At 41.3% G+C, this 334,241-nt stretch carries 243 protein-coding genes, 15 tRNA genes, 1 other RNA gene, 9 pseudogenes, 1 CRISPR repeat array and 1 riboswitch (1 of these 270 running past the window's edge); of the genes and pseudogenes, 138 read left to right on the top strand and 130 right to left on the bottom strand.

Annotation, left to right across the window (positions count from 1 at the left end):
- The 3 genes and pseudogenes from HNW13_RS15255 to HNW13_RS15245 all read right to left on the bottom strand — a co-directional run.
- The coding region (locus tag HNW13_RS15255; RefSeq protein ID WP_208062901.1) for an Ig-like domain-containing protein at window positions 1-2,676 on the bottom strand (2,676 nt) is incomplete at its 3' end.
- A 140-nt stretch (window positions 2,677-2,816) separates the two neighbouring features.
- Window positions 2,817-3,080, bottom strand: a pseudogene (locus HNW13_RS15250) (integrase core domain-containing protein); the annotation flags it as partial.
- A 4-nt stretch (window positions 3,081-3,084) separates the two neighbouring features.
- Window positions 3,085-3,309: a hypothetical protein gene (locus HNW13_RS15245; RefSeq protein ID WP_192116264.1), complete on the bottom strand. Its 225-nt coding sequence runs from the start codon at window positions 3,307-3,309 to the stop codon at window positions 3,085-3,087.
- Window positions 3,310-3,507: 198 nt separating this feature from the next.
- Here HNW13_RS15245 and HNW13_RS15240 point away from each other — a divergent pair, with 198 nt between their 5' ends.
- The 4 genes and pseudogenes from HNW13_RS15240 to HNW13_RS15225 form a co-directional block, all read left to right on the top strand.
- The gene (locus tag HNW13_RS15240; protein WP_192116265.1) at window positions 3,508-3,975 is read left to right on the top strand and encodes a transposase; all 468 of its coding nucleotides are present in this window, start codon (window positions 3,508-3,510) and stop codon (window positions 3,973-3,975) included.
- Window positions 3,976-4,000: 25 nt separating this feature from the next.
- Window positions 4,001-4,884: pseudogene (locus HNW13_RS15235) on the top strand (IS1595 family transposase).
- 18 nt (window positions 4,885-4,902) lie between these two features.
- Window positions 4,903-6,062, top strand: a pseudogene (locus HNW13_RS15230) (IS3 family transposase); the annotation flags it as partial.
- A pseudogene (locus HNW13_RS15225) lies at window positions 6,061-6,343 on the top strand (GNAT family N-acetyltransferase); the annotation flags it as partial. The pseudogenes HNW13_RS15230 and HNW13_RS15225, both read left to right, overlap by 2 nt.
- Before the next feature lie 375 nt (window positions 6,344-6,718).
- Here HNW13_RS15225 and HNW13_RS23540 read toward each other — a convergent pair.
- The 3 genes from HNW13_RS23540 to HNW13_RS15215 all read right to left on the bottom strand — a co-directional run bounded on the left by HNW13_RS23540 (window position 6,719) and on the right by HNW13_RS15215 (window position 9,710).
- Window positions 6,719-7,309, bottom strand: a complete 591-nt coding sequence (locus HNW13_RS23540) for a transposase (protein ID WP_243756292.1) — start codon at window positions 7,307-7,309, stop codon at window positions 6,719-6,721.
- A gap of 15 nt (window positions 7,310-7,324) precedes the next feature.
- A complete protein-coding gene (locus HNW13_RS23535; RefSeq protein WP_243756291.1) occupies window positions 7,325-8,128 on the bottom strand; it encodes a transposase in 804 nt (267 codons plus the stop codon).
- A gap of 26 nt (window positions 8,129-8,154) precedes the next feature.
- A protein-coding gene (locus HNW13_RS15215; protein ID WP_192114312.1) for an IS3 family transposase occupies window positions 8,155-9,710 on the bottom strand; the annotation gives its coding sequence in 2 pieces (ribosomal slippage) (window positions 8,155-9,257 and window positions 9,257-9,710; 1,557 coding nt in all).
- Between the two features lie 469 nt (window positions 9,711-10,179).
- Between HNW13_RS15215 and HNW13_RS15210 the strand changes: the two genes are divergently transcribed.
- Window positions 10,180-11,343, top strand: a complete 1,164-nt coding sequence (locus HNW13_RS15210) for an EAL domain-containing protein (RefSeq protein ID WP_192116266.1) — start codon at window positions 10,180-10,182, stop codon at window positions 11,341-11,343.
- A 47-nt stretch (window positions 11,344-11,390) separates the two neighbouring features.
- Here HNW13_RS15210 and HNW13_RS15205 read toward each other — a convergent pair.
- Window positions 11,391-12,931, bottom strand: a protein-coding gene (locus HNW13_RS15205; protein ID WP_192116267.1) for an IS3 family transposase whose coding sequence is annotated in 2 segments (ribosomal slippage) — window positions 11,391-12,466 and window positions 12,466-12,931 — 1,542 coding nt in all. Because the reading frame shifts where the segments join, the coding sequence is not laid out codon by codon here.
- A gap of 74 nt (window positions 12,932-13,005) precedes the next feature.
- Window positions 13,006-14,406 (bottom strand): IS4 family transposase, encoded by a 1,401-nt coding sequence (locus HNW13_RS15200; RefSeq protein ID WP_192114626.1) that lies wholly within the window; start codon window positions 14,404-14,406, stop codon window positions 13,006-13,008.
- A 113-nt stretch (window positions 14,407-14,519) separates the two neighbouring features.
- On the opposite strand from HNW13_RS15200, the pseudogene HNW13_RS15195 reads away from it, so the two are divergent.
- Window positions 14,520-15,188: pseudogene (locus HNW13_RS15195) on the top strand (EAL domain-containing protein); the annotation flags it as partial.
- A 509-nt stretch (window positions 15,189-15,697) separates the two neighbouring features.
- On the opposite strand, the gene HNW13_RS15190 reads toward HNW13_RS15195, so the two are convergent.
- Complete coding sequence (locus tag HNW13_RS15190; RefSeq protein WP_192116268.1) at window positions 15,698-16,837, bottom strand: bifunctional diguanylate cyclase/phosphodiesterase; 1,140 nt, start codon at window positions 16,835-16,837, stop codon at window positions 15,698-15,700.
- Between HNW13_RS15190 and HNW13_RS23530 the strand changes: the two are divergent.
- The 3 genes and pseudogenes from HNW13_RS23530 to HNW13_RS15180 form a co-directional block, all read left to right on the top strand.
- Window positions 16,836-16,964: pseudogene (locus HNW13_RS23530) on the top strand (mobile mystery protein B); the annotation flags it as partial. The gene HNW13_RS15190 and the pseudogene HNW13_RS23530 sit on opposite strands and share 2 nt — an antisense overlap.
- A gap of 66 nt (window positions 16,965-17,030) precedes the next feature.
- Complete coding sequence (locus HNW13_RS23525) at window positions 17,031-17,183, top strand: hypothetical protein (RefSeq protein WP_243756307.1); 153 nt, start codon at window positions 17,031-17,033, stop codon at window positions 17,181-17,183.
- Window positions 17,184-17,509: 326 nt separating this feature from the next.
- Window positions 17,510-18,662: pseudogene (locus HNW13_RS15180) on the top strand (IS3 family transposase).
- Between the two features lie 2 nt (window positions 18,663-18,664).
- Here the strand turns inward: HNW13_RS15180 and HNW13_RS15175 are convergent.
- Window positions 18,665-19,696, bottom strand: coding sequence for an IS630 family transposase (locus HNW13_RS15175; RefSeq protein WP_124013279.1), 1,032 nt, complete (start codon window positions 19,694-19,696; stop codon window positions 18,665-18,667).
- Between the two features lie 512 nt (window positions 19,697-20,208).
- Complete coding sequence (locus HNW13_RS15170; protein WP_124731663.1) at window positions 20,209-20,598, bottom strand: Cd(II)/Pb(II)-responsive transcriptional regulator; 390 nt, start codon at window positions 20,596-20,598, stop codon at window positions 20,209-20,211.
- A 75-nt stretch (window positions 20,599-20,673) separates the two neighbouring features.
- Between HNW13_RS15170 and HNW13_RS15165 the strand changes: the two genes are divergently transcribed.
- Window positions 20,674-22,755 (top strand): TonB-dependent receptor, encoded by a 2,082-nt coding sequence (locus HNW13_RS15165; RefSeq protein WP_192116270.1) that lies wholly within the window; start codon window positions 20,674-20,676, stop codon window positions 22,753-22,755.
- Between the two features lie 48 nt (window positions 22,756-22,803).
- On the opposite strand, the pseudogene HNW13_RS15160 reads toward HNW13_RS15165, so the two are convergent.
- Window positions 22,804-24,213: pseudogene (locus HNW13_RS15160) on the bottom strand (MBL fold metallo-hydrolase).
- 237 nt (window positions 24,214-24,450) lie between these two features.
- On the opposite strand from HNW13_RS15160, the gene HNW13_RS15155 reads away from it, so the two are divergent.
- Window positions 24,451-25,137, top strand: a complete 687-nt coding sequence (locus HNW13_RS15155) for a hypothetical protein (protein WP_192116271.1) — start codon at window positions 24,451-24,453, stop codon at window positions 25,135-25,137.
- A gap of 170 nt (window positions 25,138-25,307) precedes the next feature.
- Entirely contained in the window at window positions 25,308-27,776 is a 2,469-nt protein-coding gene (locus HNW13_RS15150) for a S9 family peptidase (protein ID WP_192116272.1), read from the top strand.
- Between the two features lie 640 nt (window positions 27,777-28,416).
- On the opposite strand, the gene HNW13_RS15145 is transcribed toward HNW13_RS15150, so the two are convergent.
- The gene (locus tag HNW13_RS15145) at window positions 28,417-28,983 is read right to left on the bottom strand and encodes a TetR/AcrR family transcriptional regulator (protein ID WP_192116273.1); all 567 of its coding nucleotides are present in this window, start codon (window positions 28,981-28,983) and stop codon (window positions 28,417-28,419) included.
- Between the two features lie 127 nt (window positions 28,984-29,110).
- Between HNW13_RS15145 and HNW13_RS15140 the strand changes: the two genes are divergently transcribed.
- The 4 genes from HNW13_RS15140 to HNW13_RS15125 all read left to right on the top strand — a co-directional run bounded on the left by HNW13_RS15140 (window position 29,111) and on the right by HNW13_RS15125 (window position 37,572).
- Window positions 29,111-29,755, top strand: a complete 645-nt coding sequence (locus HNW13_RS15140; RefSeq protein WP_192116274.1) for a peroxiredoxin-like family protein — start codon at window positions 29,111-29,113, stop codon at window positions 29,753-29,755.
- Between the two features lie 11 nt (window positions 29,756-29,766).
- Window positions 29,767-30,909: an L-dopachrome tautomerase-related protein gene (locus HNW13_RS15135; protein ID WP_192116275.1), complete on the top strand. Its 1,143-nt coding sequence runs from the start codon at window positions 29,767-29,769 to the stop codon at window positions 30,907-30,909.
- A gap of 822 nt (window positions 30,910-31,731) precedes the next feature.
- Window positions 31,732-36,630, top strand: coding sequence for a PAS domain S-box protein (locus HNW13_RS15130; RefSeq protein ID WP_192116276.1), 4,899 nt, complete (start codon window positions 31,732-31,734; stop codon window positions 36,628-36,630).
- A gap of 3 nt (window positions 36,631-36,633) precedes the next feature.
- A complete protein-coding gene (locus HNW13_RS15125; protein WP_162023602.1) occupies window positions 36,634-37,572 on the top strand; it encodes a diguanylate cyclase in 939 nt (312 codons plus the stop codon).
- 251 nt (window positions 37,573-37,823) lie between these two features.
- On the opposite strand, the gene HNW13_RS15120 is transcribed toward HNW13_RS15125, so the two are convergent.
- Window positions 37,824-38,792, bottom strand: coding sequence for a DUF3187 family protein (locus HNW13_RS15120; protein ID WP_192116277.1), 969 nt, complete (start codon window positions 38,790-38,792; stop codon window positions 37,824-37,826).
- A gap of 774 nt (window positions 38,793-39,566) precedes the next feature.
- Here HNW13_RS15120 and HNW13_RS15115 point away from each other — a divergent pair.
- Window positions 39,567-39,908, top strand: a complete 342-nt coding sequence (locus HNW13_RS15115; protein WP_101086466.1) for a hypothetical protein — start codon at window positions 39,567-39,569, stop codon at window positions 39,906-39,908.
- Between the two features lie 42 nt (window positions 39,909-39,950).
- Here HNW13_RS15115 and HNW13_RS15110 read toward each other — a convergent pair whose 3' ends face one another.
- Window positions 39,951-40,262: an EscU/YscU/HrcU family type III secretion system export apparatus switch protein gene (locus HNW13_RS15110; RefSeq protein ID WP_041413136.1), complete on the bottom strand. Its 312-nt coding sequence runs from the start codon at window positions 40,260-40,262 to the stop codon at window positions 39,951-39,953.
- Window positions 40,263-40,273: 11 nt separating this feature from the next.
- On the bottom strand, window positions 40,274-42,442 hold the full coding sequence (locus tag HNW13_RS15105) for a hypothetical protein (RefSeq protein ID WP_192116278.1): 2,169 nt from the start codon (window positions 42,440-42,442) through the stop codon (window positions 40,274-40,276).
- A 343-nt stretch (window positions 42,443-42,785) separates the two neighbouring features.
- Here HNW13_RS15105 and HNW13_RS15100 point away from each other — a divergent pair, with 343 nt between their 5' ends.
- A complete protein-coding gene (locus HNW13_RS15100; protein WP_101086468.1) occupies window positions 42,786-43,565 on the top strand; it encodes a VacJ family lipoprotein in 780 nt (259 codons plus the stop codon).
- Window positions 43,566-43,611: 46 nt separating this feature from the next.
- Window positions 43,612-44,733, top strand: coding sequence for a response regulator (locus HNW13_RS15095; protein ID WP_101086469.1), 1,122 nt, complete (start codon window positions 43,612-43,614; stop codon window positions 44,731-44,733).
- Between the two features lie 673 nt (window positions 44,734-45,406).
- On the opposite strand, the gene HNW13_RS15090 is transcribed toward HNW13_RS15095, so the two are convergent.
- Complete coding sequence (locus HNW13_RS15090) at window positions 45,407-46,915, bottom strand: peptide MFS transporter (protein ID WP_101086470.1); 1,509 nt, start codon at window positions 46,913-46,915, stop codon at window positions 45,407-45,409.
- Window positions 46,916-47,448: 533 nt separating this feature from the next.
- On the opposite strand from HNW13_RS15090, the gene HNW13_RS15085 reads away from it, so the two are divergent.
- The 6 genes from HNW13_RS15085 (at window position 47,449) to HNW13_RS15060 (ending at window position 53,647) form a co-directional block, all read left to right on the top strand.
- Window positions 47,449-48,096, top strand: coding sequence for an OmpA family protein (locus HNW13_RS15085; protein WP_101086471.1), 648 nt, complete (start codon window positions 47,449-47,451; stop codon window positions 48,094-48,096).
- 34 nt (window positions 48,097-48,130) lie between these two features.
- Window positions 48,131-48,955, top strand: a complete 825-nt coding sequence (locus HNW13_RS15080; RefSeq protein ID WP_101087193.1) for a mechanosensitive ion channel domain-containing protein — start codon at window positions 48,131-48,133, stop codon at window positions 48,953-48,955.
- 355 nt (window positions 48,956-49,310) lie between these two features.
- Window positions 49,311-51,035: a ubiquinone-dependent pyruvate dehydrogenase gene (gene poxB / locus HNW13_RS15075; protein WP_192116279.1), complete on the top strand. Its 1,725-nt coding sequence runs from the start codon at window positions 49,311-49,313 to the stop codon at window positions 51,033-51,035.
- A 369-nt stretch (window positions 51,036-51,404) separates the two neighbouring features.
- The gene (gene tpx / locus HNW13_RS15070) at window positions 51,405-51,998 is read left to right on the top strand and encodes a thiol peroxidase (RefSeq protein ID WP_101086473.1); all 594 of its coding nucleotides are present in this window, start codon (window positions 51,405-51,407) and stop codon (window positions 51,996-51,998) included.
- A gap of 46 nt (window positions 51,999-52,044) precedes the next feature.
- Window positions 52,045-53,055 (top strand): low-specificity L-threonine aldolase, encoded by a 1,011-nt coding sequence (gene ltaE / locus HNW13_RS15065; RefSeq protein WP_101086474.1) that lies wholly within the window; start codon window positions 52,045-52,047, stop codon window positions 53,053-53,055.
- 223 nt (window positions 53,056-53,278) lie between these two features.
- Window positions 53,279-53,647 (top strand): hotdog domain-containing protein, encoded by a 369-nt coding sequence (locus HNW13_RS15060; protein ID WP_101086475.1) that lies wholly within the window; start codon window positions 53,279-53,281, stop codon window positions 53,645-53,647.
- A 139-nt stretch (window positions 53,648-53,786) separates the two neighbouring features.
- Here the strand turns inward: HNW13_RS15060 and HNW13_RS15055 are convergent, their stop codons facing one another.
- Together HNW13_RS15055 and yiaY are read right to left on the bottom strand one after the other, a co-directional pair.
- Window positions 53,787-54,152, bottom strand: coding sequence for a cytoplasmic protein (locus HNW13_RS15055; protein ID WP_101086476.1), 366 nt, complete (start codon window positions 54,150-54,152; stop codon window positions 53,787-53,789).
- 267 nt (window positions 54,153-54,419) lie between these two features.
- Window positions 54,420-55,568: an L-threonine dehydrogenase gene (gene yiaY, locus HNW13_RS15050; protein ID WP_101086477.1), complete on the bottom strand. Its 1,149-nt coding sequence runs from the start codon at window positions 55,566-55,568 to the stop codon at window positions 54,420-54,422.
- Window positions 55,569-55,971: 403 nt separating this feature from the next.
- Here yiaY and HNW13_RS15045 point away from each other — a divergent pair, with 403 nt between their 5' ends.
- From HNW13_RS15045 to HNW13_RS15035, 3 genes are all read left to right on the top strand, one after another.
- Window positions 55,972-59,034 (top strand): EAL domain-containing protein, encoded by a 3,063-nt coding sequence (locus HNW13_RS15045; RefSeq protein ID WP_192116280.1) that lies wholly within the window; start codon window positions 55,972-55,974, stop codon window positions 59,032-59,034.
- Window positions 59,035-59,175: 141 nt separating this feature from the next.
- Window positions 59,176-60,447: a DEAD/DEAH box helicase gene (locus HNW13_RS15040; RefSeq protein WP_162023593.1), complete on the top strand. Its 1,272-nt coding sequence runs from the start codon at window positions 59,176-59,178 to the stop codon at window positions 60,445-60,447.
- The gene (locus tag HNW13_RS15035) at window positions 60,444-61,580 is read left to right on the top strand and encodes a GTP-binding protein (RefSeq protein WP_192116281.1); all 1,137 of its coding nucleotides are present in this window, start codon (window positions 60,444-60,446) and stop codon (window positions 61,578-61,580) included. The genes HNW13_RS15040 and HNW13_RS15035 overlap by 4 nt, the downstream gene beginning before the upstream one ends.
- 200 nt (window positions 61,581-61,780) lie before the next feature.
- Here HNW13_RS15035 and HNW13_RS15030 read toward each other — a convergent pair whose 3' ends face one another.
- The 3 genes from HNW13_RS15030 to nadK all read right to left on the bottom strand — a co-directional run bounded on the left by HNW13_RS15030 (window position 61,781) and on the right by nadK (window position 67,538).
- Complete coding sequence (locus HNW13_RS15030) at window positions 61,781-64,585, bottom strand: FAD-binding and (Fe-S)-binding domain-containing protein (protein WP_162023591.1); 2,805 nt, start codon at window positions 64,583-64,585, stop codon at window positions 61,781-61,783.
- A 91-nt stretch (window positions 64,586-64,676) separates the two neighbouring features.
- Window positions 64,677-66,329 (bottom strand): L-lactate permease, encoded by a 1,653-nt coding sequence (locus HNW13_RS15025; RefSeq protein WP_101086482.1) that lies wholly within the window; start codon window positions 66,327-66,329, stop codon window positions 64,677-64,679.
- A 330-nt stretch (window positions 66,330-66,659) separates the two neighbouring features.
- Window positions 66,660-67,538, bottom strand: coding sequence for an NAD(+) kinase (nadK, locus tag HNW13_RS15020; protein WP_182744634.1), 879 nt, complete (start codon window positions 67,536-67,538; stop codon window positions 66,660-66,662).
- A gap of 164 nt (window positions 67,539-67,702) precedes the next feature.
- Between nadK and grpE the strand changes: the two genes are divergently transcribed.
- The gene (gene grpE, locus HNW13_RS15015) at window positions 67,703-68,308 is read left to right on the top strand and encodes a nucleotide exchange factor GrpE (RefSeq protein WP_192116282.1); all 606 of its coding nucleotides are present in this window, start codon (window positions 67,703-67,705) and stop codon (window positions 68,306-68,308) included.
- Between the two features lie 199 nt (window positions 68,309-68,507).
- Here the strand turns inward: grpE and dxs are convergent, their stop codons facing one another.
- The 3 genes from dxs to xseB are packed head-to-tail and all read right to left on the bottom strand — an operon-like array spanning window position 68,508 to window position 71,553.
- On the bottom strand, window positions 68,508-70,373 hold the full coding sequence (dxs, locus tag HNW13_RS15010; RefSeq protein WP_101086484.1) for a 1-deoxy-D-xylulose-5-phosphate synthase: 1,866 nt from the start codon (window positions 70,371-70,373) through the stop codon (window positions 68,508-68,510).
- Window positions 70,374-70,395: 22 nt separating this feature from the next.
- Window positions 70,396-71,277: a (2E,6E)-farnesyl diphosphate synthase gene (gene ispA / locus HNW13_RS15005; RefSeq protein ID WP_192116283.1), complete on the bottom strand. Its 882-nt coding sequence runs from the start codon at window positions 71,275-71,277 to the stop codon at window positions 70,396-70,398.
- A gap of 39 nt (window positions 71,278-71,316) precedes the next feature.
- Window positions 71,317-71,553 carry an exodeoxyribonuclease VII small subunit gene (gene xseB / locus HNW13_RS15000; RefSeq protein ID WP_011638237.1) on the bottom strand — a complete coding sequence of 79 codons (237 nt, stop codon included), beginning with the start codon at window positions 71,551-71,553 and terminating at the stop codon, window positions 71,317-71,319.
- A 338-nt stretch (window positions 71,554-71,891) separates the two neighbouring features.
- On the opposite strand from xseB, the gene pomA reads away from it, so the two are divergent.
- The 4 genes from pomA (at window position 71,892) to thiI (ending at window position 76,203) form a co-directional block, all read left to right on the top strand.
- Window positions 71,892-72,659 (top strand): flagellar motor protein PomA, encoded by a 768-nt coding sequence (gene pomA, locus HNW13_RS14995; RefSeq protein ID WP_192116284.1) that lies wholly within the window; start codon window positions 71,892-71,894, stop codon window positions 72,657-72,659.
- Between the two features lie 3 nt (window positions 72,660-72,662).
- Window positions 72,663-73,589, top strand: a complete 927-nt coding sequence (locus HNW13_RS14990) for a flagellar motor protein MotB (RefSeq protein ID WP_101086486.1) — start codon at window positions 72,663-72,665, stop codon at window positions 73,587-73,589.
- Window positions 73,590-73,764: 175 nt separating this feature from the next.
- Window positions 73,765-74,514, top strand: coding sequence for an IS5 family transposase (locus tag HNW13_RS14985; RefSeq protein ID WP_124011573.1), 750 nt, complete (start codon window positions 73,765-73,767; stop codon window positions 74,512-74,514).
- Window positions 74,515-74,748: 234 nt separating this feature from the next.
- Window positions 74,749-76,203, top strand: coding sequence for a tRNA uracil 4-sulfurtransferase ThiI (gene thiI / locus HNW13_RS14980; RefSeq protein ID WP_192116286.1), 1,455 nt, complete (start codon window positions 74,749-74,751; stop codon window positions 76,201-76,203).
- Window positions 76,204-76,395: 192 nt separating this feature from the next.
- On the opposite strand, the gene HNW13_RS14975 is transcribed toward thiI, so the two are convergent.
- Window positions 76,396-76,620, bottom strand: a complete 225-nt coding sequence (locus tag HNW13_RS14975; protein ID WP_162023587.1) for a hypothetical protein — start codon at window positions 76,618-76,620, stop codon at window positions 76,396-76,398.
- 179 nt (window positions 76,621-76,799) lie between these two features.
- Between HNW13_RS14975 and HNW13_RS14970 the strand changes: the two genes are divergently transcribed.
- The 4 genes from HNW13_RS14970 to rlmM all read left to right on the top strand — a co-directional run bounded on the left by HNW13_RS14970 (window position 76,800) and on the right by rlmM (window position 80,144).
- The gene (locus tag HNW13_RS14970; RefSeq protein ID WP_011638232.1) at window positions 76,800-77,711 is read left to right on the top strand and encodes a transcriptional regulator GcvA; all 912 of its coding nucleotides are present in this window, start codon (window positions 76,800-76,802) and stop codon (window positions 77,709-77,711) included.
- On the top strand, window positions 77,692-78,402 hold the full coding sequence (locus tag HNW13_RS14965; RefSeq protein ID WP_192116287.1) for an alpha/beta family hydrolase: 711 nt from the start codon (window positions 77,692-77,694) through the stop codon (window positions 78,400-78,402). Before HNW13_RS14970 ends, HNW13_RS14965 begins: the two co-directional genes overlap by 20 nt.
- 176 nt (window positions 78,403-78,578) lie before the next feature.
- A complete protein-coding gene (locus tag HNW13_RS14960; protein WP_011638230.1) occupies window positions 78,579-78,959 on the top strand; it encodes a DUF423 domain-containing protein in 381 nt (126 codons plus the stop codon).
- Window positions 78,960-79,055: 96 nt separating this feature from the next.
- Entirely contained in the window at window positions 79,056-80,144 is a 1,089-nt protein-coding gene (gene rlmM, locus HNW13_RS14955; protein WP_011638229.1) for a 23S rRNA (cytidine(2498)-2'-O)-methyltransferase RlmM, read from the top strand.
- Between the two features lie 102 nt (window positions 80,145-80,246).
- Here the strand turns inward: rlmM and HNW13_RS14950 are convergent, their stop codons facing one another.
- Window positions 80,247-81,257 carry an isocitrate dehydrogenase gene (locus HNW13_RS14950; RefSeq protein WP_192116288.1) on the bottom strand — a complete coding sequence of 337 codons (1,011 nt, stop codon included), beginning with the start codon at window positions 81,255-81,257 and terminating at the stop codon, window positions 80,247-80,249.
- A 439-nt stretch (window positions 81,258-81,696) separates the two neighbouring features.
- Between HNW13_RS14950 and HNW13_RS14945 the strand changes: the two genes are divergently transcribed.
- On the top strand, window positions 81,697-84,564 hold the full coding sequence (locus HNW13_RS14945) for a prolyl oligopeptidase family serine peptidase (RefSeq protein ID WP_192116289.1): 2,868 nt from the start codon (window positions 81,697-81,699) through the stop codon (window positions 84,562-84,564).
- Window positions 84,565-84,659: 95 nt separating this feature from the next.
- Here the strand turns inward: HNW13_RS14945 and HNW13_RS14940 are convergent, their stop codons facing one another.
- The 5 genes from HNW13_RS14940 to HNW13_RS14920 all read right to left on the bottom strand — a co-directional run bounded on the left by HNW13_RS14940 (window position 84,660) and on the right by HNW13_RS14920 (window position 91,279).
- Window positions 84,660-85,058, bottom strand: a complete 399-nt coding sequence (locus HNW13_RS14940) for a DUF3192 domain-containing protein (RefSeq protein WP_101086492.1) — start codon at window positions 85,056-85,058, stop codon at window positions 84,660-84,662.
- 246 nt (window positions 85,059-85,304) lie between these two features.
- Window positions 85,305-86,072 (bottom strand): flap endonuclease Xni, encoded by a 768-nt coding sequence (gene xni / locus HNW13_RS14935; RefSeq protein WP_101086493.1) that lies wholly within the window; start codon window positions 86,070-86,072, stop codon window positions 85,305-85,307.
- Window positions 86,065-87,429: a nucleotide 5'-monophosphate nucleosidase PpnN gene (gene ppnN / locus HNW13_RS14930; RefSeq protein WP_192116290.1), complete on the bottom strand. Its 1,365-nt coding sequence runs from the start codon at window positions 87,427-87,429 to the stop codon at window positions 86,065-86,067. Before ppnN ends, xni begins: the two co-directional genes overlap by 8 nt.
- Window positions 87,430-87,489: 60 nt before the next feature.
- Window positions 87,490-89,046 carry a GGDEF domain-containing protein gene (locus HNW13_RS14925; protein ID WP_101086495.1) on the bottom strand — a complete coding sequence of 519 codons (1,557 nt, stop codon included), beginning with the start codon at window positions 89,044-89,046 and terminating at the stop codon, window positions 87,490-87,492.
- Between the two features lie 202 nt (window positions 89,047-89,248).
- A complete protein-coding gene (locus HNW13_RS14920) occupies window positions 89,249-91,279 on the bottom strand; it encodes a tetratricopeptide repeat protein (protein WP_192116291.1) in 2,031 nt (676 codons plus the stop codon).
- Between the two features lie 328 nt (window positions 91,280-91,607).
- On the opposite strand from HNW13_RS14920, the gene HNW13_RS14915 reads away from it, so the two are divergent.
- On the top strand, window positions 91,608-93,434 hold the full coding sequence (locus HNW13_RS14915) for a PDZ domain-containing protein (protein WP_192116292.1): 1,827 nt from the start codon (window positions 91,608-91,610) through the stop codon (window positions 93,432-93,434).
- Between the two features lie 414 nt (window positions 93,435-93,848).
- On the opposite strand, the gene HNW13_RS14910 is transcribed toward HNW13_RS14915, so the two are convergent.
- Window positions 93,849-94,406: a glutathione S-transferase family protein gene (locus HNW13_RS14910; RefSeq protein WP_162023579.1), complete on the bottom strand. Its 558-nt coding sequence runs from the start codon at window positions 94,404-94,406 to the stop codon at window positions 93,849-93,851.
- 17 nt (window positions 94,407-94,423) lie between these two features.
- Window positions 94,424-95,335 carry a recombination-associated protein RdgC gene (rdgC, locus tag HNW13_RS14905; RefSeq protein WP_192116293.1) on the bottom strand — a complete coding sequence of 304 codons (912 nt, stop codon included), beginning with the start codon at window positions 95,333-95,335 and terminating at the stop codon, window positions 94,424-94,426.
- A gap of 325 nt (window positions 95,336-95,660) precedes the next feature.
- Here rdgC and HNW13_RS14900 point away from each other — a divergent pair, with 325 nt between their 5' ends.
- From HNW13_RS14900 to HNW13_RS14880, 5 genes are all read left to right on the top strand, one after another.
- Window positions 95,661-96,605, top strand: a complete 945-nt coding sequence (locus tag HNW13_RS14900; RefSeq protein WP_101086500.1) for a porin — start codon at window positions 95,661-95,663, stop codon at window positions 96,603-96,605.
- Between the two features lie 196 nt (window positions 96,606-96,801).
- The gene (phoB, locus tag HNW13_RS14895; RefSeq protein WP_011638217.1) at window positions 96,802-97,491 is read left to right on the top strand and encodes a phosphate regulon transcriptional regulator PhoB; all 690 of its coding nucleotides are present in this window, start codon (window positions 96,802-96,804) and stop codon (window positions 97,489-97,491) included.
- Between the two features lie 176 nt (window positions 97,492-97,667).
- On the top strand, window positions 97,668-98,963 hold the full coding sequence (phoR, locus tag HNW13_RS14890; RefSeq protein WP_162023578.1) for a phosphate regulon sensor histidine kinase PhoR: 1,296 nt from the start codon (window positions 97,668-97,670) through the stop codon (window positions 98,961-98,963).
- Window positions 98,964-99,437: 474 nt separating this feature from the next.
- Window positions 99,438-100,409, top strand: coding sequence for a phosphate ABC transporter substrate-binding protein PstS family protein (locus HNW13_RS14885; RefSeq protein ID WP_101086502.1), 972 nt, complete (start codon window positions 99,438-99,440; stop codon window positions 100,407-100,409).
- Window positions 100,410-100,968: 559 nt separating this feature from the next.
- Window positions 100,969-102,750, top strand: coding sequence for a M1 family metallopeptidase (locus tag HNW13_RS14880; RefSeq protein ID WP_192116294.1), 1,782 nt, complete (start codon window positions 100,969-100,971; stop codon window positions 102,748-102,750).
- A 2,954-nt stretch (window positions 102,751-105,704) separates the two neighbouring features.
- Here the strand turns inward: HNW13_RS14880 and HNW13_RS14875 are convergent.
- A complete protein-coding gene (locus HNW13_RS14875; protein WP_182744738.1) occupies window positions 105,705-106,190 on the bottom strand; it encodes a glutathione peroxidase in 486 nt (161 codons plus the stop codon).
- 150 nt (window positions 106,191-106,340) lie between these two features.
- Between HNW13_RS14875 and HNW13_RS14870 the strand changes: the two genes are divergently transcribed.
- Window positions 106,341-107,738 (top strand): magnesium transporter, encoded by a 1,398-nt coding sequence (locus HNW13_RS14870; protein ID WP_101086525.1) that lies wholly within the window; start codon window positions 106,341-106,343, stop codon window positions 107,736-107,738.
- 151 nt (window positions 107,739-107,889) lie between these two features.
- Here HNW13_RS14870 and HNW13_RS14865 read toward each other — a convergent pair whose 3' ends face one another.
- The 3 genes from HNW13_RS14865 to HNW13_RS14850 form a co-directional block, all read right to left on the bottom strand.
- Window positions 107,890-108,051, bottom strand: coding sequence for a hypothetical protein (locus tag HNW13_RS14865; RefSeq protein ID WP_041413129.1), 162 nt, complete (start codon window positions 108,049-108,051; stop codon window positions 107,890-107,892).
- A gap of 563 nt (window positions 108,052-108,614) precedes the next feature.
- On the bottom strand, window positions 108,615-109,037 hold the full coding sequence (locus tag HNW13_RS14855) for a copper resistance protein NlpE (RefSeq protein ID WP_162023574.1): 423 nt from the start codon (window positions 109,035-109,037) through the stop codon (window positions 108,615-108,617).
- Window positions 109,038-109,312: 275 nt separating this feature from the next.
- Entirely contained in the window at window positions 109,313-110,446 is a 1,134-nt protein-coding gene (locus HNW13_RS14850; protein WP_101086528.1) for a patatin-like phospholipase family protein, read from the bottom strand.
- 333 nt (window positions 110,447-110,779) lie between these two features.
- On the opposite strand from HNW13_RS14850, the gene HNW13_RS14845 reads away from it, so the two are divergent.
- Both HNW13_RS14845 and HNW13_RS14840 read left to right on the top strand, forming a co-directional pair.
- The gene (locus tag HNW13_RS14845; protein ID WP_192116295.1) at window positions 110,780-112,342 is read left to right on the top strand and encodes a DUF3369 domain-containing protein; all 1,563 of its coding nucleotides are present in this window, start codon (window positions 110,780-110,782) and stop codon (window positions 112,340-112,342) included.
- A gap of 10 nt (window positions 112,343-112,352) precedes the next feature.
- Window positions 112,353-113,717 (top strand): GAF domain-containing sensor histidine kinase, encoded by a 1,365-nt coding sequence (locus HNW13_RS14840; protein ID WP_192116296.1) that lies wholly within the window; start codon window positions 112,353-112,355, stop codon window positions 113,715-113,717.
- 66 nt (window positions 113,718-113,783) lie between these two features.
- Here the strand turns inward: HNW13_RS14840 and HNW13_RS14835 are convergent, their stop codons facing one another.
- From HNW13_RS14835 to HNW13_RS14815, 5 genes are all read right to left on the bottom strand, one after another.
- Window positions 113,784-115,499 (bottom strand): proline--tRNA ligase, encoded by a 1,716-nt coding sequence (locus HNW13_RS14835; protein ID WP_192116297.1) that lies wholly within the window; start codon window positions 115,497-115,499, stop codon window positions 113,784-113,786.
- Between the two features lie 317 nt (window positions 115,500-115,816).
- The gene (locus tag HNW13_RS14830; protein WP_192116298.1) at window positions 115,817-116,428 is read right to left on the bottom strand and encodes an acyltransferase; all 612 of its coding nucleotides are present in this window, start codon (window positions 116,426-116,428) and stop codon (window positions 115,817-115,819) included.
- A gap of 4 nt (window positions 116,429-116,432) precedes the next feature.
- Entirely contained in the window at window positions 116,433-117,182 is a 750-nt protein-coding gene (gene tsaA, locus HNW13_RS14825) for a tRNA (N6-threonylcarbamoyladenosine(37)-N6)-methyltransferase TrmO (protein WP_192116299.1), read from the bottom strand.
- 152 nt (window positions 117,183-117,334) lie between these two features.
- On the bottom strand, window positions 117,335-117,730 hold the full coding sequence (gene rcsF, locus HNW13_RS14820) for an Rcs stress response system protein RcsF (protein ID WP_101086533.1): 396 nt from the start codon (window positions 117,728-117,730) through the stop codon (window positions 117,335-117,337).
- 163 nt (window positions 117,731-117,893) lie between these two features.
- Complete coding sequence (locus HNW13_RS14815; RefSeq protein WP_101086534.1) at window positions 117,894-118,304, bottom strand: H-NS family nucleoid-associated regulatory protein; 411 nt, start codon at window positions 118,302-118,304, stop codon at window positions 117,894-117,896.
- Window positions 118,305-118,739: 435 nt separating this feature from the next.
- Between HNW13_RS14815 and HNW13_RS14810 the strand changes: the two genes are divergently transcribed.
- The 4 genes from HNW13_RS14810 to HNW13_RS14795 all read left to right on the top strand — a co-directional run bounded on the left by HNW13_RS14810 (window position 118,740) and on the right by HNW13_RS14795 (window position 123,411).
- Window positions 118,740-119,489 carry an electron transfer flavoprotein subunit beta/FixA family protein gene (locus HNW13_RS14810; protein ID WP_059744357.1) on the top strand — a complete coding sequence of 250 codons (750 nt, stop codon included), beginning with the start codon at window positions 118,740-118,742 and terminating at the stop codon, window positions 119,487-119,489.
- A gap of 1 nt (window position 119,490) precedes the next feature.
- Window positions 119,491-120,414, top strand: coding sequence for an FAD-binding protein (locus HNW13_RS14805; protein WP_192116300.1), 924 nt, complete (start codon window positions 119,491-119,493; stop codon window positions 120,412-120,414).
- Window positions 120,415-120,817: 403 nt separating this feature from the next.
- Window positions 120,818-121,034, top strand: a riboswitch (Lysine riboswitch).
- Between the two features lie 79 nt (window positions 121,035-121,113).
- A complete protein-coding gene (locus HNW13_RS14800; RefSeq protein WP_182744757.1) occupies window positions 121,114-122,673 on the top strand; it encodes a Na+/H+ antiporter NhaC family protein in 1,560 nt (519 codons plus the stop codon).
- 159 nt (window positions 122,674-122,832) lie between these two features.
- Window positions 122,833-123,411 (top strand): thymidine kinase, encoded by a 579-nt coding sequence (locus tag HNW13_RS14795; RefSeq protein WP_101086537.1) that lies wholly within the window; start codon window positions 122,833-122,835, stop codon window positions 123,409-123,411.
- A 74-nt stretch (window positions 123,412-123,485) separates the two neighbouring features.
- Here HNW13_RS14795 and HNW13_RS14790 read toward each other — a convergent pair whose 3' ends face one another.
- Window positions 123,486-125,276, bottom strand: a complete 1,791-nt coding sequence (locus HNW13_RS14790) for an acyl-CoA dehydrogenase C-terminal domain-containing protein (RefSeq protein WP_192116301.1) — start codon at window positions 125,274-125,276, stop codon at window positions 123,486-123,488.
- Between the two features lie 371 nt (window positions 125,277-125,647).
- On the opposite strand from HNW13_RS14790, the gene HNW13_RS14785 reads away from it, so the two are divergent.
- Complete coding sequence (locus HNW13_RS14785; RefSeq protein ID WP_243756290.1) at window positions 125,648-126,154, top strand: TlpA disulfide reductase family protein; 507 nt, start codon at window positions 125,648-125,650, stop codon at window positions 126,152-126,154.
- 48 nt (window positions 126,155-126,202) lie between these two features.
- On the opposite strand, the gene HNW13_RS23650 is transcribed toward HNW13_RS14785, so the two are convergent.
- On the bottom strand, window positions 126,203-126,727 hold the full coding sequence (locus tag HNW13_RS23650; protein WP_347813090.1) for a cation:proton antiporter: 525 nt from the start codon (window positions 126,725-126,727) through the stop codon (window positions 126,203-126,205).
- A complete protein-coding gene (locus tag HNW13_RS23645) occupies window positions 126,721-127,392 on the bottom strand; it encodes a cation:proton antiporter (RefSeq protein WP_347813089.1) in 672 nt (223 codons plus the stop codon). The genes HNW13_RS23650 and HNW13_RS23645 overlap by 7 nt, the downstream gene beginning before the upstream one ends.
- Window positions 127,393-127,767: 375 nt before the next feature.
- Between HNW13_RS23645 and HNW13_RS14775 the strand changes: the two genes are divergently transcribed.
- A complete protein-coding gene (locus tag HNW13_RS14775; RefSeq protein ID WP_101086540.1) occupies window positions 127,768-128,649 on the top strand; it encodes a universal stress protein in 882 nt (293 codons plus the stop codon).
- 139 nt (window positions 128,650-128,788) lie between these two features.
- Here HNW13_RS14775 and HNW13_RS14770 read toward each other — a convergent pair whose 3' ends face one another.
- The 8 genes from HNW13_RS14770 to HNW13_RS14735 all read right to left on the bottom strand — a co-directional run bounded on the left by HNW13_RS14770 (window position 128,789) and on the right by HNW13_RS14735 (window position 137,420).
- On the bottom strand, window positions 128,789-129,445 hold the full coding sequence (locus HNW13_RS14770) for a 3-oxoacid CoA-transferase subunit B (RefSeq protein WP_182744745.1): 657 nt from the start codon (window positions 129,443-129,445) through the stop codon (window positions 128,789-128,791).
- Between the two features lie 13 nt (window positions 129,446-129,458).
- Window positions 129,459-130,163, bottom strand: a complete 705-nt coding sequence (locus HNW13_RS14765; protein WP_192116302.1) for a CoA transferase subunit A — start codon at window positions 130,161-130,163, stop codon at window positions 129,459-129,461.
- A 73-nt stretch (window positions 130,164-130,236) separates the two neighbouring features.
- On the bottom strand, window positions 130,237-131,127 hold the full coding sequence (locus HNW13_RS14760) for a hydroxymethylglutaryl-CoA lyase (RefSeq protein WP_192116303.1): 891 nt from the start codon (window positions 131,125-131,127) through the stop codon (window positions 130,237-130,239).
- Entirely contained in the window at window positions 131,128-133,158 is a 2,031-nt protein-coding gene (locus HNW13_RS14755) for an acetyl/propionyl/methylcrotonyl-CoA carboxylase subunit alpha (RefSeq protein ID WP_192116304.1), read from the bottom strand. It lies immediately after the preceding gene.
- Window positions 133,158-133,973, bottom strand: coding sequence for an enoyl-CoA hydratase-related protein (locus HNW13_RS14750; RefSeq protein WP_192116305.1), 816 nt, complete (start codon window positions 133,971-133,973; stop codon window positions 133,158-133,160). The genes HNW13_RS14755 and HNW13_RS14750 overlap by 1 nt, the downstream gene beginning before the upstream one ends.
- A 37-nt stretch (window positions 133,974-134,010) precedes the next feature.
- Window positions 134,011-135,618: a carboxyl transferase domain-containing protein gene (locus HNW13_RS14745; RefSeq protein ID WP_059744381.1), complete on the bottom strand. Its 1,608-nt coding sequence runs from the start codon at window positions 135,616-135,618 to the stop codon at window positions 134,011-134,013.
- 91 nt (window positions 135,619-135,709) lie between these two features.
- Window positions 135,710-136,879 carry an isovaleryl-CoA dehydrogenase gene (locus HNW13_RS14740; protein ID WP_101086546.1) on the bottom strand — a complete coding sequence of 390 codons (1,170 nt, stop codon included), beginning with the start codon at window positions 136,877-136,879 and terminating at the stop codon, window positions 135,710-135,712.
- A gap of 130 nt (window positions 136,880-137,009) precedes the next feature.
- A complete protein-coding gene (locus HNW13_RS14735) occupies window positions 137,010-137,420 on the bottom strand; it encodes a MerR family DNA-binding transcriptional regulator (protein WP_101086547.1) in 411 nt (136 codons plus the stop codon).
- A 307-nt stretch (window positions 137,421-137,727) separates the two neighbouring features.
- On the opposite strand from HNW13_RS14735, the gene HNW13_RS14730 reads away from it, so the two are divergent.
- Both HNW13_RS14730 and gndA read left to right on the top strand, forming a co-directional pair.
- Complete coding sequence (locus tag HNW13_RS14730) at window positions 137,728-139,644, top strand: propionyl-CoA synthetase (protein ID WP_192116306.1); 1,917 nt, start codon at window positions 137,728-137,730, stop codon at window positions 139,642-139,644.
- A 253-nt stretch (window positions 139,645-139,897) separates the two neighbouring features.
- Window positions 139,898-141,427, top strand: coding sequence for an NADP-dependent phosphogluconate dehydrogenase (gene gndA, locus HNW13_RS14725; RefSeq protein ID WP_162023560.1), 1,530 nt, complete (start codon window positions 139,898-139,900; stop codon window positions 141,425-141,427).
- A gap of 70 nt (window positions 141,428-141,497) precedes the next feature.
- On the opposite strand, the gene HNW13_RS14720 is transcribed toward gndA, so the two are convergent.
- Window positions 141,498-142,391 carry a 1,4-dihydroxy-2-naphthoate polyprenyltransferase gene (locus tag HNW13_RS14720; RefSeq protein WP_101086550.1) on the bottom strand — a complete coding sequence of 298 codons (894 nt, stop codon included), beginning with the start codon at window positions 142,389-142,391 and terminating at the stop codon, window positions 141,498-141,500.
- Window positions 142,392-142,598: 207 nt separating this feature from the next.
- Here HNW13_RS14720 and tesB point away from each other — a divergent pair, with 207 nt between their 5' ends.
- The 3 genes from tesB (at window position 142,599) to HNW13_RS14705 (ending at window position 145,208) form a co-directional block, all read left to right on the top strand.
- Complete coding sequence (tesB, locus tag HNW13_RS14715; protein WP_011638171.1) at window positions 142,599-143,459, top strand: acyl-CoA thioesterase II; 861 nt, start codon at window positions 142,599-142,601, stop codon at window positions 143,457-143,459.
- Between the two features lie 9 nt (window positions 143,460-143,468).
- A complete protein-coding gene (locus HNW13_RS14710) occupies window positions 143,469-143,870 on the top strand; it encodes a YbaY family lipoprotein (protein ID WP_162023559.1) in 402 nt (133 codons plus the stop codon).
- A gap of 102 nt (window positions 143,871-143,972) precedes the next feature.
- Complete coding sequence (locus HNW13_RS14705) at window positions 143,973-145,208, top strand: MFS transporter (RefSeq protein WP_162023558.1); 1,236 nt, start codon at window positions 143,973-143,975, stop codon at window positions 145,206-145,208.
- Here HNW13_RS14705 and HNW13_RS14700 read toward each other — a convergent pair.
- From HNW13_RS14700 to gltX, 9 genes are all read right to left on the bottom strand, one after another.
- Complete coding sequence (locus HNW13_RS14700) at window positions 145,205-146,578, bottom strand: sigma-54 dependent transcriptional regulator (protein ID WP_101086553.1); 1,374 nt, start codon at window positions 146,576-146,578, stop codon at window positions 145,205-145,207. The two genes, HNW13_RS14705 and HNW13_RS14700, sit on opposite strands and share 4 nt — an antisense overlap.
- Before the next feature lie 2 nt (window positions 146,579-146,580).
- Window positions 146,581-148,377, bottom strand: coding sequence for an ATP-binding protein (locus HNW13_RS14695; protein WP_192116307.1), 1,797 nt, complete (start codon window positions 148,375-148,377; stop codon window positions 146,581-146,583).
- A 100-nt stretch (window positions 148,378-148,477) separates the two neighbouring features.
- Window positions 148,478-149,875: a TRAP transporter large permease subunit gene (locus HNW13_RS14690; RefSeq protein ID WP_192116308.1), complete on the bottom strand. Its 1,398-nt coding sequence runs from the start codon at window positions 149,873-149,875 to the stop codon at window positions 148,478-148,480.
- A complete protein-coding gene (locus tag HNW13_RS14685) occupies window positions 149,875-150,528 on the bottom strand; it encodes a TRAP transporter small permease (protein ID WP_192116309.1) in 654 nt (217 codons plus the stop codon). Before HNW13_RS14685 ends, HNW13_RS14690 begins: the two co-directional genes overlap by 1 nt.
- A gap of 66 nt (window positions 150,529-150,594) precedes the next feature.
- Complete coding sequence (locus tag HNW13_RS14680; protein ID WP_182744755.1) at window positions 150,595-151,614, bottom strand: TRAP transporter substrate-binding protein; 1,020 nt, start codon at window positions 151,612-151,614, stop codon at window positions 150,595-150,597.
- Window positions 151,615-152,015: 401 nt separating this feature from the next.
- Window positions 152,016-152,091, bottom strand: a tRNA-Ala gene (locus HNW13_RS14675).
- Window positions 152,092-152,127: 36 nt separating this feature from the next.
- A tRNA-Glu gene (locus tag HNW13_RS14670) sits at window positions 152,128-152,203 on the bottom strand.
- A 97-nt stretch (window positions 152,204-152,300) separates the two neighbouring features.
- Window positions 152,301-152,376, bottom strand: a tRNA-Ala gene (locus HNW13_RS14665).
- Between the two features lie 102 nt (window positions 152,377-152,478).
- Complete coding sequence (gene gltX / locus HNW13_RS14660) at window positions 152,479-153,888, bottom strand: glutamate--tRNA ligase (protein ID WP_101086558.1); 1,410 nt, start codon at window positions 153,886-153,888, stop codon at window positions 152,479-152,481.
- A gap of 256 nt (window positions 153,889-154,144) precedes the next feature.
- Between gltX and HNW13_RS14655 the strand changes: the two genes are divergently transcribed.
- The 5 genes from HNW13_RS14655 (at window position 154,145) to HNW13_RS14635 (ending at window position 154,667) form a co-directional block, all read left to right on the top strand.
- Window positions 154,145-154,220: transfer RNA gene (locus HNW13_RS14655), tRNA-Val, on the top strand.
- A gap of 38 nt (window positions 154,221-154,258) precedes the next feature.
- Window positions 154,259-154,334, top strand: a tRNA-Val gene (locus tag HNW13_RS14650).
- Window positions 154,335-154,366: 32 nt separating this feature from the next.
- Window positions 154,367-154,442: transfer RNA gene (locus tag HNW13_RS14645), tRNA-Val, on the top strand.
- Window positions 154,443-154,482: 40 nt separating this feature from the next.
- A tRNA-Val gene (locus HNW13_RS14640) sits at window positions 154,483-154,558 on the top strand.
- A 33-nt stretch (window positions 154,559-154,591) separates the two neighbouring features.
- Window positions 154,592-154,667: transfer RNA gene (locus tag HNW13_RS14635), tRNA-Val, on the top strand.
- Between the two features lie 40 nt (window positions 154,668-154,707).
- On the opposite strand, the gene HNW13_RS14630 is transcribed toward HNW13_RS14635, so the two are convergent.
- The 5 genes from HNW13_RS14630 to HNW13_RS14610 all read right to left on the bottom strand — a co-directional run bounded on the left by HNW13_RS14630 (window position 154,708) and on the right by HNW13_RS14610 (window position 159,237).
- The gene (locus HNW13_RS14630; protein WP_208062899.1) at window positions 154,708-154,854 is read right to left on the bottom strand and encodes a hypothetical protein; all 147 of its coding nucleotides are present in this window, start codon (window positions 154,852-154,854) and stop codon (window positions 154,708-154,710) included.
- 109 nt (window positions 154,855-154,963) lie between these two features.
- On the bottom strand, window positions 154,964-156,559 hold the full coding sequence (locus tag HNW13_RS14625) for an IS66 family transposase (protein ID WP_208062897.1): 1,596 nt from the start codon (window positions 156,557-156,559) through the stop codon (window positions 154,964-154,966).
- Between the two features lie 83 nt (window positions 156,560-156,642).
- On the bottom strand, window positions 156,643-156,990 hold the full coding sequence (tnpB, locus tag HNW13_RS14620) for an IS66 family insertion sequence element accessory protein TnpB (RefSeq protein WP_208062782.1): 348 nt from the start codon (window positions 156,988-156,990) through the stop codon (window positions 156,643-156,645).
- A complete protein-coding gene (locus HNW13_RS14615) occupies window positions 156,984-157,313 on the bottom strand; it encodes an IS66 family insertion sequence element accessory protein TnpB (protein WP_208062781.1) in 330 nt (109 codons plus the stop codon). The genes tnpB (HNW13_RS14620) and HNW13_RS14615 overlap by 7 nt, the downstream gene beginning before the upstream one ends.
- A gap of 94 nt (window positions 157,314-157,407) precedes the next feature.
- On the bottom strand, window positions 157,408-159,237 hold the full coding sequence (locus HNW13_RS14610; RefSeq protein WP_192116312.1) for an ABC transporter ATP-binding protein: 1,830 nt from the start codon (window positions 159,235-159,237) through the stop codon (window positions 157,408-157,410).
- 212 nt (window positions 159,238-159,449) lie between these two features.
- On the opposite strand from HNW13_RS14610, the gene HNW13_RS14605 reads away from it, so the two are divergent.
- The 6 genes from HNW13_RS14605 (at window position 159,450) to sstT (ending at window position 166,523) form a co-directional block, all read left to right on the top strand.
- Window positions 159,450-160,985 (top strand): AlkA N-terminal domain-containing protein, encoded by a 1,536-nt coding sequence (locus HNW13_RS14605; protein WP_192116313.1) that lies wholly within the window; start codon window positions 159,450-159,452, stop codon window positions 160,983-160,985.
- 4 nt (window positions 160,986-160,989) lie between these two features.
- Window positions 160,990-161,541, top strand: coding sequence for a methylated-DNA--[protein]-cysteine S-methyltransferase (locus HNW13_RS14600; protein ID WP_162023551.1), 552 nt, complete (start codon window positions 160,990-160,992; stop codon window positions 161,539-161,541).
- 72 nt (window positions 161,542-161,613) lie between these two features.
- A complete protein-coding gene (locus tag HNW13_RS14595) occupies window positions 161,614-162,900 on the top strand; it encodes a DEAD/DEAH box helicase (RefSeq protein ID WP_192116314.1) in 1,287 nt (428 codons plus the stop codon).
- 11 nt (window positions 162,901-162,911) lie between these two features.
- Entirely contained in the window at window positions 162,912-163,391 is a 480-nt protein-coding gene (locus tag HNW13_RS14590) for a dual specificity protein phosphatase family protein (protein ID WP_101086564.1), read from the top strand.
- 493 nt (window positions 163,392-163,884) lie between these two features.
- Entirely contained in the window at window positions 163,885-164,790 is a 906-nt protein-coding gene (locus tag HNW13_RS14585; RefSeq protein ID WP_174839683.1) for a chemotaxis protein CheV, read from the top strand.
- Between the two features lie 500 nt (window positions 164,791-165,290).
- On the top strand, window positions 165,291-166,523 hold the full coding sequence (sstT, locus tag HNW13_RS14580; protein WP_192116315.1) for a serine/threonine transporter SstT: 1,233 nt from the start codon (window positions 165,291-165,293) through the stop codon (window positions 166,521-166,523).
- 210 nt (window positions 166,524-166,733) lie between these two features.
- Here sstT and HNW13_RS14575 read toward each other — a convergent pair whose 3' ends face one another.
- The 4 genes from HNW13_RS14575 to HNW13_RS14560 all read right to left on the bottom strand — a co-directional run bounded on the left by HNW13_RS14575 (window position 166,734) and on the right by HNW13_RS14560 (window position 169,677).
- Window positions 166,734-167,483 carry an IS5 family transposase gene (locus HNW13_RS14575; protein WP_124011573.1) on the bottom strand — a complete coding sequence of 250 codons (750 nt, stop codon included), beginning with the start codon at window positions 167,481-167,483 and terminating at the stop codon, window positions 166,734-166,736.
- 181 nt (window positions 167,484-167,664) lie between these two features.
- Window positions 167,665-168,318 (bottom strand): pseudouridine synthase, encoded by a 654-nt coding sequence (locus HNW13_RS14570; RefSeq protein WP_192116316.1) that lies wholly within the window; start codon window positions 168,316-168,318, stop codon window positions 167,665-167,667.
- Window positions 168,319-168,469: 151 nt separating this feature from the next.
- Window positions 168,470-169,051, bottom strand: a complete 582-nt coding sequence (locus tag HNW13_RS14565; RefSeq protein ID WP_192116317.1) for a redoxin domain-containing protein — start codon at window positions 169,049-169,051, stop codon at window positions 168,470-168,472.
- A gap of 29 nt (window positions 169,052-169,080) precedes the next feature.
- The gene (locus HNW13_RS14560) at window positions 169,081-169,677 is read right to left on the bottom strand and encodes an ACP phosphodiesterase (protein ID WP_011638153.1); all 597 of its coding nucleotides are present in this window, start codon (window positions 169,675-169,677) and stop codon (window positions 169,081-169,083) included.
- Between the two features lie 194 nt (window positions 169,678-169,871).
- Between HNW13_RS14560 and HNW13_RS14555 the strand changes: the two genes are divergently transcribed.
- The 6 genes from HNW13_RS14555 to secF all read left to right on the top strand — a co-directional run bounded on the left by HNW13_RS14555 (window position 169,872) and on the right by secF (window position 175,625).
- Window positions 169,872-170,060, top strand: a complete 189-nt coding sequence (locus tag HNW13_RS14555; RefSeq protein ID WP_162023547.1) for a hypothetical protein — start codon at window positions 169,872-169,874, stop codon at window positions 170,058-170,060.
- Between the two features lie 68 nt (window positions 170,061-170,128).
- Window positions 170,129-171,169: a tRNA preQ1(34) S-adenosylmethionine ribosyltransferase-isomerase QueA gene (queA, locus tag HNW13_RS14550; RefSeq protein WP_192116318.1), complete on the top strand. Its 1,041-nt coding sequence runs from the start codon at window positions 170,129-170,131 to the stop codon at window positions 171,167-171,169.
- Between the two features lie 142 nt (window positions 171,170-171,311).
- Window positions 171,312-172,436 carry a tRNA guanosine(34) transglycosylase Tgt gene (gene tgt, locus HNW13_RS14545; protein ID WP_011638151.1) on the top strand — a complete coding sequence of 375 codons (1,125 nt, stop codon included), beginning with the start codon at window positions 171,312-171,314 and terminating at the stop codon, window positions 172,434-172,436.
- A gap of 25 nt (window positions 172,437-172,461) precedes the next feature.
- Window positions 172,462-172,794 carry a preprotein translocase subunit YajC gene (gene yajC, locus HNW13_RS14540; protein WP_011638150.1) on the top strand — a complete coding sequence of 111 codons (333 nt, stop codon included), beginning with the start codon at window positions 172,462-172,464 and terminating at the stop codon, window positions 172,792-172,794.
- A gap of 18 nt (window positions 172,795-172,812) precedes the next feature.
- A complete protein-coding gene (gene secD, locus HNW13_RS14535; RefSeq protein WP_059744418.1) occupies window positions 172,813-174,663 on the top strand; it encodes a protein translocase subunit SecD in 1,851 nt (616 codons plus the stop codon).
- A gap of 14 nt (window positions 174,664-174,677) precedes the next feature.
- On the top strand, window positions 174,678-175,625 hold the full coding sequence (gene secF, locus HNW13_RS14530) for a protein translocase subunit SecF (RefSeq protein WP_101086571.1): 948 nt from the start codon (window positions 174,678-174,680) through the stop codon (window positions 175,623-175,625).
- A gap of 67 nt (window positions 175,626-175,692) precedes the next feature.
- Here secF and HNW13_RS14525 read toward each other — a convergent pair whose 3' ends face one another.
- Together HNW13_RS14525 and HNW13_RS14520 are read right to left on the bottom strand one after the other, a co-directional pair.
- Entirely contained in the window at window positions 175,693-175,908 is a 216-nt protein-coding gene (locus HNW13_RS14525; RefSeq protein ID WP_192116319.1) for a hypothetical protein, read from the bottom strand.
- A complete protein-coding gene (locus HNW13_RS14520; RefSeq protein ID WP_101086573.1) occupies window positions 175,901-176,302 on the bottom strand; it encodes a DUF3224 domain-containing protein in 402 nt (133 codons plus the stop codon). Before HNW13_RS14520 ends, HNW13_RS14525 begins: the two co-directional genes overlap by 8 nt.
- Window positions 176,303-176,467: 165 nt before the next feature.
- Here HNW13_RS14520 and HNW13_RS14515 point away from each other — a divergent pair, with 165 nt between their 5' ends.
- The 5 genes from HNW13_RS14515 (at window position 176,468) to HNW13_RS14495 (ending at window position 179,917) form a co-directional block, all read left to right on the top strand.
- Complete coding sequence (locus tag HNW13_RS14515; protein ID WP_101086574.1) at window positions 176,468-176,788, top strand: DUF2007 domain-containing protein; 321 nt, start codon at window positions 176,468-176,470, stop codon at window positions 176,786-176,788.
- Between the two features lie 385 nt (window positions 176,789-177,173).
- On the top strand, window positions 177,174-177,533 hold the full coding sequence (locus HNW13_RS14510; RefSeq protein ID WP_192116320.1) for a rhodanese-like domain-containing protein: 360 nt from the start codon (window positions 177,174-177,176) through the stop codon (window positions 177,531-177,533).
- 8 nt (window positions 177,534-177,541) lie between these two features.
- On the top strand, window positions 177,542-178,453 hold the full coding sequence (locus HNW13_RS14505) for a bifunctional precorrin-2 dehydrogenase/sirohydrochlorin ferrochelatase (RefSeq protein ID WP_101086576.1): 912 nt from the start codon (window positions 177,542-177,544) through the stop codon (window positions 178,451-178,453).
- A 78-nt stretch (window positions 178,454-178,531) separates the two neighbouring features.
- Entirely contained in the window at window positions 178,532-179,068 is a 537-nt protein-coding gene (locus tag HNW13_RS14500) for a YaeQ family protein (protein WP_192116321.1), read from the top strand.
- 246 nt (window positions 179,069-179,314) lie between these two features.
- Window positions 179,315-179,917, top strand: coding sequence for a CBS domain-containing protein (locus HNW13_RS14495; RefSeq protein WP_242445127.1), 603 nt, complete (start codon window positions 179,315-179,317; stop codon window positions 179,915-179,917).
- A 97-nt stretch (window positions 179,918-180,014) separates the two neighbouring features.
- Here the strand turns inward: HNW13_RS14495 and HNW13_RS14490 are convergent, their stop codons facing one another.
- From HNW13_RS14490 to HNW13_RS14420, 15 genes are all read right to left on the bottom strand, one after another.
- A complete protein-coding gene (locus HNW13_RS14490) occupies window positions 180,015-182,459 on the bottom strand; it encodes a S8 family serine peptidase (RefSeq protein WP_192116322.1) in 2,445 nt (814 codons plus the stop codon).
- 474 nt (window positions 182,460-182,933) lie between these two features.
- Entirely contained in the window at window positions 182,934-183,266 is a 333-nt protein-coding gene (locus tag HNW13_RS14485) for a rhodanese-like domain-containing protein (protein WP_243756301.1), read from the bottom strand.
- Window positions 183,267-183,324: 58 nt separating this feature from the next.
- Window positions 183,325-183,537, bottom strand: a complete 213-nt coding sequence (locus HNW13_RS14480) for a DUF2892 domain-containing protein (protein ID WP_101086581.1) — start codon at window positions 183,535-183,537, stop codon at window positions 183,325-183,327.
- A gap of 45 nt (window positions 183,538-183,582) precedes the next feature.
- Window positions 183,583-186,843, bottom strand: a complete 3,261-nt coding sequence (locus HNW13_RS14475) for an efflux RND transporter permease subunit (RefSeq protein WP_192116323.1) — start codon at window positions 186,841-186,843, stop codon at window positions 183,583-183,585.
- A 5-nt stretch (window positions 186,844-186,848) separates the two neighbouring features.
- Window positions 186,849-187,910, bottom strand: coding sequence for an efflux RND transporter periplasmic adaptor subunit (locus HNW13_RS14470; protein ID WP_192116324.1), 1,062 nt, complete (start codon window positions 187,908-187,910; stop codon window positions 186,849-186,851).
- 200 nt (window positions 187,911-188,110) lie between these two features.
- The gene (locus HNW13_RS14465) at window positions 188,111-189,394 is read right to left on the bottom strand and encodes an outer membrane protein transport protein (protein ID WP_101086584.1); all 1,284 of its coding nucleotides are present in this window, start codon (window positions 189,392-189,394) and stop codon (window positions 188,111-188,113) included.
- Between the two features lie 406 nt (window positions 189,395-189,800).
- Window positions 189,801-191,261 (bottom strand): sodium/proline symporter PutP, encoded by a 1,461-nt coding sequence (gene putP / locus HNW13_RS14460; RefSeq protein WP_192116325.1) that lies wholly within the window; start codon window positions 191,259-191,261, stop codon window positions 189,801-189,803.
- 134 nt (window positions 191,262-191,395) lie between these two features.
- Window positions 191,396-192,103: a DUF3379 domain-containing protein gene (locus tag HNW13_RS14455; RefSeq protein ID WP_192116326.1), complete on the bottom strand. Its 708-nt coding sequence runs from the start codon at window positions 192,101-192,103 to the stop codon at window positions 191,396-191,398.
- The gene (locus HNW13_RS14450; RefSeq protein WP_011638133.1) at window positions 192,096-192,659 is read right to left on the bottom strand and encodes a sigma-70 family RNA polymerase sigma factor; all 564 of its coding nucleotides are present in this window, start codon (window positions 192,657-192,659) and stop codon (window positions 192,096-192,098) included. Before HNW13_RS14450 ends, HNW13_RS14455 begins: the two co-directional genes overlap by 8 nt.
- 101 nt (window positions 192,660-192,760) lie before the next feature.
- On the bottom strand, window positions 192,761-194,395 hold the full coding sequence (locus HNW13_RS14445; RefSeq protein WP_192116327.1) for a BatD family protein: 1,635 nt from the start codon (window positions 194,393-194,395) through the stop codon (window positions 192,761-192,763).
- Complete coding sequence (locus tag HNW13_RS14440) at window positions 194,389-196,494, bottom strand: VWA domain-containing protein (RefSeq protein WP_194956198.1); 2,106 nt, start codon at window positions 196,492-196,494, stop codon at window positions 194,389-194,391. Before HNW13_RS14440 ends, HNW13_RS14445 begins: the two co-directional genes overlap by 7 nt.
- On the bottom strand, window positions 196,494-197,513 hold the full coding sequence (locus HNW13_RS14435; RefSeq protein WP_101086589.1) for a VWA domain-containing protein: 1,020 nt from the start codon (window positions 197,511-197,513) through the stop codon (window positions 196,494-196,496). The genes HNW13_RS14440 and HNW13_RS14435 overlap by 1 nt, the downstream gene beginning before the upstream one ends.
- On the bottom strand, window positions 197,507-198,055 hold the full coding sequence (locus tag HNW13_RS14430) for a DUF4381 domain-containing protein (RefSeq protein ID WP_192116328.1): 549 nt from the start codon (window positions 198,053-198,055) through the stop codon (window positions 197,507-197,509). Before HNW13_RS14430 ends, HNW13_RS14435 begins: the two co-directional genes overlap by 7 nt.
- Window positions 198,056-198,991 (bottom strand): DUF58 domain-containing protein, encoded by a 936-nt coding sequence (locus HNW13_RS14425; RefSeq protein WP_192116329.1) that lies wholly within the window; start codon window positions 198,989-198,991, stop codon window positions 198,056-198,058.
- 41 nt (window positions 198,992-199,032) lie between these two features.
- Window positions 199,033-199,989 (bottom strand): MoxR family ATPase, encoded by a 957-nt coding sequence (locus HNW13_RS14420; protein WP_059744447.1) that lies wholly within the window; start codon window positions 199,987-199,989, stop codon window positions 199,033-199,035.
- 248 nt (window positions 199,990-200,237) lie between these two features.
- Here HNW13_RS14420 and fadI point away from each other — a divergent pair, with 248 nt between their 5' ends.
- The 3 genes from fadI (at window position 200,238) to HNW13_RS14405 (ending at window position 204,210) form a co-directional block, all read left to right on the top strand.
- The gene (gene fadI / locus HNW13_RS14415) at window positions 200,238-201,548 is read left to right on the top strand and encodes an acetyl-CoA C-acyltransferase FadI (RefSeq protein WP_192116330.1); all 1,311 of its coding nucleotides are present in this window, start codon (window positions 200,238-200,240) and stop codon (window positions 201,546-201,548) included.
- A 5-nt stretch (window positions 201,549-201,553) separates the two neighbouring features.
- Window positions 201,554-203,680 carry a fatty acid oxidation complex subunit alpha FadJ gene (fadJ, locus tag HNW13_RS14410; protein ID WP_192116331.1) on the top strand — a complete coding sequence of 709 codons (2,127 nt, stop codon included), beginning with the start codon at window positions 201,554-201,556 and terminating at the stop codon, window positions 203,678-203,680.
- A 317-nt stretch (window positions 203,681-203,997) separates the two neighbouring features.
- Window positions 203,998-204,210 (top strand): hypothetical protein, encoded by a 213-nt coding sequence (locus HNW13_RS14405; RefSeq protein ID WP_101086592.1) that lies wholly within the window; start codon window positions 203,998-204,000, stop codon window positions 204,208-204,210.
- A 231-nt stretch (window positions 204,211-204,441) separates the two neighbouring features.
- Here HNW13_RS14405 and HNW13_RS14400 read toward each other — a convergent pair whose 3' ends face one another.
- The 3 genes from HNW13_RS14400 to HNW13_RS14390 form a co-directional block, all read right to left on the bottom strand.
- Complete coding sequence (locus HNW13_RS14400; RefSeq protein WP_192116332.1) at window positions 204,442-205,053, bottom strand: hypothetical protein; 612 nt, start codon at window positions 205,051-205,053, stop codon at window positions 204,442-204,444.
- 109 nt (window positions 205,054-205,162) lie between these two features.
- Window positions 205,163-209,506: an EAL domain-containing protein gene (locus HNW13_RS14395; protein ID WP_192116333.1), complete on the bottom strand. Its 4,344-nt coding sequence runs from the start codon at window positions 209,504-209,506 to the stop codon at window positions 205,163-205,165.
- A 247-nt stretch (window positions 209,507-209,753) separates the two neighbouring features.
- On the bottom strand, window positions 209,754-212,543 hold the full coding sequence (locus HNW13_RS14390; RefSeq protein ID WP_192116334.1) for an insulinase family protein: 2,790 nt from the start codon (window positions 212,541-212,543) through the stop codon (window positions 209,754-209,756).
- A gap of 188 nt (window positions 212,544-212,731) precedes the next feature.
- Here HNW13_RS14390 and sixA point away from each other — a divergent pair, with 188 nt between their 5' ends.
- The gene (gene sixA, locus HNW13_RS14385) at window positions 212,732-213,205 is read left to right on the top strand and encodes a phosphohistidine phosphatase SixA (RefSeq protein ID WP_192116335.1); all 474 of its coding nucleotides are present in this window, start codon (window positions 212,732-212,734) and stop codon (window positions 213,203-213,205) included.
- Window positions 213,206-213,289: 84 nt separating this feature from the next.
- Here sixA and smrB read toward each other — a convergent pair whose 3' ends face one another.
- The gene (smrB, locus tag HNW13_RS14380; RefSeq protein ID WP_162023529.1) at window positions 213,290-213,817 is read right to left on the bottom strand and encodes an endonuclease SmrB; all 528 of its coding nucleotides are present in this window, start codon (window positions 213,815-213,817) and stop codon (window positions 213,290-213,292) included.
- Window positions 213,818-213,896: 79 nt separating this feature from the next.
- Between smrB and prmB the strand changes: the two genes are divergently transcribed.
- The 7 genes from prmB (at window position 213,897) to HNW13_RS14345 (ending at window position 220,065) form a co-directional block, all read left to right on the top strand.
- The gene (gene prmB, locus HNW13_RS14375; protein WP_101086598.1) at window positions 213,897-214,841 is read left to right on the top strand and encodes a 50S ribosomal protein L3 N(5)-glutamine methyltransferase; all 945 of its coding nucleotides are present in this window, start codon (window positions 213,897-213,899) and stop codon (window positions 214,839-214,841) included.
- 56 nt (window positions 214,842-214,897) lie between these two features.
- On the top strand, window positions 214,898-215,992 hold the full coding sequence (gene aroC / locus HNW13_RS14370; protein ID WP_059744462.1) for a chorismate synthase: 1,095 nt from the start codon (window positions 214,898-214,900) through the stop codon (window positions 215,990-215,992).
- The gene (locus HNW13_RS14365) at window positions 215,992-217,164 is read left to right on the top strand and encodes an MFS transporter (protein WP_192116336.1); all 1,173 of its coding nucleotides are present in this window, start codon (window positions 215,992-215,994) and stop codon (window positions 217,162-217,164) included. Before aroC ends, HNW13_RS14365 begins: the two co-directional genes overlap by 1 nt.
- Before the next feature lie 71 nt (window positions 217,165-217,235).
- The gene (locus tag HNW13_RS14360; protein ID WP_182744544.1) at window positions 217,236-218,390 is read left to right on the top strand and encodes an ATP-NAD kinase family protein; all 1,155 of its coding nucleotides are present in this window, start codon (window positions 217,236-217,238) and stop codon (window positions 218,388-218,390) included.
- A 3-nt stretch (window positions 218,391-218,393) separates the two neighbouring features.
- Entirely contained in the window at window positions 218,394-218,672 is a 279-nt protein-coding gene (locus HNW13_RS14355) for a YfcL family protein (RefSeq protein ID WP_101086601.1), read from the top strand.
- Window positions 218,673-218,695: 23 nt separating this feature from the next.
- Window positions 218,696-219,244, top strand: coding sequence for an RNA methyltransferase (locus tag HNW13_RS14350; protein WP_192116337.1), 549 nt, complete (start codon window positions 218,696-218,698; stop codon window positions 219,242-219,244).
- A gap of 458 nt (window positions 219,245-219,702) precedes the next feature.
- Entirely contained in the window at window positions 219,703-220,065 is a 363-nt protein-coding gene (locus tag HNW13_RS14345) for a rhodanese-like domain-containing protein (protein ID WP_192116338.1), read from the top strand.
- A 410-nt stretch (window positions 220,066-220,475) separates the two neighbouring features.
- Here HNW13_RS14345 and HNW13_RS14340 read toward each other — a convergent pair.
- The 6 genes from HNW13_RS14340 to HNW13_RS14315 form a co-directional block, all read right to left on the bottom strand.
- Window positions 220,476-220,551, bottom strand: a tRNA-Met gene (locus tag HNW13_RS14340).
- A gap of 45 nt (window positions 220,552-220,596) precedes the next feature.
- A tRNA-Met gene (locus tag HNW13_RS14335) sits at window positions 220,597-220,672 on the bottom strand.
- Window positions 220,673-220,717: 45 nt separating this feature from the next.
- Window positions 220,718-220,793, bottom strand: a tRNA-Met gene (locus HNW13_RS14330).
- Window positions 220,794-220,838: 45 nt separating this feature from the next.
- Window positions 220,839-220,914: transfer RNA gene (locus tag HNW13_RS14325), tRNA-Met, on the bottom strand.
- A 45-nt stretch (window positions 220,915-220,959) separates the two neighbouring features.
- A tRNA-OTHER gene (locus HNW13_RS14320) sits at window positions 220,960-221,054 on the bottom strand.
- 45 nt (window positions 221,055-221,099) lie between these two features.
- Window positions 221,100-221,175 (bottom strand) — tRNA-Met (locus HNW13_RS14315).
- A gap of 295 nt (window positions 221,176-221,470) precedes the next feature.
- On the opposite strand from HNW13_RS14315, the gene rlmKL reads away from it, so the two are divergent.
- From rlmKL to HNW13_RS14275, 8 genes are all read left to right on the top strand, one after another.
- Complete coding sequence (gene rlmKL / locus HNW13_RS14310; RefSeq protein ID WP_011638110.1) at window positions 221,471-223,609, top strand: bifunctional 23S rRNA (guanine(2069)-N(7))-methyltransferase RlmK/23S rRNA (guanine(2445)-N(2))-methyltransferase RlmL; 2,139 nt, start codon at window positions 221,471-221,473, stop codon at window positions 223,607-223,609.
- Window positions 223,596-223,832, top strand: a complete 237-nt coding sequence (locus tag HNW13_RS14305) for a glutaredoxin family protein (protein WP_192116339.1) — start codon at window positions 223,596-223,598, stop codon at window positions 223,830-223,832. Before rlmKL ends, HNW13_RS14305 begins: the two co-directional genes overlap by 14 nt.
- 1 nt (window position 223,833) lies before the next feature.
- Window positions 223,834-225,750, top strand: coding sequence for an ABC transporter ATP-binding protein (locus tag HNW13_RS14300; RefSeq protein ID WP_192116340.1), 1,917 nt, complete (start codon window positions 223,834-223,836; stop codon window positions 225,748-225,750).
- A 25-nt stretch (window positions 225,751-225,775) separates the two neighbouring features.
- Complete coding sequence (locus HNW13_RS14295; RefSeq protein ID WP_192116341.1) at window positions 225,776-227,665, top strand: DUF3466 family protein; 1,890 nt, start codon at window positions 225,776-225,778, stop codon at window positions 227,663-227,665.
- 251 nt (window positions 227,666-227,916) lie between these two features.
- Window positions 227,917-228,093: a ribosome modulation factor gene (gene rmf, locus HNW13_RS14290; protein WP_011638106.1), complete on the top strand. Its 177-nt coding sequence runs from the start codon at window positions 227,917-227,919 to the stop codon at window positions 228,091-228,093.
- Between the two features lie 174 nt (window positions 228,094-228,267).
- Window positions 228,268-228,597 carry an IS66 family insertion sequence element accessory protein TnpB gene (locus HNW13_RS14285; protein WP_192116342.1) on the top strand — a complete coding sequence of 110 codons (330 nt, stop codon included), beginning with the start codon at window positions 228,268-228,270 and terminating at the stop codon, window positions 228,595-228,597.
- Complete coding sequence (gene tnpB / locus HNW13_RS14280) at window positions 228,591-228,938, top strand: IS66 family insertion sequence element accessory protein TnpB (protein WP_208062894.1); 348 nt, start codon at window positions 228,591-228,593, stop codon at window positions 228,936-228,938. The genes HNW13_RS14285 and tnpB (HNW13_RS14280) overlap by 7 nt, the downstream gene beginning before the upstream one ends.
- 83 nt (window positions 228,939-229,021) lie before the next feature.
- Entirely contained in the window at window positions 229,022-230,596 is a 1,575-nt protein-coding gene (locus HNW13_RS14275) for an IS66 family transposase (RefSeq protein WP_208062892.1), read from the top strand.
- Window positions 230,597-230,623: 27 nt separating this feature from the next.
- On the opposite strand, the gene fabA is transcribed toward HNW13_RS14275, so the two are convergent.
- Window positions 230,624-231,139, bottom strand: coding sequence for a bifunctional 3-hydroxydecanoyl-ACP dehydratase/trans-2-decenoyl-ACP isomerase (gene fabA, locus HNW13_RS14270; RefSeq protein WP_011638105.1), 516 nt, complete (start codon window positions 231,137-231,139; stop codon window positions 230,624-230,626).
- Window positions 231,140-231,214: 75 nt separating this feature from the next.
- Window positions 231,215-232,954, bottom strand: coding sequence for an AAA family ATPase (locus HNW13_RS14265; RefSeq protein ID WP_192116345.1), 1,740 nt, complete (start codon window positions 232,952-232,954; stop codon window positions 231,215-231,217).
- Between the two features lie 274 nt (window positions 232,955-233,228).
- Here HNW13_RS14265 and HNW13_RS14260 point away from each other — a divergent pair.
- The 10 genes from HNW13_RS14260 to cas6f all read left to right on the top strand — a co-directional run bounded on the left by HNW13_RS14260 (window position 233,229) and on the right by cas6f (window position 246,053).
- Window positions 233,229-233,318, top strand: a tRNA-Ser gene (locus HNW13_RS14260).
- 87 nt (window positions 233,319-233,405) lie between these two features.
- Window positions 233,406-234,749 carry a tyrosine-type recombinase/integrase gene (locus HNW13_RS14255; RefSeq protein WP_192116053.1) on the top strand — a complete coding sequence of 448 codons (1,344 nt, stop codon included), beginning with the start codon at window positions 233,406-233,408 and terminating at the stop codon, window positions 234,747-234,749.
- A gap of 881 nt (window positions 234,750-235,630) precedes the next feature.
- Window positions 235,631-236,452 (top strand): WYL domain-containing protein, encoded by an 822-nt coding sequence (locus HNW13_RS14250; RefSeq protein WP_208062891.1) that lies wholly within the window; start codon window positions 235,631-235,633, stop codon window positions 236,450-236,452.
- 147 nt (window positions 236,453-236,599) lie between these two features.
- A complete protein-coding gene (gene cas1f, locus HNW13_RS14245; RefSeq protein ID WP_192116052.1) occupies window positions 236,600-237,637 on the top strand; it encodes a type I-F CRISPR-associated endonuclease Cas1f in 1,038 nt (345 codons plus the stop codon).
- Window positions 237,634-240,969, top strand: a complete 3,336-nt coding sequence (cas3f, locus tag HNW13_RS14240; protein WP_192116051.1) for a type I-F CRISPR-associated helicase Cas3f — start codon at window positions 237,634-237,636, stop codon at window positions 240,967-240,969. Before cas1f ends, cas3f begins: the two co-directional genes overlap by 4 nt.
- A gap of 40 nt (window positions 240,970-241,009) precedes the next feature.
- A complete protein-coding gene (locus tag HNW13_RS14235; RefSeq protein WP_124011554.1) occupies window positions 241,010-242,041 on the top strand; it encodes an IS630 family transposase in 1,032 nt (343 codons plus the stop codon).
- 63 nt (window positions 242,042-242,104) lie between these two features.
- Window positions 242,105-243,376, top strand: a complete 1,272-nt coding sequence (csy1, locus tag HNW13_RS14230) for a type I-F CRISPR-associated protein Csy1 (RefSeq protein WP_192116050.1) — start codon at window positions 242,105-242,107, stop codon at window positions 243,374-243,376.
- Complete coding sequence (gene csy2 / locus HNW13_RS14225) at window positions 243,373-244,314, top strand: type I-F CRISPR-associated protein Csy2 (RefSeq protein WP_192116049.1); 942 nt, start codon at window positions 243,373-243,375, stop codon at window positions 244,312-244,314. The genes csy1 and csy2 overlap by 4 nt, the downstream gene beginning before the upstream one ends.
- Window positions 244,315-244,340: 26 nt before the next feature.
- Window positions 244,341-245,375, top strand: coding sequence for a type I-F CRISPR-associated protein Csy3 (gene csy3 / locus HNW13_RS14220; RefSeq protein ID WP_192116048.1), 1,035 nt, complete (start codon window positions 244,341-244,343; stop codon window positions 245,373-245,375).
- 24 nt (window positions 245,376-245,399) lie between these two features.
- Window positions 245,400-246,053, top strand: coding sequence for a type I-F CRISPR-associated endoribonuclease Cas6/Csy4 (gene cas6f / locus HNW13_RS14215; RefSeq protein ID WP_192116047.1), 654 nt, complete (start codon window positions 245,400-245,402; stop codon window positions 246,051-246,053).
- A gap of 128 nt (window positions 246,054-246,181) precedes the next feature.
- A CRISPR array of direct repeats spans window positions 246,182-254,363; the repeat unit is 28 nt; unit sequence GTTCACCGCCACACAGGCAGCTTAGAAA.
- Between the two features lie 586 nt (window positions 254,364-254,949).
- On the opposite strand, the pseudogene HNW13_RS14210 reads toward cas6f, so the two are convergent.
- A pseudogene (locus tag HNW13_RS14210) lies at window positions 254,950-255,114 on the bottom strand (IS4 family transposase); the annotation flags it as partial.
- 35 nt (window positions 255,115-255,149) lie between these two features.
- On the opposite strand from HNW13_RS14210, the gene HNW13_RS14205 reads away from it, so the two are divergent.
- Complete coding sequence (locus tag HNW13_RS14205) at window positions 255,150-255,560, top strand: antitoxin Xre/MbcA/ParS toxin-binding domain-containing protein (RefSeq protein ID WP_192116046.1); 411 nt, start codon at window positions 255,150-255,152, stop codon at window positions 255,558-255,560.
- Window positions 255,561-255,719: 159 nt separating this feature from the next.
- Here HNW13_RS14205 and HNW13_RS14200 read toward each other — a convergent pair whose 3' ends face one another.
- A complete protein-coding gene (locus HNW13_RS14200; protein ID WP_192116045.1) occupies window positions 255,720-256,229 on the bottom strand; it encodes a hypothetical protein in 510 nt (169 codons plus the stop codon).
- Window positions 256,230-256,385: 156 nt separating this feature from the next.
- Between HNW13_RS14200 and HNW13_RS14195 the strand changes: the two genes are divergently transcribed.
- From HNW13_RS14195 to HNW13_RS14155, 9 genes are all read left to right on the top strand, one after another.
- A complete protein-coding gene (locus tag HNW13_RS14195; RefSeq protein ID WP_192116044.1) occupies window positions 256,386-256,625 on the top strand; it encodes a helix-turn-helix transcriptional regulator in 240 nt (79 codons plus the stop codon).
- Between the two features lie 595 nt (window positions 256,626-257,220).
- Window positions 257,221-258,489, top strand: coding sequence for a site-specific integrase (locus HNW13_RS14190; RefSeq protein WP_208062881.1), 1,269 nt, complete (start codon window positions 257,221-257,223; stop codon window positions 258,487-258,489).
- On the top strand, window positions 258,489-260,012 hold the full coding sequence (locus HNW13_RS14185) for a hypothetical protein (RefSeq protein WP_192116043.1): 1,524 nt from the start codon (window positions 258,489-258,491) through the stop codon (window positions 260,010-260,012). The genes HNW13_RS14190 and HNW13_RS14185 overlap by 1 nt, the downstream gene beginning before the upstream one ends.
- A gap of 1,179 nt (window positions 260,013-261,191) precedes the next feature.
- Complete coding sequence (locus HNW13_RS14180; RefSeq protein WP_192116042.1) at window positions 261,192-261,536, top strand: hypothetical protein; 345 nt, start codon at window positions 261,192-261,194, stop codon at window positions 261,534-261,536.
- Window positions 261,537-261,582: 46 nt separating this feature from the next.
- A complete protein-coding gene (locus HNW13_RS14175) occupies window positions 261,583-268,029 on the top strand; it encodes an FG-GAP-like repeat-containing protein (RefSeq protein ID WP_192116041.1) in 6,447 nt (2,148 codons plus the stop codon).
- Between the two features lie 8 nt (window positions 268,030-268,037).
- On the top strand, window positions 268,038-268,430 hold the full coding sequence (locus HNW13_RS14170; protein WP_192116040.1) for a hypothetical protein: 393 nt from the start codon (window positions 268,038-268,040) through the stop codon (window positions 268,428-268,430).
- Window positions 268,431-268,800: 370 nt separating this feature from the next.
- Window positions 268,801-270,615, top strand: a complete 1,815-nt coding sequence (locus HNW13_RS14165; protein WP_192116039.1) for an RHS repeat-associated core domain-containing protein — start codon at window positions 268,801-268,803, stop codon at window positions 270,613-270,615.
- Window position 270,616: 1 nt separating this feature from the next.
- Window positions 270,617-270,928, top strand: a complete 312-nt coding sequence (locus HNW13_RS14160) for a hypothetical protein (protein WP_192116038.1) — start codon at window positions 270,617-270,619, stop codon at window positions 270,926-270,928.
- A gap of 478 nt (window positions 270,929-271,406) precedes the next feature.
- Window positions 271,407-272,792 carry a site-specific integrase gene (locus HNW13_RS14155; protein WP_192116037.1) on the top strand — a complete coding sequence of 462 codons (1,386 nt, stop codon included), beginning with the start codon at window positions 271,407-271,409 and terminating at the stop codon, window positions 272,790-272,792.
- Window positions 272,793-273,462: 670 nt separating this feature from the next.
- Here the strand turns inward: HNW13_RS14155 and HNW13_RS14150 are convergent.
- Entirely contained in the window at window positions 273,463-273,612 is a 150-nt protein-coding gene (locus HNW13_RS14150) for a hypothetical protein (RefSeq protein WP_192116036.1), read from the bottom strand.
- Window positions 273,613-273,729: 117 nt separating this feature from the next.
- Between HNW13_RS14150 and HNW13_RS14145 the strand changes: the two genes are divergently transcribed.
- Window positions 273,730-274,179, top strand: coding sequence for a hypothetical protein (locus tag HNW13_RS14145; protein ID WP_192116035.1), 450 nt, complete (start codon window positions 273,730-273,732; stop codon window positions 274,177-274,179).
- 126 nt (window positions 274,180-274,305) lie between these two features.
- Window positions 274,306-274,911, top strand: coding sequence for a hypothetical protein (locus tag HNW13_RS14140; protein ID WP_192116034.1), 606 nt, complete (start codon window positions 274,306-274,308; stop codon window positions 274,909-274,911).
- A gap of 255 nt (window positions 274,912-275,166) precedes the next feature.
- Here the strand turns inward: HNW13_RS14140 and HNW13_RS14135 are convergent, their stop codons facing one another.
- Window positions 275,167-276,240, bottom strand: coding sequence for an IS91 family transposase (locus tag HNW13_RS14135; RefSeq protein WP_124014279.1), 1,074 nt, complete (start codon window positions 276,238-276,240; stop codon window positions 275,167-275,169).
- Window positions 276,237-277,127: a site-specific integrase gene (locus tag HNW13_RS14130; protein WP_124014280.1), complete on the bottom strand. Its 891-nt coding sequence runs from the start codon at window positions 277,125-277,127 to the stop codon at window positions 276,237-276,239. Before HNW13_RS14130 ends, HNW13_RS14135 begins: the two co-directional genes overlap by 4 nt.
- A gap of 212 nt (window positions 277,128-277,339) precedes the next feature.
- On the opposite strand from HNW13_RS14130, the gene HNW13_RS14125 reads away from it, so the two are divergent.
- On the top strand, window positions 277,340-278,107 hold the full coding sequence (locus tag HNW13_RS14125) for a hypothetical protein (protein ID WP_192116033.1): 768 nt from the start codon (window positions 277,340-277,342) through the stop codon (window positions 278,105-278,107).
- 31 nt (window positions 278,108-278,138) lie between these two features.
- Window positions 278,139-278,450, top strand: coding sequence for a hypothetical protein (locus HNW13_RS14120; protein ID WP_192116032.1), 312 nt, complete (start codon window positions 278,139-278,141; stop codon window positions 278,448-278,450).
- 452 nt (window positions 278,451-278,902) lie between these two features.
- On the opposite strand, the gene HNW13_RS14115 is transcribed toward HNW13_RS14120, so the two are convergent.
- The 3 genes from HNW13_RS14115 to HNW13_RS14105 form a co-directional block, all read right to left on the bottom strand.
- Entirely contained in the window at window positions 278,903-280,477 is a 1,575-nt protein-coding gene (locus HNW13_RS14115) for an IS66 family transposase (protein WP_208062879.1), read from the bottom strand.
- 83 nt (window positions 280,478-280,560) lie between these two features.
- A complete protein-coding gene (tnpB, locus tag HNW13_RS14110) occupies window positions 280,561-280,908 on the bottom strand; it encodes an IS66 family insertion sequence element accessory protein TnpB (protein WP_208062782.1) in 348 nt (115 codons plus the stop codon).
- Window positions 280,902-281,231: an IS66 family insertion sequence element accessory protein TnpB gene (locus tag HNW13_RS14105; RefSeq protein ID WP_192116342.1), complete on the bottom strand. Its 330-nt coding sequence runs from the start codon at window positions 281,229-281,231 to the stop codon at window positions 280,902-280,904. Before HNW13_RS14105 ends, tnpB (HNW13_RS14110) begins: the two co-directional genes overlap by 7 nt.
- A gap of 956 nt (window positions 281,232-282,187) precedes the next feature.
- Here HNW13_RS14105 and HNW13_RS14100 point away from each other — a divergent pair.
- Window positions 282,188-283,360 (top strand): sensor domain-containing diguanylate cyclase, encoded by a 1,173-nt coding sequence (locus HNW13_RS14100; protein ID WP_243756288.1) that lies wholly within the window; start codon window positions 282,188-282,190, stop codon window positions 283,358-283,360.
- On the opposite strand, the gene HNW13_RS14095 is transcribed toward HNW13_RS14100, so the two are convergent.
- A protein-coding gene (locus HNW13_RS14095; protein WP_192114312.1) for an IS3 family transposase occupies window positions 283,357-284,912 on the bottom strand; the annotation gives its coding sequence in 2 pieces (ribosomal slippage) (window positions 283,357-284,459 and window positions 284,459-284,912; 1,557 coding nt in all). The two genes, HNW13_RS14100 and HNW13_RS14095, sit on opposite strands and share 4 nt — an antisense overlap.
- A gap of 81 nt (window positions 284,913-284,993) precedes the next feature.
- Window positions 284,994-286,394 carry an IS4 family transposase gene (locus HNW13_RS14090; RefSeq protein WP_192114626.1) on the bottom strand — a complete coding sequence of 467 codons (1,401 nt, stop codon included), beginning with the start codon at window positions 286,392-286,394 and terminating at the stop codon, window positions 284,994-284,996.
- Window positions 286,395-286,457: 63 nt separating this feature from the next.
- Here HNW13_RS14090 and HNW13_RS14085 point away from each other — a divergent pair, with 63 nt between their 5' ends.
- Window positions 286,458-287,525 carry a bifunctional diguanylate cyclase/phosphodiesterase gene (locus HNW13_RS14085; RefSeq protein ID WP_243756286.1) on the top strand — a complete coding sequence of 356 codons (1,068 nt, stop codon included), beginning with the start codon at window positions 286,458-286,460 and terminating at the stop codon, window positions 287,523-287,525.
- Window positions 287,526-287,723: 198 nt separating this feature from the next.
- Here the strand turns inward: HNW13_RS14085 and yidZ are convergent, their stop codons facing one another.
- Together yidZ and HNW13_RS14075 are read right to left on the bottom strand one after the other, a co-directional pair.
- The gene (gene yidZ / locus HNW13_RS14080; RefSeq protein WP_192116022.1) at window positions 287,724-288,698 is read right to left on the bottom strand and encodes an HTH-type transcriptional regulator YidZ; all 975 of its coding nucleotides are present in this window, start codon (window positions 288,696-288,698) and stop codon (window positions 287,724-287,726) included.
- Entirely contained in the window at window positions 288,673-289,923 is a 1,251-nt protein-coding gene (locus HNW13_RS14075) for an MFS transporter (protein ID WP_192116021.1), read from the bottom strand. The genes yidZ and HNW13_RS14075 overlap by 26 nt, the downstream gene beginning before the upstream one ends.
- A gap of 534 nt (window positions 289,924-290,457) precedes the next feature.
- On the opposite strand from HNW13_RS14075, the gene HNW13_RS14070 reads away from it, so the two are divergent.
- Complete coding sequence (locus HNW13_RS14070; protein WP_101086612.1) at window positions 290,458-292,089, top strand: methyl-accepting chemotaxis protein; 1,632 nt, start codon at window positions 290,458-290,460, stop codon at window positions 292,087-292,089.
- 180 nt (window positions 292,090-292,269) lie between these two features.
- Here HNW13_RS14070 and HNW13_RS14065 read toward each other — a convergent pair whose 3' ends face one another.
- Window positions 292,270-293,736, bottom strand: coding sequence for a DASS family sodium-coupled anion symporter (locus tag HNW13_RS14065; RefSeq protein WP_192116020.1), 1,467 nt, complete (start codon window positions 293,734-293,736; stop codon window positions 292,270-292,272).
- 399 nt (window positions 293,737-294,135) lie between these two features.
- Here HNW13_RS14065 and HNW13_RS14060 point away from each other — a divergent pair, with 399 nt between their 5' ends.
- A complete protein-coding gene (locus HNW13_RS14060; RefSeq protein ID WP_192116019.1) occupies window positions 294,136-294,474 on the top strand; it encodes a hypothetical protein in 339 nt (112 codons plus the stop codon).
- A gap of 186 nt (window positions 294,475-294,660) precedes the next feature.
- On the opposite strand, the gene HNW13_RS14055 is transcribed toward HNW13_RS14060, so the two are convergent.
- Entirely contained in the window at window positions 294,661-295,572 is a 912-nt protein-coding gene (locus tag HNW13_RS14055; protein ID WP_162023517.1) for a LysR substrate-binding domain-containing protein, read from the bottom strand.
- Window positions 295,573-295,678: 106 nt separating this feature from the next.
- Between HNW13_RS14055 and HNW13_RS14050 the strand changes: the two genes are divergently transcribed.
- The 7 genes from HNW13_RS14050 (at window position 295,679) to HNW13_RS14020 (ending at window position 306,377) form a co-directional block, all read left to right on the top strand.
- The gene (locus tag HNW13_RS14050) at window positions 295,679-296,116 is read left to right on the top strand and encodes a CidA/LrgA family protein (protein WP_162023516.1); all 438 of its coding nucleotides are present in this window, start codon (window positions 295,679-295,681) and stop codon (window positions 296,114-296,116) included.
- 24 nt (window positions 296,117-296,140) lie between these two features.
- Window positions 296,141-296,830: an LrgB family protein gene (locus HNW13_RS14045; RefSeq protein WP_101086616.1), complete on the top strand. Its 690-nt coding sequence runs from the start codon at window positions 296,141-296,143 to the stop codon at window positions 296,828-296,830.
- A 733-nt stretch (window positions 296,831-297,563) separates the two neighbouring features.
- Entirely contained in the window at window positions 297,564-298,862 is a 1,299-nt protein-coding gene (locus HNW13_RS14040) for a carbohydrate porin (RefSeq protein WP_192116018.1), read from the top strand.
- A gap of 497 nt (window positions 298,863-299,359) precedes the next feature.
- Entirely contained in the window at window positions 299,360-301,951 is a 2,592-nt protein-coding gene (gene ptsP, locus HNW13_RS14035; RefSeq protein WP_194956163.1) for a phosphoenolpyruvate--protein phosphotransferase, read from the top strand.
- 37 nt (window positions 301,952-301,988) lie between these two features.
- Window positions 301,989-303,740 carry a PTS glucose transporter subunit IIBC gene (gene ptsG / locus HNW13_RS14030; protein ID WP_162023514.1) on the top strand — a complete coding sequence of 584 codons (1,752 nt, stop codon included), beginning with the start codon at window positions 301,989-301,991 and terminating at the stop codon, window positions 303,738-303,740.
- A gap of 568 nt (window positions 303,741-304,308) precedes the next feature.
- Window positions 304,309-305,355 carry an oxidoreductase gene (locus HNW13_RS14025; RefSeq protein WP_192116017.1) on the top strand — a complete coding sequence of 349 codons (1,047 nt, stop codon included), beginning with the start codon at window positions 304,309-304,311 and terminating at the stop codon, window positions 305,353-305,355.
- A gap of 821 nt (window positions 305,356-306,176) precedes the next feature.
- On the top strand, window positions 306,177-306,377 hold the full coding sequence (locus HNW13_RS14020) for a hypothetical protein (RefSeq protein ID WP_192116016.1): 201 nt from the start codon (window positions 306,177-306,179) through the stop codon (window positions 306,375-306,377).
- Between the two features lie 553 nt (window positions 306,378-306,930).
- On the opposite strand, the gene panP is transcribed toward HNW13_RS14020, so the two are convergent.
- The 8 genes from panP to HNW13_RS13980 all read right to left on the bottom strand — a co-directional run bounded on the left by panP (window position 306,931) and on the right by HNW13_RS13980 (window position 320,619).
- Window positions 306,931-308,571, bottom strand: a complete 1,641-nt coding sequence (panP, locus tag HNW13_RS14015) for a pyridoxal-dependent aspartate 1-decarboxylase PanP (RefSeq protein WP_192116015.1) — start codon at window positions 308,569-308,571, stop codon at window positions 306,931-306,933.
- 230 nt (window positions 308,572-308,801) lie between these two features.
- Window positions 308,802-309,971 (bottom strand): glycerate kinase, encoded by a 1,170-nt coding sequence (locus HNW13_RS14010; protein ID WP_192116014.1) that lies wholly within the window; start codon window positions 309,969-309,971, stop codon window positions 308,802-308,804.
- A gap of 20 nt (window positions 309,972-309,991) precedes the next feature.
- Window positions 309,992-311,350 carry a GntP family permease gene (locus HNW13_RS14005; protein WP_162022704.1) on the bottom strand — a complete coding sequence of 453 codons (1,359 nt, stop codon included), beginning with the start codon at window positions 311,348-311,350 and terminating at the stop codon, window positions 309,992-309,994.
- Between the two features lie 130 nt (window positions 311,351-311,480).
- Window positions 311,481-312,638, bottom strand: a complete 1,158-nt coding sequence (locus HNW13_RS14000; protein WP_192116013.1) for a sugar diacid recognition domain-containing protein — start codon at window positions 312,636-312,638, stop codon at window positions 311,481-311,483.
- 370 nt (window positions 312,639-313,008) lie between these two features.
- Window positions 313,009-315,096: an MtrB/PioB family decaheme-associated outer membrane protein gene (locus HNW13_RS13995; RefSeq protein WP_192116012.1), complete on the bottom strand. Its 2,088-nt coding sequence runs from the start codon at window positions 315,094-315,096 to the stop codon at window positions 313,009-313,011.
- Window positions 315,097-315,108: 12 nt separating this feature from the next.
- The gene (locus HNW13_RS13990; RefSeq protein ID WP_242445197.1) at window positions 315,109-316,029 is read right to left on the bottom strand and encodes a DmsE family decaheme c-type cytochrome; all 921 of its coding nucleotides are present in this window, start codon (window positions 316,027-316,029) and stop codon (window positions 315,109-315,111) included.
- 166 nt (window positions 316,030-316,195) lie between these two features.
- Entirely contained in the window at window positions 316,196-318,157 is a 1,962-nt protein-coding gene (locus HNW13_RS13985) for an OmcA/MtrC family decaheme c-type cytochrome (protein WP_192116011.1), read from the bottom strand.
- Window positions 318,158-318,444: 287 nt separating this feature from the next.
- The gene (locus HNW13_RS13980; RefSeq protein WP_192116010.1) at window positions 318,445-320,619 is read right to left on the bottom strand and encodes an OmcA/MtrC family decaheme c-type cytochrome; all 2,175 of its coding nucleotides are present in this window, start codon (window positions 320,617-320,619) and stop codon (window positions 318,445-318,447) included.
- A 607-nt stretch (window positions 320,620-321,226) separates the two neighbouring features.
- On the opposite strand from HNW13_RS13980, the gene ffs reads away from it, so the two are divergent.
- Window positions 321,227-321,323: signal recognition particle sRNA small type (gene ffs, locus HNW13_RS13975), an RNA gene on the top strand.
- Between the two features lie 200 nt (window positions 321,324-321,523).
- Here ffs and HNW13_RS13970 read toward each other — a convergent pair.
- The 6 genes from HNW13_RS13970 to dinG form a co-directional block, all read right to left on the bottom strand.
- Window positions 321,524-321,826 carry a late competence development ComFB family protein gene (locus HNW13_RS13970; protein WP_101087795.1) on the bottom strand — a complete coding sequence of 101 codons (303 nt, stop codon included), beginning with the start codon at window positions 321,824-321,826 and terminating at the stop codon, window positions 321,524-321,526.
- Window positions 321,827-321,906: 80 nt separating this feature from the next.
- Window positions 321,907-322,848, bottom strand: a complete 942-nt coding sequence (locus tag HNW13_RS13965) for a histone deacetylase (RefSeq protein WP_192116009.1) — start codon at window positions 322,846-322,848, stop codon at window positions 321,907-321,909.
- On the bottom strand, window positions 322,848-323,558 hold the full coding sequence (locus HNW13_RS13960; protein ID WP_101087798.1) for a DUF2057 domain-containing protein: 711 nt from the start codon (window positions 323,556-323,558) through the stop codon (window positions 322,848-322,850). The genes HNW13_RS13965 and HNW13_RS13960 overlap by 1 nt, the downstream gene beginning before the upstream one ends.
- A 9-nt stretch (window positions 323,559-323,567) precedes the next feature.
- The gene (locus HNW13_RS13955) at window positions 323,568-324,230 is read right to left on the bottom strand and encodes a primosomal replication protein (protein ID WP_101087800.1); all 663 of its coding nucleotides are present in this window, start codon (window positions 324,228-324,230) and stop codon (window positions 323,568-323,570) included.
- On the bottom strand, window positions 324,227-325,000 hold the full coding sequence (locus HNW13_RS13950; protein ID WP_162022710.1) for a TSUP family transporter: 774 nt from the start codon (window positions 324,998-325,000) through the stop codon (window positions 324,227-324,229). Before HNW13_RS13950 ends, HNW13_RS13955 begins: the two co-directional genes overlap by 4 nt.
- A gap of 8 nt (window positions 325,001-325,008) precedes the next feature.
- Window positions 325,009-327,084 carry an ATP-dependent DNA helicase DinG gene (gene dinG / locus HNW13_RS13945; RefSeq protein WP_101087805.1) on the bottom strand — a complete coding sequence of 692 codons (2,076 nt, stop codon included), beginning with the start codon at window positions 327,082-327,084 and terminating at the stop codon, window positions 325,009-325,011.
- A gap of 93 nt (window positions 327,085-327,177) precedes the next feature.
- On the opposite strand from dinG, the gene HNW13_RS13940 reads away from it, so the two are divergent.
- From HNW13_RS13940 to HNW13_RS13930, 3 genes are all read left to right on the top strand, one after another.
- Window positions 327,178-329,589, top strand: coding sequence for a DNA polymerase II (locus HNW13_RS13940; protein WP_347813088.1), 2,412 nt, complete (start codon window positions 327,178-327,180; stop codon window positions 329,587-329,589).
- Window positions 329,590-329,655: 66 nt separating this feature from the next.
- Window positions 329,656-331,083, top strand: coding sequence for an IS4 family transposase (locus HNW13_RS13935; protein ID WP_192114076.1), 1,428 nt, complete (start codon window positions 329,656-329,658; stop codon window positions 331,081-331,083).
- 633 nt (window positions 331,084-331,716) lie between these two features.
- Window positions 331,717-334,241 carry the 5' portion of a TonB-dependent receptor gene (locus HNW13_RS13930; protein ID WP_124730302.1) on the top strand. The gene runs 82 nt beyond the window's last position, so the window shows 2,525 of its 2,607 coding nt (coding positions 1-2,525); it begins with the start codon at window positions 331,717-331,719; its stop codon lies beyond the right edge, outside the window.

Below are 334,241 nucleotides of genomic sequence, written 5' to 3'. Positions count from 1 at the left end.
GAAGGTGGCTATCTTGCTTGTGAAGTTATAGGTAACCAATCCTGCAACGCTAGCGCCTGTTGCATCTTCCAAGGTGAAGTTGGCCGTGCTGATCGTCAACGGATCCATCGCCTCGCTAAACGTGGCGTTGACAGCACTGTTGACCGCCACATCGAAGGCTAAATCAGCGGGATTTACTAGCGTGACGGTGGGCAGAGTGGTATCGGGTGCTGCGCTCGTGGTCCAGCTGATCACAAAGTCACTGGCCATCAGGTTGCTCGCCAAGTCCTTGACTCCGCTGGGTGCACCTTTGACGGTGACTGTGTATTGCGTACTCGGAGTAAGATCACTTGCCGGAATGAAAACCGCGTTTACGCCGGAGTAGTTCACTAAACCTGCGACCGCATTGCCGTTAAGCGTTTCATTCAAGGTGAAGTTCGCATTGGTGATCGATAGTGGGTCCATGCCTTCGCTAAACGTGACGCCAACGCTGGTGTTAATCGGTACATCTGTCGCACCGTTAGTATTGATCGTACCAGTGACGGTGGGCGGAGTGGTATCGGGTGCCGTGCCGGTGGTCCAGCTGATCACAAAGTCACTGGCCATCAGGTTGCCGGCCAAGTCCTTGACCCCGCTGGGCGTGCCTTTGACCGTGACAGTGTATTGGGTGTTATAGGCCAGCGGATCTAATGGTGAGAATACCGCACTCACGCCGGAGTAGCTCACCACGCCTGCGACCGCATTGCCGCTGGCTGCTTCCTTCAAGGTGAAGTTCGCATTGGTGATCGTCAGCGGGTCCATACCTTCGCTAAACGTGGCGCCGACGTGGGTGTTGATGGCGACGTTCGTCTGACCATTGGTATTAATCGTGCCGGTGACGGTGGGCGGAGTGGTATCGGGTGCCGTGCCGGTGGTCCAGCTGATCACAAAGTCACTGGCCATCAGGTTGCCGGCCAAGTCCTTGACCCCACTGGGCGTGCCTTTGACGGTGACAGTGTATTGAGTGTCATAGGCCAGCGGATCTAATGGTAAGAATACCGCACTCACGCCGGAGTAGCTCACCACGCCCGGAACCGCATTGCCGCTAACCGTTTCATTTAAGGTAAAGTTCGCATTGGTGATCGTTAGCGGGTCCATACCCTCGCTAAACGTGACGCCAACGCGGGTGTTAATCGGCACATCTGTCGCACCGTTAGTATTGATCGTACCGGTGACGGTGGGCGGAGTGTTATCGGGTGCCGCACCTGTGGTCCAGCTGATCACAAAGTTACTGTTCATCAGGTTGCCGGCCAAGTCTTTGACCCCACTGGGCGTGCCTTTAACGGTGACAGAGTATTGGGTGTCATAGGCCAGCGGATCTAATGGTAAGAATACCGCACTCACGCCGGAGTAGCTCACCACACCTGCGACCGCATTGCCGCTAACCGTTTCATTTAAGGTAAAGTTCGCATTGGTGATCGTTAGCGGGTCCATACCCTCGCTAAACGTGATGCCAACGCGGGTGTTAATCGGTACATCTGTCGCACGATTATTATTGATCGTACCGGTGACGGTGGGCGGAGTGATATCGGGTGCAACGCCTGTGGTCCAGCTGATCACAAAGTCACTGGCCATCAGGTTGCTCGCCAAGTCCTTGACTCCACTGGGCGTGCCTTTGACGGTGACAGTGTATTGGGTGTCATAGGCCAGCGGATCTAATGGTAAGAATACCGCACTCACGCCGGAGTAGCTCACCACGCCTGCGACCGCATTGCCGCTAACCGTTTCATTCAAGGTGAAGTTCACATTGGTGATCGTCAGCGGGTCCATACCCTCGCTAAACGTGACGCCAACGCGGGTGTTAATCGGTACATCTGTCGCACGGTTAGTATTAATAGTACCGGTGACGGTGGGCGGAGTGGTATCGGGTGCCGCGCCTGTGGTCCAGCTTATCACAAAGTCACTGGCCATCAGGTTGCTCGCCAAATCCTCGACCCCACTGGGCGTGCCTTTGACGGTGACAGTGTATTGGGTGTCATAGGCCAGGGGATCTAATGGTGATAATACCGCACTCACGCCGGAGTAGCTCACCACGCCCGCAACCGCATTGCCGCCGATAGTTTCATTCAAGGTAAAGTTCGCATTGGTGATCGTTAGCGGGTCCATACCCTCGCTAAACGTGACGCCAACGCTGGTATTAATCGGTACATCTGTCGCACGATTATTATTGATCGTACCGGTAATGGTGGGCGGAGTTGTATCGGGGGCCGCGCCGGTGGTCCAGCTGATCACAAAGTCACTGGCCATGAGATTGCCGGCCAAGTCCTTGACCCCGCTGGGCATCCCTTTGATTGTGACAGTGTATTGGGTATCATGAGTCAGCGGATCTAATGGTGTGAAAACCGAACTCACGCCGGAGTAGCTCACCGAGCCCGCAACCGCATTGCCGGTGACTGTTTCCTTCAAGGTGAAGTTCGTATTGGTGATCGTTAGCGGGTCCATACCCTCGCTAAACGTGACGCCAACGCTGGTGTTAATCGGCACATCTTTCGCACCATTAGTATTGATCGTACCGGTGACAGTGGGCGGAGTGGTATCGGGTGCTGCGACGTCGCTACCCAAAATTGGGTCTCTGTCGCCACATCCTGATATCAAAATGGCCAACACCATCGTCATGAACCACTGTAGTGGTTTAGTAGTGCTTTTAAATTGGGTCATTATTAATCCCTCAAAATTTTGATCAGCAAATCTTAGGTCCTTAGACCATTTCCTCGCCAGCGTTTTTCTTAACATGCAATATCAGTGGAGTGGTCAACTAAATTTGGCCACGGTTTTAGAGTCATTCAAAATAATCTTTCTTACTCGTTCGGTGTCAGACCACCATTGTATTGATGTAGCCTGACTTGGCTGTAATAGCCAATGATATGATCGATAATCGAGTTATTGGTTTCTTTAAAATCCTGATACCCAGTCGACGATACCCATTCAGTCTTTAAACTGCTGAAGAAACGCTCCATCGTGCTGTTATCCCTAAAGTTGCCTCTACGACTCATACTTTGCTTCATTCGGTACAGCCATAAGTACTGGCGAAATTTCCTACTGGAATAATGGCAGACCTGGTTAGGTTCAGTTACAGTTCCCACTCCTGCACCAGATAGTGCCATCCACCAATATATCTTTTAAAACTTCATTGTTACCTTCGGTGGACTCATGGGCATGTGTAGGAGAATGATGCATGTAAATTTTAACGTGTTCGGGTGGCAGTCCATTTGCAATTAGTTTTGTAAAACCATCATCTGCTTCTTGGTTATGTTCATAAAAGCCCGATACATAATGGATGTAATTATTCATGAAACTGCCCCCAATAGAGCGACCTGTTTTAACAGATTAAGCTCTAGTTTATTATGATTTTTTTCAGTCGTCTGTGTGCTGTCGCACATAAGATTTTGTCCTATAATTCCACCCAAAATCCAATGGGTTCTAGGTTGCGAGCTACCCCCTGTGTCAGGATAGTTGTCGCCTCTACTTTTTTAGTTAGAGGAGATTAAAATGAAGAGAAAATTCACTACATCATTTAAGATACAAGCAGTCGAAAAGGCGCTTAGTCGAAATGAGAATTCAACATTAACTGAGATAGCTAATTCACTGGGTATTGGCGCTTCAACACTCAGCAAGTGGATTGTAAAAGCGAGTAACCAAGAATTTGAAACAGCTTCACATGATGATATAACAAGTATGAGTAATGATAAACGGCCACAAGATTGGACATTAGAAGAACGGTTTAACATGGTCGTTGTGTGTGCCTCTTTGAGCGACGACGCATTAAACACTCACTGTCGCTCGCAGGGGGGTTACCCTCATCATGTGAAGCAGTGGAAGCTTGATTTCCTTAATGACAAGACTCACAAGCCGAAAACGGTTGCCCCATCAGAAATAAAAATCTTGAAGCATGAAAATAAATCATTAAAAAACATGCCTATGCATCTGACTCAGTTTTGGCCTATTCTTATAGTATAAATCAAGACTAGAAGTGAGATTTGCTATGAAAATGCCTGAAACGAGTTTTTTTGAATGGCAACGTCAATTCAGCTCTGAAACTGATTGCTTAAATCACATTAAGAAAATGAGATGGCCTAATGGCTTTGTTTGCCCTAGATGCTCTTGTGAGCATGCCTATGAGCTTACAACCCGCAATTTATATGAATGCAGTCAATGTCATAAACAAACATCGGTCACAGCAGACACATTATTCCACGGTAGCCGTATTCCTATCACTAAGTGGTTTTGGGCTATCTACTTTTTAGGCTCAGATAAAGGCAGTATTTCAGCATTAAGACTGAGTAAGCACATTGAAGTTAATTGGCGAACGGCACGTTTGATATTAAGTAAGCTGAGAACAGCTATGGGCCATAGAGACAGCTTATATAGACTGTCAGGGGTCATTGAAATTGATGATGCGTTAGTGGGTGGCAAAAGGAAAGGCAAGCGTGGACGTGGAGCTGGAGGTAAAACACCTGTTTTAGTTGCCGTTGAAAGCAAAGGAAAAAGAGCTGGATTTATTGCTATGCAGGCTGTGAATAGCGTTTGCCATGATAGTGTTGAAAAGTTCGTTGCCAAACACTAACGAGACAGCAAAAAGTGCATACAGACAGCTTACCTGCGTTGAACATTATAGATAAGACACAACAACATGAAGCGAGGGTTACCCCCAGTGAGCTTGTTGATGAATGGCTCCCTTGGGTTCATATTGCCATTGGTAACTTAAAAGCATTTTTACTTGGGACATTCCATGGTGTTTCGGGAAAGTACCTGCAAGAATACCTGAGTGAGTTCTGTTATCGGTTCAATCGTAGACAAATGGAAAGAGAAATACCTAACAGATTGTTAAATTTAGCAATCATTCACACGCCAATACATTCTTACTGAGCCAACTGCGTAGGCATGTTAAAAAAAGAGCTTAATCGTAAAGACAAAGCATTAGCTGAAACAGCTGCATTATTGGTGCTCAAAAAAAAAGTCCACGAGATTTGGGGAAACGACGAGGACAATTAACCACCTGTTCAGAACGGCTGCGTATCTTGAGCCTTGTTAGAGAAGCTAGCGATGCAGGTGCTAGGCAAAAGATGGCCTGTGAAATAATTGGAATTAGCGCCAAAACACTACAACGATGGTTACAGACAAACAATGACAAAGATGGGCGAATAGAGGCAATAGATGCACCTCAAAACAAGTTGACAGCAATCGAGCAACAACGAATATTAAAAGTGGTCAATGAGCCTGAATTTGCCCATTTACCACCAAGTCAAATTGTACCGATACTTGCTGATAAAGGGATATATATAGGATCTGAATCGAGTATTTACAGAATATTAAAGAATAAAAAGCAGCTTCAGCATCGTTTAAAAAGCAAGCCTGCAAGAACGGTAATTAAGCCAAAGGCATTAACTGCAACCGGCCCCAATCAGGTGTATACATGGGATATCACCTATTTACCGACAAGTGTTAAGGGGAGCTTTTTTTACTTATATTTAGTGCTTGATATTTTTAGCCGTAAAATTGTTGGCTGGCAAGTACATTGCGATGAGCTTAGTGCTCTGGCGGCCGATTTGATGACCGATATTTGCTTGCGCGAGAAGGTAAAACCTCATCAAGTCACGCTACACTCTGATAATGGCAGCCCAATGAAAGGAGCAACTATGTTGGCAACGCTACAAGAATTAGGCGTAATGCCTTCATTTAGCCGCCCATCAGTAAGCAATGACAACCCCTATTCGGAGTCAATATTTAGGACATTAAAGTATCGACCAGAATACCCAGAAAAAGCATTTGAAGATCTTGATGCTGCACGCGAATGGGTGTTCGGGTTTACTAAATGGTATAACGATGAACATCGGCACAGTGGTATTAAATTTGTGACACCATCGAAGCGTCATCAAGGGCTTGATGACGCTATTTTATTAAATCGAGTGGCGGTTTATAAGAGAGCAAAAGCAGAAAAGCCGAGTCGTTGGTCGGGTGAAATTAAGAATTGGGATCTGATTAAAGAGGTTAATCTTAACCCAGAGAAATCTAAGGTTGAAATAAAAGAGGGCAAGGTGGCATAAAATCAAATACCAGGCGACAACTCCCTTGAAAAACACCGGCCTGATCGTGCGCTTAGTTGTCGGTGAGATCGACAAAGGACGGGGCTTTGGTGAATGGGTTCTTATTGACGCCTTGGCTAAATTATTAGCCGCAAGTGACAGCGTCGCATTTCTTGTGGTCATAGAGGACGCTAAAGATGGTGCAAAACAGTTTTAGGTGCGTCACGGATTTCAACAATTTCAAGAAGTGGAAAATTAAGCTATTTATTACGATTGCAGATGTAAGAGCAAGCTTAAGCTAGCAGGCATTAGATGCTGTCCATCACACCACGATATTTGTGGAGCCGTAACCATCATCCTTGATGGTTACACGGCATTTTAGATGTTGTATTTCGGCAACTTCGAGGGGATTGGGTTCATTCTGAGACTGCAGTGTTAGTTTGAACTTACTAACAAGGCGTCATCTCTACAGATCTATGAAGATAACTGGTTAAAACTCATTATTTCTTAATAAAATCAGTTGGTTTAGTCCCATAATTCAGCTTCCATAAATTCATGACATATTGGTTTTCAGAAAGCCGAAGACCATTAATCTCACTAGAGTGTATATCGAAAGTGCATTATGTTACTCAAGTTTCGGAGTTCACTTTTAGCCCATAAAAGTGAACAATACCTCATTATAGGGCTTCTTGCCGTAAGGTGAAATTATCCATTTGCATGACTTGCGTAAAAAAATCTACAACCGTTTGTTCAATTTTATTTAATACACCATCTTTATCTGCCTTTGTTAAAATTGCCATTTCACTTAACGCACCCGCAATTAACGCTTTGAATAATCCCCACAACTTACTGGCAAAATTTAGACAATTTAAACTTTCTTCAAAATCATTTCTGACTTCACTAAGCCTTGCCGACCTTTCTTCTTGTTTGGCAAACAATAACAAGCAAAACCTTAAACCTGTTAGGTGTATTGAGGCAATGTAAGCACTATAATGACGGCTTTGCTCTTTTAAAAAACCTAGCTTTTGTTTCGCTTCTTTGGAGTAAACTTCAATTCCCCAACGCAACGCATAGACCTCAAGTATTTTTTCGTCTTCAAGTTGACTATCCGTCGTTAAAAATAGCGCCCAATCATGTTTACTTGCTTGCTGCTTGGTTTCATTGACTGAACGAACAAAGAGCAATTTAACTTTAACCCATTGAGTTGGCTCTTTATCTGAGCTTGCGATGTTCAGCTCAACAACAATGGATTTACTTTGATAAGGCACATGATTAAGGGGTTGTCACTGGCCTTTGACATGTTGTTTGTATAGCTCTTTTGCACAAAGTAAGTGAGTAGTGCCGTTGATAGTTAGGCGATATTTCATCTTATTCTTTTTCATTCTGACTATCGCTATGAGTGAGTGCTCAATGGTCATTCTCAATATATACTTTGTCGCAAACCATGCATCTGCTAAAGAGTAATCCGCATTAATACCACCGCGAATTGCTCGCGCTATCATGTCACACACCATTTTAGGCTTAGTTTGGAACTTTGATTTCTGGTAACGTTTTGCTGCAATACTGCGACCATCATTAAACTTATAGTCTAACGCTTGTTCCTTAATTTGGCTGATGAATATTTCATTATCAACGGGAACAAATTGTTCATCATTCGCAACACCTAACGTTACGACTTGCTGACCCATCACGCAACGAGAAGTTAAGTGATCAAAGTGACTCGATACGCCTGGCATCTTTTTACCACACCTTGTTTTTACGGTGTCGTCAATAACAAAGGCGCTGAGCTTGCTTTTACCGCTAGCCTTAAGTACTTTTTTAGCGGTCAATAGCTGTAGCTTTCGCCAATCTAAATCTTCGCGGTTAAGTAGATCATATAACGCGTCTTTTTTAGCCGCTGAAAAACTTAATAATGCATCCCTTGAAAACATGGCAACAGAGTCTACTTTTAGCCAAACCCAAAGCATTAAAAGATAGGTAACATCACCAACGGGCGTACCTGAGCGCTTAGCAAAGTTAGCTTGACGTAACATGATGTTAAAACCAATGCTCTTCCAAGTAGAGCTGAAAGTATCGGTGTTTTTCAAGGTAGTTGGCACTCTTTACTTAAATTTTAAGCTGCATTTCTTGTTTCTGTTTCAGACTTCTTATCTGGGTTCAGTGTGACTTCACCTACAGCGTCACAATTCCTTATACCGTTTGGCCAGCGTTTAGGATTTCTTGACCTCGCTTCCTCTAGCACTATCTTACGCTTAGATAAAATAGTCCTGTCTTGCATCGCATGACGCTCACTCGGTGACACAAAGTTGAGCTTGCTGTGTTTATGCTTAGTATTGTACCAAGTCACAAATACTTCGACCCATTCTCGTGCTTCGGTGATGCTTTTAAAGCCAGAGCTAGGCCATTCTGGCCGATACTTTAATGTTCTAAACAGCGACTCGGAGTAAGGGTTATCGTTACTGACACTCGGGCGGCTTAATGACGCGGTAACGCCTAACTCTTCAAGCTTGGCTTTCATTGTTAACGACTTCATCGGAGCACCATTATCTGAGTGCAATACCAGTGGCTTCTTAAAGCATTGCTCACGCAGCATATTGCGTTGCATTAACTCGGCCGCTAGCTCACCACATTCACGTTCATGGACTTCATAACCCACAACCTTACGGCTATAAATATCCTCAAACATATATAGATAATAAAAGCGTCCTTTGATGACCGAAGCTAAATAAGTGATATCCCAAGACCACACTTTGTTCGGCTCATCTGCAACATAAGCATCTGGTTTACTTCTTTTTGTTATGCTTTGGCTTCGTCCACGTCGATTTAATTGAGCATTGGCTTTTAACACTCGGTAAAAACTCGACTCTGAAGCGATATAGACCCCTTCATCAAGCAGCGTCGGCACGATTTGTGAGGGAGGTAGACTCGCAAACCTTGCCTCATTCGAGGTTGCCAGTATCAGCTTTTCCTCGTCATCACTAAGCTTGTTGGCTGGCTCCTGTCTTACCGCCGAGGGCCTTAAATCAGCTTGTACTTTTCCTGCTCGATACCAGCGCCGATACGTCCGCTTACTTAGCTCTGCTTCAGCGCAAGCCTTGTAAAGACGTGCACCGTGGGCATACGCTTCTTGTATTAAATTCACCAATGTTATGCGCTTAGGCAAAGGCGTTAACTCTCCTCGTTGTCGTCCTCCCAAAGCGCATTGAGCTTTTTTCTAAGCACCAGTAAAGCCGCTGTTTCTGCTAACGCCTTCTCTTTGTAGCGTAGCTCTCGTTGCAGGGATTTGATTTCTGCTTTGTCTGATTTGGCTTGCTGCTTAATCGTTTTGGCTTGAACTTCACTTGTCGTAAAGCCCCCTAAACAATCTTGTTTCCACTGCTGAACTTGTTCTCGAAACAAACCATTTTCTCGGCAATATTGGCTTACTTCAGCTTCAGACATTGGCGCTGTTTCAATGAGAACGGCAAACTTAGCTTCGGCCGACCAATCATTACTGGTCAATTTTTTACCTGGCACTGGGCGACCCTCTTTTTTAGCTTTATCGCGCCAATGATACAGGGTTTGGTAGGCGATCCCTTCACTACGTGCCACTTCCATGACGGTCATATTGTGGGGAGGCAATAACTTCTTTAAAACTGCTTCTTTACGTTCAGATGAATATCGTGCCATTGAGCTCTCATTGACCGCCCCCTCTATTTAATTATTGGATGATTTTAAGGGGTGACAACAATCCTGACACAGGGGGGTATTGTCAATATTAAGGTTTACTTGATTCAGTAAATCAGCGGTTAATGATGGTAAGTTCAAGGTGTTTGTGGCAGAATTCATTCGATGTCTCTTGTTGTATTATTCATTGTCTAGACAACAAGTGTCTTACCACAACGAGACATTAACTTATTTTAAATCATCAGGTTATCTGTTTTTTATTGTCTGATTTGAATCCCGAAACTTGAGTATGTTATTGTTTTATAATGGCTGGCTAGGTTTTTCTCGATACAAATACCACAACTGTAAAAAGCAAATTCCTATAGCATAAACCATACCGATTTAGGTTGGGCGTAGCATCGGCCAAGTCCAGCAGGCGATCACGTATAAATACTAAGACGTTAGGCTCATGTATAAGATATAGGATTGCTAAATGACTGACTACAAATTAACCCCAGAAGATATATCAAGCGCCATAAAAAACGACGAATTTCTGTTTTTTTATCAGCCTATTCTCTCATTAGAAACCGGTAAAATTGATTCTGCCGAGGCTCTTATCCGCTGGAAGAAAGACAATGGTGAACTAGTTCAAGCCAGCGACTTCATACCTTATGCAGAGCAAACTGGCTTAATAACCGAGATAACAAAAGCCATGATCCCCCGTTTTCTGGAGGACCTGAAAAAGATAATTCAGGAGGATAATACGATAGTTACATCATTAAACGTATCCTCTAAAGACATGTTACAGAAAGAATTCGTTCCGACATTATTGAAGCTTATTAACGATTCTGGTATCGACTATTCTAAAATAAAAATCGAATTAACCGAGTCTTCTGCCTTAACTCTTAGCATTGAACGACTGCTAGATATAGCCGAGCTGAAAGCACATGGCATTGAGCTCGCTATTGATGACTTTGGTACTGGGCATGCTACATTTGAAAAATTAAAGAATTTACCATTTAATACGTTAAAAATAGACCAGACGATGACGAGTCAGGCAATGTCCACGCCTGATGGTCTCACGCTACTGGATCACAGTATAAACCTTGCACACCAGCTCAAGATGACTTCTGTTGCGGAGGGTGTAGAAACCGATTCTCTGTTTAAGTATTTGATGGGTATCGGTTGCGAACATATTCAGGGTTATTACATAAGCAAGCCATTGGATCTTTCATCTTTCATCGAGTTTATAAATAACAAACCAGACTGGAACATCATGCAGCATGGTCAAGTTTACAGGGCAATAATCGATTTTGTCGATTGGGAACGTAAAATATATTCATCCCTATATCTGGAAAGTGAAAATATGAGAATCGTGGAATTTGAAGCAGATAATAGCCCTGTGGGAATGTTTGTATTTGAGGTTTCAAAAACTGTCGATGTTGAGTTGTATCATAAACTTACTACATCATATAAGAAGAGTCATGAAGTAGCCAAGATCCTGCTAAATGCAAAAAGTTCTGGAGATCAAAATCTGATTAAAAAACTATTGCCTGCTTTTTTTGAAACATGTGGCACGGTCAGCGCGTTACTTCAGAATGCATATTCTAAAGAATGTCAGAATGGCCTCTTGAGACACACTTCCTTTCGTAAATAAAGAGTGGGAGATAGCGGCGTTTTTCAAGACAGTTGTCGCCTAAATTGTTAAGCAGCTTCTTTGTGTTGCTCTGGATTTAACTCCACAGCGCCTATTGGCTGCCAGTTTCGCTCTTCTTTTGACCATCGCTCTGGATGTTCATTTCTTTTTGTCTGATACAACGCTTTTCGCTTCGCCAGTATTCCCACATCAAGACCATCATGCCTCTGGTTTGGTGTCACAAACTTAATCCTGCTATGGCGATGCTCGTTGTTGTACCAATAAACAAATTCATTGACCCATTTACGCGCTGCTTCTAACGACTTAAAACCTTCACTAGGCCAACGTGGATGATACTTTACCGTTCTAAATAGCGATTCTGAGTACGGATTATCATTGCTCACTCTTGGGCGACTTCGTGAGGTCACAACGCCTAAATCGTACATCTTAGCTCGCATCGTCAAACTCTTCATGGGCGCGCCATTATCTGAGTGCAACACAACGTCTTTCTTTAAGCATTTCTCTGACCAGACGGTACGCTCTAGTAGTGCTGCAGCTTGCTCACCTGTTTCGTTGTAATGAACTTCCCAACCGACGATTTTTCGACTGTAAATATCTTCAATCATATACAGATAATAGTGTTTTCCTATCACCGTTGTAGGCAGGTAACTGATATCCCAACTCCACACTTCGCTCGCTTTTTTAGCCGTATAACTTGTTGGCTTTTTATGAACATTTCTCGGCTTAGCTTTGCCTCGGTGATGAAGCATGTTTTCAGTATGTAATACACGATAAAAACTCGACTCCGAAGCAATATACTCACCTCTATCAGCGAGTATCGGGACAATTTGGCTTGGCGGTAATGAGGCAAACTCTTCACTATTACACACATCAATCACGTCTTGTCTTTCAGCCTGACTCAGTTTATTTCCAGGCTCTGGCCTCATTGCGGTTGGCCTTTTATCTGCGCTAATCTCACCGCCTATTCGCCAACGCTGTAAGGTTCTACTTGATAATCCAATCACGTCACAGGCCTTATCTTGCCTCGCACCTGATGCGACAGCGGTACTGACCCACTGCGCGTGCTTCTGCCTATCGGTCAGCGGAATCAGTCTTCCTCTTTTTCCTTCCAATAGGCATCGAACTTTTTTCCGAGTACGAGTAAAGCTGCCGCTTCCGCTAACGCTTTATCCTTTCTACGTAACTCACGTTCTAGCTCGTTAATGCGTTTTTTGTCGGTCTTCTGCCCAGGTGTTGTCTTGGCTTTACTTGTGAGTGTTGTGCTTGTATTACAGGCAATACAAGCTTGCTTCCATGCGTTGACTTGCTCAGGATATAACCCCTTAGCTCGGCAATATTCACTTAACTCAACTGCCGACAGAGAGGCTGTTTCCAATACCACTGAAAACTTTTCTTCACTTGACCACTTATCCGATGAACTGACTTTTGACACGTTTAAACCTGAGGTATTAAATTGCTTTTGCCAACTATACAGGGTTGAGAGATTAATGCCTTCTTGCTCTGCAAACTTACGAACCGACAAACCACTTTGACTAAACTTGTTTAATATTGCTTCTTTAAATTGACCTGAATGCCTTTGATAATTCACTTGCTTTAACTTACCGCGCCCTGTTTATTTGTAAATTAATTGAGGCGACAACTATCCTGACACCTGTCTCTTGATCACATCTCCTGTTGTTGCGCTTGCATAAATCGAGCACCTTCTAGCAGTTGGCTCAGTGAAAACCAACCTTTCCATAGAGCTTCCCAACCAACAACACCAGTTTGCTTACTGTCGTGCCATCCGCCTAATTTGGCAAGTGCATAATAAGCCCAATGTAATGAAGGTGTTGTGTTAGGTGCTTTTTTGGTTTCAGTCTTTGACCACAACAACTTCCATTCAAGAAGATTGAAAAATTTGTCGCAACCAATTGATTTTGCATTATCTTTATCGACAACAAGCTCGCGTAACTGGAGAAGTCTCACTGCAATAAATGCTGTTATTACAATGATCTTTTCTAGGTTATTTCGCGTTTGCATGCGAAACGACTCAACTTGAGTGCCCGCTGACTTCCACGCTTTATGGAACTCTTCAACTCGCCATCTTAGTTCATAAAATCTAACTATCCTTAGTGCATCAGAAGCACTATTTATTGGTTCGCCTGTATACAATTTCCACGACAATGGACTTGCTCCACTTGGTGGTTCAATCTCGTTGCAACTTATCACTGTTAAATTCATACCACCAAGTTTCTTGTGTTTTTTAGGCGGATAAATAGTAATGTAAGCATAACGTACGGCTACTTTTGCAATGCGTGCTTTTCGGCCTCCTTTTTGCTTTATCTTAACCGAATATGAAGCTTCACTAGATTGATTTTCAATGTAGGGACTTAGTTTATCGCCGTCTGTATTCACAACCCGCTCATGCTTGGCTCTCACTACAAACCGTTGATTATTTGTTGTTTTATAATCAATATACTCAAACATATCAGATTCTCGATCACAAACGCTTATGATATTATCCATCACATCTGCAAATCGGGTACTCATTTCTTCCGACGAGCGTTGCCATTTATAACTTTCTTTCGTTTCGTACTTGCGGCGTTTTCTGTCGTTAGCAGTACCAAAGTTTTCATCTTTTCTGCACCAACGATGCTGTGCACCCAAGCCAATAGTATGCTCTGTTTCTGCATCGACCATAAGGACAGTGTGCGCTAACATCCCTTTAGAAGAGCTTTGTTTATATGCGCCAGTATGTCCGAGCTCTTTAGTCACATTGTGTCGGTAACACAATGTTGATGTATCTTCTAGCGCAAGGATTGTATTTGACAGTGTTAGTGCAGGTAACAGCGAATTCAAACCGGCGGTAGCGATGTTATCAGCGTCAACTTTATCATTACGAAGAAAGCGATATGCGCCTTCAATAGAGGCCTGTGAGCCAGACGCGTTCACAATAGAACTTCCTATGTTACTCGCCATTTGATGACTTATTTTTATCAGGCGTTTAGTGCGCCGTACATCACCTAATTCAGCATGTTTAAACAAATGACTAGCCCATTCTTCAGTGTCTTTTATCAGCATCATAATTAAATTCAATCGGTGTTTTCGTTATAACTGATCTGATCGACTGATATAAATAAAGTTCAATTGAAGCCTAATTTATTTGTGTATAAGAGTCAGATCCTGACACAGGGGGACATCCAGAGCGAGGAATATTAAATCCAATTGAGTTTTTGCCTGTCATTGAAAATAACACCATGATGATTGAAATAGGTGAATGGGTTATTGATACCGCATTGACACAAATCAGCCAATGGCAAGCAATGGGGTTTAATCTCACGGTAAGCACTAGCGTGAACATTGCGGCAGTACATTTACAGCAGCCTGACTTTACACAGAGGCTAACGACTCTGCTAGCAGCCCACCCCAATGTTGAGCCGCGCTATTTAGAGCTAGAGGTGTTAGAAACAAGTGCCTTAGAGGATGTGCATCAAGTCTCAACCATCATGAATGACTGTATGAACCTCGGCGTAAATTTTGCTTTAGATGATTTTGGCACAGGCTATTCGTCCCTGACTTACCTTAGACGATTACCTGCCAACTTGATTAAGATAGACCAGAGTTTTGTGAGAGACATGTTGAGTAACGCTGATGATTTAGCCATTGTTGAAGGCGTGATAGCCTTAGCTAAATCATTCAAACGTGACGTGATTGCTGAAGGCGTTGAAACGATTGAACACGGCACCGCACTATTACAACTAGGCTGTGAATTAGCCCAAGGTTATGGAATTGCCAGACCAATGCCTGCCAGTGATATTCCTGCGTGGATAAGTGACTGGAAGCCCGATGCTAGTTGGCTAAGCTGAATAAACAGTAGGACTACTTGAAACCCATCCATCGACTTAACAAGTGGGGTCAGTGTAACTTTTTTTTACTTTCTTCTCCGCCCTTAATCTGACATTCAAAAAGTATCTCGTTTTCCTAAATTGGCACAATAACGATATTTCTTCAGCTATTACTGAAAGTGTAAGTACATATCACATTGGCATGCGTTCTCAATGCAAACCGTCACTTTACGAGCATTAACTCAAACACGTTTATGTTAGTGCTAGTTCTCGTCGCACGCCCCTAAACGAGTAAACCCCTTTATTTATTTAACTTGTCTACTGTCTGTTTAATCGTCTTTTTTGGTCATCGGAAGTTGTGGTCAGTGCCCCAGGCAACAATATGTCAATCTACGCCGAGAAGCGAAGACAGTATAGGGGCATTTACTCGTGGTTTTACTTGATACAGTGCTGTTTATGCACGGTATCAAGTCCAAAATGTCCTGATTGTTATCTCATAATTTGCACTAATCCACACTAATTTGCGGAGACTAATTCGCGGAGCCTAATTTAGGCTGGCAAAACTGTCGCCACGCAACATCTGGCTGCCAATTTTCCGCCCATAGAGGAATATCTTTAGCCATCATCGGCCTCGCAATCCCATACCCCTGCGCCAATTCACAGCCTAATTGCAATAGCGCAACGCCATGGGCGATGGTTTCTACCCCCTCGGCAATAACGTCACGCTTAAATGTCTTGGCCAATACCACCACGCTCTCGACAATCGACAAGTCATTGGAGTCAATCAACATATCTCGCACAAAGGTCTGGTCTATCTTAATCAAACTCGCGGGCAAATGCCTGAGGTGACTCAATGAAGAGTAACCCGTACCAAAATCATCTAATGCAAAATTAACCCCCAGCTTAATACAGGCGAGCATGGTCTCAGAAACCTGCAACAAATCACCTATCGCACTCGTTTCAAGGACTTCTAATTCTAAAGCGCTAGGAGCAACCTCGGGGAATGCGGCCAACAACTCAGCCAAGCGAGTGGCAAAATCATCACTCTGTAATTGAATCGCGCTAATGTTGACACTGACGGGAATATTCACCCCCAGTGTTTGCCACGCCTTAATTTGACTCAGTGCGGTGCCAATGACCCATTCGCCTAGCGCGATACCGAGAACATGCTTCTCAATGACAGGCAAAAACTCATTAGGGCCGATTAAACCACGCTCGGGGCATTGCCAACGAATTAACGCTTCAACGCCAATCATTTCCCCTGTTTTCATATTGACCTTAGGTTGGTAATAAAGTAAAAACTCATTACTGTCCAATGCCTTACGTATGCGTTGCAACTCTTTATGCTGATTAACCATCTCCGTATTATGTGCAGAATCAAACAAGCGATAGCGGTTCTTTCCCTGTTGCTTTGCAACATACATGGCTTGATCGGCATGGCGTATGAGTTGATCTGCATCGACACCATCTTGCGGATAAATAGATACCCCAATACTGGCAGATACTTCCAACCTAACGCCCCCCACTACCACAGGATCCGATGCAGCCAGCAATAGTCGCTCTAAGATAGGCTCACAATCCGTCATTGTTTGTATATTTTCCATCACAGCGACAAACTCATCCCCGCCTATACGAGCCAGCGTATCTTCATTACGCAGGGCTTCCTTCATGCGAGATGGCTGTGATCCCTTCCAAATCAGGCCCAAGCTCCACAACTTTCTAGAAGATGCCAAGTGCTGGGTAAAGTTCAAACACTACTCACATCTAGAGCTCAGCGCTCGCATACAGCACAAGCTTGTTGAGATTCACCCTTTCCCAAATGGTAACGGCAGGCACTCGCGTATATTTACCGATGTTGTTCGCATGGTTTTACTAGAAGAGCCACCGCTTAACTGGGCAGAGGGCAACCTAGAGAAAGTGAGCGAAGAGCGCAAAGCTTATATCTCTTGCCTTAAGGAAGCTGACAAAGGTGATTTTGCTCCGTTCGTTAAATACCTAGAGAACCTTGGCAATTAACTTAAACAACAGACACAAAAATGTATGGTCCGCCTCGTTATTGCAAATGATATTGTCGATAACGAGGTTGGTTTGCGCTAATGTATTCGGAGTCTTCATTAGGTGCTTCACCACCCGCTCCACGATGAGTTCCGCGCTAGATTGTCCTCAAAAAGCCCAAAGCAGAAAATCGAAAATCGTTATCCAATGCCACCCTCTCAGATAACAAAGTAGCGTTTTCCACATAGTGGAAAATCGAAATTCGTTATCCAATGCCACCTGTAATGGTCTAATGAAACTGTAGAGATTTATAGCTTAAAATAAGCAAAATCTTAAAGGTATTTATTATGATTAGAAAAACTAAAATCACTGTCAGCCCTCTTCAAAAATTAGAATATGCCAAGCTGATGGTCGAACAGGGTTACACGAACAAGCAAATTGAAGATATGTCAGGTGCAGGTAAATCTGCGGTGTCTAGATGGAAAGTGCAGTACCAGGCTGAATTAGCCGGTAAAACACCGGAAAATGCCAAAGCATTAACTGAAGAACAACGAAGAATACAGCTTCTAGAAGCCCAACTAAAACAAGCCATGAGGGATAATGATATCTTAAAAAAGGCTGCAGCTTTCTTCATTCGAGACAATCAAAACTTAAAATGATGCGCGAAGTGAAGTAAAGAAAGCAAACCCAGGCTTTAAAATGAGTGAATTATGCCGAGTATTCGAGATCAGTTGTAGTAGTCTCTATTACAAACCGATCCCCAAAAGCGTTGAAAAACAAGCTCAGATACAATTGATAGAGCAAGCTTTCTCTGAGTCACATTCGACGTATGGCAAACGTCGAATACAGGCTGATTTATTAGATTTAGATTGTAAGGTTGGGGTTTACGCCATAGCTAGCGTAATGAAAAAATTGGGATTAATAGCGATTAAGCCAAAGAAAAAGCATTACTATCCAAATCAAGGTGAGGAGCAAGTTTACGCACCTAATTTGCTTAGACGACAGTTTAACCCTACGACTTATAATACCCATTGGGTGGGTGATATTACCTATATAAAATCACATCAGGGGTGGAGTTATTTAGCCTGTGTACTTGATTTAGGGACCAAAGAAATCGTTGGGTATGCCTTATCAAGCCAACCCAATGCAGCGTTAGCGACAGCGGCATTAAATAACGCGATACAACGTCAGAGGCCAAATACACAGGAGTTGATGTTTCACTCAGACCAGGGTTGTCAGTACTCTGCTAACGTGTTCAGAGAAAAGCTAAAGCACTTAGGCATTGAACAAAGTATGAGTCGTAGAGGGAATTGTTGGGATAATGCGGTGATGGAACGATTTTTTAGGAGTTTAAAGACTGAAAGATTAAACCATTTAGCTTTTACCCATCACAGCGCAGTAGTGAGCGTGGTTGAGCAATATATTCAGTTCTACAATTACAAACGCAGACATTCGGCAATAGATTATAAAACACCACATCAGAAATATATACTCAAGTGAATTCAAACTGCAGGTTTTAATTTCTGAAAGTTATCATTAATTGTATCACCGAGTGTATCGGCAATATCGGGGAGGGTGATGCTAAAAAAGTCAGTGATTTTTCGTCGGAATTCTTTTGTCGTTGCGAAGTATTGCCCATTCCTCGCATGTTTATTCATTACCTTCCACAATCGTTCTATTGGGTTTAAATTTGGACTATAAGGCGGCAGGTAATGCAATGTTATATTCAGATTTTTAGCCTCTTTAACTACTAAGGCATTTCGATGGTATCCAGCGCCATCAAGCACCAAATGGATAACACCACTTGTTGAGTAACGCGCTCTAATTTGGTTTAAAAAATCGATGATGGATGCACCGTTAACCGTTTTGCTATATTGCTCAATGACCGCTTCTGTTAAGTGACCAAGTCGGATTGCACCAACCACGTTAATACGGGTTCGGCTTCCCGTCGTTTCTATCGGTTTATCAACGCCTTTTTTTATCCAGCCTGCGGTGATTTTTGTGGCTTGGGTCGGATGAACCGCATCCATAAATAATAACGGTTCATCAGGGGTTAACGAGGATTTTAGTTGCTCATAATATTCAATGAAAGCCGTTTGTTTGTCTTCATCAAATTTGTGAGGAACCCCTTTAGGGTTTTTATAGCTGAACTGATGTTTATGCAGCCATTTATTGAGGCCTGACACTGTGTACTTAATCTGAAATTGTTCTGAGATATAAGCGACTATTTGATGGCTATGCAAGTAGGTCACCTCACACAGGTGTGCAATCAATAGTTCAGTTTGCTCTTGACTCAGATAACTTAAGGAGCCGCCACTATTACACGTGAGTTTTTGGTCGTGAGCATAGGCATCAATGTATCGAACTACGGTCGTTTCGTGAATACGTAACGCTTGGGCAATCATTGGCGTTGGCCAATTTTCATCGCGTAGTAAAATGGCTTTAATGCGATCACACTCACGCCTATCACTCGAGCTTTTATGTCGAGTTTCCAATGCTACTTTTTGTTCTGGCGAGAGTGTAATTTGTTTCATGGGGCTATGATGATCCCATTTGGGACAAAATCAAGCATTTTCAATGATCACGGGTATAATGAGTTAAAAAAAGCGGCTTAAAATCTCTCCAGAAATACTTGACCATTACAACCCTCTCAGATAACAAAATAGCGTTTTCCACATAGTGGAAAATCGAAATTCGTTATCTCAGCACCTCACTCAGTTAACAAAATAGCGTTTTCCACATGTTGGAAAATCGAAATTCGTTATCTCACGACCCCTCTCAGTTAACAAAATAGCGTTTTCCACATAGTGGAAAATCGAAATTCGTTATCCCACGACACCCTCTCAGTTAACAAAATAGCGTTTTCCACATAGTGGAAAATCGAAATTCGTTATCTCACGACCCCACTCAGTTAACAAAATAGTTTTCCACATGCTGGAAAATCGAAAATCGTTAGCTCCCGAAAGGCGAACACTCATTGCAAATGTTCACTGGATTACCCCATTGCCTTTGCTAGCGGTATCGATAAGGTGCTGTTTTAATTCACTTAAACCGATTTCAGCGTTTGTAAAATACTGCAATCTTTGATCTGATGGCTTTTACAGCAGCTCGCGAGTGCCGCTAATGATTGTTCTAGTAATGCCAACTCTCGCTGGGTTTGTTGAATGCGGGCAAGTTGTTCGGCAATGATATTGTCGACTAGTGCGCACGACGATTTTGGGTCTTGTTGTGTATCAACCAAGCGCTTGATGTCATCGAGTCCTATGTTTAATTCTCTGCATCGTCTTATAAACACCAATGTCTCAATGTCTTTTTGTTGGTAATGACGATAGCCATTACTGGTACGGATTGGCGGAGAGAGTAAACCAATTTGCTCATAATATCGGATGGTTTTAACCGATACCTGGGCAATTGATGCCAATTCACTTATTTTCATATTGACCTTCCAGTGGCTGTAACCTTTAAGCTTAAGCATATCATTTTCGGTAATGTGTTGTTAAAAGGAAGTTGTATGTTGAGTTATTCCGCGGCGTCATTAATTTTGTCGCTAGGTGTTATTGGGGTGAGTGAAGCCAGTGTGGTGGATGAGTCGATAAATACGTCTGGACAGAGTGCAAATCACAGTGAGAATGACAGTAAGAGCCACACTGAAAACCATGAACATTCTGAGCATGATGCCCCAAAAGCGGATGTCGATGAACACGAGCCTGAACACGAAGATGAAATGGAAACCATTGTCATACAAGCCACTCGCTCTGGGCGAATTGCCGATGAACAACCTATTCGAGTTGAGGTCATTAACCGCGAAGAGATTGAAGAAAAAGCAGCGATGAGACCGGGTAATATTTCTATGCTAGTGGCAGAAACGGGTGGGGTAAGGTTACAAACAACTTCACCTGCGTTAGGCAGTGCTAATATTCGCCTACAAGGCTTGTATGGTCGTTATACCCAATTATTGGCCGATGGTTTACCGTTGTACGGTAATCAAGCAGGATCGATTGGTTTGTTGCAAGTGCCGCCGACTGATTTAAGTCGCGTTGAAATTATTAAAGGCTCGGCGTCATCACTTTATGGTGGTTCAGCACTCGGCGGGGTCATTAACCTTGTGTCTCGAACGCCTGGTGATGAATTAAGCGGTGAAGTGTTGGTCAATGCAACCACGCGCGATGGTCAGGATGTGACCACCTATTTTGAGTCGCCATTGAGCGAGAATATAAAAGGGTCGGTGACGGCAGGTGCTCATTATCAAGACAAGCAAGATATAGATGATGACGGCTGGATCGATCTGGCAGGTTATGAGCGATACACTGTACGTCCTCGATTATTTTGGGAAGGGCAAGAAGGACAAACACTGTATGTGACTAGCGGGTTTATGACCGAGCAGCGTACTGGCGGTACTTTAGGTGATAATACGGTCGCTGATGGTACTTCGTTTGAGCAATCGCAAGATTCAGACCGGCTTGATGGCGGCCTTGTGTTTAGTATGCCGTTACTGGAGACTCTGACGTTTAATACTCGCGCATCGGCGATGGTACAAGATCATGTGCATGTTTATGGTGCCGATATAGAAGAAGACCAACACGAGAGTTATTTACTTGAAAATAGCATCGCAGGTTATACCGATAACAGTGATTGGGTTGTTGGTTTAGCCTATCAGTCTGAAATTTTTGCCTCTGAGACTTTTCCTGAGTTTGATTATTCTTATAAAGTGCCGGGTGCATTTGCTCAACTTGATTATGAGCTGACAGACCAAATCACCACTTCTTACAGTGCGCGCATTGATGATCACAGTGAATATGGTACTCAATTTAGCCCAAGAGTGTCGGTGCTTTATCGCCCAAGTGACTTAACCATAAGAGGCTCTTATGGGGAAGGGTACTTTGCTCCTACACCGTTTGTTGAAGAGATTGAGGCTGCAGGATTATCAAGGTTGGCGCCGATTGACAACTTACAAGAAGAGCGCGCGAAAACGGCTTCGCTTGATGTGAGTTATACCTTTGATGATGTGGAAACGAGTTTGACCTTGTTTGGCTCGAATGTGGATAACGTCACGGGTTTAGAGGCTTTCTCTGCCAATAACGATGGTTCCTTAGACGCTGTTAGGTTGGTTAATGCACCCGGCGAAAGTCAGATCCGTGGTTCTGAAGTGTTGCTGCGTTACTATTTAGGCGATGTTAAGTTGACCGCAAGTTACTTGTATCTAGATGCAACTGAAGTGTCACCCGACGGGGACGGCAGAAGAGCCATTGCCTTAACACCACGTCACTCTGGTGGTTTTGTCGCTATGTGGGAGCAACATAGCAATTTTAGAGCGGGCTTTGAAGCTTATTATACCGGCACTCAAAACGTTAACGATAACCCTTATATTGATGAAACCAATCCTTATTGGCATCTTGGTTTAATGGGCGAAATTACTGTTGGCAGAGTCAGTTGGTTTATTAACTTAGAAAACTTACTCGATGTAAAACAAACCGATGAACATCCTATGTTACTGCCTAATAGATCGCCTAGCGGCCAATGGACTACTGATATCTGGTCACGTAATGATGGGTTTATTGCTAACGCAGGTGTCAGAGTTAAATTTGGTCATTAACTTGTCATCTCACACCGGTGAACTGTTTTTGATTGCCGTTTGGTGTTGTTAGGCTTTACCGATCTCAATCTCTGCCATGGGTAACAATGCTTGATATGCTGAGGCCAACGCTTGTTTAGCCTCATCATCGCCATGAACAATACGAATATGTTTAGGTTTGTGGTGCATGCGTTTAACAAAATTGATGAGGTTGTGTTGGTCTGCGTGAGCGGAGTAACCACTGATGGTGTGAATAGTGGCGTTAATATCAATCTTTTGTTCGTTGATATACACGTATCCGCCTTGAGGTCCGTATTCTTGTATGTCTCGACCTGTGGTGCCTTTAGCTTGGTAGCCGACAAATAATACGTCGGTAGTGGTTTTGGGTAAAAAGCGGCTAAGGTAGTTGCTAATTCGGCCTCCCGTGCACATGCCCGATGCGGCAATGATGATTGCGGGCTTATTGACCGAATCTAAATAGTTGATCACCGCCAAGTGATCTTGATGGCTGTCGATGGTGGTGAGTTGTTCAAAATCTAACGGATGACGGCCTTGTTTAAGTTTTCGCTTAGCCTCTTTGTCCCACAGGTTCTTAAATTACCTGTATTTTTGGGTGAAGTTTGCTGCCATGGGGGAGTCGACAATAATGTCGATATTTTGCCACATGGGGTTGTGTTGATTACGATAAATGATGTGTTCAAACTCGTAGAGCAACTCTTGTGTACGTCCGATACTAAATGCAGGGATTAATACCACGCCATTGTCCTGTACCGCTTTTTCAATAATCCCCCTAAGCTGTTTGCTGCGATCTTTGCGGCCTTGATGGTTTTTATCGCCGTAGGTTGATTCAATGACTAAGGTATCTGCTCGGTAAGGGCTTTTAGGGCTGGGAATTAAAGGTGCATAGGTTGCGCCTAAGTCACCTGAAAATACCACTCGATGTTTGTTATTCGGCCCTTTTAGGTCAAGCTCGACATAGGCTGAACCAAGAATATGCCCCGCAGGTTTAAATTTGAGTTTAATTTGATTAACAGGCTGAGTCGCATTGGAACTCAGATTAACAGGCAGTGAAATCCATTGGTTGTAATCTATCGGCACAATGAGTTTGTTGAGCTGATTTAAACACGCTTGAATCAGCTTTTTATCGCGAGTCACGCCCACTTTTAATGCATCTTCAATCACTAATGGCAATAACGACGCGGTTGCCGTAGTGGCGTAAATGGGTTGATTAAAGCCTGCTGCGAGTAGATAGGAAATTCGGCCAACATGATCGATATGACAATGAGTGACGATTAACGCTTTGATATTGTCGATAGTGAAGTCTATTTGCAATTGATCCGCTGAGTTTTGACCTGCGGTTTCAGCCCCTTGAAATAAGCCACAATCGATAAGGTAACTGCTTGGGTGTTGTGGGTTAATGTCGAGCTGATGGCAAGACCCCGTTACTCCATTAACCGCGCCATGGTGAATGATCTGCATGTTAATCCTTGAATTGAATGAGTACCTCGTTAACTTAGCAGTGGATACAGTATTTTGCGAGATAACCATTATCATGCGATGGCAAACGGGGCGGGTGCTCACGAGCAATGCTACTGATAATAAGCGCTTACAAACTAAGCATGATATTTGGCGTTAATTAACCTTGTGTAGTGGTCGTTAATATCCTGTTGTTGATATAATCAGTTCAATTTCTGGCTTATGTTCGATGGATTGCTGATGTTAGTGTTTAACTGTACCAAAGCGGCTGCAGAGTTTTTTAGTGTCACTCGCAAAGGCGAAGTGTTGTCTTGTTTAGAGGCTGCACCGCATAAAACCATTGCTGAGTCAGTCGTGGCGCCTGTTTTCCCTTTAGATGTTGAACCGCATGAGCACGATGGCATTCAATGGCATTGGGTGGTGCATTGTGTCACCGTTAAGCGCAAAAAATACTTATTAGTGATGGATTATGTTAGCCGCTATTGCTTGACATTTTTGGCGACAAAAAAGGGTGATGAAATTGATTTTCTCAATATGTTTGAGAAAATGATGGTGTCTAATTTTATGTTTTTAGCCAATAAAAAAGGCGTGGATAGTGTTGAGGCTGACTTAGCCATCGCACGATATCACGATAAATTTACTACCTGTGCATTTCATCTGCGAGGTGATCGTAGCGTACAAGGGCATTTAAACGAAGTTGCCTGGCACTTAGATCAACAATGTCATAAAGATGGAATGTTGTTAATGCCCAATCAGTTTATTGAATTTAGCGCCTTTATGGGACAATTCCCTCGAAATGCAAAAGGGCGCCGTAGCCACTTTTTTGCTAACGATGTGTTTATCGATACCTGGTTACAAGATTTGGATTTTGAACAAGGCCCGGTAGACACCACAAACCTGGTTTACCTCAGCGATTACAGAAAATAGGCATAGTGACTCGAATAAGAAGAAACAACCAACTAAGAACAACTAACGAAGCACTATTTATTAAGAACAACTGACTAAGTGACCTATTACCAATAATGGGTGTATTAAAAACGGGTTTATTACACGCTGGTTTATTACGCACGGGTTTATTAAAAATATAAGGACATGTAATGAAAGCTTTTTCTCTGGTATTGACCAGTTTAGCGATGGCCATTTCGGGCATTGCTCACGGGGTGGGAATTGACGCCAAATACATTGAGCGCATTGGCCCTGTGACACAAGCCTCTGCCACGGCGTTATCTAAAAGTGCTCAGGCAGATGCCTTGCGTGCCAATGTAGTGGCAAAGCTCAGTCAAGCCAATAAGGCCAGTAAGGTGAGGGTATTTAATCAAGCGCTTTCCTGGCAAGCCGGTACATCGAAAGCCGAAGGAGAGGGGTGGTTAGCTTATCGTTTACCGGTTTCTACACAGCGATTTACCCAAGGTACATTAACCGTTAAAGGGCTCGATAATCCGCAGGTGTATCTTAATGGCCAGTTAGTGAAATCAGCAGACAAGGTCGAGCTTGAACTCGCTAACGGTGATTATCAACTCATGTTGCTTGCCGATGGCTTACAAAAAGACGTGTCTTTTAGCCTCGATTGGCAGGGCAAAAGTGAAGTTGATAATCTCGACTTTACAGCACAAAAAACACAGCGAGTATCTGCCCAGCAGTTATTTGATGCCAAAGTGATCAGTGGCTTAACCCTGTCACCTAATGGTAAATATCTACTGCAATCAACCATTGAATACCAGGCTAGCCAAGGCGATACGCCAATTCAAATGACCGAGTTACGTAAATTATCGGACAACAGCGTGATATACCGCTGGCAAGATAACCGCCCAAGCAGTGCGGTTTGGTCAAGCGACTCTTCACAACTCGTCTTTGTGGCTAACAAACAAATTCAATTATTCACTGTTACTGATTTGAGCATTAACGTTGTCGCGACTGATATGGACAATGTGTCTGGTTTACAGTGGTTAGGTAACACTGTGTTATTTAGCTGGGAAAAGCCTTTTAAAGCCGATGAGAAAGCGACATCAAAACGTTTTCAAGCATTAGAAGACCGCTGGAGTTATTGGCGTAATAACAGTCAACTCTATCAAGTAGATGTTGCTTCGGGCTTTATTCGTCAACTTACAGACAACAACGTCAGCAGTTCTTTGCTAGACAGTAATGCAGATAAAGGCAAACTATTGTTAACGCGCTCGCCTGTGGATTATGCACAGCCCGCCCATGGTGTAACACAGCTTATTGAGCTGACGTTAGCTGATTTAAGCGAAACCATTATTGGTGAGTATCGCAGTTTTAATAGTGCACTATATGCTGATGACGGCATGTACATTACCGCTGGGCCGCGTTTTATGGACGGCATAGGAATACAAGATCCTAATATTGAAGTGAACGATTATGATGGTCAGTTATATTGGCGTGATGCTAAAGGCAATGTCAGTGCACTCAGTAAAGCGTTTGATCCTTCCATAGGCAGCATCACCAAGCTTGAAAATGATGATTTAATTGTGACGGTAACCGAAGGCGACCGTGCACCTTTGTATTTATTTGATAAAAGCAAAACACGCTTTAATCGAATAGACACCGGTGTGGATATGATAGACGGCTTTAGTGTTGCCATTGAGCAATCTACACCAACATTAGTATTTGCAGGTACCTCAGCCACTGCGCCGCAAAAAGCCTATAAAATGGCGGTTAATTCAAGCCGCAAACAGTTGCTGTTTGATAGTCAACAACTTAGCTATGCCAACACGCGTTTAGGTAAAATTGAAGATTTTGATTTTACTAATACTCATGGACATAACATTGATGGCCGTGTTTATTTACCTGCCGATTTTGATGCCCGTAAAAAGTACCCCGCATTAGTGTATTACTATGGCGGCACCTCACCTGTAGGGCGTCATTTTACCGGGCGTTGGCCATTTAATTTATGGGCAGCCCAGGGATATGTTGTGTATGTTGTGCAACCAAACGGTGCAACCGGATATGGCCAAGCTTTTAGTGGCCGTCATGTGAATGCCTGGGGCAAGTACAGCGCTGACGATATTATCGAGGGCACTAAAGCTTTCTTAAATGCGTACCCGTCGGTTGATGCTAAACGCGTGGGCAATATGGGCGCATCTTATGGTGGCTTTATGACTATGTATTTGGCGACAAAAACCGATATATTTGCGGCGTCAATGTCGCATGCGGGGATCAGTAATTTGTCGTCTTACTGGGGCCATGGCTGGTGGGGTTATGGTTATTCTGGCGTGGCCAGTCGCGGCAGTTTTCCGTGGAATAATCCAGAGCTCTATGTAGAGCAAAGCCCGCTATACCATGCAGACAAAATTACCACGCCGTTATTACTTATTCACGGTAATGCTGACACCAACGTACCTGTAGGTGAAAGCCATTACATGTACACCGCGCTTAAACTATTAGGCAAAGAAGTTGAGTTGGTTGAGTTTAACGACCAAGACCATCACATCAATAGCCGCCAAGCCCGCTTTGATTGGTGGAATACCACTATGGCATGGTTTGATATGAAGTTAAAAGATGAACCACAGTGGTGGAACAGTATCTACCCTGAGACAAAAAAACAGTAGTGACTTAACCTCAACTCGGGATAATAAGCGGTTATCAAACAGCCATTTGTCTCGCTAACCGTGTTGCATTGACTTGCAATAGGCTAGTTAACCTGAGCTCGGGATAATAAACGCGTTTCAAACAGCCCTTTGTCCTGCTAACTGTGTTGAATCGACTTACTATAGGCTAGCTATTGACGCGTCAATTCGCCTTGCTAGCATAACAAATGACAAGCTTGAAAGTGAGCTTGGTTAACATGCTGATTTTAAATAGCTAAGTTCATTCCTTATCCCGAGTTCAGGTTAGTTATTGATGCGTCTATGCGCCTTGCTAGCAAAACAAATGACAAGTTTGATATTAAATAGGCCGAATATTGTCATTTTGCCTTACATACCCCACCTCTTAACCCGAGTTGAGGTTACTTAAGGTTAAACAGCCTCGCATTGCGAGGCTGTTTTTTTACGAGTGGGCAACGTGCGCAAAATGGCCTAATCAAAATAATGTGGTCATTGGAAAGTTTGACGTTGAGCGACCACTTACATAGGTAAACTGTTGCACTAAGATACCGTTGTTATCATTAATAACAATGTGGTTAAACTGTCCACATTCAGTCCCGTGATAGCAGGGGGGAGCTCTCAATATACTGGGTAATGCACAGGCTTAACACTCTTCCTTTAACCATGGCAGTAGCGCGTTGATTGTGTTGGTTTGGGTAGCTGCTGATTCTGATTGATAGCCGTAGATGCGGATCCCAAATGTGACGGTCATCAGTTGAGCTGCATAGGCTTTAGCGGTTTCAGGCTCAAATAATTGGCTTAGGTAATGTTGATATACATGCTCAATCTCAGTTAATTGTGATGAGGCAAATTTGTATAGCTCGTTGCCTTGAGAGGCGAGTTCAAGTTGGGTTTTGATTAAGAAGCAGCCACAGTAATCACAAGACTTTGACTGCTCGACAATGTTGTCGAGGATCTGTCTAATACCTGCTTTGACATCGTCAGCTTGTTGCATCAGTTGGTGAATCGCCTCAATCGAAAAGGTGGCGTAGCGTGCTAAGGCTGCTTGGAATAAGCCTTCTTTGCTATCGAATTCATAATATAAGCTACCCGGTTTTAATCCGGTGGCTTTAGTGATTTGCTGAATGCTCGATGCGGCATAACCATTTTGCCAAAATAGGGTGATGACCTTATCTAATACGTCCGCTCGTTCAAAATTTTTCTTTGCCATGACATCGATCCTCAATCGTTACTGACGCTATAATACCACTACTTGAATGATTGTTCAAAAACTGCTTGCGTTGTTGACATGATTTGATTATCTTGAATGAAAATTCAAGATAATCTGAGAAGCCATTATGTCATTATCCACTCAACTGACTGAAAAACGAGATGCCTCTGCAGCCAACTTACCTGCAGAGGTATTGGCGATCATGTCGGATGCGACCTTAAATCTGAAGTTATCCGGCATTATTGATAATGCGCCTAAGGCTGGCGATAAACTGGCTGCATTTTCGTTAACCAATGCATTGGGCGTTACCCGTCATTTAACCGATTTGTTAGCCAATGGACCGGTTGTGGTGACATTTTATCGTGGCAATTGGTGCCCTTATTGTAATTTAGCCTTGCGTGCCTATCAGCAGCATCTTGCTGAATTTAAACAGTTAGGGGCAACACTGGTGGCTATTACGCCTGAGTTACCTGATATGTCACTTTCAACGGCAGAGAAAAATGAGCTTGAGTTTGATGTATTGTTAGATGTGAATGTCGAGTATGCCAAAGCGCTTGGACTGGTGTTTACGTTACCTGATTCAATTCGTGATCTTTATAAGAAATTTGGTGTCGAAGTTGAGAAACATAATGGTGCTGAACAGTTTGATTTTCCGCTTGCTGCGACATTCGTAGTAGCCAAAGATGGCACCATTGTGAAAGCATTTGTTGATGCTGATTATACTTACCGTCTTGATCCTGAAGATATCATTAGCTCATTAAAAGCACTGTAGGGATCTGATTTATGATGTTTAAAAGCTTATTTGAATCTAAAACCGTGATGGCATCTAGAATGAACGTATTACCTAAAATAGTGTTGTTATCTAAAGCGCGAGTGATTGCGTCTTTGGTTTTACTGAGTAGCCTATTAACCAGCCCAGTGTTTGCCGCTGATTATTCGGTGTTTCGCGAGCTAGATAGCCAGCATCCTCCTGGTAATGTGGCCGTGTCGTCTACAGGGCGAGTGTTCATGAGTAATCATCACTTTTACGGTGTTGATTCGAGAATTGTGGAGCTTAAAAAAGATGGCTCTATCGTTGATTATCCCAATACGGAATTTAATCAAAATCTTAATCCTGTTTTGGGCGTGGTAATTGATGAACAGGGTATTTTATGGATGCTTGAAACCGCTTCCGCTGATGGTGTCGGGCGACTTATCGGTTGGGATACTCAACAAAACAGCCTATACAAAACAATATCTTTAACTGCGTCAGTATTGCCCAGTAATTCATTTTTAAATGATCTTGCGGTCGATAGAAAGCACGAAACGGTTTATATCACCGATCCTGCTGGTGGCAGTAATGCGGCATTAATTGTGGTTGATTTAACGAGTGGCACAGCAAGACGAGTATTAGATGGCAGCGTTTATACCCGTCCCGAAGATGTTGATACGGTGATTAATGGCAATACTTTATCTATCGGTGGCCAGCCTATTCGTATAGGGGTTGATTCTCTGACCGTAGATCTGAACAACGAGTGGGTTTATTTTGGTGCATTGAGTGGTGAGAAGTTATATCGGGTGCACACTCAATATCTACTGGATGCTAAATTATCGGCCAATATGTTACGCAGCAAAGTGGAGTTTTATGCCAATAAACCGATTAGCGATGGCATCACCATTGATAATGGCGGCAACATTTATGTTACTGACATAAGCCATAATGCTGTCGGTTATATCGACACAGATCGTCAATATCATATTTTGTATCAAGATGATGACAAGTTCAGTTGGTCTGACGGCTTTTCTACTACGGCTGATGGTAAGTTGTTAGTTACGGTGAATAAGTTACATCAGTCTCCAGCGGTCAATAACCAGCAAGACAAAAGTGATGGTCGCTATTATATCATTCAGTTTGACGCATTAACCGAAACGACAGTTGGGCGTTAGAGTTTGATAATTTGAAGCAAGAACCTAGATGACTAGAGCGCTTCGCTGCTAGATACTATAAAAGCAAAAAACCTAGACGACTAGAGCGCTTCGCTGCTAGATGCTATAAAATCAAAAGCTTAGACTAGAGCGCTACGCTGCTAGATGCTATAAAAGCAAAAACCTAGATGACTAGAGCGCTTCGCTGCTAGATGCTATAAAAGCAAAAACCTAGACGACTAGAATGCTTCGCTGCTAGATGCTATAAAAGCAAAAACCTAGATGACTAGAGCGCTACGCTGCTAGATGCTATAAAAGCAAAAGCCTAGATGACTAGAGCGCTACGCTGCTAGATGCTATAAAAGCAAAAACCTAGACGACTAGAATGTTTCGCTGCTAGATGCTATAAAAGCAAAAACCTAGATGACGAGATCGCTACGCTGCTAGATGCTATAAAAGCAAAGCCTAGACGACTAGATTCTAGCTGACTCGGTTCTATAACATCTTAACAGCGCAGCGGTCCCTAGCAGGACGCAGTCCGCCCTAGAAGCGCAGCGCTCTAGAATCTAGGATCTAGGATCTAGGATCTAATCTTAACAGCTCACCTGTCCCTAGCAGGACGCAGTCCGCCCTAGAAGCGCAGCGCTCTAGAATCTAGAATCTAGCATCTAAGCTTAACAGCGCAGCTGTCCCTAGTAGGACGTAGTCCGTCCTAGAAGCGCAGCGCACTATCCGCGTAGCGGTCTAGATTAGTAATAAATTTTAGAAACACTATATTTTTCAGTGTCTAGCTTGTAAAAAACTATTTTGTCGTCCAAAGTTAATGCCTATGACACTTAACTAATGATAAAAATGACCAGACTATCTAGTTATAAAAATGCGCTTAAATTGGGTATTGGAGTATTTGCTTTTGGCTTAGTCATTAGTTTTGTTACTGCTTTAAGTGTTAAGAATCAAAATAACACCATCATTACTCAATCTCTCGAAACGGTATCTGAACAAGTTGCTAACAATATTATTGATCGTATCGTTTTATATCAATATGGTTTACGAGGTGCTCGAGGTGCCGTTTCCACTATCGGTGAAGACAAAATAACCCGCGAAATTTTTAGAAAATATAGCTTAACGCGTGATATTGAGAGTGAATTTCCTGGCGCTCGTGGGTTTGGTTATATCCGACGTGTTCCTGTAGCCGATGAAGCAGATTTTGTTGCCAAAGCTAAACTTGATGATTGGCCAGATTACAGTGTGCGTCAGCTTAATCCTCATGATGATGAACGGTATTTGATTGACTATATTGAACCCATTGAGCGTAATCTTGCTGCTGTCGGTTTGGATATATCCTCTGAGCAAAACCGCAAAAACGCCGCACAACAAGCGTATTTAACTGGTGAAGTGCGCTTAACGGGGCCGATCACGTTAGTGCAAGCAACAGGTAATCCGTTACAAGCCTTTCTCATTTTAATGCCCATTTACCGTACTGGTTTTACCCCATCAACCGAAGCATTAAGGGAGCAACAAGCTTTTGGCTGGAGTTATGCGCCATTAGTTGCCAATGAAGTGTTTGATAAGATCAGTTTATCCCGTCAGACTACAAAATTATTGATCAATGATGTGACTGATATTGAAAATAATGTCGTGTTTTATGAAACCCATGTAGATGATGTAAATCCGTTATCGGATTATTCAGTTACATTATATCGCGAAATATTTGGGCGTAAATGGCATGTATCGTTAGTAGCTTATCCCGAGTTTGTCAGTGGTTTACACTTAAGTTCACCTAATATTATGTTTAGTTATGGTGCGATTGTTAGTTTGTTATTGGGCGGGCTTATTGGTTTTTACGGCTACGCATTAGGTCGTAAGCGCCTAATTTTGGAAGATAATGAAAGACGTGCCAATATTTTAGAACATTCGCTTGATGCGATTATTAGTTTTGACTGTGATGGTGTTATTACCAGTTGGAATGATGGCGCAGTAACGATTTTTGGTTATGAAAAACATGAGGTTATTGGGCTCAAGAAAACAACGTTCATTGTTCCTAACGATGGATATGATGCAGAAGCTGAAAAGTTTAATCAGGTCCTTAGCGGTAAATCGTTATTAAACTTTGTTAGCCAACATAAACGAAAAGACAATGCACTACTGTCGACGTCGATGACCTCATTGGCTATTTATAATGAATTTGGCAAAATAATCGGCGTTAGCCAGACTATTCGAGATATTACGGTACAGCTGAATGCTGAAAAGCAAATTTTAAATATTAACGCCAACCTTGAACGTAAAGTTACCGAGCGGACTCAGGCGTTACAGCAAGCACTGTCAGAAAATAAAACCTTACTTGATAATATTAACCAGCAGCTGCTTTATTCTGAAACGGATAAAGACGGCGTTATCTTGGGGGTAAATGATTATTTCTGTTTAGCATCTGGATTTACTCGTGAACAAATGATCGGTCAGAAGCATTCAATTTTGAAATCTAACCAGCATGATGATGCCTTTTGGGCCAATATGTGGCAAACCATTAATGCTGGTAAAACATGGCATGATGAAGTGTGTAACCATGATAGTCAGGGTAATGTTAAGTGGTTTGATACGGTCATTGCGCCTGTGATGGATGCGGACGATAACCTTGAACGCTGCTTTGCACTGCGAATTGATATTACTGAACGTAAGAATACCCAGCTTGAAAAGAATGAACTGGCTTCCTTACTTACCAATGTGCTTGCAGCTGCATCAGAAATAGCCATTATTTCCACCGATAATAACGGTATTATTAATATTTTTAATCGCGGTGCCGAGTTATTACTTGGCTATCAAGCTGAAGAGATAGTGGGTAAGCAAAGCCCTGCAATATGGCATTTACCTTCAGAGATCCGTGAACGCAGTAAACAGTTAACCAAAGAATTTGGCGAAGATATTATTGCTTTTGACGTGTTTGTGTATAAACCAAGAGTACAAGGGCCTGAAACGCGTACTTGGACGTATGTCCGCAAAGATTTCTCTCAATGCCAAGTGTCGTTGTCGGTATCCGCTATGCGCGATCAAAATGGAGAGATAATTGGGTATTTAGGGGTAGCGGTTAATATTGATGTGATGCTTCAACAACAAGAAGAACTAGTATCAGCCAGTAACCAACTGTCTAAAGCGGCTGAGGTGGCTGAGTTAGGCATTTGGAATTTAGATTTTCACACTAATCGTTTGCAATGGAACGATCGTATGTTTGCCATGTACGATTATCCATTAGCGCTTACGGAAGAGGAATTAAGTTACCAACATTGGCAAAAACGGGTCCATCCAGATGATCTTGCTATGGCTGAACTTGCTTTAAAACAAGCCATTGACTTAAACCTTCCTTACGATCCTACTTTTAGGATCATTACCAGTACGAATCAGATCCGCTATATTCATGCTGGTGCCCATATTAGTTACGATAAATCAGGTAAACCGGTGCGTGTGGTCGGGATTAACCGCGACATTACTGAGCAACGCGAGTTAGAGCAAACCTTGCGGTTAGCGAAACAAGCTTCAGATGCAGCCAGTGCAGCTAAATCTCAATTTTTAGCGAATATGAGTCATGAAATCCGTACTCCAATGAATGCTGTATTAGGCATGCTACAACTTATTCAACATTCTGATATGAGTCGTCAGCAAGCTGATTATGTTTCTAAGGCTGAAATAGCTGCGAAGTCATTATTAGGGCTGTTAAATGATATTTTAGACTTTTCTAAAATTGATGCTGGTAAGTTAGAACTTGATTTGCATCCGTTTCAACTGGAAACGTTAATGCGTGAGCTAGCGGTGATGCTAGCAACCAATGTACACAGTAAAAATTTAGAAGTTATTTTTGATTTAGATCCTGCCATTCCATACCTTATTGAAGGTGATGAACTTCGTTTGCGCCAAGTGTTGTTAAACCTTGCGGGTAATGCGATTAAATTTACCTCAGAAGGTCATGTTATTGTCAGTGTACACTGCAATGAATGTATTGCTAACCAAGCGAATTTAACCATTTCGATTACCGATACGGGTATCGGAATCAGTCCTGAACAAGGAAGTAAAATTTTCCAAGGTTTTGTCCAAGCAGAGTCTTCTACGTCAAGACGATTCGGCGGTACAGGATTGGGATTAGCAATCACTAAACGTTTAGTTGAGTTAATGGGCGGTGAATTAACGTTATCGAGTCATGTTGGCAAGGGCAGTCGCTTTTGGTTTGATTTGACGTTTAATATTGTTGAAATAAAGAATAACGATTTAGATATCGACTTACAGGGTAAGAATATTCTGATTGTTGATGACAGTAAGATGAGCCGTAAAATTTTATCCAAAACCTTAATGGTCCATGGTGCTTATGTTAATGAGGCTCATAACGGCAAGCAGGCTATCAATCTTATTGATCAAAGCTTAAATGCTAGCAATCATTATGATGTGATTATTATGGATTGGCGCATGCCTGATAAGAATGGCTTAGAAACCGCCAATCATATTCAAGCGATGTTTCCGGCAGGTAAAGCTCCGGCCATTATTATGCTGACCGCGTATGGTGCAGAGGTGATGGAACAAACTAAACAATATCGCCAACAGCCTTTTGTGAGTATGTTGACCAAACCTGTGACGGCGAACTTGATGCTCGAGTCGGTTTACCGAGCTATTCATGGCTTAGAACAGCCAATACAATCTAGAAAAATAACTAATTTAGCATTAAAAGGTGCCAGGGTTCTGGTGGTTGAGGATAATCAGCTTAATCGCCAAGTTATTGATGAATTATTACGTCTACAAGGTGCGATTGTTACATTGGCTAAAGACGGTATTGAGGGTGTTGATTGGGTCACTAAGTCAAATAATCAATTTGATATTGTTATTATGGACATGCAAATGCCGGTAATGGATGGACTTGAAGCAACACGTATTATTCGTGCCGATGGCCGATTTAATGATGTACCTATTTTAGCGATGACGGCTAACGCATCGCTTGCCGATAAAACATTATGCCTAGAAGCGGGGATGAATGATCATATCGGTAAACCGATAGACATGACACTTTTGTTACCTTGTATACTTAACCTGCTAGGCCAAGATAATAGTGCTTATTATCATTCAACTGTTAATAATCCGCCTGTTGCGTTACCTGAGGTGCGTAATGATGGCGACGATGATGCGATTATCGAAAATCCTGATTCTATTTTACGTCGTTTTGGTGGTGAACTTGCCTTTTTCATTGATGTGAAACATCATTTTGCATCAGAAATGTCAGAGCAATTATCATTACTTACGCAAGCGTTTGCACTCGAAGATGACAATGCTATCAGTAGTATTGCCCATACAATTAAAGGCACTTCGAGCAATATTGGTGCTAAGCGGCTGGCAGCTTTTGCTGCCACACTAGAGCACAATATAAAAAATGCTGTTAATGTTGATTCAGATGCTTGTTTAAGCCAAATGCAAGGCCAGATAAATGATAGCCTGCATATGTTAGATACTCTATTTCCAGATGAAAGTGCTGTATTAACCAATCGCACACTTGATAATAGCGCTGTATTGCCGATACAAAGCATAGACGCGGATAAAACCGATCGATTAATGGAATTATTGGTTGATCAAAATTTAGATGCCATTGAGTACCTTGAGCGCCTGTTAAGCAACGTGGTGCCAGATAAACAGTGGTTAAGATTAAAAAACCAAGTGAGCCAACTTGAGTTCTTGGATGCTGTCGATACATTAAAATCGATAATTAAGGAGTGATGCGTGTTCATAGATGAGTATATTTCAGGTGCTGCGCCTGTTAGAGGTAAAATACTGTTAGTTGATGATCAAGTTGTGAACATCAAAATATTACATCAACTCTTGCAAGCGGATTACGACATTTATATGGCTCGCGATGGTCATCAAGCCATTGATATGTGTAAAAAAGTCAAACCAGATATCGTATTGTTAGATATTGAAATGCCGATGCTCAATGGATTTGATGTGTGTGCACATTTGAAACAAGATCCCGATACCGAAGATGTGGCGGTTATTTTTGTCACCGGTCATTTTGATGAAGTTAAAGAGGTTAAAGGATTTCAGTTAGGGGCAGTCGATTTTATTCATAAACCCATTAACCCGGTTATCACTAAAGCACGTATTAAAAATCAGATGATGTCTAAATCTCAAACTGATTTATTACGCTCTATTGCACTGTTAGATGGATTAACCGGTGTCGCTAACCGGCGTAAGTTTGATCAAGTGCTGCCTGTAAGTTGGTTACAATGTGCGCGTGAAAAACAGCCATTGACCATTATTTTATTGGATATCGATTTCTTTAAGCACTTTAATGATACTTATGGCCACACTGAAGGCGATACGTGCTTACGCATCGTTGCACAGAAGATACAAGACACCGTTAATCGTCCTTATGACTTAGTCGCGCGTTATGGTGGTGAAGAATTTATCTGCGTGCTACCAAACACCGATTTAATTGGCGGAACTTATGTGGCTCAGCAAATTGTTGACAGTATAGTGTCATTGAAAATAGCTCATTTAAATTCACCAATATCTGAATTTGTTACTGTAAGCGCTGGGGTTTCAACGGTAGTGCCAATGTATGATATGCCGAATAAAAATTTAGTTGAAGCGGCAGATAAACAATTGTACTTAGCCAAAGACCGTGGCAGAAATAGAGTGTTAGGTTGTTTAGCAGAATGAAACACCTAGATAACTAGTACGCTGCGCTGCTAGTACGCTTCGCGGCTAGATGCTATAAATGCAAAGGCTTAGAGCTTAGAGTCTAGACGACTAGAGCGCTGCGCTGCTATAAAACCAAAGGCCTAGATGACTAGAATCTAGTTCGCTTGATATCGCTTTTCATCGCTTGCTATCGATTTACATTTAACAGCTCAGCAGTCCTTAGCAGGACGCAGTCCGCCCTAGAAGCGTAGCGCTCTAGAACCTAGGATCTAAAATTTATGCCGATAACCTAATACATAAGCTATATCAGCACTGTTATCCATGTTTAAAAAGTTCTCAACCATAGTGAATTCGATGGCGCTGCTATTGAAGTAATAGCGATAACCTAACACCGCTTCATTAGAGGCTTCTGAGAAGTTTTTATCCCAACTCACCATGCCATCATAACGATGATATTCAGCTAACCAACCGTGCCTACCTCTACGATATTCGTAACCCAGCCCCAACATTAAGTAATGTGATTCGAAGGCATTTTGCGATAACGGTTCTGTATTGTGTAAGAAACTCATTCCTAAAGTCGAGTTCACATGGTGATTGCCATTGTGATAACCGTAATTGATTTGTACGCTTTGCTGGAAACTTTCATCAACAAATGGGCCTGAATCTACATACTTGTAGTACAAGGTTCCCCCGATGGAAATACCATGGTGTTCATTTTGCAGTAATTGATAGCCTAGGTATGCAGTAAGAGCATTATTGAGGGTTTCACCATTAAAGTTTTCAACATTGATATGGTATTTTTCTGAATGGATCTGACTTTGGTGTTTCGCTTGTTTATTACGACCATTTTGCTCAAATCCAAAAGCATCGTGAAACCACATTGTTAAGGAGTCTAAATGGTTATCACCGCTAAATTGCCAAGTGTATTTAGCATCAAACAATAAATCCTCAGTGATTTGCCATTTTAAGCCGCTGCTAATCGCATTTTGGTAGTAATCAGCTAATAACTCATCTGACTCTGACCAGACGCTGGCTGCATTGGCTGTGATGTACCATTCTTTTTGACCTTGGGGCAACGAAAAGCCAGATCGTAAAAGTGGGCTAAGATTAATAGATTGCATCGGTGATTGCGCATATACCTGTAACGGTCCGTAATCATTAAAACTGACTACTTGCGCTTTTGCAGGCAAGATCGTAAAAATACTCACAATGGATATCAGTTTAAGGTTGGTCTTCATCGCTATTCCCTGAGTTAACTGTCCAGTTAATCTATCTGTATCGGCTAATTACATAAATAAAATAAATACTCGTATCTGCCAATATTTAGTGGTGTTTGTTGATGAGGTTGTGCGCATTATGATGGTATGAGAACATAATTTAAATATCCAAAAGGAACACATTATGACGTTCAGTTATATCATCACTCCTATGCTAACAATAGTATTCACTGTTTAAGATAATGTTGGCTAATATTACTGAATATTTAAACGATTATTTTATTTGTAAAGTATTGATTATTATCTGATAGCAAGGTATAAAATTATTTATAGGCTCCTTGTGGATAATGAAATTAATATGATAGTGTTAATTTTGAATTGTTAATTCGAGTTTTATTTTGAGTTGTTGTTTGAATTGTTGTTTGAATTGTTGTTTGGATGCTGTTGCTGTACAGAAATATAGTTTCTTTAATGTGTTATTTGTGATAATGAGCTGCCAGTTTACTCAGTTTTTTAGTTGTATTTTTTAAGCGTTATTTCCCCAAAATGTGTAATGGATACGCATTAATAAAATGGATTTGTAATGAAAAAACTTTCTTTTCAATTTACGCAATCAATGTCCTTCGAACTATTTCTTAACCTTTATATTTCTGCAATACATCATCGATTAGTTTACTCAACAGTACCTTTTATCTCTGTTATTTATGACATTGTTATTGGCGAGAACGTTTTTTTCAGGATCACTTGCTGCAATATTAGCGATACAGTCCCTCACTGTTCGATGCTGGAGCTGTGATGGATTTCATTTGGTTGTTAGGTTTACTGGCCATCTATATTCCAATCCAAATGTGTATTGATACGTACATTGTGTATCGAACTGACGTACAACAAAAAGGTTGTGATTACCTGTTGGCATTTATTCCGTTGCTGACGTTTGCCTATCCAGAGCACTATTTGTATAGTTTTATCTCTTTAGCGCTCATTGTACTGTATGGCATATCACTGCGTTATTATGCTGCATTTAATGATTGGCTTGATTTTGATCAAGATCGTTTAGCTGGATTGTGTCTCGGTGGATTGGGGGTTGGTGGCATAATTATCACCGCGAGTTTGATTTACCAATTTGTACAGCATTAACCTAAGATAATGTAGGTTTGACAATTTTATCGCTGAATGGCGTTATGCTTGAGCGACAATTTTTTGATGAAGATTATCCCATTGTTCTGGGAATTTTCCATCTAACATATACACAAATGCAATCAATTCTGCGATTAAAAGATACAGCTCTTTAGGTACTTCATCACCTAATTCTAATAGCTGCAAAAACTCACTTAAGTGTGGATCTTGATGTATATGGATCCCCGCTTCTTTAGCGATTAATATCATCTCCTCGGCAACTAAGTCCTTACCCGTAGCAGTAATTTTAGGAGCACTTTTACCATCAAAACTGAGTGCAACTGCTTGCTGTATTTTTTTCGAGTCATCTTTCATTATGTTCTCTATTAAGCTCTGGTTTTGACTAAATAGTGATCGCCGGGTAATAACGTCGCTGGTATTTGGGCTAACTGTGTTGTGAGCTTACCTGGTGTAAAACCAATTTGTGTAATTTTATCTGACAGTGTTTGGTTAAAACGTTCTACTCTCGTAAGTAGCATTTGGTTGTTGCCTTTAAATTTGATATCAAGCACATCTGCCTGCTTATGAGCACAAATCAATAATGATCCTTGGGCTAAATTAAATTTGAGTTGTAGCTTCCATCCTGCTTTTTTATCTTTGTCTGAATCATTTTCTTGTTCAAATTTACCTTCAAACTGTTCATCACGTTGGTTGATTGAATAGGGGAGAGCAAAGTACCAAGTCATGGCTTGATTGGGATCGGTGCTTGCATGTTGGTACAGCGCAATACTGTTAGCCAATTGTGCCAAAGAGTCTGCCCCTCCTAACTTATCTAATGCGGCTAACAGACCTGAATTAGCACTGAGTTTACTCAAGGTCCGTTGTTGCAACTGCGCAAGGTGGGCCTGAAGTTTATCGCTGATCCCTGAGCCTGTTGATTTTGTTTTCACCCCTAATAACAACTGGAATAGAGTTGTGATAGCGCTACCAGAAAACAGAGGCGAGGGTTGTGAGTTAGTTGAGTGACCTAGCTGAGTGTGGGCAAGATTAAGCGCCGCTAAACTGTATAGCTCACTGCTGAGTAATGCTGGATCACTTAATGCACTTAATGGATGCGGGCTAATTTGTGGCAAATGCTTAAACAGTTCACTGGCCAGATTATGTGGGACTTGTTGGCTTAACTGCTGTTTTATTGGCATCGCGCCTGCTTTTGATAACGCTTTATTCAGCACTTCTATTGGTGCAGGGTCACCGTTCAATTTGTTTAATGCGTTGTTGTTGGATGCATTGTTGTTTAATGCGCTGTTGTTTAATGCATTATTGCTTGGTGGATTGCTCTTTGCACTATTGTCTATCGCAGAAGCGGTGTTTGCTTTGGGTGTGTTTTGTTCCGCTAATGATTTTGTCGATAACGATGTTTGCTCTACCGTGTTGGTAGCATTTTTGGCTAGATTGGCTTGCTGAGCCATATTGCTGGTGGTTTTAGTGAGATTCGATTCAGATGATAGTCCTGATGGATTAGGTTGTTGTGTTACCGGCCCCCCGGTTTTTACTGTAGCACTATCTTGGCCGATTTTGGCTGAAAAAGGCGTTAATTCAATAGGCGTTTTTTGTTGGGTATCGCTTCCTTTTACCGCATTATCAAGTGTAGGCAGTGGTGTTGACTCTAGCTTTTTTAGAAATTGGCTGAGGATTTGTGCTGGTTCATTTTTAGTGATGATGATGTTTGCTGCTTGAACAGACTGATCTGCTTGAGGCGTTGTGGTGAGTTTCGTTAAATTAACGGTTATTTCAGCAATGACTGGCGTGAGCGCAAGTTGCAATTGCTGATGCTGCACCACCACCTTAGCTAAATATTGGCCTGAGTTTAACGCGGTGTTTGGCGATAATTGGATGCTTGTGCCACCAGAAAAAGTTAATTTCCCTTGGTCTATTATCGCTGTAGGCAGAGGATAACCTTGAGTTCTGGTTGCCAGCGTTGCGAGTTGTTGTGTTGATACACCATTTTGCTTTGCCAGTTCCTCAAGACCTTGTGGTAAGGAAAGCTGAATGGGTTGTGCCAAAAGCACTAATTGAGTGGTAACTGTTTGGGCGGGTGATGTGGCCGTTGAGCCAGCAGAAGCCGTTGACATTACAGGGGTGGTAGCTTGGTTGTTGATGACTTCTGTTTGGACTACGGGGACATTTGCACTGGAAACGGCACGAGCCACAAGTTTAGCGTGATCGCTTGCTATAACGACTTGCGCTGTCTGTTGTAATAATTTTTGCAGTTCAGCGGTCTTGTTTAGTTGATATTGCTGATTTTCAATGGTGACGTCGAGTTGGGCGTTTGCTGGTGGTTGTAACACTTTGACGGGCAATAATACGGCTGCTAAATCTGATTTAGTGGTCGACGAGCTAGATACCGCGGATTTGTCATTTGAAGTTTTTGTTGGCAAAGAAGGACTATCGGTTTGAGTTTGTTTGCGCTCAGCCAACTTCTGCGGACTTGCATCTGCAGGTTTTATTGTGCCGGTATTGACCGTTTTTTGAGGGAGCGTTGTTGGTACAGCCATAGAAATCCTTTCAAACGAACATGTTTGTCTATTGAAATCAATCTACATGTCAGTGAACAATATTAACTACATTTACAATTTTTTGATTGATATTGTCAAATGGCACAGTATCCTTAGCTCCCTGTTACCTTATTAGGGTAACATATAGGGTTTTATTGCCATTACAGTGAATGATTGCTGATAACACAGACGTATGAGTAAGGCCTGACTGATAAATAGTGAATAATAACAGCCTTACACTTGCTTGCTAAATTATATCGACTTGAACAAAAATTGCTTTAATAAAAAAGACAAAAATAGCAGTTTGTTGAGTAGTACCTTTTGTCATTTTAAAGAGAATTATATGAAGTATAAATGGATATTACTTCAGGTGTTTGTTGCCGTTAGCATGCCCGTGTATGCCGAAGCAGAAGCACCTCAAGTTGCCACATCATCACGTCCTGCGGTCGAAATCAAATACAATGATCCTCGCGATCCATTTGAAGAAGTTAACCGCACAATGTGGGACTTTAACTATCTGTTTTTAGATCGGTATATTATTCGCCCAGTTGCCCATGGTTATAAAGACTATGTTCCTAATCCAGTCAGAACGGGTGTTAATAATTTTGTTTATAACCTAGAGGAACCTAGCTCTCTGGTGAATAATACCTTACAAGGAAAGTGGGGATGGGCTGCTAATGCCGGCGGTCGTTTTACGGTTAATACCACCATAGGTTTACTGGGTTTAGTCGATGTAGCTGACATGATGGGGATGCACCGTAAACAAGATGATTTCAACGAAGTGTTGGGTTATTACGGTACACCAAATGGCCCTTATTTTATGGCGCCGTTTTATGGCCCAATTGTGACAAGAGAAATCGCCTCTGACTGGGTGGATGGTCTATACTTTCCTTTATCTGAGCTAACGATGTGGCAGTCAGTATTAAAATGGGGTTTAAAAGGCTTGGATGCTCGTTCTAAAGCCATTGATCAAGAAAGATTATTAGACAATGCTCTTGATCCTTATGCTTTTGTAAAAGATGCCTATTTGCAGCATATGGATTACAAAGTTTTTGATGGTGATGTGCCATCTAGTCAAGCGGACGATGAGTTACTTGACGAATATTTAGATGAACTAGAATAGTCGAGGCATACAGGCACCTCGGCAGTGTAGTTTGCGAGGTTGTTGTATGGCGCTTACTGATGTCGAGATCCTCTTTGTTGAAGATGACCCGATATTTCGCCATGTCGTTGCTGATTTTTTGCAGAGGCAAGGTGCCCGGGTTCAACAAGCATGTAATGGCGATGAAGGCATAGCCCTTTTTTCCGATGCTATTTTTGATATTGTTATTGCAGACTTAAGCATGCCAGGCCTTCATGGTTTGTCGATGCTTAAACAAATGCAAGATATTAATCCTGCTATACCCGCTATTGTTATTTCTGGTAATGATGTGATGTCTGATGTTGTCGAAGCATTGCGCATTGGTGCCAGTGATTATCTGACTAAACCTATTGCTGATTTATTCATTATTGAGCAGGCAATCATACAAGCGATGATGTCAGCCGCTACGCCGATGAATGTTTCTGGTCAATCGCATTTACAAGAAATGAATGAGTTATCTTACCAAGAGCTTACCGATAACTTATCTTTACTTGAGCAAAATGCTCAAGCGGCCAAAAGTGTTCAGCAGCAGTTATTTCCTGCGTCGCATATCTATTATCCCAAAGCCGAAATCAATTACAGTCTATTTAAAAATAATGATGTTAGTGCTTACTTCATCGATTCTACAATGGTGGGGGAGCATCATTTAGTGATGTATATGGCACACTTTTCACCTGAGGATAATAGCGCCGCTTTTGGCTGTGTCTTATTGCGTAGTTTTATTAATCAAAAACTTAAGTTATTTAGAAATGGTTTAAGCAATACCTTAATCGAACCTAATAATATGTTGTCTTATCTTCATGAGCGTATGGTGAAGTCTGGGTTACATATTAATACCGATATTATTTATGTGTGCCTCGATTTGACCCGCTACCAGTTATCAATAGGGCAGTCTGGTAAAGGATTAAGGTGCTATTTACGTAACGGTAATGAGCTTACTCCTCTAGCATTGCCAGAATCAGCACCTCTTGGCAGTACCGTATGGGATAAGCCGAGTATGCAAACTAGAACCTTGTTACTGGATGAACAAATTTGTATCGGCACACATTTTTATGAGCATAAACAACAACTGCTTGATAACCGTTTTACAGGATTGGTTTATCAATCCGATATCAAAGCAGGTGGCTTTATGCAGTTAGCGTGTCGCTGATCATTGTTTAAGTCTATCTAGACACTAGAAACCTAGAGCGCTGCGCTGCTAGGACGCTTCGCGGCTAGAGGCTATAAAAGCAAACTGCATAGCGAAGCGACTTTAGCAGGACGAAGTCAGCTCTAGCAGCGAAGTGAACCTAGCAGGATGAAGTCAGCTCTAGCCGCGAAGCGATCCTAGCAGGACGAAGTCCGCTCTAGCAGCGAAGCGATTCTAGCAGAACACAGTCCGTTCTAGCAGCGAAGCGACTTTAGAAGGACACAGTCCGTTCTAGCAGCGAAGCGATCCTAGCAGGATGAAGTCAGCTCTAGCAGCGAAGCGATTCTAGCAGGACGAAGTCCGTTCTAGTAGCGAAGCGAACCTAGCAGGACACAGTCCGTTCTAGCAGCGAAGTGAACCTAGCAGGATGAAGTCAGCTCTAGCAGCGAAGCGATTCTAGCAGGACGAAGTCCGCTCTAGCAGCGAAACGACTCTAGCAGGACGAAGTCCGCTCTAGCAGCGAAGCGACTCTAGCAGGACGAAGTCCGTTCTAGCAGCGAAGCGACTTTAGCAGGACGAAGTCAGCTCTAGCAGCGAAGTGAACCTAGCAGGATGATGTGGGTATATAAAAAATCCCCTCACAAGTGAAACTTGGAGGGGATTTTATTAAGAATAACAATTACATCAAAACCAATTAACGTTGAATTCCTTCGTGTTCGGCCGTGACTGCAATTTCTTCTTCTAATACTTCTTCTTCAGTCTCATTTTTGTTTTCTGCACCGTGCATCCAGTCAACTAATTTATCTGACATTAGGTATAAAATAATACCTGAGACGACCGCAGTAATACCAATGCCGGCAAAAATTGCCATTGCGTTAGCGAGTTGTTCTTCGACTTCGCCGCCATGGCCAATCAATGAACCGACTAGGCCACCAATTTTGTTTGCAGCAGCAATAAATAGGAACCATGCACCCATCATTAATGATGCAATACGCAGTGGAGCCAGTTTAGTGACCATCGATAAACCAATTGGTGATAAACATAATTCACCCATGGTGTGGAAGAAGTAAGCTCCTACTAACCACCACATGCTTGATTTAACTGAAGCGTCGCCACCCATTTCGAACACTGCGCCCATCATGAATAAGAAACCAATGGCCAGTAAGAATAAACCTAACGCAAATTTAACGGGTGAGTTAGGTTCATTTTTACCTAAGCGGATCCAAATAGAGGCAATCACTGGGGCAAAAACAACAATAAAGATAGCATTGAGTGATTGGAAGTAAGTGGTCGGTACTTCCCACGAGCCAATCATACGATCGGTGAAATTGTTGGTGAACAAGTTCATTAATCCGCCTGCTTGTTCGAAGCCAGCCCAGAAAATAATGGTGAATAACCCCATTACCATAATGACTTTAATACGGTCACGTTCAATCTTAGTTAGTGGTTCACTTCTGGTTTCACCTCTCGCTGCATTTTTTCTTTGTTCTACTTTAGCTGCCGGTTCGGTACCGATGTCGCCAAGTAATTTTTGAGCAAAGAAAAATTGAATAATCAACGATAAAATCATACCAACACCGGCGCAGAAGAAACCTGCTTGCCAGTTATTGATAAACACGTCTTCACCACCAATAACCACTTCATGACCAAATGAAGTGTAAGCCCAAGCAACGATAAAGCCTGACAAGGCTGCACCTAAGTTGATGCCCATGTAAAATATGGTAAATGCGCCATCACGACGGTGATCACCAGCAGGGTATAAATCACCTACCATTGTGGAGATATTTGGTTTAAATAGGCCGTTACCTATAATTAGCGTCCCTAAACCAATATAAAACATAGTGGTTTCTAAACCCGGCATCCAGCTATGTGGTGCTGCAAGCGTAAATTGACCCGCTGCCATTAAGAAGCCACCAATATAAATGGCTTTACGTTGACCCAATACGTTATCTGCTAGCCAGCCACCAATTAATGGTGTTAAGTAAACTAAACCGGTAAAAGTACCATATAGAGATAATGCGTCTGCTTGGCTCCAGCCTAAACCACCACCTGCTTCATTGCTTTGCACTTTATCTACCAAATAAAGTACTAAAATTGCACGCATTGCGTAATAGCTAAAGCGTTCCCATAGTTCTGTTGTAAAAAGCAAGAACAGCCCCTTAGGGTGTCCAAACAATGTACCTTGTGGTTTTGCGTCACTCATTAAGTCTTCCACCTTAAGCTTGTGATTGCCTGTGAGAAAATATCGTCACAGAAATAATTGTTTGCAAGAGTTGTCTATGATTGCCTTATCAACTAACACTTGAAATAACGGGTGTTTGACCGTGATGAAGCAATACTGAGCAACTTTATTGTTTATTTTTTATATTAAATAATGTCAGTTTGACGCTGAATGCTAACCAAACATCAAAAAGCTAACCTTATATACCCTTTTCATGCCGGCAAAGTCAATGTTAATGCGGGGAACAGAGAGGTTAAGCTTGTTATAAAATGTGTCAATACAAACAATCAACTATCAGTAATGTTAGTTGTTTGTATTGCTTTTGTTGCAAAGTTAGCTGGAAATTAATAAGGTTTTCTGGCATCGAGCCGATACCTATATCACGCTTAAGTGACATTTTAGTTAAGCATGATGGTGCAAGGTGTTGATTATAAAGTGTTGTCTTTTAATTTAAGCGATAAACAGTTAAAATACGATTCTTTAACAAATTTCGATGTCATGTCGAAGAGGTATTTATGACTATCATTCGAGCTGTGACATTGATTTTAATTGGCTGTTTTATCTGCACTGCCCATGCCTGGGTTGATACAGATTTTGACGGCGTTCCTGATAAAAAAGATGCCTGTAATGATACCCCTGTTAACAGTGTTGTTATGGCAAATGGTTGTATTGATACTGAATTGTTGATTGTTGATGAGGATGCCGAAGATGATGCTGAGTTTGATGAAGCTGAATTAGGCGCGACAGTCACAAATAATTCGGCCCTTATTGCTGAACAATGTCGTCAACAACGAGATGTTTCTGTGGCAGTAGATTGTTTTGGGTCTATTCTTCAACCTGTGTATTTTGATTTTGATAAATCAGTAGTGTTGTTAACTCAGCGGCCAACCTTGGTTAGGGTACAGCAATACATTGAGCAACATCCTCAAGTGGCTATTCGTTTAGAGGGACACACTGATAATATTGGTAGTGATGCTGTTAACCGCTCACTATCACTTAAACGTGCAGCCACCATTAAAGATTTACTCGTAAATGAGTACCAATTTCAACCGACGTCGATTGAGATCGTTGGCATGAGTAACAAAAATCCGATCGCGGATAATGCCACTATAGAAGGGCGTCAGCGTAATCGACGAGTAGAATTTATTATATCGGCAGAATAAGACTGCTATTAAAATGGAGAAAGAAATGGAACATATAGAAGGTTTAGATGCTTTAGTGGAGCAGGCACCTGAGTTTTTGATGACTTATGGTCTTAAAGCGCTAGCTGCTATTGTTATTTTTCTCATCGGTAAGTATTTTTCCGGTGTAGCAAAACGCATAACAACCAAATTATTGACCAACCGCAAAGTGGATACAACAGTTGTTTCGTTTGTGGCAAACTTAGCGTGGATGTTGGTGTTTGTATTTACTATTGTCGCCACGCTGGGTCAAGTTGGTGTGCAAACTGCGTCATTGGTTGCGGTTATCGGTGCCGCGGGTTTAGCAGTAGGTTTAGCATTACAAGGTTCACTTTCGAACTTTGCATCAGGTGTATTGATGGTGCTTTTCCGTCCATGTCGCGTAGGTGACTTTATCGAAGCGGCTGGTGTTGCCGGTGTAGTTGATGAAATTACCATTTTCTCAACCCGTTTACGTACTGGTGACAACAAAATGATTATCGCGCCTAACTCAGCGATTATGAACGGCACTATCACCAACTATTCAGCACTAGAAAAGCGTCGTATCGATTTAACGATTGGTGTTTCGTATACTGCTGATATCGCTAAAACTAAGAAGGTATTAGCGGATATTTTAGATAATAATCAGTTTGTGTTAAAAGACCCTAGTTATACTATCGGTCTAGCTGAGCTTGCTGACTCTTCAATCAACTTTGTTGTACGTCCGTGGGTTAAAACACCAGACTATTGGACTGCGCGTTTTGAATTACTTGAGCAAATCAAGAATGCATTAGATGCAGCTGAGATTGAAATTCCATTCCCACAAATGGATTTGCATGTGAAAGAAGTTCCAGCAAAATAATATTGCAGACAAGTTAATCTTCTAAAAACCAGCATTTGCTGGTTTTTTTATACCTAATATCCGCTCTACTCCCCAAAAACATCCTTAATTGAGTTGTTTTTTGTGCGTCAATAATCATCTAGTTAGTCTTACTTTTATTATTTACTGTTTTTAGCAGCCATAACGCCTTATTTCATAAATATATATTTTTTTGAACATATAAAAAATAAATGTTTATGAAAAAATAACCATTTAACATTGTTAAGCAGCGTTTCCAAGAGGATGATAATTAAAGTTAAGATTTTTGGCTGTCATTGATTAAAAATCTACTGCTGCACCTTTTTTCATCAAATTTCATACTTAGGAGTATCTTAATATGAGTCAAAGTATCGCAAGTTTTATTACTCAAACCCTTGAACAAGCAGGCGTGAAACGGATTTGGGGGGTAACTGGCGATTCACTTAACGGAATTAGTGATAGCTTGCGAAAAATGGGTACGATTGAATGGCTAGGAACACGCCATGAAGAAAGCGCTGCTTTTGCCGCAGGTGCAGAAGCACATATTTCAGGAGAGTTGGCCGTCTGTGCTGGTTCTTGTGGTCCAGGTAATCTTCATTTGATTAATGGGTTGTTCGATTGTCATCGTAATAAAGTTCCAGTATTAGCCATTGCTGCTCATATACCTTCATCAGAAATTGGCAGCAATTATTTCCAAGAAACTCACCCACAAGAATTATTTAAAGAGTGCAGTGTTTTTTGTGAATTAGTTTCCAGCCCTGAACAAATGCCATATTTACTCGAAACAGCCATGCGCCAGGCTATCTTACATAATGATGTTAGTGTGCTGGTTCTTCCGGGAGATATCGCGCTTAAGGCGATGCCTGAAACGACCAAACCAAAATGGAACGTCCCAAAACCTGCTTCTTATATCGCTGATTTAGCTGACACAAAAACACTTGCTACTCACCTTAATAAAAGCGGCAAAGTCACTTTATTGTGTGGTGCTGGCTGTAAAGATGCTCATGATGAAATTGTTGCCTTAGCCGCAAAATTACAAGCACCCATTGTACATGCCATGCGCGGTAAAGAGTTCCTTGAATATGATAACCCTTACGATGTTGGGATGACTGGGTTTATCGGCTTTTCATCTGGTTACCACGCAATGCAACAAGCAGATACGTTGTTGATGATAGGCACCAGCTTCCCTTATCGAGCTTTCTATCCAGAAAACATCACTATCTTACAAATTGATAATCAGCCCGCGTCACTCGGGAGACATGTGCAGATTGATTTTGGTGTTCTAGGGGATACCAAAAATACCGTCACTTCACTGCTTGAACTTATTAAGGAAGGCCGTTCTAGCGCTCACCTAGAGCAGTGTGTTAAAAACTATCAAGAATCCCGAAAAGATTTGGATGTTCTCGCCAATGGTAAAACATCACATAATTTAATTCATCCACAATACTTAACCCGTCTGCTTGATGAGCAAGCAGGTCAAGATACTATCTTTATCTGTGACGTTGGCACGCCAACAGTTTGGGCTGCTCGTTATTTATCGATGAATGGTCAACGTCGTTTAATTGGATCATTTAACCATGGATCAATGGCTAATGCATTGTCACAGGCAATGGGAGCTCAATCACTGGATCGTAATCGTCAGGTAATTGCAATGTGTGGTGATGGTGGATTTTCGATGTTGATGGGAGAGCTACTCTCTCTGAAACAACTTAACCTACCGATTAAAATTATTGTTTATAACAACCGCTCACTGGGTTTTGTCGCCATGGAGATGAAAGCCAGTGGCTACTTATCAAATGATACTGATCTAGAGAATCCAAGCTTTGCAAAAATTGCTGAAGCTTGTGGTCTGAAAGGGATCCATGTCAACGATCCAGGCAAACTACCCGAAGCAATGGCGGAAATGATGGAGCACTCTGGGCCAGTTGTTCTTGAAGTCGATACGGCGAAACAAGAGCTTGCGATGCCACCAAAAATTAAGTTCGAACAGGCGAAAGGCTTTAGCGTTTACATGATGAAAGCGCTAATTAATGGTAAAGGTAATGAAATTGTTGAGCTGAGTAAAACCAACTGGTCACGTTAATCAAATCCCGTTCTTATTGGGCTCGGTCATTTAGCCCTTTAGGAAAGTATATGATCGTTAAGCGTTACATCGTAAAATGCCTTGTCGATACTACAATAACTAATAATGTCTAAACTGTAGATTGAGGCTTATTAAGTCACTAAACTGGCTTTTAAAGAGTATCGAGAAATTTTATCTAGTAATATCGATTCAAAGTTAAATATATAATATTAAAACTGATTAACTATCTTTATCATAAGAGCACTGAGCCATTAGCTATCATTTGCGTAACTATTGGCTCTAACTATTTCTACTGGTGTCATGTTTACTAAGATCTCTCGTTAGCACCCAGTTCAAACCGCTCATCAGTACCTTTAACAGGAGTTTTCCATGAAGCTATTTTCTACCATTGCAGTGATCACATTATTATCTTCATCGGTTATGAGTGCCCCCAGTTTTGCTGGCGAGAAAACCATGATTACTATGGGGGGAACCCCTGTTGCTTTAGAAGGTAAAATACCGAGTATAAATACGGTTGCACCCTTGTTTACTGTTGTGGATGAAAAGTTTAATCCAGTCAGTTTGAGTGACTTTAAAGGTAAGACGATACTCATTAGCGCGGTACCCAGTTTAGACACTGGCGTGTGTGCATTACAGACCAAACGATTTAATAAAGAGTTTACTCAATATGATGCCAATGTGGTCATGTTAACCATTAGCGAAGACTTACCGTTTGCTCAGAAGCGTTTTTGCCAAACCGAAAATGTGGATAAAATTAAAGTGTTGTCTGACTCCGTATGGCGTGATTTTGGCGAAAAGTATGGTTTGTTGATCAAAGACCGTGGTTTATTAGCCCGTTCAATTTTTATTATTGATTCTCAAGGCATATTGAAATATCAAGAATTAGTGACTGAAGTAAGTGAACACCCAAACTACGATGCTGCTTTAGCGGCATTAACAGAAATTTCATCAGCGGCGAAGTAGTTGCGTAGCTTCCATAATGTTGAGTAAAAGAGGATAGAGATGCAGCATGATTGATTTTCGAAGTGATACGGTGACTCAACCGACTGAAGCAATGCGTTTAGCCATGTCGAGGGCGGAGGTCGGTGATGATGTTTATGGTGATGATCCGACCGTCAATAATTTACAAGATATGGCTGCAGAGATGTTTGGCTTTGATGGTGCTCTGTTTGTCAGTTCTGGTACGCAAGCTAATTTATTGGCATTGATGTCTCATTGTGAACGCGGAGATGAGTATCTTTGTGGTCAACAAGCTCATAACTATAAGTTTGAAGGCGGCGGGGCAGCGGTATTAGGCAGCATTCAACCTCAGCCTCTGAATAATCAAGCTGATGGCAGTATTTTATTGAATGATATTGAAGCTGCGATTAAGCCTGATGACGTGCATTTTGCAAGAACACGGTTATTGAGCTTAGAAAATACCATTGGCGGCAAGGTATTAAACCAAGATTATTTATCCCAGGCACAAAGTCTTGCGTTTAATCGTGGGCTTAAAATCCATTTAGATGGTGCCCGGGTTGCCAATGCTGCGGTAGCGCAGGGCATTGCTATTGCCGATATTACTCAATACTTTGACTCTGTATCGATTTGTTTATCAAAAGGCTTATGTGCACCGATTGGGTCGATTCTGTTAGGCGATGAGCGATTAATTGGTAAAGCGACACGTTGGCGTAAAATGCTCGGTGGTGGAATGCGTCAAGCAGGTATTATCGCTGCAGCGGCTAAGTTGGCGTTAACTGAGCAGGTCGATCGTTTAGCGGATGATCATTACAATGCAAAAACGTTGGCTTTGTTGTTGGCTGAAATGAGTGAGTTTGCTGTCGATGTTAGTTTGGTGCAGACCAATATGGTTTTCGCCACACTCGCAGAACATATCGACCCTAAAATGCTTACTGCCAAACTGGCCGATAAAGGCATTATCATTAGTCCGAGCCGACAGTTGCGCTTGGTGACTCATAAAGATATTAGTGCTAATGACATCAGTGTTTTTGTGAATACGTTGAAGCAAATTATTCGCTAATCAATATCAGTTAATATTCATTTTAAAGGCCATACTCAGTGTGGCCTTTTTCTTTTTTGGTGCGAAGATGCATTTATTTTGGGCATTTTGAGAATTTTTTAATTTAAAAATATATTTATCACATTGATTATTAAAGCTTAATATACTTGGCTTGATCGTTGCTACTTATTTAGAGGTATGCGCCTAACGACGCAAAATTAATAAGTCAGATAATGAGGTCACTATGAAATATTTCTCACGTCATATCATCATGCCTATTCATCTTAATAGCACTCAAAGTTTATGTTGTGGCCAGTTATTAAGTTGGGTTAATGAGGAAGCAACAATTTTTGCCAGTTGCCAAATGCGCAGCCAATTCCATATTGCCAAAGTGATATCGGAAATTAATTTTATGGCACCGGCACAAACAGGCGACATTATCGAGTTTGGGTTTGAGCTCGTAAGCTTAGGTCAAAGTTCAGTCACTGTTCGCTGTAAAATACGTAATAAAGTCAATCATGCGCCGATTGCTTTCATCGATAAGATGGTATTTGTCAACGTGAATGAGAATGGCTTACCCATTCCGCACGGTATGCGAGCCAATGCCGCTTAATTGTATTTCTATTATCGTGGGTTCGTGTTCGTAAGTATGTGTTACGACAGGGCAAGAACTTATAGCCATTGACAATAAAACCGCAAAAATAAGGAGCTATGATAGCTCCTTAATGTTGATGGTAAATCGACTTGATGTATTATTCGACTTTAGCGATACGCTGTTGATAATCATCGATTAAATGCTCCATTATTTGATTCGGAGAAGCATCTTGGCAGCAGTTGTCTAAATAGATTTTAAAAGTGACAAGGGCATGGCCATCATGCTTAAGGCGGCTACTTTGCATGGCAAAATAAGCTTCTTCATTATCGGCCTTTCGAACCACAAAATCGTCTAGTTCAAATGATTTGGTGCCAGAGAGGTTGTGCCATTTAGTGATACGGTCTAGAGCAATTTCACAAGATTGGTTTACTTCGATATGGTTGAGCCATGTTGCAGCTTGTTCGTTTTCTTTATAGTGCGGGCATCGAACGGTGTAATTATATATATGAGTGATTGCTGTCATTGTTTACCTACCTATTCGCTATCTAAGTGTTTTCACTATAGACCTTATTTTTTATATTGGTCAATCCTTATTTCAAGAACTTAGATCTAAGCATCACTTTTTACTAAATTAAAAATAAGCTGTTGTCATTGTTGATTTTTTACATTAAACGGCAGATAAAAAAGCCCGTAATAAAATACGGGCTTTATGCTGTGCTATAAAACGAGTTTAGCTTAATTCTGGTTAATAACTATTTGATAATTGCTTATTATCCCTTGTTGAGGTTAGTTATAAAGCGTTTGTGAAAATTTGACAGATCTCTTGATGTGTCGCTTGTTTCGGGTTAGTAAAGCCACAAGCATCCTTGAGAGCATTGTCTGCTAAAGTTGGGATGTCTTGTGCTTTTACGCCTAGCTCGGTTAAATTAGCAGGAATGTTAACGGCTTTTGATAATTGCTTAATGGCGTCAATGGCAGCTTTAGCGCCTTGCTCGTCTGTCATTGCTGCTATGTCGACACCCATAGCTTTTGCGACATCAGCTAAGCGTGCAGGCACAACTTGGGCGTTATAGGTTTGTACATGAGGTAGCAATAATGCGTTACAAACCCCGTGTGGTAAGTCATAAAAACCGCCAAGTTGATGTGCCATAGCATGCACATAACCAAGGCTGGCATTATTAAAGGCCATGCCCGCTAGAAATTGTGCATAAGCCATGTTTTCTCTGGCTTGAATGTCATCGCCTTTTTTAACTGCATTAATTAAATTGGCTTGGATCAGTTCAATAGCTTTGATTGCACACGCGTCGGTGATGGGATTGGCTGCAATAGAGACATAAGCTTCAATTGCGTGTGTTAATGCGTCCATCCCGGTTGCAGCAGTCAGTGATGCTGGCTTTTCTAGCATCAGTTCAGGATCGTTTACAGATAGAATAGGTGTGGTATTTTTATCGACAATGGCCATTTTAATGTGCCTTGCCTCATCGGTAATAATACAAAAGCGGGTCATTTCACTTGCTGTGCCTGCGGTAGTGTTAATCGCGACTAAAGGCATTTGTGCTTTAGTTGATACATCCACACCTTCATAATCTTTAATGCTACCGCCGTTGGTGGCCACGAGTGCGATTCCTTTAGCGCAATCGTGCGGTGAACCGCCGCCTAAAGAAATAATCACATCACACTGATTGGCTTTTAGTAGTTCAAGGCCTGCAGCAACATTACCTGTTGTTGGGTTAGGTTGAACGCCATCAAAAATAACCACTTCAATACCATTGGCATTGAGTTTATCTGCAACCTTCGCCACTAAACCAATACTCACTAGTGGTTTGTCGGTGACAATAAGTGCTTTGGTAAATCCAAACGCGTTGATGTCTTTAATCGCTTCATCTACGCTGCCTTGACCCAGAATGTTGACGCTTGGAATGAAAAATTTAGTCGCCATATTGATTGTCCTTTATATAGAATTAAGTTTTCTCTGAATTAAACATACCAATAACATTGCAGCTATTATGTGACGTGAAGCTCGTTAACGTCGATTAAGTCACAATCAATAGGCCGTTTTATTACCAACACGACATTTTCCAAGTAACTGTGATCTAGGGTGATATTTTTTGACACCGACACTATGGTTGGTCGGTTATTGCGCATTTTGTTGTGTTGGATAGGATGACAATTTCTCTTAAATAATATTATCGAAATTTAAGATGAATATTATGCCCTTTATATATAGAATGGTTCACGGTATAAAGACGATAAATCATAGTGTTAGTTTACTTCTACTATACTAAATAGAGACAGCTTGGATGCTACTGTGCTTGTTAAGGATGGATAAGGGAAATGTATAGATGTTTGGTCTAAATGTTTTTTTCTCAATTTTAGAAAATGCAGCGCTATTACTTGCGCTAGTTTATGTTTACTCACTCTCTCCTACGCATCAACGTAAGGTGACGCCTTTTTTATGGCAATTTTTAATGGGCGCAGTTATTGGCACTATTGGCGTTGTTATTATGATGGATCCCTTGGTTCATCAACAGGAAATATTGTTTGATGCCCGCTCGGTAGTACTCTGTTTAAGTGGACTGTTTTTTGGAGGTATTCCAACACTTGTCGCAACCATTATCATGGCGCTTTATCGCTATCATTTGGGTGGCGTTGCTGTATGGGTTGGTATATTTGCGTTAAGCAGTAGTGCGGTCATTGGATTAGTGTGGCGTCGGTACCGTCGGCATGAATTAGATCAAATTCGTTATCGTGAATTCTACCTTTTTGGCGTTATTGTTCATTCCCTATTGTTGTTATGGCTATTTTTATTGCCATTTGATCAAGCGTTACACGCTATCAGTGTTGTGTCTTTGCCTATCATGCTGGTATTACCTTTATTGACTATGGTCATCGGTCATTTACTTGCAAAAATAGTGTTTCGTGGGCGCGATATTCAAGTCAAATTACAAGAAGATTTTCTTTTCAACCATCAATTTGATATTGGCAATATTGGTATTTCTATTACCACTAAAACTAAGCATTGGTTGAGAGTTAACCCCTATTTATGTCGAATGTTCGGTTACAGCGAAAATGAATTAAAGGCGTTAACGTGGGCTGAATTAACACACCCAGATGATTTGAATAAAGATTTATTATTATTTGAGAAAATGAGTAAAGGCGAACTCAATGAATATGAAATTGATAAGCGTTTTATTGCCAAAGATGGTTCGGTCATTTATACCCATGTGACTATTGCCTGCCGCCGTCATGTTCAAGACAATACTTTTTTAGTTATTGCCGGTTTTCTCGATATCACTCATCAGAAACAGGCCGAACAAGATTTATTGCAAAGTAACGAGCAACTTGCGCTGGTACTCGATAGCAGTGAGTTAGGCGTGTGGGACTGGGATGTCAAACAGAATCGAATTCGTACGAATCGATACAGTGCTGACATTTTAGGTTGCTCAATGGAAGAGCTTAATCAGCATCCTAAATTGTGGATAAATGCGATACAGCTAAAAGATAAATTTAAGTTTCTTCGCAGCATTAATGAAATTGTAAAAGGTCGCTGTATAAGCCAACGAGTGGAATATCAATTAACTAACATGGACGGCGACAGTCGGTGGATTTTGCAAACAGGAAGAGTGGTTGACGTTGATGATAAAGGTAAACCGCTTAGAATGTGTGGTACTCATAGTGATATCACTGATATCAAGCAGGTTGAAGACTCGCTAAGTATTGCAGCATCTGTATACCAAAACTCCAGTGAAGCCATGAGTGTGTTTACTGCAAAGGGCATTATCATTGATTCAAATCCTGCCTTTTCTTTTATCACTGGATTCAGTCAACAAGACATACAAGATCAGCATTTACGTATGTTTGAAACAGATCTTCAACCCCAACATTTTTATCAACAATTAAGCCAACAGCTTAGCCAGCAGGGACATTGGCATGGTGAAGTGTGGATGCGTCGTAAAAATGGTGAAAATTACCTTATTTTATTAACCATTAATTCAATCATCCGAACAAAGTCGCAGGCTGCGCGATTTGTTGCGTTATTTTCTGATATTACCGAGAAAAAGCAAACTGAAGAGTTGATATGGCGCCAGGCTAATTATGATGCACTTACCGGTTTGCCAAATCGTAGGATGTTGCTAACATTTTTGAATCAAGAGGTATTTCATTCTGACCGACAGCATAATCATTTTGCATTAATGTTTTTAGACTTGGATTTTTTTAAAGAGGTTAACGACACGTTGGGCCATGATATGGGCGATGTATTGTTAATTGAGACGGCGGAACGCCTAAAAAACAGCGTACGCGAAACCGATGTTGTCGCCCGTCTTGGTGGTGATGAATTTACCATAGTGTTAACTAATCTTGAAGATACTCATGGGGTAGAACGTGTTGCACAACAAATACTTAAACGACTTGCAGAGCCTTATTTATTAGGTGATCAAACGGCCTATATTAGTGGCAGTATTGGTATTACGTTATTTCCAGACGATGCAAAAACAACCGAAGCATTATTGAAGAATGCCGACCAAGCCATGTATTCGGCAAAATCCCATGGTCGTAATCGGTTTAATTATTTTACCTCCGCAATGCAAGACGATGCACAAAAGCGGATGGCGTTGATTCAAGACCTTAAAGTGGCGATTATCCAGCAGCAATTTGAGTTGTATTATCAGCCTATTGTGGATTTAAGCTGTCAGCAGATCATCAAGGTGGAAGCGTTAATTCGTTGGAACCATCCAACAATTGGGTTAATTCCACCGGCAGATTTTATCTCTATTGCTGAAGATACTGGGATGATAATCGATATTGGCAATTGGGCTTTTTATCAAGCCTGCGAGCAAGTCGCAAAATGGAAGACACAATTTAATCACCATATTCAGATTAGTATTAATATGTCACCAGTACAGTTTAAAGACGAGTCGACCGATGTTAAAAATTGGCTTAAACACATGTCTTTACTCGCGCTGCCTACCAATAGCATTTGTATTGAAATCACTGAAAACTTACTACATGACATTGAACCTAATGTTGAGGCTAAATTGCAGGCTTATAGTGATGCAGGTATGCAATTGTCGCTTGATGACTTTGGTACTGGCTATTCATCATTACCCTATTTAACCAAATATAATGTTGATTATCTTAAGATTGATAAATCTTTTGTGGGTCGATTGGCTGCCAAAAACAATGATATGTGTTTGTGTGAAGCGATTATTGCAATGGCTCATAAACTCGGTATCAAAGTCATTGCCGAAGGTGTTGAAACCGAAAGTCAACGGCGTTTATTGGCGTCTGCTGGTTGTGATTATGGCCAAGGATATGTATTTTCGCATGCCTTGTGCCGCGATGATTTTGAGCAAAAGTATTTAGTGGAAAAAGTAATACCATTGCAGGTTAGTCAGCAGATATAACGTTAATACTGTGACTCTTCATTCAAAACCGGCGTGACCCATCGTGATGATATGGCTAATGCCATCACTAATGTAATAGTTAATGATGTTTAGATTAGTATACAATAGCGACCTATTTTTATTTGTGTTATTGGGTCTGTTATGTCATTTACGTCGCTAGGGTTACCGCCATTATTATTAGATGCGGTTAATCAATCTGGGTATCAAACTGCTACTCCTGTCCAACAAGCTGTGATCCCACTAGCGCTAGATGGCCGAGATGTATTGGCCAGTGCCGAAACCGGTACCGGAAAAACAGCTGCTTTTGCGTTACCGTTACTAAGTCATTTAATGGCGCAAGATCATTCAGACTTATTGCCACCAAATCGTTTACGCGCATTAATCATGACACCGACTCGCGAGCTAGCGATTCAGATTGAGCAAAATTTAGTTAAATACAGCCAGTTTATCAATCTGACCAGCTTAGCCGTTTATGGTGGCGCGAGCATCAATCCTCAGCGTAAGGCATTAGAACAAGGCGTAGATATTTTAGTGGCAACGCCAGGACGATTGTTTGACATTATTGGCCAGCATGAATTGGATCTATCTTTTGTTACTCACTTAGTGATTGATGAAGCTGATCGCATGCTTGATCTTGGTTTTGTTAAAGATATTGAAAAAGTGAAGCGTTTAATCGCCAGACAACATCAAACTATGATGTTTTCTGCTACTTTTTCTGAAGAAGTTAAAACGCTAGCGGCTAAAATGCTAAACAATCCTGAATACGTTCATGTTGAAACCCAAACTACTGCCGCTAATGTTGTCCAGCAAGTCTATCAAGTGGATACCCGCCGAAAAGCTGAGTTGTTATCTGAATTAATTGGCAAGCATAACTGGCAACAAGTTATGGTGTTCACCAGCCGTAAAGAAACAGCAGATCATTTATACCGCGAGTTAAGCTTAGACGGTATTAAGTCATCGGTATTTCACGGTGATAAAAGCCAAGGGGCTCGAAATCGTGCGTTGGAAGAGTTTAAAGCTGGTCAATTACGCGTGTTAATCGCTACCGACTTGGCCGCTCGAGGGCTTGATATTCAAGCTCTACCAAGAGTCATTAACTTTGAATTACCTGAAGAATGCGAAGATTACATCCATAGAGTAGGGCGTACAGGCCGTGCGGGATTAGGCGGTGAAGCCATTTCGCTGGTGAGTCCTCAAGAGCTAGAGTTACTTGGCGCGATTGAACAACTTATTGAACAATCATTGCCGATATTGGTACCAACAGGATACGAGGAAGGGGCGCCATTACCGGCTCGATATCGCGATGTTGCGGCAGAGAAACCGAAAAAAGTCCTTAAGTACAAACGTGGCAAGCCATCGCAAACAGATGTGAAACCTACTCGAAAGGGTAAATACGCTAAAGCGAAAAAATGATCACTAAACCGATTAACACCAATATTATTACTGGCTTTCTGGGGGTGGGTAAAACCACGCTCATTAGCCAATTATTAGCTCATAAGCCCAAAGATGAAGTGTGGGCGGTGCTGGTAAATGAGTTTGGCGAAATAGGCATTGATGGTGGTTTGTTAAATGCGACTGCTGCAGGTAATAGTAATAATAGTAATAATAGTAATAATAGTAATAATAGTAATAATAGTAATAGTCCTGATGTTACACCAGCAAAGCCTGCCAGTATTGTCATAAAAGAAGTGCCAGGTGGTTGCCTGTGTTGCGTCTCCGGCTTACCAACACAAGTCGCGATAAATCAACTTATTCAGCAAACTAAGCCGGACCGGTTATTGATAGAACCTACTGGGCTTGGGCATCCTGCTGAAATAGTGAAGTTATTAACATCTGAATATTATCAACATGTTATTACTTTGCAAAGTAGTGTATGTCTGGTTGATGCGCGTAAAGTCAGCGATCCGCGCTATCGAAATCATGATACGTTTACGCAGCAATTACAGATGGCAGATGTGCTGTTGGCCAATAAAGCCCAGCATTACACTGAAACAGATCATTTACAGTTACAGCAATTCCTCAGCAAGTTACATTTACAACAGACGCCACTAATTAGTGTCGATAATCACTTTACTGATGTTGACCTAATCCAACAGTTATTATTGCGCTTAAATACCCCGACAAAGTATCAAACGGTGCCAGCGGGACAACGGCTATTGGGGCGGAAAACGCTTATGGATAACTGGCTGTCTAACGAACCACCACTGAGCGATATCGATACCCCTGAGTTTTCCCCTACTGGGTTTATTCACAAAACTAACCAAGGTGAGGGCTGTTACAGTAGTGGTTGGATATTTTCAGCAGTACATTGTTTTCAGTTTGAGCAATTTATGGCGTGGGTAGACACGGTTAAAATGGACAAGGTGCTGAGATTAAAAGCTATTGTTATTACCCAGGATGGGGTGCTCAGTGTCAATATGGTGGATGATAAGTTGATGCTTAATGAACTTGATGATGCACTAGATACACGGGTCGAAATTATTAGCGATATGCCGCTTGAACATGAAAGATTGCAGCAACAGTTACTGGCGTGTTTATTGATTTAGTCTGAGTTGAGATGAGCAATTCGTTTTATAGGACATGTCGTTTTGATAGTACCTCTCGATTGAGTAGGATGACTCGTTTGAGTACGCTAATTAACGCTGAGTTCGGATATTAGTGTTAAGTATGGTAACAAAAATTAAGGGCATTGATATGATATCAATGCCCTTATTGTTTACGCTATTTACTGTGATGGTCCATTAGTTTAACGAGTACATTCTTCTAATAAATAGGCTAAATGGCGGTATGAAATACCACTGTGTTGTGTTAAGCCGACTTCACACATTCTGTTAGCGTAGTAACCTTCTTTCGTTTCTGCCGGAATGAGCTTTTTAATGTTACGCAGTGCGCTGGCATTAATTTCAGGCTTATAAAGCCCTTTTTCACCGGCATAACCACAACAGCTAATGCCCGCGGGCAACACTACATGGTTAGCACACGCATCAGCAATAGCTTGTTGCTTAGGCTCTAATTTCATCTTACGGGCACTACAGCCTTGGTGTAAAGTGACGTTAGATTTCTTCGTAATTGTCATGTTTGGTAACATCTCGTCGTGCATAAACTCGACTAAATCGGTTATTTTCACCTTAGGGTTACCGGTTAATGTGCGATAAGTACAAGACAATGCATCAACGATAATAGGCACTTTGCCATTTTCAGACTGTGTACTGAGTGCGTCAATAAGTTCATCACGCTTAGCATCGGCGTTTTTAAAATCACCTTTTGATTCCCACATCTGACCGCAACATAAATGGCGGGTATTTTCTGGGATGATCACATTGTAGCCAGCGCGTTCAAGTAAAGTCATAACCACTTCTGGCAAGGTGCGGTTGTCAGGATCTTTTGGTGTTGGACCAAAGGTTCTGCCACCACATGCAGGGAAGTATAAAACTGTTTGTTGACCCGGTTTATGGGCTGATGGCTTTGCCACTTTGCCACCTTTAGGGAAGTCTGGATTCCAATAAGGTACTTCTTTGGAAATCAAACGACCCGCTTTCATCAACGAGTTGGTGATACCATCGCCAGTTATTTTATGCACAATACCTAAAATATCAAAGCCGGTGCTGATCACTTGGTTTACTGCGCCAAAATGCTTGGCTTGGAAGTCGAGCACTTTTTGTTCTGTGGTGGTGATGTACGGTGTGCGCAGTTTACGCACCAAATTACCCATGCTGTTGTCAACTGGGCAGGCAATAGTACATAGCTGACAGGCTGCACAGGTATCAACCACATCATATTTGGCACTGGCACGCATTTCTGCGGCGGCTTTTTTATCACCCGATTGCTCTAAACGTTCAATTTCACGCAATACCGCAATACGTTGGCGCGGAGAGAAGTTAAGCGCCGATGTTGGACAGGTTTTCTCACAAAAACCACATTCAATACATTTATCAATAAAGTCATCTACCACTGGGCAAGGTTTGATGTTTTTAACATGTACCAGCGTGTCATCATTGAGAATAACCCCAGGATTTAACAATTTACTTGGGTCGAAAATTTGTTTGATTTGCTTCATTAATGTATATGCGTCAGTGCCCCATTCCATTTCAACAAAGGGGGCTACAGCTCGACCAGTACCATGCTCTGCTTTCATCGAACCATCGTACTTATTGATCACCATTTCAGCGACATCTTGCATGAAATTTTGGAAACGATTGATATCATCTTGAGAGGCAAACGTTGGCGTGATAATAAAATGGAAGTTACCGGCTAAAGCATGGCCATAAATCACTCCTTCTGGGTAACCGTGTTGATGGAATAAAGCGGTTAAGTCTGCTGCTGCACTGGCTAAATGTTGTAATTCGAATGCAACATCTTCAATAATAACCGATGTGCCTTTAGGTCTTGCACCGCCAATAATAGGGAATAAACCAGAGCGCATTGCCCAATACTGGCCAAATACTGCTGGATCATTACTGAATTCAGTTGGACGTTCAGTGTCAATGTGAGCGATTTTTGTGATCACATCTTGAGTGTATTGCACTAACGTTTCGGGGTCATTAGCACGACACTCAATTAATAGAATGGCTGAACCTTCTGGTAAATCACTTAGCCACTCCGGCATGCCAGTTTTACCGGTAACCGATTTAATCGATGCCCAATCAAGTAATTCTGCAGCGGCCACACTATCACCTTTAATCGGTGGTATTGCGCTGGCAGCATCTTCCATATTGAAGAACACCGCCATGGCAGAAGCTTTAAATTGAGCTTCTTCAACGGTGTGATAAGTGACTTCATTTACAAACGCAAGTGTGCCTTCTGAGCCCACAATTAAGTGATTAATGATGTCAAATGGATCGCTAAAATCTACCAGTGCATTAATGCTGTAACCAGTGGTGTTCTTAATCGAGAACTTTTTACGGATCCGCGCCGATAGGGTTGGATTATTTTGAGTTAATTGCGCAAGATCGGTTAACGCCGTAAGTAACGCAGGATTAGATTGGCTAAATGCTGCTTTTGAATGCGGACAACCTGTATCAAGTTCAGTACCATCGGCAAGCATTAATTTAACTGATTTAATGGTTTGATAACTGTTCTGCGCGGTGCCACAACACATTCCAGATGCATTATTTGCTACCATTCCGGCAATTTGTGCAGAGGCTAGTGTGGCTGGATCGGGACCAATTTTTTTATTGAAGGGTTTTAATGCCATGTTGGCATCTGAACCAATGACCGCAGCACCTAGAGTGATTGAATTTCTATCTTCACTGATTTCAATGTTTCTAAAACCATCATGGCCCAAAATAAGTAAAATACCATCACCAATTGCTTGGCCAGATAAACTGGTACCGGCAGCACGAAAGGTTACTGGCACATTATGTGCTCTGGCGATATTAAGGGTTATTTTAACTTGTTCTGGAGTATCTGCGTGTACCACAATTTCAGGTACGATACGAAAGTAACTGGCATCAGTTGACCAAGCAAAACGACGCACTGGATCATTGGATACGGCGTGACTGCCGAGCTGTGACGTTAACGTATCCATCACTACTTGATAATTAATAGTCATAACATGCTCTCTTTACACTCGAATGAACGGCAGGCATTTTGTGCCTGCTGTTGTATTGTTATCGTTAGAATATAAGTAACTTTATCGTTAATTAGAATCCACCCCAGATAACAGCAATAGTGCCTGCAACTAAGGCATAACCCAGTGCGATAGGCATTGTTTTACGAATAATTTCAGACTCACGACCAGCCATACCTACCACGGTAGCAGCAGCAACGACGTTCATTACACACATCATGTTGCCTGCATTGGCTCCAATGCCTTGCAACGCTAACGCGATGGCGTGATTCATGCCGATATTATCTGCAACTGAATACTGTAAGCCTGAGAACATCATGTTTGAGAAAGTCGCAGAACCTGACAGGAAGGCACCAAAAATACCGACAATAGGTGAAACCCAAGCCCAAACTGAGCCCATGCTATTGGCCAGTAGGTCTGCTAATGCAACTGGCATTGAAGCGAGACCGGCGCCATTTTCACCTGAGTTTAGGAATATTTTTACCATAGGTACTGATGCACCTAGTGAAATGATCGTTGGTAACATTGAACGACAAGATACGGTGATTGATTGCTTCATTGCAGTAGGTTTCATTTTAAATAAGATAAAACCGAATAAACATACAACAACAAAGAAGATTCCCGGTGCATACAATGTAGCAAATCCGGCTTTAAGCTCTGTGCCTAATAAACCCGTCCAGCTAATGTTAAAGCCAAGCAACCAGCTTTTAAATGGTGTAACGACACGAGATAAGACTAATAACGACGCCATAATGATGTATGGAGACCAAGCGGCAATTTGTGAGAATTTAACCGGTGTTTGATTAATCGCGAGCTCTTCATCTGATTTATTGTCGTTTTCGCTGAAGTCACACCAAGGTGTTGATGGCAGTAACCAGCCTTTTCTCGCGACAGGGATAACTAACGCCATACCCACAAGAGCACCAATAACAGAAGGGAATTCAGGACCAGCAAAATAGTTAATTAACCATGCTGGTATGGTAAAGGCAAAACCGGCAAATATTGCAAATTTCCAAACTTGTAAACCTTCTTTAATCGACTTGTTGCGACCAAAAAATCCTGTTAATACACAAACCATCACTAACGGAATTAATGTACCTGTTATTAAGTCGATGGTGATCATGTGTTTAGCAATATACTGTGCATAACCTGCGAAGGTGCCACCATGTTCAGCAATTTGAGCTGCCGCCATGTTAACGCCGCCTTCTGTTAGGCCTTGTTCCATCCCAAATAGAACAGGTAAACCAATTGCGCCAAATGACACTGATGTTGAATCAGCAATCAAGGCCACTACGGCTGCAGCAATGGGTGGGATACCTAATAATACTAGTAGCGGTGCACCGATTGCAGCTGGAGTACCGAAGCCTGCAGAGCCTTCAATAAACGATCCAAACAACCAGCAAATAATAATCACCTGAACTCGCGCATCGGCACTGATGTTAGTAAAGCCTGAACGAATAGTGTCCATGGCGCCAGAATATTTAAGGGTATTTAACAAAAATACCGCACCAAAAATAATGGTCAGTGGTGTTAACGCCGCGAGAAGACCTTCGACAACAGATGCCGCAAGGAGTTGCGTATCCATTTGCCAAATAAACATTGCTACAAGGCCTGTAGCGACCATTGATATGGGCATTGCTTTAGACGCTGGTAGGCGCATAAGCACTAAAAATACCATTACGCTAATAATGGGGGTCAAGCTTGCTAGTATCTGTAATATTGTCATGCATACCTCGTATCACTATAAGTGGGTACTAAATTGTTATTATTTGTCAGCATTTGTCTAACTAGGGCGTAATAGACGTTATTTAAGTGTTAAAAGTGTTGATCGAGATCATCTAACAAACGAGAAAGTGCATTAGCCAACAGAACTGTGAAGCGCATCCGGTGCAAGGTTTTTAGTGCGTGGTTGAGATCACGCTTTATAGGGATATAACAGGTCATATAAAGTAAAACCAAGCGAGTTATCGATTGGCTTACAATATATTTAATTAGCATTTGGTAATGTGAAGGGGCTCACTAGAAAGGCGACGGTGTTGTGATCGAGTTCAAACAGTTAGAAAAGTTTACTTCCCCAGCCTAATTTGTTACGTAATACGTGAAAATAATTATGACCTTTGGGGTGGATGAGTCTTAGGCGTTCATTTGAGCGGCGAATAAAAATTTCATCGCCTGGTAATACAGCTAAATGGACATGACCATCACAACTGACTTCGAGGTTTTCACCATTCTCAGGTGAGACCACTAATTTAATGATGCTACATGCATCGACCACAATGGGTCTACATGACAAGGTGTGAGGAAACATCGGCACTAAAATAAGCGCTTGCAGATTAGGTGTTAATATTGAACCGCCAGCAGACAAAGAATAGGCAGTAGAACCTGTTGGCGTGGACACAATCATGCCATCAGCGCGCTGGCTATACATAAATTGTTCATCAATATAAACCTCAAATTGGATCATATGAGCAATTTTGCCAGGGTGAAGTACAGCTTCATTGACGGCGGTATTACTGGCGGTTATTTTTCCGTGACGGTGAACTTCAGCCTCCAGTAAAAAACGGTGTTCAGTTTCAAATTCACCGCCGAGCACTTTAGACAAGGCTTCTTCGAAGTTATCAGGAGGTAAATCAGTTAAAAAACCTAAGTTACCCCGGTTTACACCAATCACGGCAACATTAAAACGCGCCAATACTCGGGCTGCACCTAACATATTACCATCACCACCAACCACGATGGCTAAATCACAATGTTCACCCATTTCAAGTAGGTCCATTGAACAAACATCTACCCCCAGCTCTGCAGAGACTCGTCCTTCAACGATAACCCTAAAGCCCTGCATGCTTAACCAATGATGCAATCGGGTTAACGTGAGGTTAGTCCCTTGATGATGTGGTTTACCGATGAGACCGATTGTCTGGAACATTTTAGTCATATTCGAGTTTGTTATGCCTTTAGGCCTTGAAACATAAGAATTGATCCCCATAATATACTCAAACTTATTAGAAGTGTGAGATTTGCTGTTAATTTATCAGTAAATGGCCACTTTATTTTATTGTCGTAGAATACGAAATAACGCATTTTTTAGCTGGAGTGAAAATGAGCAACGAATCGAACAACACATCGCAAGATCAAGTGGAAGAAGCTGTAACTCCTGAAGTTGTGACTGATGAGGCAAGTTTGATGGATGAAGTAACCCAAGCAAATTTTCGAATTGAAGAACTAGAGCAACTATTGGCTGAGTCTGAAACTGCGTTAGCTGAGCGTAAAGATGTTGAAATGCGCGCAGCGGCAGAAACACAGAACATTCGTACTCGCGCGGCAAAAGATGTCGAGCAAGCACGTAAGTTTGCCTTGGAAAAGTTTGCTAACGAACTCTTGCCTGTAATCGATAATATGGAACGCGCCTTACAGGGGACTAACCCTGAAGATGAAGCGACTAAAGCGATTTATGAGGGTGTCGAACTGACCATGAAAGGCTTTTTAACCTCGGTGGCAAAGTTTGGTGTAACTCAAGTTGATCCACAAGGCCAAGCATTTAACCCTGAACATCATCAAGCTATTGGGATGCAGCCAAGTGCTGAGTTTCCTGCCAACACTGTCATGATGGTCATGCAGAAAGGTTATTTATTGAATGACCGTTTACTGCGTCCTGCGATGGTGATGGTATCTCAAGGCGGTGGCAGTGTGGATGTTGAAGCTTAACGATAACGTTAATCTCAATACTCGCTTGTTGACACTAGAGCTGTAGCCAATAGCATTATAGTGTTCTTCAACATAGTGCTATTTATTATAATGCTATTTATTATAGTTACTTGCACTATGATCACTAGAACGCGAGCCATAAAAAAGGACTGAATTTTCAGTCCTTTTTTGATCCTCTGCCAGTAATAACAGTAGAATATTAAGCCATAAATGCTTGGATTTGCGCTAAAATACCTTCAGCATCAAGTTGAAGATCCGTGATGATTTCATCAGGTGCGCCGTGTTGAATAAATTCATCAGGCAAACCAATCTGTAACACAGGTTTCACGATCCGCATTTTGTGTAATGCTTCAATCACTCCAGAACCCGCACCACCCATAATCGCATTTTCTTCAACGGTAACGATAACATCATGGCTATTGGCAAGTTGTTCAAGCAAGGCTAAATCTAGTGGCTTAACAAAGCGCATATCGGCAATGGTAGCATCCAGTTTTTCAGCAGCATAGGTAGCAGCTTCAAGTGTGGTACCAAAGTTAACAATGGCAATTTTTTGACCTTGACGGGTTAATACCCCTTTACCTATCGGTATTAATGTCATGGCCTCAACTTGTTCAGCCCCAGTCGCAAACCCTCGAGGGTAACGTACCGCAGTCGGCCCATCTTGATAGCAATAACCTGTATAGAGCATTTGACGGCATTCGTTTTCATCTGATGGCGCCATAATGATCATATTAGGAATACAACGCATAAAGCTTAAATCGAATGCCCCTTGATGAGTTGGGCCATCTGCACCAACAATACCACCACGGTCAATAGCGAATAATACTGGTAAACGTTGCAAAGCCACATCGTGGATAAGTTGATCGTATCCGCGCTGTAAAAAAGTCGAGTAAATAGCAACCACAGGCTTTAGACCTGCACAGGCAAACCCTGCGGATAAGGTGACTGCATGTTGTTCAGCAATGGCAGCATCAAAATATTGGCTTGGGAATCGTTGCGAAAACTCAACCATGCCAGAGCCCTCGCGCATAGCGGGCGTAATAGCGACTAACTTGTCGTCTGTGGCAGCCATGTCGCATAACCATTTACCAAATACTTGTGAAAACGTAGGCAAACCTGGTTTAGTTGTCGGTTTCTTAAACTGGCTGGGATCAAATTTAGGCACCGCGTGCCAGCCGATAGGATCTTTTTCAGCAGGCTCATAACCACGACCTTTTTTGGTCATGATATGCAGTATCTGTGGACCTTTGAGGTTACGCATATTACGCATTGTTTCAACGAGCGAATCAACATCGTGACCATCTATTGGGCCAATATAATTAAACCCTAGTTCTTCAAATAACGTTGCAGGCACCACCATGCCTTTAAGGTGCTCTTCAGTTCGCTTAGCCATTTCTTTAATGACCGGCATCCCTTTAAGGACCTTTTTACTGTTTTCTCGAATGGTGGTATAAAAACGACCTGACATCAGCTGCGCCAAATGATTATTCAGTGCGCCAACATTTTCAGAAATCGACATTTCATTGTCATTCAGTACCACGAGCATGTCATTGTGCAAGTCGCCAGCATGATTTAAGGCTTCAAACACCATTCCCCCGGTCATGGCGCCATCACCAATTACAGCAACCACTTTTCGACCCGCACCTTCTTTACCTGCAGCAATCGCCATACCTAAGGCGGCGCTAACAGAGGTGCCAGAGTGACCCACGCTAAACGTATCGTATGGGCTTTCTTCACGCCATGGGAAAGGATGTAAGCCATTCTTTTGTCGAATGGTATGCATCTGTTCACGACGATCGGTAAGGATTTTATGTGGATAAGCTTGATGCCCTACATCCCAAACTAACTGATCAAATGGGGTATTGTAGACATAATGAAGTGCCACAGTTAATTCAACTGTGCCTAAGCCAGAAGCAAAATGTCCGCTAGAAATAGCAACAGACTGAAGTAAGAACTGTCTGAGTTCATCAGACACTTGAGGAAGTAAACCTTGAGGTAACTTCCTTAATTCTTCTGGTGTATTAGCTTTCGCTAGTACTGGAAATTTAGAAATATCGAAGCTCATAGCGAGATTGTCTGACTCTTTATTATAATCTTCGCTCAATAATGTAGTGGGCGAAGTCTGCAATTAACTGGCTATTGTATGGTAATTTAGTCAGCGCTGATAGTGCATCTTGTATTAGTTGTTCTGCACAGGCTTTGGCACCATCGAGACCCAATAGTTTCGGGAACGTGCTTTTATTCGATTGCTGATCGCTGCCTTGTGGTTTGCCTAGCTCTTCGGTGCTAGCAGTAATATCTAAAATATCATCTTGCACTTGAAAAGCTAGCCCAAGCGTATGGGCATATTTCATCATTAATTTATAATGCTCATCGGGTACGTCAGCAGCGATTAAGGCAAGCTCAACCGCACAACTGATTAACGCTCCGGTTTTTTTATTATGTAATTCGGTTAATCGGTCCAAATTTATACTGTGATCTGTTGCACTCAGATCAATCGCCTGCCCACCGCACATACCTTGATACCCTGAAGCTTTTGCGAGTACTCTGACCATCGCCAGTTGTTGCTTCGGATGTAAGTCATTACAAGGGGCTGTGATAATTTCAAAAGCCAATGTTTGCAACGCATCACCGGCTAAAATCGCGGTGGCTTCGTCAAATGCAATATGAACAGTTGGTTGGCCACGACGAAGTGCATCGTTATCCATTGCCGGTAAGTCATCGTGTATTAATGAATAGGCATGAATACACTCAATAGCAGCCGCGGCTTTATCAAGTGCATTGATATTGACACCGAGCATGTCACCTACACTGTAGACCAAAAATGGTCTTATGCGTTTCCCACCCAATAGCGCACCATGGAGCATCGCTGCTTTTAAATCTGGTGCAGCGTCATCGAGCAGCGTTAAATGTTGGTTAAGAATACCATTAACGCGATTTTGGTATGTTGTTATTGCTTTAGCTAACACGTATCAAGACCTATTATTTAATACACACTATGTTGACGATTATTCACTTTCTACAGTGAACGACGCTAATTCGGCATCATCTTCATTTAATAAGATAGAGACTTTTTGCTGTGCTTGCTCAAGTTTGGCTTGGCTTTGACGTACTAACTTAATGCCACGCTCAAACTGCTTAAGTGCATCATCCAGCGACACTTCACCTTGCTCCAAATGAGCAACAATGGTTTCAAGTTCAGTTAATGATTGTTCAAAACTGAGATTTTCAGGTTTTTTAGCCACGAGTAATATTCCTTTTATTCAGCGTGTGACAAGGTATATCAGCCCAGCGTATCGGTCAAATACAGTCGCTGGTTATTTGCTCAACAGCACGCTTTGTTATTGAATTTTGTTTAGAATGTACAAAAACAAGCTAAACTTGAGCCAAGTTTGTCCGATAACAAGTCATGATTTAAATTTGCTAGCAAAAATAGTATTGAAACTTTTGCTGTAATACATAACGATGGGCGTTGTTATCAACACAAAATACTGTCGGATTATTCGGGTCATATAACGTGCGCTAACAGCACGATGGAAGTAGCACAAATAAGCAGCATAATGACTGCGATTGAGGAGAGGTTGTGGATTTAGCTACCCTAATAGGTATTATCGGTGCTTTTGCATTTATTATTGGTGCGATGATCACCAGTGGTGGTATCGGATTATTTATCGATGTACCGTCAATTTTTATTGTTGTGGCAGGCTCTTTATTTGTGGTGATGATGAAATTTAACCTAAAGCAATTTTTAGGTTCAATAAAGATTGGTATGAAAGCCTTCATGTTTAAATTAGATAAACCTGAAGACTTGATAGAACAAGCTGTCACCATGGCTGATGCTGCCCGTAAAGGCGGTTTTTTAGCATTAGAAGAAGCGGTTATTACCAACACCTTTATGCAAAAAGCCGTTGATATGTTAGTTGATGGCCATGACGGTGATGTGGTGCGCAACGCATTAGAAAAAGACATCGCATTAACTGAAGAACGCCACAAAACAGGGGTGGGTATTTTTAAAGCCATGGGTGATGTGGCACCTGCAATGGGCATGATTGGTACTTTAGTTGGTTTAGTGGCGATGCTATCTAACATGGACGATCCAAAGTCTATTGGACCTTCAATGGCAGTGGCATTGTTAACGACTCTTTACGGCGCGGTAATTGCCAACATGATCGCCATCCCGATGGCGGATAAATTATCATTACGAATGAACGAAGAATTGCTTAATCGTAATTTAATTATGGATGCAGTATTAGCGATTCAAGATGGACAGAATCCACGGGTTATTGAAGGCTTTTTGAAGAACTATTTGGCTGAAAGTGTGCGAAAAATCGATACAACGGACGGAGAGTAACTCATGGCTAAGGCCAAGTGTGATTGTCCACCCGCTGGCGCCCCTATGTGGCTTGCCACATTTGCAGACTTAATGTCGTTGCTGATGTGTTTCTTCGTGTTGTTGTTAGCGTTCTCTGAAATGGACGTAATGAAGTTTAAACAAATCGCTGGTTCAATGAAGTATGCATTCGGGGTACAAAACAAAGTTGAAGTAAAAGACATTCCTAAGGGGACGTCTGTTATTGCGCTTGAATTCCGCCCAGGTCGCCCCGATCCCACTCCAATAGAGATCATTAATCAACAAACCAATGAAATGACCCAACCGACGATAGAGTATCAGGCGGGTGAAGAAGACAGCGCGGGTGGGACTCAAAAACAGAATGGCGAGCAACGCGGTGGCAATGCAGCTGCAACAGCGCAACAAGAAGCTGAAGCCGTTAAAAAAGACGCTGCCTCTTCGCAAGAAAACATTAATGATCAAGTTAAAAAAATGGCTGAAAAACTCAATGAAGAAATTGTCGATGGCGCCATTGAAATTGAATCTTTAGGCCAACAAATTATTATTCGTATCCGTGAGAAAGGCTCTTTTGCTTCGGGCTCAGGCTTTTTACAACCTAAGTTCAAACCTATTGTGCGCTCAATTGGTGAATTATTAAAAGATGTCCCTGGGATTATTACGGTGTCGGGTCACACTGATGGTGCTGATATCAATAATGAGCTTTACAGCTCAAACTGGGAACTATCAAGCCAACGAGCTGTGGCTGTGGCTCATGAATTAAGAAGAGTTTCTGGTTTTGATGAATCAAGGATGAAAGTGGTTGGCGAGGCGTCTAATAGACCATTAATCGCCAATGATTCTATTGAAAATCAGGCTCGAAACCGCCGGGTAGAAATATCTATCGAACAAGGCAAAGCGAAAGAGTCGAATGAAATAATTGTAACTCAATAGTTTGCCATCAAAAGATAAGCGCAATCTCTACAAGTTAAAGAGATTGCGCTTTTTTGTTTTATAAATGTGCCTTACAGCGCTTTTACTAGGGGCTGTTGATCTTTGTTTGAATTTTGTGCGAAGAAGGTAATCTCGTATAATTCACTTCGCCAAAAACAAATACAACGAGATTACCATGCCCCGATTAATGCTCACTGATGAGATGTGGTCGAAGCTAAAAGCTATTCTGCTTGATGATAGAGTTTATAACAAGCAAGAGCATCGATTTACGATGGAAGGGATCCTTTACCGATTGCGTGTCGGCTGCCCTTGGCGAGATTTACCTGAATATTTTGGCTTATGGAATACCATTTACCGTCGTTTTTTACTGTGGTCAAGAAAAGGTATTTTACTCAGGCTGTTCAAAACATTATCGACTAATAGTGATACTGAATGGGAATTTATTGATGGAAGTTATGTAAAAGCACATCAACACAGTTCAGGTGCATCATCTGATGAAAATCAAGCAATTGGGCTAAGTCGTGGTGGTAATACAAGCAAAATCCATCTCGCGGTAGATAGCTATGGTTTACCGATAGAATTCATTGTTACAGGTGGAGAAGTTCATGATAGTAAAGCAGCTAATGCCCTTATTGAACTGTTGCCACAAAGTCATTTTATTATTGCAGACAAAGGCTACGACAGTGAAGCGATTAGAGATAAAGTGCGTGAATGTGGTTCCAAGCCAGTGATCCCTAGAAGACAAAATTCGAAGCAAGGAAATGGAGATATCGATTGGTGTTTATACAAATATCGGCATTTAGTTGAAAATGCTTTTGCTCGGCTTAAGCATTTTAGAGCGATAGCGACCCGCTATGATAAATTGAAAATTAATTTTGAAAGCCTGCTGGCTCTAGCTTGCTCTATAATTTGGCTGCCAATGTGAAAGATCAACAGCCCCTAACAAATAACAGATAAAAAAGTGAATATGTTTGGTTAATAGGCATCATTTGGTATAATCGACGAATTATTGCATACGTTATGCTATCGACTGGATTATATACACATCTAGAAAATAGAGCTGTGCTGTTTTTTTAATTTATTATCAAGGTATTACTGTCTTTTTTATTTAGCAAAACCGAGTGTAGTGCTATTTGATGGTGACACCTGTGGACGCCCCATGAAGTTTATTGTAAAGCTGTACCCTGAAATTATGATGAAGAGCAAGTCGGTAAGAATGCGCTTTACCAAAATGCTTGAAACTAATATACGTAATGTGCTTAAAAATGTGGATGAAGGTGCAAAAGTACAACGCTTATACGATCGTATAATCGTGCAAGTACCGAGCGATAAACCGCAGTTATGTGATGTTTTTGCAGAGCGACTAGCGTGTATTCCAGGTATTGCTCACGTGGTGCAAGTGAGTGAGTATACTTTTGATTCAATCGATCATATTTATCAGCAAGCTTTACCAAAGTACCGCGATGAAATTGCCGGTAAAACTTTTTGTGTCCGCGTAAAACGTTCTGGTAATCACGACTTTAATTCAATTGATGTTGAGCGTTATGTCGGTGGCGGATTAAATCAACACACTGAGGCGCTAGGGGTAAAACTTAAAGACCCTGACGTGACCGTTAATCTTGAAATCAATCAAGATAAGCTTTACATGGTTGAGCGTCGTATTCAAGGTTTGGGTGGTTTTCCGATGGCGACCCAAGAAGATGTGTTATCGCTTATTTCGGGCGGTTTCGATTCTGGTGTGTCGAGTTTTCAGTTTATTAAAAAAGGCGCTCGTACTCATTACTGTTTCTTTAATTTAGGTGGCGCTCAGCACGAAATTGGCGTTAAGCAAGTCGCTTACCATCTATGGAAGAAGTACGGTGAGTCTCACAAAGTACGTTTTGTGTCGGTGCCATTTGAGCCTGTAGTTGAAGAGATTTTAGAGCGTATTGATAACGGTCAGATGGGTGTGGTACTTAAGCGTGTAATGATGCGAGCAGCAACGCGTATTGCTGACAAATACGGTATTCAAGCACTAGTGACAGGTGAGAGCTTAGGTCAAGTATCTAGCCAAACACTGACGAATCTAAATGTTATCGATCGCAGCACCGATTTATTGATTTTACGCCCGCTTATCGCAATGGACAAACAAGATATTATTAATCAGAGCCGTATTATTGGCACTGAAGATTTTGCTAAATCTATTCCCGAGTATTGTGGTGTTATTTCACAAAAACCTACGGTGAAAGCGGTATTATCTAAGGTTGAAGCCGAAGAGCTTAAATTCTCTGAAGATTTAATCGACCGTGTGGTTGCATCTGCAGTGGTAATGGATATTCGCGATATTGAAGCTGAAATGAGCCAACAAGTGACCGAGACCGAAACGGTTAACGATGTCGCTTCTGGCGAAATAATTATTGATGTTCGTGCACCTGAAGAAGAAGAACGTAGCCCATTATTAATTGATAATGTAATGGTTAAAGCGATTCCATTCTTTAAGTTAGCCACCCAATTTGCCGATTTAGATAAGTCTAAAACGTATTTATTATATTGCGATCGTGGCGTAATGAGTAAGCTGCAAGCCTTATATCTTGTAGAAAAGGGCTATACTAACGTTAAAGTGTATCGCCCTTAAGCCGTCGAAACGACACCGTCTTTGCGGTGTCGTGACTTTGGTCTATTTTTAGGGATTTATCCACGTTAGTGTTAGTTGTGGCAGTGAGCTTAAACAGTAATACGCTTTGAGTGAGATGAATCACAGACAATAAAAAACCGCATTTAATGCGGTTTTTTATTGTCTCAGTAACGTGCTTAAGATGAGCTAGCTCTAGTTAGCTTGAACCACTTCTGAAGTTTTTTGTTGTTCATCATTGTCAGCAATTAAAATGCTGTTAACATCATTATTGATATCAATTTGCATCGCTTCAATGCTTTGTGATAATTCAGCATGTAAATCGATCATATCGATAGGTTCTAGTTCCGTCGCTTGAGCAGAAGATAAACCCAATATAGATAATAGTGCGACTGCAAAAATAGTGTTTAGGTTGAACATAGGGGATGAGCCTCCAGGCTAATAAGTCACATTTGCCGGACTATCCCAGTAACATCGTAGAGATTGTCCAACTGTATTTTCAATGATGCTAATTTAACCAAACACAGTGTTCTTTACAAACGACAAAAAATAACGATAATCATTAGAAAAACTAATTAAAAAACGAGAGATTGATCACTATGTCTAGACGATTACCTCCTTTGAATGCAGTTAAAGCATTTGAAGCTGCAGCACGACATTTGAGCTTTACCCGCGCCGCAGAAGAGTTGTTTGTCACTCAGGCTGCGGTGAGTCATCAAATTAAAGCATTAGAAGATTTTTTAGGGCTAAAACTGTTTAGACGTAAAAATAGATCATTATTGTTAACAGAAGAAGGCCAAAGCTATTTTCTGGACATTAAAGACATTTTTATTGAACTCGGCGAGGCAACTAATCGCCTGCTTGCCCGAAGCGCGGTAGGATCGTTAACGGTGAGTATGTCTCCGAGTTTTGCTATTCAATGGTTAGTGCCTCGTTTAGCTAAGTTTAGCGAAAAAAATCCTGATATTGATGTGCGTATTAAAGCGGTAGACAGCGATGCCAGTTCGTTAACGGATGATGTCGATGTGGCGATTTATTACGGTCAAGGTAACTGGCCTGGATTACGTGCTGATAAACTGCGTAATGAAGTGCTGATTCCAGTATGCTCACCATTATTACTTAACGGGCCTAAGCCATTAATTCAACCGAGTGATTTAAAGCTCCATACTCTATTACATGATTCCAGTCGCCAAGATTGGCAGGCATGGTTTAGGCAATGTGGCGTCACTGACATCAATGTCAATCAAGGGCCGATATTTAGCCATTCTTCATTAGTGCTGCAAGCTGCTGCACATGGTCAAGGTGTGGCATTAGGATATAGCGTACTAGCAAGACCTGATATCAAAGCAGGGCGTTTAGTGTGCCCGTTTTCTGAAGTGTTAGTCAGTAAAGATGCGTATTACCTTGTGTGCCAACAAAATCACTCCGAAATAGGTAAAATATCAGCGTTCAGAGAATGGATGGTCGATATGTTTGCCGAGGAGTCGCGTAGTGAGTTACTTACCGGATAATACGCCAGTATTAGCTGAAGACTTTCTTTTACAAGGTTCTAAAAGTGACACCTTGATTGTTTTTGCTCATGGTGCTGGTGCGAATATGCATCATCAATATATGACTTCGATGACCGATAAGTTAATCGCTCAAGGCTATCAGGTGTACCGATTTAATTTCTTGTATATGCAAGCCAATATGCAAGATGGTAAACGTCGTCCGCCTGACCGTGCGCCTAAATTACTTGCGCACTATGAACAGGTGCTGCTTGATATTCAACAAAAAATGGCTCTTGGTCTTATCAATTGTCAGCGGATAATCTTAATGGGTAAGTCAATGGGCGGTCGCATGTCGGCGATATTGACCAGTTCAGACCATCAACTACAACGGCCCCTTATTACCGATGTTGCCAATAAAATTAGTGCAATTGTGTGTTTGGGCTACCCATTTATTCCCCTCAAAGGTGGAGAGCCACGACTTGCGCCTATTCAGCACAATTCCATTCCGATGCTGATTGTTCAAGGTGAACGAGATAAATTTGGCGACCTTCAACAAGTACCTAATTGGGCCTTGGGTGAACATGCAGAAGTCTGTTGGATTGGTGATGGCGACCATAGTTTACAACCGCGAAAATCGTCTGGTTATACCCTTGAGGGCAATCTTAATCATGCCATTGAGAATATTCGTCAGTTTATTACCCGAGTAGGTTAATCCTGTAACGCGATGTTTTACGCATATGCGGTGTCTATTATGCTGATATTTTTATTAACATCACCATAGTTATTAATACCTGGATTAATAACTATGGTGATGGTTTGAGTCACGAAAACCAGCTTGCTTCAATAGTATGATGCATTGTCGGTTTATGTTGTATGAGGTTAAGTAAAATGAATAAAGGTCTATTATTATTTGCCACATTAAGTGGTTTTATGGCTGTAGCACTGGGTGCTTTTGCTGCTCATGGACTTAAAACTATCGCACCACCGGAATTAGTGAGTATTTTTAAACTCGGGGTCGATTATCAGTTTTATCATACCTTCGGATTGATTGCGTTGGCTTTTTCTGCTCATTGGATCCCCTCTAAGTTGATCAACTGGGCTGCTTATAGCTTTATTGCCGGGATAATATTGTTTTCTGGTTCGCTATACCTTTATGCCTTTACGGGGGCTAAATGGATTGGCCCAATTACGCCTATGGGCGGATTATGCTTCTTAGTGGGGTGGTTGTTATTTGCTGCGGCGATTTGGCATGCAAAATCAGCAGAATAATGCATTAGCTAAATTCTCCCACCTTGAGCATTTTTGAGTATAATAGCGAGATTATTGTCTCGCTATTATGCGAATATCCTTACGCTAAGGCTCCAAATGAAAAACCTATTCCTATTTTGTCGCTCAGGCTATGAAAAAGACTGTGCGGCAGAAATTCAACAACGGGCAACAGAATTAAATGTGGGTGGTTTTGTTAAAACCAACATCAACGATGCCTATGTGATTTATCAATGTTTTGACGATAATGGTGCCGATACGTTAGTTAAGGAATTGGCGCTTAGTTCATTAGTTTTTGCGCGTCAGATGTTTGCCGCGGGTGAGTTGTTGAGTGATTTGCCTGAACAAGATCGAGTCGGGCCTATTGTGGCTTCATTGGCCGCGCTGTCAAAATGTGGTGAGCTACGCGTTGAAACGCCTGACACCAATGAAGCAAAAGAATTATCTGCATTTTGTCGTAAATTGACAGTGCCGTTACGTCAAGGTTTAAAAAAGAGCGGCGCATTGCTTAACGCTGAAAGTGACCGCCGTCCTATTATTCATGTGTGTTTTATCGGACCAGGCAAGGCGTATGCGGGTTATTCGTTAAGCCACAATAGTTCGCCACACTTTATGGGTATTCCTCGGTTAAGAATGGCTGCAGATGCACCAAGTCGTTCAAGCCTTAAGCTAGATGAAGCTTTTGGAGCCTTTTTAACTAAAGAAGAGCAAGAAACACGTTGTCGTAGTGGGTTAAATGCCGTTGATTTAGGCGCTTGTCCTGGCGGTTGGACTTACCAATTAGTTCGCCGTGGGATGATGGTGGCTGCGGTAGATAACGGTCCAATGGATCCAAAATTGATGGAAACAGGCCAGGTGAAGCATTACCGTGCAGATGGTTTTCGTTTTGAGCCACCGCGTAAAAATGTGTATTGGTTAGTGTGTGATATGGTTGAAAAGCCAGCCCGAGTTGCTGAATTAATGGAAGCTTGGGCGATTAATGGTTGGTTTAAAGAAGCTATTTTTAATCTTAAGTTACCCATGAAAAGCCGCTATAAAGAAGTTAGCGTGATTTTAGAAACCATTGGTGCCATTTTAACTGAAAATGAAATTGATTTTAAAATGCAGTGTAAGCACCTTTATCATGACCGCGATGAAGTGACCGTGCATTTATGGATATTCCCTGAAAAGGGTGTGAGCTACGCATAAAAATACTATTGCGCCGCTAACAAAAAGCCCCTTATGCAACGCTGCATAAGGGGCTTTTTAGTTAATGACAGATAACTCAGTCATTAACGTAACCATATAGAATTATCCTAGACGCTCGAGTAATGCTTGAGTGAAGTCGGTAGTGCCGTGAGTGCCGCCTAAATCGCGGGTAGTACGGTCACCTTCTTCAATAACAGCCGATACAGCGCTACGGATCATCTCAGCTTTATCAGACATGCCTAAGTACTCTAGCATTTGAATCGACGCTAAAATTACTGAGGTTGGATTGGCTAAGTTTTTGCCTGCGATATCTGGTGCACTGCCGTGTACAGCTTCAAAAATAGCGGCATCGCGACCAATGTTTGCACCTGGAGCCATGCCTAAACCGCCCACAAGACCGGCACATAAATCAGACAAGATGTCGCCAAATAGGTTAGTCGTCACAATAACATCAAAGTTTTCAGGATTCATAACCAGTTTCATACAAGTGGCATCAACAATCATTTCTTCGGTGGTGATGTCTGGGTAACGCAAGCTCACTTCACGTGCCACTTTCAAGAATAAACCTGAAGTTGATTTCATGATGTTAGCTTTATGAACGATAGTCACTTTTTTACGATTTTCTTTACGAGCAAGTTCGTAAGCAAATGTGGTGATTTGCTCTGCACCTTGACGAGTAATAATACTGGTCGCTTCGGCTGTTTGACCATCGTCAGAGATTTTTTGACCTAAGCCTGAGTACATACCTTCAGTGTTTTCACGCACGGTAATGATATCAATGTTCTCATAACGCGCTTGGGTTCCTTTAAATGAAATCACCGGGCGTACGTTAGCATAAAGACTGAACTTTTTACGTAAGCTCACATTAATAGAGGTAAAACCTTCACCGACAGGTGTGGTTAATGGTCCTTTAAGCGTAATGCGATTTTTCTCGATAAGGTCTAATGTACGTTGTGGTACTAATTCACCGTGTTTTTCTAACGCCGTTAACCCTGCATCAGCAAATTCATATTCAAAGTTACATCCTGCTTTATCGAGGATTTTTAATGCTGAATCGATAATGCTTGGGCCAATCCCATCACCTGGGATCACGGTTATTGTACGTTTTGACATGAATAGTCCTTCCACAGTTGTGGTTACTGCAATTGATAGACCGCATATATGGCACGGCTAGGTGACGATAAAAAGCGTCGTTTTTCTGCGGCGTATTTTAACGACTTTTAATGTTTATTTACAGAAAATAGTGAGTATTATCACATTATTTCCGTTATTTTTAAGTCAATTCTAATTTGATTGTTTTACTATGAACCTTTATTACAAATCGTTTACTTGTAAAGTATCTTAATGCTGAAGATTTATCTGCGGTTCAATGTTTTATTGGCAGCATTAGCTTATTCTGTAAGCATTTTTTATAAAGACGACTTTGGTCGCATGTCATGTCTTTTGCTGGTTGGCTTAACGTTAGCTAGTCAATATTGAGATAATCCAACACGATGATCTATTACGGTGATCTATAAAAATAATCAATCAACGTTACCATTAGAGGAAAACTGTGAAATTATTCAATTTAATTCCATTGGCAGTCTGTCTGTCATTTAATGCCCATGCGGCTCCACAACGTGCACTGTCCCTTGATGACATTATGCATTTTGAAACCTTACAACAGCCGGTTATTTCTGATAATGGCAACGTGATTACGGTACAGGCTACTCCTGATAGAGGCGATAGTCGTGCATTAATCCGTTTTAGTGATAACAGTAAACAGTATGAAATTGCCAATGGCACCGATGTGAATGTCAGTGCTGATGGCAAATTTGTGTTGGCGACCATTGAAGCGAACTTATTTGAGCGAGAAACCAAGAAGAAAGCCGATTTACCCCATGAAGTGGTCTTACTGAATACTCAAAGTGGTAAGCAACAGACGTTTGAGAATGTTGAATCTGCACTATTTAGCGACAATGGTCATTTTTTAGTTTTAAAATTTAAAATTAACAAGCCTGAGTCTACGAATGAGAAATCTGAATTATCGGAATCTAAGGCTGTTGAATCCATTGCTTCTGAGTCTAAAGCTTCTAAATCTATTATCTCTGAATCAACGGTTGCCGAAAATACTGCTAAGGTTGAAGATGATACTCATGTTGAAATTGAGGAAGCAGATAAAGGCTCTGATGTTCGGTTAATTAATCTGGCTACCAACCAACACACCAAGCTATCTGATGTGACCCAATTTGCTTTTGATAAAGCTGGGAAGCATTTTGTTGCAGTCGTTAATCAAGGTAAAAATCAACTGCACCAGGTAGTGCTGGTAGCATTGGATGACCAAAAACAGCGTCAGCTTTATGGTAGTCGCGATGAACATATTGAAGCATTAGCGATCAGCGATGATGGTCAATATGTTGCCGTGACGAAAGGCGCTGCGAGTTCGACACGCTATGGCCGTGAGCACAACATGTTGCTTATTGATGTAGAGCAGAATAAACAACAGCAATTTGCCCAGTCTGAAGCTTGGACATATAACCAATATTCAAGCTTACAGTTTTCAAAAGACGGTCAACGTTTGTATGTTGGTCGAGTTCCCCAAGTTGCTCAGCAAGCTGAATTAGCTGATTATCAAAATGCCAATGATGTGTTTAATCCAGAGATTATCACGGCGAAAAAGCAGCTACGCATTTGGCATGGTGATGATGCCAAAATTAAGCCTCAAGAAGTCAAAGAATATGAGCAAGAATTAAAACGCACTTATTTAGCGGTTTTACACTTAGATTCAAATAAGTTAGTCCAATTAGCTGATCAAGTGGTGCCAGATGTTACTTATGGTGAGCAAGCGCGTTTTTTATTGGCCAGTTCAGATGTGCCATATCAAAAAATGATCACCTGGGCAGGTTTTTATCGTGATGTGTATTTGGTTGATGTAAACAACGGTAATAAAATTCCAGTGTTAACTCAGCAACCCAGTGATGCAATGCCTACACTGTCACCGAATGCTAAGTTTCTGGCTTATTATCAGCAAGGTAACGTGTTTCTGTTAGACATTGCATCTCAACGTCGGGTTAATTTGACTGCTAATATTACGACACCGTTTGCTGATGAAGACCATGACTATCCCAGTGCTGCACCCGGTTACGGTTTTGGCCCTTGGTTAACTGATGATAGTGCGATAACCGTTTATGATAAATATGATGTATGGCAGTTTAATACCGCATCGAACCAAGGGTTTATGTTAACCAATGGCGAAGGGCGAAAGCAGAAAACTCAATTTAGACTGGTTGGCTTAGTGAAGGATGAGTTGTTACCCGCAGTAGTAAGTGATGCTGAAACTGTGCTATTGCAAGGTTATAGTCATCTATCAAAAGCAGACGGTTTTTTCAGCGCCAAAATGGGTGTTGCTGGTGTGAAGCGCTTAACCGAAAGCAACAGTAAATTAACGTTGCTTGTCAGAGCTAATAAAGCCTCGACAGTGGTGTTTTCGAAACAGCGCTATGATTTGTATCCTGATTTATATATTGCAGCTAATACCTCACCACAGAACGCTCAACAAGTGACCCAACTTGATAAGCAGCGTAAACCCTTTAAATGGGGCAATGCGGAGCTAGTACATTGGCGAGATGGTGACGGTGTTAACATGGATGGGGTACTCATTAAGCCAACAAATTACCAAGTCGGTAAACAGTATCCAACCTTAGTGTATTTCTATCGGTTTATGAGCGATAGGCTACATGCGTTTCCTGATATGAAGCTCAATCATCGACCTAACTTTGCTTGGTATGCAGACAATGGTTATGCGATTTTCTTGCCTGATATTCGTTTCGAGATAGGTTATCCGGGAATATCTTCAGTAAAAGCACTGACCGCAGGCGTACAAAAATTGATAGCGATGGGGATTGCCGATCCTGATGCTGTTGGTATTCAAGGGCATTCTTGGGGCGGCTATCAGAGTGCATATGCGGTAACCCAAACCAATATCTTTAAAGCTGTTGTGACTGGTGCTCCGGTATCGAATATGACCAGTGCTTATAGTGGTATTCGCCATGGTTCAGGACTAGCAAGACAATTTCAATATGAAACGGGCCAGAGTCGAATGGGCGAGAGTCTGTTCAAGGCACCACAAAAGTATATTGAAAACTCGCCGATTTTTTATGTCGATCGCATTCAAACACCCATGATGATTATGTTTGGTGATAAAGATGATGCTGTACCATGGGAGCAGGGTATTGAGCTATATCTGGCAATGCGTCGTGCAGGCAAGGATGTGGTGTTTTTACAATATGAAGATGAGCCACATCATTTGAAAAAATATCCCAATAAACTTGATTATACCATTAAGATGAAGCAGTACTTCGATCATTACTTAAAGGGTGAGCAAGCCCCAGATTGGCTCCGCCAAGGTGAAGCTTATCAGGAGTATAAAAAAGTAGATTAAAACGGCTATCAATGTTTATCTGAATTAACTTTTTACGCCCTATGCTAATACCGATAGGGCGTTTTTTGTTATTGATACCACAGACAAATAAGCAACTATTGTGGTTCTTGATGGGTTATTGGCACCGCAAAATATTGATCTTCAGTGTCTTGTCCCCATGCAATCAGCAGATTATCTCTAAATAACAATGGGGTGCACTCTTCTTTAGTGGTTTCACCGTCTGATTTTATGTGGTGGGTACGGTAATACATCACTTGATATTGTCCATCAATGCCGGTTTTGGCTTCGACAAAATCTGCACTGCCTAATAATGTTCTGATCTCATCAAGGCTTTGACCAAAGCTGACTTCACTCATTTTTTGTAAGTTGAATGCTTGGCGATCATCCCATGCTCGGTCTTCTGGCTGTGGTTCATAAACAAAAATCACCACGGCAACAAACAGTAAATAGGCAGTGAAAATTCCACCGATGATATACGTCACTTTTGTATTCATAATCTGTGTAATCCGTTATGGTATTAATACCGTTGAGGTTATGTGTTTTTACTCAACTCTGGATAATAAACGGTTATCAAATAACACTTTTTTGTTATCTGTATTGTATCGACTTACCATAAGCCTACTATCATGTTAAAACCCTTGGCAACATCAATAGCAAGAGTGATAGCAGACGTTAAATACACTTATTTTTAACGCTTTAGCCCATCCCTTATCCAGAGTAGAGGTTAGCTTATTATGGCATTAGTTTGTTATTGGATTGATCCTAAATTGTTTCAAATTAATATTCAGTGGAATATCGCATTGTAACTGCGCTAATTTATAACTAATTCTGGCAATCTCTTTTCCTTCGGCTAATTTAAGTGCTTGCTTGGCGCCAAGGTTATCTAAAGAACGATATAAATTAGCTAGCGTTCTAAATTTATTGAGTAAATCCGCTGCAGATTTTGGGCCTATGCCCATAATTCCGGGAATTTTATTGCCGCTGTCACCCGCTAATGCAATAAAGTCGAGCATTTGGTATTGCTCTATTCCCAGTTTCTTTTCATATTGCGCAACATCAAAAACGTGCTGATTAAAGTGATCCCACAAGGTGAGATTTTTGGTCGGTAACTGGCTAAAGCCTTTGTCGGTTGACACAATAATCACTTCACCCTTGTTGCTGATCATTTTCATCGCGATGGTGGCGATAACATCATCGGCTTCAGATTGAGCGTCGAAAGAATTGATATCGTGTTCAGCCAGTGTGGCTTTGATATTTACCAGGCCATCACTTAATGCCGTCGGCATGGGTTTACGACCTTTTTTGTAATCACTGTACAGCGTTTTGCGCCAAGATGGCTCATTGCCATCCCAAACGACAATGCAATGAGTCGGTTGATGTTGTAACAGCATTTTTTTGGATGCTGCTAAAACACGTTCTTGAACGCTGGTAATATCGTTTTCATCAGGTAGCACCGCATGAATGCGGCGTACGAGATTGAGTCCATCAATAATGAGTAATTTATTCATTTGTTTTTATTATTTCGTAGCAGGGCACGTAAGCGCTGCCTGGCAGTTTCATTCGTTGTTGTTTAACAAAAGCGTTTAATAGCTTATCCATCATTAGCATGAGCTTAGCATCACCTTCAATCTTAAAGGGACCAAACTCTTGAATTAACTTGATGGTATCGCCTTTTACGTTACCGGCGACAATACCTGAAAACGCTTTACGTAAGTTAGCGGCAAGTTCTGCCTTATTTTCTTGAAAATAGAGATTCAAATTTGCCATAACTTCATGGGTCGGCGCAAAGGGTAATTGAAATTCGGGTTCAATTTTGAGTGACCATTGATACTGGTAAGCATCACATTTTTCTTTGCGATAGATTTTTACTTGCTCCATGCCTTGCTTCATTATTTGCGCCACTTTGGCAGGGTCGCCGATAATGATTTGATACTTACTCTGTGCTTCTTCGCCTAATGTTGCCCCGATAAATTCATCGATAACGGCAAAGTATTCAGCACTTTCAGCAGGTCCGGTTAATACCAGTGGAAAGGATGCATGGCAATTTTCTTTATTTAATAGGATACCAAGAAAGTAGAGTAGTTCTTCAGCCGTACCCGCGCCGCCAGGGAAAATGACAATACCATGGCCTAAACGGACAAAGGCTTCTAGACGCTTTTCTATGTCGGGTAAAATGACTAATTCATTAACAATTTGGTTTGGGGGCTCAGCAGCAATAATACTGGGTTCGGTTAAGCCGATATAACGGGCGTTGTGAACTCGTTGTTTTGCGTGGGCAATCGCCGCGCCTTTCATTGGGCCTTCCATAGCACCAGGGCCGCAACCGGTGCAAATATCCAGTCTACGTAACCCAAGTTGGTAACCTACATCGCGGGTATATTGGTATTCAATAGCATTGATGCTGTGTCCTCCCCAACAAACCACCACATTAGGGTCTTTCATTGGCGAGATTGCTTGAGCATTGCGTAAAATATCAAACACAACATTGGTAATGTGGCTGGCATTACTTAAGTCAATATGCTTTAAATTTTCGTACTTATTGCTGATGTATATAATATCGCGGAGTACTGCAAACAAATGTTCTTGAATACCGACAATGATTTCCCCGTCGACGAAGGCTTGCAGAGGAGGGTTGATGAGTTCAATTTGGATGCCTCTTTCACGCTGTAAAATATTAAGGCTAAAAGATTCATAGCGACTAAACAGGTCTTCGGAACTGTCGCTGATAAGGCCTGAAGCTAACACCGCGAGTGAGCAATTTCGATATAATTGGTAAAGGTCGCTTTTTGCACCTTGTTTCAGACGTTCGACTTCTAATTGTGAAAGCTGATCTAGACTACCACGTGGACTAATTTTTACTATCATAAGCAACTCCTTTGGACTCGAGTGTTTGATGCCGAGTCCAAAGAAAACTGTCTTGGGAGGCTAGATATCAATAACGACTCGGTCTCTGCCGTTGTTTTTTGCTTGGTATAATGCAGCATCTGCTCTTTCGAAAGCTTCTTCAAGCGTTTCGTTTTCCATCACTTGTGCAGCACCTATAGATAATGTAACTGTAATTCTCTGATTTTTAAACTTAAATGGAATATTTTTGATTTTCTCTCTCACTCGATTCAATAGTTGAGAGATATGTTCATCAGTAATATCAGGTAATAGTAATACAAATTCTTCACCACCATAACGAGCAACAAACTCGCTATCGCGTAATGAGTTTTTTAACGCCATAGCAATGACTTGCAGGGTTTTATCGCCGGTACTGTGGCCAAAGCTATCATTAATGCCTTTAAAGTGGTCTATGTCTGTAACGGCTATCCACAGTGGCGTTTTAAAGCGGACATGGTTGCGATACTCTTGCTCCATGCGATCTTCTAACGCAGTACGGTTTGCTAATTGGGTAAGCGGATCGAGTAGGTTGAGCTTTTGATGTTCAAATAGTTTTTCTTTGTAGCTATTCGCTTCCTGGCTCATTGAATTGAGCTCTTTACGCATTGTCTCTATTGATTTACGTAAAATGGTTTGTTCACGTTGTTCCAGTGCCTCTTTACGAGACAGTGAATCGCGAAGTGAAGATAACTGCACCGTCAGTTGAATCTTTAATTGGTTAAGATCATCTGCATCTACCACTAACTCGTCGGCGTTATTGACGCGTAAATTGATTTCTTTATTTAATTGACCTTTAAGTTGCTCACAACGTTGGTTGTTGTTATGGGTGTTGTTGACCACATCGCGAACGATAGTCAGAGCATCGTTGAGGGCAAATAAAAAGTCTTGTGATGCGGTTTTTTCGCGAGCAATATTTTCTAATAGTAAGCTTAATATCGATTGGTAAGAATCCAGTAAGTTATTTAAGCTGATATCACCAAGTAACACTTCTTTTATGACTAGAATTTGGTCCCGTTGATCTTTTCTAAATTCAATTTCAGCAATTTTAGCGGCAAGCTCTTTAGCTAGCTGAATATGGTGAGGCAAAATTTCGTAATTGTCGGCATCAGCAAATTCGTGTTTTAAAATTTCTTCATAGAAAAAAATCAGTTTTTCAACTTTGGGAATGTATTCCCATACAGTATGGAATGGTTTGCCTAATTCTTGTTTAAAGTAGGTGATTTCTTTTTTGAGTTTGTCTGGCGCAGAGTTAATTCGTTGGATCTGACGGATCACTCGATTGAGGCCATTACGACTGTCTTCTAAACGAGTCATGGTATGGCTATATTGAGATTTTAATAGTCTTTCGATATCGACGAGTTCAGGTAGTGCCTCGTCAATTTGCTCAAAATTGTGCATATGATGGCGCAATTTAGCCAGTTTATTATCGAGTTCTAAGTTTTGCCCTTTACAAGCAAGACTCAGATGAGTGATAAATTGAATTAATGTTTTCAATTTATCATTACGATCGATATTTATTTCTTCGAGAGCAAGTTTAGCTGCATGGAGCTTTTGCTTCATCAACGAAATTTGAGTTATCGCTGTATTTGACTCTTTCATTTTGCAGTGCCTACTTTCATTCTTCAGCTAAAGGCATCTATTGCCGTGATTAGGATATTAATTTAGACGGCAAATCGAATTTATAGTAATTAACATATCATCGATTAACATTATAGTAATATTATCTCAATAATGTTGTGCAGCAAATCCAATTACCGTACAAAATCTCATAACTGGTCACAATAGCATGTTTATTAATCAATTAGTTTTTCGGCCAGTTGATCTCTTGGGTGTTACGATTACTTTCTGCACGAATGATGCCGCGATTAAGTGCTTGAGTCAGATTTAAATAAAGTGGGCGCATAAAAACAGCCGCTGGAGCGAAATTAAGTGGTCGCAATGACACATAAGCGGGTTGCTCAGTTATTTCCATGGCTGCAGCAAGTGCGTATTGCAATGTTTCAAATTGTAATTCAGCACTGATGCTGGCATCTGGGTTACCCAGTAGTGGCAAATTAATGTGACCAATACTGGCATGTTGGACCGCGGATATGTTAGCAAAATTTGGTATAGTAAATTGGGTCTCATGTAATTGTTTAAGGCAATCAATTACAGCATGTAAGATATTTTCTGCGTCGTATTGCTTATCGAAATAACATGCAATCAATCCTGAACGTATTATATACACTTCAGTGTCTAGGTGTTTACTGAACAGGCTATTAAAATTTTGCATCAATGCGATAGATTCAGTGAGCCCAAGTTGAATATCAATATTGTTTAATTTATTGATATTCACTAACGCGATCGTTTTAGACTCAGTGTGTTTAAGAGTGCTGATGCGTTGAATAAACGCCCTGTAACCTTGGGCTTGCGTTATAGGGTCTATGGTATTTAAATGTTGGGCGTTAAGGTATAAGGTATTTCGCTGTTGAAATTTTCTGTAGATAAAAAACAACACGATAATCGCAATACTGAAACCGAGAATTAATACTAAAATGATAAATTGACTATATTTATTCTTTGCCGTTTGTTGATGTAGTTTATTACGTAATAAACCCAGTTCGAATTTTAATTTTTGTTCAGTGAGTTCAGAGAAATCATTTGTTTGTTCGGTTTTTTGTTGCGATGTGTTGATCAGCTCAACAATGGCATCGACTGTTGCAAGTGCTGCATTGAGGTTGTTTGTTTTGCGATATGCGGTAGATAAATAGCCTAATGCTTCTGTTTGCACATCATTTAAATGTTTCTTTTTAGCCAGTTCAATAGCCTTGTTCGCATGATCAATAGCCTCATTCCACATGCCTTCACTGGTATTTATTTGGGCAAATAGTAGTTCATTATGGACTAAGTAATGTTCTACTTTCCGAGCTCTAAATATATCATTTGCACGTTGCATTACGTTCAATGCTGCTTGGATATTATTTAATTTGAAGTAAGCCTCGCCTAAGTTGTGGTATGTGAGCCCTATGGCGATTTCATTTCCCATACGCTCATTAACTTGCTGGACATTTAAATAATAGTCGATGGTTTTATTCCATTGATCTTGGCCAGCGTAAATCATTGCGATGACCGTCAAGGTCTCTGCTAGGTAGACATCTTGACCTATCGCTTGAAGTATTTCGGCAGCATTATGGGCATATTTTAGGGCATCATCCCATTGTTCTAAATCTCGGTATGTACGCGCAAGATTAAGTTGTGTATGGGCTTTAATTCCGGGGTAATCCAGACTATTGGCTAAACGAAATGCTTCACTGTAGTGCTGGAGTGACTTGGCTTGATCGCCATTAAGATTGTAATAACGACCTAACTGGGTTTCGGCATCGGAGATAAAATAATTATTGTGTAATTGGTAAGCGATATCGCGGTAACGATTTAAGTGAGAAAATGCCGGCGTAGGTTGAAGTAGCAATGAATGTAACATGCTGAGTTGTTCATGAAGTGTTGATTTAAATAGCGTACTTTCTAAACTGACATCTGTATTAACCATATTCAACGCATTATTTGATTCAACAATCACCTGATTATATTCTTGGTTTTGACGGCCTTTAATTCGCGCTTTAAGCATGATGACGACGGCTTGCTCAAGTGTGGTTGATGCAATGGCGTCTAATTGTGTTATGAGCAATTTAGCGTCTTTATACTTAGTAGGTGATGTAAGCTTTGCTTCTAAATTCAGTCGAGCCAGCAGCTCTAAATCGCGATGAAGTTCATTGGGTGGGTAACTTAATTCATTTGCGGCTTGCTCAAATTCCTCCTTATTTGAAAATTGTAAAGGAAACTCTGTGGCCTTCATTAGTTTTGTATACAGCTTTTGAGGATTTTCTTTGAAAAATATTTCTTGCTGCTCAATATCCCTTGCTGAAACCACTGAACTTAATAGTATCGAACATAATATGACCAGAGGAAAACATCGCAGCATAGTAAGAGATACCTTTTATAGTGTTAGTTAACGTGGACTTCATTTTTACGTGGAATGAATAAATAAATTTACCTGGGTCAGATGTTCTCACCGGGTGTTTTCCACTAAATTGCAAATTGCCACTGTGTTAATGAGTCTAGATCGTTATAATTGTTCGGAATTTAAAATAAAAACAATAGAATCATACCAGAAGGAACCTAGAGTGAAACCTACTTCTCTTGCAATTTTAACCAGCAGTGCTATTTTTTCGATGAGTTGGGCAATGCCTGCACTTGCAGATGTCGATTACCATATCGATATTAACCAACCCACACACCATTTAGCCCAAGTGAGTGTGTCATTCCCTCAAACCAATTCGGATGTATTAACGGTCAATTTACCGGTATGGCGAACAGGTCGTTATCAAGTATTACCCGTTGCAGATGGCGTAAGGTTGTTTAATGCGACCGACAGTAAAGGACAATCATTACCTTGGAAACGCACTGCCAGTGGCGAATGGCAAATCGCCTTAACCAAACCTACATCGGTGAAGGTGACATATCAATTACATGCCAATGAGCTTGGTGATCGTTTACGTCACATTGATAGTAGCCATGCTTTTTTAGATGCCAGTGGTGTATTTATGTATAGCCCTGCATTTCGTCAGCAACCCGTTACGGTCAACATGGAAGTTCCTGAAGGTTGGAAAAGTTACTCTGGCATGGATAAAGGCAGCACATCACATTCATTTAAAGCGGCCAATTATGATGTGTTAGTTGATTCACCGATAGAAACAGGCATAAACCAACATGTCAGCTTTGAGGCTGACGGTCGTGATTACGACGTGGTATTTTGGGGCGAAGGTAATTACGATACTCAAAAAATTGTAGCAGATCTCACCAAAATCAGTGGTCAGGCATCGGCTATTTGGCCTGATTATCCATTTAAACGATATGTGTACATGGTGCATGCAACCAGTGGTGCTCGTGGTGCAACAGAGCATCTCAATTCTACTATTATCCAATTACCACGATTTAATTTTCGTGAACGCGAAGATTATTTACGCTTTATCAGTACCGCCTCGCACGAGTTTATTCATACGTGGAATGTTAAAGCTTACCGACCTCAAGGGCTGGTTCCGTATGATTATCAGTCGGAAAATATGACCGATTTACTGTGGATGGCTGAAGGCTCCACCAGTTATTTCCAAAATCAGTTATTGTTACGCGCTGGAGTGATAACCGCCAAAGAGTTCTTTGACGATTTAAGTCAACGTATTGTGCTTAATCAACATAACCCAGGTCGTGAAGTCCAATCTGTCGCAGAAGCCAGTTTAGGCCAGTGGAGTAGCACTTGGGGCGATTATGCGGTTAATCACAGTGTGAATATTTACTCTGAAGGTTACTTGGCTTCAATGGCACTTGATTTTAGTTTGTTAAGCGATACGCAACTTGCTCATTCATATAGAGATGTCCATAAAGCGCTTTATCAACAATATAAAATTCCATTAAGTTATAACGTCGCGGACGTGCAATCTATTTTAAAAAATCTTTCTGGTAAAGATTACCAGTCGTGGTGGGCTGAATATGTAAACCAACCGTTTAGTTTATCTTTTGATGACTTGTTGGCACATGCTGGTTTGATCACGACTTATGGTCAATCTCCAAAAACAGAAGTAGATGCCGGAATGATGTTGTCTGGCTTATATAACGATTTAATTATTGCGAGTGTGCTAAAAAATGGCCCCGCTTGGAATGCTGGTGTTGCTGCCGGAGATGAAATTGTTGCTGTTAATGGTTTAAAGGTTACCGCGGATGGTTTAACTAAACGTCTTAATGATTTTAATGTCGGCGATACGATTAAACTGAGTATATTCAGGGATGAGCGGTTAAAGGAAGTGAGTTTACTCCTGACTGAACAACCTAAAGGTGACTTATCAATTGCATCCGTAGATAAGGTAACTGATGCGCAGAAAGCGTTTTATAAAGCATGGTTGGGGGTTGAATGGCCGTTTGATGACAAGGGTGAGTGGATTCATACTACTGACTAAAATGTTGATTTGCATATCCCAAGACGACCTTGAAATGCAGGATCCAGCATGTGGAGAAGTGACGCTTCAGAAACGATAACAAGCGAACGCTGCGCTCACGGATAAAGCGGTCTCGCGCCTAAGCTCTTGGCTTGTTATCGCCCTTTCGCTCGTCACCGCTTGCTACCTTAAGCGGTTGTGACAGCTTCGCTGTGCTGTCTGCTTTTATAGAATCTAGCCGCGTAGCGTCCTAGCAGCCCAGCGCTCTAAGAATAGTGATATTAATTCTCTTCAATCACTGCCTTGTTCAGTTATCCTACGGGGCTTTGAAACGAGCATGTTGAAGTGGCTTGGTTGAATATGTCATTCAGTATTGAGATGCGAGCCGTTATGATAAATAAAATGCCCTGAGAACAGGGCATTTTTGTATGATGGTTACGCCGGAGGAGCTGTTTCGATAAAAAATGGCTCTTTTTCTATTGTGGCTAAAAATATTTTCAGTTTTGGATAATCTTCGATATCAATCCGTTGGCGGAAAACCGCCCAACTTAAATAACAACCTAAACGCAATTGCACATCATTAAACGGTCCGTATAGCGGTAGTTCGAATTTTTCAAATTCAGCTAGTGTTGCGTTAATGCGTTGTGCTTGTCTGATTGTGTAATCAAAACGTTCAATATCAACGCCATCACGAGACAAGAAAAACAAGTTAATTGAACTGTCTAGAGCAGTGTTGATCATGCAAAACTGATCAAGTTCTACCACGGTATCAAGGTACGTTTTTGATGACTTATGACGGATGTAGCGCAATATAGCGCTTGAATCCGTTAACGATAACTCTCCATCGTGTAAAAAAGGAACCCGTTTTGTAGGGGATAGCGTTGCGCTGCTAGCCTGATCTGTTTCAATAAATTGATAATCTAATGTTGATTCCAATAAGGCTATTCGGCAATGCCGAACAAAGGGAGACGTAAAGCTACCGTAAAGTTTCATGGGATACCCTTATGGTATTAAACGCTTTGCTCTAAAGGACCAAATGCTTGATTTACCGCGTTGACGAAAGCCACTAATTCACTGCCCATCAAGGCAAAGTCAGCGTCTAAACGTGCTAATGGATCTTCGGTACCAACGTCATCACTACCTGCTCTAAACTCTTCAGAAAACTTAAGTCGTTTAATACTGGCATCAGACTGCATTAAAAAAGCAATCGACTGACCAAAATGCAATGCCAATTTGTGCACTTGCTTACCTGTCGCAATATGGGCAAGCACTTCATCTTCTTGAAGCACTTGTTGTTTAAAGCGAACGATACCGCCTTCATCAGAGTCTGACTTAAGCTCGGCTTCATCTTGCATTTCAAATGGCGCCGGTGCTTCACCCGCTTGCAACCATTGCGTTAATGTTGATTCGATTGGTGTGGCATAACTTAGCGGGATAACCGGTAAGCTACCTATCGCTTTACGAAGCAGTGCCAACAACTCTTCCGCTTTAGTCGCACTAGAACTATCAACTAAAATCATTTCTAGCTCAGGCATGATGAGTGCATGAGTTTGGCTACGTCGAGAAAATGCACGAGGCAATAATGTTGTGGTGATTTCGTCTTTAATGGTGTCTTTTTCTTTTTTAGTGACTTTCCGATTCTCTAACTCTTCAATCTCTGCCACTTTTTCATCTAAGGCTTCTTTGATTACTTGGCCTGGGAGAATTTTTTCTTCTTTCGTGACGCAAATTAGATAGCGATTTTCGGCACTATGGACTAATGCCTGGCCTTTTTTGCCTAGGGCATTAGAAAAACCAAACTTGCTTATGTCTTGGCTTGAACAAGGAGAGAAAGTGAAATCAGCTAAGGCATTTTCTAATGTTTCGGTATCTGTCGTAAAAGGTTTTTTGAAACGGTACAGGGTGAGATTTTTAAACCACATAGAAGGCTCTCATTAATTAACAGGAAAAATAAGTTACTGCAGTTTACGGGATAGATGCAAAGCGGTAAACCTACAAAAAAACACTAATAATACGACCGCTGTCGTCACTAGGGTTAGAATTCATCAAATTGTCACATTCCCCCAAACTTCCTTGAAACCACTGCTGTAGCTAGATCTACTGCGCAATAATGTGGTTCGGTATGGCAAATATTCATTTTTAATCAAGCATTGCAATATTTCTGAAACATTCGCAAGGCAAAATTCTGCTCGTTCCGATACAACTAACCCAGAATAACCATGACGAAATATGCGTCGAAAGGATGAAATGATGAATGTTTTTTGTAAAACTCTATTAGCCTCTGCAATGGCAGCCTCTTTAGTATCAAGTGCTTATGCGGCAGATCCTTTACAAGTTTATGGAAAATTAAATGTTACAGCACAGTCTAATGATGTTAATGATGAAACTGAAACAACTATTCAAAGTAATGCATCACGTTTTGGTGTAACCGGTGAGTTTGAGTTAAGCAAATCATTAGAAGCTTTCTATACCATCGAATACGAAGTTAATACCGGTGATGATGACAAAGAAAACTTTTTAGCTCGTAACCAATTTGTTGGTTTAAAAGGTAACTTTGGTGCCGTTTCTGTAGGTCGTAACGACACTATCCTTAAAGTATCTCAAGGTAAAGTTGACCAGTTTAACGATTTATCTGGTGACGTAAAAAACATGTTCAAAGGTGAAAACCGTATGGCGCAAACTGCGACATACTACACACCTATGTTTGGTGATTTTCAAGCGGGTGTTACGTATGTTGCATCTGGCGATTCAGACCAAGTTGTTGGTGACAATACAACTGGTGAAGATGGTGTGAGCATGGCTGTAATGTACGGTGATGCAGGTCTTAAAAGTACACCAATATATGCAGCGATTGCTTATGATTCAAAAGTAAAAGGTTATGACACTGCACGTGCAACGGTTCAAGGTAAAGTTGCTGGCTTAGTTATTGGTGGTATGTACCAGCAACAAGAAGCAATAGATAGCGGTGTAACAGATAACGGTTTCTTATTAAGTACAGCTTATGACATCAATGATGTGACACTAAAAGCTCAGTATGTCGACATGGAAAACAAAGGCGATTCATGGTCTGTAGGTGCTGACTACAAACTAGGTAAACCAACTAAACTATTTGCTTTCTACACAGCCAACTCGTTTGATTCAAATGACCAAGATGATAGCTATGTTGGTATTGGTATCGAACATAAGTTCTAAACCAGTCATCATGTGATGGTTAAATCTTCAATCAATTAAAAAGGGCTTAGGCCCTTTTTTTGTTACATTGCATTAACAGCAATGAATTTTTTATGACAGAAAGGCGTATTTAATGCCAGAATCAGCTGTTAGATCATAAATCTGTAACAAAAGTGTCCAATAATAGTCTCGTGGCAAATTAACGTAGAAACCCAATATGACAGCTAGGATATTAATAGTAGAAGATGAATCAGCAATCCGTGAGATGCTGACATTTGTGATGGATCAACATGGTTTTACGACAGCTGCAGCTGAAGATTTTGATTCAGCAATTGAGTTGCTTAAAGAGCCATACCCTGACTTAATTTTATTGGATTGGATGTTCCCTGGTGGTAGTGGCATCCAATTAGCTAAACGTTTAAAGCAAGATGAATTTACGCGTCAGATCCCGATTATTATGCTGACAGCTCGTGGAGAAGAGGAAGATAAAGTGAAGGGCCTTGAAGTGGGCGCTGATGACTATATAACTAAACCTTTTTCACCTAAAGAGCTCGTCGCACGAATTAAAGCTGTTTTGCGCAGAAGCGCACCAACGCGCTTAGAAGAAACTATTGATGTGCAAGGATTACAACTCGACCCTGTGAGTCATAGAGTGACCGTTGGTGACGCCGTGCTCGATATGGGACCGACAGAGTTTCGCTTATTGCATTTCTTTATGACCCATCCTGAGCGAGTCTACAGTCGAGAGCAGTTACTTGATAACGTTTGGGGCACCAATGTGTATGTTGAAGATCGAACTGTCGATGTGCACATCAGACGTTTACGAAAAGCCGTAGAAGAGGGTGGACATGATAAATTGATCCAAACTGTTCGTGGTGCTGGTTATCGATTTTCAACCAGAATGTAATTCGTATTGGCTGCTCGAAAAGTTCTGCCATGCTAGGCAGAGCTTTTTAAAAACTGTTTTTTTCGCTGTCTAGCCATAATAGTCGATTTAGGCTATCTTGTGGTTCCTCGTTAGCCCTAATAATCAGTAACGGCACTGAATGTGTTGGCGGCGTTATTTTCGTATTTAGGTAGCCTATGTTTATCTCGTACTCTGGATATCGTTTATTTTTCCGGTTAGCTATATTGCTTGTTTTATTCATGCTTATCGGCGCTTTATTCAATCAAGTTGTTATCGTTATGCTATTAGGCTCGATTGCATTACTTGTGTGGCATTATCGTCAAATTACTCGTTTAAACTTCTGGTTATGGAAAGATAAAAAGCTTACGCCTCCACAAGGGCGGGGAAGTTGGGAGGGCGTGTTCAATGGAATATATCGTCTGCAGGGCAAGAATCGACGAAGAGTGGGTCAGTTAGCTACGTTGTTAGCCCGTTTTCGTCAAGGCGCTGAGGCCTTGCCTGATGCGGCTGTAGTGCTTGATGCCGAACATAATATTTTATGGTGTAACAAGCTCGCTCAGTTAATCTTAGGGTTTGTTTGGCCTCAGGATAATGGTCAGAGAATTGATAACCTTATTCGCCATCCTGATTTTTCGACTTATATAAAGAAAGCACAATACAAAGAACCATTAGAAATCCCTTCTCCCGTGTCCGATAAGCGTTTACTTGAAATTCGAGTAATGAGCTATGGTGATCGACAATTGCTGTTAATCGCTCGAGATGTCACCCGAATTCATCAGTTAGAAGGTATGCGCAAAGATTTTGTGGCAAACGTTTCCCATGAACTTAAGACCCCATTGACAGTATTACAGGGGTATTTAGAAATTATGCAAACCATGGAAGATGCAGACTCTCCTAATCACAAACCACTATCATTGATGCAGCAACAGACGACTCGGATGCAGTCGATGGTTGAACAGTTATTGGCACTGTCGCGCATTGAAGACGCGGTTGATATTGATTTATCGCAAACGGTCAATATGTCATTGATGATGGAAATTCTTAAAGAAGAAGCCAAAGCTCTTGCTGGCACCGACTATACATTAGTGTTTAATTGCGAACCCGGTTTGAATACCCATGGTAATGAATTGCAATTACGCAGTGCTTGTTCCAACTTGATTTCAAATGCAATACGTTACACCACTCCTGGTGGAACGATTTCGGTTAATTGGAAAAGTGTTGCAACCGGAGCGTTGTTTTCGGTGACCGATACCGGAGTGGGTATCGCTCCACAACATATTAACCGCTTAACTGAACGCTTTTATCGAGTAGATAATGCCCGTTCAAGTAAAACTGGCGGCAGTGGTTTGGGGCTAGCGATTGTAAAACATGCTTTAAACCATCATCACAGTGAGCTTAAGGTGATAAGTGAGTATGGTAAAGGCAGTATCTTCAGCTTTGTTATTCCAGCGCACTTGTTAGTTCGACAATAGCTAGCCTCTAGATTTTCAATCCTTAAAAAACAGCATACGTGCTGTTTTTTTATTGCTGCTCCTCAGTTCAAATGGCTAATAATAATGAGCTAATCAGTTCAAAACCGCTGAGGAGTGCTAATCTAATTAGTCTTAGAGAGATGGTGTTGAATCAATCGCTGGCATTGCATAAATTGCTTCAATTAAACCGGTATGATGAATGTCATAATGTAGCGTTATTGCTATAATTTTAAGCCGTAATTATCTTGTTTGTAATGTGTTTAGTGGGTATTTATCTATTGTACTAAATAATTTATTATCACCTACATTTGTTAAGTTATTGATATTAATTGTCTTTTATTTTGTTTTGTCAAATGAGACAGATTTACTGCTGGTGTCACATAACTGTCATGTCAATGTCATAGACTTGTCATCAATGAGGTCGATACTGACTACGTTTTAAAAACTTAGTACGCTTAATTCTGGAGCATTAAAATGAAACTGAACAAACTTGTCGGCGCGATTACTCTTACAGCCGCTGGCGTATTCTCAGCAGCATCAATGGCTGCTATTGACCCTACTTTACCAATATACGAAAAAACAAGTGGTGTTTCTGGTAACTTGTCTTCTGTTGGTTCTGATACATTAGCAAATATGATGACGTTATGGGCTGAAGAGTTCAAACATATTTACCCTAACGTTAATATCCAAATTCAAGCGGCAGGTTCTTCTACTGCGCCACCAGCGTTAACTGAAGGAACTTCTCAGTTCGGCCCAATGAGCCGCAAGATGAAGCCTAATGAAGTTGAAGCGTTTGAAAAGCATTATGGCTACCAGCCAACGGCAGTTCGTGTTGCAATCGATGCGTTAGCTGTATTCGTACACAAAGATAACCCTATAACAGGCTTAAGCATTGAACAAATTGATGCGATTTTTTCTTCTACACATAAGTGTGGCGGTAAAGAAATTAACCGTTGGGGTGATGCCGGTTTAGATGGTAACTGGGCTGCAAAAGATGTTCAGCTTTACGGTCGTAACTCAGTGTCTGGTACATATGGTTACTTTAAAGAAAAAGCGTTATGTAAAGGCGATTTCCGTCCAAACGTAAATGAGCAACCAGGTTCTGCTTCAGTTGTTCAGTCTGTATCACAGTCATTGAATGCCATTGGTTATTCAGGTATTGGTTATAAAACTGCTGGTGTAAAAGCGGTCGCTATCTCTAAGAAGGGTGATAAGTTTATCGAAGCCACAGCTGCGAATGCTGCCGACGGTACTTACCCACTTTCACGTTACTTATATGTTTATGTGAACAAGCATCCTAACAAAGACCTAACGCCAATGGATCGTGAATTCTTACGCTTCGTATTGTCTAAGCAAGGTCAACAAATTGTTGAGAAAGATGGTTATGTTCCATTACCAACATCTGTAATTACTAAAGATTTAGAGAAAGTAGGTATCAAGCTTTAATTAGCGAACTTTCCGTAAACTTAAAAAGGCCTCTTTGAGGCCTTTTTTGTTTTTTTTCGTTGAAAAAAAGATAAAAAAAAGCAACCTAACTAAGAGGTTGCTGCTATTGCTAAGGGCAATACTGTCGATAGATTGTTACTACTATCAAATAGGAGAATGATGATGAACAAAAAAACGCTACTAGCTGTTAATAAAGTAATGCAAATTCGGTTCATATATTCAGACTAGTCATTTTTCAGTTAGTTCCCTTGAATGCAAAAAAGTACTTATTTTTATTTAAAATAAATTTGAGTAGAAAATCCAGATATCAATGTAGCGGTAGACATTAAATGTGAAGGTATTGATCGATAGTCTCCATTAAGTTCAAAGCAGCATAAAACGAAAGTTGGAAGTGTAGAGCTAACTTTGCTGCTTAATAAATCTATATGCCTTGAATTGACAAGCGTGGTTACTCTGAGTGACTCGGTATTAATGCGGCTTTTTACAGCATATTTTTGGTGATGCTAATGCTATTATCTTTGCTAGATTTCATGTTTTATTGCCTTTGTAAGGATATTTTGTGACTGCAAAATGGAACGAACAACACGATTACCATTCAAGTGCCAATACTGATGCTTTATGCGTGCATCATCTTGAACTTAATATTGTGGTTAATTTTGACTTGCAGCAACTCAATGGCGTTGCCCGGTTGCAGTTTACCCGAAAAATGGCTGCACTTTCATTAGTGCTAGATTGCCGAGACTTGATCATAGAAGGTATCACCGACAGCGACGCTAATGTGTTGTCATATTATGTGAGTGATGTGAATGCCATATTGGGTCAAAAGCTGGTTATTGATGTGGGTGAACGATTAACTGAGGTGGTCATCCATTATCGTACATCAACAACTGCCCAGGGGCTTCAATGGCTTACTCCGGAACAAACCTTAGGCAAACAATTGCCTTACCTGTTCAGCCAATCGCAACCCATTAATGCTCGTAGCTGGATACCTTTACAAGATACCCCAAAAGCACGCATAACCTTTAATGCGACAGTTACCGCTCCGCAAGGTTTACGCGTGGTAATGAGTGCTGAAAATAACCCTGAATTGCCAGATAATGGTGTGTTTGAGTTTTGCATGAGCAAACCCATTCCAACACATTTATTAGCCATTGCTGTTGGAGAGTTAAGCTTCCAAGCCACTGGGCCTCGAAGTGGTATTTATACTGAACCCGGTATGCTTGCTGCTGCAGTTAAAGAATTTGAAGATACTGAATCAATGATCTTAATGGCAGAGTCCATACTAGGGCCTTATGCTTGGGGGCGTTATGACATGATTGTTTTGCCACCGAGTTTCCCTTTTGGTGGTATGGAAAATCCTATGCTGGCATTTATGACTCCCACGCTAATTGCTGGGGATAAAAGTCTTGTGTCCACGGTTGCTCATGAATTAGCCCATTCATGGACAGGTAATTTAGTCAGTAATGCGACTTGGCGAGATTTATGGCTTAACGAAGGATTTACCACTTACTTTACCAATCGTATTGTTGAAGCTATTTATGGTAAAGAGCAGGCAGAACTCGAATGGGTTATCGAGTACGGACGTTTGCAAGAGGAAATGGAATCTACTCCCTTAGTCAACCAAACTCTACCCGCCAATGTCCAAGACCAAGATCCTAATCTGGCATTTAATCGGTTTACCTACGATAAAGCATCGATGTTTGTTCATGAACTTGAAAGCCGATTAGGCCGGCCTGCATTCGATAGCTTTCTATCCCAGTATGTTGAGCATTTTTCGTTTCGCGCGATTACTACCGAAACATTCATTGATTATGTAAAACAGACATTGCTGGTGGAACATCACGATAAATTAACCCTGCCAGAACTCAATGAATGGGTATACGGGCAAGGATTACCACTATGGTTTAAAGGCCCTACATCAAGCAGCTTGGATAAAGTTGACTTTGCTGTGGAAGCTATTGTCAAAGGCGCTTTGGCAAGTGAGTTGTTGGTGAGTGAGTGGCGAGTTCATCACTGGCAGTATTTTCTGACTCAATTACCGTTAATGGTAAGCCAAGCCACGTTATTAGATTTAGATGATACTTTTACATTAACAAACAGTCCCAATGCCGAAATAGCGTGTGATTGGTATCGCGTTGCCATCCGTAATCACTATGATCCTGTATTACCAGCATTAAGTGATTATTTATGCCGTATCGGCAGAGGTAAATTTGTTAGACCTTTGTTTGTTGAATTACAAATAGCAGGCTATCAACAAGAATTAGCTGAAATTTATAAAAAAGCTCGTGCTGGTTATCATCCTTCATTGCAAATTCAGTTAGATAATTTACTCAATTTTTAACAAGAAAATGTTATGACCTTTTACATCAAAAAAAGACAAAAAAAAATGGCAGCCATATTGGCTGCCAAAATAACTCTTTCCGGGTTGTCATTAACGGTGCGCTAGCGTGTTAATACTTCCCAATGGGGATGATGATGAACATTAAAACGGTGTAGCAGTAACTCAATCTTAACTGAAGTTTGAGGTAAGTAGGATAAATCACTAAGCAGTGTCATCAATTAACTCCGGGGGAGAAGGCTAACTCATCATACTGCACTTACTTCAAACTACATTTTAACCATTACATACTTGTTCGTACAATAAATAAGACCGGGTGATATCAGGAAAGTTCACAAAGAAAATGAATTTTTTTAATTTATTTTGTGAGAGTAATTTTTTTGAACCCTTTGGTCGATATTTTTGGGGAAAGGATACGTTTTTTTAATTAAAAATAGCGTTAGAGTTAACCTGAATTCGATAATATAGATTATTAAAGCTATCGTAATTAGGCACTTAAGTTTTTTATTCTGAGGTGAACTCAAGTAAGTAATGGGTTACGCATATGACCGCGGCAAATATCGATGGTGAGGCATTTGGGTTTTATTTATGTAAAGCACAAAATAAACCTAAAAAAAGGGCAACCAATTTGGTTGCCTAAGTCGTTCTTTGTGGGTCGTGATTAACGGTGCGCTAGCGTGTTAATACTCCCCAAATAGGGATGATGATGAACAATAAACATTAAACGGTGTAGCAGTAACTCAATCTTAACTGAAGTTTGAGGTAAGCAGGATAAATCACTAAGCAGTGTCATCAATTAACTCCGGGGGAGAAGGCTAACTCATCATACTGCACTTACTTCAAACTACATTTTAATCATTACATACTTGTTCGTACAATAAATAAGACCGGGTGATATCAGGAAAGTTCACAAAGAAAATGAATTTTTTTAATTTATTTTGTGAGAGTAATTTTTTTTGATCTATATGGTCGATTTTCCCTGGAAAAGGTTTCGTTTTTTTAATTAAAAATAGTATTAGAATTAACCTAAACTTGATTTTTTTTATAAATTCTTTTTAATCAGTTGTTTATTCTGATTCTGAGGTGAATTCAGGTAAGTGATGGGTTACGCATATGACCGTGGCAAATATCGATGGTGAGGCATTTGGGTTTTATTTATGTAAAGCACAAAATAAACCTAAAAAAAGGGCAACCAATTTGGTTGCCTAAGTCGTTCTTTGTGGGTCGTGATTAACGGTGCGCTAGCGTGTTAATACTCCCCAAATAGGGATGATGAACAATAAACATTAAAACGGTGTAGCAGTAACTCAATCCTAACTGAAGCTTAAGGTAAGTAGGATAAATCACTAAGCAGTGTCATCAATTAACTCCGGGAGAGGAGGTTAACTCATTATGCTGCACTTACTTCAAACTACATCTTCTTCGTACAATAAATAAGACCGAGCGTAATTAGGAAAGTTCACAATAAAAATAATTTTTTTACATTTATTTTATGAGAGCAAGGTTTTTTGTTTTCTTAGCTGGTTTTTCGAAGGATTTATTAGGTTTTTAAGAGCTAAAAATGGCATTTAAATGAACCGAAACTCGATATTATAGTTTATCAAAGTCTTTATAATTAAGTGCTTATTTATCACTATGCTAGTTCTAGCTCTGAGGTGTACTCAAGTAAGCTATTGGTTCTGTATATGGTTGAGGTAAATATCGATGATGATGCTATTTTTGGTTTTATTTGTGTAAAACACAAAATGAACCTAAAAAAAGGGCAACCAATTTGGTTGCCTAAGTCGTTCTTTGTGGGTCGTGATTAACAGTGCGCTAGCGTGTTAATACTCCCCAAATAGGGATGATGATGAACATAAAACTGTCGCGACAAGCAAATACAAAAGTCAGTAATCAAACCTTTGGATACACGCTAAAACGTTGGAGGAAGACGCTTAGCGAATACATGTTCTTACTTGTTACATATACTCTGACTAGTGCTCGTTAGAATAGTTCATTAAATAATGAAAAAATTTAAAAATAGATAATCAATGGGCTTTACTCATCATTGGTAGTTGCACGTGGTTCTATGTAAATGACGTTTATCGTGGCATAACATCTGCTGTCTCGAGAGCCTAAAAATGGGTTTTACAAATTTTTTTTCAAGCTCCCAGACCAGGTTGCCCAATATCGAAATCGACTTAGCGAAACTCATTAGCTTAATTACTGTGAGTTAAACGACATCACCTATTTAGGTGTAGTGATAAACATGCGCAGTGCTAGTTAGCCCCCATCTCTTAATAATAGCTGGGATAAATCGATGAGAATGGTTTTATTTCATGTTGGTAATATCAAACTTGGCTAATATTGCTTTGCCTATTTATGCTACTTGCCTATTTACGATAATAGGGCGCATTGACACATTGCTGTGTGTTGAGAGCAAGCCAATGCGGTGAAGTTAGCTGGTTATGATCTTATGTTGATGAGCTCCCTATATAGAAAACACATCACTAGGGTAGACCTAAGCTAGACCATGCAACGCATTCTAGTTGCGTTGTACAATCAACAGACATAAAAAAAGGCAATCAAATGACTGCCTATCGATCGACTTAGCGATCAAGGGGACCGCGCTAGAAGTCCCAGGGAGATGATGAACAAAAGTGAATATCACTGTTACTAAGTTGGAGTACCTAATGGTTTAAAAGTTCAATATAAATGAATTCTTTTATCAAAATAGTGAGATTAATTTTATACTGATTATTTTTCAGTGGCTTAAGAGTTTACTTTTTCTAACGGTTTTCCATTGTTTGAGTACTTCTATTCGAAAATATCGTTAAATGAAAATGTGGCAGACTTTAGATGTTCACTTACAGGAACTGACTAAGCCGTGAGCAAAAGCAGGGTGATTATCATGACATCAATCACCCAAAGCCATTCTCATTGATTATCAGCCTTCGATTACACGATAGAGGCTATGGCTATCTAAGCAGTTTTTCAATGACAGCGTTAAGGTCTTCTGGTTTTGTTGTTGGTGCATATCGTTCAATCACGTTTCCTTGTTTATCGACTAAAAACTTAGTGAAGTTCCATTTTATTGACTCACTACCTAAAAGGCCTTTGGCAGACTTTTTAAGATGTTGATATAACGGATGGCTGTTACTGCCATTGACTTCAATTTTACTGAATAATGGGAATGTCACGCCAAAGTTTAGTTCGCAAAATTGGCTGATCTCATCTTCATTGCCTTGTTCTTGCTTGCCGAATTGATTGCAAGGAAAGCCTAAAATAACTAAACCGCGATCTTTATACTGTTGATATAGTGCTTCAAGTGCTTTGTATTGTGGGGTGAAGCCACATTTACTTGCTGTATTAACAATAAGCAAAACGTGATCTTTAAAATTCTCCATAACAACATCATTGCCTTGAATGTCTTTTACGGAAATAGGGTAAATAGCTGCGGTCATGTGATGCTCCTTTATATGAAAGATAAACTATAATGTGAAAATGCTTAGCTGGCAATTAAGTTGTTGGCAACCTAATTTATCTGTTTGCTTATCAATACCAATTTCAATATAGTTGCGCATATTTTACTATCAAGAATTAAGGGCGGGCTGATGAGTGAATTAAAGAACGAACTTAGTTCTGAAGATGAAATCGACACCAGTTCACAACCACAGGCTGATGTCAGTCAAGTGGTTCATTTGTTAACTGAAGCAGAAGGCGATGAACAGGCCGAAATGTTCAGTGAAATCTTGACTGAAGCAGAACCAGGCACAATTGCTTTATTATTAGAATCGTTACCACTTGATGAACGTTATGAACGTTGGCAGCAAGTCGATGTTGAAGAGCGTGTAGACGTTCTAAACTTAATGCGCGCCGATCCTCGTTTAGGCATTGTTAAGAAAATGCCAGATGAGGAACTAGACTTACTCTTTTCTCAATTAAGTCCTGAAGACCTTATTGAATGGAGTGATTCATTACCTGACAACATTACCGATCGTGCATTAGCACAGATGGGTGAACGTCAACGTAAGCACTTCGAACTGTATGATCAATATTCTGAAAATGAAATCGGTCGTTATGCTGATCACCAGATGTTGGCATTAAGTCTTACCTCTACCGTCGCGCAAGGACAACGCTTTTTTCGCCGAATTGACTTAGATTGTAATGACCATCTATTTTTAGTAGATAAAAACGATAAATATTTAGGTACAGTGCGTCGTTATGACGTTTTCAGAACTGCGGATCTTGATACTCAATTGCAGGCGTTAAAATGGGATGACAGCCGAGTTATCTCTGCGGATTCATCTTTAATCGAAGCAGCCGAAGCCATTGAGCATAGTCGCGAACTTGAATTACCGGTTGTCGATGAAGATGGTATATTAATTGGGCGAATGACACTGCGAACTGCTACAGCATTAGTGCGTGAACATTACGAAGCACAATTAATGGCAACTGCTGGTATGGATGAACACGACGATTTATTCGCCCCGATAGTGGTGGGTGCAAAGCGTCGTGCCGTGTGGCTAGGGATAAACTTACTCACGGCATTTTTAGCATCTGCTACTATTGGATTATTCGAAAATGTATTGTCGCAAGTGGTCGCGTTAGCGGTATTGATGCCAATTGTGGCTTCAATGGGTGGCATTGCAGGTAGCCAGTCGTTAACGTTAATGATCCGCGGTATGGCAATGGGTCAGATTTCTGCTGGTAACGTGATGTCGTTGATGAAAAACGAACTCGGTATCGGTGCGCTAAATGGCATGTTATGGTCGATTGTCATCGGTATTATTGCCGGATGGTGGTTTAACGATACGATAATGGGCGTCGTTATTGCCTGTGCTATTTTAGTTAATATGGCTGTTGCTGCGATTGCTGGTGTGATGGTGCCGATGATTTTACAGCGCTTTAATCAAGACGCAGCTTTATCTGGTTCAGTTATTCTGACCACAGTGACTGACGTTGTAGGCTTTTTTACTTTTTTGGGGTTAGCCACCATATTTTATCTGTAAAAGGTCAATTTCAGAGACATCGAAATACACTGATTCAATACTGCTAACGCTTTACTTAAATGGTCTTGAGTTTCTCAAGGCCATTTTTTTCAACAAAAAAGCAAGTTGCAGGCAACTTGCTTTTTAAACTTGATGAGAAAATTCTGTTAAATTATTTCCACTTAGCAGGCGCGAACTCCATTTCTGCATTATCGTCAAAGTAACGGCGCTTAGTATCACGGCGACGCTGTTTTACTTTTTTCGATTTTGGTTTTCCCTTGATGTTATCGCCCCATGGCGCATCATCTTCATCAAATTCAAATGAGTGTGACATTTTCAACATTCCAGATAACTGTACCTCTGTTGGTACAGCCTCTTTTTACCTAAAGTTAATGACAAGCTAAAGCGAAATATTTCATCCTTGATGGTAAAAATTATTGCACGTAAAAATGACACTGATATGACAATTCATTTTTTACTTTAAATAATTAAACTTTACTAAGCACCAATTCATTAAGGCATTGAGCTAATTGTTGTTGCCAAGGTTTGGGCATGGCGATTGAGTGCGATAAGCGGGTGTCTAACACACTGAAAGTGGGTCTATTAACGATAGATGCATATTGTTCTGATGTCATAGGCTGCAAATAAATTGATTGAGGTAATAAGCCTAACGCTATTCCTTGTGTTTTGATCTCTTGAGCAAACTCATACCAAGTACACTTACCTGCATTACTCCAATGGTAAATAACTGACCATTGTTTTTGTGAACACAGTTTCCACAGAAAAGTGCAAAGTCGTCAACGGCAGTCTAATGAGCAATGAATATCTATTTAATTGTGCTCCGAAGAGTTATTAAAAAGCTTTCAGTACTTTGATTATAAGAGTCATACTTCATTGTTAGTTTATTCTGATTTGCTGACCTAGTCCTTCGATTTTATCGACTCTATATCGCTCTGCGTCTGGGCCTGTAATTCGCCTAAATTTTACATCTAACAAATATAAGTGATCGGAATAGACTTGATAAATATGTCCACGATCTAAAATGATAATGTTACCACTTTTATCCCACTTAAATGTTCCGCTGCCACGATAAGGATTGGGATCAGTGCCTAGACGAATAGTGTGGATGGTATATTGGTTCGGTTGGGTTAGTTCAAGAGTGGTATCCATTCCATCGCAACTCGGGCATGGGAATACACCATGATATACACCTTGCCATTGCAAAGTGTTTTGACTACTTGAAGTTGTATCTATAGTCGAGGTGTCTTGTTGGCCGCAGCCGACGATTGTTAATATAATCACTAACCATAAATTTTTCATCTAAAATCCTTTTAGATACAAAATTGTTACGAATGTGACGCTCGGCAGTTCTGGTTTTATGTGTCTCAAGTGAATGATCAACAATTTAAAATAATATTCACTTTTATAAATGTGACTATGTAAAACATGTCTATTTGACTCAAGCTAAACCAGTATGACGAGGATGACTTTAATATAGATAACCAAAGCGCACTCGCGCTTTTATCATCAATTAATCCCGATGTTAATTCTTGATGTTAATATATAGGTATATCATAGATTTTGAGTATTAACGGTTAAACTTTAGTCTGTATATCGAAAAATTGTTTTATTTCATCAATTCTATCCATTGCATCTTGATAACCTAAATCAATCAAGGTGGTGGTATAGCTTTTTTCGAATAATAAATACGACACAATACTCGAGTCAGACTGTCTGTTAATACCAAATAATTTCAATAAAGTTCTGATTGCAAAAGGCATATCATCATAGAACCGTTCTGCAATTCGGCTTAAATCTTGACTAGGTTTTATCACTAAAGTATCAATATGACGCAAGTTCAAGGTTTCACGGTCTTGTGGGGATATCATTGATAAGGTGCTGTTGACCCGTTGCAGACGCTCTAAGTCGCTGTTCAATGTGTCCGAGAAAATGGTATCTAATAAATGTCCGGCGATTGTTGCTGTTTTAGGGTGATATTCAAACTCGATGGGAAAGTGTTTGTGTGGACTGTCTAAATTAATCACAAATATTTTACTAGCACCTAGGTGGATAGGGCTTGATAGTGGCGATAATTGATGGACGGATCCATCACCATAATAGGCTTGATTAAGTTTAATTGATGGGAATACCATCGGAATTGCTGAGCTTGCAAGTAAGTGCTCAGTATTTAATAAACTGCGAATACCAACTCGTCTAGCACGTTGCCAATCATCAATGTGTTCGTTACCTTGATAGAAAGTATATGAACGTGAATTGTTGTAGCATGATGAGTCGATACTGATAGCTTTGAGTGCATCATTACCAATATTACGATCAATTCTTTTAAAATCGATAAGGTTATTCAGCAACTCTCGTAATGGTTGATTATCCAGTAGGCTGCCAGCATCAGTATTGACTTTGTCATCTTGTAGACCTTTAATTGCCATTCGTCCCAAATGTCTCAACACTTGAGGGATCGAAGTGCGATAGACTTTATGGGTTTCAAAATGACGCCACACCCAGTCCAGTTTTTTTATGGCCAAATGGAAACAAGATGCGTGGGTCGCTATCGATATTGCATTAATAGCACCTGCAGATGTACCACAAATAATATCAAATGGAACATTATGGTTGCGTGGGTAAAACTGCACTAACGCTTTTAATACGCCAATTTGATAAGCGGCCCTGGCTCCACCACCTCCAAGTACTAATGCTGTTGATACTGGCAATATCGGTCCTTTAATCGGTTAAGTTTGTTTGATTCTAGTATGAATTCTTTTTGTGTTCTACACCAGTTACCAATAAGTCGACTATGCTATTTATTGTCTATCCTTTATCTTCACTATATCTATTATCGAGGTTAATACTTTGAGATGAAAAGTTGAACATGATTACGAGCACTCATTTGCAACACCATATCGAGATTGATAATAAGATCTAAAGTAATCTTTTACTCGTATGGTTATTTAGTCTTCATGATAAAACTAATGTAAATAGTTCATCATAGATTGTTGATTTCGTTAACGAATACTCAATTGATTATACCAATTTAAGGATGGCATGTGGCTCTGTTTAAGACAACATCAGAAGTATCGGTTGATAACGATGCAGCACATAAAGCAAAGCAACTTTCTCCCTGGAAAATTGCCATCATTGATGATGAACCAGGCATACATGATGTGACTAAATTTGCATTAAGCCATTTTGAGTTGGAAGGTAGGAAACTCGCTTTTTATTCAAGTTTTAGCGCTGAAGATGGATTCATTTTACTACGCGATGAGCCTGATATCGCGCTCGCATTTATCGATGTTGTGATGGAAAACGATCACGCGGGGCTGGATTTAGTTGAACGTATTCGAGGTGAGTTAAATAATCACAGTACAAGGATTATTCTTCGCACTGGTCAGCCGGGCAGCGCTCCTGAGGAAAGGGTGATCAGAGAGTTTGATATTAATGACTACAAAGCAAAAACAGAATTAACCGCTACCAAACTTAAATCGTGTGTTTATGCTTCCTTGCGCTCGTATCGAGATATTAAAACAATTGAACTAAGTCAACGTGGGATGGAGAAAGTCATCCAAGCTTCTTCTTCAGTGCTACTAAGCAATACACTGCATCATTTTGGTAGTGCTGTTCTTGAACAAACATTGCAATTACTTAATTTGAATAGCTCAGCGCTTTATTTAACCAGTTTTCGTGAAGATCTCTACCAAGATACTCATATGAACCTATTAGCCGCGACTGGCGATATGGTGAGTTACCGTGAAATAGAAAATGTCGAATCACTACCGGGTGAAGTGAAAGAGTATATTATTGAAGCCATTAGTTTAGAGAAGTCGATAGTTCACGATAATATTTATGTAGGCTTTTATAAGTTTGGCCAAGATGTTACCAGTATTTTATACCTCCAACACGACACCGCATTAACGCCTTTGCAGGTCAGGATCCTTGAATTATTTGCTGCCAATGTTAGTTTGACCTTTGAAAACCTTTCAAGCAAAGAAAATGTCCAACAAACGCAACGTGAACTGATCCTAATTATTGGTGATGCGATTGAACAGCGCAGTAAAGAAACCGGTGCTCATGTTAGGCGTGTGGCAGTGATGAGTGAAATGCTGGCTAACCATATTGGTATGAGCGATGATTTTGTTGAAACCATGCGCTATGCAGCCCCTTTACATGATGTGGGTAAAATTGGTATCCCTGAAAGTATTTTACATAAACCCGGTAAGTTGACCGATAGTGAGTGGGAAATCATGAAAACCCATGCAGAAAAGGGCTACACCTTACTTGCGGCATCAAATCGTATCATAGCCAAAATGGGCGCTCGTATTGCCTATACACATCATGAACGATGGGACGGTAATGGTTATCCTCGTGGGTTAGTTGCTGATGCGATACCGATTGAAGGTCGCATTATGGCTATCGTGGATGTAATTGATGCACTGTTGTCAAAACGCAGTTATAAAGACGCCTGGTCCGCTGAAAAAGTAAGAGATTATTTAATTGAGCAGTCAGGTAAGCAATTTGATCCTTTGATGTGTGATGCCAGTTTAACCTTGCTTGATAAGTTTGTAGAGATCCAGCAACAAATGCCAGATGAACCTGCGCAAAGCACACATTAAGTTATCTATTATGAATCAGAATTTAGATCAAGTATTACTGGCTGTCAGCCGGTCTGAATTAATTGATACTGGAAACTTAGATTCGGCTTCAAAATTGATTGTCGATTCAGTTTGTCGCGGACTCGATATCGACAGGGCAGGTATATGGTTGTTAACAGAAGATAATCAATCAATCGGTTGTTTTTTATTAGTTGATAATCAAACTAAACAAAATAATATCACGCTAACTCGCTTAGCGTTTCCGGGATATTTTCGCGCTCTCGATACAGAAAGAACGATTGCTGCCAGTGATGCTATGACAGATCCAGCAACCTGTGAATTTAAAGACATTTATTTGCGCCCCAATGCAATCACAGCCATGTTAGACAGCCCAATAAGGCATGCTGGTAAAATGATCGGCATTATCTGTTGTGAGCATAAGGGAGGCGTTAGGCATTGGAGCCGTGATGAGCAATCATTTGTGAGCTCTTTGGCTGATTTGTATGGTAGAGCTGTTAACGCTAAAAAGGTCAAGGCTTACCAAAATGAACTTGAATTGAATAATTTAGCCTTAGAAGCAGAAGTTGAAAAGCGAACCGCAGAGTTAAAAAATGCGATTAATAACCTACAAGTAACGCAAACCAGTTTAATAGAGAGCGAAAAGCTTGCCGCCTTAGGTAATCTTGTTGCTGGTGTTGCACATGAAGTTAATACTCCATTAGGTATTTCGGTGACATCAACAAGCCACTGCATCGATGAGTTAACTAAACTCAAAACTTTGTTCGCTGCGGGTGAATTAGAACAACAAGACTTTGAAGAGTTTATCCATACACTTACTGACGGATTACATTTAATTGAACGCAATTTATCGCGTGCCGCTGAGTTAGTTCATAACTTTAAACGCACCGCCGCTGACCAGCTTATTTTAGAAAAAGAGCAGGTTAATTTAACTGAATATTTGGAGCAAATATCTTCCCCTCTTAGGCCATTAACCCGTAAGCAAGGTATCGAGCTTGATATTCAAATAGAACCAGACTTGGTTGTTGAATCTTATCCTGGTGCTATAGCACAAATCTTTACTAATCTAGTGTCCAATTGCTTTCGGCATGCATTTCCTGTCGATTATGTAGGTCAAAAGCGAATTATATTAGGCGCTAATTACTGTGGTGATGAAATAAAGATGTTTTACAAAGATAATGGCAAAGGTTTGAGCCCTGAAGTAAAGCGGAGAATATTTGAACCTTTTTTTACTACCGCACGCAATATTGGTGGCACAGGGTTAGGCATGTCTATTGTGTATAATCTAGTAACGCAAAAATTAGGCGGTAGGCTTGAGATTATTTCAGAGTTGAATCAAGGCCTTGAAATCGATATTTATATCAAAAATATTACATAAAAGTGTTTTGCAGCGATAAAAAAACGCACCCTAAAGTGCGTTTTTAACAGGTTATATTGTTAATAACTAGCCTTTAGCTGCATTTGTTAAAAACGCCACAATCTCATCGAATGGAATATCTTGTTTCTCACCCGTACGACGGTTTTTATATTCAAATACACCCGCATCAATATTGCGATCGCCAATCACCACAACATGCGGTAAGCCAATGAGTTCCATGTCGGCAAACATAACCCCAGGACGCTCTTTACGATCATCCATCAATACTTCAACACCAGCATCAGCCAGGTCTTGGTAAAGTTTTTCGGCAATGTCAGCTACACGATGTGACTTATGCATATTCATTGGCAAAATGCCTACAGTAAACGGTGCAATCGCTTCAGGCCAGGTAATGCCACGGTCATCGTTGTTTTGCTCAATAGCAGCAGCCACAATACGACTCACACCTACGCCGTAACAACCCATCAATAACACTTGGGCTTTACCGTTTTCGTCTAACACGGTGGCATTCATTGATTTAGAATAACTTGTTCCCAACTGGAAGATATGGCCGACTTCAATACCACGAGCCATGGCATACGTACCTAAGCCATCAGGCGTTGGTTCACCTTCGACCACATTACGGATATCCGCTGCAGTCGCTAGAGGCAAATCGCGCTCCCAGTTAATACCAAAATAATGCTTAGCTTCAGTGTTGGCACCCGCGGCAAAATCGCTCATCACAGTCACACTATGATCAACAATAATTGGCATCGTTAAGCCAACAGGTCCTATAGAACCAGGACCTGCACCCACTGCTGCACGAATTTCTGCTTCTGAAGCAAATTCAAATGGAGACGCGACTAATTCAAGTTTGTCGGCTTTAATTTCGTTAAGTTCGTGATCGCCACGGATAACTAAGGCAACTAATGGCGCTTCGTCAGTAGCACCTTTTACGATTAAGGTTTTAACCGTTTTAGTGATGACTAAATTAAATTGCTCAACTAACTCAGCAATCGTTTTGGCGTTAGGCGTATCCACTAACGTCATCGCTTCAGTCGGCGTGGCAAGAGTGTCGGTTGGCATTGGTGATTCGGCTTTTTCAATGTTAGCGGCATAATCGCTACCCGTTGAATAAGCGATTAAGTCTTCACCACTGTTAGCCAGCACATGGAATTCATGCGACATGCTACCACCGATAGAACCAGTATCAGCCAGTACTGGACGGAATGATAAGCCCATACGAGTCAGAATATTGCTGTATGCGGTATGCATAGCGTGGTAAGTGTTATCCATGGTTTCTTGATCTAAATGGAAAGAATAGGCATCTTTCATCAAGAATTCACGCGCGCGCATCACACCAAAGCGGGGACGAACTTCATCACGGAACTTAGTTTGTACTTGGTAAAGTGTTAACGGCAGTTGCTTGTAAGAACTTAATTCTTTACGGACTAAATCAGTGATCACTTCTTCATGGGTTGGCCCCAATACGAAGTCACGATTATTACGGTCTTGGAAACGTAATAATTCAGGACCAAACTTGTCCCAACGGCCCGTTTCAACCCATAAATCAGCAGGCTGAACTAACGGCATTAATATTTCGATAGCGCCTGTTTTATTCATTTCTTCACGAACAATGGCTTCAACTTTACGTAAAACACGTAAACCTGATGGAAGCCAAGTGTAGAGACCTGAAGCATTACGACGGATCATACCGGCACGTAACATTAACTGATGACTAATCACCTCTGCATTAGCAGGGGTTTCTTTTTGTGTTGAAAGCAGGTACTTGCTAACTCGCATTCCCAATGTCCAAAATAGTTGCTATGAATTAGCATCATTTTAGCACCTGCAACAATGATGTCACCTGCTAATTCGACTCAAAAGTAGCCTTTGTTATACTTTAACCGCAAGTGACCGTTATTAAACTTCACATCGGGATAATAAATGCATATTAAATAGCTTTCTATCCCTCTATCCAGTGTTGTATTGACTTGTTATAAGAACACAATAGTCGCGTCAATGTGCTTAGATAGCAACAACAATGGCAAGTTTGATATCGATGAGTCGCCACTAATTTGTCTTTATTGAATAACCCTATCTATTCAACGTATCTGAGGTTATTTATCGCGTCGGTCGCCAATAACTCGGGCAGGATTTCCAGCAACAATGGCAAAATCGGGTACATCTTTTGTAACAATGCAGCCCATGCCAATCACCGCACAATCCCCAATGGTGACACCGTCAACAATGCCTGCCTGAGCGCCAATCCATACATCTTGGCCTATCACTACACCTTTTGATGTCGCGGGTTGTTTATAAATGGGTGCGCTGGGTGACATACCATGGTTAAAAGCATAAATCGTGACGTTGTTAGCAATACGTGTTTGGCTGCCAATTTTTATACCGTTACGGCCCCCATCTAAGCTGCAGCCATGGTTAATGGCCACTTCATTGCCTAGGGTAATTGGGCCATGCATAAACACATCAGCGGCAATCATACATTGATTACCTATAGAGATATCACGACCCGGTTCGGCAAAAAGCTGAGCTTGTGGGGCAATAAAACATTGTTCACCTACATGAATGGTTTCAAGCTGACATAGCCGTTGTTGAATGTCATCTTGCCAAGGTTTTGCCCATGTTAAATGTTTTGGTTTAAGTGAAAAATACAGCCATGGCATCCATGATAAGCGTTTTTTATGTTGAGCTTGGTAATCTATGTCTGCCATTGATTTAATCCTTCAGCAGTTCAACTTTTGTCGGTTTGAGTTCTAACACTTCAATACCTTGAGCTGTGATATGCCAAAAGATATCTAAGTCGTATAAAGCCACTTGATAAAGTTTGGGATCATTTTTGGCTTTTTTGTATGCAGGACGAGGATCTTGTGACAATACCCCTTCAATAAGCGCGGCTAAATCTTGGTACTGCTCTTGTTTGCTGTAGTGATCTATTTGCTCTGTCGCTAACGATGTATAAGTCAGTGGGATGAGGATTGGTGCTTCTTGGGCTATGCCGCCTTTAGCGTCTAAAATAGCATCAGAAAAAGGAATATAAGGTTTAATATCGACAATTGGCGTGCCGTCTAATAAATCCATTCCAGATATTACTAAGCACACTTTTCCTTTACGTTGGATAACTCCATGGAGTTTTACCACTGATTGGCCAATACCATTTGGACGAAATGTGGAGCGTGTAGCAAAAACGCCCAGTTTTTCATTGCCGCCTAAACGAGGAGGGCGAACGGTGGTTTTCCAACCTTGAGCCAGATTTTCATGGAAACAGAATAATAACCATAAGTGTGAATATTGCTCTATTCCTCTTACTGCATCAATATGATTAAACGCGGGTTCAAACTCTATATAACCTACCGCATTGACTAAACCTGGCTGACGAGGAATACCAAACTTTTGTTTGTAAGGTGTTCTGCATATTGCAACAGCATTTAATTGGCTGCTAAACGGAACGCTAGATTTATGATTCATTAGATCTGTTTGACTGTGTCGATCGTTGCTTTGTGTCATGCGATACCTGAATTAAGCAAACAAAGGGAGTTATAAATCAAATATAAAAAATGTTGATGAGTGTTATATGAGCACTCATCATTTATGGGCAGCCAATATAATATATTGAGTTGTTATTTTTCTGTAGGAGTTTTAATGGCTTGACCGACACAAAGTGCACGGCTAAAACAACTATTATCCGCTTCAGTAATCATAAAACAGCTTTTAACTACAAAACCATTTGCGCCCATATCTGCAGCAGATCTTCTGGCATTGCTTCGTGCTACGGCCATTTGCGGTGGTGCATCTTGTTTGCTTTCTTGGCAGGCTTCGCCTTCCACTAAACCTAAAGTTTCAAATGTTCCTTTAGGTTGATCGTTTCCTTCATATAACTGAACATCACCGACTTTAAAATAATCATTGATCGCTTTACTGTCTAAATTACTTTTGAACGTATAATCACTCGCACAAGCGCTCAATAATAGTGCTATACCTGAGGCAATAAATGCATATTTAAGAGGAAAAGTCATAGCCGTAGCCTTCTATTAATGGGGAATGGATCAACGATGGTTAGTTTACCTTTTCTCATGGCGATGATAAAGCGCTCAAATGCTATAAAAAAAAGAGCTTACCGAAGTAAGCTCTTTTTTTATTTTAAAGGATAACGGTGTGGTTAACCCTTAATCAGAATAATTATTCCATACCAGGAATTAAGAATTCGCTCATATTTTTGCCGCTATCAACTTGTTGTTTGAATACGGTAGGCATACGACCTTGGCCAGTCCATTGAATTAATTCACCATCAACAGTGATTTGATATTTTGGTGGGCGCGGTGCACGTTTAGGTTTAGCTGTTTTAACAGAAGAGGTCACATCACCTAAATCTTCAATTGATAAACCACTGTTTTCAATTTGAGCAAGAATTTCAGCAATACGAGCGTTACGCTCTGCATTAGCTTCAAGTTCTAATTTCTCTTCTTCTTGACGTTCGGTAATGATTTTTTCTAATTTCGCCGCTGTTTCACGTAAATCATCAAGAGACAATTCTTTTACTGCAGCTTTAAAACGACGGCCGTGGGTTAATATGTCTAAAAAGTCACTCATGTTGTATAGTTTCCTAATGATTTATTTATAAAATAAAAGTTATAATAGATAAAAAGTATCAACGTTCCGTGTAAGTTTCAGTACTTCATATTGTTTATTTGGGTCGTTATTATTAATATAAGTCAGATTAATTCTCTGATTATTACTAATACAGCTTAATCAATACTGAATATAGCTGTAATAATAGAAACTATTTGGCATTGAATCAAATAAAATCATCTAATTATGCAATTAATTTTAATTAAGCATTCCCATTAAGTAATTAATGATCCACTACTTGTTTAGTTTGATTGCCACCACAATAACAAAAAATATGTAAACAGTCGTTTGACTTTGATTGACGTTAACGTTAACAGGACGTAAAGTTAACCCATCTTGCATTGGCGAACGCCAGTGTGTTGTCCATATACATTGAAGGTGTAGGAAGGAAAACCTATGAAAGTATTGGTGCCTGTTAAACGCGTAGTTGATGCCAATGTGAAAGTCAGGGTAAAAGCTGATAACACAAATGTTGATACGACCAACCTTAAAATGGCGTTAAACCCATTTTGCGAAATAGCGGTAGAAGAAGCTGTTCGCCTCAAAGAAGCTGGCATTGCCACTGAAGTTGTAGTGGTAAGTGTTGGCCCTAAAGCGGTGCAAGAACAATTAAGAACCGCAATGGCACTGGGTGCCGACCGGGCGATTCATATTGAGACCGATGAAGAGTTAGTGCCTCTTTCGATTGCTAAGCTGTTAAAGGCCGTGCAAGAAAAAGAGCAAGCACAACTCGTTATTTTTGGTAAGCAGTCAATTGACGGCGACAATAACCAAACGGGTCAAATGCTCGCAGCATTAACTGATATGCCACAAGCGACATTTGCATCAGAAGTCAAAATTGATGGTGACATGATTACGGTTACTCGTGAAATCGATGGCGGACTACAAACGCTGAAAATGCCTTTGCCTGCGATTGTGACGGTAGACTTACGTTTGAACGAACCTCGTTATGCTTCATTACCTAATATTATGAAAGCTAAACGCAAACCATTAGAGATTATGGCTGTGGCTGATCTTGGTGTGAGCTTAAGAGCACATCAAACAGTACTTAGCGTCACACCTCCTGTTGAGCGTAAAGCGGGCATCATGGTGTCTTCTGTTGAAGAGTTAGTTGATAAGTTAAAAAATGAAGCGAAGGTGATCTAATATGACCATTTTAGTATTAGCAGAACACGATAATGTCAGCCTGAAAACTGACACGGCGAAAGTAGTTAGCGCTGCAGCAGCCATTGGTGGTGATATTCATGTACTGGTTGCTGGCGCTGATTGTTCTGCCGCGGTAAGTGCAGCACAAAGTCTAGCGGGTGTGAGTAAAGTTTTAGTGGCAGATGCCGCTCAATATGGTGCTCAACTAGCTGAAAATGTATCAAAATTGGTTGTTGATATTGCCGGAGACTATGAACATATTCTGGCTGCAGCAACCAGTATAGGTAAAGATACATTGCCTCGCGTAGCAGCATTATTAGACGTTGCCCAGATTTCTGAAGTGATTGAAGTTGTAAGCAGTGACACTTTTGTACGCCCTATTTATGCGGGTAATGCACTTGCGACGGTGCAAAGCTTAGATGCTAAAAAAGTCATGACAGTACGCTCTAGTGCATTTGATGTTGTAGCATCAACAGGCAGTGCTGAAGTCGTCAACTTAAGCCAAGCAATAGATTCAAAAACTGAGTTTGTTTCTCAGTCACTCACTGAATCTGCCCGTCCTGAACTCGGTAATGCTGGCATTATTGTGTCTGGCGGCCGTGGTATGGGCAGCGGTGAAAACTTTGCTATTTTAGAACAACTCGCCGATAAGTTAGGCGCAGCAGTAGGTGCATCACGTGCAGCTGTTGACGCAGGCTTTGTACCTAACGACTTGCAAGTTGGCCAAACGGGTAAGATTGTCGCCCCTAACTTGTACATTGCAGTGGGTATTTCTGGCGCGATTCAACATCTTGCTGGCATGAAAGACTCAAAAGTAATTGTGGCCATTAACAAAGACCCTGAAGCCCCTATTTTTCAAGTGGCGGATTATGGTTTGGTTGCCGACTTATTTGAAGCGGTACCGGCATTGAACAACCTCGTTTAATCAGATGTTAAGTCGCTAAACGGAGGAGTTGATTAAGCTCGTGTTGTTCAGCCGACTTTGACGCGCTATTAAACGTTCTGTTGTACGATTAAAAAGGTTTCTACTCATAAGGTAGAAACCTTTTTTATTGGGCTACTCTTGGATTTCTCTTAGATTTAGTACTGGTTTAGGTGTTGATTTTTAAAAATTCAGTTCAAATATCCAGGGTTTGATGCGGTTGCTGTTTTTGTGCCCATTACACTAGTGTGCATTTGATTTAAAAACGTTAAACTAATGCTATGCAATTGTGGTTTAAATTGATGTTGTTGTTATTTGTCGTGCTGTTTAGTGCTTTTTACTGGCGCAGAATATGTAATTTATGATTGTATGTTCGCGTTGTGTGTAATGAGCTTTAACTACAAACAACAAAAGTAGAGGTGCGTTGCATAAAAGTCATGTTGAATTGGGTGATGCCAATAATTCGACATAAAAGGGTGCAATGCCGAAATAAATGGGGTTATCAGCCGCATTTGTTGGGGCAGTTCTCGAAAGGGACTGCACTGTCATAGTCTTTTTATCGACTTGATAAAAAGAATGATATTCATATTAAATGGATATTACTGTGGAGTGCTACTAGTTAAGTTAACGCATACACTTCCTGTGTATGTTTAGCCTTATTTCTAGTTTTTCTCCATTCGTATCCAACGAAGAAATAATTAAATTATGATAATAAGTTATGCCGATTCGGCACTTTCTGTTTTGCCACCACTTGTGGCTATTACTCTGGCTATTTTAACTCGTAAAGTATTGCTATCTTTAGGGGTTGGCATTGTTTTCGGCGCCTTATTACTAACCGATTTCTCATTGGTTGGCAGTGGCGAATATATCTTAAATACAGCCAGCCAGTTAGTTTGGAAAGACGCCGGACTGAACAGTTGGAATGTGTACATTTTAGGCTTTTTGATTGTGCTGGGTATGATCACAGCATTGATCACTGTCAGTGGCTCTGCACGTGCTTTTGCTGATTGGGCTAAATTGCGTATTCGCAATAAACGTGATGCCAAGTTAATGACCATGTTTTTAGGCTGTGTAGTGTTTATTGATGATTACTTTAATAGTTTAGTCGTCGGCTCGATTTCACGTCCAATCACAGATCGCTACCATATTTCGCGTGCCAAATTAGCTTATATTCTTGATTCCACCGCTGCGCCGGTGTGTGTTATTTCTCCCGTATCTAGCTGGGGTGCATACATTATCGCCTTAATTGGCGGTATTTTAACGGCTCATGGATTTACAGATTCTGGTCATTTGAGCGTCTTTATTCAAATGATCCCAATGAACTTTTATGCCATTTTTTCGTTATTATTATTACTGTGTGTTGCAACGTTTAGCTTAGATGTTGGCCCAATGCGCCAGCATGAATTAAACGCACTGCGGGGTAACTTGTTTGATGAGTCAAAAGGCCAACCCCCTGGCGCTGTTACAGATTTACCTGAAGCCGATACCGGTAAAGTGATGGGCTTATTTTTACCTATCGCGGTATTGGTGTTTGCGACAGTGTATTTTATGGTTTCAAGTGGCGCCGATGTGTTAGCAGCAAAAGGCTTACCGTTTAATGTACTTGGGGCATTTGAGAATACCGATGTTAGCTCGTCACTATTTTTTGGCTCTGTAGTTGGTCTTATTGCGACGCTCATTCTTGCTATTCAGCAAAAAGTTGACTTGTCTATGTTACTCAAAGGCATGTCGGTTGGCGCGCGCTCGATGTTGCCAGCCATTTACATATTACTTTTTGCATGGACAATTTCGAGTGTGATTGGACAGCTTGAAACCGGTAAGTACATGGCAAGTTTAGCCACTGACAATATTCCGTTTGCGATGTTACCTGCAGTGTTATTCCTATTAGCGGGTATTACCGCATTTGCGACAGGAACAAGTTGGGGCACGTTTGGGATTATGTTGCCTATTGCAGCAGATATGGCTATGGGAAGTGATAGTACTATGATGTTGCCAATGTTGGCCGCAGTATTGTCTGGTGCGGTATTTGGCGATCATTGTTCGCCCATTTCTGACACCACTATATTGTCGTCAACCGGTGCCAGTTGTCATCATATTGATCACGTGGTTACTCAACTGCCGTATGCCTTAATTGCCGCTTTCATCAGTTTAGTCGGTTACACCGTATTAGGTTTTACTGGCTCATTAATCGCAGGGTTAGTTTGCTGTAGCGTGTTGTTTGTCATCAGCATTGTGATATTACACTTTTGGGCTAAGAAGTAATTTTTTGAACTAAGCCCTACTGTATGTAGGTAGATGTCCAATTTAAGCTGTAATAAAAATGCCGTATTCGTTATGAATACGGCATTTTTATTTGTTATTACGATGTTGGAAAAGGTAATATGAACGACATTCACTAGCTAAACATTAGGACGCTTCATTTTGGCGCAACTGTACTTTTATTATTCGGCGATGAATGCCGGTAAATCAACATCATTACTGCAGTCTTCTTATAATTATCGTGAGCGCGGTATGCACACTTTAGTGATGACGGCATCGATAGACAATCGTTATGGTGTCGGCAAAGTGTCATCACGTATCGGCATCGAAACCGAAGCGCAGGTGTTCGGTAGCACTGATAATTTAATTGAGTTAATTTCGACGTCGAATGATGAGCAAAAAATTCATTGCGTATTGATTGATGAAAGTCAGTTTTTAAGTAAAGAACAAGTTAGACAGATTACTCATGTTGTTGATAATCTTGATATTCCAGTATTGTGCTATGGTCTTCGCAATGATTTTCAAGGCGAACTATTTCCAGGCAGCCAATATTTATTAGCCTGGGCTGACAAGTTGGTTGAGCTTAAAACTATCTGTCATTGTGGCCGTAAAGCTAACATGGTCGTGCGTCTTGATCATGACGGTAAACCGATGCGCGAAGGCGAGCAGGTTGCCATTGGCGGTAATGAAAGTTACGAGTCGGTTTGTCGAAAGCATTTTCGTGAGTTTTTGTGGGATTAAGTCAAACCCAACTTAACTGAATAAAAAAGCCGCTTCAAGTTAATTGATGCGGCTTTTTTGCGTGTCACTATTTATTAAAAATCGGCTTCTGCGAAATCGACAATATCTGCACTACTCGATTCAATTTGTTTGCGTAAGCTGCGGGTTTGGCTGCCCCAATAGCTCATAAAGAATTGTGCGGTTTTAAGTTTAGCTTGGTAAAAACCCGTCTCTTCAGTACCCGCTTCTAATGCGGCTAATGACGTTACAGCAACGCGAGTCCACATCCATGCTAGTGCGGTAATTCCAAACAACTGCATATAGGCCATTGACGCTGCACCAATAAGATCAGGATTCTTACTGGCTGACTGCACAATAAAACCGGTCGCTTTTTCAAGATCGCCTGCGGCATCCATTAAGCCTGCAAGATAAGGTTTCATTGCGTCATTAGCCGCGTTTTGCTGAATTAATTCCTTCACCATACCTGACCACAAAGTTAATGCTGCACCTTTGTCGGCAAGTAATTTACGGCCGACTAAATCGAGTGCTTGTACCCCATTTGTGCCCTCGTAAATCATTGCAATACGGATATCACGCACAAACTGCTCCATACCCCATTCATTAATATAACCATGGCCGCCATAGACTTGCTGGGCATCGACACAAGCTTTAAAGCCTTGGTCGGTGACAAAGCCTTTAACAATCGGTGTAAATAACGCAGCAAGTGCATTAGCTTGTTTGGCTTTTTCTGGATCGGTATGACGTTCTACTTGGTCAAGCCACAGCGCTTGTTGACCCATTAGCGCACGTGTACCTTCGTTGAACGACTTTTGTGATAACAACATACGACGCACGTCGCCATGGACTAATAATGAGTCTGCAGCTTGCTCTGGCTGCTTAACACCACTTAATGCACGGCCTTGAATACGCTCTTTGGCATAAACGAGAGCATTTTGATAAGCAATATCTGATACGCCTAAACCTTGAATACCGACACCTAAACGTGCTTGGTTCATCATGGTAAACATGGCTTTTAAACCTTGATGTGCTGCACCAACAAGTTCACCTATTGCGCCGTCAAAATGCATCACACATGTTGAGTTACCATGAATGCCCATTTTATGCTCAAGACCTGTTGCGCTAAGCTTGTTAGCTTCGCCTAAGCTACCATCGGCATTCACTAAAAACTTAGGTACAGCAAATAATGAAATACCTTTAACACCGTCCGGTGCATCTGGTAAACGCGCTAATACTAAATGAATGATGTTGTCGGCTAAGTCGTGATCGCCAGACGAAATGAAAATTTTCTCACCGCTAATAGCAAACAGTTCATCACCAGCAGGAACCGCTTTAGTGCGCAGTAAGGCTAAATCTGTACCCGCATGAGACTCTGTTAAGTTCATGGTGCCGGTCCATTCACCACTGACCAGTTTGGCTAAATATTTTTGCTTTAGCGCATCGCTGCCGTGAACGTGAATCGCTGAATAAGCGCCATGGGTTAAGCCTGGATACATGGCAAACGCCATATTAGTGGCTGTTTTCATTTCGGTTGCAAATGTACCGATAACTTCGGGTAAACCTTGGCCACCAAATTCAGGATCGCAAGTTAATGTTGCCCAACCATCTTGTACGTATTGTTTATAAGCTTGCTTGAACCCTGTAGGGGTAATGACCTTACCATCAACCAGTTTACAACCTTCTAAGTCTCCACTGGCATTGAGTGGCAACATGATGTCAGTGCTGAAATCGGCAACACCTTGTAAAATCGCATCAGTTAGCTCAGCATCTAACTCATCAAAACCACGTAAATCAGTTTGTTGATAGACATTAAGCAGTTCAGATAGAATGAATTGATAATCGCGAAGAGGAGCTTGGTAAATTGGCATAAGATCATTCCTTGGTTATGTTGTATTTTAGTTGGGTCTCGGCAACAAAATGTAGTTAGTTACTGGTCCAATCAGATAGTTGATTTATCTAACCATACCCAATTTCGAGTAAAAACTCAGTATTATTTTTACGTAAACGTAAACTTAATTTTATACGTTTAATGTACCGATTTATTTACTCTGAAATATGCGTATTGTTAGCCTCTTTATTAATACCGTAATCACCTATAGAAAGTTCAGTACTGATGAACCATTTTTTTTGCTCTGCAAACGAATACAGAATCGTTTTTGTCCGGTCTATGAGTTATCTACAAAAATTATCTATCCAAAATTATCTATCAAAAGAATACGCCATCAAAAAGGGGCTAGTGATGAAATTAGTTTGGTTTGGAATAAGTATATTGGCATTGTTCTTTTTGTCTTTCATGCCGTTACACATAGCTGATGCGGCGTCGAAGATGGAAGAATCCGTTGCTCCTAACTTTGAGTTAACTCATGCTGATGGTCAGCCATTTAATCTACATGACTACGCGGGAAAACCAGTCATTTTGCATTTTTGGGCTACATGGTGTCCATATTGTAAAAAACTTCAACCCGGCTTAGAAAAGCTGCGGCTTAAATATCAACATACAGACTTACAAATGATTGGTATTAGTTTTAAAGAAGATGTCGGCGCAACTCCCGGACAAAGCTTGCTAGAACGAGGGGTAAAGATGAAAACGTTGGTTTTAGGAGATGAGGTTGCTAAGTTGTATGGCGTAAGAGGCACACCGACAACAGTATTTATTGACCGCACTGGCCATATTGCGTGGGTGACAAATACATCTAATCCTGACGATCCTAATTTAGAAAAAGCGCTGCAGTTTTTAGTAGACTGATCATTATGTTACTCAGTACTGATATTTCAGTCGAAATGACTTAAGCGGTTAATGCTGCTTACTTAACGTATATTTCAAAATAAGCGGCCCTATTAGGGTCGTTAGGGCGATAATCATAACTAATATTGCAAACTCTTTAGCTGGTATCACCCCAAGTTGACGGCCCATTTCCGCGAAAACTAGCCCAACCTCTCCACGAGGTACCATCGCGGCACCAATGATACATTTTTCTTGCCAGTTCTGACCTGCTATTAAACCTGCCACGAACTTACTTAATACAGCAATAAACGCTAACCATCCTAGAATGACTAAACCTGTAAAACTTGAATCTAGCTGGCTGAGATCGAGGCTAATTCCGACATAAACAAAAAATATCGGGCTGAATATTTGCACCAGCGGGCGAGAGGACAGTTCTAGTTTATAAGTGTAAGGAAAGGGATTTTTCAAAAATTTATTTAATGGCGAAGTAAACTGCCGCGATATACCCATGCCAACTGCAAACCCACCTAATATTGCTGGTGTGCCAAACCAGTGTGCCAGCCACGCAAACATGCTAATCAGTGACATTACCACAAACACTTCATAACCCGGGATATTCGTTTTGGGACGTAACCAGCGGGTAAAATAAATGATAGCTCTAACAAGTGGGGGGCTGAAAACGATAAATTGGTTATCGTGATAAACAACATCAGTGTTGAGCTTAATGCCAATTCACCTGAGGAAGCAAAATGAAACAACAAACTAAGCAGTATCACTCCGACAATATCATCAATTACCGCGGCTCCAAGAATAATATGTCCAGCTGAACTTTGGGTCTGTTTGTATAGTGTTAACACGCGCATTGATATACCAATGCTGGTGGCGGTGAGGGCACAACCAAAAAATAAGGCTGTAAAAGGTGCTAGGGACAACCAATAAAGACTGGCAAGTCCTGTTGTTAATATGGGTAAAGCAATCCCTAATAATGCGACCCGAACAGCTTGACCTCCTGCATTGACGAGCCGTTTAATTGAGGTTTCGCACCCAATATCAAAAAGTAATAGGATAACCCCAAGTTCTGCGATAATAGCTAATGTGCTATTCGGTTCTACCCAATTGAGAATTGATGGCCCCAGTAATATCCCTGCAATAACTTCACCCACCACGCTTGGACACCCAAGTTGGTCGCTCAGTTCACCGAGTATTCTACCTACCACTAGAATAAAGAATAATGACATTACAAAACTATCTATTGTCATTTTGTCTGCCTTAGTTTGCGCTATATCCCTTGATTCGATTTGATCTCAGAAAGTTGATTACGATCAACTTACTGATTAATTATTAAACACAAACGTACTCTATTGACTAAACTAATGATAGCTAATAAGACATGATTTACTGTGTTTTAACGGAAAAAATATTTAGTTGGAACTTTCAATTATTTACTATTTGAGCTAGGTGAGTTGGTTATTTGGACGACTGTTTTTAACGGTGACATTTGCCTATAAAGCTCAGCTGATGGGGTTTTTAGTTCAAGTCCCCAGCAATGAAGATTGTTATATAGCACAACTAATCAGGACATCACTATTTCAGTAGCTGTACATCAAAAAATTGGCAGACTTAAGGAGAAGGAAATGGATAAGGTGTTTATTATCGCGCAAATGGAACAAGCACACACCGATGCGATAGCGAGCGGTTTGCTGTTAGCTAAGCAATTGAACAAAAATGCGGAAGTTTTTGCTTATTCTTATGCTTATTTTAGTGGTCCTGAAAGTTATAACCCTCGTTTAGTCAGCGTTGCTCAAAAGCAGTTAATGGATCAACGAGAAGCTGAATTAAAGCAGCATCTCGTGGATCTTAAAGGTGAAGATATTCCGGTACACATGGTGTGGAGCAAATATTTATTTGAACATGCCTGTCATCATTCTATTCGTCATGGATTTGACCTTATGGTGAAGGCTGTACATCATGCAGACCATTATTTATCCACTGACTGGCAGTTGATACGCCATACTCGGATCCCGTTATTATTATTAACCAGTAATCCACTCACTAAAGGCAACGCAACGTTGATGGCTGTCGATCTTGCTACTCATGATCCTATTAAACAACAGCTCAATAGCGTTGTAGTGGCATATGGTAAGCAACTTGCAGAAGCTACAGGGACCAAATTACATTTAGCGTTTGTGCTTAGGGTACCCAAAATATTACGAGATATGGATTTGATTGATACCCATGCTCTTGTTAAAAAGGCATATAAAGATCATCAAAAACAGATTGCTCAATTTAATATGGATCCCGAATGTATCCACATTATTGCTGGTGAGCCTGAGCTGTGCTTGTTTGAGCTAGCCTGCAGATTGAAGAGTGAATATTTTGTGATTGGTGCTCGGCAACGAGAAGGATTATTAGGACGGATTATAGGTAATACTGCTGAGTTAGTTTTAGAGCGGATGCGCAGTAACGTATTGATTATTCCAGCAGATGATCAATTGCTTGCGCCTTTAACCTGGTAGTTTTTCTGCAAATTAACGGTCACATCAAGGAACCGTTAGGTATTTTTAGTTAGTTGTCATTTTAAAAAATACAAAAAAGCCCGCATTACTGAGTATATCCAGAGTGGCGGGCTTTGTTATATTAACCATTTAAGATTAATTAAAAAGTCATTTCTGGCACATGGTCTGGTACCACTAACTTACCAGCTGTTTTTGTGACGATTTCTTCAACAGACACGCCAGGGGCACGTTCAAGTAAATGGAAAGCGCCATCTTTAATTTCCATAAAGGCCAAATCTGTCATTACGCGTTTAATGCAACCATAGCCCGTCAATGGCAGTTCGCATTTTGACAATAACTTTGAGTTGCCGTATTTGTCTGCATGCATCATGGTGACAATAATGTTGTCAGCACCAGCCACTAAGTCCATTGCGCCGCCCATGCCTTTAATCAGCTTGCCTGGGATCATCCATGAGGCGATAGAGCCGTTAACATCAACTTCGAAAGCGCCTAATACGGTTAGGTCTACGTGGCCGCCACGTATCATCGCAAAGCTCTCTGCCGATGAAAAGAATGACGCCCCAGCAACTGCGGTAACTGTTTGTTTGCCGGCGTTGATGAGATCAGCGTCTATGGTTTCTTCGGTTGGAAACTCGCCCATGCCGAGTAGACCGTTTTCAGATTGCAGCATCACTTGCATGCCTTGTGGAATATAGTTAGCCACAAGAGTAGGGATACCAATACCTAAATTAACGTAAAAACCGTCTTGTAATTCTTTTGCTACGCGCTGGGCGAGTTGTTCTCTGGTCAGTGCCATGGTGTTGTCTCCCTTATTTCGCAGCTTTGACGGTACGTTGTTCGATACGTTTCTCAAAGCTGGCTTTGATAATGCGATCAACATAAATACCTGGTGTATGAATGTGGTCTGGATCTAACTCACCCGGTTCAACAATTTCTTCAGCCTCAACCACGGTAATTTTACCTGCGGTGGCCATCATTGGATTGAAGTTAGCGGCGGTTTTTCGAAATACCAAATTACCCATGGTGTCGGCTTTCCATGCACGAACTAAAGCAAAGTCTGCCGTCAATGATTCTTCTAATACGTAGTGACGACCTTTAATTTCGCGCGTTTCTTTACCGTCAGCAATCGGCGTGCCGTAACCTGTTGCGGTGAAAAATGCCGGAATACCCGCACCACCAGCACGAATTTTTTCAGCCAATGTGCCTTGTGGCGTGAGTATCACATTAAGCTCACCAGACAACATTTGTTGTTCAAAGGTGGCATTTTCGCCAACATAAGAGGCTATCATGGTTGAAATTTGATGTTGTTTAAGTAACAAGCCTAAACCAAAATCATCAACACCAGCGTTGTTTGAAATAGCAGTTAAGCCTTTAACACCCAATTTAACCATGTGGTTTATTAAGCCTTCAGGAATACCACACAAACCAAACCCGCCGACCATAATGGTCATGTCGTCATTCAGTCCTGCCAGTGCTTCTTCATAGCTGTGGACGACTTTATTGAATCCTGCCATCTTGTTGTCCTTATCGTTATATTGATATCAACGGTTAGCGGTATGCTACGTTAACCATTTTTAGTATATGTGATTACGTTCTGATTGCATTTGCCACTTTAGACCCATTGCTTCGGCCTAATGCGCGACTTATGTTGTCGCCAGCAAATGCAAGCTTAGCTAAGTCAATGCCGGTATCTATTCCCATGCCATGGATCATGTAGACCAGATCTTCAGTGGCGATATTACCGGAAGCGCCTTTTGCATATGGGCAACCACCAAGACCGGCGACTGATGCATCAAACACGCTGACACCAGTGTCGAGACAGGCCAGAATATTGGCTAATGCTTGACCGTATGTGTCATGAAAATGCAAGGCTAACTTATCAACCGGAACCACTTTGGCGACAGCTTCAACCATTTGCCGCGCTTTATTGGGAGTGCCAACACCGATGGTGTCGCCTAATGAGATTTCGTAACACCCCATTTTATAAAGGATCTCAGATACTCTCGCGACTTCACTCACTGCAATGTCGCCTTCGTACGGACAACCCAGCACACAAGACACGTAGCCACGCACTGCAATCCCATGTTTTTTGGCGGCTTCCATTAACGGAATAAAGCGCTCGATTGACTCATTGATTGAGCAATTAATGTTTTTTTGACTGAAACTTTCTGATGCCGCGCCAAAAATAGCCACTTCATCCGCACCTGCAGCAAGGGCTAATTCAAAGCCTTTTAGGTTAGGCGTTAATGCACTGTAAACTACACCAGCTTGTCGTTTGAGTTGCTGCAATACAGCATCAGAATCGGCCATTTGTGGCACCCACTTAGGTGACACAAAGCTGCCTGCTTCAATACGCTTAATACCTGCATCACCAAGTTGAGTGATTAGCGTGAGTTTGTCTGCAGTGGTCACCGGCACTTCGTTTTGTAAACCGTCACGCGCGCCGACCTCAAAAATGCTCACTTTAGTCGGTAACATTTACGCTTCCTCGATGTTAGCTTCAGAGGCTAATGGTTCAACGTTTAATAGTTGTGCACCGTCACTGACAAGCTCACCGCTTTGGAAATAAAACTCACTCACCACGCCATCAAACGGCGCTTCGATGGTGTATTCCATTTTCATGGCTTCCATCACTAATAAGCCTTGGCCCGCTTTGACTTGTTCGCCCACTTCCACTAAATGAGTCACAACAGTGCCATTCATTGGTGCTTTAAGCTTATCAGCATGGTTAATCACTTCTTCAATCACTTGAGCCAATATGGCTTTAAAGTGATAACTGCCAGATGGTAAAAATAGCGTAAAGTCATCGCCTTGATGGCTAACAGGAATTTTGCTCTTATGGCCATTAATTTCGGCTAAGAGTAAGTCAGCTTTCAGCTCACCCGCTAACGTCAATACTTGGTCGTGTAAACACAATTGATATTGCTCGCCAACGGCGGTAAGCAACAAGTCATGCTGTTGCACTTCGGCGGATACGTCAGTTAATAACGACACACGATGCACGCTTGAACTGTTTAGTCTAAAGCCGCTCACTAGGCCCCAAGGTGAATACGGATCAGCACTGTTAATGGCCAGCGCTTTTGCCGCTTGCTTACGTGACAATACCTGAAAAAGTCCTGCTAGTGCTAACGCAGTATCTGCTTCAATAGCTGCGTCACCAATTAAGGTGTCGCCATAACGCTCAATAAAGTCAGTACAGAAGTCTGCCGCAGCAAAGGCTGGGTGTTCAGCAATGTTGGCTAAAAACTCGATGTTATGTTTAAGGCCACTGATTTGGTATGACTCAAGTGCGTGTACTAAACGTTGTAGTGCGCGAGGGCGCGACTCATCCCATACAATCAGCTTGGCGATCATCGGGTCATAAAAGTTACTGATGACATCGTTTTCACGAATACCAGAATCGATACGCACGTGACGATTTTGTTCTGGTTCACGTAAAAAATTGAGCTTGCCACTGGCCGGTAGAAATTCGTTTTGCGGATCTTCAGCGTAAATTCGCACTTCAAATGAGTGACCATGAATACGCACTTCATCTTGGCGCAGCGGTAATTCAGCACCACTGGCGACCAGTAATTGCCATTTGACTAAGTCTTGGCCTGTGACCATTTCAGTAACAGGATGCTCCACTTGCAAACGGGTATTCATTTCCATGAAGTAGAAGCTGTTATCAGTATCCAGTAAAAATTCAACGGTACCCGCACCAACATAATCAATGGCTTTGGCGGCTGCAACGGCTGCGTTCCCCATCTGAGCTCGTAGTTCGTCTGACAAACCTGGAGCAGGTGCTTCTTCAACCACTTTTTGATGGCGACGTTGAATAGAGCAGTCACGATCCGATAAATAAATCGCATTGCCATGAGTGTCGGCAAATACTTGTACTTCAACATGACGTGGTTGACGTAAGTAGCGTTCCATTAACAGTTTGTCATTGCCAAATGACGAGCTGGCTTCACGGCGTGCTGATTTAACCGCTTCAAGGGTTTCGCCTTCGTTTTCTACGATACGCATCCCTTTACCGCCACCACCATAGGCCGCTTTAATCAGTAACGGGAAGCCAACAGCTTTGGCTTCTGTTATTAACGTGGCATCCGTTTGATCGTCGCCATGATAACCCGGCACTAAGGGCACATTGGCTTTTGACATGATTTTTTTGGCGGCACTTTTGCTGCCCATCGAATCGATAGCATCACTGCCAGGGCCGATAAAGGCGATACCATTTTGCTCACATTTACGAGCAAACTCAGCATTTTCAGACAAAAAACCATAACCAGGGTGAATGGCTTCCGCGCCCGATTTTTTAGCTATCTCGATAATTAAATCAGCTTTTAAATATGAGTCCGCTGGGGCGCTGCCACCTAGATAAAACGATTCATCTGCCATGGCTACATGGCGGGCATCTTTGTCTGCATCGGAATAAAGGGCTATGGTGCGAACACCCATGGTTTGAGCCGTTTTAATAATACGGCAAGCAATTTCACCACGGTTAGCAATCAGTAATTTGGTAAACATTATTGGGCTCCTTGTGGATCAGATTTAGCGGTTTGCCATGTTGGCGTACGTTTTTCAAAGAAAGCATTAAGGCCTTCTTGACCTTCATCTGATACACGAATCCGAGCAATTTGCTCGCTGGTAAAATTGAGCGTAGCGTCGTCAATCACGCCGTTTTCTAAATGCGATACGAGATTTTTTGCCCATGCCATGCCCTGAGGACTGTTGGCATTAAATGCGGTGATAAAAGGGACCGCCGCTGCATCTAAGTCGTCGTTAACTTCATGAATGACTTGATGGGTTAAGGCAACATCAGCACTAAAGCGTTCAGCGGTCAGCATAAAGCGACGCGATTGGCGATTACCCATAGCACGAACCACATACGGACTTATCACAGCAGGGATAAGCCCCAGCTTGACTTCGCTTAAGCAAAAGCTTGAACGGGTGTTGGCAATGGCAATATCGCAACAACAAATTAGTCCTAAAGCGCCACCAAAGGCCGCGCCTTGTACTAAGGCAATAGTGGGTTTTGGAAACTTGTCTAACACGTGCATCAGCTTGGCAAGCTCATGGGCATCAGTCAGATTTTGTTCAAAGTCCATTTTTGCTTGTTTGCGCATCCAATTGAGGTCGGCGCCAGCACTGAAGTTTTTACCATTAGCACGCAAAATCAACATATTGCATTGATTGTTACTGGCAAAGCTTTCGATAGCCTGGATCATCTCGCTAATCATCACTTCATCAAAGGCATTATGCACTTCAACGCGGTTTAAAATGAGCTCTGCCACCCCTTTGTCTAGACGGCATTCAATGAACTTATATTGGTTTGATAACATTATTTATTACTCCTTATTAGCTGAATTAACCGCACAATTACATGCGGAACACCCCAAAGCGGGTGTCTTCAATAGGAGCATTTAATGCTGCCGATAAGGCTAAGCCGACCACATCACGCGTTTGTGCAGGGTCGATAATGCCATCATCCCAAAGTCGGGCACTGGCATGATACGGATGACCTTCTTTTTCGTATTGTTCAACAATTGGTTTACGGAAGGCTTGCTCGTCTTCTGCCGACCATTCAACGCCTTTACGCGCTAAACCATCGCGGCGCACTGTGGCTAATACACCAGCAGCTTGTTCGCCACCCATTACCGAAATACGGGCGTTTGGCCACATCCACATCATGGTCGGTTCAAATGCGCGACCACACATGCCGTAGTTACCCGCGCCATAACTGCCACCGATAATCACGGTAAATTTAGGCACGTTAGCGCAAGACACTGCGGTCACCATTTTGGCACCATGTTTAGCAATGCCTTCGTGTTCGTACTTTTTACCCACCATAAAGCCGGTAATATTTTGCAGGAATAACAGCGGAATTTTACGTTGGCAACACAGTTCAATGAAGTGAGCGCCTTTTTGCGCCGATTCAGAAAATAAAATGCCATTATTGGCTACAATACCGACAGGATAACCATGAATACGGGCAAAACCACACACTAGGGTTGCACCATAGTTAGCTTTAAATTCGTCAAAGTCAGAGTCATCAACCACACGGGCAATGACTTCTTTTACATCAAACGGCTTTTTAAGATCAGTACCAACAATGCCGTACAATTCATGGATATCGAATTGTGGTGGTTTGACTGGACTTAATAAGCTTTTGATTTCTTTTTGATGATTAAGTCGCAGTACTGCACGGCGAGCGAGTTCAAGCGCGTGGTCGTCATTTTGCGCTAAATGATCGGCAACACCCGATATTTTAGTATGAACTTCTGCGCCGCCAAGCTCTTCTGCGCTGACTTCTTCACCGGTAGCCGCTTTCACTAATGGAGGCCCGGCTAAAAAGATGGTGCCTTGATCTTTAACAATAATAGACTCATCGGCCATTGCAGGAACATAAGCACCGCCTGCGGTACACAAGCCCATGACGACAGCAATTTGCGGAATACCTTTGGCTGACATTTGTGCTTGGTTATAAAAAATTCTGCCGAAATGATCGCGATCTGGAAATACTTCATCTTGGCGAGGTAAATTCGCGCCACCAGAATCGACTAAGTAGATGCACGGTAAGTGACAACGGCTGGCGATGTCTTGCGCGCGTAAATGCTTTTTAACGGTAATCGGGTAGTAAGTGCCGCCTTTGACCGTGGCATCGTTGGCGATAATCATGCACTCAATACCACTGACACGACCGATACCAGCAATAACGCCTGCCGCTGGGACTTCTTCGTCATAGACTTCGTAAGCGGCAAATTGCGATATTTCTAAGAAAGGTGAACCTGGATCGAGCAGCTTTTCAACGCGCTGGCGCGGCAATAACTTACCACGAGATAAATGGCGTTCTAAGGCAACAGGGCCGCCGCCTTGTTCGATTTTTTTTAGTTTTTGTTGAAGATCATCGACCAATAACGCCATGCTGTCTGACTTGGCTTTAAATTCGTCACTGCGAGGATTGATACGGCTGCTCAGTTGCGTCATTTCTATATCCTTAATGAAGCAAAAAATAAGGGGGGCTTGATTAAGGCGACATAGCACGCTTGATATGTCGCCTTCGTACTGCAAAAACTGGTTATTTTGACTCGTTAAACAATTCGCGACCAATTAACATGCGGCGAATTTCAGAGGTGCCTGCACCAATTTCGTAAAGCTTAGCATCACGTAATAAACGACCTGTTGCGTACTCGTTGACATAGCCATTGCCGCCCAGTAATTGAATGGCATCTAAGGCCATTTTAGTGGCAAGCTCAGCGCTGTATAAAATCGCACCAGCGGCGTCTTTACGGGTAGTTTCACCGCGGTCACATGATTTAGCCACACTGTAAACATAAGCGCGTGCAGCATTCATACCCGTGTACATATCGGCTAATTTACCTTGTACCAATTGGAATTGACCAATCGATTTGCCAAATTGTTCACGCTCATGAATGTATGGCACTACGATGTCCATGCAAGCAGACATAATGCCTAATGGGCCACCAGACAACACTACTCGTTCGTAATCAAGGCCGCTCATAAGCACTTTTACGCCATTATTGAGGCCGCCTAAGATGTTTTCTTCTGGCACTTCACAGTCTTCAAATACAAGTTCACAGGTGTTTGAACCGCGCATACCTAACTTGTCGAGTTTTTGGGCTTGGCTAAACCCTTTAGATCCTCGTTCAACGATAAATGCGGTAATACCATGTGCACCTTTTTCTAGGTCAGTCTTGGCGTAAATAACATAGGTATGGGCATCTGGACCGTTAGTGATCCACATTTTATTGCCGTTAAGGATGTAGCGGTCACCTTCTTTGCGAGCATGCAGTTTCATTGACACTACATCTGAACCGGCATTGGGTTCGCTCATGGCAAGTGCACCAATGTGCTCGCCACTGACGAGTTTAGGTAAGTATTTGGCTTTTTGAGCGTCATTACCATTACGATTAATTTGGTTCACACATAAGTTTGAGTGGGCGCCATAACTTAACCCTATAGATGCTGAAGCACGGGAAATTTCTTCCATTGCCACCACGTGCGCAAGGTAGCCCATGTTAGCGCCGCCATATTGCTCATCAACGGTTACGCCTAATAGCCCCATATCACCAAGTACTGGCCATAATTGATTAGGGAACTCATTGTCGATATCGACTTGGGCGGCCATAGGTGCAATTTCGTTGGCGGCAAAACCGCGAACGGCGTCGCGTAACATGTCAACATCTTCACCTAAACCGAAGTTTAAGCTGGTATATAAATCGCTCATTTGCATGTGTCCTGTTGAATTTTTATTATCGTCTGGCAAAACATTTGCTGCCAACGCTTTTTTTGCACGTTTTTGGCAGTTGGATAAAACTTGTTTGGCTTAATTGAGTTAGCTATTTTTTTATTGAGTTTTATTTGGCTTTTTTAGCCGAGTTGTCGGCTAGTGCTGCTTTGCACTGTTGTTCGGCTGAATTAAGTTCCATTAACACCACTTTAATGTCGTCCATTTGCTGCTGTAGAGCTGATTTTTTTTCATTGACCAAATCCAGCATGGTATTGAGCTGTGTTGAGCTACTTTTATCAGCATCGTAAAGCTCAAATAATCGACGAGTTTCAGCTAACGAAAATCCAAGACGTTTACCGCGTAAAATAAGTTTTAAGCGCACTCTGTCTTTCAGGCTGTATATACGGGTTTGTCCGCGACGCTTAGGTTTAATCAAGCCTTGGTCTTCGTAAAAACGAATACTGCGGGTGGTGATATCAAATTCTTTTGATAAGTCACTGATTGAATATGTTGATTGAGGAATGTGGGTTGTGCTCATCATGTCACCAAAAGTGTTTCTTTTGATGCAAGATATATGAAGTTTACGTAAAGGTAAAGTTTGCTAGATGGTTTTCAGTTTAATGCGTGTTAATTTTGCTTGCCACTCAAACACTAATTATACATTAACATATTGTTATTTAGTGTATTTTATTATTGATAGTATTTGACCTGCACAAGTTAAACACTCGATTGAAACTAAAGGTTTTTTTGTTGGTTTTAGTGGTTGTTATCCCTTTGTCTAATAGGGGTATTTAATGAATTCTGCTCATAATCACTGTAATAAAAGTTGATTAACGGAGAACAATATGGCTGATGTAGGACTATCAATGCACGCACAATCGATAGCCGATCCCGAAGTGTTTTGGCAGCAAGCCGCTGAAGCTATTAGCTGGGATCTTGCGCCCCAAACTGTACTTGATGATAGCAATAAGCCTTTTTACCGTTGGTTTGCTGATGGCAAGATGAATACTTGTTTTAATGCCGTAGACCGCCACGTATTGGCGGGAAGAGGTGAGCAAACCGCTATTCATTATATTAGCCCTGTGACGCACAACGAATACTCAATTAGTTATCAATCTGTGTTGGCTCAGGTAAAACGCTTGGCTGGATTGATGGTGTCACTTGGTGTTGAAAAAGGCGACCGAGTGGTTATTTACATGCCAATGGTGCCAGAAACAGCTTATGCCATGCTGGCATGTGCACGGATTGGTGCGATTCATTCTGTGGTGTTTGGTGGTTTTGCTGCCAATGAGCTTTCTACGCGTATCAATGATGCGAAACCTAAGTTAATTCTGTCTGCTTCATGCGGCATTGAACCTTCTGGTGTCGTACCGTACAAACCTTTACTCGATGACGCATTATCTCAAGCGCAACATCAAGTAGATCATTGCATTATTTTAAATCGTACAGAATATCAAGCACAACTACAGTCACCAAGAGATCTGGATTGGTACAATTCACTGGTGGGTGCGCCTGACGCTGATTGCGTGTCGCTCGATGCGACCGATCCTTTATATGTTTTATATACCTCTGGTACCACTGGCCAACCTAAAGGTGTAGTACGTGATAATGGTGGCCATGCAGTCGCATTAGCATGGTCGATGAAACACATTTATGACATTGGGGTCGGTGATGTTTTTTGGGCTGCATCTGATGTGGGCTGGGTGGTAGGGCATTCATATATTGTTTATGGGCCATTGCTGGTGGGTGCGACGACCATAATGTACGAAGGTAAACCTATTGGTACCCCTGATGCGGGTGCATTTTGGCGTATTATCGAACAAAAAAATGTTCGTAGTTTTTTTACCGCACCTACAGCTATTCGGGCTATAAAACGAGAAGATCCAGAAGGCGAGTTTATTAAACAATTTGATTTAACTTGCCTTAAGCAAATGTATTTAGCGGGGGAGCGTTGCGATCCTGACACCTTAAACTGGAGTCAGCAGCAGTTAGGTAAACCAGTGATTGATCATTGGTGGCAAACTGAAACTGGTTGGCCTGTCGCGGCAAACTTGATGGGCACCGATCCGATAGAGATTAAAGCCGGATCGCCTGCGCGAGCAGTACCTGGATACCAAGTGGAGATTCTTGATGCGATGGGGCAACAAGTGGCTCCTAATGAAAGTGGTAATGTGGTGATAAAGCAACCTTTACCTCCAGGCACATTAACGACCTTGTGGCAAAATGATAAACGCTATATCGACAGTTACTTGTCTATGTATCCTGGTTATTACTTAACTGGAGATGCAGGTTATGTCGATGAAGATGGTTATTTATACATTATGAGCCGAATTGACGACATCATAAATGTTGCCGGACACCGTTTATCTACGGGTCGATTTGAAGAAGTTTTATGTCAGCATGAAGCGGTGGCCGAGGCTGCGGTAATTGGTGTGCAAGATAAACTAAAAGGCCAGGTGCCTCTTGGATTAGTAGTCCTTAAAAATGGCGTTACCTTGTCAGATGAAGCTCTTTATAAAGAGTTACTTGCCTTGGTACGTCATGAAATTGGCCCAGTGGCTTCATTTCGGCTGGTAAGTGCTGTGCAAAAGTTGCCTAAAACCCGCTCTGGAAAAATATTACGCGCCACAATGCGTAAAATTGCAGACAATCAAGAGTACACCATGCCAGCAACGATTGAAGACCCACAAACCTTAGATATTGTCCGGAATGCGTTGACTAAAATGGGTTATGCTAATGCACTAACTACTGAGATAACATGATGTTACTCTTCAATATTTAGCCATGCCAAATGATAAGGTGATTTTAAATCGAAACCATAAAAAACCAGTGTTTTTATGGTTTTTTCTATTGTGACACGATGTTATCTCCTAATAAACAGATTGGGCATACATTGTAAAAAACAGCGTTTCCGCGTTTTGTTACTGGTAATTTAGTTACAAGAATCGCTATAATTGCCACCCAAATGGATTCGCACTACGCGATTAATCTCTGTGACCTGTGGAAACATACACTATGAATAACCACACCCAACAATCTCACGTCGGCGTTATCGGCCTTGGTGTTATGGGCAAGAACCTCGCATTAAACATTGCTGACAACGGCTACCATGTTGCAGTTTTCGATTTAGATACTCCAAAAGTCAACGCTGCTGTGGCTCAAGAAGAAAGTGAGCGTAAAGCCGGTACGGCACCGCGCATGCAGTCATGTAATAATCTTACAGAAATGCTGGCTAAATTAGTTGAGCCTCGAGTTATTGTATTATCTGTGCCTGCTGGTGCGCCTGTTGACGGTGTATGTAAATCGTTAATTGAAGCTGGTATTGAAGCCAACGATATCGTTATTGATACGGGTAACAGCCTTTGGACCGACACGGTAGAACGCGAAGCACGTTATAAAGATCAGTTTGTTTTCTTTAGCTCTGCAGTGTCTGGTGGCGAAGTAGGTGCACGTTTTGGCCCATCTCTCATGCCTAGTGGTGATGAAAAGGCATGGCGTTATGTTGAGCCAATTTGGAAAGCTATTGCTGCTAAAGTGGATTCAGCAACGGGTTTACCGATAGAGCGTTTTGAGCCAGGCAATCCGGTAACCGAAGGTGAGCCGTGTACGACTTATATTGGTCCTGCTGGTTCTGGTCATTACGTTAAAATGGTTCATAACGGTATTGAATATGCTGATATGCAACTTATTTGCGAAGCGTATCAATTGCTCAGTGACGGCTTAGGCATGTCTGCTCATGACATTGGTGACGTGTTCAATGGTTGGAATAAAGGCATTCTTAACAGTTACCTTATGGGGATTAGTGCTGAAGTCTTACAACAAGACGATCCATTAACCGGTAAGCCATTAGTTGAAATGATTTTAGATAAAGCAGGCCAAAAAGGCACTGGTTTATGGACTGCAGTGAGCAGCTTGCAAATTGGTTGCCCTGCGCCAACGATTGCTGAAGCCGTTTATGCACGCGCTGTGAGCACTCAGAAAAACTTGCGTATGCAGTTAAGCTCGAAGTTAGCAGGACCTGCACCAGTCAGTTTTAGTGATGCTGAAAAAGTGGCATTTATTGCTAATCTTGAAGATGCATTATACTGCGCTAAAGTGTGCTGTTATGCGCAAGGTTTTCAGTTAATGGCGATGAATGCTAAAGAGCAGAATTGGTCTTTAGATTTTGCTGAAATTGCTAAAATTTGGCGAGCGGGTTGTATTATCCGTGCTACGTTCCTACAGTCAATTACTAAGGCTTATCAAGAAGATGCAAACCTTACGAACTTATTAATGGCTGACACTTTTAGTCAAACATTATCGCAAAAACACCTTAACTGGCGTAAAACGGTCGCAGCTTCTGTTATGCAGGGCATTCCTGCTCCATGTATTAGTTCGGCTATTGCCTATTACGACAGCTACCGCTGTGAGACATTACCCGCTAACTTGTTACAAGGTCAGCGCGACTTTTTCGGTTCACATACTTTTGAACGCACCGATAAACCCGCTGGTGAGAAATACCACTTAGACTGGAGTGCGAAGCAGCGTACTTTAGCTAAGGTGTAATTAGTCTTACATTATAAAAAGGCGCTTCATTGTAAAATGAAGCGTCTTTTTATTTAGCTAAGGAAAATTGTTAGGTTAACGAAAAGTACAATCCAATGCTAAATAAGACGCTAAAAATCATCGTCAATTTAGCTGTTTGCCCAAGGATAGGATTTAATGCTTCACCAGTATTATTATGAAATTCGCGACTCAGGTTACGTGCGATTACTAATGATACACCTGCTAATAATACGGGTAACCCATCGAGCGACCCGAGCAAGAATCCCGCGATAATGATACCAAATGGTAAGTAGACAAAACTTTGATATAGCACTTTTGCTTGTGCTTCACCAATTCTTACCGCAAGAGTATTTTTACCTGCTTTTGTGTCGGTAGAGATATCTCTAGTGTTATTGACCAGCATAATGGCAGCATTAAAAAAACCAATAGCACAGCCAAGTAACCATGCTGTCATGGTGGTGGTGCCTGCTTGTAAATAGTAACTGCCAACAACGGCCACTAAGCCGAAAAATACAAATGCAGCAATTTCGCCTAATCCATGTGATGCCAGTGGGTAGGGACCTCCGCTATAACATAACGCGCCTAATATAGAGGCTGTAGCAAGAATGGCTATTGGCCAGCCACCGTGAACGATTAGCAATGAACCTACTAACAATGATATGACTAGGCAACCAATCATGGCATTTCGTACAGATGACGGAGCAAGAATACCGCTTTGAGTGACTCTTATTGGACCGATCCGCTCTTCGGTGTCGATACCATTCTTAAAGTCAAAGTAGTCATTAGCGAGATTAACTGAAATTTGCAATAATACTGCACATAGCATTGAGGTAAAGGCGATGAGTAAGCTAAATTGTTCGAGCCCAATCGCTAGCATATTTCCGATTAATAATGGACCGATAGCCGCCGGTAACGTGCGAGGACGGATAGCCATAAACCATGATTGCATTGAGCTAGGTTGCATAATATTGTGAGACGCACTGTTGATTAGTCATGTCTAATAGCATACCAAATATTCAATTAAGCTGCAGATATGAATATTTGCGTTGCATCACTATTTCGTGATTTGTCACGAGATGACTTAAATTCAACAATTACCATAGAATAAGCTAGAAAACATCAGCTTAACTAAGGTAACCTTAACGTTAATCCAAGTTGTAGAGAAGGTGTTATGAGTCAGGTATTAAACGATTTATTGTCATTGTTGTCACTTGAGAAAATTGAGTTAGGTCTGTTTCGCGGCCAGAGTCAAGATTTAGGCTTCGGACACGTGTTTGGTGGCCAGGTGATGGGACAAGCGTTAAGTGCTGCAAAACAAACGGTTAGTGAAGACCGTCATGTACATTCTTTACATTCATACTTTTTACGTGCGGGTGATGAAAAATTACCGATTATTTACGATGTTGAAAATATGCGTGATGGAGGAAGTTTTAGTGCGCGTAGAGTGAAAGCGATTCAGAAAGGTCGACCTATTTTTTATATGACTTGTTCGTTCCAAACGGTTGAAGAAGGCTTTAATCATCAAGATGTCATGCCCGATGTGCCAGGACCTGAAGGTTTATTGAATCAGCAAGAACTTGCAGTGACTATGCGTGATAAAGTACCAGCGAAAATGCTCGAAAAATTTATGGCAGACTCTCCGATTGAAATGCGTTTAGTTAACCCGGTTCATCCTATCGCCCCTAACACAACAGAGGCAAAAGGGTATGTATGGCTACGTGCCAATGGGCAAGTACCATCGGACCACAGTATTCAAGAGTATTTACTCGCTTACGCATCGGATTTTAATTTTTTAGCCACAGCAACTCAGCCCCATGGTGTGTCTTTTTTAACTCCAGGTATGCGCATGGCCACTATTGATCATGCCATGTGGTTTCATCGCCCATTTAATATGGGAGAATGGCTCTTGTACTGTATTGATAGTCCCAATGCAGGCGGTGGACGTGGATTTGTGAAAGGGCAGTTTTTTGATCAGCAAGGACGTCTTGTGGCTTCTGCCACACAGGAAGGTTTAATCAGAATGACCAAGTAGGATGCTAACATGTTAATAATTAAGAAAGGGATACAATTCGCGGTTGTCACTTTGATTGCCATAATGCTCAATGGTTGTGTGACGATTGAGCCTGAAAAGCCAGTCATTGTAAATGGCTATGCAGGTTATGCAGAGAAAATTGCCTTGCCACAAGGGTGTAAAATTAACATTGCATTAATTGATTTTAATACTCCGGGTGCGATTATCTCTCAAAAAAACTTTGATATAGCCAGAGCACCCGTTCCATTTAAATTCACCTTACCTGCTGAGTTAGTCAAAAGCGGTGTTGATTACGGTGTTGTGGCAATGATCACTTATCAAGGTAATGCTATTTTTCAAACGTATGATAAGTTCCGTGTGATCAGTAACGGTCAATTTACCACTCAAGTGTTAATGAAACGCGTTAAATAGCCACTTCGTAATCTAGTTCACAAACTCTTATGCCCGTCATTGATCTATTTATTTGGCGGGTAATAATCTGTTTTCTACCCTAATGTGCTGTTTAGGTTGTTTATGACAGAGTTATCTCAGACTTATCGCTCGCATGCGCAAACTCGTTTAATTTGGGCTTTGTGCATCGCTTCTATGGTGATTTACATTAATTTGTACACAGTACAAGGCATGCTGCCGTCTATTGCGGAACATTTTGATGTGTCTGGCGCACAAGCTACTTTGGTGTTATCTGTTACCAGTTTTACCTTAGCTTTTTCATTGCTTTTTTATGCAGTTTTATCTGACAGGATAGGACGGTTGGCTCCTATTGTGGTGAGTTTATGGCTGCTCGCAGGGTCGAATATTTTATTAGTGTTTGCCCAAACATTCGATGACTTATTATGGGTGCGCTTACTGCAGGGCATTTTGTTGGCCGCTGTGCCCGCGATTTCGATGGCCTATTTTAAAGAACAATTAGCTCCCTCTTTTATGCTCAAAGCTGCTGCCGTATACATTATGGCCAACAGTATGGGCGGTATCGCAGGACGAATTTTTGGCGGATTAATGGCACAAAATTTGTCGTGGCAGTCGTCAATGGGGTTGGTGTTTTTGGTCACGTTAATGGGGGTGGCATTGGTAACGTATTTATTGCCGCGTAAAGAAATTAAATCCCCAGTAGTTAAGCAAAAAGTCTCTTTGCGACACAAGGTAAAGCAAGATATAGATGGCTTTATGTTCCATTTGTCTGACTCGCAGATGCGCCTAGCTTATGCCATTGGTGGCTTAGCATTTATGATGATGGTCAATCAGTTTAGCTTTATTCAATTGCATATTATGGCTGAACCATATGGTTTGAGTCGCTTTAATGCGACCTTGATTTTTCTCTGTTATTCAAGTGGCACATTTGCTTCTTATTTGTCGGCAAAATGGATTATGCGCTATGGCTCGATGCCATTATTTAGAGTGGCTTTATGCTTAATGGTTGCTGGCACGTTGTTGACTTTGGTGGATACATTGACTGCCATTGTGGTGGGTTTTCTGATCAGTGCTTGCGGATTTTTCTTAACTCACAGCTGTTGTAATTCGTTTGTTGCTATCCGTGCCACCAGTCATCGCGCTAAGGCAACGTCGCTCTATTTATGTTGCTATTATCTTGGCGCATCCCTGGGCGGACCTTATTTAATGATGTTTTGGCACGAAGCTGAATGGAATGGTGTGGTTGCGGGGTCTATGAGCCTTTTGGCGCTGCTTTTCGTGGCGGTCTGGCGTTTAGGGATACATCAACAACAGGTTATTGATGTTCCCGTACCCGATTAACTCTCGATAAATTGTTTACGGTCTAGTTCAAACTTACGCATTTTGTCGTACAAGGTTTTACGGGGTAATTCGAGTTGTTCCATGGTTAATTTGATGCTGCCTTTGTTGTGGCTTAATGCTTCTTCAATTAACATTCTCTCAAAGAACTCCACTCTTTGCTGAAGCGACATGCTGGTGTGCATAGTGGTGTGGTTATCTAAATTACCAGCAAAAGCGGCTTCTGCACCAAGTAACACATAACGCTCTGCTAAGTTGCGCAACTCGCGTACATTGCCTGGCCAGTCGTGAGAGGTTAGCACCATCGTTTGCTGGGGATTTAATGCTATGAGTGCTTTATGGTAACGAGCCGAAGCAATTCTGGCAAAATGTAAAAACAGCAATGGAATGTCCTCTCGGCGATCTCGTAGTGGAGGAATTACAATGGTCACTAGGTTAAGACGATACAATAAATCTTGTCTGAATTTCCCTTCTTCGCACAGTTGCTGCAAGTTTAATTTTGTTGCCGCAATAACCCTGATGTCCAAATTAATCGGCGTATTTGATCCTAATCGTTCGACTTTACGATCTTCCAATACACGCAATAATTTAACCTGTAAGGCCATAGGAGTGCTTTCTATTTCATCTAGCAGTAGCGTGCCACCATTAGCATATTCAAACTTACCGATGCGGCGTTTGTCTATGCCAGTGAAAGCGCCAGATTCTGCACCAAAGAGTTCACTTTCAATGAGATTTTCAGGGATTGCACCACAATTAATGGCGACAAAATTAGCTTTGTTACGATAACTATGGTCATGCAGATATCGGGCGACAAGCTCTTTACCTGCACCGGTTTCACCTTCAATCATGATATCTGCAGGTGTGTCGAGCACTTGGTCAATAAGATGGCGCATTTTCATCACACCAGGACTACTGCCTAAAATACGTGGACCAGGTGCTATATGCGATTCAAGTTCGCGTTTAAGTTTACGGTTTTCTAGTGTTAGCGCACGCTTATCTAACGCGCGTTTAGTCACATCGAGTATATGTTCGTTGTTAAATGGTTTTTCGATAAAGTCGTAAGCACCTTTCTTGAGAGCGTCTACCGCCATGGCGATGTCACCAAAACCCGTTAATAGTACTACAGGTAAGTCACTGTCTTGTTGTTTCAGTTGTTGCAATAAACTTAAGCCATCGAGTTGCGGCATATTGACATCAGAAATCACTATGCCTGGCCAGTTAGCGGTAATATGGCTGGAGATAGCTTGCGGATTCGTAATCGCCAACGCGTTGATATTCTCTAGTTTAAATAACTGCTGTAACACGATACCGATATGAGGTTCATCATCAACAATAATAACTTGATAATTATTGATGTCTTGAATTTGAGTCACGTTTACACTTCCTCACGTAAATAAAGTGGCAAAATAATATGGAAAATAGCCCCACCGTGTATGGCATTCTCGACAGTAATAGAACCTTGCATAGATTCGATAATTCGCTGCGAGATGGACAATCCTAAGCCTAGTCCTTGGCGCTCACTGGTGGTGTAGTAAGGTTCAAAAATTTTATTCATTTGGCTTTCTCTCACGCCTGGGCCACTGTCTTGAATGCTTATATTGACCTTGCTGTCGCAATAAACTTCGATTTGTAATTGTCGCTCTGTAGATTGCTGCATTGCGACGATAGCATTACTAATAAGGTTAACCAGTACTTGTTGTAATCTGACGCTGTCGCCCCATATTTGGCATTTGCCCGTTAATAATTTCAGCGACAATTTAACACCTTGTTTGTCCATTTCAGGTTGAACAATGGTAAGTGCTTGCTCAATTGATTGATTAATTTCGGTGGCGTTGTCTTTACCCTGAGATTTACGTGTAAAGCTTTTAAACTGACCAATAATATCTGCAAGCCTATCGGTTAGCTCTATCATGATTTTGATATTGCTGCTGGCATCTTCAATCATATTACGGCCAATGAAGGTTTGAGTGTTTTGTGCGTAACTGCGCAGTGCTGCCAGCGGTTGATTGAGCTCGTGGTTAATGCTGGCTGACAGGCTACCTATGACCGTAAGCTTTGCCGCTTGGATTAGTTCGTCTTGAGTGTCTTTTAATTGGGTGTTGGCTTGTTCAAGATCCAATGTACGCTCTTTTACTCGTTGTTCGAGTAGATTTTGAGCTTGGTGCATTCTGCGTAAATTTTTACGGCGCTCAATGCTGTAAAGTATAAAAAGTGTTAATAATAAATAGAGTGTGGCCGCCAATAGCATTATTGGCGGTAACGATTCATATAAGGGCTTCATTGGAGTAAGAATATGAACGTTCCAATTAGCATTGGGCATCAATTGGTGACGTTCAAGGTATTTTGCGTGGCCTTCAGCTGATGATATTTTATATACCTGTTTAGTATCGGAATTGCCGAGCATAAAAAGAGGGCTTACACTAAGCTCACCAATGGGCCGGTTGGCATAGCGTTTTGATGAATTTAGAGCAAAACGTTTAGCCTGTGTCAGTGGTGTTAATGAATTAAATCGCCAACTATTAATGCTTGAAAGAAACACTATATTGTCTGGATCGCTGATCATAAACTCATATTGGCTTGCGATGGCAATACCACTACTTTGTTGTTCAATCAAACTTATATCAACTTTTACAACCACTACACCCAATACCACGCCTCTATGATATACCGGATTAGCAAAGTAGAATCCGCGCTTATTTGATGAGGTACCAACTGCATAATATCGTCCAGACTTCCCTGATATCGCATCGATAAAGTAAGGCCTAAATGAATAATCATGATTAATAAAAGAGTTTGGTACATCCCAATTACTGGCGGCAATAGCCACGCCAAGCGCATCGGTGAGGTAAATGTCTGACGACTCAGTGACTTGCTGTAATTCAGATAAATAAGCGTTGAGCTTTTCGATTGTTTGAGGATTGCGTTGATCAAGTAACCCTTGTTCTAAGATGGGGTTTTGTGCAAGTACTGCAGGAATATTTTCGTAGTGTGAAAGGGCGTTATCAATAAAAATTACCAGTTCATTAATTTGCTTTTCAGATTGCTCAGCAATGGACGTTGTGCCTTGTTCAAGTAAATACCAATATGTAACTCTAAGGGTCAGTAATAACCCGATAATGAGCATCATGCTCATTACAACATTTCGTTTTTTGGTAGTCGAGAATGAAAGCATGCATATTCCCAATCGATAATGATTATGATGATTATTGAGCATAAGTAAAAAAACGAGCCTTAATAAATTAAGGCTCGTCTATAATACGCGAATTATCAAGTTAATAGCCGTTTAATTTGTCTATGTATTCGGGTAAAAATAGAGAAATTTGTGGAATATAGGTAATCAACATCAAGAAACCGAGTAACAACACTAACCAAGGAAGGCACGATTGAATTACCCACCCCATACTTTTTCCTGTTATCCCTGCGGTGACAAACAGATTGAGCCCTACAGGCGGTGTGAGCATGCCTATCTCCATATTGACCACCATAATGATGCCTAAGTGAATAGGATCGATACCTAACTGGGTTGCGATAGGGAACAAGATTGGCGCCATAATCAACAGAATAGCTGAAGGCTCCATAAAGTTACCCGCAGCTAATAACAGTAAGTTGACGATAATCAAAAAGCCCCATGCGGGTAATCCAAATCCGACAATCGTTTCGGCGATAATGTGCGGAATACGTTCGGTGGTTAATACATGGGCAAACAGCATGGCATTAGCAATAATGAACAGCAGCATAATACTGACTTTAGCGCCATCACGTACTACATGACGGATTTCTTTGTCGGTAGGTGTTTTAATAACGCCAAGTAACATGTGCCCTATGTTACGTAATGAGGCTCCCACTAAAGACTCATGTTTATTTCGCCAAGCGACATTTTTAAGAGGGCCAATATCACGATAACCAAATACAGCAATAAAGTAAGCATATACACAAGCTACTGCCGCAGCTTCAGTTGGGCTTGCTACACCACCGTAAATAGAACCTAGCACAATCAGAATGAGTGCTAAACCACCCATCGCTTTAGCACTTGATATCGCTAATGCTTTAACGCCAGGAAAAGGACGTGAAGGCAGCTTTTTAATCCGAGCAACGATATAGATGGCCAGCATTAAAATACAACCCATCATTAAGCCTGGTATTAAACCGGCCATAAACATTCTAGCTGCAGACACTTCTGTCGCGGCTGCATAAACCAGCATTACAATCGATGGTGGAATTAAAATGCCTAATGTACCCGACGTAGTGATAACGCCTGCTGCAAATTTTTCTGGATAACCTGCACGCACCATACCAACAATAACAATAGAGCCAATAGCCGCTACAGTAGCTGGTGATGAACCCGATACCGCTGCAAATAGCATACAAGCCATCACTGATGCCATGGCAAGACCACCGCGGATATGACCTACGCTGTCCATCGCAAAGTCAATAATACGTCTTGCTACGCCACCAGTAGACAAAAATGCCGATGATAGAATAAAGAATGGGATTGCCAATAAAGTGTAGTGTTCTGAAGTCGACTCATACAGTTTTAAAACAATCGAAGCGAGCGAATCATTTGAAAATAACAAAATAGTCAGCATGCTTGAAAAGCCTAAAGCAATGGCAATAGGCATACCAATCATCATGCAAATAAACAAAGCAATAAATAGTGTTGCTATAGTCATTATTTCGCGTCCTTATCATTTTGTTGTTCTGATGATGTGGATAGCGCAGATTCATCGATTAAATGCATGCTGTCTTTAGCTTCATCGGCCAGTTGGAAACCAACAGCTTTATTGCGCAAAATAGCGATAAATAATTCTATAAAACGCCATGTGAGCATTGAAAATCCGATAATTAAAATACTTTGAGATAACCAAATAGGAACAGCGCCATCTTCTATATCGATGCGCAATGTTTCCCAAGCAAAATCTGGATCTAATTGATGAATAAACCACGCAGGAAAGTCGATGTCTTCCATTGGAATACCAATTTGGTACATTTGGCTTAGGTAGTCCCAAGCTCCTTTTAAAAACATTCCGCAGTAAATAATGCAACACAGGCACGCAAAGATAGCGACCGCTTTCTGTGGCTTACCAGATAGCTTAGACACAAACGCATCAACACCAATATGTGCTCCTACTTTCACGCCATAGGACATGCCAAATAGTACAAACCAACCACAAAGAGTAAGGGTCAGTTCTTGGATCCATAAAAAACCGGTATTAAAAAAGAAACGGGCAATAACTTCGCCAAAAACCAGCAACGTCATTAATGTAATTAATAAATTAAGGAACCCTTCTTCAAAATAACCAAATAGTCTTGAAATCACGGTCATACTCCTTGAATAAAAAAAGGTGGTACTGATGCAAGAATGCGTTCAGTACCACGTCAAGTACGGAGACTATTTAGTATTTGCAGCTTGAGCGGCATCAATCATGTCTTTACCAATTTGATCTTCAAACTTAGCCCAAACTGGTTTCATAGCGTTAACCCATTGCTGGCGTGCAGCAGGCGCTAACGTGACTAATTCAGAGCGCTTAGAATCAATAATGGCTTGTCTATCTTGATTATCTTTTTCAGCCGCAATTTTGTTACCAAGTGCGATAGCTTCGTCTAGTGATGACTTAAAAATAGCTCGTTTATCGGCGGGTAGACCTTTCCAGAAGGTATTTGAGGTCACTACCATGTAATCTAAAACGCCATGATTACTTTCTGTTATGTGACTTTGTACTTCATAGAATTTCATTGAGTAGGTATTTGACCAAGTGTTTTCTTGACCATCAATGGCGCGTGTTTGTAGCAGAGTAAACACTTCTGAAAATGGCTTTTTAACAGGAATCGCGCCAACTGCATCAAATTGAGCTGCAATCACATCAGATGCCATAATACGGAACTTTTTGCCGTTAGCATCTTTTGGTAATGCCAATGGATCGTTCGCTGAGAATTGCTTCATGCCGTTGTGAAGATAACCTAGACCAACAAGGCCTTTACGGTTCATTGCGTTTAATAATTTTTGGCCTGAATCTGACTGCTGAAAACGATCAACTGCTGCCATATCTTCAAATAAGAAAGGTAAATCGAAAATCTGTAGTTTTTTGGTAAAACGCTCAAACTTAGATAATGATGGTGCTACAAATTGCACATCGTTTAGGAGTAGTGCTGCTAGCTCATTGTTATCCCCAAATAACTGTGAGTTAGGAAATACGTTAACAACGTATTCACCAGGTAAACGCTGCTCTATTAATTCTTTAAACTTAAGTGCCATTTGTCCTTTTGGTGTGTTTTCTGCAACAACATGCGAAAATTTAATTTCTACAGGTTCAGCAAAGACATTAAAACTCGCTGCCAGAATAGTAGCAATTGTTGCTAGTTTAGCAATTGATTTGAGTGGGCGTGTAAAGGTACTGGTGGATTTTTTCATAATAATTAACTTCCTTTTTTTAGTGTTATATTTTCCTCAAGGTGGTGACTTGTCCCAGAACAAGTACGCCATAAACGCTTTATGAGGATAGATCAAACATAGCAAGCATTAGGCCAGAATGTTATTTATTTGTAACTCAATGAAATATATTAACTTTAATTTAATAAGGAAACCGGAGAGCGATTTTATGTGTGGATTGTCACACAGTAGAAAAGGGGTAATGGGTGGAATGTCGCACATTGTCATTGATCGTGATGTGAAGAGAGTATTTATGACTAGCAGAGTAATAATAGTTTACATGGACTTAATTAAAACAAGAAAGAAATAAAAATTAGACATAAAAAAACCACCTTTCGGTGGTTAATTTGTGAATGCAATATATGCATTAAATACCAAATAATTGGTGGAGCTACACGGGATCGAACCGTGGACCTCTTCACTGCCAGCGAAGCGCTCTCCCAGCTGAGCTATAGCCCCAAATTCTAGCTGACTAAAACTAAAATTTGAAAAATATGGTATCCCATAGGGGATTCGAACCCCTGTTACCGCCGTGAAAGGGCGGTGTCCTAGGCCTCTAGACGAATGGGACACATTTGATACGTTATACTCTGCATCGAGTGAATACTCATTGGTGTCTGTAGGCTAAACATCAATGCTAATTATCTACTTAAAGACTGTTAAGTAAGTGGTGGAGCTACACGGGATCGAACCGTGGACCTCTTCACTGCCAGCGAAGCGCTCTCCCAGCTGAGCTATAACCCCTCTTACTTAATGCTTTTGGATATGCTACTAGAAAAAACTAACATCATGTCTCAACTGCGAGGCGCATTCTATGCAGCATACCCAAAAGTGTCAACTCGTTTTTTAGGAATTTATTCTATCTGCTACAAATTCAATCGCTTTGGATATTCTTTGTGCAGATCTTTCTTTTCCGATTAAGAACAAGGTTAAATCTAATGCAGGAGACTGTCCTGCGCCAGTAACCGCAACGCGTAAAGGCATACCTACTTTACCCATGCCGACATCAAGTTCTGTCGCTGTCGCTTCAATAACGTTGTGAATATTCTCTACGCTCCAATCATTTAGTTCAGATAACTTTTGATTGAACAATGTTAAAGGCTCTAGTGCCACGCCACGTAAATGCTTCTTAGCTTGGGCTTCATCAAAATCAGCAAAGTCTTCATAGAAGTAACGACTTGAAGCAGCTAATTCTTTTAATGTTTTCGCACGTTCAGATAATGCTGTAACAATTTCAGTTAACGCTGGACCATTACTAGTATCAATTTTCTGATCATCCATATGCCATTGTAAATGTGATGCGACATAAACAGGATCGAGAGACTTGATATAATGTTGGTTTAACCAAATGAGCTTATCAGTATTAAAAGCTGAAGCAGCCTTATTGATATCATCTAACTTAAACAGCGTTTTCAACTCGTCCATTGAAAATATTTCTTGATCGCCATGAGACCAACCTAAGCGAACAAGATAGTTTAATAGTGCTTCTGGTAGATACCCGTCATCACGGTATTGCATAACGCCCACAGCACCATGACGTTTAGATAGCTTAGCGCCATCGTCACCTAGAATCATCGACACATGTGCATATTCAGGGATCGGTGCGCCTAATGCTTTAAGGATGTTGATTTGGCGTGGCGTGTTATTGATATGATCTTCACCTCGTACAACGCAGGTAATACCCATGTCCCAGTCATCGACTACAACACAGAAATTATAGGTTGGTACGCCATCAGTACGCTTAATGATTAAATCATCAAGCATGTCGTTAGAAATTTCGATTCGACCACGAACGTGATCATCAAATATCACACTGCCTTCAATTGGGTTTTTAAAGCGAACAACAAAAGGCTCATCAGTATCACGAGGTGAGAGGTTACGACAACAACCGTCGTATTTCTGTTGCAAACCTTGCGCCGCTTGGTCTTCACGCATGCTCTCAATGCGTTCACGCGAGCAATAGCATTTGTATGCAGTGCCTTTGTCTAGCATTTGCGCAATAATTTCATTGTAACGATCAAAACGTTTAGTTTGGTAATAAGGACCTTCATCCCAAGTCAAACCTAACCAGTTCATACCGTCAAGAATGGCATCACATGCTTCTTGAGTTGAACGTTCAATATCAGTGTCTTCAATACGAAGTACAAATTCACCGTTGTTAGCACGTGCGTGCAACCATGAATAAAGTGCTGTACGAGCACCACCTACATGAAGAAAACCAGTTGGACTTGGAGCAAAACGCGTCTTAGTAGTCATAATCGGACACTAACCTATTTATAAACGTCTAAAGAAGACAAACAAAAAAATGTGCCGCTATTCTAACAGTCAAACCCAGCAGTTGAAATGGCGGACTTTCAAACCTCGGGAGGTTTTTGGATTTTCTTTATTTTTGATCACAATCCCTTGTTCAACAAAGCATCAAAGCGAACAATTTTAGTCCGACTGACATTATTTTAAATAAAAAGCGTTGACAGGTTTTGCTTGCCCCCTATAATACGGCCCCACACAGCGAGGTCGATTAGCTCAGCTGGGAGAGCACCTCCCTTACAAGGAGGGGGTCACTGGTTCGAGCCCAGTATCGACCACCATATTTTATTTATGGATTATAACTGTTAATTATATCCCAGGTCGCTTAGCTCAGCTGGGAGAGCACCTCCCTTACAAGGAGGGGGTCACTGGTTCGAGCCCAGTAGCGACCACCATATAATTAACTAAACTATTGTGTAGAGTCCCAGGTCGCTTAGCTCAGCTGGGAGAGCACCTCCCTTACAAGGAGGGGGTCACTGGTTCGAGCCCAGTAGCGACCACCATTTCTCTAATAGATTGGTGGACTCAAAGTAAAATATCCCAGGTCGCTTAGCTCAGCTGGGAGAGCACCTCCCTTACAAGGAGGGGGTCACTGGTTCGAGCCCAGTAGCGACCACCATATTTTACAATGTTAAAAGAATTGATATTCCCAGGTCGCTTAGCTCAGCTGGGAGAGCACCTCCCTTACAAGGAGGGGGTCACTGGTTCGAGCCCAGTAGCGACCACCATATTTTATTTCTGTATTATCCCTTGATATGCCTCAAAGTTTTACCAAGCAATCCAAGCAATCCAAGCAATCCAAGCAATCCAAGCAATCCAAGCAATCCAAGCAATCCAAGCAATCCAAGCAATCCAAGCAATCCAAGCAATCCAAGCAATCCAAGCAATCCAAACAATCCAAACATTCCAAACCATTTAATGTGCTACTCTCAGTTTTTTGTGCCTGTTTTTATTCCTATGCATAAAAAAGCCACTCAAATTTGAGTGGCTAATGCTCATTACTCAACTGTAAGCGTCCGGCGAACTACGTCTTGTCTAGCCTAACCTGCCAGGGTAAGAGACTGTTGAGGTCACAATCAGGGTAGGATAATTGTTCTAAGCAGTGTTCGATGTAATCGAACGGGATGAGTCCATTCGCTTTAGCCGTTTCTATGATGCTGTACAAAATTGCACTCGCCTCAGCGCCGCGATGGTTGTGATTGAATAGCCAGTTTTTACGCCCTATCACAAACGGTTTTACTGCCCGCTCTGCACGGTTGTTGTCGATATTGAGGCGACTGTCTTGCGTGTAACAACTCAGCTTTGACCATTGATTGAGGCTGTAATGGATGGCTTTGCCTAGCGGACTTTCCTTTGATACTTGCAGCACTGATTTATCCAACCATTGCCTAAATAACCCCAGCTGAGCACGTGAGTGGGTGCGCCTAAAATACAATCGCTCTTCCAGGCTCAGTGCTTGTATTTGGGTTTCAATACGGTACAGCTTGGCTATCATGCTCAGCGCCATATCCGCTTTACTGATTTTGCCTACTTTGGGCTTGCCTTGTGCTATTAGCGCTTCTTTGAATTTACGCCGCGCATGAGCCCAACAACCGACCAGTTTATTGTTTGCCTGCTGATAAGCCGCGTAACCATCGACTTGTAAATAACCATTAAATACCGTTTGCTCAGTGGCAAGAAAACGGCTCACGCAGGTGCCCGCGCGGCTACCGTCTTGATAGTCGTACAGTACTATATTGCGCAAACCTTGATATCGAGGCTCAGTGCTTGGTTTATCCGCGCCAGCGCAATACACCCACATGTAGGATTTCACCCGCTCATCGTTAATCACTTTGAGCGTGGTCTCATCGGCGTGGATGACATCTTGTGTTAATAAATGGTGGTGGAGTAAATCATATAAGGGCTTGAACAGCGCTGCAGATTTCATCATCCAATCCGCCATGGTTTGCCGGCTTAAGGCGATACCATGTTGCTTGAACAGTGTTTCTTGCCGGTAAAGGGGTAATGCGTACTGATATTTACTGGTAATGAGCTGGCTTAACAAGCTTGGCGTCGCCACGCTTTTAGGGATAGGACTGACTGGCACGGGCGCTTGTTTGATATTGGCCTGGGTTCCTTTAGTCTCACAATGCTTGCAGCTGTATTTTAATCTAACGTGCTCAATCACACTGATTTGCGCCGGAATAAACTTCAGCTTCTCACTACTGTCTTGGCCCATTAACGCCAGCTCATGACCACAGCACTCACACTGCTTATCTTCATCACTAATATCATGGATAATCACTTCACGTGGCAGGTCTTTAGGCAGTAATTTACGCTTGGCGCGCTGTTTAGGTGACACTGGCGCGTCAGCATCTGCTGTTAATTCAACAGGCTCATCAACCGTCACTTCTGCTTCGTTAAACAACTCACCTTGATAGTCATGGCTTTCACTGCTGGCGCCAAAACGTTGTTGCTGTGCGAGGCGGAATTGTTCAAGCAAACGCTGCACAGAGTGTTTAAGTTCGGCGATTTCAGCGTCTTTCAACTCGATAACATTATCTTTAGCCGCCAGCGTCTCAAGCAATAATTGCTTAAGTAAATCAACGTCGTTGGGTAAGTTATCAGGGCTTAATTTCATGGTGTTATTATATCAAATATCCCATTAAATAAGGCTAAAGCAGTGATCTAATTATCGAAAACAGCCTTCGCAATGGCGATCAATTAACTGTAATTCAAGCCGTTCACATGCTGATGACCCAATACATCAAAGCCAGATAACAGCCAATGAAACTGTTGCTCAGATAAACTCAGGCACTCATCAATACTTTTCGTCGGCCACTTAAACTTATCCTGCTCGAGGCGTTTGTACCAAAGTGCAAAGCCGGTGTTATCCCAGTAGAGGATTTTTAATTTATCACGGCCTTTATTACAAAAGACAAACACACTGCCGTCGCTGGCCTGTAAGGATAATTGCTGCTCAACGATAACAGCTAAGCCATTTATCGATTTACGAAAATCCACCGGTGCACGGTGCAGATAAACACACGGAAGCTCACGAAACATCAACATGCTTGTAGGCCTTTTATAATCTCCAGCAGGTATCGTGCAGGCAAGGTGCTGGGGAAAGTCCATAAACCGGTTTGATGCTGAAAATGGATAGCCTGCCCTGAAGCGGAAGGTTGAGCTTGGGTTGTCATCGCTGTCGGCGATGTCACGGTAGCCTTAACAAACGGCGCTATCTGTTGGGTGCCCGTTTTAGCCATGTCCGCTTTGCGGGCGTAAAACCCACTAAGACTAAGCTTGTGCACACGACAAAAATTTGAAATCGTTAAGCCGCTAGCGGATTGCTGTTGTATCAAAGCAGCCCAATCTTGATGTGAACGTGTAGCCATGTTAACTCCTGATGTCATTATCAGTCGTTAAGATAAAGGCTAGATGAGTGCAGTTGAAGACGTACTTGCCCGGACGCATACACTCAACTTTCGATTAATCTAACCCTAAAAATCCGCCAGTTTGATGGGCCCACAGTTGTGCGTATATCCCTTTGGCATTAATCAGTTCTTGATGAGTACCTTGTTCAACAACACAGCCTTTATCTAATACAATGAGTCTATCCATAGCTGCAATCGTTGAAAGTCGATGTGCTATCGCAATCACTGTTTTACCTTCCATCAATTCATACAACGACTCTTGAATCGCTGCTTCGACTTCAGAATCTAATGCTGAAGTGGCTTCATCAAGCAATAGAATTGGCGCATTCTTAAGTAATACTCTTGCAATGGCGATCCGTTGACGTTGTCCACCAGACAGCTTAACGCCGCGCTCACCCACTTGGGCATCAAGCCCTTTGTTACCAAAGGGATCCGTTAAATTGTCAATAAACTCTGCAGCTTGTGCTTGAGTTATCGCCGCTATTAATTTTTCATCACTGGCATGTGGATCACCGTACAGAATGTTTTCACGGATCGAACGATGTAATAACGACGTATCCTGAGTCACCATACCAATATTTGCCCGTAATGAGTCTTGGGTTATATCCGTTATAGGTTGATCATCAATCAATATTTGGCCTTTTTCAACATCATGAAAACGCATCAATAAGTTGACTAAGGTCGATTTTCCTGCACCAGAACGTCCTACAAGACCGACTTTCTCGCCCGCTTTAATATTCAGATTTAGTTGCTCAATGACGCCGGTTTTTTCACCATAATGAAAGCAAACCTGATTGAAGTCGATTTTACCGTGGTCAACAACAATGTCTTTTGCATCGATTTTATCTTGGATAGCAATGGGTTTTGATAAGGTATTCATACCATCGGTAACGGTACCAATATTTTCAAATAGCGAACTGATTTCCCACATAATCCATTGTGACATTCCATTCAAGCGTAACGCTAAACTCACCGCAATCGCAATGGCACCAACCGTAATCGCATTGTCTGCCCATAACCAAATAGATACAGCCGCAATGGTGAACGCTAATATGTAATTAATGATTTGTACTAAAACATTAATGATCGTTACCAGACGCATTTGGCCATAAACGGTTTTTAAGAAACGCGTCATACTATCTTGGGCGTAGTCAGCTTCTTGAGTCGTATGCGAGAACAGCTTTACGGTTGATATGTTGGTATAACTATCGACAATACGGCCGGTCATTGTTGAACGAGCATCGGCTTGTTCTGTCGATATTGCTTTCAGCTTTGGAACGAGTTTCCATTGAATCAACACGTAAGCCGCTAACCAAACGAGCATGGGTAACATTAAACGAACGTCAGCAGTGGCAATCATGACCAACATCGAGGTGAAATACACCAAAATGTACATCAGTACATCCAGTAGTTTCATGACCGTTTCACGTACAGCAAGCGAAGTTTGCATTACCTTTGTGGCGATTCGTCCTGCAAAATCATCTTGATAAAATGAAATACTCTGCTTGAGTAAATAGCGATGTGCTTGCCAACGAATAGCCATGGGGTAGTTACCCAAAAGCGTTTGGTGCACGATAGAAGCATGCAACCAGACAACCAGAGGGATGACGACTAAGACAATTACTGACATGGTAATTAACGTTGTACTTTCATCTTGCCACAATGTTTGCGGATTTTTGGTGACTAACCAATCTACCAGTTGCCCCATAAAACCAAACAGTGACACTTCCAACATTGCCATTATGGCTGTCAGTACTGACATGATAATTAAAGGTAAACCAAACCCGCGGGTATAATGACGACAAAATGCGTACAGGGTATTGGGTGGCTGAGTTGGTTCTTCTTGTGGCAATGCTTGGGTCAATGATTCAAAAAATTTAAACATCTAATGCTCTAACTTAATGGTGAAAATTCTGCTGACTAGGATAACGCAAAAAGACCAAATGTAATGGGTTAAATTGTTACCATATACGAAACGATTGAGTTCCGTTTTCCGCTAGTCGTGGTTGTTGTATTTCGGTAAAGTATTTTCTTAGATACGCTATGAGTAGAAAATGGTTCAGTTTTCCATTGAGTGATATAAGGCTAAATAGACAAATGGTCCAGATTAACAGTGATTGTTATATTGCAGCACAGATCTGCCAGCAAGCAAGGCTTAGTCGTGATACTCGCTTTGATGGTCAATTTTTTACCGGAGTTATCACTACTGGCATTTATTGCCGATCAATTTGTCCCGCTCCTGCACCCTATGAAAAAAATGTCCGTTACTTTGATTCTGCGATAAAAGCGGCTAATGCTGGACTTAGGCCTTGTCTGCGATGCCGGCCCGATAGTGCGCCAAGTTCATTTGCGTGGTTAGGTACTCAAACAACGTTAATGCGTGCTATCACGTTAATCGAACAAGGCTTTTTAAATGGTGAAGATGCAGGAACGATCGTCAAGTTGGCTAATAAATTAGGTATTACCAGTCGATATTTAAATAAACTCTTTAACCAAGGTTTGGGGACTTCACCTAAACGTTTTGCGTTATATCAGCAGTTGATGTTTGCTAAGCAGCTATTACACCAAACTCAATTATCAATGACAGACATCGCCATGGCCGCTGGTTTTAATAGCATCAGGCGCTTTAATGAAATTTTTAAACAAGAACTACTATTAACACCGAGTGATTTACGCCGAAAGAGCCGACGTTCAACTGATGAAACTCATCCTTATAAAAAAAACCAAGTGAGTATTAACATTAAACCAATAACATTAGCACTATCTTATCGGCCACCCCTAAATTGGGCGAAGATGTTGGCTTTTTATGCCTTTCGTCAAGTTGATAATATGGAGGTCATTGATGATATTTCGGGACGTTATGGCCGAACCTTCTCATTTAATGGTGTAGAAGGCTTTTTTTACATTTTACTGAATGCCGATAAACCTCAACTTGATGTGAGTATTTACTTAGCCGATGCCAATGATATTAAATCCTTGCATTATATTACTCTGCAATTACGGCGTATGTTTGATTTAGATGCTGACATGGCGGTAATCCAGCAGGCATTATCTCCTATTATAGAATTAGGCGCCAAAATTGATAGTGGTTTGCGTATTCCCGCGGCAGGTAGTGTATTTGAGGCCGCTTGCCGTGCCGTATTAGGGCAACAAGTGAGTGTGGTGCAAGCCACTAAACTATTAAATTTATTGGTTGAATCTTATGGTGAAACACTGTTCATCGATGGTAAGGCTTGGCGGTTATTTCCGACGGCACAAGCTATTGCTAGCGCTTCATTAGATGAACTTAACATGCCAGGTGCTCGAAAATTAGCATTAAATGCCTTGGGGCAATTTGTACATCAGCATGCTGACTCAACACCTGACGATTGGTTGTCCGTAAAAGGTATCGGCCCATGGACTGTTGCTTATGCAAATATGCGAGGTTTGAGTGATCCTGATGTGTTTTTGAGTTCTGATTTAGTCATCAAAAATCGTCTTCATGCGTTATATGAGCAATCGGGTAAGCCCATTGAAAACCCTAAATCGTACTTAAGCATTGCTGCCGACATTGCAAAACAAGCATCACCTTGGGGCAGTTACTTAACCTTCCAGCTTTGGGATAATGATCCTGTCGCTGCAAAAAACGGATAATATTATGACCCATTTTACTTCGCCGAAGTGTCATGCTTTAGTCACAAGTCCTGTTGGTTTACTCTCGCTTAAAGCATCTGAGTATGGATTAACCCATCTACAGGTTGAAGATCTTGCCCAAACGAGCTTGCTCGTAGAGATTCAAACTCAGTTTATACTCCAACAAAGCAATACTGAGACTACTCAAGATTTATTGATACAAGCCCAACAACACATTGATACAACCGTCATTCAATTAACAGAGTACTTCGCTAATCAAAGGCAGCATTTCAGTGTTCCACTAGCGCCTAAAGGTACCGTGTTTCAACATGAGGTTTGGCATGCTCTGAGTCAATTAACATTCGGCCACCGCTGCAGTTACAGTGATATCGCTAATACTATTGGGCGACCTAAAGCTGTCAGAGCGGTCGGGGCTGCAAATGGTGCAAACCCAATAGCCATTATCGTTCCTTGTCATCGGGTGATAGGCAAAGGCGGTAAGTTAACCGGTTATGCTTATGGGCTCGATATGAAGCAGTGGCTACTAGACTTAGAAGGGATTGAAGAAATTAACTAATTTATCTGACTGCTGTGCCAAAGTACGTTAAAATGTGCGATTGATATCCATTATTTTGAGCGCATTTGATACATGACCCAAGCTTCTTTAGCTACGACTTTCGCTGAATTTGGCCTGCATACTCCATTGTTGGCCAGATTAGCTGAGCTTAAATACCTGCAGCCTACACCAATCCAAGCAGAAACCATTCCTAGCACACTAACCGGTAAAGACTTACTGGCAGGTGCCAATACCGGCTCAGGTAAAACAGCGGCTTTTGCATTGCCGATTTTACATCAATTGGTGAGTCGTCGGGCAACAACATCTGCCAAAGGTAATTTTGTCAGTGCGTTAGTCTTGGTTCCAACGCGAGAACTCGCTAAGCAAGTTGCCGACAGCTTTAAATCCTATGCGGTTCATTTAAATGGCGACATTAAAGTGGTTGCTGCATTTGGCGGTGTATCTGTTAATACTCAGATGTTAGCATTGCGTGGTGGTGCCGATGTGGTGGTCGCGACGCCAGGTCGTTTACTCGATTTAGTATCGTCAAATGCACTAAAGTTGTCCCAAGTGACAACGTTAGTACTTGATGAAGCTGACCGAATGTTAAGCCTTGGTTTTACTGAAGAATTGACTCAAGTACTCAATTTACTTCCTAAGCAAAAACAAACGTTATTGTTTTCAGCTACTTTTCCAGATGAAGTACGCCAACTAACGCAAGCGCTGCTCGTTAATCCGCTTGAGATACAATTACAAAGCGCTGAAGCGAGTACATTAGTACAACGGGTAATGACGGTTAATCGTGAAAAAAAGACCGCATTACTTGCGCACTTGCTACAACAACATCAATGGCGCCAAGTATTGATTTTTGTTAATGCCAAAAATAGTTGCAATCATTTAGCTCAAAAACTGGCTAAACGTGGTATCACTGCAGAGGTGTTTCACGGTGATAAAGCCCAAGGCGCGAGAAGTCGTGTATTGGAAGGTTTTAAGGCTGGAGATATTCAAGTGCTCATAGCGACTGACATTGCTGCTCGTGGCCTTGATATTGAAAAATTACCAGTGGTAATAAATTTTGACTTACCGCGCAGTCCAGCAGATTATATGCATCGAATTGGTCGCAGCGGACGTGCGGGAGAGGTCGGTTTAGCGTTGACCTTGATGTCGCATGATGAGTATCATCACTTCTCTGTTATCGAGAAAAAGAATCAAATTCGCCTTGAACGTGAACAAGTTAACGGATTTGAGGCTGATGATGTAGTGCCTGAAAGCGTACTGGAACAACCTAAGCCAATGGCGAAGCCAGAAGGTAGCGGTAAGAAAAAACGTAAAAAGTTGTCCTCAGTTAATGTTGATATTTGGGCTAAAAAACCAGATTAGTAGTAGGTAATATGAAACATATTTTTTGGTTAGTTGATGGACAAGTTGCAGGCCGTAGCGGTCCAAACAAAGATGCGTGGGACTTAGCTGAGTTAAAGCAAGCCGGTTTCGGTGCAATTGCATCCTTAAATAATGGTGAAGGTTGCGATATCGACGCTATGGCTGAATTAGGTCTTCGTCATAAAGTATTTAATTTACCTGATAATATTCCACCTAAGCCGCATGATTTAGCTATTTGTGCTGAAATACTCCCCCAGGTATTAACATTTATTCGTGAATGTGAAACTGATCAGTTACCAGTGTTACTCCATTGTCGCTCTGGGATCAATCGTACAGAAATGGTGATGGCTTATTATATGATGGAGAACGGTGCAGCGCCTTTGCATGCGGTTAGTCAAGTTCGTAATGCCAGTGGCTTAGCGTTCGATGCTGAGGGGTGGGATCAATTTGTTTATGATGTGCTTTACGAGCTGCAATCTGCTTCGAACTGATTAATGTCAATTTAAAGCATCATAATAATGAGGGAAACAACGATAATTAAATCAGTGGCTGATTTAATTATCGTTGTTTCCCTTTGTTGTTTTTATTAGGCAATATTCGGTGCTAACTTGCACTTTGTTCTAGCTTATATGTGTATATAGCCGATTAAGTTTTTTCCCGGCTTTGATAAATTACATAAGAAGGTTCACAACAATTCAATCGTTGAACTTTTTTGCACGACATATCGACAACTTGTTGCGGAAATAGTACTAATGTAGTTTGCTATTTCTGGTTATCAACCAAAGTCTCCGCCTCAAATACTCATTATTTATAGAACCGTAATTGTATCGTAATGATTTATCGAGTTGGCTATTATCGGATGAATAGCTAATTTTGTGATTTGTAATGATCTTTGCAGATAAAATAGGCCACTTAAGCTAGTCTAAAGACTGACGATAAATGCTATAGTGAAGTAGATTTCAGTCTTCAGATGAAGGGGTAATGATGAGTCCGAAAATGAGCAAAGCGAATCAATCGCAGGGTTTATTGCTTTTTAAATTAAATCAAACACAAGTGTTTGCTTTAGGTACTTTAAAAATTCGTGAACTCGTGCCGTTTACTCCTTTAACTAAAATCCCACACTCTCACTCGGCTATTCTTGGTGCAGCAACCATTCGGGGTATGACTATTCCGATTATCGATATGGCTGCAGGTATTGGCTATAGACCCGTTACCGAAGCAGAGCTTAAAGATAGCTATATCATCATTACTGATTGTCAGCGAATGGTGATAGGTTTTCTTGTGCGCTCAATCGATAAAATCATTGAATGTAATTGGCGTAATATCGAAGCACCTTCAGGTAACTTAGGCAAAAATGCCTTTTTAACAGGTGTAACCCGTTTTAATGATCAGCTCGTTCAGTTATTAGATGTCGAGTTATTACTGTCGAAAATATTTCCGGATGATCCGATTAATAATCGAGCGATATTAACCGATGTACAACGTGAGAAATTAACACCGTTACGTATTTTACTGGTGGATGACTCAAAAGTTGCCCGTAAACAATTATCTGATGCATTAGACTCTATTAACATTGCTTATCAGGTGACGGCAGATGGTCGCGACGCTCTGCAGATGATGCAACAAGCCGCGGAAGAACGAAAGCCTATTGATTTACTGGTGAGTGATATTGAAATGCCAGGACTTGATGGATACGAATTAGCCTTTGAGGTTAAAAATAATCCAGCAATTGAACATGCGTACATTATTTTACATACGTCATTATCCAGCGAAATCAGTGTCAGCCAAGCCAAACAAGTCGGAGCCAATGAGGCGTTAACTAAGTTTGATGCTAAAGAGTTGATTGAAGCGATGCTTAGAGGTGCTCAAGCATTGCAGCCTGCTGGATGATTGTCATTGTTTTATTTTTGGTATTTTCAGCCTGTAACATGGTTAACAATTTAACAGCAAGTAACCTGTAACCGTCAAATTAGTGCTTTCTTTATGACCGATGATTGAATTTTTTTACTCATTTGGTATCAACACTAGACTTATTACATGGCATCCTGATATATAGCTACAAGGCTTTTATAGTGTTCAGTATATTCGCTGGGCACAAGGTAATGCTTAACTTTAATGAGGGAGTGCTATCCCTGAAAACGGATTGATTGAAGTGTGCTAATTGAGTGTGGTGAGTTAATCTCCCTCAATGAGTAAGAGAGTAGGGTGTTTTCAGTAATAGCATTGATATTATCGAGATGTCATGAGTATCGTAACCTAAGTATTATATCGCTGTAAGTTGCAAGGTGATGAATACGTGGATACGACGAGTATTATGATGTTTCCTTTTCTAAAGATAAGCAAAACCTTGATCATAAAAAGTCATAAATATAATAATCATAGGTTAAGCAATGAATCAAAAAACATCACTGTTAGCTCGTATCGCTAACGGTAGCCTCGTGCTACAAATCATCAGCGGAATCATTTTGGGCGTGATTCTGGCAAGTATTTCAACCACAGGTGCCAATAATGTGGCTTTTTTGGGCTCACTTTTTGTGGGTGCTTTAAAAGCCATTGCGCCAATACTGGTTTTTGTTTTGGTTGCATCATCGATTGCCAATCAAAAGAAAAATAGTCAAACCAATATGCGTCCTATCATTGGGCTATATCTTTTCGGAACGTTTGCAGCGGCATTAACAGCAGTATTATTCAGTTTTGCTTTTCCAACGACTTTACTACTTACTGCCGGGATAGAGGGCTCAAATCCTCCTCAGGGGATTAGCGAAGTAATCAATACCTTATTGTTCAAAATTGTTGATAATCCGGTGAACGCATTATTAACGGGCAATTACATCGGTATTTTGGTGTGGGGGGCAGGTCTTGGGATAACCATGCATCATGCCAGTGACAGTACTAAGCAAATGCTCTCTGATGTCAGTGATGCGGTGTCAAATATAGTCCGCTTTGTAATTCGTTTAGCACCAATTGGTATTTTTGGTTTAGTTGCGGCTACATTTGCTGAAACAGGTTTCGACGCTCTTGCGGGTTACGGCCAATTATTGATGGTACTTGTGGGATCCATGTTATTCATTGCTTTGGTGATTAACCCTATTATCGTTTATGTCAAAATTAAACGTAACCCATATCCATTAGTATTTAAATGTTTACGTGAAAGTGGTGTAACAGCCTTTTTCACCCGTTCAAGTGCGGCCAATATTCCGGTCAACATGGCATTGTGTGAAGAGCTAAAATTGCATAAAGACACCTATTCTGTGTCTATTCCATTAGGTGCCACCATTAATATGGGCGGTGCTGCGATTACCATTACGGTATTAACATTAGCAGCAGCTCATACTTTGGGTATTCAAGTGGACTTTATGACAGCTCTGTTATTGAGCGTGATAGCGTCCGTTTCTGCTTGTGGTGCTTCAGGTGTTGCCGGTGGTTCACTATTATTAATCCCATTAGCGTGTAGTTTGTTTGGCATTTCTAATGATGTTGCTATGCAAGTTGTGGCTGTTGGTTTTATTATTGGTGTGATTCAAGACTCAGCTGAAACTGCATTAAATAGCTCTACAGATGTGATCTTTACTGCTGCAGCATGTGAAGCTGCTGAAGCGAAAGAGACAGCTCAAGCGCGTTAATATCGTGAAAAAGTCCTTATTGATAAATGCCGACGCGATAGCGTCGGCATTTTTTTGTTTGAATGGCCAAGGTAACCTGATGTGAAGATAATTAACGCCTCTCAAACAGTTCCTTGTCTTGATACCTGCGTTATTCTTTACACAAGAAGACTTGCAATAGGCTAGATATTGACGCGTCGATTCGTCTTGTTACTAGGGGCTGTTGATCTTTCACATTGGCAGCCAAATTATAGAGCAAGCTAGAGCCAGCAGGCTTTCAAAATTAATTTTCAATTTATCATAGCGGGTAGCTATCGCTCTAAAATGCTTGAGCCGAGCAAAAGCATTTTCAACTAAATGCCGATATTTGTATAAACACCAATCGATATCGCCATTTCCTTGCTTCGAATTTTGTCTTCTAGGGATCACTGGCTTTGAACCACATTCACGCACTTTATCTCTAATCGCTTCACTGTCGTAGCCTTTGTCTGCAATAATAAAATGACTTTGTGGCAATAATTCAATAAGGGCATTAGCTGCTTTGCTATCATGAACTTCTCCACCTGTAACAATGAATTCTATCGGTAAACCATAGCTATCTACCGCGAGATGGATTTTGCTTGTATTACCACCACGACTTAACCCAATTGCTTGATTTTCATCAGATGATGCACCTGAACTGTGTTGATGGGCTTTTACATAACTTCCATCAATAAATTCCCATTCAGTATCACTATTAGTCGATAATGTTTTGAACAGCCTAAGTAAAATACCTTTTCTTGACCACAGTAAAAATCGACGGTAAATGGTATTCCATAAGCCAAAATATTCAGGTAAATCTCGCCAAGGGCAGCCAACACGCAATCGGTAAAGGATACCTTCCATCGTAAATCGATGCTCTTGCTTGTTATAAACTCTATCATCAAGCAGAATAGCTTTTAGCTTCGACCACATCTCATCAGTGAGCATTAATCGGGGCATGGTAATCTCGTTGTATTTGTTTTTGGCGAAGTGAATTATACGAGATTACCTTCTTCGCACAAAATTCAAACAAAGATCAACAGCCCCTAAGACAAATAATAATATTGATAGTGATTAATCGCTAAGCTTTTAATCCTTCTGACTACATTCTCATCTCTTATCCCAAGCTTTGGTTAAGATATTAAAATGGATGCTGACTAAAAAACGTCATCTCGATTTGGCTATAAGGATGGGTAATTGTGAGCGATTGCGCATGCAGGTTTAACCGTTTACTGGCACTAATTGTTTCGGTATCGCCATAAAACTCATCGCCTAAAATGGCATGGCCAAGCGCCAACATATGAACCCTAAGCTGATGAGTGCGACCCGTGTGGGGTTTAAGTTCCATCAGGGTTGACTGCGTCCTATGTTCAAGTACCTGGAAGTAGGTTAACGCAGCTTTGCCTGAATCTGTAAGCATTTGGAATGGTGGTGAATCTGGATTAGGTCCTAGCGCAAAGTTCACTTTACCTTGTTGTTCACCCACGTGGCCAATCACTTCAGCAATGTACACTTTTTTGGCCTGGCGATTTTGAAACTGAATTTTTAAATGTGATTCCGCTTTTTTAGTACGAGCAAAAATCATGATCCCAGAAGTATCACAATCTAAACGATGGATCAAAATCGCTTCAGGATAGCATCGTTGCAAACGGGTTATGGCCGTATCGTGTGTGTCAGGTGAACGCCCTGGATTTGATAATAGGCCTGAAGGCTTATTGATGACGATAATGTCACGGTCTTTATAGCGTATGTCCAACCACGGAATTGAGGGTGGTTGATAAGTAAAGATGTGCATTATAAATTGTCTCTCTAATTGTGTCTGATTCAGGTATTGATGTGGCGAAATGTTAATCTCGCGAGTACTCATGTTGCGGATACTAACAAAGTTTTACTGATAACCAAAAACCAATTATTCGACTGGATAATGCTGTTTGGTTATGGCTGCTTTACCAGGTCGCTAACCATAACCGCAATGACATTCCCCAACTGCTTGTTACGCCAGAGGTAACAAAGCGAATATTGTTTTCAGTATCAACGATATAAATAGCAGGCAATGCCATGGCGCCCCATTGTTGGCTTAATTGCATTGTTTGATGCTGATTGATGACATCAAAATGATAATGATGATGTTGCATAAAGGTGCTGATGTCGTCGTCAGAACCTGAAGCTACTGCAATGGAAACAACCTGATAATCTGGATTAAGATTAACCGAATTCACCATAGGAGAGGTCACTTTACACACCGGACACCAAGTGCCCCAAAAATAGACCAAGGTGGGTTTATTTTGGGTACTGTTCTCTCTGATATGCTGCTGGGCGTCAATTGATGCTGAAGTAAATAATGATATTGGTTTATTGGCGATAGTATATGCGTTAATTGGCATCGCTATGCCTGTTCGCATATCTCGCTGTAGATAACTCGCGATAGCGAACAACACCACCGCAATAACGATTATATCGCGTAGACTCGTTAGCCAAAACAGTTTGGTTTTGAGTGTGTATTTTAGATTAAGTAACCATGACGGCATACGAGATTAATTCCTATAAATACCCTGTACTAAGGTAAATATGCTGCCGGAGTCTTACGACTATAAAGCCTGCTATAGGCCATTAACTGTGGATAAAAGGTTCTAAATGCAATCTCGATATCAATATAAATCTTATCGATATCTTTAATGGCATGGTCAAAAAGTTCTGGTTTTGATAAACGACGACTGACGCCTTTAATCGCTTGATCTAATCCTTGCCTTGTTTGGTAACTACTAAGCCAATCTTGCTGGATAATTTGTGGCGCAATGGCCTGTAACGTCGGAGGTAGTTCAAGTGTAGTACTAAGCTGGTGGTATGCTTTTTGGCAAAATTCATCTAATGGCTGATGATGATACTCTTCCCAATAAAATGCTAAGTAATGATCAAATACTAAGTCTACTAATATCGGTGCAACACGACGTGAGGTTTTAGGAAACAGCTTGAGCAGGTCGATAATAATTTCATGACTATCAGTAATTTGGTCTATTTGTCGATGAAGCCATATCCCTTGTTGCAGATGTTTTGGATGTTGCTCTATGTTACCTTTCGCGAAATCACCCGACAAATTAGCTACTAGGTGAGTATCGCTGATGTCGGCTAAATGTAAGTGAGCTAAAAAGTTCATAAATTGTACTTCTAATTTTATTATTTTACAGTATGATACAAGCCGTTTGTAACAAAGCTTTACAAAGTGGCGAGTGAGTGGTGTTAATCATAACGTTTTATAGATAAATGTCATGGAGTATTGAGCTTCGTATCATTGTGATGCGTATATGTAACTGCTTTTTAAAGGTTATAGGATTAATTTAGGGATCAAGGATGATGAAAGACTGGATTAAAAAGTTATTGGGTAAGCCAGCTGCACCAAAAAGAAATAAAGTACACATCGACATGCGTTATGAAGAACATTCATATAAATCGGACCAAACCTTTGACTCTGCCAAGTCAGATACTATTGAACTGGACGATATCGACACCGAGTCGATAGAACAAAAGCCGACAAAATAATCACCAAACTTGATCTTAACCCGCAGTCGCCATAGACTAGCGGCCGTTTTTACTGTTGAGATCATACTATGCGTGTTGCAGATTTTTCATTCGACCTACCTGATGAGCTGATTGCTCGCTATCCGACAGCACAACGCAATGCTTCGCGTTTACTCACATTAAGTGGCGAAAACGGTGAGCTTGCCGACAAAAAGTTTACTGATTTATTCAATCTGGTCAATCCTGGAGACTTGATGGTGTTTAATAATACCCGAGTCATACCTGCGCGTTTATTTGGTCAAAAGTCGACTGGCGGTAAGCTTGAGATTCTCGTTGAACGTATGCTCGACGATAAACGTATTCTAGCCCATGTTCGCAGTTCAAAATCGCCTAAAGTGGATACGATTATCGACTTAGACGGCGGCTACCAAATGAAAATGTTGGTTCGTCACGATGCTTTGTTTGAGCTTGAGTTACTGTCCGATAAAACCATATTAGAAGTCCTTGAAGACGTTGGCCATATGCCACTGCCTCCTTACATTGATCGTCCAGATGAAGATGCTGATAAAGAACGTTATCAAACAGTGTACAACCAAACGCCAGGCGCAGTAGCAGCACCTACAGCAGGCTTACACTTTGATGATGCCATGCTAGCCGATTTAAAAGCCAAAGGGGTTAATATTGCCTTTGTGACTTTGCATGTCGGTGCCGGTACATTCCAGCCTGTACGAGTAGATAATGTGCTTGAGCACAAGATGCATTCAGAATGGGCTAATGTGCCACAAGAGGTTGTTGACCTAATTGCGCTTACTAAAGCGGCTGGAAATCGTGTTGTTGCCGTCGGCACAACCTCAGTTCGTTCATTAGAAAGCGCAGCACGCGCGAGTGGAGAAGGTCCGCTTGAAGCCTTTAGTGGTGATACCGATATCTTTATTTACCCAGGTTTTCAATTTAAAGTTGTTGATGCCATGGTCACTAATTTTCATTTACCAGAATCAACATTAATCATGCTGTTGAGTGCTTTTGCAGGTTATGAAGCGGTCATGAATGCTTATCAACATGCGATTACGCAAAAATATCGCTTTTTTAGCTATGGCGATGCGATGTTTGTGACGAAAAAAGCCCCGTAGGCAATGAATTTGATTTAAAATACTCGCCCACAATAGTGGGCGTTTTTTTGATTTAATGTGTCAGTAACCTTGAAGCATTAAAATTTGCCCTCATTACTATAGAAACTAAACGAGTCAGACTGTTTATCTGGCAAGGTGATTTATGAAATTTGAATTAGATACAACTGATGGTCGTGCACGTCGCGGACGTCTTATTTTTGATCGCGGTACTGTAGAAACACCAGCATTTATGCCTGTTGGAACTTACGGTACGGTAAAAGGTATGACGCCTGAAGAAGTGCGCGCTACTGGAGCCGACATTTTATTGGGCAACACCTTCCATTTATGGTTACGTCCTGGCGAAGAGATCATGCGTAAACACGGTGATTTGCACGATTTTATGAATTGGCAACGCCCTATTCTAACGGACTCGGGTGGATTCCAAGTGTTTAGTTTAGGTGACATTCGTAAAATTACTGAAGAGGGTGTGCATTTCCGTTCACCGATCAATGGTGAAAAGATTTTCTTAGACCCAGAAAAATCAATGCAAATTCAGGATTCTTTAGGATCTGACGTGGTGATGATTTTTGATGAATGTACACCGTATCCAGCGACACATGACGAAGCACGTAAGTCGATGCAAATGTCACTGCGTTGGGCTAAGCGCTCACGTGATGAGTTTGACCGTTTAGAAAACCCCAACTCTTTGTTTGGCATTATTCAAGGTGGCGTATTTGAAGATTTACGTGACGAGAGCGTAAAGGGTCTTTTAGACATAGGTTTTGATGGTTATGCCGTAGGTGGTTTAGCTGTTGGCGAGCCTAAAGCAGACATGCACCGTATTTTAGAGCATGTTTGTCCGCAAATTCCTGCTGACAAGCCGCGCTATTTAATGGGCGTAGGCAAACCTGAAGATTTAGTCGAAGGTGTTCGTCGTGGTGTGGATATGTTTGACTGTGTAATGCCAACACGTAATGCCCGTAATGGCCATTTATTTACCAGTGAAGGTGTGATTAAAATTCGTAATGCACGTCACCGTGATGACACAGCAACATTAGATCCTAAGTGTGATTGTTACACTTGTAAAAACTATTCACGTGCTTATTTATACCATTTAGATCGTTGTAATGAAATTCTAGGTGCGCGTTTAAACACCATCCATAATTTACGTTATTACCAAATGTTGATGGAAGGTTTGCGCGGCGCAATTGAGACAGGTACATTAGACGCCTTTGTTAAGGAGTTCTATACCAGTTTTGGTCGTGAAGTACCTGAGTTAATCGTTTAATTTTAGCTAATAAGAAGAGAGAACTATGTTTATTTCAAATGCATATGCAAGCCCAATCAGTGGTGTAGCCGGTGGCGAAACCATGCAGTTAATTTTCATGCTAGTCATGTTTGGATTAATCTTTTACTTCATGATTTTCCGTCCACAGTCAAAGCGTGTAAAAGAGCACAAAAACCTAATGGCGTCGATTTCAAAAGGTGATGAAGTGTTAACCAGTGGTGGCATTCTCGGTAAAGTGACCAAAATCGGTGAAGAAAGTGATTATGTGTTATTAGCGATTAATGATAACAACCAAATCACGATTAAAAAGGATTACATCGCAGCGGTATTGCCTAAAGGTTCTATCCAGTCGTTATAAAGCCAAGAGGGCTATGGTGTGTTAAATAAATACCCAATGTGGAAAAACATCATGGTGATGCTTGTCATCGCCATTGGTAGTTTTTATGCAATACCAAATTTGTTTGGTGAAGATCATGCAGTGCAGATTGTCGCAACTCGCGGCGCAGAAGTGACTGCATCGACACAAACGACTGTGGTTGATTTATTAGATAGTCAGGGTATTGCCGTAAAGCGTGCCGAGCTTGAAAATGGTCAGTTATTGGTCCGAGTGCAAAATCCTGAGCAGCAGTTGGTGGCTAAAGAAGCTATCGCTGAGCTGCTTGGTCAGAAATATACCGTTGCGTTAAACTTAGCTCCGGCAACCCCTGAATGGCTTGAAGCTGTTGGTGGGTCGCCGATGAAATTAGGTTTAGATTTACGTGGTGGTGTTCACTTCTTAATGGAAGTGGATATGGGCGAAGCTATTCGTAAAATGGAAGAAGCTAAGATAGCTGATTTCCGTAGCCAGCTTCGTGAAGAAAAAATTCGTTATGCTGGTATTCGTAAAACCCCTAAAGGAATTGCGATTAAGTTTCGAGATGCTGAAACTGTTGACCAAGCTGAGACTTATTTAAAAACTCGCAGCAATGACATGACCTATACCGACGCGAGTAGCGGTAATGAGTTTATGCTTCTTGCTACCATGAGTGATGCTTACCTTAAGCAAATTAAGGAAGAAGCATTACAGCAAAACATTACCACTATTCGTAACCGTGTTAACGAGTTGGGTGTTGCTGAGCCTGTAGTACAACGTCAAGGCGCTGAGCGCATTATTGTTGAACTGCCTGGTGTACAAGACACTGCTCGTGCAAAAGAAATTTTAGGTGCTACGGCATCGATTGAATTTCGTATGGTTGACGATAAAGCCGACGTAAGTGCAGCAGCAAATGGTCGTGTTCCAGCAGGTGCAGAAGTGTACCAACGCCGTGAAGGCGGGATTGCCGTATTGAAAAAAGAAGTGATGCTAACGGGTGATCATATCACTGGTGCACAACCTACTTTTGATGAATACAGCCGTCCACAGGTAGCGATTAATCTTGACGCGAAAGGCGGCTCGATTTTCTCTAACGTCACCAAAGATAATATCGGTAAACCAATGGCAACATTGTTTATCGAATATAAAGACAGTGGTACACGTAATCCTGATGGCACAGTGAAAATGACTCGTATTGAAGAGGTTATTTCAGTTGCGACGATTCAGGCTCGTTTAGGTCGTAATTTTGTCATTACCGGTCTTGAGCATACTGAAGCACAAAGCCTAGCGTTATTATTACGTGCAGGAGCGTTGATCGCGCCAGTGACCATTGTGGAAGAAAGAACTATTGGCCCAAGCTTAGGTGCTGAAAACATCCAAAACGGTGTTCAAGCGATGATTTGGGGCATGGTTGTTGTTCTTGTATTTATGATGGTTTACTACCGTGCATTTGGTTTTATTGCCAACCTTGCATTGATGGCAAACTTAATTATGGTTGTTGGTGTGATGTCTATGATCCCGGGTGCGGTATTAACCTTGCCAGGTATTGCGGGCATGGTATTAACAGTGGGCATGGCGGTTGACGGTAACGTACTTATTTTTGAACGTATCCGTGAAGAACTTCTTGGCGGTCGCAGCGTACAACAAGCTATCCATGAAGGTTATGGTAATGCTTTTTCAACCATTGCAGATGCTAACATCACCACCTTTATGACAGCGTTAATCTTGTTTGCTGTCGGTACCGGTGCGGTTAAAGGCTTTGCTGTTACCTTAATGATAGGTATCGCGACTTCGATGTTTACAGCCATCGTTGGCACACGCTCAATCGTGAATGCGGTTTGGGGTGGTAAGCGCGTTAAGTCATTGTCTATCTAAGGGAGAAGTTGAATATGTTGCAAATATTTTCAGTAAAGAAAACAGTCGACTTCCTTCGTCATGCACTTCCTATTAGTGTAATGTCGTTGATCTTAGTTATTGCTTCTTTTGTATCGCTAGGCGTACAAGGCATTAACTGGGGCTTAGACTTTACCGGCGGTACGGTTGTTGAAATGGAGTTTTCAGCACCTGTTGACTTGAATGCTTTACGTGCGACCATGACCACAGCTGAAGCTGAAGGTGCGGTAGTACAGAACTTTGGTTCAAGCCGCGATATATTGGTGCGTTTACCGGTAAGAAATGAGTTAAAAAGTGATGTCCAGGTTGCAGCAGTATTAACTGCTGCGCAGTCAATTGATTCAGGCGTGATTCAAAAGCGTGTTGAGTTTGTTGGGCCACAAGTAGGTAAGGAATTAGCGGAGCAGGGGGGCTTAGCCGTTATTGTTGCTTTAATCTGTATTCTTATCTATGTATCATTTCGTTTTGAATGGCGTTTAGCTGCAGGTTCTGTAGCGGCGCTAGCCCATGACGTTATTGTGACCTTAGGGGTATTTTCGGTATTACAGCTTGAGTTTGACTTGACCGTATTGGCAGGTTTATTAACAGTTGTAGGTTACTCACTTAACGATACCATCGTAGTGTATGACCGTATCCGTGAAAACTTCCTTAAAATGCGTAAAGGCACCCCTGTAGAGATTGTGAATACCTCAATCACTCAGACCATGAGTCGTACTGTTATTACTACAGGTACTACATTAATTACCGTTATTGCGCTGTTTTTAAAAGGCGGCACAATGATCCATGGTTTTGCGACTGCATTGCTACTCGGTATTTTTGTTGGTACATACTCATCGATTTACGTGGCAAGTTATTTAGCCATTAAATTGGGTATCAACCGTGAGCATATGTTACCGGTAGAGATTGAGAAAGAAGGTGCTGATCAACCTTCAATGATGCCTTAATAAGTATTATTAATCTTTATCGCTAAAAAGAAACCCCAGCTTGCTGGGGTTTCTTTTTATGGCTAAGTTATGTTCTGTTGTTCTGTTGTTCTGTTAAATGCACTTCACAGGCAGCCATCAAGGTTTTGTGCCATTGAGTTTGTGGGTCGATTATCAGCGCTTCCCACCCATCACTGCCGAGTATATCAACACTGAGAAACATCAGTGAAGTTACCATCATCTTCCCAGATACTCTAAATGTACCGATATTAGTCTCTAAACGAGAAATGGTTATTTTAGTCATGATGCAAAGTGATGAGGTAATCTGCTTGGCCGTTTTCGGTTGAGGTAAACTCACCGTGGCCGATAAATTGATGCAAGTTATCGGTACCCGAGTCAGCTATTACATTGAATTGGCTTTGTGCAACACCTTGCGAAAATACCCCATTATGTTGTAACACTATGGTGCCAGATATTTCTGGCGTGTTTATGGTTAAGTGCTCCATTCCGACAAATACCGCTGCCTCCCCATTTTGATATGACATTACATAGCGAATTTGAGCAGAACCATTGATATCACCAGAATACGTTTGGGTAATTTCGGCAATGGTTTGTTTGCTGTTATTGTCGTGTTCAGCATATGCCGATTCATTCCAAGCGGTGATTTGAAATACACCTTTTAAGACTATTTTTGTCATGTAGAGCCCTGCTTATGATGTTATTAAATGCGAAGAGTTCATATAAAGTTAACATAATCATTGTCTATGACAAATGTCCAATTTATAAACAACACTCGACAGATTTTGGTAGAGGCAGTAGGATGAAACAAATTTGCCAGCAAGAGCAATGCAGTAGGATAACGCATGGAACAACGAAAAGTATTATTAGCCGGTGGTAATTTACTGCAGGCTCACACATGGAAAGGGCTACTGGAAACCAGTGGAATTGAAGTTGATCTTAAAGGTGAAGCACTCATTGGTGGTGTAGGCGGTTTACCGATTGAAATGCAAACGGTAGAATTATGGGTAGCAGACAATCAACTTGTCACTGCGCAAACCTTACTCGATTCACTCGATATTGAACAGCCTCAATGGCAATGTGTCCAATGCCATGAAATAAACGAAGGCAGTTTTGAATTGTGTTGGCAATGTAGTTCGCAAAGAAGTGAAATGCATAACGAATAAACCCGTATGATGGTTTTTTAACGTTGAAAGCCATCTTTCATGACCACATATTATTCAACATAAACGGGGTTTAATCGCGACGTAAATATTAGACGAAAAGTGTCTAAGTCAATTTACGTTTAGTAATAAAGAGCCTAGTTTATAAATATGCGCCCGTTTAGTTGAGCCACTAGGATTGCATATGTGGCTTATTTTGGCGCAATTAGCGCTTATTCATGTAAATGACACCATCATAAACTCCTCGTTATAGTAAATTGCCACTAACTGCAGCAAAATTGCTTTCAAAAATCCAATAGACTCTAATGATTAAACTACTTTTAGGTTTATGACGTATGTAGTGCTAATTTGTCACAAATGAGTGATTTAACTAACTTAAGGAAACGCTATGCAACCCTCTCCAGCATTCGCCAGTTTGGTCGATTCTGTTATGCCACATGTTAACTTGTTAACCATTGAGCAATATCAACAACAAGATCAATGGCAATTAATTGATGTGCGAGAAGATAACGAATGGTTACAAGGGCATTTACCTAATGCAAAACACCTCAGTCGTGGCATTATTGAACGTGATATAGAGCATCGTTTTCCTGATAAAAATACTCCAATATTACTTTATTGTGGCGCCGGCCAGCGTGCAGCATTATCTGCCTATAATTTACAACTTATGGGTTATACGCAAGTCGCCTCAATGGTTGGTGGCTACCGTGCTTGGATACAACATCAATTCCCTATCGTTGAAGACTGAGTAGATTAATGCAATATTTCCCTTTGTTTGTCGATACTCAAGGTTTGAAGGTCTTATTGGTTGGTGCAGGTGAAGTTGCCACACGTAAACTCGATTTGTTGTCTCGTACGGATGCTCATATTCATGTCATAGCGCCGACAGTTGCCAATGATATTGAAAACTATTATACGCAGGGGCGGATCCAGCTGTCTCGTCGTGAAGTATGTGCTGATGATATTGCCAATGTGGATATCATTTACCTTGCTACTGCCGATGAGCAATTGAATATGGATTTTGCGCAGTTGGCCACAGAGCGGGGGATTTGGGTGAATGTGGTCGATAATCCTAAATTTTGTCGATTTATTACGCCTTCGATAGTGGATAGAGGCCGGTTAGTGGTTGCGATAAGTACAGCTGGTGCCGCACCTGTTTTCGCTCGAACCATCCGTTCACGCCTCGAAACTATGCTACCGTCATCATTAGCGCCTTTATTTGATTTTGTTGCCAGCAAGCGCGAGGAAGTACAACATAAATTATTAGCCGGCAAAGATAGACGTTTATTTTGGGAACGTTTTTTTACCACTAACCAAGATAAATTCGATGCATTAACAGAACAACGTTACCTTGAGTCTTTTGAAGACTTTAGTGTTAAAGGTGAGATTCTTTTGTTAACCGAGGATACGCCGGCACATTTACTCCCTATTGCAGCAATGCCGCTATTACAGACATTAGACGTGGTTTACAGTGATAGTGCGCTTGATAGTGAGATTAATGAATTATTAAGGCGAGACGCAAGCAGAGAAGCGGTGCCATTGTTAAGTGATATCACTCATCAATATGAACATGGATCTCGTATGTTGATAGTGTCTTCTGTTGCAAAAGTCGCCCAGTTAAGTGCGCATTTTCCAATGGCTAAACATCTACGCCCTGGCGCTATTTAACCGGATAAGTACGATGTCCTATTATGCCGAGTCTACTTTGTAGTAGACTCGGTTTTTTTATACTTGTTGGAACCTTTTATGGCTGCTAAAGCTACCGTTTTTAAAGTCTCGCTGCAGATTGCAGATATGGACCGTCATTATTATGCCGATCATCAGTTTACCTTAGCCCAACATCCGTCCGAAACCGATACGCGCATGATGGTGCGTTTACTGGCATTTGCCATTAATGCATCCGAAACTTTAGTGTTTAGTAAAGGGTTATGTGTTGATGATGAAGCTGAACTTTGGGATAAAAATCTGAGTGGTGAAATCGATCTTTGGGTTGAGTTTGGTCAAGCTGATGAGAAATGGCTGAGAAAAGCCTGTGGTCGGTCAAAACAGGTTATTCTTTATACTTATGGTGGCCGAAGTGTGCCTATTTGGTGGCAGCAGAACCAGCAAGCGTTTGCTCGCTACGATAATTTAACTGTGATTAATTTTCCAGAAGATGCGGTGAAACAAATGGATGTATTTGTTAATCGAAATATGGCGTTACAAGTTAGTCTTAGCGAAGGGCAAGTGTGGTTGTCGGATGCAAATAATAGCGTGTTAATAGAGCCTGAAACGTTAAAGTAGTGGTATTTACGTGATTTGGGTTGCTATCACATTCGCTATCACATTTTGCTATCATACTTACGATCACAGTAAAGTGAATTTAACCTTAATTTATCAAAAATTAATTAAATTTAATCAAATGGGTCTTGTACTAATAAAATCACAGGCAGATAATCAAATCATGCAGTGAACATCACAATAAATTATAAATCATTAATAAATATGATGTTTCACGTTTCGCGATGGTTGTTGATTAAGGATGTTATTGTGAAGAAATTAGCCCTATACCCAGTAGAAAAAATTGATGAATTAACTTCACCAGAAGCCCATGAAGATATCTCAGTACTATCTTCAGCGTTAAATGTGTTTACTGATTTTAAGAAAGTGACGCCTATGGTGATAGAATCGAGCACGTCGGCGGTTAAGGTCGAGCACTTAATGCAGAAGTCGCATGTACGTCTTAAATTAGTCATAGATGATAAAGATAAGTTTATTGGCCTAATCAGCTTTGAGTCTTTACATAATCAAGAAATATTAAAACGTGTTGCAGCTGGTCATCAGCGTGAGCATTTAAGTGTTGCAGATTTTATGATCCCTAAAGAAGATCTGAAAGCGATTGATTTTGAAGATTTAAGTTATGCTCGTATTGGTGATGTTATTGAGACATTACAGTCAGCAGGACAGCAACATTGTTTAGTGGTTGACCGATCTAATCATGCTATTCGTGGTGTGCTATCTGCTAATGATATTGCTCGTCGATTAAAGCTTGCTGTCGATGTGAGTACACCAAACTCATTTGCATCTATATTTGAAGTGATTGCCAATATTCAGCAGCCTGCCGTGTTGCAAACAACACAACCTCACTATTAGACTTTTAATTATTAGTCTGCTAACTGTTAAAAAGTTAATCCATCAGAAATAAAAATAGCCACATAATGTAGCTATTTTTGTAATCAACGAAATAATATTACTGGAAGCTTAAGCTCCAAGTATCAATATATCCAGTATCTTGTCTCGCATTATCAACTGCTTTTAATGTCCATACACCACTTGATTCGACACCTGCCATATTAGCGGTGTAAGTCTGGGTTAGATTATCGGTACCACCACCAGTGTTGTTATGCAGTACAACCGTTTGGCCTGTTGGGCTAACTAACTGGATTTTTAAATCACCAATATAAGTATGAATAATTCCAATAGACACTGATACCGTTCCTGAATCGCCAGTGCGGCTAACAGTAATAGGGCTAGTGATACCGCTAGTGTTGTTGTCTGGAATCGTATAATTTCCGGTATTGTTGTAGCTTGCTGGACCGCCTGTGTTGCTGCCACCAGTGCTACCTGCGGTGTAGTTAGCCACTAAACTTACACCACTAAATGCACTATAACCTTGTAGCATTACATAATAAGTACCAGATTGAGGCGTCGTAATTGGGCAAGACTCTGCATTACCACCTTTCCATGGACGACAGTCGTAACTGCTGCTGGTAGGTGATGCACCATACTGCACATATAAGTCAGCATCGCCAGTGCCACCACTCATAGTGAAGCTTAAGTCTGTCGCGCCTGCAGGAACGTCTAACGAGAAATATAATTCATCGTTTTTAGCGCCAGCTAAGCCTGTTTTTACCACGCCTTTTTCAAGTACGCTGTCACCAGAGCCTGTACCTGGATCGGTTGGACCATTACATGATTCGTCTAGGTAAGCCTTTGCTGCTGTTGCATTAACCATCCCGTAACCAGTTTGGTTATCACGACCGGCAACGCTTAAGTCATCTGCTGTGGCATTTAATGCCGCACGCACTTGGCTGGCGCTACACTCTGGGTGGTAACTCCACACTAATGTTGCTACGCCTGACACATGCGGTGTTGCCATTGAGGTGCCATTGTAATATTCATAATCTCGATTGCCTTGATTACTCACAGTGGCTGACTGACCCAACTTGGCTTTAAGTGCAAGCCCCGTAGCCCGATCAACAGACATCGACGGAATCAGAACTTCACTATTAGCGTCCACTAGGAAAGGATTTTGTAACCCTGGTAGTGCAGTGTTACTGTAAACAATGACACCTTTGGCACCGGCTGTTTTACAGGCTTTAACCGAGTTTATTTCAGGGTAACTTGAGCCCTGGTTGCCTACACGCTCAACAAGACAGATTTTATTGGTCATGCTACCGCAATTAAAACTGGTTCCATTTACAGTACATTCCGCTAAGGTTCCTGTTGCACTTGCGTTAATTGGTGCCGAAGTGTAGCTAGTACCTGACGGGGTTAAACGGTTGTGCGGCACTACACCATTGTTAAAGTATGACTGACCGCCAATAGTTATATCGGCTAAACGACCTTCGCCAACGGTAACCGTTGATAGAATTGCTTCGCCAGGACCTGAAATTTCAACTTGGTCTGTATATTGTGAAAAAGCGGCATGATCAAGATTGCTGTCAACCGCTGCAACAGACATTACGCTATCATAAGATGCTGGGTAGCTATAACTACTGTCGCCAGCATTACCTGCCGCTGCAATTAATAACACCCCATTGTTATAATGAGCATTTAATGCATTACGCTCAGTTGTGGTTGAACCACTGCCACCTAAACTCATTGTGACTACGTTTGCACCACCTGAAGTAACACAGGTATCAATAGCAGCGACTAAAGACGATGAGTAGCCCCATCCGGCTTCGTTAAACACTTTTACAACATGAATATTGGCATTCTGGTTAGGCATAACCCCGACCACACCTTCATTGTTCGCTATTGCGGCAATGGTACCAGCTACGTGAGTACCATGGGCATTATTATTACCTGGTTGATACCAGTTACCTGTACCTGAGTTATTGGTCCCGGTTGCATTGTTACCACTTAAATCATTGTGGCTACGGTCATAACCAGAATCAATAATACAGATAGTACGATTACCTGCTTGGCTGTCGCTTAACACGGTCGCACCAACAAAGGTTTGTCCCCAAGGTGTTGTCTCCGCAAGCAGTCTACGGGGTAAATCCTCTTCCACGTATTCAACATCTTGACGCAAACGTAATGCTTTAAGAGAGGGAGAATCGAGTTTAACTGAGTAGCTATTACTACGACCTACACGCTTCATTTCTCGTGCCTTTACGCTGTTCAAAGCTCTAAACTGGGTAAATACTTCGTTAGAACGAGGCTCGTAATCCATGCTGTTGTCGGCTTCAACATTCACATTTTGCACAGCGGCATTGCCATTAAGAGTCTGAGCAGCATTATCATTTCTGAACTTGACGATATATCGTTTAGGTAAAGGTGATTGTTGTTCAATCTGTTGATTCGTTGCAGAGAGTTGTGACGGGGTTGGTGCTGCGTTTACTTGAGTTGAAATAGCCAAAGCGAGTGCTGTCATGCTAAGCACGACCGTTGGGTTTTTATGCTTTTTCATATTATCTTCCATGTTAATCAGGGTGGGACGTAATGTCTTTTATAATTATGTTTTACAGATAAGCTATTTTGCCTATCTGTCTAAAAGGTAACCACATTTTTGCCTGGTGTAAACAAGTTGTTAATGTTTGTTGTCAAGTAACTGGTGTTATAGAACGGATTTATTTGAGTTTTTATTCATCAAAAACGACTTAACATTCACTTAGAGCTCGAGTTGATAGAATGTTATCTTTCGAGCGTTAATGGAGTTAACTTTATGAAAGCGCTTAACTAGAAAGTGCATAAACGGATCCGTTTTATGCTAATAAATAATTATCTAATATTAAGTGTAAATATTTTTTTACATGAAAAATATAAGGAGTGAAAGCAGTAAGGTTTATCGTATTGATATGAAGAGAATATCAATACGATAAACCATTGTATTTGCTTAATAAAACCACAGTTGTAAATGTGTGACTTTAGATTGTTAGTGAGGTTATCGTGCTGATATTAAGCTATCAAAACCACCCGCATTATAGGTATTGGTGTAACCCTGTTTAACTAATGATTCCTGTGCAATACCACTACGGTTGCCGCTGCGGCAGTAAAGAACCACTTCGGCGTCTGTATCGATATTGAGCTTTGCCAACTCTGGGACGATAATCTCAAATGGAATATTAATCGCACCGTCAATATGTCCAGCAGCAAACTCTTCAGCAGTGCGCACATCAATTAACGTTACACCGCGGTCTATTTTTTCCCAAGCAACGCTAGGCTCTTGCTCTGCAGCCCAAGTAGGCATAAGCGATGCCGCTAATAAGACCAACATCGCTAAGATAGATTGAATAGACAGCAGCATAGATTTTTTAAGCACGATAATTTCCTTGTTATTTATTTAAGGCTATTTCAGCTGCAGTTTTGACGCCGAACTTTTTCATTATCATCGCAGCAGGACAAAAGCCTGTAAAAGCACTCTGAAATAGATTAGCGCCGACAAATACTGTAAGCCAGACAAAATGTGGGCTAACCGTTGCGGTTAACACAAGAGATAATAAAACCATAAAGCCGGCAAAGGCCATAATATTTCGTTCTAATGACATGTTTAGCTCCTTATTGGGCGATGCCCAGTGAATAATATAATTTTGTTACACATGCTTATGTTTCATTACTGAAAAATACAACACTGGAATCACCACCAAGGTTAAAATAGTTGAGATAAAAATCCCAAATATTAAACTAATGGCTAAACCGTTAAAAATAGGGTCATCAATAATAAATAATGCCCCAATTATTGCTGCTAATGCTGTCAACATAATGGGCTTTGCCCTTACCGCGCCAGAGTGGATAACCGCTTGTTCTAACGGAACGCCTGCGGCAGTTTGTTGATTAATGAAATCAACCAGCAAAATTGAGTTTCGGACAATAATGCCTGCTAGCGCTATCATGCCTATCATAGAAGGAGCCGTGAATTGAGCGCCTAATAAAGCGTGTCCAGGCATAACACCTATGATGGTCAATGGAATGGGCGCCATGATGATTAACGGCACGATATAAGATTTAAATTGGCCCACAACAAGTAAGTAAATAGCTATCATACCAACGGCATAAGCAATGCCCATATCGCGGAAGGTTTCATATGTTATTTTCCATTCACCATCCCATAGAATCGACACATCGGTTAATCCATCAGGCTGATTAACCAAATTTTGTTGAATTGGATAACTAGTGTCACCTTGTTCATTTTGCTGATTAATCTGGCTGACCATATCGAACATGCCATAAAGTGGGCTACCCGTTGGCCCTGCCATATCGGCAATAACCATTATCATAGGCACCATATTTTTATGGATAATGGGTGCATTAATCACTTGTTGTTGCACCTTAACTAATTCAGTTAGCGGTACTGTTTCACCTGATTGAGTCGGTAGGCGTAATAACAAGACTTGCTTTAGATCTACTTTAGCGGCTTCATCAAGCTGTAATCTAATCGGCGTGGGATGAGCTAACTGTGCTTGATGCAAGTAACTGACATCCTTACCATCAACAGCTGTGCTGATCGTATCCACAATACTGGCGTAAGAAACGCCCATTAAGCTGGCTTTATTTCGATCAATGATGACTTGCCACTTTTGTTGTTGCGCTGGCAAATATATATCCATATCAACAACGTATTCGGTATCTCTGAAACGTTGCAATAAGTCATTGGCTGCTTGTTCACGTAATTCGGTGTTAGGCGCATAAACCTCAGCAACTATAGGTGACCAAACCGGTGGCCCTGGTGGTACCTCAACAATTTTGATATTGGCTTGATAACGTAGACCAATTTTTTGCAACGGCTCGCGTACAGATGATGCAATGGTATGACTGTCGCGGTCTCGATGTTTTTTATCCACTAGATTGACCTGAATTTCACCGAGCTCTTGGCTACTGCGTAAAAAATAATGTCGTACTAAGCCATTAAAATTCATAGGTGCATGGGTGCCCGCATACAACTGTAAATGCTCAACTTCTTCTACACTGCTGAGATATTGACTGAGATCTTGTAATACTCTTTGAGTTTGTTCCACAGGGGTGCCTTCAGGCATATCAACCATTACCTGAAACTCAGATTTATTATCAAAAGGCAGCATTTTTAGTACTACAGCTTGCATTACAGGTAAGGCGATAGCGAAGGCAATCAATAATACGATCCCTAAAGCCAAGCCTTTTCGCGCTTTTGGCGCATGTTCGCCGAGTAAAAAAGGACTCATTATTCGCGTAAATAGACGCGTTAATCGATTGTCTTCTTCTACTGGGATACCTGTGTCAGGCGCTTTATTGTTTGAACTATGTATCTTTTTGTGAGGTTTTAACAATATGCGGCTTAACCAAGGGGTCATAATAAACGCGATTAATAGCGAAATAATCATTCCCATACTGGCATTAATCGGAATTGGGCTCATGTATGGACCCATTAGTCCGGATACGAATGCCATTGGTAATAGGGCGGCGATAACGGTGAAGGTAGCTAATATCGTTGGCCCACCGACTTCATCAACGGCATGAGGGATGAGCTCGCTTATGGGTTTATCACTCATTGCCATATGCCGATGAATATTCTCTACCACCACGATGGCGTCATCGACCAAGATACCAATGGAGAATATAAGTGCGAACAATGAAATTCGGTTTAGGGTGAATCCCCATGCCCAAGATGCAAATAAGGTTATGGCGAGAGTAATGATAATGGCTACACCAACGACGGCAGACTCACGAAGTCCCATGGTGAAAAATACCAGTAGTACTACCGCAGATGTGGCAAAAATCAATTTGAAAATAAGTGTATTAGATTTATCTCCAGCGGTTTTACCGTAGTTGCGAGAGATAGCGACATTGACATTATTGGGAATTAATACGTTATCGACAGCATCGATTTTAGCTAATACGGCATCTGCAATGTCGACGGCATTTTGCCCCGCCTGTTTACCAATCGCGATGGTTATAGCCGGGTAGGTCCCCTTATCTGTTACGTGCCAAACATGTTGTTTAGGAATATCACTTTTAAGGCTCACATCGGCGATATCAGATAAATAAACTGCACGAGGAAATGGACTTTTCTCCGTTATAGATTCGGGTTGATTAACTTTAATCAGCAGATTATTAACATCATCTGGCGTGCGTAAAAACTGCCCCGCTTGCAGTTTTATTTCTTGATTAAACTGTGTCATAGAGCCGACTGTAGACAGTTGGTTATTATCTTGTAATGTGGCACTAATATCGTTGAACGTTACGCCGAAACTGTTCATCTTGACAGGATCAATACGCACATTTAACACCATCTCGTGGCCACCTTGGCTATAAATCTCTCGAGTACCCGGTATCCGTTTTAGCTCTGTTTCTAGGCCCGATGCGACCAAGGTAAGCTGCTCTGCAGTGATGTTTGGATCTTGAGACCAGAGCGTTAACCCCACTATAGGTACGTCGTCAATACCTCTAGGTTTGATTAACGGCTCACCAATGCCTGCTGCATGGTTAAACTTATCGCTGTTTGAATACAGTTGATTGTACAAATTAACCACAGCTTCATCTCGTGGAACGCCGACGTCAAAAATAGCGATAATGAGCGCGCCATCGGGCTGGGAAAATGAGTACAGGGTATCAATGCCTTTTATTTGAGAAATTATCCGTTCTGCAGGTAAGGTGACCTGATTTTCAACCTCCGTCGGTGTGGCTCCAGGGTAGGGGATAAACACATCAGCAAAAGTCACATCAATTTGAGGTTCTTCTTCTTTGGGGGTAATAATCACCGCAAAAAGGCCGAGTAATAAACCTAGAATAGCCAGTAATGGGGTAATGGCACTGTGTTGAAATGCTTTTGCTATTGAGCCTGAAAGGCCAAGTTTTATCGATTCATTAGGTGTTGTCATCAGGTTTACTCCTGACCTTTCGCTGCTGAGGACATAATTAAATATCGTCCAGCATCGATAACAATTTCATCGCCTTCCATTAACCCTGATAATACTTCAGCAGTATTATTCTGATGGTCTACTCGGCCGATACGCACTTGGTTAAGCACAATCTTGTCTGAATGTTTACGATACACTGACGTTAAGTCACTGACTTGATGTATGGCCGATAATGGGATCATTAAACTCGTTCGACTAGGGAAGTTAACGACTACCTTAATCCACTGACCTACAATGACGTCTTCCATGTTACTGGCATCAATATTGACTCTGACTTGATGCTGATGAGTTAACGGATCGGCAAATTGATAGACGTTAATATCATTTGAAATGATTTCATCGCCGTTGAACAATTGAACACTCACTTGCTCCTGTTGTTGCACCTGAGCAACGTCTTGCTGTGGAATTTGAAATACAGCTCTAAGGTGTTGAGTATCGTAGCCAGAGAACAACGCTTGGCCGTAAGATATGGTTTCACCTTGTTCGATAAATCGATGGGTCATTCGGCCACTAAAAGGCGCACTCACGACAGTGTAATTTAAACTCTCTTTGGCCTTTATTAACTGTGCTTGAGCAGCACTGACGGCTTGTTTGCTGGATTTTGCTTTGGCAGTGGCTTCATCCATGGCACCTTTTGATATGGCGCCCTTGGGAAACAATGTTTTATAACGAAGATATTGTGCTTGGGCCTCACTGTTTAGCGCTTCTGCTTTAGCTAGATCCGCTTCTGCCCCCGCGTATCCTGCGCCTTGCTCTTTATTGGTAATTTCTAATAATGCAGCGCCTTGTGGGACGAGATCATTCACATCAAAATGAATATTAATAATCCGCCCAGAGGTTTGTGCAGAAATCGTTGCCGCTTTAATTGCTTCAATTTTTGCATCATAAATACGGGGTTGATATTGTTCTGAATACTCTAGCTTTAATGTAGCAACATCAGAGGCTTGCACTGTATAGGATACTATTGTGGCTAGTACCGTTGTTGCGAGAATTGTGCCGAGGAATAAATTATTAGATAAGCGAGACATAGTGATAGCCTAATGTGAAGTCTATAAGAAAATTCTAATGGACTTTGCACCGTTAAGCAACCTATATATTGTAAAATCGTATAGATTAGAACCCTATGATATAAATGGCATAAAAAAACCGCCAATTAACAATAAAAGGCGGCTTGGTTGGAAACTTCTAGCCCGCGGTGAGCGGACTAAAAAAGGGTAAATACTGCTAATTAAAAACTGTAGTTATATTGTACTGAGTAGTAAACCGCATTTGAACGCGTTTGTGCTGAAATCTCACTGTTGTAGCCAGGCACTTGAGCAAGAAGGTTACTATTTTCTAGTACAGTAACATCTTCTCCGCGTACAAAAGCGATACCTAAATCAACGCTTGATTTTGCATTTAAATCGTAACTCACACCCGCGGTGTACCAAGTTCGATCAGAATCAGGTATTGATAATGATGAATGCTGATTAACTACGCCCTGATCGGTTGCGACACCTGCGCGTAAAGTCCAGTCTTGAGTGAGGTTATAAGTCGCGCCTAGGCTTAAGAACCACGAATCTTTCCAGTGGTATTCTTTTAAATCTGCTTGGTCGACACCATTGGCACCATCTTTAACCACGATTTTGTCGAATGCACTCCAATTGGTCCACTGTGCAGTGTAATGCACGGCAAATTTATCCGTTAGCTGGTGGAAACCGGCAAACTGAGCAATGTCAGCGATAGGAATATCAATTTCATTGTATTCAGTGTAAAGATAATTTACATCACCTTTGGCGGTAAGTTTTGGGCTAATACGATAACTTAAACCAAAGCGATTATCTGGATTAACTTCATACACAACACCAACAATCCCACCTAATGCCCAACCATCTGCATCGACATCGACTAGACTGCCAATCTGTGGGTTTTCGCTAGTACGAGTTAAGGTTCCGCTGCCGTAAACGGCATCAACACCAAAACCAAAACTGAACTCATCATTAATGCGATAAGACATACTGGTGTTGAAGTTAATAGTAACCACTTCTGTATTACCGAGTAAGTCTACTGGAGGTGGCAGTGGTACTGCATTGCCGCTAATGGTAGGGGTTCTGTTTGCCAAGTCACCTAAATCGGTGCCAGTGCCGTAGTTACTGAATACCGCAACGCCAAACGCCATTTTGTCATTAATTGGATTGATGTAATAAAAATTGGGGATAACTTTTGCTTCTGCAGCATTATGCTCACTACCAAAAGCAACGTCTTGTCCGGCAAAACTGCCTTGTGCATCAGATACTGATACATCAATGTCTGCATAAACAACACCTAAAGATAGCGCTGTTTCATCAAAAAGAGCCATGGCTGCAGGATTACGAGATAGAACCGATGCATTGTCAGCAATAACGGCATCACCCGCCATTGCACGACCAATACCAGTAGCAGATTGGCTGTTTAACTGAAAACCGGCAGCGGATGCTTGTGCACTGAGTAAGCCTACCGCGGTAGCAATGAGGGTCTTGTGGAATTTATTCATTATTATGTCCCATTTATTATTACCGTTTTGCACAAAGTTCATTCACTTCAAGCATTTGACGGCCAAAATTTTAGGCATATTAGGTAAGTGTGACTAATGTAACAACTCCGACCAGATGTTAGTTGTTGTTAATATTAAGTTAATTCTGGTTTTTAATGGTGAAGTAGGTGTTTGATAGCATGGCAGTATATGTAAATTTATCAGCAGTTTTAGATAACCATTACTGTGCAGTTAGTTTAAGTTAAAGTTTATTCATAGTGGATTTTAGAGACTAATCAGATGAGATTTATCGAAGCTTGTTAGGTCATTCGTTGGTATTGACACTCGATTATAAGATTAGTAGCTCAACCTCTGCAATTACAGCGGTTGAGCTATTAAAATGACTAATACAGCCTTTTATTGGAGTTTATTGTGTTTTTAAAGATTCTCGAAAATCGGCAAAGTCGGCGATAGTTTTCGGTGTTGGTGGTGACATTTTACTGACGATTACCCCCACTAACATTGCGAAAATAAATCCAGGGACGATTTCATACAACTCAAAAATACCGCCAGTCAGTTGTTTCCACACGACAACGGTAAGAGCACCCACTAGAATGGTTGATATCGCACCATTACGGCTATAACCTTGCCAAAAGAGTGATAATAACACCACGGGACCAAATGCAGCTCCAAACCCAGCCCATGCGTAACTGACGAGTCCTAATACGCTGCTTTCAGGATTAAGTGCAACAACGCCGGCTACTAATGCAATGGCAATAACGCCAATACGGCCTACTAACATTAACTCTTTACTGCTGGCTTGTGGACGTAACCATTTAAGGTAAAAGTCTTCTGTGATGACACTAGAGCAAACCAGTAATTGTGAGTCAATAGTACTCATAATGGCAGACAAAATAGCGGCAATCAGCAAGCCGCCAATCCATGGATTAAAAGCGGCATGGGCTAAATGAATAAATACTGTTTCTGAGTTCTCAAGTGGCTCTGCAGCAAAATAAAGACTACCGGCAATACCCGTTGCTAAGGCACCAACTAACGACACTAACATCCAGCTCATGGCGATACGACGAGATAACACTAAATCTTTTGGACTGCCGATAGCCATAAAACGAGACAAAATATGCGGTTGGCCGAAATAACCTAATCCCCACGCTAATAGCGACACGAGTCCAATGACGGTGGTGTTTTCGTTAATAAACGACAACATAGCAGGATCGATTTGTTCAAAACTTGCTTGAGTATCGGGTTGGCTGAAAATTGCAATGGGTACAATTAATAATGCAATTAACATTAAGCAGCCTTGAAAGAGGTCAGTCCAGCTGACGGCAAAAAATCCACCTACGAAAGTATAAGACACAATGATGAATGAACCGATCAGTAAGGCGAGGTTATAATCGAGGCCGAATACTTTTTCAAATAATATCGCACCGCCCACCATGCCTGAAGAAGCATAGAAAGTGAAAAAGATCAGGATCGTTAATGCCGAAACCAATTTCAATAGTCCATGAGAGTCATTAAAACGGTTTTCAAAAAAATCGGGTAACGTCAAAGAATTATTGGCAACTTGGGTATAAATTCGCAGTCGTTTTGCAACAAATAACCAATTAAGCCACGCACCAAACACTAACCCAAATCCAATCCAGGCTTCACCTAAACCACTTAAATACACCGCGCCAGGTAAGCCTAATAACAACCAACCAGACATATCTGATGCGCCAACACTTAACGCTGTTACTGCGGGCCCCATTTTGCGACCACCGAGAATGTAATCATCAACAGTGTCTGTTTTACGATAAGCCCAGTAACCGATACCCATCATTAAGGCAAGATATCCGATAAAGGTAATGATGATTGGTGTTTGAATTTCCATATTGCTTCCAGGTGATTATTTTTATGGTCGACATGCTAGCAGAAGTTTGATCTAGTTCACACTTTGATTTTTTAAGATGAAAAAAAATCCGCTATTCCAATGAAGTAGCGGATTTTAAATCATTAATTTATAAATTAAATAAAGGTGTTTGCAACTTCTTTTTTGACAAACTCAAGGTCAGAAGCGGGCTCGCCCACTAACACCATGTAGGCGTCGGCTGTTTGAAAGCTTTGGCCTTTGTATTGATTATCTGCAAATGCTTCTTCTAAGACAATACGGCTTTCGACGGGCACAATAAACAAAGTGACTTTGTTTCCGTTCTCGTCAGCCATCACTAAATGCAATGATTTAACACCTTGGAAGTCGCAATAAGAGGTGTAAAAAACACGGCCTGGTTGTTGGATAAATTTCGAATCACTTAATCCTTCTAAACTGGCTAGTTTAAAGTTTACGTCATTAAAACCAATATCCTGTTCCATCACTAATGCTTTGGTTTCATGATGAACATGAGCCAACGAGTTTTCCCCTAAGTTTACTGGCGTGAAGCGTAATAAACTAAAGCTAACTCCCACAATAAAGGCAACTGAAGCAGCCATTGCCATTAAGTAACGGGTCTGTTTTTTGTTTTTTTGATGCTGACTCAATTGCTGTCGTAAAATTAACTTATCAGCAAGCCCATCAGGCACACTAATATTGAGTGCTTGAGTGAGTCTATGATCAAATGCTTGTAGATCTTTGACAAATTTAGCATCGTCTTCATTTTCAGCTAAATGAGCTAAAAAATCGTCGGCTTGATTATTGGGGTCACCGTATGCATGGCGACGAAACTGTAGATCATCCATTTGATTGACCTCTTACCTCTGGTGCTTCGAGAGCGTCTTTTAACTGGTTTCTGGCTCTAAATAAACGGGTCATTACCGTATTTCGATTGAGTTCTAGCATGGTGGCAATCTCTTCACCACTAAACCCGCCAATCAGCTGCAATAACAACGGCTCTCGATATTCGATATCGAGTTTACCTATTTGACGACGTAACCAATACTGCTCGGTATCTTCTTCATGACTTGTCGATAGTACATCTTCAAGTAAATCTTGTTCTACGTCGCTGTAGTCAAATTGTTTACGCTCAAAACGTCTGGCATTTTCCCGTCTTAAAATGGTAATTAGCCAGGCTTTAGCCGCTTTTTCGTCATTTAATGAGTCCAAAGAACGCCACGCCCTTAAGAACGTTTCTTGAGTAATATCTTCAGCAACATGTTTATCACCACACAACCAAAAGGCGTAGCGAAATATGTCGGTGTGAAGAGCCCTGACAAGGCTATCGTATCGTCGTTGTTTTGTTAGCATCTCAGATAAGACCGCAGGTTCGGACTTTTTCTTTCGCAATGAATCAAACATTTTTTAACTTTTTTGAGTTAATAATATGTAACAGCTTAAAAAGGAGGAGGATTAATAGCAAGCTAAATAGCAGCATCTAGCTACTATTTAGCTTTTTAATGTTATGGATTTAGCTCTGCTATTATTGATTTTTTATTGGCGAGAGGGGGTTGTTGATAAGCCAAAATGGCATCCATTAACGATTTTTTATCAATCGCTTGTGGTTTATTGCTGTATTTGTCTGCTTGTAGCTTATTCATTGCTAATGCTAATTGTTCTGATAAACCGCTGATTTGAGTCAAAGTCATCAATTTACCTAAACGTTCGCTAAAGTAGGCTTGTACCGCAATAATCGCCGCACTGCTGTCGTTACGGTCGCATGCATGAATAATTGCATTGAGTCCAGTCGTTGCTGTTTTTCTAGGTATTTTGAGGTTTTTATTGTCTTGATTAAATTGTGGCAACGTGCGGTTTACCGATGCTGCTTTACGCCATAATACTAAAGTGATGAGCCATAATACCGCCAGAACAGCACTCAGTAACGGCCAATATCCGCTGGCTTGAACTGCGCTAAAACTATCCGCTGGTGGAATATCTGTCGTAGCCGTTGTGCTGCCTATCACGTTAATCGTACGGGCTGGCAATGTGGCAAATTGTTGCTTTTTAAGATGTGGGTTCCACCAAGGTACATTTATCTCTGGTAGAGTGTAATTGCCTGGTTTTGTTGGCACAATAGCAGTCGTGATACTGTACTGTGATACCACTTGATTATCGCGGACAAAAGTTTGTCTTAACGGTTTTTCTGGATAGGATTTTAAGCCGTCGGCCAGTGGAATATCGATGTCGGGTAAACTAGTGTCATCGGTATTAGATGCAATTAAACTAATTGTGCGGGTAATTGGGCTGCCAACTTCAAATTCGCTGATATCGTCTGGCCACGTCTCTTTTAATACCGCAATATCGCTGACTAACCATTTTCCTTGGTAGCTTGGCGGTGTTGGATTAATTTGAATGACTTCTCTTTCCGCTTCTGTTTGCATTGGCCGACTTTCATTAAAGCCAAACATACCTCCGCGTCTAGGGGCTTCAACAAGTACATCGCCTGAGAAACTGGCGCCGTTGATAACTAACTCCCCTGGCAGATCGGCAATAATACCGTAAGTGCGTTCAATTACTCTAAAGCGACGGCCATCAATGATCTCACTGCCATCTTTGTCTTCACCTATTTGCTTGATTTGCGCGCCTTCAATAACGGGAGCACTTAATACTCCTCGTTGTAATTCTACTGCAAGGTATAGTTTTACTTTATAAGTGATTAATTGGCCGACATAAGCTTCTGAGGCACTAGTGTTGATGTTAATAAATACGTTTTGTACTTCGTCGGCAGTTGAACCTTGTGGAATAACTTTTAAGGTAATTGGGTTTGAGCTAATTCCTTTGATGTTAAACGCCGGTATGGTGACATTGCCCACTGACTTAGGTGACAATAATACCTGCCAGCGAGTTTCTTTGGTGGTGTCAAAGTTAACCATTTTAGTGCTGCGGCCAACGCTAGTTCTTCCAACAATAAAGTCATCGAGCAATACTGAGGTATCTAATACCCCCGCATTTAGATCATCATCGGCAATAATATCGAGTACGAAATACTCACCGGTAACAATTGGATTTCGGTCTATGGTTGCTTGTACTTGGCTAAGTGCAAATACCGGTGCAGCAATGATGAATAGCAATAGGCTAAAAAAAGTTCTGATTACCACTGTTCATTTTCCTTAGGCGGTTGACTATTTTGACGACGTTTTAGATATTCAAGCTGCATTTTATTGCGGATTAACACTTGTGGATCTTCGTTTATGGCGCGAAGGGCACGTTGCATATCTGCAGGCAAATCATCTTGATTAATTTGTGAAGCCGAGATCATTTCTGATGGTTTGCCATCTTTTATGTCTTCTGCACTTGGTTCTGTTGAAGACTGTGCAGTCCCCATTTTTTGGTTGCCATCATCTTGTTGGTCTCCATTTTTAGTCGTACTGGCCTGCATGCTAGATTCGTTACTAGCGGGAGAATCTTGCGTTGAATCATCTTGCTGTGAAGTGTTGTTATCTTCAGAGGTTGATGATTGTTGATCCGAACCATTTTGTTGCTGACCATTTTGCTGTTGTGCTTCGTTTTGTGACGATTCGGATTGTTTATCATCTTGTTGTTCATCGCGATCTGATGGCTGATCACTTTGTGATTGCGGTTTATTATTATCAGATGAACGATCATTTTTATTGTCAGATTGGTTTTCAGCGTTCTGTTGTTGGTTTTGTTGGCCAGATTGGTCTTGTTGACCTTGTTGGTTTTTCTGTTCACCAGACTGTGATTCGTCGGAATCTGCTTGTTGAGATTCATTGTTATCAGAAGATTGCTCTGATGTAGAGTTGTCATCATTTGAGTTAGATGGATCTTGCTCTGATTTATCAGATTGCTGATCGGATGACTCTTTTTGTTGTTCAAGCAATTGCTGGGCTAAGGTCAAATTCTGTTTTGCTTCAGTAAACGGTGATTGAGCCGCAATAGCTTGTTGATAACGCTTAATGGCCTCTTGATAATCTTTAAGCTGCATTAGGGCATTACCTTGGTTATATAAACCTTGGGCGCTGCTGTCTTGTTCATAGCCTTCTAGCGCTTGTTGGTAATTACCGGCTTTGTATTGCGCAGAGGCTTGCCATTGTTGGTTTTCGAATGTTTCCGCTGCTTGGGTAAATTCACCTTGTTCAAATGCAGACTGTGCTTGTTGGTCTTTAGTTTTCCATAAGTCCTGCCACACAGAGGCTTGTGCTGGTTGACTGTTGGCTAGACTAAATGTCATTGCCGTAGCGAATAGCAAGCTAGGGCTAAGCATGAGGGTTAATAATCCTTGCCTAAAACTCATTAACATCGGGATGATTAATAACATAGCTAAATATGGACCCAGATCTTGCCAAGTTTCGCCAGCAAGATCCGTTTCGGTTACCTTGCCATCAGTTGCCAGCCAGTGGGTGAGGGTGGAGATATCGCTACCATCTGTTTGAGCTGGCACAAGGATCCCTTGGTGTTGTTGGACAAGTTTCTGTAATAGACCGTAATCGGTTTTAGCTACGACGATTTCATTACTATTATCACGCAATAATTGACCATCAGCTAAACGAATGGGTGCACCTTGTTTACTGCCAAAAGCCATGATCGATAAACGATAACGGCTGTTAAGTGCGCTGCTTGTTTGATTAAATTGTTGTGCAGAAATGCCATCGGTCATGACAATAATATCGCCACTGACATGACCACCTTGAGCCAATAGTTTTTCTGCTAGAGATAACGCCGCTGTTAAGTTAGATCCTTTAGTGGGCATAATATCGGGTGATAATGTTGGCAGTAAGTTTAAAATAGTGTCACGGTCGCGGGTTAACGGGCTAATGGTATAAGCATCACCAGCATAGGCAATCAACCCTGTTTCGCCTTCTTTTAATTCATTTAATAAGTCGGTCGCTCTAAATTTAGCGTAGGACAAGCGATTTGGACTTAAGTCGGTGGCATACATGGACTGAGACATATCCATAATGAGCACTCGACCTTGTTCGGTTGCAAATACTGGCAGATTTTGTTTGTTTAATGCCGGCCCTGAAAGCGCAATAACGGCGATGATCCAACTGGCAATTAATAGCCATTTGGGCTGATGACTTTTCTCAACCGTTTGGCTGATAAGCAACTGACTTAAATGTGGGGCGATATATTGTTTCCATGCTGATTGCTGGCTATGTTTACGCCAAAATAATGCACTTAATATTAATATCGGGATGAACCCTAATAGCCATTCAGGGCGAATGAAATGGATCATTATTGATTCGCCTCTTTGGTTTGGTTAGTTTTAGTCTGGTTGGTTTTAGCCAATAACTGAGCTGGCCATTGTTGCTGCAAACTGATTAAAAAACTAATCAGTAATGACATTAATAACGGCCAATAAAATAACTCACTTTTGGGACGATAACTCAATTGATCACGACTCACCGGTTCTAACTTGTCTATTTCTTGATAAATGCTGGCTAACTCTTCACTGTTTCGGGCTCTAAAATAACGCCCCTTAGTCATGGCAGCTAATTTTTTGAGTTGGCCTTCGTCTAAGTCCATTGATGGATTAATGCGCTCTTTACCAAAAATAGTTCGGCGTTCTAATATTTCTGCGCCAACCCCGATAGTATAAATAGTGATGTTACGTTTAGCCGCAATTTGTGCGGCGACTTCTGGTTCAATATTACCTGCATTATTAGAACCATCCGTTAACAGAATGAGCACTCGATTACTTTCGTCAACTTTATCAAAGCGCTTAACCGCAAGGGCAATGGCTTCACCGATAGCGGTTTGCTTGCCGACTAAACCTATCTGCGCATCATCTAAAAATGTAGCAACAGAGCGGCGGTCTAAGGTGAGTGGAGCTTGTAAATAAGCATGATCAGCAAATAAAATAAGTCCGAGTCTGTCACCTTTACGTCGTTCGATAAAGTCACTAAGTACATGTTGTATTAGGGTAAACCTGTTAACAGTTTGTCCATTTATTACCATGTCTTCAATTTGCATACTGCCGGATAAATCCACCGCAATCATTAAATCACGGCCTTTTGCCGGTAATTCTATGGGATCGCCAAGCCACTGTGGTCGAGCTATTGCTAACAACAACAATATCCACATTAGCCAGTAACGTTTTCTGCTGCTTTTTCGGTTTACTGAGCTGGACACTGTAACCGTTGTAGCGATGCCGGGTAGCTGTAAATGTCCGCCGACATTATGTATGTTGATGCGTTTTATCAACAACGGAAGCGGCAGTAAGATTAATAACCATGGCCAGTAAAATGCTAGCATTTGGCCTCCAGATGTGAATTGTTGGATGATAACGTTGTATCACTAAAAGGACGTTTATTGCTTAGCCAGGTTTTTGCTAAAGATTTTAATTGGGCTTTTTCGGTTTGATCTAAACCACTTGCTTGATGTCGCTTAACTAATAGTTGACCAATTTTATGTTGCTGGCCAGAGGCGAGGCGAGTATCTAACCAATCAAACCAAGGCTGACCGTTGAGTTTAGCGAGGTGTTCACGCGGTAAATAGGTAAGTGCGGTGCGTTTGAGTAAGCTGTTAACCTGTGCTGCAAAGGTATCATCTTCAATATCATAGCTATCTAGTAACGTCAGCGCTATTTTTCGTGGTGCATGATATTGATGTTGTTTATATAAACGCTTAACTAACCAGATTGCTAAGGTTATTAATATTGCTGCAATTATCCAATATCCAGGTGCGATAGGCACTGCACTAATTGGCTCTGGTAATACAATATCTTGCATTTGCGCTAAAGCGGAGGCTTTGGCGTCAATCGGCAATGGCTGTGTTGGTAAGTTAGCAGTGGTCATTTAACGTAAAATATCCAATTGTGCACTGAGCGGTTTAGCGGCATCGATGAATTTAGGTTGTACTTTTATCATATTCATTAATGAGACGAATTGCTGTAACTGCTGTTGCTGAGTTCTTAACCAGGCTTCATAACTTTGACGTGTTAGGGTCAGTTGTTGTTGGCCATCTCGTACGGGTAAAGAAAATTGTTTGGGTAACGCTAAGGTTCCCTGTCTTAATGGATCGGTTACCACAAAGGCACCAATATCACAGTGACGCGACAACTCTGTTAAAGGCGCTAAACATTGCTGGTTGATATGTTGGCCGTCAGTAATAATCCAAATAAGTGACCCAGGCTTAGCAATGCGCTGTAGCCGTTGGCAGGCTTTAAACATATGGCCGGGATCGGGTGATAATTGATTTATTTGGTTTAATTGCTGTTGATGGACATCAATTAACCCTGAGGTTAACTGTAAAATACCTTGACGGCGACTACGTGGCTTTAGCTCTAAGTGATTACTTTCACTGGCAATTAATGCCCCGAGTCTATCGCCATGGTTAATGGCATTCCAACCTAACGTTGTGGCTAAATGAGCCACTTGTACCGATTGTAATAGTAGCTGGGAGCCAAAGTATAAGCTGTGGCTCAAGTCTATCAATAGCAGGATAGGGCGTTCGCGTTCTTCAACAAACAACTTAGTATGCGCAACACCTGTTCGTGCAGTGACTCGCCAGTCTATAGTACGAACGTCATCTCCATTTTGGTAATGACGTACTTCAGCAAACTCCATACCGCGGCCTTTTATTTGGCTGCTTCGGTGACCAGACAATGCCGCTTTCGCCCGCGATTGGCGATCGGGTATGGCGCGGGATAAGCTTTGACAAGCAATAAGCTCTTGCTCATTTAAGCTCACACCATCACTGTAAAGTGGTAATGAATTAGTTGGGTTCATCATAATCTAATCATGCTTAATAATAGGTGCTCGTGCTGCAACATTTACGGTACGGCAACTTGACTAAGAATGTGATCAATCACCTGATCTGCCGTAACGCCTTCCGCTTGCGCTTGATAACTGAGTAACAAACGGTGACGTAACACATTAGGCGCAACAGCTTGAATGTCTTCTGGTGAAACAAAGTCTCGTTCATGTAACCAAGCACGCGCTCTGGCGCAACGTTCCAGTGAAATTGTGGCGCGAGGACTGACACCATATTCAAGCCATTTAGCTAAATCAGCACTGTAGCGCGCAGGTTGTCGAGTCGCCATCACAATTTCAACGATGTATTTCTCTAACGGTTCAGCTAAGTAAATATCTAATGCCTGATCTCTTGCAGCAAACACATCGGCTTGTGCGACGGGGTCTATCGTAGGCAACTGATGTGTTTTGGCCTCTTTACGCGATTGGCGTAAGATTTCGACTTCGGTTTCTGCGCTAGGATAATCGAGATTTAAGTGCATTAAAAAACGATCTAATTGCGCTTCTGGCAGCGGATAAGTACCTTCGTTTTCTAGCGGATTCTGTGTAGCCATCACTAAAAATAGTGGTGGTAAAGGATAACTATTTTTACCAACGGTAACCTGGCCTTCAGCCATGGCTTCTAATAGCGCTGACTGAACTTTAGCTGGGGCACGATTAATTTCATCTGCTAGGATTAGATTATGGAAAATTGGCCCCGCTTCAAATTCGAATGTCCCTGTTTGCTGACGATAAATATCAGTGCCAGTTAAATCGGCAGGCAATAAATCGGGAGTGAACTGAATACGATGAAACTCGCCTTCTACTCCATCACATAATGCTTTTACTGCACGAGTTTTGGCTAAGCCAGGAGGACCTTCAACTAATAAATGTCCGTTTGCGATAAGTGCTATCAGCAAGTTCTCAGTTAATACGGGTTGACCTAAGACAACATTATCTAAATAGGTGCGTAGTGAGTGGAAACGACTTAACGGCATAGCTGTACTCAATTTATTTAGTTGGCATTGGGATTATTACACCCTATGTTATGAATTCTATTGGTTTTTGGCTAGTAGGATTAACACAATTTAACTCTTTATGAAGTAGATAGTTGTAAACGCCTGTTTAAAACTATTCAATAAAAAGTTAGAATCAGGTCACACTTTGATGGTCTGACCAGATTATCTGGCAAAATAAAAATTTACCGGCAGAGCCGAGATAAGCTAACAATAATAGAGGGTGACACATGAGTGATAGACAACAAGTAACAAATTCCCGGGGTGAGCGCATTGCGATTGTTGCCGGTTTAAGAACACCATTTGCAAAGCAAGCAACCGCCTTTCATGGCGTATCAGCGCTAGATATGGGCAAAATGGTGGTTAATGAGTTGCTGTCTCGCTCTGAAATCGACCCTCAGTTAATTGAGCAGCTTGTCTATGGTCAAGTTGTGCAAATGCCTGCAGCACCCAATATTGCTCGTGAAATTGTACTAGGTACTGGCATGAATGTGTCAACAGATGCTTACTCTGTCACCCGAGCTTGTGCAACCAGTTTTCAGTCGGCGGTTAACGTAGCTGAATCAATTATGACCGGCAATATTGAAATCGGCTTAGCTGGTGGGTCTGACTCGTCTTCAGTATTACCGATTGGTGTTTCAAAAAAGCTTGCTCATGCTTTAGTCGATTTAAATAAAGCGCGTACTTTTAAGCAGAAATTTGCGATTGCACGTCGTTTAGGCTTGAAAGACCTGATGCCGGTACCGCCAGCGGTTGCTGAGTATTCAACGGGTTTGTCTATGGGGCAAACCGCAGAACAAATGGCTAAGACTTACAACATCAGCCGTGCAGATCAAGATGCATTAGCGCATCGTTCACATACATTGGCTACTGAAACGTGGAATTCTGGCGTGCTTCAACAAGAAGTGATGACAGCTCATATTCCACCTTACAAACAGTTTATTGATCGTGATAATAATATTCGTGAAAACTCTGTATTAGAGTCTTACGCCAAATTGCGTCCCGCATTTGATCGTAAGCACGGTACCGTTACTGCCGCCAACAGCACGCCATTAACCGATGGTGCATCGGCCATTATTTTAATGAGTGAAGGTCGTGCTAAAGCCTTAGGTTATCAACCTATTGGTTATATTAAGAGTTATGCGTTTACGGCCATCGATGTATGGCAAGACATGTTAATGGGTCCTTCGTACGCGACGCCATTAGCGTTAAAACGTGCTGGAATGGAATTAGAAGATCTAACGCTGATCGAAATGCACGAAGCATTTGCGGCACAAACATTGGCCAATATGCAGATGTTCGGTTCTAAAAAGTTTGCAGCAGAGAAGCTGGGTCGCAATCGCGCGATAGGCGAAATAGACATGAGTAAGTTTAACGTATTAGGCGGTTCATTAGCCTATGGTCATCCTTTTGCGGCAACCGGTACGCGTTTGATTACCCAAGTGTGTAATGAACTTAAGCGTCGTGGTGGTGGTACTGGTTTAGCAACTGCTTGTGCTGCTGGCGGTTTAGGTGTGGCAATGATTTTGGAGGTGGAGTAATGAGCATGGAAAAAACATTTAATTTAGCTCGTCGTGACGATGGTATTGCCATTTTAACAATGGACGTTCCTGGCGAAACCATGAACACCTTAAAAGAACAATTTGGTCCTGAAATTAGTGAAATATTAACTGAAATCAAAGCTGATAACAGCATTAAAGGCTTGGTTGTTATATCTGGTAAGGCTGATTCGTTTGTTGCCGGTGCCGATATTACCATGTTAGCAGCTTGCAAGAGTGAAGCTGATGCTAAGGCATTGTCACAACAAGGTCATGTGGTTTTTTCTGAGCTTGAAGGATTATCAATTCCTGTTGTTGCTGCTATCAATGGTGCTTGTTTAGGTGGTGGCTTAGAATTAGCGCTAGCGTGTCATTTACGCGTATGCAGTGACGATAAAAAAACCATGCTAGGGGTGCCTGAAGTGCAACTGGGTTTGTTGCCCGGCGGCGGCGGTACTCAGCGTTTACCTCGACTAGTCGGAATTGCAACTGCGTTAGATATGATGCTTACTGGCAAGCAAATTCGTCCTAAACAAGCATTAAAAATGGGGTTAGTGAATGATGTTGTGCCTAACTCTATTTTGCTTGAAACCGCGATAGAGCTAGCAAAAAAAGGTAAACAAGCTGCAAAACCTGTGGTGCAATCTAAAATTAATCAGTTTTTAGAATCATCTTCATTCACTCGCGATATTATGTTTGATCAAGCTCGCAAACAGGTAATGAAGAAAACTCAGGGGAATTATCCTGCGCCAGCTAAAATCATCGATTGTGTTCGTCAAGGTATGAATAAAGGTATGGTGAAAGGGCTTGAGGTTGAAGCAACTCATTTTGCTAATTTAGTGATGTCGAAAGAGTCGGCAGCATTACGTAGCTTGTTCTTTGCCACCACGGAAATGAAAAAAGAAACCGGTGCTGAAGGTGCTGTGCCACGTAAAGTTAAAAAAGTAATGGTATTAGGCGGTGGCTTAATGGGCGGTGGTATTGCGTCTGTAACAACCACTAAAGCTAAAATTCCAGCGCGTGTCAAAGACATTTCAGAGCAGGGATTAAGTAACGCACTATCATATGCTTACAAACTGCTAGATAAAGGCGTTAAGCGTCGTCATATGACACCTATAGCGCGTGACAATATCATGGCATTAATGACAACGACGACTGAATATACAGGTATTAAAGATGCCGATATCGTTGTTGAAGCGGTATTTGAAGATTTAGCACTTAAACATAAAATGGTTCAAGACGTTGAGCGTGAATGTGGTGAAAACACCATTTTTGCTTCTAATACGTCTTCATTACCTATTGGTCAGATTGCTGCAGCGGCAAGTCGTCCTGAAAATGTGATTGGCCTACATTACTTCTCTCCGGTAGAAAAAATGCCGTTAGTTGAAGTGATTGCCCATAAAACCACATCACCAGAAACGATTGCTACCACAGTGGCGTTTGCACGCAAGCAAGGTAAGACACCTATTGTGGTTCAAGACGGTGCTGGTTTTTATGTTAACCGTATTCTTGCCCTGTATATGAACGAAGCTGCGCAGTTATTACTTGAAGGTCAACGTGTTGAACACCTAGATCGCGCGTTAGTGAAGTTTGGTTTCCCTGTGGGACCGATGACTTTGCTTGATGAAGTGGGCATTGACGTAGGTGCTAAAATTTCGCCAATTTTAGAAAAAGAGCTCGGCGATCGTTTTAAAGCGCCTGCAGCATTTGATAAGTTATTAGCCGATGACCGTAAGGGTCGTAAAAATGGTAAAGGTTTCTATCAATACGGACCTAAAGCTAAAAAAGCCAAATTGGTTGATGAATCCGTTTACAAAGTGCTCGATATCTTAATCGCTTCGGATAAAGAAGCAAAAGATGTGGCAGAGCGTTGTACTATTCAAATGCTCAATGAAGCTGTTCGTTGTCTTGAAGAAGGGATTATTGCCTCTGCAAGAGATGGTGACATCGGTGCTATATTCGGTATTGGCTTCCCGCCATTCTTGGGCGGCCCGTTCCGTTATATCGACACCTTAGGTGCAAGTAATTTAGTGGCAACTTTACAAGGTTATCAATCACTGTACGGTGACCGTTTCGCACCGTGTGATACGTTAGTAAAAATGGCTAGTGATGGCAGCCAATTTTATAAAAAGTAAACCGAGTGATTGTTATTGATAATATTTAGTTATCAAATTGTAAAAAAAGCGGCAGTGAATTGCCGCTTTTTTATGTAACAAAGGCATACCTTTGCCTTATTTTTAATCAATCAGATACTTCTTTACGGTATAATACCCGTAGTTTAGTATGATAAGTTAAGTATGATAGCGTAAACGATCATACGAATGATATTTCGCCATTAAGCTGTAATCGCCTCGATATAATGGCGTTAACATGATTGCTTGCGAGTCAAAGATGAATCGTAATGTTGTATAAGTAGGGATTAAGTTAACTGAGTTATTTGGAGTCAGCGATAATGCAGTTTAGTTGGTTATTCATGCTTATTTTAGTGAGTATTAGTAGTGGTTTTTTATTTGGTTTTGCAGCTTATCAGCATGGTTTAGCCGTAAAGCGATGGGGATGTGTAGGTTGTATATTAGGGCCACTCACTTACCCATTGTTTAGCACCCACAAACGCTTGGCTGATATGAAGGTTTGGCGACATGGCCGCTATAGAATAGAAGGTTAAATTCATTTTAGTTTGCTATCAAAAAATTCAAATTCATAACAACAAAAAAGGAGCTTATGCTCCTTTTTTTTATGACTGATGGTTAATCATCAGTATCTCACTAATTACTTCCACCAAGCTCTAGCTTGGATGACTTCAAGGTGATTTAAACCTTCAGGCAATTTTACTTTTTTACGAGCTGGTTTTGCTAAACCAAGTGCTATTTTTAGAGAAGTAAACATAGGGTTCTCCTTAAGCTGTTTGGGTATCTAAGACTTTGATGTATGGAATACCAGCAATTTGGGTCTCAAGGACTTTGATGTACGGAATACCAGCAATTTGGGTCTCAAGGACTTTGATGTATGGAATACCAGTAATTTGGGTCTCAAGGACTTTAATGTATGGAATTCCAGCTGTTTGAGTATCAAGGACTTTAATGTATGGAATTCCAGCTGTTTGAGTATCAATGACTTTGATGTAAGGAATACCAGCTGTTTGGGTCTCAAGGACTTTGATGTATGGAATACCAGCTGTTTGGGTCTCAAGGACTTTGATGTATGGAATACCAGCTGTTTGGGTCTCAATGACTTTGATGTATGGAATACCAGCTGTTTGAGTATCAAGGACTTTGATGTAAGGAATACCAGCTGTTTGAGTATCAAGGACTTTGATGTATGGAATGCCAGCAGTTTGAGTATCAAGGACTTTGATGTATGGAATGCCAGCAGTTTGGGCAGCATTAAGCTTATGTGCTATTTTTACAGGTATAGCTTGAGTTGCAGCATTATCAAACTCACTAGGCTTAGCTATACTTGCAAAAGCAAATGTTGATAAAACTGCTACTGTAATCATTCCTTTAATCATTTTAATCTCTCTTATATTTAGTAATTCAAGCTCAGGGTTAAATAACAATATTATTTTGACAACTGAACTTGTATTAGCATTTGTCATGCCAAATATAAGAGGTAAATATTTATTTTTTCACTAAGGTACCGTTTAATGCTTCAAATTTGAGTTTGTCTGCAGTAAGCATAAGCTCAAAGTCAGCTTCTTTAATAGGCTTACTATAGATATAGCCTTGAATCTCTTCGCAATTAAGTGCTTTTAATATATTGAGTTGTGCGGTTTGTTCAACCCCTTCACCTACCACGGTCAGTCCCATATTGTGGGCAATAGTAATAATTGAATCGACCATCTTGAGATCTCGGTCTGATTTATCTATGTCATCAACAAAGGTTTTATCGATCTTCAAGCAATTAATAGGAAATCGCTTTAGATAAGACAAAGAGGAATAACCTGTCCCAAAGTCGTCAAGAGCAAGGCTGACACCCATTTTAGCCAATTGCTGCATCACTTTAATTGCTTGTTCGGGATCTTTAATGACAGTTCCTTCAGTGATTTCAAGCTCTAAGTGTTTAGCGGGTAATTTTGTGAGTCGTAAAATTGACTCTATTCGTTGCTGTAAATCGGGCAGAGCAAATTGTCTTGACGATAAATTGACAGCAACACGACCACTAAACAACCCTAGTTCGAGCCATTTCTGCGCAGCAAAACACGCTTTTCGCAATACGACATCACCAATTTCAACGATTAAACCATTTTCTTCGGCAAGGGGGATAAATTCATTCGGTCCAATCAGGCCTAATTTAGGATGATTTAATCTCACTAATGCTTCCATTCCGTTAAGACGATCTTTCTTAACGTCGATTTTTGGTTGGTAATATACTTCAAACAAATCATCTTTGAGTGCTTCTCTGATTAAACTTTCGATTTCAAGCTGACGTAAAGCATTTTGATTTAATGACTCAGAATAGAATTGATAGCGGTTGCCACCACCAGACTTAGCGTGATACATGGCGATATCTGCTTTACGTAACAATGCTTGCTCGTTCTGTTCATCTTCAGGATAAAGTACAATCCCGATACTAATGCCTAGTACCAGCGAGTCATTATTAAGAGTGAAAGCTGGCTTTAGACAATTTATCACTTGCGTTGCAATGGCGGCACATGATCCGATATCAGGGTGTTGATCGACTAATAAAGCAAATTCATCACCGCCTAGACGGTATAAACTGGCATGTTTTGGGATGGCTAACTTAATACGTTCAGCAACCCCAATTAATAGGTCATCACCAATTTGATGACCTAATGAGTCATTAATACGTTTAAAATTATCTAAATCAAGCACCATTAGGGTGTGATGAACATCCTTTTTAACTAAGTTACTGAGTGTCACTTGCAAACTAGACCGATTGGGCAGACCGGTAAGCAAATCATTATTGGTTAGCTTTCTGAGCTCTTCTTCTTGTTGCTTACGACGGGTTATATCGGAAAATACGCCAACATAATGACTTGTTTCGCCTTGTTCATTGTATATAGTGTCAATGGTCAGTTCCATTAAGAAATAATTGTCTTTACCTTTGCTTGCTTCAATTTCGCCGCTCCAACGACCTTGTTGCTTAAGTAAGTTTCTTATTTGCTCTGAATAACTGGCTGGATAACGAGTGAAGTTGAGTATTTCATGAGTAAATTTTTCCTTTGTCGAAGCTGCCAGTTCACAACAGGCATTATTGACTTCAACAAATTGATATTTTTCGTTAAGAATAAACATCCCTTCAGAAATATTTTCAATTGCTCTAGCGAATAAACGAAGTTGTTCTTCTGCTTGCTTAATATTATTGATGTCTTTAATGGTGCCAGTCATTCGAAGGGGCATATCTTTCTGATCACGTTCAACTATCTTGGCTCTGTCTAAAATCCAAATCCACTCTTGGTTACGTGCTTTGACGCGATAAGCAATTTCGAAGTGATCGGTTAGGGCATTAAAATGATCATTTAACGCCCTCGTCACTCGTTCTCTATCGAGAGGGTGAATATTGCTTTCTTCATCAGGGTTACCCGAGCGACGACCGTCTTGAGGGAAGTCTAAAGAGCCCCAAATATTAGAACGGTAAATTTTGCCACTCTCAATATCCCAGTCCCACATTTCATCACCACTGCCCCACAATGATAATTTTAAACGCTCTTCACTCTGAGCTATTTGTTTCTGAATTTGTCGACGACGATTAATTGCTGTGACAGATAAGTAAATTATAATTAAAGAAAATAAAGCATATATTAATTTAGCATGCTGAGATAACCACCAAGGTGGTGTGATATAAACTGATAAATTTCTAATATCTGATTTTCTGCCAGATAATATATCTATAGCATAAACTTTGAATGTGTATTCTCCAGCTGATAAATTGGTATATGTTACGGTGTTATTTCCTTTAGTAGATAACCAGTTTTTCTCTAAATCCTCTAAGTAATAAAAAAAATCATAATTATTATTTAGATCACCTAATATATTAAATTTTATTGTGAAGGGATAGTCTGAGTATTTTAAAGTTATTCCCCCTTGTTCATTTAAAGGTTTTTTTAATATACCATTTCCAATTTCAACCGGAGAGTTGAAAAGCAGTAATTCTTGAAAGGTAATTTCTTTTTTTTGTTCAGAGTTCAATTCTTTAATTATTTCATTGGGGTTGATTAAACTAACCCCTTCATTGCTACCTAGCAATAACTTACCTTCTAAAGCTAGTGATGCTTGAGTATTATAGTCTTCAGATGAACCATTGTGTGTGCCGAGAGTATAATTAACTTTATCATCAAGATCGATAATATTAACTTCTCTATTAGATGCAACAATTATTTTATTATCTATTTTTGTTAGTGAGTATATTATTTTGTTTCTATCAAGGATTTTTGATACTTTAAAGTTAGTGTCATCCTTCAAGAAGTACACTGAATTTCTTGTACCAAAATATAATCCATCATCATCTTTAAGAAGGTTAAAAACAAAATCACCATCAAAAAATGATTTTATTTCATTGTTTTTATATCTAAGTAAACCTGTTTGGGACGCTATCCATAGAGAATCATTTACAACTAAAGTATCATAAACTGGGTAGCCAGATTGCGTATTTATTACGTCATGAAGCTCACCATTAAGCTTCATTTGATATATTTTTCCTGTGAATGTAGAAACGTATAAGAAATCCGTAAATCTTTTTATATTAAATACGGTTTCATTAATTAATTTCTTTTCAATCCCAGTGTTTAAGTTTACTTGGTATAATCCTGATGAGGTTCCAACAAAAAGATTCTCTTGCTCTACTAATATTGATTTTGGTCCGTGAGGAACATTGATTTTTTTCTTTTGTACGAGTTTTAAATCTTTATCGTAAATGTTTAAAAAGCTATCATCACCTATTAAGTATATATTTTTATCGTCAGAAGTGATTGACCATACATTATTTTTTTCTATATTAATTTTTTTAATAAAATTTTTGTCACGTGTTATTTTTATAAAACCATCGTTGTAATTTGAAATGTAAATGTTTTTTTTGCTCTGTTTTATAAATGTTTTCTTTAACTTTTGCTTTTCTATTTTTAGTTCACCAATCTTTTTTGCTGTAAATTCATCGTCATAATTCAGTATGTATATTTCGTTTTCGCTTATAGATATTGATTCATTTTTTATGTATGAGTCAATACTTGTGAGCTTTAGATTAGATATTTTTATTAGATTATTTGTAACATTAAAAACACCATCGTTTGTTGTCGTAATTAATTTGCCATTTATTAACGAAATATCATTTGTATTTGATGTTATTTTTTTTAGAATCCCATTTTTAATAAAAAACAATATTCCTTCATAGTTTCTTAAATATATTTCATTGTTAAAGCTAATTACATTTTTAATTTCACTTAACATGTTATCATTAAAGGAATAATTAACTTTTAAGTTTTCACTAAAATAAGATAAAAACTTACCATTCAAACCAATAAAAACTTCACCATCTTGTTTTGATATTGACCAAATGGCTTGTTTACCAATTTGAGTTGAGATACTGTTTCTGGTGAATGACTCAGTATCTTTATCAAATTGAACGAGACCTTTATCTGTTCCGATTTGCAGAACACCATTGTCATCGATAAGTAAATTACGAATAAAAGAACTGGGTAGAGAATTTGCATTATCTTCTGCATAGAATTGCTTAAATTCATTGCCGTCGAAACGATTTAATCCATTGATAGTACCAACCCAAACGTAACCCTCTGGATCTTCTAAGATGGCCGTTACTGTGTCCTGAGACAAACCATCCGCAACACCATAATTAGTGTAGTTTAGTAGTAGATCGAAATTTGATTCTGTGTCATCAGCTTCAATGGCTGCTGCGCCAAAGCTGAAAATAAAATAAACACAGATAAAGAGTAAAATTTTAGGCATAGATTTATACTTATTCTCTTTTGATGCCGCAAAGAAGTTCATGAATTGTCTACTTTTTCAGAAAGCAGGCCCTTTGTCAAAAGCATGTTAACAAAAAAGGTGTGATTGATAGAATATTACGCAATTATCGCTGTAAAATTTGTTTATAGTTATTTTTTAATCAATTAGTTATGTAATACTAAGGTTTTATTTGGTCGCTTGTACTGTTAACAATGATTGAGACATTTTGTTAACCTAATTTCGATTCATCTAGCTTTATATTTTTTAGACCTTTAAACGTCGATGCTGGTTAAAACTGAAATTTATCTGCTTGATGTTTGAATGTTTTTAAGTCGACAATCATATTATCTGAACGAAGGCTTGTTTGGCTGTGATGTTGTTCACCACTGTTAAACAAGACTAAACGGTCACAATCTCTACTGCGCATGTGAGCCACCATAAACTTGATCAAGTGAGCTCTGGTGAGCTTTTCGACTTCCGCGACGACCATTTCACGTTGATTAAATCCATAATCGCGGTTACCTAAGCTCACCCAATAGCGTTGGCTGCGTGTCTTTAGGTTGGTATCGTGTTCCATTATTTGACTTATCATACCTTGTTTTGTGCTTTCCCATTGTTCATTGGTTATTTGCATAACGGCATAATTAAAGTCGGCGATGAATTCGTCGATTGCTTCGAGAAGTTGTCTTGGACCTGTAGTAGGGGACTGCACATAAAAAATCATCCCTGGATGTCGGTTTAACGGTAAGTAACCTGTCCCAACCATGTAGCCTAATTGTTGTTTAGTGCGTAACTCATGAAAAAAGGTAGATGACATTGTATGGTTTAGTAGACTGAATAACGCCACACGTTCTGGTGTCGCCATCCGAGACTGGTAGTAAACAATAATCGCACTATCTTGATGGGAAATGGTTTTTTCGCGAAGTAATGAACCTCTTTTATCTAGGTTGATAAGTTCGCGTGAAGACTCTGCGCTTGGTTTCGTGACTAAAGACAATAGATGTTGCAAACGCTTGCCGAGTTGCTGTGCTTCTTCAACCAGCCAATCCCCGTATACCAAACCTTCAAGATAAACTTTTTTGTAAAATGCGCTGACATGATTGTGTAAATCATCAAGTGTCAGTAGCGTGAGTTCTTCAGCCATTCTTGCGGGTTCAAAACTTCTTTTTTGTAGCGACACGGTTAAGCTGGTAAATAATTGAGATATTGGCTTAGCTTGAGCAACATTATTCCAGCTGCGTAATATCTGATTTTTAATCATACTAAAGCGTTGTTCGGTAAAGTTACGCTCGCGGGCTTTGTTGATGATTAGAGTGAGGAGCTTTTCTTGGTTACCCGTAAAACCGGTTAAATGCAGGGTAATGCCGCCTTGGTGAGGGTAAATATTGTAGTTAAGGCCAGCAACCTCTGCTTGGTATGTTGGTTCAGTCAGATAATCGATAAGCATTTCAACGTATAGTCTTGTTAATGCTGCTTGTCTTGGGGTTGAGCTCGCTTGATCTGAGTCTAACGATAAGTATAAATGCCCTTTAGGAACATTGAATTCATCATCTTTTTTATGCCAAATACGGTAACCTTCGCCTTCTGCAACAATAGTGGGTACTGGAGTATCGCTTTTGTCTGCCCTAGCTTGCGGGTTGGCGACAATAAACGGATTTCTTTCCGGAAGTTTAAGTGACTCTCTTACCGTAACGGAAGACCATTTTGCTATTTGTTGGGGTTGTAATGATCTCACTTGGTACGGAGTGTCGTACCATTTTGCTTGATTATCGACCTGTGATTCTTTTGCAACCGTAAGTAAGCGCATATTAGCTGCCGACATCATAGACAGCAGTTGTGTTGTTTCATCCTCTAGCATTTCATCCATGCGATAGTCGCCATAAATAATGTCTTCAATATCATAATGGTGCATGTTGATACTGAGATGGCTTGCTAAATCCAAGGTTTTGATCTGTTCTTGGAATCGAAACGCAGTGTTAAGTAAATTGGCTCGCTCTTGGTAACGCCATGCTTGTACACCTTGCAGCTTAATCAATTCAATGTATTCAAATACACAAGTTACCACTTCATCAATCTCTGCAAATCCCTTGTCGGTTAATTGTATGCTGATTGAATAATCTTTGAAGTTGTAACCATTAACCCCACCGCCAGCAGATAAGTTATTGGCTAACCCCTGTACTTTTAAATAGGACAGTAAACTCCCTGGGCTTTCATTACCGAGTAAATGGCTGATAAAGGTGAGTGGTTTTCGCTTATAAAATTGGTCTATCTCTGGCAGTGAAAAACTAATACTGACTCGTTTTTGATCTTTCAACGGTACAATTTGTATATGTTTTTGACGTTGGTCCTTCGTTATCATTGCTTCAGATGGATAGTGTTTACTTACATTTCTATTGATAATGTTTGAGAAGTATTTTTTAACGATGGTGTCTAGCTCTGCAATAGGGCGTGGAGCGACAATGCACAATGTCATAATATTAGCACTGTAATGTTGTTGATAAAAAGCGAGCAATTCATCCCGAATGTCTGCTTGTTTACCCGCTAAAGTTGTTTGGTTACCGACAGAGAATTTTGAAAATGGATGTTTTGGATTAACGGTTTCTTTTTGAACTTGGTAAACTCGGCGAATATCATCCTTTAATTTTAAGCTAAATTCAGATTCGATTGCCTGCCTTTCACGATCCACTAACTCTAAGTCAAACTTTGGGGCAATAAAAAATTGACTGAATCGGTCTAATGAACCTTCTAAGGCTTCGGCATTAATGCTATAGAAAAAGTTAGTTTGTTCTGTGCCTGTCCAAGCATTATTACTGCCACCATGTTGATTAATATAAGCGTGGTATTCTCCTGAATCTGGATATTTCTCGGTGCCTAAAAATAACATGTGCTCAAGGAAATGCGCCATACCTGGTCGGTCAACAGGATCGTCAAAATGACCAACACTAACCGCCATAGATGCGGCTGCTTGATTTGATTGCATGTCTTCAACCAATAACACTCGAAGTTGGTTGTTCAACACTCGATATTGGTATTGTCGATGATCATTTTGGCTTTTATAAACTGCTGGAAATTCAGGCAAGAGGAGACTCCAGAAAAGATAACTTGTTATATATTGATCTTGTTATTACTTTTTAGCAAATTACCTTGGTCAGTTTTATTCAATTATCGACTAAAGTTTATCTAAATATGCTCAATTCTAGGTTTGTTGTTGCGCTGATTAACGCTACAATTGGTTAAGAATGATAATAAAAACATCACGAGAGAAGTATGCAGCTATTTTTGATGCGCCATGGTGAAGCGAGTTTTGATGCTCTGTCCGATAGGGAACGAAAATTAACTGAAACAGGCCGTATTCAAACTGGCTATATGGCTAATTGGTTAGCAAAACAGGTCAGCCATTTTGATTTGGTGATTGTGAGCCCTTATTTACGTGCGCAGCAAACGTGGCAAGAAGTCAGTAAACACTTAGCTGAACCCCGTAAGTGGTTAGTACTTGATGATGTGACTCCCTCTGGCGATGCTAAAGTGGCGATAGATGTTGTGTTGGCTTATGCCGAGCAATATAAAGCCGATAATGTATTGGTTATAGCACATATGCCAATTTTAGGATTTATGGTCAGCGAGCTTGTGGCGGGGGTTGAGCCACCTTTGTTTGCTACATCCGCGGTGGCTCACATAGACAAACATACGCATAACGCGAGTTTTGTCGCAATGACAGCACCACATCAAGTTGTTGTGTAATGACAATAACGTTTTGAATCACATCTGAATAAAAAAAGGTAAGTGATTACTTACCTTTTTTATGTTCGCGCTTATTTCTTCGTATTAACGTCGGTGAGGCTGTTCACCAATATCAATTAATACCAATAACGCGGCATCGCCACCCCATTCTTTGGGTGCTTGGTGAAACGCTTTTACGTTTGGGTGTTGTGCTAACCACATTGGTGTTTGCTGTTTTAAAATACCCATTCCATAGCCGTGCATTACGCAGCAACAAATCGTGTTTTGCTTAACACATGCTTGGATAAGTGCGGCTAATTCAAGTTTGGCTTCTGCTTGACGCATGCCATGCAAATCAAGCAACAGGTCCGGAGAATAGTCACCACGCCTTAAGCGTTTTAATTCATGCTTATCTGTGCTGGTATTAATCCAACGCATAGGGCCATCTACCGGCAGAAGCGGCTGATATGTATCCGAAAAATAGCTATCAGCATGAATCTGCTGTTCTTTTATTTCGAACTGTTGTTTGGCTTTGACAGGCTGTTTAAAGTGGTGAGTATCTTGCCTTAGCGGTTTGATACCCTCGATTAATGCACTAAACAGCGATAAGTCTGGATAATTATCGTCTTTCATGGGCGTATTGTATTGAATTCTAGGTCATCTTAATAGACATCAGTTACAATAGCGCAGAACAATTTTTAAGGAGTGTGTTTTGGATAAGATCTTTGTAGATGAAGCTGTCACTGAGTTACGTACTATCGCTGATATGTTACGTTGGGCTGTCAGCCGTTTTAATGATGCCAATATTTATTATGGTCACGGAACGGATAATGCTTGGGACGAAGCCATTGCATTGGTTTTTGATGCTCTACACTTACCAGAAGATATCGGCCAGCAGGTTATTTTAAGTAACCTGACCAGTAGTGAAAAACACAAAATCGTTGAATTAATTATTCGCCGTGTACGTGAACGTTTACCGGTACCGTATTTGACCAATAAAGCCAAATTTGCGGGTCTTGAATTTTATGTTGATGAACGCGTACTGGTTCCGCGTTCGCCGATTGCCGAAATGATCAATCATCATTTTAGCCCATGGTTATATAACAAACCGGTTAATCGCATTATGGATTTATGTACTGGCAGTGCTTGTATTGCCATTGCTTGTGCCTATGCGTTTGAAGATGCTGAAGTTGACGCATTAGATATTAGCGAAGACGCACTTGAAGTTGCCCAAATTAATATTGAATCTTTGGGCGTGTTGGATCGTGTTTTCCCGATGCAATCCGATTTATTCTCAGCGATTCCAAAAGGCCAGCATTACGACTTAATTGTGTCTAACCCTCCATATGTAGATGCACAAGATATTGGTGATATGCCTGAAGAGTATCATCACGAACCTGCTATTGGGTTAGCGTCTGGCAATGATGGCTTAGATTTAACCAAGCGTATCTTAGCTAATGCGGCAGATTATTTAACAGAAACGGGTTTGCTAGTCGTTGAAGTCGGTAATTCAATGGTGCATTTGATTGAGCAATATCCTGATATGCCATTTGCTTGGGTTGATTTTGAATTTGGCGGTGATGGCGTGTTTGTATTAACCCGTGATCAGCTAGTTGAAAATGAATCACTTTTCGCCATCTATAAAGATAGTGAATAATAGCGACAAGAATCGCACTCAATGAAGTGAATAATTAATAGAGGTAGTTAACGCGCATGTCAGGAAATAGTATTGGTCAAAACTTTGTTGTTACAACATTTGGTGAAAGCCATGGTGTTGCTTTAGGTTGTATCATTGATGGCTGCCCTCCAGGACTGGAGTTAACCGTTGAAGATATGCAACATGATTTAGACCGTCGTCGTCCTGGCACGTCACGTTATACAACGGCACGCCGTGAAGCTGATGAAGTAAGAATTTTGTCAGGAGTGTTTGAAGGTAAAACCACTGGCACCTCTATTGGTTTGTTGATTGAGAATACCGATCAACGTAGCCAAGACTATTCAGATATTAAAGACACGTTTCGTCCTGGTCATGCAGATTATACCTACCAACAAAAGTATGGCATGCGTGATTACCGTGGCGGCGGGCGCTCGTCTGCACGCGAAACGGCAATGCGAGTTGCCGCAGGTGCGGTAGCAAAAAAATACCTCAAGCAAGTGCACGGCATTGAAATTCATGGCTATCTTGCTCAACTAGGACCTATTAGCGCTGACACTATTGATTTGACTCAAATTGAGCAAAATGCATTTTTCTTCCCTGATGCCAGTAAATTAGAAGCGTTAGATGAGTACATGCGTGGCTTACGTAAATCTGGTGATTCAATAGGCGCCAAAATTACTGTTGCAGCCACTGGTGTTCCTGTGGGATTAGGCGAACCCGTATTTGATCGCCTTGATGCTGATATCGCGCATGCGTTAATGGGCATTAATGCCGTTAAAGGTGTTGAAATTGGTGATGGCTTTGGTGTTGTTACTCAAAAAGGTTCAGAAGGTCGTGATTTAATGTCACCACAAGGTTTTGCATCTAACCATGCAGGTGGCGTATTGGGCGGCATTTCATCTGGCCAACCTGTTGTGGCTCATATTGCGCTAAAACCTACCTCGAGCATTAGCGTACCAGGTCAAAGCATGACAGTGCAGGGCGAAACAATCGATATGATCACCAAAGGTCGTCATGATCCTTGTGTGGGTATTCGCGCCGTGCCTATTGCTGAAGCGATGCTCGCGATTGTATTGATGGATCACTTGTTAAGACATCGTGCGCAAAACCAAGATGTTACTAGTCAAACACCCGTTATCGGAATGCGATAATGTCCTCATTGAAACCCGCTGAACCAGATTTACGCTGGCTCAGAGCTTGTTATTTCTTTTTCTTTTCTATTCTTGGCATCATGGTTCCCTATTTGGGGGTTTTCTTTGATAGCCGAGGTTTCAATGCCCAAGAGATAGGTTTTTTGTTGGCCATTTTAATGGCCACTCGAATTGTCGCGCCTAACGTATGGGCGGCTGTAGCCGATCGCACTGGTATGCGAGCAGAATTGATAAAGCTTGGCTCCTTTGCTGCAGCGATTACCTATACCAGTTTTTTCTTCGACGGCAGCTTCATGTATCTTGCGGTTAGTTTAGCCATATACACTTTCTTTTGGAATTCCATTCTTGCTCAGTTAGAAGTGATTACGTTAGAAACGCTTGGTGATAAAGCTGAACGTTATGGTGCCATTCGAAGTTGGGGCAGTGTTGGTTATATTATTTTGGTGATAAGTGGTGGATTAGCGATTGATCACTGGGGCCCCGAAGTGTTGCCTTATATGGGGATGATACTGTTTTTAGGTTTGTTTGCTTGCTCATTGCCTTTACCCGCTAACCGTAGTGTTGTAGTCAATAAATCTGAGCGTCCTAAACTTACATTTGATAAATCATTAGTGTGGTTTATGCTATCTGCAATGTTATTGCAGATGAGTGTCGGACCATTTTATGGTTTTTTTGTATTATATCTAAAGCAGGTTGGCTACTCTGAGACCATCGCTGGAATGCTAGTTGCCTTGGGCGTGCTAGCTGAAATTGTTATTTTCTTTTATTCATCCCGTCTTATTCGCCAATACGGTATTCGAGTATTGCTTGTGGTGAGCATTCTGTTAACTGCCATTCGTTGGTTATTGTTGGCATTTGGTGTTGAACACGTTTCATTATTGGTCATCAGCCAACTATTACATGCTTTCACTTTTGGTTTAGTCCATGCCGCTTCAATCCATTTCATTCACCGTCATTTTTCCATCAGTCATCGAAGTACTGGCCAAGCGTTATATGCCAGTGTCAGTTTTGGTGTGGGTGGCGCATTAGGCACGTGGATAAGTGGCATGATTTGGGGTGATGGTAGTAGCACTATGTGGGTTTGGGTATTTGCGGCAGCTTGTGCATTTTTATCAATGATAGCGGTATTGCTTATCCCCAATATTAATGGCCAACCAGCGACTAATACATAATTGGTTAACTAGGTCATTCATTTACTCTTCATTTTTAGACACAGAAGTTATGTAATCAGCAAGGAGTCAGTGTGAAACGTTTTCGCTTAGGGGTAATCATTAATCCATTAGCTGGCCTTGGAGGCAGTGTCGGTTTAAAAGGCTCTGACGGCGTTGCCGTAGAAGCTATTGCCAAAGGTGCTATTCCCAAAGCACAACAACGCATGCAACAAGCTCTGGATGTCATTTTACCTTTCGTTAAACAAATCGATATTATTACTGCATCTGGTGATATGGGCGGGAGCTTATGTCGTCAAATGGGTTTTTCGACTCAAGATGTATATACCGCGTTAGAAACAACCTCAATTGAAAAAACGTCTGCAATAGATACCCAACAAGCGGTTAAATGCTTACTTGATCATCAATTAGATTTGTTGCTATTTGCTGGCGGAGACGGTACTGCCCGTGATATTTATGCTGTAGTTGATGACGCATTTCCGGTGTTAGGTGTACCAGCGGGTGTTAAAATTCACTCCGGTGTATACGGTATTACCCCGCATGCTTCTGGGCTTGTTGTCAGCATGTTATTTAAAGGTGAGCTAGTGAGCTTAATGTCTGCTGATGTCATGGATATTGATGAGACTGCGTTTAGGCAGGGGATTGTAAAAGCGAAACGATTTGGTGAAATGACGGTTCCTGCTGCGCCACGATATATACAAGCCGTGAAAATGGGCGGTAAAGAAGTTGATGAATTAGTGTTGGCCGATATTGCCGCCGATGTGATTGAATCAATGGACGATGAGCTTTATATCATGGGTTCAGGCAGCACCGTAGCGGCAGTCATGGAAGACCTTGGTTTAGAAAATACTTTGCTTGGTGTTGATGTTATTCAGCATAAAAGCGTGATTGCTAAGGATGTTACCGCGCAACAATTACTCGCGTTGATTGCCGATAAAAAAAGGTATTCTAGCGTCAAGCTAGTGATTACATTAATCGGTGGGCAAGGGCATATATTGGGTCGTGGCAATCAGCAGTTGTCACCGGAACTGATCCGGCAACTAGAAAAAGACAATATTTTAATCCTGGCCACAAAAACTAAGCTAAAAGCACTTGAAGGTAGGCCATTAATTGTGGATAGTGGCGACCCTGAATTAGATAAAGCACTCACTGGCTATTACAAAATAGTCACGGGTTACCATGATTACGTAATGTATCAAGTAGCCAACCCAGATTTAGTGGAGAACTAGAACATGTTAGAACAGTACGATGCAGCATTAGAGTCTTGGATTGAAGACAGTGTTAGCCACAGCGATGACGATGCGTTATTTGCTTGTGGTTATTTACAAGGCCACGTCGCCGTTGTATTAGCTGAATTAGAAGTCGAACCTGAACAAGATTTACCTGCGCTTGATCAAAAGTTGGTTAAATGTCTTGCGTTGGCAAATGAAGAATTAGATGAACATGATTTTTCATTAGTGGAAGCTGCATGGCAGCAGTTACGTCAACGTATTGTCGCTCAAGCGGCATAACCCGGAATAGATAAACAGCTTTTATGGTAAATTCCTCATTGCAACAAGTCACTATAGGTTTAGTTAATCCCAAAACGCCGGTCAATGTTGGCGGCATTATGCGAGCAGCTGGTTGCTACGGTGTTGATAACGTTTGCTATACCGGAAAACGTTATGAATTGGCGGCTAAGTCGGGTGATGCTCAATACGATGTTGACACTAAAGATGCTGCCAAGCGTATTCCTTTAACTGGTGTCGAGTCATTACTTGATAGTGTGCCTGATGGCGCAACCATAGTCTGTGTCGATCTTGTCGTTGGGGCGACTCCGTTGCCTTTATTCTCTCATCCAGATAATGCCTTTTATATATTCGGTCCGGAAGACGGCACTATTCCACAGCAATTAATTGATGCTGCTGATGATGTTGTGTATGTACCGACTGTAGGGTGTATGAATTTAGCTGCATCTGTGAATGTTTTGCTCTATGACCGTTTGGCTAAAATGAGTCAAATTAAAGCTGATGATGAATTAATTAAGCAAAGTCGTGACAATAATAATCGCACCAAAGTGAAACACTGGTTGAAGTCACTTTGATGAAATAACCGTATTGCACTTTAGATAATGCCGAATGAGAAATCATTCGGCATTTTTGTTTACGCGTTGTTGCGCACAATCGCCGACAGTAATACTCGTCAATAGAAAAACCAGTGTTGTATGATTGAATGGTCAATATATTACTGTTGTATCATCTAACCCAGAGCATAAACATTTCAAATAGAAGCTCGATATCATGGTTGTTGTTTAATGTTAGATATCAAATCAGTGATATAAATATTAAACATCAGTGGTTCAAAGCTTGATGAAGCGACTTATGTGGTAGAGATTAGAGATTAGACATAGGAAAGGCAATCGCCATTCATGAAGATGTTTTCCATAAAGTTAACTTGTCACTATTTAGCTTGATGGCTTGGTAATGAATGCCTCTGAATTCGGCTTTAGTTAAGCATACACATTAGAAATCAATATTAGAAATCAATATTAGGAATGCATAGATGTCGATATTAAAGAAACTGTGTCAGTGGCTACCGTTTGGAAAAGTACCCGAAATGAGCGCCCAAGAAGTACATAAACGACTTCAGAAGAATGATTTTCAGATTGTAGATGTTCGCTCAAAAATGGAATGGCACAAGTCGCATATTGAAGGCTCTAAAAACCTGCCTATCACGTCGCTTTCTATTGATTCGATAAAACAGCTTGAATTATCACCAGAGGTAACAACTGTCGTGATATGTCTCTCTGCCCATCGCAGTATCCCTGGGGTTAGAAAACTTAAACAGTTTGGATTTACTGATGTATATCAACTTAAAGGTGGGATGTTGAGCTGGTGGAAATTATCGCTACCAACATCGAAATAACACACTAGAAAAGATACTCAACTGATGAAGTTAATATTTTTGGTTCAGGGGGTATAAATGTCGTCTGGGCTCATAACAGTTTTTATTTTTTGAGTCCGGCGAGTGACACTAATCATTTCATACTCTCTGGACGAGCTATACAGATTAATTAACATGTGAGATTGAGATTAAAATATAAAAATAGGGGCACGATAAAGATATAGCTCTGATTGCAGATAATTAAAGCAGGGAAATTATAAGGAAAGGTATAACAATAGAAAATGGTTGCGGGAGTAGGACTTGATAAAAATCTAAGACCTTCGACTCTTTGTTTATAAAAAGCTGAGCATGACGACAGGAACTAATTGCACAATGGGATTTTAAGGGTTTAAAAAGGAATTAATTGAAATGAGAAAATTACTAATAGAAAATGGTTGCGGGAGTAGGACTTGAACCTACGACCTTCGGGTTATGAGCCCGACGAGCTACCAACTGCTCCATCCCGCGTCCGATAAACGCTATCAATTATTTTAATTCTATTGACTAAAGAAATGGTTGCGGGAGTAGGACTTGAACCTACGACCTTCGGGTTATGAGCCCGACGAGCTACCAACTGCTCCATCCCGCGTCCGATAAACGCTATCAATTATTTTAATTCTATTGACTAAAGAAATGGTTGCGGGAGTAGGACTTGAACCTACGACCTTCGGGTTATGAGCCCGACGAGCTACCAACTGCTCCATCCCGCGTCCGATAAACGCTATCAATTATTTTAATTCTATTGACTAAAGAAATGGTTGCGGGAGTAGGACTTGAACCTACGACCTTCGGGTTATGAGCCCGACGAGCTACCAACTGCTCCATCCCGCGTCCGATAAACGCTATCAATTATTTTAATTCTATTGACTAAAGAAATGGTTGTGGGAGTAGGACTTGATAAAAACTACGACCTTCGACTCTTTATTAATAAAAAGCTGAGCCCGACGAGCTACCAACTGCTCCATCCCGCGTCCGATAAACGCTATCAATTATTTTAATTCTATTGACTAAAGAAATGGTTGCGGGAGTAGGACTTGAACCTACGACCTTCGGGTTATGAGCCCGACGAGCTACCAACTGCTCCATCCCGCGTCCGATTGACGCTGCTTTAATTCATCTTATTAAACTGGCTAGTTAGCGTGTTTAACGGTCTGCTTCAAAGCGGGGCGAACTATAGCGATCCCCGTTTATATTTGCAAGTAAAATCTAGGCGATAGCTATTTGTTTGCTGGTAAAATAAGCGAGTCACTGCTTTATCGTACGATATTGCCAAATTAACCCAAAAATAAGGGATTTTAACCGTCCATTTCGATAAGTCGTTGGGGTTATGTGTTTGAGCAGGTATAATGCTGCACTGAATTTTGCGTAACCGATGACTGACTAATACATGTTTAATTTTTTTGCTGCAGCCCCAAAGGGTTTCGAATATAGCCTTGCTTCTGAACTTAAAGAGTTCGGAGCAACCGACGTTAAAGAAAGTGTTGCTGGAGTATATTTTTCTGCTTCATTAGAGCTGGCTTATCGCATTACATTATGGACTCGTTTAGCGAGCCGTATCGTATTAGTCATCTATAAAGGAGCTTGTGATTCTGCAGAGCAACTTTATAACGCAGCATACTGCATTGATTGGCCATCGCATTTTTCCCATAAAAAAACCTTCAGTATTGATTTTCACGGCACGGGTGGTTTCATTAATAACACTCAATTTGGTGCGCTGAAAATTAAAGATGCTGTAGTTGACCGTTTTCGTGATGATGGTACTCCTCGTCCCGATGTAGAACGTGTCAATCCAGATTTTAAAATTGATGCCCATTATCGTAATGGTCAACTGACTATTTCAATGAATTTCTCAGGCGCTTCTTTACACCAACGCGGATACCGTTCAACTACGGGTGAAGCACCATTAAAAGAAAACCTCGCTGCCAATATGTTGGTACGCAGTGGTTGGCAAGCTAATCCTATTACTGTGCTTGACCCATTTTGTGGCAGTGGCACGGTATTAATAGAAGCGGCATTAATGGCTGCTGATATTGCGCCTGGACTAAAACGTGAGAAATTTGGTTTCGAAAATTGGCAAAGTCACAATAAAGCAATGTGGCAGGTTATTTTTGACGAAGCTCAAGCGCGTGCAACCTTGGGCAAAACTCGTTGTAAGCTTAAATTTTACGGTTCAGACATAGAACCTCACCTGATTTCTATCGCTAAGCGCAATGCTGAGAATGCTGGTGTAGCTGAATTAATTGAATTTAGCGTGTCAGATGCGCTCGATGTAACACCTCCTGTAAGTGAAGGCTTTTTGATTTCTAACCCGCCTTACGGTGAGCGTTTGGGTAATGTTACTGAGCTTTTACAACTTTATTACCAACTCGGTGATAAGTTTAAAAAAGAGTTCGGTGGCTGGAAAATTGCTATGTTGTGCAGTGATGTTGAACTTATATCATCGCTTAAACTAAAAGCTGACAAGCAGATGAAAATGTTCAACGGCGCATTAGAATGTGCTTTTAACATTTATACCTTACACGCCAACAGTACCCGCCGCGACGTGCCTGAATTGCCTGAAGGTGTTGATATTATCGACATTGCGCCAGCATTTGCGAATCGTATTAAAAAGAATGTTAAACAGTTTGAAAAATGGGCTAAAAAAGAGCGCATAGACAGTTATCGTTTATATGATGCTGATTTACCTGAATACAACGTCGCCATTGATAGATACGTGGATTATGTTGTTATTCAAGAATATTCAGCTCCAGCAACTATTCCTGAAGCGGTGACTAAACGCCGTATTAGTGATGTGCTATTAGCCTTGCCTGGGGCGTTAGGGATTCATCCTGATCGTATCACCTTGAAAACTCGTGAACGTCAGAAGGGTGCTAACCAATATCAAAAAATTGACGAACGTAAAGTTGAAGTTATCACTGAAGAATATGGTGCTAAATTTAAACTTAACTTAACCGGTTATCTCGATACGGGTTTGTTCCTTGATCACCGAGTTACACGTAAACTGGTTGGTGATAAAGCAAAAGGCAAAAATGTCCTTAATTTATTCGCTTACACAGGCTCTGCATCAGTACATGCTGCGATCGGCGGAGCTAAATCAGTTACCACCATCGACATGTCTAATACCTACATCAATTGGGCCAAAGAAAACTTTGCCTTAAATGGTTTGTCTGGCGCTAAATACGACTTTATTCAAGCAGACTGTTTGCAGTGGATAAAAGATAATAGCCATCAGAAATATGAACTCATTTTTATCGACCCACCGACGTTTTCAAATTCAAAACGTATGGAAGACAGTTGGGATGTGCAACGCGATCATGCAGAGATGTTAGGTGGCTTGATTAAGCTGCTTTCTCCAAATGGCGAGCTTATTTTCTCAAACAACAAACGTAAATTTAAGATGGATATCGAGGCGTTGAACCAAGCAGGTATCGACGTGACTAATATCGACCATTTATGTTTACCGCTGGATTATAAACGTAATCCACATATCCATAATGTTTGGCTACTGACTCATGCTAAAAAATAGTTCAGTCGCTTATGTGCTATTTCACACCGAGGGTTGTCATCTGTGTGAAATAGCTCAAAAATTGGTTGATCAAACCGCAATACATTATCAGCACATCGATATTTGTGATAACGCATCACTTGCAGAGCGTTATGGCATGAGCATTCCTGTATTTGTACAGGGCGAACGTGATTTATTCTGGCCTTTCGATGCCGCACAATTACAAGAATTTTTAGGAGTTTAGATTGAGTCTGGTACGCATTAATAATGGCTCGTTAGCCTACGGTTACATTCCTTTGCTGCTAAATGCAGATTTTACCATTGAACCTGGTGAGCGCGTGTGTATTGTTGGGCGTAATGGCGCCGGTAAATCAAGTTTAATGAAAGTATTATCAGGTGATGTATTACTTGATGATGGTGAGTTTAATATTGCAAATGACGTTAACGTTAGTCGTTTACAGCAAGACCCTCCTAAAGCAGAAACCGGATCGGTTTACTCTTATATAGCAGCGGGTTTGAAAGAAATTGGTGAAGCGTTAGAACAGTATCATCAATTATCACACGATGTTGCAGATGCTAATCCTGAGCAGATGGACCGTATGCTGAATCAAATGCAACGTCTTCAGGAAGTGTTAGATCACAATGACGGCTGGCAATTAGATTCACGCATTATCCAAAACTGTCAGTTGTTAGGTCTAGATCCGGATAAGCCATTAAATGAATTGTCTGGTGGTTGGCAGCGTAAAGTGGCGTTAGCTCGTGCCCTTGTTGTTAATCCTGATTTATTACTGCTTGACGAACCTACCAACCATTTAGATATCGATACCATTGAATGGTTAGAGCAATTTTTATTAAGCTTTAAAGGCGCTATCGTATTTGTAAGCCATGACCGTGGTTTTATTCAAAGAATGGCAACGCGTATCGTCGATTTAGATCGTGGTGTAGTGGTCTCATTTCCAGGTAACTATCAAGTTTATTTAGATGGTAAGCAAGAATGGTTACGAGTTGAAGCTGAGAAAAACGCTCATTTTGATAAAAAACTTGCCGACGAAGAAACCTGGATCCGCCAAGGTGTTAAAGCGCGACGTACTCGAAATGAAGGTCGTGTTCGAGCGTTAAAAGCACTACGTACCGAACGTAGTGAACGCTTAAACCGTCAAGGTAACGCCAAAATGTCGGTATCTGATAACGAACGCTCTGGTAAGTTAGTATTTGATATTAAAAATGTTAACTATAATTTGCCTGATAAAAATTTAGTTAAAGATTTCAGTACTACTGTCATACGTGGTGACCGTATCGCGTTAATTGGCCCAAATGGTTGCGGTAAATCAACGCTAATCAAACTGTTAATTGAAAAGCTGCAGCCTCAATCTGGCGAAATTAAAGTCGGTACTAAGCTAGACGTTGCCTATTTTGACCAGTATCGTGAAGCGCTTGATCCAGAAAAAACAGTAGAAGAAAACGTTGGTGAGGGTAAAAGTACCGTCACAATTAATGGCCAAGATCGCCATATTCTTAGTTATCTACAAGATTTCTTATTCTCGCCAATGCGTGCTCGTACTCCGGTAAAAGCACTTTCTGGTGGCGAGAAGAACCGTTTGTTATTGGCGAGATTATTATTACGCCCTGCCAATTTAATTATTCTCGATGAACCAACAAACGATCTTGATATTGAGACGTTAGAATTGTTAGAGTCACTGCTTGCTGATTTTGCTGGTACATTACTTATCGTGAGCCACGATAGAGCATTTATCGACAATACCGTTACCAGCAGTTGGTGGTTTGCGGGCAATGGACAATGGGCTGAGTATGTTGGTGGTTACCAAGATGCTGTTGCTCAAGGTGCAAAGTTTTATTCTGAGGAACCTGTTGCAACTAATGTTGTCCAACCTACCGCAGTGGTTGAAACAAAGCCTGTCAGTATCCCTGAGAAAGCAGTCAAAAAACTGTCTTACAAATTGCAAAAAGAATTAGATACGCTTCCGAGCCAAATGGAACAGCTCGAGCAAGATATTGCCCAATTGCAGCAAACCATAGCGGGTGCTGATTTTTATAATCAACCGCAGGATTTAGTCAATAAAGCATTGCAATTGTTGGCAGAAAAAGAACAGAATTTAGAAGTTTGCTTCGAGCGATGGGAAGAGCTTGAGTCACTGAAGTAAAGCATAATAAAACAGGAATAGTTACATGAAGTTAAAGTTTGATAAAGCCTTATCCCTTGTTGCGATAGGTGTATTAAGTGTGATTGGAACAGTTCAAGCTGCGCCAGTATATGAAATTGTTAATATTGAAGATTTCGACCTAAATGGCACTATTGACGGTACACGTAATGGCTATGCCATGGCGGTGAACAGTCAAGATGAAGTTGTCGGTATTTCAAAAGGTAAAAAGAAACTTAGTACCGAAGACATTGAAGGCGGCATCATTGATGTTGAAGATGGTATTTCTGATGCAGAAGAGATTACCTATTCAGTATTAACACCAATAGAGGCAAATAACTTCACCGTCACTACCAGTGCAAATGCCGCTGAAGGCGCTTGGAAGCCTTCATTTTATAGCCTAGCTGGTACGACTAATCCTACTGACGTAGACAGTGATGGTGAACTCGTTGTTAATTCAATTGATACCTTCTTCTATGGTCTTAACAGTAATGGCACCAAAGTGGGTGCTTATACTGGTGAGCAAAAGACCTTGGCTTATGAAGGTACAAGCACAACACAAGAGCTTTGGTATTATCGTGACTTTGAACTTCGTGCCATTGCAGTAAAAGATGATGTTGAATTTTCATTACTACCTCCTTACACAACCTATGTTCGTGAACAAGATGCTGACACTAGTGCAGCTACCGTTGAGTTAGGTGGTTCGTCTGTTGCAGCCGATGTAAATGAAAATAATCTTGTTGTTGGTTATGGTAGTACCGCATTGGCTTCATCAAGTGTTGACCGTGTAGATAGCTGTATTACAAGTGCAGAAGACACCGATGCAGATAATCCTACGCCGCTCGCTATTTGTGTTCAAGATTCTCAGTATCCAGACACTAACAGCCGTCGTTATATTATTTATCAAACACGCGCTTTAGTATGGGATTTAAATAACATAGACGATGCCGGTGTACCTGAGCGTACTGAATTACCGTTAGGCTTAACCCCTGCAACGGACTCAACGCTAATTTACACCGCCCAAGCATTAGGTGTTAACAGCGATGATGATGTTGCTGGCCGCTCACATGTTTATCGTAATGGCGACACCGATAAATTATATTTTGATGCTGCTTACTGGAAAAAGAATGCCAATGGTGAATATCAATATAATTGGGTAGATATGGAGAATGAAGTCACAAGCTCTATCGCATATGATATTAATGATAATGGTATTTTAGTCGGCAGTTATCGTAAATATATTGGTGGTTATTTACGTGATAAATTCTTCACATTAGACACTAACAATCCAGAACAAGGGATTGTTACGCCGAATGACTTCCAAACCACATTGTCAGATTTAAGTAGCAAACCTAAAGATATCAACAATAAAGGACAAGTTGTCGGTTATGTTGAATCAACTTACGACAAAGAAAAGCCTCGTCCAAAAGTGGGTTTCTTATTTGAAAATAGTACTAGCGAATTTTCTAATTTAAACGATCTCCTTACCTGTGGTTCTAAAGGCTATGTACAGAATACTGATGGAGAGTGGGCTCGTCATCAAGTGAGTATTCAAGATGGTACTGGTGAAATATTAACTTATAACACCGATATTCAAGTTGTAGAAGCCAATAGCATCAATGAAGACGGCACTATTGTAGGGACTGCGTTTATTCGTAAACCACAATATCAAACCGATGCAACTACTGGTAATGTGCTTGTCGGTGAAAATAACCTACCGCTATTTGAATTAGATGGGAACGGTGCTCCAGTAACAGCATATTTACCGCGAATGGTTATTTTGAAACCAACCTCTGGTGAAGCATGTACGACTTCAGACACAGTTGAAGAAGTGGCTTATGTGCGTCAAGGTGCAGCCAGTTTTGCTTGGTTATTCACTCTGCCATTATTATGGTTGCGTCGCAGAGTAAAAAAATAGGCTTAACTGTCATCATAGACTCAGTGTAGTCACCGTCATCTAGCACCTCAAACAGGGGGTAGTCTAGAACCATAAAAAAATCGAGGAAATATTCCTCGATTTTTTTTAACCTAATTCTCAATACCTTAATAAAAGATCATTAAAATGATGGTTTTTTTGGTTGATTTTGGTTAAAAAACGATCTATCTCTATATGCAAGGCTTCAGCTTTATCATGTCAAACAGAAGCCTGTTACTGAAGAGGACTCATGCATGAAAAGACAGAAAAGAGATCGTTTAGACAGAGCATTTTCAAAAGGATTTCAAGCCGGAGTAGGAGGGCGTTCTAAGGAGGTTTGTCCCCATTCGAATCTGGATTCACGGTCTCAATGGTTAGGCGGATGGCGTGAAGGTATTGACGGTCGTCTTAATGGCCTATTTAACAAGTAGTACTTAATAAGTAACAGTTAATAAAATGCCCTCGCGATGTATATCGGAGGGCACTAAGCAATATGTTCAACGTATTTCGAGGTAAAGTAGAGTGTATGCGTCCGGGCAAGTACGTCTTCAACTGCGCTCATCGAGCCTTTATCTTAACGACTGATAATGACATCAGGAGTTAACATGGCTACACGTTCACATCAAGATTGGGCTGTTTTGATACAACAGCAATCCGCTAGCGGCTTAACGATTTCAAATTTTTGTCGTGTGCATAAGCTTAGTCTTAGCGGGTTTTACGCCCGCAAAGCGGATATGGCTAAAACAAGCAGTCAACCGATAGCGCCGTTTGTTAAGGCCACCGTGACCTCGTCGACGGCTATAACAACCCAAACTCAACCTACCGCTTCAGCCCAGACTATCCATTTTCAGCATCATACAGGGCTATGGACTTTCCCCAGCACCTTGCCTGCACGATACCTGCTGGAGATTATAAAAGGCCTACAAGCATGTTGATGTTTCGTGAGCTTCCGTGTGTTTATCTGCACCGTGCACCGGTGGATTTTCGTAAATCGATAAATGGTTTAGCCCTCATCGTTGAGCAGCAATTATCCTTACTGGCCACTGACGGCAGTGTGTTTGTCTTTTGTAATAAAGGCCGTGATAAATTAAAAATCCTCTACTGGGATAACACCGGCTTTGCACTGTGGTACAAACGCCTCGAGCAGGATAAGTTTAAGTGGCCGACGAAAAGTATGGATGAGTGCCTGAGTTTATCTGAGCAACAGTTTCATTGGCTGTTATCTGGCTTTGATGTGCTGGGTCATCAGCATGTGAACGGCTTGAATTACAGTTAATTGATCGCCATTGCGAAGGCTGTTTTCGATAATTAGATCACTGCTTTAGCCTTATCTAAGGGTATGTTTGGTATAATAATGCCATGAAACTAAACCCTGATAACTTACCCAATGACGTTGATTTACTTAAGCAATTATTGCTTGAGACGTTGGCGGCTAAAGACGCTGAAATCGCCGAACTTAAACACTCTGTGCAGCGTTTGCTTGAACAATTTCGCTTAGCCCAGCAACAACGTTTCGGCGCCAGCAGTGAAAGCCATGACTATCAAGGTGAGTTGTTTAACGAAGCAGAAGTGACGGTTGATGAGCCTGTTGAATTAACAGCAGATGCTGACGCGCCTGTGTCACCTAAACAGCGCGCCAAGCGTAAATTACTGCCTAAAGACCTGCCACGTGAAGTGATTATCCATGATATCAGTGATGAAGATAAGCAGTGTGAGTGCTGTGGTCATGAGCTGGCGTTAATGGGCCAGGACAGTAGTGAGAAGCTGAAGTTTATTCCGGCGAAAATCAGTGTGATTGAGCACGTTAGATTAAAATACAGCTGCAAGCATTGTGAAACCAAAGGAACCCAGGCCAATATCAAACAAGCGCCCGTGCCAGTCAGTCCTATCCCTAAAAGCGTGGCGACGTCAAGCTTGTTAAGCCAGCTCATTACCAGTAAATATCAGTACGCATTACCCCTTTACCGGCAAGAAACCTTATTCAAGCAACACGGTATCGCCTTAAGCAGGCAAACCATGGCGGATTGGATAATGAAATCTGCAGCGCTGTTCAAGCCCTTATATGATTTACTCCACCACCATTTATTAACACAAGATGTCATCCACGCCGATGAGACCACGCTCAAAGTGATTAACGATGAGCGGGTGAAATCCTACATGTGGGTGTATTGCGCTGGCGCGGATAAACCAAGCACTGAGCCTCGATATCAAGGTTTGCGCAATATAGTACTGTACGACTATCAAGACGGTAGCCGCGCGGGCACCTGCGTGAGCCGTTTTCTGGCCACCGAGCAAACGGTATTTAATGGTTATTTACAAGTCGATGGCTACGCGGCTTATCAGCAAGCAAACAATAAACTGGTCGGTTGTTGGGCTCATGCGCGGCGTAAATTCAAAGAAGCGCTAATAGCACAAGGCAAGCCCAAAGTAGGCAAAATCAGTAAAGCGGATATGGCATTGAGCATGATAGCCAAGCTGTACCGTATTGAAACCCAAATACAAGCACTGAGCCTGGAAGAGCGATTGTATTTTAGGCGCACCCACTCACGTCCTCAGCTGGGGTTATTTAAGCAATGGTTGGATAAATCAGTGCTGCAAGTATCAAAGGAAAGTCCGCTAGGCAAAGCCATCCATTACAGCCTCAATCAATGGTCAAAGCTGAGTTGTTACACGCAAGACAGTCGCCTCAATATCGACAACAACCGCGCAGAGCGGGCAGTAAAACCGTTTGTGATAGGGCGTAAAAACTGGCTATTCAATCACAACCATCGCGGCGCTGAGGCGAGTGCAATTTTGTACAGCATCATAGAAACGGCTAAAGCGAATGGACTTATCCCGTTTGATTACATCGAACACTGCTTAGAACAATTATCCTACCCTGATTGTGACCTCAACAGTCTCTTACCCTGGCAGGTTAAGCTAGACAAGGCGTAGTTCGCCGGACGCTTACAGTAGAGTTAATTAGAACGTCGATGTATCGCTGAAAATACCTACTTTTAAATCAGTTGCTGAGTAGATTTGACGACCATCAACTTCCATCGTGGCATCAGCTATACCCATAACCAATTTTCGGTGAATTTTGCGTTTAATATTAAGCTTGTAAGTCACTTTCTTTGCATCAGGTAATACTTGGCCGGTAAATTTCACTTCACCCACGCCTAATGCTCGACCTTTACCTTCAGCGCCTTCCCAGCCTAGGAAGAAACCAACAAGTTGCCACATAGCATCCAAACCTAAACAACCAGGCATTACTGGGTCACTGATAAAGTGGCAATCAAAAAACCATAGATCGGGTGTGATATCGAGTTCGGCAATTATTTCACCTTTACCAAATGCACCACCATCCTCATTTATGGTAATGATACGGTCAATCATCAACATATTGTCGACAGGTAAGCGCGGTCTATTTGGGCCTAAAAGATTGCCATGACCACATGCGACAAGTTGCTCTTTAGTGAAACTATTAGCTTTTTCCATTTAAATCGATACCACTTAATTGACTGATAATACTAACAAGATAGCGAACACGTGTAAGCTAAACAACTCCGATCACTAAATAATGTGCAATCTAGCTAACAATTTAGCAAAAAAGTTCAGTTCCACGTCGTCATCATCTTGTCCGGCTAATTTATCTAAACGTTGTTGTACTAATCCGTAAAGCGTGTCAGGTGCAAAGTCGTTATCTTCATTCGCGACTCCAGCAGGCATTTGCATCAGCAGTTCAACTGCTTGATCCATATGCTCAATTGCATGGATATGAAATAATCCTTTATCAATAGCTTCAATCACAGCAGGTTCAAGATTTAGCTGTAATACATTGGCCTTAGGCATAATAACACCTTGTTCGCCCGTTAAACCGCGGCGTTGACATAAATTAAAGAAACCTTCAATTTTTTCATTCACACCACCAATCGCTTGTACATTGCCAAACTGATCTAATGCGCCTGTAACCGCTAAACTTTGGATAATCGGTTGTTCAGCTATCGCAGACATTAAACAGCAATACTCAGCTAGTGAAGCGCTATCACCATCAATTTCTTGGTAAGACTGTTCAAATACAATATTTGCATTCAAATGAAGAGGCGCGTCACGACCAAAAATACGGTACAAGCAAGCAGATAGGATCATCATGCCTTTTGCATGAATATTGCCACCCAACTCTGATTTTCGTTCAATATCTGCCACTTCGCCATCACCATAATGCACTGATGAGGTAATACGGGCAGGCTCACCATAGGTATAATCGCCAGTATCAATAACCGTAAGGGCATTAATCTGACCTACCATAGCGCCTTTAGTTGGCAGATTTATAAAATTATCATCAAAACTTTGAGCAGAATATATTTCAGAGCTATTGTGACGGAATTTTAATTTTTCCAGTGCTTTAGCTATAGCTGCAGCATTCAATGTAGCTTGACCTGAATATACTTTTGCTTGACCTAATAGTTGCCTAAACTCCAACATACTTAAACTTAAGCGTTGTTGATGTTCAACCAAACGAGAGCTATACCAAAATAACGGTAACAAACTTGATGGTTCTAATTCAACAGATTCTGCTTGGGCAAGCACGTTCAACCATTGCACATAAGACGATTCAGGATGCTGTGTTAGATCAACTTCATTACTCATTTCAGCCAGCAATGGAAAATGGTGATTAAAATTTCGGTCTTCAACTCTAAGCTGGCTATACGATAAACCAGAGCCCACAAGTACAATTTTACAATTCAGTGGAATAGGCGTTAACTCATTATTAATACGATAAAAGCCATCGTGGATAATTTGCATCAACAAATCCCACAAACTCTCGCGCTGCCATAATGATGCTAAGCAAATAAACACGAAATGATTTTTGGCTAGTGCACCAGGTTTATAAACACTGGATTTATCCGTTTTAAGCATTCTACCGAGCAAATCAGCACGGCGAATAGTCCCTTGTAAATAGCAGGACAATGATTCTTGCTTAGCGATAATGCCGACATGTTCAGGAGGGAGTGTTTGTTGCCACTTAAACTGAATATCTGCATCTTCTTGCTGTTTTTTTGTCGCAACAAGGTAATGATTTGAAGGCGTGTTAGCTTGAGTTACCAACGCATCAATAAATAGTGATCTATCTACCCCTAAAAAATCAGCAAGAAATAAATGTTGCGAATTTGTTTTGCTCATTAATTTGAATGTTTCAACCACTCGTTCTTGACCAAGCAGTATATGACTTGGAAAAGAAACTGAAGTCGATGCATCAGGTAAATGATATTGAGGAGCGAGTTTGGCACTAGGCAGTAGCGTTGAATTCATATAGTGGTAATTTAGCTGCGACAACGAAAAATAATGAGATGATATTAGCATAAAGCACCACAAAAGCCTTAGCAGATTCAACTCTTCTAGCTTACCTGGTGTTGTTGAAGTGATTCAAGTCCATAAAAGAGTCACCAACGAGTTTTGTGTTGATTAAAAAAGTCTCGATGATGACAAAAATATGAGCATGCTGATTAAATGCTATGCACTCAGGTGTTTTTTTTAACTTTATGGTTTACAAGCAAACGAGTTACTTATATTATTCAGCCCGTTCGGAGGGATGGCAGAGTGGTCGAATGCACCGGTCTTGAAAACCGGCAACGGTTTATCCCGTTCTAGGGTTCAAATCCCTATCCCTCCGCCACATTAAATACGAGAAAAGCCGTTGATTATCAACGGCTTTTTTTGTTTTTGGCGTTTGAGGGGCTCTCCATAAGGATTGACTCAGACAATGTATCTTTATCGAGCACCCAACAACGTATACTTCACACGTATCTGCTTAGCCAAATATTTACGCGACAAGGGCTTTCCCTTTGACGTAAAAGTTTCCTTACTAACTCGTGACAGAGCAGAAGCAGTCATCCGTAACATTGATGTTGCCGGAGCACTCAAAAAAATCATCAAGTCTATTGACCATCAAACCCGTATTAATGACTTTATTCGCTACGTTGATGAGGTCATTAACCATCTCAGAGCTCAGTTTGATGCAGCTGATTCTGATATTACGTTCAACATCACGCAAAAACCTCATGCTATCCCCAATAGAGAGACTAAATTGTCTCAGCATCGTGAAACTACCGCTGTGGCGCAAGCAAAGCCTGTAATTGGGTTAAACGAAGCATTAAGCGCATTTATTATCTCAAAACAAAAATCAGCCATCAGGCCTCTCTCTATTAAGCAGCTTGAGCAGCGTACTCGGCATTTTATTGATACCGTACCATCAAAATATAAATCAAAATCCACTCTTAAAACCAAGCTTAAAACTGATGATAAATGTGTGCATGACATCACCAGTGCTGATGCGATGACCTATCGCGATGAGTTACTGACTCAAGGCCGAAGCTACAAAAGCAATAAAGAGTACTTAGCAGCAACATTCCAGTTCTTCAAGTGGTGCCAATTAATGAATTACTGCACCAGTAACCCCTTTGAAAGCGTTACTGTCGGTCAAAAACCAAAAGCTAAACCGAATCAAGCTAGAGACCGCTGGACAGCACCTGAGTTAAAAAGATTAATCCGCTCGACAGCATTCAACGACTCAACAGCTGATTTTAAGTGGGTCACCCGTTTGATGCTTTATGGCGGTTTAAGGCCTTCAGAAGCCTGCCAGCTCAAACCTGGAGATATCAAGTTAATTGATGGCATACACTGCATTAGCGTTGATGATAGTGGTGCTGTACAACGATTAAAGAACCTCAATGCCAAACGTTATGTGCCCATTCACAAATACTTGCTTGAGCTAGGTTTTATTGCGTTTGTTGAGCAAAGAAAATCAACTCATACCCAGCTGTTTGATTATAAACCCGTTGGTATAAACGAAGATTGGTCAAAAACTTACTGCAAACAGCTCGCTAAGCTTCAAACCGAAATTGGCATGCAAGCGAATCAGCGTCCAACCGCCTACGGCCTCAGACACACGTTTATCGATGAAATGAAGCAACTGGATATCAGCGAGCATATCGTGGCGCAAATCGTTGGCCACGCTAATCCCAACATAACATATAGCCGTTACGGCAAGGATGTAAACGTTGCAGCATTGCTTAAGGATATTGAGAGAATTGAATATGACATTTGATGATCGGGTGTGGTTAATCGATAAGCATTAAACCTCGAAAAATATCCAGACGCAATTGGCAGTAACAGCGCCCAATGAGGCACAAACACTGCCAAAGCTGTCATTATTTCGCTACAGCAGAGAGCGAAATTTAATGGTATTGAAAATGGCTCGCAGTCAGTGAGTGCGAAAAAAAAATTGTAAATCAAACAAGCGTTTCAAACATTGATTTTTTAATAAATTGTCTTAAATGCTCTGCAACCCAGCACGCATCAGCTACAGGGTAGTGCGAAATAAATCTTTTCGCTCTCACTGAGAGCGAAATTTGTTTGTAAAAAAGAGTGAGTAGTGGTTTTAACTGGAACTTTATTAAGGATATATAGGGATTCTGCATAAAACCAGCCAATTCCACCGACTAAGGTAATCCCATAGCGTTGGTTGATAGCAATCACTGTATATATAGTTAAGGAATATAATATCAAAGAGTTTATGGACAAGTTTACCTTGCAGTTAAGTGTAATGGTCATTCTTACCTCGACCGAAATTTCACAGCCTTAAGGTAGTAGAAAGCGGCTACTAACGTTGCCCGAAGGGTTAGGCCAAAGCATTTTTTTCTTTGTTGGAAGATATTAGCTTAGAAGGCTAGGGCGTGTTGACCTTTGTATGAAATTCATACAAAACTAGTTTTTAATCAAAATAACCTTTAAATACCGATTAAAATGGGAGAAATAGCTCGTTATACAAGTATTCACTTAAATAAAATTGTACAAATTTACTTCAGCGAATAAAAAAAGAACAAAGATCAACTGCTAATAGTTTACAAAATTTAATTTAAGTTCTTGACCTTGAGTAGCTAGCGATTTATAACATTAATCATTGCTTTTAAAAATGAAAAATTAATAATGGCAAAGGATCTGTCTTATAAAAGGTTTCTATTCATAGAGTTGCTGGCATGGTGGCAAGGCTGCATAAGTAACAAACAACTTATGCAGCAATTTGGCATCAGCCGTCAGCAAGCTTATAACGACTTCAAAAACTATTGCGCTCAACATCCGCAAAACTTGATCAAGACAGATCAAGGTTATCAGCCCGCAACATGTTTTAATTCCTATTATATTTCAGGTGAACTGCCACAATTTCTACATTGGTATGAAACCGAAACGATATTAGACAAATCTGCGCAATCATCTCACGTCACCCATCTGTCTATTCCTCAGCGCATAGTATCTGTTGATGTCATTCGAACTTTAGTCACAGCCATTGAGCAATATAAACGTATTGAAACTCAATATGTGTCTTTATCACACCCCGAAAATGACGGCCGAATATTTCATCCGCACACCTTTGTTAATACCGGATTACGCTGGCATGTAAGAGGGTATTGTGAAAAATCTCAAGGATACCGTGATTTAGTGCTTAGCCGCTTTCGAGACCAGGTCGAATTACTCGACCGTTCAAACCACTCCATTTGCCTAGACCAAGCATGGCAAACGATTATCTCGATAGTATTAAAACCCGATTATCGTTTATCGTCAGCTCAACAAGCCGTATTGGTAAATGATTACGATCTGGTTGATGGTCTACTTGTCATCAGTACTCGTGCCGCTTTAGTCAATTATGTGCTCCATGAAATGCAAATTAACACCAAAATGTTAGATGGCACACCAGAAGCGCAGCAATGGAATCTTGTAAACCGAGATGACATAAAACAATGGTTATTTTAATACCGGTGGCTAAATAAGCTAAAAAAGTGCTAAAAAACGGTAGAAAAATAACCAATAGTCAACTCACTTTACCTGTGTAAATAACCAGGGTAGATGAGTAAATAATAAATGGTATACAGTGCATGGACTTAGCACAACGAGGTGAATATGGACGACTTTAGCCCATCAGATTTAAAAACAATTTTGCACTCAAAACGCGCCAATATGTACTACTTAGAGTATTGCCGCGTGATGCAAAAAGATGGCCGCGTGTTATATCTGACCGAGGCTAAGCACGAAAACCAGTATTACAATATTCCTATAGCCAACACCACAGTGTTATTGCTTGGTAATGGCACCTCCATCACCCAAGCCGCCGTTAGAATGCTTGCCCAAGCTGGAGTATTAATTGGTTTTGCGGGTGGCGGTGGCACACCTTTATACATGGGTAATGATATTGAATGGATGACGCCCCAAAGTGAATATCGCCCAACAGAATATGTGCAAGGCTGGTTAGGTTTTTGGTTTGATGATAATAAACGCCTACAAGCCGCAAAATACTTGCAAACAGCTCGCATTGCTTACTTGCAGCAAGTTTGGTCTAAAGATAAAGAATTAATAGCCGAAGGATTTGTTTTTAGCGCGTCAACCATTCAAACCGCCCTAGAACGATTTACCCAGCGCACCAGTGCCGCACAAAAATCAGCTGAATTATTATTAACAGAAGCCCAACTGACTAAAGTGCTATACAAATTTGCCGCCAACAACACCGGCTTAGCAGACTTTAGCCGCCAACATCAAACCCCAAAAAACAATATCGACAAAGCCAATGACTTTTTAAATCACGGTAACTATTTAGCTTATGGATTAGCGGCTTGCACTTTATGGGTACTTGGGATCCCCCATGGCTTTGCGGTAATGCACGGCAAAACCAGACGTGGCGCTTTAGTGTTCGATGTCGCCGATTTAATTAAAGACGCCATCGTTTTACCGTGGGCATTTATCAGCGCCAAAGAAAATGCCACCGAACAAGAGTTTCGCCAGCAAGTACTGCAAAAATTCACCGACCACAAAGCTTTAGATTACTTATTTGATACCGTTAAAAACCTTGCGCTAATGTCATTTAGTGAGCCAAGTGATGTACTAATCGAAAATGCCACAATAGAAAATACACAACAGTCACCGGAAGAGGGTGACGCATCATGATGGTTACTTTTGTGAGCCAGTGCGAGAAAAACGCCCTGAAAAAGACCCGCCGCGTACTTGACGCTTTCGCCGATCGCATAGGTGATAACACCTGGCAAACCCTCATCACCGAAGACGGCTTACTCACCGTTAAAAAAATGCTCCGCCAAACCGCCAGTAAAAGCACTGCGGTGAGTTGCCACTGGATACGTTCACGCTCAAGAGTGCAATTGCTTTGGGTTGTGGGTAATAAATTGAAATTCAACGAGCAAGGCATAGTGCCAGTGAACAGTACGAGAAAAAATTTGTTAAACAGTGAAATAGAAAATGATTGGAAATATCTACCGTTAATTAAATCACTTACGGGACTTTCAGCATTACTTCATGACTGGGGAAAAGCATCTCGTTTATTTCAAGAAAAATTAAATCCTAATAGTAAAAATAAATTTAAAGGCGATCCGTTAAGGCATGAGTGGATTTCTGTTTTATTGCTTAATGCTTTAGTAAATAACAAAGATGATAAAACATGGTTAACCGATTTATCGCAGAACAGTTTTACTGAAGCACAGTTAAAAGAAACAATTAGAATTCCAAATTCAACACCATTAGATAAGCTCCCAAATGGTGCTAAATTATTGGCTTGGTTGATTGTTTCACATCATCGATTACCTTATACAAAAGGTGATTGGCGTGATGAAAAAGCACCTGACATATCCGCTATGCTCAAACGCATAACCCAAGAATGGGGCTATGAAAACAAAATAGACCCCGCAGAATACAACAAACGCGTTAAACATTGTTTTGAGTTTCCTAATGGTTTGTTATCTGAATCAACACAGTGGGCTCAAAAAATAAAACGTTGGGCAACTAGCTTAATAAGTCATTTACCTTTGCTTGAATCAGCTATGCAAGACGGTAGTTATCGTTTGATATTACACCACGCGCGTTTGTGTTTAATGTTAGGCGATCACTTTTATTCATCACAAGCGGCTGCTAAAAATTGGAAAAACACCACAGGGTTATTCGCTAATACTGACCGAGATACCAGTGAACTAAAGCAAAAGCTTGATGAGCATTTGGTAGGCGTGGCAAAAAACGCTTTAGACACTGCACATTTATTACCTGCATTTGAAAAAGAGCCTCCAGCTGCAACTGATCTTCAAGTATTAAGAAACGCGAGTCCTGCTGCATTCAAATGGCAAGACAAAGCCGTAACTAAAATTAATGAATGGAAAATAAAGCAAGACAAGAAAGTAACAGGTTTTTTCGCTGTTAACATGGCAAGTACAGGTTGCGGTAAAACCTTCGCCAACGCTAAGGTTATGCGTGCGCTATCGGCTGACGGCAAAAGCTTACGTTATATTCTTGCTCTAGGGTTACGTACATTAACTTTGCAAACAGGTGATGAATATCGGCAGCGGATAGGTTTAACCAATGCAGACCTTGCGGTATTAATAGGCTCAAGAGCAGTTGCTGAACTGCATAATCAAAGAGAAATTAAACAAGATGAAGTAACTGACGAGGTTCTAGGTTCAGAATCACAAGAAGCCTTATTAGATGAATTTATTGATTATGACTGTGAAATACCCGAAGAAGGACTAAGCACTGTATTAACTTGCACTAAAGATAAACAGTTTTTATATGCGCCGATCTTGGTGTGTACCATTGATCACTTAATGGCGGCAACAGAAACTAAACGAGGTGGGCGTTATATTCTGCCTAGTTTACGGTTAATGTCGTCTGACTTAGTAATTGATGAAATAGATGATTTTACCGGTGATGATTTAATCGCAATTGGCAGACTTATTCATTTAGCAGGCATGTTAGGTAGAAAAGTAATGATTTCATCGGCAACTATTCCACCTGATTTAGCATTAGGTTTTTTCAATGCTTACAAAAAAGGCTGGCAAATTTTCACAACTAGCCGAGACCAAGCAAAAGCTGAAATAGGTTGCGCATGGATAGACGAATTTACCACACACGTTCATAGCGTAAAAGTAACACAAAGCGATAGCGCCCTTGGACAATACCAAGCTAATCATAATAGCTTTATAGATAAACGTGTTAACAGCCTAAATATACAAGTCGCGAAACGTAAAGCCGACATCGTGCTTTGCCCATTACTCTCGATGGAAGCAGTAACCTCAAAAATTGAAGCCGAAGAAAGTAAGCAAGCTCATTATTTTTCAACTGTAAAACAAGCTACTTTAGCCAAGCATCAACAACATCATAGTATTGATACCAAAACAGCAATAAAGGTTTCATTTGGTGTTGTTCGCGTTGCCAATATTTCCCCCTGTGTTGATCTAACCAAATACTTATTACAAGCCGATTACCCACAAAATACCCAAGTGAAAGTAATGGCATATCATAGCCAACAGGTTTTGTTATTACGGCATGAACAAGAAAAACACCTTGATGATGTACTGAAACGCAAAGAAAAAGCTGGCGAACCTCAACAAGCATTTTCCAACCCTATTATCCGTAATCACCTTGACTTGTGTGCTCAAAAAAATAGCGATGTTAAAAATATTCTGTTTATTCTAGTGGCAACGCCTGTTGAAGAAGTAGGCCGAGATCATGACTTTGATTGGGCAGTTATCGAACCCTCATCTTATCGTTCAATTGTGCAACTAGCTGGTCGTGTACGTCGACACCGAGATGATGAAGTCGCGTGTCCGAATGTTGGCATCATGCAATATAACCTCAAAGCATTTAAAGCGAATGATAAACAAGATGGTAAGTATTTTATTCAACCCGGTTATGAAGATGGTTGGGATAAAACATTACACAGCCATGACCTTAATAAATTAGTGAATGAAGTACGCATTAGCGAAAGCTTAAATGCCATTCCTAGGATAAAAATACCTACCCAAGCAGATAAGCAGTTATTAGCGTTTATGGAGCATCAAGTCACTGCGCAACAACTCACAAACTTTACTACATTTGGTGCAAACACTCTGCAAGGTTATTTAACTGAAACCTGGTACTTAACGGCTTTACCACAAGTATTAACCCCTTTTAGAAAAAGTGAACCTAGCATTAATTTGTTTTTATTTTACAACCAAAATGAAGATACCTGTTATTTCACCGAAAAAGATCAATCTGGTAAGCCTCTGTTAGATATGAATTATCAAGCCATCAATCGAGAAAATATACTCAATATCAAGCAAGTAACGTTAACGGCAAAAGATAAAAAAAATTTATGGCTTGAACGAAATTACCAACAGTTATTAGAAAATTACATCAGTGAGCCGTGGTTAGTTACACCTAAGCGAGTGTCATTGCGATACGGAGAGTTAAATATGGTGGAACGTGAGAATGCGCAATACGAATATACCCGTGATCATTGAAAATGCTTGATTTTGTCCCAAATGGGATCATCATAGCCCCATGAAACAAATTACACTCTCGCCAGAACAAAAAGTAGCATTGGAAACTCGACATAAAAGCTCGAGTGATAGGCGTGAGTGTGATCGCATTAAAGCCATTTTACTACGCGATGAAAATTGGCCAACGCCAATGATTGCCCAAGCGTTACGTATTCACGAAACGACCGTAGTTCGATACATTGATGCCTATGCTCACGACCAAAAACTCACGTGTAATAGTGGCGGCTCCTTAAGTTATCTGAGTCAAGAGCAAACTGAACTATTGATTGCACACCTGTGTGAGGTGACCTACTTGCATAGCCATCAAATAGTCGCTTATATCTCAGAACAATTTCAGATTAAGTACACAGTGTCAGGCCTCAATAAATGGCTGCATAAACATCAGTTCAGCTATAAAAACCCTAAAGGGGTTCCTCACAAATTTGATGAAGACAAACAAACGGCTTTCATTGAATATTATGAGCAACTAAAATCCTCGTTAACCCCTGATGAACCGTTATTATTTATGGATGCGGTTCATCCGACCCAAGCCACAAAAATCACCGCAGGCTGGATAAAAAAAGGCGTTGATAAACCGATAGAAACGACGGGAAGCCGAACCCGTATTAACGTGGTTGGTGCAATCCGACTTGGTCACTTAACAGAAGCGGTCATTGAGCAATATAGCAAAACGGTTAACGGTGCATCCATCATCGATTTTTTAAACCAAATTAGAGCGCGTTACTCAACAAGTGGTGTTATCCATTTGGTGCTTGATGGCGCTGGATACCATCGAAATGCCTTAGTAGTTAAAGAGGCTGAACATCTGAATATAACATTGCATTACCTGCCGCCTTATAGTCCAAATTTAAACCCAATAGAACGATTGTGGAAGGTAATGAATAAGCATGCGAGGAATGGGCAATACTTCGCAACGACAAAAGAATTCCGACGAAAAATCACTGACTTTTTTAGCATCACCCTCCCCGATATTGCCGATACACTCGGTGATACAATTAATGATAACTTTCAGAAATTAAAACCTGCAGTTTGAATTCACTTGAGTATATAACGACCAGTTTGGGTTAGTTAAAGTGAACAAAAAAGGAGGTAAATAATGTTAGATCCTGCAATACAGAATTACTTTTCTGAACGGAAAGAGGCATGGCTAAAAAAGAATTCCAAAGCAGCTATGCAAGAATATGAGTTAAAAGAACTAGAGCAATTATGCGAACAACAATTCTCATTAAATGAATGGTTACCTAATGCAGCGAAACGGGCGGGTAGTAGAGCTTTCTCAACTCACCCTAGTAAATTTAGCCACCCTAGTACAGGTATAGGTAAGAATAATAAAAAGATTGGTACTTATGTAACACCAATTATAGCTAACCCAGAAAAAGTTAATGATGGTTTTTTAAAAAGTGGAAGTGTTTTAACTGACATGGATTCATTGGGTGATGCTGCCGCGCTTGATGTAGATAAATTTCTTAATTTAACCATGCAAGACGGTGATAATTTATTAACACACATTCAACAAGAAACCGACTTAGCTCAAACATTGTTAGCAATTAAATCTGCTAATTATCAAGAGCTGAGAAATGGCTTTTTAGCCATGGTTGAAGGTACAACGGAAAGTATTACTAGCTCTAAAATTAAACAAGTCTATTTCCCCGTTGATGATGATTATCACCAACTCTCACTGTTAACCAATTCAGGTATGGTTTACAAATTGCGCTCGCGATTAGACAAGTTACGTTTTTCAGATGAAGTAAAAGCACTTCGAGACAAAAAGCGTAAAAACGAGTTTAGCGAGCAAGGTTATAGTGAAATATACGACTTAACCACCATAGGTTATGGCGGTACAAAGCCACAAAATATAAGCGTGTTAAACAATCAAAATGGCGGTAAAGCGCACCTTTTATCTTCATTGCCACCGAGTATTGAAAAGCGAAATGTTCATTTTCCTAAAAGTGACTTTTTTACCGAGTCATTTAAAAAATATGAATATGTTACTCAATTCAAAGCACTGCATAACGTGTTTCTAGATAAGCGAAATAATATCAACATTCGTGATGCACGTGATCGTTACCTTCAACAAATAATAGACTTACTCATTGAAAAAATGTGGTCAGTTCGTTCGGTTTCACAAGCGCAATACCACGCTGACACTTCTTCACTATCAAGTGTTCAACGTACTTGGCTACATGATGATTTTACTGAAGAAAGAGAAACATCAGAGCAATGGTTAAATTCACTCATCAGTGAAATATCTGCATGGTTAACGCGCAGTTACGAAAAGGTGCTAGATAAGCAAGCAATCAAATTAGGTGAAGCTGAACGTTTACACTTTGCAGATGTGATTGAACGTAACAAGGAGTTTTTAAAATGAGCGAGTTTAAACGATTATTGCTACTACCTCATATAAAAGTACATAACGCTAATGCACTTTCTAGCCCGTTTACCATTGGCTTTCCTGCCATGACGGCATGGCTAGGCGCGGTACACGCACTGCAACGAAAGTTAAATGCGCAAGGTTATAGTGATATTAAATTTAATAGCGTTGCTGTGGTTAACCATCAATGTGACTTACAAACCCATAAAGGTGTTGATGACTTTGTACATTCAATTATTGGCACAGGTAACCCATTAGATAAAACTGGCGCAAGAAGTGCTTTTATTGAAGAAGCGCGTTGTCATTTAGAAGTGTCATTAGTCATTGAATACACAGGTATTGAAAAAGACGATGAAGCAACGTTGCAAGAAAAAATAACCCATTTACTTAACTGCAACATGAAAATAGCTGGCGGTGATATTTTAACGTTTAAAGCACCACAGTTTTTCAAAGTTGAAAGTGGTAACACAACAGACCTTAGTGCGTTAACACGAAAACTTATGCCCGGTTATGCCTTAATTGAACGTCGCGACTTAATGATTGAGGCCATGGTAGCAGGGCAAGATGCAATGGATGCCTTATTAGATAACCTGGTTATTCACCATCAATGTACCAAAGAATCGAATGATAGTGATGACGTTGTTACATGGACAAGTAAACGTAAACATAAAGGTTGGATTGTCCCTATTGCAACAGGTTTTCATGGTTTAACAGATTTAGGCGAAGCCAAAAATCAACGAGATCCAAATACGCCTCACCGCTTTGCTGAAAGTGTTGTAACGCTAGGAGAATTTAAAATGCCTCATAACATTAAATCAATCGACGAAATATTGTGGCGCTATCAACCAGACCAAACCAATAACTTGTACCTTTGTGCCCAAATTCAAAAAATTACTCAAACCGAACAAGAAATTGAAAACGCTTATTACGAATAACTTAATTTATTAAAAGGAAAATTAACATGGCTAAAAATCAAGATACCGCATCAGTATTAGCATTTGAAAAGAAACTAGTACCGTCAGATGGTTATATGTACGGCACACAGTGGGATGAACGCAATAAAAGTAATAATCACACACCGTTACAGCTCATTGAAAAATCGGTGCGCGGCACTATTTCAAATCGTTTGGATAAGGCGACAAAAGGCGACCCCGTCAAACTTAATGCAAAAGTGGAAAATGCTAACCTACAAACCGTGGATAGCTGTGCACTTGCGCCAGAACAAGATACGTTAAAGCTGCATTTTACGCTCAAAGTACTGGGTGGCGTACATACCCCTTCAGCATGTAATAACGCTTTATTTAAGCAAAGTTACAGTAGTGCAGTACGAGATTACATCAGTAAAGAAGGCTTTAAAGAACTAGGTAAGCGCTATGCCCTTAATATAGCCAATGGGCGTTTTTTATGGCGTAACCGTGTCGGCGCAGAAAATATAGAAGTACAAGTAAGCGCATTAAATAAAAATAGCAAACAATCCTGGGTATTTGACGCAACACAATTTAGCACCCGTCATTTTAACAATGATGACAAACAAGTTATTGAATTAGGTGATCGTATCGCGGCTGCATTATCTAGCGAAGATGATTTTTTAATGCTAGAGATTAATTGCTTTGTACAAGTGGGTAAAGCACAAGAAGTTTATCCAAGTGAAGAATTAGTACTTGATAAAGGTAAAGGTAAAAAAAGTAAAATTCTTTATTCAGTAAACGACATTGCAGCAATGCACTCACAAAAAGTGGGTAATGCACTGCGTAGTATTGACACTTGGTACCCTGAATTTGATGACCTAGAAAAAACAGCGGGACCTATAGCAATAGAACCCTACGGAGCGGTTACCAATCTAGGTAAAGCTTATAGAACACCATCAGACAAACAAGATTTCTACACATTTTTTGACCAGTGGGCGCGTGGTACTAAATTAGAGCGAGTTGAAGATGAACATTACGTAATGGCGATCCTTGTACGCGGCGGCGTGTTTGGTGAAAGCGATAAATAGTCTTTTATTTCATAAGGAAAGAAAATGAAATATTATCTTGATATCACTTTATTGCCAGAAGCCGACATTACCCTTGGTTTCATTTGGCAAAAGGTTTACCAACAAGTGCATATTGCCTTGGTTGATAACAAAGTGAGCGACAATGAGTCTGCTATTGCCGTTAGTTTTCCTCGTTATAGTACTGAAAAAAGTGGTGAGCACGCATTTCCGTTAGGCAACCAATTAAGGCTGCTAGCAAATGAACAATCACAGCTAACAGAGTTAAATATTGCTAAATGGTTAAATCGTTTTGAAGATTACGTTCATATAAAGTCGATTAAGCCTGTGCCAGAAAAGGTAACACAAGTTGCTTTTGTCAGGCAGCAAGTTAAAGGCGAATCTCGAATAGAAAAAGACATGCTGAGTAAGGCTGAGCGTTGGGCAGAAAAATCAGGGCAACCAATTGACACTTGTTTAGTTGAGCTTGAAAAAAGTAAACCCAAAGCAGATAACTCATTACCCTTTATTTGGTTAGAAAGCCAAGAAACTAAACAGCGTAATGTATCGGATAGTCGTAAATTTCCACTGTTTATCAAAAAGGTAGAGGTTACTGAGCAACAAGTTGGAACGTTTAATTGCTATGGTTTAAGTGCGAATCAAAGCAATAAAGAAAACCTGGCAAGTATTCCCCAGTTTTAACCTTTATTTTTGTTCTTTAAAAATTAGAAACTAAAACAATAAGTTACAATTTGCTGTGAAAAGTAGGTAAAAATTCATATTTTACCTTAACAGCTTGTTGTAACTTATTTTTTGCATGATATTCTATTGTTCACCGCCACACAGGCAGCTTAGAAAAACAAACTTTTTTGTTGGGCGGTTAGCACATCGTTCACCGCCACACAGGCAGCTTAGAAATCATCAACCGAACAACCAGCATCAACGGCTTTGTTCACCGCCACACAGGCAGCTTAGAAACATCCCCTTGTATATCGCCGGTAGATTTTACTGTTCACCGCCACACAGGCAGCTTAGAAAGTGCGAAAAAAGCGAAGCAGAGTATTTTTCAAGTTCACCGCCACACAGGCAGCTTAGAAAGAGGAGGATTCATTAATCCAAGGGAGACTAATGTTCACCGCCACACAGGCAGCTTAGAAAAACGTGTTTGCGGATATGTAGCAACAATGCAAGTTCACCGCCACACAGGCAGCTTAGAAATTACACCGAGGTGAGATTTGTTTCAACCTGTTGTTCACCGCCACACAGGCAGCTTAGAAATCCATGTCCAGATACCAAAATTTGTTCTTTGTGTTCACCGCCACACAGGCAGCTTAGAAAGGTTAGCAACACACTCTCGCTAGGATGGTAAGGTTCACCGCCACACAGGCAGCTTAGAAATTGCCCAAAAAGGTTTAGTTGTCCCTCCCCAAGTTCACCGCCACACAGGCAGCTTAGAAATTGCGTAGAGCTTGACCCTTGTTGACCCTTTAGTTCACCGCCACACAGGCAGCTTAGAAATCAACAATATTGAATCGGCTAGTTATGAGATAGTTCACCGCCACACAGGCAGCTTAGAAAATCATTTCGCACCCAAACGATAGCCACTAAGTGTTCACCGCCACACAGGCAGCTTAGAAATCTAAGTAAAAGCCGTTAGTGTATGTAGCGTCGTTCACCGCCACACAGGCAGCTTAGAAACAATCGTGATTTGTTGAAAAATACTCTGCTTCGTTCACCGCCACACAGGCAGCTTAGAAATTAAGGTTTTTTGACAAAGAGCTTTACGACATGTTCACCGCCACACAGGCAGCTTAGAAATATACGGAACTCACCCCCGTGGTACTCCCCTGGTTCACCGCCACACAGGCAGCTTAGAAAAAAAGGTAGCCCTAAACCCAAACCTAAGCGCAGTTCACCGCCACACAGGCAGCTTAGAAAAACACCACTATTTATTATTAAGCTCCTTAAAGGTTCACCGCCACACAGGCAGCTTAGAAATTGGCGGCAGTGACTGCGAGGTTTATTAATGTGTTCACCGCCACACAGGCAGCTTAGAAAGACCCCCCGTTTTAACCTGTAGCCAATACGCTGTTCACCGCCACACAGGCAGCTTAGAAACCAATGAGTGATCAACAAGCCACAACCCAATAGTTCACCGCCACACAGGCAGCTTAGAAAAGTTGCACCGCTTACAGGTGACCCGTTTTTATGTTCACCGCCACACAGGCAGCTTAGAAATTCTGATGGCCCATTAAAAACTGGGATCGCGTGTTCACCGCCACACAGGCAGCTTAGAAATATACAGCCAAGTGTTAGCCTAATCTTGACCGGTTCACCGCCACACAGGCAGCTTAGAAAATACAACAATGAGGTGCTGCGACCATCACATAGTTCACCGCCACACAGGCAGCTTAGAAATATCGTGTCTGACGGTAACATCGTTGAATCGGGTTCACCGCCACACAGGCAGCTTAGAAAACAATAAACCAATATGATAGTATGTTGGCAAAGTTCACCGCCACACAGGCAGCTTAGAAAAACAAGGCATCACTTGCCGCTATTGCAGGTTTGTTCACCGCCACACAGGCAGCTTAGAAAATGGCCAAGCAAATGTTTGTCACTAACGATGAGTTCACCGCCACACAGGCTGCTTAGAAAAGCAGCAAGCCCAAGGGGGTGCAGTATTTCCCGTTCACCGCCACACAGGCAGCTTAGAAATCTGCTATGAATTTTCACTAACATAATTGTGCGTTCACCGCCACACAGGCAGCTTAGAAAACAGGCAATCGTATTGATTGGGGTCGAGTCCAGTTCACCGCCACACAGGCAGCTTAGAAATACTAGCACTAATTGTAAATAGCTAGATTTACGTTCACCGCCACACAGGCAGCTTAGAAAAGATTGAAAACTATCGACTACATCACCAAAGCGTTCACCGCCACACAGGCAGCTTAGAAATTCCAATTCAACTATCTGTAAATCTGCATCACGTTCACCGCCACACAGGCAGCTTAGAAAATTAGGGCACAAAGTAACCGCTATTGATGCGAGTTCACCGCCACACAGGCAGCTTAGAAAAAATCGAAATGACCATCATTCACAGCGGCGATGTTCACCGCCACACAGGCAGCTTAGAAAAGACCCCATCAATCGACCCTGAAATATCCAAAGTTCACCGCCACACAGGCAGCTTAGAAATTAATGAAAGCGGCGCGGAATCAGTTAAGCGCGTTCACCGCCACACAGGCAGCTTAGAAAAACCAACGAGCAATCCTAGTGTGTTCAAATGTGTTCACCGCCACACAGGCAGCTTAGAAATGTCTCATTATTTACAAGTATGTTATCGCCGTGTTCACCGCCACACAGGCAGCTTAGAAATTCTCTAGCCGATTCTATTTGCTTAACTACGTGTTCACCGCCACACAGGCAGCTTAGAAACAGAAGATCCCATGAAGAGTTCAGCTCCATATGTTCACCGCCACACAGGCAGCTTAGAAATATATACTTAGATGCTGACGGGGTGTTCATGAGTTCACCGCCACACAGGCAGCTTAGAAATTACCCGTTAATCGCGAGTGGTGGTTTTATTTGTTCACCGCCACACAGGCAGCTTAGAAAACACCGGCTTTGCAATATCGCATCACGCTGGGGTTCACCGCCACACAGGCAGCTTAGAAATTTATACACTTCAGCTCCTTCACGAACGCCAAGTTCACCGCCACACAGGCAGCTTAGAAAATTAACAACAGGCGTTAAACTTAGTCCTGTTGGTTCACCGCCACACAGGCAGCTTAGAAAAGATTGAAAACTATCGACTACATCACCAAAGCGTTCACCGCCACACAGGCAGCTTAGAAATTACGCCATTACAGCTTTAATTAAATTAGTAAGTTCACCGCCACACAGGCAGCTTAGAAAGTTTACATGCAATCGGCGGTTCAGCAGAAAATGTTCACCGCCACACAGGCAGCTTAGAAAACAAAGAGATCATCACCATGCTTGATGATTTAGTTCACCGCCACACAGGCAGCTTAGAAAAAAAACAGCTAACCCGCAAATGATGCTGTTAGGTTCACCGCCACACAGGCAGCTTAGAAATCTCAGACTGCCATTGGCTAAAGCCTTGCTCAGTTCACCGCCACACAGGCAGCTTAGAAAGCAGCAGAAAAAAGCCAAGCGCTTGCGGATAAGTTCACCGCCACACAGGCAGCTTAGAAAGACAAGACAAAACCCGCCATTGTGCGGGTTTTGTTCACCGCCACACAGGCAGCTTAGAAAAAGGATGGTATAAGAGCCCGACGGAGCAGGATGTTCACCGCCACACAGGCAGCTTAGAAAATCAACTGGAGCGTCAATAATGACACGCTTCAGTTCACCGCCACACAGGCAGCTTAGAAAGACAACGATAACCCCACTATACAAAATGGTAAGTTCACCGCCACACAGGCAGCTTAGAAACGCAATTCATTAACCATGGTTAAAAACTCTATGTTCACCGCCACACAGGCAGCTTAGAAATGCGCAGTGAGTCAGTTGGTATGCAATAGAATGTTCACCGCCACACAGGCAGCTTAGAAATTCGCTGCGTTTAACCTCAAAAAACTTATTGAGTTCACCGCCACACAGGCAGCTTAGAAAACGATAAAAACCCTGTCCCTGTGTTTATGGCAGTTCACCGCCACACAGGCAGCTTAGAAAGCCAAGATAGAACGCCCGCAAAGCCTCGTTAAGTTCACCGCCACACAGGCAGCTTAGAAAATCACCAGTGGCTAGCTAAACGCGAGAACAAGGTTCACCGCCACACAGGCAGCTTAGAAATAAGCCTAGTTTCTCTTTAGCTGTGCGGGTATGTTCACCGCCACACAGGCAGCTTAGAAACATCTGGCGGAACAACTAGCACGTATTGGTTTGTTCACCGCCACACAGGCAGCTTAGAAAGATCAACTGTTATTCCCGCAAACGTTTATCAAGTTCACCGCCACACAGGCAGCTTAGAAAAGCGGCCGCAGGAGCTACTATCACAGAAGAAAGTTCACCGCCACACAGGCAGCTTAGAAAATACTGGGTCATTCCACGGCAACTTTAACCGCGTTCACCGCCACACAGGCAGCTTAGAAAAGGCAAACAAAAAATTCTATCAGTATTCGTTTGTTCACCGCCACACAGGCAGCTTAGAAACATCAGGAGGTACTATCTGATATGGTTCATTTCGTTCACCGCCACACAGGCAGCTTAGAAACATTCAAAGTGAATTAGAAAAACTGAGGTGCCGTTCACCGCCACACAGGCAGCTTAGAAAAATATAATCAACGCATCTGCGTTCACGGCACTGTTCACCGCCACACAGGCAGCTTAGAAATTATGATGACACTGGTACGTTTAGCTGTGATTGTTCACCGCCACACAGGCAGCTTAGAAATGCATCGTTAACCGACATTAAGCCCCGCAGTAGTTCACCGCCACACAGGCAGCTTAGAAATTTCATTGCTAGGTTTGCCGATAAGTATTTAAGTTCACCGCCACACAGGCAGCTTAGAAAAGACTAGTCGAACCGCCCCTTCACCTTTAATTGTTCACCGCCACACAGGCAGCTTAGAAATCAATCTAGGGCAAGGTGATATTGCTGCGATTGTTCACCGCCACACAGGCAGCTTAGAAAGCCCACTTTCAATTCATTAAGTTTTAAAAATTGTTCACCGCCACACAGGCAGCTTAGAAATAAACGTGACGTGTTACTGCCAAAGTGGTTGCGTTCACCGCCACACAGGCAGCTTAGAAATTAAAAGATTAAGAGCTGCTTTGCAGTGATGAGTTCACCGCCACACAGGCAGCTTAGAAAATCAAGGGAACGCATAAAGACGCTTTCTGATTGTTCACCGCCACACAGGCAGCTTAGAAATAAAGGTGGAATGTGCGCAACATGTAAAAATAGTTCACCGCCACACAGGCAGCTTAGAAATACCAATACAACAAGACGAGGGTCTGAACGTAGTTCACCGCCACACAGGCAGCTTAGAAAATTCAATGTATGTCGCCCAGCCCCGTGGCTTTTGTTCACCGCCACACAGGCAGCTTAGAAAGCACACATGGCTATTTGGCTGCGGTGGTAGCTGTTCACCGCCACACAGGCAGCTTAGAAAACCAGCTGGAGGTTCGCTATCATGCAAAAAAGGTTCACCGCCACACAGGCAGCTTAGAAATCCAAAAATAAGCATTGGCACTAGCTGCACCAGTTCACCGCCACACAGGCAGCTTAGAAAAGATGGTGAGAATATTCTCATAGGCTGCCACTGTTCACCGCCACACAGGCAGCTTAGAAAGTAGTACGTACCACCATAAAAAACCCCTCCCGGTTCACCGCCACACAGGCAGCTTAGAAAGTCCCACAGCGATGCGCCTTGCTCTAGTCTATGTTCACCGCCACACAGGCAGCTTAGAAATGTAGGGATTTGAGTATTGATTATTTCCGCTGGTTCACCGCCACACAGGCAGCTTAGAAACGCAAAAAAGACCAGCACCACAGCCACAACAAAGTTCACCGCCACACAGGCAGCTTAGAAATATCTGAGTTGCCAACGGAAAACATGCCATTTGTTCACCGCCACACAGGCAGCTTAGAAATTATAGCTGACGGACGTATTTTGCAGGAAATAGTTCACCGCCACACAGGCAGCTTAGAAATTGCTCATTAAATACTGGCTTACCATCTTCAAGTTCACCGCCACACAGGCAGCTTAGAAATTGGACAAGCTAGGTTGTCAGGGTTTAAAAACGTTCACCGCCACACAGGCAGCTTAGAAAACGCAGCAGAATCCGTAAACAAGCGCACAAAGGTTCACCGCCACACAGGCAGCTTAGAAATGCTGTGCACAGGTATGGCTTCGCCTTAAATCGTTCACCGCCACACAGGCAGCTTAGAAATAAAGGTGGCATGTGCGCAACATGTAAAAATAGTTCACCGCCACACAGGCAGCTTAGAAAAATGGCGCGTCACGTTCACCTTGGCTGAATATGTTCACCGCCACACAGGCAGCTTAGAAAGCCTTGGGTGATTGCGGTAAATGTAAATCGTCGTTCACCGCCACACAGGCAGCTTAGAAAAACGGGCTAGCCATTGGCGGGGGCGCGGCTTGGTTCACCGCCACACAGGCAGCTTAGAAACAATAAGACCATTGCTTTTACAATAGCAGTAGGTTCACCGCCACACAGGCAGCTTAGAAAGCCAAGGTCGAAATGGCCAACGATGCCATGTAGTTCACCGCCACACAGGCAGCTTAGAAATGTACCGCTATCTGTTGACCCGCTCGAACCGTGTTCACCGCCACACAGGCAGCTTAGAAAGGCCAACAGTTCAAACAAACATTGGTATTTTTGTTCACCGCCACACAGGCAGCTTAGAAAAGCAACCCGTTTTTATACCATTGCAAAGTGTCGTTCACCGCCACACAGGCAGCTTAGAAATGACAATGTAGTGATTGGTGTTGCCAGCTGCAGTTCACCGCCACACAGGCAGCTTAGAAATAAAAAGATTGAGCATTGGATTAAGGGATATAGTTCACCGCCACACAGGCAGCTTAGAAAGTAATGGAATACGCCGTGCAATACGTCAGCAAGTTCACCGCCACACAGGCAGCTTAGAAATTTTTAAATCAATCATGATCATTACCCTCTTTGTTCACCGCCACACAGGCAGCTTAGAAAGGCCAGCGCATACATAATGCAATTTTCCAGATGTTCACCGCCACACAGGCAGCTTAGAAACGTAAGCATTGGATATTTTGTCTTAGAGCCTCGTTCACCGCCACACAGGCAGCTTAGAAAAACCAATAGAGTACGCATCGCAAGGCGAGCAAGTTCACCGCCACACAGGCAGCTTAGAAAATCTGAACATATACACCTCAATACGATACTGAGTTCACCGCCACACAGGCAGCTTAGAAAGCCAATACAGGCGCAAAGATTGCGCTTTCGGTGTTCACCGCCACACAGGCAGCTTAGAAAGAACGTGCATGTCGCTTTATGCAAAAGCTGGTGTTCACCGCCACACAGGCAGCTTAGAAATTTGGCACCAAACCAGACCACCAAGCGGTTAAGTTCACCGCCACACAGGCAGCTTAGAAAAGTCATCACAGGCATGCGCTTAACCTGGCGAAGTTCACCGCCACACAGGCAGCTTAGAAAAAAGCATCCGTGCTTCCTGATATGGTGCCATTGTTCACCGCCACACAGGCAGCTTAGAAAATTAAAAACACAGCAACAAGAACAAATGGGCAGTTCACCGCCACACAGGCAGCTTAGAAAATTAGATAACTGAAAATCATCAATAATGTATTGTTCACCGCCACACAGGCAGCTTAGAAAGATATAATCAACGCATCTGCGGTCACAGCACTGTTCACCGCCACACAGGCAGCTTAGAAAGCAATGTTGATTTTGGTGCGGGCAGTGGTTCAGTTCACCGCCACACAGGCAGCTTAGAAAATAAGCTGTCATTGTGAAGTGGCGAGGAAAAGGTTCACCGCCACACAGGCAGCTTAGAAATTTAACATGAGTCATCCGGTAATCATAGCGTTGTTCACCGCCACACAGGCAGCTTAGAAAATGCATGTATAGAATTTAACATCGGTAGCTTGGTTCACCGCCACACAGGCAGCTTAGAAATTCTAGTGCCAAGTGCTTAGTGACCTCGCTGGGTTCACCGCCACACAGGCAGCTTAGAAAAGAGATGATGATTGGCGGGATTATGGCAACGGGTTCACCGCCACACAGGCAGCTTAGAAAATGTAGCCCGAAACAATAAACGACGCATGAGTGTTCACCGCCACACAGGCAGCTTAGAAACGCAAAAAGCTATGCGGTCGGCCTTGACTTGAGTTCACCGCCACACAGGCAGCTTAGAAACAAGGGAAACGGCAATTTAGCCAGTTCACCGCCACACAGGCAGCTTAGAAATACTCAACTATATTTAAGTTCTCCCAAGGGAAGTTCACCGCCACACAGGCAGCTTAGAAAAAGAGTGATTTCATATTTTTACATTGCCACTACCCCCAGTGTCAGGATATTTGCTAACAGATACAAATTTCATATGAAATATTGGTGAGTATTTAGATTTACTTTTGCTACTACATAATTGTCTCGTAAGTGTTAAATCTGATTCTTTTTGGTTACGAAATACGGATTTAGTTTTGTACAGACAACTATTATTTAACATGTCCAGGTGTAAGGATTAATCTTTATTAATATACTGAAAATAAACCTCTTTTACTATTGACAAGAAATATTAAATTTGTAAAATTCTTTTGATCTTTCTTGGTTATATACATATATACCAAGAGCTAACCCGACCCCATGCAGGGTCTGGGTTAATTAAATTCTAGTGTTTTTTGCTAGAATTTGGTAAAGCAAAAAGAGCTTTCATTGAGATCAATAAAGAGCTTTAAAAAGCTTTTTTGAGATCAAAGAATAGAGGCGCAAAATAAATTTTTTTATATTTTATTGACGACAGTGTTCCTCGGTATTTTAAAAATACAGTATAGGCGTTACCCGCCTCATTTATAGATTAGTGAAACGCTACGACGCAGCCACCTGTCTGAACCTTTCATAATTTAGTCCTGCCAACGGTATGAATCATTTTGATATATTCGTTTATTGCCCAATAAATTGTCTATGCTTTAAGGGTGTACGTTGGCCTTCTCAGCACTTCTTTTCCTAATTTGACAATGGATAGTACAGCCCTATATAAGTCATTTATTGCATTATACTGCTATCAAATACCATTTTCTGTTGGAGTCGGCCTGTATGTTCAATGAAGCACATTCAGCATTAGTTGGTACATGCATCAATGCTCCTCATCATGAGTCATATAGCGATATAGAGCTTATTCGGCAGGGGTTAACCGCTGACATGCTAGCTAATGCGATGACGTTAACTGGCTTACCTAGGCGTGAATTAGAAACAGTATTAGGGGTAAAATTAAGACTTCACGATAAGCTGTTGCCAGCCATCGCGACCGAGCGTGTGTTGATGCTCATCAGTACTATTCAAGCAGGAACAGAATATTTTGGTACGCAAGATAAAATGCTTTTATGGCTAAAGACACCCAACCAGGCGTTTGCTAATCAACAACCGATAACACTATTAGATACCACCATTGGTATTGACATGGTTAATGCGACGATAACTAAGTTATCTTATGGCATGACGGCGTAACAACCTCAGTGGATTTACAGCGCGTTGACGACAATTTTAATTACCAAACTCTATTCCATCAACATTTTTTCAACGGCCAAATGCCGTTAGCCTAATGACGATTTCCCCTACGGTGCGAATAGTATGCCTTAGTCAATAATTCCTTTTGCCAACTTACGCTCAACCTCTGCTCGATTTTTTGATTTCATCTATCAATTCATTGACAGCATTGAGCTCAATGCCTTTTGCATATAGCTCGGTATCTAACACCTTGATTTTGCCATTGATGATGGGGCTATATAAATGAAACTTATGACTAAGCAATTTAAAAGCATTGAGTTTATGTGTTAACTGCTTGATATGTTGCTGAAGTACATTATAGTGGTTTTTTACCATGCTCTGATTATCAATGTGCTTATGTAAAGTACTGTCTGGTCTTTTGGATAGCATATGAATTGGGGCTTGTAGACTGAACCGTTGTTCATATTGTGCGTTGCGACTTCTTTTAGGAGAAAGCCGTTTCACAAAGTGGTGTTTCTCTAATCGATACAAGTGGTTATGCATGCATTTTCGAAGAATGGCGGCATCTTCAGTCTCATACGTATAGATAAGGGCTTGTAACAAATACTCAGTAGTAAACACGACGGGGCAATGTTTATTAATAATGTCTATAAAATCAACTTGTGTCATTTTGAAGGATTCGAGTTGTGAGTAAATAAACCCACGGATGCTAGCATCCGTGGGAGAGCGCTTAGCTAATAAGGCAGCGGCAAACTGATATTAGCTAAGTGATTAATCACCACAAAACACACTATAGTGTGTTTTAATTTAATCTACAAGATAAGAATGAAAAAAAATATTGCGATTGAGTTTGGAAAAAAACTCGCAGAAAAAAGAAAAGAAAAAGACATACTTCAGAAAGACCTGTCACAGCAATGCGGCTTTAGCCTCAACTATATCGGTATCGTAGAGCGCGGTGAGAAAAGCATCAGCTTAGAGAAAGTGTATGTTATTGCAGCGATTCTTGAATGCTCAGTGCATGATTTAATCCCAGACGAGAAAGCGATTTTACTTGAGGCTGAATAGCTTAAGACACAAGATTGTTGAGTAAAGTGAAGGTTTATTTAACGTTAGAAGAGACGATATGCTGCGTAATGCAGTTACGAGAATAATCTTATCGAAGCACGTCTAGAACAACTCTATGACAGTATTTGCGGTATAACGAGTATCAATGCTTTTTATGTATGATTCAAACTTGCAAAAGCCACTTAAGCACAAGATAAACGGCTAAGGTGGGTAAAGCTGCCAAATATAATTTTTGCCCATCAATATACAATCTCATCTAGCGATACTTTGTTTGTATTAAAAGTGATGACTGTAAAGTTGACTAAGTTACTGCATGCTATGACAGCTCAACAATGTCGGTAACATTACTGTGTCATGACGAAGCGTTAATACTTCCTCCCTCAGCCTTTTTTCTACATATTCAAAAAATAATTTACTCATAATATAAATTATTGACGATGATTTCAGTCATGTTAAACGTGTTCGCTATGACATTTAACACTGTGATTATGTAATGTTTTATTTTGTTTATTACGTTGTAATATTGACTTTTTAAAATATTAAAGTTATATAAATTATTGAAATATAAGCATTATTTTTGTTTTATGTGTTGTGTGTGTTTAAAAACATGTTAACCTACCCGCAAGAAAAGCGACCGCAGAGTCGCAAAGGGTTAGTTATGCAAGACTTGAGTATCAAGTTTTATGTTCAACAATATTTATCTTCTCGAAAATATGAAGTGGCACCTTCGACTTTACGTTCTGAGCGCTGCAAAGCATCAAAAATCATTAAAATAATGGGGAAGCGTTATATTGATTCTGTCACGCACAGTGACATTATTCAGTTGCGTCAAAAATTACATAAAAGCTATGTAAACAAATCAATTAATGAGTTTTATATCATTCTGCGTGCGATATTTAATAATGCGTTTCGCGATGGCGTGATAACCCGTAATCCAATGGAAGGCATTCAAAATTTAAGTGTTTGTCACGCTGAGCCAAATCCTTTCACTCGAGCTGAATTAACAGCGTTAGCACAAACAAACGTTAGATGTTTATCAGGGAAAAATGCTTTTCAGTTATGTGCGCTCACGGGGCTTCGTATAAGTGAGTTGTTGGCAATAAGCTGGGAAGATATTGACTTTATTAATGCAAAACTCAAAGTCAAAATTGCGTTAGTTGATAAACAATATAAAACTCCAAAAACCCCAGGTTCTCAACGTACAGTAGAGTTATGTGCTTCTGCTATTAGTATATTAACACAACAAAAATTGATTACAGGTCATCGAAAAGCTAGAAAAATATCAGTGCTTCAACGCGACAATAAAACGAAAAAAATAGAAAATTTATCACTCGTTTTCTACAACACTCAGACAAATCAGCCTTTTCTAAGTGCGAAACAATTTAATAAAACGTTTTTCACACCATTCTTAATATCGGCCGAGGTGAAGCACCGCGGCGCAGGACAACTTAGACACACTTTTGCAAGTCAAGCTCTGACATCTGGTGTCTCAAAAGAGTGGATAGCCCGACAACTAGGGCACGAAAGCACTGCAATGATTGACATCCACTATGCACGCTGGATGTGTGCAGATGCACCTGATTTTGTTAATAGAGTTGAGCAACAGTTTAGCGGCATTTTTACTCAAGCTAATACTCAAGAAGCAGATATTACATCGACATTAATTCATCAAGGGGAATTGTCACCAAAGCAAAATACTGTGCCTCCCTCGGTCAGCGCTCAAACATCAGCACTAACGACCATTATCAACAATGACATTTCGCTCACATCGAGTCAGCTAAAAGCCTTTTTACAGCAACACCCGCAAGTATTGATGCAATGCATTAGCCAGTTACTTGGGCAGCCTGACAGGGAGGGAATGTGATGAGTCTTATATCGGTATTTTTCTCTATTTTTAATTGTACTATGAATAAAAACGGCCGAGCGATGGGTAATACAAGCCTGGCTCATTCACTGCGAATAAATGCACCTAAAGGTAACGTGCTACATCTCAATGAGCTAGAAAAAATATCGCATTCAGATAGTCATTATTTACCGGAATGGAATGAGGAATTAACTCAAAACAATCTCATTGCATTGCCGGATGGCAATGTCGTTGCTTTAGATAGCTTGTCAGATGAGCAAAAACACAGTCTAAAAGAACGATTACTAGGGCCAGAGAAAGGCCGGGCTGATGATAAACGCAGAAAAGTAAAATCCAAAGCTAAAAATAAATTGAACAAATGGGTGACGGGTGGTGCGCTTTTGGGTGAGGCTGCTGAGTTCATCGTTCAAATTTTGTCAAGCGAAGACACTATCGATATCTGTCAGGCGCTAAATACTTTTGAGTCATTCGATATGACGCGAAAAGACCAGCGCGTAAAGCAACTGTTTAATTACTTAGAAACGCATAACAAACTCATTCCAGTGCCCCGAACGCGCAATGCCACTAAGTTTCAAGAAGTCTTATTTAAAATTCCAGCCGTGAATAATATCAGTGCAGAGCAGGTAAGCCATCTTGATATGATGGGGGCGCTAAAGCAGTTTATCTCATCTCACTACCCTGACTACCCTATAGAAATGATGATATTACATGATGATGAACGGCTCACTAATGAAAATCATGTCGGTCATGTTCACGCATATATCTCTGGAATGAATTCTATCACTGGTAACTATGATTTAAGGGTTGCACAAATTAAACGCATTAACGTTTATCTGCGAGAGAATGGTCAATCAGATGAGTGTCTAAATGAGTCTGGGCGCATGACAAAAAAGCAGAGTTCAAAAATTACTTATCATATGCAGAGAATGTTTAATGATTATATCAATAAACATCTTTTTGAACCTTGCGGTTTACGTGCAGAGTTCAATGATAAGACCCAAATTGATAATGAACGGCTCGCAAGAATGAAGAAAGAAAGCAAGAAATCAAAATCTTCCAGAGAATTTCAATTTGCCACCCAAGTGATTGAGAAGGCCAAAGAAGCTGAAGTTACTTTATTAAAAACACAGCAGATGCAATCCATTGCAGATGAGCAACTGGCTAACACAAAGCGCAAGTTAGCAAAAAAAGAATCAAGGTTAATCATATTGGATGAAAATATTGCTCAAAGGGAAGGCATGCTGGCTCAGATTGAGGGAAGAGAGAGAAAAGTTGCCTCTATAATGTTTTCGATGCTGGAAGGGCTTGCGTCTAGAACTTTTTTCAGGGCTCAAAAGCAGCCTGAATTAACTAAGAAATTCTTTACTCCTATCGTCTACAAATTTACTGAATATCTGCCAGCTTTTTTACAACCCGCATTCCAGAGACTTGTCACCGTACTTGAGGATAAGGAATTAGTGAATAAATTGGCTGAAAACAATCATGATGAATTAAACAGGAAAGATGATGACTTATCAATGTAGATAAACTCCATCTCAGTTGTTCTAAATGAACAACAGCGTTTATGGTTTAAGCCAACTAAAAAGTCCGCCTTTGAGGTGGATTTTTTTACGTTTAAAGATAATCAAGACGGGTTATTTTTATGGTGAGGGATAACGGATTTTTATTGGTGGCAATTGAAATGTTTGATGGAGATGAGGATATGGATGAGTTCGAGAGATTGCGTGTTCAGTTGAGCAGATAGAGGAGTAGTAACGAGTTGGTTCTGTATAAAAATGATGTATGGGGGGATCACATTTGATTGATTTAATATTGATAATTTAGGGCTTCGCCACAAATATTGGTATGGTCAATTTGGGCTGTGCTTGTGCCCCACTTGGCACGAGCACTGCCAAATATGGCTCAGTTGCTGGTAAAACAAGCAAAACAAGAACAAAAATGACGGTCAGCACTGGACGAGGCCCGAGAAACTGTAAATATTTCACTACAGCAGAGAGCGAGCGGTTTTAGAGGCTAATATTTTTCGCTCTCTAGGAGAGTAAAAAACGTACAAAAAGTTGCTGTATTTAATTATTAGCTTTTTTATGCCCATAAAAATGCAATTAAGTGCGTACAGGAGCTAATTTTTACCCTAATCGGCTAATTTATCACACCGACAGTATTTTATTTGAGTATTGATAACAACAACGAAAAGCTTTCAAGATTAACCCATTTGTTTAATGGGATTACAGTGAAACCCGGTACGCAACTATCCCACTTTTGGTTCCCAAAAGATCGGATAGTTGCTACGGGCAAAGGGGTACCCCTTTGAACCCCAACAGCCAACTAAAGACAGTAGCATTCAATTAGTTGGAATGCTTCAATAACCCTAATCGGTTATGAGTAACAATTAGGTCTAATGAAGTGAAAAATAATCAATTTGATGATCCCTCTGTTTTACCCTGGTATCAAGACAACACTTCTTAGAGAAAGCATGAGCATGAGGCGATCAAATTTAATCATAACCAATAGTAAAACTGCAAAACCTAATGGTGAATCTCCTAAAACTCGATTATTGATAATGCTTCGATTTTCTCTTCGATTAGTGGTTAAAAAATAATTTCGAAAAGTTGATTTTATTATGTTGACAGAATGTAAAATTGAGCATATTTTCTTCGGATTCGAGTATCAGCAACTTTAAATTTGCAAATGGATTTCAATATATGCACAAAAGGATGTTTTCCCCTACATTAAGAAGATTGAACATAGGTTTAGTATTTTTTTATTTTGTAGGATTACCTTCTATTGCAGCTAATCAATCTGTATCGTTCGATGTATTAAACAACACCAGTTATGACGGCTGCGCTTATTCAGGTGAAGTCGCCATTTCTGTTGAGTATGATTTGGTTGAATCGAACGTTGGTCAGTTAATTGTTTCTGCTGTTAACTCAGGTCGGTCTTATGAGCTAACAAAGAAAGATGTTGAACACGGTCCGGGCAGTACTGTATTTGTCTTTGAGCTACAAGAGTGCATTGAACGTATCGATGTAGCCCTTACCCCCTTTTAAATTCCAATTATCAACCTTTATTATTACGTGAAAGTAAGGATGCCTCATGTCTCGCCATAAATTATTGCTTCCAATAATGCTCATTATTCTTGGAGTAAGTGCATCTTCGAGCGCCGAAGTTGTAGGGTTGTCTTCAAGTGAGTTTAGGGTTGATGAGAGTGGTGCCGCCACATACTCAGTACCCATTACTATACCTGAAGGGCGTGCAGGCGTAACGCCGCAAGTGTCGTTAAACTATTCAAGTAATAACCTTCAAGATGGCCCTGTAGGTATTGGTTGGAGTATTGGCGGTATTTCAGCCGTTTCGCGTTGTCCACAAACGCCAATTAATGACAATGCGATAACAGGTGTAAATTTTACCAGTAGTGATAGGTTTTGTCTTGATGGTCAACGATTGATATTGCTTGCGGGTACCTACGGTGCACCGTATTCAACTTACATTAAAGAAGTTGATGACTTCTCAATTGTTACTGCTATGGGCGGTAGCCAAGCTAATGGGCCTAGTTATTTTGAAGTTAAAACGAAAGCCGGTGAAACTTATTATTATGGTAATCCCGCTTTAACGGGTCTTGTCAGTACAAATCAAGCGGACGCATTTGTTGAACCAAGCAATAAGACTGGAATAGCTAAAACATGGGCTGTTAAAGTCATTAAAGATATCAAAGACAACTATATTCTGTTTAATTACAACAACAGTAAAGCGAATGGGACATTTTACATTGATAGCATTCAGTACTCAGCAAAATTGGGCGACAGTACAGCTTTCAATAAAGTTAAATTTGTTTACGAAGACTACGGTAAGGGTTTTTTAGGTTATCAAGCGGGGGCTATTGCAAAACATAACAAAATACTAAAGCGTATTGACTCATCGGTTGACGGTAGCAACTACCGCTCTTACTTTTTGAACTATGAGACCAGTAACTTTATAGAAGAACGCACCTTACTAACATCCGTTCAAGAATGTCCCGATAATGATACTAACTTCAGTAATTGCTTACCTAAAACAACGTTCGGTTGGCAACGCCCCAATCTATCTAGCAGTAGCATGCAATATCTATGTGAATCTGAGCCAGGTTCACCTGATTTTTGTCATGATGTACCTACATCTACTAATTTTAAGCCATTTGAGAACTTTACTACCGTTGCGAGTGGATCTGCTAACGTCAGTACATCTCAAATTTTTGACGTCAATGGTGATGGGTATCAAGATATTGTTTACGTCAGTGGTAGTTCGTGGGCAGTGAAGCTCGGCCCTTACTTTACTTCCACTAAAACGATGACATCTACTGGTACTTCAAAAAAGGAATATGCGCTTAATATTGATTATAACGGTGATGGTGTAAGAGATTTACTTGTTGCAAACTCAGCAACAACAAATTGGCATGCCCTATCATATCAAGCAAGCCAGAGTACATATCAAGTTTGCCCATCTGGAGAGCCTTGTGAGGAGCGTACTAGGCTATTGGATTATACTTTAAAAGATTTAGGTGTCGTTGCTACAGGACTTGAAAACGGTGCGCAAGTCATGGATGTCAATGGTGATGGTAATGAAGATATTGTTTTTCGAACGGGTAATACTGTTAAAGCCCATGTTAACAATGGCAATGGTACTTTTAGTGCAAATAAAACCCTCTATACCTTTGCGGATACTATTGCATCTGCTGAGTTAAATATGGGAGTACAATCTCAAACTGCTGATATGAAATCTGCCAGTGCCGTTGATATTAATGGCGATGGACGTTCAGACCTTGTAATGAAAGTCACGTCAACGATATCAGGTTGTTATGTTCGAGGCGTTTTCGATCGATTTGTAAACTCAGCAAATGAGTGTAGAAATGATTTAGGTGGCACCTGGACCAGCAGTACTTCAACAAAACATATGCTTTTTGTCGCATCAGGCACCATGGCAAATCCGGTCTTAACCTTACAGCAGACCCTTGGTAACTATGAAGACACTTTCCGTATAGCCGATTTAAATGGTGACGGCTTGAGTGATTTGTTATTTGTCAGTGGCGATAAATGGTGGTATCGACTCTCTAACGGTATTGAATTCTTAGCGTCTAGAGACGCGGGGTTAGCTACATCGAGTACTAAAAAATACCTTGATCAATTTGTCGACCTAAACAATGACGGCCGCGCGGACGTGTTACATGCAACTTCAACGTCTAATTGGGCTATTTTCTTCTCTCGCCCCACAGATTCTGGTGAATGGATTTCATTTGAGAGCCGTGGTTCTATGGCTTTTGACGCCAATGCTACGGTTCGTTTTGGTGATACGGATGGCGATGGTAAATTAAACCTACTGACTTCAACAGGCAGCAGTTGGAAAAAATACTATAACCGTAAAGGGGTTAAAGAGTTCGCCATCAATACCATTACCAATGGCTTTGGTGTTGCGACAACGGTAACCTACAAACCGATGACAGACTCATCTGTGTATGTGACAAACTTCTCAGATGCAGACACAACAACAGATACGTTCTCACCTCACTCAGGTATGCAACTCGTCAGTAAAGTAGAAACGCAAAGCAATATTGGTGTTAATGATAAAATATCGGTCAACTATAAATACGGTGGTTTTCTTATCCATAAAAAGGGCCGTGGTTCATTAGGCTTTCAGATGTTAAAAACCATCGATAACCAAACCCATGTAGTGACCGAAACCAAATACAGTCAAGAGCATGGTGAATTAACGTTTGCCCATGCAGGCATGCCTATTGAAACCATTCAAATGCTTGGCACTCAAATACTTTCAAGGGCGACTAACACGCTAGACGTCATCCAAACCGCTAATGGTGGTATTTCACCTTATATTGCATCTTCAGAAGAAGAAAGTTACATACTAGACAGCAATCTTAGCAGCATATTGTCAAGCGTAACACTCACGACCAATCAATATGATGGCTGGGGTAACTTACTTGAAAGTAACATTGAAATTTCTGATGAATACTCTAATGACGTACTCACTACCAACAATGTTAATACCTATGGTTCGGGTGACTGGGAACGATATGGCCGTTTAGCTTCTTCTGTTGTCACAAAAACACGAACAGGCGACCCTAAAACACATGTCCGAGAAACAACATTTGATTACTATTCAAATTTGATGTTGAAATCGAGCACATTATCACCTAACCAAGCAGCCACTAAACTAACAACCACTTATGGGTATGATGCTTGGGGACATAAAACCTCTGAAGCAGTAACGGGTTATAGCACAGCAACAGGCACAAATATTACTCGTAGTACGAGTAGTAATTATGGTGCTAAAGGGCGTTACCTGAGTTACACAGATGATGCGATGGGTTTTAGAGCCAGTTTTAAGTATAACAATGTTGATGCAGACTCTGTAACCGGTGTCATCACTTCAATAAAAACTACCGATGCCAATAATGTCGCGAAAATAGAATATTTTGATGATTTAGGCCGACTAAAAACCATTGACCATCCTGACGCAAAAACAACGACCGTTACTCAAGCTTTTTGCAGCAGCTGTTCTAGTAATGCCTATTACTACGTTAGAACAACGGTAACCGGAAATCCCACCCAGGAAGTGTATTTTGATAAATGGGGGCGCGAGGTTATCGCTCAAACCACAAGCTTTAGCGGTGGCTGGAACAAAGTCATCAAAGAGTACGATGAGCAAGGCCGAGAAAAAATGGTGTATGAGCCAAACTCAACTGACTTTACACTTTTTGAATACGATGAATTAAATCGACCTAATACCGTTACAAAGCCCAATGGCACAACAGTCACAAATGAGTTATTTGGCTTTGAAAGTCGAACCACTAATGAAGTCGGTATAACGACAAGCGCATATCAAAATGGTTTTGGTGAAACTGCTTATACTCAAGATGCTATCGGTAATACAGTGTCTTTTACTTATGATGCTCAAGGCAATGTTGTGACTACAGACACCTCTGGTGAAGGCAGTAATTACATTGTCACTGTTACATATGATGACTGGGGCAGAAAACTCTCCACCAACGACCCTTCAAAAGGCCTATGGAAGTACACCTATAATGCTTTTGGTGAGTTAATGACCCAGAAGACAGCAAGAGACCATACCTTTACGTTCACATATGATTTACTTGGCCGAAAAATAAAAAGCTATGAGCCATCAGAAGGTACGCTTTGTTGGAATTATGGTACAGCAACGGATAAAGGCAGACTGCTGTCTACCGAAAAATATGATGCCTTAAATGTTACATGTGCGACTGGTAGCCCAACGTATAAAAATAGTTTTACTTATTACCCAGATGGATTAGTTAAAACCACAACAACCTTAATAGATGGAAATACGTTCACGCAAAGTCAAACTTACGATAGTTACAGTCGCCCAAGTATTACTACATACCCTACTGGTACTGCGGCGTTTTCAGTTAAGAATAACTACACAACCTCTGGTTATCTATCTGAAGTACGTAATAATGTAACGAGTGCTTTATTAAAACGTGTTGACTCAATGACAGCACGAAATCAAGTCGACAAAGTCACTTACGGTAATAATGTATCGAGCACAGCGGTGTTTGAAAATGACACTGGCTGGTTATCAAGTATTGACGTTAAAAATGGTAGTGCTCAGCTTGCTTACACTGATGTCGTGCATGATGATATCGGCAACGTAACCAGTCGCTGGACTAAATTTGGTTCAATCCCTGGAAACATTACCGACTTTACAGAAACGTATGGTTATGACTATCTGACAAACCGTTTAGAAGATAGGACGATTAGTATTGCAACTGGCGATACTATTTTGCCAGCTCACTTTAAAACGTATCAAGATTTCAATTATGATGATTGGGGTAATATTAAATTTAAAACGGGCGTAGGCAATTACACCTACTATGCAACTAAACCGCACCAGCTTAATGAGGTCAAATCAGCCTCTGGAGCGCAATTATATAAGTTTTTTTACGATGCCAACGGCAATAGTAAAACTGATGGCACCCGCACTTTTACTTATGGCAGTTACGACAAGCCAACATTAATCACGAAAGCTGGCAGTAGTTCTACCATGAAATATGGGCCTGAGCGTGAGCTTATTTATAAATCTGATACGTATGTCGAAAATGGCAAAAATGTGACTTATCAGACAACCTATTTAGGTAATTATGAAAAGGTATATCGTACGGGTGGCGCAAGTACATTAACCGAGCATAAGTTTTATGTCGGCGATATTGTCTATACCCAACGAAGCAATGGTTCAACTGATACTTTTTATCTACACAAAGACCATCAAGGCTCGGTCATCGCCACAACCAATGGCAGTGGCGCAGTCGTCTCGCAAGCGATTTATGACCCATGGGGTAAACGTACCGCTGTGTATCTTCATAGTTCGTTGGCTAGTTTTACGACCAGCGAACCGACTGACAGAGGATATACAGGCCATAAGCACATCAAAGATTTAGATATTATTCATATGGGTGGGCGTATTTACGATTCAACCTTGGGTAGATTCTTACAAGCAGATCCTAATATTCAGGCGCCGTTGAATAGCCAAAGCTATAACAGATACGCCTATGTTTTGAATAATCCGATGTCGATGACCGATCCGAGTGGGTACTTTTTTAAGTGGTTAGGTAATCAAATAAAGAAATACTGGAAACCAATAGTAGCAGCTGTAGCCATATATTTTACTGCAGGAGCAGCAACTAGTTGGGTATCTACATGGGGCGCTACGTGGGGTACTGCTGCAACAGCAGCTACAGCGACCACAGCTGCTACAGCAGCAACATTGACCACTGCAGGTACAATGGCTGTTGGAGCTATGGCTGGAGCAGCCGGTGGATTTGTTGGCGGAGCTTTGATATCCGGCAGTCTTAAAGGTGCACTTCGAGGGGCAATATCTGGTTCAATTGCTGGCGCTGCAGCAGGTTTTATGGGTAGTTTTTTTGGGGATTCCCGTTTTGCTCGAGGTTTATCTAGTGGTACAAATGGTTTGATGGAAACTGGTGATGCTGAAGGATTTGCAAGAGGTTTTTTAGCTGGTCAGATAGACGTTGATTTAGGCCTTGATATATATCATACAAATCAGTTTGCAAATTTTGCAATAAATAGAGTTGCTGATTATGCTCAAGGATATATTATTGGAGGCTCTAAAATCGCACAAAAAAACTTGAATGCTGGCTTGATAAATGATGGCATTGGTCATGCGGTTGGCATATCTGCTTCTTACCACAATAAAGGGGAGTTTTTTGCACCAAAATTTAGGAATGGTATGTATTATTATGATAAGGGTGGACGTGACGCGATTACCATTGGGAATGTGATTACTGGACCGAATAGTTTATATCGTGGACAGAATATGATCTTAGATCAGCATGAGAGGAAACATTTTTACGAGCAAAAAGCGCTTGGACCATATTATCTATCACTTCAAGGGATTTCTGCGGGATTATTTTCATTAACTGGTAGGGCTTCAAAGCCTATATTCGATTGCACACCTTTTATTACCACAACTTATAGTGATTTGAGGATAAGTGGATGTTAAGGATTTTGATGTTTTCAACTATCTTAATGGCATTAAGTGGATGTCTGCCAACGGCCGATGTTGAAATTAGCTTCAATACTGACAAGTTAAATATTGAACAACAATATATGGCCCTATGCACTAATCTTAAAGCATTGGGCTTTGTTAGTGATAATTATGAACAAGAAGACGAAAGTGCTAATAAATGCTGGATGGTGGGCAGTTATTACATTGATATGAAGCGTGTTAGCAATGGATTGATAGGGCAATATGTTGAAGTTATGTTCAGGGAAGATGAACAGCAATCAAAGTTAACTTATTCTGAGGTAGGAGATTTTAAAATGACTGACATGGGAGTTGCCCAATTTGAAAAACTGAAGGTCATATTAACCGAGGTTGTAGGAAAGTATCGCATTAAATAAAGTACTTTAACATGGCCGTATGTACCCCTCCGGTGAGTCAAGATCATACTCTGCTCACCGAAGGCTTTTTGGCATTAGTTTTCTGTACAACATTCTCAGTCTTATCATTGCTTTTGATGCGACTTATTTACTGCTAGAAGCGGCTATACTGCCCTGATGTTTATAAAGACGGGGCTTAATAGTGAAATCTGAACCAATCATGCGTAATTACAATAATTAAGACACCCACAATTATTTCGTAACCAGCCGCTGGACTAAATTTGGTTCAATTCCTGGAAGCATTACCGACTTTACAGAAACGTATGGTTATGACTATCTGACAAACCGTTTAGAAGATCGCTCGATTAGTATTGCCACTGGTAGTGGTATCTTGCCAACAAATTTTAAAACGTATCAAGATTTCAATTATGATGACTGGGGTAATATTAAATTTAAAACGGGTGTGGGCAATTACACCTACTATGCAACTAAACCGCACCAGCTTAATGAGGTCAAATCAGCCTCTGGAGCGCAATTATATAAGTTTTTTTACGATGCCAACGGCAATAGTAAAACTGATGGCACCCGCACCTTTACTTATGGCAGTTACGACAAGCCAACATTAATCACGAAAGCTGGCAGTAGTTCTACCATGAAATATGGGTCTGAACGTGAACTCGTTTCAAAATCAGATTCGTATGTCGAAAATGGTAAAAATGTTACTTATCAGACAACTTATTTAGGTAATTATGAAAAGGTCTACCGTACTGGTGGCGCAGGTACATTAACCGAGCATAAGTTTTATGTTGGCGACATTGTTTATACCCAGCGAAGCAATGGTTCAACTGATACTTTTTATCTACACAAAGACCATCAAGGCTCGGTCATCGCCACAACCAATGGCAGTGGCGCAGTCGTCTCGCAAGCGATTTATGACCCATGGGGTAAACGTACCGCTGTGTATCTTCATAGTTCGTTGGCTAGTTTTACGACCAGCGAACCTACAGACAGAGGATATACAGGCCATAAGCACATCAAAGATTTAGATATTATTCATATGGGTGGGCGTATTTACGACTCAACCTTGGGTAGATTCTTACAAGCAGATCCTAATATTCAGGCGCCGTTGAATAGCCAAAGCTATAACAGATACGCCTATGTTTTGAATAATCCGATGTCGATGACCGATCCGAGTGGTTATTTCTTTAAGTCATTGTTTGGATTTGTGAAAAAGCATTGGAAAACGATTGTTCAAATTGGTATTACGGTGATGACTGCTGGAGCAGGATTAGCTTGGGCAATTGCAGGTGGTGCACTATCTGGTTACGTTGCAACTGGCTCTCTAAAGGGGGCATTAGTTGGAGCATTCAGTGGCGCAATTTTTTTTGGGGCTGGTGATATAATCGCCAATAACGGAATATCAAATATACTTGCTAAAGGCGCTATACGAGGTATAGCTGGGGGAATTAGCAGTGTATTATCTGGTGGAAAATTTGGGCATGGTTTTGCCGCTGCTGGTGTAACTAGCATGGCTGGAGGTAAAATCGACGCAGTTTTCAAAAATACAGTTGCGAGAGTTGTTTCCGCTGCAATAGTAGGTGGTACTGTGAGTCAACTTACGGGAGGGAAATTTGCTAATGGTGCTATGACCGCTGCATTTATGAAAGCCTATAATGATGCTAATCACCCTAGTCAAAGTGAATCACCTAGCGATCCATACGCTCCTTTGGCCAAATGGTTTAGAGATATTGCTGATGGTGCAACAGCATTTAGAGGAAGTATTGAAAATAGCTTGTCAGAAATAAGAACTTCATTGTCCACATCTGCTGATGCAGTGGCTTCTTATATGAAAAATGATATGTCTGCAGGAACAACATTTAAAGGTTCGTTCGGTAAAGGTTTTTCTGCAAATTCTTCATTTAAACTCAATGGTGATACTTCAGTATCTATTGCTGATGAAACAGGTCTAATGCTAAAAGGAGGGGGGTTTGGCTCAGCTCCCTTATATCAACAAGGTAATATAAATGGTATGTATCAGCAATTCGAAGCTTGTTTTCAAGTATGTATTAATACTCAATGGGACTATCAAGGTAATTGGAATGTAAATGCACAAGCAGTTTATCCACTCGCCGTAGGTGCAGCCTTAAGTACAGGTTATACAACAAGCGGCCAAAATGTTGCAAATTATTTAATGAATGGTGGTTAGTATGTTGTTATTTATAATATTCACAACGAGTGCAATTTATTTTGCTGTAGGTTATCACCAAGGATTAAGAATATTAATCGAAGAGAGCCAAGCAAGTAAAATAGACATTTTTGGAAGATACTATAGTAGTCATTTGGGGTTATATAGTGACTTTAACTTTATGAGTGATGTTTTCTCTGGAGAGAAAATAGACGAAGAGCAGAACATTAAAATCAAAATCGTTCTTGTACAATTAAGACGAAAATTGAGATGGCAAATTCTATTTGGATTGTTGGCCTTCTTTTCAGTTGTTGTTCAGGGTGCTTTAAATTAAAGAGGCGAGATTGCTGATAAATAACATGGCCATATAAGACGCTCCCGGTGAGTCAATATTATACTCTGCTCACCAAAGGCTTTTTGCCCTAGTTTTCTGTACAACATTCTCACTCTTATCGTTGCTTTTGATGTGCTCATTTACCGCTAGAAGCGGTTGTACAGACCTGATTTTTTAAAAGACATGGGCTTTACAGCCAAGCTGCGCCCCAAATGAAATCAGTTCATAATTATTGACTTTTTTCAACGTCAGGAATAAAGTCAATCTTAGTTAGCAATTGCAGAATTTGAAGATGTAAAAATCTGCAACCAAATGAATTTAAACGACTATTTTAACTATTTAATTAGAGAGTATGGGTTCAAATCCCTATCCCTCCGCCACATTCTAAAGTGAAAAAGCCATTGATAATCAATGGCTTTTTTGCTTTCTAGCATTTGAAAAATCATATTCTCAGACCCAAAACGGATGACTGAGACATATGTACCTATTCAGAGCCACAAATTGTACCTATTACACCCGCATGGTGTTGCCTGCTTCTCTACGTGATAAAGGCTTCTCTGCCGACATCAAAGTATCCTTACTCACTAAACAGCGCTCAATCGCGATAGGCCGTAACCTTGTGGTTGCGGGTATCTTACGACCATTAATCAGTAACTTAACCTCAAAATCACAGCCAGATGCATTTAAAGTACACGTAAATCAATTGATTAATGATGCCCGTGTAGGCTTTGTTGGGGCAACAGGAAGGCTTGATGAAAACGCCAAGCCAGTGCGGGAAATCATCCAGTTTATGCCCACTCGAACAACGCAATTAGCCCATAATAGTGCGACATATGACAATTATCCCTCATCAACAAACTTGGCATTGTCAAATAGTTCGGGTAGTAAAAAGCAAACAAATTCAGTCGCTAACATCACATTGACGGATGCACTAATTAAATTTATTGCGTCTAAACAAAAGCAGTCTGTCTCAGTGTTAACGGTAAAGCAGCTAAATCAACGTATAGGCCACTTTATTGAGCGAACCCACCTAGATGATGTATTCGACATTACCAGCGCTGAGGCAATGGAATACAAGGATTGCTTGCTCGAAGAAGGTCGAAGCCATAAAAGCAATAAAGACTACCTCGCGGCGGTGTCGCAGTTCTTTAAGTGGTGCAAACTGATGCGCTACACCAGCGCTAACCCGTTTGATGAAGTGAAACTGTCCAAGCCAAGTAACCAAGCTGGGCATGATTTAGCGCGTCAGCGCTGGCAACCAAAGCAACTAAAACACGTACTGCAATCACAAGACTTTATCGATAAGCATCCCGACTTTAAATGGATAACGCTATTGATGCTCTATCACGGTTTACGGCCTTCAGAAGCCTGTCAGCTACACAGTAATGATATAACCACCATAGATGGTATCAACGTCATACACGTCACCAATGAAGGCATGAGCCAACAACTCAAGACCGCACAGTCAAAGCGAACCGTTCCGCTGCATCAAAAGCTCATTGATCTTGGTTTTATTGATTTCGTTCAAACCATTAATGACCGAACATCAAAAACCAGTCCGTTATTTCATTATCAACCCAGTAGCGATGGTGTTTGGTCACACAAGTTCTGCCGTGAGTTTGGCAAATTACTCGACCAACTACACTTTATCGCAGGTAAACGACCTACAGCCTATTCATTCCGTCACACCTTTATTGATGAGCTTAAACAACTGCAAATAGAAGAATCGATGGTGGCACAAATCGTCGGACACGTTTATCACAACATCACCTATGGACGATACGGTAAGCAATATGATGTTAAAACACTCAAGCCAGTGGTGGATAAAGTTGAGTACGCGCTGAATTTGTTGAAACCCATATAAAGCGTTTGATTGAAAAGGGTCAAGGGGAACACTTGCCGATGCGGTATTAGGCACGACATACGGCTTAGTCGGTCACTAGCTGTATTGTTTGATACTTTTTGCGCCAATTTTTGCTCGTAGGATTAAGAAAACTGATTTATATGAGCGATTTTTTGTCTTAATGGGTCACCGTAGGATGAAAAAATGATAACAGTCAGTGAATCCTGAGTGCTTTTACACACAAAATTTGCTCTCACAGAACCAATAACCAGCCTGAGAAATGATGAAACGCACCAGCAGCATCATTTCTCAGCCGCACTTATCAAATCCTACGGGCGTAAATCGATAATAAATCTTGCTGAGAAATCGAATTTTTACTTTTCCCGCGTTAATTTCACGAAACTTTTCACGTAAAGAATGCAATTTAAACCGTTTCGCACTCAGTGAGTGCGAAGCCAAAGCAGCCCACTTTAAAAGTGGGACTACAGCGAAACCCGGTACGCTTGTATCCCACTTTTTGTTCCAAAAAGGTCGGATACAAGCTCGGGCAAGGGGATACCCCTTAACCCCAACAGCCACATGCTGCGCATGTGAAGAAATCAAAAGCGTGAAAGATAAAATCAATATGCACACTTTTATGTGGTGCGTACTGTTTTTATGTACAGTTATAATGGTGTTTCATCGATTTACGCTAAAAATCGAATAAGAATCGTTCTTTAGTTGTATCGTATTGAAAATAGAAAAATCGTAATCGTCTGATATTAATGCTTTTAATTTTTCTGGCGGTGACCACAAACTCTACTTTACGCGCAAGCTCTGTTTGTTTTTGTCTGTTAGGCACAATTAATTGCTTTACTTCAATAAGATAGCAAATGTAGGATGTTATTAATCAATAAGTTAAGGGACTGGCATTTACAATGCAAGCCCTTCAATAAGCTGTTAGGCATTGGAGGCCGCAATGAGAAATATCATCATAATTCTTAGTTTTACATTTATACTTAATCAATTATTGCCAATAACACAGCTGCTGCAACCCTTTAATATTCTACCAATTGACTTGTATCGATACCCCCGAAGGGATTTATCAGGTATTGAGTTCATGGCTCTTAATTTTTTATTTAATTGGCTAGTTCCAATGGCTATCTGCACAATATTTTTTATTAAGTCAAATTTGAACACTCGAATTATAAAGAGTTGGGGCGTAACCTTTTTATACATATCCATCACTCTATTAGCGCTAAGGCTATTAACACTGTATTTAAGTACTTTCATTGAAGGTGGTGGACCAACATTTGTTGCAAGGTACTACTTTGGTTTTATAGCTATCCCTCTTAAATTGTTAATTATTGCAGGTATTGTAAAGGTTTTAATATCTTTAGAGCCTGCTCCTTACGAGATTAAAGAGTAAAAGGCTAAAAAATGCCTAACAAGCTAATAAATAAGGACAAAAAATAGTTGGCTGTTTTCGTTCCTCAACATTTTAGCCAACAATTTTTTGCCCATTATTAGGGCGTTATATGCAAAGGAGCGTGCGGTGAATAAAGTCGTATCAATATTAAGTTTGTCATTAATTTTAGGTGCTTGTGCATCTACAAGCCCTAAAACAGAAATCACAGGGATTGAAGTAGAATTACCTCAAGACAATTGGGAACAAGTGACAAAAAAGGAAGCAACTGGTCAATATATTAAAGAGTGGGTACCAAGTGGAAAAACACCACTTGATACAAACTGGATAATTACAGAACAAAAGTTACCTTTACAGTCAAAAATTTCGGCTGAAAAATTTCAAAAGAGTATGTTTAGCTTAGCTAGGCAATCATGCTCTGATGTCCTTTATAATGGTCCTCAAGAAATCAATGTTAGCGACCATTTGACTTCAGTTGGCCGTATTATGTGTGCAAAACAAAATGGACAATCGTACGGTACCTTCACCGATCAACGTGTAGTTATTCAAGGTTTAACGGCATATGTTGTAACTAGTGAACTACGAATTCCAGCGTCTTCAAAAGCTGGTGTATTAGCATTTGGCAAAGATCAACTAAACGAAATGAAGGAATTTATGCAATTGCAGGGGAAATCTTCCTCTTTCGTTCGTAAGTCTGTAAATGTTTGTCTTAGCGATAGTGTTAATTGCATATAACAAATAAGGATAGGCCGCGCGAAGCCGCGTCCTATCCCAAGTGTTGAACAAGCCCGAACACCGAGAGTGACTCTTTATTATGTAAATAACAGCTCGAGAAAACGCGCTGTTTGATGTGATGGTTATCGTGCTAGTTTTTTGTAGTCAGCAAGTACCCTTAGCCCCTCTGCTAATTATTTAACTCTATTAATTTCAGTGCGTTAAATTAATCCTCCACGGTATTCAGTTAAACCATTATTCTTATTATTTTCAACATTAGGTTGAGGTCATTAAGTTTGTCGGTCGTGCCACTACGCCCATAAAGCGCATTGGTTGCTGGCAACAGGGGCAACTGCGGGTTGCTAATCTGCGCTTTATCTCAGGAATGATTGGAAACGTTGCCCCTGCAACTGCCAGCATAAGCTGTATTTGTAGCCTGAGCTTTTTGGCGTTACCTCTGAGTAATCCATAGTCACGCACTCGCCTTAATCCCTTCGGTAATACGTGTTGCAGTATTAACCAGAGAAATTCTATGGCGGGTAAGGTGCGTACTTTTGTCGACTTTGTTTGGCTGTCTTCATACTCGAAACTCACGTTGTCATCGACATGACTTTTGATATTTTTGTCAGCCAGTACGCCGCGATAAAGATAGCGTGATAAATACTGCAGTGCAGGCAAGCCTTTGCCCACATGTTGGCAGTCTACTACCCACTTTTTGGGCAGTGAGGTTGGCAGTGTGAGATTAAGCTTTGCCAAATACTCCAGCAAGCGTGCACGCCAGACATTGGCGATATTAAAGGCGTTGAACAGGTATTTGCCTTTGTTCTTTTTCCAGTGCTGTTGAGTTTTGTTAAAACTGCCCGCAGGAATAATAAAGTGAATATGCGGATGTAAATCCCGTCGCCGGCTGTGAGTATGCAGCACGCCGGTGAAACCAATATCACCGGCAAGCTTTGGTGAGTTAAGGGCAAAGTCTTTGAGCACACTGGCAGCGACGGCAAACATGGCTGGATAGAGCGCTTCTGGGTGATATTTAGCCACAACACGCAGCTCAAATGGCAATGTAAAAGTCACCATGAAATAGTCGACGGGCAGTAACTTGGCTTGTTGCTTAGTGAGCCAATCTGCCGTGGTGTTGTACTGACATTGCGGGCAGCTGCGATGACCACATGACAGCGGAAAGTCAGCGGTATGCGTGCAACCCTGGCAAGCCCAGTGGCTGGCTCTTTGGGAATGAGAGCGGCAACTGAGCATGGCATTAATCGCTTGGCGCATTGACGGGGTAATTTGGCCATCATAAGCCTGATTAAAGGCATCAAGATGGTCACGTAAAATATCGATGAATGTCATGAGTCACACTCCCACTTAAGCACCAAATTATCAGTGAGCTGGTTAACTGACAGGACAGTGTTCTTGCGGGTGATGGTGGTGAGGCGGGTATAGCGTGCGGTAGTGTTAAGGCTGTTGTGGCCGAGTAAGTGCTGTACTGAGCGTAAATCTAACCCTTGTTCGAGCAGATGAGTCGCATAGCTGTGACGTAAATTATGTGGGCTGATGGATTTGTGGATGTTGCAGTCGTTAATCACTCGCTTTAGTGCTTTTTGAATACCGCCTTTATCTATCATTGAACCTGGCTTGCCATCTTTACCGGGAAATACATGCCGGGGATGGCGATGGGTTTGCCAGTAATATCGCAGTGCAAGTAATGTGCGTTGAGGTAAAGGGACCAGCCTGTCTTTACCGCCCTTGGCGTCACGAATATGCACCTGCATCAACGCGGAATCGATATCGCCAACCTGCAATGAAATTGCTTCGCCGAGGCGCAACCCCATACTGTAAAGGGTTAAAAAGCACACTTGATATCGCAGCTTATGGGTGAGGCTAATGACGATGGATACTTCGGCAGGGGTCAATATATCGGGTAAACGTTTAACCTGCGGAGGCTTCACAATACTCAGCCACTCCCAGTGCTGGTTAAGAACATATCGATAGAAAAACTGTAATCCATTACGGTCGAGTTTTACGGTGCTCCAGGAGTGAGAGGCAATTAAATCAGCGAAGTAGCGTTTTAAATCATCGGTTGAAAGGTTATCAGGGCAACAGTCAAAATAAGCACTAATACGCCTGACAGCGCGGCTATAAGCGTCGATGGTAGCAGGCCGCTTGCCTTGCAGCGTTAAATTGGTAAGATGTTGTTCATAAAGACAATCAAAGCGTTGTTGTTCGTGAGCGTTCATAGTAATACTCCTAGATAGCTGCCAAGGTAGGCAGGGTCTAGTAAGTATTTATGATGGGGCTAAAGATGTGTTTTTATCTTTTCTGCCGCAGAGCGGCTTCGTTCAACAAGCTGTTTAAAAAGGACAAAATTCAGTTGGCTGTTTTCGTTCCTCAACATTTTAGCCAACTAAATTTTGCCTCTTAACAGGGCGTTAGATTTTAAGAGGAAGCTATGACCATCGAGACAGTTTTCTACACGCAAATTGGAAGTGTGCTAGCTTTCATCGCGGCAGTTTTTGTCTTATACCGTATATTGGTTCAGTCTAAAGACGGGACAATAGAAACTCTAAAGACCCAAATATCATTCCTAGAAACAAAGGTGAAAGACCTGTCTGAAACCTCCCCTGATATTCTTCTTCAACGCTATGAAAAACGAACAGCGTTACTTACAGATGAACTAGAAAAGGCAGAGGATGAGAAGGCGCCGCTAAAAGAACAGATTGAGCAGTTACAAAATGATCTCACCCAAACAGGTTCGAAGACACAGGCTGAAAAGCAAGCACTCGTAACCCAGCTAATCACGGTAACGAAACATGCCGCAGCTCTTGAAGAGCGGCATCAACAATTAGAGTCAAAAATTCGAGATATACAAGACCCATATATGCAATTTCTCCATTATGCAAACGCTGAAGTTTCGCCAGGGAGAAGGCAAATAGTTGGTGAAATCAGTAAGCATTTAGGAGTCGATTTCGTTATCGGGAGTACACCCGAAAAACTTATTGAGGCATTTTCTGGCTTATATCACGAGGTTGAGCGACACGGGACGCATCCGCAAATTCCTATTAATGGTGGCGCCATGACCGGGTTAAGAAGTGTCGGAATAATTGGCAACGATAATGTGTTAACTCTTGTTGGGGTTTCCGTGTTTAAAACCATTGCCCGAGAATTAAAATCTAACAATTCAAGCCAAGGGACGCCGCAAAGCGGCGCCCCTGCTTGAGGCGTTATGTGTTTCTCAAGTTGGAGAATATATGGATATTAAATCGCCCCAATTAACTGATGGCACAGAATGGATTGAGCACGAAGACTGTATTGTTGGGGATGAACAAGGATTAAAGAATCTAATCTCTGCGTGCGAAACAGCTATCAAAGATGGTGAGTTTTATGGTGATGGTTTAGGAAATTATGTTGGTGTTAAAAAACTAGAAACGAGCATGTTTGTCGAACCTGAAGACTCTCCAACTACAAAGATAGGTTTGGCTGTTACTACTGTAGTATTTTTTGGTTTGCTTGCTTTAGTGTTAGTGGGTGGCTATACCGCATTAAATTGGCTGTTTAGCTAAAACACATAACAAGAAATTCAACAAGGACTAAAAACAGTTGGCTAGGTTCGCTGCGCTCACTATTTTAGCCAACAATTTTTAGCCTGTTAATTAGGCGTTAATCATTGACAATCTAACCGATAAATATTTAAATGTCATACATCGACTACGAATGTTCACTTACTGAGATGTGACTTTTCGATTAGTGATTGATTATTATGAATTTTAGTTTTATTTTGTGGCTGATTGCTTGGGTTCAAATCCCTATCCCTCCGCCACATTCAAATAAAAAGGCCTTATCGAAAGATAAGGCCTTTTTATTTGGGCGTAAGATAGGACTCTGAACCCCGGGTTCCTCTTTATTAAAAGCAAGCTATCCCTCTTCTAGATTCAAGACCAAATGCCAAACCGACAAATATAAGGCCTATGTATTTGGGCGTAAGATAGGACTCTGAACGTAAGCGTCCGGCGAACTACGCCTTGTCTAGCTTAACCTGCCAGGGTAAGAGACTGTTGAGGTCACAATCAGGGTAGGATAATTGTTCTAAGCAGTGTTCGATGTAATCAAACGGGATAAGTCCATTCGCTTTAGCCGTTTCTATGATGCTGTACAAAATTGCACTCGCCTCAGCGCCGCGATGGTTGTGATTGAATAGCCAGTTTTTACGCCCTATCACAAACGGTTTTACTGCCCGCTCTGCGCGGTTGTTGTCGATATTGAGGCGACTGTCTTGCGTGTAACAACTCAGCTTTGACCATTGATTGAGGCTGTAATGGATGGCTTTGCCTAGCGGACTTTCCTTTGATACTTGCTGCACTGATTTATCCAACCATTGCTTAAATAACCCCAGTTGAGCACGTGAGTGGGTGCGCCTAAAATACAATCGCTCTTCCAGGCTCAGTGCTTGTATTTGGGTTTCAATACGGTACAGCTTGGCTATCATGCTCAATGCCATATCCGCTTTACTGATTTTGCCTACTTTGGGCTTGCCTTGTGCTATTAGCGCTTCTTTGAATTTACGCCGCGCATGAGCCCAACAACCGACCAGTTTATTGTTTGCCTGCTGATAAGCCGCGTAACCATCGACTTGTAAATAACCATTAAATACCGTTTGCTCGGTAGCCAGAAAACGGCTCACGCAGGTGCCCGCGCGGCTACCGTCTTGATAGTCGTACAGTACTATATTGCGCAAACCTTGATATCGAGGCTCAGTGCTTGGTTTATCCGCGCCAGCGCAATACACCCACATATAGGATTTTACTCGCTCATCGTTAATCACTTTGAGCGTGGTCTCATCGGCGTGGATGACATCTTGTGTTAATAGATGTTGGTGCAGTAAATCATGTAAGGGCTTGAACAGCGCTGCAGATTTCATCATCCAATCCGCCATGGTTTGCCTGCTTAAGGCGATACCGTGTTGCTTGAATAAGGTTTCTTGCCGGTAAAGGGGTAATGCGTACTGATATTTACTGGTAATGAGCTGGCTTAACAAGCTTGGCGTCGCCACGCTTTTAGGGATAGGACTGACTGGCACGGGCGCTTGTTTGATATTGGCCTGGGGTCCTTTAGTCTCACAATGCTTGCAGCTGTATTTTAATCTAACGTGCTCAATCACACTGATTTTCGCCGGAATAAACTTCAGCTTCTCACTACTGTCTTGGCCCATTAACGCCAGCTCATGACCACAGCACTCACACTGCTTATCTTCATCACTGATATCATGGATAATCACTTCACGTGGCAGGTCTTTAGGCAGTAATTTACGCTTGGCGCGCTGTTTAGGTGACACAGGCGCGTCAGCATCTGCTGTTAATTCAACAGGCTCATCAACCGTCACTTCTGCTTCGTTAAACAACTCACCTTGATAGTCATGGCTTTCACTGCTGGCGCCGAAACGTTGTTGCTGGGCTAAGCGAAATTGTTCAAGCAAACGCTGCACAGAGTGTTTAAGTTCGGCGATTTCAGCGTCTTTAGCCGCCAACGTCTCAAGCAATAATTGCTTAAGTAAATCAACGTCATTGGGTAAGTTATCAGGGTTTAGTTTCATGGCATTATTATACCAAACATACCCTTAGATAAGGCTAAAGCAGTGATCTAATTATCGAAAACAGCCTTCGCAATGGCGATCAATTAACTGTAATTCAAGCCGTTCACATGCTGATGACCCAGCACATCAAAGCCAGATAACAGCCAATGAAACTGTTGCTCAGATAAACTCAGGCACTCATCAATACTTTTCGTCGGCCACTTAAACTTATCCTGCTCGAGGCGTTTGTACCAAAGTGCAAAGCCGGTGTTATCCCAGTAGAGGATTTTTAATTTATCACGGCCTTTATTACAAAAGACAAACACACTGCCGTCGCTGGCCTGTAAGGATAATTGCTGCTCAACGATAACAGCTAAGCCATTTATCGATTTACGAAAATCCACCGGTGCACGGTGCAGATAAACACACGGAAGCTCACGAAACATCAACATGCTTGTAGGCCTTTTATAATCTCCAGCAGGTATCGTGCAGGCAAGGTGCTGGGGAAAGTCCATAGCCCTGTATGATGCTGAAAATGGATAGTCTGGGCTGAAGCGGTAGGTTGAGTTTGGGTTGTTATAGCAGTCGACGAGGTCACGGTGGCCTTAACAAACGGCGCTATCGGTTGACTGCTTGTTTTAGCCATGTCCGCTTTGCGGGCGTAAAACCCGCTAAGACTAAGCTTATGCACACGACAAAAATTTGAAATCGTTAAGCCGCTAGCGGATTGCTGTTGTATCAAAACAGCCCAATCTTGATGTGAACGTGTAGCCATGTTAACTCCTGATGTCATTATCAGTCGTTAAGATAAAGGCTCGATGAGCGCAGTTGAAGACGTACTTGCCCGGACGCATACCTCTGAACCCCGGGTTCCTCTTTATTAAAAGCAAGCTATCCCTCTTCTAGATTCAAGACCAAATGCCAAACCGACAAATATAAGGCCTTTTTATTTGGGTGAAAGATAGGGCTCTGAACCCCCGGGTTCCTCTTTATTAAAAGCAAGCTATCCCTCTTTTAGATTCAAGACCAAATGCCAAACCGACAAATATAAGGCTTATTTATTGGGGCGCAAGATAGGATTTTGAGCCCAAAGGCTCCTCTTTATGAAAAGCAAGCTATCCATCCTCATTAACAATTTTGAGCTTTACCTGCATTAAGTGAATATTGTGAGCATTGATACCGAAAACGACGACAAGGCACCACAAATTACCAGCGCAGGCTGTTCGCTTAAGTATCCCCTCCAAAAAACACAACACATCCTCATATTTGATTGCTATCAAGTTTCTCAGCTGTGCTGAATTCCGTGGGTTACCGATAAGTCACTAATTCAAAGCTAGTTTTTTGATGTGTCGATTGAGGTTGATGAATTGAGTACATCGAGCAGAGCTGTCGCCAAAGCAATAGAAATGAGCTATGTTACTTGTTCAGATGATGGGCGGCACAGTTTTGTTCTACCGTTTAGGTCTTGGATATAGTGTAAAAAAATGAAGCTCTAATCTCATTTTGTTTTTCGTTTTATTAATATTTTTTTCGCTCATTAACTCAGTGATTTGCTTTGATACTTAATCAAGCTTACCTTATATTAAAGAATATCTGTTCGTTAAAACTGTTTTAGTATTGAAGTTAAAAAACAGTAATAAGTAGACTTTTGTGATTGATTAAAAGGCAAAAAGTTCTTATTTACAAAAGCTGATTAATCCATAACTTTTTATCCCAAACAGTATAAAGGCCATGCACAAGAATACGATAAGCCAAGAGGTTAATGAGTTAGTTTTAGATGCGACTAATGTTGGCGTCTGGGATTGGCGTGTTGAAAATGATGGTCTTGTTTGTAATGAACGTTGGGCTGAGATTATAGGATATACCTTATCGGAGTTAATGCCTGTTGATTACCAAACTTGGCTAGATGTATTGCACCCAGATGATTTGCCTAGGGCAATTAAAAATTATGACTATCATTGTCAAGGCCAAAGCGAACTTTGTGAGTTAGAAGTTCGTATGAAACACAAAAGCGGTCATTATGTTTGGGTATTGTCTACAGGCAAAGCTATTGCATGGGATGTTGAAGGCAAGCCGACACGAATGATTGGCATGCACCAAGAAATAACCTTTCGTAAGCGGCAGGAAGAACTACTTGCAACCACAACCGAGTTATTGAGAGAATCTCAAGAGATAGGCAAGCTAGGTGGCTGGCAACTCAACTTGCATAACGGTGACTTGATTTGGACAGATGAAACTTACCGAATTTATGAAACAACTCCGCAAGAATATATTCCTACCGTTGAAATGGGGGTAAATTATTTATTACCCGATTCCAAAAAATTATTCCAAGAAGCGCTTGATGCTGCGATTCAACTTGGCGAAGAGTACGACTTAGAGCTTGAAACTTATACCACCAAAGGACGAAAGATTGACGTTAGAACTACTTGTCATATCACGTATGTCGATGGTGTTGCTGAAAAATTAAGTGGTATATTTCAAGATATTACCGACGCAAAAAATAATCAACGCAAACTTGAAAAAAGTAATCAGGTATTAAAAGAAGTAAATGAGAAGTTAAAGTTTGCAGCCAATTATGATCCACTAACACATTTGCCAAACAGAAATTTGTTAGCTGATCGAATGCAGCAAGCGCTTATCAAAGCGCAGCGTAATAGCAAACAAATAGCTATAGCCTTCCTAGACTTGGATGGCTTTAAAGAGGTAAATGATGCTTACGGTCATGATATAGGAGATGAGTTTCTTTGCCTTGTTGCAAATAGGTTTAAAACTGCAATACGAGAGGATGATACTCTTGCCAGGTTTGGTGGCGATGAGTTTGTTTTGATTCTTGATGATTTAGACTGTCATCATCAAGCAACCGGTGTTTTTCAAGGTAGTTGGCACTCTTTACTTAAATTTTAAGCTGCATTTCTTGTTTCTGTTTCAGACTTCTTATCTGGGTTCAGTGTGACTTCACCTACAGCGTCACAATTCCTTATACCGTTTGGCCAGCGTTTAGGATTTCTTGACCTCGCTTCCTCTAGCACTATCTTACGCTTAGATAAAATAGTCCTGTCTTGCATCGCATGACGCTCACTCGGTGACACAAAGTTGAGCTTGCTGTGTTTATGCTTAGTATTGTACCAAGTCACAAATACTTCGACCCATTCTCGTGCTTCGGTGATGCTTTTAAAGCCAGAGCTAGGCCATTCTGGCCGATACTTTAATGTTCTAAACAGCGACTCGGAGTAAGGGTTATCGTTACTGACACTCGGGCGGCTTAATGACGCGGTAACGCCTAACTCTTCAAGCTTGGCTTTCATTGTTAACGACTTCATCGGAGCACCATTATCTGAGTGCAATACCAGTGGCTTCTTAAAGCATTGCTCACGCAGCATATTGCGTTGCATTAACTCGGCCGCTAGCTCACCACATTCACGTTCATGGACTTCATAACCCACAACCTTACGGCTATAAATATCCTCAAACATATATAGATAATAAAAGCGTCCTTTGATGACCGAAGCTAAATAAGTGATATCCCAAGACCACACTTTGTTCGGCTCATCTGCAACATAAGCATCTGGTTTACTTCTTTTTGTTATGCTTTGGCTTCGTCCACGTCGATTTAATTGAGCATTGGCTTTTAACACTCGGTAAAAACTCGACTCTGAAGCGATATAGACCCCTTCATCAAGCAGCGTCGGCACGATTTGTGAGGGAGGTAGACTCGCAAACCTTGCCTCATTCGAGGTTGCCAGTATCAGCTTTTCCTCGTCATCACTAAGCTTGTTGGCTGGCTCCTGTCTTACCGCCGAGGGCCTTAAATCAGCTTGTACTTTTCCTGCTCGATACCAGCGCCGATACGTCCGCTTACTTAGCTCTGCTTCAGCGCAAGCCTTGTAAAGACGTGCACCGTGGGCATACGCTTCTTGTATTAAATTCACCAATGTTATGCGCTTAGGCAAAGGCGTTAACTCTCCTCGTTGTCGTCCTCCCAAAGCGCATTGAGCTTTTTTCTAAGCACCAGTAAAGCCGCTGTTTCTGCTAACGCCTTCTCTTTGTAGCGTAGCTCTCGTTGCAGGGATTTGATTTCTGCTTTGTCTGATTTGGCTTGCTGCTTAATCGTTTTGGCTTGAACTTCACTTGTCGTAAAGCCCCCTAAACAATCTTGTTTCCACTGCTGAACTTGTTCTCGAAACAAACCATTTTCTCGGCAATATTGGCTTACTTCAGCTTCAGACATTGGCGCTGTTTCAATGAGAACGGCAAACTTAGCTTCGGCCGACCAATCATTACTGGTCAATTTTTTACCTGGCACTGGGCGACCCTCTTTTTTAGCTTTATCGCGCCAATGATACAGGGTTTGGTAGGCGATCCCTTCACTACGTGCCACTTCCATGACGGTCATATTGTGGGGAGGCAATAACTTCTTTAAAACTGCTTCTTTACGTTCAGATGAATATCGTGCCATTGAGCTCTCATTGACCGCCCCCTCTATTTAATTATTGGATGATTTTAAGGGGTGACAACAATCCTGACACCTGTCTCTTGATCACATCTCCTGTTGTTGCGCTTGCATAAATCGAGCACCTTCTAGCAGTTGGCTCAGTGAAAACCAACCTTTCCATAGAGCTTCCCAACCAACAACACCAGTTTGCTTACTGTCGTGCCATCCGCCTAATTTGGCAAGTGCATAATAAGCCCAATGTAATGAAGGTGTTGTGTTAGGTGCTTTTTTGGTTTCAGTCTTTGACCACAACAACTTCCATTCAAGAAGATTGAAAAATTTGTCGCAACCAATTGATTTTGCATTATCTTTATCGACAACAAGCTCGCGTAACTGGAGAAGTCTCACTGCAATAAATGCTGTTATTACAATGATCTTTTCTAGGTTATTTCGCGTTTGCATGCGAAACGACTCAACTTGAGTGCCCGCTGACTTCCACGCTTTATGGAACTCTTCAACTCGCCATCTTAGTTCATAAAATCTAACTATCCTTAGTGCATCAGAAGCACTATTTATTGGTTCGCCTGTATACAATTTCCACGACAATGGACTTGCTCCACTTGGTGGTTCAATCTCGTTGCAACTTATCACTGTTAAATTCATACCACCAAGTTTCTTGTGTTTTTTAGGCGGATAAATAGTAATGTAAGCATAACGTACGGCTACTTTTGCAATGCGTGCTTTTCGGCCTCCTTTTTGCTTTATCTTAACCGAATATGAAGCTTCACTAGATTGATTTTCAATGTAGGGACTTAGTTTATCGCCGTCTGTATTCACAACCCGCTCATGCTTGGCTCTCACTACAAACCGTTGATTATTTGTTGTTTTATAATCAATATACTCAAACATATCAGATTCTCGATCACAAACGCTTATGATATTATCCATCACATCTGCAAATCGGGTACTCATTTCTTCCGACGAGCGTTGCCATTTATAACTTTCTTTCGTTTCGTACTTGCGGCGTTTTCTGTCGTTAGCAGTACCAAAGTTTTCATCTTTTCTGCACCAACGATGCTGTGCACCCAAGCCAATAGTATGCTCTGTTTCTGCATCGACCATAAGGACAGTGTGCGCTAACATCCCTTTAGAAGAGCTTTGTTTATATGCGCCAGTATGTCCGAGCTCTTTAGTCACATTGTGTCGGTAACACAATGTTGATGTATCTTCTAGCGCAAGGATTGTATTTGACAGTGTTAGTGCAGGTAACAGCGAATTCAAACCGGCGGTAGCGATGTTATCAGCGTCAACTTTATCATTACGAAGAAAGCGATATGCGCCTTCAATAGAGGCCTGTGAGCCAGACGCGTTCACAATAGAACTTCCTATGTTACTCGCCATTTGATGACTTATTTTTATCAGGCGTTTAGTGCGCCGTACATCACCTAATTCAGCATGTTTAAACAAATGACTAGCCCATTCTTCAGTGTCTTTTATCAGCATCATAATTAAATTCAATCGGTGTTTTCGTTATAACTGATCTGATCGACTGATATAAATAAAGTTCAATTGAAGCCTAATTTATTTGTGTATAAGAGTCAGATCCTGACACAGGGGGCAACAGAAATATTACAGCGAATACTTTCTTCAATTACAGAAATATTTATTATTGAAAATAAGCGCCTTTCTATAACTGTGAGTATTGGCGTGACATTTTTCCCACAGGATAATAGTTACCCAGACATACTTATTCGTCATGCTGATCAGGCTATGTATAGGGCTAAAGAGCAGGGAAAGAATTGCATTCATGAATTTGACTTTGAAAATGATGTAGCGATAAAACTCCAGTATCGAGAGTTAGAATACATAAGCAATGGATTTAATAACAATGAGTTTTTGTTATTCTACCAACCCAAAATTAATATGGAAACTAATGATATTATAGGTTTAGAGGCCCTTATTCGTTGGCAACATCCGACAGAAGGTCTTTTGTCACCATTTCGCTTTTTGCCCTACATTGAAGAAGAGCCTCTAGCAATTGAGTTAGGTAAATGGGTAATTGACCAGGCAATAAAGCAGCATAATGAATGGCGACGCTTAGGAATAGTTATACCTATCAGTGTCAATGTCAGTCCATTACAACTTCAGCATGAAGATTTCATTAAACAATTAAATGAAATCTTATTTCTCAACACGAGTTTTCAAGCGGGTCAGCTTGAATTTGAAATTTTAGAATCCAGTATTATTAAAGATACTCAGCACATCGCTGAGGTTATTAGTCAATGTAAACAGTTAGGGATACGTTTTTCGTTAGATGATTTTGGTACGGGGTATTCATCTTTAAGCTATTTGAGAAAGTTAAAGACTGATATTATAAAAATAGATCAATCCTTTGTCATTGACATGTTAGATGATATGGATGATCAAGCCATTGTAAAAAGTGTCATTGAATTATCGAAGACCTTCGGTCGTTCTGTGATAGCAGAGGGGGTTGAAACCCAAGAGCATGGTCGGCAATTACTCAAAATGGGATGTCAATTAGCACAAGGTTTCGGTATAGCAAGGCCAATGCCAGCAAGCTCAATCCCTGAGTGGATTAATTTATGGAATACGTCTCCTCCTTGGATTTGTAAATGAGCTTTATGAGTTAGTCTTTAGTGTGTTGATCTTTGTGTGAAAATCATACGAAAGCTATTTTTCAACAACTGTAACCGTCATCAGCGCTTATAAAGCAGTAGGTTATCGATCTTATGTGTTCACCTAAAGTCATGTACGAGATAATAATATCACCTCTATTTAGGTGGCCAAAATAACTATGCCACTTGTATCTCTACACTAACGCAAGTGGGTATTATTGAGGTCATGGTATAAGGCTTTTATCGCATCTCTTAACCATTTTATTTTTGGATTTTGATTGTTTCGTTTATGCCAAATCATGGTGAAGGGAATCATCAATTTATCTTGTAATGCTTTATCTACCGGAATAGGTAAACACACTAAATCTGTGTGTATATTACGACAGTAGTGCTGACAATATTGTGGGGCAGTGGTAATCATGTTGTGACCAGGCTGCGCTGCCATAAACAAAGATTGTTCGAACGTGGCCATGGTTAATTCAATATTACGGCTTAAGCCCATTTCTATTAACACTTCATCTAATGCCCAGGTGTCTGACTTTTCCCATGTGATGTTAATTTGTGGGTATTTTACAAAAGTATCAATATTCCAATTTTCTTTTAAGGCTGGGTGATCTTTATGTAAATACACTAAGGGGAGGTCGGTAAATAATACTTCGTAATTGATAAAGTAGGGTAAAAGTTTAATCGATTCTTTTGATCTTGGGTGGCTCTCTCGGCCTGTAAAACCAATGTCGACTTCTCCTCGAATGATCGCCTCAATTGAGTCATAGTCCCAGTTATGAACTTTGACTTTAGCATCTGGATACTGCTGAAAAATTTGCTGTGTAAGTTGATTAAACATCGTCAGTAGTAATGGAGATTCCATCGCAAGATTAAAGCGCACACCATTAGGGATCTCATCGCCGCGTTTTGCGAGTATTTGACTGCTGACTTGTAACCAGTCAGCAAGCTCTTGTTCCATACTGATGGCGAGTGACGTTGGGCTAAATCCATGAGGTGTTTTTATAAACAAAGGGTCGTCAAACCATTCTCGTAATTTGCTGAGTGATTTGCTCACCGTTGACGGCGTCACGTTCAGTTTTTTTGCTGTTTTAGTGACGCTTAATTCTTGTAATAACAATTGCAGAGTGATCAGCAAGTTTAGATCAAGGCGTGCTAATGATTTCTTCATTGGAAATACTCGGCAGTGGTGAGGGAATGAATACTATTAAAACAGCGCTGATAAAGCCACCCATTAACAATATTAATATCAGCATATTCAATGCACTTATACCAAGCAAGCCTAATAGCCAAATATACAAAGCTGAACTGCAAATTTGAGCCACTCCGAGCATAGAACTGGCGACACCCGCTCGATAACGATAGGGGCTAAGCGCTTGGCTCATTACCACACCAAACCCAATTGAAAATCCTGCACAGATAAGACTAAGACCAAATAGACTGATAAATTGGCTATCGGCACTGAGTTGAGTCTGCCCGAGGATGATTGCGGCAGACACAAATAATAATTGAGATACCAGCATCAAGCTACGTTGCTTGATATATGACAACGCCAATGGCATAGCAAATGAGGTGAGCATACTAACAAGTGCCGTTAATGCCATCGCAATTGAATACTCGCCGCGACTAAAGCCCATGATATTCATGATCAACATTGGCGATACATTTACAAACGTAAGAATTGCTGTAACGGCAATGGCACTAATGAGTAGTCGGCTTAAAAAGAATCGTTGGTAAAAGGATTCTGTCGCAGTTGTGGGTTGAGTTGTTGATTGAGTGAAGGGGTGGGCTGTCGATGGATCAGTTGTTTCGACTGTTGTTACATTAGCTCGTGATGATTGGCGTGTAGTATTGGTTTCTTTTAAAACAAATACTGACATTAAACACACCACTCCACCCATGGCTGCCATAGTAATAAACAGACTTGGCCATGGAAGGCTAAGCATGATCAAATGACCAATCACCGGGGCGATAACGGGCATGATGCAGGTAATTCCATTGACCATAGATAATACTTTTGCTCTGCGTTTATCGTCCAGCTTGTCACGTAAAATAGCAAACGCGACCACGTAACAACTGCCAGCGCCAATACCTTGAATAAAGCGGACGATTAAAAAAGATTGGCTGTTTTCTACTGTACTGGCCATGAACGAAGCTAATGTAAAAATAATAGCGCCAGTAATTGCTATGGGTCGTCTGCCGATAACGTCTGATAATTTACCGGCAAATACCATCGTTGTGGCCATACCCGCTAAATACACAGAAAAAGCGATATGGAGTTGTGACTCACTTGCACCTAAGTCTTTGGCGATTTGTGGTAAACCAACTAAATAAAGGTCAATTGCAGTGGGATAAAGCAGAACCAGCGCGAAGCTACACAGTATAAATCTAGTCATAAAACCCTCACTTAATGTTGCAAGGATAATAGATTGAAAGGTTTGTAGGTACGAGTTGCCATTTTGACAACAGGTATTTCTATTTACGACATCTTGTTGATTGATTTGAATCTGATGACTTTAAATACATTGATCGAAAAGCTTTAATAAAAAGTGAGCTACGGAGCATCGCTAAGCGTATTGAGTTTGCTGATTTTAGAGCTTTATTCAATCGAGCTCGCGGTTTTTATACGCTCACTCTTTAGATTAGGCCATAAAAAAGGTTTGCTGAAATTATTGAAACGATGCTCCGGTCTTTATTCATCATGGAGTCCGAAAACTGTTGAGCATCAACTATACCATTAATGATAGAAGTTGATTTTTAGTTATCACCTTAAAAATCAAAGTGTCAATTGTCAATTGTCAATTGTCAATTGTCGATAGCCGTTGTCTTTAGTGCTTGTTATTCATGTTTTTAATTTTACTGACTCAATTTTACGCTTCAAATTTTACCGAAAAGTACCAATACACTTAATTACACAAAAGGTCTTAATAATGAGAATAATAAGCCGTCTTTACTTTGGCTTTGCAAGTTTACTGGTCATTATGGTTGGTATAACCTTGTTTGGTTTACTCAAAATAAGTATCGCAGACAATAATTTAACCAAATTGTCAGAGCAGACAGCAGTTGAACAGCGCCAAGCGATTAATTTTAGAGGCAGTGTGCATGATCGAGCCATTTCAATTCGAGATGCCGTATTAGTCAATAATGCTTCACTGTCACAACAGCATCAAAATGACATTAATCGTCTTAAACAGTTTTATCTCACAGCTGCAAAAACACTTAATACTATGTATGCCAACGTGCAGCACAGCAATGAAGAGTTAAGCTTACTGCAAGCGATTAAAGACATTGAAGTGACCACGCTAGCGGCTACTGAAACCTTGTTACAGATGGTTAATTCGAGCCGTAATGATGCTGCGACAGAGCACCTATTAGTGGTAGTTTCACCTTTATATAGCGAATGGCTAAAAAGAATTAATAAGTTAATTGATTATCAAGAAGCGCAGATTCAACAACAAGTTTCAGCAGCGCGTGAGCAAACAACCAGTTTTCAGTCGGTGATGCTCGTTGTAACCGCCATTGCACTATTTATTGGGTGTATGGTGGCGTTAACTTCTGTAAAGCGCTTAAAAAATATTATTGGCGGCGAGCCGGAATATGCTGCCAATGTGATTCAACAAATCGCTTCAGGTGATCTCACGGTAAAATTAACCGTTAATTCTTCTCAGAGTATATTAAGTGCAGTGCAGGATTTAACCATTAACCTGACCGACATAACCCAAAATTCCATGTTGGCCGCAAATAAGTTACTTGCGGCGTCTAAAGATTTATACCAAACGGCAAAGCAAAACGAACACCTCATCAATAATCAAAAATTAGCGACCGATAATGGTGCTGCAGCGATCACCCAGATGTCGAGTACCGTTTCAGAAGTGGCAAACCATACCAGCGAAGCTGCGCTACTATCACAAACGGCCACAAATGAGTTTAATGCTGGTCAGATTGAAGTGACTAAAACACAGACTGATATTGATGCGTTAGCCGTTAAAGTAAGTGAAGCGGCACAGATCATTGATTTACTGTCACAAGACAGTAAAGAAATTGGATCTGTGTTAGATGTGATTCAAGGTATTGCTGAACAAACTAATTTGTTGGCGTTAAATGCGGCCATTGAAGCTGCACGTGCAGGTGAACAAGGCCGAGGTTTTGCCGTTGTTGCTGATGAAGTGCGTAATCTTGCTCAGCGTACACAAGAATCAACAAGACAAATCCAAGCTGTAATTGAAAGCATGCGCGCCAGTTCTGTTAAAGCAGTGACTGTTATGAACGAAGGTCAAGAGCAAGCCAATAGTAGTGTTCAGCAAGCTAAAAACGCTGGAGAATCATTACAGGCTATCAATATATCGGTAATTAAAATAAGTGATATGAATATTCAAATTGCCACAGCCGCAGAGCAACAGTCTGTGGTTGCTGCGGATATAAATCAAAACTTTATTCAAATTACTCATTCAGCATTATTGGCTCAGCAAGAAGCCGGTAAAATTACCGCGGCCAGTTATCAACTTGAAGAGCTTGCTAAAAGCTTAGAGTTAAATGTAAAGCAGTTTAAGACCGAAATATAGTTATTCGTTCTGTGAAAGGGTTACAGATTAACGCTGACAAATCACTCATGTTATTTGTCAGCGTTAATTTAATCAATTTTGAGTTTAGTTAACTTTTGGCTTTATCAATTTTAGGTTCAATCAACTTTTGGCTTTATCAATATGGCTTAAGCACAGGCTGATTTTATTTCTATCTCAACCTTACCAATAACCAAGTACTTTCCACCACAGTCCGCCGACAACACCCCAAATGGTTAAATTGACAACACTCATAATAATGCCCATTACCCACCAGTCTTCCATTGATACGTAACCGGAGCCAAAGATAATCGGTGAGGTGCCAGTGGCATAATGCGTGAGCGACATCATTAAAGATGATGCGCCTGCAAGGAGTAAACCTAGGTATAAAGGTGGGGCACCTAATGCGATACCAGCGGCGAAGAATGCTGCAAACATGGCGGTAATGTGCGTAGTGGTGCTGGCAAAAAAGTAGTGTGCATAAAAGTAAACCACCACCAATATGATCACTGAAATCATCCAGCTGACACCAATTTGGGCGATATTGGTTTCAACCACACCAGAAAACCAATCGACTAATCCCAACTTATTTAAGAACGTTGCCATCATGACTAATGCTGAAAACCACACCACGGTATCCCAAGCGGTTTTTTCTTTAAGCACATCTTCCCAACTCAGTACCCCGCTAATTAACAAAATGGATAAGCCTAAAAATGCGACTGCAGTGGTATCAACCGCAAAATCAGCCCCTAATATCATGGCAGGTACTCCTGCCCATAAGATCAGTAATAGCGAGAACACACTCACCATGATTTTTTCAGCAAAAGTCATAGGGCCCATGTCAGCCAACTTTGACTTAGCGTAAGCTGTTGCGTCTGGCGTGCGCTTTATTTCTGGGGGGTAAACCGCATAGATAACCAGTGGCATCAGCGCAATACAAAGCAAACCTGGCAATAATGCTGCCAGTGCCCATGTGCCCCAAGTAATACTGATATCTGCACCTGTGGCATCAGCAATCAATTTGACTATTAATGGGTTAGGTGCAGTCGCGGTAATGAACATTGCCGAGGTAATGGGGTTGGTATGATAATTCACTAAGGCAAGATAATGGCCTATTTTGCGTGATGTTCCTTCTTCTGGAGACGAGCCCAAACTCGCTGCAATTGACTTCATTATAGGGTGAATAATTCCGCCGCCTCGTGCCGTATTACTGGGTGTGACAGGTGCAATGACCAGCTCTGATAACGCTAACGCATAGCCAATACCAATGGTTTTTCGCCCAAAAAAAGCAATAAAGTAATAGCCAATACGGTTCCCTAAACCTGTTTTAGCTAATCCGCGTGAGATGATAATCGCAATACCAATTAACCAAATCAGTGAGTTTGAAAATCCACTTAAGGCATCCTTAATGGCATCAGCTGGCTTGTCATTGGTTACGCCTGTTAATGCAACGAGTGTAATGGCTAATATGGCAATAGCCCCAATAGGCATCGCTTTACCAATAATTGCGACAATAGTACCAATAAACAAAGCCAATAAATGCCAGGCATTGGCCGACACACCTTCCGGTGAGGGGACGATGAACCAAAGAAATATAATTATCGCAATTGAAATCAGACCTGGAACAATTCGGATGTCGGTAGTTTTCATTGCAGTATCCTTAGGTTTGAGAATACACCTTTAGCAATGACAATAAATGTCGTTATCATTTGGTCAATTGTTAAAGCGGATCGGAGCAGTAACTTGATACTAAGTCTTTGTGATATTTAAATTTGTGAAGTTATTCTCATTGTTGATATGTGTCATATTAGTGTTCCACTCAATTGTTTATTGACTCGCTGGCTGTGTTGATTGACGTGACTAATTGGCTAGAAAAACAATATATGATTACACCGATAATGCTATTTTTATCGAATTTGGCGATTGGAGGGCTTTTTAACCTCATTAACATTGGTATATACAAAACTGCTGGTTATTCATAATTTCTGCGTAGTTTCTACACATTTCATTGTTAAGCTTTATCTTATATTTACACCTATGAGATATGACATGAATTCTTCACCTTTAAGTTTGCTTACTCTTGCCATCACCTTAGCATTAACCTTGGGGTTAACTGGCTGTGGCGGTTCTGAAGACAGCACCGATGTAGCAGATGCAACCAGTTCAACCGATACTTCAACTGATACTGACACTGATACGGGAACAGAAGATTTAGGCAGTGGCATTTTACATACTGCGTACTATGAGTTTGATGATAACAACGTCAATGTGTTGCTCAGTGGCACGAACATTGTTATTGAAACCAATGGTATGCCTAACCATACATCGCCTTATTGGTCTGCTAGTAATGAGCTGCATGTTGAACCTACTGTTACTTCTTACGCATAAATGCCCCCTGGCTACATTGATGACTTTGTGGGGACCTATACGTTAACGGTAGATAACAGCCCATCTAAAGCAACACCAACCTCTGCTACCGGCTTAGGTGCAATTGTATCTAAATTATTTTGACTCTTCGGTTGATAAAATCTTGGCTAGTTGCTTTCGATAAACATTATGCGTAACGCTGCTGCTTTACTCGTTTTTAGGTTTATTTTCTAGCTGACTTAAATGCTGCTTAATAAGCTTTATCATTGCTTGAGCCGCAAATGATAGATGTTTCTGTTTACGCCAAAACAATGATAACTCCCAGCGTAAATCTTCACTGGCTAAGGGGACATTCACAACCGCTTCGACCCGGTATCGTTCAGCAATAATTTTTGGCAGTATCATTACTCCAGAGCCTGCCGCGACTAGTGCAATGCCAAAATCAGCATGACTGACTCGAGTGATATTTTGGGGTTTAAATCCCGCTTTGGCACAAGCTTCAAGCACTAGCTCATATAAGGCGTATTCTGGCTCAAACATCACTTGGGCCAATTGATCAAGCTCACTTAACTGTAACGTTTCTTTACTCGCAAGTTTATGGCCTGCGGGTAATACAACCACCATTGACTCATTGCGAATACGAATACCACAAAACTCATCATCGAAATCAATAATCCCTGTCGCAAGTTCTATTTCATCTTTGTGTAAGGCTGCCGTTTGCTCTATACCGCCGCGCACCAATAATTGCAGCTCAATACTCGGATATTGTTGTCTAAATTGAGCTATCACAGGGGCAAATAACTCTGCACTGCCTAATGGAGCTAGCCCTAATTTTAGTGAACCACCACTTAAATTACGTAAACAATCCAGTTCAGCCATCATCAGTTGACGGGCTTCCATTAACTTTGAGGCATGGCGATAAACTACTTTCCCTGCTTCAGTTAGCCTGATTTGCGAGCCACGCTTTCCGCGTTCTAGCAATATCATATCAAGCTCTTCTTCCAGTAAGCGTATTGCTTTTGAGAGGGCAGGTTGAGTCACAAATGCTGTGTGACATGCTTTAGCGAAACCGCCAGCATTAACAACCTCTATGAAATAGTGCAGTGTTTTAAGATCCATTAACATAACCAGAAGTGATGTAGTCAATCATTAATATTCATTTTTTTTATCAATTAAGCAAGGGTAAACTCCGCATATCAACTAAATAACCATTGTGTGAAATCAAATGTTATCTCTACTGAATACTCATCGCACCTATTTAAAGTGTAAAACAACCTTAGTCATCCAAGTGGGTGGTCTATGTTTTTTTGCATGGTTATGCCAGTGGGCAGCTCTCTGTGTTCATTCGATTATTCCAGGAAGTGTTATAGGGTTAGGTGTTCTATTCATCTTATTGTCTTGCCATTGGGTGCCTGAAAAAATTGTCAACCAAGGTTCAGCATGGTTAATCGGTGACTTGCTATTATTTTTCATTCCTCCTGTTGTCGCTATTACCAAATATCAGTCAATACTCGAAAGCTATGGTGCAGAGTTGATTGTATGTATGTTATTGGCGAGTACGAGTGTGTTATTGGGTACGGCGTTTATTGTCGATAAGCTATTTAAATTTGAACGTCAGCAACGTTTAAACAGCATTACATCTCAGCGCTTACGTGCTGTTTAAAATTGAATATAATGGGGTGTAACAATGAATAGTTCGTTATTAGGTGTATTGTGTTTATTACTCACGTTGGTCGGTTATTATTTTAGTAAGCGCTTGTATTTACGCCAGCAACGCATTTGGTTTGCCCCCATTATTTTAGCCCCTACTATTATTTTGTTGACTGTAGTGATATTTCAAATTCCATTGGTCGATTATTTTCAATTTACCCATTGGCTACCCGCGTTATTAGCGCCTGCGACTATTGCCTTTGCAGTGCCAATTTATAGAGAAAGGGCTCTGATTAAACGTTATCCGTTAACCATAAGTGTAGGCGTATTAGTGGGATTATGTTTAGGCGTTGGTTCATCATGGTTGATTCTCCATTTCACTCATATGCCGGCAGAACTATCTAAAAGCCTCATTGTAAGATCGGTTTCAACTCCCTTTGCTATTGAAGCAACAAGCGCATTTGGTGGCGTCCCTGAATTAACCGCAATGTTAGTGTTAGTGACAGGTATTATGGGAATGCTCATTTGCGATCCTCTTTTTAAAGCTGCCAACATAAAAAGCAGCTTGGCACGAGGTATATCATTAGGCGCGTCAGCCCATGGCGCAGGAGCCGCTAAAGCGAATCAAATTGGCCGAGAAGAAGGCGTCGTCGCAAGTTTAACCATGATTTTTACTGGCATAGCCATGGTGATAACCGCGCCTTTATTTGCGTTACTGTTTAATTAATCTCATATTTGTTTCGACAAATCGTTACGCGATAAAGACTTTCCCTTCGATGGAAATATAGAGTTCTTGCTCACTCGTCACCGCGCTGGAATGCAATTTTATGTACATTATGGCGCAATGTTGATGTTATTAGCATCTTCAAAATCGAATCAAATCGATAGATAAACCTACTCGGATTGATGCTTTCATCACCTATGTTGGTGAGTTAACTGCCCAGGTTAATCAGTCAATCAATATCGTCCGCAATAAGAGCAATAAAACCCACATATTTGGCATGATGATATGGCCTCAGATGTAAGGTTGCGCTTTATTCTTTGTAAGTGGTACTCATAACCGCAAACACTCCATCTCTCCATCACTCCATCTCACATCGGCCTGTATAGCCTCACTAGCACCTGTAACTCCTTCCAAGTGAGTTTTTCTGCCAACGTATCCGTTGGCAATCCTGTTCATCTATGCGCTCCCACTAGAATCTATATTGCGTTAGAAACATTGTTTGTTATGCAAACTAAAAGCCAACTAAATTCAAGCATGTCTGAAAGAACAGTGGCAATTTTCAACATGAGATCACGCGCTCATAATCAACACATTCAGATTGGTATGTAAATTAATTACTGTATTCTCGTTTTTTAATTACTATTTTTTTAAACAAAATAACGATTTTGCTACATCAAATAGTGCATTTATTTTTGACGATGCATTGCGCTTTCCAATTGACTAAAAGAAGTATTCAATGAAAAGTATAAATTCTCTCATAACAGCCTCAGTACTGTTACTTATTTGCAGTAGTTCAGTACAAGCCGAAAATTTCTCCGCGGATAACTATTTGTTCGGTGATATTGGTGGTATCCGAAGCCAGATGCATAATGCCGGTATCGACGTTAGCTTAGGTTATACCTTCGAAACCGGAGGCAACTTAACAGGTGGCCAACATCATGCCACTAGTTATGCCGATCAAACCGTTCTTGGTGTTAACTTCGACCTCGAAAAATTATTAGACTTGTCCGATGCCAACTTCCATTTGTCACTGACCAATAGAGGTGGGCAGAGCCAGAATATTAATGATAAAGCTGAAATCGGCCAGTTAATGCAATCTATAGAAGTGTTTGGCCGCGGCAGAGTGACCCGTATTTCTGAGTTTTATTATGAGCAAAAACTACTTAGTGGCGACCTCAATATTAAGTTAGGCCGTATGAATGTTGGCGCTGAATTTGGTGCTTTCCAATGTGAATTTGCCTATCTTGGATTCTGTGGATCCCAATTCGGTAATGTTAATTCCACGGTTTACAACTGGCTTATAAGCCAATGGGCGGGTGTCGTCAAGTATAAGCTAGCGCCAGAATGGTATGTAAAGACCGGGGTTTACCAAATGAACCCAAGCTGGCTTAAAAACAGTCAAAATCTTAATTTAGGCAGTCCTCATGGCACTTTGGGAGTGACGATTCCTGTAGAACTTGCTTGGATGCCCAACCTCAATGACTTACCAGGTACTTATAAACTGGGTTATTGGCATGATACCGTTGGAGGTGAAGATCTTTACTACAATCAAGATGGTAATCCCTTGATTGTTGATGGTGGCAAAGCACGTCAACATGACAGTAAAGATGGCGCTTATTTTGTCGCAGAGAAACAGGTTACTGCTGTAGATGGTGATTCTGTCCGCGGTCTTAGTGTGTTCCTTATGGGGACGTTGAACGATCAAGATATCACTACTGTGGATAAATCATTGGCATTGGGGGTGAATTATCAAGGTCCATTTACTGCTCGTCCGACAGATAAATGGGGCTTAGCCGCTAAATACCTACATGTGAACGATAGCATAGCTGATAGCGCTCAGCTTTATAATGACAATCACGCACTTTATATGCCTATCCAGGAAACAGAGACGGTCATTGCTAGCTATTACAAATTTCAAGTGACTAAGTATTCTGCTATTCGTCCTGAAATTCAGTACATACATAATCCAGGTGCTATCAGTGAGAATAATAATGATGCTTGGGTTGTCACTCTCAAAGGTGATATTGCATTTTAACTAAAGCTGAAATACAACATGCACTCTAAAACAGCTTAAATTAACACTAATATAAGTAACCGTTGTTGTAGATGTTTTAGATTCGATTATAGATGAATAAACGCAAGGCTAAATACAGAGGTAACGTTTTCAATCTGCGCTGGGGTTTGCTAACGTTTTGGGGTGCTAGTAACAATTAAGTAATTTTGTTACCAATATCATATCTCGGAGATCTGGTTGGGACATCACATCTTACCTTTGGTAAATTAGTGCCAGATCACTAAGGTATTCACTGCGATTATCCGTGATATTTACCTAAATAATATCGTCGTCCCTACACATTAAGGAGTGGCAATCGTTGGCCTCCTTAAAAACGTTCATTTAGTTGTGCTAATAGTCAGATTGATAAGGGAGTAGTGAGTAATCATGTAAGCAGCAGCTTTTCATTTTTACTATTTTCACTGCAAAAAATAAAAAACATTAATATTATGCAGTTAAGTGTTTAATTCGGAGTTCCAATGAATAAAAAAACTTCAACCACAATTCAGTTGCTGGCCCCTTTTACGGGGGTGTGCTGTCCACTGAGTCAGGTTCCTGATGCCGCATTTTCCCAAAAGATGGTGGGTGATGGATTAGCGATAGACCCTACAGAAAACATTCTTCACGCCCCATGTGACGCCACCGTTACTCAAATACATCCTTCTAAGCATGCCGTGACTTTATTAACGGCGACTGGCATCGAAATTCTGCTTCATATAGGTGTCGATACCGTTAAATTGAAAGGCGAAGGATTTAAGGCATTAGTGAAAGTGGGTGATGCTGTAAAAGCTAAAACGCCACTGATTGAGCTGGATTTAGATAAAGTGGGTTGCGGTGTAAAAAGTTTGCGTACCGTCATACTGCTCACGGATATGACCAGAATTATTACATTAACACCAACGACTGAACAATTTGTCAACGCGGGCGATCTGTTATTTAGTGCAGAGGTATCAGCGGCAGTTCGTGCTGTAACAAAGTCAGATGACATGGTCAGTTCTGCGCCAATAGTGGTTATTAATCCAACCGGTATTCATGCTCGGCCTGCTGCTGCCATTGTCACTGCGATTAAAGCATTTGACTGTGACGTGATGATTGATAAAGCAGGCAAGCAAGCAAATGCTCGAAGTGTGGTTGGTCTTATGGGGTTAGACATCGCTTTTGGTGAGCAGATTGTTATTCTCGCTAAAGGTAAAGATCAGCAAGCGGCAATAGCAGCATTATCTGAGGCGATAAGCACTGGTTTAGGTGAAGAGGGCGCCGATGCTTCACTTGTGACTAAGAACGTTAAAAGCGACTTCGATCCTTTTTCCGAACCATCACTACTACTACAAACGAGCCAAGATCCACGTCAGCTGATTGGTGTGGAGGCATCTCCCGGTCAAGTTAAAGGGCGTTTATACGTGATTAAAGCTGAAGTGCCTAAGTTTGACACTTTTGCCGACGATGCACAGATTGAACAGCAAACTTTAGACGATGCAATGAAGGTGGCTAATCAAACCTTAGTTGAACTGGTTGAAGAGCTGCATAACAAGGATATGGGGCAAAAAGCTGATATTTTTGTGGCCCACCAAGAGCTAATGTCAGATCCTGATTTGTACGATGACTGTATTATTGAATTACAGCAAGGTAAGTCGGCCCCTTATGCCTGGAGTAAGAGTATTTGTCGCCAAGCGGACAAACTTGCTGGAATGGAAAACCCATTACTCGCAGGACGTGCCACAGACCTTATCGACGTTGGTAATCGGGTTTCACGCATTATGGCGGGATTGTCTCAGGATACTATTCCGACTGAACTCCCCGAAAATACTATTTTAGTCGCTAAAGATTTAACCCCTTCAGATACTGCCAAACTAAACCCCGCATTCGTTAAAGGCATTTGCACCACTTTAGGAGGGGCATCAAGCCACAGTGCTATTTTAGCTAGAGCAATGGGTATTGCTGCTATGGCTGGTGTTGAAGCTAAGATCATGACCTTGCACGGTACTGAGGTGTTACTCGATACAGCAAAAGGTTATCTATTATTGTCGCCAACTGAAGCTGAAATGGCGCAACTTGATGTGATTAAAAATGCCGCTGAGCAGCAGAAAGCCTTGGCTTTAGCACACAAAGATGAGACAGCCGTTACCTTAGATGGAGTGCGATTTGAAATTGCCGGTAATATCGCTAAAGTCAGTGATGCCCAAAAATTAGTTGAAATGGGAGGCGAAGCGGTTGGTTTATTGCGTTCTGAATTCCTTTATCAAGACCAATCAGTTGCACCTTCAGAGGATGATCAGGAACAAGTCTATCGTGCGGTATTGCAAACGTTAGGACAGCGTCCTTTAGTTGTGCGTACGTTAGATGTAGGAGGAGATAAGCCGTTAGCCTATTTACCTTTGCCTAAAGAAGATAATCCATTCCTCGGTGAACGTGGTATCCGTGTTGGTTTAGATAAGCCTGCAGTATTACGACAACAAGTTCGCGCGCTATTAAAAGCGGCTGAGGCGGGCAACTTACGCATTATGTTCCCGATGGTAGCGTCTTTGTTTGAGCTTAAGTTAGCCAAACAAGTTGTAAAAGAAGAAGCCGAAAAATTGGCTATCGATATTAGTGGGATCCAAATTGGCATCATGATTGAAGTGCCATCGGCTGCCGTGATGGCAGATGTGTTGGCTGAACATGTCGACTTTTTCTCTATTGGTACTAATGATTTGACTCAATATACCTTAGCGATTGATCGTGGACACCCTAAGTTAGCCGCCATTGCTGATGGATTGCATCCTGCAGTATTACGCCTGATCGATATGACGGTTAAGGCCGCGCATGCCAAAGGTAAATGGGCTGGCATTTGTGGTGGATTGGCCGGCGAAAAAGATGCTGTGCCTATTTTGGTCGGCTTAGGTATTGATGAACTGTCTGTGAGTGTGCCTTCAATTCCAGAAGTGAAGCATCAAGTGCGTCATTTAAATCAGCAAGCGTGTCAGCTTATAGCTGCTAAAGCGATGAGCTGTGCAGATGCCAAAGATGTTCGAGCATTAATGCGAGATCCTAATACGTTACTTGCTGTTAAAGGCGATATTGAAAAACGTTGATCACTTGGTAATCTATTAAAATTTCTAAGGTTGTATTATGACATCTAAAACAATAACAGCAGCTAAACCGAAGAAGGCTATGATGAGTGGCGCATTTTCGGTTTTACAAAAAGTGGGCAAATCGGTCATGTTGCCGGTTTCCGTATTACCCGTGGCGGGTATCTTATTAGGCGTTGGGAGCGCAGGTTTTAGTGTGCTCCCCGATATCGTCAATGTGTTAATGGTACAAGCGGGCGAAGCCATTTTTAGCAATATGGGATTGCTATTCGCGATAGGTATCGCGTTAGGATTTGCTAAAAATGATGGTGTGGCTGCTATGGCGGCCTTAGTGGGATATGCCATCATGGTTAAAACCATCGGCGTACTTGAACCTGGTACTGATGTGGGCGTGTTTGGCGGTATGATTGCCGGTGCTATTGCAGCAGCGACCTTTAACCGTTTCTTTAAAATTCAATTGCCTTCATATCTTGGATTCTTCTCAGGTAAACGAAGTGTGCCTATTATTACTGGTTTTGGAGCGATCTTTGCGGGAGTTATCTTATCGTTCATTTGGCCTCCGATAGGCAATGCTATTGCTGCATTTTCCCATTGGGCGGCATATCAAAATCCAACATTAGCTTTTGGTATTTATGGTGTGGTTGAGCGTTCGTTAATTCCAGCCGGTTTACACCATGTATGGAACGTACCTTTCTTCTTCGAAGCGGGCAATTGTGTTGACAGTTTAGGTAAACCTGCAACTGGCGTACTGACGTGTTATTTGCAAGCAGACGATGCGAGTCGAGCTGCTGGTAATGGCTTCGGTCAACTTGCGGGAGGCTATTTGTTTAAAATGTTTGGTTTACCTGCTGCTGCAATGGCGATTTGGCATACTGCCCGTCCAGAAAATCGTGTCATGGTCGGTAGTATCATGATTTCGGCAGCGTTAACCGCATTTTTAACCGGAATTACTGAACCCATTGAGTTTGCATTCTTATTTGCCGCACCATTACTTTATGTAGTACATGCGTTAATGGCTGGTCTTGCTTATGTGCTAGTAAATATGTTTGGTGTTGTTCATGGAACCTCTTTCTCACACGGTTTGATCGATTTTCTTGTTCTTTCAGGTCATTCGCAAAAAATCTGGTTGCTGGTGGTGTTAGGTCTCATTTATGCGGCGCTGTATTACGTGGTGTTTAGATTCTTAATTTTGAAGTTCGACTTGAAAACGCCAGGCCGAATGGATGTCGAATTAGAGCTAGTCTCATCAGAAGGGACAGAAAGAGCGCGTAACTTTATCGAAGCCTTCGGCGGACCAGAGAACCTAGTCAATGTGGATTCTTGTATTACCCGCTTACGGATGGATGTGCGCGATACAAGTAAAGTGGATCAAGCTAGATTGAAGCAGTTAGGCGCCAGTGGCGTGTTGATTTCGGGAAGTGCGGTACAAGCTATTGTGGGGACTATCGCCGAAGTGTCACGTACCGAAATTGATGAAATGCTCGCGTCAGGTGGCTATCTTGCTGCGACTCCCACGCCTGTAATAGCAACAGCAACGGTTAACATTTCAGCAAAGGATCGCGAGCAAGCTCAAGCCATCCTGCCACTATTGGGTGACGTGAGTTCATGTCGTGCTATTGCCGATAATCGCTTACGCTTAGAAGTGAAAGATGCCAGTCTATTAGACAGTACCGCCCTTCAAGCCCATGGCATTGAAGCTGTGTTGGTTTTAAATCCGAACTTGGTTCATTTAATTTTTAGTATGAATACAACAGGACTAGCCAGCGTGTTAAATGAGACTTTTGCCGACTGAAGCTGTTAAGAAGAGGTGATGCAGTCAGATATATGAGTATTAAAATATGATGACAGTATTGACCACATGTTGAATAGCCAACAATTGAATTTGAAAAGGCTTTTTAGGAAAGTGTTCGATTAGCGTAGAACAGAATAAGCCTCATCAGAAATGATGGGGCTTTTTAATGATTTTATACTCAAGGTTTATATGAGTTATATGTCGATGAACCCACCGAAGCGGGTGAGGGTAAGTTATTGAAAAATGATTTAAATGGTTTGAAGACTTTGTAAGCTTGTTGGTAAGTTGCCGGGTGTCAGTAATAAACACAACGTTCTAACATTAAATTATCGATACCTCACACCACTAGAACCCCCCAGTCTGAAGTTTTACAAACTACAATATTTATGCAGTGGTATTGTGACTCCGACAGGTTAAAAATGTATTTACATAAATAAGGCAGATTCATTTTTATAATATTAACACTTCGGTCAGCAAATTGTTATGTAACGGAATTTACAAAATAGAGCAATTTTTATAGGTAGTGACGATGATCAAATTTTTGGTTGCTCATGCTAGGAATTAATTTATGACAAAGATACTCAAAACAGGCATCGTTGGTTACGGCTATGCCGCAAAAACGTTTCATGCACCATTGATTAAGGCTGTATCGGGCCTACAACTCGCCGCAATATCCTCCAGCAATCCGGCAAAGGTGCATATAGACCAACCTGATTTGGCTGTGTTCTCATCCCCCGAAGAGTTATTTTCCTGCGCTGATATAGATTTGGTGGTTATTCCAACTCCCAATGATACGCATTTTCCTCTTGCGGCAGCGGCTCTAGCAGCCGGTAAGCACGTAGTTTTGGATAAGCCATTCACTCTCACTACTAGTGAAGGTAAGGAGCTTATTAAACTCGCTCATCAATATGATCGGCTGCTATCAGTATTTCATAATCGCCGTTGGGATTCCGATTTTTTGACGTTACAGAAGGTGTTGCGCGAAGGTTCACTAGGCCGTGTGACACATTTTGAATCACACTTTGACCGCTATAGGCCTGAAGTTCAAACGCGCTGGCGTGAGTCGGCTGCTCTAGGCGGAGGTTTGTGGTTTGACTTGGGATCGCATTTACTCGATCAGGCACTGCAGTTGTTTGGTACACCAAATACAATGTGGTTAGACCTGGCTCAACAACGTGATGGAGCAGTCGCAGATGACTGGTTTCATGCCGTGCTGGGATATGACGAAATGCGGGTAATTCTTCATGGTAGTGCATTGGTTGCTAACCCTGGCCCACGTATGACAGTGCATGGCACTAGTGGCAGCTTTACTAAGTTTGGTCTTGATACGCAGGAGAATGCGCTTAAGTCAGGTCAGCAGCCTGGAACTCCGGGGTGGGGAAACGATCCACTTTCTTGCAAATTATCGCTGAAACACAAAGACGCGATTATCGAGCAAGACATCATAACGACACCAGGCAATTACCAAGCATATTATGAAGGCATTCGCGATGCGATTTGTCTTGGCAGCCCAAATCCAGTAACGGCAGAGCAGGCCCTTTTGGTCATGAGACTTATTGGACTCGGCATTGCCAGTGTTGAAGAAGGTCGTAAGTTGAAAGTGTTTGATCTCTGAGTATACGCACTAAATTTTTATATTATTTTCGAGCAAGAATACTTGCTCGATTATAAATTAACTTATGTTGTGTAGTGGATATAAAAATCGTTAACTTGTTGTTTACCTTTTCTGCTACACACTCTGTGAGATATATCTCACAAAGTGTGTGAGCCGAATCACCTTATTACGGGTTAATATTTCTCCTGAATATTTAAGTTATTGATTGTAAAGTTTATTTAATTTTGTGTTATCTGTGAGGTATTTTAATCATTTAGAGGTACCTGTTTACGTAGAGGTAAATGAATTATTATTTATCTCGTTCCTAGGACGGGAACATTACAAGGTAGTAAAGAGGTCTTGGAAGACCATGAGTATATGGAAATAACGGACGGTATTGAGTTTCAGGATGAAACGTTAAACTTGCTCAATGGACGCAATAGCGGATTAAGCGAGTTTTATAACATTATCAGGATGATAGTGTGCAATGGATGCAAGATTCTACGCAAATGATTTGCGACAGGATACGTTAAGAATTTCATGGATGATATAAGGACACGCTCAGGATGGAGCAGGCTCGGTAAAAGGATAATCGAGTAAGATGGAAAGTACTTAATTGTACAAGGAACATCAAGGATTGAACAAGGATAGAGCAGGAAGCAAGTGATACGCATGGATGGTGCAGGGAGCACATTTATAGCTGGAAAGCTTAACAAGAGATCAAGAGGCCGCGACAGTTACTGTCGCGGCCTTTCTTTTGGTCTTTTTTCAGTATCGGTGTAATGGTAGATAATGAAATCTTTGCTTATTAGAATGTGGTTGTTGCTTGGAGTTCCTTTGGCGTGTATCAACCATTCCGTACTGGCGACCAAGCATTTTTAGGCTTAGATTCTTTTTTCCAAGATTCCGAACTTTGTTCGTTAAAGCACGCAAGACAAACTTATCTAGATAAAGTAAAGAGCTGGAGCAAAAACTATGCTCATAATGGTGATGAGATAAAGGGCGAGGTGCTTTTTCTACACTTACAGTTAAAACAAGTTTAATGAATAAACTCACCTAAAAAGTAGTTAAACAAGGACGCAAAACAGTTGGTTTTTGACCCATCGGCTCTAATTTTAACCAACTATATTATTGCCTGTTAACAGGTCATTACTTACTCGCTTTTTTCCATAAATGCGTTACATGTCTTGCTTGAAAATGGATAAGTTCACCACTGAATTTGAGGCCGTTACAGAAAATGACGTGAGCTAGCCCTAGATGGCGAGCTAGCTTTGGAGGGGAAGGGACGCCCCATCTGAAGCGTTAGCATTTTCGAATAAGGCTGAAGCAGGATTCAAACGAAGTCAAAAGCTGGATTTTACCACGTCGCGAAATTATCGCTTTTCAGATTATTTTGATGTGGCAGCTGGAAGTTCCAAGAGGGAGTAGCCGTTGATTTCCTCTTGGTCTGGTGTGGGCTACGCGCCACGACGTTAGTGGCCGCAGGCCATATCTTAAACAAATTTTTGTCCAAATATGAGTTAGCTCTTTAACCTTTATAATGTTCTTATGCAGATAAACATCAAGTTAAACAGACGCTATATAGATAAGTCCGCATTATAACGCTAGCAGTTGCGGTAAATACTCACTGTCTAAAGCTGCAATTTCGATTTGTTCGGTGAGCACATCATGCAATATTTGATGACTGGTCAACGGATTGGCCAGTACCACACGAAATACTGTCGTTGGTTGGCGTAAGTATTTTGCAGGCTTAATACGTGTGCGTGACACAAACGATTTGCCTTGTTCGCGTTGATGCTTTTGAATAAATTGCGTCAGTCCATCGAGTAGTTCATTGATTGATGCAACTAAAACGCTATCTTGGTTGGCTAGAGCTGTAGTAAGTATGGCTTGCACCGATTTTGGTACATAACGATAGGTCAGCAAACATAACTCAGGCTCAGTGACTAACTCAAAATCAGGGTGTTGGTCGATGATTGAGGCAAAGTAACGGGCTTTTTCTAGGCTGTTATTAATGAGGATTTCATAGCCATCGCGGCCAATAATTTGAAGACAAGCATGTACGAGCATTGCCATTCCAGGTCGCGAACCTTCCAGCGTTTGACTGCCTAGGTCTTTTGAACCCACCCGTAGAATATATTCAGCATGATGCACTATGGCTTGCGCCAGTTCAGGGTCTTTAAATAACACCATACCGGCGCCCATTGGAACATACATTTGCTTATGGGCATCGATAGTAACGGAGTCAGCTAACTCGATGCCTTTTAGTAAATGGCTATATTTTTTGGACAATAAACTTGCGCCGCCCCATGCCGCATCTACATGGAAATGACAATTTAGCTCGCTGGCTAACACTGCTAATTCAGTTAAGGGATCCACATTGCCTGTTTCAGTTGTACCCGCGATACCAACAATGGCCATGACTTTTATATTTTGTTGTGCCAGCTTTTCTGCTGCATCACGCATGGCAGCAACATCGACTTTATGATGCTCATCTGTTGGGATGCTAATGATGTTATCTCGGCCAATACCCAACAAGTCGGCAGTTTTGCCCAAAGAGTAATGACCGCGATCGGACACTAAAATAGCAAGGTCATCATAGCCATAAAAACGCAATGCTTTCGTCATTCCTTCGCGGGTGACGCCTTTAAATTCGCCGCGTGGTTGTAACAGCCGGTTTCGGGCAATCCACAGTGCGGTGATATTGGCAACGGTGCCACCTGAGCAAAATGCCCCGAGTGAGTGGTTAGCACTGTGCATCCATTGGTGATAGAAATCATCAGATTGTTGATACACCAAATGATGCATCATGCCTAACACTTGGCGCTCTAATGGGGTAAAGGCTTTCGATGTTTCAATTTTGACTAAATTTTGATTTAGACCCACCATCATTTTTGACAGTGGTAACACGAAATAAGGCAATGCCGAGGTCATGTGTCCAATAAAACTGGGTGCTGAAGTATGGACTGAATGAGCGACTAGGTTTTGCATGATTTCGTCGGCATAATCAGAAACGAACTTGGGATCGGTCGGTATCTGATAGGCGCTAAAGTCAGTTTCTATTTCTGACAGCGGTTTTTCCAGTGCGGCGATGCTGTTACCTAAAAAACCTGCGAGGTCTTGAGACAGCTTTTGCTCAATAATGCTCAACGTCGAGGTTGAATCTTCAGGGGCGGTAAAAATTCGCAGTAAGCTGTCTTCTGAAGCGTTTGCTTGACGGGTGATTTTCGAGGTCATTTTGCTTGCCGTAATGATGAAAACTTCATCCTGATAGCATTGACGGGTTCTTTACGATTAACGCTACACCTTCAGGATGAAATGAGGGTGCTAACTTTACTGTATGGCTGGTTTCGCTTCAAGTATTTATCGTGTTATTACTGCGGATTAGCTGCGTTAATTCAGAATATGAATGATGTTGATATGAATAATCCAGCACAAATGCGATAAGGCATTTGTGCTGGATTAGATTACTTGTCTGCAAATGAAAGTGACATCATTGCCGCAATGTTGCGCGCGGTATTGGTTAGATTAACCTGGGCTTCAGACAATACTTGCTCTAAGGGCTGCAACGCAGGAATGATAGGAAAAATAGCATGCATGCCTTCGGCTAAAATAGCATCTGCATTTTCACCAAGGCATCCTGAAATACCGATAACCGGAATATTAAGTTGTTTGGCGACATTCAATACTCCCATAGGGGTTTTACCAAACACGGTTTGACCGTCTATTCGACCTTCACCGGTAATAACCAGATCAGCATTGAGACAATGTTGTGCCAACTTAACGCTTTTAGTGACAATATCGACCCCAGGTTTTAAGGTTGCATTTAACATTGTCATTACGCCAAATCCCATACCGCCAGCAGCCCCAGCACCAGGGTGTAATTGACAGTGTCCATCAATTGACTGGTTAAGGTGTTGGTTAATGATATGAGCAAAATGCCCCAAAGCGAGATCAAGTTGCTCAACCATCTCAGTAGTAGCCCCTTTTTGTGGACCAAAAATAGCACTGGCGCCTCGTGGCCCGCATAATGGATTATCGACATCGCACGCAACTTCAATTACGCACTCCTTAATGGCTGGATGGCATGATTGCATGTCGATGTAATGTAATTCGGCGAGGGCAGCTCCACCAAAAGGTAATGGAGTATTATTTATATCACTTAGTTGGACTCCTAAGGCCTGCATCATGCCTGCGCCTGCATCGTTAGTCGCACTGCCACCTAGGCCTAAAATGATGTGTCTTATGCCTCTGTCTAATGCATCGGCAATCAACTCACCAGTACCAAAACTGGTGGTTAATAATGGATTACGTTGAGTGGATGGCACCAGATGTAAACCTGATGCGGCAGCCATTTCGATTATTGCCGTTTGGTTTCCATCCTCATCTAGTTGGCCTAGCACGCCATAAAATGCGTTAACAGGTAAACCTAAAGGCCCTGTGACAGTGAGATTAATAATCTGTCCTTGGGTGGCATCGACCATAGCTTGTACTGTACCTTCACCGCCGTCGGCCATTGGCACTTTACAATATTGCGCGTTTGGGAATACCTGTTTAAATCCATTCTCAATGGCATTAGCCACTTCTAGGGCGCTTAGGCTTTCTTTAAATGAATCGGGTGCAATAACAATTTTCATATAAGACTCTGATTAATAATTTACAGTAAAAATAAGCTTAGTAGATAAACGGTAATCATCGCCGTGACTCCCTGGATTAAGGTGGCCATTGTTTGGGCCCGATACGCTTGTTTGACGCTCATGCGGCTAAATTGAGTCACCACCCAGAAGAAGCTATCGTTTGCATGTGAGACGGTCATCGCACCCGCACCAATTGCCATTACGGTTAACACTCGGCCCATTTCTGAGGCTAAACCAATATCTCCTAGTAATGGTGCCACTAATGCTGAGGTAGCGACTAATGCCACCGTAGATGAACCTTGTGCTGATTTGAGTGCCGCGGCCACGATAAACGGCATAAAAATACCCACACCTAAAGCGGACAAGCTACTACCCAGAAATGCACCAATCTCAGTGGCTTTTAATACCGCGCCAAATGCACCGCCAGCACCGGTGATCAATAAAATAGGTGCTGATACCACTAAACCTTGGCTGATACGATCGCTAAACTCTTTGATTTTTTGGTTGCTTTTTAACAGCGATAACGACAGAAATAGGCCGATCATTAAGGCGTTAACAGGTTGGCCCAAGAACACTAATAAATCGAATAAGCCTTGTTCACCTAATGGTTTTGAAGGGAAGTTAGCCACCGAGCCTAAGCAGATTAAAATGATAGGTACAAAAATAGGCGCAAATGCTTTGGTAGGGCTAGGTAATTCGCCATAGGTTTTCTTTAGATCATCAAAATCTTCTTGCTGCAGATTCAGTTCTTCGGCGCCTTCTCCGTCTGGCTGCTCATTGGCAAAACGATTGGCCCACAACATACCGGCAAAAGCGGCAATGGCAGCAACAAACACACCGACAGCAATAACGAGTCCAAGTTGTGATTCAAGACCAAGATTACCCGCTGCAGCGATAGGACCTGGGGTTGGCGGCACAAAGGTATGAGTTGCGTATAACCCAGTTGCTAGGGCGACGCTCATGGCAACTTGAGACACTTTCATCCGGTTTGCCATTGACTGTTTTAATGAATTTAAAATCACAAAACCTGAATCACAAAAAACAGGGATCGACACTAAGTAGCCAATCATTGACATAGTTAACGTTGGGAATCGTTGGCCAAACAGTTTAATGACCACATCTGCCATAGTTATGGCTGCACCACTTTTTTCGAGAATGGTGCCAATAATCGTACCGAGCACAATGACTAAGCCGATGTAACCTAAAATACCACCGAAACCGCCAGTGATGGTTTTGGCAATTTCATTGCTGGGTAAACCATAGGCAAATGCGGTGAGAAATGAGGCTAAAATGAGGGTTAAAAAAGGGTGTAGTTTAAATTTAGAGGTGGCGATGACGATAAAGGCTATCACGCCGATTAAGATCAATATTAGTCCCATAGAGTACTCGTTATTTATTATTGTAGGGGGTGGTTTAGTATTCATCATAGTAAACCATTACCTATAAATTACTTTGTGCGCTTGCACTAATAAATCTATGAGTTAATACTATTTTTGTGCTGATGCACAATTAAGTGTTAGGTTGGTGAATTAACTGACCTAAATATAAACTCAGTAATCCATTAAAACTGTGTAAATCAATATTGGTGATAGTTTGAATTTTATCTAATCGGTAACGCAGTGTGTTTCGATGGATAAACAAACTGTTAGCACAGGCTTGGATGTCTCCCATGTGTTCTAGATAAGCGGCAAGTGTTTTTTGCAATTGTTGGTTATTGTCAACTGCAATCAGTTTCATGTAAGGCCCAGCAAGCGCATTACCTCGCCAGTGTTGCCGTAACCCTGATAACAGTACTTGTAAGCTGTAGTCTTGGTATAAATATTTGGTTTTTGTTGGATGTAATCTTTTTCCAATATCTAACGTTTCTTTGGCGGTGCGATAGGAGTAACTAATGCCTAATTCACCACTGAAATAATGCCCCAATGAAATATGCAGGCTAAGTTGCATATTGGCGGGTAAGCGTTTGAGTAATTTGTTGATGCGTTGGTTTTCAAGCTCAGGGTCAAATTGCTTACCATCTAAAAAAGCCGGCTTTAAAATAACTAATTGAGTGAGTGATGTCATCGCAATTAAGTTATCGCGTACAGGATTTTGTAATAAATACAGTACTTGTTTTAATGCTTGATTGTCTTGTTGATATAATGGGTTTTTGTTATCAAGTTCGATAATGGCGGCCACTCGCGGTACGCTTAAATCGACACCTAATTGCAATGCCCATTGTTGTAAAGAAGGTAAGTCTTGCTCATTGGCATGAATGAGTTGCGAAATAAACTCCTCTTTTTGACGATTCTGCCACTGTAATTGCTCTTGCAAATTTGCTTGCTCGACAATCATCTCTGCTGTCATCTTAAGCAGTTCACCATAGTGGCTTAATGTGTCTGGCTCGCCAGTGATACCGATAACGCCAACCACTTGACCTTGGTAATGCAATGGCAAATTTAGCCCAGGTTTGACGCCATGTAAGTTTGAAGCGATGGCTTGGCTTATTTCAACATTGCGATTTTGGCTGATAGCTAATAGTGCCCCCTCATGTACAGTGCCAATCCGATCGATATCGCCTGAACCTAATATCACTGCTTGAGCATTCATAACATTGATATTATGACCAATAATTTTCATGGTTCGGTCGACAATTTTAGTGGCAATTAGTGTATCAATTTGAAACATGAATTTCTCTGGGCAATCAATATCGGTACTGAATGATACCTGATGTTAGCTAAGTATTGGGAGGAGGTTGGTGCTTAAATGCATTGGAAATTTAAAAAACAAGCAATGGTCTTTAACAAGCAATAGGGGAGGAAAGATGAGCAACATAAAATGGGGGGCACATCCATTTGCCCAAACTTCAATCACAAGCTATTCACCTTGTTAATATAATGTTAAATCCGGTGTAATTGCAAGTTTTTTATACAATAGGATGCTAGCGACCGTTTTTGTGTCTAAAGGTCATTAAATCAAATGATATAAAAACGCCAACCTAGATAAGGTTGGCGTCATTTTTAATGTGATCGACTTGGTTATATTACCGTGATATCACTTACAGACTATAACTCACGTTGAGCATGATCATGTGTGCAGTGTAGTCATGCTGTAAATTACCTAAACTCATGACATTCCAAATGGTATCTGGCTCAATATCATTGGCGTCATCATTATCAAGGTATTTTTCCATTTTGTAGTCTATACGCAAGGCCATTTTTTCGGTGGCTTGATATTGTGCATACACATTAATGTTATGCACTTTGGCAAAATAGTCACCGTAATCGCCACTAATACCTTGTCTTACTTGGGTGTTACTGTCTGAGTCTGAGTAGGTATAATCCAAACCTAAGCGCAAACGACTGTCCATTAAATTGTTGTAGCTTAAGCCTGCGCCAACAACATCGACAGTGTCTTCAATATCGGCTTGCCAAGTCGCTATACTTAAATTGGCGCTGCCAGATTGAGCAGATTTGATGATTTGATGGTTATAAAATGTATTAACATTCATATCGTCATTAATCATGTAGCTCAGATTAATATCGTAGTTTGTATCTTTTGATTCAGTTAAACCTATTTGCGTATTTGTATAGTCATCATATGCATAGCGAACCCCAAAATCGACGTTCAAGTTATCAATAGGGCTATGATTAACACGCGCCTCTATTTGAGTGCGGTCACGGTCGGCCAAATAGTATCGACGTAGCAACGGATTTTGTTCTGCAGATGACGATTCTGATGCTTTATATTCTGAACCATCTCTCTTGCTCAAACTACCTTTAAGCCACATATCCCACATGTCAAAACTATTGACGCGTAAACGTGCCCAGACGTTATTATCGTCAGTGGTTTCTCTGCCTTGATTACTGCGTTCATCTCGTTTGAAATCATAACCCGCATCGAGTTTTAAACCATGGTTGATACGATAGTCAGTGGATAATTTAGCGCTATGGGTAGTGAGATCGTATGGCGTGTTATACCGCACTTTGCCGGTAACATCGTTAATGCTAATTTGAGTCCATTGTTCGATTTGGGTGTTGTTTTCTCTGTCGTTATAATCATAACTGCCAGTGAGACGCCATGCTCGGCTGAGCTTAGTCACCGCTTTAAGTGTCATGCCGGTGATATCAACTTTTGCATCAATAGAATCTGCCGGTAATGAATAGCCATAACCTATGCTAGTTAATTGCTGATCTTGGGTCATTTGGCCCATGAGTAAACGGCCACTTAAGCTGGTAATGGAATCGTTATATTGGCCCATTAGCGAAATAGTATGGGCCTCGTTATCTGGGTCTAGCGCCATATAACCACGACTTTGCGCCCCAAACGTAGGGTTAAAGGCGCTGTCAAAACCAAGCTGCTGGTGGTTATTGCTAAACACTGAACCATTGTAGTTTATGCTGGTAAACCAGTGATCACCACGGAGTTTAATCCCAGCGTTTAAGATGTCGGTGGTGTAATCAACCGGCTCCGCTAACATCATTGACTGGTTGAAAAAACTGCCAGAGGCAACTTTGGTTCCGGTTTTCTCTTCACGCTGAAAATTAACGTAGGTTGTGAACAGTGATTCTGTTTGATATTCAAATCCTAGACCGGCACGTTCACGTTTAAGCGACAATTCAAATGGGGTTAAACTGCTATAAAGCATTGGCATGTCTGAGCTTGAACCTGCCGTTACCCAATTATCCGCTAAAGTAAGATTATCGCTGCCGATATTCTGGTAAGGACTTAAGGCATTATTGCTCTGATACGTAGCGATGGAGCGATAACCTAGATTGAGGCGATACAATCCAAGTTTACCGACATCTATTTCCATACGGCCATTGTCCATGCCCATGTTATTTGCGACGACTTTTGCTTGGTAGCCATTGTCACCGCGATACTTTATATCGGCATCAATTTTGCCAGCAGTTTGATTACTGCTATTAAAGGCGTTAGCTGAGTTAATATCGTCTTCGCTGTTGTAACCAATACCAACCCCGACAGTTCCTGTGGTACCTGTTTCGACAGCACAAGCCTTACAATTCCAAGCATCATATTTAATATTGTCGGTTTTAGCATTTGCTAGGCCATAACCATCAGCCATCAGGCTAAAGCTGGTACTAGTGAGTAACGCTAAGGTAATGAGGTTCAATTTGGTATTCATAATATAATCTCCTTAGCGCTGCAGTAACTTACCAGACGGATGGTTTGAACCATGCACCTGACTATGACAATTTAAGCAGCTGCGACCACCAGTAAAGGCATTACCATTTACTGTTGAACCCATATCAGTGTTACCTAGATAAGCGTTGCTGGTGTGATTGTCACTCGCATGACATTGCTGACACAGTTGTGGCGCACGAGTTTTGAGCATTGCATCGTTCACAGAACCGTGTGGATTATGGCAATTGACGCAATTTTCGGTGACGGGTGCATGCTCCCACAGCTTTGGGCCGCGTTTCTCAGCGTGACATGAATAACACGTTTCATTGACTGTTGGCTGAACAAGATCTGAATCGCTCAAACTGCCATGTGGATTATGACAGTCGCTACAGGTCATTTGATTCCATTTCATTGGATGACTGGTGCGCTTGTTCATGTCAGCTTTTTGTCTGGTGTGACAAGTGGTACATACTTCGACTTCTGTTTGCTTTGACAGTATTGGGTCATGTTCAGCATGTATGCTATGACAAGATGCACATGCCACATCGGCATTGGCGTGATGACTACTGTCCCATGCCACGCGTTTGTCGTCGAGATGACAGCTCATACACACACTGTTTTGCTTGTCTGCAGCGAGTGTTGAAGTTGGGCCAAAGGTAATCATTGGCTCTTTACCACCACGATTATGTGAACCTAGTGGGCCGTGACACGCTTCGCACTGTAATCCAGCCATTGGACTTTTTGATGAATCAATTGCGCCATGAGCACCTTTGAATAAATCCATGACCTTTTCTGATTTTTTATGACACATCAAACAAGTGTCGGCACCCTTTGGTGAGTATTTTCCTTCGGCGAATTTTTTATCGAGTGTTGCTTCAACTTCTGCCGGTGTCATGCTGGCATCCCACTTTGCCGCCTGTACATGACTCGACATAAACAGCGTCGATGCAGTAAGGCAGAGCAGGGCTAAAAATAAGGTATTTATTGAATGTGTGGTCTTCATAAGTAGACTTCCTAATTTGTCCATTTTGATGATCAACAAGTTGATTACGTAAGCCATAGCATGAGAGAGAAGCAGGGCTTCTCTCTCAATGGACAAATTAAAGCTTCACTTGTGTGTGGTTTTCAATGGTGGGTGCATGGCAGAAGAAACAGGTTTCTAACTGCGCAGCATCATTGGCTTCTTGATAGCTACCATTAACAACCGCACCTTGACTTTGTGCATGCTGCGAAATCGTGTCAAAGCCATGACAAGATGCGCACGTTGCAGTGATAGGTGTTGTATAAAGGCCTTGCGACGTAGCAAGTGCACCTTTAACTTTGAATGCATCAAGATTAAAGTCGTTGTGACACTGAGTACAGTCTTTGATAATGCCTTGCTCACCATGAACACTGTGCAATTTCATTTCAATGGCGCCTTGATTAGCACCAGAAGCATAAGTGCCATCTGGCGTATGACAAGCCACACAACCATCCAAACCTATGGTGACTTCGCCATTAAGCTCACGAGCTAATTGTTCTGACATCACAAAACCAGCATGGTGGCCTTTATGCAACTCAAAAGTATCTCCATGGCAATTATCACATGAACCAAAATTGACCGAGTCAGTGTGACGATAGCTAGGCGCATTACCAGAGAAAGTGCCTACTGTGAACTCGGCTTTCATGCTGGTAGTTGCTACGCCGTCGACACAATCAATGGCTTGAATACCATCGTTACACATTTCAAGACCAATAAAGCTAAAGGCGGTATCTGTGTCGCCTGCGCCAAATGGCAGTGATGCAATGTTATAGACTAAGTTACCTGATTCAATGACTACATCGGCTTGTAACAGACCCGCTTTGATAAAGTCTTTGCTGATTTTGGCTAAACCGCTTCCTGGGCTAGGGTTATATCCCATAATTGGGAAGTTAGGTCCGACGTTAGTGATGGTTTCAATTCGTTGAATTTTGCTGACTAAGCTTGCAGCATCAATGGCCGTACCATTAGCATCTAAAATCGTTACCGATAGGGTCGCTGACTTGTCTTCGGTGCTTGATTTATTAGCCGTTAGTTTTGCTGTCATGCCGTATAAATCGATAAATGCTTTTTTCTGAGTATACGAAGTTGTGTGTAATTCTTCTGTCCAACTTGCATTATGACAAGCTATACAATTTGAATTATCCACTTGTTGCGGATGACCTTGACCCGTTTTAAAGTCAATATCGGTATGGCAACTTGAACAGGCTTCCATGGTTGGAATTCGAGACCAGTTGTTCGATTCGCTCAGTTGTTCAGAATCAACATGACAAGTGGTGCAATTATCTTGCACTATCGCATGCGCTGCTTCTGCACTCTTGTCCAAGTTGCGGCCATACATTTTGGTATTGTTATGAACATTATGAATTAAGTGACTGAACTCAACTTGAACCTTGTCTTTTTCAATGGCCATTTCGTTGGTATGGCAAGATGTACAGGTTTCTAAATCAGTGTAGCTATGATAAATACTTTCACCCTTTGCATGGCAGGTATTACAAGTAGCGCCACTGACGATGTTTTTAGTGTATTTAGCTTCAAATCCTTCACCGTCAAAATCTTTGGTAATTTCAGTACGCGGCACTCCGGTAACGCCGTCTTGCAAGGTTGATGCACTTGCAATTACATTGTAACGTTGGGTTAGCTCTGGGTTAAAGCCTTCAACATTGACTGTGAAACTGTAATTGCCGTTACCATGGTCGGTAAAAGCTTTTTCGGAGCCAATAAATTGCCATTGGGCTGAATTACCTGCACCACTTGCGCCAGCTGGAATGAGTTGGACGACTTTTTTAATTTCAAAGTCTTTAAGACCCGCTACAGGGAGATCTTTTTCATTGGTCGCAAATACTTCAATAGTCGGTTTGCTATCTTGATAAGTGACTTTAGTGATATCTAAGTTTAGCGTTTTAATTGCTTCAGCAGGCTCGCCACCAGGGTTTCCTGGATTACCAGCTTCACCATCATCGCCTCCGCCACAACCGACCAGTGTCATTGATGCTGACATAGCAAGTAATAATGCCATTTTTGTGTATTTTTTATTCATCATATTTTCCCTGCAAAGGTCATCCATCTAACTCACTGGCAGTATGTTCTGCAATTATCTTATTCAGTTAAGTTGATGTTGGAATTAATTTTCCCAACACTAAGATTACGTTACAAACAGCAACTCGTCTTTAAAACGAACGTAATTGTGTGATGATGATCAGCCTATTAATAAAGAGGTATGTAAAATGCGCAGTTTAACGGGGGAGGATTGTTCGGATAACAAAAAGACCTTAGTTATAAACTAAGGTCTTTGATGGATAAAACGCCAAGGTTGTTTCTTTTTACTGTTTAAAAACCATGTGTTTTAGTGACGCGGTCTACGGTATGACAGGTAGAACATATTTCTGATGCACGATTACGAGCATCGTCCTCACTGATCCCATCAACAATACCGCCATTAGATTCAATATGCGACACGGTGGCATCAGTACGATACTTTTGATGACAGCTTAAACATGCTCCAGTATCTGATGACATCCATACATCGGCTCCAGTATCGATATCGCCATAACGCCATACTCTGTCAGTGGCTCTACCAAGTTGGATCCCATCAGCGGTATGACAGGTTTTACAATCGGTTTTCAACACGGTTCCAGATTCAACACCGGCATATTTGAGGTAATGACCTTCAGCGCTGTGTGCTTTAAAGGCAAAGCTGGTCGATTTTTTGCCACCAGGGTAAGTATCGTCATTTTTAAGCGTCTTATCAGCGGTATGACAGGTTTGGCAATTGACACCATTGTCATAGTGATACACTTCTTGGTTATGGCAACCTTGACAGCTTTCTGTGTTGATAATGTTTCTACGTGTAGCAGTGGTTTGGCTAGTGTCTATTGCACTTGCAGCCATAACAAAATGGTATGGACTACTTTTAATTTCCACTTTCTGGACATCATCAGTACTACAAGCCGTTAGTTTAACTTCCGGTCTGCCGTAGCCACCATGATTAAAACAGGCTGTGACTGCTGACCATAGTTCAAATGTTTTACCCACATAATCTGTTGGTAAGGTGATCTTATCCCAAACTAAGGTCCAGCTATTATCTGTGTTGGCGGTACCTTCACTTAATTTAAGACGACGATTACTGTAACTGGCATCTTGATACGTTGGGTAGTTTTTGTCGCTGTCCCATGCCATAACGATACGGCTACCTTGGTCGATAAATTCTGCTGCAATAACATTAGCTGAAGCATCAGTAAATTTAATCGTAGTACTGAATTTCCCATCAGCAGTAACTATTACGTCGCTGAATACGGCGTTCATCGCTTGGGTTTCGTTATAGGCTTTCATCACATCGCCATGCGCTTCTTTTGCACTGCGACCATAGCCTTCTTCAACATGGCATGACGTACAATTTGTGCCGACACCAACATGTTGTTGAGACGCTAACTCTGTGTGACACGCAATACAAGCGGTATCACTTTTATTGGCATTAAACAGCGCGGCATCTTTGGGAGCGTTTGTGCCCTCGACGTGACATGCACTACAATCGGCAGCAGGTTTTTGCGGATACATCACGTTACCGTAATTATGTACTCCACCACCATAGCCAATCACTTTATAAGGTGCGGCTACATCGCCATCAACAGTGCTGGTTACGCGGTCTTGGCCTTTATGGATGGCATGGATCATGTAAGTGAAATCAACACTGTTACCGGTTTCAGGATCACCAGATGTTGCGGTATGACATGATGCACAGTTTTCAAGATCGATTCGACGACCGCCGTGCAATGCTAAGCTTTCTGGTTGGTGACAGGTATAACAAGCATTAATCGAGACAACATCGCGTGATGCAATATCTTCGGTTAAGCCAGTCGAAGGTTGAAAATCGTAATGAGCATTGGCTGTGATTAATGGTTGTTTTAATTCCAATGTAATGCGCTGAGTGTCATCAGCTTGGTAAGTGATGCTTAACGGCTCTGTTACTTGAGCAATATTGGTTTGAAAGGTGTATGAGTATGAGCCATCTAGATTATCAACTAAGCAATCGGCACATTTTGAAGCAGCCTCAACGTCAGCTTGAAATTGCGCAGAAGGAGCAATATTTGTTTCATCAGCAGGGATCCAACTTGCATTAGGTTGCTTGGTTGTATTGATATAAGACTGCCATTGATAACCACGGTCGACTTCAACTTTAGCGCCATCAGCACCGACCATTTCAGTAACCGGGGTTAATTGAGCGATACCAAAACGAAGGTCATGATCTTTTGTTAGTCCCAATACCGCAACACCATTGGCATTTTTAAGAATAAAGTCAACACTGACTTTTCCATCGACTACGGTTGCATCGGTAAAGGTCGCTTTTAGGGTTGATGTCGCATCTATGTTTACACCAATAATACCATCTGGCCCATCTTCGCCATTAGTACCATCACTGCCTCCACAACCCGATAGCGCTAGAGCAATAAGCCCTGCACTCAATACCGCTTTTGCAGCGGGACTAACTGTTATTGTCTTCATCATGTATTCCCTGCATTTTTTGTTATCTCGCATTCACTACTGGTTATAAGTGTGCGGATTTTATTCAAATCTAATGTTAGCTAACCTTGGCCACTTACTCATTGAATTATGTCTAGAGTTGTGACTGAGATCTGACTATTCCTTTATGGGTAACGTTGTTTGATGAAGATTTGCCGGTATTACTGAAATAAATAGGATAGTTCCAAAGTGTTAATACCGTTATTAGCATATTCTTGAATACGCTAAGTGATGTGAACCTGCATCAGTGACTTGTGCTCGACGTCATAAACGATTATCTCACCACTGTTTTTCTATTTCATCTGGCTATGTATTTATGTTCAATAGATTAATGATTCACGTCTGAATTCGTATTATGGGCAACATAAATTGTGTTTTTGGCATACTTGGCTTGTGAATAGATCGATTTATGTCGGTTAACCCATCCCTTATCCCATCTAGTATTCCCTGTTAAGGTTAAGTATTGCGCAGTTAGGTAGAGGATTGAAAACTTATTAGGATAAAGGCTTGATCCAGCCAATGGGTTAGGGGATAATCGACCCGTTCTGAGACATAAGCTTTGTATTATATGGTTCAGAAGTCAATGGTGACCCTAGGGTCCCCCCGCAACGATAACTTGTGAACTCGGCCAGGCCTGGAAGGGAGCAACCGCAGCAAGTGACTCGTGTGCCGGGGTGTGGCTCTAGGGGAACCTCCAATATTCCCCGTATTAATTCCAACAAAGTGTTGCAACCAAAATATTCTAACCAAAAAATTCCAATCAAAAAACAGCCGTATTGTATGAATAAATTATTCATGGAATTACCATAACCAGTGCTTACTAGAATATATTCATTCAATATCCGGCAAAACATCAGTTAATGGCAAGCATCAGCTAATGCCGGTGAAATTACTGTTGTTGTTCTGCTGCGATTTCAGCTTCTTCTTTTAAGCGTTTTTGCAAATTTGCTTTGAGGAATTGTCTCGAACGTTCTAGTGCTTCGCTTATCTCTGTTTTCATCTGTTTTAATTCTTGATAATTTTCGAAGAAATACGTATCAACTAAATGGCGAATGTACCTGACGGGTAACTGATTCAGCGTGACGCAGCATAAATCCGCTAAGTATTCTTCTGGCAACTCTTCCATTAGGCCTTCATCTCGCAGCATTTCCATTAATAGAACTTCATAATAGTTTCGGATCTCTAATTGCATTATTACGCTCCATTGAGACAGTTTGTTTTATCGACATATGCTTCAATGTCGAGATGTTTGTTTAATTTAGTGACGCAGTGTTATTGGTTTTGCATTGTCTGACACTGTGGTGACCAGATTTCATTGGCAGCAATTAACAATTGGCTATGTCGAATGGTTAATTCTGCTTCATTACGACTATAGCCTCCCCCTATTACTGCTGCAAGTGGGATGCTATGCATTTGTGCTATCGATATTACCTGTTTATCTCTAGCGAGAATACCTTGATTCGAAATGGCGAAATATCCAAGGTCATCATGTTGATGAATATCGACCCCAGCATCATAGATGATCAGATCTGGCTGATGGATGCGTATCAAGTAAGGTAATATTTGTTGTATGTGTTCAAGATATTGTTTATCGGTACACCCTTTATCCAGAGCGATATCGTGATCAGATTGTTGCTTTCTGGACGGGAAATTCTGTGCACAGTGGATCGAGCAACTAATAATATCTGGGCTGCCTTGAGTGAGTGTCGCGGTTCCATCACCTTGATGAACATCACAATCAAAAATGAGTACCTTATCCGCTTTACCTGAGTCAATGGCTGATCTCGCCGCGATAACTAAATCATTGAAAATGCAAAAACCACTGCCAAAATCATAGTGCGCATGATGATAACCACCGGTTAAGTGAACTGAAATTCCATGTTTAAGCGCTAATTCAGCACATAAACGGGTACCATTTACGGCGTGTAAGGTGCGGGTGACTAGCGCTGTGCTCCATGGGAAACCAATACGTCTTTGGGCTTTATGGTCTAAGGTGCCATTGATAAATTGCTCGATATACTGCGGGCAATGCACTGTATAGAGCGAATCTTTCGATATTGGCGTAGGCGTATGGCGATATTGCTCAAACAACAATTGTTGTTTGAGCGCGTGCTGGTATAAATTGTGATATTTAGTGGTTGGAAAACGATGGGTGCTAGGTAACGCCAGCTGTGAATAGCTGGCGTGGTAAACAAAAGGGATCGACACGGACATTAAAGTTGCTTGATTGCCCAACCCATAAATTCTTTACGCGTTTTGTCATCGGCTTGTAACCACCAATATTGCAGCATTTGTTCTGCTTGTGCTGGAGTCGGTTTTTGCGCCGTTGTTGCTGGCACCGTTACTGGTACAGTTGCAATAACTGGTGCACTCATCGTAGCAGATTCAATATCTGATTTGACTGCTAATGCTTGTATTGGTTGACTGCCGTTACCTGTAGCTGAAGCCGATAAGGTTTCAATATCATGTTGGTTTTTATTGTTAAACAGGCTAGTAATAAATGACTCTTCAGTAAAATTAGTTTGTTCTACACTGTAAGTTACCGCTGCATTATCTTGGCGTTTAATGTTGATTTGTGGTTTTTTAGCGAATGCTTTTGGATTCTTGATAACGTCACCGTCAGCGGGTTGTAATAGATATTGATGATCGCCATCAACCGTTAACGTCACAATTAAAGGTGTCGATTTTACAAAAGATTGACTGTCACTAAAGGAATCATCAACCACATCATGATAACGGACTGCAATTTTATGGGTGCCATTGGTTAACGCTAAATCCGATTGATGATTGAACATACTGGTTTCAACTTCTGCACCATCAAGCGCTAGGTACTCAAAAGACATTGGAATGGTTAAATTCGCTGCTAAGACTGATGATGATGTTAAAAATGCCAAAAGCGCACTTGTGGTAAATAAAGATTTCATTGTTGCTCCTTAACGTGGGTAACTTTGGCGAGGTCTTTCAAAAAGTTGAATACGCTCTTCAATATAACTGGTTGCTTGTTTGCACTTTCCTAAACGGCGATGCATAGACAGAATATCATTTTGCAGTTTTATTTTGTCATCACTATGACAGAATTCAAGAGTTGCTTCCATTTGTTGTATTTTTTGCTCTATTTTTTTTGCCCAATTTAAATGTTTATTGAGTTCAGCGTAGAGTTGATGGCTATTTTGCATCACATTACTGGCTATCCAACCAAATCCGCTGTCTTGTATTGCTTGTTGTTGTTTTTTTGCATATCGGGCTCGATTACTGGCTTTGCGCTGTTGTTCGGATTTAAGGTTGATGTGAGTGGTTAGCAATGCTCTGCGTAATGCACTAAATCGGTCTTGAATACGATCGCAACTGAGTTGGATAACATTACTGCCCAACTTAAGGTAAAGTTGTTTTTCGAGTTGTTTAATATCTTGACGTAACTGAGTGATACAAGGGCTTAGTTGGGCTCCTTGTTGGGCAAATAGCTGACTGTTAAATCGTTCAATTTCTTGTAAAGACTGTCGTTGCGAAGGCGCCAAATTCTGGTCGTGTATTAATGCGTCTTGCTCAAGTTTAGCGAGCTGTTGTTTTAACATTGATAGCAATTGTTGGGTGTTCATACCCATGCACTCCACGTAAGATGGACTGCAATCGACAATACCATAATAATGAATATTGGTTTAATAAAAGGTATCCCAAATCGAATCGCACTTCTGGCGCCGATAAATGAACCTGCCATCATGCATACCCCCATCCACAAGCCGAGCATCCATTGTACTTGACCCATGGATGCAAAGATAATGAGTGCTGTGATGTTACTCACCGCGGTCATGACTCTCGCTAATCCACAGCTGTGCAACAGAGGGAGTTTATACAGCGAGATAGACGATACCGTCCAAAAAGCACCAATACCTGGTCCTGCAAAACCATCGTATCCACCTAAAACAAATCCTTGGCTAATTTGTTTGTATTTTGGTGAACGATATTTTGGGGCCATTATATTTTTGTCACCCATCGCTTTGGGGCTAAATAAGGTATAAACAGCGATACTAATTATGAGTAGTGGTAATATTTTGTCTAACCATTGTGGGTCTATCAGAAATACTAAACCACAACCTGCAATCGACCCAACCAAGGTGGCAAAAAAACACGTTTTCCATAATGCAGGGTTAAATAAATGCTGTTTATAAAAGGTGTAACTCGAAGTAAGAGAACCAAAACAAGCGGCTAATTTATTGGTTCCTAATGCTAAATGTGGCGGAATACCAACGGTGAGTAATGCTGGAATAGACAGAAGCCCACCACCGCCAACTATGGCATCAATAAAACCCGCAAATATACCTATGACCGCTAATATAGCCCAATGGCTAGGGTCTAATAATAAATCCAACTCAATACCTATTCAATAACACGTCTAAAAGGAGGAAGGGCATCAATTAATGATTTGCCATAACGTTTAGTGACCAAACGACGGTCTAAAATGGTCACTCGGCCATAATCTTGCTCTTTTCGTAACAGTCGGCCACAACTTTGGACTAATTTACGTGAAGCATCAGGAATTGTCAGCTGTAAAAATGGATTACCGCCTTTTACTTTTAAGTATTCCGCGTGAGCTTGTTCTACTGGTGAGGTCGGGACCGCAAACGGAAGTTTGGTAATGATTAAGTTTGTTAAGTAATCGCCCGGTAAATCGAGGCCTTCAGAAAAGCTGCCAGTACCGAAAATGACACTGGGTAGACCTTCATCACAGCGTTTTTTGTGCTGTTCTAATATTTGTTGACGTGGAATAGCGCCTTGAACAAAAAGCTGGTCTTTGGGGATTTTACCTTCGACGAGCTCAACCACTTTATCCATTTGCCAATAGGATGCAAACAGCACTAATGTGGCCATTTCGCCATCGATAAGTGTCACAATATGTTGTGCAAGTTCGGTGGTGTAATTTTCGTCCGTAGGTTCGCAAACCATTTGAGGTATAAATAAAGTCGCATTATTTTCGTAATCGAAAGGGGATAATAATGCTAAAAATCGGCTGCCATCATTCATTGACAGGCCTACTTGATGAGCAAAATGGTTGAAGCTGTTTAAGGCTCGAAGCGTTGCACTGCACAACACCACGCCAGCGGCTTTTTGCCACAACATAGATTCAAGCATAAAGCCAACTTCTATAGGCGATGAGCAAAATAAATAATCTTGTTGTTTACCGGTAATTAATTCAGCCCAACGCGCCATGGGTGCGCCTTTTTTACTGTCTTCTTTGGCCATCATCTTCCATAACTTATGTAAGTTATCTAGCCGCTGTAAAATAAAACCTGTTTCTGATAACAACCCTTCCGACTGATGTTTAGGCACTTCACCATCTTTTATTGCTTCATTTAACACTGATACCACTTTATTAAATTGCTTTACCGCGGAACCTGATGCAGTGGCCAGATTTTCTGCCTGTATTAATAACGATTGTGGTAATTGGCCATGTTCAAAACGAAGCCTGGATTCAGGGTTAGCGAATAACTGTGGTTGGGTATCACAAAAGTGAGCAACCTGGGTCAGTAAATTGGTTAACTCTGTGGTGTGGTCAAGCATGGCCTGTACAGGGGCAATGATATGAGTGGTTTTGAGTTGATTTTGTAACTTAGAACAGGTTTTCGATGCTTTTTCTAACCAATCACATGCTCCTCGAAGTGTGGCTTGAGCACTGGAGAAATCTCTGGCAACTATCGGTAAGTGATGAGCTTCGTCGATAACATAAAACATGTCTTCTGGTTCTGGTAAAATGACGCCGCCGCCAAGTTCTAAATCGGCAAATAACAGACTGTGGTTAACAATGAGTACATCCCAAGTGTCCACATCTTCACGAGCTTTATGAAACGGGCAATTATGGTGTGCCGATACTTGACGATGACAGCTGTGTTTATCACAGCAAATTTGTTGCCACAAGAAATCAGGAATAGGGTGTTTTAAAGTATCAATTTCACCATTCCAGCGTTTTTGATGAAAATCTTGATGCAATTTTTGTAATTCGTTAATTTGACTTTGGTCGGGTTTAGTTTGCCATATGGCTATTTGTGAGCTGTCTTGTGCCCCTATCATGGCTTCAAGTTTGGCTAAACATACGTAACGCTGACGACCTTTTACCAAACCAAATTTAAAATCAATACCAGACTGTTGTAAAAAATGAGGTAGATCTTTGTGGAGTAATTGTTCTTGAAGTGCCACGGTTGCGGTGGCAATACAGACTTTCTTTTTACTCGAGATGGCTAAAGGGATTGCCCCTAAGATATAAGACAAAGATTTACCAATGCCGGTACCCGCTTCAACCACAATGATACGACGGTCTTTGTCATACTCGCCTGCTAAGGTTTTTGATATTTCCGCTACCATATAGTTTTGTTCGCGACGAGAACGAAATTGCGGCATAGATGCGGCAATTTCTTTATAAATGGTGCGAATTTGACTTTTTATGTTATCCGGTAGCATAGGAAGTATGATTTCTACATAGACTGAATTATGCTGTACATAATAACAGTGAATTAGCATGCCACGAAGTAATAAATCAAATTGAGTAAACTTGTGCCGGAATTCAAACCCGTTGTGACGCCGACAGATAATCCAACGACCAATAATCATGTGAAGGGACGAGTATTAACTCGTCATGCTATTTATCGGCATGGACAATTAGTGCTTCAATATTATATTAAAACCGCTCAAGGACCTGTATTAGCAGAGCTGTATCACAGTGAAGTGATCTGTTTCTGCCGTCAGCAAGATGTTAATCAATTAAGTCAAAAAGTCGGCTTTGCCCTTAAGGCTGAGTCGATATCATTGATGAGCTTTGCACATGAACCTATCAGTGCCTTGTATCTTAAATCAAATACCCAATTGAAATTACTCAGTCGCATAGCTAATGATATCGGTATTACTTTATTTGAAGCCGATATTAGGTCTGAGCAACGCTACCTTATAGAACGATTTATTGCCTTAGATATTGAGTGTTCAGGGCATTATCAACAGCGTAATTCAACTTCAACGATGCCTTTGTTATCGATTAATCGGGCTAGAAAAATGCCCGCCAACGAACTTGTTGATATCCCTTTGAAAATGGTTTCACTGGATTTTGAGTGCAGTTTTACGGGTGAACTTTATTCGGTTGGTTTATATGGTGCCGATTATCAATGTGTGTATATGGTGGGCGAACCGCAAGCAGAATGTCATGACTTCATTGTTTGGGTAAAAAATGAGATTGAACTGATACATCATTTAATAGCGTGGTTTAGCGACTATGACCCCGATATTATTATTGGCTGGGCAGTAGTGACCTTTGATTTAGCCTTGTTGTTCAAACGCTGTGTTTTACATCAAATTCCATTATTAATTGGTAGAGGTAATAGCGAACTGAGCTGGAAAGTGGCTGACAAATATCGGCCGGAAACATTATCTTTACCTGGGCGTGTGGTTTTGGATGGTATTGATTGGCTTAAAGCGGCGTTTTATCAGTTTGATAGTTTTTCGTTAGAATCGGTATCGAGGCAGTTATTAGCCGAAGGTAAAGCCATTGATCATGTTGAAAATCGTGGCCAAGAAATTACTCATTTATTTGAACAAGATAAAAATGCATTGGCTTTTTATAATATTACCGACTGCCGACTAGTGTGGGATATTTTTGAAAAAACACAGTTGTTAGATTTTGCTCTTGAACGCGCCAAGTTAACGGGCTTGGAGTTCGGCCGCGTGGGTGCATCGATTGCGGCATTTTATCATTTGTATTTACCTCACTTACATCGAAGTGGCTTTGTGGCCCCCGCACAACCCGCGAGCCAAGGTTTAGAAAGCCCTGGCGGATATGTTATGTCCTCTATACCGGGTTATTATAAAGATGTTTTAGTATTAGATTTTAAAAGTCTATATCCGTCGATTATTAGGACATTTCTTATCGATCCTAAAGGCTTAGTTGAAGGACTCTACGCGAGTGAAGTAAAAGGTGATGCAACGACAGTTGCTGGATATTTAGGTGCTCAATTTAGTCGGCAATCGCCTATTTTACCTGCATTAGTTGCCAGCCTTGCAGAGCAAAGAGAACTGGCCAAACGAGATAAAAATTCGCCGTTATCGCAAGCGATAAAAATTATTATGAACTCATTGTATGGCGTATTAGGCTCTCGAGGTTGTGTATTTCATGATGCTAAGTTAGCCAGTTCGATTACCATGCGCGGTCATCAAATTATGAAACTCACTAAGCAATGGATAGAAGAGTGCGGTTATCAAGTGATTTATGGTGACACCGATTCTACCTTTGTCTGGTTAGGAGATAATCATGGGATTAAAGATATTCAAGCGGTTGGTAAACACCTATCAGTATCAATAACCGAACGTTGGCTTCAATGGTGTGCAGAAGAATATCAATTAGACAGTTATCTTGAGCTGGAGTTTGAAACCCACTTTGAACAATTTATTATGCCTACCTTAAGAGGTTCGGATGAAGGCAGTAAAAAGCGTTATGTCGGCGCGGTGTCAAATGATCAGCAACAATTAACTCTAACCTTTAAAGGTATGGAGCAGGTGAGGAGTGACTGGAGCCCTATTGCAAGAAGGATGCAGTACCATTTATATGAATTGTTTTTTAAAGGTGAGGATGTCATTGATTATTTGAGCAATGAGCTGGCAGCAATTAAGTGCGGTGCTCGAGATAATGAACTTATTTTTAAAAAGCGATTAAGACGCAATGTTGAAGATTATACTGCAAAGTCGTCACCCCATGTTAAAGCCGCAAAACAGCTTGCCGAACTACTCGGTGACGTAAGTGTTACCCGAAAAGGACAACAGATTCGATATATAATGACACTCACTGGTGCACAAGCCATAGAAGTAAAACCACAAAACATTGATTATGAATACTATATTTGTAAACAGATTCAACCTATCGCGGAGCCCATTCTGCAACTGTGTGGCCATAGCTTTGACTCTGACTCTTCTACACAAGTATAAAAAATATTGAACTTCTGGGGTGAACTGTGATCAGATCAAGTAACTTCAGTTACTTAGAGAAAAACCATGTCAATATTCAACCCAGAGCAATGGTCATACAATCACTTTAAAAACGGTTTCTTTGGTGACCCGCGTCGCACAGATCGTGTCATCGAAGTCGCTGCAGATATGGCACGTTGTAGTGGTAAGTCTATCGCTTTATCATGTCAAGGTAATGAGGCTAAAGTTGAAGGGGCTTATCGATTGATCCGTAACGACAACATTTCTCCAGAAGTAATTAGAGCTTCTGGTTTTCAACATACTGCAGAGCTTGCCCAGCCCTATGCTGAGATATTAGCCATTGATGACACCACTGCGCTGAGTTACAAACATCAAGTAGCAGAAGAGCTTGGCAAACTGGGGACGACGACAGATAAATCACGTGGTTGGTGGGTTCATTCAACCCTGCTATTAGACAGCTTCACGACTCAGACTATCGGGCTCATTCATCAAGAATACTGGCTTCGTCCTAATAATCCTGAAGATGCTGACGAAAAAGAAAGCGGTAAGTGGTCAGAAGCCTCTTATTTCTGCCGTCAACGCTTGGGAAAGCTCATGTCACGGGTAATTTCAGTGTGTGATAGAGAAGCAGACATACTGAGTTATATTCAAGATAAACAGAAGCATAATGAGCGTTTTGTCGTTCGAGCGAAACATTCTAGAGCGCTGATAGAGACTGACTCTACGTTATTTGAACATCTTGAATCACAAGCCGAACGGGGTGAATACACTATCGATATCGCCCAGAAGGGGACAAAAAATAGTAAAGGGAAGCCTGTAAACCGCGTGGCAAGAAAAGCCAAGCTAACCATTAAAGTGGCACAGGTTACGTTCAAAACGAAAGGTGAGACTAAGCCAGTAAACGTGGTGTACGCTCAAGAAAAAACATCAAAAAGCGTTACTGAGCCGTTGCGCTGGGTGCTATTAACAACAGAGCCAATCGATACGTTAATTCAAGCACTTCATATTATTGATATTTACACCGCAAGATGGCGAATTGAGGATTTTCATAAAGCATGGAAAACGGGTGCAGGAGCTGAGCGCCAAAGAATGACAGAGCCTAAGAACTTAGAAAGAGCGGTTTCAATCTTAGCTTTTATCGGCGTCCGTTTACTGCAACTCAGAGAAGCCATCACCATCCCTTATTATTTACGTAAAAAAGGGCTGGTTGAGGAGGCCAAAGCAGTGGAGGCTCAACGCTGTGACACGGTACTCGAAGAAGATGAATGGAAGGTGCTAATGCGGTTTAATAAGCCTAGAGGGCATAAAGATAAAGGCGCGCCGAGTCTGAAATGGGCGTATCAATCAATCGCAAAGTTGGGTGGTTTCACCGATACCAAACGAACAGGGATCGCAAGCTGGACGGCGGTTTGGGAAGGTTGGAGTACATTGCAGTCTCATGTTGTAGGCTACCGAGTCGCGAAAGAAATGATTGCTGATGGCGAGAGCTTATGAAATCTGATCAAGAGACAGGCTTTGACTCACTGGTGAATAATCAACTTCTATTGCTATAAGTTAACTTACCAACACCCCAATCTTAAGTTTTCAAAGTTAATTAACATTGCTTGTTTTTCTTCGTGTCCTTACGTTCTTAATTCAGTAAAGGCAATCAAGCATTATTTGATGACGCACAAACCTCGCAAACCCAATCTACGAAGATTTATCTAGACGATTAATGTTAAGCAATTACTTACATAGCCTTATTTATTAACACTTAACATTTTTATGTTTACCAGAAGTAATAAAAAACTACCTTCTCCAGATTAATAGTTATTTAAAACAATAGGTTAATTTTTTAACTTTAGACTTGGTATGTTATTTCGACAATAACTAAACAACTTTAACTTATTGTTTATAAAGTTAAAAAAAATTACCTGTTCATATTTCTTAACAGTTAAAGTTGTTACATTTGATTAACTTTTGCGCTTACGACACTTCAAATGTTGATTAGTTGTTTCAAGTGTGATTTTATTGCACCTGTAGTTGAGAGGTTGTGATTGTTTTTTGTTGCATCCCCTCATTGAACTAACACCTAAAAAGGTTGTTAGCATTATAAGAAAGACATAAAAAAGTCCAGGGAGATAGACAATGCATAAGAACGTATTAGCTAAGTCGGTGCGTTTAGCACTGATCAGTGGTGCAGCAGCAGCTGCATTTGCTTCGCCAGCAGTTTTTGCTGCTGATGAAGATGGCGCAAAAGTAGAACGTATTGAGGTTACTGGTTCGCGCATTAAGCGTTCTGACCTTGAAGGCGCTTCACCAATTACGACCATTACAACTGAAGATATGAAGATGGAAGGTAACTTTACAGTTGCTGACGCCCTTCGTAACAGTAACTTAAACTCTTTCGGTTCATTCTCTGAGCGTTCAGGTAGTTCTGCACAATCTCAAGCAACTATCAACTTACGTGGTGCTGGCTCAAGCCGTACTCTAGTACTTATTGATGGTAAGCGTTTCCCAGGTTCACCTACTCTAGGTGGTGCATCTGCTAACTTGAACGCTATTCCAATGGCTGCAGTAGAACGTATCGAAATTCTAACTGATGGTGCATCTTCTACTTACGGTTCTGACGCTATTGCTGGTGTTGTTAACATCATCATGAAGAAAAATTACCAAGGTATCGAATTCAATGTCGGTGGTGGTTCTCGTGACCGCGATGGCGGCTTAACAAGTAAAGAATTCTCTGTTGTTGCGGGTTATCAAATGGATAAAGGTAACATTACTTTTGCATTTGATCATCAAGATCGTCAAGGTATTGCAGATGCAGACCGTGACTTTACTGCACCATGGATGGAAGACTTAAATGGTGACGGCGTTATTCAAGCATATTCTGAGACAGATGGCTGGAGTTATTATGGCGCAAGCGTAAAAGGTCCTGATGGAATTTATCAGCCATCTCCGCTTTGTGGTGATTTAGCTGCTGAATATGGTGATAATGTATTTAAACAAGTGCGCGGTGACGATGCATTTGGCGCGGGTTCAGATTTGTGTATGTATGCATATGGTAATGTGTCATATAACAAAGCCTCTACAGAGCGTAATACAGTATATGTAGATGCCAACTATGAAGTTGCAGAAGACGTAGAGTGGTTTGGTCGTGTAATGGTTACACAAAATAACTCTTTCGGTCGTTATGCTCCTCCAGCTGCGCCTTGGAACAATATGGCTGCAGATAACCCACATAACCCATTTGATGTAGAAGCAAAAGGTTATTTTCGTTGGGTTGGTATTGGTACTCGTGATGGTAACGTAGATGATTATAACCAAGATTACCTAACAGGTTTACGCGGTACAATCAGTGCGCTAAATGATGCCGAGTGGGAAGTTTATTACCACCACAACATCGCCGATAATAAGTCTATCGGTGAGTACTACTTAAGCTATTCTGGTCTTGCTTATAACCAAGCTAACGGTATCGACTTAGGTTCAGAAGCTGGCATCAATAACATGAAAGCGACTACTTTGACTCAAGGTAGTGCGACATTTGATCAATATAACGCTGGTATTGGCTTTGATGCGTTTGAATTACCAGGTGGTGCAGCAGCGCATTACGTCGGTGTAGAATATTTTGACCAACAGTTTAGCGAAGTATATGACGCACAGTCAGAAGCTGGCTTAATTGGTGGTAGTGCGGGTAACTCTGCTGCTGGTGATCGTCAAGTATGGGCAATGTTCTACGAAGCGGTATTACCGTTAACTGATGACATTGAATTAAACCTTGCAGCTCGTTACGATGATTACAGCGATTTTGGCGATAACATTGCTCCTAAAGCAGCAATTCGCTGGCAAGCACTTGAGAACGTTGTAGTTCGTGCATCGTACTCAGAAGCATTCCGTGCACCAGCATTGGATCAACTATTTGCCGCAACGACTTACAGTGCTGCTGATGGTATCGATAAGCCATATTGTGAATCTACTGGTACACCTTGTAGTGAAAGACAGTTTGACACGTATATTAGTGCTAACAAGGATCTTGGTCCTGAAACTTCAGAGTATATTAACTTTGGTGTAGCATGGGATATCGTTGATAATATCGGCTTAAAAGTTGATTATTTCAACCTGAACATTGACGATGTAATTGCTCAACGTTCAATTACTAGTGTTATGACTGGTATTAATGAAGGTACGTTAGCTCCTGGTAATACATTCTATGTAAAACGTGATCCTGCATCTGCTGGCCAAAGTATTGGTGCTGCTTATGAAATTGGTACCGGTTATAGCAATGCTAATACCTTAGAAATTTCAGGTATCGATGTTGCCTTAAACGCCAAGTTTGAAACTAATATTGGTGACATAGGCTTTAACTGGACAAATAGCTTCGTTCTTGATTATATCGAAGAAGTTGACGGCGGTGCAGATTCTCGTGATACATCTGGTTGGAATGGTCAACCAGACTTCAAGTCAGTGTTAACTACCAACTACAATATGGGTAATCATAGCGTATCTTGGAACATGAATTACACCTCATCTACATACTACTTTGAAGATGATGCTTCGAAAGGAGAATTGGATTCATGGTTAATTCATAACTTAAGTTATGTTTATGATGCAGGTAACTATGGTTCAATCTTATTAGGTATTAATAACTTAACTGATGAAGACCCAGTGCTTTC

Origin of the sequence: Shewanella sp. BF02_Schw (genome assembly GCF_014596695.2) — a bacterium.
In the GTDB taxonomy this organism is placed as follows: Bacteria; Pseudomonadota; Gammaproteobacteria; order Enterobacterales; family Shewanellaceae; genus Shewanella.
This window is presented reverse-complemented; position numbering and strand designations above follow the sequence as displayed.

Excerpts from the sequence above, each read along its gene's own strand:
- HNW13_RS15035 (WP_192116281.1), top strand. The coding sequence starts at position 60,444 with ATGATCACTAAACCGATTAACACCAATATTATTACTGGCTTTCTGGGG.
- tsaA (WP_192116299.1), bottom strand. The coding sequence starts at position 117,182 with ATGAATCATAAATCTAGCGTTCCGTTTAGCAGCCAATTAAATGCTGTT.
- ltaE (WP_101086474.1), top strand. The coding sequence starts at position 52,045 with ATGATTGATTTTCGAAGTGATACGGTGACTCAACCGACTGAAGCAATG.
- HNW13_RS14355 (WP_101086601.1), top strand. The coding sequence starts at position 218,394 with ATGTTAGAACAGTACGATGCAGCATTAGAGTCTTGGATTGAAGACAGT.
- HNW13_RS14180 (WP_192116042.1), top strand. The coding sequence starts at position 261,192 with ATGCACAAAAGGATGTTTTCCCCTACATTAAGAAGATTGAACATAGGT.
- rcsF (WP_101086533.1), bottom strand. The coding sequence starts at position 117,730 with ATGACTTTTCCTCTTAAATATGCATTTATTGCCTCAGGTATAGCACTA.
- phoR (WP_162023578.1), top strand. The coding sequence starts at position 97,668 with ATGTTTATCTCGTACTCTGGATATCGTTTATTTTTCCGGTTAGCTATA.
- HNW13_RS14235 (WP_124011554.1), top strand. The coding sequence starts at position 241,010 with ATGAAACAAATTACACTCTCGCCAGAACAAAAAGTAGCATTGGAAACT.
- HNW13_RS14505 (WP_101086576.1), top strand. The coding sequence starts at position 177,542 with ATGCAATATTTCCCTTTGTTTGTCGATACTCAAGGTTTGAAGGTCTTA.
- tpx (WP_101086473.1), top strand. The coding sequence starts at position 51,405 with ATGAAGCTATTTTCTACCATTGCAGTGATCACATTATTATCTTCATCG.
- HNW13_RS14450 (WP_011638133.1), bottom strand. The coding sequence starts at position 192,659 with ATGTTTGATTCATTGCGAAAGAAAAAGTCCGAACCTGCGGTCTTATCT.
- HNW13_RS14000 (WP_192116013.1), bottom strand. The coding sequence starts at position 312,638 with ATGTTTCAAATTGATACACTAATTGCCACTAAAATTGTCGACCGAACC.
- HNW13_RS15110 (WP_041413136.1), bottom strand. The coding sequence starts at position 40,262 with ATGAAAGATGACTCGAAAAAAATACAGCAAGCAGTTGCACTCAGTTTT.
- HNW13_RS15120 (WP_192116277.1), bottom strand. The coding sequence starts at position 38,792 with ATGAAGACCAACCTTAAACTGATATCCATTGTGAGTATTTTTACGATC.
- HNW13_RS14065 (WP_192116020.1), bottom strand. The coding sequence starts at position 293,736 with ATGAAAACTACCGACATCCGAATTGTTCCAGGTCTGATTTCAATTGCG.
- dxs (WP_101086484.1), bottom strand. The coding sequence starts at position 70,373 with ATGAGCTTCGATATTTCTAAATTTCCAGTACTAGCGAAAGCTAATACA.
- HNW13_RS14940 (WP_101086492.1), bottom strand. The coding sequence starts at position 85,058 with ATGAATACAAAAGTGACGTATATCATCGGTGGAATTTTCACTGCCTAT.
- HNW13_RS13960 (WP_101087798.1), bottom strand. The coding sequence starts at position 323,558 with ATGAAATCTTTATTTACCACAAGTGCGCTTTTGGCATTTTTAACATCA.
- HNW13_RS14745 (WP_059744381.1), bottom strand. The coding sequence starts at position 135,618 with ATGACGCAACTGAGCAGCCGTATCAATCCTCGCAGTGACGAATTTAAA.
- HNW13_RS14985 (WP_124011573.1), top strand. The coding sequence starts at position 73,765 with ATGCCCCGATTAATGCTCACTGATGAGATGTGGTCGAAGCTAAAAGCT.
- HNW13_RS14590 (WP_101086564.1), top strand. The coding sequence starts at position 162,912 with ATGAAACATATTTTTTGGTTAGTTGATGGACAAGTTGCAGGCCGTAGC.
- HNW13_RS14595 (WP_192116314.1), top strand. The coding sequence starts at position 161,614 with ATGACCCAAGCTTCTTTAGCTACGACTTTCGCTGAATTTGGCCTGCAT.
- HNW13_RS15150 (WP_192116272.1), top strand. The coding sequence starts at position 25,308 with ATGAAAGCTTTTTCTCTGGTATTGACCAGTTTAGCGATGGCCATTTCG.
- HNW13_RS14975 (WP_162023587.1), bottom strand. The coding sequence starts at position 76,620 with ATGTTCAACCTAAACACTATTTTTGCAGTCGCACTATTATCTATATTG.
- csy2 (WP_192116049.1), top strand. The coding sequence starts at position 243,373 with ATGAGCGAGTTTAAACGATTATTGCTACTACCTCATATAAAAGTACAT.
- HNW13_RS14060 (WP_192116019.1), top strand. The coding sequence starts at position 294,136 with ATGAATTCTTCACCTTTAAGTTTGCTTACTCTTGCCATCACCTTAGCA.
- HNW13_RS15055 (WP_101086476.1), bottom strand. The coding sequence starts at position 54,152 with ATGACAGCAATCACTCATATATATAATTACACCGTTCGATGCCCGCAC.
- HNW13_RS14680 (WP_182744755.1), bottom strand. The coding sequence starts at position 151,614 with ATGAAAAAATCCACCAGTACCTTTACACGCCCACTCAAATCAATTGCT.
- HNW13_RS14790 (WP_192116301.1), bottom strand. The coding sequence starts at position 125,276 with ATGCCAATTTACCAAGCTCCTCTTCGCGATTATCAATTCATTCTATCT.
- HNW13_RS13965 (WP_192116009.1), bottom strand. The coding sequence starts at position 322,848 with ATGTCCGTGTCGATCCCTTTTGTTTACCACGCCAGCTATTCACAGCTG.
- HNW13_RS14115 (WP_208062879.1), bottom strand. The coding sequence starts at position 280,477 with ATGAAACTAAACCCTGATAACTTACCCAATGACGTTGATTTACTTAAG.
- HNW13_RS15135 (WP_192116275.1), top strand. The coding sequence starts at position 29,767 with ATGATGTTTAAAAGCTTATTTGAATCTAAAACCGTGATGGCATCTAGA.
- HNW13_RS14130 (WP_124014280.1), bottom strand. The coding sequence starts at position 277,127 with ATGAACGCTCACGAACAACAACGCTTTGATTGTCTTTATGAACAACAT.
- HNW13_RS14710 (WP_162023559.1), top strand. The coding sequence starts at position 143,469 with ATGTTAATAATTAAGAAAGGGATACAATTCGCGGTTGTCACTTTGATT.
- HNW13_RS14775 (WP_101086540.1), top strand. The coding sequence starts at position 127,768 with ATGGATAAGGTGTTTATTATCGCGCAAATGGAACAAGCACACACCGAT.
- HNW13_RS15210 (WP_192116266.1), top strand. The coding sequence starts at position 10,180 with ATGACTGACTACAAATTAACCCCAGAAGATATATCAAGCGCCATAAAA.
- HNW13_RS14865 (WP_041413129.1), bottom strand. The coding sequence starts at position 108,051 with ATGTCACACTCATTTGAATTTGATGAAGATGATGCGCCATGGGGCGAT.
- HNW13_RS14840 (WP_192116296.1), top strand. The coding sequence starts at position 112,353 with ATGAATCAGAATTTAGATCAAGTATTACTGGCTGTCAGCCGGTCTGAA.
- HNW13_RS14810 (WP_059744357.1), top strand. The coding sequence starts at position 118,740 with ATGAAAGTATTGGTGCCTGTTAAACGCGTAGTTGATGCCAATGTGAAA.
- phoB (WP_011638217.1), top strand. The coding sequence starts at position 96,802 with ATGACAGCTAGGATATTAATAGTAGAAGATGAATCAGCAATCCGTGAG.
- HNW13_RS14835 (WP_192116297.1), bottom strand. The coding sequence starts at position 115,499 with ATGCGAGTTAGCAAGTACCTGCTTTCAACACAAAAAGAAACCCCTGCT.
- HNW13_RS15245 (WP_192116264.1), bottom strand. The coding sequence starts at position 3,309 with ATGAATAATTACATCCATTATGTATCGGGCTTTTATGAACATAACCAA.
- yiaY (WP_101086477.1), bottom strand. The coding sequence starts at position 55,568 with ATGGCGACTAAATTTTTCATTCCAAGCGTCAACATTCTGGGTCAAGGC.
- HNW13_RS23525 (WP_243756307.1), top strand. The coding sequence starts at position 17,031 with ATGGTTTTACTAGAAGAGCCACCGCTTAACTGGGCAGAGGGCAACCTA.
- HNW13_RS14855 (WP_162023574.1), bottom strand. The coding sequence starts at position 109,037 with ATGAAAAATTTATGGTTAGTGATTATATTAACAATCGTCGGCTGCGGC.
- HNW13_RS14805 (WP_192116300.1), top strand. The coding sequence starts at position 119,491 with ATGACCATTTTAGTATTAGCAGAACACGATAATGTCAGCCTGAAAACT.
- HNW13_RS14025 (WP_192116017.1), top strand. The coding sequence starts at position 304,309 with ATGACAAAGATACTCAAAACAGGCATCGTTGGTTACGGCTATGCCGCA.
- thiI (WP_192116286.1), top strand. The coding sequence starts at position 74,749 with ATGAAGTTTATTGTAAAGCTGTACCCTGAAATTATGATGAAGAGCAAG.
- HNW13_RS14200 (WP_192116045.1), bottom strand. The coding sequence starts at position 256,229 with ATGACACAAGTTGATTTTATAGACATTATTAATAAACATTGCCCCGTC.
- cas3f (WP_192116051.1), top strand. The coding sequence starts at position 237,634 with ATGATGGTTACTTTTGTGAGCCAGTGCGAGAAAAACGCCCTGAAAAAG.
- HNW13_RS13985 (WP_192116011.1), bottom strand. The coding sequence starts at position 318,157 with ATGATGAATAAAAAATACACAAAAATGGCATTATTACTTGCTATGTCA.
- HNW13_RS14625 (WP_208062897.1), bottom strand. The coding sequence starts at position 156,559 with ATGAAATTAAGCCCTGATAACTTACCCAACGACGTTGATTTACTTAAG.
- HNW13_RS14510 (WP_192116320.1), top strand. The coding sequence starts at position 177,174 with ATGCAACCCTCTCCAGCATTCGCCAGTTTGGTCGATTCTGTTATGCCA.
- putP (WP_192116325.1), bottom strand. The coding sequence starts at position 191,261 with ATGGAAATTCAAACACCAATCATCATTACCTTTATCGGATATCTTGCC.
- HNW13_RS14135 (WP_124014279.1), bottom strand. The coding sequence starts at position 276,240 with ATGACATTCATCGATATTTTACGTGACCATCTTGATGCCTTTAATCAG.
- HNW13_RS15130 (WP_192116276.1), top strand. The coding sequence starts at position 31,732 with ATGATAAAAATGACCAGACTATCTAGTTATAAAAATGCGCTTAAATTG.
- HNW13_RS14435 (WP_101086589.1), bottom strand. The coding sequence starts at position 197,513 with ATGCTAGCATTTTACTGGCCATGGTTATTAATCTTACTGCCGCTTCCG.
- HNW13_RS15030 (WP_162023591.1), bottom strand. The coding sequence starts at position 64,585 with ATGACTATTAATTATCAAGTAGTGATGGATACGTTAACGTCACAGCTC.
- HNW13_RS14125 (WP_192116033.1), top strand. The coding sequence starts at position 277,340 with ATGACCATCGAGACAGTTTTCTACACGCAAATTGGAAGTGTGCTAGCT.
- HNW13_RS14470 (WP_192116324.1), bottom strand. The coding sequence starts at position 187,910 with ATGTCTCGCTTATCTAATAATTTATTCCTCGGCACAATTCTCGCAACA.
- HNW13_RS15105 (WP_192116278.1), bottom strand. The coding sequence starts at position 42,442 with ATGGCTGTACCAACAACGCTCCCTCAAAAAACGGTCAATACCGGCACA.
- HNW13_RS14920 (WP_192116291.1), bottom strand. The coding sequence starts at position 91,279 with ATGAAGGCCACAGAGTTTCCTTTACAATTTTCAAATAAGGAGGAATTT.
- HNW13_RS14050 (WP_162023516.1), top strand. The coding sequence starts at position 295,679 with ATGTTATCTCTACTGAATACTCATCGCACCTATTTAAAGTGTAAAACA.
- HNW13_RS14570 (WP_192116316.1), bottom strand. The coding sequence starts at position 168,318 with ATGCACATCTTTACTTATCAACCACCCTCAATTCCGTGGTTGGACATA.
- HNW13_RS14585 (WP_174839683.1), top strand. The coding sequence starts at position 163,885 with ATGAGTCCGAAAATGAGCAAAGCGAATCAATCGCAGGGTTTATTGCTT.
- HNW13_RS14475 (WP_192116323.1), bottom strand. The coding sequence starts at position 186,843 with ATGACAACACCTAATGAATCGATAAAACTTGGCCTTTCAGGCTCAATA.
- yidZ (WP_192116022.1), bottom strand. The coding sequence starts at position 288,698 with ATGAAGAAATCATTAGCACGCCTTGATCTAAACTTGCTGATCACTCTG.
- HNW13_RS15025 (WP_101086482.1), bottom strand. The coding sequence starts at position 66,329 with ATGACAATATTACAGATACTAGCAAGCTTGACCCCCATTATTAGCGTA.
- HNW13_RS14105 (WP_192116342.1), bottom strand. The coding sequence starts at position 281,231 with ATGGCTACACGTTCACATCAAGATTGGGCTGTTTTGATACAACAGCAA.
- HNW13_RS14010 (WP_192116014.1), bottom strand. The coding sequence starts at position 309,971 with ATGAAAATTGTTATTGCACCCGATTCATTTAAAGAAAGCCTAAGCGCC.
- HNW13_RS14275 (WP_208062892.1), top strand. The coding sequence starts at position 229,022 with ATGAAACTAAACCCTGATAACTTACCCAATGACGTTGATTTACTTAAG.
- HNW13_RS14690 (WP_192116308.1), bottom strand. The coding sequence starts at position 149,875 with ATGACTATAGCAACACTATTTATTGCTTTGTTTATTTGCATGATGATT.
- HNW13_RS14250 (WP_208062891.1), top strand. The coding sequence starts at position 235,631 with ATGGCAAAGGATCTGTCTTATAAAAGGTTTCTATTCATAGAGTTGCTG.
- HNW13_RS13955 (WP_101087800.1), bottom strand. The coding sequence starts at position 324,230 with ATGAACACCCAACAATTGCTATCAATGTTAAAACAACAGCTCGCTAAA.
- HNW13_RS13970 (WP_101087795.1), bottom strand. The coding sequence starts at position 321,826 with ATGCAATTAGAGATCCGAAACTATTATGAAGTTCTATTAATGGAAATG.
- HNW13_RS14345 (WP_192116338.1), top strand. The coding sequence starts at position 219,703 with ATGTCGATATTAAAGAAACTGTGTCAGTGGCTACCGTTTGGAAAAGTA.
- HNW13_RS14815 (WP_101086534.1), bottom strand. The coding sequence starts at position 118,304 with ATGAGTGACTTTTTAGACATATTAACCCACGGCCGTCGTTTTAAAGCT.
- cas6f (WP_192116047.1), top strand. The coding sequence starts at position 245,400 with ATGAAATATTATCTTGATATCACTTTATTGCCAGAAGCCGACATTACC.
- HNW13_RS14630 (WP_208062899.1), bottom strand. The coding sequence starts at position 154,854 with ATGGTTTGGAATGTTTGGATTGTTTGGATTGCTTGGATTGCTTGGATT.
- HNW13_RS14040 (WP_192116018.1), top strand. The coding sequence starts at position 297,564 with ATGAAAAGTATAAATTCTCTCATAACAGCCTCAGTACTGTTACTTATT.
- HNW13_RS14910 (WP_162023579.1), bottom strand. The coding sequence starts at position 94,406 with ATGAAACTTTACGGTAGCTTTACGTCTCCCTTTGTTCGGCATTGCCGA.
- ptsG (WP_162023514.1), top strand. The coding sequence starts at position 301,989 with ATGACATCTAAAACAATAACAGCAGCTAAACCGAAGAAGGCTATGATG.
- HNW13_RS14005 (WP_162022704.1), bottom strand. The coding sequence starts at position 311,350 with ATGGGACTAATATTGATCTTAATCGGCGTGATAGCCTTTATCGTCATC.
- panP (WP_192116015.1), bottom strand. The coding sequence starts at position 308,571 with ATGACCTCGAAAATCACCCGTCAAGCAAACGCTTCAGAAGACAGCTTA.
- gltX (WP_101086558.1), bottom strand. The coding sequence starts at position 153,888 with ATGACTACTAAGACGCGTTTTGCTCCAAGTCCAACTGGTTTTCTTCAT.
- fadI (WP_192116330.1), top strand. The coding sequence starts at position 200,238 with ATGAGTGATAGACAACAAGTAACAAATTCCCGGGGTGAGCGCATTGCG.
- HNW13_RS14885 (WP_101086502.1), top strand. The coding sequence starts at position 99,438 with ATGAAACTGAACAAACTTGTCGGCGCGATTACTCTTACAGCCGCTGGC.
- HNW13_RS14750 (WP_192116305.1), bottom strand. The coding sequence starts at position 133,973 with ATGTTATCAAACCAATATAAGTTCATTGAATGCCGTCTAGACAAAGGG.
- HNW13_RS14705 (WP_162023558.1), top strand. The coding sequence starts at position 143,973 with ATGACAGAGTTATCTCAGACTTATCGCTCGCATGCGCAAACTCGTTTA.
- HNW13_RS14830 (WP_192116298.1), bottom strand. The coding sequence starts at position 116,428 with ATGGCAGACATAGATTACCAAGCTCAACATAAAAAACGCTTATCATGG.
- sstT (WP_192116315.1), top strand. The coding sequence starts at position 165,291 with ATGAATCAAAAAACATCACTGTTAGCTCGTATCGCTAACGGTAGCCTC.
- HNW13_RS14515 (WP_101086574.1), top strand. The coding sequence starts at position 176,468 with ATGGAACAACGAAAAGTATTATTAGCCGGTGGTAATTTACTGCAGGCT.
- fabA (WP_011638105.1), bottom strand. The coding sequence starts at position 231,139 with ATGGAAAAAGCTAATAGTTTCACTAAAGAGCAACTTGTCGCATGTGGT.
- gndA (WP_162023560.1), top strand. The coding sequence starts at position 139,898 with ATGAATAACCACACCCAACAATCTCACGTCGGCGTTATCGGCCTTGGT.
- dinG (WP_101087805.1), bottom strand. The coding sequence starts at position 327,084 with ATGCTACCGGATAACATAAAAAGTCAAATTCGCACCATTTATAAAGAA.
- HNW13_RS14575 (WP_124011573.1), bottom strand. The coding sequence starts at position 167,483 with ATGCCCCGATTAATGCTCACTGATGAGATGTGGTCGAAGCTAAAAGCT.
- HNW13_RS14365 (WP_192116336.1), top strand. The coding sequence starts at position 215,992 with ATGTCCTCATTGAAACCCGCTGAACCAGATTTACGCTGGCTCAGAGCT.
- HNW13_RS15200 (WP_192114626.1), bottom strand. The coding sequence starts at position 14,406 with ATGATGCTGATAAAAGACACTGAAGAATGGGCTAGTCATTTGTTTAAA.
- yajC (WP_011638150.1), top strand. The coding sequence starts at position 172,462 with ATGTTTATTTCAAATGCATATGCAAGCCCAATCAGTGGTGTAGCCGGT.
- csy1 (WP_192116050.1), top strand. The coding sequence starts at position 242,105 with ATGTTAGATCCTGCAATACAGAATTACTTTTCTGAACGGAAAGAGGCA.
- rmf (WP_011638106.1), top strand. The coding sequence starts at position 227,917 with ATGAAAAGACAGAAAAGAGATCGTTTAGACAGAGCATTTTCAAAAGGA.
- HNW13_RS14420 (WP_059744447.1), bottom strand. The coding sequence starts at position 199,989 with ATGCCGTTAAGTCGTTTCCACTCACTACGCACCTATTTAGATAATGTT.
- HNW13_RS14870 (WP_101086525.1), top strand. The coding sequence starts at position 106,341 with ATGAGTGAATTAAAGAACGAACTTAGTTCTGAAGATGAAATCGACACC.
- HNW13_RS14430 (WP_192116328.1), bottom strand. The coding sequence starts at position 198,055 with ATGACCACTGCTAACTTACCAACACAGCCATTGCCGATTGACGCCAAA.
- HNW13_RS14485 (WP_243756301.1), bottom strand. The coding sequence starts at position 183,266 with ATGTTGGTCTTATTAGCGGCATCGCTTATGCCTACTTGGGCTGCAGAG.
- sixA (WP_192116335.1), top strand. The coding sequence starts at position 212,732 with ATGCAGCTATTTTTGATGCGCCATGGTGAAGCGAGTTTTGATGCTCTG.
- ppnN (WP_192116290.1), bottom strand. The coding sequence starts at position 87,429 with ATGATAGTAAAAATTAGTCCACGTGGTAGTCTAGATCAGCTTTCACAA.
- HNW13_RS14900 (WP_101086500.1), top strand. The coding sequence starts at position 95,661 with ATGATGAATGTTTTTTGTAAAACTCTATTAGCCTCTGCAATGGCAGCC.
- HNW13_RS14720 (WP_101086550.1), bottom strand. The coding sequence starts at position 142,391 with ATGCAACCTAGCTCAATGCAATCATGGTTTATGGCTATCCGTCCTCGC.
- HNW13_RS15140 (WP_192116274.1), top strand. The coding sequence starts at position 29,111 with ATGTCATTATCCACTCAACTGACTGAAAAACGAGATGCCTCTGCAGCC.
- HNW13_RS14735 (WP_101086547.1), bottom strand. The coding sequence starts at position 137,420 with ATGAGCACAACCCACATTCCTCAATCAACATATTCAATCAGTGACTTA.
- HNW13_RS14695 (WP_192116307.1), bottom strand. The coding sequence starts at position 148,377 with ATGCTTTCATTCTCGACTACCAAAAAACGAAATGTTGTAATGAGCATG.
- HNW13_RS14055 (WP_162023517.1), bottom strand. The coding sequence starts at position 295,572 with ATGGATCTTAAAACACTGCACTATTTCATAGAGGTTGTTAATGCTGGC.
- nadK (WP_182744634.1), bottom strand. The coding sequence starts at position 67,538 with ATGACTAAAATGTTCCAGACAATCGGTCTCATCGGTAAACCACATCAT.
- HNW13_RS14440 (WP_194956198.1), bottom strand. The coding sequence starts at position 196,494 with ATGATCCATTTCATTCGCCCTGAATGGCTATTAGGGTTCATCCCGATA.
- HNW13_RS15060 (WP_101086475.1), top strand. The coding sequence starts at position 53,279 with ATGAAATATTTCTCACGTCATATCATCATGCCTATTCATCTTAATAGC.
- HNW13_RS14565 (WP_192116317.1), bottom strand. The coding sequence starts at position 169,051 with ATGCCGTCATGGTTACTTAATCTAAAATACACACTCAAAACCAAACTG.
- poxB (WP_192116279.1), top strand. The coding sequence starts at position 49,311 with ATGAGTCAAAGTATCGCAAGTTTTATTACTCAAACCCTTGAACAAGCA.
- HNW13_RS14265 (WP_192116345.1), bottom strand. The coding sequence starts at position 232,954 with ATGAATTCAACGCTACTGCCTAGTGCCAAACTCGCTCCTCAATATCAT.
- HNW13_RS15155 (WP_192116271.1), top strand. The coding sequence starts at position 24,451 with ATGTTAGTGTTTAACTGTACCAAAGCGGCTGCAGAGTTTTTTAGTGTC.
- HNW13_RS14185 (WP_192116043.1), top strand. The coding sequence starts at position 258,489 with ATGAGTCTTATATCGGTATTTTTCTCTATTTTTAATTGTACTATGAAT.
- rlmKL (WP_011638110.1), top strand. The coding sequence starts at position 221,471 with ATGTTTAATTTTTTTGCTGCAGCCCCAAAGGGTTTCGAATATAGCCTT.
- HNW13_RS14740 (WP_101086546.1), bottom strand. The coding sequence starts at position 136,879 with ATGAGCGATTTATATACCAGCTTAAACTTCGGTTTAGGTGAAGATGTT.
- HNW13_RS14525 (WP_192116319.1), bottom strand. The coding sequence starts at position 175,908 with ATGACTAAAATAACCATTTCTCGTTTAGAGACTAATATCGGTACATTT.
- HNW13_RS14925 (WP_101086495.1), bottom strand. The coding sequence starts at position 89,046 with ATGAAAGAGTCAAATACAGCGATAACTCAAATTTCGTTGATGAAGCAA.
- HNW13_RS14425 (WP_192116329.1), bottom strand. The coding sequence starts at position 198,991 with ATGATGAACCCAACTAATTCATTACCACTTTACAGTGATGGTGTGAGC.
- HNW13_RS15095 (WP_101086469.1), top strand. The coding sequence starts at position 43,612 with ATGGCGCTTACTGATGTCGAGATCCTCTTTGTTGAAGATGACCCGATA.
- cas1f (WP_192116052.1), top strand. The coding sequence starts at position 236,600 with ATGGACGACTTTAGCCCATCAGATTTAAAAACAATTTTGCACTCAAAA.
- HNW13_RS14520 (WP_101086573.1), bottom strand. The coding sequence starts at position 176,302 with ATGACAAAAATAGTCTTAAAAGGTGTATTTCAAATCACCGCTTGGAAT.
- HNW13_RS14305 (WP_192116339.1), top strand. The coding sequence starts at position 223,596 with ATGCTAAAAAATAGTTCAGTCGCTTATGTGCTATTTCACACCGAGGGT.
- HNW13_RS14600 (WP_162023551.1), top strand. The coding sequence starts at position 160,990 with ATGACCCATTTTACTTCGCCGAAGTGTCATGCTTTAGTCACAAGTCCT.
- HNW13_RS14765 (WP_192116302.1), bottom strand. The coding sequence starts at position 130,163 with ATGGCAGGATTCAATAAAGTCGTCCACAGCTATGAAGAAGCACTGGCA.
- tnpB (WP_208062894.1), top strand. The coding sequence starts at position 228,591 with ATGTTGATGTTTCGTGAGCTTCCGTGTGTTTATCTGCACCGTGCACCG.
- HNW13_RS14785 (WP_243756290.1), top strand. The coding sequence starts at position 125,648 with ATGAAATTAGTTTGGTTTGGAATAAGTATATTGGCATTGTTCTTTTTG.
- rlmM (WP_011638229.1), top strand. The coding sequence starts at position 79,056 with ATGAAAAACCTATTCCTATTTTGTCGCTCAGGCTATGAAAAAGACTGT.
- HNW13_RS15175 (WP_124013279.1), bottom strand. The coding sequence starts at position 19,696 with ATGAAACAAATTACACTCTCGCCAGAACAAAAAGTAGCATTGGAAACT.
- HNW13_RS15145 (WP_192116273.1), bottom strand. The coding sequence starts at position 28,983 with ATGGCAAAGAAAAATTTTGAACGAGCGGACGTATTAGATAAGGTCATC.
- HNW13_RS14950 (WP_192116288.1), bottom strand. The coding sequence starts at position 81,257 with ATGTCAAAACGTACAATAACCGTGATCCCAGGTGATGGGATTGGCCCA.
- HNW13_RS14610 (WP_192116312.1), bottom strand. The coding sequence starts at position 159,237 with ATGTTTAAATTTTTTGAATCATTGACCCAAGCATTGCCACAAGAAGAA.
- HNW13_RS14195 (WP_192116044.1), top strand. The coding sequence starts at position 256,386 with ATGAAAAAAAATATTGCGATTGAGTTTGGAAAAAAACTCGCAGAAAAA.
- csy3 (WP_192116048.1), top strand. The coding sequence starts at position 244,341 with ATGGCTAAAAATCAAGATACCGCATCAGTATTAGCATTTGAAAAGAAA.
- HNW13_RS14395 (WP_192116333.1), bottom strand. The coding sequence starts at position 209,506 with ATGAACTTCTTTGCGGCATCAAAAGAGAATAAGTATAAATCTATGCCT.
- HNW13_RS14500 (WP_192116321.1), top strand. The coding sequence starts at position 178,532 with ATGGCTGCTAAAGCTACCGTTTTTAAAGTCTCGCTGCAGATTGCAGAT.
- HNW13_RS14255 (WP_192116053.1), top strand. The coding sequence starts at position 233,406 with ATGTATCTTTATCGAGCACCCAACAACGTATACTTCACACGTATCTGC.
- HNW13_RS14145 (WP_192116035.1), top strand. The coding sequence starts at position 273,730 with ATGAGAAATATCATCATAATTCTTAGTTTTACATTTATACTTAATCAA.
- tgt (WP_011638151.1), top strand. The coding sequence starts at position 171,312 with ATGAAATTTGAATTAGATACAACTGATGGTCGTGCACGTCGCGGACGT.
- HNW13_RS14685 (WP_192116309.1), bottom strand. The coding sequence starts at position 150,528 with ATGACCGTGATTTCAAGACTATTTGGTTATTTTGAAGAAGGGTTCCTT.
- HNW13_RS14760 (WP_192116303.1), bottom strand. The coding sequence starts at position 131,127 with ATGTTACCGACTAAAGTGAGCATTTTTGAGGTCGGCGCGCGTGACGGT.
- HNW13_RS14045 (WP_101086616.1), top strand. The coding sequence starts at position 296,141 with ATGAATAGTTCGTTATTAGGTGTATTGTGTTTATTACTCACGTTGGTC.
- tnpB (WP_208062782.1), bottom strand. The coding sequence starts at position 156,990 with ATGTTGATGTTTCGTGAGCTTCCGTGTGTTTATCTGCACCGTGCACCG.
- HNW13_RS14155 (WP_192116037.1), top strand. The coding sequence starts at position 271,407 with ATGTACCTATTCAGAGCCACAAATTGTACCTATTACACCCGCATGGTG.
- HNW13_RS14350 (WP_192116337.1), top strand. The coding sequence starts at position 218,696 with ATGGTAAATTCCTCATTGCAACAAGTCACTATAGGTTTAGTTAATCCC.
- HNW13_RS14120 (WP_192116032.1), top strand. The coding sequence starts at position 278,139 with ATGGATATTAAATCGCCCCAATTAACTGATGGCACAGAATGGATTGAG.
- HNW13_RS14455 (WP_192116326.1), bottom strand. The coding sequence starts at position 192,103 with ATGGATGATCTACAGTTTCGTCGCCATGCATACGGTGACCCCAATAAT.
- HNW13_RS15240 (WP_192116265.1), top strand. The coding sequence starts at position 3,508 with ATGAAGAGAAAATTCACTACATCATTTAAGATACAAGCAGTCGAAAAG.
- HNW13_RS14490 (WP_192116322.1), bottom strand. The coding sequence starts at position 182,459 with ATGAAAAAGCATAAAAACCCAACGGTCGTGCTTAGCATGACAGCACTC.
- HNW13_RS14465 (WP_101086584.1), bottom strand. The coding sequence starts at position 189,394 with ATGAATAAATTCCACAAGACCCTCATTGCTACCGCGGTAGGCTTACTC.
- HNW13_RS14605 (WP_192116313.1), top strand. The coding sequence starts at position 159,450 with ATGGTCCAGATTAACAGTGATTGTTATATTGCAGCACAGATCTGCCAG.
- HNW13_RS15165 (WP_192116270.1), top strand. The coding sequence starts at position 20,674 with ATGTTGAGTTATTCCGCGGCGTCATTAATTTTGTCGCTAGGTGTTATT.
- HNW13_RS13990 (WP_242445197.1), bottom strand. The coding sequence starts at position 316,029 with ATGTCGAGTCATGTACAGGCGGCAAAGTGGGATGCCAGCATGACACCG.
- HNW13_RS14875 (WP_182744738.1), bottom strand. The coding sequence starts at position 106,190 with ATGACCGCAGCTATTTACCCTATTTCCGTAAAAGACATTCAAGGCAAT.
- queA (WP_192116318.1), top strand. The coding sequence starts at position 170,129 with ATGCGTGTTGCAGATTTTTCATTCGACCTACCTGATGAGCTGATTGCT.
- HNW13_RS14560 (WP_011638153.1), bottom strand. The coding sequence starts at position 169,677 with ATGAACTTTTTAGCTCACTTACATTTAGCCGACATCAGCGATACTCAC.
- HNW13_RS14405 (WP_101086592.1), top strand. The coding sequence starts at position 203,998 with ATGCAGTTTAGTTGGTTATTCATGCTTATTTTAGTGAGTATTAGTAGT.
- HNW13_RS14970 (WP_011638232.1), top strand. The coding sequence starts at position 76,800 with ATGTCTAGACGATTACCTCCTTTGAATGCAGTTAAAGCATTTGAAGCT.
- HNW13_RS13980 (WP_192116010.1), bottom strand. The coding sequence starts at position 320,619 with ATGATGAAGACAATAACAGTTAGTCCCGCTGCAAAAGCGGTATTGAGT.
- fadJ (WP_192116331.1), top strand. The coding sequence starts at position 201,554 with ATGGAAAAAACATTTAATTTAGCTCGTCGTGACGATGGTATTGCCATT.
- HNW13_RS15190 (WP_192116268.1), bottom strand. The coding sequence starts at position 16,837 with ATGAAGGAAGCCCTGCGTAATGAAGATACGCTGGCTCGTATAGGCGGG.
- HNW13_RS14990 (WP_101086486.1), top strand. The coding sequence starts at position 72,663 with ATGGCTAAGGCCAAGTGTGATTGTCCACCCGCTGGCGCCCCTATGTGG.
- secF (WP_101086571.1), top strand. The coding sequence starts at position 174,678 with ATGTTGCAAATATTTTCAGTAAAGAAAACAGTCGACTTCCTTCGTCAT.
- HNW13_RS14770 (WP_182744745.1), bottom strand. The coding sequence starts at position 129,445 with ATGGCACTGACCAGAGAACAACTCGCCCAGCGCGTAGCAAAAGAATTA.
- HNW13_RS14205 (WP_192116046.1), top strand. The coding sequence starts at position 255,150 with ATGTTCAATGAAGCACATTCAGCATTAGTTGGTACATGCATCAATGCT.
- HNW13_RS14295 (WP_192116341.1), top strand. The coding sequence starts at position 225,776 with ATGAAGTTAAAGTTTGATAAAGCCTTATCCCTTGTTGCGATAGGTGTA.
- HNW13_RS14400 (WP_192116332.1), bottom strand. The coding sequence starts at position 205,053 with ATGATTAAAGGAATGATTACAGTAGCAGTTTTATCAACATTTGCTTTT.
- xni (WP_101086493.1), bottom strand. The coding sequence starts at position 86,072 with ATGAATAAATTACTCATTATTGATGGACTCAATCTCGTACGCCGCATT.
- HNW13_RS14100 (WP_243756288.1), top strand. The coding sequence starts at position 282,188 with ATGCACAAGAATACGATAAGCCAAGAGGTTAATGAGTTAGTTTTAGAT.
- rdgC (WP_192116293.1), bottom strand. The coding sequence starts at position 95,335 with ATGTGGTTTAAAAATCTCACCCTGTACCGTTTCAAAAAACCTTTTACG.
- HNW13_RS23645 (WP_347813089.1), bottom strand. The coding sequence starts at position 127,392 with ATGACAATAGATAGTTTTGTAATGTCATTATTCTTTATTCTAGTGGTA.
- HNW13_RS14170 (WP_192116040.1), top strand. The coding sequence starts at position 268,038 with ATGTTTTCAACTATCTTAATGGCATTAAGTGGATGTCTGCCAACGGCC.
- grpE (WP_192116282.1), top strand. The coding sequence starts at position 67,703 with ATGAGCAACGAATCGAACAACACATCGCAAGATCAAGTGGAAGAAGCT.
- HNW13_RS14615 (WP_208062781.1), bottom strand. The coding sequence starts at position 157,313 with ATGGCTACACGTTCACATCAAGATTGGGCTGCTTTGATACAACAGCAA.
- ptsP (WP_194956163.1), top strand. The coding sequence starts at position 299,360 with ATGAATAAAAAAACTTCAACCACAATTCAGTTGCTGGCCCCTTTTACG.
- HNW13_RS15040 (WP_162023593.1), top strand. The coding sequence starts at position 59,176 with ATGTCATTTACGTCGCTAGGGTTACCGCCATTATTATTAGATGCGGTT.
- HNW13_RS15170 (WP_124731663.1), bottom strand. The coding sequence starts at position 20,598 with ATGAAAATAAGTGAATTGGCATCAATTGCCCAGGTATCGGTTAAAACC.
- HNW13_RS13935 (WP_192114076.1), top strand. The coding sequence starts at position 329,656 with ATGTCAATATTCAACCCAGAGCAATGGTCATACAATCACTTTAAAAAC.
- HNW13_RS14160 (WP_192116038.1), top strand. The coding sequence starts at position 270,617 with ATGTTGTTATTTATAATATTCACAACGAGTGCAATTTATTTTGCTGTA.
- HNW13_RS14555 (WP_162023547.1), top strand. The coding sequence starts at position 169,872 with ATGATGAAAGACTGGATTAAAAAGTTATTGGGTAAGCCAGCTGCACCA.
- tesB (WP_011638171.1), top strand. The coding sequence starts at position 142,599 with ATGAGTCAGGTATTAAACGATTTATTGTCATTGTTGTCACTTGAGAAA.
- HNW13_RS14090 (WP_192114626.1), bottom strand. The coding sequence starts at position 286,394 with ATGATGCTGATAAAAGACACTGAAGAATGGGCTAGTCATTTGTTTAAA.
- HNW13_RS15100 (WP_101086468.1), top strand. The coding sequence starts at position 42,786 with ATGAAGTATAAATGGATATTACTTCAGGTGTTTGTTGCCGTTAGCATG.
- HNW13_RS14175 (WP_192116041.1), top strand. The coding sequence starts at position 261,583 with ATGTCTCGCCATAAATTATTGCTTCCAATAATGCTCATTATTCTTGGA.
- HNW13_RS14285 (WP_192116342.1), top strand. The coding sequence starts at position 228,268 with ATGGCTACACGTTCACATCAAGATTGGGCTGTTTTGATACAACAGCAA.
- HNW13_RS14480 (WP_101086581.1), bottom strand. The coding sequence starts at position 183,537 with ATGTCATTAGAACGAAATATTATGGCCTTTGCCGGCTTTATGGTTTTA.
- HNW13_RS14075 (WP_192116021.1), bottom strand. The coding sequence starts at position 289,923 with ATGACTAGATTTATACTGTGTAGCTTCGCGCTGGTTCTGCTTTATCCC.
- HNW13_RS15085 (WP_101086471.1), top strand. The coding sequence starts at position 47,449 with ATGACTATCATTCGAGCTGTGACATTGATTTTAATTGGCTGTTTTATC.
- HNW13_RS15115 (WP_101086466.1), top strand. The coding sequence starts at position 39,567 with ATGGATTTCATTTGGTTGTTAGGTTTACTGGCCATCTATATTCCAATC.
- HNW13_RS14755 (WP_192116304.1), bottom strand. The coding sequence starts at position 133,158 with ATGTTTACCAAATTACTGATTGCTAACCGTGGTGAAATTGCTTGCCGT.
- tnpB (WP_208062782.1), bottom strand. The coding sequence starts at position 280,908 with ATGTTGATGTTTCGTGAGCTTCCGTGTGTTTATCTGCACCGTGCACCG.
- HNW13_RS15045 (WP_192116280.1), top strand. The coding sequence starts at position 55,972 with ATGTTTGGTCTAAATGTTTTTTTCTCAATTTTAGAAAATGCAGCGCTA.
- HNW13_RS14960 (WP_011638230.1), top strand. The coding sequence starts at position 78,579 with ATGAATAAAGGTCTATTATTATTTGCCACATTAAGTGGTTTTATGGCT.
- smrB (WP_162023529.1), bottom strand. The coding sequence starts at position 213,817 with ATGAAAGACGATAATTATCCAGACTTATCGCTGTTTAGTGCATTAATC.
- HNW13_RS14070 (WP_101086612.1), top strand. The coding sequence starts at position 290,458 with ATGAGAATAATAAGCCGTCTTTACTTTGGCTTTGCAAGTTTACTGGTC.
- HNW13_RS14730 (WP_192116306.1), top strand. The coding sequence starts at position 137,728 with ATGGCTGATGTAGGACTATCAATGCACGCACAATCGATAGCCGATCCC.
- aroC (WP_059744462.1), top strand. The coding sequence starts at position 214,898 with ATGTCAGGAAATAGTATTGGTCAAAACTTTGTTGTTACAACATTTGGT.
- HNW13_RS15090 (WP_101086470.1), bottom strand. The coding sequence starts at position 46,915 with ATGAGTGACGCAAAACCACAAGGTACATTGTTTGGACACCCTAAGGGG.
- HNW13_RS13995 (WP_192116012.1), bottom strand. The coding sequence starts at position 315,096 with ATGAATACCAAATTGAACCTCATTACCTTAGCGTTACTCACTAGTACC.